At 55.2% G+C, this 461,373-nt stretch carries 396 protein-coding genes, 16 tRNA genes, 9 rRNA genes, 4 pseudogenes and 2 riboswitches (2 of these 427 running past the window's edge); of the genes and pseudogenes, 203 read left to right on the top strand and 222 right to left on the bottom strand.

Translation table 11 applies throughout. From position 1 onward, the window contains the following. The 6 genes in view from thiC to thiH are tightly spaced (at most 1 nt apart) and all read left to right on the top strand, a layout consistent with a single transcriptional unit that may run on beyond the window. Positions 1-1,770, top strand: the 3' portion of a protein-coding gene (thiC, locus tag E2F51_RS08595; protein ID WP_134823206.1) for a phosphomethylpyrimidine synthase ThiC. Its footprint begins 165 nt before the window's first position; only the last 1,770 of its 1,935 coding nucleotides appear in the window; its start codon lies off the left edge, out of view; it ends in the stop codon at positions 1,768-1,770. Continuing rightward, positions 1,767-2,414 (top strand): thiamine phosphate synthase, encoded by a 648-nt coding sequence (thiE, locus tag E2F51_RS08590; RefSeq protein ID WP_013200304.1) that lies wholly within the window; start codon positions 1,767-1,769, stop codon positions 2,412-2,414. Before thiC ends, thiE begins: the two co-directional genes overlap by 4 nt. Beyond that, the gene (locus tag E2F51_RS08585; RefSeq protein ID WP_134823205.1) at positions 2,404-3,165 is read left to right on the top strand and encodes a HesA/MoeB/ThiF family protein; all 762 of its coding nucleotides are present in this window, start codon (positions 2,404-2,406) and stop codon (positions 3,163-3,165) included. Before thiE ends, E2F51_RS08585 begins: the two co-directional genes overlap by 11 nt. Continuing rightward, positions 3,149-3,349, top strand: a complete 201-nt coding sequence (gene thiS / locus E2F51_RS08580) for a sulfur carrier protein ThiS (RefSeq protein ID WP_041691857.1) — start codon at positions 3,149-3,151, stop codon at positions 3,347-3,349. The genes E2F51_RS08585 and thiS overlap by 17 nt, the downstream gene beginning before the upstream one ends. Before the next feature lies 1 nt (position 3,350). Continuing rightward, positions 3,351-4,127: a thiazole synthase gene (locus tag E2F51_RS08575; protein ID WP_134823204.1), complete on the top strand. Its 777-nt coding sequence runs from the start codon at positions 3,351-3,353 to the stop codon at positions 4,125-4,127. Next, a complete protein-coding gene (gene thiH / locus E2F51_RS08570) occupies positions 4,124-5,251 on the top strand; it encodes a 2-iminoacetate synthase ThiH (protein ID WP_134823203.1) in 1,128 nt (375 codons plus the stop codon). Before E2F51_RS08575 ends, thiH begins: the two co-directional genes overlap by 4 nt. 136 nt (positions 5,252-5,387) lie before the next feature. Here thiH and E2F51_RS08565 read toward each other — a convergent pair whose 3' ends face one another. Then, complete coding sequence (locus E2F51_RS08565; RefSeq protein WP_013200300.1) at positions 5,388-6,872, bottom strand: PLP-dependent aminotransferase family protein; 1,485 nt, start codon at positions 6,870-6,872, stop codon at positions 5,388-5,390. Between the two features lie 171 nt (positions 6,873-7,043). Here E2F51_RS08565 and E2F51_RS08560 point away from each other — a divergent pair, with 171 nt between their 5' ends. After that, positions 7,044-7,235, top strand: coding sequence for a DUF1127 domain-containing protein (locus tag E2F51_RS08560; RefSeq protein WP_013200299.1), 192 nt, complete (start codon positions 7,044-7,046; stop codon positions 7,233-7,235). 135 nt (positions 7,236-7,370) lie between these two features. Here E2F51_RS08560 and rpoC read toward each other — a convergent pair whose 3' ends face one another. From rpoC to E2F51_RS08495, 13 genes are all read right to left on the bottom strand, one after another. Beyond that, positions 7,371-11,591 (bottom strand): DNA-directed RNA polymerase subunit beta', encoded by a 4,221-nt coding sequence (gene rpoC / locus E2F51_RS08555; protein ID WP_013200298.1) that lies wholly within the window; start codon positions 11,589-11,591, stop codon positions 7,371-7,373. Between the two features lie 133 nt (positions 11,592-11,724). Then, positions 11,725-15,753, bottom strand: a complete 4,029-nt coding sequence (rpoB, locus tag E2F51_RS08550) for a DNA-directed RNA polymerase subunit beta (protein WP_134823202.1) — start codon at positions 15,751-15,753, stop codon at positions 11,725-11,727. A 326-nt stretch (positions 15,754-16,079) separates the two neighbouring features. Next, positions 16,080-16,445 (bottom strand): 50S ribosomal protein L7/L12, encoded by a 366-nt coding sequence (gene rplL, locus E2F51_RS08545; RefSeq protein WP_013200296.1) that lies wholly within the window; start codon positions 16,443-16,445, stop codon positions 16,080-16,082. 71 nt (positions 16,446-16,516) lie between these two features. Further along, positions 16,517-17,020 (bottom strand): 50S ribosomal protein L10, encoded by a 504-nt coding sequence (gene rplJ / locus E2F51_RS08540; protein WP_013200295.1) that lies wholly within the window; start codon positions 17,018-17,020, stop codon positions 16,517-16,519. A gap of 291 nt (positions 17,021-17,311) precedes the next feature. Beyond that, a complete protein-coding gene (gene rplA / locus E2F51_RS08535) occupies positions 17,312-18,013 on the bottom strand; it encodes a 50S ribosomal protein L1 (protein ID WP_013200294.1) in 702 nt (233 codons plus the stop codon). Between the two features lie 3 nt (positions 18,014-18,016). After that, positions 18,017-18,445: a 50S ribosomal protein L11 gene (gene rplK / locus E2F51_RS08530; RefSeq protein WP_013200293.1), complete on the bottom strand. Its 429-nt coding sequence runs from the start codon at positions 18,443-18,445 to the stop codon at positions 18,017-18,019. Positions 18,446-18,646: 201 nt separating this feature from the next. Continuing rightward, complete coding sequence (gene nusG / locus E2F51_RS08525; RefSeq protein WP_013200292.1) at positions 18,647-19,192, bottom strand: transcription termination/antitermination protein NusG; 546 nt, start codon at positions 19,190-19,192, stop codon at positions 18,647-18,649. 1 nt (position 19,193) lies between these two features. After that, positions 19,194-19,577: a preprotein translocase subunit SecE gene (secE, locus tag E2F51_RS08520; RefSeq protein WP_013200291.1), complete on the bottom strand. Its 384-nt coding sequence runs from the start codon at positions 19,575-19,577 to the stop codon at positions 19,194-19,196. A 228-nt stretch (positions 19,578-19,805) separates the two neighbouring features. After that, on the bottom strand, positions 19,806-20,990 hold the full coding sequence (gene tuf, locus E2F51_RS08515; protein WP_134823201.1) for an elongation factor Tu: 1,185 nt from the start codon (positions 20,988-20,990) through the stop codon (positions 19,806-19,808). A 114-nt stretch (positions 20,991-21,104) separates the two neighbouring features. After that, a tRNA-Thr gene (locus E2F51_RS08510) sits at positions 21,105-21,180 on the bottom strand. A gap of 6 nt (positions 21,181-21,186) precedes the next feature. Then, positions 21,187-21,261, bottom strand: a tRNA-Gly gene (locus E2F51_RS08505). Positions 21,262-21,420: 159 nt separating this feature from the next. Then, positions 21,421-21,505: transfer RNA gene (locus E2F51_RS08500), tRNA-Tyr, on the bottom strand. 20 nt (positions 21,506-21,525) lie between these two features. Next, positions 21,526-21,601 (bottom strand) — tRNA-Thr (locus tag E2F51_RS08495). A 567-nt stretch (positions 21,602-22,168) separates the two neighbouring features. Between E2F51_RS08495 and coaA the strand changes: the two genes are divergently transcribed. Then, the gene (coaA, locus tag E2F51_RS08490) at positions 22,169-23,119 is read left to right on the top strand and encodes a type I pantothenate kinase (RefSeq protein WP_013200289.1); all 951 of its coding nucleotides are present in this window, start codon (positions 22,169-22,171) and stop codon (positions 23,117-23,119) included. A gap of 30 nt (positions 23,120-23,149) precedes the next feature. Here coaA and birA read toward each other — a convergent pair whose 3' ends face one another. From birA to pepQ, 10 genes are all read right to left on the bottom strand, one after another. Then, positions 23,150-24,112, bottom strand: a complete 963-nt coding sequence (gene birA / locus E2F51_RS08485; RefSeq protein WP_134823200.1) for a bifunctional biotin--[acetyl-CoA-carboxylase] ligase/biotin operon repressor BirA — start codon at positions 24,110-24,112, stop codon at positions 23,150-23,152. Next, complete coding sequence (gene murB / locus E2F51_RS08480) at positions 24,109-25,146, bottom strand: UDP-N-acetylmuramate dehydrogenase (RefSeq protein ID WP_013200287.1); 1,038 nt, start codon at positions 25,144-25,146, stop codon at positions 24,109-24,111. The genes birA and murB overlap by 4 nt, the downstream gene beginning before the upstream one ends. A gap of 1,083 nt (positions 25,147-26,229) precedes the next feature. After that, positions 26,230-26,345: ribosomal RNA gene (gene rrf, locus E2F51_RS08475) — 5S ribosomal RNA — on the bottom strand. Between the two features lie 107 nt (positions 26,346-26,452). Further along, positions 26,453-29,360, bottom strand: a 23S ribosomal RNA gene (locus E2F51_RS08470). 227 nt (positions 29,361-29,587) lie between these two features. Continuing rightward, positions 29,588-29,663: transfer RNA gene (locus E2F51_RS08465), tRNA-Glu, on the bottom strand. Positions 29,664-29,736: 73 nt separating this feature from the next. Further along, positions 29,737-31,277 (bottom strand): 16S ribosomal RNA (locus E2F51_RS08460). Together the 16S, 23S and 5S rRNA genes with 1 tRNA gene alongside form the textbook arrangement of a ribosomal RNA operon. Positions 31,278-31,670: 393 nt before the next feature. After that, on the bottom strand, positions 31,671-32,222 hold the full coding sequence (gene hemG, locus E2F51_RS08455; RefSeq protein WP_106382089.1) for a menaquinone-dependent protoporphyrinogen IX dehydrogenase: 552 nt from the start codon (positions 32,220-32,222) through the stop codon (positions 31,671-31,673). Between the two features lie 18 nt (positions 32,223-32,240). Then, positions 32,241-33,692: a Trk system potassium transporter TrkH gene (gene trkH, locus E2F51_RS08450; protein WP_013200285.1), complete on the bottom strand. Its 1,452-nt coding sequence runs from the start codon at positions 33,690-33,692 to the stop codon at positions 32,241-32,243. Positions 33,693-33,721: 29 nt separating this feature from the next. Further along, positions 33,722-34,333: an IMPACT family protein gene (locus tag E2F51_RS08445; protein WP_013200284.1), complete on the bottom strand. Its 612-nt coding sequence runs from the start codon at positions 34,331-34,333 to the stop codon at positions 33,722-33,724. Further along, positions 34,333-35,664 (bottom strand): Xaa-Pro dipeptidase, encoded by a 1,332-nt coding sequence (gene pepQ / locus E2F51_RS08440; RefSeq protein WP_013200283.1) that lies wholly within the window; start codon positions 35,662-35,664, stop codon positions 34,333-34,335. The genes E2F51_RS08445 and pepQ overlap by 1 nt, the downstream gene beginning before the upstream one ends. 187 nt (positions 35,665-35,851) lie before the next feature. Here pepQ and fadB point away from each other — a divergent pair, with 187 nt between their 5' ends. Both fadB and fadA read left to right on the top strand, forming a co-directional pair. Next, positions 35,852-38,038: a fatty acid oxidation complex subunit alpha FadB gene (gene fadB / locus E2F51_RS08435; RefSeq protein WP_134823199.1), complete on the top strand. Its 2,187-nt coding sequence runs from the start codon at positions 35,852-35,854 to the stop codon at positions 38,036-38,038. A gap of 10 nt (positions 38,039-38,048) precedes the next feature. Then, the gene (fadA, locus tag E2F51_RS08430; protein ID WP_134823198.1) at positions 38,049-39,212 is read left to right on the top strand and encodes an acetyl-CoA C-acyltransferase FadA; all 1,164 of its coding nucleotides are present in this window, start codon (positions 38,049-38,051) and stop codon (positions 39,210-39,212) included. A 100-nt stretch (positions 39,213-39,312) separates the two neighbouring features. Here fadA and fre read toward each other — a convergent pair whose 3' ends face one another. Next, positions 39,313-40,014: an NAD(P)H-flavin reductase gene (gene fre, locus E2F51_RS08425; RefSeq protein ID WP_013200280.1), complete on the bottom strand. Its 702-nt coding sequence runs from the start codon at positions 40,012-40,014 to the stop codon at positions 39,313-39,315. Positions 40,015-40,041: 27 nt separating this feature from the next. Beyond that, complete coding sequence (gene ubiD / locus E2F51_RS08420; protein ID WP_134823197.1) at positions 40,042-41,544, bottom strand: 4-hydroxy-3-polyprenylbenzoate decarboxylase; 1,503 nt, start codon at positions 41,542-41,544, stop codon at positions 40,042-40,044. 187 nt (positions 41,545-41,731) lie between these two features. On the opposite strand from ubiD, the gene rfaH reads away from it, so the two are divergent. Further along, positions 41,732-42,220, top strand: a complete 489-nt coding sequence (gene rfaH / locus E2F51_RS08415; protein ID WP_013200278.1) for a transcription/translation regulatory transformer protein RfaH — start codon at positions 41,732-41,734, stop codon at positions 42,218-42,220. Positions 42,221-42,244: 24 nt separating this feature from the next. Here rfaH and tatD read toward each other — a convergent pair whose 3' ends face one another. The 9 genes from tatD to udp form a co-directional block, all read right to left on the bottom strand. Beyond that, positions 42,245-43,030: a 3'-5' ssDNA/RNA exonuclease TatD gene (tatD, locus tag E2F51_RS08410; RefSeq protein WP_134823196.1), complete on the bottom strand. Its 786-nt coding sequence runs from the start codon at positions 43,028-43,030 to the stop codon at positions 42,245-42,247. A 76-nt stretch (positions 43,031-43,106) separates the two neighbouring features. Continuing rightward, entirely contained in the window at positions 43,107-43,865 is a 759-nt protein-coding gene (tatC, locus tag E2F51_RS08405) for a Sec-independent protein translocase subunit TatC (protein WP_013200276.1), read from the bottom strand. 2 nt (positions 43,866-43,867) lie between these two features. Continuing rightward, entirely contained in the window at positions 43,868-44,515 is a 648-nt protein-coding gene (tatB, locus tag E2F51_RS08400; protein WP_013200275.1) for a Sec-independent protein translocase protein TatB, read from the bottom strand. Positions 44,516-44,518: 3 nt separating this feature from the next. Continuing rightward, positions 44,519-44,764: a Sec-independent protein translocase subunit TatA gene (tatA, locus tag E2F51_RS08395; RefSeq protein ID WP_013200274.1), complete on the bottom strand. Its 246-nt coding sequence runs from the start codon at positions 44,762-44,764 to the stop codon at positions 44,519-44,521. A gap of 120 nt (positions 44,765-44,884) precedes the next feature. Continuing rightward, complete coding sequence (ubiB, locus tag E2F51_RS08390; protein ID WP_013200273.1) at positions 44,885-46,522, bottom strand: ubiquinone biosynthesis regulatory protein kinase UbiB; 1,638 nt, start codon at positions 46,520-46,522, stop codon at positions 44,885-44,887. After that, complete coding sequence (locus tag E2F51_RS08385) at positions 46,519-47,124, bottom strand: SCP2 domain-containing protein (protein ID WP_134823195.1); 606 nt, start codon at positions 47,122-47,124, stop codon at positions 46,519-46,521. Before E2F51_RS08385 ends, ubiB begins: the two co-directional genes overlap by 4 nt. Before the next feature lie 12 nt (positions 47,125-47,136). After that, entirely contained in the window at positions 47,137-47,892 is a 756-nt protein-coding gene (ubiE, locus tag E2F51_RS08380; protein ID WP_134823194.1) for a bifunctional demethylmenaquinone methyltransferase/2-methoxy-6-polyprenyl-1,4-benzoquinol methylase UbiE, read from the bottom strand. Between the two features lie 76 nt (positions 47,893-47,968). Further along, positions 47,969-49,504, bottom strand: coding sequence for a DNA recombination protein RmuC (gene rmuC / locus E2F51_RS08375; RefSeq protein WP_134823193.1), 1,536 nt, complete (start codon positions 49,502-49,504; stop codon positions 47,969-47,971). A gap of 73 nt (positions 49,505-49,577) precedes the next feature. Beyond that, positions 49,578-50,339 carry a uridine phosphorylase gene (gene udp / locus E2F51_RS08370; protein ID WP_013200269.1) on the bottom strand — a complete coding sequence of 254 codons (762 nt, stop codon included), beginning with the start codon at positions 50,337-50,339 and terminating at the stop codon, positions 49,578-49,580. A 288-nt stretch (positions 50,340-50,627) separates the two neighbouring features. On the opposite strand from udp, the gene E2F51_RS08365 reads away from it, so the two are divergent. Further along, positions 50,628-51,455 carry a dienelactone hydrolase family protein gene (locus tag E2F51_RS08365; RefSeq protein WP_134823192.1) on the top strand — a complete coding sequence of 276 codons (828 nt, stop codon included), beginning with the start codon at positions 50,628-50,630 and terminating at the stop codon, positions 51,453-51,455. A gap of 48 nt (positions 51,456-51,503) precedes the next feature. Here E2F51_RS08365 and metE read toward each other — a convergent pair whose 3' ends face one another. Next, a complete protein-coding gene (metE, locus tag E2F51_RS08360) occupies positions 51,504-53,780 on the bottom strand; it encodes a 5-methyltetrahydropteroyltriglutamate--homocysteine S-methyltransferase (protein ID WP_134823191.1) in 2,277 nt (758 codons plus the stop codon). A 141-nt stretch (positions 53,781-53,921) separates the two neighbouring features. Here metE and metR point away from each other — a divergent pair, with 141 nt between their 5' ends. After that, complete coding sequence (gene metR / locus E2F51_RS08355) at positions 53,922-54,863, top strand: HTH-type transcriptional regulator MetR (protein WP_013200266.1); 942 nt, start codon at positions 53,922-53,924, stop codon at positions 54,861-54,863. A gap of 98 nt (positions 54,864-54,961) precedes the next feature. Next, positions 54,962-55,444, top strand: a complete 483-nt coding sequence (locus tag E2F51_RS08350) for a DUF1456 family protein (protein ID WP_013200265.1) — start codon at positions 54,962-54,964, stop codon at positions 55,442-55,444. Between the two features lie 63 nt (positions 55,445-55,507). Here E2F51_RS08350 and E2F51_RS08345 read toward each other — a convergent pair whose 3' ends face one another. Beyond that, positions 55,508-56,362 carry a carboxylate/amino acid/amine transporter gene (locus E2F51_RS08345; RefSeq protein ID WP_013200264.1) on the bottom strand — a complete coding sequence of 285 codons (855 nt, stop codon included), beginning with the start codon at positions 56,360-56,362 and terminating at the stop codon, positions 55,508-55,510. A gap of 267 nt (positions 56,363-56,629) precedes the next feature. Between E2F51_RS08345 and glpT the strand changes: the two genes are divergently transcribed. Continuing rightward, on the top strand, positions 56,630-57,979 hold the full coding sequence (gene glpT / locus E2F51_RS08340; protein ID WP_013200263.1) for a glycerol-3-phosphate transporter: 1,350 nt from the start codon (positions 56,630-56,632) through the stop codon (positions 57,977-57,979). Between the two features lie 37 nt (positions 57,980-58,016). On the opposite strand, the gene yigL is transcribed toward glpT, so the two are convergent. Continuing rightward, complete coding sequence (gene yigL / locus E2F51_RS08335) at positions 58,017-58,817, bottom strand: sugar/pyridoxal phosphate phosphatase YigL (RefSeq protein WP_053142069.1); 801 nt, start codon at positions 58,815-58,817, stop codon at positions 58,017-58,019. Between the two features lie 74 nt (positions 58,818-58,891). Then, positions 58,892-59,884 (bottom strand): lysophospholipase L2, encoded by a 993-nt coding sequence (gene pldB, locus E2F51_RS08330; protein ID WP_134823190.1) that lies wholly within the window; start codon positions 59,882-59,884, stop codon positions 58,892-58,894. A 115-nt stretch (positions 59,885-59,999) separates the two neighbouring features. Here pldB and rhtB point away from each other — a divergent pair, with 115 nt between their 5' ends. Beyond that, positions 60,000-60,623 carry a homoserine/homoserine lactone efflux protein gene (gene rhtB, locus E2F51_RS08325; RefSeq protein WP_013200260.1) on the top strand — a complete coding sequence of 208 codons (624 nt, stop codon included), beginning with the start codon at positions 60,000-60,002 and terminating at the stop codon, positions 60,621-60,623. Between the two features lie 46 nt (positions 60,624-60,669). Here rhtB and recQ read toward each other — a convergent pair whose 3' ends face one another. Continuing rightward, the gene (gene recQ / locus E2F51_RS08320) at positions 60,670-62,496 is read right to left on the bottom strand and encodes an ATP-dependent DNA helicase RecQ (protein ID WP_013200259.1); all 1,827 of its coding nucleotides are present in this window, start codon (positions 62,494-62,496) and stop codon (positions 60,670-60,672) included. Between the two features lie 54 nt (positions 62,497-62,550). Continuing rightward, complete coding sequence (gene pldA / locus E2F51_RS08315) at positions 62,551-63,429, bottom strand: phospholipase A (protein WP_041691856.1); 879 nt, start codon at positions 63,427-63,429, stop codon at positions 62,551-62,553. A gap of 171 nt (positions 63,430-63,600) precedes the next feature. Here pldA and E2F51_RS08310 point away from each other — a divergent pair, with 171 nt between their 5' ends. Both E2F51_RS08310 and rarD read left to right on the top strand, forming a co-directional pair. After that, positions 63,601-64,071 (top strand): thioesterase family protein, encoded by a 471-nt coding sequence (locus E2F51_RS08310; RefSeq protein WP_134824845.1) that lies wholly within the window; start codon positions 63,601-63,603, stop codon positions 64,069-64,071. Positions 64,072-64,137: 66 nt separating this feature from the next. Then, entirely contained in the window at positions 64,138-65,040 is a 903-nt protein-coding gene (gene rarD / locus E2F51_RS08305) for an EamA family transporter RarD (protein WP_134823189.1), read from the top strand. A 54-nt stretch (positions 65,041-65,094) separates the two neighbouring features. Here the strand turns inward: rarD and corA are convergent, their stop codons facing one another. From corA to E2F51_RS08265, 9 genes and pseudogenes are all read right to left on the bottom strand, one after another. Then, positions 65,095-66,048, bottom strand: coding sequence for a magnesium/cobalt transporter CorA (gene corA, locus E2F51_RS08300; RefSeq protein WP_106382071.1), 954 nt, complete (start codon positions 66,046-66,048; stop codon positions 65,095-65,097). Between the two features lie 151 nt (positions 66,049-66,199). Beyond that, positions 66,200-66,256 carry a YsgD/CorL family protein gene (ysgD, locus tag E2F51_RS24295; RefSeq protein WP_371732180.1) on the bottom strand — a complete coding sequence of 19 codons (57 nt, stop codon included), beginning with the start codon at positions 66,254-66,256 and terminating at the stop codon, positions 66,200-66,202. A 157-nt stretch (positions 66,257-66,413) separates the two neighbouring features. Then, on the bottom strand, positions 66,414-68,576 hold the full coding sequence (uvrD, locus tag E2F51_RS08295) for a DNA helicase II (RefSeq protein WP_134823188.1): 2,163 nt from the start codon (positions 68,574-68,576) through the stop codon (positions 66,414-66,416). A gap of 57 nt (positions 68,577-68,633) precedes the next feature. Next, positions 68,634-69,350 carry a 5-amino-6-(5-phospho-D-ribitylamino)uracil phosphatase YigB gene (gene yigB / locus E2F51_RS08290; protein ID WP_013200253.1) on the bottom strand — a complete coding sequence of 239 codons (717 nt, stop codon included), beginning with the start codon at positions 69,348-69,350 and terminating at the stop codon, positions 68,634-68,636. Then, the gene (xerC, locus tag E2F51_RS08285; RefSeq protein WP_053142063.1) at positions 69,350-70,258 is read right to left on the bottom strand and encodes a tyrosine recombinase XerC; all 909 of its coding nucleotides are present in this window, start codon (positions 70,256-70,258) and stop codon (positions 69,350-69,352) included. The genes yigB and xerC overlap by 1 nt, the downstream gene beginning before the upstream one ends. Then, entirely contained in the window at positions 70,255-70,962 is a 708-nt protein-coding gene (locus tag E2F51_RS08280) for a DUF484 domain-containing protein (protein ID WP_134823187.1), read from the bottom strand. Before E2F51_RS08280 ends, xerC begins: the two co-directional genes overlap by 4 nt. Next, positions 70,959-71,783 carry a diaminopimelate epimerase gene (dapF, locus tag E2F51_RS08275; protein ID WP_013200250.1) on the bottom strand — a complete coding sequence of 275 codons (825 nt, stop codon included), beginning with the start codon at positions 71,781-71,783 and terminating at the stop codon, positions 70,959-70,961. Before dapF ends, E2F51_RS08280 begins: the two co-directional genes overlap by 4 nt. A gap of 180 nt (positions 71,784-71,963) precedes the next feature. After that, positions 71,964-72,026 (bottom strand): annotated as a pseudogene (locus tag E2F51_RS24290) (lipoprotein); the annotation flags it as partial. A gap of 141 nt (positions 72,027-72,167) precedes the next feature. Further along, positions 72,168-74,723, bottom strand: a complete 2,556-nt coding sequence (locus E2F51_RS08265) for a class I adenylate cyclase (protein WP_013200248.1) — start codon at positions 74,721-74,723, stop codon at positions 72,168-72,170. Between the two features lie 286 nt (positions 74,724-75,009). Here E2F51_RS08265 and hemC point away from each other — a divergent pair, with 286 nt between their 5' ends. Genes hemC through hemY form a run of 4 tightly spaced genes read left to right on the top strand, consistent with a single transcriptional unit; the run spans position 75,010 to position 79,035 of the window. Next, a complete protein-coding gene (gene hemC, locus E2F51_RS08260) occupies positions 75,010-75,951 on the top strand; it encodes a hydroxymethylbilane synthase (protein ID WP_106382073.1) in 942 nt (313 codons plus the stop codon). Beyond that, complete coding sequence (gene hemD / locus E2F51_RS08255) at positions 75,948-76,694, top strand: uroporphyrinogen-III synthase (RefSeq protein ID WP_134823186.1); 747 nt, start codon at positions 75,948-75,950, stop codon at positions 76,692-76,694. Before hemC ends, hemD begins: the two co-directional genes overlap by 4 nt. Before the next feature lie 17 nt (positions 76,695-76,711). Further along, on the top strand, positions 76,712-77,842 hold the full coding sequence (gene hemX, locus E2F51_RS08250) for a uroporphyrinogen-III C-methyltransferase (protein WP_134823185.1): 1,131 nt from the start codon (positions 76,712-76,714) through the stop codon (positions 77,840-77,842). Between the two features lie 2 nt (positions 77,843-77,844). Next, on the top strand, positions 77,845-79,035 hold the full coding sequence (hemY, locus tag E2F51_RS08245) for a protoheme IX biogenesis protein HemY (RefSeq protein ID WP_013200244.1): 1,191 nt from the start codon (positions 77,845-77,847) through the stop codon (positions 79,033-79,035). 578 nt (positions 79,036-79,613) lie between these two features. On the opposite strand, the gene E2F51_RS08240 is transcribed toward hemY, so the two are convergent. The 17 genes from E2F51_RS08240 to trxA form a co-directional block, all read right to left on the bottom strand. Next, a tRNA-Pro gene (locus E2F51_RS08240) sits at positions 79,614-79,690 on the bottom strand. Positions 79,691-79,780: 90 nt separating this feature from the next. Further along, positions 79,781-79,857, bottom strand: a tRNA-Pro gene (locus tag E2F51_RS08235). A 37-nt stretch (positions 79,858-79,894) separates the two neighbouring features. Next, a tRNA-Leu gene (locus tag E2F51_RS08230) sits at positions 79,895-79,981 on the bottom strand. A gap of 15 nt (positions 79,982-79,996) precedes the next feature. Further along, a tRNA-His gene (locus E2F51_RS08225) sits at positions 79,997-80,072 on the bottom strand. Between the two features lie 88 nt (positions 80,073-80,160). Next, positions 80,161-80,237: transfer RNA gene (locus tag E2F51_RS08220), tRNA-Arg, on the bottom strand. 180 nt (positions 80,238-80,417) lie between these two features. Further along, complete coding sequence (gene wecG, locus E2F51_RS08215; RefSeq protein ID WP_106382076.1) at positions 80,418-81,149, bottom strand: lipopolysaccharide N-acetylmannosaminouronosyltransferase; 732 nt, start codon at positions 81,147-81,149, stop codon at positions 80,418-80,420. A gap of 53 nt (positions 81,150-81,202) precedes the next feature. Further along, on the bottom strand, positions 81,203-82,543 hold the full coding sequence (wzyE, locus tag E2F51_RS08210) for an ECA oligosaccharide polymerase (protein WP_134823184.1): 1,341 nt from the start codon (positions 82,541-82,543) through the stop codon (positions 81,203-81,205). Next, positions 82,540-83,610: a TDP-N-acetylfucosamine:lipid II N-acetylfucosaminyltransferase gene (locus E2F51_RS08205; protein ID WP_134823183.1), complete on the bottom strand. Its 1,071-nt coding sequence runs from the start codon at positions 83,608-83,610 to the stop codon at positions 82,540-82,542. Before E2F51_RS08205 ends, wzyE begins: the two co-directional genes overlap by 4 nt. Beyond that, entirely contained in the window at positions 83,607-84,857 is a 1,251-nt protein-coding gene (gene wzxE / locus E2F51_RS08200) for a lipid III flippase WzxE (RefSeq protein ID WP_013200240.1), read from the bottom strand. The genes E2F51_RS08205 and wzxE overlap by 4 nt, the downstream gene beginning before the upstream one ends. 1 nt (position 84,858) lies before the next feature. Continuing rightward, positions 84,859-85,989, bottom strand: coding sequence for a dTDP-4-amino-4,6-dideoxygalactose transaminase (gene rffA, locus E2F51_RS08195; RefSeq protein ID WP_134823182.1), 1,131 nt, complete (start codon positions 85,987-85,989; stop codon positions 84,859-84,861). A 4-nt stretch (positions 85,990-85,993) separates the two neighbouring features. Continuing rightward, a complete protein-coding gene (rffC, locus tag E2F51_RS08190) occupies positions 85,994-86,713 on the bottom strand; it encodes a dTDP-4-amino-4,6-dideoxy-D-galactose acyltransferase (protein ID WP_191907156.1) in 720 nt (239 codons plus the stop codon). Next, positions 86,710-87,972: a UDP-N-acetyl-D-mannosamine dehydrogenase gene (gene wecC, locus E2F51_RS08185; RefSeq protein WP_134823181.1), complete on the bottom strand. Its 1,263-nt coding sequence runs from the start codon at positions 87,970-87,972 to the stop codon at positions 86,710-86,712. The genes rffC and wecC overlap by 4 nt, the downstream gene beginning before the upstream one ends. Then, positions 87,969-89,099 carry a non-hydrolyzing UDP-N-acetylglucosamine 2-epimerase gene (gene wecB, locus E2F51_RS08180; protein WP_134823180.1) on the bottom strand — a complete coding sequence of 377 codons (1,131 nt, stop codon included), beginning with the start codon at positions 89,097-89,099 and terminating at the stop codon, positions 87,969-87,971. Before wecB ends, wecC begins: the two co-directional genes overlap by 4 nt. 48 nt (positions 89,100-89,147) lie before the next feature. Then, positions 89,148-90,173 carry an ECA polysaccharide chain length modulation protein gene (wzzE, locus tag E2F51_RS08175; protein ID WP_053142031.1) on the bottom strand — a complete coding sequence of 342 codons (1,026 nt, stop codon included), beginning with the start codon at positions 90,171-90,173 and terminating at the stop codon, positions 89,148-89,150. A 50-nt stretch (positions 90,174-90,223) separates the two neighbouring features. Then, the gene (gene wecA, locus E2F51_RS08170; RefSeq protein ID WP_013200234.1) at positions 90,224-91,303 is read right to left on the bottom strand and encodes a UDP-N-acetylglucosamine--undecaprenyl-phosphate N-acetylglucosaminephosphotransferase; all 1,080 of its coding nucleotides are present in this window, start codon (positions 91,301-91,303) and stop codon (positions 90,224-90,226) included. A gap of 320 nt (positions 91,304-91,623) precedes the next feature. Then, a complete protein-coding gene (rho, locus tag E2F51_RS08165; protein ID WP_013200233.1) occupies positions 91,624-92,883 on the bottom strand; it encodes a transcription termination factor Rho in 1,260 nt (419 codons plus the stop codon). 388 nt (positions 92,884-93,271) lie between these two features. Further along, positions 93,272-93,604: a thioredoxin TrxA gene (gene trxA, locus E2F51_RS08160; protein ID WP_013200232.1), complete on the bottom strand. Its 333-nt coding sequence runs from the start codon at positions 93,602-93,604 to the stop codon at positions 93,272-93,274. A gap of 117 nt (positions 93,605-93,721) precedes the next feature. Here trxA and rhlB point away from each other — a divergent pair, with 117 nt between their 5' ends. Both rhlB and gppA read left to right on the top strand, forming a co-directional pair. After that, positions 93,722-95,014, top strand: a complete 1,293-nt coding sequence (gene rhlB, locus E2F51_RS08155) for an ATP-dependent RNA helicase RhlB (RefSeq protein ID WP_134823179.1) — start codon at positions 93,722-93,724, stop codon at positions 95,012-95,014. Positions 95,015-95,021: 7 nt separating this feature from the next. Then, the gene (gppA, locus tag E2F51_RS08150; protein ID WP_134823178.1) at positions 95,022-96,506 is read left to right on the top strand and encodes a guanosine-5'-triphosphate,3'-diphosphate diphosphatase; all 1,485 of its coding nucleotides are present in this window, start codon (positions 95,022-95,024) and stop codon (positions 96,504-96,506) included. A gap of 61 nt (positions 96,507-96,567) precedes the next feature. Here the strand turns inward: gppA and rep are convergent, their stop codons facing one another. Continuing rightward, positions 96,568-98,589 (bottom strand): DNA helicase Rep, encoded by a 2,022-nt coding sequence (gene rep / locus E2F51_RS08145; RefSeq protein WP_134823177.1) that lies wholly within the window; start codon positions 98,587-98,589, stop codon positions 96,568-96,570. 89 nt (positions 98,590-98,678) lie between these two features. On the opposite strand from rep, the gene ppiC reads away from it, so the two are divergent. Next, positions 98,679-98,960, top strand: coding sequence for a peptidylprolyl isomerase PpiC (ppiC, locus tag E2F51_RS08140; protein ID WP_013200228.1), 282 nt, complete (start codon positions 98,679-98,681; stop codon positions 98,958-98,960). Between the two features lie 85 nt (positions 98,961-99,045). Here ppiC and ilvC read toward each other — a convergent pair whose 3' ends face one another. Continuing rightward, positions 99,046-100,524 carry a ketol-acid reductoisomerase gene (gene ilvC / locus E2F51_RS08135; protein ID WP_013200227.1) on the bottom strand — a complete coding sequence of 493 codons (1,479 nt, stop codon included), beginning with the start codon at positions 100,522-100,524 and terminating at the stop codon, positions 99,046-99,048. A 164-nt stretch (positions 100,525-100,688) separates the two neighbouring features. Here ilvC and ilvY point away from each other — a divergent pair, with 164 nt between their 5' ends. Next, complete coding sequence (gene ilvY, locus E2F51_RS08130) at positions 100,689-101,570, top strand: HTH-type transcriptional activator IlvY (RefSeq protein WP_013200226.1); 882 nt, start codon at positions 100,689-100,691, stop codon at positions 101,568-101,570. On the opposite strand, the gene ilvA is transcribed toward ilvY, so the two are convergent. The 6 genes from ilvA to ilvL form a co-directional block, all read right to left on the bottom strand. Continuing rightward, a complete protein-coding gene (gene ilvA, locus E2F51_RS08125; protein WP_134823176.1) occupies positions 101,571-103,115 on the bottom strand; it encodes a threonine ammonia-lyase, biosynthetic in 1,545 nt (514 codons plus the stop codon). 5 nt (positions 103,116-103,120) lie between these two features. After that, positions 103,121-104,971 (bottom strand): dihydroxy-acid dehydratase, encoded by a 1,851-nt coding sequence (gene ilvD, locus E2F51_RS08120; protein WP_013200224.1) that lies wholly within the window; start codon positions 104,969-104,971, stop codon positions 103,121-103,123. A 63-nt stretch (positions 104,972-105,034) separates the two neighbouring features. Beyond that, on the bottom strand, positions 105,035-105,961 hold the full coding sequence (locus E2F51_RS08115; protein WP_013200223.1) for a branched-chain amino acid transaminase: 927 nt from the start codon (positions 105,959-105,961) through the stop codon (positions 105,035-105,037). A 19-nt stretch (positions 105,962-105,980) separates the two neighbouring features. Continuing rightward, positions 105,981-106,238: an acetolactate synthase 2 small subunit gene (ilvM, locus tag E2F51_RS08110; RefSeq protein ID WP_041691853.1), complete on the bottom strand. Its 258-nt coding sequence runs from the start codon at positions 106,236-106,238 to the stop codon at positions 105,981-105,983. Next, positions 106,235-107,881 carry an acetolactate synthase 2 catalytic subunit gene (ilvG, locus tag E2F51_RS08105; protein WP_134823175.1) on the bottom strand — a complete coding sequence of 549 codons (1,647 nt, stop codon included), beginning with the start codon at positions 107,879-107,881 and terminating at the stop codon, positions 106,235-106,237. Before ilvG ends, ilvM begins: the two co-directional genes overlap by 4 nt. Positions 107,882-108,021: 140 nt before the next feature. Continuing rightward, positions 108,022-108,120 (bottom strand): ilv operon leader peptide, encoded by a 99-nt coding sequence (gene ilvL / locus E2F51_RS08100; RefSeq protein WP_071822090.1) that lies wholly within the window; start codon positions 108,118-108,120, stop codon positions 108,022-108,024. A gap of 345 nt (positions 108,121-108,465) precedes the next feature. On the opposite strand from ilvL, the gene E2F51_RS08095 reads away from it, so the two are divergent. Further along, positions 108,466-109,986, top strand: coding sequence for a YifB family Mg chelatase-like AAA ATPase (locus E2F51_RS08095; RefSeq protein WP_134823174.1), 1,521 nt, complete (start codon positions 108,466-108,468; stop codon positions 109,984-109,986). A gap of 25 nt (positions 109,987-110,011) precedes the next feature. Here E2F51_RS08095 and E2F51_RS08090 read toward each other — a convergent pair whose 3' ends face one another. Further along, complete coding sequence (locus E2F51_RS08090; protein WP_013200220.1) at positions 110,012-110,350, bottom strand: DUF413 domain-containing protein; 339 nt, start codon at positions 110,348-110,350, stop codon at positions 110,012-110,014. Positions 110,351-110,471: 121 nt separating this feature from the next. On the opposite strand from E2F51_RS08090, the gene hdfR reads away from it, so the two are divergent. Continuing rightward, positions 110,472-111,296, top strand: a complete 825-nt coding sequence (hdfR, locus tag E2F51_RS08085) for an HTH-type transcriptional regulator HdfR (RefSeq protein WP_041692181.1) — start codon at positions 110,472-110,474, stop codon at positions 111,294-111,296. A 143-nt stretch (positions 111,297-111,439) separates the two neighbouring features. Here hdfR and E2F51_RS08080 read toward each other — a convergent pair. From E2F51_RS08080 to btuB, 9 genes are all read right to left on the bottom strand, one after another. Further along, positions 111,440-111,515, bottom strand: a tRNA-Trp gene (locus E2F51_RS08080). Between the two features lie 7 nt (positions 111,516-111,522). Continuing rightward, positions 111,523-111,599: transfer RNA gene (locus tag E2F51_RS08075), tRNA-Asp, on the bottom strand. A gap of 101 nt (positions 111,600-111,700) precedes the next feature. Next, positions 111,701-111,816: ribosomal RNA gene (gene rrf / locus E2F51_RS08070) — 5S ribosomal RNA — on the bottom strand. Between the two features lie 229 nt (positions 111,817-112,045). Further along, positions 112,046-114,953, bottom strand: a 23S ribosomal RNA gene (locus tag E2F51_RS08065). 200 nt (positions 114,954-115,153) lie between these two features. Continuing rightward, positions 115,154-115,229 (bottom strand) — tRNA-Ala (locus E2F51_RS08060). Positions 115,230-115,384: 155 nt separating this feature from the next. After that, positions 115,385-115,461, bottom strand: a tRNA-Ile gene (locus E2F51_RS08055). A gap of 75 nt (positions 115,462-115,536) precedes the next feature. Next, positions 115,537-117,077: ribosomal RNA gene (locus E2F51_RS08050) — 16S ribosomal RNA — on the bottom strand. A 376-nt stretch (positions 117,078-117,453) separates the two neighbouring features. Continuing rightward, complete coding sequence (gene murI / locus E2F51_RS08045) at positions 117,454-118,305, bottom strand: glutamate racemase (RefSeq protein ID WP_134823173.1); 852 nt, start codon at positions 118,303-118,305, stop codon at positions 117,454-117,456. Then, positions 118,250-120,124: a TonB-dependent vitamin B12 receptor BtuB gene (btuB, locus tag E2F51_RS08040; RefSeq protein ID WP_134823172.1), complete on the bottom strand. Its 1,875-nt coding sequence runs from the start codon at positions 120,122-120,124 to the stop codon at positions 118,250-118,252. The genes murI and btuB overlap by 56 nt, the downstream gene beginning before the upstream one ends. 71 nt (positions 120,125-120,195) lie before the next feature. Further along, positions 120,196-120,375, bottom strand: a riboswitch (cobalamin riboswitch). 125 nt (positions 120,376-120,500) lie between these two features. On the opposite strand from btuB, the gene trmA reads away from it, so the two are divergent. Beyond that, positions 120,501-121,601, top strand: coding sequence for a tRNA (uridine(54)-C5)-methyltransferase TrmA (gene trmA, locus E2F51_RS08035; RefSeq protein WP_134823171.1), 1,101 nt, complete (start codon positions 120,501-120,503; stop codon positions 121,599-121,601). A gap of 27 nt (positions 121,602-121,628) precedes the next feature. Here trmA and E2F51_RS08030 read toward each other — a convergent pair whose 3' ends face one another. Together E2F51_RS08030 and fabR are read right to left on the bottom strand one after the other, a co-directional pair. Continuing rightward, positions 121,629-121,985 (bottom strand): YijD family membrane protein, encoded by a 357-nt coding sequence (locus tag E2F51_RS08030; RefSeq protein WP_013200215.1) that lies wholly within the window; start codon positions 121,983-121,985, stop codon positions 121,629-121,631. An 11-nt stretch (positions 121,986-121,996) separates the two neighbouring features. Continuing rightward, complete coding sequence (fabR, locus tag E2F51_RS08025) at positions 121,997-122,638, bottom strand: HTH-type transcriptional repressor FabR (RefSeq protein ID WP_041692180.1); 642 nt, start codon at positions 122,636-122,638, stop codon at positions 121,997-121,999. Positions 122,639-122,840: 202 nt separating this feature from the next. Here fabR and sthA point away from each other — a divergent pair, with 202 nt between their 5' ends. Then, the gene (gene sthA / locus E2F51_RS08020) at positions 122,841-124,241 is read left to right on the top strand and encodes a Si-specific NAD(P)(+) transhydrogenase (RefSeq protein ID WP_134823170.1); all 1,401 of its coding nucleotides are present in this window, start codon (positions 122,841-122,843) and stop codon (positions 124,239-124,241) included. Here sthA and oxyR read toward each other — a convergent pair. Further along, on the bottom strand, positions 124,224-125,141 hold the full coding sequence (oxyR, locus tag E2F51_RS08015; RefSeq protein ID WP_013200212.1) for a DNA-binding transcriptional regulator OxyR: 918 nt from the start codon (positions 125,139-125,141) through the stop codon (positions 124,224-124,226). The two genes, sthA and oxyR, sit on opposite strands and share 18 nt — an antisense overlap. Before the next feature lie 135 nt (positions 125,142-125,276). On the opposite strand from oxyR, the gene E2F51_RS08010 reads away from it, so the two are divergent. After that, entirely contained in the window at positions 125,277-126,008 is a 732-nt protein-coding gene (locus tag E2F51_RS08010; protein WP_013200211.1) for a redoxin family protein, read from the top strand. 141 nt (positions 126,009-126,149) lie between these two features. On the opposite strand, the gene argH is transcribed toward E2F51_RS08010, so the two are convergent. From argH to argC, 4 genes are all read right to left on the bottom strand, one after another. Next, positions 126,150-127,523 (bottom strand): argininosuccinate lyase, encoded by a 1,374-nt coding sequence (argH, locus tag E2F51_RS08005; RefSeq protein ID WP_013200210.1) that lies wholly within the window; start codon positions 127,521-127,523, stop codon positions 126,150-126,152. Between the two features lie 84 nt (positions 127,524-127,607). After that, positions 127,608-128,828, bottom strand: a complete 1,221-nt coding sequence (locus E2F51_RS08000) for an argininosuccinate synthase (protein ID WP_013200209.1) — start codon at positions 128,826-128,828, stop codon at positions 127,608-127,610. Positions 128,829-128,854: 26 nt separating this feature from the next. Continuing rightward, complete coding sequence (gene argB, locus E2F51_RS07995; protein WP_053145354.1) at positions 128,855-129,631, bottom strand: acetylglutamate kinase; 777 nt, start codon at positions 129,629-129,631, stop codon at positions 128,855-128,857. Between the two features lie 15 nt (positions 129,632-129,646). Further along, complete coding sequence (gene argC, locus E2F51_RS07990; RefSeq protein ID WP_106382061.1) at positions 129,647-130,651, bottom strand: N-acetyl-gamma-glutamyl-phosphate reductase; 1,005 nt, start codon at positions 130,649-130,651, stop codon at positions 129,647-129,649. A 180-nt stretch (positions 130,652-130,831) separates the two neighbouring features. Between argC and argE the strand changes: the two genes are divergently transcribed. Both argE and ppc read left to right on the top strand, forming a co-directional pair. Then, the gene (gene argE / locus E2F51_RS07985; protein ID WP_053145335.1) at positions 130,832-131,983 is read left to right on the top strand and encodes an acetylornithine deacetylase; all 1,152 of its coding nucleotides are present in this window, start codon (positions 130,832-130,834) and stop codon (positions 131,981-131,983) included. 245 nt (positions 131,984-132,228) lie between these two features. Beyond that, positions 132,229-134,880, top strand: a complete 2,652-nt coding sequence (gene ppc / locus E2F51_RS07980; RefSeq protein WP_134823169.1) for a phosphoenolpyruvate carboxylase — start codon at positions 132,229-132,231, stop codon at positions 134,878-134,880. Positions 134,881-134,980: 100 nt separating this feature from the next. Here ppc and metF read toward each other — a convergent pair whose 3' ends face one another. From metF to metB, 3 genes are all read right to left on the bottom strand, one after another. Continuing rightward, complete coding sequence (metF, locus tag E2F51_RS07975) at positions 134,981-135,880, bottom strand: methylenetetrahydrofolate reductase (RefSeq protein WP_013200204.1); 900 nt, start codon at positions 135,878-135,880, stop codon at positions 134,981-134,983. A 223-nt stretch (positions 135,881-136,103) separates the two neighbouring features. After that, complete coding sequence (locus E2F51_RS07970) at positions 136,104-138,533, bottom strand: bifunctional aspartate kinase/homoserine dehydrogenase II (RefSeq protein WP_013200203.1); 2,430 nt, start codon at positions 138,531-138,533, stop codon at positions 136,104-136,106. 2 nt (positions 138,534-138,535) lie between these two features. Next, positions 138,536-139,696: a cystathionine gamma-synthase gene (gene metB, locus E2F51_RS07965; RefSeq protein WP_013200202.1), complete on the bottom strand. Its 1,161-nt coding sequence runs from the start codon at positions 139,694-139,696 to the stop codon at positions 138,536-138,538. Between the two features lie 286 nt (positions 139,697-139,982). On the opposite strand from metB, the gene metJ reads away from it, so the two are divergent. Beyond that, the gene (metJ, locus tag E2F51_RS07960) at positions 139,983-140,300 is read left to right on the top strand and encodes a met regulon transcriptional regulator MetJ (RefSeq protein ID WP_013200201.1); all 318 of its coding nucleotides are present in this window, start codon (positions 139,983-139,985) and stop codon (positions 140,298-140,300) included. 104 nt (positions 140,301-140,404) lie between these two features. Here metJ and E2F51_RS07955 read toward each other — a convergent pair whose 3' ends face one another. Next, positions 140,405-141,406 (bottom strand): aldo/keto reductase, encoded by a 1,002-nt coding sequence (locus E2F51_RS07955; RefSeq protein WP_134823168.1) that lies wholly within the window; start codon positions 141,404-141,406, stop codon positions 140,405-140,407. 99 nt (positions 141,407-141,505) lie between these two features. Here E2F51_RS07955 and E2F51_RS07950 point away from each other — a divergent pair, with 99 nt between their 5' ends. After that, complete coding sequence (locus E2F51_RS07950) at positions 141,506-142,408, top strand: LysR family transcriptional regulator (protein ID WP_134823167.1); 903 nt, start codon at positions 141,506-141,508, stop codon at positions 142,406-142,408. Positions 142,409-142,489: 81 nt separating this feature from the next. Here the strand turns inward: E2F51_RS07950 and rpmE are convergent, their stop codons facing one another. Then, positions 142,490-142,705, bottom strand: a complete 216-nt coding sequence (rpmE, locus tag E2F51_RS07945; RefSeq protein ID WP_013200198.1) for a 50S ribosomal protein L31 — start codon at positions 142,703-142,705, stop codon at positions 142,490-142,492. Between the two features lie 217 nt (positions 142,706-142,922). Between rpmE and priA the strand changes: the two genes are divergently transcribed. The 7 genes from priA (at position 142,923) to rraA (ending at position 151,086) form a co-directional block, all read left to right on the top strand. Continuing rightward, complete coding sequence (priA, locus tag E2F51_RS07940) at positions 142,923-145,121, top strand: primosomal protein N' (protein ID WP_106382050.1); 2,199 nt, start codon at positions 142,923-142,925, stop codon at positions 145,119-145,121. 192 nt (positions 145,122-145,313) lie between these two features. Then, positions 145,314-146,351 carry a DNA-binding transcriptional regulator CytR gene (cytR, locus tag E2F51_RS07935; RefSeq protein WP_013200196.1) on the top strand — a complete coding sequence of 346 codons (1,038 nt, stop codon included), beginning with the start codon at positions 145,314-145,316 and terminating at the stop codon, positions 146,349-146,351. Between the two features lie 168 nt (positions 146,352-146,519). Next, complete coding sequence (ftsN, locus tag E2F51_RS07930; RefSeq protein ID WP_134823166.1) at positions 146,520-147,443, top strand: cell division protein FtsN; 924 nt, start codon at positions 146,520-146,522, stop codon at positions 147,441-147,443. Between the two features lie 90 nt (positions 147,444-147,533). Then, positions 147,534-148,064, top strand: a complete 531-nt coding sequence (gene hslV / locus E2F51_RS07925) for an ATP-dependent protease subunit HslV (RefSeq protein WP_013200194.1) — start codon at positions 147,534-147,536, stop codon at positions 148,062-148,064. 11 nt (positions 148,065-148,075) lie between these two features. Next, positions 148,076-149,407: an HslU--HslV peptidase ATPase subunit gene (gene hslU / locus E2F51_RS07920; RefSeq protein WP_013200193.1), complete on the top strand. Its 1,332-nt coding sequence runs from the start codon at positions 148,076-148,078 to the stop codon at positions 149,405-149,407. 157 nt (positions 149,408-149,564) lie between these two features. Next, complete coding sequence (locus E2F51_RS07915; protein WP_209215501.1) at positions 149,565-150,494, top strand: 1,4-dihydroxy-2-naphthoate polyprenyltransferase; 930 nt, start codon at positions 149,565-149,567, stop codon at positions 150,492-150,494. 106 nt (positions 150,495-150,600) lie between these two features. Beyond that, positions 150,601-151,086, top strand: coding sequence for a ribonuclease E activity regulator RraA (gene rraA, locus E2F51_RS07910; RefSeq protein WP_013200191.1), 486 nt, complete (start codon positions 150,601-150,603; stop codon positions 151,084-151,086). 45 nt (positions 151,087-151,131) lie between these two features. On the opposite strand, the gene zapB is transcribed toward rraA, so the two are convergent. Then, the gene (gene zapB, locus E2F51_RS07905) at positions 151,132-151,371 is read right to left on the bottom strand and encodes a cell division protein ZapB (RefSeq protein WP_013200190.1); all 240 of its coding nucleotides are present in this window, start codon (positions 151,369-151,371) and stop codon (positions 151,132-151,134) included. 448 nt (positions 151,372-151,819) lie between these two features. Here zapB and E2F51_RS07900 point away from each other — a divergent pair, with 448 nt between their 5' ends. From E2F51_RS07900 to glpX, 3 genes are all read left to right on the top strand, one after another. Continuing rightward, positions 151,820-152,668, top strand: a complete 849-nt coding sequence (locus tag E2F51_RS07900; RefSeq protein ID WP_013200189.1) for an MIP/aquaporin family protein — start codon at positions 151,820-151,822, stop codon at positions 152,666-152,668. Between the two features lie 32 nt (positions 152,669-152,700). Beyond that, the gene (gene glpK, locus E2F51_RS07895) at positions 152,701-154,215 is read left to right on the top strand and encodes a glycerol kinase GlpK (protein ID WP_013200188.1); all 1,515 of its coding nucleotides are present in this window, start codon (positions 152,701-152,703) and stop codon (positions 154,213-154,215) included. A 100-nt stretch (positions 154,216-154,315) separates the two neighbouring features. Then, positions 154,316-155,326, top strand: coding sequence for a class II fructose-bisphosphatase (gene glpX / locus E2F51_RS07890; RefSeq protein ID WP_134823165.1), 1,011 nt, complete (start codon positions 154,316-154,318; stop codon positions 155,324-155,326). An 87-nt stretch (positions 155,327-155,413) separates the two neighbouring features. On the opposite strand, the gene emrD is transcribed toward glpX, so the two are convergent. Further along, positions 155,414-156,592 (bottom strand): multidrug efflux MFS transporter EmrD, encoded by a 1,179-nt coding sequence (emrD, locus tag E2F51_RS07885; protein ID WP_053145316.1) that lies wholly within the window; start codon positions 156,590-156,592, stop codon positions 155,414-155,416. Positions 156,593-156,897: 305 nt separating this feature from the next. Here emrD and fpr point away from each other — a divergent pair, with 305 nt between their 5' ends. Next, the gene (gene fpr / locus E2F51_RS07880) at positions 156,898-157,644 is read left to right on the top strand and encodes a ferredoxin--NADP(+) reductase (RefSeq protein WP_013200185.1); all 747 of its coding nucleotides are present in this window, start codon (positions 156,898-156,900) and stop codon (positions 157,642-157,644) included. Here fpr and E2F51_RS07875 read toward each other — a convergent pair. After that, a complete protein-coding gene (locus E2F51_RS07875; protein ID WP_134823164.1) occupies positions 157,635-158,078 on the bottom strand; it encodes a DUF805 domain-containing protein in 444 nt (147 codons plus the stop codon). The two genes, fpr and E2F51_RS07875, sit on opposite strands and share 10 nt — an antisense overlap. A 90-nt stretch (positions 158,079-158,168) precedes the next feature. Here E2F51_RS07875 and E2F51_RS07870 point away from each other — a divergent pair, with 90 nt between their 5' ends. Together E2F51_RS07870 and tpiA are read left to right on the top strand one after the other, a co-directional pair. Further along, a complete protein-coding gene (locus E2F51_RS07870) occupies positions 158,169-158,762 on the top strand; it encodes a DUF1454 family protein (protein ID WP_013200183.1) in 594 nt (197 codons plus the stop codon). Between the two features lie 119 nt (positions 158,763-158,881). Then, positions 158,882-159,649, top strand: coding sequence for a triose-phosphate isomerase (gene tpiA / locus E2F51_RS07865; protein WP_013200182.1), 768 nt, complete (start codon positions 158,882-158,884; stop codon positions 159,647-159,649). Positions 159,650-159,693: 44 nt separating this feature from the next. Here tpiA and E2F51_RS07860 read toward each other — a convergent pair whose 3' ends face one another. Next, positions 159,694-161,124 carry a PLP-dependent aminotransferase family protein gene (locus E2F51_RS07860; protein WP_134823163.1) on the bottom strand — a complete coding sequence of 477 codons (1,431 nt, stop codon included), beginning with the start codon at positions 161,122-161,124 and terminating at the stop codon, positions 159,694-159,696. Between the two features lie 89 nt (positions 161,125-161,213). Here E2F51_RS07860 and E2F51_RS07855 point away from each other — a divergent pair, with 89 nt between their 5' ends. Both E2F51_RS07855 and mqo read left to right on the top strand, forming a co-directional pair. Then, a complete protein-coding gene (locus E2F51_RS07855; protein WP_134823162.1) occupies positions 161,214-161,666 on the top strand; it encodes a carboxymuconolactone decarboxylase family protein in 453 nt (150 codons plus the stop codon). Between the two features lie 408 nt (positions 161,667-162,074). Next, positions 162,075-163,694: a malate dehydrogenase (quinone) gene (mqo, locus tag E2F51_RS07850; RefSeq protein ID WP_106382042.1), complete on the top strand. Its 1,620-nt coding sequence runs from the start codon at positions 162,075-162,077 to the stop codon at positions 163,692-163,694. A gap of 53 nt (positions 163,695-163,747) precedes the next feature. Here mqo and E2F51_RS07845 read toward each other — a convergent pair whose 3' ends face one another. Next, positions 163,748-164,332, bottom strand: a complete 585-nt coding sequence (locus E2F51_RS07845) for a LysE family translocator (RefSeq protein ID WP_013200178.1) — start codon at positions 164,330-164,332, stop codon at positions 163,748-163,750. A gap of 136 nt (positions 164,333-164,468) precedes the next feature. Between E2F51_RS07845 and E2F51_RS07840 the strand changes: the two genes are divergently transcribed. Continuing rightward, complete coding sequence (locus E2F51_RS07840; protein ID WP_134823161.1) at positions 164,469-165,926, top strand: PLP-dependent aminotransferase family protein; 1,458 nt, start codon at positions 164,469-164,471, stop codon at positions 165,924-165,926. Between the two features lie 2 nt (positions 165,927-165,928). On the opposite strand, the gene E2F51_RS07835 is transcribed toward E2F51_RS07840, so the two are convergent. Beyond that, positions 165,929-166,552 carry a glutathione S-transferase family protein gene (locus E2F51_RS07835; RefSeq protein WP_134823160.1) on the bottom strand — a complete coding sequence of 208 codons (624 nt, stop codon included), beginning with the start codon at positions 166,550-166,552 and terminating at the stop codon, positions 165,929-165,931. Between the two features lie 161 nt (positions 166,553-166,713). Here E2F51_RS07835 and E2F51_RS07830 point away from each other — a divergent pair, with 161 nt between their 5' ends. Next, a complete protein-coding gene (locus E2F51_RS07830) occupies positions 166,714-167,565 on the top strand; it encodes a PhzF family phenazine biosynthesis protein (RefSeq protein WP_134823159.1) in 852 nt (283 codons plus the stop codon). A 59-nt stretch (positions 167,566-167,624) separates the two neighbouring features. Here E2F51_RS07830 and E2F51_RS07825 read toward each other — a convergent pair whose 3' ends face one another. Then, positions 167,625-168,383, bottom strand: coding sequence for an SDR family NAD(P)-dependent oxidoreductase (locus E2F51_RS07825; protein ID WP_013200174.1), 759 nt, complete (start codon positions 168,381-168,383; stop codon positions 167,625-167,627). A gap of 114 nt (positions 168,384-168,497) precedes the next feature. On the opposite strand from E2F51_RS07825, the gene E2F51_RS07820 reads away from it, so the two are divergent. Together E2F51_RS07820 and yhjD are read left to right on the top strand one after the other, a co-directional pair. Then, complete coding sequence (locus tag E2F51_RS07820; protein ID WP_134823158.1) at positions 168,498-169,397, top strand: LysR family transcriptional regulator; 900 nt, start codon at positions 168,498-168,500, stop codon at positions 169,395-169,397. Between the two features lie 57 nt (positions 169,398-169,454). Further along, the gene (gene yhjD, locus E2F51_RS07815; RefSeq protein ID WP_134823157.1) at positions 169,455-170,456 is read left to right on the top strand and encodes an inner membrane protein YhjD; all 1,002 of its coding nucleotides are present in this window, start codon (positions 169,455-169,457) and stop codon (positions 170,454-170,456) included. Between the two features lie 31 nt (positions 170,457-170,487). On the opposite strand, the gene E2F51_RS07810 is transcribed toward yhjD, so the two are convergent. From E2F51_RS07810 to cpxP, 5 genes are all read right to left on the bottom strand, one after another. Further along, the gene (locus tag E2F51_RS07810) at positions 170,488-171,246 is read right to left on the bottom strand and encodes a CDP-diacylglycerol diphosphatase (RefSeq protein ID WP_013200171.1); all 759 of its coding nucleotides are present in this window, start codon (positions 171,244-171,246) and stop codon (positions 170,488-170,490) included. Between the two features lie 220 nt (positions 171,247-171,466). Beyond that, the gene (locus E2F51_RS07805) at positions 171,467-172,459 is read right to left on the bottom strand and encodes a sulfate ABC transporter substrate-binding protein (RefSeq protein ID WP_106382037.1); all 993 of its coding nucleotides are present in this window, start codon (positions 172,457-172,459) and stop codon (positions 171,467-171,469) included. A gap of 144 nt (positions 172,460-172,603) precedes the next feature. After that, positions 172,604-173,566, bottom strand: coding sequence for a 6-phosphofructokinase (gene pfkA / locus E2F51_RS07800; protein ID WP_013200169.1), 963 nt, complete (start codon positions 173,564-173,566; stop codon positions 172,604-172,606). Between the two features lie 207 nt (positions 173,567-173,773). Then, positions 173,774-174,676, bottom strand: coding sequence for a CDF family cation-efflux transporter FieF (gene fieF, locus E2F51_RS07795; RefSeq protein WP_134823156.1), 903 nt, complete (start codon positions 174,674-174,676; stop codon positions 173,774-173,776). A 119-nt stretch (positions 174,677-174,795) separates the two neighbouring features. Next, a complete protein-coding gene (gene cpxP / locus E2F51_RS07790) occupies positions 174,796-175,305 on the bottom strand; it encodes a cell-envelope stress modulator CpxP (protein WP_013200130.1) in 510 nt (169 codons plus the stop codon). A 150-nt stretch (positions 175,306-175,455) separates the two neighbouring features. On the opposite strand from cpxP, the gene cpxR reads away from it, so the two are divergent. The 3 genes from cpxR to trmL are packed head-to-tail and all read left to right on the top strand — an operon-like array spanning position 175,456 to position 178,044. After that, a complete protein-coding gene (gene cpxR, locus E2F51_RS07785; RefSeq protein ID WP_013200129.1) occupies positions 175,456-176,154 on the top strand; it encodes an envelope stress response regulator transcription factor CpxR in 699 nt (232 codons plus the stop codon). Further along, complete coding sequence (gene cpxA / locus E2F51_RS07780; protein ID WP_134823155.1) at positions 176,151-177,527, top strand: envelope stress sensor histidine kinase CpxA; 1,377 nt, start codon at positions 176,151-176,153, stop codon at positions 177,525-177,527. Before cpxR ends, cpxA begins: the two co-directional genes overlap by 4 nt. A gap of 43 nt (positions 177,528-177,570) precedes the next feature. Continuing rightward, positions 177,571-178,044: a tRNA (uridine(34)/cytosine(34)/5-carboxymethylaminomethyluridine(34)-2'-O)-methyltransferase TrmL gene (gene trmL / locus E2F51_RS07775; protein WP_013200127.1), complete on the top strand. Its 474-nt coding sequence runs from the start codon at positions 177,571-177,573 to the stop codon at positions 178,042-178,044. Positions 178,045-178,047: 3 nt separating this feature from the next. On the opposite strand, the gene cysE is transcribed toward trmL, so the two are convergent. From cysE to E2F51_RS07755, 4 genes are all read right to left on the bottom strand, one after another. Beyond that, positions 178,048-178,869, bottom strand: coding sequence for a serine O-acetyltransferase (gene cysE / locus E2F51_RS07770; RefSeq protein ID WP_134823154.1), 822 nt, complete (start codon positions 178,867-178,869; stop codon positions 178,048-178,050). 68 nt (positions 178,870-178,937) lie between these two features. Beyond that, positions 178,938-179,957, bottom strand: a complete 1,020-nt coding sequence (gene gpsA / locus E2F51_RS07765; RefSeq protein ID WP_013200125.1) for an NAD(P)H-dependent glycerol-3-phosphate dehydrogenase — start codon at positions 179,955-179,957, stop codon at positions 178,938-178,940. Next, positions 179,957-180,421, bottom strand: coding sequence for a protein-export chaperone SecB (gene secB, locus E2F51_RS07760; RefSeq protein ID WP_013200124.1), 465 nt, complete (start codon positions 180,419-180,421; stop codon positions 179,957-179,959). Before secB ends, gpsA begins: the two co-directional genes overlap by 1 nt. A gap of 140 nt (positions 180,422-180,561) precedes the next feature. Then, positions 180,562-180,993, bottom strand: a complete 432-nt coding sequence (locus E2F51_RS07755; protein WP_013200123.1) for a rhodanese-like domain-containing protein — start codon at positions 180,991-180,993, stop codon at positions 180,562-180,564. Between the two features lie 327 nt (positions 180,994-181,320). Between E2F51_RS07755 and envC the strand changes: the two genes are divergently transcribed. From envC to E2F51_RS07735, 4 genes are read left to right on the top strand one after another with little or no spacing between them, the layout of a single operon-like run. After that, complete coding sequence (envC, locus tag E2F51_RS07750; RefSeq protein WP_134823153.1) at positions 181,321-182,628, top strand: murein hydrolase activator EnvC; 1,308 nt, start codon at positions 181,321-181,323, stop codon at positions 182,626-182,628. A gap of 3 nt (positions 182,629-182,631) precedes the next feature. Further along, positions 182,632-183,558: a divergent polysaccharide deacetylase family protein gene (locus E2F51_RS07745; RefSeq protein ID WP_245174181.1), complete on the top strand. Its 927-nt coding sequence runs from the start codon at positions 182,632-182,634 to the stop codon at positions 183,556-183,558. Positions 183,559-183,612: 54 nt separating this feature from the next. Then, the gene (locus E2F51_RS07740; protein ID WP_134823152.1) at positions 183,613-184,848 is read left to right on the top strand and encodes a glycosyltransferase; all 1,236 of its coding nucleotides are present in this window, start codon (positions 183,613-183,615) and stop codon (positions 184,846-184,848) included. Further along, on the top strand, positions 184,841-185,749 hold the full coding sequence (locus tag E2F51_RS07735; RefSeq protein WP_134823151.1) for a hypothetical protein: 909 nt from the start codon (positions 184,841-184,843) through the stop codon (positions 185,747-185,749). The genes E2F51_RS07740 and E2F51_RS07735 overlap by 8 nt, the downstream gene beginning before the upstream one ends. Positions 185,750-185,791: 42 nt before the next feature. Here the strand turns inward: E2F51_RS07735 and tdh are convergent, their stop codons facing one another. Both tdh and E2F51_RS07725 read right to left on the bottom strand, forming a co-directional pair. Next, the gene (tdh, locus tag E2F51_RS07730) at positions 185,792-186,817 is read right to left on the bottom strand and encodes an L-threonine 3-dehydrogenase (protein WP_053145285.1); all 1,026 of its coding nucleotides are present in this window, start codon (positions 186,815-186,817) and stop codon (positions 185,792-185,794) included. Further along, positions 186,817-188,019 (bottom strand): glycine C-acetyltransferase, encoded by a 1,203-nt coding sequence (locus E2F51_RS07725; protein WP_134823150.1) that lies wholly within the window; start codon positions 188,017-188,019, stop codon positions 186,817-186,819. Before E2F51_RS07725 ends, tdh begins: the two co-directional genes overlap by 1 nt. 231 nt (positions 188,020-188,250) lie before the next feature. On the opposite strand from E2F51_RS07725, the gene rfaD reads away from it, so the two are divergent. The 4 genes from rfaD to E2F51_RS07705 are packed head-to-tail and all read left to right on the top strand — an operon-like array spanning position 188,251 to position 192,158. Further along, a complete protein-coding gene (gene rfaD, locus E2F51_RS07720; RefSeq protein WP_013200116.1) occupies positions 188,251-189,183 on the top strand; it encodes an ADP-glyceromanno-heptose 6-epimerase in 933 nt (310 codons plus the stop codon). 16 nt (positions 189,184-189,199) lie between these two features. Beyond that, on the top strand, positions 189,200-190,261 hold the full coding sequence (rfaF, locus tag E2F51_RS07715) for an ADP-heptose--LPS heptosyltransferase RfaF (RefSeq protein WP_013200115.1): 1,062 nt from the start codon (positions 189,200-189,202) through the stop codon (positions 190,259-190,261). Next, a complete protein-coding gene (rfaC, locus tag E2F51_RS07710) occupies positions 190,249-191,238 on the top strand; it encodes a lipopolysaccharide heptosyltransferase RfaC (RefSeq protein WP_134823149.1) in 990 nt (329 codons plus the stop codon). The genes rfaF and rfaC overlap by 13 nt, the downstream gene beginning before the upstream one ends. Continuing rightward, positions 191,235-192,158, top strand: a complete 924-nt coding sequence (locus E2F51_RS07705; protein WP_134823148.1) for a glycosyltransferase family 2 protein — start codon at positions 191,235-191,237, stop codon at positions 192,156-192,158. Before rfaC ends, E2F51_RS07705 begins: the two co-directional genes overlap by 4 nt. A gap of 17 nt (positions 192,159-192,175) precedes the next feature. On the opposite strand, the gene E2F51_RS07700 is transcribed toward E2F51_RS07705, so the two are convergent. Continuing rightward, positions 192,176-193,423: an O-antigen ligase gene (locus tag E2F51_RS07700; protein ID WP_167738390.1), complete on the bottom strand. Its 1,248-nt coding sequence runs from the start codon at positions 193,421-193,423 to the stop codon at positions 192,176-192,178. 36 nt (positions 193,424-193,459) lie between these two features. Further along, complete coding sequence (locus tag E2F51_RS07695; protein WP_134823146.1) at positions 193,460-194,419, bottom strand: polysaccharide deacetylase family protein; 960 nt, start codon at positions 194,417-194,419, stop codon at positions 193,460-193,462. Positions 194,420-194,731: 312 nt separating this feature from the next. Here E2F51_RS07695 and E2F51_RS07690 point away from each other — a divergent pair, with 312 nt between their 5' ends. From E2F51_RS07690 to coaD, 8 genes are all read left to right on the top strand, one after another. Beyond that, positions 194,732-195,838 (top strand): glycosyltransferase, encoded by a 1,107-nt coding sequence (locus tag E2F51_RS07690; RefSeq protein WP_225309793.1) that lies wholly within the window; start codon positions 194,732-194,734, stop codon positions 195,836-195,838. Between the two features lie 248 nt (positions 195,839-196,086). Further along, the gene (locus E2F51_RS07685; RefSeq protein ID WP_134823145.1) at positions 196,087-197,190 is read left to right on the top strand and encodes a glycosyltransferase family 9 protein; all 1,104 of its coding nucleotides are present in this window, start codon (positions 196,087-196,089) and stop codon (positions 197,188-197,190) included. 5 nt (positions 197,191-197,195) lie between these two features. Next, the gene (locus tag E2F51_RS07680; protein ID WP_134824840.1) at positions 197,196-198,194 is read left to right on the top strand and encodes a glycosyltransferase; all 999 of its coding nucleotides are present in this window, start codon (positions 197,196-197,198) and stop codon (positions 198,192-198,194) included. Between the two features lie 76 nt (positions 198,195-198,270). Continuing rightward, a complete protein-coding gene (rfaQ, locus tag E2F51_RS07675) occupies positions 198,271-199,353 on the top strand; it encodes a putative lipopolysaccharide heptosyltransferase III (RefSeq protein ID WP_371732179.1) in 1,083 nt (360 codons plus the stop codon). Next, positions 199,346-200,479, top strand: a complete 1,134-nt coding sequence (locus tag E2F51_RS07670; protein ID WP_134823143.1) for a glycosyltransferase family 4 protein — start codon at positions 199,346-199,348, stop codon at positions 200,477-200,479. Before rfaQ ends, E2F51_RS07670 begins: the two co-directional genes overlap by 8 nt. 102 nt (positions 200,480-200,581) lie before the next feature. Further along, the gene (waaA, locus tag E2F51_RS07665; protein WP_041691839.1) at positions 200,582-201,856 is read left to right on the top strand and encodes a lipid IV(A) 3-deoxy-D-manno-octulosonic acid transferase; all 1,275 of its coding nucleotides are present in this window, start codon (positions 200,582-200,584) and stop codon (positions 201,854-201,856) included. Then, complete coding sequence (locus tag E2F51_RS07660; RefSeq protein WP_053145272.1) at positions 201,857-202,645, top strand: glycosyltransferase family 2 protein; 789 nt, start codon at positions 201,857-201,859, stop codon at positions 202,643-202,645. Next, positions 202,642-203,118 (top strand): pantetheine-phosphate adenylyltransferase, encoded by a 477-nt coding sequence (gene coaD, locus E2F51_RS07655; RefSeq protein WP_013200103.1) that lies wholly within the window; start codon positions 202,642-202,644, stop codon positions 203,116-203,118. Before E2F51_RS07660 ends, coaD begins: the two co-directional genes overlap by 4 nt. Positions 203,119-203,121: 3 nt before the next feature. On the opposite strand, the gene mutM is transcribed toward coaD, so the two are convergent. The 4 genes from mutM to radC form a co-directional block, all read right to left on the bottom strand. Further along, complete coding sequence (gene mutM, locus E2F51_RS07650; RefSeq protein WP_013200102.1) at positions 203,122-203,931, bottom strand: bifunctional DNA-formamidopyrimidine glycosylase/DNA-(apurinic or apyrimidinic site) lyase; 810 nt, start codon at positions 203,929-203,931, stop codon at positions 203,122-203,124. Positions 203,932-204,016: 85 nt separating this feature from the next. After that, complete coding sequence (rpmG, locus tag E2F51_RS07645; RefSeq protein WP_001051798.1) at positions 204,017-204,184, bottom strand: 50S ribosomal protein L33; 168 nt, start codon at positions 204,182-204,184, stop codon at positions 204,017-204,019. Between the two features lie 17 nt (positions 204,185-204,201). Beyond that, positions 204,202-204,438, bottom strand: coding sequence for a 50S ribosomal protein L28 (gene rpmB / locus E2F51_RS07640; RefSeq protein ID WP_013200101.1), 237 nt, complete (start codon positions 204,436-204,438; stop codon positions 204,202-204,204). A gap of 282 nt (positions 204,439-204,720) precedes the next feature. After that, positions 204,721-205,389: a DNA repair protein RadC gene (gene radC / locus E2F51_RS07635; protein WP_134823142.1), complete on the bottom strand. Its 669-nt coding sequence runs from the start codon at positions 205,387-205,389 to the stop codon at positions 204,721-204,723. Between the two features lie 198 nt (positions 205,390-205,587). Between radC and coaBC the strand changes: the two genes are divergently transcribed. The 3 genes from coaBC to slmA all read left to right on the top strand — a co-directional run bounded on the left by coaBC (position 205,588) and on the right by slmA (position 207,955). After that, positions 205,588-206,802: a bifunctional phosphopantothenoylcysteine decarboxylase/phosphopantothenate--cysteine ligase CoaBC gene (coaBC, locus tag E2F51_RS07630; RefSeq protein WP_134823141.1), complete on the top strand. Its 1,215-nt coding sequence runs from the start codon at positions 205,588-205,590 to the stop codon at positions 206,800-206,802. After that, positions 206,780-207,238 carry a dUTP diphosphatase gene (gene dut, locus E2F51_RS07625; protein ID WP_041691838.1) on the top strand — a complete coding sequence of 153 codons (459 nt, stop codon included), beginning with the start codon at positions 206,780-206,782 and terminating at the stop codon, positions 207,236-207,238. Before coaBC ends, dut begins: the two co-directional genes overlap by 23 nt. 120 nt (positions 207,239-207,358) lie before the next feature. Further along, positions 207,359-207,955, top strand: a complete 597-nt coding sequence (gene slmA / locus E2F51_RS07620) for a nucleoid occlusion factor SlmA (protein WP_013200097.1) — start codon at positions 207,359-207,361, stop codon at positions 207,953-207,955. A 38-nt stretch (positions 207,956-207,993) separates the two neighbouring features. Here slmA and pyrE read toward each other — a convergent pair whose 3' ends face one another. Then, a complete protein-coding gene (gene pyrE, locus E2F51_RS07615) occupies positions 207,994-208,635 on the bottom strand; it encodes an orotate phosphoribosyltransferase (protein WP_013200096.1) in 642 nt (213 codons plus the stop codon). Positions 208,636-208,689: 54 nt separating this feature from the next. Next, complete coding sequence (gene rph / locus E2F51_RS07610; RefSeq protein WP_013200095.1) at positions 208,690-209,406, bottom strand: ribonuclease PH; 717 nt, start codon at positions 209,404-209,406, stop codon at positions 208,690-208,692. 212 nt (positions 209,407-209,618) lie between these two features. Between rph and E2F51_RS07605 the strand changes: the two genes are divergently transcribed. Further along, the gene (locus tag E2F51_RS07605) at positions 209,619-210,803 is read left to right on the top strand and encodes a NupC/NupG family nucleoside CNT transporter (protein WP_013200094.1); all 1,185 of its coding nucleotides are present in this window, start codon (positions 209,619-209,621) and stop codon (positions 210,801-210,803) included. 35 nt (positions 210,804-210,838) lie between these two features. On the opposite strand, the gene E2F51_RS07600 is transcribed toward E2F51_RS07605, so the two are convergent. Further along, complete coding sequence (locus E2F51_RS07600) at positions 210,839-211,264, bottom strand: DUF3574 domain-containing protein (protein ID WP_013200093.1); 426 nt, start codon at positions 211,262-211,264, stop codon at positions 210,839-210,841. A 158-nt stretch (positions 211,265-211,422) separates the two neighbouring features. Here E2F51_RS07600 and E2F51_RS07595 point away from each other — a divergent pair, with 158 nt between their 5' ends. Continuing rightward, the gene (locus E2F51_RS07595) at positions 211,423-212,286 is read left to right on the top strand and encodes a YicC/YloC family endoribonuclease (RefSeq protein ID WP_013200092.1); all 864 of its coding nucleotides are present in this window, start codon (positions 211,423-211,425) and stop codon (positions 212,284-212,286) included. 67 nt (positions 212,287-212,353) lie between these two features. On the opposite strand, the gene E2F51_RS07590 is transcribed toward E2F51_RS07595, so the two are convergent. Beyond that, positions 212,354-214,405 (bottom strand): TIM-barrel domain-containing protein, encoded by a 2,052-nt coding sequence (locus E2F51_RS07590; RefSeq protein WP_134823140.1) that lies wholly within the window; start codon positions 214,403-214,405, stop codon positions 212,354-212,356. A gap of 12 nt (positions 214,406-214,417) precedes the next feature. Next, complete coding sequence (locus E2F51_RS07585; RefSeq protein WP_106382020.1) at positions 214,418-215,764, bottom strand: glycoside-pentoside-hexuronide (GPH):cation symporter; 1,347 nt, start codon at positions 215,762-215,764, stop codon at positions 214,418-214,420. Between the two features lie 283 nt (positions 215,765-216,047). Here E2F51_RS07585 and E2F51_RS07580 point away from each other — a divergent pair, with 283 nt between their 5' ends. Then, on the top strand, positions 216,048-216,386 hold the full coding sequence (locus tag E2F51_RS07580) for a zinc ribbon domain-containing protein YjdM (protein ID WP_013200089.1): 339 nt from the start codon (positions 216,048-216,050) through the stop codon (positions 216,384-216,386). An 84-nt stretch (positions 216,387-216,470) separates the two neighbouring features. On the opposite strand, the gene E2F51_RS07575 is transcribed toward E2F51_RS07580, so the two are convergent. After that, complete coding sequence (locus tag E2F51_RS07575) at positions 216,471-217,151, bottom strand: DJ-1/PfpI family protein (protein WP_134823139.1); 681 nt, start codon at positions 217,149-217,151, stop codon at positions 216,471-216,473. Positions 217,152-217,285: 134 nt separating this feature from the next. Here E2F51_RS07575 and E2F51_RS07570 point away from each other — a divergent pair, with 134 nt between their 5' ends. After that, positions 217,286-217,903, top strand: coding sequence for a trimeric intracellular cation channel family protein (locus E2F51_RS07570; protein WP_013200087.1), 618 nt, complete (start codon positions 217,286-217,288; stop codon positions 217,901-217,903). Here the strand turns inward: E2F51_RS07570 and ligB are convergent. Further along, complete coding sequence (gene ligB, locus E2F51_RS07565) at positions 217,878-219,569, bottom strand: NAD-dependent DNA ligase LigB (RefSeq protein WP_134823138.1); 1,692 nt, start codon at positions 219,567-219,569, stop codon at positions 217,878-217,880. The genes E2F51_RS07570 and ligB overlap by 26 nt on opposite strands. A gap of 250 nt (positions 219,570-219,819) precedes the next feature. On the opposite strand from ligB, the gene gmk reads away from it, so the two are divergent. Genes gmk through recG form a run of 5 tightly spaced genes read left to right on the top strand, consistent with a single transcriptional unit; the run spans position 219,820 to position 225,697 of the window. Beyond that, on the top strand, positions 219,820-220,443 hold the full coding sequence (gmk, locus tag E2F51_RS07560) for a guanylate kinase (RefSeq protein ID WP_134823137.1): 624 nt from the start codon (positions 219,820-219,822) through the stop codon (positions 220,441-220,443). Between the two features lie 53 nt (positions 220,444-220,496). Then, positions 220,497-220,772 carry a DNA-directed RNA polymerase subunit omega gene (rpoZ, locus tag E2F51_RS07555; protein ID WP_004154766.1) on the top strand — a complete coding sequence of 92 codons (276 nt, stop codon included), beginning with the start codon at positions 220,497-220,499 and terminating at the stop codon, positions 220,770-220,772. 21 nt (positions 220,773-220,793) lie between these two features. Continuing rightward, positions 220,794-222,917, top strand: a complete 2,124-nt coding sequence (spoT, locus tag E2F51_RS07550; protein WP_013200084.1) for a bifunctional GTP diphosphokinase/guanosine-3',5'-bis pyrophosphate 3'-pyrophosphohydrolase — start codon at positions 220,794-220,796, stop codon at positions 222,915-222,917. A 3-nt stretch (positions 222,918-222,920) separates the two neighbouring features. Further along, positions 222,921-223,619 (top strand): tRNA (guanosine(18)-2'-O)-methyltransferase TrmH, encoded by a 699-nt coding sequence (trmH, locus tag E2F51_RS07545; protein WP_053145252.1) that lies wholly within the window; start codon positions 222,921-222,923, stop codon positions 223,617-223,619. Next, positions 223,616-225,697 (top strand): ATP-dependent DNA helicase RecG, encoded by a 2,082-nt coding sequence (recG, locus tag E2F51_RS07540; RefSeq protein ID WP_134824839.1) that lies wholly within the window; start codon positions 223,616-223,618, stop codon positions 225,695-225,697. Before trmH ends, recG begins: the two co-directional genes overlap by 4 nt. Before the next feature lie 6 nt (positions 225,698-225,703). On the opposite strand, the gene E2F51_RS07535 is transcribed toward recG, so the two are convergent. Continuing rightward, positions 225,704-226,366, bottom strand: coding sequence for an SDR family oxidoreductase (locus tag E2F51_RS07535; RefSeq protein ID WP_134823136.1), 663 nt, complete (start codon positions 226,364-226,366; stop codon positions 225,704-225,706). A 160-nt stretch (positions 226,367-226,526) separates the two neighbouring features. On the opposite strand from E2F51_RS07535, the gene E2F51_RS07530 reads away from it, so the two are divergent. The 3 genes from E2F51_RS07530 (at position 226,527) to rluF (ending at position 230,643) form a co-directional block, all read left to right on the top strand. Next, positions 226,527-227,915, top strand: a complete 1,389-nt coding sequence (locus E2F51_RS07530; protein WP_013200080.1) for an NCS2 family protein — start codon at positions 226,527-226,529, stop codon at positions 227,913-227,915. Positions 227,916-228,043: 128 nt separating this feature from the next. Next, on the top strand, positions 228,044-229,726 hold the full coding sequence (locus E2F51_RS07525) for an AsmA family protein (protein ID WP_134823135.1): 1,683 nt from the start codon (positions 228,044-228,046) through the stop codon (positions 229,724-229,726). 38 nt (positions 229,727-229,764) lie between these two features. Then, positions 229,765-230,643 carry a 23S rRNA pseudouridine(2604) synthase RluF gene (gene rluF / locus E2F51_RS07520; protein ID WP_013200078.1) on the top strand — a complete coding sequence of 293 codons (879 nt, stop codon included), beginning with the start codon at positions 229,765-229,767 and terminating at the stop codon, positions 230,641-230,643. Between the two features lie 16 nt (positions 230,644-230,659). On the opposite strand, the gene fabY is transcribed toward rluF, so the two are convergent. The 5 genes from fabY to typA all read right to left on the bottom strand — a co-directional run bounded on the left by fabY (position 230,660) and on the right by typA (position 235,516). Then, positions 230,660-231,598: a fatty acid biosynthesis protein FabY gene (gene fabY, locus E2F51_RS07515; protein ID WP_041691835.1), complete on the bottom strand. Its 939-nt coding sequence runs from the start codon at positions 231,596-231,598 to the stop codon at positions 230,660-230,662. 56 nt (positions 231,599-231,654) lie between these two features. Then, positions 231,655-232,092 carry a D-aminoacyl-tRNA deacylase gene (gene dtd / locus E2F51_RS07510; protein WP_053145240.1) on the bottom strand — a complete coding sequence of 146 codons (438 nt, stop codon included), beginning with the start codon at positions 232,090-232,092 and terminating at the stop codon, positions 231,655-231,657. After that, the gene (locus E2F51_RS07505) at positions 232,089-232,961 is read right to left on the bottom strand and encodes a virulence factor BrkB family protein (RefSeq protein ID WP_013200075.1); all 873 of its coding nucleotides are present in this window, start codon (positions 232,959-232,961) and stop codon (positions 232,089-232,091) included. Before E2F51_RS07505 ends, dtd begins: the two co-directional genes overlap by 4 nt. Beyond that, positions 232,962-233,558, bottom strand: a complete 597-nt coding sequence (gene yihX / locus E2F51_RS07500; RefSeq protein WP_013200074.1) for a glucose-1-phosphatase — start codon at positions 233,556-233,558, stop codon at positions 232,962-232,964. A gap of 134 nt (positions 233,559-233,692) precedes the next feature. Continuing rightward, a complete protein-coding gene (typA, locus tag E2F51_RS07495; protein WP_134823134.1) occupies positions 233,693-235,516 on the bottom strand; it encodes a ribosome-dependent GTPase TypA in 1,824 nt (607 codons plus the stop codon). 433 nt (positions 235,517-235,949) lie between these two features. Here typA and glnA point away from each other — a divergent pair, with 433 nt between their 5' ends. The 3 genes from glnA to glnG all read left to right on the top strand — a co-directional run bounded on the left by glnA (position 235,950) and on the right by glnG (position 239,966). After that, positions 235,950-237,359, top strand: a complete 1,410-nt coding sequence (gene glnA / locus E2F51_RS07490; RefSeq protein ID WP_013200072.1) for a glutamate--ammonia ligase — start codon at positions 235,950-235,952, stop codon at positions 237,357-237,359. A 140-nt stretch (positions 237,360-237,499) separates the two neighbouring features. After that, positions 237,500-238,549, top strand: a complete 1,050-nt coding sequence (glnL, locus tag E2F51_RS07485; protein WP_053145234.1) for a nitrogen regulation protein NR(II) — start codon at positions 237,500-237,502, stop codon at positions 238,547-238,549. Positions 238,550-238,556: 7 nt separating this feature from the next. Further along, positions 238,557-239,966, top strand: a complete 1,410-nt coding sequence (glnG, locus tag E2F51_RS07480; protein WP_134823133.1) for a nitrogen regulation protein NR(I) — start codon at positions 238,557-238,559, stop codon at positions 239,964-239,966. Between the two features lie 71 nt (positions 239,967-240,037). Here the strand turns inward: glnG and hemN are convergent, their stop codons facing one another. Continuing rightward, entirely contained in the window at positions 240,038-241,396 is a 1,359-nt protein-coding gene (hemN, locus tag E2F51_RS07475) for an oxygen-independent coproporphyrinogen III oxidase (protein WP_134824838.1), read from the bottom strand. Between the two features lie 264 nt (positions 241,397-241,660). Next, positions 241,661-242,194 carry a Der GTPase-activating protein YihI gene (yihI, locus tag E2F51_RS07465; protein ID WP_013200068.1) on the bottom strand — a complete coding sequence of 178 codons (534 nt, stop codon included), beginning with the start codon at positions 242,192-242,194 and terminating at the stop codon, positions 241,661-241,663. 557 nt (positions 242,195-242,751) lie between these two features. On the opposite strand from yihI, the gene yihA reads away from it, so the two are divergent. Then, positions 242,752-243,396: a ribosome biogenesis GTP-binding protein YihA/YsxC gene (yihA, locus tag E2F51_RS07460; RefSeq protein WP_013200067.1), complete on the top strand. Its 645-nt coding sequence runs from the start codon at positions 242,752-242,754 to the stop codon at positions 243,394-243,396. Positions 243,397-243,812: 416 nt separating this feature from the next. Here yihA and polA read toward each other — a convergent pair whose 3' ends face one another. From polA to E2F51_RS07440, 4 genes are all read right to left on the bottom strand, one after another. Beyond that, positions 243,813-246,599 (bottom strand): DNA polymerase I, encoded by a 2,787-nt coding sequence (gene polA, locus E2F51_RS07455; RefSeq protein WP_134823132.1) that lies wholly within the window; start codon positions 246,597-246,599, stop codon positions 243,813-243,815. 421 nt (positions 246,600-247,020) lie between these two features. Next, positions 247,021-247,650 (bottom strand): thiol:disulfide interchange protein DsbA, encoded by a 630-nt coding sequence (dsbA, locus tag E2F51_RS07450; protein ID WP_013200065.1) that lies wholly within the window; start codon positions 247,648-247,650, stop codon positions 247,021-247,023. Positions 247,651-247,703: 53 nt separating this feature from the next. Then, on the bottom strand, positions 247,704-248,690 hold the full coding sequence (locus E2F51_RS07445) for a serine/threonine protein kinase (RefSeq protein WP_106382008.1): 987 nt from the start codon (positions 248,688-248,690) through the stop codon (positions 247,704-247,706). Between the two features lie 74 nt (positions 248,691-248,764). After that, positions 248,765-249,034 (bottom strand): YihD family protein, encoded by a 270-nt coding sequence (locus E2F51_RS07440; RefSeq protein WP_013200063.1) that lies wholly within the window; start codon positions 249,032-249,034, stop codon positions 248,765-248,767. Between the two features lie 78 nt (positions 249,035-249,112). On the opposite strand from E2F51_RS07440, the gene mobA reads away from it, so the two are divergent. Continuing rightward, positions 249,113-249,712: a molybdenum cofactor guanylyltransferase MobA gene (gene mobA / locus E2F51_RS07435; protein WP_134824837.1), complete on the top strand. Its 600-nt coding sequence runs from the start codon at positions 249,113-249,115 to the stop codon at positions 249,710-249,712. A 173-nt stretch (positions 249,713-249,885) separates the two neighbouring features. Here mobA and rrf (E2F51_RS07430) read toward each other — a convergent pair. From rrf (E2F51_RS07430) to E2F51_RS07415, 4 genes are all read right to left on the bottom strand, one after another. Next, positions 249,886-250,001 (bottom strand): 5S ribosomal RNA (gene rrf, locus E2F51_RS07430). 107 nt (positions 250,002-250,108) lie between these two features. Further along, positions 250,109-253,016: ribosomal RNA gene (locus tag E2F51_RS07425) — 23S ribosomal RNA — on the bottom strand. Positions 253,017-253,245: 229 nt separating this feature from the next. Further along, positions 253,246-253,321 (bottom strand) — tRNA-Glu (locus tag E2F51_RS07420). A 73-nt stretch (positions 253,322-253,394) separates the two neighbouring features. Next, a 16S ribosomal RNA gene (locus E2F51_RS07415) occupies positions 253,395-254,935 on the bottom strand. Positions 254,936-255,482: 547 nt separating this feature from the next. Between E2F51_RS07415 and mdtD the strand changes: the two genes are divergently transcribed. Beyond that, positions 255,483-256,886, top strand: coding sequence for a multidrug transporter subunit MdtD (mdtD, locus tag E2F51_RS07410; RefSeq protein ID WP_134823131.1), 1,404 nt, complete (start codon positions 255,483-255,485; stop codon positions 256,884-256,886). Here the strand turns inward: mdtD and rbsR are convergent. The 8 genes from rbsR to budA form a co-directional block, all read right to left on the bottom strand. After that, entirely contained in the window at positions 256,883-257,884 is a 1,002-nt protein-coding gene (rbsR, locus tag E2F51_RS07405; protein WP_209215495.1) for a ribose operon transcriptional repressor RbsR, read from the bottom strand. The genes mdtD and rbsR overlap by 4 nt on opposite strands. Positions 257,885-257,887: 3 nt before the next feature. Next, positions 257,888-258,817: a ribokinase gene (gene rbsK, locus E2F51_RS07400; RefSeq protein WP_134823130.1), complete on the bottom strand. Its 930-nt coding sequence runs from the start codon at positions 258,815-258,817 to the stop codon at positions 257,888-257,890. 57 nt (positions 258,818-258,874) lie between these two features. Further along, positions 258,875-259,753: a ribose ABC transporter substrate-binding protein RbsB gene (rbsB, locus tag E2F51_RS07395; RefSeq protein WP_053141027.1), complete on the bottom strand. Its 879-nt coding sequence runs from the start codon at positions 259,751-259,753 to the stop codon at positions 258,875-258,877. Between the two features lie 22 nt (positions 259,754-259,775). Continuing rightward, positions 259,776-260,744 carry a ribose ABC transporter permease gene (rbsC, locus tag E2F51_RS07390; protein ID WP_134823129.1) on the bottom strand — a complete coding sequence of 323 codons (969 nt, stop codon included), beginning with the start codon at positions 260,742-260,744 and terminating at the stop codon, positions 259,776-259,778. After that, on the bottom strand, positions 260,741-262,252 hold the full coding sequence (gene rbsA, locus E2F51_RS07385) for a ribose ABC transporter ATP-binding protein RbsA (protein ID WP_053141028.1): 1,512 nt from the start codon (positions 262,250-262,252) through the stop codon (positions 260,741-260,743). Before rbsA ends, rbsC begins: the two co-directional genes overlap by 4 nt. A gap of 7 nt (positions 262,253-262,259) precedes the next feature. Further along, positions 262,260-262,679, bottom strand: coding sequence for a D-ribose pyranase (gene rbsD, locus E2F51_RS07380; protein WP_013200055.1), 420 nt, complete (start codon positions 262,677-262,679; stop codon positions 262,260-262,262). A 152-nt stretch (positions 262,680-262,831) separates the two neighbouring features. Beyond that, positions 262,832-264,511 carry an acetolactate synthase AlsS gene (alsS, locus tag E2F51_RS07375; protein ID WP_134823128.1) on the bottom strand — a complete coding sequence of 560 codons (1,680 nt, stop codon included), beginning with the start codon at positions 264,509-264,511 and terminating at the stop codon, positions 262,832-262,834. 18 nt (positions 264,512-264,529) lie between these two features. After that, complete coding sequence (gene budA / locus E2F51_RS07370; RefSeq protein WP_013200053.1) at positions 264,530-265,312, bottom strand: acetolactate decarboxylase; 783 nt, start codon at positions 265,310-265,312, stop codon at positions 264,530-264,532. Between the two features lie 103 nt (positions 265,313-265,415). Here budA and E2F51_RS07365 point away from each other — a divergent pair, with 103 nt between their 5' ends. From E2F51_RS07365 to E2F51_RS07355, 3 genes are all read left to right on the top strand, one after another. Further along, entirely contained in the window at positions 265,416-266,312 is an 897-nt protein-coding gene (locus E2F51_RS07365) for a LysR family transcriptional regulator (RefSeq protein WP_134823127.1), read from the top strand. A 199-nt stretch (positions 266,313-266,511) separates the two neighbouring features. Then, positions 266,512-267,885, top strand: coding sequence for a nucleobase:cation symporter-2 family protein (locus E2F51_RS07360; protein WP_134823126.1), 1,374 nt, complete (start codon positions 266,512-266,514; stop codon positions 267,883-267,885). Between the two features lie 87 nt (positions 267,886-267,972). Beyond that, positions 267,973-269,325, top strand: a complete 1,353-nt coding sequence (locus E2F51_RS07355) for an 8-oxoguanine deaminase (RefSeq protein ID WP_134823125.1) — start codon at positions 267,973-267,975, stop codon at positions 269,323-269,325. A gap of 39 nt (positions 269,326-269,364) precedes the next feature. On the opposite strand, the gene E2F51_RS07350 is transcribed toward E2F51_RS07355, so the two are convergent. Then, entirely contained in the window at positions 269,365-269,763 is a 399-nt protein-coding gene (locus E2F51_RS07350; RefSeq protein ID WP_013200049.1) for a YgiW/YdeI family stress tolerance OB fold protein, read from the bottom strand. 220 nt (positions 269,764-269,983) lie between these two features. Here E2F51_RS07350 and qseB point away from each other — a divergent pair, with 220 nt between their 5' ends. Beyond that, entirely contained in the window at positions 269,984-270,646 is a 663-nt protein-coding gene (qseB, locus tag E2F51_RS07345) for a quorum sensing response regulator transcription factor QseB (RefSeq protein ID WP_013200048.1), read from the top strand. Beyond that, entirely contained in the window at positions 270,643-271,989 is a 1,347-nt protein-coding gene (gene qseC, locus E2F51_RS07340) for a quorum sensing histidine kinase QseC (protein WP_134823124.1), read from the top strand. The genes qseB and qseC overlap by 4 nt, the downstream gene beginning before the upstream one ends. Positions 271,990-272,048: 59 nt before the next feature. Here qseC and kup read toward each other — a convergent pair whose 3' ends face one another. Further along, complete coding sequence (gene kup / locus E2F51_RS07335; protein ID WP_105760551.1) at positions 272,049-273,917, bottom strand: low affinity potassium transporter Kup; 1,869 nt, start codon at positions 273,915-273,917, stop codon at positions 272,049-272,051. A 257-nt stretch (positions 273,918-274,174) separates the two neighbouring features. Here kup and ravA point away from each other — a divergent pair, with 257 nt between their 5' ends. The 18 genes from ravA (at position 274,175) to glmS (ending at position 295,013) form a co-directional block, all read left to right on the top strand. Beyond that, a complete protein-coding gene (gene ravA / locus E2F51_RS07330; RefSeq protein WP_134823123.1) occupies positions 274,175-275,671 on the top strand; it encodes an ATPase RavA in 1,497 nt (498 codons plus the stop codon). Then, entirely contained in the window at positions 275,668-277,128 is a 1,461-nt protein-coding gene (gene viaA, locus E2F51_RS07325; RefSeq protein ID WP_134823122.1) for an ATPase RavA stimulator ViaA, read from the top strand. The genes ravA and viaA overlap by 4 nt, the downstream gene beginning before the upstream one ends. A gap of 83 nt (positions 277,129-277,211) precedes the next feature. Next, the gene (gene ovoA, locus E2F51_RS07320) at positions 277,212-279,356 is read left to right on the top strand and encodes a 5-histidylcysteine sulfoxide synthase (protein ID WP_134823121.1); all 2,145 of its coding nucleotides are present in this window, start codon (positions 277,212-277,214) and stop codon (positions 279,354-279,356) included. 119 nt (positions 279,357-279,475) lie between these two features. Further along, complete coding sequence (asnC, locus tag E2F51_RS07315) at positions 279,476-279,937, top strand: transcriptional regulator AsnC (RefSeq protein ID WP_013200042.1); 462 nt, start codon at positions 279,476-279,478, stop codon at positions 279,935-279,937. Between the two features lie 212 nt (positions 279,938-280,149). Then, positions 280,150-280,593 carry an FMN-binding protein MioC gene (mioC, locus tag E2F51_RS07310; RefSeq protein ID WP_013200041.1) on the top strand — a complete coding sequence of 148 codons (444 nt, stop codon included), beginning with the start codon at positions 280,150-280,152 and terminating at the stop codon, positions 280,591-280,593. A gap of 461 nt (positions 280,594-281,054) precedes the next feature. Then, a complete protein-coding gene (gene mnmG, locus E2F51_RS07305; protein ID WP_134823120.1) occupies positions 281,055-282,944 on the top strand; it encodes a tRNA uridine-5-carboxymethylaminomethyl(34) synthesis enzyme MnmG in 1,890 nt (629 codons plus the stop codon). A 108-nt stretch (positions 282,945-283,052) separates the two neighbouring features. Beyond that, positions 283,053-283,673: a 16S rRNA (guanine(527)-N(7))-methyltransferase RsmG gene (gene rsmG, locus E2F51_RS07300; RefSeq protein ID WP_013204594.1), complete on the top strand. Its 621-nt coding sequence runs from the start codon at positions 283,053-283,055 to the stop codon at positions 283,671-283,673. 842 nt (positions 283,674-284,515) lie between these two features. Beyond that, positions 284,516-284,896, top strand: coding sequence for a F0F1 ATP synthase subunit I (gene atpI, locus E2F51_RS07295; RefSeq protein ID WP_013204593.1), 381 nt, complete (start codon positions 284,516-284,518; stop codon positions 284,894-284,896). 8 nt (positions 284,897-284,904) lie between these two features. Next, positions 284,905-285,720 (top strand): F0F1 ATP synthase subunit A, encoded by an 816-nt coding sequence (gene atpB, locus E2F51_RS07290; protein ID WP_013204592.1) that lies wholly within the window; start codon positions 284,905-284,907, stop codon positions 285,718-285,720. A 50-nt stretch (positions 285,721-285,770) separates the two neighbouring features. Further along, on the top strand, positions 285,771-286,010 hold the full coding sequence (gene atpE, locus E2F51_RS07285) for a F0F1 ATP synthase subunit C (protein ID WP_003849523.1): 240 nt from the start codon (positions 285,771-285,773) through the stop codon (positions 286,008-286,010). A 103-nt stretch (positions 286,011-286,113) separates the two neighbouring features. Further along, positions 286,114-286,584 (top strand): F0F1 ATP synthase subunit B, encoded by a 471-nt coding sequence (gene atpF, locus E2F51_RS07280; protein ID WP_013204591.1) that lies wholly within the window; start codon positions 286,114-286,116, stop codon positions 286,582-286,584. A gap of 14 nt (positions 286,585-286,598) precedes the next feature. Continuing rightward, a complete protein-coding gene (atpH, locus tag E2F51_RS07275; RefSeq protein WP_134823119.1) occupies positions 286,599-287,132 on the top strand; it encodes a F0F1 ATP synthase subunit delta in 534 nt (177 codons plus the stop codon). Positions 287,133-287,146: 14 nt separating this feature from the next. Beyond that, positions 287,147-288,688 carry a F0F1 ATP synthase subunit alpha gene (gene atpA / locus E2F51_RS07270; RefSeq protein WP_013204589.1) on the top strand — a complete coding sequence of 514 codons (1,542 nt, stop codon included), beginning with the start codon at positions 287,147-287,149 and terminating at the stop codon, positions 288,686-288,688. A 54-nt stretch (positions 288,689-288,742) separates the two neighbouring features. Then, entirely contained in the window at positions 288,743-289,612 is an 870-nt protein-coding gene (gene atpG / locus E2F51_RS07265; protein WP_105760544.1) for a F0F1 ATP synthase subunit gamma, read from the top strand. A 61-nt stretch (positions 289,613-289,673) separates the two neighbouring features. After that, positions 289,674-291,056 carry a F0F1 ATP synthase subunit beta gene (gene atpD, locus E2F51_RS07260; protein ID WP_013204587.1) on the top strand — a complete coding sequence of 461 codons (1,383 nt, stop codon included), beginning with the start codon at positions 289,674-289,676 and terminating at the stop codon, positions 291,054-291,056. Positions 291,057-291,080: 24 nt separating this feature from the next. Beyond that, on the top strand, positions 291,081-291,500 hold the full coding sequence (locus tag E2F51_RS07255; RefSeq protein ID WP_013204586.1) for a F0F1 ATP synthase subunit epsilon: 420 nt from the start codon (positions 291,081-291,083) through the stop codon (positions 291,498-291,500). A 124-nt stretch (positions 291,501-291,624) separates the two neighbouring features. Further along, positions 291,625-292,995: a bifunctional UDP-N-acetylglucosamine diphosphorylase/glucosamine-1-phosphate N-acetyltransferase GlmU gene (gene glmU / locus E2F51_RS07250; protein WP_013204585.1), complete on the top strand. Its 1,371-nt coding sequence runs from the start codon at positions 291,625-291,627 to the stop codon at positions 292,993-292,995. A gap of 185 nt (positions 292,996-293,180) precedes the next feature. Further along, positions 293,181-295,013 carry a glutamine--fructose-6-phosphate transaminase (isomerizing) gene (gene glmS / locus E2F51_RS07245; protein WP_013204584.1) on the top strand — a complete coding sequence of 611 codons (1,833 nt, stop codon included), beginning with the start codon at positions 293,181-293,183 and terminating at the stop codon, positions 295,011-295,013. A gap of 93 nt (positions 295,014-295,106) precedes the next feature. On the opposite strand, the gene uxaC is transcribed toward glmS, so the two are convergent. After that, positions 295,107-296,516, bottom strand: coding sequence for a glucuronate isomerase (gene uxaC, locus E2F51_RS07240; RefSeq protein WP_134823118.1), 1,410 nt, complete (start codon positions 296,514-296,516; stop codon positions 295,107-295,109). Between the two features lie 317 nt (positions 296,517-296,833). On the opposite strand from uxaC, the gene E2F51_RS07235 reads away from it, so the two are divergent. The 9 genes from E2F51_RS07235 (at position 296,834) to E2F51_RS07195 (ending at position 307,415) form a co-directional block, all read left to right on the top strand. Beyond that, positions 296,834-298,141 carry an MFS transporter gene (locus E2F51_RS07235; protein ID WP_013204582.1) on the top strand — a complete coding sequence of 436 codons (1,308 nt, stop codon included), beginning with the start codon at positions 296,834-296,836 and terminating at the stop codon, positions 298,139-298,141. Between the two features lie 31 nt (positions 298,142-298,172). After that, positions 298,173-300,539 (top strand): TIM-barrel domain-containing protein, encoded by a 2,367-nt coding sequence (locus E2F51_RS07230; RefSeq protein WP_134823117.1) that lies wholly within the window; start codon positions 298,173-298,175, stop codon positions 300,537-300,539. 96 nt (positions 300,540-300,635) lie between these two features. Next, positions 300,636-301,379 (top strand): FCD domain-containing protein, encoded by a 744-nt coding sequence (locus tag E2F51_RS07225; protein ID WP_041692168.1) that lies wholly within the window; start codon positions 300,636-300,638, stop codon positions 301,377-301,379. Positions 301,380-301,520: 141 nt separating this feature from the next. Continuing rightward, positions 301,521-302,561, top strand: a complete 1,041-nt coding sequence (gene pstS, locus E2F51_RS07220) for a phosphate ABC transporter substrate-binding protein PstS (protein WP_013204579.1) — start codon at positions 301,521-301,523, stop codon at positions 302,559-302,561. Positions 302,562-302,646: 85 nt separating this feature from the next. Then, positions 302,647-303,609, top strand: coding sequence for a phosphate ABC transporter permease PstC (pstC, locus tag E2F51_RS07215; RefSeq protein WP_013204578.1), 963 nt, complete (start codon positions 302,647-302,649; stop codon positions 303,607-303,609). Then, positions 303,606-304,493, top strand: coding sequence for a phosphate ABC transporter permease PstA (gene pstA, locus E2F51_RS07210; RefSeq protein WP_013204577.1), 888 nt, complete (start codon positions 303,606-303,608; stop codon positions 304,491-304,493). Before pstC ends, pstA begins: the two co-directional genes overlap by 4 nt. A 44-nt stretch (positions 304,494-304,537) precedes the next feature. After that, positions 304,538-305,308 (top strand): phosphate ABC transporter ATP-binding protein PstB, encoded by a 771-nt coding sequence (gene pstB / locus E2F51_RS07205; RefSeq protein ID WP_013204576.1) that lies wholly within the window; start codon positions 304,538-304,540, stop codon positions 305,306-305,308. Between the two features lie 17 nt (positions 305,309-305,325). Beyond that, positions 305,326-306,063, top strand: a complete 738-nt coding sequence (gene phoU, locus E2F51_RS07200) for a phosphate signaling complex protein PhoU (RefSeq protein WP_013204575.1) — start codon at positions 305,326-305,328, stop codon at positions 306,061-306,063. A gap of 116 nt (positions 306,064-306,179) precedes the next feature. After that, on the top strand, positions 306,180-307,415 hold the full coding sequence (locus E2F51_RS07195; protein WP_134823116.1) for an MFS transporter: 1,236 nt from the start codon (positions 306,180-306,182) through the stop codon (positions 307,413-307,415). A 37-nt stretch (positions 307,416-307,452) separates the two neighbouring features. Here the strand turns inward: E2F51_RS07195 and yieH are convergent, their stop codons facing one another. Further along, entirely contained in the window at positions 307,453-308,115 is a 663-nt protein-coding gene (gene yieH / locus E2F51_RS07190) for a 6-phosphogluconate phosphatase (protein WP_134823115.1), read from the bottom strand. A gap of 210 nt (positions 308,116-308,325) precedes the next feature. Here yieH and E2F51_RS07185 point away from each other — a divergent pair, with 210 nt between their 5' ends. After that, the gene (locus E2F51_RS07185; protein WP_013204572.1) at positions 308,326-309,639 is read left to right on the top strand and encodes an NCS2 family permease; all 1,314 of its coding nucleotides are present in this window, start codon (positions 308,326-308,328) and stop codon (positions 309,637-309,639) included. A gap of 71 nt (positions 309,640-309,710) precedes the next feature. Here the strand turns inward: E2F51_RS07185 and E2F51_RS07180 are convergent, their stop codons facing one another. The 6 genes from E2F51_RS07180 to rpmH form a co-directional block, all read right to left on the bottom strand. Next, a complete protein-coding gene (locus E2F51_RS07180) occupies positions 309,711-310,451 on the bottom strand; it encodes a phosphopantetheinyl transferase (protein ID WP_134823114.1) in 741 nt (246 codons plus the stop codon). 182 nt (positions 310,452-310,633) lie between these two features. Beyond that, positions 310,634-311,998 carry a tRNA uridine-5-carboxymethylaminomethyl(34) synthesis GTPase MnmE gene (gene mnmE, locus E2F51_RS07175; protein WP_134823113.1) on the bottom strand — a complete coding sequence of 455 codons (1,365 nt, stop codon included), beginning with the start codon at positions 311,996-311,998 and terminating at the stop codon, positions 310,634-310,636. A 132-nt stretch (positions 311,999-312,130) separates the two neighbouring features. After that, positions 312,131-313,777 carry a membrane protein insertase YidC gene (yidC, locus tag E2F51_RS07170; protein WP_134823112.1) on the bottom strand — a complete coding sequence of 549 codons (1,647 nt, stop codon included), beginning with the start codon at positions 313,775-313,777 and terminating at the stop codon, positions 312,131-312,133. A gap of 2 nt (positions 313,778-313,779) precedes the next feature. Then, positions 313,780-314,037, bottom strand: a complete 258-nt coding sequence (gene yidD / locus E2F51_RS07165; protein WP_071822134.1) for a membrane protein insertion efficiency factor YidD — start codon at positions 314,035-314,037, stop codon at positions 313,780-313,782. Next, positions 314,001-314,360, bottom strand: coding sequence for a ribonuclease P protein component (rnpA, locus tag E2F51_RS07160; protein WP_034889333.1), 360 nt, complete (start codon positions 314,358-314,360; stop codon positions 314,001-314,003). The genes yidD and rnpA overlap by 37 nt, the downstream gene beginning before the upstream one ends. Before the next feature lie 17 nt (positions 314,361-314,377). Beyond that, entirely contained in the window at positions 314,378-314,518 is a 141-nt protein-coding gene (gene rpmH, locus E2F51_RS07155) for a 50S ribosomal protein L34 (protein WP_013204567.1), read from the bottom strand. A 602-nt stretch (positions 314,519-315,120) separates the two neighbouring features. On the opposite strand from rpmH, the gene dnaA reads away from it, so the two are divergent. From dnaA to gyrB, 4 genes are all read left to right on the top strand, one after another. Then, positions 315,121-316,512 carry a chromosomal replication initiator protein DnaA gene (gene dnaA, locus E2F51_RS07150; RefSeq protein ID WP_013204566.1) on the top strand — a complete coding sequence of 464 codons (1,392 nt, stop codon included), beginning with the start codon at positions 315,121-315,123 and terminating at the stop codon, positions 316,510-316,512. Between the two features lie 4 nt (positions 316,513-316,516). After that, entirely contained in the window at positions 316,517-317,617 is a 1,101-nt protein-coding gene (gene dnaN, locus E2F51_RS07145; protein ID WP_013204565.1) for a DNA polymerase III subunit beta, read from the top strand. A gap of 188 nt (positions 317,618-317,805) precedes the next feature. After that, positions 317,806-318,891, top strand: coding sequence for a DNA replication/repair protein RecF (gene recF, locus E2F51_RS07140; protein ID WP_013204564.1), 1,086 nt, complete (start codon positions 317,806-317,808; stop codon positions 318,889-318,891). A gap of 17 nt (positions 318,892-318,908) precedes the next feature. Further along, the gene (gene gyrB, locus E2F51_RS07135) at positions 318,909-321,317 is read left to right on the top strand and encodes a DNA topoisomerase (ATP-hydrolyzing) subunit B (RefSeq protein WP_013204563.1); all 2,409 of its coding nucleotides are present in this window, start codon (positions 318,909-318,911) and stop codon (positions 321,315-321,317) included. Positions 321,318-321,378: 61 nt separating this feature from the next. Here the strand turns inward: gyrB and E2F51_RS07130 are convergent, their stop codons facing one another. Next, complete coding sequence (locus tag E2F51_RS07130) at positions 321,379-321,987, bottom strand: helix-turn-helix transcriptional regulator (protein ID WP_013204562.1); 609 nt, start codon at positions 321,985-321,987, stop codon at positions 321,379-321,381. 184 nt (positions 321,988-322,171) lie between these two features. Between E2F51_RS07130 and yidA the strand changes: the two genes are divergently transcribed. The 8 genes from yidA to E2F51_RS07090 all read left to right on the top strand — a co-directional run bounded on the left by yidA (position 322,172) and on the right by E2F51_RS07090 (position 330,340). Continuing rightward, the gene (gene yidA / locus E2F51_RS07125; RefSeq protein WP_134823110.1) at positions 322,172-322,981 is read left to right on the top strand and encodes a sugar-phosphatase; all 810 of its coding nucleotides are present in this window, start codon (positions 322,172-322,174) and stop codon (positions 322,979-322,981) included. 177 nt (positions 322,982-323,158) lie between these two features. Then, a complete protein-coding gene (locus tag E2F51_RS07120; RefSeq protein WP_053141078.1) occupies positions 323,159-323,854 on the top strand; it encodes a FadR/GntR family transcriptional regulator in 696 nt (231 codons plus the stop codon). Beyond that, positions 323,851-324,732, top strand: a complete 882-nt coding sequence (locus E2F51_RS07115; RefSeq protein ID WP_134823109.1) for a 2-dehydro-3-deoxygalactonokinase — start codon at positions 323,851-323,853, stop codon at positions 324,730-324,732. Before E2F51_RS07120 ends, E2F51_RS07115 begins: the two co-directional genes overlap by 4 nt. After that, a complete protein-coding gene (locus tag E2F51_RS07110) occupies positions 324,716-325,333 on the top strand; it encodes a 2-dehydro-3-deoxy-6-phosphogalactonate aldolase (protein ID WP_013204558.1) in 618 nt (205 codons plus the stop codon). The genes E2F51_RS07115 and E2F51_RS07110 overlap by 17 nt, the downstream gene beginning before the upstream one ends. After that, on the top strand, positions 325,330-326,478 hold the full coding sequence (gene dgoD / locus E2F51_RS07105; RefSeq protein WP_013204557.1) for a galactonate dehydratase: 1,149 nt from the start codon (positions 325,330-325,332) through the stop codon (positions 326,476-326,478). Before E2F51_RS07110 ends, dgoD begins: the two co-directional genes overlap by 4 nt. Positions 326,479-326,772: 294 nt before the next feature. Beyond that, on the top strand, positions 326,773-328,086 hold the full coding sequence (locus tag E2F51_RS07100) for an MFS transporter (RefSeq protein WP_013204556.1): 1,314 nt from the start codon (positions 326,773-326,775) through the stop codon (positions 328,084-328,086). Between the two features lies 1 nt (position 328,087). Next, a complete protein-coding gene (locus E2F51_RS07095) occupies positions 328,088-329,029 on the top strand; it encodes a 2-hydroxyacid dehydrogenase (protein ID WP_134823108.1) in 942 nt (313 codons plus the stop codon). Between the two features lie 42 nt (positions 329,030-329,071). After that, complete coding sequence (locus E2F51_RS07090) at positions 329,072-330,340, top strand: DUF3748 domain-containing protein (protein WP_134824835.1); 1,269 nt, start codon at positions 329,072-329,074, stop codon at positions 330,338-330,340. 14 nt (positions 330,341-330,354) lie between these two features. On the opposite strand, the gene E2F51_RS07085 is transcribed toward E2F51_RS07090, so the two are convergent. Continuing rightward, on the bottom strand, positions 330,355-330,723 hold the full coding sequence (locus E2F51_RS07085; RefSeq protein WP_053141587.1) for a YceK/YidQ family lipoprotein: 369 nt from the start codon (positions 330,721-330,723) through the stop codon (positions 330,355-330,357). Positions 330,724-330,976: 253 nt separating this feature from the next. Further along, entirely contained in the window at positions 330,977-332,227 is a 1,251-nt protein-coding gene (locus E2F51_RS07080; protein ID WP_105760536.1) for a valine--pyruvate transaminase, read from the bottom strand. Here E2F51_RS07080 and E2F51_RS23800 point away from each other — a divergent pair. Both E2F51_RS23800 and kduD read left to right on the top strand, forming a co-directional pair. Continuing rightward, on the top strand, positions 332,189-332,386 hold the full coding sequence (locus tag E2F51_RS23800) for a hypothetical protein (protein WP_162096470.1): 198 nt from the start codon (positions 332,189-332,191) through the stop codon (positions 332,384-332,386). The genes E2F51_RS07080 and E2F51_RS23800 overlap by 39 nt on opposite strands. Positions 332,387-332,689: 303 nt before the next feature. Beyond that, positions 332,690-333,451 carry a 2-dehydro-3-deoxy-D-gluconate 5-dehydrogenase KduD gene (gene kduD, locus E2F51_RS07075; RefSeq protein ID WP_134823107.1) on the top strand — a complete coding sequence of 254 codons (762 nt, stop codon included), beginning with the start codon at positions 332,690-332,692 and terminating at the stop codon, positions 333,449-333,451. Between the two features lie 64 nt (positions 333,452-333,515). Here kduD and ghrB read toward each other — a convergent pair whose 3' ends face one another. The 7 genes from ghrB to E2F51_RS07040 all read right to left on the bottom strand — a co-directional run bounded on the left by ghrB (position 333,516) and on the right by E2F51_RS07040 (position 340,377). Then, positions 333,516-334,490 carry a glyoxylate/hydroxypyruvate reductase GhrB gene (ghrB, locus tag E2F51_RS07070; protein ID WP_134823106.1) on the bottom strand — a complete coding sequence of 325 codons (975 nt, stop codon included), beginning with the start codon at positions 334,488-334,490 and terminating at the stop codon, positions 333,516-333,518. Between the two features lie 51 nt (positions 334,491-334,541). Further along, complete coding sequence (locus E2F51_RS07065; RefSeq protein ID WP_053141095.1) at positions 334,542-335,828, bottom strand: MFS transporter; 1,287 nt, start codon at positions 335,826-335,828, stop codon at positions 334,542-334,544. Between the two features lie 92 nt (positions 335,829-335,920). Then, the gene (locus E2F51_RS07060) at positions 335,921-336,874 is read right to left on the bottom strand and encodes a sugar kinase (protein ID WP_013204548.1); all 954 of its coding nucleotides are present in this window, start codon (positions 336,872-336,874) and stop codon (positions 335,921-335,923) included. A gap of 3 nt (positions 336,875-336,877) precedes the next feature. Continuing rightward, positions 336,878-337,615, bottom strand: a complete 738-nt coding sequence (locus E2F51_RS07055; RefSeq protein WP_245174180.1) for a sugar phosphate isomerase/epimerase — start codon at positions 337,613-337,615, stop codon at positions 336,878-336,880. Between the two features lie 160 nt (positions 337,616-337,775). Next, a complete protein-coding gene (locus tag E2F51_RS07050) occupies positions 337,776-338,810 on the bottom strand; it encodes a LacI family DNA-binding transcriptional regulator (RefSeq protein WP_013204546.1) in 1,035 nt (344 codons plus the stop codon). 230 nt (positions 338,811-339,040) lie between these two features. Then, entirely contained in the window at positions 339,041-339,703 is a 663-nt protein-coding gene (locus E2F51_RS07045) for an OmpA family lipoprotein (protein WP_013204545.1), read from the bottom strand. Between the two features lie 110 nt (positions 339,704-339,813). Continuing rightward, a complete protein-coding gene (locus E2F51_RS07040) occupies positions 339,814-340,377 on the bottom strand; it encodes a DNA-3-methyladenine glycosylase I (protein WP_013204544.1) in 564 nt (187 codons plus the stop codon). A 204-nt stretch (positions 340,378-340,581) separates the two neighbouring features. Here E2F51_RS07040 and E2F51_RS07035 point away from each other — a divergent pair, with 204 nt between their 5' ends. Continuing rightward, positions 340,582-342,525, top strand: a complete 1,944-nt coding sequence (locus tag E2F51_RS07035) for an autotransporter domain-containing protein (protein ID WP_209215535.1) — start codon at positions 340,582-340,584, stop codon at positions 342,523-342,525. A 10-nt stretch (positions 342,526-342,535) separates the two neighbouring features. Here the strand turns inward: E2F51_RS07035 and E2F51_RS07030 are convergent, their stop codons facing one another. From E2F51_RS07030 to fdnG, 8 genes and pseudogenes are all read right to left on the bottom strand, one after another. Next, entirely contained in the window at positions 342,536-343,201 is a 666-nt protein-coding gene (locus tag E2F51_RS07030) for a DUF1345 domain-containing protein (protein ID WP_013204542.1), read from the bottom strand. Continuing rightward, positions 343,201-345,036, bottom strand: coding sequence for a selenocysteine-specific translation elongation factor (gene selB / locus E2F51_RS07025; protein WP_134823104.1), 1,836 nt, complete (start codon positions 345,034-345,036; stop codon positions 343,201-343,203). The genes E2F51_RS07030 and selB overlap by 1 nt, the downstream gene beginning before the upstream one ends. Further along, the gene (gene selA, locus E2F51_RS07020; RefSeq protein ID WP_134823103.1) at positions 345,033-346,412 is read right to left on the bottom strand and encodes an L-seryl-tRNA(Sec) selenium transferase; all 1,380 of its coding nucleotides are present in this window, start codon (positions 346,410-346,412) and stop codon (positions 345,033-345,035) included. Before selA ends, selB begins: the two co-directional genes overlap by 4 nt. 17 nt (positions 346,413-346,429) lie before the next feature. After that, positions 346,430-347,041, bottom strand: coding sequence for a glutathione S-transferase (locus E2F51_RS07015; protein WP_134823102.1), 612 nt, complete (start codon positions 347,039-347,041; stop codon positions 346,430-346,432). Positions 347,042-347,125: 84 nt separating this feature from the next. After that, positions 347,126-348,049 carry a formate dehydrogenase accessory protein FdhE gene (gene fdhE, locus E2F51_RS07010; RefSeq protein WP_134823101.1) on the bottom strand — a complete coding sequence of 308 codons (924 nt, stop codon included), beginning with the start codon at positions 348,047-348,049 and terminating at the stop codon, positions 347,126-347,128. A gap of 165 nt (positions 348,050-348,214) precedes the next feature. Further along, complete coding sequence (fdoI, locus tag E2F51_RS07005) at positions 348,215-348,838, bottom strand: formate dehydrogenase cytochrome b556 subunit (protein WP_134823100.1); 624 nt, start codon at positions 348,836-348,838, stop codon at positions 348,215-348,217. Continuing rightward, positions 348,835-349,731, bottom strand: a complete 897-nt coding sequence (fdxH, locus tag E2F51_RS07000; protein ID WP_013204536.1) for a formate dehydrogenase subunit beta — start codon at positions 349,729-349,731, stop codon at positions 348,835-348,837. The genes fdoI and fdxH overlap by 4 nt, the downstream gene beginning before the upstream one ends. A 28-nt stretch (positions 349,732-349,759) precedes the next feature. Continuing rightward, positions 349,760-352,807 (bottom strand): annotated as a pseudogene (gene fdnG, locus E2F51_RS06995) (formate dehydrogenase-N subunit alpha). Positions 352,808-352,958: 151 nt separating this feature from the next. Here fdnG and fdhD point away from each other — a divergent pair. Further along, entirely contained in the window at positions 352,959-353,777 is an 819-nt protein-coding gene (gene fdhD, locus E2F51_RS06985; RefSeq protein ID WP_134823099.1) for a formate dehydrogenase accessory sulfurtransferase FdhD, read from the top strand. An 8-nt stretch (positions 353,778-353,785) separates the two neighbouring features. On the opposite strand, the gene E2F51_RS06980 is transcribed toward fdhD, so the two are convergent. Continuing rightward, positions 353,786-354,562, bottom strand: a complete 777-nt coding sequence (locus tag E2F51_RS06980; RefSeq protein ID WP_013204532.1) for a DeoR/GlpR family DNA-binding transcription regulator — start codon at positions 354,560-354,562, stop codon at positions 353,786-353,788. A 174-nt stretch (positions 354,563-354,736) separates the two neighbouring features. On the opposite strand from E2F51_RS06980, the gene E2F51_RS06975 reads away from it, so the two are divergent. Together E2F51_RS06975 and sodA are read left to right on the top strand one after the other, a co-directional pair. Further along, positions 354,737-356,077 carry an aspartate aminotransferase family protein gene (locus E2F51_RS06975; RefSeq protein WP_013204531.1) on the top strand — a complete coding sequence of 447 codons (1,341 nt, stop codon included), beginning with the start codon at positions 354,737-354,739 and terminating at the stop codon, positions 356,075-356,077. 196 nt (positions 356,078-356,273) lie between these two features. Beyond that, positions 356,274-356,891, top strand: coding sequence for a superoxide dismutase [Mn] (gene sodA / locus E2F51_RS06970; RefSeq protein ID WP_134823098.1), 618 nt, complete (start codon positions 356,274-356,276; stop codon positions 356,889-356,891). A gap of 234 nt (positions 356,892-357,125) precedes the next feature. Here sodA and E2F51_RS06965 read toward each other — a convergent pair whose 3' ends face one another. Then, complete coding sequence (locus E2F51_RS06965) at positions 357,126-357,485, bottom strand: type II toxin-antitoxin system HigA family antitoxin (protein WP_134824834.1); 360 nt, start codon at positions 357,483-357,485, stop codon at positions 357,126-357,128. Positions 357,486-357,894: 409 nt separating this feature from the next. Between E2F51_RS06965 and E2F51_RS06960 the strand changes: the two genes are divergently transcribed. Genes E2F51_RS06960 through E2F51_RS06950 form a run of 3 tightly spaced genes read left to right on the top strand, consistent with a single transcriptional unit; the run spans position 357,895 to position 361,496 of the window. After that, positions 357,895-359,400, top strand: coding sequence for a sugar ABC transporter ATP-binding protein (locus E2F51_RS06960; protein ID WP_134823097.1), 1,506 nt, complete (start codon positions 357,895-357,897; stop codon positions 359,398-359,400). Further along, positions 359,397-360,395 carry an ABC transporter permease gene (locus E2F51_RS06955; protein ID WP_134823096.1) on the top strand — a complete coding sequence of 333 codons (999 nt, stop codon included), beginning with the start codon at positions 359,397-359,399 and terminating at the stop codon, positions 360,393-360,395. Before E2F51_RS06960 ends, E2F51_RS06955 begins: the two co-directional genes overlap by 4 nt. Before the next feature lie 33 nt (positions 360,396-360,428). Beyond that, positions 360,429-361,496, top strand: a complete 1,068-nt coding sequence (locus tag E2F51_RS06950) for a sugar ABC transporter substrate-binding protein (protein WP_013204526.1) — start codon at positions 360,429-360,431, stop codon at positions 361,494-361,496. 60 nt (positions 361,497-361,556) lie between these two features. On the opposite strand, the gene E2F51_RS06945 is transcribed toward E2F51_RS06950, so the two are convergent. The 12 genes from E2F51_RS06945 to E2F51_RS06890 all read right to left on the bottom strand — a co-directional run bounded on the left by E2F51_RS06945 (position 361,557) and on the right by E2F51_RS06890 (position 374,957). After that, entirely contained in the window at positions 361,557-361,919 is a 363-nt protein-coding gene (locus tag E2F51_RS06945) for a YibL family ribosome-associated protein (protein ID WP_013204525.1), read from the bottom strand. 71 nt (positions 361,920-361,990) lie between these two features. After that, positions 361,991-362,536 carry a mannitol operon repressor MtlR gene (gene mtlR / locus E2F51_RS06940; protein ID WP_041692167.1) on the bottom strand — a complete coding sequence of 182 codons (546 nt, stop codon included), beginning with the start codon at positions 362,534-362,536 and terminating at the stop codon, positions 361,991-361,993. A gap of 65 nt (positions 362,537-362,601) precedes the next feature. Next, entirely contained in the window at positions 362,602-363,750 is a 1,149-nt protein-coding gene (mtlD, locus tag E2F51_RS06935) for a mannitol-1-phosphate 5-dehydrogenase (RefSeq protein ID WP_134823095.1), read from the bottom strand. A gap of 101 nt (positions 363,751-363,851) precedes the next feature. Next, positions 363,852-365,783 (bottom strand): PTS mannitol transporter subunit IICBA, encoded by a 1,932-nt coding sequence (locus E2F51_RS06930; protein WP_134823094.1) that lies wholly within the window; start codon positions 365,781-365,783, stop codon positions 363,852-363,854. 548 nt (positions 365,784-366,331) lie between these two features. Beyond that, entirely contained in the window at positions 366,332-367,048 is a 717-nt protein-coding gene (locus E2F51_RS06925; protein WP_134823093.1) for a DUF3053 domain-containing protein, read from the bottom strand. Positions 367,049-367,188: 140 nt separating this feature from the next. After that, positions 367,189-368,790, bottom strand: a complete 1,602-nt coding sequence (locus E2F51_RS06920; RefSeq protein ID WP_134823092.1) for a gamma-glutamyltransferase family protein — start codon at positions 368,788-368,790, stop codon at positions 367,189-367,191. Between the two features lie 16 nt (positions 368,791-368,806). Then, positions 368,807-369,682: an ABC transporter permease gene (locus E2F51_RS06915; RefSeq protein WP_134823091.1), complete on the bottom strand. Its 876-nt coding sequence runs from the start codon at positions 369,680-369,682 to the stop codon at positions 368,807-368,809. A gap of 2 nt (positions 369,683-369,684) precedes the next feature. After that, positions 369,685-370,626: an ABC transporter permease gene (locus tag E2F51_RS06910; protein WP_013204517.1), complete on the bottom strand. Its 942-nt coding sequence runs from the start codon at positions 370,624-370,626 to the stop codon at positions 369,685-369,687. 14 nt (positions 370,627-370,640) lie between these two features. After that, positions 370,641-372,155 carry an ABC transporter substrate-binding protein gene (locus E2F51_RS06905; RefSeq protein ID WP_209215487.1) on the bottom strand — a complete coding sequence of 505 codons (1,515 nt, stop codon included), beginning with the start codon at positions 372,153-372,155 and terminating at the stop codon, positions 370,641-370,643. Next, entirely contained in the window at positions 372,152-373,240 is a 1,089-nt protein-coding gene (locus tag E2F51_RS06900) for an ABC transporter ATP-binding protein (RefSeq protein WP_134823090.1), read from the bottom strand. Before E2F51_RS06900 ends, E2F51_RS06905 begins: the two co-directional genes overlap by 4 nt. Further along, positions 373,237-374,241 carry an ABC transporter ATP-binding protein gene (locus E2F51_RS06895; RefSeq protein WP_134823089.1) on the bottom strand — a complete coding sequence of 335 codons (1,005 nt, stop codon included), beginning with the start codon at positions 374,239-374,241 and terminating at the stop codon, positions 373,237-373,239. The genes E2F51_RS06900 and E2F51_RS06895 overlap by 4 nt, the downstream gene beginning before the upstream one ends. Further along, the gene (locus E2F51_RS06890; protein ID WP_134823088.1) at positions 374,238-374,957 is read right to left on the bottom strand and encodes a FadR/GntR family transcriptional regulator; all 720 of its coding nucleotides are present in this window, start codon (positions 374,955-374,957) and stop codon (positions 374,238-374,240) included. Before E2F51_RS06890 ends, E2F51_RS06895 begins: the two co-directional genes overlap by 4 nt. Before the next feature lie 434 nt (positions 374,958-375,391). Continuing rightward, positions 375,392-375,486: riboswitch (guanidine-I (ykkC/yxkD leader) on the top strand. Between the two features lie 62 nt (positions 375,487-375,548). Between E2F51_RS06890 and E2F51_RS06885 the strand changes: the two genes are divergently transcribed. From E2F51_RS06885 to E2F51_RS06855, 7 genes are all read left to right on the top strand, one after another. Then, positions 375,549-376,604: a putative urea ABC transporter substrate-binding protein gene (locus tag E2F51_RS06885; protein ID WP_053141146.1), complete on the top strand. Its 1,056-nt coding sequence runs from the start codon at positions 375,549-375,551 to the stop codon at positions 376,602-376,604. Between the two features lie 16 nt (positions 376,605-376,620). Then, the gene (locus E2F51_RS06880) at positions 376,621-377,433 is read left to right on the top strand and encodes an ABC transporter permease (protein WP_134823087.1); all 813 of its coding nucleotides are present in this window, start codon (positions 376,621-376,623) and stop codon (positions 377,431-377,433) included. Positions 377,434-377,442: 9 nt separating this feature from the next. Continuing rightward, on the top strand, positions 377,443-378,207 hold the full coding sequence (locus E2F51_RS06875; RefSeq protein ID WP_053141150.1) for an ABC transporter ATP-binding protein: 765 nt from the start codon (positions 377,443-377,445) through the stop codon (positions 378,205-378,207). Between the two features lie 9 nt (positions 378,208-378,216). Further along, the gene (locus tag E2F51_RS06870; protein ID WP_134823086.1) at positions 378,217-378,924 is read left to right on the top strand and encodes an urea amidolyase associated protein UAAP1; all 708 of its coding nucleotides are present in this window, start codon (positions 378,217-378,219) and stop codon (positions 378,922-378,924) included. Positions 378,925-378,934: 10 nt separating this feature from the next. Further along, positions 378,935-379,570, top strand: a complete 636-nt coding sequence (locus tag E2F51_RS06865; RefSeq protein ID WP_134823085.1) for an urea amidolyase associated protein UAAP2 — start codon at positions 378,935-378,937, stop codon at positions 379,568-379,570. A 78-nt stretch (positions 379,571-379,648) separates the two neighbouring features. Continuing rightward, positions 379,649-383,248 carry an urea carboxylase gene (uca, locus tag E2F51_RS06860; protein WP_134823084.1) on the top strand — a complete coding sequence of 1,200 codons (3,600 nt, stop codon included), beginning with the start codon at positions 379,649-379,651 and terminating at the stop codon, positions 383,246-383,248. A gap of 207 nt (positions 383,249-383,455) precedes the next feature. Beyond that, entirely contained in the window at positions 383,456-383,749 is a 294-nt protein-coding gene (locus tag E2F51_RS06855; protein ID WP_013204512.1) for an HTH-type transcriptional regulator, read from the top strand. A 51-nt stretch (positions 383,750-383,800) separates the two neighbouring features. Here E2F51_RS06855 and E2F51_RS06850 read toward each other — a convergent pair whose 3' ends face one another. Beyond that, on the bottom strand, positions 383,801-384,316 hold the full coding sequence (locus tag E2F51_RS06850) for a type II toxin-antitoxin system YafO family toxin (protein WP_134823083.1): 516 nt from the start codon (positions 384,314-384,316) through the stop codon (positions 383,801-383,803). Then, entirely contained in the window at positions 384,313-384,567 is a 255-nt protein-coding gene (locus E2F51_RS06845; RefSeq protein WP_041692165.1) for a hypothetical protein, read from the bottom strand. The genes E2F51_RS06850 and E2F51_RS06845 overlap by 4 nt, the downstream gene beginning before the upstream one ends. Before the next feature lie 232 nt (positions 384,568-384,799). Between E2F51_RS06845 and E2F51_RS06840 the strand changes: the two genes are divergently transcribed. Continuing rightward, on the top strand, positions 384,800-385,852 hold the full coding sequence (locus E2F51_RS06840; RefSeq protein ID WP_134823082.1) for an NAD(P)-dependent alcohol dehydrogenase: 1,053 nt from the start codon (positions 384,800-384,802) through the stop codon (positions 385,850-385,852). Between the two features lie 102 nt (positions 385,853-385,954). On the opposite strand, the gene glyS is transcribed toward E2F51_RS06840, so the two are convergent. After that, positions 385,955-388,024 (bottom strand): glycine--tRNA ligase subunit beta, encoded by a 2,070-nt coding sequence (gene glyS, locus E2F51_RS06835; protein ID WP_013204508.1) that lies wholly within the window; start codon positions 388,022-388,024, stop codon positions 385,955-385,957. A 9-nt stretch (positions 388,025-388,033) separates the two neighbouring features. Further along, complete coding sequence (gene glyQ / locus E2F51_RS06830; RefSeq protein WP_013204507.1) at positions 388,034-388,948, bottom strand: glycine--tRNA ligase subunit alpha; 915 nt, start codon at positions 388,946-388,948, stop codon at positions 388,034-388,036. A gap of 393 nt (positions 388,949-389,341) precedes the next feature. On the opposite strand from glyQ, the gene E2F51_RS06825 reads away from it, so the two are divergent. From E2F51_RS06825 to E2F51_RS06755, 15 genes are all read left to right on the top strand, one after another. After that, the gene (locus E2F51_RS06825) at positions 389,342-389,734 is read left to right on the top strand and encodes a Rid family detoxifying hydrolase (RefSeq protein WP_134823081.1); all 393 of its coding nucleotides are present in this window, start codon (positions 389,342-389,344) and stop codon (positions 389,732-389,734) included. A gap of 16 nt (positions 389,735-389,750) precedes the next feature. Further along, on the top strand, positions 389,751-390,728 hold the full coding sequence (locus E2F51_RS06820) for an NAD(P)-dependent oxidoreductase (protein ID WP_134823080.1): 978 nt from the start codon (positions 389,751-389,753) through the stop codon (positions 390,726-390,728). A 91-nt stretch (positions 390,729-390,819) separates the two neighbouring features. Further along, positions 390,820-391,704: a transporter substrate-binding domain-containing protein gene (locus tag E2F51_RS06815; protein ID WP_134823079.1), complete on the top strand. Its 885-nt coding sequence runs from the start codon at positions 390,820-390,822 to the stop codon at positions 391,702-391,704. A gap of 87 nt (positions 391,705-391,791) precedes the next feature. Next, positions 391,792-393,315: an amino acid ABC transporter permease/ATP-binding protein gene (locus E2F51_RS06810; protein WP_134823078.1), complete on the top strand. Its 1,524-nt coding sequence runs from the start codon at positions 391,792-391,794 to the stop codon at positions 393,313-393,315. Further along, positions 393,308-394,372, top strand: a complete 1,065-nt coding sequence (locus E2F51_RS06805) for an alpha-hydroxy acid oxidase (protein ID WP_134823077.1) — start codon at positions 393,308-393,310, stop codon at positions 394,370-394,372. The genes E2F51_RS06810 and E2F51_RS06805 overlap by 8 nt, the downstream gene beginning before the upstream one ends. Next, complete coding sequence (locus tag E2F51_RS06800) at positions 394,372-395,310, top strand: ABC transporter substrate-binding protein (RefSeq protein WP_134823076.1); 939 nt, start codon at positions 394,372-394,374, stop codon at positions 395,308-395,310. The genes E2F51_RS06805 and E2F51_RS06800 overlap by 1 nt, the downstream gene beginning before the upstream one ends. Before the next feature lie 13 nt (positions 395,311-395,323). Beyond that, positions 395,324-396,700, top strand: a complete 1,377-nt coding sequence (locus tag E2F51_RS06795; protein ID WP_134823075.1) for a dihydroorotase family protein — start codon at positions 395,324-395,326, stop codon at positions 396,698-396,700. Between the two features lie 14 nt (positions 396,701-396,714). Beyond that, complete coding sequence (locus E2F51_RS06790; protein ID WP_134823074.1) at positions 396,715-397,488, top strand: GntR family transcriptional regulator; 774 nt, start codon at positions 396,715-396,717, stop codon at positions 397,486-397,488. Between the two features lie 43 nt (positions 397,489-397,531). Beyond that, positions 397,532-398,647 (top strand): mandelate racemase/muconate lactonizing enzyme family protein, encoded by a 1,116-nt coding sequence (locus E2F51_RS06785; protein ID WP_134823073.1) that lies wholly within the window; start codon positions 397,532-397,534, stop codon positions 398,645-398,647. Positions 398,648-399,051: 404 nt separating this feature from the next. After that, a complete protein-coding gene (locus tag E2F51_RS06780) occupies positions 399,052-399,894 on the top strand; it encodes a DUF3289 family protein (protein WP_134823072.1) in 843 nt (280 codons plus the stop codon). Continuing rightward, positions 399,894-400,346 carry a DUF943 family protein gene (locus E2F51_RS06775; protein WP_134823071.1) on the top strand — a complete coding sequence of 151 codons (453 nt, stop codon included), beginning with the start codon at positions 399,894-399,896 and terminating at the stop codon, positions 400,344-400,346. The genes E2F51_RS06780 and E2F51_RS06775 overlap by 1 nt, the downstream gene beginning before the upstream one ends. A gap of 3 nt (positions 400,347-400,349) precedes the next feature. Beyond that, positions 400,350-400,490 (top strand): DUF3289 family protein, encoded by a 141-nt coding sequence (locus E2F51_RS24285; RefSeq protein ID WP_134823070.1) that lies wholly within the window; start codon positions 400,350-400,352, stop codon positions 400,488-400,490. Next, positions 400,487-400,939, top strand: coding sequence for a DUF943 family protein (locus tag E2F51_RS06765; protein WP_242600520.1), 453 nt, complete (start codon positions 400,487-400,489; stop codon positions 400,937-400,939). Before E2F51_RS24285 ends, E2F51_RS06765 begins: the two co-directional genes overlap by 4 nt. A 20-nt stretch (positions 400,940-400,959) precedes the next feature. Beyond that, a complete protein-coding gene (locus E2F51_RS06760; RefSeq protein ID WP_134823069.1) occupies positions 400,960-401,415 on the top strand; it encodes a type VI secretion system tube protein Hcp in 456 nt (151 codons plus the stop codon). Between the two features lie 392 nt (positions 401,416-401,807). After that, positions 401,808-402,017, top strand: coding sequence for a hypothetical protein (locus E2F51_RS06755; RefSeq protein WP_134823068.1), 210 nt, complete (start codon positions 401,808-401,810; stop codon positions 402,015-402,017). Between the two features lie 408 nt (positions 402,018-402,425). Here E2F51_RS06755 and E2F51_RS06750 read toward each other — a convergent pair whose 3' ends face one another. Then, the gene (locus E2F51_RS06750) at positions 402,426-402,782 is read right to left on the bottom strand and encodes a DUF4440 domain-containing protein (protein ID WP_134823067.1); all 357 of its coding nucleotides are present in this window, start codon (positions 402,780-402,782) and stop codon (positions 402,426-402,428) included. Between the two features lie 245 nt (positions 402,783-403,027). Between E2F51_RS06750 and E2F51_RS06745 the strand changes: the two genes are divergently transcribed. Continuing rightward, a complete protein-coding gene (locus E2F51_RS06745) occupies positions 403,028-403,468 on the top strand; it encodes a GNAT family N-acetyltransferase (RefSeq protein ID WP_167738389.1) in 441 nt (146 codons plus the stop codon). Positions 403,469-403,636: 168 nt separating this feature from the next. After that, positions 403,637-404,230 (top strand): LuxR family transcriptional regulator, encoded by a 594-nt coding sequence (locus E2F51_RS06740; RefSeq protein ID WP_134823066.1) that lies wholly within the window; start codon positions 403,637-403,639, stop codon positions 404,228-404,230. A 41-nt stretch (positions 404,231-404,271) separates the two neighbouring features. Here the strand turns inward: E2F51_RS06740 and E2F51_RS06735 are convergent, their stop codons facing one another. From E2F51_RS06735 to E2F51_RS06720, 4 genes are all read right to left on the bottom strand, one after another. Beyond that, on the bottom strand, positions 404,272-405,429 hold the full coding sequence (locus tag E2F51_RS06735) for a CfaE/CblD family pilus tip adhesin (RefSeq protein WP_134823065.1): 1,158 nt from the start codon (positions 405,427-405,429) through the stop codon (positions 404,272-404,274). Positions 405,430-405,441: 12 nt separating this feature from the next. Beyond that, positions 405,442-408,177, bottom strand: a complete 2,736-nt coding sequence (locus tag E2F51_RS06730) for a TcfC E-set like domain-containing protein (RefSeq protein WP_134823064.1) — start codon at positions 408,175-408,177, stop codon at positions 405,442-405,444. A gap of 75 nt (positions 408,178-408,252) precedes the next feature. After that, the gene (locus E2F51_RS06725) at positions 408,253-408,756 is read right to left on the bottom strand and encodes a CS1 type fimbrial major subunit (RefSeq protein ID WP_134823063.1); all 504 of its coding nucleotides are present in this window, start codon (positions 408,754-408,756) and stop codon (positions 408,253-408,255) included. Between the two features lie 177 nt (positions 408,757-408,933). After that, the gene (locus E2F51_RS06720; RefSeq protein ID WP_134823062.1) at positions 408,934-409,731 is read right to left on the bottom strand and encodes a fimbrial protein; all 798 of its coding nucleotides are present in this window, start codon (positions 409,729-409,731) and stop codon (positions 408,934-408,936) included. Positions 409,732-410,229: 498 nt separating this feature from the next. Here E2F51_RS06720 and E2F51_RS06715 point away from each other — a divergent pair, with 498 nt between their 5' ends. After that, entirely contained in the window at positions 410,230-411,078 is an 849-nt protein-coding gene (locus E2F51_RS06715; RefSeq protein WP_167738388.1) for a hypothetical protein, read from the top strand. Positions 411,079-411,645: 567 nt separating this feature from the next. On the opposite strand, the gene E2F51_RS06705 is transcribed toward E2F51_RS06715, so the two are convergent. The 3 genes from E2F51_RS06705 to E2F51_RS06695 all read right to left on the bottom strand — a co-directional run bounded on the left by E2F51_RS06705 (position 411,646) and on the right by E2F51_RS06695 (position 414,291). Beyond that, positions 411,646-412,020, bottom strand: coding sequence for a VOC family protein (locus E2F51_RS06705; RefSeq protein ID WP_134824831.1), 375 nt, complete (start codon positions 412,018-412,020; stop codon positions 411,646-411,648). 232 nt (positions 412,021-412,252) lie between these two features. Beyond that, the gene (locus tag E2F51_RS06700; RefSeq protein ID WP_134823060.1) at positions 412,253-412,654 is read right to left on the bottom strand and encodes a hypothetical protein; all 402 of its coding nucleotides are present in this window, start codon (positions 412,652-412,654) and stop codon (positions 412,253-412,255) included. Between the two features lie 224 nt (positions 412,655-412,878). Further along, the gene (locus E2F51_RS06695) at positions 412,879-414,291 is read right to left on the bottom strand and encodes a hypothetical protein (RefSeq protein ID WP_134823059.1); all 1,413 of its coding nucleotides are present in this window, start codon (positions 414,289-414,291) and stop codon (positions 412,879-412,881) included. Between the two features lie 415 nt (positions 414,292-414,706). Here E2F51_RS06695 and E2F51_RS06690 point away from each other — a divergent pair, with 415 nt between their 5' ends. Continuing rightward, positions 414,707-415,702 carry an acyltransferase gene (locus E2F51_RS06690; protein WP_041692463.1) on the top strand — a complete coding sequence of 332 codons (996 nt, stop codon included), beginning with the start codon at positions 414,707-414,709 and terminating at the stop codon, positions 415,700-415,702. Here E2F51_RS06690 and malT read toward each other — a convergent pair. Beyond that, positions 415,699-418,422, bottom strand: coding sequence for an HTH-type transcriptional regulator MalT (malT, locus tag E2F51_RS06685; protein ID WP_134823058.1), 2,724 nt, complete (start codon positions 418,420-418,422; stop codon positions 415,699-415,701). The two genes, E2F51_RS06690 and malT, sit on opposite strands and share 4 nt — an antisense overlap. 363 nt (positions 418,423-418,785) lie before the next feature. Between malT and malP the strand changes: the two genes are divergently transcribed. Together malP and malQ are read left to right on the top strand one after the other, a co-directional pair. Further along, the gene (malP, locus tag E2F51_RS06680; protein ID WP_134824830.1) at positions 418,786-421,188 is read left to right on the top strand and encodes a maltodextrin phosphorylase; all 2,403 of its coding nucleotides are present in this window, start codon (positions 418,786-418,788) and stop codon (positions 421,186-421,188) included. 9 nt (positions 421,189-421,197) lie between these two features. Next, complete coding sequence (malQ, locus tag E2F51_RS06675; RefSeq protein ID WP_134823057.1) at positions 421,198-423,279, top strand: 4-alpha-glucanotransferase; 2,082 nt, start codon at positions 421,198-421,200, stop codon at positions 423,277-423,279. Between the two features lie 86 nt (positions 423,280-423,365). Here the strand turns inward: malQ and malG are convergent, their stop codons facing one another. Genes malG through malE form a run of 3 tightly spaced genes read right to left on the bottom strand, consistent with a single transcriptional unit; the run spans position 423,366 to position 427,091 of the window. Beyond that, positions 423,366-424,256, bottom strand: a complete 891-nt coding sequence (gene malG, locus E2F51_RS06670; protein ID WP_134823056.1) for a maltose ABC transporter permease MalG — start codon at positions 424,254-424,256, stop codon at positions 423,366-423,368. A 9-nt stretch (positions 424,257-424,265) separates the two neighbouring features. After that, positions 424,266-425,831 (bottom strand): maltose ABC transporter permease MalF, encoded by a 1,566-nt coding sequence (malF, locus tag E2F51_RS06665; RefSeq protein WP_167738387.1) that lies wholly within the window; start codon positions 425,829-425,831, stop codon positions 424,266-424,268. 60 nt (positions 425,832-425,891) lie between these two features. After that, the gene (malE, locus tag E2F51_RS06660; RefSeq protein WP_053141201.1) at positions 425,892-427,091 is read right to left on the bottom strand and encodes a maltose/maltodextrin ABC transporter substrate-binding protein MalE; all 1,200 of its coding nucleotides are present in this window, start codon (positions 427,089-427,091) and stop codon (positions 425,892-425,894) included. Positions 427,092-427,446: 355 nt separating this feature from the next. On the opposite strand from malE, the gene malK reads away from it, so the two are divergent. From malK to malM, 3 genes are all read left to right on the top strand, one after another. After that, entirely contained in the window at positions 427,447-428,556 is a 1,110-nt protein-coding gene (gene malK, locus E2F51_RS06655) for a maltose/maltodextrin ABC transporter ATP-binding protein MalK (RefSeq protein WP_013204468.1), read from the top strand. A 26-nt stretch (positions 428,557-428,582) separates the two neighbouring features. Beyond that, a complete protein-coding gene (locus E2F51_RS06650; RefSeq protein WP_167738386.1) occupies positions 428,583-429,881 on the top strand; it encodes a maltoporin in 1,299 nt (432 codons plus the stop codon). Between the two features lie 287 nt (positions 429,882-430,168). Continuing rightward, positions 430,169-431,068, top strand: a complete 900-nt coding sequence (gene malM / locus E2F51_RS06645; protein ID WP_041692462.1) for a maltose operon protein MalM — start codon at positions 430,169-430,171, stop codon at positions 431,066-431,068. 77 nt (positions 431,069-431,145) lie between these two features. Here malM and E2F51_RS06640 read toward each other — a convergent pair whose 3' ends face one another. Next, a complete protein-coding gene (locus tag E2F51_RS06640; RefSeq protein ID WP_134823055.1) occupies positions 431,146-432,069 on the bottom strand; it encodes a GlxA family transcriptional regulator in 924 nt (307 codons plus the stop codon). A gap of 1 nt (position 432,070) precedes the next feature. After that, positions 432,071-432,613: an isochorismatase family protein gene (locus E2F51_RS06635; RefSeq protein WP_053141212.1), complete on the bottom strand. Its 543-nt coding sequence runs from the start codon at positions 432,611-432,613 to the stop codon at positions 432,071-432,073. Between the two features lie 178 nt (positions 432,614-432,791). Here E2F51_RS06635 and E2F51_RS06630 point away from each other — a divergent pair, with 178 nt between their 5' ends. The 7 genes from E2F51_RS06630 (at position 432,792) to E2F51_RS06600 (ending at position 436,996) form a co-directional block, all read left to right on the top strand. Beyond that, a complete protein-coding gene (locus E2F51_RS06630; protein WP_134823054.1) occupies positions 432,792-433,115 on the top strand; it encodes an antibiotic biosynthesis monooxygenase in 324 nt (107 codons plus the stop codon). Next, a complete protein-coding gene (locus tag E2F51_RS06625; protein ID WP_134824828.1) occupies positions 433,108-433,500 on the top strand; it encodes an amino acid-binding protein in 393 nt (130 codons plus the stop codon). The genes E2F51_RS06630 and E2F51_RS06625 overlap by 8 nt, the downstream gene beginning before the upstream one ends. Next, positions 433,479-434,210: a helix-turn-helix transcriptional regulator gene (locus E2F51_RS06620; protein WP_245174179.1), complete on the top strand. Its 732-nt coding sequence runs from the start codon at positions 433,479-433,481 to the stop codon at positions 434,208-434,210. The genes E2F51_RS06625 and E2F51_RS06620 overlap by 22 nt, the downstream gene beginning before the upstream one ends. A gap of 111 nt (positions 434,211-434,321) precedes the next feature. Further along, a tRNA-Sec gene (locus E2F51_RS06615) sits at positions 434,322-434,416 on the top strand. A 174-nt stretch (positions 434,417-434,590) separates the two neighbouring features. Next, complete coding sequence (locus tag E2F51_RS06610; RefSeq protein ID WP_134823053.1) at positions 434,591-435,769, top strand: integrase arm-type DNA-binding domain-containing protein; 1,179 nt, start codon at positions 434,591-434,593, stop codon at positions 435,767-435,769. Continuing rightward, positions 435,770-436,600 carry a hypothetical protein gene (locus E2F51_RS06605; protein ID WP_134823052.1) on the top strand — a complete coding sequence of 277 codons (831 nt, stop codon included), beginning with the start codon at positions 435,770-435,772 and terminating at the stop codon, positions 436,598-436,600. Between the two features lie 120 nt (positions 436,601-436,720). Continuing rightward, positions 436,721-436,996, top strand: a complete 276-nt coding sequence (locus E2F51_RS06600) for an AlpA family transcriptional regulator (protein ID WP_134823051.1) — start codon at positions 436,721-436,723, stop codon at positions 436,994-436,996. A 65-nt stretch (positions 436,997-437,061) separates the two neighbouring features. Here E2F51_RS06600 and E2F51_RS23795 read toward each other — a convergent pair whose 3' ends face one another. Then, the gene (locus E2F51_RS23795; RefSeq protein WP_167738385.1) at positions 437,062-437,235 is read right to left on the bottom strand and encodes a hypothetical protein; all 174 of its coding nucleotides are present in this window, start codon (positions 437,233-437,235) and stop codon (positions 437,062-437,064) included. 130 nt (positions 437,236-437,365) lie between these two features. Here E2F51_RS23795 and E2F51_RS06595 point away from each other — a divergent pair, with 130 nt between their 5' ends. From E2F51_RS06595 to E2F51_RS06545, 10 genes and pseudogenes are all read left to right on the top strand, one after another. Next, on the top strand, positions 437,366-437,545 hold the full coding sequence (locus E2F51_RS06595; RefSeq protein WP_134823050.1) for a host cell division inhibitor Icd-like protein: 180 nt from the start codon (positions 437,366-437,368) through the stop codon (positions 437,543-437,545). Beyond that, positions 437,538-437,894, top strand: coding sequence for a hypothetical protein (locus E2F51_RS06590; protein WP_134823049.1), 357 nt, complete (start codon positions 437,538-437,540; stop codon positions 437,892-437,894). Before E2F51_RS06595 ends, E2F51_RS06590 begins: the two co-directional genes overlap by 8 nt. Positions 437,895-437,925: 31 nt before the next feature. Beyond that, positions 437,926-438,204, top strand: coding sequence for a hypothetical protein (locus E2F51_RS06585; RefSeq protein ID WP_134823048.1), 279 nt, complete (start codon positions 437,926-437,928; stop codon positions 438,202-438,204). Continuing rightward, entirely contained in the window at positions 438,201-438,575 is a 375-nt protein-coding gene (locus tag E2F51_RS06580) for a DUF5375 family protein (RefSeq protein ID WP_134823047.1), read from the top strand. Before E2F51_RS06585 ends, E2F51_RS06580 begins: the two co-directional genes overlap by 4 nt. A 9-nt stretch (positions 438,576-438,584) precedes the next feature. Continuing rightward, positions 438,585-441,249 (top strand): annotated as a pseudogene (locus E2F51_RS06575) (DUF927 domain-containing protein). A 369-nt stretch (positions 441,250-441,618) separates the two neighbouring features. Beyond that, positions 441,619-442,326, top strand: a complete 708-nt coding sequence (locus E2F51_RS06570; RefSeq protein WP_134823046.1) for a hypothetical protein — start codon at positions 441,619-441,621, stop codon at positions 442,324-442,326. Then, positions 442,323-442,571 (top strand): ogr/Delta-like zinc finger family protein, encoded by a 249-nt coding sequence (locus E2F51_RS06565; RefSeq protein ID WP_134823045.1) that lies wholly within the window; start codon positions 442,323-442,325, stop codon positions 442,569-442,571. The genes E2F51_RS06570 and E2F51_RS06565 overlap by 4 nt, the downstream gene beginning before the upstream one ends. Positions 442,572-442,946: 375 nt before the next feature. Then, entirely contained in the window at positions 442,947-444,161 is a 1,215-nt protein-coding gene (locus tag E2F51_RS06555) for an AAA family ATPase (protein WP_134823043.1), read from the top strand. Then, entirely contained in the window at positions 444,148-444,888 is a 741-nt protein-coding gene (locus E2F51_RS06550; protein WP_134823042.1) for a hypothetical protein, read from the top strand. The genes E2F51_RS06555 and E2F51_RS06550 overlap by 14 nt, the downstream gene beginning before the upstream one ends. A gap of 532 nt (positions 444,889-445,420) precedes the next feature. Further along, positions 445,421-446,320 (top strand): annotated as a pseudogene (locus tag E2F51_RS06545) (UV damage endonuclease UvsE). A 233-nt stretch (positions 446,321-446,553) separates the two neighbouring features. On the opposite strand, the gene E2F51_RS06540 reads toward E2F51_RS06545, so the two are convergent. From E2F51_RS06540 to E2F51_RS06530, 3 genes are all read right to left on the bottom strand, one after another. Then, a complete protein-coding gene (locus E2F51_RS06540; protein WP_134823041.1) occupies positions 446,554-447,246 on the bottom strand; it encodes a DUF421 domain-containing protein in 693 nt (230 codons plus the stop codon). Between the two features lie 478 nt (positions 447,247-447,724). Further along, positions 447,725-447,919: a hypothetical protein gene (locus E2F51_RS06535; protein ID WP_134823040.1), complete on the bottom strand. Its 195-nt coding sequence runs from the start codon at positions 447,917-447,919 to the stop codon at positions 447,725-447,727. Between the two features lie 685 nt (positions 447,920-448,604). Next, a complete protein-coding gene (locus E2F51_RS06530) occupies positions 448,605-449,483 on the bottom strand; it encodes a LysR family transcriptional regulator (protein ID WP_134823039.1) in 879 nt (292 codons plus the stop codon). Positions 449,484-449,590: 107 nt separating this feature from the next. Here E2F51_RS06530 and E2F51_RS06525 point away from each other — a divergent pair, with 107 nt between their 5' ends. The 3 genes from E2F51_RS06525 (at position 449,591) to E2F51_RS06515 (ending at position 451,921) form a co-directional block, all read left to right on the top strand. Then, the gene (locus tag E2F51_RS06525) at positions 449,591-450,565 is read left to right on the top strand and encodes a quinone oxidoreductase (RefSeq protein ID WP_134823038.1); all 975 of its coding nucleotides are present in this window, start codon (positions 449,591-449,593) and stop codon (positions 450,563-450,565) included. Positions 450,566-450,935: 370 nt separating this feature from the next. Further along, positions 450,936-451,148: an RNA chaperone/antiterminator CspA gene (gene cspA, locus E2F51_RS06520; protein ID WP_134823037.1), complete on the top strand. Its 213-nt coding sequence runs from the start codon at positions 450,936-450,938 to the stop codon at positions 451,146-451,148. 281 nt (positions 451,149-451,429) lie between these two features. Next, positions 451,430-451,921: an Hsp20 family protein gene (locus E2F51_RS06515; protein ID WP_013204443.1), complete on the top strand. Its 492-nt coding sequence runs from the start codon at positions 451,430-451,432 to the stop codon at positions 451,919-451,921. Positions 451,922-451,930: 9 nt separating this feature from the next. Here the strand turns inward: E2F51_RS06515 and E2F51_RS06510 are convergent, their stop codons facing one another. Both E2F51_RS06510 and E2F51_RS06505 read right to left on the bottom strand, forming a co-directional pair. Beyond that, positions 451,931-452,236, bottom strand: coding sequence for a hypothetical protein (locus E2F51_RS06510; protein ID WP_134823036.1), 306 nt, complete (start codon positions 452,234-452,236; stop codon positions 451,931-451,933). Positions 452,237-452,289: 53 nt separating this feature from the next. Further along, positions 452,290-452,604, bottom strand: a complete 315-nt coding sequence (locus E2F51_RS06505; protein WP_134823035.1) for a hypothetical protein — start codon at positions 452,602-452,604, stop codon at positions 452,290-452,292. A 228-nt stretch (positions 452,605-452,832) separates the two neighbouring features. Here E2F51_RS06505 and E2F51_RS06500 point away from each other — a divergent pair, with 228 nt between their 5' ends. Further along, a complete protein-coding gene (locus E2F51_RS06500; protein WP_134823034.1) occupies positions 452,833-454,656 on the top strand; it encodes a methyl-accepting chemotaxis protein in 1,824 nt (607 codons plus the stop codon). An 83-nt stretch (positions 454,657-454,739) separates the two neighbouring features. Here the strand turns inward: E2F51_RS06500 and E2F51_RS06495 are convergent, their stop codons facing one another. Beyond that, entirely contained in the window at positions 454,740-455,645 is a 906-nt protein-coding gene (locus tag E2F51_RS06495) for a LysR family transcriptional regulator (protein WP_134824826.1), read from the bottom strand. Positions 455,646-455,819: 174 nt separating this feature from the next. On the opposite strand from E2F51_RS06495, the gene E2F51_RS06490 reads away from it, so the two are divergent. After that, a complete protein-coding gene (locus E2F51_RS06490) occupies positions 455,820-456,833 on the top strand; it encodes an NAD(P)-dependent alcohol dehydrogenase (RefSeq protein ID WP_134823033.1) in 1,014 nt (337 codons plus the stop codon). A 124-nt stretch (positions 456,834-456,957) separates the two neighbouring features. On the opposite strand, the gene E2F51_RS06485 is transcribed toward E2F51_RS06490, so the two are convergent. From E2F51_RS06485 to E2F51_RS06475, 3 genes are read right to left on the bottom strand one after another with little or no spacing between them, the layout of a single operon-like run. Further along, positions 456,958-458,268: a cytochrome c gene (locus E2F51_RS06485; RefSeq protein WP_013204440.1), complete on the bottom strand. Its 1,311-nt coding sequence runs from the start codon at positions 458,266-458,268 to the stop codon at positions 456,958-456,960. A 1-nt stretch (position 458,269) separates the two neighbouring features. After that, entirely contained in the window at positions 458,270-460,042 is a 1,773-nt protein-coding gene (locus tag E2F51_RS06480) for a GMC family oxidoreductase (RefSeq protein WP_013204439.1), read from the bottom strand. Between the two features lie 37 nt (positions 460,043-460,079). Next, positions 460,080-460,796: a gluconate 2-dehydrogenase subunit 3 family protein gene (locus E2F51_RS06475; RefSeq protein WP_134823032.1), complete on the bottom strand. Its 717-nt coding sequence runs from the start codon at positions 460,794-460,796 to the stop codon at positions 460,080-460,082. Positions 460,797-461,183: 387 nt separating this feature from the next. On the opposite strand from E2F51_RS06475, the gene E2F51_RS06470 reads away from it, so the two are divergent. Beyond that, positions 461,184-461,373, top strand: the beginning of a protein-coding gene (locus E2F51_RS06470; RefSeq protein WP_134823031.1) for a LacI family DNA-binding transcriptional regulator. Its footprint extends 830 nt past the window's final position; the window shows 190 of its 1,020 coding nt (coding positions 1-190); the start codon lies at positions 461,184-461,186; its stop codon lies beyond the right edge, outside the window.

Raw genomic sequence — 461,373 nt, 5'->3', positions numbered from 1 at the left:
ACGATGGTCGGTGGCAGCAAAGACAATCCGCAGTTTGAAGATAACGAACCGGTACCGGTGTATGACACGGCCGGACCTTATGGCGATCCTGACGCAAAAATTGATGTGCATCGCGGACTTGCCAGACTACGCAATGACTGGATTGAACAGCGTGGTGATACTCAGCACATTGAGCAGCTCAGTTCGGTGTATACCCAACAGCGCCTGGCGGATGAAGGCCTCGATCATTTGCGTTTTGACCATCTTCCCCGCCCACGCAAGGCACTGGCTGGCCGCTGCGTGACGCAAATGCATTACGCGCGTTTGGGCGTGATTACGCCAGAGATGGAATTTATCGCCCTGCGTGAAAATATGGGCCGCGAACGTATTCGGGGTGACGTGCTGTTGCAACAGCATCCCGGCAATAGCTTTGGTGCCAGCCTGCCGGAAAATATCACGGCAGAGTTCGTCCGGCAGGAAGTGGCGGCCGGCCGCGCCATCATCCCTGCAAATATTAACCATCCTGAATCCGAACCGATGATTATTGGCCGCAATTTCCTGGTGAAGATTAACGCCAATATCGGTAACTCCGCGGTCAGCTCGTCGATTGAAGAGGAAGTGGAGAAGCTGGTGTGGTCCGCCCGCTGGGGCGCCGATACGGTGATGGATCTTTCTACCGGGCGCAATATTCATGAGACGCGCGAATGGATCCTGCGTAACAGTCCCGTTCCGATTGGTACGGTTCCGATCTATCAGGCGCTGGAAAAAGTGAACGGTGTGGCAGAGGATCTCAACTGGGAAGTGTTCCGCGATACCTTGCTGGAACAGGCTGAACAGGGCGTCGATTACTTCACCATCCATGCCGGTGTGTTGCTGCGCTATGTGCCGATGACCGCAAAACGCCTGACGGGGATCGTCTCCCGGGGGGGATCGATCATGGCCAAGTGGTGCCTGTCTCACCACAAAGAGAGCTTCCTCTACGAACACTTCCGCGAGATCTGCGAGCTGTGCGCCGCCTACGACGTTTCGCTGTCGCTGGGCGACGGACTTCGTCCAGGATCGATTCAGGATGCCAACGATGAAGCGCAGTTTGCCGAGCTGCATACGCTGGGCGAGCTGACCAAAATTGCCTGGGAGTATGACGTGCAGGTGATGATCGAAGGACCAGGACATGTGCCGATGCAGATGATCCGCCGCAATATGACCGAGCAACTCAATCACTGCCACGAAGCGCCGTTCTATACGCTCGGCCCGCTAACCACCGATATCGCGCCTGGCTACGACCATTTCACCTCCGGTATTGGCGCGGCGATGATTGGCTGGTTTGGCTGCGCAATGCTCTGTTACGTCACGCCGAAAGAGCATCTGGGCTTGCCCAACAAGGAAGATGTTAAGCAGGGTCTGATTACCTACAAGATTGCCGCGCATGCCGCCGACCTGGCAAAAGGGCATCCCGGCGCGCAGATCCGCGATAACGCCATGTCCAAAGCCCGCTTCGAATTCCGCTGGGAAGATCAGTTTAATCTGGCACTCGATCCTCATACCGCGCGCGCCTATCACGATGAAACGCTGCCGCAGGAATCGGGCAAGGTCGCCCACTTCTGTTCAATGTGCGGCCCGAAATTCTGTTCGATGAAAATTACTCAGGAAGTGCGGGACTATGCCGCCAGACAGGAGGCGGAAGCCAAACCGATTGAGGTTGGTATGGCCGAAATGTCAGAGGCTTTCCGTACCCGCGGCGGGGAACTTTATCACCCCGCCGATGCGCTGTCGCAGGAGGAAAAAGCATGAGCCGCTCAGCCTTCCCGCCAACGTCGGCCCAGCTTGGACTCTATCCGGTCGTGGAAACGGTGGCATGGATCGCGCGCCTGCTTGAAGCGGGCGTGCGTACGATTCAGTTACGAATCAAGGATCTGCCTGAAGCGGCGGTCGAAAACGATATCGCGGCGGCTATCGAACTGGGCAAGCGTTATCAGGCACGCCTGTTTATCAATGACTACTGGCAGCTGGCGATTAAATATCAGGCCTATGGCGTGCATCTGGGCCAGGAAGATTTGGATGTCGCCGATCTGGATGCGATCCATCGCGCCGGATTACGGCTGGGGCTTTCAACCCATGACGATGCCGAGCTCGATCGGGCTCTGGCTGAGAAGCCGTCCTATATCGCCCTCGGGCACGTCTTTCCGACCCAGACCAAAAATATGCCCTCTTCGCCGCAGGGATTGCAGGAGTTGCAGCGCCATATTTCCCGCCTGAAAGGGATTTCCACGGTGGCGATTGGCGGCATCAGTCTGGAACGGGCACCGCAGGTCTTAGCAACCGGCGTGGGAAGCATTGCGGTGGTCAGCGCCATCACGCTGGCGCCTGACTGGCAGGCAGCTACCGCGCAGCTGCTCGATCTGGCTGGAAACGGGGACGAAGCCCATGTTCAGTGACAACGACTTTTTACGCTACAGCCGTCAGCTCCTGCTGGAGGAGTTTGGCCTCGATGGCCAGCAGAAATTGCAGGCAGGCAGCGTACTGATTATCGGCCTCGGCGGATTGGGTTCACCTGCGGCGCTGTACCTCGCTGCCGCAGGCGTTGGCAAGCTGGTGCTGGCCGATGACGATAGCGTGCATATCAGTAATCTTCAGCGCCAGGTGCTGTTTCGCACGAATGAAACCGGTCAGTCCAAAGTCGCCGTGGCGAAGAAGCACCTACAGTCGCTAAACCCGCAGGTGGAGTTTATTGCTCTGGCGCAGCGGATGACGGCTGAATCACTCAGGGAAGTCGTGCAGCAGGTCGACCTGGTGCTGGATTGCAGCGACAACATGGAAACCCGCCATGCGGTCAATGCCGCCTGCGTGGAACAGGGTAAGCGGTTAGTCAGTGCCAGCGCCGTTGGCTTTGGTGGCCAGCTGCTGGTGCTTACGCCTCCTTTTGAACACGGTTGCTATCGCTGCTTATGGCCAGACGAAGACGAACCCCAGCGAAATTGCCGTACCGCAGGCGTGCTGGGTCCTGTGGTGGGCGTAATGGGTACCTTACAGGCGCTGGAAGCCTTAAAGATGCTGGCAGGCCAGCCGTCCTGTCTTGACGGCAAACTTCGGCTGTTTGACGGCAGACAACAAACCTGGCGAACGCTGTCGCTGCAACGCAGTGTGGATTGTCCGGTATGCGGGGTCAGTTATGAAAATCGTGGTTAACGATGAAAGCCTGACGCTTGCCGGCTCGCTGACGCTGGCCGGGCTGCTGGAGCAGCTTTCCCGCCACCAGCCAGGCACCGCGCTGGCCGTTAACCAGCAGATTATTCCCCGCGATCGCTGGTCCTCTTACTTATTACAGGAAGGCGATGATCTGGTGATTTTCCAGGCCATTGCCGGAGGCTGACATGCTGCAAATTGCTGATAAAACCTTTTCGTCTCGTTTATTTACCGGTACGGGCAAATTCTCCAGTCCACAAATGATGCTTGCGGCGTTGCGCGAGTCCGGCAGCCAGCTGGTCACCATGGCGATGAAGCGGATTGATTTACGCGGTGGCGATGACGGGATCCTGCGGCCTCTTCAGGAACTTGGCGTGCAGCTGCTGCCAAACACGTCCGGCGCTAAAACCGCAGAGGAAGCCATTTTTGCTGCCCGTCTGGCACGCGAAGCCCTGGGCACCCATTGGCTAAAGCTGGAAATCCACCCGGACGTTCGCTATCTGCTGCCCGATGCCATCGAAACGCTGAAAGCAGCGGAGATCCTGGTGCGGGAAGGCTTTACCGTATTGCCGTACTGCCACGCCGATCCGGTGCTGTGCAAGCGGTTGGAAGAAGTGGGCTGTGCGGCGGTGATGCCGTTGGGTGCGCCGATCGGCAGTAATCAGGGGCTGAAAACACGCGATCTGCTGGCGATCATAATCGAGCAGTCCAATGTGCCGGTGGTGATAGATGCCGGCATTGGCGCGCCCAGCCACGCCAGCGAAGCGCTGGAAATGGGTGCTGACGCTGTGCTGGTGAATACTGCGATGGCCTCCGCGCAGCATCCGGTGCAAATGGCGAGGGCGTTCAGACTTGCTGTTGAAGCTGGCGCACTGGCTTACCGCAGCGGGTTGGGCAGTCGCCACCATCAGGCCGTGGCCACCAGCCCGCTGACCCACTTTTTGCAGGCAGGAGAGCCGCAATGAAAAGCTTCGTCTCACGGTGGGAAACGCTCGATTGGGATGATATTCGCCTGAGGATCCACAGCAAAACGGCCGCGGATGTTGAGCGGGCGCTGAATGCGGTCAACGTCGGGCGGGAAGAGCTGATGGCCCTGCTCTCGCCCGCTGCTCAGACCTATCTGGAGCCGCTGGCGCAAAAGGCCCACCGCTTAACCCGGCAACGCTTCGGCCATGCGGTTAATCTCTTTGTGCCGCTGTATCTGTCCAATCTCTGTGCCAACGACTGCACCTATTGCGGCTTCTCGATGAGTAACCGCATCAGGCGTAAGACGTTAGATGCTGATGAGATTGCCCGGGAATGTCAGGCTATCCGCAAGATGGGGTTTGATAACCTGTTGCTGGTCACCGGCGAGCATCAGGCAAAAGTCGGCATGGACTACTTCCGCGAACATGTTCCCGCCATTCGTCAGCACTTCAGTTCCTTAATGATGGAAGTGCAGCCAATGAGTGAAGCGGAGTATGCCGAACTGAAAACATTAGGGCTGGATGGCGTACTGGTCTATCAGGAAACCTATCATCCTTCGGTCTACAGCCAGCATCACCTTAAAGGCAACAAGCAGGATTTCTTCTTCCGGCTGGAAACGCCAGACCGGTTGGGCCGTGCCGGCGTGGATAAGATTGGCCTGGGCGCTTTGATCGGCCTGTCAGACAGTTGGCGCACCGACTGCTATATGATGGCTGAACACCTGTTATGGCTGCAGAAAACCTACTGGCAAAGCCGATATTCGGTGGCCTTTCCCCGACTCCGGCCTTGCGCGGGCGGCATTCAGCCGGCGTCGATCATGGATGAAGCGCAGCTGGTTCAGGTTATTTGCGCTTTCCGGCTGTTTGCACCGGAAGTTGAGCAGTCGCTCTCAACCCGGGAATCACCCCAGTTCCGCGATAAGGTGGTGCCGCTGGCGATTAATACTGTCAGCGCCTTTTCGAAAACGCAGCCCGGCGGCTATGCCGACGGGCAGACGGAGCTGGAACAGTTCTCCCCACATGATAACCGTCACCCGCAGCAGGTCGCGAAAGCGTTGATTCAGTCAGGAATGCAGCCGGTCTGGAAGGACTGGGATGGCTATCTGGGAAGAGCCGCGAAGTAAAATGCCAGCGGATGTAACGGACCTCAAAAACGCTGGAATCCGCTTCGCATCGCGTCACGTCCTCACTGGCACAGTTCAGTGAGGACGGTAAACTCCCTCTCGTTGACTCCAACAGGGGAGTTAACCAGGGTCAGTATCAACCCCTCTCGCTGACCCTGCCTTCTTCCTCATCGGTGGAGGTGACCGGATGGTGCACCTTGATACCACAGCGCTCCATTGCCCGCTCCACCGCAGCACCAAGGATTTCCAGCGCTATGCCGGTTCTGTCGGTAAACGGTTGGGCATAGCTTAGGCGCAGACAGTTGCGGTATTTTCCAGAGGCGGAGAACAGCGATCCCACCGCGATTTGCAGTTTGGCCTCGCGCAACTCCTTGTTAAGCCTGACGGAGTCGAATGCTTCCGGCAATTCTATCCACATCAAAAAACCGCCCTGCGGCCGGGTGACGCAAATGCCGCAAGGGAAGTAATGGCGAACCCAGTGGGTAAATATTTCCAGATTACGCTGGTACTGCTGACGCATCCGTCGCAGATGCGCCGGATAGTAGCCCTGGCGAACAAATTCCGCCGCGGCCATCTGGGTTTGCGTGGCTGTTGAACCGGTCACGATGTATTTCATATGCAGTACACGATCGAGATATCGTCCCGGCACAACCCAGCCCACCCGCAGACCAGGGGCGACGGTTTTGGAGAAGGAACTGCACAGCAATACCCGGCCTTCATCATCGAACGACTTGATGGTTGGCGGCCGGGGATATTCGTATGCCAGTTCGCCGTAGACGTCATCTTCGACAATGGCGACGTCAAAACGCTGCGCCAGAGCCAGCAAGGCACGCTTGCGTGGTTCGGGCATGATAAAGCCCAGCGGGTTATTGCAGTTGGGTACCACCACCACCGCTTTAATCGGCCACTGCTCAAACGCCAGCTCAAGGGCTTCAAGGCTGATCCCGGTTTCTGAATCGGTGGGGATCTCAATGGCTTTAATGCCAAAGCCCCGCAGGGACTGCATGGTGCCGTGGAAGGTCGGAGATTCTACCGCCACAATATCGCCCGGCTGGCAGACAGCGCGAATCGATACCGACAAGGCTTCGTGACAACCGGTGGTGACCACAATCTCATCCGCCGTCAGATGACAACCGCCATCAATGGCCAGACGGGCAATCTGTTCGCGTAATTCCGGCAGCCCATAAATATTGTCGTAGTTCAGCATCCGCACATCCTGCTGATGGCCGATCCGACTCATGATCTTCCACAGCGGCTTGAGCGTTGGCTGGTTCAGGTCAGGCATGCCGCTGCCTAACTGCAACACATCTTTTTCCTGACGGGCGTTTAACAAATCCAGCACCGCATCCCACTGCGTAATTTCTACCGGACGCTGAGCCGGACGGGTTAGCGGAGGAACGGGCGGTTCGGCTTTGCGCGGAGTGACAAAATAGCCTGAGCGAGGCTGCGGCGTGATCAACTGCCTCTCTTCCAGCAAATGATACGCCTGCTGAACGGTACTGATGCTTACGCCATGTTCAGTACTGAGGATCCTGACCGAGGGCAGGCGCTCACCACTGCGGTAAAGTCCTTGTTCAATCCGCCCTGCCAGCAAATCTGCCAGATGTTGATAACGCGTCATCGTATCGTCTCCACACGGTATACAAGCCAGAAACCAGTACAGATCGCTCTGCATCTGACCATTCAGACCCACTATCTGCCAATCTGTATGTTAAATAAAGGTGTTTTTTGCATCTGTATTGAAATTCCTCTTCCGCGCAAAATAGCCCCATACCCCGTTGAGGAGAGCATCATGGAATTCAATGAAAATCGGGCTGCAAAGCCTTTCGCCGATTCACCGTTTCATCTGATCTACAAATTGCCTTACCGTTTGTGGAAAGCCTGGCGGAGCCGGGTAGAGACACGCAAAATTCTCTCAAGACTTAGCGCAAGCCAGCTGAAAGATATTGGCATGACCTGTGAGGATGTTCGTCGCTATAAATGATGTGGTGTTGGGCTGACACTGCCCGTATTTAGGGTGGCTGGAGAAATCCAGCCACCCATTTTTTTGTCTGTAAATCGCAGGCATAAAAAAACCGCTCCGGAGAGCGGTTTTTAGTGGCTTGAGGGTCAGAGACGATTAATCGTCTTTGCCGCCCATGCTCGCGTTCAGCAACTCTGCCAGGCTGGCAGAAGCTTCGTCCGCAGTCACCTGAGGAACAACCGGCGTTTCGCCAGCTGCTTTACGGCGCATACGATCCTGATGATAAGCGTAACCGGTCCCGGCTGGGATCAGACGGCCCACGATGACGTTCTCTTTCAGGCCGCGCAGTTCGTCGCGTTTGCCCGCAACGGCTGCTTCGGTCAGTACGCGCGTCGTTTCCTGGAACGAGGCCGCAGAGATGAAGGACTCGGTCGCCAGAGACGCTTTGGTGATACCCAGCAGATCGCGTGCGAAGGTCGCTGCGATTTTGCCGTTGGCTTCGAGCTCACGGTTAGCAATTTTAACGCGTGAGAACTCAACCTGCTCACCGTCCAGGAAGTCTGCACTTCCTGCACTTGCGATGGTTGCTTTACGCAACATCTGGCGCACGATGACTTCGATGTGCTTATCGTTAATCTTAACGCCTTGCAGACGGTAAACTTCCTGCACTTCGTTAGTGATGTAACGGGTCACCGCATGCACGCCACGCAGACGCAGAATGTCATGTGGAGACTCAGGGCCATCGGAAACAACATCACCACGTTCAACACGTTCACCTTCGAACACGTTCAGCTGACGCCATTTCGGGATCATCTCTTCGTAATGATCGCTGCCATCAATCGGGGTGATAACCAGACGACGTTTCCCTTTGGTTTCTTTACCGAAGGAAATGATGCCGCTGATTTCAGCCAGGATTGCCGGCTCTTTCGGACGACGGGCTTCGAACAGGTCAGCAACGCGTGGCAGACCACCGGTGATGTCCTTGGTACCGCCAGATTCCTGCGGTACACGAGCCAGGGTGTCACCAGAACTGATCTTGATGCCATCTTCCAGCTGCACAATTGCTTTACCCGGCAGGAAGTACTGAGCAGGCATATCGGAGCCTGGGATCATTACATCGTTGCCATTAGCATCAACAATTTTCAGCGCTGGACGCAGATCTTTACCACCGGCAGTACGTTCAGCACTGTCCAGGATCACCAGAGAAGAAAGACCGGTAAGGTCATCTGTCTGACGGGTAATGGTCTGGCCGTCGATCATGTCAGTGAAGCGAATGAAACCGCTCACTTCGGTGATCACTGGCATGGTGTGCGGATCCCAGTTTGCTACGGTCTCGCCCGCTGCAACCTGCTCGCCGTCGCCTTTCGCCATGGTTGAACCGTAGGGAACTTTATAGCTCTCTTTGGTACGACCAAATTCGTCGATCATTTTCAGTTCAACGTTACGCGAGGTGATCACCAGCTTGCCAGCGGAGTTGGTTACCGACTTGGCGTTGATCAGTTTCAGCGTACCTTTGTTCTTCACCTGGATGCTGGATTCAGCAGCCGCACGAGATGCCGCACCACCGATGTGGAACGTACGCATCGTCAGCTGGGTACCCGGCTCACCGATGGACTGTGCTGCGATAACGCCGATGGCCTCACCTTTGTTGATGATGTGACCACGTGCCAGATCGCGTCCATAACAGTGTGCACACACACCGAAGTCAGTTTCGCAACCTACTACGGAACGGACTTTCAGGCTGTCAACAGAGTGCTCTTCCAACAGATCACACTGCTGTTCGTGCAGCAGGGTATTACGTGGCAGCAGAATGTCAGCAGTACCCGGCTTGATCACATCTTCAGCCGTCACACGACCCAGAACACGCTCACGCAGTGGCTCTTTAACATCGCCACCCTCGATAACCGGGGTCATCATGATACCTTCGTGGGTACCACAATCGTCTTCAGTGACAACCAGATCCTGTGCCACGTCAACCAGACGACGGGTCAGGTAACCGGAGTTAGCTGTTTTCAGTGCGGTATCCGCAAGACCTTTACGTGCACCGTGCGTCGAGATGAAGTACTGGAGTACGTTCAGACCTTCACGGAAGTTCGCGGTAATTGGCGTCTCGATGATTGAGCCATCTGGCTTAGCCATCAGACCACGCATACCGGCCAGCTGACGAATCTGTGCTGCAGAACCACGCGCACCGGAGTCAGCCATCATAAAGATGCTATTGAAGGAAACCTGACGCTCTTCTTCACCGTCACGGTTGATAACCACTTCGGTAGACAGGTTTTCCATCATCGCTTTAGCAACGCGTTCGTTGGCCGCAGCCCAGATATCGATCACTTTGTTATAGCGTTCGCCAGCGGTAACCAGACCAGACTGGAACTGCTGCTGGATCTCAGCCACTTCTGCTTCCGCTTCGGTAATGATTTCCACTTTCTTCTCTGGGATGACCATGTCGTCGATACCTACTGACGCACCTGAGCGCGCTGCATAGGCAAAACCGGTGTACATGGTCTGGTCCGCAAAGATAACGGTCGGCTTCAGGCCCAGGATGCGGTAACAGGTGTTCAGCATCTTGGAGATCGCTTTTTTGCCCAGCGCCTGGTTGACGATAGAGTACGGCAGACCTTTAGGCACGATCATCCACAGGATGGCGCGACCAATGGTGGTATCGATGATGCTGGTTTTAGCAACCCACTCATCCTGCTCGTTCTTTTCGTGCTCGGTGATACGGACTTTCACACGAGCGTGCAGAGAGGCCAGACCGGCGCGGTAAACACGCTCAGCTTCTTTCGGGCCAGTCAGCACCATGCCTTCGCCTTTGGCGTTAACACAGTCGCGGGTCATGTAGTACAGACCCAATACAACGTCCTGAGAAGGAACGATGATTGGCTCACCGTTCGCTGGAGACAGGATGTTGTTGGTAGACATCATCAACGCACGCGCTTCCAGCTGGGCTTCCAGCGTCAGCGGTACGTGAACAGCCATCTGGTCACCATCGAAGTCGGCGTTATAAGCCGCACAAACCAACGGGTGCAGCTGGATAGCTTTACCTTCGATCAGTACTGGCTCAAATGCCTGGATGCCCAGACGGTGCAGAGTTGGTGCACGGTTCAGCAGGACCGGGTGTTCGCGGATCACTTCGTCGAGGATATCCCAAACGATAGCTTCTTCACGCTCAACCATTTTCTTGGCGGCTTTAATGGTGGTAGCAAGACCACGCAATTCCAGCTTGCCGTAGATGAACGGTTTGAACAGTTCCAGTGCCATTTTCTTCGGCAGACCACACTGGTGCAGACGCAGGTATGGACCGACGGTGATAACCGAACGACCAGAGTAGTCGACACGTTTACCCAGCAAGTTCTGACGGAAACGACCCTGCTTACCTTTGATCATATCGGCCAAAGATTTCAGAGGACGCTTGTTAGAACCGGTGATCGCACGACCGCGACGGCCGTTATCCAACAGCGCATCGACCGCTTCCTGCAACATACGTTTTTCGTTACGTACGATGATATCTGGCGCAGCCAGATCCAGCAGGCGTTTCAGACGGTTGTTACGGTTGATCACGCGACGATACAGATCGTTCAGATCCGACGTAGCGAAACGACCGCCGTCCAGCGGTACCAGCGGACGCAGATCCGGTGGCAGTACAGGCAGCACGGTCAGGATCATCCACTCTGGCTTGTTACCAGACTGAACGAACGCTTCCAGCAGCTTGATACGCTTGGTCAGTTTTTTGCGTTTGGTTTCGGAGTTGGTTTCGGTCAGCTCTTCACGCAGCGTCTCGCATTCCTGCTCCAGATCCATGTTTTTCAACAGGGCCTGAATAGCTTCCGCACCCATCTTCGCGTCGAATTCGTCACCGAACTCTTCCAGCGCATCCAGATACTGCTCTTCAGTCAGGATCTGACGACGCTCGAGGTTGGTCATGCCGCCTTCAACCACAACGTATGATTCGAAGTACAGCACGCGCTCGATGTCACGCAGTGGCATATCCAGCAGCAAACCGATGCGCGAAGGCAGCGATTTCAGGAACCAGATGTGCGCAGTAGGTGATGCCAACTCAATGTGGCCCATGCGCTCACGGCGAACCTTGGTCTGTGTAACTTCAACGCCACACTTCTCACAGATCACACCACGGTGTTTCAGGCGCTTGTACTTACCGCACAGGCACTCATAGTCTTTTACCGGCCCGAAAATACGCGCACAGAAAAGCCCGTCACGTTCTGGTTTGAACGTACGGTAGTTGATGGTTTCTGGCTTTTTAACTTCACCAAAAGACCATGAACGGATCATGTCTGGCGAGGCCAGAGCAATTTTGATCGCACTAAACTCTTCGGTCTTAGTTTGCGCTTTCAGAAACTTTAGTAAGTCTTTCACGGATTAGCTCCCGTCGGAGTGAGACTTCTCAGCACGTCCAGGCGGACGTGCTGTAACCAGTACAAATTCGAGTGCTTTTCCCGTTCTCTCTCAGGCTGCATCCACATGGGCTACAGCCTGAAAGTCACAGGGATTACTCGTCTTCCAGCTCGATGTTAATACCCAGCGAGCGGATCTCTTTCAACAGTACGTTGAAGGATTCCGGCATGCCCGGTTCCATCTGATGGTTACCGTCCACGATGTTTTTATACATCTTGGTACGGCCATTAACGTCATCAGACTTCACGGTCAGCATTTCCTGCAGGGTATAAGCGGCACCGTATGCTTCCAGTGCCCACACTTCCATCTCACCGAATCGCTGTCCACCGAACTGCGCCTTACCACCCAGCGGCTGCTGAGTAACGAGGCTGTAAGAGCCGGTAGAACGTGCATGCATCTTGTCATCCACTAAGTGGTTGAGTTTCAGCATGTACATGTAGCCAACGGTAACCTGACGCTCGAACTGCTCGCCAGTACGACCATCAAACAGCGTGATCTGACCAGAAGAAGGCAGGCCGCCGAGCTGTAACAGCTCTTTGATTTCGCTTTCTTTCGCGCCGTCAAACACTGGTGTTGCGATTGGCATCCCCTTCTTCAGGTTTTCTGCCAGACGCAGCACTTCGTCGTCGGTGAAGGTGTTCAGATCGACTTTCTGACGTAAATCGGAGCCCAGATCGTACGCACGCTGAATAAACTCACGCAGCTTAGACACTTCTTCCTGCTTCTTAAGCATGGCGTTGATCTTCTCGCCAATACCTTTCGCAGCCATACCCAGGTGGGTTTCAAGAATCTGTCCAATGTTCATACGTGATGGTACGCCCAGCGGGTTCAGTACGATGTCGACCGGCGTACCGTTCTCATCATATGGCATATCTTCGATCGGGTTGATCTTGGAGATAACACCTTTGTTCCCGTGACGACCAGCCATCTTGTCACCAGGCTGGATCTGACGTTTAACGGCCAGATACACTTTAACGATTTTCAGCACGCCAGGTGCCAGGTCATCGCCCTGAGTGATTTTGCGGCGCTTCGCTTCGAGTTTCTTCTCAAACTCGTGCTTCAGCTCGTCGTACTGCTCTGCCAGCTGTTCCAGCTGGTTTTGCTTGTCTTCGTCGGTCAGGCCGAGTTCCAACCAGCGCTCGCGAGGCAGCTTTTCCAGTTTTTCCGCTTCAACGCCACCGGCAACCAGCAGGTAGCTAATACGGCTAAACAGGCCAGCTTCGAGGATCTGCAATTCTTCAGACAGGTCTTTCTTCGCCTGCTTCAGCTGCATCTCTTCGATTTCCAGCGCGCGCTTATCTTTTTCCACGCCATCGCGGGTGAAGACCTGCACATCAATAATGGTGCCTGATACGCCGTTTGGTACACGCAGAGAAGAGTCTTTAACGTCAGACGCTTTCTCACCGAAGATCGCACGTAACAGCTTCTCTTCTGGCGTCAGCTGGGTTTCACCTTTCGGCGTTACCTTACCAACCAGAATGTCGCCGCCGGTCACTTCAGCACCGATATAAACGATACCGGATTCATCCAGCTTGGAGAGCGCAGCTTCACCCACGTTAGGGATGTCAGCGGTGATCTCTTCCGGCCCCAACTTGGTGTCACGAGACACACATGCCAGTTCCTGAATGTGGATGGTGGTGAAGCGATCTTCCTGTACCACACGCTCGGAGACTAAGATGGAGTCTTCGAAGTTGTAGCCGTTCCAAGGCATGAACGCGACGCGCATGTTCTGACCCAGTGCCAGTTCGCCGAGATCCGTTGAAGGACCATCAGCCAGCACATCACCACGTTCAATTGGCTCACCCAGGTTCACGCAAGGCATCTGGTTGATGCAGGTGTTCTGGTTAGAACGGGTGTATTTGGTCAGGTTGTAAATGTCGATACCGGCTTCGCCCGGGTACATTTCGTCTTCGTTAACTTTGATAACGATACGGGATGCATCCACGTACTGAACAGTACCACCACGTTTTGCTACGGCTGTAACACCGGAGTCAACCGCTACCGCGCGTTCCATACCGGTACCAACCAGCGGCTTATCAGCACGCAGAGTTGGAACCGCCTGACGTTGCATGTTTGCACCCATCAATGCGCGGTTGGCGTCATCGTGCTCCAGGAACGGGATCAGTGACGCACCAACAGAAACGATCTGCTGGGTGGATACGTCCATGTAGTCAACCTGATCGCGGCTGAACAAGCTCGATTCGCCTTTACTACGGCAAGTAACCAGATCGTCTACGAAGTGACCTTCGTCGTCGAGGTTGGTGTTCGCCTGAGCGATAACGTAGTTACCCTCTTCAATTGCAGAGAGGTAATGAATTTCGTCGGTCACCACGCCTTCGCGAACGCGACGGTATGGGGTTTCCAGGAAACCGTACTCATTGGTCTGTGCGTACACGGACAAGGAGTTGATCAGACCGATGTTTGGACCTTCAGGCGTTTCGATTGGGCACACGCGACCGTAGTGCGTCGGGTGAACGTCTCGAACTTCAAAGCCTGCACGCTCACGCGTCAGACCGCCCGGGCCAAGTGCAGAGATACGACGTTTGTGCGTAATCTCAGACAGTGGGTTGTTCTGGTCCATAAACTGGGACAGCTGGCTGGAACCAAAGAACTCTTTCACTGCTGCAGAAATTGGCTTGGCGTTGATCATGTCCTGAGGCATCAGGGTATCCAGATCGCCTAAAGACAGACGCTCTTTCACCGCACGCTCAACACGGACCAGACCGACACGGAACTGGTTTTCTGCCATTTCGCCAACGGAACGAATACGACGGTTGCCGAGGTGGTCGATATCATCCACTTCGCCAATACCGTTACGGATCCCGATCAGTTTACGCATCACCTGGATGATGTCGTCTTTGCTCAGAATACCGGAACCTTCGATCTCGTCACGCAGCAGAGAACGGTTGAACTTCATACGACCAACCGCAGACAGATCGTAGCGGTCTTCAGAGAAGAACAGGTTCTCGAACAGGTTTTCAGCCGCTTCGCGCGTTGGTGGTTCACCAGGGCGCATCATGCGGTAGATCTCAACCAGTGCGCTCAAGCGATCGCTGGTTGGGTCGACGCGGACGGTTTCGGAAATGTACGCACCGTGATCCAGGTCGTTGGTGAACAGCGTTTCGATGCGCTTGTGACCAGACTGGCTCAGCTTAGCCAGCAGATCCAGCGACAGCTCCATGTTGGCAGCAACGATCAGCTCACCGGTGCTCTCGTCAACATAGTCTTTAGCAACGACTTTGCCGGCGATGTATTCAACAGGAACTTCGATGTGCTCAATGCCATCTTTTTCCAGCTGACGGATATGACGTGCAGTAATACGACGGCCTTTCTCAACGTAGATAGTACCGTTGGATTCGATATCGAATGAGGCAGTGTCTCCACGCAGGCGCTCAGGAACAAGTTCCATCTGCAGCTTGTTGTCGCGGATTTCATACACGATTTTGTCAAAGAACAGGTCAAGGATCTGCTCAGTGGTGTAATTCAGTGCACGCAGAATGATGGTCGCAGGCAATTTACGGCGACGGTCAATTCGAACGAACAGGTTGTCTTTCGGGTCGAACTCAAAGTCCAACCACGAACCACGGTAAGGAATGATACGTGCGTTATAAAGCACTTTACCCGATGAGTGGGTTTTACCCTTATCGCTGTCGAAGAAGACACCAGGACTACGATGCAGCTGAGAAACGATAACCCTTTCTGTACCGTTGATGACAAAGGTACCGTTATCGGTCATGAGTGGAATTTCACCCATGTAAACTTCTTGTTCTTTGATGTCCTTAACGGTGCCTTCCGGCGCTTCGCGCTCGTAGATCACCAGGCGCAGTTTTACGCGCAGGGGTGCAGAGTACGTGACGCCACGAATCTGACACTCTTTCACATCAAAAACAGGTTCGCCTAAACGGTAGCTGACGTACTGCAGTTCAGAATTACCGCTATAGCTTTTGATTGGGAATACGGAACGGAAAGCCGCTTCCAAACCATGTTGACCTTCCGGGTCTTGCTCGATGAACTTCTGGAACGAGTCAAGCTGGATAGAAAGGAGATAAGGAATGTCGAGCACCTGGGGGCGCTTTCCAAAATCCTTACGAATACGTTTTTTCTCGGTATAGGAGTAAACCATAGGGTTCCTCAGCTCGCTGAAAGGTAGAACCTCGCTGTCCGTCCAGAGGGGACAGTTCATGCAACACTATTTTGTGACGCGGAAAGAAGACTCCCCTTCCGTAATACCTCTTTCTATCACGCTTAAATCATTTCGTTGCCGTAGCAAAGCAGAGAAGCGCCGCAGGAGGGCAATATATTAAGTCGTCGATAGAGAAAGATATTAAGCAATTCAATGACTAAACAGTGTGAAACGTCATTGACGCTGTAGAGCGCAAAAAGGCTGGTGACTAAAAAGTCACCAGCCGTCAGCCTAAATCAGATTAGGCTGCAACCTGAAAGGTTGGCTTACTTAACTTCAACTTCTGCGCCAGCTTCTTCCAGTGCTTTCTTCAGAGACTCAGCGTCGTCTTTGCTGATGCCTTCTTTCAGGGCAGCAGGTGCAGACTCAACCAGGTCTTTAGCTTCTTTCAAGCCCAGACCAGTTGCGCCACGTACTGCTTTGATCACGGCAACTTTGTTAGCGCCGATAGCTTTCAGTACAACGTCGAACTCGGTTTTTTCTTCTACAGCTTCAGCAGCAGCGGCTGGGCCAGCAACTGCAGCAGCAGCTGAAACGCCGAATTTTTCTTCCATAGCGGAGATCAGTTCAACGATTTCCATTACAGACAGGGCTGCAACGCCTTCAATGATTTGTTCTTTAGTGATTGACATGTCAAATGTTCCTGAAATTCAGTTTAGGTGTAAATACGTTAGCAAGAGTACGGAAAATGAAAGGCCTGAGCTTATGCAGCTTCAGCTTCTTTCTGATCACGTACTGCAGCCAGAGTGCGAACCAGTTTGCCGGCAGCGGCTTCTTTCATGGTTGCCATCAGGCGTGCGACTGCTTCATCGTAAGTAGGCAGAGTTGCCAGGCGGTCGATCTGAGCCGCACTGATTAACTCGCCTTCAAAGGCCGCAGCTTTAACCTCAAATTTTGCATTCGCTTTAGCGAAATCTTTGAACAGACGAGCAGCAGCGCCCGGGTGTTCCATAGAATATGCAATCAAGGTTGGACCGACGAACGTGTCTTTCAGGCACTCAAACTGAGTACCTTCAACGACGCGGCGCAGCAAGGTGTTACGAACAACACGCATGTAAACGCCAGCTTCACGACCTGCTTTACGCAGTTCAGTCATTTTGCCTACTGGTACGCCACGAGAATCCGCAACTACCGCAGACAGCGCGCCTTTGGCTACTTCGCTGACTTCAGCAACAATCGCTTGTTTGTCTTGAAGATTTAAGGCCATTAGCTTTTGCTCCTGGATTTTGCCGGAGATGAATTTCTCCGGAACTCACTTCACCTGACCGCGTTTCCGAAGTCAGGCGCTTAACACGGTGAGCAGAATCCAGCAAAGACTATAAAAATATTCTTCAGGTTCTGTCACCGTCTACGCAGGAGATTAAGCCTCTTTCGAGACACCTGCGGTCTTGGACGGAGGCCTGGATAAGGCCAGGCTCCAACCGAAAATTCTGGTTCCGCAATTAACGGAACAACGGGCGTAAGATTCTAATAGAAACTTTCGCCCGCGTAAAGCAGATTAAACTGCAGCGTTCAGGCCAGCCTGATCGATTGCAACGCCTGCACCCATAGTGGTGGACAGGCTAACTTTCTTGATGAAAACGCCTTTCGCCTGTGAAGGTTTTGCTTTTTTCAGCGCAACCAGCAGGGATTCCAGGTTTTCTCTCAGTTTATCTGCATCGAAATCAACCTTACCGATAGTGGTATGGATGATGCCGTTTTTGTCGTTACGGTAACGAACCTGACCGGCTTTAGCGTTCTTAACCGCTTCAGCAACGTTAGGGGTTACGGTACCCACTTTCGGGTTAGGCATCAGACCGCGTGGGCCCAGTACCTGGCCCAGCTGGCCAACAACGCGCATTGCATCAGGAGATGCGATAACAACGTCGAAGTTCATTTCGCCTTTTTTGATCTGGTCAGCCAGATCTTCCATACCTACCAGCTCAGCGCCTGCAGCTTTAGCAGCTTCAGCGTTTGCGCCCTGGGCAAATACGGCAACGCGAACAGAACGGCCAGTACCGTGTGGCAGTACAGTTGCACCGCGAACGTTCTGGTCAGATTTACGGGCATCAATGCCCAGGTTTACCGCTACGTCAACGCTTTCAACGAACTTGGCAGTAGCCAGTTCTTTCAGCAGAGCAACAGCTTCGTTGATGTCATACTGTTTAGTTACATCAACTTTGTCGCGGATCACGCTCATACGCTTGGTCAGCTTAGCCATTTCTTAGTCCTCTACAACCAGGCCCATGGAACGAGCAGTACCTTCAATTGAGCGAGCCATCGCTTCAATATCAGCACCAGTCATGTCCGCAGCTTTAGTTTCTGCGATTTCACGTACCTGAGCACGCGTTACTTTACCGACTTTGTCTTTGTTCGGCTTACCGGAACCAGACTTAATACCAGCCGCTTTCTTCAGCAGGATAGGTGCTGGAGGCGTTTTGGTAACGAAGGTGAAAGAACGGTCAGAGTAAACGGTAATCACAACTGGAGTAGGCAGGCCTTTTTCCAGGGATTCTGTTTTGGCGTTAAACGCTTTACAGAATTCCATGATGTTAACACCCTGCTGACCCAGTGCCGGACCGACCGGAGGACTTGGGTTTGCCATACCAGCTGCAACCTGCAGCTTGACGTAGGCTTGTACTTTCTTAGCCATGATAATTCCTCAATTGGGTTCAGACGCTCCGTGAAGAGCTCCCCGTGATTAATATTCCACACGCTGCGAACAGCGCATAAAAACAAAAGGCGCGAAATTGTATGGCAATTTCGCGCCTCTCGCAACCAATTTTCACTCAAAGAGATCATTTTATATGCAGGGAGTGGTTACCCCACAGTCTGTCTCCGCGCAGAGTGATTATCAGCCTTTTTCAACCTGACCAAAGTCCAGCTCAACCGGCGTAGCACGCCCAAAGATTGAAACCGACACTTTCAGGCGGCTTTTCTCATAATCCACTTCTTCAACCACACCGTTGAAGTCTGCGAACGGACCGTCACTAACACGGACCATTTCCCCAGGTTCAAACATGGTTTTCGGACGTGGCTTATCACCAACCTGCTGCAGGCGGTTCATGATCGCATCGACTTCTTTATCGCTAATAGGTGCCGGACGATCGGAGGTACCACCAATGAATCCCATGACGCGAGGCACGCTACGCACTAAGTGCCAGCTTGCATCATTCATGAGCATTTGGACCAGGACATAACCCGGGAAGAACTTACGCTCGCTTTTACGACGCTGACCACCACGGATCTCAACCACTTCTTCAGTTGGAACCATGACATCGCCAAAAAGCTCTTCCATGTTATGTAACTTGATATGCTCGCGCAGCGATTGGGCTACGCGGCCTTCAAAACCGGAAAACGCCTGAACGACGTACCAGCGCATTTTTGGAGCTTCAGACATCTCAGAACCTCAGGCCAGTGATAAACGATACCAGACGGACCAGAATACCATCCAGTCCCCACAAAATCAGTGACATCACGGCAGTAACCGCGGCAACGATTAACGTGGTATGCAACGTTTCCTGGCGAGTCGGCCAAATGACCTTGCGAACTTCGGTGCGGGCTTCACGGGCAAACGCCAGTGTAGACTTACCTTTCGTGGTCAGCAGCGCAATGCCACCGGCTACAGCGATAAGGACAACGACGGCCAGCGCACGCAACGGCAGCGAGACTTCACGGTAAAAGTAGTTACCTACGATGGCCAGAATCAGTAGTAACACTACGACTAGCCACTTTACCGCTTCCAGGCCACGCCCGCTCCCTTGAGCTTCGGTATTAGCACTCATAAACCAACCTGCCACAATAAACAGAAACTATTTTGCCCCGTAATACGAGGCAACCAAACCGAATGAGGCTTTCAGGCGAAACTCGGCATATAACGCCGTGCTACAGAGCCTGCCTCAGCAATGATTATGGTTGAAAATCACTGATGAGCCAGGTTCTATGTTACAGCGTGCAAAAAGGGCATCAAATGATGCCCTTTTCATGTGCGTTGCGTCAAATATTATCCGCGATTATGCGATAACTTTAGCAACAACACCCGCACCAACAGTACGGCCACCTTCACGGATTGCGAAACGCAGACCGTCATCCATCGCGATTGGGTGGATCAGGGTAACCACCATCTGGATGTTGTCACCAGGCATGACCATCTCAACGCCTTCTGGCAGTTCGATGGTACCGGTCACGTCAGTTGTACGGAAGTAGAACTGTGGACGGTAGCCTTTGAAGAACGGAGTATGACGGCCGCCTTCGTCTTTGGACAGAATGTAAACTTCTGACTCAAATTTGGTGTGTGGCTTGATTGAGCCTGGCTTAGCCAGAACCTGGCCACGCTGAATGTCTTCACGCTTGATACCACGCAGCAGAACACCACAGTTCTCGCCTGCACGACCTTCGTCCAGCAGCTTACGGAACATTTCAACGCCGGTACAAGTTGATTTAGCCGTATCTTTGATACCAACGATTTCAACTTCTTCGCCAACTTTAACGATACCGCGCTCTACACGACCGGTAACAACAGTACCACGGCCGGAGATGGAGAATACGTCTTCGATTGGCAGCAGGAATGGCTTGTCAATTGCGCGCTCTGGTTCTGGGATGTAGTTATCCAGGTGGCCAGCCAGCTCAATGATTTTCTCTTCCCACTCAGCTTCGCCCTGCAGTGCTTTCAGTGCAGAACCGCGAACGATTGGCAGGTCATCACCAGGGAAGTCGTAGGCAGAAAGAAGTTCACGAACTTCCATCTCAACCAGTTCCAGCAGCTCTTCATCATCAACCATGTCGCATTTGTTCATGAATACGATGATGAAAGGAACGCCAACCTGGCGACCCAGCAGGATGTGCTCACGGGTCTGAGGCATAGGGCCGTCAGTTGCAGCAACAACCAGAATTGCACCGTCCATCTGCGCAGCACCGGTGATCATGTTTTTCACATAGTCGGCGTGGCCTGGGCAGTCAACGTGCGCATAGTGGCGTGATGGGGTGTCATATTCAACGTGGGAAGTGTTGATGGTGATACCACGCGCTTTTTCTTCTGGTGCGTTATCGATCTGGTCGAATGCACGAGCAGAACCACCGTAGGTCTTAGCCAGAACGGTAGTGATAGCAGCAGTCAGGGTAGTTTTACCGTGGTCAACGTGGCCGATTGTACCAACGTTGACGTGCGGTTTGGAACGTTCAAATTTTTCTTTAGACATAACTTGTCCCTCTAAGACACGGATAAATCGGTGATATCACCACATCAACCAGGCAAGGCCTGAACAGTTGAATTTTAACGTACAGAGAAAGAATCAGGGAGGGAGAATTAGAAGTGGTGCTGATACCCAGAGTCGAACTGGGGACCTCACCCTTACCAAGGGTGCGCTCTACCAACTGAGCCATATCAGCACGGCTTGGAGCGGGCAGCGGGAATCGAACCCGCATCATCAGCTTGGAAGGCTGAGGTAATAGCCATTATACGATGCCCGCATCCTGGAACTCGGCTACCTGTTCTGTCTGTAGCTTTTGAACAACAAGAAGATGCCCCCTTGCTATTCGAGTCAACCCGCATACGCTTGATGACCCTGACTGCGCTGGTGCTCAGTCTAAAATCTTCATTCATTTCAACCTTAACGTTCCGGGTCGAAATGGTGGTGGGGGAAGGATTCGAACCTTCGAAGTCGATGACGGCAGATTTACAGTCTGCTCCCTTTGGCCGCTCGGGAACCCCACCAGGGGTATTTCGTTACTTGATGGTGCCGGCTACCGGAATCGAACTGGTGACCTACTGATTACAAGTCAGTTGCTCTACCAACTGAGCTAAGCCGGCATCAAGTGGTGCGCATTCTAGGAAGACCTGGCCTCTGATGCAACAAAAAAATTGCGATAAATGTTCTTATGCTTACTATTTGTGCAATTCTTCGCAAATTATCGCATTGGGGCAGAAAAACAGTTCAAAGAAGCGCCATTTTAGCGATTTTTTCACCAGCATCCACGCGGATGATTTTGCGATTCAACTGCGCCGCTAAGTTTAAAAGATGCATGATCGCGGCAAAAAAATTGCGATGGCAACACTCTACGCTTAAAAAGGCGACAATTGGCAGGCATCGTGCCATGACTGACTAAACAGAGGCGGCGTATAAGCGATTTTTTCTTGGCGTGTGTGATCAGTTTCTTTTGCTGATTGCCAGCACATTATTCAATAAATGCGGGTGCCGTTCCGTTTGCGCTCGCAGAATATATTTTTCCTTCAGCTACTGTCTCTCTGGTGGTAACCTCCTGCCCATTGTTTTCTGAAATTTACCTTAGTCACATGAGCTGGAAAAGGCGGGTTTATCCCCCTCGACAGAGTAGTTAACTCTACGACAGGCAAATTCTTGCTGGCAGAAGCATGCATATGAGCAAAAAAGACTCCTTGTTGACCACCCCCTATCTACAATTCAATCGTGATCAATGGGCTGCGCTCCGCGATTCAGTCCCAATGACCTTGAGTGAACAAGAAATTGCCCGCCTGAAGGGGATAAATGAAGATTTATCTCTTGAGGAAGTAGCCGAGATCTATCTTCCCCTTTCACGTCTGCTTAATTTCTATATCAGTTCTAACGTTCGTCGTCAGGCTGTACTTGAGCAGTTCCTGGGAACCAATGGCCAGAAGATTCCCTATATCATCAGTATTGCTGGCAGCGTCGCCGTGGGTAAGAGCACTACAGCGCGTGTACTGCAGGCTCTGCTGAGCCGCTGGCCTGAGCATCGGCGGGTAGAGCTGATCACCACTGACGGCTTCCTGCACCCTAATGAGGTGCTTAAAGAACGCGGTCTGATGAAGAAGAAAGGCTTTCCGCAGTCTTACGACATGCACCGACTGGTGAATTTCGTATCAGATTTAAAATCAGGCGCTTCGCAGGTCACGGCTCCGGTTTACTCTCATCTTATTTATGATGTGATCCCGCAGGGTGACAAGGTTGTGCAGCAGCCTGATATTTTGATTCTTGAAGGGCTTAACGTCTTGCAGAGTGGGATGGACTATCCTCACGATCCGCATCACGTCTTTGTCTCTGATTTTGTAGACTTCTCAATTTACGTCGATGCCCCGCAAGATCTGCTGCAGAGCTGGTACATTAACCGCTTCCTGAAATTCCGCCAGGGCGCCTTTACCGATCCAGACTCTTATTTCCACAACTACGCGAAACTCTCTGAAGAGGAAGCGGTGGGCGTGGCAACTCAGCTATGGGAAGAGATCAACCTTATGAACCTTAAGGAAAATATCTTGCCTACCCGGGAACGAGCCAGCCTGATAATGACCAAAAGCGTCGATCATGCGGTGGACCTGGTCCGCTTGCGGAAATAAAAAAAGGGGCGAAAGCCCCTTTTCTTGCAATTAATCTTGCGGACGAAGCGAAATTTCGCCCCCGACCCAGGATTTCCTTACCCCATCCTGCTCCAGAATTAATCCGCCTTGCTGATCGATGCCGCGCGCAATTCCCGGGATTTCTTTATCGCCAATCAGCAATTTAACCGGCCGGTTAATAAAGTTATCCAGCTCGCTCCAGCGATCGATAAAGGGTGCCAGTCCTTCACGCTCAAATATCGGCAACGATTCACGCATATTGTTGATCAGATGCGCCGTTAGTGTATTTCGGTCCACGTTGACGCCGGCTTCCTGCAGGTTTATCCAGCCCTGGTTCACAATATCAGCATCGGGTGAGCGCATAGCAAGATTGATACCCGCACCGATCACCAACTGAGCGGCATCGCCGGTTTTTCCGGTCAACTCAACCAAAATGCCGGCCAGTTTGCGATCGTTCAGATAGAGATCGTTAGGCCACTTTACGCGAACGTCTTTAGCACCCAGCGATTGCAATACTTCGGCAATGACAATCCCGATAACTAAACTCAGGCCCATTGCCGCCATTGGCCCCTGGTCCAGGCGCCAGTAAAGAGATAAATAGAGATTAGAACCAAACGGGGAGAACCACTGACGGCCACGCCGTCCTCTGCCTGCCTGTTGATACTCTGCGACACAGGCATCACCTGATTGCAGTGAATCCATTCTTTCCAACAGATACTGATTAGTTGAATCAATCACCGGGATTACGGCCAGCCGTTTTTCCTTCAGCTGCGCCATAATCGTTTCTTCATCCAGCAGCTGCATCGGTGCCGGCAGGCTATAGCCTTTGCCAGTAACAGTGAAGACATCAATCCCCCAATCCTTCAGGGTCTGAATGTGCTTATTGATTGCGGCGCGGCTCATACCCAGCTGTTCGCCAAGCTGCTCTCCGGAATGGAACTCGCCATCAGCCAACAGGCCAATCAGCGTTAACGGGACGGTATTTGCTTTCATGCAATGACTCCAACTGCATCCTTTTCACCCTGCGCGCCAATAAAGCGCACCTCAGGCTCAAGCCACACGTTAAATTTCGTGCCCACTCGTTGGCGCACTTCATGCGCTAAAGCCACTATGTCGCTCCCTGTCGCCTTCTCTTTGTTGATCAAAACCAGCGCCTGCTGCTGATGCACCGCTGCGCCGCCAACGCTAACCCCTTTAAGCTCACACTGCTCAATCAGCCAGCCTGCAGCCAGCTTTACTCTTCCATCCGCTTGAGGATAAGCGGGCAGCGTTGGGTAGGCAGTGCGGATCGCCTCTGCGGCTTCAGCAGTGACAACCGGATTCTTGAAGAAGCTGCCAGCGTTACCTGTTATCGCCGGATCCGGCAGCTTACTGCTACGCATTGCGCAGACCGCATCGAAAATTTGTTGGGGAGTGACTGTCTGTGGATCTAATGCTCTCAGGTCGCCGTAAGTCATTACCGGGCACCACTGTTTGTTCAACACCAGTCCTACGGCAACAATGGCATAGCCCAGCTGATACTGATGCTTAAAGATGCTGTCCCGATAACCGAACTGGCATGCGGCTGCCGTCAGACGTTCGACTTCACCGGTGTTTAAATCCAATACATCAACATAAGCACAGACATCCTTTAGCTCGACGCCATAAGCCCCAATGTTCTGTATAGGTGCTGAACCAACACAACCGGGGATCATCGCCAGATTTTCCAGTCCCGGTATGCCTTTCTCCAGCAGGACCTGCACCAGATTGTGCCAGTTTTCACCCGCGCCGATATGCAGCTGCCAGTGATGCTGATCTTCCTCGATCTGTATGCCTTTAATTCTGTTGATGATCACCCGGCCAGAAAAGTCTTCCAGGAAAAGAATGTTGCTACCTTCTCCCAGTAGCAACACCGGCTGGTTGTGTAGCAGGCTCTGCTGCCAGCTTTGCAGAAGCGACTCTGCGCTGGTCGCTACATCAAGATTAGCGGCATGGGCGTCAAGGCCAAAAGTATTCCAGGATTGAAGGGAGTTATGTTGAGAGGACATGCTCAAACCTTAATAAATTAATCTACGGGAGAGTGTACCCCATCCATCCGCAAGCTTGCAGTGGATTTTGATTTAATAAAGACTTTTGTTGTAATACGGGAATGAGTTACGGATAACCCCTAAAAACCAAACTCTTGAATATTGCTTTATATTAAAATGCAGGGACAAAACCCCATCTCAATCAATCGACTGTTTCACCAAAACATTCACCCACCATTAAATAACCCCCTTTAACAATGATGAGGTTTAATTGAATGCATGATTGTAATAATGAATTTAGATCACATCAGACGACCCGATGATATTCATTCCATCTGAAGACTATTTGATACAGATTCAGGCAATGAAGGTCTACCAGACTACAACTGTTGATAGGATAGCTGATGAGATGGAATTATTTTAACGCTATTCAGGTTCAGTTTTTCATATTGTCTCGGGACGCCATTAGCAGGAGATTGGCCATAAAAACTGGCTAATATATAATGCGAGTGATTGGTGTTTACCACCAAGAAATCATTTAAATATTTTGAGCTCCCCTGTCTGTCTTACGTCATGTACAATGCGTGCAATGGAAGGTTAGGATATAGCAATATCAGTCGCTCAGTTATTTCACTCAACAAACCCTTCACTCAGTGTCTTTATCCTCTGCACTTTTATTCTCTCCTTATAATTTAAATATTATCTGTAAAAAACCACAGTCAGAATAAATTTTTGCTAATTACTCTTATAGTTTGGTTATTCCATCGGGTTTATGGATCTCAATAAAATTACCATTATGTGCTCCTTAACAAGGTCGGGTAATTAACGCTTTCAGAACACGACGTTATCTGCCTGTCATTATCCTTTAAGGCGTCGTGCGGAAGGACGGCGTCTTCTTTTGTCTGGTTTTGGGATGGTTTGGGATGGTTTGGGATGGTTTGGGAGTTTTAGGGGGTGTTTGGGGCGGTTTTGGATTTCAGTGGCGGGTTTTGGATTTTAGTGGCGGGTTTTGGCCGTTATCAGGCGGGCCTGCTGTGGGTTTTTGCTTTTTACGCACACAAAAAAGCCCCATGCTTTCGCATGAGGCTTGTCTGCTTAATTGATGCCTGGCAGTTCCCTACTCTCGCATGGGGAGACCCCACACTACCATCGGCGCTACGGCGTTTCACTTCTGAATTCGGCATGGGGTCAGGTGGGACCACCGCGCTAAAGCCGCCAGGCAAATTCTGTTATTCACGCCGCCATAAGGCCGCGCAAATTTATCCGGTTCAAGCTGAAAATATCTGTTCGTGTCTCTCAGACACCACCAGAACGCTTCTGGTGTTGTAAGGTTAAGCCTCACGGGTCATTAGTACCGGTTAGCTCAACGCATCGCTGCGCTTACACACCCGGCCTATCAACGTCGTAGTCTTCAACGTCCCTTCAGGGGCCTTAAAGGCCCAGGGAAGATTCATCTCGAGGCAAGTTTCGCGCTTAGATGCTTTCAGCGCTTATCTTTTCCGCACTTAGCTACCGGGCAATGCCATTGGCATGACAACCCGAACACCAGTGGTGCGTTCACTCCGGTCCTCTCGTACTAGGAGCAACCCCTCTCAATCTTCCAGCGCCCACGGCAGATAGGGACCGAACTGTCTCACGACGTTCTAAACCCAGCTCGCGTACCACTTTAAACGGCGAACAGCCGTACCCTTGGGACCTACTTCAGCCCCAGGATGTGATGAGCCGACATCGAGGTGCCAAACACCGCCGTCGATATGAACTCTTGGGCGGTATCAGCCTGTTATCCCCGGAGTACCTTTTATCCGTTGAGCGATGGCCCTTCCATTCAGAACCACCGGATCACTATGACCTGCTTTCGCACCTGCTCGAGCCGTCACTCTCGCAGTCAAGCTAGCTTATGCCATTGCACTAACCTCACGATGTCCGACCGTGATTAGCTAACCTTCGTGCTCCTCCGTTACTCTTTAGGAGGAGACCGCCCCAGTCAAACTACCCACCAGACACTGTCCCCACGCCGGATTACGGCGCCAGGTTAGAACATCAAACGTTAAAGGGTGGTATTTCAAGGTTGGCTCCACGCAGACTGGCGTCCACGCTTCAAAGCCTCCCACCTATCCTACACATCAAGGTTCAATATTCAGTGTCAAGCTATAGTAAAGGTTCACGGGGTCTTTCCGTCTTGCCGCGGGTACACTGCATCTTCACAGCGAGTTCAATTTCACTGAGTCTCGGGTGGAGACAGCCTGGCCATCATTACGCCATTCGTGCAGGTCGGAACTTACCCGACAAGGAATTTCGCTACCTTAGGACCGTTATAGTTACGGCCGCCGTTTACCGGGGCTTCGATCAAGAGCTTCTCCTTGCGGATAACCCCATCAATTAACCTTCCGGCACCGGGCAGGCGTCACACCGTATACGTCCACTTTCGTGTTTGCACAGTGCTGTGTTTTTAATAAACAGTTGCAGCCAGCTGGTATCTTCGACTGGCTTCAGCTCCGGGAGCAAGTCCCTTCACCTACGCGCCAGCGTGCCTTCTCCCGAAGTTACGGCACCATTTTGCCTAGTTCCTTCACCCGAGTTCTCTCAAGCGCCTTGGTATTCTCTACCTGACCACCTGTGTCGGTTTGGGGTACGATTCCGTGTTACCTGATGCTTAGAGGCTTTTCCTGGAAGCAGGGCATTTGTTACTTCAGCACCGTAGTGCCTCGTCATCACACCTCAGCGTTAAAAAGAGTCCGGATTTACCTAAACTCTCCGCCTACATGCTTAAACCGGGACAACCGTCGCCCGGCTAACATAGCCTTCTCCGTCCCCCCTTCGCAGTAACACCGAGTACAGGAATATTAACCTGTTTCCCATCGACTACGCCTTTCGGCCTCGCCTTAGGGGTCGACTCACCCTGCCCCGATTAACGTTGGACAGGAACCCTTGGTCTTCCGGCGAGCGGGCTTTTCACCCGCTTTATCGTTACTTATGTCAGCATTCGCACTTCTGATACCTCCAGCAGACCTCACAGTCCACCTTCGACGGCTTACAGAACGCTCCCCTACCCAACAACGCATAAGCGTCGCTGCCGCAGCTTCGGTGCATGGTTTAGCCCCGTTACATCTTCCGCGCAGGCCGACTCGACCAGTGAGCTATTACGCTTTCTTTAAATGATGGCTGCTTCTAAGCCAACATCCTGGCTGTCTGTGCCTTCCCACATCGTTTCCCACTTAACCATGACTTTGGGACCTTAGCTGGCGGTCTGGGTTGTTTCCCTCTTCACGACGGACGTTAGCACCCGCCGTGTGTCTCCCGTGATAACATTCTTCGGTATTCGCAGTTTGCATCGGGTTGGTAAGCCGGGATGGCCCCCTAGCCGAAACAGTGCTCTACCCCCGAAGATGAGTTCACGAGGCGCTACCTAAATAGCTTTCGGGGAGAACCAGCTATCTCCCGGTTTGATTGGCCTTTCACCCCCAGCCACAAGTCATCCGCTAATTTTTCAACATTAGTCGGTTCGGTCCTCCAGTTAGTGTTACCCAACCTTCAACCTGCCCATGGCTAGATCACCGGGTTTCGGGTCTATACCCTGCAACTTAACGCCCAGTTAAGACTCGGTTTCCCTTCGGCTCCCCTATACGGTTAACCTTGCTACAGAATATAAGTCGCTGACCCATTATACAAAAGGTACGCAGTCACACCACGAAGGTGCTCCCACTGCTTGTACGTACACGGTTTCAGGTTCTGTTTCACTCCCCTCGCCGGGGTTCTTTTCGCCTTTCCCTCACGGTACTGGTTCACTATCGGTCAGTCAGGAGTATTTAGCCTTGGAGGATGGTCCCCCCATATTCAGACAGGATGTCACGTGTCCCGCCCTACTCATCGAACTCACAATAAGTGCATTTTTGTGTACGGGAGTATCACCCTGTACCCTGCGACTTTCCAGACGCTTCCACTAATGCACAAACTGATTCAGGTTCTGGGCTGTTCCCCGTTCGCTCGCCGCTACTGGGGGAATCTCGGTTGATTTCTTTTCCTCTGGGTACTTAGATGTTTCAGTTCCCCAGGTTCGCCTTGCAACACTATGTATTCATGTTGCAATGATGCACCAAAGTGCACCGGGTTTCCCCATTCGGGTATCGTCGGTTATTGCGGTTCATATCACCTTACCGACGCTTATCGCAGATTAGCACGCCCTTCATCGCCTCTGACTGCCTAGGCATCCACCGTGTACGCTTAGTCACTTAACCTCACAACCCACAAGCGTCCCGAAAGACACTGCTGTTGTAAGCATTTGAGAGACTCGAACATATCGTTGATTTCATTCTTATTACGGAGAATGAAAACGACATGTCGTTTCAATTTTCAGCTTGTTCCGGATTGTTAAAGAGCAAATATCTCAAACGTGACTCGTCCTTGCGGAGAGAATCAGTTTTGAGATACGGGTTGATAATGTCTTTCACTCATTATCAGGAGATGGCGTCCCCAAGGGGATTCGAACCCCTGTTACAGCCGTGAAAGGGCAGTGTCCTGGGCCTCTAGACGATGGGGACTCTGTTACTGTTGCTCATTACGTTTTCTATCAGACAATCTGTTGTGGACACTACGCGGGAGAGTATCTTCAGGTAAGGAGGTGATCCAACCGCAGGTTCCCCTACGGTTACCTTGTTACGACTTCACCCCAGTCATGAATCACAAAGTGGTAAGCGCCCTCCCGAAGGTTAAGCTACCTACTTCTTTTGCAACCCACTCCCATGGTGTGACGGGCGGTGTGTACAAGGCCCGGGAACGTATTCACCGTAGCATTCTGATCTACGATTACTAGCGATTCCGACTTCACGGAGTCGAGTTGCAGACTCCGATCCGGACTACGACGCACTTTGTGAGGTCCGCTTGCTCTCGCGAGTTCGCTTCTCTTTGTATGCGCCATTGTAGCACGTGTGTAGCCCTGGCCGTAAGGGCCATGATGACTTGACGTCATCCCCACCTTCCTCCGGTTTGTCACCGGCAGTCTCCTTTGAGTTCCCGACATTACTCGCTGGCAACAAAGGATAAGGGTTGCGCTCGTTGCGGGACTTAACCCAACATTTCACAACACGAGCTGACGACAGCCATGCAGCACCTGTCTCACGGTTCCCGAAGGCACTAAGGCATCTCTGCCGAATTCCGTGGATGTCAAGGCCAGGTAAGGTTCTTCGCGTTGCATCGAATTAAACCACATGCTCCACCGCTTGTGCGGGCCCCCGTCAATTCATTTGAGTTTTAACCTTGCGGCCGTACTCCCCAGGCGGTCGACTTAACGCGTTAGCTCCGGAAGCCACGCCTCAAGGGCACAACCTCCAAGTCGACATCGTTTACGGCGTGGACTACCAGGGTATCTAATCCTGTTTGCTCCCCACGCTTTCGCACCTGAGCGTCAGTCTTTGTCCAGGGGGCCGCCTTCGCCACCGGTATTCCTCCAGATCTCTACGCATTTCACCGCTACACCTGGAATTCTACCCCCCTCTACAAGACTCTAGCCTGCCAGTTTCAAATGCAGTTCCCAGGTTAAGCCCGGGGATTTCACATCTGACTTGACAGACCGCCTGCGTGCGCTTTACGCCCAGTAATTCCGATTAACGCTTGCACCCTCCGTATTACCGCGGCTGCTGGCACGGAGTTAGCCGGTGCTTCTTCTGCGGGTAACGTCAATCGACAAGGTTATTAACCTTATCGCCTTCCTCCCCGCTGAAAGTACTTTACAACCCGAAGGCCTTCTTCATACACGCGGCATGGCTGCATCAGGCTTGCGCCCATTGTGCAATATTCCCCACTGCTGCCTCCCGTAGGAGTCTGGACCGTGTCTCAGTTCCAGTGTGGCTGGTCATCCTCTCAGACCAGCTAGGGATCGTCGCCTAGGTGAGCCATTACCCCACCTACTAGCTAATCCCATCTGGGCACATCCGATGGTGTGAGGCCCGAAGGTCCCCCACTTTGGTCCGAAGACGTTATGCGGTATTAGCTACCGTTTCCAGTAGTTATCCCCCTCCATCAGGCAGTTTCCCAGACATTACTCACCCGTCCGCCACTCGTCACCCGAGAGCAAGCTCTCTGTGCTACCGTTCGACTTGCATGTGTTAGGCCTGCCGCCAGCGTTCAATCTGAGCCATGATCAAACTCTTCAATTAAAAGTTCGATTTGCTGAAACAAGTTCAGCGGTGCTCAAGTGTAAAACGTCATAATGAATTTCATTATGTGTTCACTCTTAAGGCTTGATATTTTTTTGCGCCTTGCGGCGCTGATATCAATCCTGCGAGTGCCCACACAGATTGTCTGATAAATTGTTAAAGAGCGTTGCGGTAAGTGCCTTAGCGCCTTACTGCGAGGTGGCGTATATTACGCTTTCCTCCTTCAGAGTCAACTTCTTTTTGGGAAGTTTTTCTCCGGCGATTCAGCTTCCTGAACCTCTGACCCGGTGACTCGTAAGTCGTTGTTCCGTGTCAGTGGAGGCGCATTATAGGGAGTTCCTGACGGAGGACAAGTGTTTATTGCAGAAAAATGACTGACAGCGTCATTTTTCATCAAAGCGCCTTTTTTTCCTGCATTTTGCCTGATAATCCAGCAAATTCATGGGCAAAGCGACCCACCTGAACCCAATCTGTGTACTCAACTTCTTTACTGACATCGGTTTCGCCGCCGGTCATACGCATAATCAAGCGGATCATAAAGCGATCGAAGAAGCCATAGCGCGGATAACGCAGTGCGCCAGCGAATACCGCACAGCAGTCCGGCTGCCATGGCGACTGCAACAGGAACTTGCGGGTATACGCATTGGTCTGCGGCGTACGCTTCTCTGCTTTACGGGCGGTCAGGTTGACGGAGAAGAAGCCGCTTGGCCTTTCATTTAATTGGGCCAGGTTCTTCTTCACAAATTTGGTTACCGCCGGATGGAAGTGACCGTAGTGAATAGAGGCCCCGATCAACACCCGATCGTACTTAGACCAGTCAACAGCAGAGGCATGTTCGATATTCACTACCTCACACTCCTGCTGCTCTTTAAGTTGGTTAGCTATATAAGCTGCAATCTCGCGGGTTTGTCCCTCGCGGCTGGAAAACAGAATCAACGCTTTCATATTCATTACTCGTTTTAGTTACTCGCGCCAGAAGGTCGGCGTAAACAGGACTAGCAGCGTGAACACTTCAAGACGACCAAACAGCATCGTCAGGATTAAGATCCATTTCGCCGTATCATTCATGGTGGTGAAGTTATCTGCCACCACTCCCAATCCTGGGCCCAGATTGTTCAGGGTAGCTGCCACCGCCGCAAACGCAGAAAAATCATCAACGCCGGTCGCGATAATCGCCAGCATGCTCAACAGGAACACCAACGCATACGCAGAGAAGAATCCCCACACCGCTTCGAGGATACGTTCCGGCAGCGCGCGCTGTCCCAGCTTGATGGTGTAAACCGCGTTCGGATGCACCAGGCGCTTTAACTCACGGTTACCCTGTTTGAACAGCAGCAGGATACGGATGACCTTAAGCCCGCCGCCCGTCGAACCGGCACAACCACCAATAAAGGCAGAGCACAACAACAAGACCGGCAGGAACAGTGGCCAGCGCGCGATGCTGTCGGTGGTAAAACCGGCGGTGGTGGCCATCGACACGACCTGGAAGAAGGCCTGGTTCAGCGTTTGCAGTCCGGAATGATAGACATCGTGGAACCACAACACGATGGTGCAGATCACCACTAAGGTCAGCTGCACCCCAATAAACATGCGGAATTCTGGATCGCGCCAGTAAACGCGAAGATTGCGACCACTCAGCAGAGAGAAGTGCAGGCCGTAGTTACAGCCGGAAATCAGCAGGAAGATGGCAATAATCGTGTTAATCGTCGGGCTGTTGAAATAGCCGATACTCGCATCATGGGTGGAGAAGCCGCCGATGGCGATCGTTGAGAAGCTGTGGCCGATGGCATCAAACAGCGGCATACCCGCCAGCCAGAGTGCCAGCGCACAGACGACGGTCAGCAACACGTAGATCAGCCACAGGGTTTTCGCCGTCTCAGCAATACGCGGCCGCATCTTATTGTCTTTCAACGGGCCGGGCATTTCAGCGCGATAGAGCTGCATGCCCCCCACGCCCAGAATCGGCAGAATCGCCACTGCCAGCACAATGATCCCCATGCCGCCCAGCCATTGCAGCATTTGCCGGTAGAAGAGGATCGCTTTCGGGAGCGAGTCCAGCCCCACCAGCGTCGTGGCACCGGTCGTCGTCAGGCCTGAGAAGGATTCAAAGAAGGCATCGGTAATTGAAAGGTTGGGATGTTCCGCAAAGATAAAGGGCATCGCCCCCACACTGCCCAGCACTGTCCAGAACAGCACGACGATCAGGAAGCCCTCTTTAGGCTTCAGCTCTTTTTTCTGCTTTCGGTTGGGCCACCACAGCATCGAGCCGATCAGCAGTGCCATAAAGAAGGTCTGAGTAAAGGCTCGTCCGGCACCATCGCGGTAGATTAACGCGACCAGGCCCGGCACGATCATCGTCCCCGAGAACAAAATGACCAGCAACCCAACGATGCGGGTAATGGCACGATAATGCATGTAGCCTTTCCTTCCTGACGATGATGAGGTTAGTCGAGCGGTGTGAGCGTGAGCGCCCCTCGGCTAAAGTCTGTAAGATTTTGCGAAAACCCGGCCACCTGCGCATGGGGCAAGGCCAGCGTCAGCGAGACGCATGCCAAAAATTCTGTCTGCAACAGCTGGCCATGAAAGCGGCCAGTCATTCTTTCTATCTCTGCCAGTTGAGCATAGTCACAGGAGAGCGTGAAGGTCAGCATCGGGACTTTTTGCTGACGCGGCAGCAGCTTTAATGCCTGTTGAACACCTCCGCCATACGCCTTCACTAAGCCGCCCGTACCCAACTGGATGCCACCGTAATAACGCACGACGACGGCGGTCACTTCCCCGATGTTGTTTCCCATCAGCTGAGCAAGCATCGGTTTACCTGCCGTGCCAGAGGGTTCACCGTCATCAGAGAACCCAAGCTGTTGTGAGTCGGAAGGGGCTCCCGCCACCCATGCCCAGCAATGGTGGCGGGCAGAAGGATGCTCGCCTTTGACCTGCTGAACAAAGGCCCGCGCCGCTTCCACGCCGTCAGTATGGGCCAACAGTGTAATAAAGCGGCTTTTTTTAATCTCCTCGCTGACGCTGAAGCGCTCAGCGGGGATGTCATACGCGTCCATCAGTCCAGCTTCAGGTCACGCGTCATATTTTCCACGCCCTGTTCGCGAATAATCACGTTATCCTCGATACGAATGCCGCCATAAGGCTTGAGCGCATCAATGCGGTCCCAGTTGAAATGCTGGCTGAACTTACCTTCACGCCATGGCGCCAGCAGAGAATCAATAAAGTAGATGCCAGGTTCAATGGTGACCACCATCCGCGGTTCCAGAATGCGCGTGCAGCGCAGGTAAGGATATTGCGCAGGTGCAGCCTGATGGGTGCCCTCTTCATCCTGCATAAATCCGGCGACATCATGAACCTGAAGTCCCAGCGGATGGCCAATACCATGCGGCATAAACGGCCCGGTCAAATCTTCCGCCACCAGCGCTTCTTCACTCAGCCCTTTCACCAGCTGATGCTTAAGCAACAGTTTGGCAATACGCTGGTGCATTTGCAGATGGTATTCGGTGTAGCGAACGCCAGCTTTCATCGTGGCGATCAGCGCCAGCTCTTCTTCATTCATATCGCGGATCAGCTGGGCATAGTCATTGTCACTTTGCGCTGAATAGGTGCGGGTCAGATCGGCCGCATAGCCGTTGTATTCTGTTCCGGCATCAATCAGGAAGCTACGCGACTGCGCAGGGGGCAGATGATCCAACTTGGTGTAATGCAGCACCGCAGCGTGTTCATTCAGCGCAATGATATTGCCGTAAGGCACATCAATATCGCGGTGGCCGGTGGCACTCAGGTAAGCGCCATTGATATCAAACTCGCTCATGCCTGAGAGGAACGCCTCTTTGGCCGCACGATGACCGATCACCGCGGTTTTCTGCGCTTCGCGCATGCAGTACAGCTCATAGTCAGTTTTCAGCGAGCGATGGTAATGCAGGAAATCGATAGCAGCTTTCGGGTTAGTCAGCTCCGCTTTGATGCCTAACTGCGCTGCGCGCGCGGGCACAGGGCCGATATAAGCCACATTACCCAGCTGAGCAGGCAACAGCTGTTGAATCTCATCGGCATTTTTTAACGCCACGATGTCGATTTCGTCGGTCCAGAAGCTTTGCGGCAGCGGCTCAACGTTGTGCCAGTAATCAACCGGCGAGTAGAACCACAGCTTAGGTTTGTTTACGCCATCCACCCACAGCCAGCAGTTCGGCACAGAGGTCACCGGCACCCAGGCTTTGAATTGCGGATTCACTTTAAAGGGATAGGTATGATCGTCGAGGAAAACGGTGAGCAGTTCTCCCGAATGGATCAACATGGCATCCAGCTTGCTGCGAGCTAATACCTGCTGAGCACGCGCCTGTAGTGTTTTCAGGTGGTCCTGATAAAGAGTGACCAACGATTCCATAACTCCGTCTCCATTAACGTGAAATTGAGCGCATCTTATCACAGCCCTTTACCCGATGCCGTTTTGCCGCGCCTGTGATCTTGTTTGCAAATTAGCAAACTCTCGTTTGCAAATAATTAACATCCCTTCCACACTCTCGATCATCTGGTATGACCAGATCCCCTTAACGCGGCTTCAGGAGATCAACATGCTCTACAAAGGCGACACGCTTACCCTGGACTGGCTGGAAGATGGCATCGCCGAGCTGGCTTTTGATGCGCCCGGCTCGGTGAACAAGTTGGATACACAAACCGTGGCCAGCCTGGGTGAAGCTATTTCGGTTCTGGAGAAGCAGCCAGGGCTGAAAGCGCTGCTGCTCAGCTCCCGCAAACCGGCTTTTATTGTTGGCGCGGATATCACTGAGTTCCTTTCTCTGTTTGCGGCACCGGCTGAAAAACTGGAACAGTGGCTGGGATTTGCCAACGGCATCTTTAGCCGACTGGAAGACCTGCCCGTGCCGACGCTATCCGCGATCCAGGGCTATGCCCTCGGCGGCGGATGTGAATGCATTCTGGCGACCGATTTCCGTATCGCCACCCCGGACGCCCGCATCGGCCTGCCGGAAACCAAACTGGGCATCATGCCTGGCTTTGGGGGATCGGTACGCCTGCCTCGCCTGTTAGGTGCGGACAGCGCGCTGGAAATTATAGCCGCCGGCAAAGATGTCGATGCGCAAAAAGCGCTGGCCATCGGTCTGGTTGATGCCGTGGTCCCGGTTGAGAAATTGCAGCAGGCCGCGCTGGCCATCCTGCAGGAAGCGATGTCCGGCAAGCAGGACTGGCGCGCACGTCGTCAGCCGAAGCTTGCGCCGCTGAAACTCAGCAAAATTGAAGCCACCATGAGCTTCAGCATCGCAAAAAGTATGGTGCTGCAGACCGCCGGGAAACATTACCCGGCACCGATGATGGCGGTGAAAACCATTGAGGCCGCAGCAGGTCTGGGCCGTGATGCTGCGCTGAAGCTGGAAACGCAGGCCTTTGTGCCACTGGCCCGTTCTGACGAGGCTCGCGCACTGGTGGGGATCTTCCTCAACGATCAGGCGGTGAAGGCCAAAGCCAAAAAGCTGACCCGCGACGTTGAAACGCCAAAACAAGCCGCTGTGCTGGGCGCCGGTATTATGGGCGGCGGCATTGCTTATCAGTCCGCCTCGAAAGGCGTACCGGTGATGATGAAGGACATTAATCCGGCCTCGCTGGAATTGGGTATGAAAGAAGCCGCGAAACTGCTGAATAAACAGCTGGAACGCGGAAAAATCGACGGCATGAAACTGGCTGGCATTATTGGCACCATTCAACCCACGCTGGACTATGCCGGCTTTGAGCGGGCAGACATTGTGGTTGAAGCCGTTGTTGAAAACCCGAAGGTAAAAGCCGCGGTTCTGGCAGAAACGGAAGGCTATCTGCACAGCGGTGCGATCCTGGCGTCGAATACCTCCACCATCCCAATCAGCCAGCTGGCCCACGCGTTGAAGCGGCCAGAAAATTTCTGCGGCATGCACTTCTTTAATCCTGTTCACCGCATGCCGCTGGTCGAAGTGATCCGGGGTGAGAAAACCTCAGACGCGACGCTGGCAACCGTGGTGGCCTGGGCCAGCAAAATGGGCAAAACGCCAATCGTTGTTAATGACTGTCCGGGCTTTTTCGTTAACCGGGTGCTGTTCCCTTACTTTGCGGGCTTCAGCCTGCTGCTGCGCGATGGCGCGGACTTCCGCCAGATAGATAAAGTGATGGAAAAACAGTTCGGCTGGCCAATGGGCCCGGCCTGGCTACTGGACGTGGTGGGGATTGATACCGCTCACCATGCACAGATGGTGATGGCTGACGGATTCCCTTCCCGCATGAAGAAAGATTATCGCGATGCGATTGACGTGCTGTTCGATGCCAAACGCTTTGGCCAGAAAAATCAGCTTGGTTTCTATCGCTGGGAAACGGACAGCAAGGGTAAACAGAAGAAGGTGGCGGATCCGGCGGTCGATGACCTGTTGCAGACGGTCTGTCAGCCAAAGCGGGTGTTCAGCGATGATGAGATCGTGTCCCGCATGATGATCCCGATGATCAATGAAGTCGTACGTTGCCTGGAAGAGGGAATTATTGCCTCCCCTGCCGAGGCCGATATGGCGCTGGTTTATGGACTCGGCTTCCCGCCTTTCCACGGCGGCGCTTTCCGCTATCTCGATACGCAAGGCAATCCGCGTTTTGTCAGCCAGGCTGAACCGTTCAGCGAGCTGGGTGCGCTTTATCAGCCGCCTGCTGGCCTGCGTGAAAAAGCGCAGAAAGACGAAAGCTGGTATCCACAGGCCGCGCCCATCGGCGATGCCACTCTGAAAACGGCGTGAGGGTAAGAAAATGGAAAAAGTCGTGATTGTTGATGCCATCCGCACGCCGATGGGTCGTTCTAAAGGTGGCGCTTATCGCCACGTTCGTGCTGAAGATTTATCGGCACATTTGATGCGCAACCTGTTGAGCCGCAATCCCGCGCTGGACGCGTCTTCGCTGGACGATATTTACTGGGGCTGCGTGCAGCAAACCCTCGAACAGGGTTTCAATATTGCCCGCAACGCGTCGCTGTTGGCGGAGATCCCGCACAGCGTGCCGGCCACCACGGTCAACCGCCTGTGTGGTTCCTCAATGCAGGCGCTGCATGATGCGGCGCGCGCCATTATGGTGGGCGATGCCCATGCCTGCCTGATTGGTGGCGTTGAACATATGGGCCACGTGCCGATGAACCACGGAGTGGACTTTCATCCGGGATTGAGCAAAACCGTCGCCAAAGCGGCTGGGATGATGGGATTAACCGCCGAGATGCTCGCGCGCATCCATAAAATCAGCCGTGAGCGTCAGGACGCCTTCGCCGCACGTTCCCATCAGCGTGCCTGGGCTGCCACCCAGGCCGGTCACTTTGCCAATGAGATTGTGCCAACCAGCGGACATGATGCGGATGGCGTGCTGCGCCGTTACGACTTCGATGAAGTGATCCGTTCAGATACCACCGTTGCGGGCCTCGCCGCATTACGTCCCGCTTTCGATCCGGTCAACGGCACGGTCACTGCAGGCACCTCTTCCGCACTGTCAGACGGTGCCGCAGCGATGCTGATAATGAGTGAATCCCGTGCGCGTGAGCTGGGCCTTAAGCCGCGAGCGGTTGTCCGCGCGATGGCGGTGGTGGGATGTGACCCTTCGGTGATGGGATACGGTCCGGTTCCGGCGTCAAAACTGGCGTTAAAAAGAGCCGGTCTGAACGTGACGGATATTGGCGTCTTCGAACTGAATGAAGCGTTCGCCGCGCAAACGCTGCCCTGTATTCAGGATCTCGGCCTGCTGGAAGTGATGGATGAAAAGGTCAATCTGAATGGCGGTGCAATCGCGTTAGGTCATCCGCTGGGCTGTTCGGGTGCCCGCATCAGTACTACCTTGCTTAATCTGATGGAAAGGCGCGATGCCCAATTTGGCCTGGCGACCATGTGTATTGGTCTGGGACAGGGGATCGCCACCGTCTTCGAACGCATCTGATACGTTGAACTGGCTGTTTCACTGATTCAATTCCCGCCCGTCAGGGGCGGGTTTTTTCGTTGCTCAGGTTCAGGGGCAGAGCGTCCTGCCCCCGGCAACCTCAGATAAAGGCGAAGGCATCGCCGAACATCTGATCTTCCTTCGCGCCGCGCTCGGCACAAAAACGCTCACGGGCGATTTTGGCCATCTCGAAACGGCCTGCAATATAGATGTCATGACTGGCAAGCGTGGCATAGTCATTCATCACGGCGGTCAGCACCGTACCACTGCGCCCATCCCAACCCGCTTCAGGCTGCTCGACAACCGGAATAATTTTCAGGTTAGGGTGCTTAATGGCCAGCGCGTCTAACTCTTCCAGATCGTAGAGATGCTTCAGCTCGCGTCCGCCCCAGTAAAGGGCGATATCACGATCCGGCTGCTGAGAAAGGGCGGTCAGCAGAATAGAGCGGGCATAGGAGAACCCGGTTCCACCCGCAACCAGCACCAGCGGGCGATCGCCCTCTTCCCGCAGCCAGGCATCACCATGGGGAATATCGACGGTGATTTTGCGCTGTTCCTGAATGCGTTCCATCACCGCCATGGCATACAGATTCAGTTCTGAGGCACCAATGTGCAGCTCGATAATGTCTTTTTCCATCGGAGTGGATGCCAGTGAGAATGGACGCTTGTCACGCTCGTCCATCACCACCATCAAATACTGGCCAGCACGGAAGCTAAAATCAGCCTCCGGCACCATTCTCACTCGGTACACAGTATCGGTAATCGCCTCTACTGAGGTCACTTTGCAGCTTAACGTTGTCATGCGTTCCCTCTGTCGGGTCTCTGGCAGTTATTTGCCGGGCGTGTTATTGCGCGTAGGTGGCTCACTGAAGATGCCCAGTTCGTCCCAAATCTCATCGATGCGGGCTGTTACCGCCGGATCTTTACGGATTGGACGTCCCCACTCTCGCGTCGTTTCGCCTGGCCATTTATTGGTCGCATCCAGTCCCATTTTCGAGCCTAAGCCGGAAACAGGTGAAGCGAAGTCCAGGTAGTCGATCGGCGTATTTTCAACTAAGACAGTATCTCTCGCCGGATCCATTCGCGTGGTGATCGCCCAGATGACGTCGTTCCAGTCACGGGCATTCACATCATCATCGCAGACAATAACAAATTTGGTATACATAAACTGACGAAGGAAAGACCAGACGCCCATCATTACGCGCTTGGCATGTCCCGCATACTGTTTTTTCATCGTAACGACGGCCAGGCGATAGGAACACCCTTCCGGCGGCAGATAGAAATCGACAATTTCCGGGAACTGCTTCTGCAGGATCGGCACAAAGACTTCATTCAGCGCCACGCCTAACACCGCAGGTTCATCCGGTGGACGGCCGGTGTAGGTCGAATGATAGATCGGATTGCGACGCTGAGTGATATGCGTCACGGTGAACACCGGGAAACTGTCTACTTCATTATAGTAACCCGTATGATCGCCGTAAGGGCCTTCTGGCGCCATTTCGCCAGGCTCGATATAGCCTTCAAGCACAATTTCGGCGCTGGCGGGCACTTCCAGATCGTTGGGTATGCACTTCACCACTTCCGTTTTAGTGCCGCGCAGCAGGCCGGCGAAGGCATATTCAGACAGGGTGTCAGGAACGGGGGTCACGGCACCCAGAATCGTGGCCGGATCGGCGCCCAACGCGACGGATACCGGGAAACGTTCCCCCGGATGCTGCTGCGTCCACTCCTGGAAATCCAGCGCGCCGCCGCGATGGGAGAGCCAGCGCATAATCAGCTTGTTCTTACCAATCACCTGCTGGCGATAGATGCCGAGATTCTGCCGCTCTTTGTGCGGACCGCGTGTGACGGTCAATCCCCAGGTAATTAGCGGGGCCGCATCTTCAGGCCAACATTTCATTACCGGGATTCGGTGCAGATCGACCTCGTCGCCCTGCCAAATTTCTTGCTGGCACGGCGCATCACGCAGACGCTTGGTCGGCATGTTCAGCACCTGCTTCCACTGCGGCATCTTATCGAAGAAATCACGGAAACCGCGAGGTGGCTCAGGTTCTTTCAGGAACGCCAGCAGGCGGCCAACATCACGCAGCGCCGAGACATCTTTCTGTCCCATGCCCATGGCCACACGGTCCGGCGTACCGAACAGGTTGCACAACACCGGCATGTCGTACCCTTTTGGGTTTTCGAACAGCAGTGCCGGGCCGCCAGCTCGCAGGGTGCGATCGGCGATTTCGGTCATCTCAAGATCCGGGTCGATCTCTTGCGTAATACGTTTTAATTCCCCGCGCTGCTCAAGCAAGGCAAGGAAATCGCGTAAGTCGTGGTATTTCATGACTTCTCATCAATACGGTCAGTGAATCGGCCATTATAGGGAGGATTGTTACGCTATGCTTAGTTTTTTGGAGCGACCGCGATCTGCAAACCAAATTCTTGCCAGGGCCGCATCTCTGCTGGATCCCGCTATAACTCTGGCGATGAGTTTGGTATTCTTAGCGGCCCTGTAATCAAAAAGTGACGTTATGGAATCCTGGTATTTACTTTATTGCAAACGTGGCCAGCTGCTTCGCGCGAAAGAACATCTTGAGCGTCAATCGGTGCATTGTCTTAGCCCAATGATTGCATTAGAGAAATTGGTTCGCGGAAAACGCACCCAGGTGGATGAGCCGCTCTTCCCCAATTATCTGTTTATTGAATTTGATCCGGAAGCGATTCATACCACAACCATAAGCGCCACGCGGGGCGTCAGCCATTTCGTTCGCTTCGGCAGTCTGCCGGCCAGCGTTCCTCATGACGTGATTATGGCACTGCAAACCGATACGCCAATCACCATGGTCGATCCTGACGTGCCTCAGCCCGGCGACCGCGTGTTAATTACCTGCGGCGCGTTTGAAGGGCTGAAAGCCATCTTCACCGAGCCCGATGGGGAAGCGCGCTCAATGCTGCTGCTGAACCTGCTCAATAAGCAGATCACGCGCAGCCTCGACAACAAGCAGTTCCACAAGCTTTAACCCTTCCTGCCGCTGATGCCGAAATTACGCCGGCAAACGAAACAGCTTACGCGCATTAGCATCGCACTGACGTGCCAGCGCCTCGGGTTCTTCCCCACGTAATCCCGCCACCACCTGCACAATATGCGGCAGGAAGCAGGGTTCATTACGTCGTGAAGGCGGCCTCGGGCGCATGTCGCGGGGCAACAAATAGGGCGCATCCGTTTCCAGCAGCAGGCGGTCGGCTGGGATCAACGGCAATAACTCACGAAGCTCTACGCCACGTCGCTCATCGCACACCCAACCCGTAATCCCAATTGAGAGTCCCGCCGCCAGGCAGGCTTCAAGCTCTTCGCGCGTGCCGGTAAAGCAGTGCACCACCGCACCAGGCAACGTTGGTAACAAGGGCGCGAGGACGGCGAGGAAACGGTCGTGGGCATCGCGACAGTGGAGAAACACCGGCATTGCCAATTCGGCAGCCAGCTCAAGCTGGGCATTGAACGCATAAACCTGCTGCTCAGGTTCAGAGATATTGCGGTTGAAGTCCAGACCACATTCGCCAATGGCGACCACTTCAGGGCTCTCCGCCAGCCGTTTCAGGGTCGCGGCGGTTTCGCCTGACCATTCACTGGCATGATGGGGATGAACACCGGCAGTGGACCAGCAATAACCCGGACGACGCATGGCCAGGCTTTGTGCCTGCTGGCTTTCCAGCGCGTTGGTGCCGGTGATCAGTAAGCCGGTGATCCCGGCGTCTTTCGCACGTTTTACGACCTGATCGCGATCTTTCGCGAACTGCGTGCTGGTCAGGTTCACACCAATATCGAACATAGGATTTTCCAAACAGTAACCGCCCTTTCGGGCGGTTACGTTACTTCATGTAAGGGAGCGCTGGACCTGCTTTACGCTACTCTGGGCCCGATTCTTCCGGGTCCATGTCCTGACGACGCTTGCCGACATAGAAGCGCGCGAAGAACACGCCGACTTCAAACAGGCAATACATCGGAATAGCCAGAAGCGTCTGAGAGAAGACATCTGGCGGGGTCAACAGCATTCCCACCACGAAAGCACCCACCAGTACATACGGGCGCTTTTTCTTCAGGTCTTCCGGGGTTGTCATGCCGGTCCAACAGATCAACACGATAGCGATTGGCACTTCAAAGGAGACGCCAAACGCCATAAACAGTGCCATTACAAAATCGAGATAGTTGTTAATGTCAGTGGCAATCAACACGCCCTGCGGCGCGGTCTTGGCGAAGAAGCCAAAGGCCAGCGGAAAGACAACAAAGTAGGCGAAAGCCATGCCGGTATAGAATAGGAATGAACTGGAAAACAGCAACGGCATAACCAGCTTGCGCTCATGGCGATAAAGCGCAGGGGCGATAAAGGCCCAGATCTGATACAGGATCACCGGTACCGCAAGGAATACCGAGACGATCATCGTCAGTTTTATTGGGGTGAAAAACGGGGACGCAACGTCAGTGGCGATCATGCTGGCGCCCGCTGGCATCTGCTTAATCAGCGGCGCGGAAACCAGCTGGTAGATGTCATTGGAAAAATAAGCCAGACAGATAAAGATGCCGACGACGGCAATAATACAGTTCAACAAGCGCTTACGGAGTTCAATCAAATGACTGATAAGCGGTTGGGTATCTTCAACAGCCATGTTTATCGTTCATCGCTCGGTAAATGGGTGGAAACAGGAGCACGGCTGGACAGGATTGGCGCGTCGCCATTCGTGGTCAAGGCCGGTTTCGGTTCAGGTTTCACTGTCGGGGCCTGAGCTGGCGCGGTAGCCACTTCGGGTGCCTGAACGGGCGCAGACGCCACGTCAGTAGCCGGAATGGGTGAGGTTGCCGCTTCAGATACCTGAACCGGTGTGGTCACCGCGTCAGGGGCTTTGACAGGGGAACTGGCCTGATGGTCGGCTTCCGCTGGCGTCACACCCTCATGCGTCTCGGCAGAGTTCTTCACAAGGGGGTTATGGATGGTGTTGGCTTCGTCATCGGCTTTTTCATTTTCGCCGAGGTAAGAACGCTTCATGGATTCTGCTGATTGCTTCAGCTCTTCCATTGACGCCTTCAGCTCAGGAGAAAGGCTGTTCTTACTGGCCTCTTCCACCTTTTTCAGGCTGTCCTGCAGCTCCTGCAATTTAAGTTCCTGAGCGAGTTCGTTCTGCACACTGGTCGCCAGTGAACGCAGAGCGCGGATCCAGCCAACGACGGTTCTGACCGCCACCGGTAAACGCTGTGGACCCAGCACGACCAGCCCGATAACGAACACCAAAATCAGTTCACTAAAGCCTATGTCGAACACGGTTTATACCTTGTCGTTCTTGACGTCTTCTTTCTTCGCTTCTGTCTGATCTTTTTCCGCCAGTTTGGCATGGAAGTCAGCATCATTAGCATGGTCTTTATCTTTCTCGTTTTCATCGCCCATGGCTTTTTTGAAGCCTTTGATCGATGAACCCAAATCAGATCCCAGCGTACGGAGTTTGTTGGTACCAAACAGAAGAACAACAATTACGGCAATGATTAACAATTGCCAGATACTAATACCGCCCATGATTTTGCCTCTGATATTGAGTTGTGATGCCAGTTTTTCAGTATATACAGCTTGTGTTGCGCTGACGATGAGCAAACCATCACCAGCGCGGGATAACCTTCTGTTTACCTTTCATGACAATCAGCTGGTTTTACGCCAGCCAACCAGCCAGCTAACCAGACCGGCGGCGATCATCGCCGCGGAAATCAGATCCCAATCTGGCCGTGTCAGCAAGATGGCAGTGCCGCTGAGCAGCAAGGTCGCACCGACGCCGAACAGGTAACGGGACTTATGCTGTCTGATCCGTTCGCCTTTTAAATCGTTGGTCAGCTTGTCGACGCTGTGTTGCAAATGCTTGTGCTGGCGCAGGCTGTCATAGAAGAGTTCCGGCAGTTCTGGCAATTTCTCAGCCCAGAAAGGCGCTTTCTCTTTCAGTGCCCTGACAATGGCCGGAATACCGATTTGATCTTTGATCCAGTCTTCCAGGAACGGTTTGGCTGTTTTCCACAAATCCAACTGCGGATAAAGCTGCCGCCCAATGCCTTCAACATACAACAATGTTTTCTGCAGGAGAACCAGTTGTGGCTGAACTTCCATATTGAAGCGTCTGGCGGTGTTGAAAAGATTCAGCAACACGTGGCCAAAGGAGATCTCTGCCAACGGCTTTTCAAAAATGGGTTCGCACACGGTGCGGATGGCAAATTCGAAATCTTCCACGTTGGTGTCCGGCGGAACCCAACCAGAGTCGACGTGAAGCTCGGCCACCTTGCGGTAATCACGATTGAAGAAGGCGATGAAGTTTTCGGCGAGATAGCGCTTATCTTCTTTATTCAGCGAGCCGACTATCCCGCAGTCGATGGCGATATATTGCGGATCTTCTGGATGGTCGTAGCTGACAAAAATATTGCCCGGATGCATATCCGCATGGAAGAAGCTGTCGCGGAACACCTGGGTAAAGAATACCTGCACGCCGCGCTCAGCCAGCAACTTCATGTTCACGCCATGCTTCTCCAGCGTAACCACGTCGGAAATCGGAATACCGTAGATCCGCTCCATCACCAGCATGGTTTCGCTGCCGTAGTCGGAGAAGATTTCCGGAACGTACAGCATTTTGCTTTTATCGAAGTTACGGCGAAGCTGGATGGCGTTAGCCCCTTCGCGCAACAGGTTCAGCTCATCAATCAGCGTTTTTTCGTAGTCTGCGACCACTTCCTGCGGACGCAAGCGGCGGCCGTCGGGTAACAGGCGTGGAACCCAGCGCGCCATGCGGTTGATCAGCTTCATATCGGCTCTGATCACCGGCAGGATGTCCGGGCGAATCACTTTGATCACCACTTTCTGGCCGTTTTCTTTCAGCGTTGCCGTATGCACCTGGGCAATCGACGCTGATGCCAGAGGTTTGATCATGAAATCATCAAAGCGGGATTCAACCGGGCAACCAAGAGACAGTTCGATCTGCTGCTTAGCCAGCACGCCGTCAAACGGGGCTACACGGTCCTGCAGCATCGCCAGCTGATCGGCAATCTGCGGCGGGAACAGGTCGCGTCGTGTCGACATCATCTGACCAAACTTGATCCATACCGGACCCAGTTGCTCCAGCGCCAGGCGAATACGGTCGCCAAGCGGCAGGTTTTTGTGTTTGTTGGGCAGCCAGAACAGGCACTTACGCCACATGCGGATCGGCAATGCCAGACGGGTTTTAGGGATCAGTTCATCCAGGCCGTAGGTGAGGAATACCCGGATAATCAAATAGAGTCGGCGCAATTCTCCTGGCGTCATTTGCCCTCCAGCGTTGCAAGGCGGCTTTCAAGCGCGGAAAGATCGCGGGATAGCGCATCAACTTCTTCAGCAAACCAGGCTGCTTCTAATCCGCCGGGTGCCAGCCGCCACTCTTCGGTCAGCGCCTGACCGAGATAGGCCTGCTTGCGTTCAGCATCACCACGTAACAGCTGGAAACCGCGACGGGCAAACCGGCTGATACCCTGCGCCACCACGTCCCCGGTCCAGGGCGCGAGGTATTCTGCGGGGTCCAGTTCGGCGAGATCGATAAGCGCAGAAAAGTGCTGCACAACCTGCAGATCGCCGTCGACTTCCAGCTCGCCACTGCGGATCACGCTGGTCAGCTGCTGGCGATCGCGCAGCTTGCGCAAGGTGGCAATCTGCGTTTTTACCGTGCAGTCGGGCGTGTCATTCCACTCGCCCAGCACATCAACCTGATGCTCGCTGAAGATAAAGATCAGCGGCTGTTTCAGTTCAGCCAGCACGATGGCCAGGCTTTTGCCATTCAGGCGCTGACGTGCTGCTTTCAGGCCGCGATCGCGATAGAGGATCTGGTTAAGTGCCGTTTCCAGGCCCGCGGTTAACAGCGGCGTTAAAGTCATTCGCTTTCCTGTTTAGAACTTGAACCCACGGTGCAGTGCAACGATGCCACCGGTGAGATTGTGATACGTGGTGTTTTCAAAGCCCACGTCTTCCATCATCTGCTTGAGTGTGTCCTGATCCGGATGCATACGGATGGATTCGGCCAGATAGCGATAGCTCCCGGAATCCTTCGCCACCAGCTCGCCGATGCGCGGCAGAATATGGAAAGAGTACGCGTCATAGGCCTTGCTTAACGGTTCCAGCACCGGCTTGGAGAACTCCAGCACCAGTAAACGCCCGCCCGGCTTCAGTACGCGGAACATGGACGCCAGCGCTTTCTCTTTCTCGGTGACGTTACGCAAGCCAAAGGCGATGGTAATGCAGTCGAAATAGTTGTCCGGGAAAGGCAGTGCTTCAGCATTGGCCTGCACGTAGTTCACGTTGCCAATGATGCCGTTGTTGCGTAATTTCTCACGGCCCACTTTCAGCATCGAGCTGTTGATATCAGCCAGCACCACTTCGCCCGTCTCGCCCACCAGGCGTGAGAACTTCGCGGTCAAATCGCCGGTGCCGCCCGCCAGATCCAGCACGCGCTGCCCACGGCGGACGCCGCTGCAATCGATAGTAAAACGCTTCCAGACGCGGGGGATGCCGAACGACATTAAATCGTTCATCAGGTCATATTTGGCCGCAACGGAATGGAAAACATCTGCCACCATTTCTTCCTTGTCGCTTTTCGCTACGGTACGGAAGCCGAAATGAGTGGTGTCCTTTGATTCATCTGCCATTTGTTTTGCCTGCTCTGCAATCAATTATCTGCCAAGTGTACCAGAGTCCAGCAGGTCAGGCACGCAGCCTGGCGGCTTATTCATTGACTCTTAATGCGCCGTTATCCTGCCCGGAATCGCCATCTGGCTGGGCTTCATCGTCCTCCAGCTCAGCGATATTTTCGGCCGATTCCGGCATGGCCTGTTCAACAAGCCGCGGATTAATCGGCCGTTTCACCTCGATACCCAGCTGACGGAAGCTTTCGGTCTGGGCGATCATATTGCCCCGCCCTTCCGACAGTTTTTTCATTGCCTGACGGTAACTGTCCTGCGCTTTGTCCAGACTTTGGCCCATTGAGGACATGTCATCGACAAACAGGCGCATTTTATCGTAGAGCTTCGCGGCACGATCGGCGATGCGTTGGGCATGGCGGCTCTGTTGCTCATAGCGCCAAAGATTGTTAATCGTCCGTAACGCCACCAGCAGGGTGGTTGGACTGACTAACATGATGTTCAGGTTGAGCGCTTCGTTAATCAACTCCGGCTGACGATCGATCGCCAGTAAAAAGGCCGGTTCAACCGGGATAAACATCAACACATAATCCAGGGAGCGTAAACCGGGCAATTGTTGGTAATCTTTTCGGCTCAGCTGACGTAAATGCCCACGAATGGCGGCAATATGCTCGCTGATTGCCGCTTCGCGCTGCGCCTCATCGTCACCGTTGAAGTAACGTTCGTAGGCCACCAGCGTCATTTTGGCATCGATAACCACATCTTTGCCCTGCGGCAGACGCACGATCACATCCGGCTGCATCCGTCCGTTCTGTTCTAACTGAATGGTGACCTGGGTTTCATACTCATGGCCTTCCCGCAGCCCGGAGGCTTCAAGCACGCGGCTCAAGACCACTTCACCCCAGTTACCCTGGGTTTTATTGTCGCCTTTCAGCGCTTTGGTCAGGTTGATCGCTTCCTGCGCCATTTGCGCGTTCAGCTGCTGCAGGTTGCGGATTTCATGCGAGAGGGTATGACGTTCACGGGCTTCCTGGCCAAATCCGTCCTGCACCTGGCGGCGGAAGCCTTCCAGCTGTTCACGCAGTGGCGAAATCAGGCTGTTAAGGCTTTGCTTGTTTTGCTCATCAACGCGGCGGCCACTGTTTTCGAAAATCCGGTTTGCAAGGTTTTCAAATTGCGCGTTCAGCCGCTGCTCGCTGTTGACCAGCAGGCGCTGTTTCTCTTCAGCAGCCATGCGGGTTTCTTCAAGACGGATGGTGACTTCGCGCAGTTCGGCTTCCTGAGAACTGTTGATTTCCAGCTGGTTGCGTAATTCCCGCGTCAGCTGTTCAGTTTCATTGCGCCAGTGATCGAGGTGGTGAAGCTTTTCCTGGGCCGCAGACAGCGTCCCGTGTAGCTGGCGCAACTCGAGCTCATTCTGCCGTTGCGCCTGCTGACAGGTTTCGACCTGCTGCTGCAGCCGTTGACGCTCTTCGCGCAGCTGTTCCGCTGACTGCAGCAGCAATTGCCGTTCGGTTTCCTGCCGGGCTGAGACCTGCTGCCCGCGAAACCAGGCGATTGTCCAGCCTGCCAGCACACCGGCCAGCGCCAGACAAACGCCATAACTGATTGTTGCCTCCACCTTTATTCTCCCGCATGGACTTATCTACGGGAAAAGGTAGAGGCCTACTGTATGAATGTCCAGATAAAAAGCGTCAGATTAGGCGGCGCGCCGCATCTACTACGATACGTACCGCATCACTCTCGGTTCTTTTCATCGTTTCCGCATCAGGAATTTCCTGCTGAGTGCGGTTGACGATCACACCCGCCACCATACCGGCCCGCAGTCCCTGACTGGCACACATGGTTAACAGCGTTGCCGACTCCATTTCATAGTTCAGCACGCCCATATCCTGCCATTCCTTCATTGAGTTCTGGAAACGGCTGACGACGCGGCCTGAAAAGGTGTCGTAACGCTCCTGACCAGGATAGAACGTATCGGAAGATGCGGTGATACCAATGTGGGTGGTTGCGCCTGCCGCTTTCGCCGCGTCGACCAGCGCCGTGGTGCAGGTAAAGTCCGCGACAGCCGGGAACTCCAGCGGGGCGAAGTGCAGGCTGGCGCCATCAAGACGCACTGAGCCGGTGGTGACCAGCACATCGCCGACGTTAATCTCTGGCTGAATAGCGCCAGTGGTACCGACGCGCAGGAAGGTGCGCACGCCCAGTTGAGCCAGTTCTTCCACTGCAATAGACGTTGAAGGACCGCCGATGCCGGTGGAACAGACGATCACCGCCTTGCCATCCAGCTCTGCACGCCAGCTGGTAAATTCACGGTGTGAAGCCAGATGGACCGGGTTTTCCATCAATGCCGCAATTTTTTTCACCCGCTCAGGATCGCCCGGCACAATCGCCAAGGTCGCGCCCTGCAAATCCGCTTTTGTTAAACCCAAATGAAAAACGTCTGAGTGTGCCATTTCAAACTCCTGTAACGGGAAAGGGGGATAAGGATCAGGCGGTCACAATAATGCAAAGCTGCCGAAAATTATGTGAATCGCATCACTTCGTCCAATGAAAGTTACATTGAATCAACAACAAGAAGTGACATACATCACATTTAAACACTCTTTCCTTTCGGATTGCCACAACTTGCCCTCCCGGTCAGGTAATGGCAGTGTTAATGATGGGTAGAGAGCAACCCCCTGACCCAAACGTAATCCTGGCTATAGTTAGCTGATTGCGCTAATGCATGCATGGAGAGGACAATGAAAACCGACGAGAATACGACTCAAAAAATGAGCAATAATGGGTTCACTCCTGCGGTATCGCCTACCGCATCGACCACGATTATTACTGACAGTGACGCCATCCAGTCAGGTGAAACATCCATTCCTACTCAGGGCGAGAACATGCCCGCTTTTCACGCCAAACCGCGTCATGTCAGCGGCCCACTGCCGGTGATTCTGGTGGTTCAGGAGATTTTTGGCGTGCATGAACACATTCGCGATATCTGCCGTCGCCTGGCTGCCGAAGGCTATCTGGCGGTTGCGCCAGAGCTCTACTTCCGCCAGGGCGATCCTGCTGAATACGACGATATCCCGACGCTGTTTAAAGAATTAGTCAGCACCGTTCCGGATAATCAGGTGTTGGCCGATTTGGATCACGTTGCCAACTGGGCCTCCCGTCACGGCGGCGATATGCGCAATATGGGCATCACCGGCTTCTGCTGGGGCGGACGCATTACCTGGCTGTATGCAGCACACAATCCACAGCTGAAAGCCGCCGTGGCCTGGTATGGCAAAATGGTCGGTGAGAAGACACTGAAGCAGCAGAAGCAGCCGGTTGATATCGCGGTGGATTTAACTGCGCCGGTGTTAGGACTTTATGGCGGCAAGGATGACAGCATCCCGCAGGAGAGCGTGGAGACTATGCGCCAGGCACTGCGTGCAGCGAACGCCAAATCGGAAATTATTGTTTATCCGGATGCGGGCCATGCGTTTAATGCCGATTACCGCCCAAGCTATCATGGAGAGTCGGCCAAAGATGGCTGGCAGCGCATGCTCGCCTGGTTCCGGCAGAATGGCGTGAAGTAATAAAAAAAGGGGCGCCAGGCGCCCCACATCACTTCAATCACACAGAAATCAGGCCGGTTTTTTAGTCTTGCGCAGATTCTGTGCGGCTTGCACCATGTTCGCTAACGCCTGACGTGTTTCTGTCCAGCCGCGCGTTTTCAGACCACAATCCGGATTCACCCACAGACGCTCAGTCGGGATGCGCTTCGCCGCCTTCAGCAGCAGTTCTTCCATCCATTCCACGCCGGGCACGTTTGGCGAATGAATGTCGTACACGCCAGGGCCGATCTCATTCGGATAATCAAACTCCTCAAACGACTCCAGCAGTTCCATATCCGACCGTGAGGTTTCGATGGTGATCACGTCCGCATCCAGCGCCGCAATCGACCCCATGATGTCGTTGAACTCGCAGTAACACATATGGGTATGGATCTGCGTGTCATCCCGCGCCACGGCAGCATTCAGGCGGAAGGCATCAACGGCCCATGCCAGATAGGCCGCCCAGTCGGACTGGCGCAGCGGCAGACCTTCACGCAGGGCAGGCTCATCGATCTGAATGATGCCGATGCCGGCTTTTTCCAGGTCCTCCACTTCATCGCGCAGCGCCAGAGCAATCTGCTTAGCGATGGTTTCACGGCTCACGTCTTCACGCGGGAATGACCAGCAAAGGATGGTAACCGGCCCGGTCAGCATGCCTTTCACCGGTTTCTCCGTCAGGGACTGGGCGTATTTCGCCCACTCAACGGTGATCGCCGCCGGGCGGCTGACGTCGCCGATAATAACGGGCGGTTTGACGCAGCGTGAACCGTAGCTCTGCACCCAGCCATTTTGCGTGAAGGCAAAACCGTCGAGGTTCTCGCCAAAATACTCAACCATGTCGTTACGTTCGGCTTCGCCGTGAACCAGCACATCCAGACCCAGACGTTCCTGCTCAGCAATGGCCTGTTTGATATGTCCGGCAATGCCGGTACGGTAGTGATTACTGTCGAGGCGACCCTGTTTGAAGTCCAGGCGCAGGCCACGGATTTCGGTAGTTTGTGGGAACGAACCGATGGTGGTGGTCGGCCAGGCCGGCAGGTTAAAGCGCTTGCGCTGCGCGTCAGCACGTACGCTATAGCCATGATCGCGCTGGCTGTCTTTCGCGGTGATCGCCGCAAGACGTTTGCTGACCGCCGCGTTATGCACCCGACCCGAATCACGGCGGGCACGGATCGGTGCGCTCCAGGCCTCCAGTGACTGCGGGTTATTGTTGTTCAGCGCGTTGCTCAGCAGTGACAGCTCAGCACACTTTTGCAGGGCGAAGGCGAACCAGCTTTTCACTTCGTCGTCCAGGCGGGTTTCGGTACTCAGGTCGATAGGGCTGTGCAGCAGCGAACAGGACGAACCGATCCACAGCTGTTTGCGCTGGGAAACCAGCGGTTGCAGGCGTTCAAACCAGCTACTTAAGTCGGCTCGCCAGACGTTACGGCCATTGATAACGCCGACGGACAGCAACCAGTCGGCAGGGATCCTGGCATTTAGCGCAACGATATCGTCTTTACCCTGCACCAGGTCAACGTGCAGCCCCTGCACCGGCAGCGTACGGAGGGTATTGATGTTAGTGCCGGCGCTGTCAAAGTAGGTGGTCAGCAGCAGTTTGGTGTTGCCCTGCAAGGCATCATAAGCCGGTTTGAAGGCGTTCAGCCATTCCTGCGGCAGTTCCAGCACCAGCGCAGGTTCATCAATCTGTACCCATTCAATTCCGCGGGTAGCCAGCTCGCCCAGCACCTGCTGGTAGACCGGCAGAATGTCTTTCAGCAGGCTCAGTCGGTCAAACTGTTCGCCTTTTACTTTACCCAACCACAGATAGGTTACCGGGCCCAGCAGCACCGGTTTTACGTTGTGGCCAAGAGCCAGCGCTTCATCGACTTCTTCCAGAATTTGTGTCCAGCTAAGTTTGAACTGCTGGCCCTGGGTGAATTCCGGCACCATGTAGTGGTAGTTGGTGTTGAACCACTTGGTCATTTCGGCAGCGGCAGCGGGCTCACCCGTGGGTGCCCGGCCACGGCCAAGACGGAACAACGTGTCCAGATCGACAGAGCCGTCTTTGTTTTGGTGACGGGCCGGCACGTTGCCCAACATCAGGCTGGTGGTCAGAACGTGATCGTACCAGGCGAAGTCACCCACCGGCACCCGATCAACGCCCGCCTGCTTCTGCTGCTGCCAGTGGCGGGCACGCAGTTCGCGGCCTACCGCCAGTAAATCGTCCTGAGTGCTGTTACCCGCCCAGTAGCTTTCCTGCGCTTTTTTCAGTTCGCGACGCAGACCGACGCGAGGGAATCCAAGTGTGTGGTTCAGAATGGTCATCAGTTCTTTCCTCAGTTGTTGCCCGCTGTCCTTGCAGATGCAATCAGGCTTTTAGACGTCCAGATGTTTACACATCTATAATCCGCAGGTACTGTAGTCACCACAAGCGCAAATTGTTCACTGTCGATGTGAAGGACTCTCATGATCGAACTCAAACACCTGCGGACGCTGCAGGCGCTGCGGACAACCGGTTCGCTGGCGGCCGCGGCGGCCCAGCTTCACCAAACGCAGTCGGCGTTATCTCATCAGTTCAGCGACCTGGAACAGCGTCTGGGCTTTCGGTTATTCGTGCGTAAAAGCCAGCCGCTGCGCTTTACGCCCCAGGGCGAAATCCTGCTGCAGCTGGCGGAACAGGTGTTGCCGCAGATCCAGCAGGCGCTTCAGGCCTGCCACGAGCCTCACCAGACCACGCTGCGCATCGCCATTGAATGCCATAGCTGTATCCAGTGGCTGACGCCGGCGTTGAGTAATTTCCGTCAGAGCTGGCCTCAGGTGGTGATGGATTTCAAATCGGGCGTGACCTTCGACCCTCAGCCTGCCTTGCAGCAGGGCGAGCTGGATATCGTGCTGACCTCCGATATTCTGCCGCGCAGTGGCCTGTTCTATTCGCCGATGTTTGATTTTGAAGTGAGGTTAGTGCTGGCCCAGGATCATCCACTGGCGAAAGTGGACCATATCTCGCCGGAAGATTTGGCGAATGAAGTGCTGATGATTTATCCGGTGCAGCGTCAGCGTCTGGATATCTGGCGACACTTCCTGCAACCGGCTGGCGTCAGCCCGGCGCTGAAAAGCGTTGATAACACCCTACTGCTGATCCAGATGGTGTCGGCCGGAATGGGGATTGCGGCATTGCCACATTGGGTGGTGGAAAGCTTCGAACATCAGGGACTGGTGGTAACCAAAACGCTGGGTGATGGCCTGTGGAGTCGGCTGTATGCCGCCGTGCGCGATGGTGAACAGCGTCAGCCGGTGACCGAAGCCTTTATCCGTTCTGCCCGCCAGCATGCCTGCGATCATCTGCCGCTGGTCAGAGACGCTTCTCAGCCCGGTGCCGCACTGCCCTCTCCGCTGACCCACTCCTGATTTACCTGCCAGCCTGAATCGCTGGTGGGTTTTCCTGTATCAACGGCCATTTGTCACTATAATGCGCACAACAGCCTTTGATCCCTGATGAGATTTTTATGACTAATAACGACGTTCTGCGCAGCGTGCGCTTCATGCTTAACCTGAGCGATGCGCAGGTTGTGGCAATTTTGGCGCTGGCAGAAACAGAAGTCACCGAAGCCGAAATCAACAGCTTCCTGAAGAAAGACGATGAAGACGGTTTCCGTGAATGCCCGGATGTGATTATGGGCTACTTCCTGAATGGCCTGATTTTCCAGCGCCGCGGCAAAAGTGAAGATGCACCAGAGCCGTCCATCGAGCGCAAGATGACCAATAACATCATGATGAAGAAGCTGCGCGTGGCGTTCGATCTGAAAACCACCGACATTCTCGACATTCTGAAGATGGCGGATTTTGCGGTGGGACAGTCTGAGATTGGGGCGATTTTCCGCAAGCCGGGTCACAAAAACTACCGCGAGTGCGGCGATCAGATCCTGCGTAACTTCCTGAAAGGACTGACCATGAAAATCCGTCCTGCGGTTGTGCCAAAAGCCAAGTAAGTCATAACGGGCAGCAGCAGTCTGCCCGTTTTTCCTGCCCGTTATCCCCGCACGTTCCCCATGCTATCGGCCTTTCACGATCCAGTGTCGGTGCACCAGCAATGAAGCGAAAATAACCGCGGCACCAATAATAAAGCTCGGCCAGTGTGGCTGCTGCTGCCAGATCGCCAGGTTCACCAGCAGTCCGGCGGGCACATGCATGTTGTTCATGATCCCCAGCGTGCCGGCATCAACCTGCGTCGCACCATAGTTCCACATAAAGTAGCCCAGCCCAGACGCCACCACACCCAGCCAGATCAAAATGCCCCACTGCAGCGAAGTCGTCGGTAATTTTTGCGGATTTCCCCACATAAACCACGCCACAACGGCAATCATCGCCGCGCCCAGATAGAACCAGGAGAACGCGGTGTGCTGCGGTACCGGCCGGATTTCCTGCAGGCGCTTATACCCGACCATGCCAATGGCAAAGATAAGGTTCGCCAGCTGCACCAGCATCAGGCCGAACCAGAAATGATCGCTGACTTTGTCGTAGCGGATGATAGCCGCGCCGCCCACCGCCAGCATCGCGCTAAGGGCATAGCCCCAGCGCACGCCGCGGCCGGTCAGCAAATCATAAACCAGCGTCACGTACAGCGGCGTCATCACCGTAAACAGCAGGAATTCCTGCACGCTGAGGTAGAGATAGGCCTGGAAACTGATCAGATACATGATGCCGAGCTGCAATGCGCCCACCGCCATGTACATCAGGATGGTCGAGGCCCGATAGCCACGCCAGCGCAGAAACGGCAGAAACACCACCGCCGCCAGCACCAGGCGCACTAATACCGAAAATACGCTATCGACCTGGCCCGCCAGGTATTCGCCAATCAGGCTAAAAGAAAATGCCCACAAAATTGTGGTGACAATCAGTAACGTCACAATGGGAGACTCTGCTGCGAAAAGTGCGCTCAGTGTAACGAAATGACCGTAGTTGCAGGAAAGTATTTAGTTTACATCTGGCGCTTTTTCATCCTTTCGCGCTGTCATAAAAATGTAACATTTGTGTAAACCTTCACAGTCTCAACAGCAGAAAACCCCTATCCTGTGCGCGAAATGGAACATCCCTACGCCCTTTGACGGACGGATCGATGATGTGAGGCGTCCGCGGAGGTTAAAACAACAAGAACGTCGCCATTGGAGGCTTATATGTTAAGTATTTTCAAACCGGCATCTCATCAGCCGCGCGTTGAAGCCAGCCAGGTGGATCCGCTCTACCGCAAGCTACGCTGGCAAATCTTCCTCGGTATATTCTTCGGTTACGCCGCCTACTATCTGGTGCGTAAAAACTTCGCGCTGGCCATGCCCTACCTGATTGAACAGGGATTCTCACGGGGCGATCTCGGCTTCGCGTTATCCGGTATTTCTATCGCTTACGGTTTTTCCAAATTCATTATGGGATCGGTCTCGGACCGCTCTAATCCCCGCTATTTCCTGCCCGCCGGTTTGATCCTGGCCGCTGCGGTGATGCTGTTTATGGGCTTTGTGCCCTGGGCTACGTCCAGCATCATGGTGATGTTTGTCCTGCTGTTTCTCTGCGGCTGGTTCCAGGGCATGGGCTGGCCACCGTGCGGGCGAACCATGGTTCACTGGTGGTCACAGAAAGAGCGTGGCGGCATTGTGTCGGTGTGGAACTGTGCACATAACGTTGGCGGCGGCATCCCACCGTTGCTGTTCCTGCTGGGCATGGCGTGGTTTAACGACTGGAAAGCAGCGCTCTATATGCCGGCGTTCGGCGCGATTCTGGTGGCTGTTTTTGCCTTTGCGCTGATGCGAGACACGCCACAATCCTGTGGTTTGCCTCCGATTGAAGAGTACAAGAACGACTATCCGGTGGATTACGATGAGAAGCATGAAGAGGAGCTGACCGCTAAGCAGATCTTTATGCAGTACGTTCTGCCGAACAAACTGCTGTGGTACATCGCGCTGGCGAACGTGTTCGTTTATCTGCTGCGTTACGGCATCCTCGACTGGTCACCGACCTACCTGAAAGAGGTTAAGCACTTCGCGCTGGATAAATCCTCCTGGGCATATTTCTTCTACGAATACGCCGGGATCCCAGGAACGTTGCTGTGCGGCTGGATGTCGGACAAAGTCTTTAAGGGGAATCGCGGGGCGACCGGGGTGTTCTTTATGGTGCTGGTGACCATTGCCACGGTGATTTACTGGATGAATCCCGCAGGCAATCCGGGGATCGATATGGCCTGTATGATCGTCATCGGCTTCCTGATTTATGGCCCGGTGATGCTGATTGGACTGCATGCGCTGGAACTGGCACCGAAAAAGGCGGCAGGCACGGCGGCAGGCTTTACAGGTTTGTTTGGTTACCTTGGCGGATCGGTCGCGGCAAGCGCGATTGTCGGTTATACCGTGGATTACTTTGGCTGGGACGGCGGCTTTATCATCATGATTGGCGGCTGCGTGCTGGCGGTGATCTTCCTGCTGCTGACCATGCTCAGTGAAAACAAACATAAACAGCAGCTGAAGTCGGCTGAATAACGTGAGACCGCCCCGGATTCGGGGCGGTTATTACGGCTTACACGTTGTACATCTTGCGCAGGTAATGCGGCACCGCGTTATCCGCGTTGCTGCCAATCACTTCCAGCTCCGGCAGGAAATCTTTCAGGCGCTGGTGAGAGTTGCTCATGATGCAGCCTTTGCCCGCCATGCTCAGCATCTCTTTATCATTCATGCCGTCACCGAAGGAAATGCAGTCCTTCAGGCTGTAACCCAGCGATTGCGAGACGGCATCCAGCGCGTGGCCTTTAGAGACGCCACCCGCCATCACTTCCAGACAGGTTGGCAGCGAGAAACTGACGTTAACCCGGTCACCCCAGCGTGCGATCAGCGCTTCTTCCAGCGGGATCAGCAGTTCGGGCTTACCACAGGTAAAGAACACCTTGCTGATGCCATCGGTTGGCAGCGACCCCGGCTGATAGATCTGATAGTTGAAGTCGGACTCACGGAAAAAATCCATCTCTTCAGGGCGATTGCGGTTCAGGAACCACTCTTCATCGCGATAGACGTTGGTGAAGATGTCCTGATGGTCGTGGTGCATCGCAAACAACTCACTGGCGATGTCTTCATCCAGGTTGTGGCTGAACACCAGCTCGCCGGCGGTATTGTGCACGCGAGCGCCGTTGGAGGTGATCATAAACGCATCAATCCCCAGGCTGTCGCGCATCTGGGCGACATCGATATAGTGACGGCCGGTGGCAAAAATAAAGTTCACGCCTTTGCGGGTCAGCAGCGGCAGCGTTTCACGGGCGAAGGAGGAGAGACGGTGATCCGGAGACAACAGGGTGCCATCAAGATCGGAAGCAACGATAGGGTACATAAAACCTCTGGTTTGTCTGTTATCGGGCATGCTTTCTTGCCCGCTAATGAGAGTCATATCTGAGTCGTGCACAATTAGGGATGTCTGGAAAAAAACGCGACGATCGCGTCCAGCGCTTCGGCACGCATGCTGTCTTTTTCAAACAAGATCTCATGACGCGCGCCGTCGATAACAAACGGTTTTCCCCCTTCGCAGGGTTGCCCCGCAGTGGTCATGGCCTGACAGAATAAATCCTGGGCCCGGTTATCCACCACCTTGTCCGCACCGGCCTGCAGCAGCAGCAGCGGCGTGGTGATTTCTTTCGCTTTCTCTAAAATGCTTTGTCCGGCCAGCACGCCTTCACGCACCCAATGGTAGGTTGGACCACCTACCCGCAGGCCGGGGTCGTCAGCGTAAAAGCGCAGATTGCGCCGGTAACGTTCACGGCTGTGGGTCAGCGCATTGATACCAAACGGGCGTGCGCGCCATTTTCCGGTGCCCATCGCATAACCATCACGGAATGCCGGACGTTTCTCTGCCCAGTTCAGGATCTGGTTGGCCATCCATACGGGCATCGGCAGATAGATACCGAACATTGGTGACGCCAGCACCACCGCATCGAACGCTTTCGGCTGTCTTGCCAGCATCAGCGTCAGGATCGCGCCACCCATCGAGTGAGCAAGCGCATAACGATAACGGTAATTGCGGCTGGCAATTTCCTTTTGATACAGCGTTTCCAGATCGTCGACATAGTGGTCGAAGGCTTCCACGTGGCCACGGTGCGAATCCTGCAGCAACCGGCCCGAACGTCCCTGCCCACGGTGGTCGATAATCACCACATCATAGCCGCAGTGGAACAGATCGTAGGCCAGCTCAGGGTATTTCACGTAGCTTTCGATGCGCCCCGGGCAGAGCAGAATAACGTTATCGTGTTTTGCAGCGCTGAAGCGGACGTAGCGGATCGCCACGTCTTCCACGCCGGTAAATTCACCCTCTTCCCGGCGCTTCCAGAAATCCAGCAGCGGGCCTGTAGCAAAAGCGGCAAACGCCTTTTCACGCGTTGGCCAGCCGTTTTTTCGACCTGTCATCGGCTTCAGCCCTCACTCCCTTCATCCGCTGCGAAAGACCTCACGTCATCCCGTAGCGCAACCGCAAACAATGACGTATTGTGTCACACTTCTGCGCTATCAGGGAGCGTTACCCATGACCATCGAGTGGTGGCTGGCTTATCTTCTTACAACCAGCATTTTAAGTCTTTCCCCGGGTTCGGGTGCCATTAATACCATGAGCACCGGCATCAGCCATGGCTATCGTGGCGCGGTTGCCTCTATTTCTGGCCTGCAGGTCGGTCTGTCGCTGCACATTGTGCTGGTCGGCATTGGGCTGGGCGCGCTGTTCTCCCAGTCCGTTTTAGCGTTTGAAATTCTGAAGTGGGCAGGTGCGGCCTATCTGGTCTGGCTGGGCATCCAGCAGTGGCGCTCTGGCGGCGGTATCGATCTGCAAGCCGTGGCGAAAGCCATGCCACGTCGCAAGCTGTTTAAGCGGGCGGTGTTGGTTAACCTGACCAATCCGAAGAGCATTGTTTTTCTGGCGGCGCTGTTCCCGCAGTTCATCATTCCGCATCAGCCGCAGGCGATTCAGTATCTGGTGCTGGGCGTGACGACGGTGGTGGTCGATATCATTGTGATGATTGGCTATGCCACATTAGCAACGCGCATCGCGGGCTGGATCAAAGGGCCAAAGCAGATGAAGTTGCTGAACAGAACCTTTGGCGGGATGTTTATGGCGGTGGGTGCGTTGCTGGCCTCAGCCCGACGCATTGCCTGACAGGCGAAGCGAAAAGGCCGGGCAGCCAGCCCGGCCTCTGATTGCCTTACTCTTCGTCACCATCGACGTGATCCCGGATCATCACCATAAACGGCTTACCAAATCGCTCCAGCTTCTTCTGCCCTACCCCGTTGACGCCCAGCATCTCTGATGCGGTGATCGGCATCTGCTCGGCCATTTCAATCAGCGAGGCATCGTTGAACACCACATACGGCGGGACGTTGTTTTCGTCGGCAATCGCTTTGCGTAATTTCCGCAGCTTGGCGAACAGCTTGCGATCGTAATTGCCGCCGTAAGATTTCTGGCTGCTGCTGCGGGTTTTGACCGTTACCAGCCTTGGCACCGCCAGCATCAGTGAGGCTTCGCCCCTGAGGACCGGTCGGGCCGCTTCCGTAAGCTGTAGGGCAGAGTGCATCGCAATGTTTTGCGTCACCAGCCCGAGGTGGATCAGCTGACGCAGCACGCTCACCCAGTGTTCATGGCTCTGATCTTTACCAATGCCGTAAATCGGCAATTTGTCGTGCTGCATATCGCGGATACGCTGATTGTTCGCGCCTCTCAGCACTTCAACAATGTAGCCCATACCGAAACGCTGCCCAACGCGATAAATACCGGATAATGCTTTCTGCGCTTCCACCAGGCCATCATACCGGCGTGGCGGATCGAGGCAGATATCGCAGTTGTCGCAAGGCTGCTGACGACCTTCGCCAAAGTAATTCAGTAGCACCAGTCGACGGCAGGTTTGCGCTTCCGCAAAGGCACCCATAGCGTTCAGCTTATGTCGCTCAATATCCTGCAACGGACCCGGCGCTTTTTCATCCAGGCAGCGGCGCAGCCAGGCCATATCGGCCGGATCGTACAGCATCAGCGCTTCGGCAGGCAGGCCATCGCGCCCGGCGCGCCCGGTTTCCTGATAATAGGACTCGATATTGCGGGGGATATCAAAGTGCACCACAAAGCGTACGTTGGGCTTGTTGATGCCCATGCCAAACGCCACCGTGGCGACAACGATTTGCAGGTCATCACGTTGGAAAGCTTCCTGAACCTGCGCGCGATGGGCATTGTCCATCCCGGCATGATAGGCGCCGACGCTCAGCCCACGGCTTTGCAACCTGGCGGCGGTGTCTTCCACTTTCGCCCGGCTGTTACAGTAAATGATGCCGCACTTGCCCCGTTGATCCTGCACGTAGCGGAGCAGCTGCTCGGTGGGTTTGAATTTTTCGACCAGCGTGTAGCGGATATTCGGGCGGTCGAAGCTGCTGATTTGGATCAGCGGATCGTCCAGCTGAAGCAGACGCGCAATATCATTGCGAGTGGTTTCATCCGCCGTGGCCGTCAGGGCCATCACCGGCACATCAGGCAGGCGCTGACGCAGCTGGCCCAGGGCGCCGTATTCAGGACGGAAATCATGGCCCCACTGGGAAATACAGTGCGCTTCATCGACCGCCAGCATGGCTGGATTCCAGTGCAGCAGATTGTCGAGGAAGTTATCCATCATCAGGCGTTCAGGCGCGATGTACAGCAGCCGCACTTTACCCGTACGGCAACCGGCCATCACCTCCTGCTGCTCTTCACGGGTCTGGGTGGAGTTGAGGCAAGCGGCCGAAACGCCGTTAGCCAGCAGCTGATCCACCTGATCTTTCATCAGCGAGATCAGCGGAGAGACCACCAGCGTCAGGCCTTCTCTTACCAGCGCAGGGATTTGATAGCAGAGCGACTTACCGCCCCCGGTCGGCATAACGACCAGGCAGTCACGCCCGTTCAGTGAGGCCTGAATGATCGATTGTTGTCCTGGGCGAAAGTGCTGGTAGCCGAAGGTCTCTTGCAGTACCTGTTCCGCCAGCGCTTCCTGATTGATAACTGCCGTTGACACGTATTCCCCAAATCTGATGAGGGGTGAGCGGCGTCAGCCACTCACCCAAAAACATTAAAACAGGTCGTTCAACATCACGCCTACACCCACGCGCGTCTGGCGGTGATTGTAGTCAATCAGTGATTCACCATAGCCGCTGAACACCTGAGTGTAGAAGCGAACGTGATTGGTCATCGGGTAGCTCCAGCCCATTTCCGCGCCGCCATAACCGCTGTTCCAGTTATAGTTGCTCTTCACGCTGAAAATGCTCTCGCCCCACTGATAGCCAACGGTCAGGCGATAATACCCCATGTACTTAGTGATATCCGGGTTATCATCATTATTTTCATTTTCTGGAAGGCGGTACCAGGGTTTGGCTTCGACCATCCAGTTGCCGTTCTGCGCCATCAAACGCGCATAGACACGGTTCCAGCTTCGCGACGTCGGTTCTGAGCGTCCGTTGGACTGGTGGTTCAGACCGGTTTCGATATCTCGCAGCGTCCAGCCGGCAAAGGTGTAATCCGTTGCCCATCCCACGAAGATCTGTGGCTGGTAGTCAGTTTCACGAAACGGTGAAGACGCACCGCGGTTTGAAAGCTGCCACCAGTTGCTTTGCGTATAAGACGCGGCCAGCACTGAGTTATCACCCAAAATGCCACGCCACAGCGGAAACGCCAGGCTAAGCTGGAATTTCACTTCATCATGCTTGGCTTTATTGCCCCAGTTATAGGTCTGGATCGCATCTTTATTGATGTTGCTGGTGTCGGTATACAGAACATAGTTACTTTCGTACGGGAAAAGAACGAAAGGGTTGTCATGCTTTTCCAACAGGTTAGCAATGATACTGCCAGGCACGGCGGGCTTGTCATGAACCTCAGTGACCGTGGCCTCTTGTGCCAGAACTAATGTGGGAAACAGGAAGGCTGCAACCAGCAATCCTCTCAGCATAGGCATAATGTTCTCCAGAGCGAATAAAGGGATAAGGGGATAAAAAGCACGCCATTCTACACAGAAAGCGAGTGTGGCATTAGCGCTGTTTTTGTAAAGTGGAAACCTAACCCGCCTGAGCCTAATATGGCCAGCTGCTTCCCATTAAAATGACATTGCCGCAAAGGAATTCTCATGATGTCTGCAGTCCCTCTGACTCAGGATGCCGCGCGCCGCCTGATCGGTGACATTTTTGTTTATCATATGCCGTTTAACCAGGCGCTGGGCCTGCATTTAGACCGGCTGGAACCCGAGTATGCCGAGCTGAGCTTCGCCAATCAGACCCAGCTGGTGGGCAATGTGGCGCAGAAGATTTTGCACGGTGGCGTGATCGCGTCAGTGCTGGACGTGGCGGCCGGTCTGGTCTGCGTCAGCAGCGCGTTGACGCGTCAGGAGAGTATTACCGAAGAGGAGCTGCGTCAGCGATTATCGCGTATGGGCACCATCGATCTGCGGGTCGATTATCTCCGTCCGGGTCGCGGAGAGCGGTTTATTGCCACCAGCAGCCTGCTGCGGGGCGGCAATAAGGTCTCGGTCGCGCGCGTTGAACTGCATAACGACACGGGCCTGTATATTGCCAGCGCTACGGCCACGTACCTGACGGGTTAATGCGCTCATCATGCCGTCAATAGCAGTCCCTACACCCCTACATTAGACCTGATGGAGCCTGTTTTCATGGATGCGCAACACACCCGCCAGGGGATCTTTTTTGCCCTCGGCGCCTATTTTATCTGGGGTATTGCCCCAGCCTATTTCAAACTTCTGCAACAGGTCGCGCCGGGCGAAATCATGACGCACCGGGTGATTTGGTCATTCTTCTTTATGCTGTTGCTGGTCAGTCTCAGCCGGAACTGGGCCAAAGTGAAGCTGATCCTGCAGCAGCCGAAAAAGATCCTGATGCTGGCGGTCTCGGCCACGGTTATCTGTGCAAACTGGCTGATTTTTATCTGGGCGGTGAATAATCAGCATATCCTGGAAGCCAGCCTGGGTTACTTTATCAATCCGCTGCTGAACGTGGTGGTGGGCATGGTATTCCTGAAAGAACGCTTTCGTCGCCTGCAGTGGCTGGCAGTGGCGCTGGCCGCCTGTGGTGTGCTCATTCAGCTGTGGAAGTTTGGTTCGGTGCCGATCATTGCTATCGGGCTGGCGGTCACCTTTTCCGCCTATGGCCTGATCCGCAAAAAGATTGGTGTGGATGCCCAGACCGGCATGTTAGTCGAAACCAGCTGGCTGCTGCCGGTGGCAGCTATTTACCTGTTTGGCATTGCTGATTCCAGCACCAGCCACCTGAGCCAGAATCCACTGACGCTGAACCTGTTGCTGGTGGCCGCCGGGATCGTCACCACCATTCCGCTAATGCTGTTTACTGCCGCCTGTAGCAGGCTGCGCCTGTCGACCGTTGGCTTCTTCCAGTATCTGGGCCCGACGCTGATGTTCCTGCTGGCCGTGGTGTTTTATGGTGAGCAGATGACGCCTGATAAAGTGGTGACCTTCAGCTTTATCTGGGCCGCGCTGGCACTGTTTATTCTGGATGCGGTGTGGACGCTGAAGCGGAGCAGGCAGCCAGGTCTGGCCTGAGTGTTGAAACAAAAAACCCCGCTTGCGCGGGGTTTTCGTTTTTTGCAGCCGGGATTAAAGCCAGTTTTTACGCTTGAAGTAGGCGTAAGGCGCCAGCCCTGCCAGGATCATCAGCGTAATCGCGCCTGGGTAACCAAAGCTCCATTTCAGCTCGGGCATAAACTCGAAGTTCATCCCGTAGCTGGATGCCACCAGCGTTGGCGGCAGGAACACTACCGAGACCACCGAGAAGATCTTGATGATGCGGTTCTGTTCGATATTGATAAAGCCCATCGCCGCCTGCATCAGGAAGTTAACCTTCTGGAACAGCGATTCGTTATGCGGCAGCAGCGATTCGATATCTCGCAGGATTTCACGTGCCTGCTCCAGCTGATTGCCCGGCAAACGCGCTTTACGCACCAGGAAGTTCAGCGCGCGCTGGGTATCCATCAGACACAAACGCACCTTCCAGCCGATATCTTCCAGCTCGGCCAGCGTCGACAGCGCACCATCGAATTCGTCGCCCTGCTGACCTTCCATAATCACGCGGCTGAGCTTTTCCAGATCGCTGTAGATGTTTTCGATTTCATCCGCCAGCTGTTCAATTTTGGTCTCGAACAGATCCAGCAACAGCTCGTAGGCATTCCCGTCGATCAGGATCTGGTTACGGGCACGCATCCTGTAGAGACGAAAAGCAGGCAGTTCGCGCTCGCGCAGCGTGTACAGACGCCCTTCACGAATGGTGAAGGCCACGGTGGAGTTACCGGCGTGGTCATCCGCATCTTCATAGAAGAAAAAGGAGTGGATATGCAGGCCGTCTTCATCTTCAAAGAAACGTGCTGAGGCTTCGATGTCTTCCAATTCAGGCCGGGTGGCCAGGCTCTGGCCCAGCTCGTTCTGGACACGGTCACGCTCATTTTCTTCCGGCTCGATCAGGTCGACCCAAACGGAGCTGGACAGCTCGTCGTTCGGCTCTTCCAGCTCAAGGCGGGTTAAGCGGCTTTTATCCAGTTTAAATGCGCTCAGCATAGCTGTACTCCCAATTCACAGTATCAGAATGGGACAATACGCTTGTACACAGGAAACGAGAGCGTTTCGGTCAGCAACAGCATCTGACTCAGAGCGACGGAAATGCGAGGTCGCCAACAACCGCGAAGGCTATCAGCAGAAGAGGATAGCCTTAGGAGTTGTACCTGGATTGCAGGTCAATGAGCCAGTAGGTACTGGGTGTGTCCAAGGCGAATGTCCTCTTAGGGTAATGGTGCGCGCATGTTACGCTGTGCTGAAAATGGCGTCAACAACCGTACCAGCATAAATACGCAACAAATATTGACAAGTGTTAAGCGAGCAGGAGAGAGGATCGGGGTGACGAAAAACTCACCCCGTAAACGTGATTAAACTGCTTCAAGCTTCGCATAGGCAGCGACCAGCCATTTGATGCCCTGCCCCTGAAATGCCACCTGAAGACGGCTGTGTTCCCCGCTGCCTTCCAGATTAACGATGGTACCTTCACCAAACTTGGCATGCCGCACCCGCTGGCCCAGCGCAAAGCCACTGTCATTCTGTGCCAGCGGCGTGCCCATACGCTGATGGTTAACCGGCCGGCTGACGCTGGCGCGCAGGCGAACTTCCTCGATGCACTCAACCGGCAGTTCGCCGATAAAGCGGGAAGGACGGTGATTCACCTCTTTGCCATAAAGGCGGCGGGTTTCAGCGTAGGTCAGGGTGAGCTTTTGCATCGCTCGCGTCACGCCGACATACGCCAGGCGCCGTTCCTCTTCCAGCCGGCCGCCCTCTTCCAGCGACATCTGGCTGGGGAACATGCCCTCTTCCATGCCGACGATAAACACCTGAATAAATTCCAGACCTTTGGCGGCGTGCATGGTCATCAGTTGCACCGCATCCTGCCATTTGTCGGCCTGACCTTCGCCCGCCTCCAGCGCAGCATGTGAGAGGAATGCCTGCAACGGCATCAGATCTTCATCTTCATCCTGATAGCTGTACTGCCGGGTGGCGTTGACCAGCTCCTCAAGGTTTTCAATACGCGCCTGGCCCTTCTCGCCCTTCTCCTGGTCGTACATCAACCACAGGCCGGAATCCTTGATCACCCGGTCAGTCTGCACGTGCAGTGGCATTTCACTGGTTTCCTGCGCCAGCGAATCCACCAGCTCGGTGAAGCGCTGCAGAGCAGAAGCGGCGCGACCCGCCAGCGCTTTTTCCTGCAACAGCGCGCGGGTACTCTGCCACAAGGTCAGCTGACGTTCGCGGGCGGTCTGACGCACAACGTCCAGCGTACGATCGCCGATGCCGCGGGTTGGCGTGTTCACCACACGTTCAAATGCCGCATCGTCGTTACGGTTGGAGATCATTCGCAGATACGCCAGCGCATCTTTGATTTCCTGACGTTCGAAGAAGCGCTGACCGCCATAAATGCGGTAAGGCATGCTGGTTTGCAGCAAGGCCTCTTCCAGCACGCGCGACTGGGCATTACTGCGATACAGGATGGCGCAGTCTTTCAGCGCCCCGCCGTTTTCCATCCACACCTTAATGCGGTTGACCACAAAGCGGGCTTCATCCAGCTCGTTAAAGGCGCAGTAAATCGAAATCGGTTCGCCATCTTTGCCATCGGTCCACAGCTCTTTACCCAGACGGCCATTGTTATTGGCGATCAGAGTGTTAGCGGCTTTAAGGATGTTATTGGTCGAGCGATAGTTCTGCTCAAGACGAACCGTTTCGGCCCCTTTGAAGTCGGTCAGGAAACGCTGAATGTTTTCGACCTGCGCACCACGCCAGCCATAAATGGACTGATCGTCATCGCCAACAATGATCACCTTGCCGGTGTCACCTGCCAGCATGCGGATCCAGGCGTACTGAATGTTGTTGGTATCCTGGAACTCATCAACCAGCACGTTGGTAAAACGCTCGCGATAGTGGTTGAGGATATGCGGTTTGTTGAGCCACAGCTCGTGAGCACGCAGCAGCAGTTCGGCAAAATCCACCAGCCCGGCGCGATCGCAGGCTTCCTGATAGGCCTGGTAAATGCGTAACCAGGTTTGCTCAACCGGATTGCCGTAGCTTTCGATATGTTTCGGGCGCAGCCCTTCGTCTTTCTTGCCGTTGATGTACCACATCGCCTGACGCGCGGGCCACTGCTTGTCATCCAGATTCATCGCTTTGATCAGGCGCTTCAACAACCTCAGCTGATCTTCACTGTCCAGAATCTGAAAATCCTGTGGCAGATTGGCGTCCAGGTGGTGCGCACGCAGCAAACGGTGCGCCAGGCCATGGAAAGTCCCACTCCACATTCCGCCCTGACTGGTGCCGATCAGCTGCTCTATGCGATGACGCATCTCTGCCGCCGCTTTGTTGGTGAAGGTCACCGCCATAATCGAATAAGGTGAGCAGTTTTCAACGGCCATCAGCCAGGCAATACGATGAACCAGCACGCGTGTCTTGCCGCTGCCAGCACCAGCCAGCACCAGCAAGTTGCTGCGCGGCGCGGCAACGGCGTCGCGTTGTTTGTCATTCAAGCTGTCTAGCAGGTCAGAAACGTCCATAGGCACCGTCAGGAAAGGGGGAGCGCCACGCGCTCCACTGGATATTTAACCAGTCTATTATATCAGCGCAGTCAGCGATGCCAACTGCGAAATTTCCAGCGTGGGAAGCAGGCGGGAATCTGCGATATGCATCAGGTTGCCTTTGCGCAGATTGATCCAGCAGGCCTGCATACCGCAACGCACTGAACCCGCAACGTCAGTCGTCAGGTCATCGCCCACATGCAGAATACTCTGTAGCGGCAGATTCAGCTTCTCAGCCGCAACGTGATACATATCGTCATACGGCTTGGCGCGGCCATCCGGACCGGCACGCAGGATAAACTGGAAGTACTTGTCCAGACCAAACAGGTGCGGCTCAGCGTTACCGTTGGTGATCGCCACCAGCGGGATCTGTTTTGCCAGCGTGGCCAGCGTCTGATGGGTCTCTTCCGGCACGTCGATCTTGCTGCGCCAGTGAGCGAAGTGCGCCATCGCTGCGCGTGAACCTTCTTCGGATTCGCGCGGCGTCAGGCCGGCATTCAGCATCGCCAGTTCCACCGCGCGGCGTCGCCACTCGCTGACATCGTGATAAATGTCTGGCTCCTGCTCGCGCAGGCTGTCGCGCAGCTGCTGATATTGCTCAACGCTGAAATGGTTTAAGGCCGGATGATAAGACTGCAGGAAAGCGTGCGACTCTTCAGTGGTACGCATGATCACCGGATAGTTGTCGTACAGCGTGTCATCCAGATCAAAGGTCATCGCGGCAATCGGTCGCAGCGGTCGGTAAAAGTGCATCAGGATTTTCCTCGTTTGGCACGGGGATGGGCGGCATCGTAAACCGACGCCAGGTGTTGGAAGTCGAGATGGGTATAAATCTGGGTGGTGCTGAGGTTGGCATGACCCAGTAACTCCTGCACCGCGCGCAAATCGCCGCTGGACTCCAGCATATGGGTGGCAAAAGAGTGGCGCAATTTATGCGGGTGAATATGGCTGGAAACGCCCTGCTTCACGCCCCACTCGGCGAAGCGCTTTTGCACGTTGCGGGCGGACATGCGTTTACCGTATTTCGACAGGAAGACCGCCTGGTCTTCGGGTGCAAAAAGTTCGCGCATTTCCAGCCAGTGTTCCATCCATTGCACGGCGGTGCGGCCAATCGGCAAGCGTCGCTCCTTACTGCCTTTACCCACCACCCACACTTCGCCCGAAGCTAAGTCCAGATGGCCGGTATCGATGCCCACCAGCTCTGACAGACGCAATCCGGCACCGTACATAATTTCGAGCATGGCGCGGTCGCGCACCGCCAGCGGATCGTTCAGATCGATATCCAGCAGCTGGCTGACTTCATCCACATCGATATTCTTCGGCAGATGGCGCGGCGCGCGCGGCGTGGCAACGCCTTTTGCCGGATTGGCTTTCAGCACGCCCTGGCTGATTTGCCAGTCGAGGAAGCTGCGGAGTGCGGACAGACGTAAGGCCAGGCTGGCGGGTTTCAGGCCGCCGCGACGGCTGCGGGCCGCCAGCGAACGCACCTGCGCCGCATCCAGCTTGTCCCAGGCCGTTAGCTTCATCTCGGTGAGCAAGGCAAGGCAGGCGGCAAGCTGGCGTTGGTAATTGATTTGAGTCAGCGGACTGAGCTGGCGCTCTACCTTCAGGTAGCGCAGGAATCCCTCTACGGCGGGTTGTAGAGGCGAGTCACTGCTCATGCGCGTTCGACCCAGCGCGTCAGCAGATCGGGCAGCATCTGAGAGAGGTGCTGTAACAGCACGGTTCCCATGCCTGACTGATAATGCTGCGTGTCACGGCTGCTGAAAATCAGCACGCCCAGATCGCCCTGTTCGCCCATCAGCGACATCGCCACCGAACCAATCGCTTTGGCCTGAGGCAGCAACAGCAACAGCTCAGGGCCATTCAGGCTGCCCAGGTAATGCTGCTGTTTACCCAGCCGCTGGATGCGGACGGATTCAAAAGCGTGTCGGGAAAGCGCGAGCTGAGTGAAGTCAGAAGGCGCGCCAATCCGCCATTTCTCGCTGAACAGGCGGACGTTAGCGCCTGCCAGCCCCAGCTCTCTGGCCCAGCGATGCAGGCGATTAAGCATATCGTGCAGGCTGTCTGCGGCCGCAAGGCGGGCCTGCAGGGATAACAGGCGGTCAAACAGCTGCTGATTCGCGCTGGCCTGCTCCATCAGCAGGGTGATCTCTTCTTCTAACTGGGTGATATGGTTGCGCTGGCGAGCCAGCTGCCACTCCACCAGCGAGACCGTACCGCGCACCGGATGGGGCACCAGCATCTGCTCAACCTGACGGGCATTACGGATAAAGAAGTCCGGATTTTGCAGCAGGAACTCGCTGACCGCTCGATCGTCCAGCAGCAATTCGCTGGTCGCCTGTTGTTCTCCGACATTTTTCATAAATGAATAAATCCGTCATAAACGTGAGTGGCTGGACCGGTCATATACAGCGGATGTCCCGGGCCTTTCCAGGCAATGTTTAAGCTGCCGCCAGGCAGATCGACGCGTACTTTTTCAGCCAGCAGCGCCTGCTGAATGCCGACGGCAACCGCCGCACAGGCTCCGCTACCGCAGGCCTGAGTTTCACCCGCGCCACGCTCATACACGCGCAGGCGGATGTGTTCACGGCTGACCACTTCCATAAAGCCGACGTTAACGCGCTCAGGGAAGCGATCGTGACTTTCCAGCACCGGACCCAGGCTTTCGACAGCGGCGGTTTTCACGCTGTCCACTTGCAGCACACAGTGAGGATTACCCATCGACACCACGCCACACATGATGGTTTGCTCAGCAACGCGCATCAGGTAGAGGTTTTCGGCTTTATTGGCGCGGAACGGCACCTGTTGCGGATCGAAGTTGGGTTCACCCATGTTGACGCAAACCAGCTCATCCTGCGTGACGCTAAGCACCATACGCCCGGTTTGCGTGCTGACGCGAATATCATTCTTGTTGGTCAGCCCTTTCAACCGCACGAAGCGGGCAAAACAGCGCGCGCCATTGCCGCACTGGGCAACTTCACTGCCATCAGCATTGAAAATACGGTAATGGAAGTCGAGATCGGGATCGTACGGTGGCTCGACGATCAGCAGCTGATCGAAACCGATCCCCAGATGACGATCCGCCAGACGCCGGATCAATTCTGGAGAAAAATAGACGTTTTGCGTCACGGCATCGACCACCATAAAGTCATTGCCCAGACCGTGCATTTTGGAGAACTGCATTTTTGGCTCCAACGAGTGCGTCATAGTTTACTGAGCCGTTTGCGTTTCCGGTTCGGTGGTCGAAGGCTGGCTCTGCGTTCCATTCTGAGCTGGCGTCGTGACAGCGCGCTGATCCGTGGCGGTCGCGGGTGTCTTTTTGGTGCTCTCAGTGGTTTGCTGCTTTGGCTTTTCCTGCGGCGGGAAGTACAACGGTCCTTTCAGTCCGCACCCTGCCAGGCTGACTACAGCCAGCACCAGCGCCATCCGGCAAATCATTTTGTTCATGCTTATTCTGCTCGTTATCAGGGCCTGTTTGTTGTCTATCATCGCAGGTGAAGTGCTAAAAGCAACAGGAAAAGCTGATTCGATGTCACAGTCAGTGGCGGAAAGCATCCCGCCATGACATCAATGCATTTGATAGCGTTGGGCGTAGTCGCCGTTCGGATCGTTATCCGAGACGGTGGCGCAAAGTTGGGCCAGCGTCTGGCTGCGGAAAGGGATGACCTGGAAACGGTCGTCAACATTCACAATCTGGTAGAACTGCGGCAGATTGAAGTTGATAAAGCTCGAACCGTAGGTGAAGCGATCGTGTGAAGAGGAGTAGAAGCGGCTCACGTCGCGCACCAGATCCTCTTTACTGCCTTCACAATGGTGATAAATCTCTACCCGGTTGGTTTCATCCAGAATGTAGATATTAAAGCCGAAATCGTCTTTGGTATCTTCGAAGAAGAACTGGATGAGCCCTTCGCTGGCGTAGCCATTTACGACAGCAGGCAGGCGCGTCTGATCGGTTTCCACCTTGATCGACAGGCCATGTAATTTGTTGTTGGAGATAGCGCCATAGAATTCGACGGCGTTTTCCAGCTTCTGCACCGACACGCTCAGCCGTTCAAAGAACAGACCCCAGGTCTGACCTGCCACACGTACCGCTTTGAAACGCCCGGGTTCCAGACGGGTGCTGGACAGGCGCAGCTCGATGCATTCCGACACCAACTGCTGAACGCGGGTACGGATTAATCCGCGCAAATGCTGGCTGTAGCAGAACACTTCCACTGAGTCTGGCGGCGCAGCATCCTGGTGCATTTTGCCAAGGATGGTTTTCAATCCTTCGATCATCGCCTGCTCGCCATTAAAGTGCAGCGTGCGCACTTCATTCCACGAGTTGCGATAAAGCAGATCGATGCTGCCAATCAGGCACTGCTGCTGCTGACCAAAGCTGAAGACGTCCAGCTTACGGAAGTCAAAATGCACCACCTGATTGCGGAAAGCGGCGGTCGGGTCATATTCGAGGTTAACGATAATGGCCAGATGGCGGATTTCACAGGGACTGTAGAGCGCTTTCGGCGTTGGTGAGGGCACCCGCAACGGGAAGTGGTGCGACACGTCAGCGACCAGCTCCTGTAATCTGGCGAGGTCACAGATTTCATTGCCTTTAATGTGCAGGCGGGTTTTGCTGGTCAGCAGGCCGTTAAACCAGGCCCAGGCCACCAGCTTATTCAGGTAACGGTTATATTCCAGCGGTTGATGGCTGATGATCGATTGCATATCCGGCGACTGATTATACAAATACCAGCCCGCGCGGTTGGCACGGCCATGCGGCACATGAATAAAGGTCAGATGCGATTCAGAAAGATCCGGCGAAATCTGCGGGTTCACCAGCGTCACTTTGCCCGGCAGCGCTTCAAAAGCCGCGTACAGTTTACGGGTCAACACCCCGATATCCTGCGGGCTGGCGCTAACGCTCAGGTTGTTACGACGGGCGAAGCGGATCAGGTTGCGATAACTCTGCATCATCGCATCCAGCAGTTCGTTGTGGGCTTCACGCACCCGTTCAATTTTCCAGTCGGCGCGGCTGTCCAGCATCGTGATGCGATCCGCATCCCAACCCCATTCCGTCACCAGCTGATTAAGAATTTCGCGCCGCCAGCCAGACTTGCCGTGATCAACCGACAGCTTTTCGCAGACTTTCAGATAGAAGCAGCGGCGAACCAGATCCAGACGGGCATGATCGTCAATGCTGGTGAGGTAATACGTCACTCTTTCCAGCATCATGCAGTAAGGGTCGAGGCCGTAAGAAACGATTTCCCCGTCATGCAGGCGCTGCTTGATGTCCATCGCCAGCAGCTGAGTACTCGGGTATTCCCACGAGTAGGCTTCCAGCAACAGGGTTTTCAACACCGCTTTGTACGGAGAATCGATACTTTTATACAGCTGCCACAGGCTGGCACCGAAATACTCTTCGGCAGACAGCGTGCCCAGGCCGCCCAAATCAAGCCACTCGTTCGGGGTTAACACGCCCTTTTGATAGAGTGACATGACGTAATCGTCGTAATGCTCTTCCTCTTCTCCCGGCACCATATTCCACAGAATACGCTTACCCGCCAGCCGCACTGCGGTGCGGTAAAACTCATCCAGCAGCAGGATATGCTGCGTGGAGCCGCAATCTTCCCCGCCGAGGCTGCCGCTCTCGTTATGGCGGAAACGGTTTTCATCAATCAGGAAGAAGCTGACTTCAACGCCCATCGACGCACACCATTTCTGCAGGCGGGTACATTTCTTTTGCAGCGCCAGGCGCTCTTCATTATCCAGCCATGACTGGTGGCAGACCCAGATATCGAGGTCGGAGGTGAGGTTTTGACCAACAGAAGAGGTACTGCCCATCGAATACACGCCGGTAATTGGCAGTTCGCCGCGGGGCGGAATGGCAGCGAATGATCCAGATTTACCTTCTAAATCATTGAGATAATCAATTTGGCTTTCATCAGGCGTGTAAAAGCTGATGCCATGTGGAACGTTACCTTCGAGGTAACCCGGCATCAGCGGATGATGATAATGTAATAAGGTTGGCAGCAGACTGTAGACCTGTTGGAACGAAGGTCCCATAGCAGCCAGCGCGCGATCTACGCGCAGCTGGTTGATAGCATCCAGTCTCTGTTTCAGTGTCTCTATGTAGAGGTACAAGACGTCTCGCCTGATTATCCCAGTGCTTACAAAAACCCTGTTTCCGAAATCCGCCGCTTGATTTAAAAATAGTCGGGCAAATTATTGCTGGAAACGTGATCAATCTAACACCTGGCAGATTGACCGTAAAGAAAGTTGCGCTACACAACAGTTTAGCACGTTTTACGTTCTGCCTGGTTTTAGATGCCGTGATCCGTCCGCTGGTGGCCGTTTGACAGCGTGGAAACTGACAGCATTCCCGTATCAATGATAGGATAATCAATGAGCGATCAAAACGGTAAGAAGCATGTTAGACAAAATTTTAAGAATTGCCACCAGGCAAAGTCCGCTTGCACTTTGGCAGGCACATTATGTTCAGCAGCGTCTGATGGCTTGCCATCCGGGGCTTCGGGTCGAACTCGTCCCGATGGTGACCAAGGGTGATGTGATCCTCGACACGCCGCTGGCTAAGGTCGGCGGCAAGGGATTATTTGTCAAAGAACTGGAGCAGGCGATGCTCGAAGACCGCGCAGATATTGCCGTTCATTCGATGAAAGATGTGCCAATCGCCTTCCCGGAAGGGCTGGGACTGGTCACAATCTGCGAGCGTGAAGATCCGCTCGACGCCTTCGTTTCTAATCAATACGACTCGGTTGATGCCCTGCCGCAGGGCGCGGTCGTGGGAACATCGAGCCTGCGTCGTCAATGTCAGCTCAGCGCCCGTCGACCAGATTTGATCATCCGATCGCTGCGTGGCAACGTCGGCACGCGTCTGGGCAAGCTCGATGCAGGTGAGTATGACGCGATCATTCTTGCCGTAGCCGGACTGAAACGCCTGGGCCTTGGCGATCGCATCCGCTATGCCATGCCGGCGGAAGAATCCTTGCCGGCCGTTGGTCAGGGCGCGGTTGGCATTGAATGCCGTCTGGATGATGCGCAGGCTATCGCGCTGCTGTCAGCCTTAAATGATGACGACACCGCCGTCCGTGTGAAAGCGGAGCGGGCAATGAACACCCGTCTGGAAGGTGGCTGCCAGGTGCCAATCGGTAGCTTTGCGCTGCTGCAGGGTGATGAACTCTGGCTGCGTGGGCTGGTCGGTTCCCCAGACGGCACCGCGATGATCCGTGGCGAACGCCGTGGGCCAAGGGCCGATGCGGAAAAAATGGGCATCTCGCTGGCCGAAGAGCTGCTGAATAATGGCGCTCGCGAGATCCTTGCCGAGGTTTACCAGGGAAATCCTCCCGCATGACTATCCTGGTCACCCGTCCATCACCGGCCGCCGACGAGCTGGTAAGCCGTTTACGTACGCAAGGACGGGTGGCCTGGGCGATGCCGCTAATTGAATTCACGCCTGGCATAGATCTCGACAGCCTGCCTGGTCACCTCGCCACCCTGCGGCCGGATGACCTGGTTTTTATTCTGTCGCAGCAGGCCATTCATTATGCGCAGCCTGCTCTTATGCGCGCGAAGGCATCATGGCCCGCCAGCTTGAACTATTATGCTATTGGCCGGACAACGGCTTTGGCCCTGCATGCGGCAAGCGGACTGGATGTTGTCTGGCCGCACGAGCGTGAAACCAGCGAAATATTGATTCAGCTCACGGCCTTGCAGCAGGTTGCGGGCAAGCGCGCGCTGATCCTCAGGGGCAACGGCGGGCGGGAACTGCTGGCAGAGACCTTGCAAGCGCGCGGCGCTACTGTACAGTTTGTTGAATGCTATCAACGTTGTGCGAAGATTTACCAGGGTGCAATAGAAGGTCGGCGCTGGCGCGATCGTCAGATTGATACGCTGGTGGTGACCAGTGGCGAAATGCTGCAACAGCTTTATTCGCTGTTCCCCGAGATTGATCGTGAGGAATGGCTTCTGCACTGTCGACTGGTTGTCGTCAGTGATCGTTTGGCTACTCGCGCCAGGGAACTGGGCTGGCGAGAGATACGGGTAGCCGATGGTGCCGATAACGACGCGTTGCTGCGAGCGTTACAACAAACTTAAATATGGGATGTGCCACAATGACGGAACAAAAAAATTCCTCCGCCATGGTTGAAGAAACCACCCCAGCGGGTGAGACCACTACATCAGAACAAAAACCACCCCGCAAGCCGAAGAATACCGGCACGGCGTTGGGCGTTCTGGCTATAGCGATCGCGCTGGCGATAGGCGTTGGACTTTATATAAATGGTAAACACCAGGCTCAACAGCAGGCTGCGGCTAACCAAACGCTGGCTAATCAACTCTCTGACCTGCAGCAGCAGGCCGCCAGCGACAAGCAGACGCTGGTGCAGCAACTGGCGACGCAGAGCAGCGCGTTAGACACTGCCCATCAACAGCAAACGGCGATGAGCCAACAGCTGGATGAGCTTAAACAGAAAGTCGCGACCATTTCCGGCAATGATGCGCATACCTGGCTGCTGGCTCAGGCCGACTATCTGGTGAAACTGGCGGGCCGCAAGTTGTGGAGCGATCAGGATGTCACCACTGCGGCTGCACTGCTTAAAAGCGCCGATCAGAGTCTGGCCGATATGAATGACCCGAGCCTGATTGATGTGCGTCGCGCCTTGACCCAGGACATCAGCACGCTTTCTGCGGTTAGCCAGGTGGATTACGATGGCGTCATCCTCAAACTGAATCAGCTTTCCAATGGCGTTGATAACCTGCGCCTTGCTGACAATGACTCCGACGGCAGCCCAATGGATCAGGACAGCGGCGAGCTCTCTTCTTCCCTGCGCGAGTGGCGTCAGAATCTGGTGAAAAGCTGGCACAACTTTATGGATGATTTCATTACCATCCGCCGTCGCGATACCACTGCCGAACCGCTGCTGGCCCCGAATCAGGATGTCTATCTGCGTGAAAACATTCGTTCACGCCTGCTGATTGCGGCGCAGGCCGTGCCACGTCATCAGGATCAAATCTATAAGCAGTCCATCGACACGGTGTCGACCTGGGTTCGCGCCTGGTTTGATACTCACGATCCGGCCACGAAGGCGTTTCTCAGCCAGCTGGACGACCTGAGCCAGCAAAGCGTCTCAATGGACGTTCCGGATGCACTGCAAAGCCAGCCGATGCTGGATAAACTGATGCAAACGCGCGTGCGCAACCTGCTGGCACAGCCAAGTGCCGGGCAACAGCAGCAGGGAGAATAAGCATGCTTAAAGTCCTGATACTGTTTCTCCTGCTAATTGCTGGCGTGGTGCTTGGCCCAATGCTGGCCGGCCACCAGGGTTATGTGCTGATCCAGACCGATAACTGGAATATCGAAACCAGCGTCACCGGACTGGCCATCATCCTGATCCTCTCACTGATCGTGATCCTGGTGGTGGAGTGGGTGTTGCGTCGCCTGTTACGCACCGGCGTCAGAACCCGTGGCTGGTTTATGGGCCGTAAGCGTAACCGCGCGCGTAAGCAAACCAATGCTGCGCTGGTTAAGCTGGCTGAAGGAGATTATCGCCAGGTTGAAAAACTGCTGTCGCGCAATGCTGACCATGCAGAACAGCCTGTGGTGAACTACCTGCTGGCAGCAGAAGCCGCTCAGCAACGTGGTGACGAAATTCGTTCCAACCAGCACCTTGAACGTGCCGCGGAACTGGCGGGCAGCGATCAGCTGCCGGTGGAGATCACCCGCGTGCGTATTCAACTGGCGCGTAATGAAGATCACGCCGCGCGTCATGGTGTTGATCGACTGCTGGAAGTGGCTCCGCGCCATCCTGAAGTGCTGCGTCTGGCTGAGCAGGCTTACGTGCGGACCGGTGCCTGGAGCGCCCTGCTGGATATCCTGCCTGCGATGGAGAAATCCCAGGTGTCGGATGAAGCGCATCGTCTGGCTCTGCAACAGGAAGCCTGGCTGGGCTTAATGAACCAGGCAATGGCCGATCAGGGTAGCGATGGATTGAAACGCTGGTGGCAGGATCAGAGCCGTAAAACGCGCAATGAGACGGCCCTGCAGGTTGCCATGGCAGATCACCTGATCGTCTGTGATGACCACGAAACGGCGCAGCAAATCGTGCTGGATGGCCTCAAGAAGGCCTATGACGAGCGTTTAATCCTGTTGATGCCACGCCTGAAGACCGGCAATCCGGAACAGCTTGAGAAAGCGCTGCGCCAGCAGATCAAACAGCATGGTGCCACACCATTGCTGCACAGCACGCTGGGTCAGCTGCTGATGAAGCATGGCGAGTGGGAGCAGGCAGCCGAGGCCTTCAGAGAAGCGCTTAAGCAGCGTCCTGATGCCTTTGATTACGCCTGGCTGGCTGACACGCTGGATCGTCAGCATAAGCCAGAAGAAGCGGCACAGATGCGGCGTGACGGGTTGCTGCTGACCCTGAAGAACGCACCGTAATCCTGCATCTTCCAGATAACCGGGCCCTGTGCCCGGTTTTTTTATGCCTGATCTCTGGCAGACAGACAAAAAAAAACACCTGCCAAACTGGCAGGTGTAAAGATTAGGTCGGTAAGACAATTTGGCTGGTACCTGACTCAACGTATTGTCCCTGGACTCCAGTAAGGCCGAAGCGAGACTGGCGGGCGGACAACAGGTACCGTAAAGGGCTCTGCATCATTCCTGGTTTATGAAGCGTTAACAATCATAAGGAGTGGAATGAGCATCTACAGTGGTGATATTGCAGGAGACGTGCCAGCTTTATCGACACCGCTGAAAAATATATTAACTCTTTGATAGTTAGCCATTTTATTTACATCACTGTGAGTCAAACACCGTTCTGGCCGTTGGTAATTAACGACAAAAGGGTGTACGGGCGTCGTGGATTAACGACAGCGAAAATGAAGTTGAGTAAAGGCTATAATAAACAACGAATTAGCTGTCTCTTAACGGAGACAAAAAACGGGAAGAAACGACAGGGCTGCGGATAGCGAATGGCGGAAAGCAAAAAACCCCGCCAAAGCGGGGTTTTTCTAAATTGGTCGGCGAGAGAGGATTCGAACCTCCGACCCACTGGTCCCAAACCAGTTGCGCTACCAAGCTGCGCTACTCGCCGAATACTGCTGGCACTTCATTACTGCTTTTTACTGCTGCTAAGATCCGTGGACCTTAAGCAAAAAAACCTGCCTCGGCAAGTCTTTGAAAGTGGTCGGCGAGAGAGGATTCGAACCTCCGACCCACTGGTCCCAAACCAGTTGCGCTACCAAGCTGCGCTACTCGCCGAATACTGCTTACTGCTTCACAATACTGCTGATTTTGTTGGTGCGAAGGGAGGGACTTGAACCCTCACGTCCGTAAGAACACTAACACCTGAAGCTAGCGCGTCTACCAATTCCGCCACCATCGCGTACCGGACAAAATCTGGGGTGGCTAATGGGACTCGAACCCACGACAACTGGAATCACAATCCAGGGCTCTACCAACTGAGCTATAGCCACCACATCTACTGCTGTACTACCGAACTTCTTACTGCTTACTACCTAACGCGGTAAAACTACCACCGCAGCTCTTGCTGCACTAAATTAATGGTGCGCCCGACAGGATTCGAACCTGAGACCTCTGCCTCCGGAGGGCAGCGCTCTATCCAGCTGAGCTACGGGCGCTTAGCGCCGTTGCGGATGGGCATACTACGTATTTGAGCCGATCCTGTCCAGTGCTTTTTATCACTAAATATCTTGTTTGATTACGCTTTGTGCGTTCTGTCTAAATGGCGAACGTTTTCACCCGATTTCCGGGCTAAAACGTTCAGCATTCAGCCAACCGCCGGCAAACAAATACGAAAACTACAGATCGCCACGCCAGTGATAGTTCAGATATTTCAGCAGCCTGAGCTGCCTGCGCAGACGTGATGGCTGCATAATAAGCCGGTAGAGCCACTCCAGGCCCATTTTCTGCCAGATCTTAGGCGCACGCTTCACATGACCGGTAAAGACGTCGTAGGTGCCACCCACGCCCATATACAGGGCTTCTGGCCAGACGGCCTTGCAGTCGCGCATCAGAATTTCCTGTCGCGGCGATCCCATCGCCACGGTAACAATCTTCGCGCCGCTCGCGGCAATTCGGGCAAACAAGGCTTCGCGGTCTGCCGGCGCAAAATAACCGTCCTGCGAACCGACAATGTTCACATTCCACTGACGACGCAGCTTATCTTCCGTTTGTGCCAGCACCTGAGGCTTGCCGCCAATCAGAAACACCGGCGTGCCTTCGCGTCCGGCACGTTCCATTAATCCTTCCCACAAATCGGCACCGGCAATGCGGGAGACTTCTGCCTGCGGATATTTTTTGCGTACGGACCGCACGATGCTGATGCCGTCGGCGTACTTAAATTCCGCTTCGTCGATCAGCTGGCGGATCGCCGGCTGGCTTTCGGCGGTCAGGACTTTCTCCGCATTAATCGCCACCAGCGTGCCGGTCTTGAGGTTTTTTCCCAGATAGAGATAGTCAAGAAACGCAGCCATATCGCGAAAACCGAGCAGCGTGAAGCCGCGGATCTGGTATAGCGGTACTGAATCCACAATCGGTTCCTTCAGGTCAAATGCAACAAATCAGGCCCGCAGGCCTGAGAAAATTAGTCATGTAGCGCGACCGGCATTTTACGGGGGCGGATCAGACCTGCCGCATCAAACAGCCAGAACAGCAGTTTCGCCACCACCACCGCCACCACAAAGATCAGGCAGAAGAACACCACTCGCGAAGCGAAAGAGTCCAGCCCTTCACGTGCCAGCACAATCATATTAAACACCGCGCCAAAGCAGAAACTTTGTAGGATCGCAGCCTTGTAGCGGTTGGTTTCCTCCTGTCCCTTTTGATAGAGCCAGTCGAACCATTTAATGATCATCCCCACGGCTACCGCGCCCGGCGGGATAAACCACGCGCCTCCCATCACCACCAGAGAGCCGATAAGCGTGGGCGAAATTGCCAGCCCGGAATGGTTATCCAACACCTCCCAGGTGAAATAATTGCCGCTGTTTAACACGATGGAGGGCCGGTCGGGCCACAACCAGCTGGGGATAAACACGTAAAAATCACGAACAATCGGTGCCAGTCCCTGGAAATCAATTTTGTCGTAATTTTGCAGCAGCAGGCCGAGGTTTTCCCACGGAGAGAAGGTGTCCCTCGTCAGATACAGGAAGGTATAGAACGCTTCAGAGCCACTGACATCAAGGTTATAGCGGCGCAGCGCCAGCCAGAACATCCCGACCACGGAGAACACACCCGCCATCGCCAGCATCCATAAGGAGATCCAGCCGCGAATAATGCCGATAAACAGGAACAGCGCAAAAGCGATGATGATATTTGCCCGCGTCCCGCCCACTACGGCATAGGTCAGCAAACCAAAGGCGACGGTCGCCACCAGGAAAAACAACCAGTTACGGAATCCGGGCTTGAGGAAATAGACCACCAGCATCGCCGGGATAAAGAAGTAGAAAAAGCGCTTCAGCGCGACGCCTGACACTTCGGCAGAAAAGATCTGGCTGTAACTGTGCAGCTTAAAAAGCAGGAAGCCGTTGTGCAGGAAGAATACCGCCACCGTGCCCAGCGCTATCGCCGCCAGAATGCCCCAGGTTAAATGCGCTTCGACCCGGTTGATGGTGAAAAACTGCCGGCTGGGTTGGGACGAGGCTGGCCGCAGGCGTGTTTTATAGCTGACATAGTAAATGGCATAAAACCCGGTAGCGGAAAGCAGCGCCTCGAGCAGAAATTCAGGAGGAACCACCTCAACGTTAAAACCAAACACCAACATGCAGGTCAGCGGGAAGCCGAAGTAAAATGTCAGCAAAAATAGCAGCGAAAAGAAGACGTTGAAGTTGAACTTTACCCGTCGAAATTCCTTCCAGGTCAGCGTCAGGATCAGCCCCAGCGACAGCAGCCAGACCACCAGCAGACCAGCAAATTGCATCAGCGTCATGCTTTCACTCCTTCAGCCTGGGCCAGCGCCGTTTTCCAGCCGTCGAGATAAGCAGGCTCAAAAAAGGCAATCGCGGGTTTATCCAACAGGGACATTTGCCGTTTTGCTTCGCCAACCACCTGTGCATCCAGCGAATCGCCGGCAAACAGCACGGGCACCTGTTGCTCGGTCAAATCCTGCCAGAACGGGTTTTTACGGTTAACCACAAACGGCACGTTGGCCTGGATCAGCAAGCATAATGTGCCAATGCCCTGCTGACGTTCAAAAATAAAATACCCCAGGTCGCAGCGCGAGATCAGCTGTAAATAAGTGGCGAACTCGAGCTTTTCCGTGAGGATCTGTAATCTTTCCGGCGCAAAAAGTGCCAGCCCGGCTTCACGCACGCGCTGAATGTAGGCGTCATTGTGTTCCGGGTAGCCCATCGGGACCACCACATTAACCTGACGACCAAACTGCTGATGGATCTCCTGCAGCGCCTGAATATGGCGATTACTTTCATCGCCAGAATTTCCTACCAGCAAGGTCATCTCTGGCTGCGGCTCGGCGGCAGGCAACGCCACCTGAGCCATTCGGGTCGGAAAATAGAGCAGTGCCGCTGGGACATCGGGATAGCGTTGCTGGAAATAGTTAATGTCGCCACGCGTGGCAAAAACCTGACCGACCCTTTTTTGCGCCAGCCGCCGCAGGAAATAGAACAGACGAAATTTGAGGCCACCGGCCTGTTCGTAGAGATCTGCGCCCCAGATATGCCAGTAAACCTGCGCCGGTTTAATCTTACCGAACAGGATCGCCAGCCACAGCGTGGGATTGAACTGTCCGTGGAAAAAGAAATGGGTTTGTCTGTCTGCCTGTGCAAGCGCGACGACCGCATCGGCAATGGCGCGTTTGTTGGCAAACCAGCGGATCGCCAGCCGGCTGTAATCCGCGGCGGCAGGCTCCCCAACCACCCAAAACTGACGAGGTTCCGCACGCGGCACGGCGTCGGCCACGCTGTCGTTAAAAAAGCGCAGCACGGTTTGATTATGGTGTGGAATGGCAGAGCCGAGAACGTGAATCAATGTTGTCATACTTTTCTACGATAAAGAATAAAGGTGCCAGCGCAGAGCGCAAAATAGACCATATACGTCGCCATATAGGCTTGTGCCGCGCCGGTAGCCCCGTGCAGCGGGATCAGCCAGCGCGCGAACAGCGTCAGCAGAATGAACTGGCTGATCTCGGTCAGGGCATAAAAGCGCAATGAAGCTTTGGCGATCACCAGATAACCAAAAACGTAGGAGCCTACTTTAAAGACATCGCCGGTCAGCTGCCAGATAAAGAGATCCCGCATGCCGGTAAACTGACTGGAGAACAGCAGCCAGATAGCCACGTCCCGCAACAGCCATACCATCAGGCTGACTCCCATCACCGCGGGCAGTACAAAACTCAGCGAGCGCAGGATTTCCCGGGAGATCTCTTTTTTGCTGGTCAGACGCGACAGCGTTGGCAGCAAATAGACGCTGAATGAGGCGGTGATAAATTGCAGATAGGCATCTGAAATGCTGGTCACCCCTTGCCAGAGACCTACCTGCTCCCAGCCGTTATGGTCGGCCAGCAGATTTCGCATCATGATCCATGCCACCGGCAAGGTGATGGAGGTCATCAGCGCCATCAGGGTGAACTTACTCAGATTGCGGGCAATCGCGCCATCCCAGCGAGGTTTGAAAAATCGCATCGGCAGATGATCACGCTTTGCCAGTAACAGCGCCGCAGGCACCACCACCAGCGCAGGAACCATCGCCATGCCCACCAGCGCCCCGCTATAGCCGCCGATCCAGTAACAGACAAACCAGGCCATTACGCCAATCAGGCTGCCCAGGATCAGCGCCAGCGCATTGCCCTTCGCATCGCGGAAGCCTTTCACTACTGCCAGCGCCAGGTTGGCCCAGGCAATGCCTGCCTGCAGGAAGGCGACAATACGCACCACGTTCTGGTAATCACTGTGGCCAAATAAGCCGACGCTAATCGGTCCGGCAAACAGCAAAAATACGATGGCCAGGAGAGTGGAGAAGCCCAGCACCATCGCCGAGGCGGTGCCCGTTACCGCCTGAAGTTGCGCTGGGTTTTGCTGATATTCGGCAACGTATTTGGTCACACCGTTAAAAATACCCGCCCCGGCCAGCACGCCAAGCACGGTAATCAGCTGACGGAAGTTGCCTGCCTGACCAACGCCTGACGGGCCAAATGACACCGCCAGCATTTTGACCACCAGCAGACCGGCCGCAATTTTTACCAGCGTGGACGCTGCCGTCCACACCGACGCTTTAGCCAGCGACATATCAGGAAAAATAGCTCAGCAGGGAGTTAATCACCGTCTGCTGATTATTATCAGTGAGGTTATAAAACAGCGGCAGACGCAGCAGTCGTTCACTCTCGGACTGGGTGTAGCGATCTTCGCCGTGGAAGCGGCCAAAGCGCTGACCGGCAGGTGAAGAGTGCAGCGGAATATAGTGGAAGACGGCCAGGATTTCGGCTTCCTTCAGCCAGTTAATCAGCGCCGTGCGGTCGTCAATATCATGCAGCTTGATGTAAAACATGTGCGCGTTATGCTGACAGGTCGACGGGATGGTGGGCAGGGTAATCCGGCCGCTGGCCGCAATCGGCTGCAGCGCGCTGTAGTAGTTCTGCCACAAGCGCAGGCGCTGCGCGTTAATCGCCGACGCGGCTTCCAGTTGGGCCCACAGATAAGCCGCCTGCAAATCGGCCATCAGGTAGCTGGAACCAATATCGCGCCAGGTATACTTATCCACTTGCCCACGGAAAAACTGGCTGCGATTCGTGCCCTTCTCTCTGATGATTTCAGCACGCTCAACCAAAGCCGGATCGTTAATTAACGTCGCGCCGCCTTCACCGCCTGCCGTGTAATTCTTGGTTTCGTGGAAGCTGAAGCAGCCGATATGACCAATTGTCCCCAGCGCTTTGCCTTTCCAGGTGGACATCACGCCCTGTGCGGCGTCTTCAACCACAAACAGATGGTGTTTGGCTGCCAGCGCCATAATCACGTCCATATCGCAGGAGACGCCAGCGTAATGAACCGGAACAATGGCTTTGGTTTTGTCGGTGATCGCCGCTTCAATCAGCGTCTCATCCATGTTCAGCGTATCCGGGCGGATATCGACGAACACGATAGTCGCGCCGCGCAGCACAAAGGCGTTAGCCGTTGAGACGAAGGTATAGCTTGGCATGATCACTTCATCGCCAGGCTGGATATCGATCAGGATCGCGGCCATTTCCAGAGAGGCCGTGCAGGATGGGGTCAGCAGCACTTTTTTGCTGCCGAACTTATTTTCCATCCACTGCTGGCAGCGTCGGGTAAATCCACCGTCGCCGCACAGCTTGCCGCTTCCCATCGCCGATTTCATGTAGTCGAGTTCGGTTCCCACGATCGGTGGTGCGTTAAATGGGATCATAATGTTACCTGTAGAGCCAGTAAGCGGTGCGTTCTATAACACCCCCACAGCGATGATAGAGTCTGAGCGCGGGTAAGTTGCCCAGTTGAGTTGCCACATGCAGACGAGTCAGGCGTCGCGCGCGACACCAGTCGGACGCCGCTTCGATCATGCGCTGTCCGACACCTAACCCCTGGGCTTCCGGTAACGTCGCCAGCAGCCCGATGCGCGCACTGCCATCCGACAGTTCACGAAGGGAGATAAACCCCTGCAGATCGCCCTGCTCATTGATAGCAAGCAGGCATTGATGATCAAAGGTGCCAAGCACCGCGTTTTCAATCCACTGAGCATAGAAACGGCCGCTGTCACCGGGCTGATACCAGGGCGCACGGAAGCGACTTTGCGCAAACGCGCCGCTTGCCGCTTCGCGTAAGGCAGGAATATGCTCTTTTCTGGCAATGCGGATCCCTTCAGGGCGGCTTGCAGAGGCAATGCCCAGCACAAAGTCGGCTTCCCCTTCCACCAGCTTAAAACCCAGCGCGCTGAGCGCGTCCAGCTCGGCGGTCTGCTGCGACAGCACCTTCGCCTGAATGAGATCGTAGCCGGCAAACAGCGCGTCAGTTAATGGCGACCCATTCGCCTCAAATGAGAGCAAGCCACTGTTCACGCCAAAGAAGGTATTTTCCCAACTCAACGGGTTGAGGGCTACCGATGGCATAAGCGCAGGCTGGCTGCTGGCACTCATTGCCAGACTCCTTTGGTATCCACTCTCTGATGAGCGTGGATTTGTGTCGCATCCATCGCTTTGAACTGCGCGTGATCGACCAGCATCACCAGCACGTCAGCCTGCTTCAGGGCGTGATGCAGCCCAACCAGTTCAGCTTTACCGGCCAGTTTCTCCGGCAGCTGGTGAATGTTCGGTTCCACCACTAACGTGGTGCCGGAATGCCAGTCCGCGATCATTTCAGCCACGTGCATCGCCGGGCTTTCACGCAGATCGTCAATATCCGGTTTAAACGCCAGACCAAAGCAGGCAATCGTCAGCTCACTGGCGCGCTTGTCGCTGGTGGTCAGACTCTCGGCTAATGCCTTTTTAACCTGCTCAAGGACCCACAGCGGTTTGCTGTCATTCACTTCACGCGCGGTGCGGATCAATCGCGCCTGTACCGGATTTTGCGCCACGATAAACCAGGGATCGACGGCGATGCAGTGGCCGCCAACGCCAGGGCCGGGCTGCAGGATATTCACCCGCGGATGGCGGTTCGCCAGGCTAATCAGTTCCCAGACGTTGATCCCCTGATCGGCACAAATCAACGACAGCTCGTTGGCAAAGGCGATGTTGACGTCCCGGAAGCTGTTTTCGGTCAGCTTACACATCTCGGCAGTGCGGGAGTTGGTGACCACGCACTCACCTTCAAGAAAGATATTGTACAGGTCACAGGCAAGCTGCGAGCAGGCTGGCGTCATCCCGCCAATCACCCGATCGTTTTTGAACAGTTCGACCATCACCTTGCCCGGCAGAACACGCTCAGGACAATAGGCAATATGCACATCGGCGGCTTCACCAACCTGTTGCGGGAAGCTCAGGTCTTCACGTGCTGTCGCCAGCCAGGCCGCCATTTGCTCGGTGGCACCCACCGGTGAGGTCGATTCGAGGATCACTAAATCCCCTTTCTTCAACACCGGCGCGATGGATTCAGCGGCCGCTTTCACCCAGCTGAGATCGGGCTGATGATCGTCTTTAAACGGTGTTGGGACAGCAATCAGAAAGGCATCGGCCTCTTCAGGTTGGGTTGCCGCGCGCAGGTAACCTTGTTCAACGGCGGTCTTCACAACCCGGTCGAGGTCTGGCTCAACGATGTGGATCTCACCGCGATTGATGGTCTCAACAGCGTGCGCATTGATGTCGATGCCAATGACCTTCTTCTGCCGTGAGGCAAATGCCGCTGCGGTTGGCAGGCCAATGTAGCCCAGGCCGATAATGGAAATGGTATTGAAAATCATAACGTAACCCGATTATTTTTTAGTGCCTGCACAATACGTTCGCAGGCCAGGCCGTCACCATAAGGGTTATGGGCACGGCTCATGGATTGATAAGCGTCTTCATCCGTCAGCAGGCGCGTGGCCTCACCAACTATCTTCTGTACGTCTGTGCCCACCAGCTTGACCGTTCCCGCCGCAACCGCTTCTGGCCGCTCAGTGGTTTCGCGCATCACCAGCACCGGTTTACCCAATGACGGCGCTTCTTCCTGAATACCGCCGGAATCCGTCAGGATTAGCCAGGAACGCACCATCAGCCAGACAAAAGGCAGGTACTCCTGAGGTTCAATCAGGAAGATATTGTCGATGCCGCTCAGGATGCGGTTTACCGGCTCGCTGACGTTGGGATTCAGGTGAACAGGATAAACAATCTGAACATCAGGATGCAGGCGGGCAATTTCAGCCAGCGCGCTACAAATGCGTTCAAAACCGCCACCAAAACTCTCGCGTCGGTGGCCAGTGACCAGAATCATTTTTTTGTCTGAATCAAGGAACGGATAGCGCGAAGCCAGGCCTTCCCGTAGTCCTGTATCACCCAATACCCGATCTCTTACCCAGAACAGCGCATCAATTACCGAGTTGCCGGTGACAAACATCCGGTCACTGCGCAGGTTTTCTTTCAGCAGGTTCTGACGGGCATTTTCCGTCGGGGTGAAATGCCAGGTGGCAAGGTGACCGGTCAGCGTGCGGTTAGCTTCTTCCGGCCACGGAGAATAGAGGTCGCCGGTGCGCAGACCGGCCTCAACGTGGCCAACGGGGATGCGGTGATAGAATGCCGCCAGGCTGGCAGCAAAGGTCGTGGTGGTATCGCCATGGACCAGCACCACATCCGGTTTGAATTCAGCGAAAACAGCCTTTAATCCTTCCAGAATCCGGCTGGTGATTTCAGTCAGCCCCTGCCCCGGACTCATGATATTCAGATCATAATCCGGAATGATGGCGAACAGTTGCAGCACCTGATCCAGCATCTCACGATGCTGTGCGGTGACGCACAGGCGAGCGTCAATCTCGCTATCCTGCGCCAGCGCATGGACCAGCGGCGCCATTTTTATCGCTTCAGGGCGCGTGCCAAAAACTGTTAATACTTTCACAGTGACTCTCTTTCGTTCATCTGTCTGATAACAACAGGCCAGCCGCGGTTAGCGCGGTCGACGTGCCAGTGCAATCCCTGCCCCAATTAAGGCACCCACAGCGCCCCACATAATCATCAAAAACAGGCGACGAGGGCTGTCGCGTTTCACCGGCTCCTCCGGTGTACGCAGATAGCGGTAAGTCTGGAAAGTAGTCACCAATGTTGGGCCGACATTCAGCGTCGACAACATGGCTTTGTTTTGATCATAGTCCAGATCGTAACCCGGTCCGGTCGCCTGCAGATTTTCCAGCCTGGCCTGCAGCAGCGGGCGACCTAACAGGAACAGTTCAGAATCGGGCAGCTGTTCGGAAGGGGTATCCGTTTTGGCCTGTTCAAAACCCTGCTGTTGGGCAATTTTCAACGCCTGCTGAACACTGTTCACCTGACGATCGTAGATCGCTTTCGCGACGGCTTCTTGCCTTTTAACCTGTGCTTTCATCTGGATGGTTCTGGCTGCCCAGGCACCGGTCAGCTCTTCATTTAGGTGCGTGGCCGCACGCTGGCTGGCGAAAGCCACATACTGGCGTAACAGCGTATTGGCATCTTTCGACGTCTCAGCAACCAGACGCACGGAATCATTGAGGTTTTTAGCGGCATCCGCCGGCTGATACTGAATGTTGGCAATCAGCTCGTCTAACAACACTGCGTCATCACGGGTGTTGCCGTGCTGCCGCTGCTTGTAATAGTCCGTTTGCAGCCAGAATTCGCGACGGGTGTCATAGGCAGACAGTTGCATCACAAACTCCTGGTAGGCCTCAGCCATCACCGAAGGAGGGGTATCCGCAGACTGACTGGCGCGCAGATCCAGATTATTCAGGAATTGCTGTTGCGAATAGTAGCTGCTCAGCATATTGACCGTCGGACGATCGGTAACCGCGGTGGTACTCCATTGTGGCGTCACCAACAGCGACCAGATCCAGGCAAGCAGGACAAACACCAGCGCCACGCCCGCAATCCATTTTTTACCCTGCCATAACGTGCAGCAAAGCCCGCGAATATCCAGCTCGTTATGGGTAACGTCAGGATGCGTCATACTTCATATTCCTTGTTATCAGGGTCAGCTTTTCAGAGGTAATAAGCGCTTTACTGTGTCTGCCGTAAGCGTCTTTTGAAGCGTTTGATCATTCTGGCCACCCGCCATGCCCGCTTGATGCAGTAGCCGTAAAGCATAAAGGCCATCAGGAACAGCACCAGCATTGCCCAGTCAGGGATAAAACTCAGCGACTCACCCAACACGCCCACCGCAGCCAGCAACGCTGCCGCCAGCGTAATCAGGAAACACGCCTGCCTGGAGGTGAACCCGGCACGCATAATCAGGTGGTGAATATGCTGCCGATCGGCGGAGAACGGGCTCATCCCTTTACTCAGGCGGCGGTACATAATAGCAACCATGTCCATCAACGGGATAGCAATCAGCCAGAGTGCAGTGACCGGGGTGATCGGGTGATACTGACCCTGTGTCGCCTCGAGCAGGATCCAGATGATGGTGAAACCAATCAGCGTACTTCCCGCATCGCCCATAAACACTTTATAGCGGCGACCGAACACGCCCAGGTTCAACAAGATATAGGGCACGATGGCGACAATCATGATGAAGCACCACATCGCCAGGCTCTGCTGACCATCCAGTAACAGGATGATGCCCATTGCGAGGAAAGTGACGCAGGACAGCCCACCCAACAGTCCGTCTATGCCATCCACCATATTAAAGGCGTTGATCGCTGCCCAGACGGCAAACAGGGTAAGGACATAACCAAAGGGGCCAACAATCAGTTCCCAGGGACCAAAGATGTATCCCAGGCTGAGCAAGTAAAGCTTGCCCATACTCATCATCAGCACGGCAACAATGGCCTGGACGATAGCACGAATTTTGACGCTGATATCCCAACGGTCGTCGAGGGCACCGATCAGGACCAACATGCCAGCGCAGCAAAGATAGAGCAGAGCGTGGGGAATGTAGAAGTTAGTGATGGCAAAGCCAAAGCAGGTCCCGGCAAAAACAGAGATGCCGCCCACCAAAGGAACCACACCCTGGTGGCGCTTACGGTAGTTAGGCTTGTCTACCAGACCAACCTTTTTAGCTGCTTTACGGGCAAAAAAGAGGAAAACCATCGAAAAGACAAATATTAAAGCAAGCTCAGTACTCATATTGAGTAAATTCACATTAACCAGCTCTCTGCAAAGAATCTCGCAGTGTTATAAGCATTTTATGTGCCATTAACATCCGTTTAATTCTGATTTCTGTTGTGCGTGATGAGCATAAAACGGCTTAAAGTCCCTTTTTTGCTAACCGCACCTTTTGGTTTAATTCTCCAGTTGCTGAATATCGTATAGCCCATAAACGAAAAACGCCACGTCTGAGCGTGGCGTTCCCCGAGTTTTCTTGTTTTTTTGCTGTCGCGAACAGCCCGATCCACACGAAAAGGCCAGAAAGAGCAGGTTCAGCCTGGCTGAACCTGAACGTTACAGCCCGATGAGGCGCCTTAAGAGCGTTTCATCATGTCGAAGAACTCATCGTTGGTTTTGGTCATTGCCAACTTGTTGATGAGGAACTCCATCGCATCAATTTCACCCATTGGATGGATGATTTTGCGCAGGATCCACATCTTCTGCAGTTCTTCGGAGCTGGTAAGCAGCTCTTCTTTACGCGTACCGGAACGGTTGTAGTCGATAGCAGGGAACACACGCTTCTCAGCGATTTTACGCGCCAGATGCAGTTCCATGTTGCCTGTACCTTTAAATTCTTCGTAGATCACTTCGTCCATCTTCGAACCGGTATCAACCAGTGCGGTGGCGATGATTGTCAGGCTTCCGCCCTCCTCTACGTTACGTGCAGCACCGAAGAAACGCTTTGGACGGTGCAGGGCGTTGGCATCAACACCACCGGTCAGGACTTTACCTGAAGCAGGAACTACGGTGTTGTAAGCACGCGCCAGACGGGTAATGGAGTCCAGCAAGATGATCACGTCTTTCTTGTGCTCAACCAGGCGCTTGGCCTTCTCGATAACCATTTCGGCAACCTGCACGTGGCGGGATGCTGGCTCATCGAAGGTAGATGCAATCACTTCGCCTTTCACCAGACGCTGCATCTCGGTCACTTCTTCCGGACGCTCGTCAATCAGCAGTACCATCAGTACGCAGTCTGGATGGTTGTAAGCAATGCTGGTGGCGATGTTCTGCAGCAGCATGGTTTTACCGGCTTTTGGTGGTGCAACGATCAGACCACGCTGACCACGACCAATTGGCGAGGCCAGGTCCAGTACGCGAGCGGTCAAATCCTCGGTCGAACCGTTACCACGTTCCATACGCAGACGAGAGTTTGCATGCAGCGGGGTTAAGTTTTCGAACAGGATTTTGTTGCGGGCGTTTTCAGGTTTGTCGTAGTTAACTTCATTAACTTTCAGCAGGGCGAAATAACGCTCACCTTCTTTCGGCGGGCGGATCTTGCCGGAAATGGTGTCACCAGTGCGGAGGTTGAAGCGGCGGATTTGGCTAGGGGAAACGTAGATATCATCAGGACCGGCGAGGTAGGAACTGTCTCCAGAACGGAGGAATCCAAAGCCATCCTGCAAAATTTCCAGTACGCCGTCGCCGAAGATGTCTTCGCCGCTTTTTGCATGCTGCTTCAGGATGGAGAAGATAATGTCCTGTTTGCGCATACGGGCCTGGTTTTCAAGCCCCATGTTTTCGCCGAGTGTAATCAGGTCAGAAACCGGCGTATTTTTTAATTCGGTAAGATTCATAATGGTGGGTTCTTAAACTCGGGGTAAATCTCGGAATGATTGTCGTAAGTGGTATGGCGAAAAATCCATGCCTGTTAATGGCACTCTTGTCAGGATCCGCTCGATGATCACGTGCAGGAAAACGCAAATCTGAGACGAGGAGACGGTAAGGACAAGACGCCGGAAATTCTGATGATGCTAACCGTCAGATTGCTGAATGCCCGTAAGGAGAAGATGATTAGGCGTTCAACAAGGAATAAATCTAAGATTCAAACTACAGGTAAGTTCGTAGTGCAGTAAAAACAACTTAGCACGACTGATGTGAAACGTCTAGCAGCTGACTAAAAATATGCCGGGCGCCAGGTCTGAGGGCAAATAAACCCCCTCAGACCTGGCGGCGGACAGGCTGTTAGCCCAGGTTCGCGTTAAGGAACTCTTTGAGCTGGCCTTTAGAAAGGGCGCCAACTTTAGTCGCCGCGACTTCGCCGTTTTTGAACAGCAGCAAAGTAGGAATACCACGAATACCGTATTTAGGCGCGGTGCCCGGGTTATCGTCGATATTCAGTTTCGCGATTGTCAGCTTGCCGTCGTACTCTTCGGCGACTTCATCGAGGATTGGGGCGATCATTTTACAAGGACCACACCACTCTGCCCAGAAGTCGACCAGCGTCAAACCTTCTGCTTTTAATACGTCGGAATCGAAGCTGTCGTCGGTCAGGTGAACAATTTTATCGCTGCTCATGTCTTACTCCAAAAGATTATGCCTGGCTGGTTGGCGTAAAATCTGCCAACTTAGGTTGACTTTATTTCACCGGATACGCTTTCGTAAAGCAATAGTAAGCTGATATTCTACCACACTATGAGCAAAACACACTTAACCGAACAGAAGTTTTCCGACTTCGCCCTGCACCCTCAGGTGATTGAAGCCCTTGAAACTAAAGGCTTTCATAACTGCACGCCGATTCAGGCGCTGGCATTGCCTTTCACGCTCTCAGGGCGTGATGTAGCGGGACAGGCGCAAACCGGTACCGGAAAAACGATGGCGTTCCTGACGTCAACGTTCCATCATCTTCTTTCTAACCCTGCGCCAGAAGGCCGTCAGGTGAATCAGCCACGTGCGCTGATCCTGGCCCCTACGCGCGAATTAGCCGTACAGATCCATGCCGATGCTGAACCGCTGACGCAGGCAACCGGTCTCAAGCTTGGGCTTGCTTATGGCGGTGACGGCTACGATAAGCAGCTGAAAGTGCTGGAAAGCGGTGTCGATATTTTAATCGGCACCACGGGCCGACTGATTGACTATACCAAGCAAAATCACGTTAACCTCGGCGCCATTCAGGTGGTTGTGCTCGATGAAGCGGATCGCATGTTCGATCTCGGCTTTATTAAAGATATTCGTTGGCTGTTCCGCCGGATGCCTGCGGCAAATCAGCGTCTGAACATGCTGTTCTCCGCGACCCTCTCTTTCCGTGTTCGCGAACTGGCGTTTGAAAACATGAACAACGCGGAATATGTGGAAGTGGAACCCGAGCAGAAAACCGGCCACCGCATCAAAGAAGAACTTTTCTATCCTTCTAATGAAGAGAAGATGCGCCTGCTGCAAACCTTGCTGGAAGAAGAGTGGCCAGATCGTGCCATCATCTTCGCGAACACCAAGCACCGTTGTGAAGATGTCTGGGGCCACCTGGCAGCAGATGGACACCGTGTTGGGCTGTTGACCGGCGATGTGGCACAGAAGAAACGTCTGCGTATTCTGGATGACTTCACTAAAGGTGATGTTGATATCCTGGTCGCCACCGACGTTGCCGCGCGTGGCCTGCATATCCCTGCGGTAACCCACGTGTTCAACTATGACCTGCCGGATGACTGTGAAGACTACGTGCACCGTATTGGTCGTACCGGACGCGCTGGCGCCAATGGACATTCCATCAGCCTGGCGTGTGAAGAGTACGCGCTGAATCTGCCTGCTATCGAAGAGTATATTGGCCACAGCATTACCGTGAGCCGCTATAACAGTGATGCGCTGATGACTGAACTGCCGCCACCGAAGCGTTTAACACGTCATCGTTCTGGCAATGGTCCACGTCGTGGCGGCAACAACAATCGCCGCAGCAGTGCACCACGCAACAATAACCGTAAACGTTCAGGTTAAAACAGCCATGCTGAGCGCGTCATCACTTTATGCTGCTATCGATCTGGGATCGAACAGTTTTCATATGTTGGTGGTGCGCGAGGTGGCTGGAAATATCCAGACCGTAGCGCGCATCAAGCGCAAAGTGCGTCTGGCCGCCGGCCTCGATAGCGAAAACCATCTTTCCGATGAAGCGATGGAGCGCGGCTGGCAATGTCTGCGGCTGTTCTCAGAGCAGTTGCAGGACATTCCTGCTGAGCAAATTCGCGTCGTCGCCACCGCCACGCTGCGGCTGGCGTCGAATGCCGGCACCTTCCTGCAAACCGCCCAACACATTCTTGGCTGCCCGGTGAATGTCATCAGCGGCGAGGAAGAAGCACGCCTGATCTATCAGGGCGTTGCGCATACCACCGGCGGATCCGATAAGCGCCTGGTGGTGGACATTGGCGGCGGCAGTACGGAGCTGGTAACCGGAAGCGGTTCGCAAACCACCTCCCTTTTCAGCCTGTCGATGGGATGTGTCACTTGGCTTGAGCGCTATTTTGGCGATCGTCATCTGGCGAAAGCCAATTTTGAACAGGCAGAACTTGCCGCTCGCGCCATGATCCGCCCGATTGCTGCCGAGCTTCGTGAGCACGGCTGGCAGGTCTGTGTGGGGGCTTCTGGCACCGTACAGGCGTTGCAGGAAATTATGATGGCGCAGGGCATGGATGAACGCATCACCCTGAGCAAGCTGCAGCAGTTGAAGCAGCGGGCGATTCAGTGCGGCAAGCTGGAAGAGCTGGAGATTGAAGGACTGACGCTGGAGCGCGCGCTGGTGTTTCCAAGCGGTCTGTCGATTCTGATCGCTATTTTCACCGAGCTGAATATCCACAGCATGACGCTGGCGGGCGGTGCACTGCGTGAAGGCCTGGTCTATGGCATGCTTCACTTGCCGATCGATCGTGATATTCGCAGCCGCACGCTGAAAAATATCCAGCGTCGTTTCACTATTGATGCCGAGCAAGCCGACCGCGTGCGCAATCTGGCAGAAAGTTTCGCCCGCCAGGTCAGCCACAGCTGGAAACTGGACGATCGATGTCGGGATCTGCTGGACAGTGCCTGCCTGATGCACGAAATCGGTCTCAGCGTCGATTTCAAACAGGCTCCGCAACACGCTGCCTATCTGATCCGCCATCTCGACCTTCCCGGCTTTACTCCCGCACAGAAAAAACTGCTGGCAACCTTGCTGCAAAATCAGGTCAACAGCATCGATCTGGCGGTATTAAGCCAGCAAAATGCCATCCCGCCGCGAATGGCTGAACGACTCTGTCGTTTGCTGCGTCTGGCGATCATTTTCTCCAGCCGTCGACGTGACGATACGCTTCCTGCGGTTCGGCTTCATGCTGATGACGATGCGTTGCATGTGACGCTGCCCGCAGGCTGGCTGGAAGCGCATCCGCTTCGTGCGGAGCTGCTGGAGCAAGAATGCCACTGGCAGAGCTATGTTCACTGGCCGCTGACCATCGGCTGACCGTCAGGCAGTAAAAAGGGGCTGATTCAGCCCCTTTTTCATTTTTAACCGCTCAGTGATTCTACTTCCCTTTCGCCTTATCGAGCATCGCTTTCAGATTGGCGACGCGGCTTTGTCCGGTCTGCATCCGCTCTTCGGCGCTGACCACTTTGCGCTCGGTTTCCCATTTCAAATCATCCTGCGGCAGCTCCATCAGGAAGCGGCTCGGTTCAGGTCGGATGGTTTCGCCATATTGCCGACGTTCGCGGCATAAGGTGAAGGTCAGCTCTTTGCGGGCGCGGGTGATGCCCACGTAGGCCAGCCGACGCTCTTCTTCAACGTTGTTCTCATCGATGCTGCTTTGATGGGGCAACAGCCCTTCTTCCATCCCGACCAGATAGACGTAGGGGAATTCCAGGCCCTTCGACGCATGCAGCGTCATTAGCTGAACCTGATCCATATCTTCCTCGCTTTCGCCGCGCTCCATCATGTCGCGCAGCGTAAACCGGGTGACAACCTGCGTCAGCGTCATCGCCTCATCGATATCGCTGCCCTCCAGCATTTCTGTCATCCACTGGAACAGCGTATTGACGTTTTTCATCCGCATTTCGGCCGCTTTTGGACTGGCAGAGGTTTCAAACAGCCAGCTTTCATAGTCGATACCGCGGATCAGATCGCGAACAGCGGCGACCGGCTCACGTTCAGCCAGCTGTGCGACTTCCTGCAGCCAGAACGTGAAGCGCTGTAGCGATTCCAGCCCACGTCCTGACAACGTCTGCTCAAGCCCCATATCAAAGCTGGCGGTAAACAAACTCTTGTTGCGCTGCATCGCCCACTCGCCCAGCTTCTGCAACGTCGCCGAGCCAATTTCACGGCGGGGCGTATTCACAATGCGCATAAATGCGCTGTCATCATTGGGATTGGTCAGCACGCGCAGATACGCCAGCAGATCCTTGATCTCCGGTCGGGAGAAGAAGGAGGTTCCTCCCGAGATGCGGTAAGGAATGCGGTTCTGCATCAGCATTTTTTCGAATACGCGCGACTGATGGTTGCCACGATAGAGGATCGCGTAATCCTTGTACTGGGTCTTATTGATAAAGTGATGGGCAATCAGTTCACCAATCGTCCGCTCCGCCTCATGATCTTCGTTGTTGGCGGTGACGACTTTCAGCTCTGCGCCATAACCCAGTTCGGAGAAAAGGCGTTTCTCAAACACATGCGGATTGTTGGCGATCAGAATATTGGCGGCTTTCAGGATGCGCTCGGTGGAGCGGTAATTCTGTTCCAGCTTGATGACCTGCAACGCCGGGAAATCCTCGTTAAGCAGCACCAGGTTTTGCGGCCGCGCGCCGCGCCAGGAGTAGATCGACTGATCGTCATCGCCTACCACGGTAAAACGCGCGCGTGCGCCCACCAGCAGCTTCACCAGTTCATACTGGCTGGTGTTGGTATCCTGATATTCATCCACCAACAGGTAACGGATGCGTTGTTGCCAGCGCTCCAGCACTTCCTGATTGCGCTGGAAAAGCAGGGTCGGCAGCAAAATCAAATCATCAAAGTCGAGCACGTTGCAGGACTTCAGATGTTTGTCGTACAGGCCATAACAGTGGGCGAAAAGCTTATCCCGCTCCGACACGGCACCCGCCGCCGCACGGGAAGGATCCATCAGATCGTTCTTCCAGTTGGAGATCGTGGAGATCAGCTGTTGCAGCAAGGTCTTGTCATTTTCCAGCCACTCTTCGGTCAGATCCTTCAGCAAAGCCAGCTGATCCTGATCGTCAAATAGCGAAAAGTTCGACTTCATAGCCAACGCGGCATACTCGCGCTTGATGATCTCCAGCCCCAGGGTGTGGAAGGTGGAAATCATCAGCCCACGCGCTTCTTTGCGCCCGAGCGTTTGCGCCACACGCTCTTTCATCTCGCGCGAGGCCTTGTTGGTAAAGGTTACCGCGGCAATATGGCGCGCCTGATAGCCGCATTCACGGATCAGATGGGCGATTTTATTGGTGATCACGCGTGTTTTGCCCGACCCCGCACCCGCCAGCACCAGGCAGGGCCCGGTAACAAATTCGACGGCATGTTGTTGGCCAGGATTCAGACGCATAGGAAAGTCGCTCGATGAAAAGACAGAAGGAAAGAGAAATTCAGCGTGGTAGTATAGCCAGCAGCATCCATACGACTCAAGGTACGATCATGGCAAAAACCGCAGCAGCACTCCATATCCTTGTTAAGGAAGAAAAACTGGCTCAGGATATTCTGGCTGAGCTGGAAAAAGGCGCAGACTTTGAAAAGCTGGCCAAGAAGCATTCCACCTGCCCATCGGGCAAAAAAGGCGGCCATTTAGGCGAGTTCAAACAGGGCGCAATGGTGCCGGCGTTTGATAAAGTGGTGTTCTCCTGCCCACTTATCGTGCCCTATGGTCCTCTGCATACCCAGTTCGGTTACCACATCATCAAGGTGTTGTACCGCAACTGATTGCCGGATGACAGACGAAAAAAAAGAGCGGATTCCGCTCTTTTTTTTGCTTTCGGGCCAGTGAAACCAGCCCGTCAGTCAGGCATTAACCGGCAACGGCAATACGCTTCATGTCAGTCATGTAGCCACGCAGTTTGCTACCAACGGCTTCGATTGGATGGTGACGAATGGCTTCGTTAACATCACGCAGCTGAGCGTTGTCGATGGCGGTAGAGGTCGCCTGTGATTTGCCCAGATCGCCGGCCTGCAGGGTAGTCATAAACTCTTTCAGCAGCGGAACTGCCGCGTAAGAGAACAGATAGTTACCGTATTCCGCCGTGTCAGAGATCACCACGTTCATTTCATACAGACGCTTACGCGCGATGGTGTTCGCGATCAACGGCAGCTCGTGCAGAGATTCATAGTAAGCTGACTCTTCGATAATGCCGGCATCAACCATGGTTTCAAATGCCAGCTCAACGCCTGCTTTGACCATCGCGATCATCACCACGCCTTCATCAAAGTACGTCTGCTCTGCAATTTTACCTTCGAACTGTGAAGCCGTTTCGAAGGCCGTTTTACCGGTCTCTTCACGCCAGCCCAGCAGTTTCTTATCGTCGTTCGCCCAGTCAGCCATCATGCCGGAAGAGAATTCACCGGAGATGATGTCATCCATGTGCTTCTGGAACAGTGGCGCCATGATGGTTTTCAGCTGCTCAGACAGCGCGTAAGCACGCACTTTCGCTGGGTTAGACAGACGATCCATCATCAGCGTGATGCCGCCCTGCTTCAGCGCTTCGGTCACGGTTTCCCAACCGAACTGAATCAGTTTCTCGGCATAGGCCGGGTCAGTCCCTTCTGCCACCAGCTTGTCGAAGCACAGCAGTGAACCCGCCTGCAGCATACCGCACAGAATTGTCTGCTCGCCCATCAGGTCAGATTTCACTTCAGCAACGAAGGAAGATTCCAGAACACCGGCACGGTGACCACCTGTTGCAGCGGCCCAGGCTTTAGCAATCGCCATGCCTTCGCCTTTCGGATCGTTTTCCGGGTGAACCGCAATCAGCGTTGGAACACCGAAGCCACGCTTGTACTCTTCACGGACTTCAGTGCCCGGACATTTCGGCGCAACCATCACTACAGTAATGTCTTTACGAACCTGCTCGCCCACTTCAACGATGTTGAAGCCGTGTGAGTAACCCAGCGCCGCGCCATCTTTCATCAGCGGCTGAACAGCCTGAACAACAGAGGTGTGCTGCTTGTCTGGCGTCAGGTTAACGACCAGGTCGGCCTGCGGGATCAGCTCTTCGTAGGTTCCCACTTTGAAGCCGTTTTCGGTCGCTTTACGCCATGAAGCACGCTTCTCAGCAATCGCTTCTGCACGCAGGGCGTAAGCAATATCCAGACCGGAGTCACGCATGTTCAGACCCTGGTTCAGGCCCTGAGCACCACAACCAACGATGACGACTTTTTTGCCTTTCAGGTAGCTTGCTTCATCAGCAAATTCTTCACGGGACATGAAGCGGCATTTACCTAATTGCGCCAACTGGTTGCGCAGGTTCAAAGTGTTGAAATAGTTAGCCATGGAAACTCCGTATAGGGTTGTTTGGGTCTTTTAATAAGGAGGGAACGCCTTTCGCGCTTACCCTGTATAAACCTTATCATATGACAGGAAATGCATTGCTTAAATTGATATATTAACAACGTGACATTGCAAAAACTGCAACGTGAAATTGAGGCCTGAATTATATGGACTTACGCGATCTGAAACTGTTCCTTCATCTGGCCGAAAGCCGGCATTTTGGCCGCAGCGCAAGGGCGATGCACGTCAGTCCTTCCACCTTATCCCGACAAATTCAGCGGCTGGAAGAAGACCTCGGCCAGGCTTTGTTCCTGCGGGATAACCGTACGGTCACCCTGACCGATGCAGGTGAGCAGCTGCGCCAGTTCGCCCAGCATACGCTGTTGCAGTATCAACATCTGCTGCATTCCATTGGGCAGAATGGTCCATCACTCAGCGGTGAGCTACGCCTTTTTTGTTCCGTGACCGCGGCGTACAGCCACTTGCCCCCGATTCTGGATCGCTTCCGTGCTGAACATCCGCTGGTAGAAATTAAGCTGACAACCGGGGATGCCGCGGACGCGGTGGAGAAAGTGCAGAGCACAGAGGCTGATATTGCCATTGCAGGACGGCCGGAAACGCTGCCGGCCAGTATTGGCTTTACGCCGATTGGGCTGATCCCGCTGGTGTTGATTGCCCCGGCGTTGCCCTGCCCGGTCCGGACTCAGGCCACAGAACCTGAGCCGGACTGGTCAGAGATCCCGTTTATTTTGCCCGATCAGGGTCCTGCCCGGCAGCGCATTGATTTATGGTTCCGCCGCCGCCGCATTCCTAATCCGTTGATTTACGCCACGGTGGCTGGTCACGAAGCGATTGTGTCGATGGTTGCGCTGGGCTGTGGCATTGCTTTGCTGCCGGATGTGGTGCTGGAGAACAGTCCGGAGTCCGTGCGCAATCGTATTCTTGAGCTGGATAACGTGGAGATGGTCGCACCGTTCGAACTGGGCGTTTGCGTACAAAAAAAGCGGCTCAATGAGCCGCTTATCGATGCGTTTTGGGCACTGATGTAACTAGCCTGCGAGGAAGAAGCTGAAGGCCGGGTTGTTACTTTCATCATGGAAATCATAGCCCAGCTCGGCCAGGTGCTCTTCAAACTGGGGCTCGCTGTCGCTGAGCTCAAAGCCTGCCAGCACCCGACCATAGTCGGTGCCGTGGCTGCGGTAATGGAACAACGAAATATTCCAGTGTGTGCCCAGCGTTTGCAGGAAGCGCAGTAATGCGCCCGGCGCTTCAGGGAACTCAAAGCTGAACAACCGCTCACGCAGCGGTTTTGAAGGGCGTCCGCCGACCATATAACGCACGTGCAGCTTGGCCATTTCATCGTCGGACAGGTCGACAACTTTATAGCCGCCCTCTTGCAACAGTTGCAGGATTTCGCTGCGCTCTTCAAGCCCACGCGTCAGCCGCACGCCAACAAAAATGCAGGCGTTATCGGCATTCGCATAGCGATAGTTAAACTCGGTGACCGAGCGACCGCCAAGCAGTTGGCAAAACTTCAGGAAGCTGCCTTTCTGCTCCGGAATGGTGACCGCCAGCAATGCCTCGCGCTGTTCACCCAACTCACAACGCTCCGAGACATATCGCAGACCGTGGAAGTTGACGTTTGCGCCAGAGAGCACGTGTGCCAGACGTTCCCCTTTGATCTGGTGCTGTTGGATATACTTTTTCATGCCGGCCAGTGCCAGCGCCCCGGAAGGCTCGGCAACGGCGCGGACATCCTCAAATAAATCCTTCATCGCCGCACATATCGCATCGCTGTCGACGGTGATGATGTCGTCGAGATACTCCTGGCACAGACGGAAGGTTTCATTGCCGATGCGTTTGACCGCCACACCTTCAGCAAAGCCCCCAACGCGGGCCAGATCGACAGGATGACCCGCGTCGAGCGCCGCCTTCAGACAGGCCGAATCTTCTGCTTCCACCGCGATCACTTTGATCTGCGGCATCAGCTGTTTAATCAGCACGGCAACACCTGCTGCCAGACCGCCGCCGCCAACGGGCACGAACACGCGGTCAAGATGCGCATCCTGCTGAAGCAGCTCCATCGCCAGCGTACCCTGTCCGGCGATCACCATCGGGTGATCGAACGGCGGCACAAAGGTGTAGCCCTTCTGCTCCGCCAGTTCGATGGCCTTGGCTTTCGCTTCGTCAAAGTTGGCACCAAACAGGTAAGCCTCACCGCCAAACGCCCGCACCGCACCCACTTTGATATCTGCGGTAGTCACTGGCATCACAATCAGGGAAGCAATCCCTAACTTTGATGCCGATAACGCCACGCCCTGAGCATGATTGCCGGCGGAGGCGGTAATCACCCCGCGCGCTTTCTGCTCTTCATTCAACGTTGCGATCATCGCGTAAGCCCCGCGCAGCTTGAAGCTGTGCACCGGCTGACGATCTTCACGCTTGACCAAAATGGTGTTGCCCAGACGGGAAGAGATCTTCTCCATCTTCTGCAACGGGGTCACCTGCGCCACTTCGTAGACCGGCGAACGGAGAACCGCCCGCAGATACTCCGCGCCGCATGGCTCGTCGGGTAACGGTTGAGACTCAGCCATCGTTGTTAGCCTCCCAGCTTGCTCTTGTCACGCACAGCGCCTTTGTCCGCACTGGTTGCCAGTAAGGCATAAGCGCGCAGGGCATAGGAAACCTCACGCACACGACCATGTGGCGTGTAGGCCTCGCTACCGCGGGCTTCTTCTTCTTCGCGACGGGCATGCAGCACGTTATCTGGCACATCAACCTTGATGCCGCGATTAGGAATATCGATATCAATGATGTCGCCGTCTCTCACCAGCGCAATGGTTCCGCCGCTGGCCGCTTCTGGTGAAGCATGGCCGATTGACAGCCCGGAAGTACCGCCGGAGAAGCGTCCATCGGTGATCAGCGCACAGCTTTTGCCGAGGCCCATCGATTTCAGATAGGTGGTCGGGTAAAGCATTTCCTGCATGCCCGGTCCGCCTTTAGGCCCTTCGTAACGGATTACAACCACATCACCGGCAACCACTTTGCCGCCCAGGATCGCCGCAACGGCATCATCCTGGCTTTCGTAAACTTTGGCCGGACCACGGAAGGTGTGGCTCTCTTTTTCCACGCCCGCCGTTTTGACGATGCAACCATCTTCAGCGAGGTTACCGTACAGCACGGCCAGACCACCGTCCTGACTGAAGGCGAATTCACGCGTACGAATACAGCCTTCTTTGCGATCGTCATCCAGCGTTTCCCAGCGGCAGTCCTGAGAGAACGCCTGCGTGGTGCGGATACCGGCCGGGCCAGCACGGAACATTTTCTTCACGTCTTCATCTTTGGTCAGCATGATGTCGTACTGATCCAGCGTTTCCTGCAGGGTCAGACCCAGCACGTTACGGACGCTTTGATCCATCAGGCCGGCACGGCTTAATTCGCCGAGGATACCGAATACGCCACCGGCGCGGTGCACATCTTCCATATGGTATTTCGGGGTGCTCGGCGCCACTTTACACAGGTGTGGCACTTTGCGTGACAGACGGTCGATATCTGACATATTGAAGTCGATATCACCTTCCAGCGCAGCGGCCAGCAGGTGCAGAACGGTGTTGGTGGAACCGCCCATGGCGATATCCAACGTCATGGCGTTCTCGAAAGCCGCTTTATTGGCGATGTTACGCGGCAGCGCGCTTTCATCATCCTGCTGATACCAGCGTTTGGTCAGTTCAACAATGCGCTTACCGGCATTCAGGAACAGGTCTTTACGGTCGGCGTGAGTCGCCAGCAGTGAACCGTTACCCGGTTGGGAAAGGCCCAGCGCTTCGGTCAGGCAGTTCATCGAGTTGGCGGTAAACATACCGGAACAGGAGCCACAGGTCGGGCACGCGGAGCGTTCGATCTGCTCGCTGTCGGCATCGCTGACGTTCGGGTTTGCGCCCTGGATCATGGCATCAACCAAATCCAGCTTGATGATTTTGTCAGAGAGCTTGGTTTTACCGGCTTCCATCGGGCCGCCAGAAACGAAGATCACGGGGATATTCAAACGCAGGGAAGCCATCAGCATCCCCGGGGTGATTTTGTCGCAGTTGGAGATACAGACCATCGCATCGGCACAGTGCGCATTCACCATGTACTCGACCGAGTCTGCAATCAATTCACGCGACGGCAGGGAGTACAGCATGCCGCCATGCCCCATCGCGATCCCATCATCCACCGCAATGGTGTTGAACTCTTTTGCCACGCCGCCGGACGCTTCAATCTGCTCAGCGACCAGTTTCCCCATGTCGCGCAGGTGAACGTGGCCCGGTACGAACTGGGTAAAGGAGTTAACTACCGCAATGATTGGCTTACCGAAATCGTCGTCGGTCATTCCAGTGGCGCGCCAGAGGGCACGGGCACCGGCCATATTGCGGCCATGTGTGGTGGTAGCGGAACGTAACTTAGGCATGCTCATACTCCAAAATCAGATAGTGCGCGGGCGTCATATGACGCCCGCTCAGGTATTTTTTTATTATGGGTTAACCGAATCCAGCCAGCCCCATTTGTCTTCTGTTTCGCCAGTGAACAGGCCGAAGAAGGCGGACTGAATGCGGGCAGTAACCGGGCCGCGCTTGCCTTCACCTACCTGGATACCGTCTACGCTGCGAACCGGTGTGATTTCAGCAGCCGTACCTGACATGAAGACTTCATCGGCCAGATACAGAGATTCACGTGACAGCACCTGCTCACGCACTTCGATACCCATGTCTTTAGCCAGCTTGATGATCGCATCACGCGTAATGCCCGGCAGCGCGGAAGAGGTGAATGGCGGGGTAAACAGAATGCCCTCTTTCACTTCGAACAGGTTCTCACCCGCACCTTCAGAGATGTAGCCCTGAGTATCCAGAGCGATACCTTCCTGATAGCCGTGGCGGCGAGCTTCGCTGCCTACCAGCAGTGAGGACAGGTAGTTACCGCCCGCTTTAGCAGCAGTTGGGATGGTGTTGGGTGCCACACGGTTCCAGGAGGACACCATGGCATCAATACCCTGCTCCAGCGCTTCAGGACCCAGGTACGCGCCCCAAGGGAACGCGGCAATGATCACATCGGTGCTGAAGCCTTCTGGCGGGTTAACACCCAGACCCACGTCGCCAACGAAGACCAGCGGACGGATATAAGCGCTTTTCAGTTTGTTGACGCGCAGAACTTCGCGGCACGCTTCCATCAGTTCATCAACGCTCTGGCTGACCGGGAAACGATAGATTTTTGCAGAGTCGTGCAGGCGCTGCATATGTTCACGATGGCGGAAGACTACCGGGCCTTTGTGCGAGTCGTAGCAGCGGACGCCTTCAAACACAGACGTACCGTAGTGCAGTGCGTGGGACATCACGCTGACCTTCGCGTCTTCCCACTTAACCATCTCGCCATTGAACCAGATAAAGTCAGCTTTCTTCGTCATTCTTATTTTCCTTTCGCGCTCAGGCGCGGATCTGTTGTGTTGTCTGTTGTTGGATCTGGACGCACGCGACATCCATCAGCTTGCTTAATTGTGTTGACAGTAAATCGACTGAGCGCTGGCTGGCAACGGTCATTTCAATATTAATGTTGTCGGTATTATTACTGGAAGCCATATTCATCGCACACACCTGAAAACCACGGTGTCTGACAACCCGCAATATCCGCTCCAGTATTTCGGGTCTGAAGCGGGCTTCGATAGACAATTGATGCTGCATCATGAGGTTTTCTCCATCATATTTTCGTTGCTGGCACCAGGTGGTACCAAAGGCCAGACGTTTTCATGCTCGTCGATGGCGACGTGGAGCATGTATGGCCCTTCACTGTGCAGCAAAGCGTCTAACGCGGCGTCGACCTGGTCTTTCCGGGTAATGCGCTGGCCAGGGATATCAAACGCGCTGGCCAGGGTCAGGAAGTCTGGATTGTCGGATAAATTGGTTTCGCTGTAGCGCTCGGAGAAGAACAGTTGCTGCCACTGGCGAACCATGCCCAAACGCTGGTTATCCATCAGCACGATTTTGACCGGCAGCTGCTTACGTTTAATGGTGCCGAGTTCCTGCACGTTCATCATGAATGAACCATCGCCGGAAACGCAGATAACGGTATCGTCCGGGCGGGCAACCTGCGCACCGACGGCGGCTGGCAGGCCAAAACCCATCGTACCCAGCCCACTGGAGGTGATGAAGTTCTCCGGGCGGTTGAAAAGCATATGCTGTGCGGCCCACATCTGATGCTGGCCCACATCAGTGGTGACGATAGCGCTGGCGGGTTTACGATCGGACAACTGCTTCAGGAACAATGGGGCAAAGATAGCTTCACCTGGATGATCGTAACGCCAGCCGTTTTCCGCTTTCATCGTGATGACGTGATCGCGCCAGGCGCTGATGTCTGCCGGATGATATAAGTCTGGCAGCATTTTATTCAGGTCGCCGCGCAATGCCACATGGGCCTGACGCAGTTTATTCAATTCAGCCGGGTCAATGTCCATATGGATCACGCTGGCATGCGGAGCGAAGGTGTTTAACTTGCCCGTCACACGGTCATCAAAGCGCGCACCGACGGCAATCAACAAATCACATTGCTGCACTGCGTAGTTAGCGGCTTTGGTACCATGCATACCTAACATGCCCAGGTAGCATGGGTCTTCGGCATCGGGCGTACCCAATCCTTTAAGCGTAGCAACAGTTGGAATACCGGTCTCTTTAACGAAAGCGCGCAGTGCGTCAACGGCGCCGGCCATGCCAACACCGCCGCCGACATAGAGGATTGGCTTCTTCGCCTGCGCCAGCATGGCTCTTGCCAGCTGCAATTCCTGATGAGGGTGCTCGGTCTCGGCTTCGACCGGCAACAGGTGAGCCGTTAACTCGCCACTCGCCAGCTGAATATCTTTAGGAATGTCGATCAGTACCGGGCCAGGACGACCAGACTGCGCGATAGCGAAAGCTTCAGCCATCACTTCTGGCAGTTCTTCCAGTGATTCCACCAGGAAGCTGTGTTTGGTGCAGGACAGGGACATTCCCAGCACGTCAATTTCCTGAAACGCATCAGTACCGATAAAGGCAGAGGAAACCTGACCGGTGATCGCTACCACAGGCACAGAATCCATCATCGCATCAGCCAGGCCGGTGATCAGGTTCGTTGCACCCGGGCCGGAAGTGGCGATACACACGCCGACTTTGCCAGTAGAACGGGCGTAGCCAATAGCGGCCATTGCTGCGCCCTGCTCATGGCGACAGAGTAGGTGTTCGACGCCACCGTCATAGAGCGCATCATAGACGGGCATAATCGCCCCACCCGGATAGCCGAAAACTGTCTCGACACCGTGCGCACGCAACGCCTGAACCACCCACTGAGCACCATTCATAGTTATTTCCCCGCCTCTGGCTGGGAACAACAGCATTTTATTCTACTGTTCATAATCTGTTCCTCTGTCATTGATAACCTGCCAAAAAAAAACCCCCGGACCTTTCGGTGCGGGGGTTCTTTCGAAATCAGGCTTGATTTTTAAGCCTTTCTTTCTCCGAGCGTAGCCCCGCACGGCGTGATAATAATCACGACGACGTTAATAATGACTAGGCTGACGACTCGTAGAAGGGCTTTCATTTGTATTCGATAATTTCGCTTGTTCGAAGTAATGCCTACAGAGTTATCACAGTTAGCTAGTCAAACTCAACTTTTTTGATCATTTTATTTTATGCTGCGCGCTGCAATATTCAAAAAAGCGATGGTTATTCAGGGAATAAGCCAGATCCTGAAAATTATTCATTACGCACCCTGCGCAATGACTACAGGTGAAAAAAACACCGTTCATATTGCGAGCCCTGTCGAACGCCACTCATAAAATCTGTCCTCAGGACGATGTTCTTTGCGAGCCCGCCCGGTAAAGCAGCCGCGGGCACTCGAAAGTGTTCCGCTGAAAAGTAAGACTGCGATAAACAAGGAGTGTCTATGTCGCTATCTCTCGCCTATACCCGAGCCGCTATTGGTATCGAGGCGCCATTGGTGTTGGTTGAAGTTCATCTCAGTAATGGCCTGCCCGCGCTTTCACTGGTGGGTCTGCCTGAAACGACGGTAAAAGAAGCCCGCGATCGGGTACGCAGTGCCATCATCAACTGTGGCTTTACCTTTCCCGCTAAACGCATCACCGTCAATCTTGCGCCAGCCGATCTTCCGAAAGAAGGAGGAAGATACGATCTTCCTATCGCAATAGCGATTCTGGCGGCCTCAGAGCAGATTCCTGCGGAGAAGTTGGGGCAATATGAATTCCTGGGAGAGTTAGCTTTAACAGGTGCTCTCCGTGGCGTACAGGGCGCTATTCCCGCAGCGCTGGCAGCCACTCAGGCACAGCGCCAGCTGATCTTGTCGAGCGATAACCTTGAAGAGGTCGGCATGATCCACGAGGCGAAAAGCTTGCTGAGCGGTCATCTATTAAACGTTTGCCATTTTCTGGCCGGCCACACAACGCTTGAAGAGGCACGATGTGAGTTACCTGAGGTAGGCTGGCAAGGAGGAGACCTCAGTGACATCGTGGGTCAGCAACAGGCGAAGCGGGCACTGGAAATTTGTGCCGCCGGTGGGCATAACCTGTTACTGATTGGGCCACCCGGCACAGGGAAGACCATGCTTGCCACCAGGCTAACCGGGTTGATGCCATCATTAAGCAATGAGGAGGCCCTGGAGAGCGCCGCCATCGCCAGCCTGGTCAGCACAGGTGTCCTGCATCAGCAATGGCGACAGCGCCCATTCCGGGCCCCTCATCACACGTCATCACGCTATGCACTGGTCGGTGGCGGTTCAATGCCAAAACCCGGCGAGATTTCGCTGGCACACAATGGCATTCTGTTTCTGGATGAGCTGCCAGAGTTTGATCGTAAAACGCTGGATGCGCTGAGAGAACCGCTGGAGTCTGGTGAGATTTGTATTTCACGCGCGCGGGCGAAAGTGACCTACCCGGCGCGCTTTCAGTTAATAGCCGCAATGAACCCCAGCCCGACGGGTCATTATCAGGGTACCCATAATCGCAGCACGCCGCAGCAGACGCTTCGCTACCTCAACAAACTGTCCGGGCCGTTCCTCGATCGTTTCGATCTGTCGCTTGAAGTCCCTCTGCTTCCACCTGGCACACTGAGCAGGCAAAACGCCAACAGTGAAAGCAGCACCACTATTCGGCTGAGGGTGATTGCGGCCCGACAACGCCAGCTTGATCGTGCCGGAAAGATTAATGCCCTTATTCAGCCCAAAGAAATTAAGCGCGATTGCCGGATAACGCAGCAGGATGCGCAGTGGCTCGAAGAGGTGTTGAATCAGTTAGGTCTGTCAGTTCGCGCCTGGCAGCGTATTCTGAAGGTTGCCCGCACGATTGCAGATTTAGGAAAGAAGGAGAGTATTCAGCGAGAGCACCTGCACGAGGCGCTAAGTTATCGGGGGATCGACAGGTTACTTAGCCATCTACAGAAAAGTCTGGAATGAAAAAGGGGCCGAAGCCCCTTTTATCTTAATCGTCGCTATCCGTGTAATCTTCCACACCTTCCATCTGTGGCTTACCGCCAGACAGGGTGTGGAAACGTTTAGGACGCTTAATCCGGCTCATGTACTTGGACCAGACGCGCTCTGCTTCAGTCTGTGGCTCACGGATGCCGCGGCACACCTCAACAAACAGACGCTCTTCTTCCGTTGCAGGCTCACGTTTTACCAGATCCAACTCGTTAAAAGCGTAACCATAACGCTCAAGAAGTTGGGCTTCTTTGATGGTGAAATCACCATGACGGGAGAATCCACGCGGATAGTGTTTGTTGTCAAAAAAACGATTAGTTGTTGCGAAGCTTTCCGCCATTCTACACGCTCCTAACTCTTCTATGGCCGTGCTATTTATGGCGCGGAGTATTAGATACGCTTGACAGAGTGTAAAACAAAACATTTAAATCATAACGACAAATGTTTTTTAGGAGATGGATGTGGATACGGAATTACTGAAGACCTTTCTTGAAGTGAGCAGAACTCGCCACTTTGGACGTGCCGCTGAAGCGCTCTATCTCACACAATCGGCCGTGAGTTTTCGCATCAGGCAGCTTGAAAATCAGCTGGGGGTGAATCTTTTTACCCGTCACCGCAATAACATACGGCTGACTTCGGCTGGTGAGCGCCTGTTGCCTTACGCCGAAAGTTTGATGAGCACATGGATGATGGCAAAGAAGGAAGTCTCGCACACCCAGCAGCATCATGAGCTGTCGATAGGGGCCAGTGCGTCGTTATGGGAGGCTTACCTCACGCCCTGGCTGCAGACACTGTATGAGAACCGTGAAAGCCTGCACCTCGAAGCGCGCGTCGCTCAGCGTCATCTGCTGGTGAAGCAATTGCATGAGCGTCAGTTGGATCTGCTGATCACCACTGAGGCACCGAAAATGGATGAGCTCACCAGCCAGCAAATTGGGCATATCTCATTAACCCTGTATCGTTCACGAAAAACGGACAAACGTGAGAAATATGACTATATCAAGCTGGAATGGGGCGCTGATTTTCACCAACATGAGAGCTATCTTGCCGGTGCAGATGACGTCCCTGTGTTAACGACCACCTCGGCCCATTTAACCCGGCAGCTGCTGCACACCACGGGAGCCTGCTCATTCTTGCCGGACATCTGGCAAAGTGAATACCCGGATCTGGTGGTGATCCCGGACACGCCAGTGGCCGTCAGACCGCTTTATGCCGTGTGGTTACAGAACAGCGATCAACAAACGCATATTCGTCAGTTGATTAAATTTCCGGTTAATACGCAGTAATTCGGGCATGAAAAGCGAACAGAATGGTCAGTTTACTGGCCATTTTTTTCATCTGAAGAGAGGGGACTGGAGGAATTTGCAGCAGAAATTGCTGTATTACAGGCAAAAAAAAATCCTTTGCCGAAGCAAAGGATCATTTTTAATGGCAGGGGCGGAGAGACTCGAACTCCCAACACCCGGTTTTGGAGACCGGTGCTCTACCAATTGAACTACGCCCCTAAAAGGGTGGCGGAACGGACGGGGCTCGAACCCGCGACCCCCTGCGTGACAGGCAGGTATTCTAACCAACTGAACTACCGCTCCACCGATTCTGTACTGACTTCAGAATGTTGCTTCTGATATCAGGTGTTTCGCCCTTTCCGTGTCACTGGAAAGGTCATGACCATAAAATGGTCTAAATTGATGCCTGGCAGTTCCCTACTCTCGCATGGGGAGACCCCACACTACCATCGGCGCTACGGCGTTTCACTTCTGAGTTCGGCATGGGGTCAGGTGGGACCACCGCGCTAAAGCCGCCAGGCAAATTCTTGTGCTCTGTCCTGTGTATTTCGCTCCGTGGCCGCGTTGGCCGCGCTTGTAAACTCAGTCACATACTTCAGTATGCTCCTTCCTTCACGGCGCTTGCCGCCTTGCCACAAAGCAAAATCCCACGGACCGGGGTCCGCAGAACAGATAATTCTTTATCCGGTTCAAGCTGAAAATCTCTGTTCGTGTCTCTCAGACACTCACCAGAACGCTTCTGGTGTTGTAAGGTTAAGCCTCACGGGTCATTAGTACCGGTTAGCTCAACGCATCGCTGCGCTTACACACCCGGCCTATCAACGTCGTAGTCTTCAACGTCCCTTCAGGGGCCTTAAAGGCCCAGGGAAGATTCATCTCGAGGCAAGTTTCGCGCTTAGATGCTTTCAGCGCTTATCTTTTCCGCACTTAGCTACCGGGCAATGCCATTGGCATGACAACCCGAACACCAGTGGTGCGTTCACTCCGGTCCTCTCGTACTAGGAGCAACCCCTCTCAATCTTCCAGCGCCCACGGCAGATAGGGACCGAACTGTCTCACGACGTTCTAAACCCAGCTCGCGTACCACTTTAAACGGCGAACAGCCGTACCCTTGGGACCTACTTCAGCCCCAGGATGTGATGAGCCGACATCGAGGTGCCAAACACCGCCGTCGATATGAACTCTTGGGCGGTATCAGCCTGTTATCCCCGGAGTACCTTTTATCCGTTGAGCGATGGCCCTTCCATTCAGAACCACCGGATCACTATGACCTGCTTTCGCACCTGCTCGAGCCGTCACTCTCGCAGTCAAGCTAGCTTATGCCATTGCACTAACCTCACGATGTCCGACCGTGATTAGCTAACCTTCGTGCTCCTCCGTTACTCTTTAGGAGGAGACCGCCCCAGTCAAACTACCCACCAGACACTGTCCCCACGCCGGATTACGGCGCCAGGTTAGAACATCAAACGTTAAAGGGTGGTATTTCAAGGTTGGCTCCACGCAGACTGGCGTCCACGCTTCAAAGCCTCCCACCTATCCTACACATCAAGGTTCAATATTCAGTGTCAAGCTATAGTAAAGGTTCACGGGGTCTTTCCGTCTTGCCGCGGGTACACTGCATCTTCACAGCGAGTTCAATTTCACTGAGTCTCGGGTGGAGACAGCCTGGCCATCATTACGCCATTCGTGCAGGTCGGAACTTACCCGACAAGGAATTTCGCTACCTTAGGACCGTTATAGTTACGGCCGCCGTTTACCGGGGCTTCGATCAAGAGCTTCTCCTTGCGGATAACCCCATCAATTAACCTTCCGGCACCGGGCAGGCGTCACACCGTATACGTCCACTTTCGTGTTTGCACAGTGCTGTGTTTTTAATAAACAGTTGCAGCCAGCTGGTATCTTCGACTGGCTTCAGCTCCGGGAGCAAGTCCCTTCACCTACGCGCCAGCGTGCCTTCTCCCGAAGTTACGGCACCATTTTGCCTAGTTCCTTCACCCGAGTTCTCTCAAGCGCCTTGGTATTCTCTACCTGACCACCTGTGTCGGTTTGGGGTACGATTCCGTGTTACCTGATGCTTAGAGGCTTTTCCTGGAAGCAGGGCATTTGTTACTTCAGCACCGTAGTGCCTCGTCATCACACCTCAGCGTTAAAAAGAGTCCGGATTTACCTAAACTCTCCGCCTACATGCTTAAACCGGGACAACCGTCGCCCGGCTAACATAGCCTTCTCCGTCCCCCCTTCGCAGTAACACCGAGTACAGGAATATTAACCTGTTTCCCATCGACTACGCCTTTCGGCCTCGCCTTAGGGGTCGACTCACCCTGCCCCGATTAACGTTGGACAGGAACCCTTGGTCTTCCGGCGAGCGGGCTTTTCACCCGCTTTATCGTTACTTATGTCAGCATTCGCACTTCTGATACCTCCAGCAGACCTCACAGTCCACCTTCGACGGCTTACAGAACGCTCCCCTACCCAACAACGCATAAGCGTCGCTGCCGCAGCTTCGGTGCATGGTTTAGCCCCGTTACATCTTCCGCGCAGGCCGACTCGACCAGTGAGCTATTACGCTTTCTTTAAATGATGGCTGCTTCTAAGCCAACATCCTGGCTGTCTGTGCCTTCCCACATCGTTTCCCACTTAACCATGACTTTGGGACCTTAGCTGGCGGTCTGGGTTGTTTCCCTCTTCACGACGGACGTTAGCACCCGCCGTGTGTCTCCCGTGATAACATTCTTCGGTATTCGCAGTTTGCATCGGGTTGGTAAGCCGGGATGGCCCCCTAGCCGAAACAGTGCTCTACCCCCGAAGATGAGTTCACGAGGCGCTACCTAAATAGCTTTCGGGGAGAACCAGCTATCTCCCGGTTTGATTGGCCTTTCACCCCCAGCCACAAGTCATCCGCTAATTTTTCAACATTAGTCGGTTCGGTCCTCCAGTTAGTGTTACCCAACCTTCAACCTGCCCATGGCTAGATCACCGGGTTTCGGGTCTATACCCTGCAACTTAACGCCCAGTTAAGACTCGGTTTCCCTTCGGCTCCCCTATACGGTTAACCTTGCTACAGAATATAAGTCGCTGACCCATTATACAAAAGGTACGCAGTCACACCACGAAGGTGCTCCCACTGCTTGTACGTACACGGTTTCAGGTTCTGTTTCACTCCCCTCGCCGGGGTTCTTTTCGCCTTTCCCTCACGGTACTGGTTCACTATCGGTCAGTCAGGAGTATTTAGCCTTGGAGGATGGTCCCCCCATATTCAGACAGGATGTCACGTGTCCCGCCCTACTCATCGAACTCACAATAAGTGCATTTTTGTGTACGGGAGTATCACCCTGTACCCTGCGACTTTCCAGACGCTTCCACTAATGCACAAACTGATTCAGGTTCTGGGCTGTTCCCCGTTCGCTCGCCGCTACTGGGGGAATCTCGGTTGATTTCTTTTCCTCTGGGTACTTAGATGTTTCAGTTCCCCAGGTTCGCCTTGCAACACTATGTATTCATGTTGCAATGATGCACCAAAGTGCACCGGGTTTCCCCATTCGGGTATCGTCGGTTATTGCGGTTCATATCACCTTACCGACGCTTATCGCAGATTAGCACGCCCTTCATCGCCTCTGACTGCCTAGGCATCCACCGTGTACGCTTAGTCACTTAACCTCACAACCCACAAGCGTCCCGAAAGACACTGCTGTTGTAAGCATTTGAGAGACTCGAACATATCGTTGATTTCATTCTTATTACGGAGAATGAAAACGACATGTCGTTTCAATTTTCAGCTTGTTCCGGATTGTTAAAGAGCATAATACTTCGCAGCACACCGTTGCCGGTACGCTCTGAAGTATTGTCAGAAAACTGCATGGTGGAGCTAAGCGGGATCGAACCGCTGACCTCCTGCGTGCAAGGCAGGCGCTCTCCCAGCTGAGCTATAGCCCCATACAGTTACTGCAGAGACCATCTACTACCACTCAACGTGAGTTCATCAGCCACCGTCAGGCGACAAATGTTAATTTTTGCTCAGGCAAGGCATGTTTTCGCGCCGCATAGTTCACTATGCAAGCCGGAAACATAACGCAGCATGAGTGAAAATTTGGTAGGCCTGAGTGGACTTGAACCACCGACCTCACCCTTATCAGGGGTGCGCTCTAACCACCTGAGCTACAAGCCTGTAGAGGTTTTTTCTGCTCGTTACTTTTCTATCAGACAATCTGTTGTGGACACTACGCGGGAGAGTATCTTCAGGTAAGGAGGTGATCCAACCGCAGGTTCCCCTACGGTTACCTTGTTACGACTTCACCCCAGTCATGAATCACAAAGTGGTAAGCGCCCTCCCGAAGGTTAAGCTACCTACTTCTTTTGCAACCCACTCCCATGGTGTGACGGGCGGTGTGTACAAGGCCCGGGAACGTATTCACCGTAGCATTCTGATCTACGATTACTAGCGATTCCGACTTCACGGAGTCGAGTTGCAGACTCCGATCCGGACTACGACGCACTTTGTGAGGTCCGCTTGCTCTCGCGAGTTCGCTTCTCTTTGTATGCGCCATTGTAGCACGTGTGTAGCCCTGGCCGTAAGGGCCATGATGACTTGACGTCATCCCCACCTTCCTCCGGTTTGTCACCGGCAGTCTCCTTTGAGTTCCCGACATTACTCGCTGGCAACAAAGGATAAGGGTTGCGCTCGTTGCGGGACTTAACCCAACATTTCACAACACGAGCTGACGACAGCCATGCAGCACCTGTCTCACGGTTCCCGAAGGCACTAAGGCATCTCTGCCGAATTCCGTGGATGTCAAGGCCAGGTAAGGTTCTTCGCGTTGCATCGAATTAAACCACATGCTCCACCGCTTGTGCGGGCCCCCGTCAATTCATTTGAGTTTTAACCTTGCGGCCGTACTCCCCAGGCGGTCGACTTAACGCGTTAGCTCCGGAAGCCACGCCTCAAGGGCACAACCTCCAAGTCGACATCGTTTACGGCGTGGACTACCAGGGTATCTAATCCTGTTTGCTCCCCACGCTTTCGCACCTGAGCGTCAGTCTTTGTCCAGGGGGCCGCCTTCGCCACCGGTATTCCTCCAGATCTCTACGCATTTCACCGCTACACCTGGAATTCTACCCCCCTCTACAAGACTCTAGCCTGCCAGTTTCAAATGCAGTTCCCAGGTTAAGCCCGGGGATTTCACATCTGACTTGACAGACCGCCTGCGTGCGCTTTACGCCCAGTAATTCCGATTAACGCTTGCACCCTCCGTATTACCGCGGCTGCTGGCACGGAGTTAGCCGGTGCTTCTTCTGCGGGTAACGTCAATCGACAAGGTTATTAACCTTATCGCCTTCCTCCCCGCTGAAAGTACTTTACAACCCGAAGGCCTTCTTCATACACGCGGCATGGCTGCATCAGGCTTGCGCCCATTGTGCAATATTCCCCACTGCTGCCTCCCGTAGGAGTCTGGACCGTGTCTCAGTTCCAGTGTGGCTGGTCATCCTCTCAGACCAGCTAGGGATCGTCGCCTAGGTGAGCCATTACCCCACCTACTAGCTAATCCCATCTGGGCACATCCGATGGTGTGAGGCCCGAAGGTCCCCCACTTTGGTCCGAAGACGTTATGCGGTATTAGCTACCGTTTCCAGTAGTTATCCCCCTCCATCAGGCAGTTTCCCAGACATTACTCACCCGTCCGCCACTCGTCACCCGAGAGCAAGCTCTCTGTGCTACCGTTCGACTTGCATGTGTTAGGCCTGCCGCCAGCGTTCAATCTGAGCCATGATCAAACTCTTCAATTAAAAGTTCGATTTGCTGAAACAAGTTCAGCGGTGCTCAAGTGTAAAACGTCATAATGAATTTCATTATGTGTTCACTCTTAAGGCTTGATATTTTTTTTGCGCCTTGCGGCGCTGATATCAATCCTGCGAGTGCCCACACAGATTGTCTGATAAATTGTTAAAGAGCAGTGCCACATAATCTCGTGTGGCGCGGGGTGCAGATATTACGCTTTCCCGCTGAAGAGTCAAGGAATTTTCTCACTTTTCTCTTCCTGACCCGGCGACCTGTAAGTCGTTGTTCCGTGTCAGTGGAGGCGCAGTATAGGGATTTTCTGGAGTCTGACAAGCGCTAAATGCAAAAAACTTTTCAACCGATTATTTTTCACTCACAAACCGACTAAAGTGCCAGTTTTTCGAGCTTTTCGAAGCCATAACGCTTCAAAACGGGCATTAATTGTACTGCCTGCTCGGTGATGTCCATGCAGAAAGCGATATTGCTGTCGGCAGAAAAAGCTGCAGGGGATTCATTTTCTAATAACCAGGCCGTACGACGCGCTATCGCCGCGCCTGAATCCACTAAACGCGTCCCTTCCGGCAATACCTGCTGTAACTCCTCATTTAACAGAGGAAAGTGGGTACAGCCCAGCACGACGGTATCCGGCGGTTCTTTCATTCGCAGCCACGGCTGCAAAATGCGGCGAACCTCTTCCAGCGGAACGGGCTTGCCTTGCAGCTTCGCTTCAGCCAGCTCAACCAGCTCTGCCGATCCCAACATTTCCGTTTTACATTCACTGGCAAAACGCGCCACCAGCTCGTGAGTATAAGGACGCTTAACCGTACCTCGCGTCGCCAGTAATCCGACGATGCCATTACGGGTCAAGCGGGCAGCCGGTTTAATCGCGGGCACAACGCCAACAACAGGGAAGTCAAAACGGGCACGAAGTGCTGGGAGGGTAACGGTACTGGCAGAGTTACAGGCTATCACCACTAACGCCAGCGGGTAGCGACGGGTGACAGCCTCGACGATATCGACAACGCGATGAACGATGAACTCTTCAGACTTTTCACCATAAGGAAAGGCCACGTTATCGAAGGCATAAAGGTAGTGGAGCTCCGGCATCAGCTGCCGGAGCTCTTCATAGACTGAAAGCCCACCGACGCCGGAGTCAAAAACCAGCACGGTAGGACGCTCTTTAGAAGGTGTAGCTGCCGCTGAGGTAATACTCCCTTCCTGGAGTTTGATAGCCATAAACTGTCTCGTAATCTTTATCGAACAGGTTGGCTATTCTACCACGAACGGTCAGCTGAGACGTGACCGGATACGAAACGGCGAGATCCCACAGGCTCACGCCACCCAGTTTGACGGTGCGGGTAGTATAAGAGGTATTGAAGTCCTTATCGTAACGCTCGCCCAGGTATTGATAGCTGAGTGACCAGTCAAAATCATAAATCGTGTAATCCAGCTGGTACTTAACCTGCTGCTTAGCACGACGAACAAGGATTTCGTTGGTATTGCCGTCACGCGGCTCCACATAGTCATAAGAAACGGTATGGCTCAGTGGGCCGGTATCGAATGACGCGGTAGCCTCTACACCTTTAATAGTGGCTTTATCGATATTGTAATAACGGAACGTGGTTGGATCGCTGTCAATCAGGTTATCAATGTCGTTGCGATAACCCGACAGGCGCCAGTTAACCGGACCGGTCAGCCCTTCGAAGCCTCCTTCCCACTGCTTGCTTTTTTCCGGGTCCAGATCGCGGTTACCATAGACTCCACTGTATAACTGGCTCAGATTTGGTGCCTTAAACGCGGTACCGTAAGAGGCGAAGACGCTGTAACCATCAACAAACTCCCACGCGGCACTGGTTTGCCAGGTGTTATGCCAGCCGAAGGTATTGTTGTCATCGCCACGAACTGCCCCTTCCAGCGTGACGCTGCCCAGCTTTTGTTGTGCCGTGGCATACACGCCGGTGTTACGTTGTTCCTGCCCTTCAGTAACAGTACTGGTGTTCGGCTCTGACGTTTGCTTCTGCCAGTCCACGCCGGCGCTGACGGTGCCGTAACCGACAGCAACGGTGTTACCCCATTGCAGGTTGTACTGCTCAACATCATCCAGCGTGGCGGGATCGGCATAACGTCCCAGACGCGGATCGTAATTGTAATCCTTGGTATGGCTGTAGCTGGCAATCAGCTGAGTGGAATAGATGTCACGGTTAAAGCGCAGCCCGGTATCCCACGTCTGGCTGTAAAGCTGACGGGTATCAACCAGTGCGCCGGGAACGTTATAACTGAGGCTGCTATCGTACGCGGTGCGGTTGTCGTAGCCATAGCCACGCACAAAACCGCTCAGCTCGTCACTAAACTGTTGTTCTACCGAGCCGTAGAGGGATTTACTCATAAATCCATCACGATCTTTCTGTGCCGGGTCACCGTAGACATCAGGATAGTTGGCAACCACGTCATAACCCTTGGTATAGGTATAGTTACCTGCCAGGGTCACCCGGGTGTTCGGTCCAAGCATCTGCTGGGTCGAACCATCATAAGACTGATAGCCATTCGAGCCGACGCCGGCAGTAAGCGTCGTACCTGGCTTGCTGCGGCCGGTAATAATGTTAACCACACCGCCAATCGCATCTGAACCGTATACGGCAGAACGCGCGCCACGGACATATTCAATACGCTGGACAAGTGAAATGGGGATCTGGCTGAGGTCGGAAGAGCCGCTGATACCGGCCTGGTTCAGACGGACACCATCAATCAGCACCAGCACATGGCGGGATTCGGTACCACGGATAAACAACGAGCTCTGCTGTCCCAGGCCCCCGTATTGCGCGATATCAACACCAGGGAGACGACGCATCACATCCGCAACGCTTTTGGACTGCCAACGGTCAATTTCTTCCCGGGTGACAACCGTAGTCGGAGCTAATACCGAAGAAACAGGCTGCGCAAAGCGATTCGCCGTGGTGACCAGCGTATTATCCGCATCCTGTGCAAAGCCATTTTGCGCCCAGAGGGAAATCGCCGTTGCGCTAAAAGCCAACAGTGGGGTTTTATTAATTATCATTTTTGACAAAGCATCCATAAATTCATGCAGGATGCCGCAGGCCTGCGACCGATAGCACGCGATGGTCACAGGAATTGCGACGTAATACCGGCAGGTCTTCGGGCTCGGAATCATAAATGGCGAAGACTTCCCATCCGGAGACAGTGTCTGAATTACGTTCGCCAAGACATTCCCTACCGCTGCGCGTCAGCTCCAGCTTGGTACTGGATTCCCTTTTAACTGTTTGAAAGGCCGGAAATCGCATCTTATGTTCAACAATGAGAGAAGTCCAGATATCCAGACATCCAAAACCCAGCGAAACTGCACAATACTGGACATTGAGTGCCAGATGCCTACAATCGCCCGGCAATAAAAGCCCTTCAACCCAGGAAAACGCATGACGCCCGAACAGCTGCCCATTGAACACTATGATGCCCAACTTGAGGAAAAGGTTACCCGTCTGCAGACGTTGATGACCCCGTTTGCGGCTCCGGAAGTTGACGTATTTCGTTCACCGGTCAGCCATTACCGTATGCGCGCGGAGTTTCGTCTCTGGCATGAAGGGGATGACCTGTATCACATCATCTTTGATCAACAGACCCGCGAGCGGATTCGGGTTGACAGCTTCCCGGCGGCCAGCCAGTTAATCAATGCGCTGATGCCACGCCTGATTGCCGCCGTTCGCGATAACAAAACGCTGCGCCACAAGCTTTTCCAGGTCGATTATCTGTCCACGCTGAGCAACCAGATCGTGGTTTCAATGCTGTATCACCGTGCTCTGACCGAAGAGTGGCAGCAGGAAGCGGAAGCCCTGCGGGATGCGCTGCGGGCAGAAGGCTTTGACGTACAGCTGATTGGTCGCGCCACCAAGACCAAAATCTGCCTGGATCGCGATTACGTTGATGAGTGTTTACCGGTTGCCGGAAAAGACATTATCTATCGTCAGGTCGAAAACAGCTTCACCCAGCCGAATGCGGCGATGAATATTCAGATGCTGGAGTGGGCGCTGGAAGTCACCAAAGATTCATCCGGGGATTTGCTGGAGCTGTATTGCGGTAACGGCAATTTCTCGCTGGCGCTGGCCCGCAACTTTAACCGCGTGCTGGCGACTGAAATCGCGAAACCGTCGGTGGCCTCAGCTCAGTACAATATTGCGGTGAACAATATTGATAACGTGCAGATCATCCGCATGTCAGCGGAAGAGTTTACCGAAGCAATGAAAGGGAAGCGCCAGTTCAGGCGTCTGGAAGGCATCGATTTGCAGAGCTATCAGTGCGAGACGATCTTCGTCGATCCGCCGCGCAGTGGGCTGGATGCCGATACGGTGAAAATGGTGCAGGCTTACCCGCGCATCCTTTATATCTCCTGCAACCCGCAAACGCTGTGCGAAAACCTGGCCACACTGTCAGAAACGCACACGGTTGAGAAGCTGGCGCTGTTCGATCAGTTCCCGTATACCCACCATATGGAGTGCGGCGTTCTGCTGACCCGACGCTAAAAGGTTGGGCGACCTCAGTCGCCCATTTTACTCCTGGCTTTTGCGCGTACGCAGCTTCAGCCCAATCCAGAACACCAGCGCTACCATCAGGATGGTCGGGATAAAGTTAGAGCCGATTTCCGGGTATTCCGCGCGCACAATGGCGCTGTAAAGCAGGATACCAAGCAGAAAAAAAGCGGCGGCCAGTGAAGGCATGCCATCCGGCATTGAGCGGTTAAGATAGCGTTGATGCAGGCACCAGGCCGCCAGGCCAAGCGCGATAAGCGGAAAAATTGAGAACGGCACAAGGGAACTGAATAACACCGAAAACGTCCCGTTGATCGACAAACCGGTAAGAAATGCCAGCAACAGCGTACCTCTGTCACGGCCAGGCGCTAAACTCATGTCACTTTCCTTTAGTCATGGGATTCCAGCGTTACCGCCAGCCTCTCCTGTTCACGACGATACCAGTAATAAGCCCCTTTCGAAATCATCCGCAGCTGCAACACCAGCCGTTCTTCCAGCTGACGGCGCTGATCGATATCGATATCCAGCGCTTCTGCACCGGCGTTAAACACGATAATGACCATGGCTTCCGCCTGCGCTTCAGTGAAGCTGCGCGGCATGCGGTTTTCAATCTCAAGGTAGTCCGCCAGTTCGGCGATAAAATGCTGAATTTCCCGGGCCACCGCGGCACGAAACGCCGCCGAAGTCCCGGAACGTTCCCGCAGCAACAGGCGGAATGCGTTGGGATTGTTGCCAATAAACTCCATAAACGTGGAGACCGAGGTGCGAATGACGCTGCCCCCTTTGGCGATGCGTTGACGCGCCTGGCGCATCAGCTGGCGTAGCATCAGACCACTTTCATCTACCATGGTTAGCCCTAACTCATCTACATCACGGAAATGACGATAGAATGACGTCGGTGCGATCCCCGCTTCCCTGGCGACTTCTCTCAGACTCAGGCTGGCAAAACTCCGCTCGGCACTTAGTTGACTAAATGCCGCTTCAATCAGCGAACGTCTTGTCCGTTCTTTCTGCTGTGCTCTGACGCCCATGGTAGTCATGTTTGTGCCTGTTTTACTTAGCTGATCGGCACTATAACAAAAATTTCAGCGTACAGTGGCATCTAGTTTGTGAGCGCCTGTTAACCCCACGCTTTGACAAATGATGGCAAAAAAGTCGGTTAGAATTGGGAAGTGGTCATCGGGATGTTAGAATCTCGTTGAAAAATTGTATAAAAAAATAGGACGTATTGGTATGCAACAGTCTTATGATTACGACGCCATTGTGATTGGTTCAGGTCCTGGCGGTGAGGGAGCCGCGATGGGCCTGCTGAAACAGGGTGCCCGCATCGCCGTTATCGAGCGCTATCACAACATCGGTGGCGGCTGTACGCATTGGGGAACCATTCCATCAAAAGCACTGCGTCACGCAGTCAGCCGTATTATCGAGTTCAACCAGAACCCACTTTACAGCGATCAGACCCGTCTGTTGCGCTCCTCGTTTGCCGACATCCTTAACCACACTGAAAACGTGATTAGCCAGCAAACCCGTATGCGCCAGGGGTTCTATGAACGTAACCGCTGCGAACTGTATCAGGGTGATGCACGCTTTATCGATGCCAACACCATTGAAATTGCGTCCCACGACGGTAGCCTGGAGCGCCTGACGGCAGAGAAATTTGTCATCGCCTGCGGTTCACGCCCTTACCATCCTGCAGACGTCGACTTTACCCATCCTCGCGTTTACGACAGCGACTCCATTCTGAACCTGCACCATGAACCCGGCCACGTCATTATTTATGGCGCTGGGGTGATTGGCTGTGAGTACGCCTCAATCTTCCGTGGCCTGAACGTGAAGGTCGATTTGATTAACACTCGCGACCACCTGCTGGCGTTCCTCGATCAGGAAATTTCGGATTCGCTTTCCTACCACTTCTGGAACAGCGGCGTGGTTATTCGCCATAACGAGGAGTTCGAGAAGATTGAAGGCGTCAGTGACGGGGTGATTATGCACCTGAAGTCAGGCAAGAAAGTGAAAGCTGACTGCCTGCTTTACGCCAACGGACGTACCGGTAACACCGATTCGCTGTCGCTGGAAAATGTGGGTCTGGAAGCGGACGGCCGTGGATTGCTGAAAGTGAACAGCATGTATCAGACCGCTCAACCGCATATTTACGCGGTGGGTGATGTGATTGGCTACCCAAGTCTGGCCTCTGCGGCCTACGATCAGGGCCGTATTGCGGCACAGGCGCTGATTAAAGGTGAAGCCAATGCTCACCTGATTGAAGACATCCCTACCGGGATTTATACCATCCCTGAGATCAGCTCTGTCGGCAAAACGGAACAGCAGCTGACGGCGATGAAGGTGCCATACGAAGTCGGTCGTGCGCAGTTTAAGCATCTGGCGCGTGCGCAGATTGTCGGGATGAATGTTGGGAGCCTGAAAATTCTCTTCCACCGCGAAACCAAAGAGATCCTCGGCATCCACTGCTTCGGTGGGCGTGCGGCGGAGATCATTCATATCGGCCAGGCCATCATGGAACAGAAGAACGGCGGCAACACGATCGAGTACTTCGTGAATACCACCTTCAACTATCCCACCATGGCCGAAGCCTACCGCGTGGCGGCATTAAACGGTTTAAACCGCCTGTTTTAACGCCGGGCCCATATAGTTTTGCATATGGACCTTGATTGCCTCTGCCAGCTGCTCATAGCGGCCGCGCAGTGGCGATCCCGGGCGATAAACCAGCGCGATAGTACGCTGCGGGACAGGTTTGTAGCACGGCAGATAGCAAACCCCGTCGCGCACGCGTTCTTTCGGTACGGCTAACGCAGGTAACAGCGTAATGCCGCTGCCTGCTGCCACCATATTGCGCAACGTCTCCAGACTGGTCGCACGGAAGTGCGTATCTTCATCTGCACCTGCCTGGAAGCAGAATCCCATTGCCTGATCGCGTAAGCAGTGCCCGTCTTCCAGCATCAACAGCTTTTCACCGGCCAAATCGGACATCGGTACACGATCGCGATCGCGCCACGGGTGATCCTGATAAATCGCCAGCTTCATCGGCTCGTCAAACAACGGCACCTCAATAAAGGCTTCCGACTCTTTCACCAGCGCCAGAATGGCACAATCCAGCTTCCCGCTATCCAGCTGAGCCAGCAACTGCTGGGTCTGCGCTTCGTGCAGGTACATTTCCAGCTTAGGGAAGGTTTTATGCAGGTTGGGGACGATCTGCGGCAACAAATACGGCCCGACAGTCGGTATCAGCCCGATATGCATTGGCCCGGACATCTCTTCGCCTTGCTGGCTGGCCATCTCCTTTAGCACTTTCACTTCACGTAAAACCGTACGCGCCTGATCGACCAGCAACAGTCCAGCCTGGGTAAACAGTACCTTACGACTGGTTCGCTCGAGTAACATCACGCCAAGCTCATCTTCAAGCTTGCGGATCTGGCCGCTCAGGGTGGGTTGGCTGACATGGCAGGAATCTGCTGCACGTCGAAAATGACGATGTTCGGCCAACGCTACCAGGTATTCAAGATCACGAATATTCATTTTATCCTCCGGGCCACGATAGTCCGTGGCGATAGATAGGATAGCAATCAACGATTATCCCTATCAAGCGCAGATGGCAATAATGTCCCCCGTTCGCGAGATAAATCAATTTTTAAGAAATTACAGAGGGTATTTATGTTTGCTAGTCAGGAAGGTAAGTCAGTCCCGCAGGTCACTTTTCATACTCGTCAGGGCGATAACTGGGTAGATGTTACTACTGATGAGCTGTTCAAAGATAAAACCGTCATTCTGTTTTCGCTGCCGGGTGCCTTTACCCCAACCTGCTCTTCCAGCCATTTACCACGTTACAACGAACTGTCTGACGTCTTTAAAAAGCACGGCGTTGATAGCATTCTCTGTGTGTCGGTAAACGACACCTTTGTGATGAATGCCTGGAAAGCCGATCAGCACGCCTCGAACATTACGTTTATTCCCGATGGCAACGGTGATTTTACCCGTGGCATGGAGATGCTGGTTGAGAAAGCCGACCTTGGCTTTGGCCCACGTTCATGGCGTTACTCCATGCTGGTGCGCAACGGCGTGGTAGAAAAAATGTTCGTTGAACCCAACAAGCCGGGCGACCCGTTTGAGGTGTCTGATGCTGACACCATGCTGCGCTATCTGGCACCGGAGTTTAAGGTGCAGGAGTCCGTCTCGCTGTTCACCAAGCCAGGCTGTTCATTCTGCGCTAAGGCCAAACAGATGCTGCAGGATCGCGGTATTCAGTACGAGGAGATTGTGCTGGGCCAGGACGCGACAACCGTCAGCCTTCGCGCCGTAACGGGCCGAGCAACCGTGCCACAGGTCTTTATCGGTGGACGCCACATTGGTGGCAGCGACGATCTGGAAAAGTTTTTTGTAGCCTGAGAACCTGAGCAGAACGGGTGATGCCTGCATGACCCGTTCTCTTATGTGCCGAGAACGTATAATAAAGTCGAATCTTATTTGGCGGACCTCTGGTCCGCCTTTTTTTCGCGAGAAGGAAAACGTTTCCCGCTCTGACGCACCTCAAATCAGACGATTTTTCGCATCAGTGATCGCCAGCGACACCTGATGTGGCGAAACGCCGCCCTTCGCATTACGTTTGTCCAGGCAGGATTGCAGTGACAGGAACGGATAGACATCTTCGGCAATCACGCTGCTGTAAGCCTGCAATTCCGTCAGCGGCAGAGCTTCCAGCGCCACGCCTTTAGCAATCGCCGCAACCACAACTTCACCGACAACATGGTGAGCTTCACGGAACGGCACGCCTTTGCTGACCAGATAATCCGCCAGTTCGGTTGAGTTAGCGTAACCCTGTTCTGCCGCTTCCTGACAACGCGGACGCTTCACCTGAATACCATCCAGCACCAGCGCCGCCATATGCAGGCAGTCTGACCAGGTATCCAGCGCGTCAAACAGGCCTTCTTTATCTTCCTGCATGTCTTTGTTGTAAGCCAGCGGCAGACCTTTCAATGTCATCATCATGCCGGTCAACGCGCCCTGTACACGGCCACATTTGCCACGGATCAGCTCCAGCGCATCCGGGTTTTTCTTCTGAGGCATCAGAGAAGAACCGGAGGTCACGCGGTCGGATAGCTCAACAAAGCCCGCTTCACCGGTGTTAAAGAAGATCAGGTCTTCTGCGAAACGCGACAGATGCACCATGCCGATCGAGGCATTGGACAGCAGTTCCAGCACGTGATCGCGGTCAGACACCGTGTCCAGACTGTTACGGGTGGCGGACGCAAAGCCCAACCAGCCGGCCAGCTGCTCACGATCGATTTCGTACGCGGTTCCGGCTAATGCGCCACAGCCTAACGGGCTGACATCCAGGCGCTTCAGCGTATCCTGCAGGCGGCTTTCATCGCGCGCCAGCATTTCCACATACGCCAGGCACCAGTGCGCAAAGGTCACCGGCTGAGCGCGTTGCAGGTGGGTGTAACCCGGCATCACCGCATCCTGGTTTGCTTCCGCAGTGGCCACCAGCGCCTGCTGCAACTGGCGGGAAGCGATCAGCAATTCGCTGACCTGCGCTTTACACCACAATTTCAGATCGGTCGCCACCTGGTCATTACGGCTGCGTCCGGTATGGAGCTTTTTGCCAAGCGCGCCGACCTTCTCGATCAGGCGTCCCTCAACATAGCTGTGAATATCTTCTGCATCGCTTTCAAGGATTTGCTGCGGATTGGCACGCACCTCTTCCAGCAATACCGTCAGCGCGCTTTCCAGCTGCTGCTGCTCTTCTGCGGTCAGAACATTGACCGTCACCAGCGCTTTGGACCAGGCAACGGATCCGACAATATCCTGCTCTGCCAGACGATAGTCGAAGCGCAGCGAGTCATTAAACTGTTTGAAACGTTGATCTGCTGCCTGAGTAAACCGTCCACCCCAAAGTGCCATGTCAGTGCTCCATTAATTCGTTTGGTGAGAGTAAATTTTTAGCGGGGCGCCAGAGAGGATCTCCCTGGCGCGATTGGCCTGAACTCAGGCCTTGTTCTTTTCGTTCAGCGCACGGATGCGTGAAGAAAGGGAGAACAGACGGATGAAGCCACCCGCGTGACGGTGATCGTACACTTCATCTTCGCCGAAGGTCGCGAACTCTTCAGAATAGAGGCTGTTAGCCGATTTCTTCTGCGTTGCCGTCACGGTGCCTTTGTACAGCTGCAGCACCACTTCGCCGTTGACGTCTTCAGCCAGTGACTCAGCCGCCGCCTGGATGGATTTGCGCAGTGGCGCGAACCAGCGACCGTCGTACACCACATACGACATCTCATGGCCCAACTGCTCACGCCATTTGAAGCTGTCACGGTCCAGAACCAGCTGCTCTACGGCGCGCAGTGCGTTCACCATGATGGTGCCGCCTGGGGTTTCGTAGCAGCCGCGGGATTTGATGCCGACCAGACGGTTTTCCACGATGTCGATACGGCCAACGCCGTGTTTGGCACCGATCACGTTCAGCGCGTCCAGACACTGGAACGGACTCATCGCTTTGCCGTTAACCGCAACAACGCGGCCTTTCTCAACAGTCACAGTCACCTGCTCCGGCTGATCTGGCGCTTCCAGCGGATCGACGGTCCACACCCAGCAATCTTTATTCGGTGCATTCCATGGGCTTTCCAGCACGCCGCCTTCGGTAGAGATATGCCAGGCGTTTTCATCACGGCTGTAGATCTTTTCCAGAGAGGCGGTGGTTGGGATGTTGCGCTCTTTCAGGTAGTCCAGCAGGGCTTCACGGGAACGCAGGTTCCACTCACGCCATGGCGCAACCACTTTCAGCTGTGGTGCCAGCGCGGTATAGGTGGTTTCGAAACGCACCTGGTCGTTACCTTTACCGGTCGCACCGTGGCACAGCGCATCGGCACCCACTTTCAACGCCAGCTCAACCTGCGCTTTAGCGATGATTGGACGCGCCATCGAGGTGCCCAGCAGATAGGTGCCTTCGTACAACGCACCGGTCTGCAGCACGGGGTAAACGTATTCGCTGATGAATTCTTCACGCAGATCGACAACGTGACATTCGGACGCGCCTGACTGCAGAGCTTTCTGCTCAACGCCTTCAAGATCGCCACGTTCCTGACCGATATCAGCCACAAATGCGACCACTTCACAGCCGCCGTAGTTCTCTTTCAGCCATGGAATGATGGCGGAGGTATCCAGACCACCGGAGTAAGCCAGAACGATTTTTTTGATGCTCTTGTCTTGCATTGTCTTTTCCTTGAATCCGTTTCTGATTAAGCGAGGATCCGGGTGCCAATTGACACGCCGTTAAATAGGGTCGGCAGCTGCTCAGCATGACGCCAGCTGGCGATATCCACCGGACGGCCCAGCGTGCGGGCAGCGTCCAGGGCTGCATTGACTTTGACAATCATACCGTCGGTGATCACGCCTTCAGCAATCAACTTCTCAGCTTTGGCGGCGGTCATCTCTTCGATACGCTGTCCCTGGCCGTCGAGGATGCCACTGACATCCGACAGCAGGATTAAATCGGCACCCAGGGTGGCCGCCAATGCGGTCGCAGCCTGGTCGGCGTTGACGTTCATTAACTTACCATCCTGAGTGATGCCGATGGAACTGATCACTGGCAGGAAACCGGCGGTCAGCAGAGTATTAATTAACACCGGCGAACCTGGCGTGGCCAGACCCACGTGGCCGAGTTCTTCGTCGAAGGCTTCCACGTTAACGCTGCTGCCGTCGCCCAGGCAGAGGCCAACTGCCTCGATGCCGTGCTTTTTCGACCAGGCCAGCAGGGTTTTGTTTGCGGTTCCCGCCAGGGCGCCGGTAATAATGTCGATCTGATCCGCAGGCGTGACGCGCAGGCCATTTTTCTTTTTCACCGGCAGCGAGAGCTTGCTCATCAGCTCATCCACCAGGCAGCCACCGCCGTGCACAATCAGCAGTGGACGCTGATGCTCAGCCCGGTAGGCCACCAGCGCGCCAAACAGGCGCTCCAGCGCTTCTTCGCTATCCAGCAGCACGCCACCGAGTTTAATAATTAAAGGAGTCGTCATAATCTTCTTCACCGATTAAATAAGTGACTGCGTTTCCGGGAAGCCGAAACGAATATTCAGGCATTGCACTGCCTGCGAGGAGGCGCCTTTCAACAGGTTGTCTTCTGCCGACACGACAATCAGGTGTTCACCCTTCACCGCGAAGCCGATGTCGCAGAATGGCAGACCAACAACACCCTTAATGGACGGCACGCCTTTGTCGTAAACACGCACCAATGGCTTATCGTGATAGGCATTATGGAACGCTTCTGCCACGTCGTCAGACGTCACACCTGCTTTTAACCGGCAGGTGGTGGTTGCCAGAATACCGCGCGGGAAGTTGCCCAGATGCGGGGTGAAGATCACCGGCACACCGAGGTGCGCTTCGATTTCTGGGTGATGACGATGGGTGAAAATACCGTACGGCTGCAGGCTCACTTCACAGAAGCTGGTGCCGACCGCCGCTTTGCGCCCTGCTCCGCTCACGCCGCTGGTGGCGTTGATCACCGGCCATTGCGCATCGTTCAGCAGGCCCGCTTCGACCAGCGGCTTTAAGGCCAACTGGGCAGCGGTAGGATAGCAACCCGGCACCGCAATCAGCTGCGCTTCTTTAATTTTGTCATGCTGCCATTCGGCCAGACCATATACCGCTTTTTCCAGCCAGTCCTGATGCTGATGCGGGAAGCCGTAGTAGTCTGTGAAGAAGCTTTGATCGTTCACGCGGAAAGCAGCGGAGAGATCGAATACCACACAACCCGCGGCGAGGAACTCTGGCGCAAGGTCATGGCTGACTTCGTGGGCGGTCGCCAGAAAAACGACGTCCACTTTATCGGCATACTGCGAGGCGCTGCTCAAGGGCTGCAGCGGCATATCAAGGATGCCTTTCAGCTGCGGATGAAGATCGGAAAGTAATTTTCCTGCGTCCGGGCTTTGCGCTGAAACCGCCAAAGCGGTTATGTTCACCTGTGGATGACGATTCAGGTAAGTCGCAAGCTCTACGCCAGCATAACCACTGGCACCAACAATCAGCGTATTCAACATCAGACTGACACCTTTTTCTGGTCTCAAATTTCCGGGCTGCAGCGAATTTTCGCTGTCTTCCCACGCGAGCGGCGCTGGACGATGGAGCAATTTGTGGTTTCCATCCGCACGCCGTTAATGTATTTTTATTCACTATTAATGCATGAATATGACACTATCCTAACTCAAGGAATGGCAACAGTGAAGACAAAATTACCCCCTTTTATCGAGTTATACCGTGAGTTGATTGCCACACCGTCGATCAGCGCAACCGATATTGCCATCGATCAGAGTAATGAAACTTTAATCAATTTGCTGGCAGGCTGGTTCCGTGACCTTGGCTTCAGCGTTGAAGTGCAACCGGTGCCCGGCACGCGCCACAAATTCAATATGCTGGCCAGAACCGGAAACGGCGCGGGCGGCCTGCTGCTCGCCGGTCATACCGATACCGTCCCGTTCGACGATGGCCGCTGGACGCGCGATCCGTTCACCCTGACCGAGCATGACAACAAGCTCTACGGTCTGGGCACCGCCGACATGAAAGGCTTCTTTGCCTTTATTTTAGATACTCTGCGTGATGTTGACGTGACCAAACTGGAAAAGCCGCTCTACATCCTCGCCACCGCCGATGAAGAAACCACCATGGCCGGCGCGCAGTATTTCTCTGAAAACACCACTATCCGCCCGGACTGCGCAATTATTGGTGAGCCCACCTCACTGAAACCGGTGCGGGCTCATAAAGGCCATTTATCTCAGTCGATCCGTATTCAGGGCCAGTCGGGTCACTCAAGCGATCCGGCGCGTGGCGTCAATGCGATTGAGCTGATGCATGAGTCCATCACTCACCTGATGGGCCTGCGTAATACGCTGAAAGAGCGCTATCACCATGATGGCTTTGCCATCCCGTATCCGACCATGAACTTCGGCTACATTAACGGCGGCGATGCGCCAAACCGCATCTGTGCCTGCTGTGAGATGTATATGGATATTCGTCCGTTACCGGGCCTGTCACTGCAGGATCTGGAAGGTTTGCTGAATGATGCGCTGGCTCCGGTGAGTGAACGCTGGCCAGGCCGGGTGACGATTGGTGAATTGCATCCGCCCATTCCAGGCTACGAATGTCCGCGCAACCATCAGCTGGTGCAGGTAGTGGAGAAATTACTGGGAACCGAAACCGAAGTGGTGAACTACTGTACCGAAGCGCCGTTCATTCAGACGCTGTGCCCAACGCTGGTTTTGGGCCCGGGATCGATCGATCAGGCGCACCAACCGGACGAATATATCGACACCGCATTTATTAAACCCACCCGTGAATTGATCGCTCAGGTTGTGCAGCATTTTTGCCACCACTAAATCACATTTGGGGCAATTCACTGCTGAAACAGCGTGTTGCCCCTGATTTGTTCCGTCTTTCATGATAAGAATAACTTATCTCACTTGCCTGTAATTAAATTTCATAAATTACCGACATTTAGCCGCTGAAGCCGCCAGATTTAAGTCATTTGACGAATGGTAACGAACGTGGCTAGATAAAAGGCAAAGTTATGCCGGCAACGGTGAAATAAAGTGACAAAAACAAGAAGGGTGTCAGGGGTCATATGAACGAACAATATTCCGCAATGCGAAGTAATGTCAGTATGCTCGGCAAACTGCTCGGGGATACGATTAAGGATGCACTTGGAGAGAACATCCTTGAGCGGGTGGAAACCATCCGCAAACTCTCGAAGTCATCACGTGCGGGAAATGACGCCCACCGTAAAGAATTGCTGTCAACGCTGCAAAACCTGTCGAATGATGAGCTGCTGCCTGTTGCACGCGCCTTCAGCCAGTTTTTGAATCTGACTAACGTTGCCGAGCAGTACCATACGATTTCCCCGAAGGGTGAAGGGGCCAATCACCCGGAAATGCTGACCAAAGTGTTTGATCGCCTGAAGCAGCAACCTCATCTGACCGAAGTCTCGATCCGTGAAGCCATCGAATCGCTTTCACTGGAACTGGTGCTGACTGCACACCCGACGGAGATCACCCGTCGAACTTTGATACACAAACTGGTTGAAGTGAACAGCTGCCTGAAGCAGCTCGATCATAACGATCTTTCTGATTACGACCGATCGCAGATTATGCGCCGCCTGCGCCAGCTGGTTGCTCAGGCCTGGCATACCGATGAAATCCGTAAATACCGCCCTTCGCCGGTTGATGAAGCCAAATGGGGCTTCGCCGTGGTCGAAAACAGCCTGTGGGAAGGCGTGCCTAACTTCCTGCGCGAACTGAATGAGCAGGTTGAAGCCTCGTTCGGCGTCAAGCTGCCGGTGGATTTCGTGCCGATCAAGTTCACTTCGTGGATGGGCGGCGACCGTGACGGCAACCCCAACGTCACCGCCGATATCACCCGCCATGTGCTGCAGCTTAGCCGCTGGAAAGCCACCGACCTGTTCTTGCGTGATATCGCCGTGCTGGTGTCAGAGCTGTCGATGTCTGAATGTACGCCAGAAGTGCGTGAGCTGTGCGGTAACCCGGAAGCGCTGGAACCTTACCGCGAGATCATGAAAAACCTGCGTGGTCAGCTGATGAGCACCCAGGCCTACCTGGAACGTCGTCTGAAGGGCGAACGTCTGCCACGCCCGGCTGACCTGTTGATCTCCAACGACCAGCTGTGGGACCCGCTGTACACCTGTTATCAATCCCTGCAAGCGTGCGGCATGGGCATCATTGCCAATGGCCAGCTGCTGGATACGCTGCGCCGCGTGAAGTGCTTCGGCGTGCCTTTGGTGCGCATTGATATCCGCCAGGAAAGCACCCGCCACACTGAAGCCATTGCCGAAATCACCCGCTTCCTCGGTCTGGGCGATTATGAAAGCTGGTCAGAAGCCGACAAACAGGCGTTCCTGATCCGCGAACTGAATTCAAAACGTCCGCTGCTGCCGCGCAACTGGGAGCCAAGTGCCGATACGCGTGAGGTGCTTGAAACCTGCCGCGTCGCCGCTGAAGTGCCGAAAGGTTCGATTGCCGCTTACGTTATCTCGATGGCCAAAGTGCCGTCCGACGTGCTGGCGGTGCATTTGCTGCTGAAAGAAGCCGGCATCCCGTTCACCATGCCGGTAGCCCCGCTGTTTGAAACGCTGGATGACCTGAACAATGCCAATGACGTGATGAGCCAGCTGCTCAACATCGACTGGTATCGCGGCATCATTCAGGGCAAGCAGATGGTAATGATTGGCTACTCTGACTCGGCGAAAGATGCCGGCGTGATGGCCGCAAGCTGGGCGCAGTACGAAGCGCAGGATGCATTAATCAAAACCTGTGAGAAAGCCGGCATCGCCCTGACCTTGTTCCATGGACGCGGTGGCTCTATCGGCCGTGGCGGCGCACCTGCCCATGCGGCATTGCTGTCCCAGCCTCCGGGCAGCCTGAAGGGTGGCCTGCGCGTGACCGAACAGGGCGAGATGATCCGCTTTAAATACGGTCTGCCAGAAGTCACTATCAGCAGCCTGTCGCTGTATACCGGTGCCATTCTGGAAGCCAACCTGTTGCCACCGCCGGAGCCTAAGAAAGAGTGGTGCCGCATTATGGACCAGCTGTCTGCGGACTCTTGCGAGATGTATCGTGGCTACGTGCGTGAAAACAAAGATTTCGTGCCTTACTTCCGCTCGGCGACGCCGGAGCAGGAGCTGGGCAAGTTGCCTCTGGGTTCCCGTCCGGCCAAACGCCGTGCAAGCGGTGGCGTTGAGTCGTTGCGTGCGATTCCGTGGATCTTTGCCTGGACGCAGAACCGCCTGATGCTGCCCGCCTGGCTGGGTGCCGGTGCCGCGCTGCAAAAAGCGATGGAAGCCGGTAATCAGGATGAGCTGGAAACCATGTGTCGCGACTGGCCGTTCTTCTCAACCCGTGTCGGCATGCTGGAGATGGTGTTTTCGAAAGCTGACCTGTGGCTGGCCGAATATTACGATCAGCGCCTGGTCGAACCGTCGTTGTGGCCACTGGGCAAACAGCTGCGCGATCAGCTGGACTCAGACATCAAAGCCATCCTGACTATCGCCAACGATGCGCACCTGATGGCCGATCAGCCATGGATTGCCGAATCGATTGCCTTGCGTAACGTCTACACCGATCCGCTTAACGTTCTGCAGGCAGAACTGCTCCACCGTTCACGTCAGCAGGAAGCGAAAGGTGAACCGGTCGATCCGCACGTAGAGCAAGCGCTGATGGTCACCATTGCTGGTGTGGCTGCCGGCATGCGCAACACCGGCTAAGCCGTCGTCGGGAGGCTCAGGCCTCCCGCAATTTCTGCAGCGGGCAACGCCCATAAAAAAAGACGCCTCCAGGCGTCTTTTTTCCTTTATTTCATCCGTTTCAGACGACGGCACCGCGCGGGCGAACGCCCAGCGTGTGGCAGATAGCGTAGCTCAGCTCTGCGCGATTCAAGGTGTAGAAATGGAAATCCTTCACCCCTTCACGACTGAGGATCTTCACCATATCCATGGCGACGTTGGCGCCAACCATTTTGCGCGTTTCAGGATCGTCGTCCAGCCCTTCAAACATGCTGGTCATCCAGCCCGGCACGCGCACGTTGGTCATGGTGGCAAAACGCTGCAGCTGCTTAAAGTTTGAAACTGGCAGAATGCCCGGGACGATTTCCACATCAATGCCGGCGGTCACGCAGCGATCGCGGAAACGCAGGTAGCTTTCCACGTCGAAGAAGAACTGGGTGATGGCACGGTTGGCACCGGCATCGACCTTACGCTTAAGGTTGATCAGGTCAGCCTGCGCGCTTTTCGCTTCCGGATGGACTTCCGGATAGGCGGCAACAGAGATATCAAAATCCCCAACGTCTTTCAGCAGGCCGACCAGATCGGCACCGTACATTTCCGGCTTACCGCTGCCCGGTGGCAGGTCACCCCGCAACGCCACGATATGGCGAATACCGTTGTTCCAGTAGTCCTGGGCGATGGTGCGCAGCTCGTCGCGAGTGGCATCCACACAGGTCAGATGCGGTGCCGCTTCCAGCCCGGTGCGATCCTTAATGCCTTTGATAATGCTGTGGGTACGGTCACGTTCGCCGGAGTTGGCGCCGTAGGTCACCGACACAAATTTAGGTTTCAGGCTGCTAAGACGATCGATAGAGTTCCACAGAGTTTGTTCCATTTCACTGGTACGCGGCGGGAAAAATTCAAAAGAGACGTTAATTTGCCCGTTCAGTTCGGCCAGATTCTGGTTCAACGCGTCGCGCTGATTGGCGTGGAAAAAACTCATACCTGCTTACCTCATCGATCGCTGCAATAGAATAAAAAAACCTCGCTGAACATCCATACGTTTAGACGTCCAGACATTCAAAATGAACGAGATCGCTTATTCAGTCAACAGATAGTTGGTCAACATGCGTGACAAATTCTCACTCAAGTTGAACAGACTTCATGATGGCAGGAAAATTTTGAGGAAAATCAGGGGCCAGCGGATGCCGGCCCCGAAGGCAGGATTACAGCAGTTGTGCCAGACGGTTCAGGTCAGACTGAATGGCACCGGCGGTCACATCACGGCCAGCCCCCGGCCCACGGATAACCAGCGGATTATCACGATACCAGCGGCTTTCAATCGCGAAGACGTTATCGCACGGCAGCAGTGAAGCCAGCGGATGCTCACTGCGCACCGCTTCCACACCCACGCGGGCTTTGCCATTGGCATCGAAGCGCGCCACGTAGCGCAGCAACAGCCCCATTTCCTGAGCGGCTTCAAAACGCTGCTGCATCTGGTCGTTCAACGCCTCACCATTTTCGAAGAAGTGATCGACCGACTCGCCCTTACAGCTGTCCGGCACCAGCGATTCAACGCGAACCTGATCCGGCTCGATGTCATAACCCGCTTCACGCGCCAGGATCACCAGCTTACGCATCACGTCCTGACCGGAGAGATCCACTCGCGGATCGGGCTCGGTCAGTCCCTGCTGCCAGGCTTGATCCACCAGCTCGGTAAAAGGCACCGTGCCGTCATACTGCAAGAACAGCCAGGAGAGCGTGCCGGAGAAGATGCCGCTGAGTGACAGAATGCTGTCGCCACTTTCACGCAGATCGCGCACCGTATGGTTCACCGGCAAGCCCGCGCCGACGGTGGCGTTATACAACCACTGGCTGCCGGTCTTGGCGAACGCATCGCGGATCTGGCGATAACGATCGGTCGTTGAGGCGCCCGCCACTTTATTGGCGCTGACCACATGGAAGCCGTAGCTGGCGAAATCCAGATACTGATCGGCCAGCGTTTCGCTGGCGGTGACATCCAGTACCACCAAATCATCATACGGGTGGGCACGCATCCACAGGAACAGCGACTCTTCATCCTGCTCGACTGCTTCATCTTCGAAGAAAGCCAGCGCGCGGGAGGCGTCCAGCCCGTCATAGTTCAGCAGGCTGCGGCGGCTGTCCACCACCCCAGCCAGCAGGAATTCGAAGCCGGTGCGGGCAGAGAGGATTTCCTGCTCACGTCCGAACAACTCCAGCCAGCGTGAACCGATATTGCCTTTGCCGAACAGCACCAGGCCAATACGCTTTTCCGCACGGAACAGCGAGTGGTGCAGGCCTCTGATCAGGCTTTCGGTCGGGCCAACACGCAATACCGCGACCAGACTGATTCCGTCTTCAGACTGCCAGATAAATTCTACCGGCTGATCTTTCAACTGCTGCCAGAAACGGTGGCTGTGCAGCGGGTTACGGCAGACGCCCGCACCGACCATCGCCACCAGCGCCATGCCTTCACGCAGCTGAATGCGGCCAGGGATGCCCGCATCCTGCAGCAGATCCAGCGCGCTGCTGACCACTTCAGAGGTGTAGCACAGCTGAATAAGATTGCGGTCGGGATGCACACCGGTGGCCAGCGGACGCAGCTGCGCGCGCTTCAACAGGTGATCGATCTCTTTATGCTGAGAGGCAAAGTCGTGCTGCGAAGGCACATGGAACTCAATCAGACAGACGTCATCATGGCTGGTGACAATCCTTGCGCCCGTTCCGGAAGCCAGCACGCGCTCAATGCGGGTTGAACCCTGCTCAGGCTGATAGCTGCAACGCAGTTGCAGATCGATATCGCTGCCGGAGACGGGTTGCAGAGTACGGGTGTGCAGAACCGGCGCGGCGAGGCGCGCAAGTTCACTGGCTTCATCCAGACGAAGCAGCGGCAACAGGCAGGCATCCTTTACCTTGCGCGGATCGGCACTGTAGACGCCCGCCACGTCGCTCCAGATGGTGACGCGGGACACGCCCGCCAGCGCACCAATTTGCGTGGCTGAGTAGTCACTGCCGTTGCGACCGAGCAGCACCGTTTCACCCGCTTCATTGCGGCAGATAAAACCGGTGACCACCAGACGACGGTTGGGATGCTGGATCATCAGCTGCTGTAGCAGCGGCCAGGATTTCCCTTCGTCCACTTCCGGTTGCGCAGCACGCTCAGCACAGAGGAATTCACGCGCGTCCAGCCAACTGGACGCGATATCTTGCCGTGTCAGCACCGCAGCCATCAGCCTGGCGGACCAGATTTCGCCGTGTCCCACCACTTCGGCATAAACTGCATCGGTGATTTTGCCGTCCAGCAGCGCAGCGAGTTTTTCCAGATCGTGAATAAACTCGGCAATCATGCCGTCTGCCTGAGCAGGTGGCAGCAAGCTGGCAATCAGCTCGCTCTGATAGCGACGCAGCGCCTGCTGCACCTGGTGAGCCGATAACCGATCGCTCTGGCTTAACTTCAGCCAGCTGATCAACTGGTTGGTCGTGCTCCCCGCAGCGGAGACCACCATGATATCGCCGGGATGGCTGTATTCCGCCATGATCCCCGCCACACGCAGGTAACATTTGGCGTCCGCAAGACTGCTTCCACCAAATTTATGCAACTGACGCGTACCTGCTGCCACTGCTGACTGACTCATACTTACCTCTCGGCCGCTATCCGGAATGCATTATCCAGATCGGCGATTAAATCTTCGTGGTCTTCAATTCCAACTGACACGCGCAACAGCGTCTCAGAAATACCTGCGGCGGCACGGGCTTCAGCCGACATGCCTGCGTGGGTCATGGTTGCGGTGTGAGAAATCAGGCTTTCCACGCCACCCAGTGACTCTGCCAGCGTGAACAATTCCAGCGCTTTCAGGAAACGGCGTAAGGTCTGCTCATCGCCATCCAGCTCGAAACTGAGCATCGCGCCAAAGCCTTTTTGCTGACGAACGGCAAACTGGTGGCCCGCGTTTTCCGGCAGGGAAGGATGATACAACTTTTTGACCAACGGTTGTTGCTTCAGGTAATCAACGATGGCTAACGCATTGCGTTGTGCCGCCGCCATACGCGGTGCCAGCGTGCGCATGCCGCGCAGCAGCAGATAGCTGTCGAACGCGCTGCCGGTGGCACCAATATTGTTTGCCCACCACGCCAGCTCGGTCACCAGCGCCGGGTCTTTCGCGATCACCGCGCCCGCTACCACATCAGAGTGGCCGTTCAGGTATTTGGTGCACGAGTGCAGCACCACGTCAGCGCCGAGCGCCAGCGGGTTCTGTAAGGCCGGGCTGAGGAAGGTATTGTCCACCACGGTAATGGCACCGGCTTCCGCAGACGCTTTGCAGATGGCGGCGATATCCACCACGCGCAGCAGCGGATTGCTTGGGCTTTCGATCAGCACCAGCTTCGGCTTTTCGGCCAGCGCCGCGTTCAGTGCCGCTTCATCGCCCTGATCGACAAACTTCACGCGGTACGCACCGCGTTTGCTCAGGCTGTCGAACAGGCGATAGCTGCCGCCGTAGCAGTCGTGCGGGGCCACCAGCAGATCGCCAGGCTTCAGGAATACCGTGCACACCAGGTTAATGGCTGACATCCCGGTATTGGTCATCACCGCACCGGCACCGCCTTCCAGCTCGGCCAGCGCACGCTGAACCACATCGCGCGTCGGGTTGCCACGGCGAGAGTAGTCATGGGCGCGAGGCTCGTTGAAATCGGTAAAGTTATAGGTGCTGGAAAGGTGGATCGGCGGGACAACGCAGCCATATTGCTCGTCATCATTCAAACCGCTGCGTACTGCGATGGTTGCCTGTTTACGCGTCATGGTGCAAATATTCCTGACTGGATAATAAAGAAGAGCCCTAGCATAACAGCGTAAAGATGGACGTCAATACATCTGGACATCTAAATGTCTTTGCGTATAGATTGAGCAAACCGACAATAACCGTTAAGATTATGACGCTATAGCCGACAGAAAGTTGAGCCAATGCAGTGTGATGGTCACTAACTTCGGGCATAATTAGCCGAATTTCGGTATATACCCAACGCTCACAGGCAGGCATGCCGGGAAATAAAGGGTAATTTCAATTTAATGATGACTAAGGTAACCCATGGCTGAATGGAACGGCGAATATATCAGCCCGTACGCTGAGCACGGCAAGAAAAGCGAACAGGTTAAAAAAATCACGGTATCCATTCCGTTGAAAGTATTAAAAATTTTGACCGATGAGCGGACACGCCGTCAGGTTAATAACTTGCGTCATGCCACTAACAGCGAACTGCTTTGCGAAGCGTTTCTGCATGCTTTCACCGGCCAGCCTTTGCCAGATGATGTTGATCTGCGTAAAGAACGCAGCGATGAGATCCCGGAAGAAGCCAAAGCAATCATGCGTGAGATGGGCGTCGATCCCGATACCTGGGAATACTAGGCCCGCCTCAAGGCATAAAAAAATCCGTGAATGGATAGCATTCGCGGATTTTTTTTGGCCGTGATTTAGGGGTTCACCGCCTGTGCGGATCGCCTTTACGGCATTCAGTCACGCTCAACCAGCCCAAACTCACCGGCGTTATAACGTTCTCCCGCGATATTGCCAACGCTGAATAAGCGGTCAAGATGGCTGACATCGCCAGCCGCCAGCGCAATCTCGGTGGCTTTGCAGTTATCTTCCAGGTTGGCGATTTTACTCGCGCCAGGGATGGGTACGATGTTCTGCCCTTTCGCCAGCACCCAGGCCAGCGCGATCTGGGCGGACGTCGCGCCATAACCTGATGCCATCTCCGCCAACTGGGCGAGCAGCTTGTTGTTTTGCGCCAGGGCATCGGGCTGGAAACGCGGCAGCGTTCTGCGATAGTCGAAGGCATCAAGCGTGTCAGGATCGGGCAACTTGCCGGTCAGGAAGCCGCGTCCAAGCGGACTGTACGGCACGAAACCGATGTTCAGCTGCTGACAGGTAGCCAAAACGCCCTGTTCAACATCCCGGCTCCACAACGAGTATTCGCTCTGTAAAGCGGTGACCGGATAGACAGCCTGCGCTCTTCTCAACGTCTCGCTGGAGACTTCGGACAGGCCGATATGCTGGATTTTACCTTCGCGCACCAGATCTGCCAGCGTGCCCATCACCGCTTCAATCGGCACCGCAGGATCGGGACGGTGCTGATAAAACAGGTCCAGCGTCTCAACGTTGAGCCTTTTTAACGACGCTTCCGCCACGGCGCGGATATTCGCCGGTTGGCTGTTAACGCCTTTAATCCGTTCCCACCCTTCCCCCTGGTCAGTGATGTTAAAGCCGAATTTCGTTGCGACCTTAATCCGTCCCTGATACCCCTTCAGGGCCTCTGCCAGCAGTTCCTCGTTATTGAAAGGCCCGTAAACTTCCGCCGTATCGAGAAAATCCCCGCCCAGATCGAACGCACGGTGGAGGGTGTTGATCGCCTGCTGGCGATCGTTGTGACCGTAAGCGAAAGTCATCCCCATGCAGCCGAGGCCGATGGCCGAGACCTCAAAACCCTGACTGCCTAATGTTCTGCGCTTCATTTTCTTCTCCGGTAATTGGCGACAGAACCGTTATACTTTGCTCAGATTTATTCAACAATTGATGCCTTTTAAGCAGATTAGTGAAAAATAATCACGAATATGAAAACACGCGCCACGCTGCAGGAATTAGAGATTTTCACCGCCATCGCCCGCCATCTTAACTTTGGCAAAGCGGCGAAGGAGCGAAACGTCACGCCCTCGACGCTCAGTCACACCATGACCAATCTGGAACAGCGCATCGGCGTTCGCTTGCTGAATCGCACCACGCGCAGCGTTTCACTGACTGATGCCGGGAAAGCATTTTTACTGCGTATTGAACCGGCGATGCTGGATCTTTCGTTGGCGGGGGATGAACTGAATCACTGGCGGGTCGATCCGCGCGGCACGCTGCGGTTGAATATGCCGCGCAGCGCCGAAGCCCTGTACCTGCAGTCATTGCTACTGCCCTTTCGCCAGCAGTATCCCGATATCGCGCTGGAGGTCACGACCAGTGACAGTCTGGTGAACATTGTCGAAGGGGGATTTGATGCGGGCGTTCGTTTTGGCGAGGCCATCCCGCAGGATATGGTGGCGATCCCCTTTGGCAGAAAATTGCGGGGAGCGGTGATCGCCAGCCCGGCGTATATTGCGCTACATGGCGTCCCTAAGCACCCTCAGGAATTAATCAACTTTCCCTGTATCCAGCGACGTTTTCCCAGTGGGATGAACTACAAATGGGAATTCAGTGATGCAGGGAAACCACTGGCGGTTGCGGTGGTGGGCAGCCTGACGCTGGACAATGATTTTGTGATGGCAGACGCGGCGAGCGCGGGTGCAGGATTGGCTTTTGTGTTTAAAGAGCTGGTGCAAAACCGGTTGGATAACGGTGAGCTGGTGGAAGTGCTGGCGGATTTTGCCGCCCCGGCTGAAAGCTTCTGGCTTTACTATCCCGGCAGGAAATACACCTCAACGCCGCTGCGCTGTTTCATTGCGTGGCTGCAGGCGTTTAACCGCCAGCCCTGAGCGGAATGACAGGCATAAAAAAACCCAGCCGTAGCTGGGTTTTCATCACTTGCGAAACGGAGACCGTTTCTTTCAGGCAACTTACTTGCTGCTGCCAGGCATAGTGAAACGCTTGTTGAAGCGGTCAACACGACCACCGCTAGCAACGTCACGCTGCTTACCGGTGTAGAACGGGTGGCAGTTACCACACACGTCCAGGTTCAGGTCGTGACCCACGGTTGAGCGGGTTTTGATTTCGTTACCGCAAGAACATTTAGCAGTAACTTCAGCGTAATTAGGGTGAATACCTTTTTTCATGGGAAACCTCAGTTAAGGCCGTGTCGCTCTCCCGTGCCAGGATTATTCCTGCACCGGCACCACACGCGGATTAATAATAACAGGTGTTTTGATACCAATAATGCCGTATCAACGGCGGCAAACTATACAGAAAGGTAACGTCTGCTGCAATCGAATCCGCACATTACGGAAGACACAGTGTACACTATCTCGCTCATAATTTCATCCGGATGATTTCATGCCCGTTGTTCAGGTCGCGCTACCCGTCCCGCTTGCCCGCAATTTTGACTATGCGTTACCCGCTCATCTGCCGTTACCGGTAGCCGGCGCGCGCGTCAGCGTGCCTTTTGGCAAGCGCAAGGCGATTGGCGTGGTGGTCGGCACGTCTGAAACCAGCGATTTCCCGTTGGATCAGCTAAAAGCCGTGCATGAAGTGTTGGACGAGGCGTCACTCTATCCGCCGTCGCTGTGGCGCATTCTGCTGTGGGCCGCCGACTATTATCACTATCCGCTGGGCGAAGTGCTGTTTCACGCCATGCCGGTGCTGCTGCGACAGGGGAAACCCGCGCAGGACGCGCCGATCTATCAATGGTTCCTCAGCGAGTCAGGGAAAGAAACGGCCCCGGAAAGCCTGAAGCGTGCGCCGAAGCAGCAGCAGGCGCTCGCCGCGCTGCGTCAGCGCCCGCTCTATCGCCACGAAGTCAGCCAGCACGATATTACCGACGCCACGCTGCAGGCGCTGCGGGCGAAAGGCCTGTGCGATCTGCGCGCGCAGCCACGGGCTCAGCAGGACTGGCGCACCGACTATGCGGTGAAAGGCGAGCGGTTAAGGTTGAATACCGAACAGGCCACCGCCGTGGGCGCGATCCGCAGCGAAGACGATCATTTTGCCGCCTGGCTGCTGGCCGGGATCACCGGTTCCGGTAAAACAGAAGTCTATCTCAGCGTGCTGGAGAATGTGCTGGCGAACGGCGGTCAGGCGCTGGTACTGGTGCCTGAAATCGGGCTGACGCCGCAAACCATCGCCCGCTTTCGGGAAAGATTTAACGCACCGGTCGACGTGCTGCACTCCGCCCTGAACGACGGCGAACGCCTGGCCGTCTGGCTGCGCGCCCGTCAGGGTGAAACGGCGATTGTTATCGGCACGCGCTCTGCGCTGTTCACGCCCTTCGCACGGCTTGGGGTGATCATCATTGATGAAGAGCACGACAGCTCCTATAAGCAGCAGGAAGGCTGGCGTTATCAGGCTCGCGATCTGGCCGTGTTCCGCGCACGACAGGAAGATATTCCGATTGTGATGGGCACCGCGACGCCCGCGCTGGAAACGCTGCACAACGTGCAGATGGGCAAATACCGCCAGCTCAACCTCAACAAACGTGCCGGTAACGCCCGACAGGCGACGCAACAGCTGATCGACCTGAAAGGGGTGAAATTGCAGGGCGGACTGTCGCCGATGCTGATCAAAAAAATCAGTCAGCACCTCAAAGCGGACAATCAGGTGCTGTTGTTCCTGAACCGTCGCGGTTTCTCTCCCGCCATGCTGTGCCATGAATGCGGCTGGATTGCCGAGTGTCAGCGTTGCGATCGCTACTACACGCTGCACCAGCACCATCGCCAGCTGCGCTGCCACCATTGCGACAGCCAGCGTCCGGTGCCCCATCAATGCCCGCAGTGCGGATCGACCAACCTGGTGCCGGTCGGGCTGGGAACCGAGCAGCTCGAACACAATCTCAGCGAGCAGTTCCCTGACGTTCCGCTGTCGCGCATCGATCGTGATACCACCAGCCGCAAAGGGGCGCTGGAACAGCATCTGGCGGATGTGCATCGGGGCGGCGCGCGCATTCTGGTCGGCACGCAGATGCTGGCCAAAGGTCACCACTTCCCGGATGTGACGCTGGTGTCGTTGCTGGATGTGGATGGCGCGCTGTTTTCCGCCGACTTCCGTTCAGCCGAGCGCTTCGCCCAGCTTTACACTCAGGTGGCCGGACGCGCAGGCCGTGCGGGTAAGCAAGGAGAAGTGATGCTGCAGACGCACCATCCTGAGCACCCGCTGCTGCAAACCTTGCTGCATCAGGGCTACGATGCCTTTGCCCAGCAGGCGCTGGTCGAGCGCAAAACCGTGTTCCTGCCGCCGTTTACCAGCCATGCGCTGTTCCGCTCCGAAGACCATGATAATCAGCAGTCTGCGCTGTTCTTACAGCAGCTGCGTAATTTGCTGGAAGCCAGCCCGTTAAAAGATGAGGCGTTTTGGGTGATGGGGCCGGTTCCGGCACTGCAACCTAAGCGCGGTGGCCGCTTCCGTTGGCAGTTACTGTTACAGCATCCGTCACGCGCCGTATTACAGCGGTTAATTAAAAATTCACTGCCGCTGATTGGCACCTTGCCGCAGGCGCGAAAAGTGAAATGGACGCTGGATGTGGATCCTACAGAAGGCTAAATCGCCTTACGGGTGCGAGTAACATCGAAAAAAGTCGCACAAGTCACAATTTTTATGCAAATTAAGTAACAGCCTGTCGCCGCATCTGATAAACATGAGTGTCTGGCCTGCAAAATGACCTCTCGCGGCTACTTATAATTAGAATCGTCCCCAAGTGTCAGGTCAGCTCAGGCTGGCGTGAGGAGAAAAGCGTTGGAGCACAATCAAGAGACAACAGGCGCGACCATGAAGGACGTGGCTGAAGAAGCAGGCGTATCAACGGCGACCGTTTCGCGCGCCCTGATGAACCCGGAAAAGGTCTCTGCCGCCACGCGCAAAAAAGTCGAAAAAGCGGTGCTTGCCGTTGGTTACTCCCCTCACGCGATGGCCCGCAGTGCCAAACGCAGCGAATCCCGCACGATCCTGGTGATCGTGCCTGACATCTGCGATCCCTTCTTCAGTGAGATGATCCGCGGCATTGAAGTGGTCGCGGCCGATCAGGGCTATCTGGTACTGATCGGCGACTGCGCTCATCAGAACAAGCAGGAAAAATCCTTTCTCAACCTGGTGATGACCCGTCAAATCGATGGCATGGTGCTGTTGGGTTCACAGGTGCCTTTCGACACCGGGATTGAAGAGCAGCGCAATCTTCCGCCGATGGTGATGGCCAATGAATTTGCGCCTGAGCTTGAGCTGCCAACCGTGCATATCGATAACCTGACCGCGGCCTTCGAAGCGGTTAATCATCTGCTAAAACTCGGCCACAGTCGCATTGCCTGTATTGCCGGTCCGCAGGATATGCCGCTGTGCCAGTATCGTCTGCAGGGCTACATCCAGGCGTTACGCCGCAATGGCCTGGCGGTCGATCCACACTACATTGTGCGCGGCGACTTTACCTTCGATGCCGGTTCGCGGGCGATGAAACATCTGATGACGCTGCCAAAGCCGCCGGACGCGCTGTTCTGTCACAGTGACATCATGGCGCTTGGCGCGATGTCGCAGGCCAAAATCATGGGGTTACGCGTGCCTCAGGATTTATCGCTGATTGGCTTCGATGACATCGAACTGTCCCGTTACAGCGACCCGCAACTGACCACCGTGGCCCAGCCGAGGTTTAATATCGGTCGGGAAGCGATGTTGCTGTTACTCGAACAGCTGCAGGGCAAAACCGTTAACAGCGGTTCCCGCCTGTTAGATTTTGAACTGAAAATTCGCGGCAGTACCGCGCCTTCCCTCCGGGAAAAAGTCTGAAAAGCTCACTATTTCCGTCACCACAGACGCAAAAACAAGATTCAGTGGATTCTTACAGGGATCCCCGCTGGTCAAACTTCCGGCCCTTAAGTAACATGACGGGCTGATAGCCGGGCGCGTCAGCTTTGGTCCGGCCTCACCTTTCATTGAATATTAGCGGAACGATTAGTGGCACAAAAAGATTACGTAGGCCGCGGGCGTTCGACAGGGACGCGTCGCAAGAAGACCAACAGTCGCACTAAAAAGCGCAGTGGTGGTGGTTCAGGAGTTTCAAAAATTATGGTTGTGCTTGCCGTTGCCGTGCTGGTGACGTTCGTCGGCGGACTGTGGTTTATTGCCCATCATAAAAAAGAAGAGACGCCGGAAATCCCCGCGCACAAAGCCGTGGGTAACGGCCTTCCGCCTAAACCGGAAGAGCGCTGGCGTTATATCAAAGAGCTGGAAAACCGTCAGATTACCGTTCCCTCACCTGTTGAACCGTCATCAGGTGGCGAAGTGCAATCCAAAACCCAGCTCACCGACGAACAGCGCCAGCTGCTGGAGCAGATGCAGTCTGATATGCGCCAGCAGCCAACGCAGCTGAATGAAGTGCCGTGGAACGAACAAACCCCGGCACAGCGTCAGCAAACGTTGCAGCGTCAACAGCAGCAGAGCCAGTTACAGCAGCAGTCACGGATGCCACAACAACAGCAGCAGCAGGCGCCTCGTCAGGCACCCGTCGCGCCGGTAACCCGGGCAACGCCGGCGGTGCGTGAGCCGGCAGTACGTGAGCCGGTTAAGCAGCAGCAGGCTGCGCCAGCGCAGGCACCGGCACAAACCGCTCAGCAGCCGAAAACGGAGAGCAAACCGAAAGAGGCCGAGAAGTCTCAGCACTGGATGGTGCAGTGTGGTTCGTTCAAAGGGACCGACCAGGCAGAGTCGATTCGTGCGCAGCTGGCCTTCGAAGGATTTGAAAGCCGAATCACGACCGGCGGTGGCTGGAATCGCGTAGTGATCGGCCCGTACAACAGCCGTTCTTCGGCTGACAGCACGCTGAAACGTCTGCGCGGATCGGGCCATTCAAATTGTATTCCTCTCGCCTCCGGGGGTTGAAACCCCTTAAAGCCGCCCCATATCTGGTTGCATCAATGCCCCGCAGGTGAACTGCGGGGACATCTTCTGACTGCAACAAGGGGTCTGCCCGTGACAACAATTGTAAGTGTACGACGCAACGGCCAGGTAGTAATTGGCGGTGATGGCCAGGCTACCCTCGGCAACACCGTAATGAAAGGCAACGTCAAAAAAGTGCGTCGTCTCTATAACGACAAAGTCATTGCCGGTTTTGCTGGTGGGACCGCAGATGCCTTTACGCTATTTGAACTCTTCGAACGTAAGCTGGAAATGCATCAGGGCCACCTGGTGAAAGCGGCCGTTGAGTTAGCGAAAGACTGGCGTACCGACCGTATGCTGCGCAAGCTTGAAGCGCTGCTGGCGGTAGCCGATGAAAATGCCTCCCTGATTATTACCGGTAATGGCGACGTCATTCAGCCGGAAAACGATTTAATTGCCATTGGTTCTGGTGGTCCTTACGCGCAGGCTGCTGCCCGTGCGCTGTTGGAAAACACCGAAATCGGCGCACGTGACATCGTTGAAAAAGCGCTGGGTATTGCAGGCGACATCTGCATCTATACCAACCACAACCTCACCATCGAAGCATTACCGTCTAAAGCGTAAGGATCCCAACTATGTCCGAAATGACTCCGCGCGAGATCGTCAGCGAACTGAACAGATTTATCATTGGCCAGGATAATGCCAAGCGCGCCGTGGCGATCGCCTTGCGTAACCGCTGGCGTCGTATGCAACTCGACGAAGAGCTGCGCCACGAAGTGACGCCAAAAAACATTCTGATGATCGGCCCGACCGGTGTGGGTAAAACAGAAATTGCCCGCCGTCTGGCAAAACTCGCCAACGCGCCGTTTATCAAAGTCGAAGCGACCAAATTCACCGAAGTGGGTTATGTCGGTAAAGAAGTGGATTCCATCATCCGCGACCTGACCGATTCTGCACTGAAGATGGTGCGTTCTCAGGCGATTGAAAAAAATCGTTACCGCGCTGAAGAGATGGCGGAAGAACGCATTCTGGACGTGCTGATCCCACCGGCCAAGAACAACTGGGGCCAGTCTGAAGCGGAAGCCGCACCGTCTGCCGCCCGTCAGTCTTTCCGCAAAAAACTGCGTGAAGGCCAGTTGAACGACAAAGAGATTGAGATCGATCTGGCCTCTTCATCGATGGGCGTTGAAATCATGTCGCCTCCGGGCATGGAAGAGATGACTAATCAGCTGCAGTCGATGTTCCAGAACCTGGGTAACCAGAAGCAGAAGCCGCGTAAGCTGAAAATTCAGGAAGCGATGAAGCTGCTGATTGAAGAAGAAGCCGCCAAACTGGTCAATCCGGAAGAGCTGAAGCAGGAAGCGATCGACGCGGTTGAGCAGCACGGTATCGTCTTTATCGATGAAATCGACAAAGTCTGTAAGCGTGGCGAAAGCTCCGGCCCGGACGTTTCCCGCGAAGGCGTACAGCGCGACCTGCTGCCACTGGTGGAAGGCTGCACCGTATCCACCAAGCACGGCATGGTGAAAACAGACCACATTCTGTTTATCGCGTCGGGTGCGTTCCAGGTTGCCAGCCCGTCAGACCTGATCCCGGAACTGCAGGGTCGTCTGCCAATCCGCGTTGAGCTGCAGGCACTGACCACCCATGATTTCGAGCGCATTCTGACCGAGCCGAGTGCCTCCGTGACCGTGCAGTACAAAGCGCTGATGAAAACCGAAGGCGTGGATATTCACTTCACCGAAGACGGCATCAGCAAGATTGCCGCCGCCGCGTGGCAGGTGAATGAAACCGCCGAGAACATCGGCGCGCGCCGTCTGCACACGGTGCTGGAGCGTTTGATGGAAGATATCTCCTATGACGCCAGCGACCTCAACGGTCAGTCGTTTACCATCGATGCCGAGTATGTTGGAAAGCATCTGGACGAGCTGGTCGCAGACGAAGATTTGAGCCGCTTTATTCTGTAACCGCGCGGCGAAAATCGACCTATCAGGAGGCTTCGGCCTCCTTTTTTATTGCCTGAAATCCCTTCCCGGCAGTTGCATCCTTGACGTGGAATAACTCTCTGGCCCGTCGCAGACGCTACCATAGCGCGACGTCTTCCCACAGCCAGGATCTGCCGCTATGACGGATAATCTGCACCCGATGACCGCAATATCTTCTTCCCGCGCCTGGCTGGAAAGCCTGCGTTTGCGCACGCTGCCGCTGGCCTGTGCCTCGGTGATGACCGGTTCCGCGCTGGCCTGGTGGCAGGGACATTTTAATGCGGGCACCGCCGTGCTGGCACTGCTCACCACCGCGCTACTGCAAATTCTGTCCAACCTGGCGAATGACTATGGTGATGCCCTGAAAGGCAGCGACACGCCGGCCCGCATCGGGCCACTGCGGGGCATGCAAAAAGGGGCGATTAGTCAGAAGCAGATGCGCAGTGCCCTGATCCTCACCGTGGCCTTGACGATGATATCCGGCGTCGCGCTGGTGATCCGCGCCTGCCAGTCGGTAAACGATTTTTTGGGCTTTATTGCGCTGGGCGCGGTGGCGATCGTCGCCGCCATCGCTTACACCGTCGGCAAGAAACCCTATGGCTATTTAGGATTGGGCGATGCGTCGGTATTAATTTTCTTCGGCTGGCTTGGGGTAATGGGCAGCTACTATCTTCAGGCCCATCAACTCTCCCTGCTACTGCTGTTACCTGCCACAGCCTGTGGGCTGATGGCGGTCGCGGTGCTTAACGTCAATAACATGCGCGATATTGAAAGCGACCAGCAGCATGGCAAGTTTACCCTGGCGGTGCGCTTAGGGGCGAGTGGCGCCAGGCGCTATCATCAGCTAATCCTCACCGCGGCCGTGCTGTGCTGCGCGGGTTTTGCCCTGCTCACTTCGCTGAATCTCGCCGGCTGGTTATTCCTGCTCTCCGCACCGTTGCTGTTCAGACAGGCCCGCTACATTACGCAGCAGCCTTCCGCCGTTGCCATGCGTCCTATGCTGGCGAAAACCGTGAAATCCGCCCTGTTACTCAACCTGCTTTTCTCGCTCGGGCTGGTCCTCAATTAACTGCGATGTGTTTGACTCATCGCAACTTTTAACAATTGATGATTTTGCCAACAGCGGCGAGAAAGCGATATACTTAGAGTTCCTGTGGCAAACAGACGAAACCCTTATGAAATATGATACTTCTGAACTCTGCGACATCTATCACGAAGATGTGAACGTCGTTGAACCGCTCTTTTCAAACTTCGGTGGCCGTACGTCGTTTGGCGGGCAAATCATCACGGTAAAATGTTTCGAGGACAACGGGCTGTTGTACGATCTGCTGGAGGAAAACGGGCGAGGTCGTGTGCTGCTGGTTGATGGCGGCGGTTCAGTGCGTCGTGCGCTGATTGATGCGGCGCTGGCCAGGCTGGCACTGCAGAACGAATGGGAAGGCATTGTGGTGTACGGTTCCGTACGTCAGGTTGACGATCTGGAAGAGCTGGATATTGGCATTCAGGCGATTGCTGCCATTCCGGTCGGTGCTGCGGGTGAAGGCATTGGCGAGAGCGATATTCGCGTCAACTTCGGTGGCGTCACTTTCTTCTCCGGCGACCATCTCTACGCCGACAACACTGGCATTATCCTTTCCGAAGATCCGCTCGATATCGAATAAAAAAAACGGGTGCCACTGGCACCCGTTTCTCTGCTGACCGTTAAATCAGACTTCTTCCATTTTTCCCAACAGGGCGCGCAAACGCTCCTGCCAGACAAGCTGCTCTTCTTTCAGGTGCTGGTTCTCACGCACCACTGATTCGCTATTCCCTGCAGCCTGCTGAACCTGCTGATTCAGGTTGTTGTTCTGCTCTTTCAGCTCTTCAATTTCCATCTGTAACAGGGTGATGGTATCAATCGCCTGTTGTACTTTCGCTTCCAGTTTCTCGAACACTTCAAATGACATTGTAAAAGACCTCTCCAAATCGCCAGGCGTTGATGTTGCCAGCCGCAGATCATGAGGGGATAAGCCGGGATTCCACGGATAACAACGCTTCCCCGATTGTAAGTAGACCCGCGCCCCAAGTCCAGTAGCGAACCCGCACAGGGTGCATACTGTAACAATTTTCAGCATAGACCTGGAATCTGCAACATTACCCGCAGTATTTGCGGGGCTAATGTTAACGATTTGGGATAAAAATCACCAAATGGAAAATTGAAATGTTGTTTCAGGAAAGCAAAAAGACGCGAAAACGCTCATTTTTATGACACAGCACACAACTTTTGATTTCGCTATTTCTCGTTTATGCTCGTTAACGATAAATTTACATCAGCCCTACATAAGATTTGGGCGGCTCAGGGAGTGAGAAAAAAACGAAGTACAACATTAAACCTCGCCTTCAGGAAATGTCATCATGAGTCAGACAGCAACAAGCACGCTCAAAGGGCAGTGCATCGCCGAATTCCTTGGTGTCGCCACCATTATCTTCTTTGGTGCCGGCTGTGTCGCCGCCATGAAACTGGCTGGTGCAAGTTTTGGTCAGTGGGAAATCAGTATCATCTGGGGGATTGCCGTTGCGATGGCCATCTACCTCAGCGCCGCTATCTCCGGCGCGCATCTGAATCCTGCAGTGACCATTGCACTCTGCCTGTTCGCCAATTTCGAACGCCGTAAAGTTGTGCCGTACATTCTGGCACAAATCGCCGGTGCCTTCTGCTCCGCCGCACTGGTTTACGGTCTCTACTACAATCTGTTCTTTGATTACGAACAATCGCATCAGATGGTGCGCGGCAGTATCGAGAGCCTCGATTTGGCCGGGATCTTCTCCACCTATCCAAACCCGCACATCGGCGTTGGCCAGGCCTTCCTGGTTGAAGCGGTGATCACCGCAGTGATGATGGGCCTGATTATGGCGCTGACCGATGACGGTAACGGCCTCCCTCGCGGTCCGATGGCTCCGCTGCTGATTGGCCTGCTGATTGCGGTAATCGGTGGCTCAATGGGTCCACTGACCGGCTTCGCACTGAACCCGGCGCGTGATTTCGGACCGAAACTCTTTGCCTGGCTTGCGGGTTGGGGTAACGTCGCCTTTACCGGTGGCCGTGATATCCCGTATTTCCTCGTGCCGATCTTTGGACCGATTGTGGGTGCCAGCCTGGGTGCAGTTGGCTATCGCTACCTGATTGCCCGTAACCTGCCTGGCGCAGCTGTAGTAAAGAAAGACGAGAAGACGATAGCGCGTGCTGAGCAGCGTAAAGCGTAAGTGCTAACCCTTTACACCATCAGGAATGAATTATGACCATAGAAAAAAAATACATTGTCGCGCTCGATCAGGGGACGACCAGCTCTCGTGCCGTGATCCTGGATCATGACTCCAACATCGTTGCCGTCTCCCAGCGCGAATTTCAGCAAATTTATCCTAAGCCCGGCTGGGTTGAACATGACCCGATGGATATCTGGGCTTCCCAGAGCTCCACGCTGGTAGAAGTGCTGGCGCACGCGGATATTCGTTCAGACGAGATTGCCGCGATCGGTATCACCAACCAGCGTGAAACCACTATTATCTGGGACAAAGAGACCGGCAAGCCGATCTACAACGCTATCGTCTGGCAGGATCCGCGCACCGCTGACTACTGTGCAAAACTGAAAAAAGAAGGGCTGGAAGAGTATATCCAGCACACCACCGGCCTGGTAATTAACCCTTACTTCTCCGGTACCAAGGTGAAGTGGATCCTCGACCACGTGGAAGGCTCACGCGATCGTGCGAAACGTGGCGAGCTGCTGTTCGGTACGGTTGACTCCTGGCTGGTGTGGAAAATGACGCAGGGACGGGTGCACATCACCGATTACACCAACGCCTCGCGTACCATGATGTTTAACATCCACAAGCTGGAGTGGGATCAGCGCATGTTGGATATCCTCGATATCCCGCGTGAAATGCTGCCAGAAGTGAAGTCGTCTTCTGAAGTGTACGGCCAGACCAACATTGGTGGTAAAGGCGGTACGCGTATTCCAATCGCCGGTATCGCCGGTGACCAGCAGGCGGCGCTGTACGGCCAGATGTGTGTTCAGCCGGGTATGGCAAAAAATACCTACGGCACCGGCTGCTTTATGTTGATGAACACCGGTACTGAAGCGGTGACCTCAACCAACGGCCTGTTGACCACCATCGCCTGTGGCCCACGCGGTGAAGTGAACTACGCACTGGAAGGTGCGGTATTTATCGGCGGTGCCTCTATCCAGTGGCTGCGCGATGAGATGAAACTGATCGGCGATGCAACCGACTCCGAGTACTTTGCGACCAAGGTGAAGGACAGCAACGGCGTTTATATGGTGCCTGCCTTTACCGGCCTGGGCGCTCCATACTGGGACCCGTATGCCCGTGGCGCGATCTTCGGCCTGACGCGCGGTGCGAATGCTAACCACATCATCCGTGCCACGCTGGAGTCGATTGCTTATCAGACGCGTGACGTGCTGGAAGCGATGCAGATCGATGCCAATACCCGCCTGCAGTCTCTGCGTGTGGATGGTGGTGCGGTTGCCAACAACTTCCTGATGCAGTTCCAGTCCGACATTCTGGGAACGCGTGTTGAGCGCCCTGAAGTGCTGGAAGTGACCGCGTTAGGTTCAGCGTACCTGGCTGGCCTGGCCGTCGGTTTCTGGTCAGATCTGGATGAAGTGCGTGAAAAAGCGGTGATTGAGCGTGAGTTCCGCCCAAGCATCGAAACCACTCAGCGTAACTACCTCTATGCCGGCTGGAAAAAAGCCGTTTCTCGCGCCCAGGCGTGGGAAGATCAGGACGACTCGTAAGTCTGAAAATTGCCCGTGGCCTCCCGGCTACGGGCTTTTCCCCCTCCCCCGCTTCCCCGCTGTGATAAACTTTCCGCCTCAACATTTCCCGAGGCCAATCATGAAACGAGAACTCGCCATTGAATTTTCACGCGTAACGGAAGCCGCTGCTCTGGCAGGCTACAAGTGGCTGGGACGCGGTGACAAAAACGCCGCAGACGGTGCTGCCGTCCACGCCATGCGCATCATGCTGAACAAAGTGAACATTGACGGCCAGATCGTCATTGGCGAGGGCGAGATTGATGAAGCCCCGATGTTATATATCGGCGAGAAGGTCGGCAGCGGCGAGGGTGATGCGGTAGATATCGCCGTCGATCCGATTGAAGGCACCCGCATGACCGCGATGGGCCAGCCTAATGCGCTGGCGGTGCTGGCGGTTGGCGATAAGGGCACCTTCCTGAATGCGCCCGATATGTATATGGAAAAACTGATTGTCGGGCCCGGCGCGAAAGGCGCAATCGATCTGGCTTTGCCACTCGAAGAGAATCTGAAGCGCGTCGCTGAGGCGCTGCGCAAGCCGCTGTCTGAACTGACCGTCACCATTCTGGCGAAGCCCCGTCACGATGCCGTGATTGCCCAGCTACAGCAGCTTGGCGTGCGGATTTTTGCCATTCCCGATGGCGATGTTGCGGCATCGATCCTGACCTGTATGCCAGACAGTGAAGGGGATGTGATGTACGGCATCGGCGGCGCACCTGAAGGCGTGATCTCGGCGGCGGTGATCCGGGCGATGGATGGCGATATGCAAGGCCGCCTGCTGGCGCGTCATGATGTCAAAGGCGACACGCCGGAGAACCGCGCGCTCGGCGAGCAGGAGCTGAAACGCTGTCAGGAAATGGGCATCGAAGCCGGCAAGGTTTTACGTCTGGACGAGATGGCGCGTAACGATAACGTGATTTTCTCGGCAACCGGCATCACCAGCGGCGACCTGCTGAAGGGCATCACCCGCAACGGCAATATCGCGACCACTGAAACGCTGCTGGTTCGCGGCAAATCCCGCACCATTCGCCGTATTCAGTCGATTCACTACCTCGATCGCAAAGATGAAAATCTGCACCCGTTTATTCTGTAACGCCTGAGTTGTCCGATTCTGTGGACAACTAAAAACGGCCCCGGCAGCAGTGTTGCTGGCGGGGCCGTTTTTTATGGGCGGTCGCGATTAAACCGCCATCGGCTCCGGACGGCGGGAAAGCGGCAGCCAGCACAGCAGGATCAGCAGCGCCATCGCCGACATCAGCATACCCAGGCTGAACTGCCCGGTCTGCGGCAACAGGGCGGAAAGCCATGCAGCCAGACCCGATCCCAGATTCTGCAATCCTCCTAACAACGCCCCCGCGGTCCCGGCCATATAAGGCCAGGGCTCCATCGCACCGGTTGTTGCCAGCGGAAACAGCATCCCGGCCCCAAAGAAGAACACCGCCGCCGGCACGATCAGCGTCCAGATGGTCATCACCCCAAACCAGCCGGGGATCCACATCAACGCCCCGGCCAGCAGGCAGCTGTTCACTGACCACCACATCAACTGCGGGAAAGGTCGGTTATCGCGCCCGGCAAACCAGGCACCAAAGAAGGCCGCCGGGATTGGCAGAATAAACAGCAGGCTGACGGTCAGACTGTTCAGGCCCAACACGCCGCCCATCAACACGCCACAGCTGGCCTCAAACACCGCGATGCCGCCCAACGCCCCCATCAGCATAATCAGGTAGCGAATAAAGGTGCCATCCGCCAGCAGCGGGCGATAGCGCGAAAATAACCGGCGTTTCTCAACCGGTGCGGGACGCGTCTCCGGTAACCAGCGCAGCATCGCGGTACCCACGCAGAAACACAGCAGCAGCAGGAAAGCAAAACAGGCCTGCCAGCCAAACAGATGCGTCAGCAGCGCGCCAATCACCGGTGCCACCAGCGGGCTGACCAGGATACCCATATTCAGCAGGCTGTTTGCCAGCCTTAACGTGCTGCCGGCATACAGATCGCGCGGCATGGTTCGGGCCATCACGCCCGCTACGCCGGTGCCCAGTCCCTGGATCGCGCTGCCGAGCACCAGCAGATCGAAGGTGGCCGCATTGAGTGCCACCAGGGTACCCACGCAGAAAATCGCCAGACCGGCGAGGATCACCGGGCGGCGACCGATATTGTCGGACAACGGCCCATACAACAGCTGGGAGCCACCATAGGTCATCAGGTACGCCGCCATCACCCGTTGTACCGCGCCATCCCGGACGTTAAACGCCTCGGCAATGGTCGCCATCGCCGGCACGTAGATGGTCTGCGCCATTTGACCGACAGCCACCAGCGCAATCAGCATCACCAGCAGATGCCCGTTTTCAATTCTTCTCATTTTAGTCAGCACATTTATCGGCGTTATTCACTTAATTCAGCAATAACGCCAGCAGGAGGGAGTGTTATGGCGAGGAAAATATCAGGATTCGATGACAAAGCGAGAGGCAGGCTAAAAATGGTTACGCATCAACTGTCAGAGAAAGCAGGCAGCAGCGTAAATCTATCTGTACGTTATAGTGTTTACAGGTGCGGACAATTTGTCGATACGAGCTTTGTCACCGACTGACACTGGAAAATCAGCCGCTGAGTGGAGAAGATACCGCTACGCCACCTTGCCCTTACCCCCGAATAAAGGAGTTATTTATGGCCGAATGGGTTAACGCCAGCATCAAACAGGTCAACGATTTTACCGACAGTTTATTCAGCCTGATCGTTACCGCCCCCATCGACCCGTTTACTGCCGGTCAGTTTGCCAAGCTGGCGCTGGAAATTGACGGAGAGCGCGTGCAGCGGGCTTACTCCTTTGTTAATGCCCCGAGCGATAACAATCTTGAGTTCTATCTGGTCACCGTGCCGGAAGGCAAACTCAGCCCGCGTCTGCATGCCCTGAAGCCAGGCGACGAAGTGATGATCACCAAAGAATCGGCCGGATTTTTTGTGGTGGATGAAGTCCCGGAATGCAAAACGCTGTGGATGCTGGCAACCGGCACCGCCATCGGTCCCTACCTGTCGATTTTGCAGGAAGGCAAAGGCCTGGCGCGCTTTGAGAATATCGTGCTGGTTCATGCCGCCCGCTATGCCCAGGATCTGAGCTACCTTCCGCTGATGCAGCAGCTGCAGCAGCGTTATAACGGCCAGCTACGCATCCAGACCGTGGTCAGCCGCGAAGAGATTACCGGTTCACTGACCGGCCGCGTCCCGGCGCTGATTGAGAGCGGTGAGCTGGAATCCGCCGTTGGCCTGCCAATGAATGCTGAAGACAGCCACGTCATGCTGTGCGGCAATCCGCAAATGGTCAGAGACACCCAACAGCTGTTGAAAGAGACCCGCGAGATGCGCAAGCACCTGAAACGTAAGCCCGGCCATATGACCGCCGAGCATTACTGGTAATCAGGCGCCCTGCGACGTAAATAGTTCACCGGGCTGGCCGCTTTACCAAAGCGGTTCTCGCCCGGCGTGCCGCGAAAGGTGCCGAGTTCCAGCGTCATGGTCACCAGGATCAGGGTTGGAATAAAGCATCCCAACACCCACTGCCAGTTGGCCGGTAACATATCCCAGTCACGCGCCAGTAATACCCAGGCAACCACCAACAGCAGCGCCCAGTAGCCGGTTTTATTGCGATCGTGCAGGCGTTTCACCACCACCGCACCGGTCGGCCATAGCAGACAAACCACGCAAAAAGCCGCAGTTTGTGTCGACATAAATCCCCGGTCGGCCAGCCAGAACAGCACCACCATCAGTGCCAGCCACAGCGTCAGCCAGACCCACAGATCCCGGCGTCCTATTCGGCCCCGCCAGGAAAAACACCACGCTTGTAAGGTCATTTTTATCCCCCAGAACAGCGTCAGGCTTTGACTTTGCCGGTCATTGTCCGTTCTAATCTTGAGCTGAATTTATTGGTTAGGGCTGACGGTATGAATAAAGCGATTTTTCTGGGCATCACGTTACTGCTAACGCTTACGGCGGCCAGAGCAGACGACGCCCCTGTTGCGCAGGATCGCACTGAACACCTGCCTGCCGCGCCTTATCTTCAGGCGGGATCGCCCACCTTTGATATGACTATCGGCCAGTTTCGCGAAAAGTATAATGCTATCTACCCAACGTTACAGATTGCTGAATATCGCGCCATCGACAACCGTGGGGACAAAAGTAATTTGACCCGCGCCGCCAGCAAGATCAATGAAAATCTGTACGCGTCGACCGCCCTTGAGCAAGGGACCGGTAAGATCAAAACGTTACAGATAACCTGGCTACCGGTTCCCGGTCCGGATCAGAAGGAAGCGCAGGATAAAGCCCGTGCGTACATGGCCGCCATGGAGCGTTTTTTCGAGCCGACGCTTAACGAAGCGCAAAGCCTGAAACGGCTGGATGATGTGCTGAGCAAAGGGAAAGGATCGCGCTATTACACTCAGGATGAGGGCGCGGTGCGCTACATCGTGGCGGACAATGGCGACAAGGGTCTGACCTTCGCCATCGAGCCGATCAAACTCGCGCTGGCCACCAACTGACCGTCCGCAAAGATGACGAAAAGCAAAGCCTTTCGTGTTTTTGATCTCTATACTGTCTGGCAGACAACGCTGCCAAGGCAGGGTAATTTAACAGCATCGCGCTAAGCGTGGAGGATATAATGCGACATCCGTTAGTAATGGGTAACTGGAAACTGAACGGCAGCAAGCATATGGTCAACGAACTGATTGCCGGCCTGCGTACAGAGCTGAGCAATGTTGACGGCTGCGGCGTAGCCATTGCCCCTCCGGTGATGTATCTGGATCTGGCGAAACACGCTATTTCTGGCAGCCATATCGCCCTTGGCGCGCAGAATGTGGGTGTGAACCTGTCTGGTGCGTTTACCGGTGAAATTTCTGCCGACATGCTGAAAGACGTTGGCGCGAAATACATCATTATCGGCCACTCTGAGCGTCGTACTTACCACAAAGAGAGCGACGAGTTCGTGGCTGAGCAGTTTGCCGTGCTGAAAGCAGCCGGTCTGATCCCTGTGCTGTGCATCGGTGAAACCGAAGCAGAAAACGAAGCGGGCAAAACCGAAGAAGTCTGCGCACGTCAGATCGACGCGGTGCTGAACACTCAGGGCGCTGACGCGTTCAACGGTGTGGTTATTGCTTACGAGCCAGTATGGGCGATCGGTACCGGTAAATCGGCGACTCCAGCTCAGGCACAGGCGGTTCACAAATTCATTCGTGGCCATATTGCCAAGAAAGATGAAGCCGTTGCCGCTCAGGTTATCATTCAGTACGGCGGCTCTGTTAACGACAAGAACGCCGCTGAACTGTTTGCTCAGCCGGACATCGACGGTGCGCTGGTTGGCGGCGCATCACTGAAAGCAGATGCTTTCGCGGTGATCGTTAAAGCAGCTGCAGCAGCGAAAAACGCCTGATGCTCTGCCTCCTGCGCTGGTCACAGCGCAGGAGATTTTCCCCTTCAGCCACACTGCTCGACCAACATTTTTAACCTCAGCGCACTGCCTTCAAATCCCCCTTTCGGCATATTGGTCACGCTAAGCACTAAGCCATAACGACGCCGTTCTGCACACTGATACCAGACGGAAAGCGCCGTTGGCGCCATGCCCCAGGCAAGCGCTTCACGCGCGATCACGCTGTCCCGCGTGCCTGCAGGCAATTCAATGACCACGCCGAGTGCCGCACGGGTCACCGACGGGAAATGCGGTCGCAAAGCCTGCAACATATTCTCCAGCCGCTCCGCGTACAGCCGTTTCATGCGCCGTAAATGCCGCATAAAATGCCCTTCCCGTAAAAATTCAGCCACCGCATTGTGCAGAACAAAGGAGGAGGCTGGAGACAGTAAAGCTGTGACGTCGCCAAAGCGGCTCGCCAGCCTTTCCGGCACCACCAGATAGCCTAAACGCAGTGAAGGGCTGAGGTTCTTACTGAAGGTGCCAATATGCAGCACGCGCTCGGTATCCAGTGAAGCCATTGCCGGCGCCGCCCGGCCATCAAGCTGGAGTTCCCCCAGATAGTCATCTTCGACAATCAGGCCATCGGTTTGCTGCGCCCACTGGATCAGCTCGCTCCTGCGCGCCAGAGAAAGCGTCATGCCCAGCGGCGCCTGCTGGCCTGGCGTCACCAGCGCGATCCGCGCTTCAGGCGCCAGCCGTTTGCCTTCATCCACCCGTATCCCTTCGCTGTCCACCGAGATGCCCACCGGCGTCACGCCGGCCATTTCCAGCGCCTTGCGTGCCAGCAGGTAGCCGGGATCTTCAATCCCCGCCTGCTGGTCCCGCAGACCCAGGGTCAGGCAAATCAGTCCGAGCGCGCCCGCATAGCCGTTGGTGATCATGATTTGCGATGCCTGGCAACGAATGCCACGTGTCATCGCCAGATAGCTGACCAACTGTTCCCGCAGCATTACGCTGCCTCGGGGATCGGGATAGCTAACCGGCCGCGTCGCCATCTCACGGGCATGGCGAGTGAGAATGCGCGACCAGACTTTAGCGGGAAACGCATCATCCGCCGGTACGCCCATCTGGAAGGTGAGCGGCGGTAAATCGAAGTCGTGAATAATGTCGAACAGTGGGGACATCACTTTTTGCCGGGCGTCAGCCTTCGAGGTAACCGGCAGCTGTGCCGCGACAAAGGTGCCCGCCGCGCCCTTCGCCACCAGCAACTGGCCGTCTACCAGCATATCGTAGGCATGGCGAACGGTTCCTCTTGCCACCCCAAGCTGAGCCGCAAGATCCCGGCAGGATGCCACGCGCGCGCCAGCCACCAGCCGACCCTCCCGGATAGCGGCGGTCATCTCATCGCGGATCTGCTCGCTCAGCGTCAGTCCCCCACGTCGTGAGAGCGCAATCTGCACGGCAGATGGACCACTGTTTTTGTCAATTCCTGGCACTTTTACTGTCCCATCGAAGAAGAGAGAATCATCGCCAGCGCGGGGCTATTCAGCCCCTCACCTGCACCAGACCATTAAAGGAAAGAAAAATGAGCGAACGTATCGATTACACCCAGGTTGCCCCGGCTGGCATGAAAGCGCTCGGCGGCGTCTACAACTATGTAGCGCAATGCGGCCTGCCACAGGATCTGATCGAGTTGGTTTTCCTGCGCGTATCGGAAATCAATGGCTGCGCATACTGCATTGATATGCATACCAAAGCATTGCACAAAGGCGGCCTGCCGTGGGACAAAATTATGCTGACCCAGGTCTGGCGGGAAGCGGGCGACTGGTTCACCTCGCGTGAGAAAGCAGCGCTGGCATGGACAGAGTCACTAACCTTGATTGCCCAATCCCACGCACCGGATGCGGTCTTCGCGGAGGTTGAGGCGGCGTTCAGTGAAAAAGAGATCAGCGATATGACCATCGCCATTGGGCTGATGAATGCCTATAACCGCCTGGCGATCAGCCACCGTAAACTGCCTGACAGTGCCCCGCGCTAATGTTAAAAAGCTAAACGCGTTGCCAAAAAAAATGATCCCGCACCTGTACGGCTAAAAAGCGCGAGCCGCTGAGGGCTCGATGCCCTCACTGAACCTAAGTCGCTGATTATAAAATAGCTCTTCTGCTCTCACTTCCTCCGACCGCGCCACCCTCACGGCGCGGTATCAATGTTACTAATTTCGTTTGATTTTTCATTCTCATTTTTAATCTTTAAACAATTTTTTAATTGACTGGTAACAATGGTATATTTCTATCGCTTTAACCATTTTCAATACATTCGTTTTAATGTGTGAATTTGCTTAAAAATTACCCTGGAAAAACGAGACAGCAAAACGCGCTCCTCAGAAGCCGAAACTGTTTCACCTGCTTACCATGTTGATGATTCAACATACGGAGAAGTCGCCCTCATGCGAAATTTAGCAGTACGCCTGGCTGGCTGGTTCAACGCAATAAGTTTGGCAAAATCGGTAACGGCTGAAGAAGAGAAAAATGACGTCGATGTGTTGTTGATCGGCGGCGGAATCATGAGCGCCACGCTCGGCACCTATTTACAGGAGCTTGAGCCCACGTGGCGTCTTGGCATGGTTGAACGTCTGGACAGCATCGCTGAAGAGAGTTCAAACGGCTGGAACAATGCAGGCACGGGCCATTCCGCGCTGGCAGAGATGAACTACACCCCGGAAAAAAGCGACGGCTCGATTGAGATCAAAAAGGCCGTGGAAATCAATGAATCCTTCCAGATTTCCCGCCAGTTCTGGGCGTATCAGGTGCAAAAAGGCAACCTGCAAAACCCTCGCAGCTTTATCAACAGCGTGCCGCACATGAGCTTTGTCTGGGGCGACGACAACGTCGAATTCCTGAAAAAACGCTTTGAAGCCTTGCAGAAAAGCACGCTGTTCCGTGGCATGGAATATTCAGAAGATGCGGAAAAAGTCAGGGAGTGGGTGCCGTTGATGATGGAAGGTCGCGAAGCGACTGACCGCGTTGCCGCAACCCGTATTCTGACCGGTACCGACGTCAACTTCGGCGAAATCACCCATCAACTGGTGAATTCACTGCAGAAGAGCCCGCAATTCTCGCTCAAAACCAGTCACGAAGTGCGCGATATCAAGCGTAACGAAGACGGCAGCTGGAGCGTGACCCTCGCCGACCTGAAAAACAACGGTCAGGAAAAAACGCTGCGCGCCAAATATGTCTTTATCGGCGCGGGCGGCGCGGGCCTGACGCTGTTGCAGAAATCGGGCATCCCGGAAGTGAAAGACTATGCCGGCTTCCCGGTGGGCGGCGAGTTCCTGGTCTCCGAGAATCCGGACGTGGTAAAGCGCCATCTGGCGAAAGTCTATGGCAAAGCGTCCGTAGGCGCACCGCCGATGTCGGTTCCGCATCTGGATACACGGATGCTGGATGGTAAACAGACGCTGCTGTTTGGTCCGTTCGCCACCTTTTCCACCAAGTTCCTGAAGCAGGGTTCGCTGTTGGATATGTTTGGCTCGCTGACCTCTTCCAACATTAAGCCGATGCTGCACGTTGGCCTGAGCAACTTCGATCTGGTGAAATACCTGGTGGGTCAGGTGATGCTGACCGATGACGATCGTCTGAAGGCACTTCAGGAGTACTTCCCGGAAGCCAGAAAGGAAGACTGGCGTCTGGTGAAGGCCGGTCAGCGCGTGCAGATCATCAAGAAAGATGCGGATAAAGGTGGCGTGCTGAAACTCGGCACCGAAGTGGTGACGTCTCAGGATGGCACCATCTCCGCTCTGCTGGGTGCGTCTCCGGGCGCGTCAACCGCTGCGCCAATCATGATCGATCTGATGGCCAAAGTGTTTGAGGATCGCTTCTCATCGATTGAGTGGCAGGCGAAGCTGAAAACGATGATCCCATCTTATGGCAGGAAGCTGAACGGCAACGTGGCGGCGACCGAGAAAGAGCTGGCGGAAACCAGTCGTGTTCTGCAGTTGGAATATACCCCAACCTCAGCCGCGAACGATGAAGCAGAAGAAGCCAATGCGGCGGTAATCGGTAAGTAATTACTGGCCGGGCATCAGGCAATAAAGGGCGGCCGAAAGGCCGCCCTTTCCGATCAGGGGTGAATCACTTCCACGAGCATCCATAACGTCGTCGCCATCAGCGACAGTGCCATCACGGTGTTAAAGACACGCAGCTTCCACGCCACCTGCAGATGTTTCCCCAACCGGTCTCCCATCGCTGCCCAGATCAGAATGCACGGCAGATTCAGCGCCATAAACCCAATCATCACCGTCAAAATTCCGCTGCTGGCGGTGTACATCAGCGCGACGTTGGTGGCCATCAGCCAGGCTTTTGGGTTGATTGCCTGGAACATCGCCCCGCCCAGCAGCGTCATCGGCTGCGCTTTCTCACGCAATTCTGGCGCGCCGCTGCGGAAAATTTTCCATGACAACCAGAGCAGATAAGCCGCGCCCAATAGCGTTAACGGCAGGCGAATGGCGCTCATCCACACCAGCAAGACCTCCAGCAGTAATCCCGCTATCGCCGTCTGGATCGCGCAGCCGATCATGATTCCCAGCAGCATCGGCAGCGTTCTACGCATGCCAAAATTGACGCCAGAGGTCGCCAGCATCAGGTTGTTCGGCCCAGGCGTAATCGACATAACGGTGACATAACTGAAAAAGGAGGGATCAAGCATGGTCTGTATCCTGCAGATGGTTGAGAACACCATGGTAGTGCGGGCGGCAGGATGGTAACAGATTCAGAAATACACTATTGTAATGAGTACAATATCGAAATGACTTTCACTGTACCCATCACTAAGGCAGGCGATTGTGTCCATTGTCGAACCGCAGGAAAGTACCCTCTATCACCAGCTGGCGGAATCGCTGGCAGAAGCCATCCATAACGGCACTTTCCTGCCCGGCACGCGTCTGCCCGCGATACGTCGCTGCGCCAGTAATCATCAGGTCAGTATCAATACGGTGTTGACGGCCTACCGTATCCTTGAAGATCGCGGCCTGATCGAAGCACGACCTCAATCTGGTTATTACGTGCGTGGCATGCTGCCTTCGGTGAAAAGCAGCGGCGATCGGCGGGCGAAAGTGCGCTCACCCAGCAGCGAAAAGCTGGATTTGATTGATGCGGTTTTTGCCGCGCAGAATCATCCGGACTACACCAATATCTCGCTGGCCTGCCCGCAGAACAGTGATTTTTTCCCTACGGCAAAAATCAGCCGCATTATGGCCTCGCTGTTACGCCGCGAGCCGGAGTTGATTGGCCGCTATGCGTTGCCACCCGGCAGCGAACGCTTACGCCGGGCAATCGCTAAACGCTCGATGGATTTGGGCATGGCGCTGGCGACCGAGGATATCACCCTGACCCACGGCTGTATGGAAGCGCTCCAGCTGGCGCTGCGGGCGGTCACCCGGCCCGGTGACTGTGTGGGCGTCGAAACGCCAACCTATTTTTACCTGTTCCCGCTGCTGGCAAGCCTGGGGCTGAAGGTGCTGGAAATCCCCACCGATCCCCAACACGGGATGTCGCTGGATGCGCTGGAGCTGCTGCTACAGGAAAAGCGGCTGCAGGCGATTGTCGCCATGCCCAACGTGCAGAATCCGCTGGGATGCAGCATGAAGCTGGACGATAAAAAGCGGCTGGCGAAGCTGGTCAACCGCTACCAGGTGCCGCTACTGGAAGACGGTTTGTACGGCGAGCTACAGTTCTGCTGGCCCCTCGCGCCTTCGGTGAAAGCCTTCGATACCCAGGGTTGGGTTCTGTACTGCGCCAGTTTTACCAAAACGGTGGCACCTGATTTCCATATCGGCTGGATTGCGGCGGGACGGTTTAGCGGTGAACTGGCCAGGCTGAAAGCCGTCTCTTCGCTGGCAGAATCGCGGTTGTTGTCAGAAACGCTGGGCCATTTTCTGGAATCAGGCGGCTACGATCATCATCTACGCACCATGCGCCGCCGCTATGCCGCGCAGCTGGATGAGGCGCGTGGCATTATTGCCCGCCATTTCCCGCAGGGAACCCAAGCAACGCTGCCCAGCGGCGGCTTTGTCTTCTGGGTGGAGCTGCCGGCGAAAGTGGATACCGTCGAGCTGTTCCATCGCCTGTTGCAGGAGAAGATATGCCTGACGCCCGGCGCACTCTATACCCTGAGCGATCGCGGGAACAGCGCGCTTCGCCTTTCCTGCTGCTATCCCTTTGATGAGCGCTACACCTGGGCACTGAAGCGAACCGGTGCGGTGGCCTGTGAACTTAGCGGGCTGGAAGCGGGTATCGCCTGAGATTACGGCGTGCCGTTGCGGCCATAGGTCGCATAGCCTTTGCGCAGGGTCAGTCGCTCGTAATAGGCCCGCACCGCCGGAAAGTCAGGATGGTCCAGCGGCGTTTCATACCAGCGGTTAACCGACAGTCCGACCGGGATATCCGCCAGCGAGAAGGCTTTGCCCGCAACATACGCGCCGGTACGTTCCAGCTGCGCATTGAGAATGCCCATGGTATGCGACCAGCCTTTACTCGCCGCGGCCAGTAAACGCGGATCCTGATGCGCCGGAGAGTGGCGAACCAGCGACATAAAGGCGTAGCGCCAGGAGGTGTTCAGCTCGGTGGCCTGCCAGTCAATCCACTGATCGACGGGCGCACGGGCGCGGGGATCCTCGGGATACAGCCAGCCGCCGCCGTACGCATTGGCCAGATAGCGGATAATGGCGTTGGCTTCCCAAAGGATGAAATCCCCTTCCTGTATAACCGGGATCAGGGCATTGGGATTCATGTTTTTGAAGGCGGCGTCCTGGGGGGATTTAAATCCGTCGCCCCAGTCTTCCCGGCGGAAGGCAATGTCCAGCTCTTCACAAACCCACAGCACTTTGCGAACGTTGATTGATGAGGCGCGTCCCAGTATTTTCAGCATAGTCCCGTCACTTTTTTGTGCAGCGTGGAGCTATTAATACCCATATTCGGTCAGGCTGACAATGGCTAACCCCCTGCTGCCTCAACAATGTGATTTCCGCCGGCTTAAGCAGGCAATTTTCCGTCTACTCTTGCAACATGCCAATCAGAAGGACTTTAGTGATGACACAGTTACGTGCATTTAAACAGGTTGATGTCTTTACCTCTTCCCCGCTCAACGGCAATCCGCTGGCGGTGATTATGGATGCCAGCGGACTGAGCGATGAGCAGATGATGTCCGTTGCCCGTTGGACCAATCTGTCAGAAACCACCTTCGTGCTGCCGGCTGAAGATCCCGCCGCGGACTATCGGGTGCGCATCTTCACCCCGGATCTGGAACTGCCGTTCGCCGGGCATCCGACGCTGGGTACCGCCCATGCACTGCTCGAAGCGGGCGTCACCGTGAAGAATCCCGGCAAGATTGTGCAGGAGTGCGGGATTGGTTTGGTCACCATCAAAATTGCCGCCGAGGGTGCGCTGGCCTTTGCCGCACCGGAAGCCACGCTGACCGGGTTCAGCGATGCGCCGTTAAGCAGTGCCCTGAACAGTGACGCGCTGGAAACTCAGCTGCCGGTAATGGTGGCCGATATGGGCATTCGCTGGTTGCTGGTGCCGATGCAATCCGCTGAGGCGGTGCTGGCGATCAAACCGAATATCGTGGAGTTTGAACGGCTGTTGCGGAAAGCTCAGGTGAACGGCGTGATGCCGTTTGGCCCGCTGGACGGTTTGCCCGAGCAGTATGAAGTGCGTGGCCTGCTGGTCGAGAACGGCTCCTTCACTGAAGATCCGGTCACCGGCAGCGCCAACGCCTGTCTGGCCCGCTATCTTCAGGCACAGGGCGTTGAGCTGGATTATCGGGTTCGCCAGGGGACGGCGATGAAGCGCGCAGGCAGGCTGAGCGTCACCTACGCCAGCGATGGCCTGTGGATTGGTGGACAAACCGTCACGGTTATCGACGGGACGCTCGCCGTTTAAGCACGCCAGTCACGGCCGCCGCCCTGCTGGCGTTGGATCCAGAGAGCGGCGCCAGAGGATTACATAAACATGCCGCCGGACGCTTCAATACGTTGACCGTTGATCCAGCCGCTCTCATCGCTGAGGATCTGCGCGACGGCATTGCCGATGTCATCCGGCAAACCGACCCGTCCCAGCGCCGTTTGCGAGGCGACAAAGGCATTCACTTCCGGGTTATCACGCACCATCCCACCGCTAAAGTCGGTGGCAATCGCGCCTGGCGCCAGGATATTCACCGCAATCCCACGCTTACCCAGTTCTTTCGCCTGATAACGGGTCAGCACTTCCATCGCCCCTTTTACCGACGCATACGCACTGGAGCCTGGCAGGCTAAAGCGCGCCAGTCCGCTGGAGATATTCAGGATACGTCCGCCGTCCACCAACAGCGGCAGCAGCGTCTGGGTCAGGAAAAACGGCCCTTTGAAATGGACATTCACCATCTCATCAAACTGCGCTTCGGTGGTCTCCTCGAAACTGGCGTGAAGTGCGGTCCCGGCATTGTTCAATAAATAATCAAAATGCTCTCTTTGCCAGACAGCGTTGAGCTGTTTTTTCACTTCAGCCGCAAAGGCCACGAAGCTCTTGCTGTCGCCAACATCCAGCTGAAGCGCCACGGCACGGGCTCCGAGCGCCTCAATACGCTGCACAACCCGATCGGCTTCCGGCTGCTTGCTACGGTACGTCAAAATGACGTCAACGCCTTTAGCGGCCAGTTTCAGGGCGGCATTCTCACCTAAACCCCGGCTTCCGCCGGTGATCACTGCGATTTTATGGCTCATTTTCTTCTCCAGTCTGTTTCTGTGGACAAAAAACAGGATATTACCTCCGTTCTGATCTATAAATGTCCTGAATGACGCTTCACTGTTTCATTCCGGACAACAACAGGCGCAAAAATGGATAAAATTCACGCAATGCAGGTGTTTGTCAGAGTCGCGGAGTTGCAGAGCTTTACCCGCGCGGCAGACAGCCTGGGTTTACCGAAAGGCAGCCTGTCGCGTCAGTTACAGGCGCTGGAAAACAGCATGGGAACGCGACTGCTGCACCGTACCACCCGCCGCGTGCAGCTGACCCAGGATGGACTGGTGTATTACGAGCGCTGCCGTGATGTGCTGGCCACGCTGGAAGAGATGGATTCCCTGTTTCAGCACGATCCCACCACGCTCAGCGGCCGGCTGCGGGTGGCTATGTCGGTCAGCCTTGCCAGTAATTTCATCCTGCCGCTGCTGCCGCAATTCTTGCAGCAATACCCGGGGATCGAGCTGGAGCTGAGCAGCAGTGACCGCCGTGTCGATGTGATTCGGGAAGGCTTTGACTGCGTGATCCGTGGCGGCACCCTGGGCGACTCCGGGCTGATCGCGCGTCCGTTAGGGAAAATGACGCAGATAAATTGCGCCAGCCCTGACTACCTGGAACGGTTTGGCACCCCACAGACCCTCGACGATCTGGGACAACATGCGATGGTGCATTACAGCCAGCAGCTGGGCGTCCATCCGCAAGGATTTGAGTACTGGGACGGCAAAACAACCCGCTTTATCCAGACCGGCGGCGCGGTCACCGTCAACAATACGGTAACCTACCAGTCGGCCTGTCTGTCCGGACTTGGCATCATTCAGGCGCCTCTCGCCGGAATGAAAGCGTCACTGGCCAACAAAACCCTGGTGGAAGTTCTGCCGCATTTTCGGGCTGAACCGATGCCCATCTCGCTGATTTATCCCCACCGCCGTAACCTCGCCCGTCGGGTGCACGTTTTTATGGAATGGATCACTCAGACGATGAAAAAATACGTTACCTGAGTGCGGGGCTATAATTTCAGGCAGGTACATTCATTTGAAGGACATGAAGAAGGTGACATGAAGGAAAACCAATCCGCTGAAAACCAGCAAGAAGACAAACCGCTGATCAATATCAAGACAGGCAATCACACCGTTGATAAATCCATTACCCGGGTTTCAAAGCTGGCGAGTTGGTTCCAGGCCATTCCCGCCGTGGCGCATTTCCTGCGCGCGGGTGAACGCTTTAACGATCGACTGGGTAGCCAGTTTGGCGCGGCGATTACCTATTTCTCATTTCTCTCGCTGATCCCGATCCTGATGGTCTCCTTTGCCGCCGTCGGTTTTGTGTTGGCGTCTAACCAGGACCTGCTGACGCAGTTGATCAATAAGATCGTCGACAATATCAGCGATCCCACGCTGGCCTCGACGCTGAAAAACACCGTTAATACGGCGATTCAACAGCGTACTACCGTCGGGCTGACCGGCTTGTTCATTGCGCTCTATTCCGGGATTAGCTGGATGGGCAATCTGCGCGAGGCGATCCGCGCCCAGTCGCGCGATGTCTGGGAAAGAAACGAGCAGGACAAAGAGAAAATCTGGCGGCGCTATTCCCGCGACTTTATTTCGCTGACCGGACTGGTGCTGGCGCTGATTATCACGCTGTCACTGACATCTATTGCCGGCGCGGCGCAGGATATGATTGTGCGGGCATTAGGACTGGAGGGAATCGACTGGCTGAAACCGGCGATGACGCTGATTGCGTTGTCGATTTCCATTCTGGCGAACTATCTGTTGTTCCTGTGGAGTTTCTGGATCCTGCCACGGCATAAGCCGCGTAAAAAAGCGTTATTCCGTGGGACCTTGCTGGCGGCGATTGGCTTTGAAGTGATTAAATTCATTATGACGCTGACCCTGCCTAAGCTGGCGTCTTCGCCTTCCGGCGCAGCTTTTGGGTCGGTGCTGGGACTGATGGCCTTTTTCTACTTCTTTGCCCGTCTGACCCTGTTCTGCGCCGCGTGGATTGCCACGGCGAAGTACAAGGACGATCAACCCATCGAGCCAGCGGCTAAAAAAGCCTGAGGCAGGGATTTAAGGGCAGCGTGGGTTGCCCTTAAGACTTGAGGATGCTGCAACTGTGGTCCTGCAACTCTTCAGCAGAACCCCGGTTCATCAGCAACAGATTACGTTTGATCACCATCATCACGCGACGGCCATCTGGCAGCGCCGCAACGGCAATGCCGTATTTGTACATCTCTTCCCGCGCGCCGGGTATCTCTCTGGCGAGACGCAGAAACGGACTCATCTTTTTGATCTCGTCGCGGGTAACCGCCCGCACCTGATAGGTATGCCCAGCCAACTGCTCGGATTGCCATAGGCTGGTCAGTTTAGGGCTGAGGCTGTCCAGCTGTTGGCGAATATCCGGGCGCAGGCAGGAGATATGAATATGCAGCTGATTCTGCGTTCTTCCCCGCTCTGAATTAATGCTTAACGCATAGGCACTGTCATCGATGGGCGCACCGCGCTTTTCTTCCATAAAATGACGCGAGCGCCAGGCTTCCGCAAAGAAATTAGGCGTAGCAGGATTGAGTAAGGCCGGACTTTCAATACCGGTAATCTTTTCCACCGGCATTAATAAAAACTGCAGAGGACCAACGCGATCTTTCAGGACCACATAACCATTGCGCAAGTCGACCTGACGACAGGGTGTGGGATCGTTATTTTGATTTTGGTTAGGCACACATTTTTGACTGACAATTTTCCATAACGCATCCGAATTGTTTTTATAATTCAACGCTATCGAGGCACAGCCCGCCGTCAAAATTACCCCTGCAATACCCACTACAATCAGGACCCGCTTTCGCCCCTGCATCATTGAAACCTCTGCTCATAATCTGCTCGTAATGTAAACGAATTACGGATAAAGATCATGTCAAATAATCAATCGCGGTGACCATTTTTCTGGGCGGGGATAAATCGACTTAAGGCAGTATTCGGAAGGGTTCGGAAAGGGTAAGGAAGGCGTAAATAAGCAGTAAAGACCGTGGATAAGGCAAATCAGGCGGTGAAGGTATTCACCGCCTGGGTAACAATTAATCGGGTTTCATAATCTGGTCGTAAGTGCCACCATCGGCAAAGTGTGTTTTCTGGGCCTGAGTCCAGCCGCCAAACTTATTATCAATGGTAAACAGTTTCACCGGCGCAAAGGTGCTGGCAAACTTCTTCGCGACCTCAGGATCGCGCGGGCGATAGTAGTTCTCTGCCGCGATGGTTTGACCCACTGGCGAGTAGAGATACTTCAGGTAGTCATCGGCCACTTTACGGCTGTCACGCTCGTCGACCACTTTATCCACCACGGATACGGTCGGTTCCGCCAGGATTGATTCACTTGGCGTCACGATCTCAAACTTGTCTTTACCCAGCTTGTTCACCGCCAGATAGGCTTCGTTTTCCCACGCGATCAGCACATCGCCTAAGCCACGTTCTACGAAGGTATTGGTCGCGGCACGCGCGCCGGAATCCTGAACCTCAACGTTCTTATACAGGGCTTTGACGTAAGCCTGCGCTTTCGCCTGATCGCCATGGTTCTGATCCAGTGCCCAACCCCATGCCGCCAGATAGTTCCAGCGTGCGCCGCCGGAGGTTTTTGGATTCGGACTGATCACCGACACGCCAGGTTTGATCAAATCACCCCAGTCGTGGATTTGCTTTGGATTGCCTTTGCGGACCAGGAAGACGATGGTCGAGGTGTAAGGAGCAGAGTTGTCTGGCAGACGTTTAATCCAGTTTTTGTCGATACGACCGCGTTCAGCAATGGCATCCACATCAGATTCTAACGCCAGCGTAACCACATCGGCACGAATGCCATTGATGACGGACGTCGCTTGCTTACCGGAGCCACCATGGGATTGACGGACGACAACATTGTCACCTGTTTCCTGCTTGTAATGCGCGCTGAAGGCCTTGTTGTACTGTTCGTACAGCTCACGCGTTGGATCGTAAGAAACATTCAGCAGCTGAATATCTTTCGCCAGCACGCTGGTTGAAGCCAGTAACAGGGTAAATCCCACACTCCACTTATTCATTACTCTCTCTCCCAAAGGTTTTCGCTGTAGGAGAGCCTGACACAAACCTATCCACGATTTAAAGAATTAAAAACAAGCTTTAATAACCTAATGGAATATAGCAAGGCAGTAAAAAGGCGCTGGGTTTCAGCGCCTTGATTTTGCTTAATAAAGCTTCTTGGCAGTATCCAGCCAGTCACCTTTGAAGGGACGCTTCATGTTTTCAATCGCATCGATGATGTCGTGGTGCACCATCTTCTCATTCTGAATACCAACACAACGGCCGCCGTAGCCCTGCAACAGCAGCTCAATCGAGTAGGCGCCCATGCGGGACGCCAGGATGCGGTCGTAAGCGACCGGCGCACCGCCGCGCTGGATATGGCCCAGCACCGTTGAACGGGTCTCACGCTTGGTTTCAGCTTCAATGTATTTGGCTAGCTCATCGATATCGCAGATGTGCTCGGTAATGGCCACGATAGCGTGCTTTTTACCTTTGGCGATGCCCGCTTTGATCTCTTCTACCAGCTCTTCACGGGTGTAAGGGATTTCAGGCAATACGATAAATTCACAGCCACCGGCGATGGCCGCAGCCAGCGTCAGATCGCCACAGTAACGGCCCATCACTTCAACGATGGAAATACGCTGGTGAGAAGAAGACGTGTCACGCAGACGGTCAATCGCTTCAACGACGGTTTCCAGCGCAGTGAAGTAACCGATGGTGTAATCCGTTCCGGCCACGTCATTATCAATGGTGCCCGGCAAGCCGATGCACGGGAAACCCATCTCAGTAAGACGCTTGGCGCCCATGTAAGAACCATCACCACCGATGACCACCAGCGCATCAATCCCGCGCTTTTTCATGTTCTCGATGCAAACGGTGCGCACTGACTCTTCACGGAACTCCGGGAAACGCGCGGAGCCCAGGAAGGTGCCACCACGGTTAATCATGTCAGATACGCTGTAACGGTCCAGATTGGCCATGCGATCTTCATACAGGCCCAGATAGCCATCGTAAACGCCACACACTTCCAGGCCTTCGCTCAGGGCGGCACGTACCACGCCCCGGATGGCTGCGTTCATTCCTGGCGCATCGCCACCACTTGTCAGTACACCGATTTTTTTAATCATGACAACCTCTGAACTTGTTGATGCAAAATTAGAATTCTGAGCGCCCTGGAAGGTCGGCGCATAGGCGAGCTTACCCACTAATGATGGCAATAGTATATCAAAGCCAGGCAGCTGAATTGATTCAGGTCAGTCATGATTCAGCTATTTTTTTTGCGCCGCGTCACGTTTTTCACAATCATTGCGCTAACCCATTTATTTCCCGAGGAATTATAGATCAAGTCCCCGCGCCCGTTCAGCCGGTACCACCGAGCAGGGATCCTGATGAATGATCACATCCGACCCCGGAAAGCGGCTTAACAATGCCTTTTCAACGTCTTCTGCCATTTTGTGCGCCTGATAAAGGGGCAAATTATCGTCCATTTCCAGATGCAGCTGAATAAAACGGGTTGGGCCCGACTGACGGGTACGGATATCATGTGCGCCCTGAACGCCCGGCCAGTTTGTGGCGATATCAATGATCGTCTGCCGGTCCTCATCCGGCAACGCCCGATCCAGCAGCGCCTGAACGGCATCGTAGCCCATGCGCAATGCGCTGGTTAAAATCCACACGCCAATCCCCAGCGCAAACAGCGCATCCGCACGCTTAAAGCCGTACCAGCTTAGCCCCAACGCCAACAGAATGGCCCCGTTCATGATCACATCAGACTGGTAATGCAGCATATCGGCGCGGATAGCCACGCTGCGGGTGCGCTTGACCACCCAACGCTGGAAAGTGACCAACACCAGAGTGGAAAACAGGGCGATCAAGGTGACGACGATACCGATTAACGGTCCGCGCATTTCATTGGGCGTCGCCAGGTGTTGGAGACCGGTGAGGAACAGGAACAGTGCAGAACCGGAGATAAACATGCTTTGGGCCAGCGCGGCCAGCGATTCTGCCTTGCCGTGACCAAAGGTATGCTCGCGGTCAGCAGGCTGAAGGGAGTAGCGGACCACAAACAGATTGGTCAGTGAGGCGGCGATATCGACGAGGGAGTCGACCAGGGCGGCCAGCAGGCTGACGGAGCCGGTGTACCACCAGGCAAAAATCTTCACCAGCAGCAGCACCGAAGCCAGCATCGTGGCGGCCAGTGCGGCGCGATTCACCAGACGTGCGTAGTGTTGATCCATGCCACACTCCCTTAAGTTGAGTGCGTAAGTATACTGGATTTCAGGCAAAAAAAAGCCCCGCCATCATGGCGGGGAAGACAGGGATGGTGTCTATGGCAAGGAAAAACAGGGATACTATGTTACTGGTTACTGCCGGTACTACTCACTGCCTGCAGCGATGACGCCTGCTGCATGTTCGTTAGCTTGCGCATTTCACTCATGCGCTGCTGATGTTTCTCGTTTAAAACGTCCTGCTGGGCTGGTGTTAACAGGTGGTACATCTGGTTGCGTATCCGGGCCATTTCTACCTGCCGCGAGACTTCCGCCTGTGCAATCTTATCCAGCTGAGCTTTGTAGGCCGCTTCATCAAATTTATCTGCAATAATCTTCTCGTGCAGTTGTTCTAAATCGTTAATACTTATGGAAGAACGTTCATGACGCGCCTGTTGCATCAAATCTCGCATCTGTTGACGCTGCTGTTCGGTGAGATTGATGCCATCAAACATGTGACTCTGCGGAATTTGCGTCATACTGCGTGTCGCCGCGTTGTCTTGATGCATCTCGTCAGTCGTCGTCACTGCTGCAGAACAGGCGGCGGAGAAACTGATTATCAGCGCCGGAACCACAACGACGGCGGTAACTTTGCGCATCGTTTACTCCCAGGTTGGTTTCCATTTTCGATTCAACGAGAGCCAGTCTACGGCGCCCGCTGCAAACATGCGTCAGCCGGTGTAAAACTACGTAAAGTCATGGAATGACAGCATTCGTTCACGGTATTTTGCCTGCGGAGGGCAATAAAAATGAATAAAATCCTGTTGGTTGACGATGACCGCGAATTGACTTCGCTGCTGAAAGAATTACTTGAAATGGAAGGGTTTGACGTTCTGGTTGCTGGCGACGGCGAGCAGGCACTCACCCTGATTGATAACACGATAGATCTCTTACTGCTCGACGTCATGATGCCGAAGAAAAACGGTATCGACACCCTGAAAGAATTGCGTCAACAGCACCAGACGCCGGTCATTATGCTGACGGCGCGCGGAAGCGAGCTGGATCGCGTTCTGGGCCTCGAACTGGGTGCAGATGACTACTTGCCTAAGCCATTTAACGATCGCGAACTGGTGGCGCGTATACGCGCTATTTTACGCCGTTCAAACTGGAGCGAGCAGCAACAGCAACACGATAACAGCTCACCGACGCTGGAAGTCGATCACCTGCGCCTGAATCCAGGCCGCCAGGAAGCCAGCTTCGACAGCCTGACGCTGGATTTGACCGGGACAGAGTTCACGCTTCTGTATCTGCTTGCCCAGCACCTTGGACAGGTGGTCTCCCGCGAACATCTGAGCCAGGAAGTGCTTGGAAAACGCCTGACGCCGTTCGATCGCGCGATCGATATGCATATCTCTAACCTGCGCCGGAAACTGCCGGACCGCAAAGATGGTCATCCCTGGTTTAAAACCCTGCGTGGCCGCGGCTATCTGATGGTTTCCGCTACATGATTTCAAGCCTGACCACCCGCATCTTCGCTATTTTCTGGCTGACCCTGGCACTGGTGTTGATGCTGGTTTTAATGGTGCCAAAGCTGGATACCCGTCAGATGACGCCGCTGCTGGATAACGAGCAGCGTCAGGGCACCATGATTGAACAACACGTTGAAGCGGAGTTGATGCAGGATCCGCCCAACGACCTGATGTGGTGGCGCAGACTGTTTCGCGCAATCGACAAATGGGCTCCGCCTGGTCAACGGCTTTTACTGGTCACCAGTGAGGGTCGCGTGATCGGCGCACAGCATAACGAAATGCAGGTGATCCGTAATTTTATCGGCCAGTCTGATAACTCCGATCATCCGCAGAAAAAGAAATACGGCCGCGTTGAGATGGTTGGCCCCTTCTCGGTTCGCGACGGAGAAGATAACTACCAGCTTTACCTGATCCGCCCGGCGGGCAGCTCACAGCTGGACTTTATCAATCTGTTGTTTGACCGTCCTCTGCTGCTGCTGATTGTCACCATGCTGATCAGCTCGCCATTGCTGCTTTGGCTGGCCTGGAGCCTCGCTAAACCTGCCCGTAAGCTCAAGCATGCTGCCGATGATGTGGCGGCCGGTAACTTGCGTCAGCGTCCCGAACTGGAATCCGGCCCGCAGGAGTTCCTGGCGGCCGGTGCCAGCTTCAACCAGATGGTCAGCGCCCTGGAAAGAATGATGACCGGTCAGCAACGTCTGCTGTCGGATATCTCACATGAACTGCGTACGCCTCTGACTCGCCTGCAGCTGGCCACCGCGCTGATGCGCCGCCGTCAGGGCGAAGGCAAAGAGTTGCAGCGTATCGAGATGGAAGCACAGCGGCTCGATGGCATGATCAACGACCTGCTGGTGCTCTCCCGCACTCAGCATAAAAATGCGCTGGTCAGTGAAGCGATGAAAGCCAACCAGCTGTGGTCCGGCGTGCTGGATGATGCCAAGTTTGAAGCCGAGCAGATGGGCAAAACGCTGGACGTGCCCTATCCGCCTGGCCCATGGCCGCTGTACGGTAACCCGAGTGCGCTGGACAGCGCGCTGGAGAATATCGTCCGCAATGCGCTGCGCTACTCCTACTCCAAAATCGCCGTCAGTTTTTCGGTGGATAAACAGGGCATTACCATCCACGTCGATGAGGATGGTCCAGGCGTCAGCGCGGAAGATCGTGAGCAGATTTTCCGGCCGTTCTACCGCACTGATGAAGCGCGCGACCGTGAATCCGGTGGAACCGGGCTGGGTCTGGCGATTGTCGATACCGCCATCCAGCAACACCGGGGTTGGGTCAAAGCGGATGACAGCCCGCTGGGCGGTCTGCGTCTGACAATCTGGTTGCCGCTCTATTCCAGCAAAGCCTGATTGTTTGCTATGCTTCGGCCCTCGCTAATGAGGGCCGTTGTCGATGCTGAATATCGTTTTATTTGAACCTGAAATCCCACCCAATACCGGGAATATCATCCGTCTTTGCGCCAATACCGGCTTTCAACTGCACCTGATTGAGCCGCTGGGCTTTGCCTGGGATGATAAGCGCCTGCGCCGTGCCGGGCTCGATTACCATGAGTTCACCGCCATCAAACATCACGCTGACTATGCCGCGTTTCTGTCTGCAGAAGCGCCACAGCGGCTGTTTGCGCTCACCACAAAAGGCACGCCCGCGCACAGCGCGGTGAGTTATCAGCCGGGTGATTACCTGTTGTTTGGACCGGAAACGCGGGGATTGCCAGCCGACATTCTCAATGCGCTACCGGCACAGCAGAAGATCCGAATCCCGATGCAGCCGGACAGCCGCAGCATGAATTTGTCTAATGCCGTCTCAGTGGTGGTATACGAGGCGTGGCGCCAGCTGGATTACGCTGGCGCAGTGGTGAAGGCGTAAACGTCAGATCCCGTCGCCGAATTCGAAGCCCGGCACGGTGCCATTGAAGTGCTGATCCATTTCCATCGAAGGCTTGTCGCTGCTCGGCTTGCCAACGATGCGGGCAGGAACGCCAGCTGCGGTGGTGTGTGGCGGAACCGGTTGCAGCACTACCGAACCGGCACCAATTTTCGCCCCGCGTCCCACTTCGATATTGCCGAGGATTTTAGCGCCGGCCCCGATCATCACCCCTTCGCGAATTTTCGGATGGCGATCGCCGCTGGTTTTGCCGGTACCGCCCAGCGTAACGGATTGCAGGATCGAGACATCGTCTTCAACCACCGCCGTTTCGCCAATGACAATGCCGGTGGCGTGATCGAGCATGATGCCGCGACCAATTTTTGCCGCCGGATGAATATCCACCGCAAACGAGGCCGACACTTCGTTCTGCAGATACACCGCCAGCGCGCGTCGTCCTTCATTCCACAGCCAGTGACCAATACGATAGGCCTGTAAGGCATGGAAGCCTTTCAGGTACAGCAAGGGCGTGGAGTATTTATCGATTGCCGGGTCACGCTGACGGACGGCCTGGATATCACAGGCTGCCGACTGGATCATCGACGGGTCCTGATTATAGGCTTCCTGCACGATTTCACGGATGGCGATGGCAGGCATGATCGGATTGGCCAGCTTGTTGGCGAGCATATAGCTCAGCGCACTGCCCAGATCTTCGTGCTTCAGCAGCGTTGCGTGGTAAAAACTGGCCAGCATCGGTTCGCAGTCAGCCAGGGCCCGCGCTTCCGCTTTGATATAATCCCAGACCAGTTCAGGTTCTACACACGGCATTGCTCTCTCCACATCAAAAAATAGCGCCCGGCGACTGCCTGCGCGCTATATCAGTTTGCATCCCTTTCTCAACTGGCGCTGTTTTCGTCTTTCCTTGTGCGCCCAAGTAAGCTCAATGCTGCCTCTCGCGCATTTTTTTCGCAATACAGGACCTGATAAATTTGCTCGGTTATTGGCATCTCCACGCCGCAGCGCGCAGCCAGAGCCTTAACCTCTTTAGTATTTCGGAAACCTTCTACTACCTGACCTATGGTCGTTTGCGCCGCTTCCACGTCAATTCCCTGCCCCAGCATCATGCCAAAGCGCCGATTGCGTGACTGATTATCGGTACAGGTCAGCACCAGGTCGCCTAATCCCGCCATGCCCATAAAGGTGGTGGGATCGGCACCGAGAGCGGTGCCCAGACGGGTCATTTCAGCGAGGCCACGGGTAATTAATGCGGTACGTGCATTGGCACCAAAGCCAATTCCATCGGAGATGCCCGCGCCAATAGCGATCACGTTTTTCACCGCGCCGCCGAGCTGGACGCCAACAAAGTCTGGATTGTTATACACACGGAAGCTTTTACCGCAATGCAGCAGCGTCTGCAGGTCATCAGCAAATTCGCTGTCCGTTGCCGCCAGGGCAATCGCCGTCGGCAGACCCGCCGCCAGTTCTTTGGCAAAGGTCGGGCCCGAGATCACTGCCAGCGGAATATCCGGACCGAGGATCTCACGCGCGACATCCTGCAGCAGACGTCCGGTCTCTTTTTCCAGGCCTTTCGTGGCCCAGACAATGCGGGAGTCAGCGCGCAGATGCGGTTTGATTTGCTGTAAAACATCGCCGAACACATGGCTGGGAACCACCACCAGCAGGTCGCGACTGGCAGCAATCGCACTGGCCAAATCGGTTTCAAGGCTCAACGAATCAGGGAAAGGAACATCGGGCAGGAAAGCCGCATTACAGCGGTCAGCCTGAAGCTGAGCCTGATGGTGTGGGTTGTGTCCCCACAGCACCACGTTGTGCCCGTTACGAGCCAGCGTGATGGCTAAAGCGGTGCCGTAAGATCCGGCACCGAGGACGCTCATTGAAGCGTTAGCGTGAGGCATTATGCATCCTGTTGAGGAGCGGCGCCTTCGTTTGACTGCTGAAGATAGTTCATGAACAGCGCGTCAAAGTTCACTGGCGCCAGGTTAAGCTGCGGGAAGGTACCGCGTGAAACCAGGCTGGTGATGCATTCGCGAGCATAAGGGAACAGGATGTTCGGCGAGTATGCACCGAGGCAATGCGCCATCTGGTTACCGTCGATACCGGAGATAGAGAAAATACCTGCCTGCTGAACTTCACACAGGAACGCAGTATCTTCGCCCACGGTTGCCGTTACGGTCACACGCAGTACGACTTCATACACGTCTTCTGCCAGCTGGCTGGAAGCCGTATCCAAATCCAGTTTCACTTCTGGTTCCCACTCTTTCTGGAAAACCTGAGGCGCGTTAGGCGCTTCAAAAGAGATATCCTTGGTGTAAATACGCTGGATCTGGAAAGCCATCTCGGTGTTGTTTTGCTCTGACATGTTACGTAATCCTATTGGTTAATAATCCGTTATTTCGCCACTCGCCCGTCTTATTTAAGTAGCGGGTCGAGGCCAGAAAAGCCATCTAGCGCGAACTGGTCTTCACAGCCAACAAAGTGCTGCGCATCACTACATCAGTCTTACTTTCCACGTACCAGCGGCAGGTTTTCACCACTCCAACCGGAGACGCCATCTTTCAGTATGGAGACGTTTTCAAAACCGGCCGCGTTCAGCTGAGCAGCGGGTTCTGCAGCGGATGTGCCGTTGGCACACACCACGATAATCGGTTGCGCTTTGTGCTTCTCTAATTCGCCAAAGCTGCCTTTTTTGATGTCAGCGGCCAGCACGTTGATGGCATTGGAGATATGGCCCTTACGGTAGTCATCACGCCCACGCACGTCGACCACCACGGCTTCTTCTTTATTAATTAAACGGGTTGCTTCACCGCGGCTAATCGTTTTTATCTTGGAGAACATACCCTTAACGGTAGTCACGATCACCAAAACCAACAGGACAACCCACGCCAGACTAAGAATGGTGTGGCTGCCTGCGAACTGCATAATATCTTGCATGAGGGGTAACAACTCCCGAAAGGGTTAATAAGCTAAAACAAGGCTTCTGAGTATACCTGCCAGTATTGTCATGTACAGTCATGAAGCCGTCAGAGTTGCGTTTTCTGAGGCAGATTCCCAAAAAAAATTGCCTTAAGTGTAAATGCCCGTGTCAGTGCGAGTTCGCTGCAATCCTGAGCGGTTATTTGTTGTGCAAATCTGCCTGACACTTACCCGCAGGATCGCCTGCCCAGCGACCGGTTTCAGGCAACGCTGTCACTGGTGGAAATGCAAAAGCCGGGACAGATGGCTGGTAAGCTGCTGTTCATCGTGGAATAATCTGGTCCTATGAGGGAAAAAGCGCCAGTTTCATCTTTACGAGCACAGGGTAACGGATCTGCCACAGGCGTTCTGTTGCGATCTCATGTGTTCAGCCTGTCTGCCAGCGTACTTTGCGCCGGTCTTTTGCTGTCGTCTTTTGCCAGCCACGCGGCCGACGATAACAAGTCGCAGCTCTCCAGCCTGCAGCAGGATATTGCAGCGAAAGAGAAGAGCGTTTTGCAGCAAAAGCAGCAACGCGGCAAGCTGTTGGCGCAGCTGACCAGCCAGGAAAAGATCATTGCTCAGGCCAGCCGCCAACTGCGTGAAACCCAAATCACCCTCACCGGGCTGAATAAGGACATTTCTTCGCTGACCGCCTCGATCAGCAAGCTGGAGGCGCAGCAAGCCAGTCAGGAAAAGCTGCTTGCCGAGCAGCTCGATGCGGCTTTCCGTCAGGGACAACACAGCGGCGTCCAGCTGATCCTCAGCGGCGAAGAGAGCCAGCGCAGCGAGCGCATCCTTTCCTACTTTGGCTATCTTAACGATGCCCGCCAAAAATCAATTGATGACCTGAAAAAGACCCGCAGCGACCTCTCTGCGCAGAAAGCGTCTTTGGTGGATAAACAGGCGCAGCAGAAATCCTTACTCGACCAGCAGCAGTCGCAACAGCAGAAGCTGGAAGGTGCGCGCGTTGCCCGTAAGAAAACGCTGACCACGCTGGAGTCGTCTCTCGAAAAAGATCAGGCGCAGTTGGTCGATATGCGGGAAAACGAAAGCCGCCTGCGCGACAAAATTGCCAAAGCTGAACGGGAAGCCAAAGCCCGGGCAGAGAAAGAAGCGCGCGAGGCGGAAAAAGTCCGTCAGCGTCAGGCTCAGGCGAAGAGCAAAGGCACCACTTACAAACCGACCGAAGGTGAGCGTTCATTAATGGCGCGCACCGGCGGATTAGGCCGTCCTTCTGGTCAGGCCGTATGGCCGGCGCGCGGCACGATTGAACATCGCTTCGGCGAACAGCTGCAGGGTGAGCTACGCTGGAAAGGCCTGGTGATTGACGCACCTGAAGGCACCGAAGTGAAAGCCATTGCCGATGGCCGCGTTCTGATGGCCGACTGGCTACAGGGCTACGGTCTGGTGGTGGTGGTAGAACACGGCAAAGGGGATATGAGCCTTTACGGCTACAACCAAAGTGCGCTGGTGAGCGTGGGAACTCAGGTTAAGGCAGGACAGCCAATCGCACTGGTCGGGACCAGTGGCGGCCGGGGCACGCCTTCACTCTATTTCGAAATCCGACGCCAGGGACAGGCCGTCACTCCACTTCCGTGGTTAGGAAAATAACTTTTGTCACACCTCCGCAAAATGAGTGGCGTGCTGGCAGGCCTGTTAATGGCCTGTACGGCACACGCCGGAAAACTCTCTATCGTCATTGATGATTTTGGTTATCGTCCGAAGGAAGAGAATCAGGTTTTGCAGATGCCGAAGAACATCTCTGTCGCGGTTCTGCCTAACGCTACCCACGCCCGTGAAATGGCGACCAAAGCCCACCAGCTGGGTCACGAAGTGCTGATCCATCTGCCGATGGCGCCCCTGAGCAAACAACCGCTGGAAAAAGACACCCTGCGCCCGGACATGTCCAGTGCGGAGATCGCGCGTATTATTCGTGAAGCGGTGGCCGATGTGCCTTTTGCGGTCGGCCTGAATAACCATATGGGCAGCGCGATGACCTCCAGTCTGCCTGGGATGCAGAAGGTGATGCAGGTACTGGATCACTATAATTTCTACTTCCTCGACAGCATGACCATCGGTAACAGCCAGTCAACGCGCGCCGCCGCCGGAACCAGCGTCAACGTGCTGAAGCGCCGCGTGTTCCTCGACGATACGCAGAACGAAGCGGATATCCGCAAGCAGTTCACGCGTGCGGTGCGCCTGGCCCAGCGCGATGGCTCAGCCATTGCCATCGGCCATCCGCATCCCACCACCGTCAGGGTATTGCAGGAAATGCTGCCAACGCTTCCGGCAGACGTGACGCTGGTTCGTCCAAGCCAGTTGCTGAATGAGCCCCAATCCCCCGGCCGCCAGCCGTTGCCACCGGCTGAAAAACCGCGTAATCCGTTCCACGGCGTGAAAAGCTGTCCGGTGAAGATTGCACCGGTTCCGGCAACCCGTGCACTGAGCGTGGTGGCTGAAAGTATTGGCAACAGCGCGGGCATGCGTTATATCGATACGCACTTTAGCGGGTTGAAGCTCGATATCGGGACCCAACCTTAATTTTTCTGCAGCGTCCCTGACTGAAGGGACGCAGGCCCAGAGAGTCGCGGACACATGGAAGATCAGCGTAAAAAAATTCTGTTGCTGGATACCGGAAATGAATGGGGTGGCGGCACCAACAGCATGCTTGAGCTGTTGAAGCGTATCGACCGCAGTCAGTTCGATATCCGCTGCTGCTTCTACCATAATTACCGCCGTGGTAAAGGTGACACCATTGCTGACGTGCTGGAAGCGCTCGGCATCCCGGTGATGTTTATTCCGCAACGCAAGCAACCTCGCTGGGCGAAAGTCTGCAAAGAACTGCTGCGATCGCTGGTATTTTTCAACCGTTCCTTACGGCTGAAAACGACCCGTTGGGGGGATATGCTTTGGCGCATCAAGCCCAATGCGAAACGTATCGCCGAGGCGCTTTCCCGCCAGAATATTGATTTGCTCTATATGAATAATCAGCCGGGATCGAACGCTGAAGGCTATCTTGCGGCCGAAGGTTTACCGATTACCCTGGTGCAGCATTGCCGCATTGAACCGGTCCTGAACCGTGAATTGGTCGGGATGGTGAATCAGCGCGCGGATGCAATCATCGCTGTATCAAACGGCGTCCGCGAAGTGCTGATCGCCCATGGCGTCGTGGCTGAAAAATGCTTCACCGTATTCAATGCTATCGACATCTGGCAACCGCTGCCCTCCCGCGATGCGATGCGGCAACAGCTGCTGGCGCTGGATAACCGCACCTTTGTGTTTGGCAGCATCGGATCGTTAATCCCCCGCAAATCCAATCACCATATTCTGCAGGCGCTGGAAAAGTTTGCCGCATCCTTCCCCCAGGCCGACTGGCGGATGGTGATCCTCGGCGAAGGCCCGGAAGAAGCGGCGTTAAAACGTCAGGCGGCTCAGGCCGGTATTGCGGATCGGGTGATTTTTACCGGTTTCCGCCCCAATGCCCTGGAATATCTGGCCGCGCTGGACGTGTTTATTCTGGCGTCCAAAAGTGAAGGGTTGCCGCGCGTGGTGCTGGAGGCCATGTTGCTCAATACCGCGGTGATTGGCTCGAAAGTCACCGGCACCGCCGAACTTATCTCGCCGGATAAAACGGGCTTGTTGTTCGATTACGGCGATACCGATACCCTGTTTGAGCAGATGAAGACGCTGTATCTTGATGCGGAAAAACGCACGACATTATTGCAACAGGCCAACGCCAACGTGAAAGCGCACTATGCTATTGAGCATTACGTCGCAGGCGTGGAATCTATTTTGAAAAATGCGTCACATGGAAACTCTTCGCATGTTTGAATTCCTGAACCCTCAGTTCCGCCACATTCGTTCGCGCCATAACCTCTCTTATCAGCAGAAAGAGGTGCAAGGCGCAACACCGGTCACTTCCATTGTCATTCCCTGTACGGGCGCTGACTTTGTCGAAGAGGCGACCTTAAGCGCGTTATTTGCATCGCGTTTTGCGCCTGATGCAGAAGAGATTGTCATCGTCTCCGATCAGCCTGCCGCACAGTTTGGCGAGCTGCCGGCGAAAACCCGGGTGGTGACGCTGGACGTGCCGTTGCGGGAAGAGAACTACCGCTATAAACAAATTTACCGCAGTCGTTTGATTAAGCTTCAGGCGCCTTTGCAGGCAAAAACCGACGGCATTTTGATGATCGATTCCGATCTCAATCTGCTGAAAATGCCCGATATCAACATGCATGACGGGCATATCTATTCCAGCTTCCGCCAGGGCAAGATGATCGCCAAACTGGCCAATGCGCCTGAGCAAAACCGACCGGCTTATTACCGCAATAGCGTCAGACCTTATATTGTTGACCATGTGAATGGCGCTTTTCTTGCCGCGACACGGCAGACGTGGAAACGCATTTGCCCACTGTGGTTAACGCTTTTCCAGGATACCTGGGAATTAATGGATGATTCGCAGCCACCCACCGATCAGCTCCCACTGGCTGCATTGTTGGATATGCTGGATCTGAAGACGGTAAACCTGGGTGACTGGATGAACTGGCCGGTCTCGAAGAAGATTGGTGGCAGCACGGCAGCGATCCCGAAAGAGGTGGTTGGTGCGCATGGCGGCTTCCCGCTTTCGGAATGGCAAAAGTATTTGCAGTCATCCGATACGCCATTGACCTTTAAAGGTCAGGATTACACCCGTAAGGTGCGCTATCTGACGGATGCCGAAAAGCTCAAGTAACATTGTAAATTGGGTCGGCCCATTGCCGACCCAACAGATTGATTACCAGTCCAGAATCACCTTGCCTGAAAGGCCCGAGCGCATTTGATCAAACCCCGCCTGAAAATCATCAATCCCAAAGTGATGGGTAATGATCGGCGTGATATCCAGCCCGGACTGGATTAATGCCGCCATTTTGTACCAGGTCTCGAACATTTCCCGGCCATAAATCCCTTTGATAAACAGTCCCTTGAAAATCACCAGATTCCAGTCAATCGACATCTCTGAAGGGGGAATGCCGAGTAACGCAATGCGCCCACCGTTGTTCATCACGCTTAACAGCGTTCTGAACGCTGCCGGTGCGCCAGACATCTCCAGTCCTACGTCAAATCCTTCGGTCATGCCCAGTTCCTGCATCACGTCCTCCAGCTTTTGCTGGCTGACGTTCACCGCGCGGGTCACCCCCATCTTACGGGCCAAATCGAGGCGATAGTCGTTCACGTCGGTGATCACCACATGCCTGGCGCCGACATGACGGCAGATTGCTGCCGCCATAATGCCAATCGGGCCGGCACCTGAAATCAGCACATCTTCGCCGACCAAATCAAATGACAGCGCCGTATGCACCGCATTACCAAAGGGATCGAAAATCGCCGCCAGCTCATCAGAAATGTTGTCAGGAATACGAAAGGCATTAAACGCGGGGATCACCAGGTATTCCGCAAAACAGCCCTGCCGGTTAACGCCAACGCCGACCGTATTGCGGCAAAGATGGGTTTTCCCCGCCCGGCAGTTTCGGCAGTGGCCACAGGTAATATGCCCTTCCCCGGAAACCCGATCGCCCAGCGAGAAGCCCTTCACTTCCTGACCGATCCCGACCACTTCACCAACATATTCATGCCCGGTGATCATCGGCACGGGAATGGTTTTCTGTGACCATTCATCCCAGTTATAGATATGCACATCCGTGCCGCAAATGGCGGTTTTACGAATTTTGATCAGCAGGTCATTGTGACCCGGCTCGGGGACAGGCGCATCGTGAACCATCCAGATCCCTTCTTCCGCGCGCAGCTTCGCTAATGCTTTCATCACGCCTCCTTAATCACGCCAAGCTTTTTGCCAATCCGGCTGAAAGCATCCCCCGCATGGACTAGCTGCTCATGGCTGTGTCCCGCCGAGATTTGCGTGCGGATCCTTGCCTGCCCTTTCGGCACCACGGGATAGAAGAAGCCGGTAACGTAGATGCCTTCCTGCTGCAACAGCCGGGCAAATTCCTGCGCCACTTTCGCTTCGCCCAGCATCACCGGAATAATGGCGTGATCGGCGCCGGCCAGGGTAAACCCGGCTTTGGTCATTTCGGCACGGAAAAATTTTGCGTTGTCCCACAGACGCTGACGTAAACCATCTCCTTCGGTCAGCATATCCAGCACACGTATTGAGGCGGCAACAATGGCCGGCGCCAGCGAATTCGAGAACAGATAAGGACGGGATCGCTGGCGAAGCCATTCGATCACCTCTTTTTTAGCCGCCGTGTAGCCACCCGAAGCGCCACCCAGCGCTTTGCCCAGCGTACCGGTGATGATATCGACCCGGCCCATCACCTCGCAGTATTCGTGCGTGCCCCGACCGCCTGCGCCCACAAAGCCGACGGCGTGAGAATCATCGACCATCACCAGCGCGCCAAAGCGATCCGCCGCATCACAGATGCCCTTAAGGTTGGCGATCACGCCATCCATGGAGAAAACGCCGTCGGTGGCGATCATGATATGGCGCGCGCCGGCCGCTTTGGCTTCTTCCAGCCGCGCTTCCAGTTCCGTCATATCGTTGTTGGCGTAACGGTAACGTTTAGCTTTGCATAACCGTACGCCATCAATAATCGACGCGTGATTCAACGCGTCAGAAATAATCGCATCTTCCGGCCCAAGCAGCGTTTCGAACAAACCGCCGTTAGCATCAAAGCAGGAGGAATAGAGAATGGCATCTTCCATGCCCAAAAATTCCGCCAGCTGATTTTCCAGCTGTTTATGGCTGTCCTGCGTGCCGCAAATAAAGCGTACCGACGCCATGCCAAATCCGTGGCTGTCCATGCCTTCCTTCGCCGCGGCGATCAGGGCGGGATGATTAGCCAAACCCAGGTAATTATTTGCGCAGAAGTTAACGACTTTCCCGCCGCCTTCCAGTTCGATATTGGCCTGTTGCGCGGAGGTAATCAGGCGTTCGGACTTAAACAGCCCTTCCGCCTCGACTTCCCGTAATTGTTGCGTAAGTTGCTGATAAAATGGCGATGACATTTTCATACTCCGAAACAGGCTTAGTAGCGGAATATCTTACTGAAGGGCAAGGGATGGGACGAGGATACAGATCGTGTAGTGTGATTTTCGCAGCATAATTAACGCCAGCTTCCAACAATTACATTCCGTTACGGAGTCATCTGGCTGTCTGACGCCGCATCAGATGTTATGATAAGAGGCATTAGCGTGTGAAACCTCCCGTTTCACCCCCCTGTTTAAAGGTTAATGCTCATGATTATCGTCACCGGCGGCGCAGGACTTATCGGTAGCAACATTATTAAAGCGCTGAATGACAAAGGCCATACCGATATCCTGGTGGTCGACAACCTGAAAGACGGCACCAAATTCGTCAATCTGGTGGATTTGAATATTGCCGATTACATGGATAAAGAAGACTTTCTGATCAGCATTCTGGCCGATGAAGATTTCGGCGATGTTGAAGCGATCTTCCATGAAGGCGCCTGCTCATCCACCACCGAGTGGGACGGCAAGTACATGATGGACAACAACTATCAGTATTCCAAAGAGCTGCTGCACTACTGCCTCGAGCACGAAATCCCGTTCCTGTATGCCTCTTCCGCAGCCACTTACGGCGGCCGCAACGATAACTTTATCGAAGAGCGCCAGTATGAAGAGCCGCTGAACGTTTACGGCTATTCCAAAATGCTGTTCGATCACTATGTCCGTCAGATCCTGCCGGAAGCGGGTTCGCAGGTCTGTGGTTTCCGCTACTTCAATGTGTATGGTCCGCGTGAAGGCCATAAAGGCAGCATGGCCAGCGTGGCTTTCCACCTGAACACCCAGTTAAACAACGGCGAAAATCCCAAGCTGTTTGAAGGCAGCGACACCTTTAAGCGTGATTTTATCTACGTGGAAGATGTGGCGTCGGTGAACCTGTGGTTCTGGGAAAATAACGTTTCCGGCATCTTCAACTGCGGTACCGGTCGTGCCGAGTCGTTCCAGGAAGTGGCCGATGCGGCGCTGAATTTCCATCAGAAAGGGGAAATCGAATACATTCCTTTCCCGGAAAAACTGAAGGGACGCTACCAGGCCTACACCCAGGCGGATCAAACCAACCTGCTGGCAGCGGGCTATGATAAGCCGTTCAAAACCGTCGCTGAAGGCGTCGCTGAATATATGGCATGGCTGAACCGCAAGGCGTAACGGGACAATTCCGGCAATGAAGATTCTGGTAATCGGCCCTTCATGGGTTGGCGATATGATGATGTCGCAAAGTCTCTATCGCACGTTGAAGGCGGCTGAACCCGACGCGATAATTGATGTGATGGCACCCGCGTGGTGCCGTCCACTGTTATCGCGTATGCCAGAGGTCAACGAAGCGCTGGCGATGCCGCTGGGCCATGGTGCGCTGGCATTAGGCGAGCGTCGTCGTCTGGGCAAAGCCTTGCGCAGCAAAGGTTACGATCGGGCTTACGTGTTGCCCAACTCGTTTAAGTCCGCGTTAGTTCCCTTCTTTGCCGATATCAAAACCCGCACCGGCTGGCGCGGTGAAATGCGCTACGGGCTGCTGAACGACGTGCGGGTGCTGGATAAAGCCGCGTGGCCTTTAATGGTTGAGCGCTATGTGGCGCTGGCCTACGACAAATCGCGCTACAGCCATGCGGCCCAGCTGCCGCAGCCGCTGCTGTGGCCGAAGCTGCAGGTCAATGAAGCTGAAAAGCTGACGACCGCCGCGGCGTTCGGCTTATCGGCAGATCGTCCCGCGATCGGTTTTTGCCCTGGCGCAGAATTTGGTCCGGCAAAACGCTGGCCGCATTACCACTACGCTGAGCTGGCGCAGAGCCTGATCAACCGTGGCTATCAAATCATCCTGTTTGGTTCGGCCAAAGATAAAGTGACGGGCGAACAGATCCTGCAAAGCCTGCAGGAAGATTCGCGTGCGCATTGCCGCAATCTGGCAGGCGAAACCCAGCTGGAACAGGCGGTAATTTTGCTGGCGCATTGCCGTGCGGTGGTGAGCAACGATTCCGGTCTGATGCACATTGCCGCCGCGCTGGATCGTCCGCTGATCGCACTCTACGGCCCAAGCAGCCCTGACTTTACGCCGCCATTGTCCGACAAAGCGCGCGTCATCCGCCTGATCACCGGCTACCACAAGGTACGCAAAGGGGATGCGGAAGAAGGCTATCATCAGAGCCTGATCGATATTCAGCCTGAGCGGGTGATCGCCGAGCTGACCGCCTTGTTAGCGGATGACGAGGAAAAAACATGCACGTCCTGATTGTTAAAACCTCCTCAATGGGCGACGTGCTGCACACGCTTCCGGCGCTAACCGATGCCATGCAGGCTATTCCCGGCATTCGCTTTGACTGGGTGGTGGAAGAAGGCTTTGCGCAGATCCCCGCCTGGCATCCTGCCGGGGATAAAGTGATCCCGGTGGCCATCCGCCGCTGGCGTAAACACTGGTTTGGCAGCGAAGTCCGCGAAGAGCGCTTCCTGTTCAAGCGCGAAGTGCAGTCGCGCGAGTATGATGTGGTGATTGATGCGCAGGGACTGATCAAAAGCGCCGCGCTGGTCACGCGCATTGCGAAAGGCGTTAAGCATGGTCAGGACAGCCGCAGTGCGCGCGAACCCTTCGCCAGTTGGTGGTATGACGAGCGCCATGAAATCAGTAAAAAACAACACGCCGTGCAGCGAACCCGCGAGCTGTTCGCAAAAAGTCTTGGTTACCCGATGCCGGATAGCGAAGGGGATTACGCCATCGCGCAGCATTTCCTCAGCGAGCCGCCATCTGATGCCGGACAGTACCTGGTGTTTCTCCATGCCACCACGCGTGATGCCAAACACTGGCCAGAAAGCCATTGGCGCGAGCTGATTGGTTTACTCGCCGACAGCGGCCTGAGGATTAAATTGCCGTGGGGCGCAGACCACGAACACCAGCGCGCCATCAGGCTGGCCGAAGGGTTTAGCTATGTCGACGTGCTGCCTAAGCTGACGCTTGAGCAGGTTGCCCGCACGCTGGCAGGCGCCAGAGCAGTCGTCTCCGTCGATACCGGTTTAAGCCATCTTACCGCCGCGCTGGATCGCCCGAATATCACGCTTTATGGCCCGACCGACCCGGGATTGATAGGCGGTTACGGCAAGAACCAGTGCGTGCTACGTCCCGGGCAGGGCAATAATATGGCCTCGATTACCGCTGAGAATGTCATGTCGCTGCTATTGCCCGCTATCGCCTTACCGGTACCGTTAAGCCAATGACCAACGCCTGCCCGCTCAGCATCCTGATTGCCGCCCATAACAGTGAAGCCTATCTTGCTGCAACGCTCGACAGCATTGTGGCTTCATTGGGTGAGGCACTCGATCAAGCTGAAATCATCATCGTTAATGATGGTTCCACGGACGGCACGCAGGCCATTATCGATCGCTATGCACGGCAATTACCCCATCTTCGCAGCGTCCTTTCAGCCCACCGAAACGTCGGTAAAGTTCGTAATCAGGCGGTGAGCCTGGCGACGGGCGATTACCTGCTGATGGTCGACAGTGACGACCAACTCCTGCCTGATGCTTTGCGGGATCGGCTGGTCACGTTGCAAGAGCACGCGCCGGACATTTTCCTGAGTAAGATTATTGAGGTGCGTGGTGATATTGCCAATCAGCCCATCTGGCAGGCAAAGGCACCTGAAATACTGACTCAACATCAGTCTGTTGAACGGTTTCTGATCCATCGTGACTATCAGGCACATTTCATTGGCCAGTTTTTTGCCCGTCATCTGCTCCAGCAGCACGCTTTTCCAGACTTCATTTGTTATGAGGACAGCTGGTTATTTCCACTGTTACTGACACTGAGTCATAAGACGCTTTATTCAGACAGCGGATTCTATCTCTATCGCAAACACGCCAACAGCCTGTCTTCCGCGATAGACAAGCGGAAAATCGACTGTCTGATTGCGGCAACGCAGCATATGGATGAGGTTTTACCCGCTAACTTTGCCTCGCTAATTACATGCCACTGGCTGGATATCGCCAACCGCTATCCAGACGCGCTGCGGAGCAGCGGTCAGGACAGGATCGTCAACGAGCGTATTGGTCGGGTCAGTCTGAGCCGTTTCCTGTTGGATAGAAAAATCAGACTCAGCTACAAAAGAAAAATGCTGAAGGTGCGTAAACGGGGTCTGTGAAGACCCCGGTGAAGACGTTAACGGGCCAGGCTGCTCTGCTGATGCCTTCTCAATGCATTGAACATCTCGCAGACGATCAGCATCAACGCCACGCAAATCGTTAACTCACGGCTGATGAACACCACGTCACTCAGGCCGCTAATCACTACCCCAAACATCACCGCCAGCATCAACGCATTTCTGCTTCGTAGAGCGTAGGTAATCAGCACGACATAAAACAGCAGCATCACCAACGCGCCCTGAATTCCCTGTAGCGTCGCGCTATCCAGCAATTCGTTGTGCAAATGCACTTTCTCATACATCAGCGAGATGGTGTCTGTATGGCGGGTTTTCACATAGTTTTCGAAGCACGCCGTACGATCTTCTGTTTTCATCCCCAGAGGATGCGCGATGAAACAGACTGACCCCACTCGCCACATTGCCAGACGCGTGGTTAACGACCCAAACTGATTCCCGTCCGACTGGATATAGGTATTGTACTCTTGCAGAGTCGAGTCCAGCTTCGGCTCAATCATCGGCTTATAGCTCACCCCAACCAAGATCACCAAGGCAATCACCACCGAGAATAATGACTTCAGGCCGAAGTGACGGAATTGCAGTACGCCAACCAGCAGGATAATCAGGGGATAAGCCGCCATCATATTGCGGGTGCCGGTTTGCACCAGGATAAAATAGGACAGACAAAAGATCGCCAGACAGAACAGGATGTTTTCAGGGGTATGCTTTTCGGTGGCCAGCATAAACAGCACCATCGTTGAAAGCATCGCATAGCCATAGGCGGATATGGTGGCGCGGTCTAACGAAAAAGCGACCCGGTGAATATCACTAAAGTATTGATATAAACCGAACAGGGTCGCGGCAAAAAACGCCACCAATAAGCCGGTGCGGATTAACCAAAGACTTCTTTTCGGGTAGTTCTTCATCTGAGAAAACAGCCAGTAACCGATAAAGCACGCCAACAGCAGGCGTTTTCCCGCATTAAAGTAGTCGTTAAACTCGCTGTAATCCGCGCTGCCCAGATACTCCCAGTAGAACCAGATGACCTTACTCAAGCCAAGCACGGCCAATAGCCCAATGAACCATAGCCGCGATTTATCATACTCTCTCAGGTTAAACAAAATCCCCGCGAGTGAAAAATAGAAGCTCCAGTAAAACAGCACCTTGGCGCCCTTAACATCAATAAAGGTCACCATAATGGTTAGCAGCGTACAAGCCAGGGCCAGTAAGTAAAAAACAGCACGGAAGTCCGTATCTTTGAAGCTCATTTTCATTTTCTCTTTCACCGAATCCTGTTTATCACATCAACGAGCTTTAGTGGCCGCATATTCCGTTAACGTCATCCCGACGGTCCGGCTATGTAGCCAGTTAAACAACTGCTCCAGATCGTCATAAAGGCGATCGATATCCGCTTCATTTTTGAAGGTCGGGCTGCCATCGGGCATAAATTCGGACGAGTGCAGCATAAACTCAACGTAATCCGATCCCGCGGCCAGCGTTTTTTCAGCCACGCCAATCATCTGCTGCACGTTACCGCCCGTCGGACGCAGCCAGTGAACCGACGAACTGCGCTGCTTGCCACGTAAACGGTCATAGCCTTGTTTCAGGCGGTTCATCATCCCCGAATGCTTGTATTGAATGCTCATTGGCACTTCCAGCAACGGCGAGGTGCCTTCACGGGAAATATCTTCCGCATCCAGATAATAGGCATTGCGCGGGAAATGCGTGTAGTTGGTGCCGCCGGAGCCTTGCGGCGCACCCGGAGAAAACTGCCAGTTCACGCCAGGCGTGACGGAGCAGTCCACCTTATACCCAAACTCAACCAGAAGCCGGGCATATTGCTGGTTGAATGCCCAACGCCCTGCCCGATGGCTGAGCATTTTTGTCTGAAAGGTCTCTTCCAGTAGCTCTGTCATAAAGGCGATTTTTCGGCGCATTTCATCAACAGGATATTCGATCAGATAGGGCTGAAATTTCCAGTCATCGTCAGTCAGTGGGTACGCTGGCGGACTGTTCCAGGCATGTAAATGCATCCCCACTTCACCAGTTCCGCGGGCGATCACATCACGAGCGAATGCCTGGTAAACCGGGTCGATGGCCATTTCATAGTTGGTTAGCCAGGTCGGTTTAAAGCCGTATTTTTCGCAAAGTTGCTGGAAACGTGCGAGATATCCCGCGTTCTTAGTGGTAACAATACCCGAGCGATTGCGCCACAGGTTGTCACCTTCCGTATCAATAGTGATGAGAAATGCGGGTGTGGTCATGCCGTTTCCATACTCCTGGTTAGTCTGAGGGTATGTTACGCAGCGGACATTAGAGACGCAAAGAGATTCGCGAGGCAATATTGTCAGTGGATTATGCTGTGGCACTCTTCCTGTTAATTTTCTAAGATAACTACAGCTAATAAAAAAGAGTACATTGGGAAGCCCCTGATGTTCGGCTTGTTTTCCCGATTGTAATCTACACAGCTCTGGCAGAAGGATCCGCCTGAATCAAAAAAAAGATGAGCGGCATTTATGCGGCAAAAGAGGCTACGTCGCCTTCTCCGCAGTATTTTTCTGGCTAAGGGTAAAAAATTGTCCAAGCGCATTTTGATGATCATTGATGGCTTACCCGGAGGGGGAGCTGAGAAAGTCGTGCTGACTCTTGCAAAAGGGATGATGGAGCGTGGACATCGGGTGTCGTTATTCTCACTGCGTTCAGTGTGTGAGTACGCCATCCCGCCCGGTCTGGATTTCCGGGTGATCAAAGATAACTGCAAAAAACCGTGGCGCAAACTGACCGAACTGAGCCGCCGTGCTGCACAGCTGGATAAAGAAATCCATACGGCGGAGAAGAGTGATACCCCGTTCGATTTGGTGATTTCTCATCTGCATAAGACGGATCGCATCGTCCGCCGCTGCCCGCACCTTGAGCCTGAAAAGACCTGGTTCTGCCTGCATGGGGTGTTTTCTGCCTCATACCTTGCCCGCCGTAAAGGTTTCTCTCTGTGGCTTAAAAAGGCCAAAATCCGCCGCATTTATCAGGGCCGCAACATCATTGGCGTCTCGCAATACGTCGTTGACGACCTGAAGCGCTCGTTTGAAATCCAGCCTAAACGTGAACAGGTGATATTCAATCCCTTTGAGTTTGAGGCCATTGAAGCCCTTTCGCTGAAACCCTGCTCGATGGAAGGTAAGGACTATCTGGTCCATGTGGGCCGTTTTCATCAGACCAAACGCCATGACCGGCTGTTACGTGCCTACGCCAAAAGTGGCCTGGAAGCGCCGCTGGTGTTAATTGGCCAGGGAAGTAGCGAGGCTACCCGCGCGATTAAAGATTTGGCTATTGACTTAGGCATCAGCAAGCGTGTCATTTTTAAGGGATTTATCAGCAATCCCTATCCCTACATCCGTCATGCGAAGCTGTTGGTCGTTAGCTCGGACAGTGAAGGGTTTGGCAACGTATTAGTCGAAGCATTAATTTGCCATACGCCGGTGGTCAGCACGCGCTGCCCGGGTGGCCCCGTCAGCATCCTGACCGGCGAATTATCGCGGGGGTTGGCAGAAATGAATGACGATTCGCTGGCGACGACAATGCGGGATATTTATCTTCATCCACCCATAATGCTTAAGCCTGATGTCGATGCTTACAGTATTGAGGCTGTTTGCAGACAGTACCTTGATTTAATTAATCGTAATTAACAAAGTCCTGCTGCACTGTCATTCGTTTCAGCGTTAAAATCAGCCCACAACATCAGGGCGAAGACAACCTGAAGCCACTTTTTGTTTACTCATCATTGAAGGTTTTGGCCCATGATAACGCTCATTAACAGGAACGGATATCTGAGCTCAGTGAAAAGTTTGACCTCATCAATACGGCTGACAATGGGACGTACGCTTACCCAGATCCTCTTCCGTGGAACTTTCAGCTCGCTCAGGGAGAACAGAGCGTGAATTATGTATTGTTATTTTTGCTGCTCTTACCGCTTAAGCTATGGAAAAAGCTGGGTAAGAACACAAGCAACCGTAATCTGATCATTCAAACGGCAAAGATAGGGGACTTCATCAACATCACCCCGTTGATGCAGCATCTTAAGCATAGCGACGCCCTGCTCAGCAGCTCAGTCGCGCCGCTTGCCCGTAATGATGCCACTCTGGACGAGATTTTTTACGTTGAAGAGCATAAATCCAGCACGATGGCCAAACTGAAGCTGGCCATCAGGTTGATGAACCGCTATCGCAACGTCTATCTGCTGCATCCTAATAACGCCAATCTGTTCTTTGCCGCCTGCTGTAATGCGGAGAATAAACAGTTTCTGTCGATGTATCGCCGTCGCTGGTATCAGGGGATTTTTTATCTCACCGCCAGCGGCACGGTGGAGCATGAGAAAAACACGCTGACGCTGGAAAACTACCTGAAACTGGCCGACCGCTCGCTGACCAAAGAGAGCTATCCCAAGCATGCGACGCTGCCGTTAGTGCAACCCGTCAATACGCCGGAAGAGCTGTTCAGGACGGACAAAATTAAAATCGGCATCAGCATCTCGGCCGGAAATCAGGCGAAAACCATTCCCCCTGTTATCTGGAAAAGCCTGTTCGATCGCCTCAGCGACCTGCCCTGCCTGTTCTATGTATTTGGTTCACCGAATGAACTTACCCGCTTAAACGAGCTCAATAAGGAGGTTGGTGAACGCGACAACCTGGTCAACATGATTGGCAAGGTCTCGCTGGAGGGATTGCCCTATGCGATCGAGCAGATGGATATCTACGTGGCATCGGACTCTGGCAATGTTTATATTGCTGACGCGCAGAATGTGCCGGTGGTGCTGATTTATGGTCCCTGCTGCGTAGAAGAACAACGGCCATTGGGCGATGTTCTGCTGATCGGGCCGAACCATATTGCGCCAACCTCCTTTGTTTTCCAGGCGCTCTACAAATTCAATTATCCTGCCGAACAACTGTTTGAACTGGATAAGCGTAAGCTGGATGATATCCATGATTTTGTGAGTGCCCGCAAGCCTCAATTGACTCACGAAGAGAAGATTTTACCCTGAGTATGATGCCGCATTCCGATCCCGCCGCGCCTGAACTGAGCGTGGTTATCCCGATGTACAATGCCGGGAAGAGCTTTGAGGCTTTCATGGCTTCATTACTGGCTCAAACGTTGCAATCCCTTGACGTCATTATTGTTAATGATGGTTCAACTGACGAGTCAGCCGCAATGGCGCATCAGTATGCCGCTGAGTATCCGCACGTTCGGGTTATCGATCAGCAAAATGGCGGCGTATCACGCGCCCGCAACGCCGGGATGGCAATAGCGACAGGCCGTTACGTGACCTTCCCCGATGCTGACGACACCCTTGCACCTGATATGTATGAAAAACTGATCGCCATGGCCAACGCCGACGATCTGGATATCGCCCAGTGCAATGCAGAACGCGTTTTTTGGGGCGGGGATAAAGCCAAACCGCTGATCCCTAAAGACCGTTTGCAGTCTACCGGCGTTCTTAGCGGGGCTGAATGGCTCGGTAAGGCCCTCGCAACCAATCGCTATCTGCATGTTGTCTGGCTGGGCGTTTACCGCCGTGCATTGATTGACCAACTTAACCTACAGTTTGAGCCCGGCCTGCATCATCAGGATATCCCGTGGACCACTGAACTGATGCTGAATGCCCGCCGCGTGCGGTATACCGACGAGGTGATGTACCGTTATTACGTACACGATCAGTCAATCAGTAATCAGAAGCGCACGGGAATGCGGAATGTGGAATATCAGCGCCACTATCTTAAAATCGCGCGGATGCTGGATGAGATTAACCAGCGCTATAAAAACACCGTAAAACTGTCTGCGCCGTTGTATCGGCAGGTCACGAAAGAAGCCCTGACCGTGTGCCACTCTATTCGCCGCGAACCCGATGCGGACGCCCGACAGGCGATGATAGCTGACCTGATCGCCAGTAAAACGCCGGGCAGAATGCTGCGAAATGCGCGTGGCGTGCAGCAGTGGTACCAGTTGCTGCTCTGGCTGAGCCGAATTTATCGCTGGCGGAAAGGCTGATGATGAAACCCGTCGACATTTTTACTGGCAGGCCCCTACTTGCAGTGGGTCAACTCAACATTGAGATCTCATGAGCATGGCTACTCCGCAAACCAGCCCGATGTTTACGCCAAAAACCATTCTACTGATCAAACTCCGCCATCATGGCGATATGCTGCTGACAACCCCGGTGATCCACGCCCTGCGCCAGCAATATCCCGATGCCAGTATTGACGTGCTTTTGTATAAAGAGACGCGCCCGATGCTGCAGGCGCATCCGGACATCCGACAGATCCACTTTATCGATCGTAACTGGAAAAAAGAGGGTGCCTGGCAGCACATCCGGCATGAGGTGGCGTTAGTCTCCGCCGTTCGCCAGTGTCACTACGACCTGGTGGTTAACCTCGCCGACCAGTGGCGCAGCGCCATTATTACCGCCTTCTCGGGTGCGAAAGTCAGGATTGGTTTTGATTACCATAAGCGTCGCAATGCCATCTGGCGCCTGGCGCATACCCATCGGGCCACCACTGAACAGCATGGAAATCTGCATACGGTTGAACAAAACCTGATGGCGTTAACGCCGCTGAATATCCCTTTCCACGGCTTCCCGGCCTCAATGCACTACAGTGAGAGCGACTGGGAAACCACCCGCACTCAGCTGGACCAGCGTCAGCCAACCCGTAAACCTTACATTGTGATTCAGCCCACGTCCCGCTGGCTGTTTAAGTGCTGGGAAGACGATAAAATGGCTGGGCTGATTGACCGTCTTGCCTCAGACGAAATGGATATTGTGCTGACCGCCGCGCCAGATAAGAAAGAGCTGGCGATGATCGACAATATTCTCTCGCTATGTCAAAACCGTCAGGCTATCTCTCTGGCAGGTAAACTGACTCTGCCGCAGTTAGCCGCGCTGATTGACCATGCCAACCTGTTTATCGGCGTCGATTCCGCCCCAATGCATATGGCTGCCGCGCTGGATACACCCTGTATTGCGCTGTTTGGCCCAACCAAGCTGAAGCAATGGCGGCCGTGGGGCGACAACAATAAGGTGATCTGGGCGGGTGACTATGCGCCGCTGCCCTCACCGGACAGCATCGATACCAAAACGGAAACGCGTTATCTCAGCGCCATCCCACTTGAAGACGTGGTGAAAGCCGCAAGGAATTATCTGGATGAGTAAGGTCAGACTGGCCATCGTGCGCCAGAAATATCGCCCCGATGGCGGCGCCGAGCGTTTTATCTCACGTGCGCTGGAAGCGCTGGATGACGATAGCCTGGAGTTAAACATCATTACCCGTAGCTGGCAGGGAGAACCCAAGCCAGAGTGGCACCTGCATATCTGCAACCCGAAAAAGTGGGGCCGGATCTCCCGCGAACGTGGCTTTGCCGTGGCCGCGCGGGCCTGCTGGCAGCAGGAGAAGTTCGATATCGTGCAAAGTCACGAGCGCATTGCGGGCTGCGATATTTTCCGCGCCGGCGACGGCGTGCACCGGGTGTGGCTGGAACAGCGCGCCCGGGTCGTGTCTCCGGTGCAGCGATTGCTGACGCAGGTAAGCCGTTATCACCGCTATGTGATGACCGCAGAAGAAGAGATGTTCCGCTCCCCTGCGCTTAAAAAGATCATCTGCAATTCACTGATGGTGAAAAACGACATCATGCGCTGCTTCCAGGTGCCGGAAGAGAAGTTTGCGGTGATTTATAATGCCATCGACTCCACGCGCTTTATGCCCGCAACCGCCGAGCAACGTCAGCAGTCTCGTGAACAGCTTAACCTGCCGGATAATGCGAAAGTGTTTATCTATGTCGGTTCAGGCTTTGAACGCAAAGGTCTTAAGGCCAGTATCAGCGCGCTGGCAGCGACCGATGCGCACCTGTTGGTGGTCGGGCAGGACAAGCAGCAATCACGTTACGAAAACCTCGCGCGCAGCCTGGGGTGCGAAAAACGCATTCATTTCCTGGGCGTGCAGAACAACGTCATCCCCTTCTATCACGCCGCTGACAGCTTGATTCTGCCCACGCTGTACGATCCCTTCCCTAACGTCATTCTGGAAGCGATGGCCTGCGGATTACCGGTCATCACCAGTTTTACCTGTGGCGGCGCGGAATTCATTATCGATGGTAAACAAGGGTTTGTCTGTGATGCGTTGGACGTGCCGGCGTTGACGGCGGCGGCCGTTGCCATCCCACAACGCACGCTGGACAGCCGGATGGGCGATCTTGCCAGGGAAAGGGTCCTGCCCTGCTCTCCGCAACAGCTTGCCACGCAGCTTCATGCGCTATATCAACAAGTGTTGCAGCAGCCCTGATAAGAAGTGTGAGCGGAGACGACTTATCTGCTAACATGCCGTATTATTCCTCTTTTCTGGCATACTCTGGCGCGAGTCTCTCCACTCTGAATAAACACTGTGATGACAACACTTTATACCGTTCTGCTTTACCTCATTCAGCCCCTGATTTGGCTCCGGCTCTGGCTCCGCGGCCGGAAGGCTCCCGCCTACCGCAAACGTTGGGCAGAACGCTATGGCTATTGCGCCGGCAAAGTGAAGCCAGACGGTATTTTGCTGCACTCCGTTTCTGTCGGTGAGACGCTGGCTGCGGTCCCGCTGGTGCGGGCGTTGCGCCATCGCTATCCCTCGATGCCAATCACCGTCACCACCATGACGCCAACCGGCTCTGAACGCGCAGCCTCAGCGTTTGGCAAAGATGTGCACCATGTTTATCTGCCCTACGATCTCCCCGGCTCGATGAACCGCTTCCTCGATAATGTGAACCCGCGTCTGGTGATCATTATGGAAACCGAGCTGTGGCCGAACATGATCGCGCTGCTGCATAAACGAAAGATCCCGCTGGTGATCGCTAATGCCCGCCTGTCTGAACGCTCTGCAAAGGGCTACAAAAAACTCGGCAAATTTATGCAACGGCTGCTGCAACGCATTACGCTGATTGCCGCGCAGAATCAGGAAGATGGCGAACGCTTTATCAGCCTTGGCTTAAAACGCTCGCAGCTGACGGTGACCGGCAGCCTGAAGTTTGATATCTCCGTCACGCCAGAACTGGCCGCCAGAGCGATTACCCTGCGTCGCCAGTGGGCACCTCGCCGTCCGGTGTGGATTGCCACCAGTACGCATGATGGCGAAGAGAGCATTATTCTGGATGCGCACCGTAAGCTGCTGACGCGTTTCCCCAATTTATTGTTAATTCTGGTTCCCCGTCATCCGGAGCGTTTTTCTACCGCCCGCGAACTGACGCAGAAAGCCGGACTCAGCTACACCCTTCGCAGCAGTGGCGAGATCCCGTCAGGCAGCACGCAGGTGGTGATTGGCGATACGATGGGTGAACTGATGCTGCTTTACGGCATTGCCGATGTGGCCTTTGTTGGCGGCAGCCTGGTCGATCGTGGCGGCCACAATCCGCTGGAAGCGGCCGCACATGCTATCCCGGTGTTGATGGGACCTTATACCCTCAATTTCAAAGATATCTGCGCCAAGCTGCAGCAGGCTGACGGCCTGATTACCGTCACCGATGCGGACTCGCTGGATAAAGAAATTGGTACGCTGCTGACCGACGAAGATTATCGCCTTTACTATGGCCGTCATGCCGTCGAAGTGCTGCATCAGAACCAGGGTGCGCTGCAGCGTCTGCTACAGTTACTCGAACCCCATCTGCCACAGCGGAATCACTAAATGTCTTCACGCCAGGCTCTTTCAGTCGTGCTGATCGCCAAAAACGCGGCTGACCTGCTGCCAGAATGTCTGGAGTCCGTGAGCTGGGCCGATGAGATCGTCCTGCTCGACTCAGGTAGCAGTGATGGCACACCCCAGGTTGCTGCCCGACACGGCGCAAAAGTCTTTCACTCCACGGAATGGCACGGCTATGGCCGTCAGCGTCAGCTGGCGCAGAGTTATGCCAGCCATCCGATGATTTTGATGATCGACAGCGATGAGCGCGTGACGCAACAGCTGCGCGCTTCGATAGAGGCCGTGCTAACAAGCCCCGCCTCAGCTGACGCGGTGTACAGTCTGGGTCGCCGTAACCTGTTTTTAGGCCGCTTTATGCGCCACAGCGGCTGGTATCCGGACCGGGTCACCCGCCTCTATCCTTCCCGCTATCAATACAACGATCACCAGGTGCATGAGTCGCTCGACACCCAGGGCGTTGCCGTGACTGCGCTGAAAGGCGATCTTCTGCATCTGACCTGTCGTGACTTTTCTGCCTTCCAGTGGAAACAGTTCGCCTACGCGGAGGCCTGGGCAAAACAGCGCTATCATCAGGGCAAGCGCTGCGGCATTGTTTCCATCTTTACGCACACCATCGGCGCCTTCTTCAAAACGCTGGTTTTGCGTGCAGGTTTTCTGGATGGCAAACAGGGCTGGCTGCTGGCGGTCGTCAATGCGCAGTACACCTTCAATAAATACGCGGCGCTTTGGGCGCTGAATAACTCTTCTCACGCTTCCGGCAAGGGCGGTCTATGAGCACCAAAGCGATTTATCCTGGCACCTTTGATCCGATGACCAATGGCCATCTGGATATCGTGACGCGAGCCGCGTTGATGTTTGACCGTATCGTACTGGCTATCGCGGCCAGTCCCAGCAAGAAACCGATGTTCACGCTGGAAGAGCGCGTAAGCCTGGCGCAGCAGGTGGTAGCCCATTTGCCGAACGTGGAGGTGGTGGGATTCAGTGATTTGATGGCGAACTTTGCCCGCGATCAGCAAGCCAATGTGCTGGTAAGAGGCCTGAGGGCCGTCTCTGACTTTGAATATGAGATGCAGCTGGCCCACATGAACCGCCATCTGTTGCCGGAGCTGGAGAGCGTGTTTTTGATGCCTTCAGAGCAGTACTCGTTTATCTCTTCTTCGCTGGTGAAAGAAGTGGCGCGTCACAAAGGTGATGTGAGCGCCTTTCTACCGCAGCCCGTTTTTGACGCGCTGCAGGCTAAACTCTAAGCCTTATTTCTGACAGGTCGGACAATAAAAGGTACTGCGCTGGGCGTGCTTCGCGCTCTTAATCGGCGTGGCACAGACCCGACAGGGTTCGCCTGCCCGACCATACACCTGCAACTCCTGCGCGAAATAACCCGGCTTACCGTCCGTCTGCAGAAAATCACGCAGCGTTGTTCCCCCTTGCTCAATTGAACGTAGCAGTACCGCCTTGATGGTTTTCACCAGCAAAGCCGCTTCGTCCTGAGTCAGGGTCATGGCCGGACGATCGGGATGGATCCCGGCAACAAACAGGGATTCGCTGGCGTAAATATTCCCCACTCCCACCACCAGTTTGTTATCCATCAGCCAGGGTTTAACCGGCGTCCGCTTGTTTCTCGACTTATCAAACAGATACTCCGCCGAGAAGGCATCATGCAGGGGTTCCGGGCCAAGATGGGCCAGCACATTGCTCGCGGCTAAATCCGTGCACCACAGCCAGGCACCAAAGCGGCGAGGATCGGTATAACGCAGGACCTTACCGTTGCTCATCACCAGATCGACGTGGTCATGTTTGGCAGGGGGAAGCTCTTCGGGCAGCACGCGCAGGCTACCGGACATACCCAGGTGAATGATGATCCAGCCGTGCGGCAGCTCAATCAGCAGATACTTGGCACGGCGTTGCACGCTGAGCACTGGTTGATCGCTGAGGCTTTGAATTTCGAGGGAAACCGGCCAACGCAGGCGGTCATTGCGGACAATAGCATGAAGAATAGTGGCGCCCACCAGATGCGGTTCAATGCCGCGGCGGCTGGTTTCGACTTCAGGTAACTCCGGCATGTACTTGCCTCCCGTTAAGGTCCGTTATCCTCTTTTAAAAACAAAAAACCCGGCCGAAGCCGGGTTTTTCATCCACTGAAATCAATTACTTGATTTTAGCTTCTTTATAGATCACGTGCTGGCGGACAACTGGATCGAATTTCTTCAATTCCAATTTTTCCGGCTTAGTACGCTTGTTCTTCGTGGTGGTATAGAAGTGACCTGTCCCAGCAGAAGAAACCAGCTTGATCTTCTCACGAATACCTTTAGCCATGATTCAGTTCCTTTACCTTAGTACTTCTCACCGCGGGTACGCAGATCGGCCAGGACCGTCTCAATACCCTTTTTATCAATTACGCGCATGCCTTTGGCAGTGACGCGCAGTGTAACGAAGCGCTTTTCGCTCTCAACCCAAAAACGGTGAGAGTGCAGGTTCGGCAGGAAACGGCGTTTCGTCGCGTTCATTGCGTGGGAGCGGTTGTTACCCGATACCGGACGCTTGCCAGTTACTTGGCAGACTCGTGACATGTCTATTCTCCAAAAATCAAATCAGCTCGAGCTTTAAAAATAAGGTTTTGGCCGCCTCGTCAGGCTCTAAGACCCTCCAGGCGAGTTCAATGTGAACCCGCTGAGTAGGCCTATTTGCCAAACCCGAGATTCTCAAAGGTGGCGTAGTATACGCCCTGCGCCGCCGCTGCTCAAGTCCCGAACAGATAAAGATCCCTCTGGATCGTGCAAAATAGCTTCATTTGAACACTTACCCGTTCTTAACTCGGGACAAAAAATGAGCTTTTAGCCGAACCGGGTGGGCTAGAGCCACCCGCGTTCGGCAAAAGAGACCGACTCGCCGTACCCAATGACAATATGGTCCAATACGTGAATATTCATTAACTGACAGGCCGCGACAATTCGCCGCGTGACCTGATGGTCAGCCCTACTGGGGCGGGCAATCCCGGAGGGATGATTATGTGCCAGAATCAGCGCAGCCGCATTTTTCGCCAGCGCCTCTTTGACGATTTCCCGTGGATGAACTTCGACGCTATTTAAGGTTCCGGCAAACATTTCGCACGCGTGAATCATCCGGTGCTGGTTATCAAGAAACGCCACCATAAAAATTTCTCGCTCACGGTGCGCAAGTTGACTGATAAAAAAGGTAAGCATATCGGCCGTCCCGCCCGCCAGCTGGCGCTCCTGAACCGGAATACTGGAAAAGAAACGGCGGGCTAACTCGGCTATCGCATTGATCTGAGTATATTTTGCATCGCCTATCCCCTTAACCCGATCAAATGCCGTCCGGTCTGCCGTCATCAAATGGTATAACGAGCCAAATGTCCCTATTAGCTGCTGCGCCAGCGCCATCACATGCACACCGCCCGATCCCGTGCGTAAAAACAGCGCAAGTAATTCGGTATCGTTCAATGCCTCAACGCCTTTCACCAGTAATTTTTCTCTCGGCGGTAACTCCGTCCACTGTTTCATATTGCGTATCCCTTCTTCCTCAGCCCGAAAAAGCATGGCATTATATACAGTACTTTTCCACCCTTCCGGTCTGACTCTGCGAATTGTCTCGCAAAGGCTACAGAGTGCTAACAGGCACCGCCGGATGAGTATGGTAAAATAGCGGCATTGTGGCGGCAGTGAGCCGCGTCAGTCTGACTCTACAGGGCGGATAGCAAGATGACGGGATTAACCGGTAAACACATTGTTCTGGGCGTAAGCGGCGGTATCGCGGCCTATAAAGCACCCGAACTGGTCAGGCGCCTGCGCGATCGCGGGGCTGAAGTGCGCGTGGTGATGACGGAAGCGGCAAAAGCCTTTATCACACCGCTTAGCCTGCAGGCTGTTTCTGGCTATCCGGTGTCTGATGACCTGCTCGATCCGGCAGCGGAAGCGGCGATGGGGCATATCGAGTTGGGGAAATGGGCCGATTTGGTGATCCTGGCACCCGCGACCGCGGACCTTATTGCGCGGGTGACGGCAGGGATGGCAAATGACCTCGTGACCACCATCTGCCTCGCCACACCGGCACCGATTGCCGTGGTGCCGGCAATGAATCAGCAGATGTACCGGGCACCGGCCACCGAGCATAATTTGCAGGTGCTGGCACAGCGGGGTGTGCTGATTTGGGGGCCGGACAGCGGCAGCCAGGCCTGTGGTGATGTCGGTCCAGGCCGGATGTTAGATCCGCTGGCGATTGTGGATGAAGCGGTGAACTGGTCTTCACCCGTCAACGATCTGAAACATCTCAACATTATGATCACCTCCGGTCCCACCCGTGAATCGCTGGATCCGGTTCGGTTCATTACTAACCACAGCTCAGGTAAGATGGGCTTCGCGATTGCCGCCGCGGCGGCAAAACGGGGCGCAAACGTCACCTTGATCAGTGGTCCGGTGGCATTAAAAACGCCGCAATGGGTTAAACGCACCGACGTGTTAACCGCGTTAGAGATGCAGCATGCGGTGATGGCAAGCGCCGCTAAACAACATATTTTTATTGGCACGGCAGCCGTTGCAGACTATCGTGCCGCTGAAGTTGCGCCAGATAAAATCAAAAAACAGGGTGATGAAGTCACCCTCAAAATGGTAAAAAACCCCGACATCGTTGCAGGGGTCGCGCACATGCAGGAAGGCCGCCCTTACGTCGTAGGGTTTGCGGCAGAAACCCAGAATGTGGAAGAATACGCGCAACAAAAACGGGTCCGTAAAAACCTGGATTTAATCTGCGCCAACGATGTTTCGAAAGCCGGGCAGGGTTTCAACAGTGATACCAATGCTCTGCACCTTTTTTGGCAGGAGGGAGAAAAAGTCTTACCGCTCAGCGATAAGTCACTCCTTGGCCAACAGTTACTAGACGAGATAGTCAGCCGTTATGATGAAAAAAATCGACGTTAAGATTTTAGATGCGCGTGTGGGTAAAGACTTCCCATTACCTACCTACGCCACCTCTGGATCGGCAGGTCTTGACCTGCGCGCCTGCCTGGATGAAGCCATTTTACTGGCACCAGGCGCCACCACGCTGGTGCCTACCGGTCTGGCTATTCACATTGGCGACCCGCAACTGGCAGCAGTCATTCTTCCCCGCTCTGGCCTTGGCCATAAACATGGCGTGGTGTTGGGTAATCTGGTCGGTCTGATCGATTCGGATTACCAGGGCCAGCTGATGGTTTCCGTCTGGAACCGCAGTCAGGAAGCCTTCAACATTGAACCCGGCGAGCGTATCGCGCAGATGGTCTTCGTGCCGGTCGTTCAGGCTGAATTCAATCTGGTAGAAGACTTTGATACCAGCGATCGCGGAGAAGGTGGCTTTGGTCACTCTGGTCGCCAGTAAGCGTCTGCCTGCAGATCGTTAGCCAGTCACTTATCCTTATTTTCGCCGTGAGCGCTTTGCTCACGGACGTTGCGTGGGCTACTGCCCTATTAAAGTGATATTTCAGGGGTTTTTCAGGTCATGGCAGAGAAAAAGAGTGCGAAAAGGAATCGTCGCGAAGAAATATTGCAGGCTCTGGCACAAATGCTGGAATCAAGCGATGGCAGTCAGCGGATCACCACGGCCAAACTGGCCGCCAACGTTGGGGTTTCGGAAGCGGCGCTGTATCGCCATTTTCCCAGCAAAACCCGGATGTTTGACAGCCTGATCGAGTTTATTGAAGACAGCCTGATTACGCGCATCAATCTGATTTTGAAAGACGAAAAAGAGACGCTGCCGCGTCTGCGTCTGATTATCCAGTTAATTCTGGGTTTTGGTGAGCGTAATCCGGGTTTAACGCGCATTCTGACCGGCCATGCACTGATGTTTGAACAGGACCGTCTGCAGGGACGAATCAATCAGCTGTTCGAGCGCATTGAAGTGCAGCTGCGTCAGGTGCTTCGCGAGCAGAAATTGCGGGAAGGCGAGGGTTTTGTGACCGATGAAACGCTGCTGGCCAGTCAACTGCTGGCGTTCTGTGAAGGCTTGCTTTCACGCTTTGTCCGTTCCGGCTTCCGCTACCGTCCAACGGTAGACTTTGATACCCGCTGGCCATTGCTGGCGTCTCAGCTGGTGTAAACAGACTGCGGGTCAGAGGGATCTGACCCGCGACACTCTTAGATACCGTACTCTTTACGGTAAGCGCGAACCGCCACCAGATGGTCTGCCATCTCCGGCTTCTCTTCCAGATAAGCAATCAGCTCTTCCAGCGTAATAATCGAAATCACCTTACAGCCGTAATCCCGCTCAACTTCCTGAATGGCTGACTCCTTGCCACGTCCGCGTTCCTGACGATCCAGCGAAATCAGCACGCCAGCCAGCGTGGCATGACTTGCTGAAATGATCTCCATCGATTCGCGGATGGCGGTACCGGCCGTGATCACATCGTCCACCAGCATAATGCGCCCCTGCAACGGGCTGCCCACCAACGTGCCACCTTCACCGTGCGTCTTGGCTTCTTTACGGTTGAAGCAATAAGGCACATCGCGATCGTGATGGTCGGCCAGCGCGACGGCGGTGGTGGTCGCAATTGGGATACCTTTGTACGCCGGACCAAAAACCAGGTCGAAATCAATACCGGAATCTACCAGCGCCTGGGCATAGAAACGCCCAAGTAACGCCAGATCGCGGCCCGTATTGAACAGGCCAGCATTGAAGAAATAAGGGCTGGTGCGCCCTGATTTCAGCGTGAACTCACCAAACTTCAGCACCTGCTTGTTGATGGCGAATTCGATAAATTGGCGCTGCCAGGCTTTCATGTCTTGGTCCTCTGCTTGTCATAAAAAAGGCGACTCACGGGTCGCCTCATAAAATCAGTCTTTCAGCGCTGCTTTCTGCGCCAGAATCAGGGAATCAATTCCCCCTCTTGCCAGAGCAAGCAGCTGGAGCAGCTCATCGTGGCTGAAGGGCTCGCCTTCTGCGGTGCCCTGCACTTCAATCATGCGGCCATCTTCCGTCATCACCACATTCATGTCGGTTTCAGCGGCGGAGTCTTCGACGTATTCCAGGTCGCACAGCGCTTCGCCGTTAACGATACCGACGGAAATGGCGGCCACCATCCCTTTCATTGGATTGGTTTTCAGCTTGCCGATAGAGACCAGATGGTTCAGGGCATCGGCCAGCGCCACGCAGGCACCGGTGATGGAGGCGGTACGGGTTCCGCCATCCGCCTGCAGCACGTCACAGTCCAGGGTGATGGTGAATTCACCCAGCGCCTTCAAATCCAGCGCCGCACGCAAAGAGCGGGCGATCAGACGTTGAATTTCCAGCGTGCGGCCACCCTGCTTACCTTTCGCGGCTTCGCGGGCATTACGGCTGTGGGTCGCGCGCGGCAGCATGCCGTACTCAGCGGTTACCCAGCCTTGTCCCTGACCTTTCAGAAAACGCGGTACGCCTTCTTCGATGGTGGCGGTACACAGCACTTTGGTATCACCGAATTCAACCAGAACTGAACCTTCAGCATGTTTGGTGTAATGACGGGTCAGTGTGACAGGGCGCACTTGTTGTGCGCTACGGCCTGCAGGACGCATGGTTTCTCTCCGGCTAGCAAATCAGTATTGGCTGCGCATTATACGGATTTCACCGCCGAATGCCTACGTTCGCCTGATGCAGACGGCGTTTCTTATGCCTGAGATGACTTTCTTACGTCTAAAATTGCAGCGCAGCGCAACGCAGAGTGAAAAGCGCGGCAAGTTGTGGCTAAATGCTGCCTTCTCTCATTAGTCTGCCGGACATCATTGAAATGCCTGACGTACTTCATTTTCTTCTGGCCCTTGTGGTCATCTTTTGCCTGGCGTTGCTGTTCAGTAACGACCGTAAAAAAATCCGCCCTCGGGTGATCCTTCAGCTGGTCGTGATTGAAGCCGCGCTGGCCTGGTTCTTCCTGCACGCGTCCAGTGGCCTGACGCTGGTCACCGCGGTGTCCGGATTCTTTGAAACCCTGCTGAAATTTGCCGGGCAAGGATCGGAGTTCGTCTTTGGTGGCATGGCAAGTCAGGGTCTGGCCTTCATCTTCCTGGGTGTGCTCTGCCCGATCATCTTTATCTCGGCACTGATCGGGATTTTGCAGCACCTGCGTATTTTGCCGCTGCTGATCCGTCTGGTCGGCACGGTTCTGTCGAAAGTGAACGGGATGGGCAAACTGGAGTCGTTTAACGCGGTCAGTACCCTGATCCTCGGCCAGTCTGAGAACTTTATCGCCTATAAAGGCATTCTGGCTGATATCTCCCCTCGCCGCCTGTATTCAATGGCTGCGGCGGCGATGTCGACGGTGTCACTGTCGATTGTTGGCGCCTATATGTCGATGATTGAACCGCGCTACGTGGTGGCGGCTTTGCTGCTTAACATGTTCAGCACCTTTATTATCCTGTCGATCATCAATCCGACGGTGCCAGGCGACGAGCCGGAAATCAAACTGGAAAAGCTGCACGAAGATCAGAGCTTCTTTGAAATGCTGGGGGAATACATTCTTGCCGGCTTTAAGGTGGCGATGATTATTATGGCGATGCTGATTGGCTTTATTGCGCTGATTGCTGCGGTCAACGCCATCTTCTCCAGCCTGTTTGGCATCAGCTTCCAGGAAATCCTCGGCTACATCTTCTGGCCATTTGCCTGGTTGATAGGCATTCCGGCCCCGGATGCGCTGCGAGCAGCCAGTATCATGGCGACCAAACTGGTGGCAAATGAGTTTGTGGCAATGATTGAGCTGAAGAAAATCGCGGCGGAGCTTTCACCTCGCGGGCTTGGCATCCTCTCCGTCTTCCTGGTTTCGTTCGCCAACTTTGCTTCCATTGGCATTGTCGCGGGCGCGATCAAAGGCCTGAACGAACAGCAGGGCAACGTGGTTTCCCGCTTTGGTCTGAAGCTGGTCTACGGGTCGACGCTGGTCAGCCTGCTGTCAGCCGCCTTTGCCGGTTTGGTGCTGTAATCTGACAATCAGCCCGGCGTGATGCCGGGCTGAACTTAAAAGCCGACACAGACCGGGCTATCCACCCGCATCACCGACTCCTGCTGGAAGCGCTGCTTGTAACGCGTGCGCAGGGCTTCAATATTCTGCTGGTCCTGCTTGCCTGGCGCATGGATCAGCATCAACGCCTTACTGCCCTCTCGTGCCACCTTGCCGTCTTCTCCCAGCCACTGACCTTTGGCATCAAATACCGTCAGGCCATCTTTGAAGCGTGGCGTAACCTCGCTGTCGACAAACGATTGCCATTCAGCGTGAGTGATATCCGCGCCATGAGGCCGGCTCAGACCAAAATAAAGCGTGGTTTGCTGCATGGCATCGCCCACCTGGCAGCTGGCGGGGGTCACGGTAGTTTGCTGGCTGGAAGCCATGCAGCCGCTGAGGGTAAAGGCGACAGCCACAGCAATAACGGAAGAGGTTTTCATGAAGTTCCTGATGCAGATTACGGGTAACTGCATCATAAGCTGGCCCGGGTAAAAAACCAGTGACGATCGCTGATTTCATTGAGTTTAGCCGAATGCCTGTTAAGGCCTGGCTTGCGCCGCTATAATCCGTTTATCTTTCTCAGAAAACGGGTACGCACATGATCCGCAGTATGACCGCCTACGCGCGGCGTGAAACCAAAGGCGAATGGGGCAGCGCAGCCTGGGAACTTCGTTCCGTTAACCAGCGCTATTTAGAAACCTACATCCGCCTGCCGGAGCAGTTCCGTGGCCTGGAGCCGGTGATCCGTGAGCGCATCCGTAACCGCCTGACCCGCGGTAAAATCGAATGCAACCTGCGTTTTGACGCCGATCCCAGCGCGCAGAGCGCGTTGGTGCTGAATGAAAAGCTGGCTGTTCAGCTGGTTCAGGCCGCTAACTGGGTCAAAATGCAGAGCGATGAAGGGGAAATCAACCCGGTTGATATTCTGCGCTGGCCTGGCGTGATGTCTGCCGAAGAGCAGGATTTGGATGCTATTTCCGCCGAGCTGTTAACGTCGCTGGATACCGCACTGGAAGACTTTATCACTTCCCGTGAGACAGAAGGCACGGCGCTGAAAGCGATGATTGAACAACGTCTTGAAGGCGTGACGACGGAAATCGGCAAGGTGCGAACGCAGATGCCAGACGTGTTGAAATGGCAGCGCGAGCGGCTGGTCAGCAAGCTGGAAGATGCGCAGGTACAGCTGGACAGCAACCGCGTTGAGCAGGAACTGATCATGCTGGCACAGCGTGTTGACGTGGCTGAAGAGCTGGATCGTCTGGAAGCGCACGTTAAAGAGACCTACAACATCCTGAAGAAGAAGGAAGCCGTTGGCCGCCGTCTCGACTTTATGATGCAGGAGTTCAACCGCGAGTCGAACACCCTGGCCTCTAAATCGATCAATGCCGAGATCACCACCTCCGCCATCGAGCTGAAAGTGCTGATTGAGCAGATGCGCGAGCAAATCCAAAACATCGAATAACCGCGTCCATGCGTACAAAGCCCACTGTTCAGTGGGCTTTCACCTGACTTCACGATCATTCCAACACTTAACGCGTCACATACTCCCCCAGCTCTTGCTGAACCTGCGAGCCATCACGCACCAGCACGGGAATTGCGTCGAGCGGCGCGGCAACGCCTATCCATTGACCGCCTTCATGCTGCTCCCCGTTTAACTCACGCCAGGTTGTCCCCGCAGGCAGCCAGACACGGCGTTCGCGCTGTCCCTGGTGAAGAATGGGTGCCACCAGGATATCGGGCCCAAACATGTACTGATCCTCCACCTGCCAGCTTTCGCTCTGTTCAGGGAATGCGTAGAACATGGCACGCATCACCGGATCGCCCTGCTCATGAGCCACATCCATCAGGCGGTTGATGTAAGGACGCAGTTTTTCACGGACCAGCAACCAATGGCGCATGATTTGATAGTTATCCTCACCGTAGCTCCAGACCTCATTCGGCGACCCGCTATTACATTGGGCAATACCGTCTCGCCAGGCCTCAGGCGGCTGGATCTGCGGTTCCCGGTAGCCATGCAGACGGAAAACCGGGCAGAAAACGCCCCATTGGAACCACCGGATCAGTAACTCCTGGAAGGCAGGATCGTTAACGTTACCGCCCTGAAATCCGCCGATATCGGTGGTCCACCAGGGAATACCGGCCATCCCCATGTTCAGGCCGGCAGCAATCTGGTTGCGGAGTGAATGGAAAGAGGAATGGATATCGCCAGACCATGCCAGTACGCCATAGCGCTGGCTACCTGCCCAGGCACAACGAACCAGATTGACGATGTCGGTTTCTCCCTGCTCTTTCAGCCCATCATAGAAACCGGCGGCAAACTTCTGCGGATAGATATTACCGACCTCAAGCACCGGGCCAAGGTGATAACGGTAATTATCAAAATCATAGGCGCGGTATTCCGGCTCGGCCTCATCCAGCCAGAACAGCTTGATACCCAGGTCATAGTAATTCTGTTTTACCTTCTCCCAGACAAACCGCCGTGCCTCAGGATGTGTTGCATCAAAGAAGGTGGTGTTGCCCATAAAATCCAGATTGACCGACACGCCGCGATCGGTATTCACCAGATAGCCTTTGGACTTCATCTCTTGATAATTTTCGGTACGGCTGTCGACGGTTGGCCACACTGATACCATCGTTTCGATGCCCAGCGATTTCAACTCGGCGACCATCGCCTTCGGATCTGGCCAGTCTTTGGGATCGAAGCACCAGGTACCCTGATTCGGCCAGTGGAAGAAGTCGATAACGATTACAGACAGTGGCAGGTGACGACGATGATATTCACGCGCCACCTCCAACACTTCCTGCTGGGTTCGGTAACGTAATTTGCATTGCCAAAAACCGGTGGCGAATTCCGGCATTTTTGGCGCAGTGCCTGTTACGGCGCCATATTGACGGACGATTTCCGCAGGCGTCTCACCGGCAGTGATCCAGTAATCCATCTGCTCAGTCACTTTGGCCTGCCACTCGGTCCCATTTTTCGCGAAGGTCGCCTCACCAATAGCCGGATTATTCCACAGCAGCCCATAACCCAGGCTGGAGAGCATAAAGGGCACGCTGGCCTGAGAATTACGCTGCGCCAACTCTAACGTGCAGCCTTTCAGGTCTAACCAGGGTTGCTGATACTGGCCCATGCCATAGATTTTCTCTTCCGGCCGGGCTTCAAAGCGGACGGTCAGCTGATATTTTCCACCGGGAATAGGACGGAACTCACGGGCATCCAGCTTCAGCGCGCTGATGTACTTATCCTGATTCTTTTCGCTGGCGCCAATGCCCACCGTGGTGCGCTGGCGCCAGAACTCTTCCAGCAGTAATTCACCGTGCTGGTTATAAAAAGCCAGCTGGCCTTTGATGTTCAGCACCGCTTTTAACTTGCCGTGGGTGATGCTAAGGGTTTCCGGCCCTTCCGTGATCGACACGGGTGTCTCTTGCGGGTCTGGTAACAGTGCCCAGCATTCATCTTTGATCGGCGGTAAGCAGGTGGCGCGAACGCGCAGGCTGTTCTTCCCCCAGGGTTCAACAACCAGCGTTTGTCGATCGAAATGCCACAGAATACGGCGCTGCTCTGCGATTAACTCGCTCATAGAAACTCCTGATTAGTAACGATCGCTTTGTAGCGATCTTTTCGAGGTATTAACGTCAGCCATCGTGGCATCGCTCAGCGTGTACCAACGCAGCGTCAGCGCGCTGAGAATTGAAAGCACGCCGGGAACCAGGCTGAACAACGCGATAATGGCGGACATGGCGACCGGGTTTTGCATCTCAGCATGGGGAATGTAGCCGCTCAGGCCCAGCGTCCAGCCGACGATCGCTCCGCTCACCGCCATGCCCATTTTCAAGATGGAAAGCAGCGTGGAGAAGATGGTGCCGTCCATACGTTTTCCCTGGGTGTATTCACCGTAATCGACCACATCAGACATCATCACCCACATCAGGGTGGTGGTGATTTGGTAGAAGGTGGAAACCAGTACCACCATCACCACCAGCAGACTGATGGAGGCGGGCAGGAAGAAGATCGCGATACTTAGCAAGCCTGCGGCCCAGGCAGCCAGCCTGAATACCTGCACCTTACTGCGGCCGGTGGTCAGGGGTTTACACAGCGCACTGCCCGCGCTTTTGCCGACGATGTGTGCCCCCAGCAGCCACATAAAATAGCTGGGATTGCCCAGGTGATAGGTCACGTAATACATCATGGCGCCGAGCCTGATAACGCCAAAAGCAATGTTGAAAAACACCAGACCCGCCACAACGCGCCACTGGTCGTTACGCAGTAAGTCGCGCAGGTCGCTGATAAAGTTTTCGTGGCTGGCCGGTGCCTGGATACGCTCCCTGGTATTTCTGAAACAGATCAGGAACATAAAGACGGTTGCGCCAGCCATGATGGCCATCGCCCCCCGATAACCGGCCAGTTTATCTTCACCGCCAATATACTGGGCGAGCGGCATCATCAGGAAAGTGGACATCGCGCCGCCGAGGGTGGCGAGGAAAAAACGGTAGGATTGCAGCGAAATGCGCTCTTCATTATCCGACGTGATGATCGCGCCCATCGAGCAATAAGGAATGTTGATGGCGGTGTACATCAGCATCATCGCTGCGTAAGTCACGCTGGCAAAAATCATTTTTCCGCTCAGCGAGAGGGATTCCGGCACGGCGTAGATCAACAGACAACTGGCACCAAATGGCACAGCCAGCCACAGCAACCAGGGGCGAAATTTACCCCAGCGCGTTTTGGTGCGATCCGCAATGAGGCCCATCAGGGGATCGATGATGGCATCAGCCGCGCGCGCAAGCAGGAACATCGTTCCGACGAAGACGGCGGGTAATCCCACCACATCGGTATAATAAAAGGTCAGGAAAATGATCACATTTTCGAGACCAATATGGCTGGCCATATCGCCAAGGCCGTAGCTGATTTTTTCTTTTACCGATAACGTCTCTTTCATAGATGGCACGCCTGTTGTTAAGGGTTGCAGATCGTGGCCTGGAAGCCTTAAGGGAAACTGACGTTTAGTTATAGAGTTGAGGCGAGGAAGGCTCAATTGCGGGATCTCGTTCCATTTTTATGATTTCTTATTTCTGTGATACCGGTAACTCCTTTATGTCAAAGCGGTACGGAAGGTTGCGCAATGACGACTTCCGGACCTGCATCGGCGTTTTTTGTGGGCTTACGCCAGCCGCCAGGCTAAAATGCCCCCTTATTTTCTATGGATTATTTTGAGGCTTATTATGCAAACCCTTCCTCCCTGCCCGAAGTGTCACTCTGAATATACCTGGCAGGATGGCGCGCTCTTCAATTGCCCTGAGTGCGGTCACGTCTGGTCCGAAGGGGCTGAAGCCGCGTCTGATGACGCGCTGATTGTGAAAGATGCTAACGGCAACCTGTTAGCCGATGGCGACAGCGTCACGGTGATCAAAGATTTAAAAGTGAAGGGCAGCTCAACCCCGCTAAAAATCGGCACCCGAGTTAAAAGCATTCGTCTGGTGGAAGGCGACCACAATATTGACTGCAAAATTGATGGTTTTGGCCCGATGAAGTTGAAATCAGAGTTTGTGAAGAAGAACTAATCCTGAAAGATGGCGAAATCTTAGCGTGAAAATTGCCTGCCCGGCGCCGATGCGTCGGTCCGGACAGGGACCTCGGGGCGATCGTCAGTTGAGCTCGCGGGCCGCTTTTTCGAGGATCGGCATTTTTTCCTCCACCACTTTTTGCATCCGCGCCATCACTCTCTCTCTGACAGCGGGAGGCGCCGTTTCAGGTCGTCCGGCATTGAAAGGCGGCTGCGGTGCGTACTCAAGGCCAAGCTGAATTGACTGCGCCATCTCTTCTCCGGCAATTTCGGCAATCACCACCAGCGCAAAATCGATTCCTGCGGTCACGCCACCGCCGGTAATGATGTGTCCATCCTTCACCACGCGCTCGTTATCCGGGATCGCGCCAAACAGCGCCAGCGAATCACGCCATGCCCAGTGACAGGCGGCTCTTTTCCCCTTCAGCAAGCCAGCGGCTGCGAGGATCATTGAACCCGTACAGACTGACGTCACGTAACTGGCATTCAACCCTAAGCGTCGAATGGCAGCGAGAAAGTCGGCATTCTCGATCGCGTTAGTGCAGTTGCCGCCCGGCACACAGAGCAGATCGCATTCGGTAATTTCATCCAGGGCAGCAAGGCCGGAAAAGCTGAAGCTTCCCACATCGACAGGCTCAGCGCCAAGTGATGCCACCACAACTTTTGCATCCGGCAGGTGGGAAAAAAACTGATAAGGACCGGTGAAATCTAACTGCGTAATTCCCTGATACAACGGCATAACGATGGTAAATGGCTTATTCATTGCACTCTCCCATTTATATCCTGATGACAATTCGGATTAGCTAATCTAATTTAGCTGAATTCGCCTTAAAAAAATTCAATCGTCAATCTGCTGCAGATCCTGCAGGCTTGCCGGCGATCACTCTGGAGCTGGCTATGTTACTTACTGTTCTCTACATCATCGGTATCACCGCTGAAGCCATGACCGGCGCGCTGGCAGCCGGGCGACGCAAAATGGATATGTTCGGCGTCATCATTATCGCCTCGGTCACCGCCATTGGCGGCGGGTCGGTGCGGGATATGCTGCTAGGCCATTATCCACTTGGCTGGGTGCAGCATCCGGTCTATATCATCATTGTGGCCGCAGCGGCCGTCGTCACCACCCAATTAGCCCATCTGATGCCGCACCTGCGCAAAGTGTTCCTGGTGCTGGATGCGCTTGGCCTGGTGGTGTTCTCCATCATCGGCACAAAAGTCGCGCTGGATATGGGCCATGCGCCGATCATTGCGGCAATCTGCGCGGTCATTACCGGCGTGTTTGGCGGCGTGCTGCGCGATATGTTCTGCAACCGCATCCCGTTAGTGTTCCAGAAAGAACTGTATGCCGGCATCGCTTTCGCCTCTGGCTGGATCTATATCCTGCTGTTGAAGACCCCGCTTTCCCACGAAGTGGTGATCACCGCGACCCTGCTCTTCGGCTTTATTGCCCGTCTGCTGGCACTGCGATTTAAGCTTGGCCTGCCCATTTTCAATTACCCTCATGCTGAACACTGATCGATTGCTGAAGATGTGTTGAGAGAAAAGCGATCAGCGCCTGCACATCGGGATGCTGAAGGAAGGTCACGATTTGACCCGCACGCCTTTCGCCTATCTCTGGCAGGCGCTGCCAGTCGGCAACTTTCCGCGAGAGCAGGCTCTGCCAGTTGTCATCATCCAGCGCATCTAACGCCTTGTTGGGAACCGGCACGCCTAACGCCCTGACCCAGCGTTTAAAAGGTTGCTGATGGGTCTGGTTGAACTGGTGATAGAGCTGATTCGCCCTTGCCGGGGTAATACCGGCGATCTGGCTTAACTGTTCTGCCGTTAACGTCAGCCAGGAGAAAAGGTGAGTGAGCTGGCCGGACTGCATAATCCGCTGCCAGGTGCTTTCGCTGGCACCAGATAGAGTTAAGGCGGCCCTGCCACTCAGCCAGACAAGCCGGGCCAGAAGCTGCTGACGACAAACAGGCGTCAGGCTAAAACAGCTCAGGGGATGGAATAAGGTCGCATCAGGCAGCTCAGGAAGCGTGCGATCGGCCACCCGCCAGACCACCTCATCCAGCCGTGGAATGCCTTGCCCCGCCAGGCTGACCGCAACCTGATCGCCGGCGACAATGTCCGCCTCCCGCCAGCGGTTGAACGAACCGACATTGACCCGACTGACCTGCTTATCATCCAGCTTTACCGGGACAAGATTCAGCACCGTACTTATTTTCCCGGTGCGCCCAATCGGAAAATCCACCGAACGGACTTCCGTGGTCACCGTGGCGGGAGGATATTTCCAGGCCACCGACCAGGCGTTCTCGCCTGGCTGCCAGTAAGCGCCTTTAACAGGTTGGCTATGGACCACCACGCCGTCGGTGACAAAGGGTAACGGTTGAGCAAACCAACGTTCACGCCAGCCAGCAACTTCTTCCGCAGAGCGAACCGGTTTACTCCACTCGCCCATCATTGGAAAGCCCGCTGCCCTGAGCCTTTCGATCCTTTCCCGCAAGGTTGCCGGTCCGTCGGGCCACGCCCAGATAAAAATGCCCAGCCTGTTCAGCGTATCTGAGGGGGCATTGCGCCGCATGGCCCCCGCTACCGTGGCACGGGCATTCAGGCCGCCCAGTAACGTCTGTTGGTGATCGGTCATCTTCAGGTAAAGCTCGCCCTGCAAAACGAGGCTGTCAGACCCCAGCGCGATCTGTTGGGGAATATCGGGGATAAAGCGGGCTTTTTCCGTCCAGTCTTCTCCCTGCAATCCATTTCCGCGACTGATCACCTGAGCCAGTTTTCCCCGTTTGTAATGCAGGGTAACGGCCACACCGTCTACCTTGGGTTGCACCCAGAGCGCGTCTTTTCCCGCCATCCACCGTGAAGGCGCCTGCTGGTCAGCCACCTTTTTCACCCCGACGTGAGCCACCGGATGCAGGACTTTGCCGTTACGGGCCAGCGCCGGCTGGCGAAGATCGCTGCCGGGGGCAAAGCAGTGCTGCCACGACTGATACTTAAGTGCCAGCGCATCGTAACGATCGTCCGGCACTTTCTGTTCGCCCGCCCGGTAATAGGCGTCATCCCATGCACTGAGCTGATTTTCCAGCGCATTCATTTCCTGCTCTGCTCTGGCCGGCGTCCAGGCAGGACAAGCGGCCTGCGCGATGCCCGCGAACAAGGCCAGTACCAGCCATAGTTTGTTCATCCCTGTCTCCTTTTAGGGTGCTGTGGGGATTAAATGCAAAAATGGACCGGTTGGCGAGAGGCAAAGAAACGACCTGGAATGCCGCTCGAAAATTGATTTGCCTAGCATGAAAAGCTACATCCATACCGCGACCCGCTTTCCATATTCTGAGAAAATGCACCGCCAGGACGCTGAAACGCTGCATGAAGGGCATCAGCCGTGTATACTGTGCAGGAAGTAGACTCCGCTTTATTGGCATATCAAGATAATCATGGCTCAAGGCACACTTTTTATTGTTTCTGCTCCCAGTGGGGCGGGAAAATCCAGCTTGATTCACGCGTTGCTGAAAACGCAGCCGCTGTACGATACGCAGGTTTCCATTTCCCACACGACGCGGGGAGTGCGTCCCGGTGAGAATCACGGCGAACACTACTTTTTCGTCAGTCATGACGAATTCCGCGGCATGATTAAGGAAGAAGCCTTCCTTGAGCACGCGGAAGTGTTTGGCAACTATTACGGCACCTCGCGTAAAGCGATCGAGCAGGTATTAGCGACCGGCGGGGATGTGTTCCTGGATATCGACTGGCAAGGCGCGCAGCAAATCCGCCAGAAAATGCCCCAGGCACGCAGCATTTTTGTTTTGCCGCCATCGAAAGATGAACTGGATCGTCGCCTGCGTGGCCGCGGACAGGACAGCGAAGAGGTTATCACCAAGCGCATGGCTCAGGCCGTGGCAGAGATGAGCCACTTCGCGGAGTATGATTACCTTATTGTGAACGATGATTTCGACCTGGCACTGTCCGATCTGAAAACCATCATTCGCGCTGAGCGTCTGCGTATGGGCCGTCAAAAATCCCGTCATGACGCATTAATCAGCAAACTATTGGCAGACTGAGGACAACTCAGTATGATGCCCAGTCATTTCGTCACCCGTGGAGTATCACACTTATGGCACGCGTAACCGTTCAGGACGCAGTAGAGAAAATTGGTAACCGTTTTGACCTGGTTCTGGTCGCGGCTCGTCGCGCACGTCAGATGCAGGTTGGCGGTAAAGATCCGTTGGTTCCGGAAGAAAACGACAAGTCTACCGTGATCGCGCTGCGCGAAATCGAAGAAGGTCTGATCACCAACCAGATTCTGGATGTGCGTGATCGCCAGGAACAGCATGAGCAGGAAGCCGCTGAATTGCAGGCCGTAACCGCTATCGCTGAAGGTCGTCGTTAATCACCAGCCTGCAGGTCGCCCTTGTATCTGTTCGAAAGTCTCAATCAACTGATTGAAAAATACTTGCCTGAGGATCAGATTAAACGCCTCAAGCAAGCTTACCTTGTCGCACGTGATGCTCACGAGGGACAGACGCGCTCCAGTGGTGAGCCTTATATCACCCACCCGGTAGCCGTGGCCTGCATTCTTGCTGAAATGAAGCTCGACCATGAAACGCTCATGGCCGCGCTTTTGCACGACGTTATCGAAGACACGCCCGCAACGTATCAGGATATGGAACAGCTGTTTGGTCAGACTGTTGCTGAACTGGTCGAGGGGGTTTCTAAACTCGATAAGCTAAAATTCCGCGATAAAAAAGAAGCGCAGGCGGAAAACTTCCGCAAAATGATCATGGCGATGGTGCAGGATATCCGCGTCATTTTGATCAAACTCGCTGACCGCACCCACAATATGCGTACCCTCGGGGCCCTGCGCCCGGATAAAAAACGACGCATTGCGTTAGAGACGCTGGAAATTTACAGCCCTCTGGCTCACCGTCTGGGTATTCATCACCTGAAAACTGAGCTCGAAGAGCTGGGTTTCGAAGCACTTTACCCAAACCGCTACCGCGTCATTAAAGAAGTGGTTAAAGCGGCCCGCGGCAACCGTAAAGAGATGATCCAGAAAATCCTCTCTGAAATTGACGGTCGTCTGCAGGAAGCCGGGATCCCCTGTCGCGTCAGTGGTCGGGAAAAACACCTCTATTCGATTTACTGCAAAATGCACCTGAAAGAGCAGCGCTTCCATTCCATTATGGATATCTATGCTTTCCGGGTGATTGTCAGTGATTTCGATACCTGTTACCGCGTTCTGGGGCAGATGCACAGCCTCTACAAACCGCGCCCAGGTCGGGTGAAAGACTACATCGCGATCCCCAAGGCCAACGGCTATCAGTCGCTGCATACCTCGATGATTGGTCCGCACGGCGTGCCGGTCGAAGTCCAGATCCGTACCGAAGATATGGATCAGATGGCAGAAATGGGTGTCGCCGCGCACTGGGCTTATAAAGAGCAAGGTGAAAGCAGCACCACCGCACAAATCCGCGCCCAGCGCTGGCTGCAAAGCCTGCTGGAGCTGCAGCAGAGTGCCGGTAGCTCGTTTGAATTTATTGAAAGCGTGAAATCCGATCTGTTCCCGGATGAGATTTACGTTTTTACCCCGGAAGGCCGCATTGTCGAACTTCCTGCGGGCGCAACGCCGGTCGACTTTGCTTACGCCGTGCATACCGATATCGGTCATGCCTGCGTTGGCGCACGTGTCGATCGTCAGCCGTATCCGCTTTCCCAGCCGCTGACCAGCGGGCAAACCGTCGAAATCATCACCGCACCTGGCGCGCGTCCAAACGCCGCCTGGCTGAACTTTGTGGTGAGTTCGAAAGCCCGGGCGAAAATCCGTCAGCTGCTGAAAAACCTCAAGCGCGAAGACTCCGTCAGCCTTGGCCGTCGTCTGTTGAACCATGCGTTAGGGGGCAGCCGTAAACTGGCCGAAATCCCGCCTGAAAATGTTCAGCATGAGCTGGAAAGAATGAAGTTGCCGACCATGGATGACCTGCTGGCTGAAATTGGCCTCGGCAATGCGATGAGCGTGGTGGTGGCGAAGAATCTGCAGCAGGGCGAACACGCTGCGCCTGCACCACAGCAAACAACGACGTCCTCTTCGCGCAATAAGCTGCCAATCAAAGGCGCAGATGGCGTACTGATCACCTTCGCCAAGTGCTGCCGCCCGATTCCAGGCGATCCGATTGTGGCGCACGTCAGCCCTGGCAAAGGCCTGGTGGTGCACCATGAGTCGTGCCGTAACATTCGCGGCTGGCAGAAAGAGCCAGAGAAGTACATGGCCGTAGAATGGGATAAAGTCACCGAGCATGAGTTTGTGGCGGAGATCAAAGTGGACATGTTCAACCATCAGGGCGCGCTGGCGAATCTGACCGCGGCAATCAATACGGCTGAGTCCAATATCCAGAGCCTGAATACGGAAGAAAAAGATGGCCGGGTTTACAGCGCCTTTATCCGTCTGACGGCACGCGATCGCGTCCACCTGGCGAATATTATGCGTAAAATCCGCGTAATGCCGGACGTGATTAAAGTTCATCGCAACCGAAACTAACGCATGAATGCTCAACGCTATGCCCGCATCCTTGAGATGCTGGCCGCCCGCCAGCACGACCTGACCGTTTGTATGGAGCAGGTTCATAAGCCCCATAACGTCGCCGCGGTGATCCGTACCGCGGATGCGGTTGGCGTGCACGAAGTCCATGCGGTCTGGCCCGGTAGCCGGATGCGCACCATGGTCTCGTCCGCTGCAGGCAGCAACAGCTGGGTCCAGGTGAAAACGCACAGCAATATTGCTGATGCCGTCGGCCAGCTCAAAGGCCAGGGGATGCAAATTCTTGCCACCCATCTTTCTGATAAAGCCGTCGATTTCCGTGAGATTGATTACACCCGCCCTACCTGCATTCTGATGGGGCAGGAAAAAACCGGCATCACCCAGCAAGCCCTCGACCTTGCTGACCAGGACATCATTATCCCGATGATCGGGATGGTGCAGTCGCTGAACGTCTCTGTGGCCTCGGCCTTAATCCTCTACGAAGCCCAGCGCCAGCGGCAAAACGCCGGCATGTATCAGCGACGGGAAAGCACGCTGGAATACAGCGAGCAGCAGCGTTTACTGTTCGAAGGCGGTTACCCGGTGCTGGCGCGCGTCGCGAAGCACAAAGGTCTGCCTTACCCGGAAATTAGCGACGTCGGTGAAGTGATCGCCGATGCCGAATGGTGGGACAGCATGCAAGCTTCGGTACGCAGAAAATGACCGGCCGCCTGCTCGATGCCGTCCCGCTGAATTCGTTGTCTGGCGTTGGCGCAAGTCAGGCAGGCAAACTGGCGAAGCTGGGGCTGGTAACCGTGCAGGATTTATTGCTGCATCTGCCGCTGCGTTATGAAGACCGCACCCAGCTGTACGCGATTAACGATCTCCTTCCCAATATTTATGCCACGGTAGAGGGCGAAGTGCTGCAAAGCGACATCTCCTTCGGCCGTAAGCGCATGCTGACCTGTCAGATCAGTGACGGCAGCGGCATCCTCACCCTGCGCTTCTTCAACTTCAACGCTGGCATGAAAAACAGCCTCTCTCCAGGCAAACGCGTCACCGCGTATGGCGAAGTGAAACGTGGCCAGCGCGGCGCGGAGATTATTCATCCCGAATATCGCATCCAGGGTGACCATAGCGGGGTTGAGCTGCAGGAGACGCTGACACCGGTTTACTCCACCACCGAAGGCATCCGCCAGGCGACGCTACGCAATCTGACGGACCAGGCATTGGCTCTGCTGGATACCTGCGCCATTGCCGAACTGCTGCCGCCCGAGTTAAGCCAGGGCATGATCAGCCTGAAAGACGCACTGCGTACCCTGCACCGTCCGCCGCCGGATATGGCGCTCGCCGATCTGGAGAGCGGTAAGCATCCCGCTCAGCGGCGGCTGATTATGGAAGAACTGCTGGCGCACAATCTCAGCATGCTTGCCGTCCGCGCCGGTGCCCAGCGCTACCATGCCTTATCAATGCCTGCACGCCATGACCTGAGTAACAAATTACTGGCCGCGCTGCCCTTCAGCCCGACGGGTGCCCAGGCACGCGTGGTGCGTGAAATTGAGCAGGATCTGGTTCACGACTATCCGATGATGCGTCTGGTTCAGGGCGATGTGGGATCGGGCAAAACGCTGGTCGCCGCACTCACCGCGCTAAACGTCATCGCTTACGGTAAGCAGGTTGCCCTGATGGCGCCGACCGAACTGCTGGCTGAACAGCACGCCAACAACTTCCGTCAGTGGTTTGAACCGCTGGGGATTGAAGTGGGCTGGCTGGCAGGAAAACAAAAAGGCAAAGCCCGACTGGCGCAGCAGGAAGCCATCGCCAGCGGTCAGGTGTCGATGATCGTCGGCACCCATGCCATTTTCCAGGAGCAGGTGCAGTTTAACGGGCTGGCACTGGTGATTATTGATGAGCAGCATCGCTTTGGCGTCCATCAGCGCCTCGCTTTGTGGGAGAAGGGTGAAGAGCAGGGTTTCCATCCGCATCAGCTGATCATGACCGCCACGCCCATTCCGCGAACGCTGGCGATGACTGCCTATGCTGACCTTGATACCTCGACGATTGATGAACTGCCGCCGGGCAGAACGCCGGTCACCACGGTTGCCATCCCCGATACCCGCAGGCCGGACATTATCGCCAGGGTGAAAAGCGCCTGCAGCGATGAAGGGCGTCAGGCGTACTGGGTATGTACCCTGATTGAAGAATCTGAACAGCTAGAGGCGCAGGCCGCAGAAGCCACCTGGGAAGAACTGAAGCTGGCGCTGCCAGAATTGAACGTTGGACTGGTGCATGGGCGCATGAAGCCGTCGGAAAAGCAGGCGGTGATGCAGGCCTTTAAGCTGGGTGAGATCCCCCTGCTGATCGCCACCACGGTGATTGAAGTGGGTGGGGATGTGCCGAACGCCAGCCTGATGATCATTGAGAATCCCGAGCGGCTGGGCCTGGCCCAGCTCCACCAGCTGCGCGGCCGCGTAGGCCGTGGATCGGTCGCATCGCACTGCGTATTGCTGTACAAAGCGCCGCTGAGCAAAACGGCGCAAAAGCGCCTGCAGGTTTTACGCGACAGCAATGACGGCTTTGTGATTGCCCAGTGCGATTTGGAAATTCGTGGGCCAGGCGAAATGCTCGGCACCCGGCAGACAGGTAATGCGGAATTCAAAGTGGCGGACCTGCTGCGGGATGCCGCAATGATCCCCGAAGTTCAGCGCGTCGCCCGCCACATCCACCAGCATTATCCGACTCAGGCGCAGTCGCTGATTGAGCGTTGGCTGCCGGAAACGCAGCGCTATACCAACGCCTGAATCCCGCTATCGGCCGCTGTAAGCCGCCATTTCTGCCACGGCATCATTAACCGCCTGCTCGCCGGCCGTCAGCTCGATGATCACCCGGTTGACCTCAGGATGATCGATCAGGCTGTGCAGCACGGCGGCAACGTCCGCTCTTGGCACCGTGCCATAAGGGATCGCCAGACCCAGCCGCACTTTTCCACTGCCAGAGCCATTCACCAGCGTACCCGGACGCAGAATAACCCAATCCAGCGCGGTGGCGGCCAGCATCACATCGGCCTGCTTCTTCACCTGCATATAGTGTTCAAAGGTAGGCGAGAGGGTTTTCGCCCGACCGGCTTCCGGAAATGCGGAGACCAGCAGAAAGCGTTTGATCCCTGCCAGCCTGGCCGCTTCGGCGGCAAACTTGCACCCGCGCCCATCAATCCCGTCCGTCTGTTCGATACCGGCACCGGCAGCGCCGGCAGAGAACACCACCGCATCACAGCCTTTCATCACCTCGGCCAGCTTTTCCCCGCTGGTGTTCATCAAATCCACATTTACCGGCTTAACCCCATCGGCGACCAGGTCATCCCCCTGGCTTTCGCTGCGGTAAACACCGGTCACCTGATGCCCGGCTTTGACCAGACTCTTTCTTAAACGGCTTCCGACGCCACCCGTTGCACCAATAATAAATACCTGCATGTGTTCCTCTCTCAGTGGACGTAGTTACCCTTAGTCTAGCGAACAGCGCGCCGTTTCGCTGGGTGAAGGCTGAACAACCGAACTATAACGCCCGGCAAACGTTTGCTTTTGCCCACCAGACGATTAAAATCGCCACTTTCTTCGTCAGAGAAGCCAGAGAATGTCCGCCAATATCCCCGATGCAGCAGCCAGCCGTAACCCAATACCTGCGGTGAAAAGTGAATTAATCTACCGTCTGGAAGATCGCCCTCCTCTGCCGCAAACCCTGTTTGCAGCCTGTCAGCATCTGCTGGCGATGTTTGTGGCGGTGATCACCCCCGCATTATTGATTTGCCAGGCGTTGGGCCTGCCGGCGCAGGATACGCAGCACATTATCAGCATGTCGCTGTTTGCGTCGGGCGTGGCTTCCGTACTGCAAATTAAAACCTGGGGCCCGGTTGGTTCGGGTTTGCTGTCGATTCAGGGAACCAGCTTTAACTTCGTCACGCCATTGATTATGGGCGGAATGACGCTGAAGAATGGCGGTGCCGATGTGCCCACCATGATGGCCGCGCTGTTCGGCACGCTGATGCTGGCCTCCTGCACGGAAATGATCCTTTCCCGCTTCCTGCATCTTGCCCGCCGGGTAATTACCCCGCTGGTGTCAGGCATTGTGGTAATGATTATCGGCCTGTCACTGATCCAGGTTGGCCTGACGTCGATTGGCGGTGGCTTTGCGGCGATGAACGATCACACCTTTGGTGCGCCCAGGAATCTGATGCTGGCGGGTGCGGTGCTGCTGGTGATTATTCTGCTTAACCGCCAGCGAAATCCTTATCTGCGCGTGGCGTCTCTGGTGATTGCGATGGCCGTCGGCTATCTGCTGGCCTGGGCGCTCGGTATGCTGCCCGAAAACAGCGCTCCGGTCAGTCAGCCACTGATCGCGGTTCCAACGCCGTTCTATTACGGCCTGGGCATTGACTGGAACCTGCTGATCCCGCTGATGCTGGTATTTATGGTGACCTCGCTGGAAACCATCGGTGATATCACGGCAACGTCAGATGTCTCCGAGCAGCCGGTGAGCGGACCGCTGTATATGAAGCGCCTGAAAGGCGGCGTGCTGGCTAACGGGCTGAACTCTTTCGTCTCGGCGCTGTTTAATACCTTCCCTAATTCCTGCTTCGGCCAGAACAACGGCGTGATCCAGCTGACCGGCGTGGCCAGCCGCTACGTTGGCTTTGTCGTGGCGTTAATGTTGATTGTGCTGGGTCTGTTCCCGGCGGTGAGTGGCTTTGTGCAGCATATTCCGGAACCGGTACTGGGCGGCGCGACGCTGGTGATGTTCGGTACGATTGCCGCTTCCGGGGTGCGCATTGTTTCCCGCGAGCCGCTAAATCGCCGGGCGATCATGATTATGGCGCTGTCACTGGCAGTTGGCCTGGGCGTTTCTCAGCAGCCGCTGATCCTGCAATTTGCTCCTGACTGGTTGAAAACGTTACTTTCTTCCGGAATTGCCGCTGGCGGCATCACTGCCATCATTCTGAATCTGCTCTTTCCGCAGGAAAAATAATCCCGTCTTGTGTCATCCTGTGGTGATTCGCAGAGGGTCCTGGTGCCCTCTGCGTCTTCTGAGAGTTGAGCTTCGATGATAAATCAGGCATAACAACCTTTTACCCGATGTTCACAGGGACAGATGCCATGAAAGTAATCGGAAAAATTCTGCTGACGATTCTGCTGATCCTGCTGCTGGCAGTGGTTGCGCTGTATGTTGTGGTGCAGACCCAGTGGGGTGCCCGCTGGATTAGCCGTACCATTAGCTCACATACCGACTATCAGCTGGCGATGAGCAAGCTGGAGCATAACTTTTCCGATCCTGACCATCTGATCCTGAACGATGTCTCCTTTGGCCACAAAACGCAGCCGGCGATGGTAACCGCTAAACGCGTCGATCTTGGCCTGAGCGTTATCCAGTTTACCCAGCCGCTGCATTTCGCCAGCATCTGGCTGGAAAAAGGCTCGCTGACGCTTTCCGGCAAGGGAAAACTGCTGCCGCTGCAGGCTGACAGGCTGCAACTGAACCAGATGGCGGTGAACAGCCCGGACAGCAGCCTGCCCGTCACGGCAACCCGAGTCGATGGCGGCGTTCTCCCCTGGAAACCGCAGGCCGGCGATTTCATCGGCAACGATGCCAGCTTCCAGATAAGTGCCGGTTCAGTGGAGATTAACGGCATTCCCGCCAGCAATGTGCTGATTCAGGGCAGCATCAAGAATAGGCAGCTGATCATCAGCAATATTGGCGCGGATGCTGCGCTGGGCTCGATCACCGCCAGCGCGCAACGTGATGCTCAGGGAAACTGGGACGTGGCGAATTTGCGCCTCAACAGCATCCGCCTGCAGTCTGATAACACCCTCAGCGGCTTCCTCGATCCGCTGTTAGCGCTGCCGTCAGTGCATTTTGACCGCATTGATATGACCGATGCCCGCCTGCAGGGAACGGACTGGGCAGTGACCGACCTGGATATGGCGCTGAAGAATATCACCCTGAAAAACGGTGACTGGGAAAGCGATGACGGTTCGCTATCGATGAACGCCAGTACTTTTGTGAATGGCAGCCTGGAACTCAACGATCCGATTGTGAACCTGGCCTTCTCGCCACAGGGCGTCGCCTTGACGCAGTTCAGTTCGCGTTGGGTTAACGGTCTGGTCCGCACCGAAGGCAACTGGAACCGCAGTGACAAGAAACTCACGCTGAATGAGCTGGCGATCGCCGGTCTAGAGTACACGCTGCCCCAGAACTGGCGCGAACACTGGATGGCGCGTCTGCCGGACTGGCTGGATAGCGTTGAAGTGACCAAATTTGCCGCCAACCGCAATCTGATTATTGATATTAATCCGGCCTTCCCGTTCCAGACCACCTCGCTGGATGGCAATGGCAGCAACCTGTTGATGGCGAAGGATCATCAGTGGGGGATCTGGTCAGGTAGCCTGAGCCTGAACGCGGCTGAAGCCACCTTTAACCGGGTGGATCTGCGCCATCCGTCAATCGCACTGACCGCGGACGACAGCAAAATCAACGTTACCGAGATGAGCGCGTTCACTAAAAACGGCATGGTCGAGAGCCTGGCGACCCTTTCCCAGCAGCCGCAACGTGCCCTTTCGCTGACCCTGAACGGTCGTCAGGTGCCGGTTAATCTGTTGCACGACTGGGGCTGGCCAACGGTTCCGCTGGAAGGCGATGGCGATCTGCAGTTGAAAGCGCAGGCCAGTCTGGCGGCTGATGCGCCGTTAAAACCGACTGTAAACGGCAGCCTCTCCGCCAGCGCAGGTGACAAAAGCGTGCAGCAAACCCTGCACGCGGGTCAGGTCACTGGCGCGCAGTAACGCAGGTAAGGTATAGTCCGTTTTTTTACGGAGGAACCATGCTGACCAACTCATCCATTCGTCTTAACAAATACATCGGCGAGAGCGGTATCTGTTCTCGTCGTGATGCCGATCGCTATATCGAACAGGGAAATGTTTTTATCAACGGCAAGCGTGCTGCCGTGGGCGATCAGGTCTATGCAGGGGATGTAGTAAAGGTTAACGGTCAGCTGATTGAGCCTCGTAACGAAGACGATCTGGTGCTTATCGCGCTGAACAAGCCCGTCGGCATCATCAGTACCACCGAAGAAGGTGAGCGCGACAATATCGTTAACTTCGTTAACCACAGCAAACGCGTCTTCCCGATTGGCCGTCTGGATAAAGAGTCCCAGGGACTGATCTTCCTGACCAACCACGGCGATCTGGTGAACAAAATCCTGCGTGCCGGCAACGATCACGAGAAAGAGTACGTGGTGACGGTCAACAAACTGGTCACTGACGAGTTTATTGCCGGGCTGGGTGCCGGCGTGCCGATGCTGGGCACGGTGACCAAAAAGTGCAAGGTGAAGAAAGAGGCACCGTTCGTGTTCCGCATCACGCTGGTGCAGGGACTTAACCGCCAGATCCGCCGCATGTGTAAGCACTTTGGTTATGAAGTAACCAAGCTTGAACGCACGCGCATTATGAACGTCAGCCTGAAAGGCCTGCCAATCGGCGAATGGCGTGAATTCACGGATGATGAGCTGATTGAGTTATTTAAGCTGATCGAGCATTCCTCGTCGGAAGAAAACCCGGAGAAGAAAGCCAAGCCGAAGGCTAAACCTGCTGCGGTGAAAAAGCCGACCATCGCCGGACCGAAAACGGCAGAAAAGCCGACCGCCAACGGCGCTGCCCGTAAGCGTTTCGTTCAGCCTGGGCGCAAAAAGAAAGGGCGCTAACTCAGCGCCCCTTCCGTTACCCGCCGGAACCGCCCTGCTCAAGAGGGCCGTCAGCATCGGCGGGTAGCACGATGTAAACCCCTTCAAACACCGCCCCGCACTCTTCATTACCAAACAGCTCCACTTCCAGCTGCACGCGCGCTTTACGTCCGCGCGCCAGCCGATCCAGATCGCCACTCAGCGAGCCTAAATCGGCAACGGCACCCGGTTTCCCGGTAATCGGATGACTGTAACGAATGTGCGCATCGGCAAGAATAATCGTGCCGCCAAGCCGACGTTCGCGCAGCAGCAGCCAGATTAATCCCCAGCCGGTCAGCGTCGCCAGCGAGAACAGGCTGCCCGCGAACAGGGTATGGTGCGGGTTCTGGTTGCCGGTTTCCGGCATGGTGGTAATAAACTTCTGCCCGGTGAACTGCAAGATGCGCACGCCCATCTTTTCACTCAGCGGGATGTGATCGTACCAGGCCTGCTGCAGCTGCCCACACCAGTCGGCACGGTGCAAAATATCGTCGAGTGACATCACCGGTTTGATCATCAGGAAGTGGCGCACCGGCGTGGTTTGCGGCGCGGTAATTTCGCCCTGATTGATGTAGCCCAGCTTGGCAAAGAATTCGACGGCATCTTCACGGGCGCTACAGACCACCCGCTTGGCCCCTTCCTGGCGCGCCACAGACTCCAGCGTCATCGCCACCAGCGTACCCAGCCCTTTGCCCTGCACGGAAGGATGCACCGCCAGGAAGCGGATAGCGGCCTCATTTTCTGCATTGATGTACAGGCGGCCAACCGCAACCGGTTCTCCGCGCTCGTCCACTACCATCTGATGATGCGCTAACGCATCCCAGGCATCCCGCTCTGAGCCCATCGGCTGATGGAGCGGCTTACGTAACATTTCCCAGCGGAACTGATAGTAGGTATCCAGCTCTTCTGCTGTTTCAGGAACCCGAAGGTGATACATAAAGTGGTTCTCTCTCTCTGAGCCCGCAACGCCTCCCTGCCGTTCAGCCAGCTGCCTCAAACCTGCAGCCAGAACGTCACCGGTCCGTCATTGACCAGTGCAACTTGCATATTGGCAGCAAAACGCCCCGTTTCCGTGACCATCCCCTTTTCCCGGCAGCAGCCGATAAAGGATTCATACAGCCGCTCCGCATCAGCGGGATCGGCACCGCCGGAGAAGCTGGGACGCATCCCCTTTTGCGTGTCGGCAGCCAGGGTGAACTGTGAGACCACCAGCAGGCTACCTCCCGCCTGCTGGACATTGAGGTTCATTTTGTCGTTTTCGTCGCCGAAGATCCGATACCCCAGCACCCGATCGCATAACCGTTGGGCTTTCTGCTGGTCGTCGCCTTTTTCCACGCCTAAAAGGATCAGCAATCCCGGGCCGATTTCACCGGTGGTTTCTCCTGCCACCGTCACACTGGCGCTCAACGCGCGTTGAATTAAGGCAATCATAATTCCTCATCTTCTTTTTTTTGTTCTTCTTGTTTTATCAGGCGATAGTCGCCAAGGGTGGCACTGATTTCGGCCCCCAATAAGACGATACACCAGGTCCAGTAAACCCACAGGAACAGGATGGGGATCACCGCCAGCACACCGTAAATTAACTGGTACGAAGGGAACATCGTAACATACAGCGCAAAGCCTTTTTTCCCGAGCTCAAACAGCAGACCGGCCACCAGCGCACCAATCAACGCATCCTTTCCCGCCACCTGGCGGGTCGGCACGATGCTGTACAGCAGCCAGAATGACAGCCAGGAGAGCAGTAATGGGAAAATCCTCAGCCCATAGTCAATCAGCCAGCTGACGCCCGTCACGGACGCCCAGCGCAGCGACAGCAGATACGAGCTGATGGCCAGACTGGCACCCGCTAGCAGCGGCCCCAGCGTCAGGATCATCCAGTACACCGCGAACGAGTAAACAATCGGGCGTTTGCGCTTGCTGCGCCAGATGGTATTCAGCGCGGTATCGATCGAGTACATCAACAGCAATGCCGTCACCACCAGCCCGCAGGCGCCGACCGCAGTCATTTTGTTGACGTTGGCGACAAACTGCTCCAGATAGCTCTGGATCACCGTACCGGAAGACGGCACAAAGTTATTAAAAATAAATGCCTTCAGCTGAACACTGACATTGGCAAAGGACGGAAAGGCAGCAAACAGGGCGAAGACCACCGCCACCAGCGGTACCAGTGACAGCAGCGACACATACGCCAGGTTACCCGCCAGCGTCGTCATCGCATCTTCATCGATGCGTTCCCACAGTAATTTTAGCCAACCCCAAAAAGCCCGCAGCCGGTGGCGGTAATGATTAATACGGCTCATTCAGAAGCGATCGCTAAAGAACATCGGCACCACGCTGGCATCCGTGACGTGCACGCTGTGAATACCCAATGCCTGGGCAGCTTCAATGTTGGCAAGATTATCGTCGAAGAAAATCGCCTCCTGTGCGGATGCATCTTCGGCATTCAGCAGTTGCTGATAGATTTCAGGCTCAGGCTTGCGCAGCCCCATTTCCTGGGACAAATAGAGTTTATCTGCCGCGCTCTGCACTTCCGGGTATTGCGTCGGCCAGAAGGTACAATGCAGCTTGTTGGTATTAGAGAGGATAACAACGCGATCGCCCTGTTCACGCAGCTTGTGCATGATGGCAATCACTTCCGGACGCACGCCGACAAAAACCGCCTGCCAGCCCGCCGCAAACTGTTCGAAGCTTAACGCGACATCCAGCTGTTCGCACATTTTCTCTGCGAACTCTTCATCACTGATTTCACCTCGTTCGTGCTGTTCGAAAGACGCATCCATCTGGAAACGGCTTTGCAATGTAGACAGCGGTACGCGCCCCAGATCGCTCCAGACGCCAAGAACCCGGTTGAAATCAATATCAACAATGACGTTACCTAAATCAAAGATATACAGCATGGTCATCTCCTTTTGTGCCGGTGAGATATTCACTCTAGCGGTAAATCGGGAGACTGAACAGGAGAGGGGGAAAATCAGGGAGAAGAATCAAGGCCGGAGAGCTCCGGCCTTGAGAGTGCAGTGCTTAAAGAGGATTAAGACTCTTTAGGACCACGGCTTGCGCGTTTACGGTCGTTTTCCGTCAGGTGACGTTTACGAATACGTACGGACGTTGGCGTAACTTCAACCAGTTCGTCATCATCGATGAATTCCAGAGCCTGCTCCAGAGACATCTTGATTGCCGGAACCAGCGTGGTTGCTTCATCAGTACCCGAAGCACGCATGTTAGTCAGTTTCTTACCGGTCAGGCAGTTCACGGTCAGGTCGTTTGAACGTGAGTGAATACCGATAACCTGGCCTTCATACACTTCAGCACCGTGGCCGAGGAACAGCTTACCGCGATCCTGCAGGCTGAACAGGGCGAATGCTACCGCTTTACCCTGGCCGTTAGAGATCAGCACGCCGTTCTGGCGCTGGCCGATTTCACCCTGACGAACATCATCGTAGTGGCTGAAGGTGGAGTACAGCAGACCGGTACCAGACGTCATGGTCATGAATTCGGTACGGAAACCGATCAGTCCACGCGCCGGGATCAGGTAATCCAGACGAATACGGCCTTTGCCATCAGGGATCATGTCTTTAACATCACCCTTACGCTCGCCCATTGCCTGCATTACAGAACCCTGGTGCTGTTCTTCGATATCCAGCGTCACGTTCTCGAACGGCTCTTGCATGCGGCCATCGATTTTACGGTTGATAACTTTAGGACGTGAAACGGCGATTTCGAAGCCTTCACGACGCATGTTTTCAATCAGAACGGACAGGTGAAGCTCACCACGACCTGACACGCGGAAGGCGTCAGAATCTTCGGTTTCTTCAACACGCAGCGCAACGTTGTGCACCAGTTCTTTGTTCAGACGGTCAAGGATCTGACGTGAAGTCACATACTTACCTTCTTTACCACAGAACGGAGAGGTGTTTACGTTGAAGTACATGGTTACGGTTGGTTCATCAACGCTCAGTGCTGGCAGCGCTTCAACAGCCTGTGGATCACAGATGGTGTCGGAGATGTTCAGCTCGCCCAGACCGGTGATAGCGATGATATCGCCCGCTTCAGCTTCAACCGCTTCGATACGCTCCAGACCCATGTGGGTCAGGACTTTACCGACTTTACCGTTACGGGTTTTGCCTTCGCTATCTACGATAGTAACCTGCTGGTTTGGCTTGACTTTACCGCGTTTGATGCGGCCGATGCCGATAACACCAACGTAGTTGTTGTAGTCCAGCTGGGAAATCTGCATCTGGAATGGCGCTTCTGCCTCAACCTGCGGAGGAGAAACGTGATCCACGATAGCCTGATACAGCGGAGTCATATCCTCAGCCATATCGTTGTGATCCAGACCAGCGATACCGTTCAGCGCTGATGCATAGATTACCGGGAAGTCGAGCTGCTCGTCAGTCGCATCGAGGTTAACGAACAGGTCAAATACCTGGTCAACAACCCAATCCGGACGCGCACCAGGACGGTCAACTTTGTTGATAACAACGATCGGCTTCAGACCATTAGCAAACGCTTTTTTGGTCACGAAGCGGGTTTGCGGCATTGGGCCATCCATTGCATCCCCAACCAGCAGCACCGAGTCAACCATTGACATCACACGCTCAACCTCACCGCCGAAGTCGGCGTGTCCTGGGGTATCCACGATGTTGATGCGGTAGTCATTCCAATTAATGGCGGTGTTTTTTGCGAGGATGGTAATCCCACGCTCTTTCTCCAAATCGTTGGAGTCCATTACGCGTTCGGTGGCTTCAGTACGGGCGTCAAAGGTCCCGGATTGCTGCAGCAACTTATCGACCAGGGTAGTTTTACCATGGTCAACGTGGGCAATAATGGCGATGTTACGCAAATTTTCGATCACAGCTTTGCCTCAGGCATTAGAAATAGCGCGCTATTGTACACGGATTAATCGAAGGACTGAACAGGATCACAAATTTCAATTAAAGATAACTGTCAGGATTGCTTTTTACACCTTAAACAGTGCAAGAATCGCACTCCATCGAAAAAATGCACCAGAATAGTGCTCACTCAGCACTCAATAGCACCAAAATGGTGCGCGACTTCCATCATGGTGCAGGTCCCGTATCACGAGAGGGCGCATCATAGCGCTTTTTCAGGTAAATAATAAAGTTGGCATAGATTTCGCTTTATACACTCAAGCGAAGAATGCAGTTTTTCACAACGGTTGATAGCGTGTGAGAGATCTTTATTATCGGATGACAATGCGAGATAAGCAAAGTCCACCTTGAGATCGCTAACCACGACGACAATGACAAAATCCAGGAGAGTTAAGTATGTCCGCTGAACACGTTCTGTCGATGATGAACGAGCACGAAGTCAAATTCGTTGACCTGCGTTTTACCGATACCAAAGGTAAAGAACAGCACGTCACCATTCCTGCTCATCAGGTTAACGCTGACTTCTTCGAAGAAGGCAAAATGTTTGACGGCTCCTCTATTGGTGGCTGGAAAGGCATTAACGAATCAGACATGGTTCTGATGCCAGATGCGACCACCGCTGTGCTGGATCCATTCTTCGAAGATCCTACGCTGATCATCCGTTGTGACATTCTCGAGCCAGGCACCATGCAGGGCTACGATCGTGACCCACGCTCCATCGCAAAGCGCGCTGAAGATTTCCTGCGCTCTTCTGGCATTGCAGACACCGTTCTGTTTGGACCAGAGCCAGAGTTCTTCCTGTTCGATGACATCCGTTTCGGCAGCAGCACCTCCGGTTCCCATGTTGCTATCGACGATATCGAAGCTTACTGGAACAGCGGTAAAGCTTACGAAGGCGGCAACAAAGGTCACCGTCCAGGTCTGAAAGGCGGTTACTTCCCGGTTCCACCTGTCGACTCCTCACAGGACATCCGTTCTGCGATGTGTCTGACCATGGAGCAGATGGGCCTGGTTGTTGAAGCTCACCACCACGAAGTGGCAACCGCGGGTCAGAACGAAGTGGCAACCCGCTTCAACACCATGACCAAAAAAGCTGACGAAATTCAGATCTACAAATACGTTGTTCACAACGTGGCGCACGCCTACGGCAAAACAGCAACCTTTATGCCGAAACCTATGTTCGGTGATAACGGTTCTGGTATGCACTGCCATATGTCACTGTCTAAAGACGGTAACAACCTGTTCGCCGGCGACAAATACGGCGGCCTGTCTGAAATGGCCCTGTTCTACATCGGTGGTGTTATCAAGCACGCTAAAGCGATCAACGCCCTGGCGAACCCAACCACTAACTCCTACAAGCGTCTGGTCCCAGGCTACGAAGCGCCAGTAATGCTGGCTTACTCTGCCCGTAACCGTTCTGCTTCTATCCGTATCCCAGTGGTTGCCAGCCCGAAAGCACGTCGTATCGAAGCGCGCTTCCCTGATCCAGCGGCTAACCCGTACCTGTGCTTCGCTGCACTGCTGATGGCTGGCCTGGACGGCATCATCAACAAGATCCACCCTGGCGATGCGATGGACAAAAACCTGTACGACCTGCCGCCGGAAGAAGAAGCTGAGATCCCTAAAGTGGCAGGTTCACTGGACGAAGCGCTGGCAGCACTGAACGAAGACCGCGAGTTCCTGACCCGTGGTGGCGTGTTCACTGACGACGCTATCGAAGCTTACATCGAACTGCGTAAAGCCGAGATGGACCGCGTTCGTATGACGCCACACCCTGTTGAGTTCGAGCTGTACTACAGCGTTTAACAGGTAAGACAGTATTTGTTGCCGTGGAAAATTCCAGCCCATCTCCGGATGGGCTTTTTTCACCACGAATTCATCGTCCGGGAAGACGAATTTCGGGTTTAAGGACTATAATGCACTAAAATGGTGCAGGAGAAGGCTGTATGGCAACAGGCACGCTGCCCGATGCTGGGCAGATTCTCAATTCCCTTATTAACAGTATTTTGTTGGTCGACAGCGAGCTGGTGGTGCATTACGCCAATCCCGCGGCCCAACAACTGTTAGCGCAAAGCTCCCGCAAGCTATTTGGATTACCGCTGCCGGAACTGATGGGATATTTTTCGTTAAATATCGACGTCATGCTTGAGAGTCTGGATGCAGGTCAGGGTTTTACTGACAGTGAAGTGACTTTAGTGGTCGACAGCCGTGCGCATATTATGTCGCTAACCGCACAGCGTCTGCCTGAAGGCTTAATTCTGCTTGAAATGGCCCCGATGGATAATCAGCGCCGTCTCAGTCAGGAACAAATTCAACATGCTCAGCAGGTCGCCGCCCGGGATTTAGTCCGTGGTCTGGCACATGAAATTAAAAACCCGCTGGGAGGATTGCGTGGCGCAGCACAGCTGCTGGCGAAAGCCCTGCCCGATCCGTCATTAACCGAATATACCAAGGTGATCATTGAACAGGCCGACCGCCTGCGCAATCTGGTTGATCGCCTGCTGGGTCCACAGCAGCCGGGTATGCACGTCACGCAGAGTATCCATCAGGTCGCAGAACGCATCGTGAACCTGGTGTCGATGGAGCTGCCCGATAACGTCACGCTGGTGCGGGATTACGATCCCAGCCTGCCTGAACTGCCGCACGATCCGGATCAGATTGAACAAGTCCTGCTGAACGTAGTACGCAACGCGCTTCAGGCGTTGGGTGAAGAAGGCGGCACTATTACTCTTCGTACCCGCACGGCGTTTCAGTTAACGCTGCACGGCGTACGCTATCGCCTGGTGGCCCGCATCGATGTTGAAGATGATGGCCCAGGCATTCCGGCACAACTGCAGGATACGCTGTTTTATCCGATGGTGAGCGGGCGTGAAGGCGGCACAGGTTTAGGCCTGTCGATTGCCCGAAGCCTGATCGATCAGCATTCGGGAAAAATAGAATTTAGCAGTTGGCCCGGTCACACTGAATTTTCGGTATTTCTGCCTATTCGCCAGTGAGGTTTCTATGCAACGAGGGATAGTTTGGATCGTCGATGACGATAGCTCCATCCGCTGGGTGCTTGAACGCGCGCTCACTGGAGCCGGTTTGAACTGCGCCACGTTTGACAGCGCTAATGAGGTGCTGGACGCCCTTGCCAGTAAAACCCCAGACGTTTTACTTTCAGATATTCGCATGCCCGGCATGGATGGCCTGGCGCTGCTGAAACAAATTAAGCAGCGTCATCCGATGCTTCCGGTCATCATAATGACGGCCCACTCCGATCTGGATGCGGCGGTCAGCGCGTATCAGCAGGGTGCGTTTGATTATCTGCCAAAACCGTTTGATATCGATGAGGCCGTTGCGCTGGTAGAACGGGCGATCAGCCATTACCAGGAGCAGCAGCAGCCGCGTAATCAACCGGTTAGCGGCCCTACTACCGACATCATTGGCGAAGCGCCCGCGATGCAGGATGTTTTCCGCATTATTGGACGCCTTTCCCGTTCGTCGATCAGCGTATTGATCAACGGCGAGTCCGGTACCGGTAAAGAGCTGGTCGCCCATGCTCTGCACCGCCACAGCCCGCGGGCAAAAGCGCCATTTATCGCGCTAAACATGGCGGCGATCCCGAAAGACCTGATTGAGTCGGAACTGTTTGGCCATGAGAAAGGCGCATTTACCGGCGCTAATCAAATTCGTCAGGGCCGTTTTGAACAGGCCGACGGCGGCACGCTGTTCCTGGATGAAATCGGCGATATGCCGATGGATGTTCAGACCCGCTTGCTGCGTGTGTTGGCGGATGGTCAGTTCTATCGCGTTGGTGGCTATGCACCGGTGAAAGGGGATGTACGCATTATTGCGGCAACCCACCAGAACCTGGAGCTGCGGGTACAAGAAGGCAAGTTCCGTGAGGATCTGTTCCACCGCCTGAACGTGATTCGTGTGCACCTGCCGCCATTGCGCGAACGTCGCGAAGATATTCCGCGCCTGGCACGCTATTTCCTGCAGGTTGCGGCACGTGAACTCGGTGTTGAAGCGAAGATCCTGCACCCAGAAACCGAAACGGCCCTCACTCGGCTTCACTGGTCTGGTAACGTTCGTCAGCTTGAGAACACCTGCCGCTGGCTGACCGTAATGGCGGCCGGACAGGAAGTGTTGATTCAGGATCTGCCGTCCGAGCTGTTTGAGACTTCAACGCCTGAAAATCCGGTGCAGTCACTGCCGGACAGCTGGGCAACGTTGTTGGCACAATGGGCCGATCGCGCGCTGCGTTCCGGTCATCAAAACCTGCTGTCAGAAGCGCAACCCGAAATGGAGCGCACGCTGCTGACCACCGCACTGCGTCATACGCAGGGGCATAAGCAGGAAGCCGCACGCTTGCTGGGATGGGGACGAAATACCCTGACCCGTAAGCTGAAAGAGTTGGGAATGGAGTAGCGGATCCCGCGAGTCTGTCACCCAAAAAAAGGCCGAAACAGTATTTGTCCGGCCTTTTTGTTTTCTGGCAATCAGATCACCCGTGAGAATTGCTGCATACGCGCCTTCTGACGCAGGTAGACGTCAAAGCACATACAGACATTCCTGACCAGCAAACGTCCCTTAGCCGTCACCTGAAGGCCCTTCTCGTGGCATTCCACCAGCCCGTCCCTGATGAACGGAGCTAACAGCGCCAGATCTTCGGCAAAATAGTCGCTAAAGGACCGTTCACCGCTCTCAAAGTCAGCAAAATTGAGCGCGAAATTGCACATCAGCGTTTTAATCACGTCCCGACGCAGGCAATCATCAGCCGACAGCGCCACACCCCGCCATAACGCCGTGTGATTTTCAGCCACGGCGGCATACCAGGATTTCAGCTCTTTTTCATTTTGCGCATACGTGTCACCAAGCATGCTGATGGCTGAAACGCCCATGCCCAGTAAATCACTGTCGCCCTGCGTGGTGTAGCCCTGGAAATTGCGGTGCAGCTTCCCTTCCCGCTGCGCGACGGCCAACTCATCGTCAGGGCGGGCAAAGTGGTCCATGCCAATAAACTGGTAGCCCGCGCCGGTGAGCATGGCGATCGACTGCTGCAGGATATCCATTTTTTGCTGAGCATTCGGCAAATCAGCCTCTTTGATTTTGCGCTGTGCGGCAAACAAGGCCGGCATGTGCGCGTAGTTAAACACGCTAAGCCGATCGGGGTTCAACGCGATGACTTTCTGCAGGGTGAAGGCAAAACTCTCTGGCGTCTGTGCCGGCAGGCCGTAGATCAGGTCCAGACTGACGGAAGCAAAGCCAACCTGACGGGCACGCGCGATAAGATCGACGATCACCTGTTCATCCTGAACCCGGTTCACCTTCTCCTGCACCGTTTTGTTGAAGTCCTGCACGCCCATGCTCAGGCGGTTGAAGCCTGCCGCATGCAGATGGTCCAACACATCCAGTTCGATTTCTCGCGGGTCGACCTCAATCGACAGCTCGGCGTCTTCACTGAAGGTAAAAGCCTGCCGCAGCAGGGTGATCAGGCGGGTTATCTGCTGCTTATTTAAATACGTCGGTGTGCCGCCACCCCAGTGCATCTGGCTGACGGTGCGGCCACGAAATAATTTGGCGCGAGACTGAATTTCGCTCGCCAGCGCATCCAGATAGGCATCCGCCTTGTGCTGCTGACGCGTGACCAGCTTGTTGCAGCCGCAGAAATAACACAGCCGATGGCAGAACGGGATGTGAACATACAGGGACAGAGGACGATCGGGATAGCGTTGCGCTGCCTGCTGAAAAGCCGCTTCGTTGTACTGCTCGGTAAATTCCAGCGCGGTGGGATAGGAGGTATAACGGGGACCGGAGATATTGTAGGTCTGGATCAGGCGTTGATCCCATTCAATCATCTGCGTCACGGTATTCACTCCTGCGTTGGCGTCTGGATGCCGACCGTCGGGTGAAAGGGGTGTGCCTGGCAGACTGGCGGACGGTCGCTCGGTGCAGTTGGGTTTTCAACCGCGAAAGACGACGTAGTTTAACGAATAACCCGCCAAGGCTGCAGAGCATAATCAGCACGAAAATTGATCCAGGCCAATTCATTCGCAGAGAAACCTTTTAAAAGGGCAGCGCAATACTGCGCCACCTCAATTTTACCCAATAACGCAGAAAGGTTACTGGCCGCCTTTCAGCAAGCGGTACATATCTTCTTCCGCCTGCTCATCTTCTGCACCGTCGTCCAGCGCGATGCCAAGCTCTTCCATCAGCACGTCGATACGGTCAAGCGTCTGGTCCAGCCAGGCCTGATCTTCTGCTGACAGCGTCTCGCCTTTTTCCAGGCGATCCAGCAGGGTGTCCAGACGTTCGTCATTCTCCAGCTTCGCCAGCTCTTCTTCCGGAGACAGAAGGACTTTTTTCTCTTCTACAGGTTTAGCGACTTTAGCCACTTTCTTCGCGGGCTGAGCGTCTGCAGTCACCGGACCCAGGGCAATGGGCTTTTTGCTGCCAATGCGCGGATCTTTGCTGACGGCGCTTTCGCCGCTCTTCTTGTTAACGGTGACCGGATTAGCACGGCTGCCGGAGGCATTGCCGCGATGCTTCTTGTCGCGCTTACGATCGCGCGCTTCCGCGTTTGATTCATCACGCGTTTTACGCTGGGTTTTTGCTGCCGGTTTCTTATCCTGTGGCGCGCGTGCGGGTTGCTTCATGTTTTCTGCTCTCAGACGATTTATATTCAGTATAGAATTGCGGCGGAATCTAGCAGAAAGCAGACAAAGAAAAAAGGCGCCAGGTCACCCTGTCGCCTTTTTTCGCACCTTCCGCAGAAGGACTGACTAGGTCAGCATCCTTTTGAGCAGCCAACATCCCGGTTTTCCATTGCCTGGGAGTCCCGTCCTGGACTCGATCCTTTCCATGTTGTGTTGAAAATCCCAACACGCTCCTTCCCTGCCCCACACCGTCCTGGCGCCCATGAGCACATCATCCTGAAGAGAACCGTCCGGGTTCTGCCAATTACTTTAGACTAAATGGTCAAACTGACAAGGGAGGTGCCACAACAAAATTCTTTTCGGAAAGTCATAAGTTTATATAACTTATTGTTATTAAATGTTTTATTAGTTTTATTTAGCGTGAAAAAGAGGAAACTTCTGGCAAATCTAATAGCCAATCTCCTACAAAATCCCGGCCGTAAAAAGGTCGGTTGGGCGCTTTCATTCTATACAGGGTATACTCTGCGCAATTGACCTTATTATCTGGAGTTTTTATTTTGTCTGGCTGGAATTATCACGTTACCCATTTTGTCACCAGTGCCCCTGACATTCGTCACCTTCCAGCCGATACCGGACTTGAAGTGGCTTTTGCCGGTCGTTCCAACGCGGGCAAATCCAGCGCACTGAATACGCTGACCAATCAAAAAAGCCTGGCACGTACCAGTAAAACCCCAGGCCGTACCCAGCTGATCAACCTTTTCCAGGTTGCTGAAGGCTATCGTCTGGTCGACTTACCGGGCTATGGTTATGCAGAAGTACCGGAAGAGATGAAGCTGAAGTGGCAGAGAGCGCTGGCAGAATATCTGCGCGATCGTCAGTGCCTGAAGGGCCTGGTGGTGCTGATGGATATCCGCCATCCGCTGAAGGACCTGGATCAGCAGATGATCCTGTGGGCAGTGCAGAGCGGCATTCAGGTGCTGGTGCTGTTGACCAAGGCAGACAAACTGGCTTCTGGCGCACGCAAAGCGCAGCTGAATGCGGTGCGTGAAACAGCCAAAGGGTTCATTGGGGATGTTCGGGTAGAGATGTTCTCTTCACTGAAGAAAATTGGCGTTGATAAACTGAGCGATCAGTTAAATACGTGGTTTAGCGAACTTCCGCCAGCAGTAGAAGACGAAGAACAAGAAGCGCCTGCAGAGTAAGATTCCCGCCCTGGGGCCAGATAGCGCCCAATAAAAAACGCCCCAGTCATAACGACTGGGGCGGCTAAAATATTCAGCCAAATCCGATTACGTGAAGTAAAAGGTTTGAAAGATAGAACATCTTACCTCTGTACCCTACAACTGAAACTCTACAGGATTTTTTCGGCCCTCAAAAGGGTTTTTTGTAGTTAATTTTCAGAAAACACCGGGTGTTATCCAACTCAGGTAACAGAAACCGCCCTTGCCTGTAGCTTAATTACAAAAAAAATGCTTCCAGGATAACTGCTTAGGTGAAATTCTGAACGGTGGTTGGCCCAAAGGTTCAGGCGTACAGCGGAACTAAAGCATTTTCTTATGGATAAAAAATGAGACTGAATTTGCTATAAAATCAGTCTCATCCGTGGGCAGCCGGGAAATTAGTGCGCCTGTTCCCAGTTATCGCCAACGCCAACATCCACCTGCAGCGGAACGTCGAGTTTCATGCTGTTTTCCATCAGATCGCGAATTTTCGCTGTGGCCGCCTCCACTTCAGAGGTTTTCACTTCGAAGACCAGTTCATCGTGTACCTGCATGATCATTTTCACGTCCGGCGCTGACTGCGGCGTTAACCAACCATCGACCGCAATCATCGCCTTTTTGATAATGTCAGCCGCCGTGCCCTGCATTGGCGCATTGATTGCCGCGCGTTCGGCCGCCTTACGGCGCATTGCATTGCTGGCATTGATATCCGGCAAATAGAGGCGTCGGCCATCCAGCGTTGAGACATAGCCTTTTTCAGCGGCCTGCTGGCGGGTGCTTTCCATATATTCCAACACGCCAGGATAGCGTTCAAAGTACAGATCCATATACTTCTTCGCTTCACCTGCACCAATATTCAGCTGACGGGAGAGGCCAAAGGCGCTCATGCCATATATCAGGCCAAAGTTGATCGCTTTCGCGCTGCGGCGCTGTTCGCCGGTGACTTTATCCAGTGCCATGCCAAAGACTTCGGCAGCCGTCGCACGGTGTATATCCATGCCTTCAGCAAAGGCGCTTAACAAGCCCTTATCCTGTGACAGGTGAGCCATGATGCGCAGCTCAATTTGAGAATAGTCAGCGGCAACAATCTTATGGCCTTTGGAAGCAATGAAAGCCTGACGAATGCGGCGACCTTCTTCGTTTCTCACCGGAATGTTCTGCAGGTTGGGATCGGTAGAAGAGAGTCGGCCGGTGGCCGTGACCGCCTGATGATAAGAGGTGTGCACGCGTCCGGTGATAGGATTAATCATCAACGGCAGCTTGTCAGTGTAGGTCGACTTCAGCTTGGCTAAGCCACGGTTCTCCAGGATCACCTTCGGCAAAGGATAATCCAGCGCCAGCTCAGCAAGGACTTCCTCACTGGTAGACGGCGCGCCGCCAGGCGTTTTCTTGGTTGGCTTGATGCCCTGCTTCTCAAAGAGAATGGTCTGCAGCTGCTTTGGCGAAGAGAGGTTAAACGGCTCACCCGCCAGTTCATGGGCTTTTTGCTCTAGCTCTGCCAGACGAATGGTCAGCTCTTTCGAATGGGCGGCCAGAATCCCCTGATCGATCAACACCCCATTACGCTCAATGCGCGAGATCACCGTCAGCAGCGGCATTTCGATGTTTTCGAACACCTCCTTCGGCCCCTGCTCTTTCTCCAGTTCTGGCCACATCTTCAGGTGGAGCTGGAGCGTTACGTCGGCATCTTCGGCAGCATAATGCGCGGCCTGTTCCAGATCGATCTGGTTAAAGGTCAGCTGCTTTTTGCCTTTGCCGGCAATCTCCTCAAAGGAGACCGTTTTATGGTTCAGCCAGCGTGATGAGAGCGTATCCATATCATGACGGCTCCCCACGCTGCTCAGCGCGTACGACTCCAGCATGGTGTCGAACTTAATGCCCTGTAATTCGATGTCGTAGTTCTTCAGCACGCCGCGATCGTATTTCAGGTTCTGACCCACCTTCAGCAACGCCGGATCTTCCAGCAGCGGCTTGAGGCGCTCCAGCACGCTGTTGCGATCCAGCTGGGCTGGCGCATCCAGATAATCATGCGCCACGGGAAGATAGGCGGCTTTGCCTGGCTCAATGGCGAAGGAAATCCCCACGATATTGGCGCTCAGCGTATCCAGCGAGTCGGTTTCCAGATCGAACGCAAACAGTGAACTGGTCTTGAGTTGCTTCAGCCAGCTTTCGAAGGTCTCTTCATCCAGAATAGTGACATAGCCTTCGGCAGAGAGCGTACTGGTGGTTTCGACCTGTTCTTCAACCTGTTCAACCAGCGCTTTCTGCGCGGCAGGATGACTCTTTTTACCCTGTAGCCACTTTCCTTCTTCCAGGTCGGTGATCCAGCGTTTGAACTCATATTCGCGGAACAGGCCCAGTAACTCTTCCACCGCCGGCTCATTCACCGTCAGCTGTTCACTGGTCAGATCTAATTCCACATCCGTTTTAATGGTCGCCAGCTGGTAAGAGAGCAGCGCCATCTCTTTATTTTGCTCCAGCTTGGCGGCCATGGTTTTTGCCCCACGGAACGTCAGTTCAGCGACCTTATCCAGGTTGGCATAGATATCTTTAATTCCGCCCAGCCCCTGCAGCAGTGCCTGAGCCGTTTTCTCGCCCACGCCCGGTACGCCGGGAATGTTATCGGATGCGTCGCCCATCAGCGCGAGGAAGTCGATGATTAATTCAGGCGGAATGCCATATTTCTCCACCACTTCGTCAGGGCCGAGGATCGCATTGTTCATGGTGTTGATAAGGGTGATATCTGGCGTTACCAGCTGCGCCATATCTTTATCGCCAGTGCTGATTAATACCGGCTTGCCTTTTTTACCGGCTTCCAGCGCCAGCGTACCGATGACGTCATCGGCTTCCACGCCACTGACGGCCAGTAGAGGCAAGCCCATCGCTCTGACCATATTATGCAAGGGCTCGATCTGCGCTCGCAGGTCGTCCGGCATCGGTGGGCGGTGGGATTTATAGGCTTCGAAAAGCTCATCGCGGAAGGTTTTGCCTTTGGCATCAAAAACCACGGCTACATGGCTGGGCTTATATTGCAGCAGCAGGCTGCGCAACATATTCAGCACACCGTACATCGCGCCGGTAGGTTTTCCTGCGCTGTTGGTCAGCGGAGGGAACGCGTGGTATGCGCGATAGAGGTAAGAAGAGCCATCTACCAGAATCAGCGGGTTTTCTGCAATTTGTGCCATAAGTCGTCACGTTCTTCGTTGGTTTTTTCAATGCGGTAAGGATGCCACAGCTGAGGACGAAAGTTGAAATAACCTGACGGATAAACTTCATTTGGCTGTTGATTTTGCGGGAGGTGACGCAGTAATAAGCTGTGGATAAGTTTGTGCGTAAAAATGATCCCGGTTTTTCATACGTAGAATAAAATGCCGACATAAAAACAAAAAAAACCTGTTTTCAATAAGTTAAATTTATTCGCCAGGAATAACTTCAGGTTTCACGGAATGAATTATATGTGGATATTAATTATTGCCTTTGCCGATCGCACAGGATCTCTGTCTTTTAATCAGGATCTTTTCAACATGTTTATTCCGTGGAGAAACCCGAGCCGGCAGTTGAAAACAACAACGCCGGCATTACGCCGGCGTTGCAGACTGACGTCAATTACTTCTGAGTCAGCAGGAACTTCACTACGTTGGCATATTGCTGAACATAGTTGTCCATTGAGCTGGTATCCAGGCCACCGTTGTTAACCATATATTTGCCGTTAACAAACATCGCCGGAACGCCCTGCAGCTGTACATCGGCTGCCGCTTTTTCCTGCTGGGCTACCAGAGATTTCACGACGAAGCTGTTCCAGGCGCCGTCATAAGCTTCGGGCGTAATACCTGCCGCTTTGACGAAGACATCTTTCAGGCTCGCTGCATCAGTGATGGTCTGTGTTTTCTGGATGCCATCAAAGATTGGCGCGGTAACTTTATCTTCCACGCCCAGAGCCATTGCAACAGCCCAGGCCTGAGTCACGGTTTTACCCATCTCGCCACCCAGGAACTCGACGTGATATTTGGTCACTTTGGTGTCAGCAGGCAGGGCTTTCTTCACTGCATCGCTAACATGCCAGACGTGTTCAAACTCATAGCAGTGAGGGCAGAAGAAAGAGAAGAACTCGAGAACCTGAGGTTCGCCAGCGACGGGTTTTTGCATCGTCACGTATTGCTGGCCATCCGTAAACTGGGCTGCTGACGCACTGAAGGCCAAAACCAGACCAACCAGCGCAAACCAAATCTTTTTCATCGTGAAACTCTCTCCTAACAGCAAATGGGGCAAACCGGAAAAGACGGTCAGCCTTAGAATGCGGGCGTCAGCTGTAGCGGGGGCTCCTGCAACAACCTTGCCTGCTCGTTAAATAGTGAAATCTGCCTGCGCCAGAAATCTTCATCCGTCATCCATGGAAAACTTGCAGGAAATGCAGGGTCTTGCCAGCGGCGAACAACCCACGCCAGATAATAAACCATCCGCATAGCGCGTAAAGGTTCAATAAGTGACAATTCGTGTGTATCGAACTCGCAGAATTCACTGTAAGCCTCTAACAGAATATCCCACTGCAGGCGTTGTTCCTGTTGATCCCCGTTAATTAACATCCATAAATCCTGCACGGCGGGGCCATTGCGGGCATCATCGAGGTCAACAAAGAACGGGCCATCACGCCAGAGGATATTGCCCGGATGGCAGTCACCATGCAGGCGTAAAGGCTGCCACTGAGTATGCCAGTATTTTTGTAAAGTTGTGCCTATCAGCCGCACGCTGGCCAATAACGGCTCCTTCAACTTACGGGGGATTAACGTACTGGCTTCAAAGACCTGAAGCGGTTCGTTGATGTATTCGTCCAGCCCCAGGGTAGGACGAACAGCAAAGGTGCTTTTGCGGCCCGTCTGATGGATACGACCAAGGAAGCGTCCTACCCATTCCAGATGGTCATAATTGTCCGTTTCATACTGACGACCACCCAGGCTTGGGAATACGGTGTACAGGTAACCATTATGCTGATGAAGGGTTTTTCCCTGTAATTGCAGCGGCGCTGCGACCGGAACCTCATCAGCAAACAGTTCTGCAGTGAACTGATGTTCTTCCAGAATCTGCTGCTGTGACCAACGTTGTGGGCGATAAAACTTCACCACATAGCGGGTTTTGTCTTCATCTGAGAACTGATAGACCCGGTTTTCATAGCTGTTCAGGGCAGTCAGCCCTGATTCCACACGGATCCCGGTCTCCCAGAGCGCATCAAGGATGGTATCGGGATCAAGATGTTGAAAGTTAAACGCGGGTTCTTTCATCCGGGATGCTCATGGCGTGAATTAGCCGTTAAGAATACCATTAAACGCAGCAGGCTACGGGAGACTGCGGGGAATTAATCTTTAATGACTCCTCTGGCACGCAGCAGCGCGGTCTTAAAATCCTCTTCATAATCTTTTTTCAGACCTGGGATCTGCTCATCTTTATCGGTACCGCGCATTTTCAGGTGATAGATCAGAATATCGTCTGTCAGATCGCCTATTGGGCCGCTAAAACCTGACTCAGACGCCAGTTTCTGCAAAAATTGCATCAGATTAAGGTCGGGTTCTTTCTGCCATTCAGGCTGAAGAAGAGAAATCAGTTCATTAAGACGGTGGCATTTCATGACAGGGTTCCTTAAGGTCGACAGAGGACGCCAGGTTACCAGCTTTAATCCCACATGAAAAGAGGGGTATTGTGGCGCATGACTCAACCAGTGAAGTATAGAGTAGAGAATGTCAGCGGCGTGATTCTGGCCGGAGGGAGAGGTTCCAGGATGCAGGGCGAGGATAAAGGGTTGGTGATGCTGAATGGCAAGCCGCTGTATCAGCATGTGCTGGCGATCCTGCAGCCGCAGGTTGCGGAGGTCTGTATCAGTGCCAATCGTCATCATCAGCGCTACCTGGAAAGTGGTTGCGAGGTTTTTGCCGATACTTTTACCGGATTTGCTGGTCCGCTGGCAGGCATGTTGGCCGCTTTGCAGCGAATCAACACCGATTGGGCCGTTTTTGCCTCCTGTGATACGCCCTTCCTTCCAACAAATCTGGTCAGTCAGCTTTGGCAGGTAAAAAATGCCGGGGCAAAAGCAGCCTGGGTGAGATGTGGTGAACGCGATCATCCCACACTGGCGTTAGTTCACCGGAGTCTGGCGCCTCAGCTGGAAGAATATTTGCAGCGTGGCGACCGCAAATTGATGGTTTTCCTGACAGAAGTGGGCGGTTCAGCGGTTAATTTCGACAACCAGCAGGCGTTTATTAATCTTAATACGCCTGAAGATCTCGCTTCATTTCAGGGTAAGCGCTGAATTTAGCGGAATTTAGAGGCGTCGTGCGGCAGCACGGCGTCTTTTTTTGTCTGGTTTTTGGGTATTTTGGGGGGTTCAGGAGCTGTTTTGAGGCGGGTCTGCTGTGGGTTTTTGCTTTTTACGCACACAAAAAAGCCCCATGCTTTCGCATGAGGCTTGTCTGCTTAATTGATGCCTGGCAGTTCCCTACTCTCGCATGGGGAGACCCCACACTACCATCGGCGCTACGGCGTTTCACTTCTGAGTTCGGCATGGGGTCAGGTGGGACCACCGCGCTAAAGCCGCCAGGCAAATTCTGTTATTCACGCCGCCATAAGGCCGCGCAAATTTATCCGGTTCAAGCTGAAAATATCTGTTCGTGTCTCTCAGACACCACCAGAACGCTTCTGGTGTTGTAAGGTTAAGCCTCACGGGTCATTAGTACCGGTTAGCTCAACGCATCGCTGCGCTTACACACCCGGCCTATCAACGTCGTAGTCTTCAACGTCCCTTCAGGGGCCTTAAAGGCCCAGGGAAGATTCATCTCGAGGCAAGTTTCGCGCTTAGATGCTTTCAGCGCTTATCTTTTCCGCACTTAGCTACCGGGCAATGCCATTGGCATGACAACCCGAACACCAGTGGTGCGTTCACTCCGGTCCTCTCGTACTAGGAGCAACCCCTCTCAATCTTCCAGCGCCCACGGCAGATAGGGACCGAACTGTCTCACGACGTTCTAAACCCAGCTCGCGTACCACTTTAAACGGCGAACAGCCGTACCCTTGGGACCTACTTCAGCCCCAGGATGTGATGAGCCGACATCGAGGTGCCAAACACCGCCGTCGATATGAACTCTTGGGCGGTATCAGCCTGTTATCCCCGGAGTACCTTTTATCCGTTGAGCGATGGCCCTTCCATTCAGAACCACCGGATCACTATGACCTGCTTTCGCACCTGCTCGAGCCGTCACTCTCGCAGTCAAGCTAGCTTATGCCATTGCACTAACCTCACGATGTCCGACCGTGATTAGCTAACCTTCGTGCTCCTCCGTTACTCTTTAGGAGGAGACCGCCCCAGTCAAACTACCCACCAGACACTGTCCCCACGCCGGATCACGGCGCCAGGTTAGAACATCAAACGTTAAAGGGTGGTATTTCAAGGTTGGCTCCACGCAGACTGGCGTCCACGCTTCAAAGCCTCCCACCTATCCTACACATCAAGGTTCAATATTCAGTGTCAAGCTATAGTAAAGGTTCACGGGGTCTTTCCGTCTTGCCGCGGGTACACTGCATCTTCACAGCGAGTTCAATTTCACTGAGTCTCGGGTGGAGACAGCCTGGCCATCATTACGCCATTCGTGCAGGTCGGAACTTACCCGACAAGGAATTTCGCTACCTTAGGACCGTTATAGTTACGGCCGCCGTTTACCGGGGCTTCGATCAAGAGCTTCTCCTTGCGGATAACCCCATCAATTAACCTTCCGGCACCGGGCAGGCGTCACACCGTATACGTCCACTTTCGTGTTTGCACAGTGCTGTGTTTTTAATAAACAGTTGCAGCCAGCTGGTATCTTCGACTGGCTTCAGCTCCGGGAGCAAGTCCCTTCACCTACGCGCCAGCGTGCCTTCTCCCGAAGTTACGGCACCATTTTGCCTAGTTCCTTCACCCGAGTTCTCTCAAGCGCCTTGGTATTCTCTACCTGACCACCTGTGTCGGTTTGGGGTACGATTCCGTGTTACCTGATGCTTAGAGGCTTTTCCTGGAAGCAGGGCATTTGTTACTTCAGCACCGTAGTGCCTCGTCATCACACCTCAGCGTTAAAAAGAGTCCGGATTTACCTAAACTCTCCGCCTACATGCTTAAACCGGGACAACCGTCGCCCGGCTAACATAGCCTTCTCCGTCCCCCCTTCGCAGTAACACCGAGTACAGGAATATTAACCTGTTTCCCATCGACTACGCCTTTCGGCCTCGCCTTAGGGGTCGACTCACCCTGCCCCGATTAACGTTGGACAGGAACCCTTGGTCTTCCGGCGAGCGGGCTTTTCACCCGCTTTATCGTTACTTATGTCAGCATTCGCACTTCTGATACCTCCAGCAGACCTCACAGTCCACCTTCGACGGCTTACAGAACGCTCCCCTACCCAACAACGCATAAGCGTCGCTGCCGCAGCTTCGGTGCATGGTTTAGCCCCGTTACATCTTCCGCGCAGGCCGACTCGACCAGTGAGCTATTACGCTTTCTTTAAATGATGGCTGCTTCTAAGCCAACATCCTGGCTGTCTGTGCCTTCCCACATCGTTTCCCACTTAACCATGACTTTGGGACCTTAGCTGGCGGTCTGGGTTGTTTCCCTCTTCACGACGGACGTTAGCACCCGCCGTGTGTCTCCCGTGATAACATTCTTCGGTATTCGCAGTTTGCATCGGGTTGGTAAGCCGGGATGGCCCCCTAGCCGAAACAGTGCTCTACCCCCGAAGATGAGTTCACGAGGCGCTACCTAAATAGCTTTCGGGGAGAACCAGCTATCTCCCGGTTTGATTGGCCTTTCACCCCCAGCCACAAGTCATCCGCTAATTTTTCAACATTAGTCGGTTCGGTCCTCCAGTTAGTGTTACCCAACCTTCAACCTGCCCATGGCTAGATCACCGGGTTTCGGGTCTATACCCTGCAACTTAACGCCCAGTTAAGACTCGGTTTCCCTTCGGCTCCCCTATACGGTTAACCTTGCTACAGAATATAAGTCGCTGACCCATTATACAAAAGGTACGCAGTCACACCACGAAGGTGCTCCCACTGCTTGTACGTACACGGTTTCAGGTTCTGTTTCACTCCCCTCGCCGGGGTTCTTTTCGCCTTTCCCTCACGGTACTGGTTCACTATCGGTCAGTCAGGAGTATTTAGCCTTGGAGGATGGTCCCCCCATATTCAGACAGGATGTCACGTGTCCCGCCCTACTCATCGAACTCACAATAAGTGCATTTTTGTGTACGGGAGTATCACCCTGTACCCTGCGACTTTCCAGACGCTTCCACTAATGCACAAACTGATTCAGGTTCTGGGCTGTTCCCCGTTCGCTCGCCGCTACTGGGGGAATCTCGGTTGATTTCTTTTCCTCTGGGTACTTAGATGTTTCAGTTCCCCAGGTTCGCCTTGCAACACTATGTATTCATGTTGCAATGATGCACCAAAGTGCACCGGGTTTCCCCATTCGGGTATCGTCGGTTATTACGGTTCATATCACCTTACCGACGCTTATCGCAGATTAGCACGCCCTTCATCGCCTCTGACTGCCTAGGCATCCACCGTGTACGCTTAGTCACTTAACCTCACAACCCACAAGCGTCCCGAAAGACACATTGCTGTTGTAAGCATTTGAGAGACTCGAACATATCGTTAATTTCATTCTTATTACGGAGAATGAAAACGACATGTCGTTTCAATTTTCAGCTTGTTCCGGATTGTTAAAGAGCAAATATCTCAAACGTGACTCGTCCTTGCGGAGAGAATCAGTTTTGAGATACGGGTTGATAATGTCTTTCACTCATTATCAGGAGATGGCGTCCCCAAGGGGATTCGAACCCCTGTTACAGCCGTGAAAGGGCAGTGTCCTGGGCCTCTAGACGATGGGGACTCTGTTACTGTTGCTCATTACGTTTTCTATCAGACAATCTGTTGTGGACACTACGCGGGAAAGTATCTTCAGGTAAGGAGGTGATCCAACCGCAGGTTCCCCTACGGTTACCTTGTTACGACTTCACCCCAGTCATGAATCACAAAGTGGTAAGCGCCCTCCCGAAGGTTAAGCTACCTACTTCTTTTGCAACCCACTCCCATGGTGTGACGGGCGGTGTGTACAAGGCCCGGGAACGTATTCACCGTAGCATTCTGATCTACGATTACTAGCGATTCCGACTTCACGGAGTCGAGTTGCAGACTCCGATCCGGACTACGACGCACTTTGTGAGGTCCGCTTGCTCTCGCGAGTTCGCTTCTCTTTGTATGCGCCATTGTAGCACGTGTGTAGCCCTGGCCGTAAGGGCCATGATGACTTGACGTCATCCCCACCTTCCTCCGGTTTGTCACCGGCAGTCTCCTTTGAGTTCCCGACATTACTCGCTGGCAACAAAGGATAAGGGTTGCGCTCGTTGCGGGACTTAACCCAACATTTCACAACACGAGCTGACGACAGCCATGCAGCACCTGTCTCACGGTTCCCGAAGGCACTAAGGCATCTCTGCCGAATTCCGTGGATGTCAAGGCCAGGTAAGGTTCTTCGCGTTGCATCGAATTAAACCACATGCTCCACCGCTTGTGCGGGCCCCCGTCAATTCATTTGAGTTTTAACCTTGCGGCCGTACTCCCCAGGCGGTCGACTTAACGCGTTAGCTCCGGAAGCCACGCCTCAAGGGCACAACCTCCAAGTCGACATCGTTTACGGCGTGGACTACCAGGGTATCTAATCCTGTTTGCTCCCCACGCTTTCGCACCTGAGCGTCAGTCTTTGTCCAGGGGGCCGCCTTCGCCACCGGTATTCCTCCAGATCTCTACGCATTTCACCGCTACACCTGGAATTCTACCCCCCTCTACAAGACTCTAGCCTGCCAGTTTCAAATGCAGTTCCCAGGTTAAGCCCGGGGATTTCACATCTGACTTGACAGACCGCCTGCGTGCGCTTTACGCCCAGTAATTCCGATTAACGCTTGCACCCTCCGTATTACCGCGGCTGCTGGCACGGAGTTAGCCGGTGCTTCTTCTGCGGGTAACGTCAATCGATAAGGTTATTAACCTTATCGCCTTCCTCCCCGCTGAAAGTACTTTACAACCCGAAGGCCTTCTTCATACACGCGGCATGGCTGCATCAGGCTTGCGCCCATTGTGCAATATTCCCCACTGCTGCCTCCCGTAGGAGTCTGGACCGTGTCTCAGTTCCAGTGTGGCTGGTCATCCTCTCAGACCAGCTAGGGATCGTCGCCTAGGTGAGCCATTACCCCACCTACTAGCTAATCCCATCTGGGCACATCCGATGGTGTGAGGCCCGAAGGTCCCCCACTTTGGTCCGAAGACGTTATGCGGTATTAGCTACCGTTTCCAGTAGTTATCCCCCTCCATCAGGCAGTTTCCCAGACATTACTCACCCGTCCGCCACTCGTCACCCGAGAGCAAGCTCTCTGTGCTACCGTTCGACTTGCATGTGTTAGGCCTGCCGCCAGCGTTCAATCTGAGCCATGATCAAACTCTTCAATTAAAAGTTCGATTTGCTGAAACAAGTTCAGCGGTGCTCAAGTGTAAAACGTCATAATGAATTTCATTATGTGTTCACTCTCAAGGCTTGATATTTTTTTGCGCCTTGCGGCGCTGATATCAATCCTGCGAGTGCCCACACAGATTGTCTGATAAATTGTTAAAGAGCGTTGCGGTAAGTGCCTTAGCGCCTTACTGCGAGGTGGCGTATATTACGCTTTCCTCCTTCAGAGTCAACTTCTTTTTGGGAAGTTTTTCTCCGGCGATTCAGCTTCCTGAATCTCTGACCCGGTGACTCGTAAGTCGTTGTTCCGTGTCAGTGGAGGCGCATTATAGGGAATTCCTGGAAGGCCGCAAGTGTTTCTCAACAAAAAAGATCTGACCGCCTCTTTTTTCATCAAAAGGTGAAAAAACACCCGTCTTACGCTGTTTTTAGCAGCTAAATGGCCTTTAAAAGCCCTTTTGCCCTTCCTGTAACCAGGTCAGCTGATGCTATTCTTTATGCATTGCAGGTTTGCCCTGCCAGCATTGAACATTAAAAAGGATGCTAAATGATAAAATCCGCGCGCAGTATGTCCGGACTTCCGTGGATCGCCGCCATGGCCTTCTTTATGCAGGCGCTGGATGCCACGATACTGAACACCGCCCTCCCTGCAATCGCCCAAAGTCTTAACCGCTCTCCGCTGGCGATGCAGTCCGCCGTCATCAGCTACACCTTAACGGTTGCCCTGCTTATTCCCGTCAGCGGCTGGCTGGCCGATCGCTACGGCACCCGCAAAGTCTTTATCGTCGCTGTCTCACTGTTTACCCTCGGCTCTCTCGCCTGCGCACTCTCGGGGTCGCTAACCTCACTGGTTGCTTTCAGGGTGGTGCAGGGTGTCGGCGGCGCGATGATGATGCCGGTTGCACGCCTTGCCCTGTTAAGGGCTTACCCACGGAGCGAACTGCTGCCGGTACTCAATTTCGTCACCATGCCCGGACTGATTGGCCCGGTACTGGGGCCGATGCTGGGTGGCGTGCTGGTGACCTATGCTACCTGGCACTGGATCTTCCTGATTAATATCCCGATGGGGATTGCCGGCATCATCTATGCCCGCAAATATATGCCGGACTTCACCACGCCACGCCGCCGCTTCGATTTCCTGGGCTTTTTGCTGTTCGGGATTGGGCTGGTGCTGCTTTCGAGCGGAATAGAGCTGTTTGGCGAGAAGATCGTTGCCACCAGCATTGCACTGGCGGTCACGCTGGGCGGCGTTCTGTTACTTCTTCTCTATATAGTGCACGCAAGACGCCACCCTACGCCGCTCATCCCGTTGCCGATGTTTAAAACCCGCACTTTCTCGGTAGGCATACTGGGCAATATCGCCGCACGCCTCGGGACGGGATGCATTCCTTTCCTGATGCCGTTGATGCTGCAGGTTGGCTTTGGTTACTCGGCGATCCTGGCAGGCTGCATGATGGCACCGACCGCGTTAGGTTCGATTATGGCCAAGTCGATGGTGACGCAGGTGCTGCGCTGGTTTGGCTACCGTAAAACCCTGGTATGGATTAGCGTGATCATCGGCGTGCTGGTTGCCAGCTTCGCCTTACAAACGCCGGGGATGAGCCTGCTGGTGCTCCTGCTGCCGCTGTTTGTTCTGGGGATGGGGATGTCGACACAGTTCACCGCCATGAACACCATCACACTGGCGGATCTTAATGATGCCAACGCCAGCAGCGGCAACAGCATGCTGGCCGTGACCCAACAGCTGGCGATCAGCTTCGGGGTGGCGGTCAGTGCCGCCGTGCTGCGATTCTATGAAAACTTTGATGGCACCACCGTTCAGCACTTCCATGCCACGTTCCTGACGATGGGTGTGGTCACGGTGATCTCAGGATCGGTGTTTTTGATGTTGAAACCCGGCGACGGAAGGCATCTGATCAGCAACCGGGAGAAAAAGAAGAAAGCCGCTTAACGCTCCCCGACGGATCCACGCTCGACCAGTTCCGGTGTCAGCACCAGCAGTTGCTGGCTGCCACCGGGCTCGGCCAGACGATGCAGCAACGTATCAATGGCCAACTCACCCAGTTCATCTTTCGGCTGATGGATGGTGGTCAGCGGCGGGGTCATATAGCGGGCCAGCTCGATATCGTCATAGCCGATCACCGCAATGTCCTGCGGCACCGACAGTCCTGCCTGATACAACGCATGATAAACCCCAACCGCCATCGCATCGTTGCTGGTAAACACCGCCTGCGGCAGCGGGTTGAGCGCCAGCAGTTGGTTCATCGCATTGTAGCCGCCCTCAAACTCCAGATCGCCAGCGACGATATAGCCAGGCAGCACCGGTAAACCCGCCTGTTTCATCGCCTGATGAAATCCCTCAAGGCGTAAACGGGCCGGCGTTTTATCCTGTGGTCCGGCGATACAGGCAATACGCGTATACCCCCGGGAGATAAGATGCCGGGTGGCCATTTCGCCGCCCAGCAGCGAGTTATCCTGAATAATGTCGCTGCCACCGTCAAAAGGGGACCAGTCCATCATCACGGAAGGGATAGAAGGATAGCGCGTCAGGATCTCAACCGACGGAATATGGCTTTCGGTACACATGATTAACAGCCCGTCGACACGCTTTTGCAACAGCGTCTCCAGACTGCGGTTCATGCGGTTTTCATCGCCATCGGTATTGCACAGCACCAGACTGTAGCCGCGCTCATAACAGCTTCTTTCGACGCCACGCACCACTTCCGAATAGAACGGGTTGCTGCTGGCGGTCAGCAGCATCCCGATGGTGCGGGTCTGGTTAAGCTTCAGGCTTCGTGCCAGGGCGGATGGCGCATAGTTAAGTTGCGAAATCGCCGTGGTCACTTTTTCCCGCACCGCGTCACTGACAAAGCGGTTGTTGTTGATCACATGGGAAACGGTGGACGTTGAAACGCCCGCCAGCCGTGCGACATCTTTCATGGTGGCCAAGTGCTACCCCTGCTGCTGCAAGAAGCTGTCGGTCTCGTGACGCCAGGGCACCGAAGGCTGCGCACCGGATCGCGTGACTGAAATCGCGGCCGCGGCGTGGGCAAAGCGCACGGCCTGCGCCATCGGCTGTTCGTCCAGTAAGGCGGTAATCAACGCGCCGTTAAAGGTATCGCCTGCGGCGATGGTATCGACCGCATCCCCCTTAAAGCCGGCAATGCGCTGCCCGTCGCCCTGCTCACTGAGCCACACGCCGCGACTGCCCAGCGTAATCAGCACGCTGTGGATACCTTTATCATGCAGAACCGCCGCCGCACGGGCTGCATCCTCATCGCTGTCGATATGGACGCCCGTCAGGATCTCGGCTTCGGTTTCATTGGGGGTGATCATATCCACCAGCGCCAGCAGCTCATCGGACAGCGGCGTGGCAGGCGCGGGATTGAGGATCACTTTGGTCTGATGCTGATGGGCGATTTTGGCGGCCGCCAGCACGCTATCAAGCGGAGACTCAAGCTGCATCAGTAACGCGCCAGCCTCAGCGATCGTTTTTTGGTGCTTGATGACAATGGCTGGCGTCAACGCCGCGTTGGCACCCGAATGGATGGCGATACTGTTTTCGCCTTCGGCATTGACGAAAATCAGCGCCACGCCGGTGGAGTCACCCGCAATCACTTCGACAGGGGAAACATCAATGTTGTCTTTATTCAGCTGCTCGCGAATACGCTGACCAATATCGTCTTCACCCACACAGGCGATAAACGCGATGTCAGCGCCGCTGCGTCCGGCCGCGACCGCCTGATTGGCCCCTTTGCCGCCGAAAGCGATTTGATAATGCTTGCCGATCACCGTTTCACCGGGACGAGGAAAGGTGTTCAGGTTAAGGATGTGATCTGCGTTGATGCTGCCAAGGACAGCCAGCTTACCGGGTGTTTTCATCAGGGTGTCGTCCAGAAAAAGGCGCCACCTGCAGGAGGTGGCGCGTGTCGTGCTGAATTATTTAGTGACCAGTTTCAGATCAACCGGGTTGATTGCCTGAACCTTCTGGCCCTTCAGCACTTTATCAGCGGTATCCACGCCGATAACGCCGATCTGCTCTGGCTGCTGCGCCACGGTCGCGGCCAGCTTGCCACCTTCAACCGCCTTCACGCCATCGGCGGTGCCGTCGAAGCCAACCACCAGAACATCAGATTTGCCTGCGGTTTGCAATGCACGCATCGCGCCCAGCGCCATTTCATCATTCTGCGCGAACACGGCCTGCACATCAGGATGCGCGGTCAGCAGGTTTTGCATCACGTTCAGGCCTTTAGTACGGTCGAAATCAGCGGGCTGGCTGGCAAGGATCTGGAAGTGGTGCGCATCGGCCGCGGTTTTGAAGCCTTCGCCACGTTCACGGGCAGCCGAGGTACCGGCAATACCGGCCAGCTCGATGATTTTGGCGTTATCGCCCAGTTTTTTGGCAAGGTAGTCACCGGCCATTTTACCGCCGAAACGGTTATCCGAGGCGACGTGGCTCACCACTTTGCCCTGGGAAGCCACGCGGTCGAGGGTGATCACCGGGATATTCGCCTGGTTCGCCATCTTCACGGCATTGCCCACCGCGTCTGAATCGGTTGGGTTGATCAGCAGCAGTTTGGTGCCGCGAACGGTCAGGTCCTGCACGTTAGCCAGCTCTTTCGCCGGGTTGTTCTGTGAATCCAGCACCACCAGGTTGTAGCCCAGCTTATCCGCTTCTTTCTGTGCGCCATCTTTTAAGGAGACGAAGAACGGGTTATTCAGTGTGGAAACCACCAGCGCGATGGTGTCTTTTGCCAGCGCGTTTGCGCTGACGGTTACGCCGAGCAGAACAGCAAGTGCAGTCAGTTTCATTTTCATCATAAATTCCTGTAGGGGAGAGTTATTTACTGCTTTTGTTATCTACCAGCACCGCCAGCAGTATCACCACAGCTTTGACGATCATTTGGTAGTAAGAAGAAACACCGAGCAGGTTGAGGCCGTTATTCAGGAAGCCGAGGATCAGCGCACCGATCAAGGTTCCCATAATGCGTCCTTTACCGCCTGCCAGGCTGGTACCGCCGAGCACCACGGCCGCGATAGCATCCAGCTCATAGCCGGTTCCCGCCGTTGGCTGAGCCGAAGAGAGACGCGCCACTTCAATCGTGCCTGCCAGCGCGGCCAGCATGCCGCACAGGGCATAAACGATGATTTTAACGCGGCTAACGCTGATGCCGGATAAACGGGTCGCCGCTTCGTTGCCGCCCAGCGCATAGATATAACGGCCCAGACGCGTGTGATGCAGCATGTACCAGGCCGCGAAGAAGACGATGGCCATAAGCCACACCGGCGTTGGGATGCCCAGCGGGCGGCCGATGCCGAACCAGCCAAACAGATCGGCATTGTCATTAAAGCCGGTGTTCACCGGGCTACCGTTGGTATAAACCATGGTCACGCCGCGCAACAGCAGCATCATCACCAGCGTGGCGATAAAGGCCTGAACCTTGCCCTTGGCGACAATCGTGCCGGTCAGCGCGCCAATCGCCGCGCCCAATGCCAGCGATCCCGCCACGGCGACCAGTGCATTGACTTCCAGGCCCACCAGCGAAGCGCCCACCGCGCCGGTCAATGCCAGCAATGAACCCACGGAAAGATCGATGCCCGAGGTCAGGATCACCAGCGTCATGCCCACCGCCATAATGGCGTTGACCGACGTTTGCTGCAGGATGTTGAACAGGTTATTGACGGTGAAGAAGTTCGGGCTGAGGCTCGACACAATGGCGATCAGCACGATCAGGGCGATCAGCGATTTTTGCTCCAGCAGCCAGCTTTTGCTGAAGATGCGGTTGGCACGAAGGGTTTGGGTACTCATAGTTTTGCTAGCTCCACGCTATGTTGCTTGCCTACCGCCGCCGCCATTAAGACTTCCTGCGTGGCTTGTTCAATGGGGAAGTCACCGCTCAGGCGGCCTTCGTGCATCACCAGCACGCGATCGCTCATACCCAGCACTTCAGGCATCTCAGAGGAGACGAGGATGATGCTCAGCCCTTCTTCTTTGAACTGATTGATTAACTGATAAATTTCTTTCTTCGCCCCGACATCGACGCCGCGCGTCGGCTCATCGAGGATCAACACTTTTGGTCGGGTCATCAGCCCGCGAGCGATGGCGACTTTCTGTTGATTACCGCCAGACAGCAGCCCAATTGGCTGGTCCATTGACGGGGTTTTCACATTGAAAAGCTGAATAAAATCGCCAACCGCCATCTGCTCTTCAGCGTGCTTCAGGCGTCCGCCTTTGTGGCTGAAGTAATCCAGCGCGGTCAAAGACATGTTCTCTTTCACCGACATGCCCAGCACCAGTCCATCGCGTTTACGGTCTTCAGAGATATAGACGATGCCGTTTTTCAGCCCTTCTTCAGGCGAACGCGTGGTGACGTTTTTGCCGTCGAGCTGCACGCTGCCACTGCTGCGCGGCATCGCGCCGTATAACACCTTCATTAATTCGGTACGGCCCGCGCCCATCAGCCCGGCAACACCCAGAATTTCACCTTTGCGCAGGGTGAAGCTGATATCGTCAACGCCCGGCCCGGTAAGATGTTCCACCTTGAGGCGAACCTCACCAGGCGCTTTATCCAGCCGCGGGTATTGCTCTTCCAGCTTGCGGCCAACCATCATTTCAATCAGCGAATCTTCTTCCAGGCTTTCCACGGCCCGCTCGGCAATAAACTGTCCGTCGCGGAAAATGGTCACGTCATCGCAGATTTCGAAGATTTCCTTCATGCGGTGCGAGATATAGACAATGCCGCATCCCTGCGCCTTCAGCTCGCGGATCACGCGGAACAGCGACGCGGTTTCGGTATCGGTCAGTGCATCGGTGGGTTCGTCCATCACGATCACTTTCGACTCATAACTCAGCACTTTAGCAATCTCGACCATTTGCTGGTCGCCGATCGACAGATCGCCCACCAGCCTGTGGCTGCTAAAACGCAGATTGAGTTTTTTCAGCAGCACGTCGGCTTCGGCGTGCATTTTCTTCCACTGGATGCGGCCAAACGCATTAACAAACTCACGGCCGAGGAAGATGTTTTCCGCAATGCTCAGCTGTGGGATCAGGTTCAGCTCCTGATGAATGATGCCAATGCCGGCTTCCTGTGACGCTTTTGGCCCGTTGAAGGAGACGTCATTGCCCAGCCAGGTGATGCGGCCCGCATCACGCGGATAGATCCCGGTCATCACCTTCATCATGGTGGATTTACCGGCACCATTTTCGCCGACCAGCGCCATCACTCTGCCCGGATAGACCGAGAGTGCCGCGCCGGAAAGCGCCTTCACGCCGGGAAAGGATTTATCAATACCTTGCAGTTGCAGTAAAGGTTGCATCATGGCCTCAGAAGGTCACGCCAGCGGTCAGGATGATATTCGCGTAGGGGGAACATTCCCCACTGCGGATCACGGCCTGACTACGCTGGGTTTGCTGTTTTAACTGGTGATGAGTGACGTACTGGATCGAGATGGTGTTTCCCTGATGTTGTTGCAGCAAGTCGAGCAGGGCTAACAGGTCGCTGTGAAGCTTGGGATTATGAGATTTGATCTCTTCCGCGATGATGGCACTTTCTACCTGCATCTCTTCGGTCACGGTGTGAACCACCTGCAGAAAGCTGGGAATACCGTGGGTCAGCGCCAGATCGATACGCTGAGGACCGGCCGGAATTGGCAAGCCCGCATCGCCGATGGTCAGACTGTCGGTATGCCCGAGGCGGGAAACCACGGACGAAATATCAGAATTCAGTAAGGTGCCTTTTTTCATCTTTCACTCCAGAGCGAAACGTTTCGCTGATCCGGAGTTTAAGAGAGGCAGGGGCGAAAACAACCGCCAAATCGCGAAATTGTGATCGCCATCGAAACGTTTCGCTGTTGCCTGCCTCGGGTTTGGCTTAAGGCTGGGATCGTGGCTGGAGGTTAGAGGATCTGGCTTAAATGGAGCTGGCCCATCAGCAAATGATTGTCGGCATAATCGACCGGCACCGCGACCACTGCAGGTCCCTGCACATCCATGGCTTTACGCAGCGTTGGCTCTAACGCTTCTGCGCTGTCTACCGCAAATCCGGCAGCGCCGAAGGCTTCGGCATAGGCTTTGAAATCGACCGGGCCGAATTTAACCCCCGACACCCGCTGATATTTCTTCTGTTCCTGCATCGCCACCATGTTGTATTCCTCATCCACCCAGATGATGTGCAGAATATTGGCTTTGAGCCTGACGGCAGTTTCCAGCTCCATACTGGACTGCAGGAATCCGCCATCGCCGGAGACCGACACCACTTTACGGCTCGGGTCGACCAGCCAGGCGCCAATGGCCCACGGCAGCGCCACGCCCATCGTCTGTTGCCCGTTGGAGATCATAATCTGACGCGCCCGGAAGCTGTAAAGATAGCGGGCAATCCAGATATGGAAGCTTCCCATATCCACCGTCAGGGTGACGTCACTGTTAATGATGTCCTGCATCGCCCGCACGATGCGCAGCGGATGCAAGGCAAACTGATTCAGATTCTGGCCCTGCAATGTCAACAGCTCCCGCTGTTGCTGGCGATCGTGCAGAATCGATGCGGCCTGTGAGCTGAGCTGCAAAGGCGAGGCAATGCGCGCGGCGAGTTTGTCGAGCGTTGCGGCGATATCGCCCACCAGCTCAGCATCCGGCAAATAGCAGTTATCCGCTTCCGCAGGCAACACATCGATATGCACCAGCGTGGCCGTCCCGCTGTTCCACATGGCCGGCTCATATTCCACCGGGCTGTAGCCGATGGTGATAATCAGGTCAGCCTGACGTAACAGACGATCGCCCGCCTGATTGTTAAACAAGCCTACCCGGCCAGCAAAGCGTGAAAAGTGTCCCTGACGGACGGCCCCAGCCGCCTGATAGGTGCTGGTGACGGGAATATGGCTGCGCTCCAGCAGGCGGTGTAGCGCATCGCTGTTTTCCGGCTGGCTGGCCATCAGTCCCAGCAGCAGAACCGGGTTTTTGGCCTGCGCAATCTGTGCGGCAACCGCCTCAATCGCCACATCCGGCGCGGCGCCCAGCAACACCTGACCTTTGCTGCTCAGCAGATTGCCCCGGGCCGGTTGATCGACAATATCCTGCGGCAGGCTGACAAAGGCACCGCCGCCTCTGCCGTGTTCAGCCTGGCGGAAGGCGTTGGAGATCACTTCAGACAGGGCATTGGCATCGGTGACTTCAACGGCATATTTGGTGACCGGACGAAACATGGCAACGGTGTCCATGCTCTGATGCACCTGTTTTGCACTGTCCGCGCGCTTCACCGCGCCGCCCAGCGCCACCACCGGATCGCCTTCACTGGTGGCGGTGGCCATACCGGTGATCAGGTTCGAGCAACCGGGGCCGGAGGTGACCAGCGCCACGCCCGCGTTGCCGGTCAGCCGTCCTACCGCCGCCGCCATAAAGGCAGCATTGGCTTCATGGCGCACCGGGATGGTCTGGATAGTGGAGTCCACCAGCGAATCAAAGACCTTATCGATTTTGGCGCCCGGAATACCAAAGACCTGCTTCACGCCCTGAGCTTCCAGCTGCGCCACGACCAGATCGGCGCCATGCTGCCATAGCTGAGTATCGGTTGGATTTTTCATCATGACTCCTTAGGGGAATTAGCTCTCAACGGAACGAATGGCCGAATCCAGATCGTCGGGATTCAGGTTGGCTTGCAGAAAGTCGTTATCTTTTGGCAGGTCGATCACCAGTTTGCTGATCGCACCGAAGGTCAGCACCCCTTCCTCCAGCCGGTAATCCAGCAGATGGCCGCCACCCTGACGGTCATCGGTAATAAAGTGCTCGTGGTAACCCGCCACGTTGATGCCCTGCATATATTGCGGCGTGCGGAAACCAATCAGCACGCCGTTGCGCTCGCTAAAGTGAAAGGTGGGTTGCTGACCGAGCACTTCGGGCATGCTGCGATAAGGACGATGCTGGCACGGCACGGTGCGGGTCTGCGCCTCCGAGAAACGGCCGTCGATGCGCAGTGCGCAGAACTGGTTATCGGAGGTGACCTGACTGTCGATATAGTCGTGAATCTGCTGACGACCCACCGGCCGATCGAAATGATGGCGATGCTGCGGACGGAAGAAGGTCATCACCGCAAAGGGGGTTTTCTGCTGAGGAGAGGCTTCGCGCGCGCTGCCGTCAGCGCGTAACTGATAGACCTCGCGATCGAAGGCAATCAGTTCGCCGTCCAGCTGGTTGAAAGTGCCGAGGCCGAAGTCCCCTTTTTTCAGCAGGTCGGCGACGGTGATGTTGCCCTCGTAAACCCCACTCAGCAACGCGCTCATCAGAGAGGTCTGATAGATTACGCTTTCTGGCTTATGCTGCTGCAATGCGCTGACGGTAGAGGCCAACTCTTGTTCGCATAAACAGTCAGTTGCAGAATTTTTCATGGCATCCTCTTGGCTAAAAGGTTAAGAATCATTAACAGGATGTTGACTCGATTCAGTGCCGGATACCAATATAGGGAAGCCTTCACTTTGAGACGTTTTTGATATGGAACTCCGTCACCTGCGCTATTTTGTGGCCGTTGCCCAGACCCACAACTTCACCCGCGCGGCCGAACTGCTTGGGATTTCCCAACCGCCTCTGAGCCAGCAAATCCTTCGCCTTGAGCGCGAAATTGGCCTGCCGTTGTTGAAACGACTGACCCGCAGCGTTGAGCTGACCGAAGCCGGAGAGGCCTTTTATCAGGATGCCTGCCAGATCCTCGAACTCAGTGGTCATGCGCTGGAGAAAGCCAAAGGCATTGCGCGCGGCACCCGGGGACGACTTTCCCTCGGTTTCGCCAGCTCGGTGGCGTTTCATGGTTCGGTATTCAGCCTGCTCAGGGAGTTTCAGCATCGCTACCCGGATATGGAGATGATCACCGGCGAGCAGAATATGGCGACGCTGCTGCATAACCTGCAGGAAGGATTGCTGGATGCGGCCTTTGTGCGCCTGCCGTGTGAAAGCAGCAAAGCCTTTAATTTGAAGGTCATCGCCAGTGAAAAAATGCTGGCGGTGTTGCCGCCGGGCCATGCGCTGGCGGGCAAGGCATCCCTGTCGCTGCAGCAGCTGGCGGAGGATCCGCTGATCCTCTTTCCGCAGGAAGTGGCGCCCAGCCTGTATGAGATGATCATCAGCGCCTGTCTGCGGGCCGGATTTCAGCCGCGCACCGGCCAACAGGCACCGCAAATCGCTTCCGCCATCGGGCTGGTGGCCAGTGGGTTTGGCTATACCCTCGTGCCGGAATCGCTGGGCTGCATTCGCCATCCGGACGTCACGCTGCATGCCATTGATGATGCGGTGCTTAACAGCGATATCGCCCTGGCCTGGCGACGGCTGGATCGATCGCCGGCGGTGCTGCATCTGGTGGCCACCCTCAATGAGATTCAGCCGGGCACGCGCTGAGAATGTGCCATTTTGGTGCGTATTTGCCGGCTTGGATCGCACCATTTAGGTTCACGTAAAAACATCGTGAAACTTTCGGATCATCCGATTCAAGAAAAAAGCCCTTACCTATCAGATAATAAAAAACCACCGCATCATTTACTGCACTCTGGCGTGTTTCATGCATGAGACAAAGTCTGCCGATCCATGGAGTGTAGTTATGTCTGCTAATGAACCTTCTGATTTGATTTATGGCCTTGAGGAGAAACCCACTCCGACGGTCGCGCTGTTTACCGCGTTACAGCATGTGCTGGCGAGTCTGGTGGGCGTGATTACACCACCGTTGATTATCGGTACGGTGTTGGGCCTCAATGCCTGGCTGCCTTATCTGATCAGCATGTCGCTGTTTGTCTCCGGCCTTGGCACCTTTATTCAGGCTCGCCGGATAAGGCATATCGGTGCCGGGATGATTTGCCTGCAGGGCACCAGCTTTGCCTTTCTGGCGGTGATTCTGGCGGCCGGATTCAGCGTGAAAAATCGCGGCGGCAGCCCGGAAGATGTGATGGCGATGATTTTCGGCCTGACCACGGTTGCGGCCTTTATTCCGATGATCGTCAGCCGTTTTCTGGGCCAGATCCGCCGCCTGATCACCCCGTTAATCAGTGGCACCGTGGTGTGCCTGATTGGCATCAGCTTGATTAAGGTCAGCATCACCGACTGGGGCGGCGGTCATAACGCGGCAAACTTCGGTTCGGTACCTAACCTGTTGCTGGGTTTGCTGACGCTGGCCACCATCGTGCTGTTCAGCCACGCGCGCAACCGCTGGCTGCGTCTCTCTGCGGTGATCCTCGGTATGGCCGTTGGCTGCGTGGCCGCTGCGCTGAGCGGCAATCTGACCCTGCATCCGTTCACCGAATCCTGGATTGCCGTGCCACAGCCCTATCGCTTCGGCTTCCAGTTCGATTTCTCGCTGTTTCTGCCGATTGCGCTGATTTCGTTAATCAGTATTCTTGAAGCGGTCGGTGATCTGACGGCGAACTGCCTGCTGTCACGCCAGCCCGTTGAAGGGGAAAGCTACGTCAGACGTTTAAAGGGCGGCATTCTGGCGGATGGCGTCAGCTGCATGCTGGCAGCCATCTTCTCGGCGCTGCCCAGCACTACCTTTGCGCAGAATAATGGCGTGATCCAGATGACTGGCGTCGCCAGCCGCTATGTCGGCATGTGGATTGGCTGCCTGCTGGCGTTACTGGGCTTGTTCCCGGCGTTTGGCGCGGTGGTCCAGCAAATCCCGGCACCGGTTTTAGGCGGCGCGACGCTGGTGATGTTTGGTAGCGTACTGGCCGCTGGCATCCGCATCATGACCCAATCGCCGTTGACCCGCCGCGACATGATGATCATTGCCGTCTCGTTTGGCATTGGCCTCGGCATCGAAGCGCAACCTGAATTCCTCAGCCATTTACCGAAGGTTTTTGCTAACCTGTTTGGCTCAGCGATTAGCGCGGGTGGCATTGTTGCCATCGTGCTGAACCTGGTGTTGCCGTCCGACACCGCGGTACGTCAGACCCGCGAAAGCAAACTGGCAACGGAAAAATAGTCTTGTAACGCGTACGCGCTCCCTGGATCAGCAGACAGGGTATAACTGAGCTGGCTTATCTTATTCTTTATAAAGGAGAAGCTGGCTATGCCCGCACACCGTATTTGGGTGAAAAACCCGCTTGCCATTTTTACCCCTGAAGACACCGATGGACGAGGTGGACTGGTCATTGAAGATCGGGTGATCACTGAAATCCTGGCTTCAGGCCAACACCCTTCCCAGCCCTGCGATGAGATCAAAGACGCCAGCCAGCACGTGGTGCTGCCGGGTTTGATCAACACGCATCATCATTTTTACCAAACCCTGACCCGAGCCTGGGCACCCGTCGTCAATCAGCCGCTGTTTCCCTGGCTGAAAACGCTCTATCCGGTGTGGGCAAAACTGAAGCCCGATGCGCTGGCGCTGGCCAGCAAAGTGGCAATGGCGGAACTGTTGCTGTCTGGCTGCACCACCGCCAGCGATCATCACTATCTTTTTCCCGACGGACTGGAAGAGGCGATTGATGTGCAGGTTGAGGTGGTGAAAGAGCTGGGCATGCGGGCGCTGTTAACCCGTGGCTCGATGAGTCTCGGCGAAGACCAGGGCGGCCTGCCGCCTCAGCACACGGTGCAGACGGGTGAAGCTATTCTCGAAGACAGCGTGCGGCTGATTAAGCGCTACCACCAGCGCGGCGCCGGCGCACAAATACAGATTGCCCTGGCGCCCTGTTCTCCGTTCTCGGTTACCGAAGAGATCATGGTTGAAAGCGCAAAGCTGGCCGGGCAGTGGGATGTCCGTCTGCACACTCATCTGGCCGAAACGCTGGATGAAGAGCAATTCTGTCTGGATCGTTTTGGCCTGCGCACCGTGGATTATCTGGAGAAGGTGGGCTGGCTGGGGCCACGCACCTGGCTGGCGCACGGTATTCATTTTAATCCTGATGAAATAACCCGCCTCGGCGCGGCCGGAACCGGCATCTGCCACTGTCCGGTGTCCAATATGCGGCTTGCTTCGGGTATCTGCCCGACGCTGGATTTGGAACAGGCTGGCGCAACCATAGGGTTGGGCGTGGACGGTTCCGCCTCTAACGATGCCTCCAACCTGATGTATGAAACCCGTCAGGCGCTCTATTTACAGCGGCTGCGCTACGGCGCTGAGCGCATCACACCGCAAAAAGTGCTCGGCTGGGCGACTCGCGGATCGGCGCGTTTATTAGGGCGTGAGGATATTGGTGAGATACGGGTCGGCATGCAGGCCGATCTGGCGCTGTTTAAAATGGATGAATTACGGTTCAGCGGCAGCCACGATCCGATTGCCGCCTTAATTCTGTGTGGCGCGGAGCGAGCTGATTACGTGATGGTGGGCGGTCAGTGGCGGGTGATTGATGGCGTTATTCCGGGTCTGGATATTGCCTCGTTGATTGCTCAACATCGTAAGGCTGCCAGTGCATTGGTCAGCTAAATAACGCGCGGCGGGGATCGCTGTCCCCGCCGCTGCCTATTATCCCTGAACTTTACGGATCTGTTTTACGTCCAGTTCAACCGAGTTGAAGTCTTTATCAATCTTGCCCTGAAGCTCGACGTTATCTTTCGGCGAAATGGTCTGGCCTTCCCAGCGCTTATGATCAATCTCAACCTTCATCGTGCCGGTGGCATCGCGGAACTGATAATCCTCATCACCAATACGCTTTTCAATGTTGCCGCGCATGGTTACCCAGGCATCATCCTTCATATCCTGCGCCTGTTTAACGGTGGCTACCGTGCCGTTTGGTCCGGAAAAGCCGCCTTTCTGCACCTGGGCAGTGGGGGCATTTGGGTCAACAAACCCACCGGTCTGAGCAGCAAGAACAGGCATTGAAACCAGCGCGGTAATGGCTAATAAAGCAGCGGTCTTTTTCATATTGTCACCTTTATTCCTTGGAGGTTCGGCAGTAATAAATAGTGCCTCGTTTGTCTCTTCGGGAGCTATTAAAGCAAAGGGTTCTTAACAGGTTCTTAAGAACCTCGCGGCCCGCTTAATATTTATCAAAATTGGCGAAAAAACGCGAATTCCGGCGTTCTGCGCTGTACAACCGGTCTGCCTGTTACGTATAAAGCGGGTAATCACAGAGGAATTTATCATGCGCATCTTAGTCATTGAGGACGATCGGTTAATTGGCGACGGGATTAAAGCCGGGCTGATAAAAATGGGATTCAGCGTCGACTGGTTCACCGAAGGTAAAGAGGGACTGGCGGCACTCAGCGCGGCGCCTTATGACGCGGTGGTGCTGGATTTAAGCCTGCCGGGCATGGACGGGCTGGATATTTTGCGCCAGTGGCGTCAGCAGGGACAGGATGAACCGGTGCTGATCCTCACCGCGCGGGATGCGCTGGAACAGCGGGTAACCGGCCTACAGCAAGGGGCCGATGACTATCTCTGCAAACCTTTCGCCCTGAGCGAAGTCGCGGCCCGGTTACAGGCGTTGATTCGCCGCCGCCATGGCCAGCTTCACCCGCTGCTCAGCCATGGTGCCGTGGTGATGGAGAGCGGCTCGCACCGCGTGACGCTGAACGGCGAACCGCTGGAGCTAAAATCCCGCGAGCTGGCGCTGCTCGAACTGTTTCTGATGAATACCGGCAGAGTGCTGACCCGCGCCCAGTTAGAAGAAAAGCTCTACAGCTGGGATGAAGACGTCTCCAGCAACGCCGTTGAAGTGCATATCCACCATCTGCGAAAAAAACTGGGCAGCCAGTTTATCCGCACCATTCACGGCGTCGGCTATACGCTGGGAGAACCGGTGTGAATCGCCTGAGCCTGCGCCTGCGTCTGATGCTGGGCTTTCTGCTGCTGACGCTGATTTGCTGGGGAACGGCCAGCCTCGGCTCATGGTGGCAGACGCGGCATAAAATCAATGAGCTGTTTGATACCCAGCAGATGCTGTTTGCCAAAAGGTTGGCAACGATGAACCCGGAACAGCTCAGCCACGAACCGCTGACGCTGCCTAAAACCAAAAAGCTGCTTAAGCATCATCGCGGCGATCAGGAAGACGATGCGCTGGCCTTTGCGGTGTTCACCCGCGACGGAAAAATGGTGATGAACGACGGTGAAAACGGCAAAGACTTCCGCTTTCACTACCCGCGCAACGGCTTCACCGACGGCAAGCTGAAAGGTGACGATGATTTGTGGCGCATGGTCTGGCTAAGCACGCCGGATCAGCAGTATGTGGTGGTGGTCGGTCAGGAATGGGAATATCGCGATGATATGACCCGCGATATCGTGCAGACCAACCTCTGGCCGTGGCTGTTTGCATTGCCGGTGATGTTGATCCTGCTGCTATGGCTGATCACCCACGAGCTGGCCCCGCTGAAACGTATCGCCAGCCAGCTGCGGCATCGCTCTGCGGACGATCAGACGCCGTTAAGGGAAGATCGGGTTCCACAAGAAGTCCGGCCGCTGGTGGACGAGCTGAATTCGCTGTTTGCCCGTATCGCGCAGATGCTGACCCGCGAGCGACGCTTTACCTCAGATGCCGCGCATGAGCTGCGCACGCCGCTGGCGGCGCTGAAGGTGCAAACCGAAGTGGCGCAGCTGGCCCATGACGATGAAGCGATGCGTCACCATGCACTGGCCAATCTGGATGCGGGGATCGACAGAGCCACACGGATGGTCGATCAGTTGCTGACGCTCTCCCGACTGGACAGCGAGAAGGATCTGGAGACGCAGCCGGTCAATCTGCAACAGCTGCTGCAACAGGCCGTTGTCGATCATTATGGTAGCGCGCAGGCCGCCGGTATCGAGCTTAGCCTTGAGGCGCCCGGGGTTCCGGTCATCAAAAATGGACAGCCGCTGCTGCTGGCGCTGATGGTGCGTAATCTGCTGGATAACGCCATTCGTTACAGCCCGTCTGGCGGAAGCGTGCAGCTGATCCTGTCGCCACGCCGTATTGAGGTTCTGGATAACGGACCCGGTGTTACGGGAGAGGCTGTGACGCGGGTTGGCGAGCGGTTTTACCGGCCACCGGGACAGGAAAAGTCCGGCAGTGGGCTGGGACTGTCCATCGTCAGCAATATCGCCCAACTGCATGGGATGCGGGCCAGCTTTGCTAACCGTGATGCGGGTGGTTTTGCGGCGTCCGTCAGCTGGTAGCCAGCGTCAGTGAGCACAAAAAAAGGGGCCCAAAGGCCCCTTTTCTCTGCCGGTCGGGATTAAATCTCGACCTGTGTCCCTAACTCAATCACCCGGTTAGGCGGGATCTCGAACTGGTCTGGCGCACGCAGGGCGTTCTTCTGCAGCATCAGGAACAGCTTGCCGCGCAGGCGCAGATACCACGGTCGTTTACCGATAATCAGCGACTCATGCGACATAAAGAACGAGGTTTCCATCATCCGGCAGCTAAGCCCTTCCAGCCCACAGCGGTGGAAAATCTCTTCCACGTTCGGCGTTTCACGCCAGCCGTAACTGGCCACCACGCGCCAGAAGGTTGGCGAAAGCTGTTCGATGGTCACGCGCCGGACGTTATGCACATAAGGCGCATCTTCCGTTCGCAGCGTCAGCAGCACCACGCGCTCATGTAACACTTTGTTATGCTTAAGGTTATGCAGCATGGCGAACGGGATCACGTTCAACGCACGGGACATATACACCGCGGTGCCCGGTACGCGCACCGGCGGCGATTTCTCCAGCGAGGCAATCATCGCTTCCAGTGAGTTGCCGTGTTCATGCATACGACGCAGCAGGCGGAAACGCTCGCTTTTCCAGGTGGTCATGATGATAAACATCACCAGTGCCAGGCACAGCGGCAACCAGCCACCGGAGAACACTTTCACCAGGTTGGCAGAGAACAACGACACATCAATGCACAGCATGCCGACCAGCACCGTCAGCACCAGATAACGGTTCCAGTGCCAGTTTTTAATCGCCACCGTGGTACAGAGGATCGCGGTCAACACCATGGTGCCGGTGACGGCAATACCGTAGGCCGCGGCCAGGTTACTGGAGTGCTGGAAGCCAACAATCACAATCACCACGGCGAAATAGAGCAGCCAGTTGATGACCGGGATATAAATCTGACCGGATTCCTCTTCCGAAGTGTGCACAATGCGCATCGGCGGCAGATAGCCCAGACGAACGGCCTGGCGGGTCAGCGAGAAGACGCCAGAAATCACCGCCTGCGAGGCAATAACCGTGGCCAGCGTCGCCAGGATCAGCATCGGGATCAGCGCCCAGTCAGGCGCCAGCAGGAAGAAGGGGTTTTTTATCGCTTCAGGGTTCTTCAGCAGCAGCGCGCCCTGGCCGAAATAGTTCAGCACCAGCGACGGCAGTACCACAATGAACCACGCCAGACGGATAGGGAATTTACCGAAGTGGCCCATATCGGCATACAACGCTTCCACCCCGGTGATCGCCAGTACCACCGCGCCAAGCGCAAAGAACGACACCTCTTTATATTCCATAAAGAAATGCATCGCCCAATAAGGGTTCATCGCATGCAGCACGTCCGGATTCGCAGCGATACTCATGCCGCCGAGCACCGCCAGCGCAATAAACCACAGCAGCATCACCGGGGCGAACAGTTTGCCGACAATGCCGGTACCGTGCTTCTGAATAGCAAACAGCAGCGTCAGCACGGCAATCGCCATCGGCACAATATAGCGGTCGAGATTCGGCGCGATGATCTCCAGACCTTCAATCGCCGAAAGCACTGAAACGGCCGGCGTGATCACCACTTCACCATAGAAGAAGCTGCCGCCAATCAGTCCCATGATCACCAGTACCGCCGTGGCTCTGGCCCCGGTATTGCGGCCGGCCAGCGACATCAGGGTCAGTATTCCCCCTTCTCCGGCGTTATCTGCGCGCATCACGTAGCTGATGTACTTGAGCGACACCACCAGCACTAACAGCCAGAAAATCAGGGAAAGAAAACCAAATACCGCGTCACGTTCCACGCCAAAGCCAAACTGGCCGGAAAGGCATTCACGGAGGGTATATAAAGGGCTGGTACCGATATCACCATAGACAACGCCAATGGCGGCTAAGGTCACTGCGCCAAGGGACTGCTTTTTTTCAGAACTCATAAACTAGTCTTTTGTTGGAGCCGAGTGACGCGGGATTGCGCACAGCTCATCAAGCCATCAAAACGCGCACAGTATGCATGAATCATGATGAATGCCTATCCTTATTACGTTAAGAGAAATGACTTCACTGCCCTGCGTCACTCTTTGACAAGAAAAAAGCTGACTCGTATCAACTCTTTCAAGCATCATAGCCAGTAGTGTTTGCGCTCGCCAGTCACCCTGCTGGCCTGACCGTAGAAAAGGATGAATGTTTGAACATGCCCCAGCCCCATTTACTTGCGGAAAGAATCGCCCGCCTCAGCAATGCGTTAGAAAAAGGACTTTATGAGCGGCATCACGCGATTCGCCTCTGCCTGTTGGCTGCGCTGAGCGGCGAAAGCGTCTTTTTGCTGGGCCCACCGGGCATTGCCAAGAGTCTGATTGCCCGCCGACTCAAGTACGCTTTTCAACATTCCCGCGCCTTTGAATACCTGATGACCCGTTTTTCCACCCCGGAAGAAGTGTTTGGCCCTCTCTCTATTCAGGCACTAAAAGACGAAGGCCGCTACCAGCGACTGACCAAAGGTTATCTGCCGGATGCCGAAATTGTCTTTCTCGATGAGATCTGGAAGGCGGGCCCGGCGATCCTCAATACCCTGCTGACCGCCATTAATGAACGTCGCTTTCGTAACGGTGACAGCGAAGAAAAAATCCCCATGCGCCTGCTGGTTACCGCGTCGAATGAGCTGCCCGAGGCCGACAGCGGGCTGGAAGCGCTGTATGACCGCATGTTAATCCGCCTGTGGCTGGATAACGTGCATGAGAAGCAAAACTTCCGCAGCATGCTTACCCACCAGCAGGATGAAACCATCAACCCGGTGGCGGACTCTCTGTGCATCACCGATGAAGAGTATAGCGAATGGCAGAAAGGCATTACTCAGGTCGCGCTGACTGACGATGTCTTTGAACTGATCTTCCTGCTGCGTCAGCAGATGGAAAACCAGCCCGAAGCGCCGTATATCTCCGATCGCCGCTGGAAAAAAGCCCTCCACCTGCTGCAAGCCTGCGCGTTTTACAGCGGACGCAACAGCATTGCGCCGGTCGATCTTATCCTGCTGAAGGATTGCCTGTGGCACGACGTGGCGTCGATGAAGCTGCTGGATCGCGAAATCGACAGCCTGATCACCCAGCACGCCTGGCAGCAGCAGCCGATGCTGATTAAGCTGCAGCAAATTGAGTCGCGCCGGCTGGCCTTGCAGCAGGAAAAAAGCGTCGAACAGGCGATCCGTCTGGAAAAACATGGCGGGATATTCAGCCGCAAACCGCATTACGAACTGCCCGCCACGCTGGCCGATGACTCGCTGACGCTGATGCTGCAAAAGCCGCTGATGCTGCACGACATGCAGGTGACGCACGTGGTGATTGCGCGTGAACCGCTGCATCACTGGCTGCAAAAAAGCGGCGATATTCGCGGCAAGCTTAACGGCATTGGCTTTGCCCAGACGTTGGACCTGCATGTGGACGGTAATGACTGCCTGACGCTGCGCGACGTCAGCCTGCAATCCACCCGGCTGATGCTGCCGGGCAAACAGCAGGCCAGCGGGCTGCCGGAAGAGATTGTGCAGGCACTGGATGAGGTGGAAACCCAGCTGCGCAACCAGCGCACGCTGTTCAGCCAGCATCAGCGCTGCCTGTTTATCAGCGATGACTGGCTGGCAAAAATTGAAGAGAGTCTGCAGCAGGTAGCCGATCAGCTGAAGCAGGCGCGTCGGTGATCTCGCTTGATACACTGAGCGCCCTTCTGACCATCAGCGAGGGCGACCTGCTCGAAGAGTTAGTGATCGCCCTGCTCGCCAGTCCCCAGCTGGCGCTTTTTTTTGAAAAATTCCCCGGCATGAAGAAAGCGCTGTTGCGCGATCTGCCGCGCTGGAAAACCGAAGTGCTGGAACAGCTGAAGACCACCTCCGTACCGGACGATCTCGCCGCCGAATTTGCGCTGTTCCAGCAGTTTCAGGGCCTGGGTCATACGCCGTTCTGCCAGAAGCTGCCTGAACTGCTGGCTTACCTCAGTGAACATCATTCTCCCTTTAGTGAAAAAGCCCACCAGCTGGTCGCCAATGCCGATCCCAGCGCGCTCAGTCAGGCCCAGCAAACCCTGTTTCTCCAGCGCTGGCGGTTAAGCCTGACGCTGCAAACCCTGACCCTGAATCAGCAGCTGCTGGACCAGGAGCGAGAAAAACTGCTGGCCGAGCTTCAGCAACGTTTAGCCATGAGTGGTCAACTGGCAAAGGTGTTATCGGACAACGATGAAGCTGCGGCGGGACGTCTGTGGGATTTGACCAAAAGCCCGCTGCAACGGGGCGATTACCAGCTGATCGTTGAGTACGGCGACTTTCTGGCCCAGCAACCGGCCTTGCTGAAGCTGGCTGAACAACTGGGCCGCAGCAAAGAAGCCAAGGCGGTGCCGACCGAAGACGCGCCGCTGGAGGAGTTTCATCATCTGGTGCGCGAGCCGGAAAGCGTACCGGAAGAGGTCAGCGGGCTACATCAAAGCGACGACATTCTGCGCCTGCTACCACCCGAACTGGTCACGCTGGGCATCAGCGAGCTGGAAATTGAGTTCTACCGTCGGCTGGTGGAGAAAAGGCTGTTGACCTACCGTCTGCAGGGCGATGCCTGGCACGACAAGGTGATGCTCAGGCCGGTCAGTCATCATCATCACGACCAGCAGCCACGCGGCCCCTTTATCGTCTGTGTGGATACCTCCGGTTCAATGGGCGGCTTCAACGAGCGCTGCGCCAAAGCGTTCTGCCTCGCCCTGCTGAAGGTGGCGCTGGCGGATAACCGTCGTTGCTACATTATGCTGTTCGCCCATGAAGTGGTGGCCTACGAACTGACCGCGGGCGATGGCATCTCCCAGGCGATCCGCTTTCTCAGCCAGCGTTTTCGTGGCGGCACCGATCTGGCCGCCTGCCTGGACTCGGTGCTGCTTAAACTGGCCACGCCGGCATGGAACGATGCCGATGCGGTGATCATCTCCGATTTTATTGCCCAGCGCCTGCCAGAAGAGCTGGTCAAACGCATCAAACAGCACCAGCTGAAACAGCAGCAGCGCTTTCATGCCGTTGCGCTGTCCGATCATGGAAAACCCGGCATCATGCGGATTTTCGACCACATCTGGCACTTCGATACCGGCCTGAAAAGCCGTCTGCTGCGCCGCTGGCAACGCTAGTTCTCCCTCAGACACAATCTGGAAATGCTTATTTGCTATAGTCATGTGTACGCTTTAGCCAACAGGCAGATTGGGAGCATTACGTGACAGCACAACAACAAGAGTTCGCACCAGGATTACCCGCACCGACCCGTACGTTGTTATTGAGCAGCGGCAGCGAGGCGCAAAAACGTCAGGAAATTCTGACGTACTTCAATCAGACCTGGTCTCTGTATGAGAGCCTGTTCGATTGCCTCGCCGATGAAAAGGCCTGGTTCACCAAAGCGATTTCCCTGCGCCATCCGCTGATTTTCTATTACGGCCACACCGCCACTTTCTACATCAATAAAATGATGGCGGGTGGGCTGGTGGATAACCGCGTGGATGACAACATCGAAGCGATGATGGCGATCGGCGTCGATGAGATGAGCTGGGACGATCTGGACACCCACAACTATCCGTGGCCGACCGTCGCCGAACTGCGCGACTATCGCGGCAAAGTCCGCTCGCTTATCGAAAACTTTATCAAAGAGATGCCGCTGACCTTACCGATCAACTGGGACAGTCCGGCATGGGTGATCCTGATGGGCATTGAGCACGAGCGCATCCATCTGGAAACCTCCAGCGTGCTGATCCGCCAGTTGCCCATTGAGTGGGTAAAGCCGCAGGCGCACTGGCCAGCCTGCCCTTCAGCCCGTCACGATCGAAGCAAAATGCCGGCGAACGCGCTGGTCGACGTTGACGGCGCTCGGGTCACCCAGGGCAAAAGCGATGATACCTACGGCTGGGATAACGAGTACGGCACGCTGACCACCGACGTGAAGCCGTTTAAAGCCAGCAAGATGCTGACCAGCAACGCCGAATTCTTCGAATTTGTCGCCGCCGGCGGTTATCAGGACGCGCGCTGGTGGGATGAAGAAGGTCTTGGCTGGCGCGACTTTGCCAAAGCCACTCAGCCCACGTTCTGGGTCGGTTCTGTCGCCGAGCCTGATGCACTGAAACTGCGTCTGATGACCGAAGAAGTGCCGATGCCATGGGACTGGCCAGCCGAAGTGAACCAGCTGGAAGCCGCCGCGTTCTGCCGCTGGAAAGCCGATGAAACCGGCAAATCGGTACAGCTGCCTGCCGAAGCCGAATGGCTGCTGTTGCGTGAGCAGGTGACAGGCGATCAGACCGACTGGCGCGAGGCACCGGGCAATATCAATCTGGCCTGGTGGGCGTCTTCCTGTCCGGTCGATCGTTTTGCTCAGGGCGAGTTTTACGATCTGATCGGTAACGTCTGGCAGTGGACCACCACGCCAACCAACGGTCTGGAAGGATTTAAGGTTCATCCTTTATATGACGACTTCTCGACGCCGACCTTTGATGGCAAACATGCGCTGATCAAAGGCGGTAGCTGGATCTCCACCGGTAACGAAGCGCTGAAATCTGCCCGCTACGCCTTCCGCCGTCACTTCTTCCAGCACGCCGGTTTCCGCTATGTGGTCTCCAACCATCAGGAAAAACAGATGCTGAACCCGTATGAAACCGACAGCATGGTTTCGCAGTATCTCGACTTCCAGTACGGGCCGGATTACTTCGGCACGCCCAATTACGGCAAAGCGCTGGTGGACATTGCCTGCCGGATGACGGAAAAACGCGGTCGCGCACTGGATATCGGTTGTGCCACCGGCCGCGCCAGCTTTGAGCTGGCCCGTCATTTCAGCGACGTAGTGGGAATGGATTACTCCGCGCGCTTTATCGATGTGGCCATCCAGCTAACCAGCGGCGAAGAGTTCCGTTATGTCACCCAGGAAGAAGGCGACCTGGTGGAATACCGTCAGGTGCGGCTGAAAGATTTCGATCTCGGCGCGGAACAGGCGCAACGCATTCAGTTTGTGCAGGGCGATGCCTGTAACCTCAAGCCGCAGCCCGAACGCTATGACCTGGTGCTGGCTTCCAACCTGATCGACCGCCTGCGTCAGCCTAAGCGCTTCCTGCAGGACATTACGACCATGATCGCGCCGGGCGGTGTCCTGATGCTCTCCTCGCCGTACACCTGGCTGGAAGACTTTACGCCGAAGGAGAACTGGCTGGGCGGCATCCGTGAGAACGGTGAAGCGCTGACCACCTATCAGGCGTTACAGCGGCTGCTGGCCACCGATTTCGAAGAGATCGCCGCGCCGCAGGATGTGCCTTTCGTGATACGTGAAACGGCGCGCAAGTATCAGCACACCGTCGCGCAGCTGACCGTGTGGCGTAAGCGTTAAACCCCTCCAGCGGGCACGCCCTGTGCCCGCTGTTTATTCCACAATAATATTGCCTGTCTGCTCCGTTTCCTGCACATTATCCCGCTATACGTTGAATATTCCTTAACTCAGGAGCCATCATGGCGGATAACCTGCAAATTGACAGTCTCGATCGTGGCATCCTTAATGCGTTAATGGAAAATGCCCGTACCGCCTATGCTGAACTGGCAAAAGTGTTCAACGTCAGCCCAGGCACTATTCACGTTCGCGTGGAGAAAATGAAGCAGGCGGGGATCATTAAAGGCACGCGGCTGGAGATTGATCCCAAGCATCTTGGCTATGACGTCTGCTGCTTTATCGGCATCATTTTGAAAAGTGCCCGTGACTACCCGGCTGCGGTGGCAAAACTTGATGCGCTGGATGAAGTGGTGGAAGCCTGGTACACCACCGGCCACTACAGCATCTTTATTAAGGTGATGTGCCGCTCGATCGATGCCCTGCAACTGGTGTTGATCAACAAGATCCAGACCATCGATGAAATCCAGTCAACCGAGACGCTGATCTCCCTGCAGAACCCGATTATGCGCACCATCAAGCCCTGATCTGTGCACAATATTATCCACACACCGATCGGGATCGTTTAAGGACCGATCGCCAGCATTTTCTCTTTTTCATCAGCTATCGTCGGGCTGCTGATCACCCGCGTCTTTTTCGGTTCATCCCTCCCAGCCAATTACCCTTACTTATCCACAGGTAGATCCCCGCTTGATCACAGCGTACAATAGCCGCCTTTGAGGTACAGGGATCTTTATAAATGGCTGACATTACGTTAATCACGGGTAGCACCTTAGGCAGCGCGGAATATGTGGCCGAACTTCTGGCTGAGAAGTTGGAAGAAGCAGGCTTTTCAACCGAGTTACTTCACGGTCCTGAACTGGAAGAACTGAGCGTTGAAGGCACCTGGCTGGTGGTTTGCTCCACGCACGGTGCAGGCGATCTTCCTGACAATCTGCAACCCCTGTTTGATGAACTGGCAGAGAAAAAGCCCGATCTTTCCCAACTGCGTTACGGCGCCGTCGGTATTGGCAACCGCGAGTACGATCTGTTCTGCGGTGCAATAGAGAAGATCGACGTGCTGTTAACGTCCTGTGGCGCTCAACGGATCGGCGATCGACTGGATATCGATGTGCTGGAACATGAGATCCCTGAGGATCCGGCTGAGGTTTGGGTAGAAAGTTGGAAAAACTTACTCAAATGAGGATCGCTGGCAGCAGGATCGCCCTGATTTTGGCTGCCGGATCGAAAAAAAACGGCCAGGTTTTGTAAATAATGTCCTTTTTTGTTCATTTAAGTGGCGATCGTTTGTGTATAACTATGCTTAAAACCCGGTAATAACCGGTTGTTATCCCAAGAACAACTTGAGTACTTGCCGGAGCCTGTGGATAAGGTGGCATTTAGATCCCAGCTTATACGCCGTAGGATCACCGATCTTTCACAGCTAACGATCCTTAATAAGATGATGATCGTTATCAGGAAAAAAGGCTTATCCACAGAGATCGTCGATCCTAATAGAAGATCTAACAAAGAGATCTCTAGATAAAAAAGATCTTCTTTTTAATACACACCGGGTAGTGCGCTTTCCCCATCGCCCAAAGTTGCGTAGACTCCACGCCCTGATAACCAATCTCCCTAAATCGCACAATCGCGAGGTGCAGTTCCATGTTTTATCCAGATCCTTTTGACGTCATCGTAATCGGTGGTGGTCATGCGGGTACCGAAGCCGCAATGGCGGCTGCCCGAATGGGTCAGCAAACCCTGCTATTAACCCATAACATTGATACGCTTGGACAAATGTCCTGTAATCCGGCGATCGGTGGGATTGGAAAAGGACATCTGGTTAAAGAAGTGGACGCACTTGGCGGGCTGATGGCACATGCCATCGATCGGGCTGGCATACAGTTTAGGATACTAAACGCGAGCAAAGGTCCTGCGGTTCGGGCTACCCGTGCTCAGGCTGACCGCGTGCTTTACCGACAGGCCGTGCGTACTGCGTTAGAGAATCAGCCAAACCTGATGATCTTCCAACAGGCGGTAGACGATCTTATCGTTGAGAACGATCGTGTTGTCGGTGCAGTCACCCAGATGGGACTGAAGTTCCGTGCTAAGTCGGTCGTTCTGACGGTCGGAACCTTCCTCGACGGTAAAATTCACATCGGTCTGGATAACTACAGCGGCGGTCGTGCAGGCGATCCTCCTTCGATTCCGCTGGCACGTCGTCTGCGTGAACTGCCGTTGCGTGTCAGCCGTCTGAAAACCGGAACGCCACCGCGTATCGATGCCAGAACCATTGATTTCAGCGTGCTGGATCCGCAGCATGGCGATACGCCAATGCCGGTCTTCTCGTTCATGGGCAATGTGTCACAGCATCCACAACAGGTGCCTTGCTACATCACCTACACCAACGAGAATACCCACGATGTGATCCGCAATAACCTCGATCGTAGCCCGATGTACTCCGGCGTGATTGAAGGAATTGGTCCACGCTACTGTCCGTCGATTGAAGACAAGGTGATGCGCTTTGCCGATCGTAACGCGCACCAGATCTTCCTGGAACCGGAAGGCCTGACCAGCAATGAAATTTACCCAAATGGCATCTCTACCAGCCTGCCGTTTGACGTTCAGATCCAGATCGTCCGGTCGATGAAGGGACTGGAAAACGCGAAGATCGTTCGACCTGGCTATGCCATCGAGTACGATTTCTTCGATCCTCGCGATCTGAAACCGACGCTGGAAAGCAAACATATCCAGGGTCTGTTCTTTGCCGGACAGATCAACGGCACCACCGGTTACGAAGAAGCGGCGGCTCAGGGACTGCTGGCTGGTCTGAACGCGGGTCGCCTGTCTGCTGACAAAGAGACCTGGGCACCCCGCCGCGATCAGGCTTACCTTGGCGTTCTGGTCGACGATCTCTGCACGCTGGGTACCAAAGAGCCGTACCGCATGTTTACCTCACGTGCTGAATATCGCCTGATGCTGCGTGAAGACAATGCCGATCTGCGTCTGACCGAAGCCGGTCGTGAACTGGGTCTGGTTGACGATGCCCGCTGGGCTCGCTTCAACGAGAAACTGGAAAGCATCGAAAAAGAACGCCAGCGTCTGCGCGATATTTGGGTACACCCGAAATCAGACAGCGTGGAAGAAGTGAACGGCGTGCTGAGTGCTGCGCTGACCAAGGAAGCCAGCGGTGAAGATCTGCTTCGCCGTCCGGAAATGACCTATCAGCAGCTGATGACCCTGAGCACCTTTGCCCCGGCACTGGCCGATCCTCAGGCGGCTGAGCAGGTTGAGATTCAGGTGAAGTACGAAGGCTACATTGCGCGCCAGCAGGAAGAGATTAATCGCCAGCAGCGCAATGAGAATACCTTGCTGCCGGCAGAACTGGATTATCATCAGGTGAGCGGCCTCTCCAATGAGGTGATTGCCAAGCTGAACGATCACAAACCGGGATCGATTGGCCAGGCATCGCGTATTTCTGGGATCACCCCGGCGGCGATCTCCATTCTGTTGATCTACCTGAAAAAGCAGGGCTTGCTGCGTAAAAGCGCCTGACTTTCACTGACAGTCACAACGTAAGAGGGGCGGGAGTTTTCTCGCCCCTCTTGTATTTGTCAGGCGGGACGAATAAATTCCCCCCAAAATCCCTCACAGGACCTCATTGTGATTAATAAACTCACTTCGCTGCTTAAAGCCGCTACTATTTCTCTGTCCGATCAGCAAAAAAACCAGCTGGTGGGCTATGTTGAAATGCTGCACAAGTGGAATAAAGCCTACAATCTGACGTCAGTGCGTGACCCTGAGCAGATGCTGATCCGCCATATCATGGACAGCATTGTGGTTGAGCCGCACCTGCAGGGCAGCCGCTTTATTGATGTCGGCACCGGTCCCGGCCTGCCAGGCGTACCCTTAGCGATTGTCCGGCCTGACGCGCATTTCACCCTGCTGGACAGCTTAGGCAAGCGCATACGCTTCCTGAAGCAGGTTCAGCATGAGCTGAAGCTGGTGAACATAGAGCCAGTGCAGAGTAGGGTAGAGGACTTTCCTGCGGAGCCACCGTTTGATGGCGTGATTAGCCGGGCCTTTGCTTCACTGAACGATATGCTCAACTGGTGCCACCATTTGCCAGGCGAAAAAGGCCAGTTTTATGCCCTGAAAGGCGTCGTTCCTGACGATGAACTGGCGACATTACCGGCGGGATTTGCTGTTGATCGGGTGGTGAAATTAGCGGTTCCGCAGTTGGAAGGTGAGCGTCATCTGATCGTGGTTAACGTGACGAAATAAGCAGCAGGCGCTGCTTTTTTATTCCGCACTAGCGGCGATATTTCGGCGTTTTTTACCCGGATTATCCGCCTGAAGCGGAATAGCCTTATTGTCTGTAAGTGCTTTATGTTACTGGATTTTAGTTAAGTGCAGTGACTATCCTGCCAGGTGACGACACCTGGCGTGCCAGACCGGCTAAGGTGTTGTCTGAAAATGCATCAGTTGAACGATCGCATTCACACTTTTTTCCGCTGCCAGGTTGTTTCGACAAGGTTAAAAGCACAGGCTGAAATTATCCGACACGATTGGCAACATTTAACCTTATTTTCACATTCCATTATCATTAACATCACCTTTTGCCACCATTATCGTCTGGTCAGTCGTCACGCAGGAAAATATATCCCCTTTATAAATCGACGTAAGTAATGGCTTATGGGGCGAGAATTAGTTGCTACGAATGTCAATAAGGGCTTTTAATCGACAATAATTGCCATATTTAAATTATTATTAGGTAACTTATTGAATTGTATTGGGTGTTTTAATTTAAATTTCATTCTAATGAGACTAATCCTGCACAGAACTTAAGCATTAAGTTACCGAAGTGTGATCACACGCACGCTTTATGAGCAAGGTTTGTCGGCTATTGCAGTAAATTTCACTTGGTTTGCTGTTCTTTACAATTTTGAAAAACAGGCCTGTGGAAAGAAATTTAAATAATTGTTCACCTTTTCGCTACTTATCCATTGAAATCGCAGGGGCGCACCGTATAATTTGCTCGTTTTTTGCTGCTTGACTCAAAAGAGCAAAGGCAGTTTTATACGACACGCGACATACCCCGGATGGGGCAGGAGAGTTTCAGCGTCATGTCAGTGTCCCTTTACAGAGTAAAATTTGCCCGAACCGTGCTGATGCTTCAGCTGGTGACTTTCGTCGTAATCGGCGCGCTGTTTGCCCTGAAAGATCTGGCGTGGGGCTTGTCCGCCCTCGCGGGTGGACTGGCAGCCTGGCTGCCAAACATTGTGTTTATGATTTTTGCCTGGCGTCATCAGGCAGGAGACCCAGTGAAAGGGCGCATCGCCTGGACTTTTTTACTGGGTGAGGTGCTGAAGGTCCTGGCCACCATTCTCCTGCTGGTGTTGGCGCTGGCAGTATTTGGGGCGGCGTTTACACCGCTCGGACTGGCCTGGTTATCGGTGCTGATTGTGCAAATCGTCGCACCGGCTGTAATTAACAACAAAGGGTAAGAGGCATCATGGCTGCAGGAGAAATCTCTACGCCGCAGGAATACATAGGTCATCACCTGAAGAACCTTCAGCTTGATCTGCGTACCTTCGAGCTAGTGAATCCACACGACGCACCGTCGTTCTGGGTACTAAATATCGACTCCATGTTTTTCTCTGTGGTGCTCGGACTGGTGTTTCTGGTGCTGTTTCGTTCAGTTGCGAAATCAGCCACCAGCGGCGTACCGGGTAAAATGCAGGCCGCGATCGAGTTGGTAATTGGTTTTGTCGACGACAACGTCCGCGACATGTATCACGGTAAAAGCAAATTAATCGCACCGCTGGCCCTGACGATTTTCGTCTGGGTGTTCCTGATGAACTTCATGGACCTGCTGCCTATAGACTTCCTGCCGTATATCGGTGAGCACGTCTTAGGTTTGCCAGCGTTGCGTGTGGTGCCTTCTGCAGACGTGAACATCACGCTGTCTATGGCACTTGGCGTATTTGTTTTGATTCTGTTCTACAGCATCAAGATGAAAGGCATTGGCGGCTTTACGAAAGAGCTGACACTGCAACCCTTCAATCACCCGATTTTCATTCCGATCAACCTGATTCTGGAAGGTGTGAGCCTGCTGTCCAAACCGGTATCTCTGGGTCTGCGACTGTTCGGAAACATGTATGCGGGTGAATTGATTTTTATCCTGATTGCCGGTCTGTTGCCGTGGTGGTCACAGTGGATCCTGAATGTGCCTTGGGCCATTTTCCACATCCTGATCATTTCGTTGCAGGCTTTCATTTTCATGGTCTTAACGATTGTCTATCTGTCGATGGCATCTGAAGAACATTGATTTTTTACTTAACACTACTGCGTTTTAACTGAAACAAACTGGAGACTGTCATGGAAAACCTGAATATGGATCTGCTGTACATGGCTGCCGCTGTGATGATGGGCTTAGCGGCAATCGGTGCTGCAATCGGTATCGGCATCCTCGGAGGCAAATTCCTGGAAGGCGCTGCGCGTCAACCGGATCTTATCCCTCTGCTGCGTACGCAGTTCTTTGTTGTAATGGGTCTGGTGGATGCAATCCCAATGATCGCTGTTGGTCTGGGTCTGTACGTGATGTTTGCTGTCGCGTAATAACCGATAGTTCATCGCCGGGTGTTATGTCTGGTGATGAACGGATTCTTCCGGTTGGCTTGCCAGCCGGAGAAAAAGTTAACTTAACAAGAGGCATTGTGCTGTGAACATTAACGCAACAATCCTCGGCCAGGCTATCGCGTTCATCCTGTTTGTCCTGTTCTGCATGAAGTACGTATGGCCGCCTTTAATGGCCGCTATCGAAAAGCGCCAGAAAGAAGTTGCCGAAGGCCTTGCTTCCGCTGAACGTGCCAAAAAAGATTTGGATCTCGCGCAGGCTAATGCGACCGATCAGCTGAAGAAAGCGAAAGAAGAAGCTCAGGTAATCATCGAACAAGCTAACAAGCGCCGTTCGCAGATCCTGGACGAAGTCAAAGCTGAGGCTGAGCAGGAACGTAACAAGATCGTCACCCAGGCGCAGGCTGAAATTGATGCTGAGCGTAAACGTGCACGTGAAGAGTTGCGGAAGCAAGTCGCGATGCTGGCAATTGCCGGCGCCGAGAAAATCATTGAACGTTCCGTTGATGAAGCTGCTAACAGCGACATCGTTGATAAACTGGTCGCTGAACTGTAAGGAGGAAGGGGCTGATGTCTGAATTTACTACTGTAGCTCGCCCCTACGCCAAAGCAGCTTTTGACTTTGCTGTTGAGCATCAAAGTGTCGATCGCTGGCAGCAGATGCTGGCGTTCGCTACCGAGGTAGCCAGCAATGAACAGGTAGCAGAACTTCTTTCCGGCGCTGTTGCGCCGGAAGCGTTGTCTGCACAGTTCATCGCTATCTGTGGTGATCAACTGGATGAAGCCGGTCAGAACCTTGTTAAGGTCATGGCTGAAAACAAACGTTTACCAGCGCTTCCCGATGTACTGGCTCAGTTTATCCAACTACGTGCCGAACATGATGCGACCGCGGACGTTGAGGTAATCTCATCCACTACACTGAGTTACGAACAGCTGACCAAAATCAGCGCCGCTATGGAAAAACGTCTGTCACGCAAAGTTAAGCTGAATTGCAAAATCGATAAATCTGTATTGGCAGGCGTAATCATCCGAGCGGGTGATATGGTCATTGACGGCAGCGTACGCGGCCGTCTCGAGCGTCTTACAGACGTCTTGCAGTCTTAAGGGGACTGGAGCATATGCAACTGAATTCCACCGAAATCAGCGAACTGATCAAGCAGCGCATTGCTCAGTTCAATGTAGTGAGCGAAGCTCACAATGAAGGCACTATTGTATCCGTCAGTGACGGCATCATCCGCGTAAACGGCCTGGCCGATGTTATGCAGGGTGAGATGATCGCACTGCCGGGCAACCGTTACGCAATCGCACTGAACCTGGAGCGCGACTCCGTTGGTGCAGTCGTGATGGGCCCATACGCTGACCTTGCCGAAGGCATGAAAGTTAAGTGTACTGGCCGTATTCTTGAAGTACCGGTTGGTCGTGGCCTGCTAGGCCGCGTGGTGAACACCCTGGGTGCACCAATCGACGGTAAAGGCGCAATCGACAACGATGGCTTCTCGCCAATCGAAGTGATTGCACCAGGCGTTATCGATCGTCAGTCCGTTGACCAGCCTGTACAGACTGGCTACAAGTCAGTCGATGCGATGATCCCAATCGGCCGTGGCCAGCGTGAGCTGATCATCGGTGACCGTCAGACCGGTAAAACCGCGATGGCGATCGATGCGATCATCAACCAGCGTGATTCCGGCATCAAGTGTGTGTACGTCGCTATCGGTCAGAAAGCGTCGACTATCGCTAACGTGGTTCGCAAACTGGAAGAACACAACGCACTGGCTAACACCATCGTTGTTGTGGCTACCGCATCTGAGTCTGCTGCTCTGCAGTACCTGGCTCCGTATGCAGGTTGCGCCATGGGCGAATACTTCCGTGACCGCGGTGAAGATGCACTGATCGTGTACGATGACCTGTCTAAACAGGCTGTTGCTTACCGTCAGGTTTCCCTGCTGCTGCGCCGTCCGCCAGGTCGTGAAGCTTTCCCTGGTGACGTGTTCTATCTCCACTCCCGTCTGCTGGAGCGTGCTTCTCGCGTTAACGCTGAGTACGTTGAAGCGTTTACCAAAGGCGAAGTGAAGGGTAAAACCGGTTCACTGACTGCACTGCCAATCATCGAAACTCAGGCTGGCGACGTTTCTGCGTTCGTTCCGACCAACGTAATCTCGATTACTGATGGTCAGATCTTCCTGGAAACTAACCTGTTTAACTCCGGTATTCGTCCGGCAGTTAACCCGGGTATTTCGGTATCCCGTGTGGGTGGTGCTGCTCAGACCAAGATCATCAAGAAACTGTCCGGTGGTATTCGTACCGCGCTGGCACAGTATCGTGAACTGGCAGCGTTCTCTCAGTTCGCTTCCGATCTGGACGAAGCGACCCGTAAGCAGCTGAGCCACGGTCAGAAAGTGACCGAGCTCCTGAAACAGAAACAGTATGCGCCGATGTCCGTAGCGCAGCAGGGTCTGGTGCTGTTTGCGGCCGAGCGTGGCTTCCTGAATGACGTCGAACTGGCGAAAATCGGTAGCTTCGAAGCGGCGCTGCTGGCTTTTGCGGATCGCGATCACGCTGAGCTGATGGCTGAAATCAACCAGTCTGGTAACTATAACGGCGAAATCGAAGAGAAGCTGAAAGGCCTCCTCGAAACGTTTAAGAAAACCCAGTCCTGGTAATGTCTGGCGGCTTGTCTCTTAGGGGGCAAGCCGCAAGGCTTTGAGGAGAAGCTTATGGCCGGCGCAAAAGAGATACGTAGTAAGATCGGAAGCGTCCAGAACACGCAGAAGATCACCAAAGCGATGGAAATGGTCGCTGCCTCTAAAATGCGTAAATCGCAAGAACGCATGGCGGCCAGCCGTCCTTATGCAGAGACCATGCGCAAAGTGATTGGTCACATTGCGTTAGGGAATCTGGAGTACAAACACCCTTACCTGGACGAGCGTGACGTTAAGCGCGTTGGTTATCTGGTCGTGTCTACCGACCGCGGGCTTTGTGGTGGTTTGAACATTAACCTGTTCAAACGCGTGCTGGCAGATATGAAAAGCTGGTCTGATAAAGGCGTTGAGAGCGATCTCGCGATTATCGGATCGAAAGGCCTTTCATTCTTCAGCTCTGTCGGTGGCAACGTTGTTGCCCAGGTGACCGGCATGGGAGATAAACCTTCCCTGTCCGATCTGATTGGCCCAGTGAAAGTGATGCTGCAAGCCTATGACGAAGGTCGTCTCGACAAGCTGTTTGTCGTCAGCAACAAATTTATCAACACCATGTCCCAGTCTCCACAAATCGTTCAGTTGCTGCCGTTACCGCCAGCAGACGAGAGCGAAGGCGTGGTGAAGAAGAGTACCTGGGATTATCTGTATGAGCCGGATCCGAAAGCGCTGCTGGACACATTACTGCGTCGCTACGTCGAGTCTCAGGTTTACCAGGGTGTTGTAGAGAACCTGGCCAGCGAGCAGGCCGCACGTATGGTGGCGATGAAAGCTGCTACCGACAACGGCGGAAACCTGATCAAAGAGCTGCAGTTGGTATACAACAAAGCTCGTCAGGCCAGCATCACCCAGGAACTTACCGAGATTGTCGGTGGGGCCTCCGCGGTTTAACCAGGTATACCCTGCCAGCTGTTAGCGGCGGGGTATAAACGAATTAGGTAGAGGATTCAAGATGGCTACTGGAAAGATTGTCCAGGTAATCGGCGCCGTAGTGGACGTCGAGTTCCCTCAGGACGCAGTACCACAAGTGTACAGCGCCCTTGAGGTTAAAAATGGTGATGCTCGTCTGGTGCTGGAAGTCCAGCAGCAGCTGGGTGGTGGCGTCGTTCGTACCATCGCCATGGGTTCTTCCGACGGCCTGAAGCGCGGTCTGGAAACGGTTGACCTTGAGCACCCGATTGAAGTGCCAGTGGGCGTTGCCACACTGGGCCGTATCATGAACGTGCTGGGTGAGCCGATCGATATGAAAGGCGACATCGGCGAAGAAGAGCGTTGGGCGATTCACCGCGCGGCACCTTCTTACGAAGATCAGTCAAACTCGCAAGAGCTGCTGGAAACCGGTATCAAAGTTATCGACCTGATGTGTCCGTTTGCTAAAGGCGGTAAAGTCGGTCTGTTCGGTGGTGCGGGTGTAGGTAAAACAGTAAACATGATGGAGCTGATCCGTAACATTGCGGCTGAGCACTCAGGTTTCTCTGTATTTGCCGGTGTGGGCGAGCGTACCCGTGAAGGGAACGACTTCTACCACGAAATGACCGACTCAAACGTTATCGATAAAGTATCACTGGTCTATGGCCAGATGAACGAGCCACCAGGAAACCGCCTGCGCGTAGCGCTGACCGGTCTGACCATGGCTGAGAAGTTCCGTGACGAAGGTCGTGACGTACTGCTGTTCATCGATAACATCTACCGTTACACCCTGGCCGGTACTGAAGTATCAGCACTGCTGGGTCGTATGCCTTCTGCGGTAGGTTATCAGCCAACGCTGGCTGAAGAGATGGGTGTCTTGCAGGAGCGTATTACCTCCACCAAGACCGGTTCAATCACCTCCGTACAGGCCGTTTACGTTCCTGCGGATGACTTGACTGACCCATCACCAGCCACCACCTTTGCTCACTTAGATGCAACCGTGGTACTGAGCCGTCAGATCGCTTCTCTGGGTATCTACCCAGCGGTTGACCCACTGGATTCTACCAGCCGTCAGCTGGATCCACTGGTTGTTGGCCAGGAGCACTACGACACTGCACGTGGCGTTCAGTCCCTGCTGCAGCGTTATCAGGAACTGAAAGACATCATCGCCATCCTCGGTATGGACGAACTGTCTGAAGAAGACAAACTGGTGGTAGCACGCTCTCGTAAGATGCAGCGTTTCCTGTCCCAGCCATTCTTCGTGGCAGAAGTCTTCACCGGTTCTCCAGGCAAATATGTGTCTCTGAAAGATACCATCCGTGGCTTTAAAGGCATCATGGAAGGTGAATTCGACCATATGCCAGAGCAGGCTTTCTACATGGTTGGTTCCATCGAAGAAGCTGTAGAAAAGGCGAAGAAACTGTAATAACGGTTTCTGTGGAGGTTAATTATGGCTATGACTTTTCACCTGGACGTTGTCAGCGCAGAACAGCAAATGTTCTCCGGTCTGGTACAAAGCATCCAGGTATCAGGAACGGAAGGTGAGCTGGGTATTCGCCCAAATCACGCTCCTCTCCTGACCGCCATTAAACCTGGTATGGTTCACATCGTTAAACAGCAGGGCGAAGAAGAGTATATTTATCTCTCCGGCGGCGTGTTGGAAGTGCAGCCTGGCGCGGTTACCGTGCTGGCTGACACCGCGATCCGTGGTACCGACCTCGATGAGGCCCGTGCAATGGAAGCAAAACGCAAAGCCGAGGAGCACATGAACAGCTCCCACGGTGATGTGGACTTTGCAACCGCGTCGGCTGAACTGGCTAAAGCGATCGCCAAACTGCGCGTGATCGAGTTGACCAAAAGAGCGATGTAACTCAGGTTTAATCTGCAGAATGCCAGTCAGGAAACTGACTGGCATTTTTTTTGCCGAGAAAAATGTAGTATTTTCACCGTTAAACCGTTTTACTTCCGTTCAATAACTGAATTTCAGGATGTCTATGTCTACCAGCGCAATGAGCGTGGTGATCCTTGCCGCCGGCAAGGGAACCCGCATGTACTCCGACTTGCCGAAAGTGCTGCACCGCCTGGCGGGAAAGCCGATGGTGCAACATGTCATTGATGCCGCTACCCAGCTTGGCGCTGACAAGGTTCACCTGGTCTATGGCCACGGTGGCGATCTGTTGCAATCCACCTTAACGGACCCGGCGCTGAACTGGGTATTGCAGGCAGAACAGAAAGGAACCGGCCACGCGATGCAGCAGGCTGCACCTTACTTTGCCGACGATGAAGACATTCTGATGCTGTATGGCGACGTGCCGCTGATCTCGGTTGAGACGCTGCAACGTTTGCAAAGCGTGAAGCCAGAAGGCGGCATCGCGCTGCTGACGGTCATTCTGGATAATCCAACCGGTTACGGGCGCATCATTCGTGAGAACGGCTCGGTAGTCGGCATTATCGAACAGAAAGATGCCTCACCGGAGCAACTGGCGATCGCCGAAATCAATACCGGTATTCTGTTGGCTAACGGTGCCGATCTGAAACGCTGGCTGAGCAAGCTGACCAACAACAATGCTCAGGGCGAATACTATATTACCGACATCATAGCGCTCGCCCATCAGGAAGGCCGCGCGACTCAGGCGGTTCACCCGACCCGCTCGACAGAGACCGAAGGGGTGAATAATCGCCTGCAGCTGGCGACGCTTGAGCGTGTGTACCAGGCTGAACAGGCTGAGAAGCTGTTGCTGGCTGGCGTGATGTTGAAAGATCCGGCCCGTTTCGATCTGCGTGGTGAGTTGACCCACGGCCGGGACGTGGAGATCGACACCAATGTGATCATTGAAGGTCAGGTTAAGCTTGGCAATCGGGTCAAAATTGGCAGCGGCTGTATCCTGAAAAACTGCGTGATTGGTGATGACTGTGAAATCAGTCCTTACAGCGTGGTGGATGACGCCGAGCTGGCCGCTGCCTGCACCATTGGGCCGTTTGCGCGCCTGCGTCCAGGCTCGCAGCTGGCGGAAGGCGCCCACGTTGGCAACTTCGTCGAAATGAAAAAAGCCTCGTTAGGCAAAGGCTCGAAAGCCGGTCACCTGAGCTACCTTGGCGATGCGAAGATCGGCGCCAATGTGAACATCGGCGCGGGCACCATCACCTGCAACTACGACGGCGTGAACAAATCGCTGACGGTGATTGGCGATGATGTGTTTGTCGGCTCGGATACGCAGCTGGTGGCACCGGTCAATGTTGCGGCGGGTGCCACCATCGCTGCGGGCACCACGGTGATGACAGACGTTGCCGCCGCAGGCCTGGTGTATAACCGCAAAGACCAGAATCTGAAAACAGACTGGCAGCGCCCGGCGAAGAAGAAGTAAGCACTAACAGGGTAACCCAGGTTACCCCCAAATTATTCTGAGGAGGGAACCATCCCTCCCGCAAAAGCAGTCATAAATATAATCCCCACTCTCTACAAAGGCTCGGGGAACCGGCGCAATCCGGACTCATCAGGTCAGAAGACAAAGTTAATGACCGTTACGGTCATGACCTCAGGAATAACATTATGTGTGGAATTGTTGGTGCAGTAGCCCAGCGTGATATCGCTGAAATCCTGCTTGAAGGCTTACGTCGTCTCGAATACCGCGGCTACGACTCTGCCGGTGTGGCAGTGGTTACCGCAGAAGGCCAGGTCACGCGCCTGCGCCGTGTCGGTAAAGTGGCCATGCTGGCCGAAGCGGCTGAAACCACGCCATTGCTGGGTGGAACAGGCATAGCGCATACCCGTTGGGCAACCCACGGCGAGCCTTCCGAGGCGAATGCGCATCCCCATATCTCTGAACACATCATCATCGTTCACAACGGCATCATTGAAAACCATGAGCCACTGCGCGAACTGCTGATCGAGCGTGGCTACCGCTTTGCCTCCGAGACCGATACGGAAGTGGTTGCTCACCTGGTTCACTGGGAGCAGCAGCAACAGGGCGGTTCACTGCGTGAAGTGGTACAGCGCGTGATCCCCCAGCTGCGCGGTGCCTATGGCATGGTGATCATGGACAGCCGCGATCCGTCGCTGCTGGTGGCCGCCCGTTCCGGCAGCCCGCTGGTGATTGGCCGTGGCGTGGGCGAAAACTTTATCGCTTCCGATCAGCTGGCATTGCTGCCGGTCACCCGTCGCTTCGTTTACCTTGAGGAAGGCGATATTGCGGTGATCACCCGTCGCGATGTCACCATTGTCGATCGTCAGGGCGAGCAGGTCACCCGCGCCGAAATCGAATCTAACGTGCAGTACGATGCCGGCGATAAAGGCCAGTTCCGCCACTACATGCAGAAAGAGATTTACGAGCAGCCGATGGCGATCAAAAACACCCTGAGCGGGCGTTTCAGTCACGGTGAAGTGGACCTCTCTGAGCTGGGACCGCAGGCCAACGAACTGCTGAAGCAGGTTGAGCATATCCAGATTGTCGCCTGTGGCACCTCCTACAACTCCGGCATGGTGTCGCGCTACTGGTTCGAAGCGCTGGCCAACGTGCCGTGTGACGTTGAGATTGCCTCTGAATTCCGCTACCGCAAATCCGCCGTGCGTAAAAACAGCCTGCTGATCACCCTGTCCCAGTCGGGTGAAACGGCGGACACGCTGGCTGCGCTGCGTCTGTCGAAAGAGCTCGGGTATCTGGGATCGCTGGCGGTGTGTAACGTGGCCGGTTCTTCGCTGGTGCGTGAATCCGATCTGGCGCTAATGACCAAAGCGGGCACCGAAATCGGCGTGGCGTCGACCAAGGCCTTCACCACGCAGCTGACGGTATTGCTGATGCTGGTGGCGAAAGTGGGTCGCCTGAAAGGCATGGATCCGCAGATTGAGCATGACATCGTGCATGGCCTGCAGGCGCTGCCAGCCCGCATCGAGCAGATGCTGTCGCAGGACAAGCTGATTGAGACGCTGGCGGAAGACTTCTCTGACAAGCATCATGCGCTGTTCCTTGGCCGTGGCGATCAGTATCCGATCGCCATGGAAGGGGCGCTGAAGCTGAAAGAGATCTCCTATATTCATGCGGAAGCCTATGCGGCCGGCGAACTGAAGCACGGTCCCCTGGCGCTGATTGATGCCGATATGCCGGTGATTGTGGTCGCGCCGAATAACGAGCTGCTGGAAAAACTGAAGTCGAACATCGAAGAAGTGCGCGCGCGCGGCGGTCTGCTGTACGTGTTTGCCGATCAGGATGCCGGTTTCAGCAACTCCGAAGGGATGCGCATCATCCCGTTGCCGCACGTTGAAGATATCATTGCACCTATCTTCTACACCGTGCCGTTGCAGATGCTGTCGTACCACGTGGCGCTGATTAAGGGCACCGACGTCGACCAGCCGCGTAACCTGGCGAAGTCAGTTACGGTGGAATAACCGCTTTCGTCGGAGACTCTCCGCAAAAATAAAACCCCGGTTCTGCTGTTGAAGGCACAACCGGGGTTTTTTTATGGCTTAACGCCGGGCGACTCAGGCTTTAGCAAAATAGCGCTGGGCATTGTTATAGCTGATGTTCTGCACCATTTCGCCCAACCACGCCATTTCATGCGGGATTTCGCCCTGCTCCATCAATCCACCCAGCATATTGCACAGGATGCGGCGGAAGTACTCGTGACGGGTATAGGACAGGAAGCTTCTGGAATCGGTGAGCATGCCGACGAACTGGCTCAGCAAGCCAAGCTGAGAAAGCTGTTCCAGCTGGCGCTGCATCCCGTCTTTCTGATCGTTGTACCACCAGCCGGAGCCGAACTGGATCTTGCCGGCAATGCCGCCGCCCTGGAAATTGCCGGTCAGCGCGGCGATCATCTCGTTATCGCGTGGGTTCAGGCAGTAAAGAATGGTTTTCGGCAACTGGTCGGTTTTATCCATCTCATCCAGCAGCTGCGAAAGCTCGCGGGCGTAGGTGCGGTCGCCAATGGAATCAAACCCGGTATCGGCGCCCACCAGCCTGAACATCCGGCTGTTGGTATTGCGTAATGCGCCAATATGATACTGCATCACCCAGCCGCGCTGCGCGTATTGCTGACCTAACCACACCAGCACGGCGGTGGTGAAGCCCGCGACCTCTGTCTCATCCAGCGTCTGCCCGGCAATCCGCCGTTGCAGCAGGCGGCTTAGGGTGGCTTCTGTCGGCACTGGCGCAAAGCGTACGATTTCGATGCCGTGATCGGCCGCGCGGCAGCCATGGGCCTCAAAGTGATCCAGCCGGCGCGTTAAGGCGGTCAGCAGGCTGTCCCAGTCAGTAATTTCACCGTCCGCCGCTTCACCCAACTGAGAGATATAGTCGGCGAAACCGTCCAGTTCGATTTTAAAGGCGCGGTCCGGACGCCAGCTTGGCAGGATCTCGGTGTCGAAGGTGCGGTCAGCGGCGATCTGGCGATGGTAACGCAGGTCGCTGATCGGGTCGTCGGTGGTGCCGACCATTTTCACCTTCATCTGCCGCATAATGCCGCGCGCGGAAAATTCCGGCGTCGCCAGCTGCGCGTTGCACTGATGCCAGAGGCTTTCTGCCGTTTCAGGCCGGAACAGCTGGCCGGTGATGCCAAACGGCCGCTTCAGCTCGAGGTGCGTCCAGTGATAGAGCGGATTGCCCAGCGTTTTCGGCACGGTCTGAGCCCAGGCCTGATATTTATCATAATCGCTGCCGTTGCCGGTGATCAGCGATTCTGCCACGCCCGCCGCACGCAGCGCCCGCCATTTATAGTGATCGCCTTCCAGCCAGATCTGGCTGAGATTCTCAAACTGACGGTCTTCAGCAATATCCTGCGGGTTGAGATGGCAGTGATAGTCATAGATTGGCATATCCGCCGCATAGCGGTGATACAGCTCGCGCGCGGCATCGCTGCGCAGTAAGAAATCTTCACCCATAAATACCGTCATTGCGTAGGCTCCGTTTTGCCAGACATCCCATCGCGCCAGGATATTTGGTTGACCACTTTTTACATAAATGCTCGCATTCGCTCATTAAATGGTCGAAGAGAGGCGGTTAACTGCCATAAAACACCAAAATAGCGTTTTGGTCGACCAATATTGGCTATTGTTGTGAGTGATATCACCCATCTGCACATTTCCTGTTGACCACTTTTTCACCTTGTCCGCAAGATGCGGGCAACCAGGGTGAGGGTGTGGATCAGCAATGCGTCTGGAAAGTGACGTGACTGACCGCCGCCGTTACCTCTTTCGACCGGAGATAAGCGATGAGCCTGACGGCAAACAGTGTGCAAGAGGCGGTGGGCAGTAAGAGAAAAGTCAAAAAGTTACGCTGGTGGATGCTGGTGCTGTTCCTGCTGGGCGTTACCGTTAACTACCTGACCCGCAACTCGCTGGGCATTCTGGCCCCGGAATTAAAAACCAGTCTGGGGATCACCACCGAACAGTATTCCTGGATTGTCGGTGCTTTCCAGCTGGCCTATACGCTGTTCCAGCCGTTGTGTGGCTGGCTGATTGATGTGATTGGCCTCAAGCTGGGCTTTGTGATCTGCGCCAGTATCTGGGCACTGGTCAGCCTGTTACATGCCGGCGCGGGAAGCTGGATCCATCTGGCGATCCTGCGCTTCTTTATGGGTGCCGCGGAAGCCGCTGCCACGCCTGCTAACGCCAAAACCATTGGCGACTGGTTCCCGAAAAAAGAGCGCCCCATCGCCGCAGGCTGGGCCGGTGTCGGCTTCTCTGTCGGTGCCATGCTGGCGCCGCCGATCATTTACGTCACCCACAGCTACTGGGGATGGCAAGGCGCCTTCCTGTTCTCGGGCGCGCTGGCAGCTGGCTGGGTAGTGCTGTGGCTGCTGTTCTATCATTCGCCGGAAGATCACCCGCGTCTGGACAAAGACGAGCTGGCGTTGATCAAGCAGGATAACGAGCCCGATGCGGTCAGACTGCCGTTCTTCACCGCGCTGAAAACCGTCGGCAAAAACAAACGTTTCTACGGCATCGCCATCCCGGCCTTTATGGCTGAGCCCGCCTGGGCAGTTTTAAGCTTCTGGGTACCGCTGTACCTCGCCAGCGAACGCGGCATGGATTTGAAACAGATTGCCATGTTTGCCTGGCTGCCGTTCCTCGCCGCCGATTTGGGCAGCATCGCCAGTGGCTACCTGACGCGCCTCTACACCCGTTGGTTTGGCTGCTCGCTGGTGAACTCGGTGGTTGCCAGCTCGGTGACCGGCGCATTCCTGATGCTGTCGCTGGCGCTGGTGGCGATCACCAAAGACCCTTACATCACCATTATCCTGATCTCGGTGGGCGGCTTTGGCCATCAGGTGATCTCCTGCATGTTAAGTGCGCTGGTGGTGGAGTCCTTTGATAAAGGGCAGATGGCTACGGTGAACGGAATGCGGGGTTCCTTTGCCTGGATCGCCAGCTTCCTGTTCTCCCTGTTGATAGGCGTCACGGCTGACACCATCGGATTCAATCCGCTGTTTGTGGCCATGGGCTTTTTCGATCTGATTGGTGCCGTGTTCCTGGTTGCGTTTATTGCCGAACGTCGAAGCACGTCGCGCGCGGCCTGATTTTCAGACTGACAATTTTGAAGAGTAAACGATGAAAACATTGAAAAACTGGGTGTTAGGGCAGAAAACGGCCGAATTTATTGAGCTTCGCGTCGATGAAAAACACCTGTTCCGCCTCTACGTGCTGGAACAGGGATTGTGTCGGGTGCTGATCAAGCAGAAAGGGGAGCTGGCGCTGGATCGCACCTGGAGCATCGCGCCGGAAGCGGACGTGCCGTGGGAAGGTCGCCTGCGGGAAAGCTGTGAAGGCTTCTCGCTGCCGGGTTATCACTGCGAGCATCAGGACGACAGGCTGGTGGTGACCACCGATTGCCTGCGGGTGACCGTTCATCAGCCGCTGTGGCTGGAGTGGGAATATCTTAATGAAGACGCGGAATGGCAGCCGCTTTGCGCCGATCGCCCTACCGGTGCCTATCTGCTCAATGCCCATGGTGATGGCGTGGCGCATTATCAGCGCCGATACGCGGAAGATAACTATTACGGCCTGGGCGAGAAAGCGGGCGATCTTAACCGCACCGGGGGCCGCTATGAAATGCGCAACCTGGATGCGATGGGCTATAACGCCGCCTCGACCGATCCGCTGTATAAGCATATTCCTTTCACCCTGACGCGGCGCGATACCGTCAGCTTTGGGCTGTTTTATGACAACCTGAGCACCACTCAGCTGGATTTAGGCAACGAGCTGGATAATTACCATCTGCCGTACCGCCGTTATCAGGCCGAGGCGGGCGACCTCGACTATTACTTGTTCCTTGGGCCAAAAGTACTGGATGTCACCAAGGCCTTTGTTCGTCTGACCGGCAAAACGCTGTTTGGCCCGAAATGGAGCCTCGGCTACAGTGGTTCGACCATGCATTACACCGATGCGCCGGATGCGCAGGTTCAGCTGATGAACTTTATTTCGCTGTGTCGGGAAAATGCCATTCCGTGCGACTCGTTCCAGCTGTCGTCAGGCTACACCTCGATCAACGACAAGCGTTATGTCTTCAACTGGAACCACGACAAGGTGCCGCAGCCGGAGGTGATGAGTGCGGCGTTTCATGATGCCGGAATGAAGCTGGCTGCCAACATCAAGCCTTGCCTGTTGCAGGACCATCCACGCTATGACGAAGTGGCGCAGAAGGGGCTGTTTATTCGCGATTCTGAATCAGACGCGCCTGAACGCTCGGTTTTCTGGGATGACGAAGGGTCGCACCTCGACTTCACCAATCCGGCCACGGTGGCCTGGTGGCAGGAAAATGTCACCCACCAGCTGCTGGAAAAGGGGATTGATTCCACCTGGAATGACAACAACGAATATGAAGTCTGGGATGGCGAAGCGCGCTGTCACGGCTTCGGTCTGCCGTTGCCGATCAAGCTGATCCGTCCGGTCATGCCGCTACTGATGATGCGTGCTTCGATGGAGGCCCAGCAGCGGTTCGCGCCCGAAAAGCGTCCTTTCCTGATCTCCCGTTCAGGCTGTGCGGGGATGCAGCGCTATGTGCAGACCTGGAGTGGCGACAACCGCACCAACTGGCAGACGCTGCGCTATAACACGCGGATGGGCGTCGGGATGAGCCTCTCTGGCTTATATAACGTTGGGCATGACGTGGGCGGATTCTCAGGCGCGAAGCCCGATCCGGAGCTGTTTGTGCGTTGGGTCCAGAACGGCGTCATGCATCCGCGATTCACTATCCATTCATGGAATGACGATCGCACGGTCAATGAACCCTGGATGTACCCGGAGGTCACCCCGGCGATCCGCGACGCGATGGCGCTGCGCTACCGTCTGATGCCTTACCTGTACACGCTGCTGTGGCAGGCCAGTCAGGACGATGAGCCGATGCTGCGCCCGACCTTCCTCGACCACGAGCACGATCCCCGCACCTTCGACGAGACCGATGATTTTATGCTGGGGCGCGATCTGCTGGTGGCCAGCGTAGTCGAGCCGGGAGCCACGCAGCGCGCCATCTACCTGCCTGAAAATACCACCGGCTGGTACGATTATTACAGCGGTCAGTGGCACCAGGGCGGCCAGACGATTAGCGTGGATGCGCCCTTAGACCGACTGCCGTTAATGGTCAGAGCGGGCGCAGCGCTGCCGCAGGCCAGCCGGGTGGGCCATACCGACAATGATTTGGATGACCAGCGCACGCTGCTGCTGTTCCCGACACAAGGGATCGCTGAAGAGACCGGCATGCTGTTTGAAGATGATGGGGAAAGCTGGGAGTGGCAGCGCGACGGTGCGTTGTGGCTCAACTGGACGCTGAGCAGCGATGCTGAGCGCATCAATATTCAGTTCACTGCCCATGGACACTATCGCCCGGCCTGGAAAACCTTACGCCTGCAGCTGCCCGAAGGAGAAACCCGCGCGCTGACCATCAACGGCGAGCGTCAGGCGAGCTGGACGCTGCGCTAAGCGGCAGAATGCGTCAACCAGAACGGCATTCTGGTTGACCACTCTTCAGCATTTTCCTACTATCTGAAGGCGTATTTCCTGACTGAGGCTGTGGCTATGAGTGTTGAAGTAAAGCGTCAATACCGCGAGGTCGGTGAATACCTGAAAGAAGAGCTGCATTCAGGCAAGTATCCGATCGGCACGCGACTGCCTCCCGAGCGGGATATCGCTGAGCGGGTGGGGGTTGGTCGCTCAGTGGTGCGTGAAGCCCTGATCATGCTGGAAATTGAAGGTTACGTTGAGGTGCGCAAAGGCTCGGGGATCTATGTGATTGCCATGCCAGGCGATCGCCAGCAACAGGACGGTGCCTCGCTGATCGGGCCGTTCGAACTGCTGCAGGCCAGGCAGCTGCTGGAAAGCAACATTGCCGAATTTGCCGCACTGCAGGTCACGCCAGCGGATATCAAGAAAATGCGCGCCGCGCTGGATGCCGAGATTAAAGATATTGAAACCGGTGGCGGTGAGGATGGCGATAAGCTGTTCCATCTGGCCATTGTCGAAGCCACCCACAACAATATGCTGACAGAGATGTGGAAGCAGTGCTGGGCGCAGCGGGAGAACAACCCCATGTGGCAACAGCTGCATGAGCGCATCTCCAGCAAGGAGTACCGCCGCGAATGGTTGAAGGATCACCAGCTGATCCTGGCTGCGTTACAGAAAAAAGATGCCGCTGCCGCCAAACTGGCGATGTGGACGCATCTGGAGAACGTAAAGTTACGTCTGATGGCCCTGTCAGATGTCGATGCCCCTGAATTTGATGGTTATCTTTTCGGCTCCTGGCCTATCCGCGTCACGACCTGACTCAAACTCACCCACCGTCACAAAACTGTCATAAAGCGTACATTTTACTGTCATCAAACTGTCCTATTTTGCCTCCAGCAGCAATGATTATTCATTATTAAAATGGCGTTAAGCCTGACTTTTAATCCCCCTGGAGGGAACATGACACTGATGCAAAAAACCCTGGCTCAATGTGTAGCGGTAACCCTTTCGTTGACCGCGGTTTCTGCTTTTGCCGCCACTAACCTGACCGGTGCGGGTGGGACTTTCCCGGCGCCTGTGTACAACAAATGGGCTGCAGACTACAACACAGCGACTGGCGCTCAGGTTAACTACCAGGGTATCGGTTCATCCGGTGGCGTGAAGCAAATCATCGCAAAAACCGTCGATTTTGGTGCGTCTGATGCGCCACTGAAAGATGAAGATCTGCAGAAAAATGGCCTGTTCCAGTTCCCAACCGTGATCGGTGGCGTGGTGCTGGCCGTCAACATCCCGGGAATCAAATCCGGTCAGCTGACGCTGGACGGTAAAACCGTCGGTGATATCTACCTGGGCACCATCAAGAAGTGGAACGATCCGGCCATCACCAAGCTGAACCCAGGCGTTAAGCTGCCAGACAGCAATATCAACGTGGTGCGCCGCGCTGACGGTTCCGGTACGTCCTATGTGTTCACCAGCTACCTGGCGAAAGTGAACAGCGACTGGAACAGCAAAATTGGTAAAGGCAACACCGTTAACTGGCCAACCGGTCTGGGCGGTAAAGGTAACGACGGCGTCGCCGCGTTCGTTCAGCGTCTGCCGGGTTCAATCGGTTACGTAGAATATGCCTATGCCAAGCAGAACAACCTGGCGTACACCAAACTGATGGATGCCGACGGTAAAGCCGTTTCTCCAAGCGAGAAGAGCTTCAGCAACGCCGCGAAAGGCGCGAACTGGACAGAATCTTTCGCCCAGGACCTGACCTTCCAGAAAGGTGACGACGCATGGCCAATCTCTTCAACCACCTTTATCCTGGTGCAGAAAGAGCAGGCCAACGCGGAGAAAGGCGCAGCGGTACTGAAATTCTTCGACTGGGCCTACAAAAACGGCGGCAAAACCACCAACAGCCTGGACTATGCTGCGCTGCCAGACTCGGTAGTTGAGCAGATCCGTGCCGCCTGGAAAACTAACGTGAAAGACAGCTCCGGTAAAGCACTGTACTAAGCTGTTGTAGGGGCCGGAGCACTCCGGCCCGTTCCCTCGGGTGGCACCTTCGTGCCGCCCCTACACTTTCAACATCGAGAACTCTATGGCTGCAACCAAGCCGACATTCAAAGCCCCCGGCAAGCAGGGTGACATCATTTTCGGTGCGCTGGTAAAACTGGCTGCGCTGATTGTGCTGCTGCTGCTCGGTGGCATTATTGTCTCTCTGATCATCTCTTCCTGGCCCAGCATTGAGAAATTTGGTTTCTCGTTCCTGTGGACCAAAACCTGGGATGCACCCAACGAACAATTTGGTGCGCTGGTACCGATTTACGGCACCGTCGTGACCTCGATTATCGCGCTGATTATTGCCGTTCCGGTCAGCTTTGGTATCGCCCTGTTCCTGACTGAACTGGCACCGAACTGGCTGCGCCGCCCGCTGGGCACGGCGATTGAGCTGCTGGCGGCGATCCCCAGCATTGTCTACGGCATGTGGGGCCTGTTTATTTTTGCGCCGCTGTTTGCCACCTACTTCCAGACCCCGTTGGGCGACCTGATGGCGAACATTCCCATCGTCGGTACGCTGTTCTCGGGTCCGGCATTTGGTATTGGTATTCTGGCTGCCGGGATTATCCTGGCGATCATGATCATCCCGTACATCGCGTCTGTGATGCGCGATGTGTTTGAACAAACGCCGGTGATGATGAAAGAGTCGGCATACGGCATCGGTTGCACCACCTGGGAAGTGATCTGGCGCGTGGTGCTGCCGTTCACCAAGAACGGCGTGATTGGCGGCGTGATGCTCGGTCTGGGGCGTGCGCTGGGTGAAACCATGGCGGTGACCTTTATCATCGGTAACACCTACCAGCTCGACAGCCCGTCGCTGTTTATGCCGGGCAACAGTATTACCTCCGCGCTGGCGAACGAATTTGCTGAAGCGGAATCCGGCGTGCATACCGCCGCGCTGATGGAGCTGGGCCTGATCCTGTTTGTGATTACCTTTATCGTGCTGGCCTGCTCAAAACTGATGATTTTGCGCCTGGCAAAAAGTGAAGGAGCGCGCTCATGACCACCATGGAAATGCAGTCTCGCGCCGAACTGGACGCATCCCGCCGCAAAATGCAGGCGTGGCGTCGGATGAAAAACCGCATCGCGCTGGCGCTGTCGATGCTGACCATGGCCTTTGGCCTGTTCTGGCTGGTGTGGATCCTGTTTGCCACCGTCACCCGTGGCGTGGATGGCATGACGCTGTCGCTGTTTACCGAGAATACGCCGCCGCCAAATACCGCCGGTGGCGGCCTGGCCAACGCCATCGCCGGTAGCGGACTGTTAATCTTATGGTCAACGGTGATCGGCACGCCGCTGGGCATTATGGCCGGGGTTTATCTCGCCGAATATGGCCGCAAATCCTGGCTGGCCGAGGTGATCCGTTTTATTAACGACATCCTGCTGTCTGCTCCGTCGATTGTGGTCGGTCTGTTTGTCTACACGCTGGTTGTGGCCAAGATGCAGCACTTCTCTGGCTGGGCGGGTGTGGTTGCGCTGGCCCTGCTGCAGATCCCGATTGTTATCCGCACCACGGAAAACATGCTGCGACTGGTACCGGACAGCCTGCGTGAAGCGGCGTACGCGCTGGGCACGCCGAAGTGGAAGATGATCTCGGCGATCACCCTGAAAGCCTCCGTCTCCGGCATTCTGACCGGCGTGCTGTTGGCGATTGCCCGTATTGCGGGCGAAACGGCACCGCTGCTGTTCACCTCACTCTCCAACCAGTTCTGGAGTACTGACATGATGCAGCCGCTGGCCAACCTGCCGGTGACCATCTTTAAATTCGCCATGAGCCCGTTTGCCGAATGGCAGAGTCTGGCCTGGGCGGGCGTGCTGCTGATTACCCTCTGCGTGCTGTTGCTGAACATCCTGGCGCGCGTCGTTTTTGCCAAGGGCAAACATTAATTACTTAAGCGCGGCTGCGGCGGCGTGAATAAGCGAGAAAGAGAATGGCTGACAACACCTCAAGTAAGATGATTCAGGTTCGTGATTTGAACTTCTACTACGGGAAATTTCATGCGCTGAAAAACATCAATCTGGATATCGCGAAAAACCAGGTCACGGCGTTTATCGGCCCGTCAGGCTGTGGCAAGTCCACCCTGCTGCGTACCTTTAACAAGATGTTCTCGCTCTACCCGGAACAGCGGGCAGAAGGCGAGATCATGCTGGATGGCGAAAACATTCTCACCGCCAGCCAGGATATCGCGCTGCTGCGTGCCCGGGTCGGAATGGTGTTCCAGAAGCCGACGCCGTTCCCGATGTCGATTTATGACAACATCGCCTTTGGCGTGCGCCTGTTTGAAAAATTGTCCCGCGCGGATATGGATGAGCGCGTACAGTGGGCGCTGACCAAGGCCGCGCTGTGGACAGAAACCAAAGACAAGCTGCACCAGAGTGGCTACAGCCTGTCGGGTGGTCAGCAACAGCGTCTGTGCATCGCGCGGGGCATTGCCATTCGCCCGGAGGTGCTGCTGCTGGATGAACCCTGCTCGGCGCTGGATCCGATCTCGACCGGCCGCATTGAAGAGCTGATCACCGAATTAAAGCAGGATTACACCGTGGTTATCGTGACGCACAACATGCAGCAGGCTGCACGCTGTTCCGATCACACGGCCTTTATGTATCTGGGCGAACTGATTGAATTCAGCGATACTGACACGCTGTTTACCAAGCCGCATCAGAAACAAACTGAAGACTACATTACCGGCCGTTACGGTTGAGTTGACTGGAGAGTACGATGGATAACCTGAATCTGAATAAACATATCTCCGGGCAGTTTAACGCCGAGCTGGAGCATATCCGTACCCAGGTGATGACCATGGGCGGCATGGTTGAGCAGCAACTGATGGACGCCATCAAAGCGATGCACAACCAGGATGGCGAGCTGGCGAAGCAGGTGATTGATGGTGACCAGAAGGTCAACATGATGGAAGTGTCGATTGATGAAGCCTGCGTGCGCATCATCGCCAAACGTCAGCCCACCGCCAGCGATCTGCGTCTGGTGATGGCGATCATCAAAACCATCTCCGAGCTGGAACGCATTGGTGATGTGGCCGAGAAGATCAGCCGCACCGCGCTGGAGAAGTTCGGTCAGCATCACAAGCCGCTGTTGGTCAGCCTGGAGTCACTGGGTCACCACACCATTCAGATGCTGCATGATGTGCTGGATGCCTTTGCGCGGATGGATCTGGGCGCGGCGATTGAGATCTACCGTGAAGACAAGAAGGTCGATCAGGAGTATGAGGGCATCGTGCGTCAGCTGATGACCTATATGATGGAAGATCCGCGCACCATTCCCAGCGTGCTGACCGCGTTATTCTGCGCCCGCGCCATCGAGCGTATCGGCGATCGTTGTCAGAATATCTGCGAAATCATCTTCTACTTCGTTAAAGGGCAGGATTTCCGCCACGTTGGCGGTGACGAGCTCGATAAGCTGTTAACCGGCGACGACGAAGGCAGTAATTCCCCCACCTGATGTTCTCCACTGGCCGGCTGAGTCCGGCCCGTTGATCCTGCCGGCGACTTTTCGTCTGGAATGTGACCGCCTGCCTACTTATACTTGCCGCACTTTATTTCTGGCAGGGAACACTCATGATTTCAAAGACGCCCGTAAAGGGCGCTACTCCGGGCAAGGCCATGCTGGCGGCGATCAGCGGCTATGCAATGGACGGCTTCGATCTGCTGATTCTGGGCTTTATGCTGCCCGCCATCTCAATTTCACTGGCGCTCAGCCCTTCGCAGGCGGGCTCACTGGTGACCTGGACGCTGATTGGCGCGGTACTCGGCGGCATTATCTTCGGGCACCTGAGCGATCGCTTTGGCCGCATCCGCGTACTGACCTATACCATCCTGATGTTCTCGGTGTTCACCGGTCTGTGCGCGGTGGCGCAGGGTTACTGGGATCTGCTGGCCTACCGCACCTTAGCGGGCGTCGGGCTGGGCGGGGAATTCGGCATTGGCATGGCGCTGATTGCCGAAGCCTGGCCTGCCAACAAGCGTAACCGCGCGTCGGCCTGGGTCGGTATCGGCTGGCAGCTGGGCGTGTTACTGGCGGCATTTATCACCCCGTTCCTGCTGGGCTACATTGGCTGGCGCGGCATGTTCCTGGTCGGGTTACTGCCGGCTCTCGCCTCCTTTATTATCCGCCGCGGCATGGGCGAACCGGCCGGATTTACCCAACATGTGGATGTGAACCAGGGCCTTTCGTTCTCAGCAAGGCTTAAGCTGCTGGTCAAGGATCGCGCGACCGCCAAAGCCAGCCTGGGGATTTTCATCCTTTGTTCGGTGCAGAATTTTGGCTATTACGGCCTGATGATCTGGATGCCAAGCTACCTTTCCAGCAATTTCGGCTTCTCGCTGACCAAGTCAGGGCTGTGGACGGCGGTGACGGTGATCGGCATGACCTTTGGCATCTGGCTGTTTGGCGTGCTGGCGGACCGCTTCGCGCGCTGGAAGATTTTCCTGCTTTACCAGTTTGGTGCGGTGATTATGGTGATCGTGTATGCGCAGCTGCGCGACCCGACCGTGATGCTGTTTACCGGTGCGGTGATGGGGATGTTTGTGAACGGGATGATTGGCGGTTACGGTGCCCTGATCTCCGACACCTACCCGGCGAAGGTGCGGGCAACGGCGCAGAACGTGTTGTTCAACCTCGGCCGTGGTGTGGGCGGTTTTGGTCCACTGGTGATAGGTCTGCTGGTGATCCACCTGTCGTTTACCGCCGCCATTACCCTGCTGGCGCTGATTTACCTGCTAGATATCTTCGCCACCCTGTTCCTGCTGCCCAAAAAGCAGGGCACGGAGGATTCGCTGGGCGCGATTGGCTGATCGGCTCAGGGGCGAAGAGATTCGCCCCTGACGCCGCTTAACGGGTGATGTTCCAGCCTTTTGCCCGCCACAGTGCAGGCAGTTCGGCCATCTCGGTGAAAGGGGTGACCAAAGGGTGATCCAGCGGCTTATTATGCGCATCCGCGCAGAAGTAAAACACCGGAATGCCTGCCGCAATACCGGCCTTCGCTCCCGCTTCCGAGTCATCAATCAGAATGCACTGCCCGATGGGAACGTTCATCTCGCGGGCGGCGTGGTACATCAATTCCGGATCGGGTTTCCAGCTGCCAATGTCATAGCCGCTGTAAAGGCGATCGGTAAACCACGGCAGCATCTCCGTCAGCCCCAGCGAGTGCTGCATTTTTGGCACCGTCCCGTTGGCTACCACGCACATCGGCACGGTGATCTGCTCAAGCAGCGCTTTTGCGCCGGCGATCGGCTTCAGTTCCAGATCGAACAGCCGCGCCACTTCTTTGCGGTACGCCGGTTCGAACTCCTCTTTGCTGACGCTGAGATGATGCCCGGCGCACACCTCGGCAATAATGTCGTACAGCTTGACGCCTTTATACTTTTCAAACATCTCCTGCAGTGAAAGGTCGCCGCCAAACTGCGCGAAGGTATTCACGTAGGCCTGGGTACAAAGCAGTTCACTGTCCACCAGCGTTCCGTCGCAATCAAAAAATACACAGCCAACAGTCATCGGTGTCTCCCTGAGTTTTTTTACGGTCGCTCCACTTTGACTTACCTGCGGCGGAATTGCGACTGAGAAATGTCAATTCCAGTTAGTGGTTGTGAACGTCTGTAAAACGCGGCGCAACCGGTTGCGAAAAAACCTGTCGGTTAGCTCCCAAAATCAGAATTTTAGGTTAGGATAGCCGTCGACAACTTTTCTCCGTTTTGGAATCACATAATGACTAATCCAGGCCTACTACAGCGGATCTTTAAACTGCAGGAACACGGCACGACCGTCCGTACCGAAGTGATTGCAGGTATCACCACTTTCCTGACGATGGTGTATATCGTTTTTGTGAACCCACAGATCCTCGGTGTGGCGGGCATGAACACCCAGGCGGTGTTTGTCACCACCTGTCTGATTGCCGCGTTCGGCAGCATCCTGATGGGCCTGGTCGCTAACCTGCCGGTGGCACTTGCGCCGGCAATGGGCCTGAATGCCTTCTTTGCTTTCGTGGTGGTCGGTGCGATGGGCATCTCCTGGCAGGTGGGTATGGGTGCCATCTTCTGGGGCGCGGTTGGCCTGCTGCTGCTGACCATTTTCCGCGTCCGCTACTGGATGATTGCCAATATTCCTGCCAGCCTGCGCGTGGGGATCACCGCCGGTATCGGTCTGTTTATTGCGATGATCGGCCTGAAAAATGCCGGCATCATCGTTTCCAACAAAGATACGCTGGTGGCGGTCGGTAACCTGACCTCACACAGCGTGCTGCTGGGTGCGCTGGGCTTCTTTATTATCGCCATTCTGGCTTCCCGCAATATTCATATCGCGGTGCTGGTGTCGATTGTGGTAACCACGCTGATTGGTCTGGCGATTGGTGATGTGAAATACGGCGGCGTCTTCTCCGCCCCAACCGGCATCACCTCGATTGTCGGTCAGGTGGACCTGGCCGGATCGCTGAACGTTGGCATGGCCGGCATCATCTTCTCCTTTATGCTGGTTAACCTGTTCGACTCCTCCGGTACGCTGATTGGCGTCACCGATAAAGCGGGTCTGACCGATGAGAAAGGCACCTTCCCACGCATGAAGCAGGCGCTGTTCGTTGACAGCATCAGCTCGGTGGCCGGTTCTTATATCGGCACTTCTTCCGTGACGGCCTATATCGAAAGCTCATCCGGTGTTTCCATCGGGGGCCGTACCGGGTTAATGGCGGTGGTGACCGGGATCCTGTTCCTGCTGGTGATGTTCCTGTCACCGCTGGCGGGCATGGTTCCAGCCTATGCGGCGGCGGGTGCGCTGATTTATGTTGGCGTGCTGATGAGCTCAAGCCTGGCGCGCGTGAAGTGGGATGACCTGACCGAAGCCGTTCCGGCCTTTGTCACGGCGGTGATGATGCCCTTCAGCTTCTCCATTACCGAAGGGATTGCGTTAGGCTTTATCTCTTACTGCGTGATGAAGTTTGGCACCGGTCGCTGGCGTGAAATCAGCCCCTGCGTGGTGGTTGTCGCGCTGCTGTTTGTGCTGAAAATCGTGTTTATCGACGCGCATTAATCGCGTTAAGCAGGCCAGCTCCGGCTGGCCTGTGGCTTTCTCAACGCCGGCGTTCGCCGCGTTTCCCGTGCCTATCCCTGAAACACTTTCTCTGCTGGCAGACTGGTCAGACGCAGCATGCGTTGGCCCATCGCCGGTTTGTTGACCTGAATATCCTGCAGTCGCGTCCAGTTCTTCTCTTCGTCAGACTCCCAAAGATGCAAACGCTCGTTGCCGGGTGACAGCGCACAGGACCAGATCAATAAGGGTTCCACGTCGGAAACCGCCTGAATATCGGGATACTCCAGCGAGCGTAAGCGGCCAGAGGCGGGATGCAGCCGCAATGACTCGCTGCGGCCTTCTTTCACCCCGGTCAGCTTCATCAGGCTTTTACGCATTGCCCACAGCTGGATAGCGGCTTCGCTGGGGTCGGTTTGCGCATTAATCCAGGCGCGTTCACCGGAAGAGAGGCCTTGCAGATACTGCTCCTGGGTTTGCCTGCTGTGCGCACGGACAATTTCAATGCCCAGCCCGGCATGACCGCCTTCTTCTGCCAGCAGGACGCCAATAATGTTACCGGCATAGGCCAGGCTGAAGTCAGGAAGGTCGGGGTCGGCAAACACCGGGCGGCCACACGCGCTGAGCGTCATTTCCGGCAGCTGTGAAAGGCCATAAACGCGCAGCATCAGGTCAGCCAGCAACGCGCGGGCTGCCAGATAACGCACACGGCGCTTTTCAGCCAGCGTGCTGGAGAAATCAAGCAGGGGTTGTGAGAGTCGCTGTACCGAGGGGAGACCCTGGGTAAGGGTGCGGCGTGCAAAATGACTGGCCATCTGTCGCTCCGTGAAAATGGTCGGAAAATCATCGGGGCTATTGTAAGAATTTTCTTAGCAAATATCACCTCACTTTACGTGGAAGTGCAGACTTTCAGATTAAGATCATGTTTTTGGCGATAGCTGAGCAGCATTGGACGTTTTGCAGAGAAAAGAGGGGAAACCTGCGTTTCCCCTTTGATTTATTTACCGATGCAGAAGCTGGAAAAGATGCGGCCCAGCAAATCATCGGAGGTAAACTCGCCGGTGATTTCGCTTAACGCCTGTTGCGCCACTCTCAGCTCTTCCGCCAGCAGTTCGCCAGCACGGGCGCCCAGCAGCTGCTCTCTTCCCTGGAGTAAGTGAGTAGCTGCTAACTCAAGCGCCTGCAGGTGACGACGACGCGCCAGGAAGCCGCCTTCCATGTTGCCGGAGAAGCCCATGCTCTCTTTCAGATGGTTGCGCAGCACGTCAATGCCGTCGCCGGTGCGGGCCGACAGGCGAATAAGTGAGTGGCCATTCACTTCCGTCAGACCTTGCGCCTCGCCGGTGACGTCCGCTTTGTTACGCACCACGGTGATCGGCAGAGTCGCGGGTAAACGGGCAATAAAGTCTGGCCAGATTTCGGCAGGCTCGGTGGCGCCGGTGGTGGTGCCGTCAACCATAAACAGCACGCGATCTGCCTGTTCGATCTCGTTCCACGCACGTTCGATGCCGATGCGCTCAACTTCGTCGCTGGCTTCGCGCAGTCCGGCGGTATCAATGATATGCAGCGGCATGCCGTCAATATGGATGTGCTCGCGCAGCACGTCGCGGGTGGTACCGGCGATATCGGTCACAATCGCCGCCTCACGGCCTGCCAGCGTATTCAGCAGGCTGGACTTACCGGCATTGGGGCGACCGGCGATCACCACCTTCATGCCTTCCCGCAGCAGGCTGCCCTGACGCGCTTCGGCCCGCACGCCATCCAGATCGGCAATCACCTGTTCCAGCTGCGCTTCGATTTTGCCGTCTGACAGGAAGTCGATCTCCTCATCCGGGAAGTCGATAGCCGCTTCGACGTAGATTCGCAGGTGAGTAAGTGCTTCCACAAGATGGTTAACGCGCAGCGAAAACGCCCCCTGAAGGGAGTTCAGCGCCGAGCGCGCTGCCTGTTCAGAACTGGCATCAATCAGGTCGGCAATCGCCTCAGCCTGCGCGAGGTCCAGCTTGTCATTGAGGAAGGCGCGCTCTGAGAATTCGCCGGGACGGGCGATACGCAGGCCAGGCATGGCGACAATGCGCTTAAGCAGCAGGTCGAGGATCACCGGGCCGCCATGACCCTGCAGTTCCAGCACATCTTCGCCGGTAAAGGAGTTCGGGCCTGGGAACCACAGCGCAATGCCCTGGTCCAGCGCTTTCCCATCGGTATCACGGAAGGGCAGATAGTCGGCGTAGCGGGGTTTAGGCAGCTTGCCCAGCAGTGCCTGAGCAACCTCAGCGGCTTTGCTGCCGGAAATGCGCAGGATGCCCACACCACCGCGGCCTGGCGGCGTCGCCTGGGCGACGATAGTCTCGCTATGACTCATATTCGACTCTCTTTTTTTGGCAAAAAAATAAGGCGGTCAGTGACCGCCTTATAGTACACCCTTCCTCTTTCTCACTGCCCGCGTATTGGCTGCAATGAGAAATCCTCCGGGTGAAGCATCTTTTAGTGAAACTTATGCTTTCTTCTTGTCACGGCTGTGTAAGCCACGTTTTTCCAGGCCGCGATAAATCAGCTGCTGCTGGATAATGGTGACCAGGTTACTGACGATGTAGTACAGCACCAGACCAGACGGGAACCACAGGAAGAACACGGTGAAGATCACCGGCATAAAGGTCATGATCTTCTGCTGCATCGGGTCGGTCACGGTGGTCGGCGACATCTTCTGAATGAAGAACATCGTTACGCCCATCAGGATCGGCAGGATGTAGTACGGGTCCTGTGCAGACAGGTCATGGATCCACAGTGCAAACGGCGCATGACGCAGTTCAATCGAGCCCATCAGCATGTAATACAGCGCCAGGAAGATTGGCATCTGGATAACCAGCGGCAGACAGCCACCCAATGGGTTCACTTTCTCTGCTTTGTACAGCGCCATCATTTCCTGGCTCATACGCTGCTTGTCTTCACCGATACGCTCACGCATTGCCTGAATCTTCGGCTGCAGCATGCGCATTTTCGCCATGGAGGTGTACTGCGCTTTAGTCAGCGGGTACATGATGCCACGAACGATAAAGGTGATAACGATAATGGAGAAGCCCCAGTTACCGATAAAGCTGTGCAGGAATTTCAGCAGTTTGAACAGCGGCTGCGAGATAAACCACAACCAGCCGTAATCTACGGTCAGGTCCAGATGCGGCGCGATAGCGGCCATCTTGTCCTGAATTTCCGGTCCAACCCACAGGGTGGCAGCCAGATTCTGCTGCGCGCCAGGGGCGATAGTGACCGGTGCAGATTTGTAGCCGATAGCCGCAATACCGTTACCCAGGTTACTGGTGTAAAGCGTATTGGTGCCGTTGGTGCGTGGCACCCAGGCCGTCGCGAAGTATTGCTGAAGCATCGCCACCCAACCGTTGTTGGTGGTGGTGCTCAGGTTTTCGTTATCGCTGATTTTATCAAACTTGTACTTCTCGTAGTTGGTCTCACTGCTGGAGTAAGCCGCGCCACGGAAAGTGTGCAACGCAAAATTATTACTGCCGGTATCGCGGTGTTTTGGCAGGTCGATGGTCTGCTTCAGCTGACCGAACATCGCCACTTCCAGCGGCTGCTGGGTGGTGTTGTTAACCTGATAATCCACGTTGATCGCAAACTCACCGCGCTTCAGTACGAAGGTTTTGGTGTAGGTTGCGCCGTTTTCCGCAGTGTAGGTCATCGGGATACGCAGTTCGCTCTGGCCGTCCGCCATCTCAAAGCTATCCTGAGTGGTGGTGAACAGTGGACGCGCGCCGTTAGCCGGGTTGTCCGGGCCGTTACGACCGGTCAGACCGCTCTGAGCCTGATACAGAAAACCTGGGTTGGTTTCCAGCAGCTGGAATGGCTGAGAAGAACCCAGTTTATCCGGGTAAGTCAGCAGCTGTGCCTGCTCGATATCGCCACCACGGGTGTTGATATGTAATGTCAGGACATCAGTCTTAACGGTGATCGTTTTGCCCTGTCCGCTGGCAGGTACGCCCTGGTTTGCGGCATCACCGGCTGCGCTGGTCGTGTTTTGTGTGGTCTGAGTCTGCACAGGCTGCGGAGCGTGGTCCGTCTGCCAGGCTTGCCAGATCATAAAAGACACGAACAGAAAAGCGATGAGAAAAAGATTGCGTTGCGAATCCATCGTTAATGTTCTCTGTTATCGTCGGTTTTTGGCGGCACCGGATCGTCGCCACCCGGGTTCAAGGGGTGGCATTTTAATACGCGTTTCATCGTTAACCAACTGCCTTTTATCACCCCAAACCTGCGCAATGCCTCAATACCGTATTGAGAACAGGTGGGATGGAAGCGACAGTGGGGTCCTAAAAGCGGACTAATCGCGCGTTGATACACGCGGATGACCGCTATCAGGAGCCGCGAGCCAGGCGACAGTGACGACGCCATAGTTTCTCCAACGCTTCCGTCAGCGCACGGTTATCCAGGTCAGCCACGCCTTTTTTCGCCACGATCACGAAATCCATTGCTGGAAGTTCATGTTGACGCAGGCGAAAACTCTCGCGGGTCAATCTCTTGATCCGGTTGCGTTCATGCGCGCGTTTGACGTGTTTTTTTGCGACGGTAAGACCGATGCGGGGATGCCCCAGCGAGTTCAGGCGGCCGAGAATAGTAATTTGCGGCGTGCCAGCTCTTTGTGGCTGCTGGAAGACGAAAGTGAAATGAGTGGGAGTTAACAAACGTAACTCCCTGGGAAATGCGAGCTTAACCACTGAGCGGTTAGCTTTTATTACTTAGAAACGGTCAGGCGTGAACGGCCTTTAGCACGACGACGTGCCAGAACCTGTTGACCATTTTTTGTTGCCATACGAGCACGGAAACCGTGTGAACGGTTACGCTTCAGTACGGACGGTTGAAAAGTGCGTTTCATGGCGATTTCTACCTAAACTTGGAAAATTTTCACTGGGTGACGCGTTTTGATGGTCAGAAAACCGACCGACGCCTCAGTGTGTCTTTAATAAAGAGGCGGGATTGTAATAATTGTACAGTCCGGAGTCAATTTACTTCGCGTTAAAAGCCGCGTCTGGATGTCCCGGTCGACCGCAAAACCAGCCGGTACGGGCCAGAGCGCTACGCGTCGGGGCGAGAATTATACGGCCTCTGCTATAAAGCGCAAGGATCGTTCAGGATCTTCTTGCGATCCCGTACATCAGGCTTGCGACAATAACGTGACGGGCGCTTTAAAATTCGATGAATGCAGACGATCCTGAATGCCTTTTGAGCACGAGAGCGTAAACTTATCCCCGCAGCGATGGCCTGTGGATAAATTGGATCAAAACTGTGTAGAAAGTGAAGATCTCTGCTTCGCTTTACGCTATGATCCGCCCTTCCGTTTGCGATCCTCCGGGTCGATCGATGGCGGGATAACCGCGGACAGCGGTTCGTATGTGCGTCATCTGCATGCGTCAACAATGATGAATTTATCGCTTCAGCGCCTTTTTTCTTATCGAATTTTTTCGAGTGGAGTCCGCCGTGTCACTTACGCTATGGCAACAGTGTCTTGCCCGTTTGCAGGATGAACTACCTGCCACCGAATTCAGCATGTGGATACGCCCACTGCAGGCCGAATTGAACGACAACACGTTGGCCTTGTATGCACCAAACCGGTTTGTACTCGATTGGGTTCGGGATAAATACCTCAATAATATTAATGGCCTGCTGAATGATTTCTGCGGCACGGATGTGCCGTTGCTGCGTTTTGAAGTGGGCAGCAAGCCGGTGACACGTCAGATCAGCCAGCCGGTGATGGCCAGCGCCCATGCCAGTGCACCGGTGCAGGGTTCACGCCCCGTGCATACCCGCCCAAGCTGGGACAGCATGCCGGCACCGGCGGAGCTCTCTTATCGCTCGAACGTCAACACCAAGCACAACTTTGATAACTTCGTTGAAGGTAAATCAAACCAGTTAGCCCGTGCGGCTGCGCGTCAGGTGGCGGACAATCCTGGCGGCGCTTATAACCCTTTATTCCTCTATGGCGGCACCGGTCTGGGTAAAACCCACCTGTTGCACGCGGTAGGTAATGGCATCATGGCGCGTAAACCCAATGCCAAAGTGGTGTACATGCACTCCGAGCGCTTTGTACAGGACATGGTCAAGGCGCTGCAGAACAACGCCATTGAAGAGTTCAAACGCTACTACCGTTCGGTCGATGCGTTGCTTATCGATGACATTCAGTTCTTTGCCAATAAAGAACGATCTCAGGAAGAGTTTTTCCACACCTTTAATGCGTTGCTGGAAGGCAACCAACAGATCATTCTGACCTCGGATCGCTATCCGAAAGAGATCAACGGTGTGGAAGATCGTCTGAAGTCGCGCTTTGGCTGGGGACTGACCGTGGCGATCGAGCCGCCAGAACTGGAAACGCGCGTGGCGATCCTGATGAAAAAAGCCGATGAAAACGACATCCGCCTGCCGGGTGAAGTGGCTTTCTTTATTGCCAAGCGTTTACGATCCAACGTGCGTGAGTTAGAAGGCGCGTTGAACCGCGTGATTGCCAACGCCAACTTTACCGGCCGGGCGATTACCATTGATTTTGTGCGGGAAGCTCTGCGCGATCTGCTGGCGCTTCAGGAGAAGTTGGTCACCATCGACAACATTCAGAAGACAGTGGCAGAGTATTACAAAATCAAAGTGGCTGATTTGCTCTCCAAGCGGCGTTCCCGCTCGGTGGCCCGCCCACGCCAGATGGCGATGGCAATGGCGAAAGAATTGACCAACCACAGTTTACCGGAAATCGGTGATGCTTTCGGGGGTCGTGACCATACCACGGTGCTGCATGCCTGTCGTAAAATCGAGCAGCTGCGTGAAGAAAGTCACGATATTAAAGAAGATTTCTCAAATCTAATCAGAACATTATCTTCCTGACGCTATGAAATTTATTGTAGAACGCGAGCATTTACTCAAGCCATTACAGCAGGTCAGCAGCCCACTGGGCGGACGGCCGACCTTACCTATCCTCGGCAACCTGCTGTTACAGGTCAATGAAGGCAGCCTGTTGCTGACCGGCACGGATCTGGAGATGGAAATGGTGGCCCGTGTCGCGCTGACACAGGAACACGAACCTGGCGCCACGACGGTGCCAGCCCGTAAGTTTTTCGATATCTGCCGTGGCCTGCCTGAAGGCGCGGAGATAACCGTGATGCTGGACGGCGAAAGAATGCTGGTGCGCTCCGGCCGCAGCCGTTTCTCGCTTTCCACGCTGCCGGCCAGCGACTTCCCGAATCTGGATGACTGGACCAGCGAAGTGGAATTTACGCTGCCGCAGGCCACGCTGAAGCGCCTGATCGAAGCGACCCAGTTCTCGATGGCGCATCAGGATGTGCGTTACTACCTGAACGGCATGCTGTTTGAAACCGAAGGTGAAGAGCTGCGTACCGTGGCCACCGATGGTCACCGTCTGGCGGTCTGTTCAATGCCGGTCGGTCAGCAACTGCCGAGCCATTCGGTGATCGTGCCGCGTAAAGGCGTGATTGAGCTGGTGCGTCTGCTTGATGGTGGCGATACGCCACTGCAGGTGCAGATCGGCAGCAACAATATTCGTGCGCATGTCGGCGACTTTATCTTCACCTCCAAGCTGGTTGATGGCCGTTTCCCGGATTATCGCCGCGTATTGCCGAAGAACCCGGACAAAACGCTGGATGCCGGTTGCGACATTCTTAAGCAAGCTTTTGCCCGTGCGGCGATCCTCTCAAACGAGAAGTTCCGCGGCGTTCGTCTGTATGTCAGCGAAAATCAGCTGAAAATTACCGCGAACAACCCGGAGCAGGAAGAAGCGGAAGAGATGCTGGATGTCACCTACGGCGGCACCGATATGGAAATTGGTTTTAACGTCAGCTACGTACTGGACGTGCTCAATGCGCTGAAGTGTGAAAATGTGCGCCTGCTGCTGACCGACTCCGTTTCCAGCGTACAGATTGAAGATGCAGCCAGCCAGAGCGCGGCCTACGTCGTCATGCCAATGCGGTTGTAGTAGACTATCGGGCTAACTTACTTGTCATTTTGCGCCCGGGCAGTGCTCGCCGTCCTCACGTACTTTAGTACGCTGCGGCGGCTCCGCGCTGGTCGGGTGCAAACTGACTGCGCCGTTGACGCTCTGGCCTGTCGTAAAAAAAGGGCAGGATGCGGCATTATCATCGCCTGTTTTGGAATTCCGTCTGTATGGCTTTAACCCGCCTGCTTATCAAAGACTTTCGTAATATCGAAAATGCGGATCTGGCGCTGGCGCCCGGCTTTAACTTTCTGGTGGGCGCGAACGGCAGTGGCAAAACCAGCGTGCTGGAAGCGATCTATACGCTCGGCCACGGTCGCGCGTTTCGCAGCCTGCAGGCAGGACGGGTTATCCGCCACGAACAGGATGCGTTTGTCCTGCACGGGCGTATTGAAGGCGCCGAGCGCGAAATCTCGGTCGGTCTGACCAAGAATCGCGCCGGAGACAGCAAGGTGCGCATCGACGGCAGCGACGGCCATAAAGTCGCCGAGCTGGCGCAGATGCTGCCGATGCAGCTGATCACGCCGGAAGGTTTTACGCTGCTTAACGGCGGGCCGAAATACCGCCGCGCCTACATCGACTGGGGCTGTTTTCATAATGAACCCGGCTTCTTTACCGCCTGGAGCAACCTGCGCAGGCTGATGAAACAGCGCAATGCCGCCTTGCGTCAGGTGTCACGCTATCAGCAAATCCGCGCCTGGGATCAGGAGCTGGTTCCCCTTGCTGAGCAGATCAGCCGCTGGCGAGCCGCCTACAGCGACGCCATTGCCGAAGATATCAACGCCACCTGCGCGCAGTTTTTACCTGAATTTAAGCTGACCTTCTCTTTCCAGCGCGGCTGGGACAAAGAGACGGAGTACGGCGAACTGCTCGAACGCCAGTTTGAACGCGATCGGGCACTGACTTACACCGCCAGCGGCCCGCACAAAGCGGATTTCCGAATCCGTGCCGACGGGACGCCGGTGGAAGATTTACTGTCACGCGGCCAGTTAAAGCTGCTGATGTGCGCCCTGAGACTGGCGCAGGGTGAGTTTCTCACCCGACAGAATGGGCGACGCTGCCTGTATCTGATAGATGATTTTGCCTCCGAGCTGGATGAGACGCGGCGACAGCTGTTAGCCTCCCGTCTGAAAGCCACGCATGCCCAGGTTTTTGTTAGTGCAATCAGTGCCGAACACGTGTTCGACATGACTGACGAAAAGGGCAAGATGTTCCACGTGGAACAAGGTAAAATAGCGGTTCAACCTGAAGATTAAACGAGCGAGAAACGTTGATGTCGAATTCTTATGACTCCTCAAGTATCAAAGTTCTTAAAGGGCTTGATGCAGTACGCAAGCGCCCGGGTATGTATATCGGCGATACGGATGACGGCACCGGTCTGCATCACATGGTATTCGAGGTCGTGGATAACGCTATCGACGAAGCACTCGCCGGTCACTGTAAAGATATTCTGGTGACTATTCATGCGGATAACTCCGTATCCGTTCAGGATGATGGCCGTGGTATTCCTACCGGCATCCATGAAGAAGAAGGCATTTCTGCGGCAGAAGTGATCATGACCGTGCTGCACGCAGGCGGTAAATTTGATGACAACTCCTATAAAGTTTCCGGTGGTCTGCACGGCGTCGGCGTGTCAGTGGTTAACGCCCTGTCTGAAAAGCTAGAGCTGACCATTCGCCGCGAAGGCAAGGTTCACAATCAGATTTACGTTCATGGCGTGCCACAGGCCCCACTGCACGTGACCGGTGAAACCGATCTGACCGGTACCCGCGTACGTTTCTGGCCAAGCCATCAGACCTTCACCAACGTGACCGATTTCGAATATGAAATCCTCGCCAAGCGTCTGCGTGAGCTGTCGTTCCTGAACTCCGGCGTGTCGATCAAGCTGGAAGACAAGCGTGATGCTCGTCAGGATCACTATCACTACGAAGGCGGCATCAAGGCGTTCGTTGAGTACCTGAACAAGAACAAAACCCCGATTCACCCGAATGTCTTCTATTTCTCGACGGAAAAAGACGGCATTGGCGTGGAAGTGGCGCTGCAGTGGAACGACGGTTTCCAGGAAAACATCTACTGCTTCACCAACAACATCCCACAGCGCGATGGCGGCACGCACCTCGTTGGTTTCCGTACCGCGATGACCCGTACGCTGAACGCCTACATGGATAAAGAAGGCTACAGCAAGAAAGCGAAAGTCAGCGCCACCGGTGACGATGCCCGTGAAGGCCTGATTGCGGTGGTATCGGTGAAAGTGCCGGACCCGAAATTCTCCTCACAGACCAAAGACAAGCTGGTCTCTTCTGAGGTGAAAACAGCGGTTGAGCAGCAGATGAACGAACTGCTGGCGGAATACCTGCTGGAAAACCCGACCGATGCGAAAATCGTGGTCGGTAAAATTATCGATGCGGCCCGTGCCCGTGAAGCGGCCCGTCGTGCGCGTGAAATGACCCGCCGTAAAGGCGCGCTGGATCTGGCAGGTCTGCCAGGCAAACTGGCTGACTGTCAGGAGCGTGACCCGGCGCTGTGCGAAATCTACCTGGTGGAGGGTGACTCTGCAGGCGGATCCGCCAAGCAGGGACGTAACCGTAAAAACCAGGCGATCCTGCCGTTGAAAGGTAAAATCCTCAACGTTGAGAAAGCGCGCTTCGATAAGATGCTCGCCTCGCAGGAAGTTGCCACGCTGATCACCGCGCTGGGCTGCGGCATCGGCCGTGACGAATACAACCCGGACAAACTGCGTTATCACAGCATCATTATCATGACCGATGCCGACGTGGATGGTTCGCACATCCGTACGCTGCTGCTGACCTTCTTCTACCGCCAGATGCCGGAAATCATCGAGCGTGGCCATGTCTATATTGCCCAGCCACCGCTGTACAAAGTGAAGAAAGGCAAGCAGGAGCAGTACATCAAGGATGATGACGCGATGGATCAGTACCAAATCGCGATCGCGCTGGATGGCGCAACCCTGCACACCAATGCCGAAGCACCGGCACTGGGCGGCGCGCCGCTGGAAACGCTGGTGTCAGAATTCAACAGCACCCGTAAAATGATCAAACGTATGGAGCGCCGTTATCCGGTAGCCCTGCTGAACTCGCTGATCTACCACTCAACGCTGAGCGACCTGTCTGAACAGGCGACGGTACAGAGCTGGATTGACGGGCTGATTGTGATGCTGAACGAGAAAGAGCAGCACGGTAGCTCTTACAGCGGTCTGGTGCGTGAGAATCTGGAACAGCATATCTTCGAGCCGATTGTTCGCATCCGTACCCACGGCGTGGACACCGATTATCCTCTGGATAACGAATTCGTCTCCGGCGGTGAATACCGTAAGATCTGCGCGCTGGGTGAAAAACTGCGTGGCCTGATCGAAGAAGATGCCTTCATCGAACGTGGTGAGCGCCGTCAGCCGATCGAGAGCTTCGAGCAGGCGATGGACTGGCTGGTGAAAGAGTCACGTCGTGGCCTGACGGTTCAGCGCTACAAAGGTCTGGGTGAGATGAACCCGGAGCAGCTGTGGGAAACCACCATGGATCCAGACAGCCGCCGTATGCTGCGTGTGACGGTGAAAGATGCGATTGCCGCTGACCAGCTGTTTACCACGCTGATGGGCGATGCGGTTGAACCCCGTCGTGCCTTTATCGAAGAGAATGCGCTGCGTGCAGCGAACATCGATATTTAACGCGTACTGAGCCACAAGAAAGGCAGATCCCTGGATCTGCCTTTTTTTATGGCTGTCGTCTCTAAGGCGGATTCCCCCCCACTAACGCATAACGGTAAAACTCACTGTTATTTTTCATGCCGAGCTTACGCATTACCGCACGTTTATGGGTGCTGATGGTTTTGACACTCAGACTGGTCAGACGCGAAATATCGGTAAGTGACAGACCCAGACGCGTATATTTGACTACCATAGCCTGTTGTTTGCTAAGGGTAATCGGATCCTGGGTGCCACAATGGCGGGGATCGTAAAAGGGTGATGAAGCCGAACCGCGGGCATTTTTATAGCTGAACAGTTCAACCAGCCGTTGCCTCGAATCACGTTGGGTCACCTGATATTTATGTTGCTGGCAGGAACGGTTCTCTGCATGGCACGCTGCGGCCAGCCAGATCGACAGGCAACGCTCCCTGGACGGATCCTCTGATTCCTGAAGCGATTTTGCCCGAGATTTTTTACCTGGTATTAACTTAAATTCATCGGTGAGGATGATATTTGCTGTGAGTAACTCTCTGTTAGCATCCGCCACCAAAAACACCGGATTTCCCTCATATTGCGGGAGCCAGGCTTCCTGGATAAGACCGATTGCACCCGAGATAAAAAAACTATCTTTACTGACGATGACAATATTCATTCTGTTTCCTCCTTGAATGTCACGCTCGGTTATCATCTCACATTTGTTCAAAAACCACACATCGAATAAATTTGCCTTTAGGTGCCGTTCCCGACGGGTTTTAGCGATATGCCGTTTGTTCGGGCTGGTCAATGCGAGCTGAATCGCGCTAGCATGAAGCAAACCGTTAGCTGACGAGGACGTTATGGCAATAAAATTGATTGCGATTGATATGGATGGCACCCTGCTAAACCCACAGCATGAAGTGACTCCCGGGGTAAAAAAGGCGATTCAGGCCGCCCGTGAGAAAGGTGTTTCTGTGGTGCTGGCCACCGGCCGGCCGTTTATCGGCGTGCAGCGTTATCTGATGGAGCTTGATTTACAGCACGAAGGGCAATACTGCATCACTAATAACGGCGCGCTGGTTCAGCAGGCGGCTACCGGTGAGTGCGTGGCGGAAGCGACGTTAACCCACGATGACTACCTCTATTTTGAAAAGCTGGCGCGTGAGCTGGGCGTTCACTTCCAGGCGCTGACCAAATCCGAGCTGTATACCGCCAATAAAGACATCAGCGCGTTCACCGTGCATGAGTCATTCCTGACCGGCATTCCGCTGCACTATCGTGCGGTTGAAGAGATGGACAGCAGCATGACCTTCCCGAAAGTGATGATGATCGATCCGCCTGAAATCCTCGACAAGGCCATTGCCCGCCTGCCGGAGGAAGCGCGTGAGCGCGCCACGATCATGAAAAGCTCGCCTTACTACCTTGAAATCCTGAATAAAAAGGTGAATAAAGGCGCGGGCGTTAAGGCGCTTGCCGACCGTCTCGGCCTGTCCCGTGATGAAGTGATGGCCATCGGCGATCAGGAAAACGACATGGCGATGCTGGAATTTGCCGGCACCGGCGTGGCGATGGGAAATGGCATTGAATCGATCAAAGCTATCGCCCAGTTTGTCACCAAAACCAACCTGGAAGACGGCGTGGCCTATGCCATTGAGAAGTTTGTGCTGTAATGCCTGACCCAGCGTCCCGGCCAGTCCGGGACGTTTCTCTTCCTTCGCATCCCTCCCTGATTTCTCCTGCTTCCCCCGATCTGCTTCGGGTGGCTTGTCTGTTTTGTGATCTGGATTGTAGTACAACCTGAGTTATGGGTACTACAATGGCCCCTTCGCTATTCTCCATGGAACATCATGAAAGACGACCTCAGCAAAACGGACCGTATCATTCTGACCCTCGGCGAAGAGGTGGTAGCGGGCAAATATGCGCCCGGTGCCTCATTGCCGGCAGAAGCTGAGCTCTGCGAGCAGTTCAGCACCTCGCGCAATATCATTCGCGAAGTGTACCGATCGCTGATGGCCAAGCGGCTGATTGAGATGAAACGCTATCGCGGCGCCTTTGTGACCCCGCGCAGCCAGTGGAACTTCCTCGACAGCGACGTGCTGCAATGGTCGCTGAAGCACGATCAGGATCCGCGCCTGATTGCCGCCATGAGCGAAGTGCGCAACCTGGTGGAACCGCAAATTGCGCGCTGGTCTGCCGAGCGGGCCACCTCGCGGGATTTAGCCAACATCGAGGCGGCGCTGAACGATATGGTCACGCATCACCGTGACCGCGAAGCCTTTAATCAGGCCGATATTCGCTATCACGAAGCGGTGCTGGAATCGGTGCATAACCCGGTGCTTCAGCAGCTTAGCGTGGCCATCAGTTCGCTGCAGTTAGCGGTTTTTGAACGCACTTACATGCCTGATAGCGGCAATATGCCCAATACCTTGCAGGAGCACAAAGCGCTGTTTGACGCCATTCGCCATCAGAAGCCGGACGAGGCTGAACAGGCGGCACTGACGATGATCGCCAGCTCAACCCGACGACTCAAGGACATCACGTGACCCACTATATCGCTATCGACTGGGGTTCCACCAACCTGCGTGCCTGGTATTACCGTGAAGGCATCTGCCAGGAGGAACGTCGTTCTGAATCCGGCATCACCCGGCTCAATGGCCGCACGCCGGCAGAGGTCTTTGCCAGCGTGACCGAAGGCTGGCCGGTGGACGACGTGCCGGTGGTGATGGCCGGCATGGTGGGCAGTAACGCCGGCTGGTTAAGCGTGCCCTATCTGCCTTGTCCGGTCGCGCTGGGGGATATCGCGTCGCGCCTGACCAGGGTGGATGGCCTCGCCTGGATTGTGCCGGGTCTGAGCATCGACCGCCGCGATAACGTCAATGTGATGCGCGGCGAAGAAACGCAGCTGCTCGGTGCCGCGCAACGGCATCCCGCGTCGCATTATGTGATGCCGGGCACCCACTCAAAGTGGGTTAGGGCAGATGGCGGCAAGATTGTTGATTTTCGTACGGTGATCACCGGCGAACTGCACCATGTTCTGCTCAATCATTCGCTGGTGGGTGCCGGTTTACCTCCACAGCAGCCGGATGCCGAAGCGTTCCGCCAGGGGCTGGAAACTGGCGCTAACGACCGCAGCATTCTCAGCCGACTGTTTGAGGTGCGCGCGGCCCATGTGCTGGGTGCGCGTCCGCGGGAATCGGTCAGCGAGTTTCTTTCCGGCCTGTTGATTGGTCATGAAGTTGCGCTGATGAAAGAGACCTTTATGCCGGGTGAAACGGCTCCGCTCACCCTTATCGCCGGCAGCTCACTGGCCGATCGCTATTTGCAGGCGATGACCTTAAGTGGACTGTCGGCCCATTTGCTGGAGGGCGACACCGCCTTCCAATACGGAATCAGGAGTATCGCCGATGAACTGGTCAACTAAGCTGCCGCTGATCGCTATTCTGCGCGGCATTCGCCCGGAAGAGGCTGAGGAGCATGTCGCCGCGCTGATTGATGCCGGTTTCGATGCCATTGAAATCCCACTGAATTCGCCAGACTGGGAACTGAGCATTGCCAACATGGTGACGACTTTTGGCCATCAGGCGCTGATCGGGGCGGGTACGGTGCTGGAGCCTGAGCAGGTCGATCGCCTGGCCGCCATTAACAGTAAGCTGGTGGTGACGCCCAATACCGATCCCGCCGTGATCCGCCGCGCCGTGGAGCGTGGCATGACGGTGGCCGCAGGCTGCGCCACGGCGTCGGAAGCCTTCGCCGCGCTGAAGGCCGGTGCGCAGGCGCTGAAAATCTTCCCTTCTTCCGCCTTTGGCCCGGATTACATCAAGGCGCTGAAAGCGGTGCTGCCTGCGGATGTGCCGGTGTTCGCCGTAGGCGGCGTCACCCCTGAAAATCTTCATGCGTTTCTGGCTGCCGGTTGCGTGGGCGCTGGGCTGGGCAGCGATCTCTATCGCGCCGGACAGCCGGTAACCCGCACCGCAGCGCAGGCACGCGCGTTCGTTGCCGCCTATAAGGAAGCCGTACAATGAAAATCACCAAATTAACCACCTATCGCCTGCCGCCGCGCTGGATGTTCCTGAAAATTGAAACCGACGAAGGCGTGGTTGGCTGGGGCGAGCCGGTGATTGAAGGGCGGGCAAAAAGCGTCGAAGCGGCGGTACATGAGCTGTCTGAGTATCTGATTGGCCAGGATCCGGCGCGCATTAATGATTTGTGGCAGGTGATGTATCGCGGCGGTTTCTACCGTGGTGGCCCGATCCTGATGAGCGCCATCGCCGGTATCGACCAGGCATTGTGGGATATCAAAGGCAAGGTGCTGGGCGTGCCGGTCTGGCAGCTGCTCGGTGGCCTGGTGCGTGACAGTATCAAAGCCTACAGCTGGGTGGGCGGCGATCGTCCGGCCGAAGTGATTGATGGCATTAAGAAACTGCGCGAAATCGGCTTTGATACCTTCAAGCTGAACGGCTGCGAAGAGATGGGCATAATCGACAGCTCGCGCAAAGTGGATGCGGCAGTCAACACCGTAGCGCAGATCCGCGAAGCCTTTGGGAATGAGATCGAGTTTGGTCTGGATTTCCACGGACGCGTCAGTGCGCCGATGGCCAAAATCCTGATCAAAGAGCTGGAGCCTTACCGTCCGCTGTTTATTGAAGAGCCGGTGCTGGCAGAGCAGGCGGAATATTACCCGCGGCTGGCGGCCCAGACCCATCTGCCGATTGCGGCGGGAGAAAGGATGTATTCCCGCTTTGAATTCAAGCGGGTGCTGGAAGCGGGTGGGCTGGCGATTCTGCAGCCGGATCTCTCCCACGCCGGTGGAATTACCGAGTGCTTTAAAATTGCCGCGATGGCGGAAGCCTATGACGTCGCACTGGCACCGCACTGTCCGTTGGGACCGATTGCGCTGGCATCCTGCCTGCACGTGGATTTTGTTTCCCGCAATGCGGTATTCCAGGAGCAGAGCATGGGCATTCACTACAATAAAGGCGCGGAATTGCTGGATTATGTGGTGAATAAAGAAGACTTCAATATGAAGGGCGGCCACTTTGCACCGCTGAATAAACCGGGGCTGGGCGTGGAAATTAACGAACAGCTGGTGATTGAACGCAGTCAGCAGGTGCAGGACTGGCGGAATCCTTTGTGGCGGTTCCCGGACGGCTCCGTTGCCGAATGGTAAATCTCCTGCTCCCCTGGCTTTCTGGCGGCGTTCGCTGCGGAAACTGACCCGAATCACTGACTCTGGTCAGCTCATCGGGATCGGTTTCCTGGCTGCCTTGCCAGAAAACCAGGGGCCTGGAGATTAACATGGGAGAGAGTTAATTAAAGGCCAAGGCAAAAGAGTAAAAGCTGGGTCTTAGTTAAATAGTGTTATAGCAATAATAATAATGACATACCCTAAAAACTCCGCGTGCGCTGCGGGCGGTGTTTCTGCTGCCCGAATCCGGCGATGACGCCCACCGAGGTTATTATTATGACCACCGATCTGTATACCTCTACGCTGAAACAACTGAACGCGAAAATAATTCCGTTTATCGTCATCTGCTATTTTGTGGCGAATCTGGATAAGACCAATATCTCGATTGCCGCGCTGCAAATGAATGCGGATCTGGGGCTGTCCGCCAGTATGTATGGCCTGGGTGTCGGCATGTTTTATATCTCTTATATTCTGTTTGAGATCCCGAGCAATGTGATTATGACCAAAGTCGGTGCGCGCCGCTGGATCGCCCGCATCATGATTACCTGGGGCATTGTCAGTACCGGGATGGCCTTTGTACACAGCGCCAATCAGCTGTACGTGATGCGCTTTTTACTGGGCATGGCAGAAGCCGGTTTTGCGCCAGGCATCATCTATTACATCTCCTGCTGGTTCCCGAAAAGTAACCGCGCCCGTGCGATGTCCTTCTTCTATATGGGCTCGGTTGCCGCCTCCATTATTGGGCTGCCGGTATCGGGTGCGATCCTGAATATGCACGGCATTGCGGAAATTGCCGGATGGCGCTGGCTGTTCGCGCTGGAAGGTATTCCGGCCCTGGTGTTGGGCGTGTTGGTACTGTGGCGCCTGCCGGATACACCCGACCATGCGCCCTGGTTAAACCCGGAGCAGAAATCCTGGCTGAAGCAGCGTTTGCAGCAGGACAATGTCGGCGTAGAGATCGGTAAAAATCACGCCTGGTGGAGCGCCCTGAAAGACAAAACGGTGTTGCTGCTGAGCCTGGTGTGGTTCCTGCAGGCCTTTGGCTCCATCGGCATTACGCTGTTTATGCCGCTGATCATCAAAAGTATGGCCGCCGAACAGAGCAACTTCGTTATCAGCCTGCTTTCAGCCGTGCCGTTTGTGATGGCCTGCCTGTTTATGTACCTGAACGGTCGCCATTCTGACAAAACCAACGAACGCTCCTGGCATATGGGGCTGCCGCTGATCTTCTCCGGGCTGGCCCTGGCGGTGGCGATTTATTCCGGCAATCTGGTGGTGTCCTATCTATTGCTGGTGCTGACCGTCGGCTTTAACTTTGCGCTGACCCCGATTTTCTGGGCGGTCACCACCGAAAAACTGGCCGGTGTGGCGGCGGCTGCCTCCATCGCCTTTATCAATACCGTGGCGAACTTCGTCGGCCTCGGTTTACCGCCGATCCTTGGCAAAATCAAAGACATGACCAACAGCTACCATTACGGTTTGCTGATTGTGGCCGTGGCGCTCATCCTCGGTGGGGTGATCGGCATTATCGTGTCACGCCCTTCGCGTGATGCGCTGAAATCCGTTCCTCACCCTCAGTCAGGTAATTGAAATGAATAAGAAAGTATTGCAGCTGGCCGGCTTGCCCGCGCCCCTGATGTCCGCCCTGCAGGCAGCGTATGAGGTGGTGGAATACAGCACCCTGAGCGACCGCGATTTTTCCGGCATGGCGGGGGAGTTTGAAGTGGTGCTGACCAATGGCGAAGGGGTGGTGACCCGCCAGCAGATCGCCGCTTTACCGGCCCTCAAGCTGATTGCGGTATTTGGTGTCGGCTATGACGGCGTTGATGTGCAGGCCGCGCGTGATCATCAGGTTAAGGTGAGCCACACGCCGGATGTGCTGACGGAAGACGTCGCTGACCTCGCTCTCGGTCTGATGCTGGCCACGTCCCGTCAGATCCCGGCGGCACAGACCTTTATCGAGCAGGGAAAATGGTCGCAGGGGAGCTTTCCATGGACCCGCAAGGTGTCCGGCGCGGCGTTAGGGATTGTCGGGCTGGGACGTATTGGCCAGGCGGTAGCCCAACGCGCGCAGGCATTTGATATGTCGATCGCCTACTGCAACCGTTCGGCGCTGCAAGACGTAGCGTATCGCTATCAGCCTGATGTGGTGGCGCTGGCAAAAGAGTGCGACTTCCTGTTGGTCTGCGCACCCGGCACCGCCAGCAATCGCCATCTGATTAACCGCGACGTGCTGGATGCGCTGGGCTGCGACGGCATTCTGATCAACGTTGGGCGCGGCAGCGTGGGGGATGAACAGGCGCTGATCGCGGCACTGGATGCCGGCACGCTGGGCGGCGCCGGGCTGGACGTGTTCAGCGACGAACCACGGGTGCCGGCGGCATTACAAAACCGGCCAAATGTGGTGCTGACGCCGCATATGGCCAGCGCCACCTGGGCCACGCGCCAGGCGATGTCTCAGCTGGTGCTGGATAACGTGGCGGCATTTTTTAACGGTTCACCGTTGGTCTCGCCAGTACCCGAAAGCCGCTGAATGCATTACCCTTAGCTGCATAGACGGCTAGGGGTAAGCATGATGACAGAGACACAGCTGACGTTTGATCCACGCAATCACCAACTCACCAACATCAACATCTGGACGGCAGACAGCCAGTGGTTGGTGTATGACGTGCGGCCAAATGGCGCCACCTTTACCAGCCTGACCGTTGAGCGGGTTAACCTCAGCGGCCAGACGGAAGTGCTGTATCAGGCCAAAGACGGCGCGCATGTCGGCGTGGTCACCGCCAGCCCCGATTTACCGCCGCGCTATGTGTGCATCCACGGCCCGGAACACCCGGACAGCCAGTGGAAGTATGATTTTCACCATCGCCGTGGCGTCATTATTCAACACGGCCATCTGGAGAATCTGGACGCCTGCGATATCACGCCACCTTTCACCGCCGGCGCGTTGCGGGGCGGCACGCACGTGCATGTCTTCAGCCCTGACGGCTCGCGCCTCAGCTTTACCTATAACGATCATCTGATGCATGAGCTGCACAACGGCGAAGATTTACGTAACGTCGGCGTTGCCGTGCCGCTGCATGCGGTGTGCCCGCCGAAGCAGCATCCCCGCGAATACGATGGCAGCCATTATTGCGTACTGGTGAGCAAAACCACCTCAACACCGGTGGCCGGCAGTGACGATATCAACCGGGCATATGAAGAGGGCTGGGTCGGTGAAGAGGGCTATCTGAAACATGATGGTCACCGTCAGCGCTGGGCGCTGGCCTTTATTGGCGACACGCTGGCAGCAAACGGCGACAAGGTGCCGGAGGTGTTTCTGGTCGATCTGCCGGCGAAAATGGCCGATTACGCGCTGGAGGGCGATGCGCCGCTGGCCGGAACCCCAACCAGCCTGCCTGCGCCGCCGGAAAACGTCTTCCAGCGCCGCCTGACCTTCACCCATCAACGGGCTTATCCTGGCCTGGCAACCGCGCCGCGTCACTGGTTACGCAGTTCGCCTGACGGGCGCGCCATTGCCTTTTTGATGAAAGATGACGCGGGGGTGGTTCAGCTGTGGACGGTTGCGCCAACGGGCGGCGAGCCACGGCAGGTCACCCAGGCGAAGAGTGATATTCAGTCCGCCTTCAGCTGGCATCCGAATGGGCGCACAGTGGCGCTGATCAACGATAACAGCGTGATGCTATGTCATGTGGCGAGCGGCAAGCTGCAGCGTCTGACGGCAAGAACGGACGACGCGCCACTGGCGGATGCGGTGGTCTGTTCGCCGGATGGATTGCATGTGGCCTACCTGCGCAACGTCAACGGCTGGCAACAGGTGTTTGTGGTCAGCGTGGGGGAATAATTTGCCTGACGCCGTTACTGAGGAGGCGTGGTGCTCGGCATTGGGGCCGCCGTGGCGAGGCTTTCGTTAGTGTGGTTTTGCCGCTCGCTTTGCAGCACGCGTTCACGCGGGGAGCTTGCCGTCTGGTCTTTGCCGCTACGATAGTAATCCCACGGGAGCAAAATCGTATCCACTACGGCTGAAAACGGCAGGTCGAGGGCAGCAAGCGGACGCATCACCCAGCCGTTATTGCTGTCTGCAACGGTCGCTGCGCCAGCACGTGTGCCGGAATAGTACCCCTGATCCGGGCCGGCATGGCTCATTATGCTGGAGCATCCCGTGGTGCTGACCACAGAAAGGCAGGCAAGCAGACCGGCACAGCGGCATTTATTTAACACTTTCATCATCATCATCCCTTCAGTCACGGCAACGCCGGCCTGATTGTTATCGTCATGTGCAGGGAGTTCCCGGCCGCTCTGTGGCGACTCATGCACTGGTGCGACGAATTCTTCCCTGAGTGTATGACATTCATCGGCAGATGGTTAAAAAATTTGCGTTTCGATGCCCTGAAAGCCCCGTCGGCGTCACAAATGCCTTTATACAGGATGCTGAAGTTTTCAGCCTGGTAAAAGCAAGGGCCGCAGCAGCGGCCCTTTTTTATCCTTCCTGATGCGCCCGCGCGATCTCTTCGGCGAGGATCGCAATTCCCCGTTCGATAGTGTCGTTGTCCGGCACATAGTTCATGCGCATACATTGATGCGTATGTGGCCATTCCTGCTCCAGACCGGGGAAGAAGAAGTGGCCGGGCACCATCAACACGCCGCGCTTTTTCAGCCGCTGATACAGCACTTCGGTTGAAACGGGCAGATCTTTAAACCACAGCCAGAGGAAAATCGCCCCTTCAGGCTTATGGATCAGGCAGCGATCTTCCGACAAATAGCGGCGAATGACGGCAATCGTTTCGGTCACCCGCTGCTGATAGAACGGCTTGATCACCTCTTCCGACAAGCGCAGCAAATCGCCACGCTGGATCATCTCATTGGCGATGGCCGGGCCAATACTGCCGGGCGCCAGGCTGATAATGCCGTTCATATTGCTGATGGCCGAGATCACTTTCTCATCGGCAATGATAATGCCGCAGCGGGCGCCCGGCAGGCCGAGCTTCGACAGGCTCATGCACAGAATAATATTCGGGTTCCACAGCGGTCGCGCTTCGCTAAAGATAATGCCGGGGAAAGGCACGCCATAGGCATTATCAATCAGCAGCGGGATCTGATGCTGTTGCGCCAGCACATCGAGCTTCATCAGCTCTTCGTCGGTGATCACGTTGCCGGTGGGATTGGTCGGGCGTGAGACGCAGATTAGCCCGGTGTCATCGGTGATGTTGAGATGCTCAAAATCAACGTGATATTTAAACTGGCCTTCCGGCAGCATCTCGATATTTGGACGCGTGGAGACAAACAGATCCTCATCCAGCCCGGCATCGGCATAGCCGAGGTATTCCGGTGCCAGCGGGAACAGCACCCGCTTTTTGCTGCCATCGGCGCGACGGCCGGCGTACAGGTTAAACAGATAGAAGAACGCGCTCTGGCTGCCGTTGGTGAGGGCGATATTTTTCGGGCTGATTTCCCAGCCAAGCTGTTCGCGCAGCAGAGTAGAAAGCGACTCCAGCAGCGTGGTTTTTCCGCGCGGGCCATCATAGTTGCACAACGCCTCGGCAAGCTTGCCTTCATCGTGCATCTGTTGCAGCAGCTGCTGGAAATAGTCATTCATTGCGGGGATCTGCGCGGGATTGCCGCCGCCCAGCATCACTGCTCCCGGTGTGCGTAATCCTTCACCCATATCTTCCATCAGGCGCGTAATGCCTGAATGTTGCGTAAATTTGTCACCGAAGGCGGAAAAGCTCATAACGTGTTAACTACTTTGTCTGATCGTGTGGAGGTTTACCTTAACGCCAGCCCAGGCGGGATGCAATCGCACCTCCGTGAAAACGGTAAAGCATTTGTTAAAGCAGGTTTCCTTGCGCGGCCGGGGCATCCTGTGCTGGTCGTCGCTGCCATTAAATAATACCTTAACATTACCTTTAAATAATTAACCGGTAATTAACATGCCGCATTAATAATAAATGAAACAGCGTTTTGTTTTTATGAAGATAACGTATCAATCCCCGTTAATTTCGACGTCGATCACGGTTATCGGGGTTTCTCTTTGGCTATAGTGTGCCCTCGATAAATCATCAGGGATGCTTCGCACGCGCTGTTATACCTCTCTTAATTTTATTCCAGGCTAATCCGATGAATACGGCGGGATTAATTCGCGCCTGAGAGAAAAGGGTGAAAATTAAATTAGCCACTGAAAAGGAAGATCACCATGAGTTTGAATATGTTTAGCTTGCAGGGCCGTGTGGCCATCGTCACCGGCTGCGATACCGGGCTGGGGCAGGGAATGGCCGTTGGGCTGGCCGAGGCGGGCTGCGATATTGTCGGCATTAATATTGTCGAGCCCACCGAAACCCACGGCATGGTGGCAGGACTGGGTCGTCGCTTTCTGAGCCTGACCGCCGATCTGGGACAGATTGAGTGCCTTGCCGGTCTGGTAGAAACCGCGGTTGCCGAATTCGGCAGGGTCGATATTCTGGTCAATAACGCCGGCATCATCCGTCGCGAAGATGCGATCAACTTCAGCGAAAAAGACTGGGACGACGTGATGAACCTGAACATTAAATCGGTGTTCTTTATGTCCCAGACGGTGGCGAAACAGTTTATTAAGCAGGGTCTCGGCGGCAAAATCGTCAATATTGCCTCAATGCTCTCTTATCAGGGCGGGATCAGGGTGCCTTCTTACACCGCGTCGAAAAGCGCGGTTATGGGCGTGACGCGTCTGTTGGCGAATGAGTGGGCGAAGCACGGCATCAACGTCAATGCGATTGCGCCGGGCTATATGGCGACCAACAATACGCAGCAGCTGCGGGCGGATGAAAAGCGCAACGGTGAAATCGTTGACCGCATTCCGGCCAGCCGCTGGGGACGTCCTGAAGATATGAAAGGGCCGGTAGTGTTTCTGGCCTCGCCCGCTTCAGACTATGTGCATGGCTACACGCTGGCGGTCGATGGCGGTTGGCTGGCACGCTAAGGGGTAAACGCCAGGCCACCGGCAGGATGGGTGGCCTGGTTCTTCCTTTTAAGCCCGTCTCGGCTTATTTGATCACCTGCGGGTTCACGCAGTTTTTCTCTACCTTGCCGGTCAACGCCGCAATCAGGTTATCCCCCGCATCGCTGGCCATACCATAACGCGTTTCATGGGTCGCCGAACCGATATGCGGCAGCGCCACCACGTTTGGCAGCGTCAGCAGCGGAGAGTCTGCCGGTAACGGCTCCTGCTCAAAGACATCCAGACCTGCGGCGTGGATGGTGCCGTCTTTCAGGGCGGCAATCAGCGCCTGCTCATCGACCACCGGACCGCGACCCGCATTGATCAGCACCGCGCTGGACTTCATTTTTGCCAGCTGCTCACGGCCAATCAGGTGATGGGTTTCGTCAGTCAGCGGCAGGCTGATGCACAGGAAATCAGACTCTTTCAGCAGCGTATCGAGGTCGCAATAGGTGGCATCAAAACGCTGTTCGGCTTCTTCATGATGCTTACGCGCGTTATAGAGGATCGGCATGCTGAAGCCGAGGTGCGCGCGCTGTGCCAGCGCCAGGCCGATGCGGCCCATGCCCAGAATACCCAGCTTTTTGTGGTGAACGTCGATACCGAACCAGTCCGCGCCAATATTGCTTTTCCACTCACCGGCTTTCACCCGCTCGGCGACTTCGGTCACGCGACGGGCCGATGCCAGCACCAGCGCCATCATGGTATCGGCCACGGTTTCGGTCAGCACGGTAGGCGTGTGCATCAGCACCACACCGCGATCGTTAAGGGCGGCGATATCGAAATTATCCACGCCAACCGAGACGCTGGAGGCGGCACGCAGCTTTGGTGCTTTGCTCAGGAAGTCGGCGTCAACCTTGCCTCCCGATCCCAGAATGCCTTCAGCCTGCTGAAAAGCCGCCGCGTGCTGACTCAGGTTTTCTGGGGTCAGGCCGTTAATCTCGGTGACGGTAAAATGGGCGTCGAGCTTTGCGCGCAGATCGTCCGGTAATTTTTTATACAGCACCACAGAAGGTTTCATTTCGTCTCCCTTTTAAATTGAGGAACGGGCCAGCTGGCCCGTTTTGCATTTTTAAGCGTGTTTAGCGCCGCGGGGCATCGGGGGCTGATTATTCTCCGCCGGCTTCACAATCAACGTCAGCCAGACTGAAATCAACAGCGATCCTCCCATAAAGATATACGACGCTGAAGGGCTGCCGGTGGCACCGTTCAGGTAACCGACCACCCACGAACCGAGGAATGAGCCCAGCGCACCCATCGCATTGATCAGCGCCATGGCGCCACCGGCCACGTTACGCGGCAGCATCTCCGGAATAATGGCGAAGAACGGTCCGTAAGGGGCATACATCGCGGCACCGGCAATCACCAACAGGGTGAACGACAGCCAGAAATTATTGGCTCCTACAAGATATGACCCTAAAAACGCCAGCGCGCCAATCAACAGCAACGGCCAGACAAACAATTTGCGGTTTTGTAACTTATCCGACGCCCAGGAGACCACAATCATCGCAATGGTTGCGGCGAGGTAAGGAACGGCGGACAGCCAGCCGGCTTCCACCATGCCCATCTGGTTGCCGTTACGCAGAATCGACGGTAACCACAGCACGAAGCCGTACACGCCAATGCTCCAGGTAAAGTACTGAACGCACAGGATAATCACGTTGCGGGATTTAAAGGCTTCGCTGTAATTGCGCACCGCTTTGATATTTTCCTGCTCTTTTTGCAGCTGCGCCTGCAGCGCGGCTTTTTCATCGTCGCTCAGCCATTTGGCCTGCGCAGGCTTATCCTGCACCATAAACCACCAGGCAACCGCCCAAATCACCGCCGGGATCCCTTCGAAAATAAACATCTCACGCCAGCCGAAGGCTTCAATCAGATAGCCGGATACCACCGACATCCACAGCACGGTGACCGGGTTACCGAGGATCAGGAAGGTATTGGCGCGTGAACGTTCGGATTTGGTGAACCAGTTACTGATATAAATCAGCATCGCGGGCATTACTGCAGCTTCCACCACGCCGAGCACAAAGCGAATCGCCGCCAGCATTGGAATGTTGCTCACCATGCCGGTTAATGACGCGCAGACGCCCCACAGAATCAAACAGACGAACACCAGCTTCTTCACGCTGCGGCGTTCGGCATAGATAGCGCCAGGGATCTGGAAGAAGAAGTAGCCGAGGAAGAACAGGGCGCCCAGCAGCGATGACATGCCTTTGGTGATCCCCAGATCGTCGTTTATCCCTGCAGCGGAGGCAAAGCTGAAGTTTGCCCTGTCCAGATACGCCAAGCTGTAGGTGATAAACACGATGGGCATGATGTACCACCAGCGTTTAGGCGCGATTGTTTTCTGTTTGTTCATAGGTGGATCCTCTGTTTGAGGTTTACCGCATTCTGTCCTGTAGGGAAACGATGCGGTTTCATTATGTTGCCGGCTCTGGCAGTGGCTAAGGGCTAGAAATCGCCCAGTTCAGCGCGCGTTGGTAACCCTTCGCTGTCGCCGATCACCTGAATCGCCAGTGAGCCGATTTTGTTGCCGCGACGAATCGCTGCGGGCAACGGTTTTCCTTCCAGTAACGCGCTGATCACCCCGACGGCAAAGCCATCGCCTGCGCCGACGGTGTCCACGACCTTCTCCGTTTTGATTGCCTCGACCTGGCCTTTTTCGCCCGCTGAGGTTTTATACCAGGCGCCGTCGCAGCCGGTTTTCACAATCACCGCTTTGACGCCCATATCGAGGTAAAAATCGGCAATGGCTTCCGGTTGATCGTAGCCGGTGAGTATTTTGCCTTCGCTGATACCGGGCAGCACCCAGTCGGCAAAACCGGCCAGCGTGTTCAGCTGTTTGGCCATTTCCCGCTCGCTCGGCCACAGCACCGGGCGCAGATTCGGATCGAAAGAGATGGTTTTGCCCATCTGCTTCATCTCCTGCGCGGCGTGTTTAGACAGCGCCAGCGAGGAGGCCGAAATTGCCGCCGACACGCCGCTTAAATGCAGGTGGCGCGCCGAGCCAAAATAGTCGCGGTTGAAGTCATCGACGGACAGATGGCTGGCGGCGGAGCCCTTGCGGAAATATTCCACCAGCGGATCTGAGCCGTCATCCACTTTTGATTTCAGCTGAAAACCGGTGGCGTAACGGGCATCGGTGGTCACCTGGCGATGATCCACGCCCTCTTTTTCCAGCTGTTGCAAGGTGAAGCGGCCAAACGAGTCGTCACCGACGCGGCTGACCCAGCCCACCTTCAGTCCGAGCCTGGCGAGGCCAATCGCCACGTTCAGCTCAGCACCGGCAATACGCTTCACAAAGCGTTCGGCCGCCGCCAAATCTCCGGCTTCGGTGGCCACAAACATCGCCATCGCTTCACCAATTGTCACCGCATCCAGCGTGCCGTTGTTATGCAGACTCATCGCTTAATCCTCTTTCAACAGGTCAACGTAGTGGCGGGTGACGGCAACCAGATCGTCGCCTTCCAGTGGGAATTCAATGCCGCGCGGCACCTCGCGCGGTAACAGCGCCAGCGTTTCGCGCCACAGGTTATCGGCATCATCCAACGCCACAGCCTGCCAGGCGTGACCTTTGCGCGCGGCGGCTTTAACGGGGATATACGTGACGTAAGGGCTGAGGCGCTGGGCCGCGGCGATGGGCTCATCGCCCACCCACAGCCAGTTGCCCATATCGAAGGTCAACCCGCTGTCGGCGCGGGCGTCGCCACCGTCCCGGGCATAGTCCTCAAGCGCAGCCAGCGTGCCGCAATCGGTCTGATCGTTCTCAACCACCAGCTGGACAGGCTGACCTGCCAGCTTTTCGCGCAGTGCGGAAGCGTCAAAACCACATTGATAGTGCCCCAGCGAATATTTTAGTCGCTGGGCGTTTAATTGCTCAGCTTCGACCAGGTGACGATCGAGGTGCGGATTAAGCTCACCCTGTTCGGTAAACAGCGCTTCCGGCACCGAATAAAAGGCGGTCAGGCGCGCATCGGCAATGGCTTTGCCGAGTGCCGGCAGCGATTGCAGCTCTTTATCGCTGAACAATTCACGGCGGATCTCCACGCCATCTGCACCCGCTGCGGCGACGATCGGCACGACCGCCTGCTGGCCGCCGAGTGCGGCAATTTTTTCGCGACCATAGGCCGCGGTGACGACTATCACTTATCTTTCCATCGGGTCCTCCAGGCACGGGATGGCCTTGGCGTTATAAAAACGTTAAATGGAACCGGTTCCAAAGCAAAGGGGCAGAGTGTCGTTTTATGATCGCGCTCACGATGTGAACAGGATTTTGGCGGGAATGGTCTGAAAAAGCCTGAGGGGATCAGGCTTTGTTGTGCAGTAAGGTCGTCGATCCGCGAACAATCAGCTCGCCGGAGAACACGCAGTCATTCGGTGGCGAGGTGTCGCCATCAATGCGGCGGATCACCTGTTCCAGCGCGGAATAGCCGATCTGCCAGGTCGGCTGCTTAAAGGTGGTGATGCCGACGCCGGCCAGCTCTGACCACTCCAGCTCATCAAAGCCCAGCAGGCCAATGTGCTCACCCCAGTTGAGGCCAAGGCGCTTCAGCGAACGGGCAACCTGCAGCGTCAATGCGCCGTTAACCACCATCACCGCGCAACGTTTTTCCCCGTGCTGCTGCCAGAAGGCGTGCAGAACCCGATCCATGCCGGCGCTGTCGGTGAGGGCGACTTCCGCTTTTTCGGCAAGGCGGTCGGGGTGCTGTGCCATGGTGTGTTGAAAGGCGCGCAGGCGTTCGTGGCGGGTGTTGACCATGCCCAGCGGCTCGGTCACAAACAGAATGGCCTGATAATCCTGTCCGATCAGGTGAGTGGTGACCTCGGTCGCCGCTTCAGCGTTGTTCAGACCGACCACATCACAGGGGAAATCAGGAATTTTTCGGTCAATAAGCACCATCGGCAAAAAGGATTGCTGAAGCTGGTTCAGCGCTTCTTCGCGCATCCCCACCGCATTCACCACAATCCCCTCGACCTGATAACTGCTCAGCAGGTTGAGATAATGCTGCTCCTGATCGACCTCGTTGTTGGTGTTACACATCAGCAAGGTAAAGCCCTGCGCGCGGCAGGCAGCTTCAATGCCACACATCACATCGACCGAATAGGGATTGGTGATATCGGCAATAATCAGGCCGATTAAGCGGGTGCGGCCGCGCTTGAGCCCGCGCGCCATCTGGCTTGGGCGATAGTTGAGCTCGGCAATGGCGGTTTCAATCCGCTGCTTTAAATCCGCCGACAGGACGTTCTGCTCGCCGTTCAGATAACGCGAGACGCTGGTCTTCCCGGTCTTTGCCGCTTTAGCGACGTCGCTGATGGTGGCTCGTGCCGCCTTGCGGTTCATAGCGATCCTTAAAACTGTCACAGTGAAGAAAAACGACCTTTCAGCCAGTACTGGCCTTGTTACCCTAAGATAGCCCGGAATTGCCGAAAGCGGATCGGGCCATCATAAAGCATAAGCGCCGGCGCGCCCATCTTTGCGCTTCGGCCCGTGGAATGCAGTTGTGAAAGGGAAGTGGCTTGACGGAATAGGGGGAATTGCCGGGCTAAACGCGCCGCCCGGCACGGACAAACTTACTGCAGCGGGCTGAGGGTGATTTCCACGCGACGGTTCTGCGCTTTGCCTTCAGCGGTGCTGTTAGAGGCGACCGGATTATCCGGGCCCATCCCGCTGGTGCGCACGCGATTCGCGGCCACGCCCTGGGTGATCAGCGCGCTGCCGACGCTGTCCGCACGCTGCTGCGACAGGGTCATGTTCAGCTGACGGGAGCCGGTGCTGTCGGTGTAGCCCGCCACGTTAACCGCGGTTTTTGGATACTCTTTCAGTACCATCGCCACGCCGGTCAGGGTGTTGGCGCCCGCCGGTTTCAGCGTGCTGCTGCTGCTGTCGAAGGTGACGTTATTTGGCATATTCAGCACGATATTGTCGCCCTGACGGGTAACACTGACGCCGGTACCCTTCATTTTGTCACGCAGCTTGGCTTCCTGCACATCCATATAATAGCCCGCACCACCGCCGAGCGCCGCACCGGCCGCTGCGCCAATCAGCGCGCCTTTACCACGGTCCTTTTTCGAGGATGACAGCATGCCGACACCCGCGCCCACGGCCGCCCCAAGGCCAGCACCAATACCAGACTTACCTGCTTCGCGCTCGCCGGTGTACGGATTCGTCGTACAGGCTGACAGGGCGATCGTACCGCTCAAAACCAGAGCAAGAGTCGTAAAACGCGTCTTCATCGGGATTCCTTTTCAATTGCAACGGCGGGCAAATTTGCCCGTAAAACGCCGATTATGCCGAGGAATTTCCAAAAAATAACGGTGCTTTGGTCTTAAAGTGTAAAGAGACGCTACTTCAGGTTATCCGGGTGACAAAAACAGCCGGTAACATGATCGTTAATCAGCCCGCAGGCCTGCATAAATGAATAACAGGTGGTGGTACCAACAAATTTAAAACCTTTCTTTTTAAGGGTCTTTGAAAGCGCATCAGAGACCGGGCTAAAGGTCGGTGCGGTGCGATAATCGGCATGTCGGTGAATTTGCGGCGCGTTATCGACAAAATCCCAGATAAAGGTGTTAAACGGTTCGCCCCGGGCTTCCATTGCCAGCAGCGCGCGGGCATTGGCAATAATTGCCGCGATTTTGCCGCGATGACGAATAATGCCGCTGTCCTGCATCAGGCGTTCAATGTCGTCCTCATTCATCAGCGCCACCGCCTGCGGATCGAACTGATGGAAGGCGTTGCGGTAATTTTCGCGCTTTTTCAACACCGTCAGCCACGACAACCCGGCCATTTGCCCTTCCAGACAGAGCATTTCGAACAGCGCCCGGCCGTCGGTGATCGGTACGCCCCACTCGGTATCGTGGTAGGCAAGATAGATCGGATCCTGTGAAACCCAGCCGCATCGCTGCATGGTTAAATTTCCTTATGAAGTTGACCGAAAAATAATCACCGCTGCCTTGACGTTATCGCGTTCCAGGCAATAGTTAGTGACAGGTTGACCAGTAAATAAATTCAATAATACGCGCACTCTTATCGATTTTAGGCTCTTTTCTGGAGTCATTTCATGTCAAAGAAACGGTATGGCACACGCTATCTGGCCTTTGGGGCAGTGTCGATGGCGTGTTATCTCTGTGCAAGCAGCCCGGCCCTCGGCTGGGATCAGATTTATGTCTCTGGCGACAGCCTGAGTGACAGCGGCAACAATGGCCGTTACACCTGGGATGGCAGCCAGCATCCGCTGTACGACGATGTGCTGGCGGCCAAAATTAATCAATCTCTGCGCCCTTCCGATCGCGGCGGGACCAACTACGCCGCCGGTGATGCGGTGGCGGTGGCGGCGCTTAATCCGGTCGATAATACCGCCGACCAGGTGCAGACTTACCTCGCTGCCAACGGGGGCCGGGCCGATGCGGATGGCCTGTATGTCCACTGGGTTGGCGGTAACGATCTGGCGGCCGCTGCCCTCAATCCCGTGGCGGCGAACGGTATTGTCAGTACCAGCGCGTTCGCGGCGGCTAATCAGGTTCATGCGCTGCTAACCGCCGGCGCCAACACGGTCATTGTGCCCACCGTGCCCAATATTGGCGCCACGCCGGCGCTGCTGGAGGCGGTGATCCAGGCCGGCCTCGCACCCGTCGCTAATTCAGCGCTGACCGCCGCGTTTGCCTCGCTGAACAGTCAGACTACCCTTAATCCCGATGCCCGCAACCAGGCGATCAAGCAGGCGTTGACCGCCGCGGCCGGACAGCTCACCACGGTCAGCGTGTTGCAGGATGCGATCGCCGACCAGCTGTTTGATGCCTGGCAAGCGCTCAGCGCGCAGGCCAGTGCGTTAACCGACAGCTATAACCAACAGGAAGACGCGCAGCTGGCCCGTCAGGGTGGCAACATTGTCCGGGTTGATATCAACGGGCTGTTTAACGAAGTGCTGGCCGATCCGGCGCATTATGGCCTGAGTAACACCGCCGGCATGGCCTGTCCGCCGGGCGTGTCTGCGGCGCTGTGCAGCTCCTCAACGCCGGGCTTCTCCAGCCAGCAGGCGTTTCTGTTTGCTGACCGTCTGCATCCCAGTCCTGCCACCCATTTGCTGATTGCCGATTACATCCAGTCGGTGCTGGACGCGCCTGCGCAGGTGGTGGCGCTGAATCAGGCGACGCTGGCGATGTCCCGCGATGCGCGCGCCACCCTCGACAGCCATCTGCAACAGCAGCGCCACGGCGAGTATCCGCAGGGCGCGTTCAGCTTGTATGGCGGCTATGCTGGCCAACACAATGACTATTCCGGCAACCTCGCCGCCGGCGATGGCGATGCCACCACGCATAATCTGACGCTGGGCGTGGACTACAAGCTGACCGACACGCTGCTGGTGGGCGCGCTGGTCTCCGGCTCTAACGACTCGCAGCAACCGACGCCAGATTATGAGTATAAGATGCGCGGCTGGCTGATTTCGGCCTACAGCGAGCTGTCGTTCTTCGATAACGGCTGGGTGAATACCGACGCGCACTATGCCTCGGCCAGTTACGACAGCATCAAGCGTCGCCTGACGCTGGGGCCCGCCACGCGAACCGAAAGCGGTGAAACCAACGGCACCCAGATCGGCGCGAGAGTCACCACCGGCTGGGACTTCCCGGTCGGCACGCTGCTGACCACCGGCCCGGTAGCGCAATACGCGCTGGATTACAGTTCGGTGGACTGCTATCAGGAGCAGGGCAACAGCAGCACCGCCATGCGCTTTGATGATCAGAACTATCACTCACAGATTGGTGCGCTGGGCTGGCGGGTCGATTCCCAGCTGGGCTGGCTGAACCCGTGGGCGGAGGTCAGTTATAACCACCAGTTTGGCGATAACGTCTGGCGGGCGGGCGGCGGACTGAAATCCACCCAAACCTCGTTCACCCGTGATACGGCAGAGCAGGACAGCAACTGGGTGGATGTCACCGTCGGTGCCCATATGCCGCTGGGGGATTCGGTGGCGGCCTTTGCCTCCGTTTCCCAGACCGGCGGGCTGAGTTCCGGGGAACAGTTTATGTATAACCTCGGGGTCAGCGCACGCTTCTGAATTTAAATGGTCAGCTGAGCAAGCCTGCGGCGACGTTGATCGACAGGCCCAGGATGGCCAGATTAAACAAGAACGATAACACCGCCTGCAGGGTGGTAATGCGGCGAACCCGGGTATTGCCGGTGGAGACATCCGCCGTCTGCGCGGCCACCGCGATGGTGAAGGCGTAGTAAATAAAATCCCAGTAGCCTGGCTGCTCGGGTTTTTCGGGGAACAGCAGCGTTTTTTCGCCTTGCCCCTCTTGCTGGTAATACAGGTGGGCATAGTGCATGGCAAAGGCGGTCGGCAACAGCGACCAGGAAACCACCAGCGTGGCGGCGGTCAGGGCAATATGGCCGGCCTGCTGCGCCTGCGGCAGATGTTTGACGGCGGTCAGCTCAAACAGAATGGTCAGCAGGCTGACCAGGCAGGTCAGGCACACCAGGGCCAGCACGGTGCCGGCGCTTTCATCCTGTTCGCGGGCGATATGGGCAATCCGATCGGTTGGCGTTCTTAACAGCAGCCACCAAAGGAACAGCAGGTACAGCCAGGCGAGCACGTTCCAGCTGACCAACAGCCTCTGCACCAGCGGCTGCTGCCCCGGTAAAAAGAAAAAGCACACCACGGCCAGCACTAAGGCCACCAGCAGGCGGGGACGGGCGTGATAGTAGTGCTTCAGAACGTGCAGTGTTTTCATTAAAGGAACATCCCGGCATCCCTGAGTAAATGGTCGTTGCCCTTGCGACGGGTAAAGCCGCTGCGGTCGAAAAACTCCAAAATCTGTACGGCAAGCTTGCGACCCACGCCAAGGCTGTCGCGGAAATCCGCCGCGCTGGTGGCGTGTCCTTCTGCATCACGCTGGCGGATCATATCGGCCAGCGCCTTCATCTGTTCGCTGAGGAAATAGCGGTCTTTCACAATCGCGGTGATGTACCCGGCCTGGGCCGCCTTGCGCAGCACCTGCCGCATACGTTCTTCGTCCACGGCAAGGGTGGTCGCCAGATCCCTGACCCACCAGGCGTTATGGGCAAACAGCGGCTCGCACTGCTGCCAGAGCGCGGCTTCGTCCGGCTCAAACTGAATACTGAAGCCGTCAAGATGCAACCAGCCCCGGTTATTGCTGAGTTTACCGCTGGCCGACAGGCGATCGATTAACGCCAGGCCAACGGTGTCAGGCAAGTTGGGCAGCGCCATGCGGCGCAACCGGTCACGGCCAAGACCGGCCCGATCGCCGTTATTCTGATGGTACTCCGCCAGCGTCAGCAATACCTGCTCCTGCCACATTTCTGCCGTGTCGCTCAGCAGCAGAGTGTCGCCGGCCTCAACCGGCGCAATCTTTGCCACACAGGCGGCCAACGCCGCCGGCGTTAACTGCCGGGCCCAGCTTAGTGCTTCTCGGCGGCACGGCTGGGCTTTCAGGTACAGCGCAATCGCCTGCTGATCCTCAGCAGACTGTGCCAGCTGATGTAACCAGCGCAGATAGTCTGGCTGACGCTTGCCACGCCGCCTCGGCGTAAGCTGCACCACGCGGGCGCCCGCCAGCGTCTGTTGCGCGCTGATATCGCGCAGGATCAGCCGGTCGTTATCGGCCAGCCACAGGGGTTTATCCAGCACCAGCTCCGCCAGCGCGCCTTCCAGCAGTGAAATCCGGCCGGTGATATGGCTGGCGGCATGATGCAGATGCAGCGGCTGTCCCTGGCGCAACGGCTGGTGGCTGCTCAATTCGACGATAACGCGATCGAAAGCCGCTTCAGGCGGTGACTCCAGCAGCCAGTCACCGCGTGAGATATCGCTTTTTTCCACGCCGCCGCTCAGATTGAGGGCGATGCGCTGGCCGGCATACGCCTGTTCAACCGGTTGATTCTGCGCATGCAAGCCACGAACCCGCACCGCTTTGTTCAGGCCGGTCAGCCACAGCTTATCGCCGACCTTCACCGTGCCGCTGAGCGCGGTGCCGGTCACCACGGTGCCCGCGCCCTTGACGTTAAACGCGCGGTCGGTGGCCAGACGGAAGGTTTTACCTGCGGCTCTTTCCCTGTCGGGAAGCTGGCTGAGGTGCGCAGCCAGTGCCGGAACGCCCATCCCGGACAGGGTGCTGGTGATAAACAGATCGATCGTCCAGCCCATGTCGTGCGTCAGGGCGGTGATGTCGCCACTGAGGGTTTGCAGGCGGGCTTCGTCAACCGTATCCGCCTTGGTGAGGGCGACGGTCAGGGCCGGCACCGCGCTGAGCTGGAGGATCGCCAGGTGTTCCAGGGTTTGCGGCATGATGCCGTCGTCGGCGGCCACCACCAGCATCGCGCGATCCAGTCCGCCGATGCCGCTCAGCATATTGGCGAGGAATTTTTCATGGCCGGGAACATCGATAAAGCCGATTACCCGACCGTCCGGCTGCGGCCAGTAGGCGTAGCCCAGGTCAATGGTCATTCCCCGGCTTTTCTCTTCCGGCAGGCGATCGGCATTCACGCCGGTGATCGCTTCCAGCAGCGCCGTTTTACCGTGGTCGACGTGACCAGCAGTGGCGATAATCATAACGAAATCATCCTGATAAACAGTTCTTCATCTTCCAGGCAACGCAGATCCAGCCAGAGTTTTCCGGCGGAGAGACGTCCGGTGACCGGCACCTCGCGCTTTCGCCAGTCGGCGGCCAGCTGCTGCAGGCGGCTGCCGGAGCCGTCGTGCGGCGTCAGGGTCAGCGCAAAGCTGGGCAGACGATCGACGGGAAGCGATCCACTGCCGATCTGCGATAAACAGGGCGCGATCTCCACCAAAAAATGCGCGCCACAGGCCTGGCGCAGCACCGGCAACAGGCGCCCGGCCTGTTGGGCAATCGATTCTGGCGTGCGGGTTAACAGGCGCAGCGTGGGGAGCTGAACGGCCAGCGTTTCCGGCTGCAGATAGCGCTGCAGCGTGGCCTCAAGGGCAGCCAGCGTCATTTTGTCGACCCGCAGCGCCCGCTTCAGCGGATGTTGCTGAAGACGGGCGATCAGCGCTTTCTTGCCGACGATAATGCCGGCCTGCGGGCCGCCAAGCAGCTTGTCGCCAGAAAAACTCACCAGGCTGACGCCATCGGCAATCAGCTGCTGCGGCATCGGTTCCGCCGGCAGGCCGTACTGGCTGAGGTCAATCAGCGAGCCGCTGCCGAGGTCGACGATCACCGGCACACCGCACTCTTCGCCCAGCGTCGCCAGTTCGCTTTCGGCGACCGAGCAGGTAAAGCCGGCAATCTGATAATTACTGGTGTGGACCTTCATCAGCAGCGCGGTGTTTTCCGTCAGCGCCTGGCGGTAATCCTTCAGGTGCGTGCGGTTGGTGGTGCCCACTTCGGTCAGCGTGCAGCCCGCCTGCTTCATCACGTCGGGAATGCGGAACGCGCCGCCGATTTCGACCAGTTCGCCGCGGGAGACCACTACCTCTTTACCGGGAGCCAGCGCGGCCAGCATCAGCAGCACGGCGGCGGCATTGTTATTGACGATGCAGGCGTCTTCCGCACCGGTCAGCTGGCACAGCAGCTCAGCCAGCGCGCGGTCGCGATGCCCACGCTCGCCTTCTTCCAGCGCATACTCCAGCGTCACCGCCGAGCGCATCACCTGAGTCACCGCCGCAACGGCCTCTTCACACAGCAATGCGCGTCCCAGATTGGTGTGCAGCACCGTGCCGGTGAGATTCAGCACCGGCTTGAGCGCCGTGCTCTGTTGCCGTTGCAGGCGAGCCGCGGCGGCCTGCGGCCAGTCGCTGCACCAGGCGGGAAGCTGTTGCTGCGCCAGAATCTGCTCGCGGGCTTCCTGTTGCAGGGCGCGCAGGGTGTCGGTGGTTTGCTGATGGCCATACTGAACGCGCAGAGCCTGCATGGCAGGCTCCCGAAGCAGGCTATCGATGGCGGGAAGTTGACTGAATAGTGTCTTCATTACGTCCGTATAATGGATCAGGCGGTTGGAGGAACGGTACGGGCAAAGCTGTCACGGGCAAACATCTTCTCAGCGAGTTTGATTAGCGCCGGTCGCTCAACGCACCAGCCCGGCACAATCCGGCGGAAGTTGAGGAAGCCGATCAGGCAGGCGGTGGCGATATCGGCCAGATTCAGCGTGTCGCTGTTGAGCACCGTGCCCTTTGCCGCCTCGATTTCCAGTGCATCAAGCCCGCGCTGGATCTTCTCACGCTGGCGCAGCAGTTGCGCTTCCATCTGAAACTCGGGCGGACGCATCTGTTCGCGCAGCAAAATCACCGCCGCATCGCCAATGCCGTCAGCCAGCGCTTCCAGCTGAAGCACCTTTAACGCCGCCAGCTTATCGCGCGGCACCAGCGCTGGCGCAATGTCCATCTGTTCCAGATAGGCGGCAATGATATGCGAATCGTACCAGGTTTCGTCGGGGCTGGTCACCAGCGCCGGGATTTTTCCCAGCGGATTGTAGCCGGGCACGTGGCTCTCATCAGTCCAGGGATTTTCGTTAATGAATTCAAACGTGATGCCCTTTTCCAGCATGATGACGGAAATCTTACGGACAAAAGGGCTGGTATAGGTGCCAATCAATTTCATTACGCATTTCCCCTGTGGCGCCGACAGGTGTCGGCCGGAGTGGACAGATAGCATCGCTGGCGCAGGTGGCCCCAGCGGCTGCCGTTATTCTCCCGGAAAAAGGAAGGGATTCAAACTGCTACGTGAAAAACCTTCCTGCTCCATACGGGCGTCGAGGATCAGGGTGGCCAAATCGTCCGCCACCGGCTCAACGGCCGGATCTTTTTCCTGATAGAGCATTTTCACGTAAGTGCCGCAATCGCCGCAGCTTTCCGCTTTTACCGGCGCCACTTCGGAGTCCAGTGACCAGTAGTGCAGGTCACGGGTCTGTTCGCAGTTGCTGCATTTTGATCGCACCACATACCATTCGCTTTCGCACAGGTTGCAGTGCAGATAGCGCAGGCCGCCCTGGGTGCCCATATGCACCACGCTGGCCACCGGCACGCTGGCACACACCGGGCAGAACTGCCGCTGTTCGCCGTATTCTGCGTGGGCTTTGCCAGGAATAAGTGCCGCCATCTGCGCCCAGTACAGCGACAGCGCCGCCCAGATAAACGGTGATTTATCGCTGCTGACCTGGGAAAATTCGTTAGAGAACAGTGCGCTGGCCATGGTTTCCAGCTCGGTCGCCGAGGCTTTTTCCAGATTCTCCAGCGAGGCCAGAGCCTGACCGGTCATCTCGGGCTTCATTTCGGCAATCAGCGAGTGCAGCAGCCGCTGCCAGTGGTGATCGCGGGGCAGGGTGGGGATATCCAGCGGCGGCTTTCCGCTGGCTGCCGTCGCCAGCAGTCGGGCATGCAGATCCATCTGCAAAGGATGATCGTACAGCACGATTTCCTGCGCACTGGCCACCACCGCCGCAAAGCGTAAGTAGTCACCCAGCGGATTTTTCTCCGCCAGTTCTCTCAGCCGGGCCGCGCGTCGGCTGTATAAATTTTTCAACCTGGGGAAAAGTAACGGCGGAATAAAATCCGCCGCATTTTTGTCGCTTTTCTCCAGCTGCTCCTGCGGGATTATGCGAATAGTCATCAGTCTCTTTTCCTGTGGTGAGGATATCTGCCCAGAATACGCATTTCTGTTCGGAATTATAGCGCCCGGTATCACCCCGATCCTTGTTTTGGGAAATTTTAAGCCATTTTTCTGCCCGCGTCCGGGGTGCACCGGCACCCCGGTTCTGCCAGCAACGGGCTGATTTTAGGGTTTATTCTTTCTGATTTGGCGATACCAGCGCGGGTGATGTTTTTTTGCCCAGGCCGACGTTACCCAGCCCTCAACCATCGCGGTGATGGTGCCTTTCACCCACAGCGCCGCGTAGATATGCACCATGATGACCATAATCAACACCACCGCCGAGACGGAATGGACCACCAACGCCAGGCGGATGATGGGGATGGAGAATGCGCCGGCGAAATAAGGCCGCCAGATGACGATGCCGCTGGCTAACAACAACAGCAGGCTGACGATCGCCGCCCAGAACACGCATTTCTGGCCGAAGTTATAGCGGCCGGTATCCCCGACCTCTTCATTTTTCGCCACTTTACGGATGTTCTTTGCCCACTCCAGATCGTCGCGCTCAATCAGGTTATCCCGCCAGTAGCGCAGGAACATCAGCAAGAAGGCGGCAAACATAATCACGCCGATAAACGGGTGAAGAATGCGCGCCAGCTGCGGCGTGCCGAGAACATGCATCAGCCAGTTGAAGGACGGGAAGAAGAAGCCGAGCCCACTGAGTGCGGCGAACACAAAACAAAACGCCACAATCCAGTGGTTAATGCGTTCCGGCGCGCTGTAGCGCTGGATGCGATCGCGCTTTCTCATTGGTCTTCCTCCCTGTCGTGCAGGTTATCGTCGTCATCTTCCACCCGATTCGGCCCGATGCCGACGTAGTGGAACACGCTGGCCGCGAAGGTGGCGGCAAAACCAATCGCCGCCAGCGGTTTCCAGATCCCCTTCCAGAAGGTGACCGCCGGGCTGATCGACGGGTTTTCCGCCAGGCCGTGGTACAGCTGAGGTTTGTTGGCGTGATGCAGGACATACATCACGTGGGTGCCGCCGACGCCCTCCGGATCGTACAGCCCGGCATGGTCGTAGCCGCGGCTGTTCAGTTCGGTCACGCGCTCTGCGGCAACCTGCTTCATCTCCTCTTTGCTGCCAAAGTGGATGGCCCCGGTGGGGCAGGTTTTCACGCAGGCCGGTTCCTGACCGACAGTGACACGATCGACGCACAGCGTGCATTTATAGACGCGGTTGTCCTCTTTATTCAGCCGTGGCACATCGAACGGACAGCCGGCAATGCAGTAGCCGCAGCCAATGCACTGCTCGGACTCAAAATCGACGATGCCGTTGGCGTACTGAATAATCGCGCCTTCGGACGGGCAGGCCTTCAGGCAGCCGGGATCGGCGCAGTGCATGCAGCCATCTTTGCGGATCAGCCACTCCAGCCTGCCGTTCTCCTCCACCTCGGAAAAGCGCATCACGGTCCAGGATTTGGCGGTCAAATCGGCCGGGTTGTCGTACACCCCGACGTTATGCCCGACCTCATCGCGCAGGTCGTTCCACTCCGAACAGGCAACCTGACAGGCCTTGCAGCCGATGCAGGTGGTCACGTCGATCAGTTTCGCCACTTCCAGCTGATGATCGCGCGCCTGCGGGGCAGGCGTGAAGCCGTTGGTGGCGGAACGACGAATAATATCCTGTGATTGATAAGCCATAATCGTTCCCCTTAGCCAGCTAATGTGGCTAAGCCTTTTCTACGTTAACCAGGAACGCCTTGAACTCCGGCGTTTGCGTGTTGGCATCGCCGACGACCGGCGTCAGGGTGTTGGCGAGGAAGCCTTTTTTCGCCACGCCCTCAAAACCCCAGTGGATAGGAATGCCGATGGTATCCACCGGTTTCCCGTCCACGGTCAGCGTTCGAATACGCTTGGTGACTACCGCCTTGGCTTTGATATAGCCACGGTTTGAACTCACCTTCACCGTGTCGCCCGCCACAATCCCCAGCCTGCCCGCCAGCCCCTCACCGATTTCCACAAACTGTTCCGGCTGCGCAATGGCGTTGAGCAGCGAATGCTTGGTCCAGAAGTGGAAATGCTCGGTCAGACGGTAGGTGGTGCCGACGTACGGGAATTTGTCCGCTTTGCCCATCGCCGCCAGATCGTCCTTAAACACGCGCGCGGCCGGATTGGACACCACCTTTGGATGCAGCGGGTTGGTACCCAGCGGCGTTTCGAACGGCTCGTAATGTTCCGGGAACGGCCCTTCCGCCATTTTATCCAGCGCGAACAGGCGTCCCATCCCTTCCGGCTGCATGATAAACGGCCCGACATCGCTGCCCGGTGCGGCGGTGCTGTAGTCCGGGATATCCTGCCCGACCCACTTCGCGCCATCCCAGTGCAGCAGCGCCCGCTTCGGATCCCAGGGCTGGCCCTGCGGGTCCGCAGAGGCGCGGTTATACAGGATGCGGCGGTTTAGCGGCCACGCCCACGACCAGTTCAGGGTGTTGCCCAGCCCGGACGGATCGGTGTTGTCGCGCCGCGCCATCTGGTTGCCGTCTGCGGTCCAGCTGCCGGCAAAGATCCATCAGCCGCTGGAGGTGGAACCGTCATCGCGCAGCAGGGCAAAACTGCCCAGCTGCTGGCCCTTTTTCGCCAGCAGCGTGCCCTTGTCGTCCATCAGATCCGCCAGCGCCTTGCCGTTGCTTTCCATCGCCACTTCTTCTGACGCCGGATTGTCCGGCGTGAGATAGTTCCAGCTCATGTTCAGCACCTGCTCCGGCAGCGCGCCGCCCTCTTTGGCATACATCTCGCGCAGGCGCTGATAAATCCCGGAGAGGATTTCACCGTCATTGCGCGATTCGCCAGGGCCATCCGCCCCTTTCCAGTGCCATTGCAGCCAGCGGGCGGAGTTGACGATCGAGCCGTTCTCTTCCGCAAAACAGGTGGACGGCAGGCGGAACACTTCGGTCTGGATCTGCGACGGGTCAACGTCGTTAAACTCGCCGTGGTTCTGCCAGAAGTTGGCGGTTTCGGTGTTCAGCGGATCGATGGTCACCAGGAACTTCAGCTTCGCCAGCGACTGCACTACCTTGTTTTTATTCGGGAATGACGCCAGCGGGTTGAAGCCCTGGCACAGGTAGCCGTTGACCTGGCCCTTCGACATCATCTCGAAGTACTGCAGCACGTCGTAGCCTTTGTCCCACTTCGGCAGCCAGTCGAATCCCCAGTTATTCTCCTTCTGCGCCTTATCGCCGTAGAAGGCCTTCATCATGCTGACGAAGAACTTTGGATAGTTACTCCAGTAGTTCACCTGGCCCGGCAGCGTTGGCTTCGGCGTATTGGCGGTCAGATAGGTTTGCAGATCGGCCTGTTTTTCTGACGGCAGCGTCATGTAACCCGGCAGGCTCTGCGACAGCAGCCCCAGATCGGTCAGCCCCTGGATATTGGAGTGGCCGCGCAGGGCATTAATCCCGCCGCCGGCCATTCCCATATTGCCCAGCAGCAGCTGAACCATCGCCATGGTGCGAATGTTCTGCGCGCCGACCGAGTGCTGCGTCCAGCCGAGGGCATAGAGGAAGGTGGCGGTGCGATCTTTGGCGCTGGTTTCCGCCAGCACCTGACAGACGTAGAGGAAATCGGCTTTCGGCGTGCCGCACAGCGATTCCACCACCTCCGGCGTGTAGCGGCTGACATGTTCTTTCAGCAGGTTCCACACGCAGCGCGGGTGGGTCAGCGTCGGATCACGTTTGGCAAAGCCGCTCTCGTCCAGTTCGTAGTTCCAGCTGGTTTTATCGTACTTGCGGTTGGCTTCGTCGTAGCCGCTGAACAGCCCGTCGTCGAAGTGGTAATCCTCACGCACAATCAGGCTGGCGTTGGTGTAAGCCTCAACGTATTCGCGCTGGATCCTGTTGTTGCTGATCAGGTACAGCAATACGCCTGACAGGAAAGCGATGTCAGTACCGGAGCGGATCGGGGTATAGAAATCGGCAACCGACGCGGTTCGGGTGAAGCGCGGATCGATCACAATCAGTTTGGCCTTGTTATGGATTTTGGCTTCCATCGCCCAGCGGAATCCAACCGGATGCGCTTCAGCGGCGTTGCCACCCATCACAATCACCACATTCGCATTTCGAATATCAACCCAGTGGTTGGTCATCGCACCGCGACCGAACGTTGGAGCAAGACTTGCTACCGTAGGTCCGTGTCAGACGCGTGCCTGGTTATCGACGGCAAGCATGCCGAGCGAGCGGGTTAATTTCTGCGTTAAATAGCCGGTTTCGTTGCTGGAGGCGGACGCACAGAGCATCCCGGTGCTCAGCCAGCGGTTGACCGTGGTGCCGGCGGCGTTCTTCTCGATAAAGTTGGCGTCGCGGTCGGTTTTCATCAATCTGGCGATGCGATCTAACGCCTCATCCCAGCTGATGGGTTGCCACTTATCGGAACCCGGCGCGCGGTAGGAAGGGGTTTTCAGGCGGCTTTCACTGTGGATAAAGTCCAGCAGGCCAGCGCCTTTCGGGCAGAGCGCGCCACGGCTGACCGGGTGATCCGGGTCGCCCTCAATGTGGAAAATCGACTCTTTGGCGTTTTTTGCGCCGTCACCCAGGCTGTACATCAACAGCCCGCAGCCAACGGAACAGTAGGTGCAGGTGTTACGCGTTTCACGGGCGCGCAGCAGCTTGTACTGGCGCGTTTCCGCCAGCGCGACCTCGGGCATAAAGCCGAGCATCGCCGCCGTGGTTCCTGCCATCCCACCCGCGCAGATTTTGAAGAAGCTTCTTCTGCTGACATTCATGGTGTCATTCCTGTTTCGACAGTGCTCAATAAGTTTTGCGATAAGGCGGTCACAGGTTCAGAATCTTTAGAATCTTTTCTGAACGCTTGTGGTTAAAACATTACCACAGTAACTATGTGGTCGTAGTCCGTGGGATGGGTTTCAGGTGAATATGAGCAGTAAATGTGACGAGATTGTGAGTGAGATCGCAGGGCTGAGCCAGGTCGAGGTGCGGCAGCGTCGATCGCTGGAAACTCCGGAGCCAGACTGGCTGGCGGATGAGGTGCCGGTGGCGCTGGTGTATAACGGCATCTCGCATGTGGTGATGATGGCGACGCCAAAAGACCTTGAAGCCTTCGCCATTGGCTTCTCGCTGTCGGAAGGGATTATCGCCTCGCCGGCGGATATTTACGGCATTGAGATCCAGCCGTCGTGCGGCGGCATTGAGGTGCAGGTTGAGCTCTCCAGCCGCCGGTTTATGGGGCTGAAAGAGCAACGCCGGGCGATGGCGGGACGCACAGGCTGCGGCGTGTGTGGCGTGGAGCAGCTGGCGGAAATCGGCAAACCGCTGGAACCGCTGCCGTTCAGCCAGACCTTTGAAATCGCCCGTCTGGATGAGGCCTTATCCCAGCTAAAAAGTTTTCAACCGGTGGGGCAGCTGACCGGCTGTACGCACGCTGCGGCCTGGATCATGCCCGACGGCAATCTGGTCGGCGGCTGCGAGGATGTGGGTCGCCATGTGGCGCTGGATAAGCTGCTGGGGTTGCGATGCCAGCAGCCGGGCTGGCAACAGGGCGCGGCGTTAGTATCGAGCCGGGCAAGCTATGAGATGGTGCAAAAATCCGCGATGTGCGGCATTGAGATCCTGTTTGCGGTCTCGGCGGCCACCAAACTGGCGGTTGAGGTCGCCGAACGCAGCAACCTGACGCTGGTCGGCTTCAGCAAACCGGGCCGCGCCACCGTCTACACCCACCCGCAAAGACTGATCTGACTTCCGGCTCAGGCCAGCACCACCTCCGGCAGCGCTTTTTCCAGCGCCGCAAACGCCGGAAGGCTGGCCGCGCCGCTGTCGGTAATCAGCGCAGTAATGTCCTTGATCGCCGCATAATTCATGCGGCTGGTCAGCCCCAGTTTGCTGTGATCGGCCAGCAATATCAGCTGCGTGGCCTGCTGCGCCATCGCCCGCGCAATCGCCGCTTCGTGCGGATGAAAACTGCTGGCGCCATTTTTCGCCTCGATACCCACCGGCGACATTAGCGCCACATCGGCGCGATAACGGAAGATTTCGCCGACGGTCAGCTCACCGCGCGTTTCCTGCGCGCCAGCCAGCATGCTGCCACCCAGCAAAATCACCGAATTATTCAGCGTCTCATGCTCTTCGGCCGCCGACAGCTTCAGCGCCGCATTCAGGCTGTTGGTGATGATGGTCAGGCCGGACATGGTGCGCAGCTCTTCCGCCAGCATGGTGGTGGTACTGCCTGCATCGAGAAACAGGGTTTGCCCCGGCTTCAACCGCTGCGCGGCGGCGCGGGCGATGGCACGCTTTTCCCGCGCGCGGACCTCGCTGCGGACGGTTAACGGCGGCTCCGGCTCGGCATCCAGCGCAATCAGCCCACCGTGCACCCGCCGCGCCAGCCCGAGGGCTTCCAGCTCGATAATGTCTCTGCGGGCGGTTTCCCTGGAAATCCCCAGCTCCCGGATGATCCGCTCGGTACTGACGTGATTCAGCGTGGTCAGCAGCGCGCGAATGCGATGTAAACGGGTTTCCTGCAGCATAGTGGTGTCCTTTTCCAGTGGGGATGGGCATAGCCTAACCGACATCGCGGGTCGCTGCATGTGTATTTTATTGTATTTGTGTATTTGGTTGCATTTTGGCAAAAACTTGCCATGATGAAGGTATCCGGGCGCACGGGTTGCCCGTTCATTTCTCACTTCGCAACGGGAGTTATCATGGCTACACGTTCGACCATCATGGACACCAACAGCTTTCGCGCCGAGCATGCCGACGGCCTGGACGCTGATGTACGTAAACTGACCGATAAACGCAGCAAGGTGCTGGGTGAATCTTACCGTCTGTTCTACCGTAAGCCGGTCCATCTGGTGAAAGGTGCGGGCCAGTATCTCTGGGATGCCAACGGCGATAAATACCTCGACGCCTATAACAACGTCGCCAGTATTGGTCACTGCCATCCGGCGGTGATCGACGCGGTTTACCAGCAGATGCAGCAGCTGAACACCCATACCCGCTACCTTCACGAACGTATCCTTGATTACTCCGAAGAACTGCTGGCGACCATGCCATCTGAAATCGACCGCGCCATGTACATGTGTACCGGTTCAGAAGCCAATGACCTGGCGATCCGCGTTGCCCGTGCGCACAGCGGCGGCACCGGCATTATCGTCAGCCAGGAAGCCTATCACGGCACCAGTGACTTAACTTCTGGCGTCTCGCCCGCGCTGGGCACCGGTCAGCCGCTGGCGACCACTACCCGGCTGGTATCCCCGCCCGATCGTTATCGCGTCACCGCGCCCGATCTGGGTGACTGGTTCGCGGCTGAAATTCAGAAGCAGATTGATGATATGGCGGCCAACGGCATCAAGTTTGCCGGCTTCCTCGCCGACTCCATTTTCTCCTCAGACGGCGTGCTGCCGGGGCCAAAAGGCTTCCTGAAGAAAGCGGTGGACGTGGTGCATAAAAACGGCGGGATCTTTATTGCCGATGAAGTGCAGCCAGGCTTTGCCCGTACCGGCGATGCGTTCTGGGGCTTTGCCCGCCATGGCGTGGTGCCGGATATCGTCACTACCGGCAAGCCGATGGGTAACGGCATTCCGGTATCGGCACTGCTGGCCAAAAGCGATGTGCTGGCCTCCTTCAGCGACGATATTCCGTACTTCAACACCTTTGGCGGTAACCCGGTGGCGATGGCGGCGGCGCAGGCGGTGTTGAAAGTGATTAAGGAAGAAGGCCTGCAGGAACACAGCCGCGTGGTCGGCGAGAAGCTGCTGCGTGAACTGCTGACGCTGAAAGACAAATACGAATGCGTCGGCGATGTGCGCGGTGCCGGTCTGTTTATCGGCTTCGAGCTGGTGACCGATAAAACCAGCAAAACGCCGGACAAACAGCTGGCGCTGGATGTCACCGAGAAGCTGCGTGAAAACCGCGTGCTGACCTCGGTGGCGGGGCCGTATGGCAATGTGCTGAAACTGCGTCCGCCGTTGGCGTTCCAGGAGAGCGATATTGACTGGCTGGTTGGCGCGTTGGATAAATCGTTGGCAGCATTAGGGAAATAAAGCCTTAGACCGTTTGGTTTTATCCCAGCAGGGAAAGGGCATAAAAGCGCCGCTGCGCCTGCTGCGTGGTAAACCCTTATAAACGTCGGGGCATTGATAACCCTTTTACGGATCGTTTATTTAACTATAATGATCCGACTGCTTACGCGGTGCTAACAGAAACAGCGCCGCCCACCATTAAATGGAGATGATGAACATGAGTTATTCACTGCCATCCTTGCCTTACGCATACGACGCACTGGAACCGCATTTCGACAAGCAGACGATGGAAATCCATCACAGCAAACACCACCAGGCTTATGTCAACAACGCCAACGCGGCGCTGGAAGGGACTGAGTTTGCCGATCTGCCTGTAGATGAGCTGATCGCTAAACTGGATCAGGTTCCTGCCGATAAGAAAGCAGCACTGCGTAACAACGCAGGCGGCCACTCAAACCACAGCTTCTTCTGGAAAGGCCTGAAAACCGGCACTACCCTGAGCGGCGAGCTGAAAGCGGCTATCGAAAAAGATTTCGGCAGCGTTGACGCGTTCAAAGCTGAATTCGAAAAAGCGGCAACCACCCGTTTCGGTTCTGGCTGGGCGTGGCTGGTTAAGAAAGGCGACAAGCTGGCCGTTGTTTCCACAGCAAACCAGGACAGCCCGCTGATGGGCGAAGCGATCTCTGGCGCATCCGGTACCCCAATTCTGGGTCTGGACGTGTGGGAACACGCCTACTATCTGAAGTATCAGAACAAACGTCCTGATTACATCAAGGCGTTCTGGGATGTGGCTAACTGGGATCAGGCGGCAGCGCTTTTCTCAGCAGCAAAATAAATCCCCGCCACGTTAATTCGTGACGATAAACCGACGGAGTCCGCTTCGTCGGTTTTTTATTGCCTGCTAATTAATTAGAGTTCCTGTTCATTCTGCGCATTCCCCCGGCGAACCGATCAAAGGCAGCTGGCACATCTCGCCAGTGAAGCGGCCTTCGTCGACCTGAAACAAAAGCTGGGACTGACCGCCCTTTGTGGCGGTTATCCTTTCTTATACCAGGCCGTATTTAAAATATTAAACGCCAACCAGGCTTCTGAGCGGAATACCAAACTGAGTATGTAACTTTCTAATCATTGGTAGTGTGAGATTACGTTTGTGGTTAAGTATCTCGTAAACGCGATTCTCCCTGCCAATGGCGGGTGCCAGGTCTTTTGCGGTAAGCCCAAGCTGTTCCATACGGAATTTTATTGCTTCAACCGGATCCGGCGGTTCGACAGGATAATGTTTTTTCTCATATTCTTCGATGAGCAGGCACATGACCTCAAAAAAATCACCCTCAGGCGTATTCATTTCAGGTTCATTATCAAACATGGGCTCAACAGCAACTAAGGCCGCTTTATAGTCCTGCTCTGTTTTTATCGGTCTGATTTGCATGTCATTTTTCATACAACACAGCCTAATCCCAGCATGGGACTAAGACAAGTTTTTTGTCCCGCTATGGGACTTGCAGGCTCTTGTGAACGCCTCATTTTTTTACCTTCCTTGCAAAACTGACATCCCGTTTAACCGTGAAGAATATTTTTGTAACCGGCGATGCCGCCGTCACTTTACGTATCAAAGCCCTGCCACCAAAGCGCCGAGTGAAATGCTGCCTGTTGTCATTATCCCCCCGGATTATGCTGGATACCGCTGTCTCACTGGTTTTAACCGCTTATATGGCTGGATGTCTGGATGGCTAATAACGTTTTGTGTTAGCTTATGCGCTTTCGTTCGTTGCCAGCCGTAACAATCAAATAAAAAATGCGGCAACCTGTTTTGTTCACCTGCCAGAGAGTTATTGTTCATGACTGTGGTAAATCGCCTTGAAATGCGTCAAATCTCCATCGCTTTTGGCGGTTTTACAGCCCTCAATGGCGTTGATTTCAGCCTTGAAGGCCACTCGGTGCATGCGCTGACCGGGGCAAATGGGGCTGGGAAGTCGACGCTGATGGCGGTACTTTCCGGCGCTTACGATCACTACAGCGGTGACATCCTGCTCGATGGCCAGCCGGTCAGCATCCGTTCCCCGCGTGATGCCAAGCAGCTGGGTATTCACCTGGTGCAGCAGGAAGTGGATGTGGCGCTGGTGCCGACGCTCAGCGTGGCGGAAAACATCATGCTGGATCGGCTGGCCGAAGGCGGACAGGTCTACCACTGGGGCGAAGTGCGCAAACAGGCGCGCGCGTTGCTGGCGCAGCTTGACGTCTCGCTGGACGTCCGTCGCCGCATCGATCAATGCACGCTGGCCGAGAAGCAGCAAATTCTGCTGGCCCGTGCGCTTTCCCACCACTGTCGTTTTCTGATCCTCGATGAGCCGACGGCGCCGCTGGATCAAAATGAAAGCGAACGCTTATTCGCCGTCGTACGCCGGCTGAAAAGCAACGGCATCGGCGTGGTGTTTATCTCCCACCGCCTCCACGAGCTGCGCGCCATTTGCGATCAACTGACCGTGCTGCGCGATGGCCGCTTGATTGAAACCTGCCCGATGGCCCAGCTGGATGGCGAGCAGATTGTCGAGAAGATGCTCGGGCATCAGCTGGACGACATTTACCCGCCGCGCCGACCGCCGTTCAGTAATGAGATCCTGCTGAAGGTTGACGGCCTGCACGACGATGCCCTGCTGCAGGACATCTCGCTGACGCTGCGCAAAGGCGAAATCCTCGGCCTTGCCGGACTGGCCGGCGCGGGGAAAACCGAACTGTGCAAGGCGCTGTTTGGTGCCAGCAATAGCCGCGTGGAGAAGGGTGAGCTGCACGGCAAGCCGTGGAAACCCTCTTCTCCGCACGCAGCGGTCGACAACCGTATGGCGCTGATCCCGGAAGAGCGCCGCAAAGAAGGCATTTTTATTGATGAGTCGGTGGCGATGAACCTCAGCGTCACCGCAGATAACAGCTTCTCACGCTGGAGTCTGTTTGGTCACCGTCAGGCCTGGCAATGGGCCGAAGAGGTGATCAACAAGCTGGGCGTGCGCACCACCGGCCCACAACAAACGCTGCGTCGCCTGTCGGGCGGCAACCAGCAGAAAGTGGCGATCGGCAAATGGCTGCGCAACGACGCAGACGTGCTGATTTTTGATGAGCCGACCAAAGGCGTCGATATCAAAGCCAAAACCGACCTGTTCGAACTGATTGATGGTCTGGCCCGCCAGGGAAAAGGGGTGATTTATGCCTCCGGCGAATTCGCCGAACTGGTGGGCTTATGCGATCGCATTTGCGTGCTCTGGGACGGGCGTATCGTGGCAGAAATGGATGCCAGTGACGTTGATGAAGAAACGCTTTTACTTTATTCCACCGGAGGAACGCCTGCGTGAGCAGCAAAGATATTTCCCTGAAGGCTGCGCCCTCTGTGCGCCACCAACTGTTTGAATTTCTCTATAAATGGGGAATGTTGCTGACGGTGGTCGCGCTGATCGCCGCCTTTGGCCTGGCGTCGGACAGCTTCCTTGAACCCACCAACATCATCAATATCCTGCGCTCTATCGCCATCGTCACGGTGATTGCGATTGGGGTGTCGATTTCCCTGACCATCGGCGGATTCGACCTCTCGGTGGGCTCGACCGCCTCGCTGGCCAACTCGCTGGTGATCTCGCTGTTCGTCTGGTACGGCTACGGCTCGACGGAAGCCATCTTCATCACCCTGCTGCTGTGCACGCTGGTCGGGCTGTTCAACGCCTTTCTCATCGTGATCCTGCGCATTCCCGACATGTTGGCGACATTAGGCAGCCTGTTTGTGGTGCAGGGCGTGGCGATGACCTACAGCTTCGGCGGCTCGATTACCGAAAATATGGTGATGCCGAGCGGCGATATGGCGGAAGGGACCATCCCGGCCAACTTCTCGCTGCTGGGGCAGGTGCCGACCATCGTGATCATCATGCTGGTGGTGACGGTCGTTGCGCAGCTGGGCCTTTCGCTGACCAAACACGGTCGCCGTATGTATGCGATTGGCGGCAATCCAGAGGCGGCGCGTCTGTCCGGGATCCGCACCAACCGCTACCGGGTGCTGGCCTACGTCATTGCTTCACTGCTGGCGGGACTGGGCGGGATTTTGCTGGCGTCCCGTATCGGTTCTTCGCAGGTCAATGCCGGTGGCGGCTATCTGATGGACGCCGTGGCGGCGGCCTGGATCGGTTTTTCTCTGGCGGGCTCCGGCAAGCCAAACGCGCTGGGAACGCTGGTGGGTGCCATCATCCTTGGCGTGTTACAGAACGGACTGGTGATGCTCTCGGTGCCGTATTACGCGATGGATATCATCAAAGGCCTGGTGCTGGCTATCGCACTGGCCATTACCTACATCCAGCGCCGCTAGGCGCTTACTTCTTCAGACAGGGTAAACATAATAATGAAAAAACTGACTACATCGTTGCTGGCGTTGAGCCTGCTGATCGCCGTACCTGCCTTTGCTGACACGGCTGCGGTGCCTGCCGCTATCGCTAATCACGACGGCCCGATCCGTATCGCGGTGATCCGTAACCTCGGTTCGGATGACAACACCACGCAGTTCGTTGCGGGTGCCATTCAGGAAGGCCGCAAGCTGGGCTTTAAGGTCAGCACCTTCCTCAGCAACGGCGACGACGCACGTTTCCAGGACTTCGTTAATCAGGCGATCAGCCAGAAGTATGACGGCATCATCCTGTCGCACGGTAAAGACCCGTACTCCACGGCGCTGGTGAAGCGCATTACCGATGCCGGCATCAAGGTCTCGGTATTTGATACGCCGGTGAACCAGCCGATTGCAGGCGTGACGGTCACCGCGCAGGACGATGCGTCGCTGGCGCAGCTGTCGCTGGACCAGCTGATCAAAGACACCAACGGCAAGGCCAATATCGTCAAGCTGTGGGTGGCGGGCTTCCCGGCGATGGAACGTCGTCAGGTGGTGTATGAGAAAGTGCTGAAGGCCAATCCAGGTCTGCATCAGCTGGAATCAATCGGTGCGGTTTCTTCCGACGTGCAGGGCGATACCGCCAACAAAATTGGCGCCATTCTGGCGAAATACCCGAAAGGCAAAATCGATGCGATCTGGGGTTCATGGGATGCGTTCGCGCAGGGCGCCTATAAAGCCTTGCAGGAGAATGGCCGTACCGAGATCAAACTATACAGCATCGATGTCTCCAACCAGGATCTGCAGTTGATGCACCAGAAAGACAGCCCGTGGAAGCAAACGGTGGCGGTCGACAGCAAGCTGATTGGTGCGACAAATATGCGTCTGGTGGCCAACAAAATTGGCGGCGAAACCACGCCAGCGACCTACCAGTTTAAAGCGGCGGCGATCTCTCAGGCGCAGCTGGCGGCACAGTCTGGCGCGGTCAACGTGTCGACGCTGAACAAAATCATTCCAGGCTGGGGCGAATCGACTGACTTCGTTGCGCCGTGGTTCGCCACGCTGCAGGCGAAATACGCCAAAAAATAAGCCGGATCCCGAAATGAAAAATGCCCGCAATTGCGGGCATTTTTATCGGCGAAAGCGCGATTAGAAAGCGGTTTTCGCGAAGCCGGTCATCTCCTGCAGGCCCATCTCACGACCTAATGCGGTCATCGGATGCACCACAACCAGGCCACGAACGCTCTTTTTGAACGCGCCCATATTGGCCTGCTCTTTCTTGGTGATGGCACGGCTGAACGGCATATCTTTCAGCTTCTGCGCTTCCGCACTCAGCTTCTGCTCGCGGACGCCACGCAGACGCTCCAGCTCTTCGATCAGCTTGTCTTTCTCTTTCAGCAGTTCGCCGAGCTTTTCCGTGTCGCCGGACGCCAGCAGTGGCTGCTCTTTGTAGTTCAGGGCATCCAGCTTATCGCTGAGGATCCTGATTTCTGCCTGGACTTCTTCTTTCATTGTCATTAACCGTGAAGTGATTCATTGCCGCAAGGATACACAATGCGACGGCAAGAGGGAAAGGTGACGCGTTACTTTTTGAACGCTTGCTTCAGGCTGATGCGCGAAATCAGTTCGGTCAGAGAAAGCACCATCGTCGATCTGACCACCTGCTGATAGCGTTGCTGCAGCATGGCGCGCAGCTCGGCATCATCGCTGGAGAGGTCAGGGCGCGGCGGAAATGCCGTCACGCAATGCAGTTCGCCAAACGGGCCTAACAGCTCATCATCGGTAAAACGGTACTCGGTGCCATCATCGTTCAGCGCTTCACGCAGCGCCATCAGCAGTTCGGCATCTTCATACTCGCTCCGGCTGATCACGCCGAGGCCGTAAATCAGTTTCAGCCGCACGGACAGTTCGCCCAGCGGGCCATCACCCAGTAACAGCGGTTCTACCGCATACTTCACCGCGTAGTCATCCTTGCGAAACACCTGGATCACCAACAGGTTCACCGCCTCCGCCAGCAGCTCAACCGCCGCGATCAGAAAGCTTCTGACCGTTCGTCCGGTGTTCAGGCGTTCAAGCACCCGATTCTCAAAAGCCTGTGGTTTTTCCATGAGAGCCTGCATATCGTTCATCACCAGGCGAGGGCCGCCTTTAAGGGCACGCGTGTGCCCTGTCCGTTCATCCGTTGAAGTGGGCGTTACGCCATGGCATCAAAGGCCTTCACCACATCAGCAACCACGTCGCTGTTTTCCTCAAGGCCTGATACCTGTGCCAGCGTCGCCTTGACGCCTTTGCTGTTCAGCAGCCCGACCAGCTCCTGAGCCTGCGGATCCTGATCGCTGCGATAATGCATCGCGGCGGCAATGCCGGTCACCAGGTTGGCGTGCGGCAGGCCGTATTCCAGCGTGCCCAGCGTGGGTTTAATCAGGCGATCGCCCGCGCTAAGCTTACGCAGCGGCTGGCGTCCAACGCGCTCGACGTCATCTTTCAGATACGGATTTTCAAAGCGGCCGAGAATTTTCTGGATATAGGCAGCATGCTTTTCAGCATCGAAATCATAACGCTTGATCAGCACCGCGCCGCTCTCTTCCATCGCACCTTTCACCACGGCACGCACCTTCTCATCGAGGATCGCATCGCGGATGGTCTGGTGCCCGGCCAGCTGGCCAAGATATGCAGTGATGGCATGTCCGGTATTCAGCGTGAACAGCTTGCGCTCCACAAACGCCATCAGATTATCGGTCAGCTCCATGCCCGGAATGGCGGGTAGATCGCCTTTGAACTGGGTTTTCTCCACAATCCATTCGCTAAAGGTCTCAACGGTCACTTCCAGCGGATCGGTGGTGCCGGCTTCAGACGGTGGCACGATGCGGTCCACGGCGGAATCGACGAAGCCCACGTGCGCGTCAACAAAGGCGTGATACTGCTCTGGCAGCGCCTTCATCACGTGGCCTTTCAGCTGGGTAGTGCCGCGCACCATGTTCTCACAGGCGATAATGTTTAACGGGCGGGTATTACCGTTATCACTGCGTTTTGCCAGACCTTTCGCAATGCCACCGGCGATGCGTTCGAGGATCTGCGGGCCAACCGCCGTGGTAACGATATCAACCTCAGCGATCAGCGGGATGATGTCATCGCTGGTGCTGTTAACCGCATTCACGCCTTTGACGATCTCGACCTGAGCCTGCTCGCCAACCACATGAACCGGGTACTCATGACGGGCATTCAGCGCATCCAGAACCACCTGGTTAACGTCGGCAAACGTCAGCTGAATTCCGGCATCAGCCAGTAATTTTCCAATAAAACCGCGACCAATATTTCCGGCGCCAAAATGTAATGCTTTCATAATTTTTCCCGTATCAATGATCAGGGGCCGGACAAACCCGACCCTAAAAAAAGAGCCGGGCATGCCCGGCCCTGGGAGGTAATGCTTGTCTGCAACCCGGTTTAAGCGGGCTGTTTACCTGACAGCAGGTCCAGCACTTCCTGCACGTCGGTGGTGTTGATCAGTCGTTGGATCACCGACTCATCATCCAGCGCGTTGGTCAGGCTGGTGATCACCTGGATATGCTCGTTGTTACGGGCCGCGATGCCGATAACCAGACGGGCAATATCGTCCTCATCTTCACCAAAGCGTACGCCTTCCGGGTACTGGCAGAACACGATGCCGGTTTGCAGCACGCGGTCTTTTGCTTCGATGGTGCCGTGTGGCACGGCGATGGACTCACCCAGGTAAGTTGGGGTCAGTTTCTCACGATCCAGCATCGCCTGAACATATTCTGGCTCAACATAACCGCCTCTCACCAGCTGCTCACCGGCAAACCGGATGGCCTGCTCTTTATTGGTGGCGTGGTTGCCGAGGAAGATATTGCGGGCGCTCAGTTTGAACAGGTGTTCCTGGCTCTCGTCATAGCTGTCGCTCAGCGTGGCGGTGACTTTCTCGCGGTGACCGGCGGTGCGGTTGGCATCCACCAGACGGCTGGTCAGGTCGGTATACAGGCCGCTGTCGAGGAAGTTGGTCAGCGAAATGTGCTGCGCGTGCGGCGCCTGGCGCATGGCGCGTTCGGTCAGATCGCGGTGGGTGATCACCAGATCCACATCGCCCGGCAGGTTGTTGATGGCGGTGTTGGTCACGGAGATATTGGTCAGTCCGGCATCGTTCACCTTCTTACGCAATACACCCGCACCCATCGCACTTGAACCCATCCCGGCGTCACAGGCAACAATGATTTTGCGCACGTGGGTCAGGTCGCTGTTCATGCCGTCAGCCGAGGTGGTTGCGGTGCCAGACAGGCCTTTAGACTGCGCTTTCATTTCGCTAACACGACGGGTTGCAGCTTCGATATCGTCTTCTTCTTTCACCTTGCTGGTTTTCAGCAGGATAGCGGAGACCACGAAGGAGACGGCAAAGGCGGCAACAATCGCGGCGATGTTCGCGAAGTAAGCCCCTTTTGGCGTCATGGCCAGCACCGCCAGGATGGAACCCGGAGAGGCAGGTGACACCAGACCGCCGTGCAGCAGGGTCAGAGTGAACACGCCGGTCATACCACCGAGGATAACCGCCAGAATCAGGCGCGGGTTCATCAGCACGTACGGGAAGTAAATTTCGTGGATACCGCCGAGGAAGTGGATGATTGCCGCGCCGCCCGCAGACTGCTTAGCATTGCCACGACCAAAGAACATGTACGCCATCAGCACGCCCATACCCGGACCTGGGTTAGCTTCGATCAGGAAGAAGATCGACTTACCGGCTTCGCTGGCCTGCTGGATACCCAGTGGCGAGAAGATACCGTGGTTAATGGCGTTATTCAGGAACAGGATTTTCGCCGGTTCCACAAAGATGGAGGTTAATGGCAGCAGGTTGTTCTGCACCATCAGGTTCACGCCAGCGGCGAGAATATGGGACAAACCTTCAACCAGCGGGCCGATAGCCAGGAACGCGAGGATCGCTAACAGCATGCCGATGATACCGGCAGAGAAGTTGTTGACCAGCATTTCGAAGCCGCTTTTGATTTTGCCGTCGACTAACGCATCGAATTTCTTGATTGCCCAGCCGCCGAGCGGGCCAGCAATCATCGATCCGAGGAACATTGGCATGTCCGCACCGACGATCACGCCCATGGTGGTGATAGCACCCACCACGCCGCCACGATCGCCACCGACCAGACGACCACCGGTGTAGCCGATCAGTAACGGCAGCAGATAGGTGATCATTGGGCCGACCAGCTTGGCCATGGTTTCATTTGGCAGCCAGCCGGTAGGAATAAACAGCGCGGTGATGATACCCCAGGCGATAAACGCCCCGATGTTTGGCATCACCATGTTGCTCAGAAAGCGACCAAAGTTCTGGACCTTGATCTTGATATCTGATGAGGACATAAAAAAACACCCCTTATTGGTACGCGCTGACAAATAAGAGAGCGCGTTGATTTTTGTTTATGAGATTACGGCGGGGAGCCGTCTCTATCACTGTATGCAGCCGGACTCTAACACGCGAATATGACGCTGCGTAGCAAGCAGGAAAAGTGTGATGTATATCACTATGTTGGGTGGGGTAGAGGGGGTGTTTTAGTGATGTGCATCACACTTATGCAGTGTAAAAAAAAGACGCCGAACAATAAATAAGCAACACAGGCTGAATTGTGTGATTTTTGTCACGAATATGTGATGAGCCTTTGTGCGCGATGTGTGATGCAGATCACAATAAATCTACCGCGCAAAATGCGTGCGATCACAGTTACCCCCGGCTCGAAATCAACGGCTTAGCGGGATGTAATAAAATTACGCTTCACGAGCGCTAAATAGGCGGAATTTTCAGGTAAGGGAATTTGAGATAATCAGGCAACTGCGCGGGAAGAAAAGAATAAAAAAGCGGGGAATTCCCCGCCCTTAAGAAGCCACAAGCGATCGCCATTAAGCCGGGCGGCTTACTGGAAACCGCCCTGCATGGCACTTTGCGCCTGACCGAGCACCTGAGCGTTCGAAGACAGGTTTTGCATCAGCGTATTGTACTGCTCGGCTTGCTGTTGCGTCGGGAACTGGATAGCCGGACCGTTAAAGGTCACTTTGCTGCCCTGCTGCTGCAGGAAGTCACCGGTCTGTACCGCATCCTGGCTCAGCGTCTGCAAGGCCGGTAACAGCGGCTGCAATGCGTTGGCCGGCTGGGTCACCACTTTGTTGTAGACGTTGTCATACACCGTTTTCAGCTCTTCCGGCTGCTTCAGCGCGGCCTTGCTGCTGTCGGCCTGGGTTTTGGCCGCCTGAATTTGCTGAGTCAGCACGCCCAGAGAACCACTGGCCTGGCGCAGCGAATCACGGCGCGTCAGGTAATCCTGTGGCGTGCGAATGGCGGAAAGCTCCTCCACCACCGGCTTCATACCGGAATCCCCCGCGCGGTTAACCTGCTGTGAGAAACCATAAATGATGGCGTAATCGCTGACGTAATTGCCGAATTTCTGCTTCTGATCTTCGCTCAGGCTCGGCAAATGTTCGCCGCTGCGCATCACGGTGTTCTGCAGGAAATCGATGAAGGCTTTACGCTGGTCGGCTTCTTTATCGCCGCAACCAGTCAGTTGAAAGACCAGAACCAGTGCCATAAAAGGCACTAACAGACGCGAGCAGACGCGAAAGATTCCTGTCGTCATGGGAAGTAACTCCTGTAATTGTAGGGCTGGCAAGCTATCGGGGCGGCAGGCGCCGCACCTAAGAATAGTCCGTAAGGGACGGGGAGGACAGGGAAAAAAACGCCGGAAGGGCGAATAAATGCTGACTTCCGGCAGGGGACTCAGTAAACCAGCGCCTGGCCGTCTTTGCGACTTTCGGTGGCGGCAATATAGAAGCCTTGCGGGTCGCGGACGATGGCCTGCGCGCCGCCGAAGTTATAGGTCTGCAGCGGATCTTCCACCACAATCTTGTGGCCCATCGCCCGCAGTGCGGCAAGGGTATTCAGCTGCATGGCGGGCTCCACGCTGACTTCACGTCCTTCCACCACCCGCCAGCGCGGCGCGTCAATCGCCGCCTGCGGATTCTGTTTCGCCAGCATGATGCGCAATGCCATCTGCAAATGGCCCTGGGCCTGCATCGGCCCACCCATCACGCCAAACGACATCAGCGGCTGACCTTCCGCATCCAGCGCGAAGGCCGGAATGATGGTGTGGAAGGCGCGTTTGCTGGCGGCCACCACGTTCGGGTGCGCCTCGTCCAGCACAAAGCCCGCGCCGCGGTTTTGCAGGCTGATACCGGTGCCCGGTACCACCACGCCTGAGCCGAAGCCCATAAAGTTCGACTGAATAAAGGAGACCATCATGCCGCTGGCATCGGCGGTGGACAGATACACCGTTCCGCTCTGCTTCGGCGCGCCGAAGGTGAAATCGCCGGCTTGGGTGGGGTCGATCAGCGCCGCACGGGTTTTCAGGTACTCGTCGCTCAGCAGCAGGTCCGCCGGAAACTCCATATGATCCTCATCGGCGATATAGCGCTCCAGATCGACCAGCGCCAGCTTCATCGCTTCAATCGACAGATGCAGCCACTGCACCGAATCCGGCTCATAACGACCAATATCCCACTGCTCGAGAATGCCCAGCGCCATCAGCGTGGCGATGCCCTGGCCGTTGGGCGGCAATTCCTGCACCGAGCCGCCGGCAAACGGACGGGAGAGCATCTCAACCCAGTCCGCCTTGTGGTTCTTCAGGTCATCCAGCGTCAACGCCGCGCCATGTTCTTTGGCAAAGGCGGCAATTTTCTCGGCCAGCTCACCGCGATAGAACGACTCGCCGTTGGTGGCGGCGATTTTCTCCAGCGTGTCCGCCTGGTCCGGGTTACGGAACAGCTCACCGACTTTCGGCGGACGGCCTTCCGGCGCGAAGCAGGCGCTGAAGCCCGGCTGATCGCGCAGCTTGTTATAGCCGCGTTCCCAAAGATGACCGATCAGCGGCGACACCGGGAAACCGTTGCGCGCATACTCAATCGCCGGCTGGGCCAGCGTGGTCAGCGGCAGGGTGCCAAATTTCTCCGCCAGCTCAACCCAGGCGGACACCGCGCCCGGCACGGTAACTGCATCCCAGCCAATTTCCGGCATCGCCGCAAGATGGGCGAAGGTTTCCCGCGACCAGGCGGCAGGCGCGCGGCCAGAGGCATTCAGCGCATGCAGTTTTTTCCCGTCCCAGACAATGGCAAAGGCATCGCTGCCAATGCCGTTGCCGGTCGGCTCAACCACCGTCAGCGCCATGGCGGTGGCAATCGCCGCATCCACCGCGTTGACACCCTGTTGCAGCATCCTGATCCCCGCCTGTGCCGCCAGCGGCTGTGAGGCGGCCACCGCATTGCGGCCCATCATCGGCGCGCGGTAGGACGGGTAGCCGACGTTAAAATCACTGATTCCACTCATAGCAGTTCCTTAATGATTAATCGTTACGCGGATCGAGCGCATCGCGCAGTCCGTCGCCAAGCAGATTGAAGCCCTGCACGATAAGAAAAATGGCAAGGCCAGGGAAAATCGACATCCACGGAGCCTGCTCCAGGAAGCCTTTGGCGGTGTTCAGCATCGCGCCCCAGGATGGGTTGGGCGGCTGCTGACCGAGGCCCAGGAACGACAGGCTGGCTTCGGTAATAATGGCCGAGGCAATCGCCAGCGTCGCCTGCACCAGAATCGGCGACATCACGTTGGGCAACACATACCGCAGCACGATCCAGCGGTCCGGCAGCCCGATGGCGCGGGCGCCGTCGATATACTCTTCATTGCGGATCGCAATCACCTGGCCACGGGTCAGGCGGGCAAAAATCGGCATCGCCGACAGGCCAATCGCGATCATCGCATTGCCGAGGCTGGGGCCGAGAAATGCGCCCAGCGCGATGGCGAGGATCAGGAACGGACAGGCCAGCAGCGCTTCAATAAAGCGCGAAATCACCCCATCCCAGATCCCCTGCCAGTAACCGGCAATCAGTCCCAGCGGCACGCCAATCAGAATGGCGATCATCACCGAGATACAGCCCGCCAGCAGCGAGGTCCGCGCGCCCCAAATCAGGCGGGAGAGCAGATCGCGTCCCAGCTCGTCAGTGCCTAACCAGTGCAGGGCCGACGGGGCTTTGCGCACCGCCATAAAATCGGCTTTGATCGGGTCAAAGGGCGCCAGCCAGGGCGCAAGCAGGGCGATCAGCACAAAGAAAATCACAATCACCGCGCCAATCACCGCGCTATTATTGCCGAGGAATTTCTTCAGCACGCGGTTGGTCGGTTTACGCAGCGCAGCGGCGCTGCCGGCAGCCAGAACTTCACTCATCGTCAGCCTCGCATTTTCGGGTTAATCAGCACGTAGAGCACGTCCGCCAGCAGGTTGAGCAGCAGAAAGCCTATCGCCACCACCAGCACCACGCCCTGAACCACGGCGTAATCCCGGTTGAACACCGCATCAACGATCATTTTGCCGAAGCCCGGCAGGGTGAATACCTGCTCGGTCAGCACCGCGCCGCCCAGCAGTTCGCCAAACAGCAGGGTGGTCAGGGTGATCACCGGCACCAGCGCATTGCGGAAGGCGTGCTTGAGGATCACTTTGTTGGGCAGCAGGCCTTTCGCTCGCGCAGTGCGGATATAATCCGCCTTCAGCACCGCAATCATCGAGGCGCGGGTGTGGCGCATCAGCGTCGCCGCCAGCCCGGTGCCCAGCACCAGCGCCGGCAGCAGCAGGGTTTTCAGGTTCTGCGACAGGCTCTCGCTGAGCGAGACATACCCCGAGGCGGGCAGCCACTGAAGATGCACCGAAAACAGCAAAATCAGCAGGATGCCCAGCCAGAAGTGCGGCACCGAGATGCCCGAAAGCGCGACAAAGTTGGTGGTGTGATCAACCCAGCTGTTTTTGCGCACCGCGGCAATAATCCCCATGCTGATGCCGACCACCAGCGCCACAATCATCGCCAGCAGCGACAGCTCCAGCGTCACCGGCAGCTTGCTGGCAATCAGTGCGGTGACCGGCTCCTGGGTACGCAGCGAGGTGCCGAGATCACCACGCAGCGCATTGCCCAGCCAGTAGAGGTACTGCGTGGGCAGCGGATCGTTAAGGTGATACTGCTCGCGCAGTTGGGCAATCACCGCCGGATCGCGCTCTTCGCCCGCCATCGCCAGCACCGGGTCGCCCGGCAGCAGTTTCTGCAACGAGAACACCATAATGCTCACCAGGAACAGCGTCGGGATCGCCAGCAGCAGGCGTTTACAGATCAATTCCAGCATTGTCGCTCTCCGGCTTACGGGGCCATCTTCACGCCAGCCAGGCGTACCAGCCCGTCCGGCCAGGCCTTAAAGCCCTGCAGTTTCTTGTTCATGCCAAAAATGCGCGGCTCAAAGTAGAGATAGGCAATCGGCATATCGGTTTGCAGCTGCTTCACCACCTTGTCATACAGCGCCTGGCGGGTGGCCTGATCGTTGGTCTGGCGGGCTTCGGTCAGCCAGCTGTCCACCTGCGGATTGCTGTAACGACCGTCGTTGAGGGTGCCTTTGCTGTTGATAAACGAGAAGATGCTGCCGTCCGGATCGGGACGACCCGACCAGCCAGACAGGCTGAGCTGATAGTCTCCACGCTGCTGACGATCCAGCAGGGAAGCGAACTCGCTCATTTGCAGATTGACGTTAAAGCCCGCTTCGCTAACCATCGCCTGGATCACCTGACCGACCTGCTGAGAGGTGGGGTTATTGGTGACCAGCAGCGTAACGTTAACCGGCGTTTTCACGCCCGCGGCGGCCAGCAGGGCCCTGGCTTTTTCCACATCACGCGGGGCGATCGGCAGTTTGACGTGATAGGGACTGACCGGGGAAAACGCCTGATTGGCCGGGGTATATACGCCTTCAAACGCCACCTGATTTAGCGCATCGCGATCGATAGCCAGTGAGAAGGCTTCACGCACGCGGGCATCTTTGGCGAACGGGTTGGCCGGATCGACCTTGCCGTTGGCGATGTTAAAAGTAATGCCCTGATAGCCGAGGCCGGTGGTTTTGGCGAGGGCCAGCTTGCTGTCGGCTTCAACGGTCTTCACATCGCTGGCGGCGATGCCTTCGGTCAGATCGAGGTCGCCAGAGCGCAGGTTAGCCAGGCGCACCGAGGCGTCCGGGATCGGCAGGAACACTACTTTATCGAAGTGGTAAGCGGCCTTATTCCAGTAATTTTCAAAACGCTTCAGCACGATACGGTCCTGCTGCACGCGGCTGACAAACTGATACGGGCCGGAACAGACCGGATGGGTGGCGAAGTCCGGTTTGGCGGCGGCTTTCGGGGCCAGCATCGCGCCGGCGCGGTCGGTCAGCTGGCTGAGCAGGGCGGCATCGGCGGTTTTCAGATGGAAAATCACCTGGGACGGCGACGCCACTTCTACCGACTCAATCGAGGAGATTTCGCTCTTACGCAGCGATCCCGGCAGCGTCAGCGCGCGGTCGATATTGAATTTCACCGCGTCTGCATCAAACGTCTCGCCGTCCTGGAACGTCACGCCCTGACGCAGATTCATGGTCAGCGTTTTGCCGTCTTCGCTCCATTTCCAGTCGGTCGCCAGGCCTGGCACCACCTTCAGATTTTCATCGACGTCCACCAGACGGTCGCACATCGCCGCAAAGACAAAACGGCCGTAGTAGGTGCGGGCCAGATGCGGATCGAGCATATCCGGATCGGCGCCCAGGCCAATGCGCAGGGTGCTTTCTGCCTGAGCCTGCAGGCTGCCCAGCAGCATCAGGCCGCCAAAAGCGGTTAACAACGTGTGGCGTACTTTCATCGCGTCACTTCTCCAGAGGGGATTGAATGGTGTTTAACCGCTTGTTCAAACAGCGCACGACGCCGTAAAAAGGCGGAAGAAGGTGGAGCAATCGTGATTACGCTGCGGTCGCGGTTGATCTCCTGCCAGCGATGGCAGGCGATCTGGCGGCCGCCCGGTAAAACCTGGTGAATCGGCTCAACCAGCCGACATTCGTCGCTAACGTGCGGGCAACGGGTGTGAAAACGGCAGCCGGAGGGCGGATCGGCCGGATTGGGGAGATCGCCCTGCAACATCGGGATCGGGCGACTGACGCCCGGCTGAAGCTGCGGTGCGGAGGCGATCAGCGCCTGGGTATAGGGATGCAGCGGCGCATCAAAAATCTCGTCCACCGTTGCCAGCTCCACAATCTGCCCGAGGTACATCACCGCCACGCGGTCGCTCATATGGCGGATCACCGCCAGGCCGTGCGCCACGATAATCATCGTCAGGCCGAACTGCTGCTTCAGGTTCTCCAGCAGATTGACCACCTGCGCCTGCACCGACACGTCCAGCGCGGAAACCGGCTCATCGCCCAGCAGCAGTTTGGGACCGGAAGCCAGCGCGCGGGCGATGCCGATACGCTGACGCTGGCCGCCGGAGAATTCGTGTGGATAGCGGGGGGACCAGGCCGCCGGCAGGCCGACCGTTTGCAGCAGATCGGCCACTTTTTCCTGACGTTGGCTGCTGGAGAGCGATTCATGCAGCCACAGCGGCTCGCCGACAATACTTTCGACGTTCATGCGCGGATTGAGCGAGGCAAACGGGTCCTGGAAGATAATCTGCAGCTCGCGGCGCAGCTGATTCAGGCGCGCGCCGCTGGCCTGGGTAATGTCTTCGCCCTGATAAAACACCTTGCCCTGGGTCGGTGACAGCAGGCGCAGCAGCAGCCGGCCCAGCGTGGACTTGCCAGAGCCGGACTCGCCCACCACTGCCAGCGTCTCGCCTGGCATCACCTTTAGCGAAATACGATCGACGGCGGTGACCTGCGGATTGCGCTTAAACAGGCGGGATGGACCGGCAAAGGTTTTGCTCAGGTCGCTGCATTCCAGAATCGGCGTACTCATGCAATTTCTCCCAGCGTAATGTGCTGTTCCAGCGGCGCGCGGAAGCAGGCCACCTGATGACGGGGACCGAAGGCTTTCAGGCTGGGTTTATGCTGATGGCAGCGGGTTTCGGCAAAGGGACAGCGGGTGGCAAAGCGGCAGCCGGCCGGCATCTGTTCAGGCAGCGGCACGGTGCCCGGAATGGTCGCCAGCGCGGCACTGCGCGCACTGAGGCTGGGGATCGAGCCCATCAGCCCGATGGTGTACGGATGCTGCGGATCGTTGAAAATTTCCTCCACGTCGCCGGTTTCCACCACCTGCCCGGCGTACATCACCGCCACGCGCTGCGCCACTTCCGCCACCACGCCGAGGTCGTGGGTGATCATCAGGACCGCGGTGCCGGTGTCGGCTTTCAACGTGTTCAGCAGCGCGAGGATTTGCGCCTGAATGGTCACATCCAGCGCGGTGGTTGGTTCATCGGCAATCAGCAGCTTCGGGTGGTTAATCAGCGCCATGGCGATCATCACGCGCTGGCGCATGCCGCCGGAAAGCTGATGAGGCCAGGCTTTCAGCCGCATTTCCGGCGCGGGGATCTGCACCTTTTCCATGATCTGTAACGCCACCTTCATCGCCTCACGGCGGTTGACGTTGCGGTGGCGCATCACCGCTTCACTCAGCTGATCGCCCAGGGTGAACGCCGGGTTCAGCGAGGTCATCGGCTCCTGAAAAATCATCGCCAGCTGGTTGCCGCGAATGTCGGCGTACTCTCGCGGGCTTAGGGTCAGCAGGTTCTGCTCGAGGAAGGACAGGCTGCCGTGCTTCACTTGGGCGCTGGCGGGTAACAGCCCCATTAACGCCAGCGAGGTGATGCTTTTGCCGCAGCCGGATTCGCCGACCAGCGCCAGGGTTTCACCGGCATGGACCTCAAGCGAAATATTGTCCAGCACGCTGACCGGCGAGCCGGTGAACTGCACGTTGAGCTGGGAGACGGCCAGTACCGGGGAAGGATGGTCAGGGCTCATGGTTGCTCCTCGTCGCCGCTGCTGATGGCTTCAATCAGCGCCTGTTGCAGGGCCAGCAGGTGCTCGCGCATCGCCGCTGCCGCTTCGCGCGGCTGACGGGCGGCAATGTGCTGCACCAGGCGTTGATGATGGTCGTCGTAGTTGTTCAGGCGATCCTGAGTGCGGGCCAGCTCGCGCAGATGCTGCCAGCTGGGCTCGCGGCGCACCGCATCAATGGCATCAAACAGGCCGAGCATCAGCCGGTTCCCCGCTGCTTCCGCGATGGCGCGATGAAAGGCGCTGTCCCACAGCTCATGCTGATCGCCGTCGCCGAGCGTGATGCTCTGCATTCTTTCCAGCAGGCGTTTCAGCAGCGCAATCTGTTCATGGGTCGCCCGCAGCGCTGCCATCCGCGCCAGGCCCGGCTCCAGCTGCACGCGCGCCTCCATCACCCCCAGCAGATTGGATTGCTGCGGCAGATCCTGTAGCACCAGCGGCTGCACCGGCGCGGCCGGGCCAACAAAGGTGCCTTTACCCTGTTTGCGCCAGATCCGGCCTTCTTCTTCCAGCACATCCAGCGCCCGGCGAATTTCCCGGCGGCCGACGACAAAGCGTTCTGCCAGCTCGCGTTCGGTGGGTAGCGGCAGGTCAGGTTGCGCCTCGTGCTGTTGCAGCAGCTGGCGAAGCTTTTCCAGCGCGGAGCTGGAGTTAACGGCGGTTTCTGGCGTGTCACCCATAATTGGTTCGCTTGTTTACTCATCAGAAAAAGGGCGGTTATCGGCGCTTACCATCACAATTGGTGATAGTTTGCACAGTCTCTCTTTCTTTAAAGTAGGCAAGAACCGAACCAATTTTTTATTGGTTCATTAATTTGTGAGCCACGTCGCGCTAATTGATTGAAATTGGGAGGATTTAAACATGGCGCAGATTTTTGTTCCGGCGGCGAAACGCCGGGTAGAGTCAAAGCCGTTAACATTTACCGACCACTAATGCGGCCATCTGCGCTGCGATGGTGCAGCACTGTTCCGTTTCGGCGCAGTGGCCCGCGGCTTCACACCGGCATTTATCGCAAAACCCCGGCGATTCAGCGCATTACAAACCTGGCATCACTCTTGCCTGTCTTTAACGATGCAGGAGCGATGGCGGGTAACCGGTATCGCCACACAATTTGAAAATGGGTCACTAGGGTTCCGGTCGAAAGACGCTGGTCCGAGAGTGACCGACCGCCCTCTGGCGGTTACACGGCGGGACAAAAGCCCGGGAGGATAGCGCGATATTGCTCGCTGCCTCCTGCTTTTATTCCACTCGCCAACGTCAGAGGAACCACCATGATCACAGCCTTCACGCGTCTGCTTCTTCTCTGTGCCCTCGCACTGTTCAGCGTCAATGCCCTTGCGGCAAAGCCCACCTTTAAAATTTGCTGGTCAATCTATGCCGGATGGATGCCCTGGGACTATGCGCAGCAAAGCGGCATCGTCAAAAAATGGGCCGACAAATACGGCATCGATATCCAGTTCGTGCAGGTTAACGACTATATCGAGTCGGTGAACCAGTACACCTCCGGCGGCTTTGACGGCTGCACCATGACCAATATGGATGCGCTGACCATTCCGGCCAGCGGCGGCGTCGACAGCACCGCGCTGATCGTCGGCGACTACTCCAACGGCAACGACGGCATTCTGGTGAAAGGCGCAGACAGCGTTGCGGCGCTGAAGGGCAAACCGATCAACCTGGTCGAACTCTCCGTGTCGCATTACCTGCTGGCCCGCGCGCTGGATAAATCCGGCATGAGCGAAAAAGACGTTAAGGTAGTGAATACCGCCGATGCCGATCTGGTCGCCGCGTTCAGCACGCCAGAGGTCGGTTCCATCGTCACCTGGAACCCGCTGCTGGCCGAAGCGGAGAAACAGCCGAACAGCCATCTGGTGTTCTCCTCAGCGCAGATTCCGGGCGAAATCCTCGACCTGCTGGTGGTCAACACCACCACCCTGAAGCAGCATCCTGAGCTGGGCAAGGCGCTGACCGGTGCCTGGTACGAAACCCTGAAAACCATGTCCGGCAAATCCCCTGAAGCGATCAAGGCCCGCACGCAAATGGCGGAAGCGTCCGGTACCGATCTGGCCGGATTCGACCAGCAGCTGGCCGCCACCCACCTGTTCAGCGATGCCAAACTGACCCTTGACTTTATCGACACGCCACAAATCAAAGCCACCATGCAGATGGTGGCCGAGTTCTCCTTTAAGCACGGCCTGTTGGGCGAAGCGGCACCTGGTGCGGATGTGGTGGGCATCGCCACGCCTGCCGGAAACTGGGGCAATGCCGGCAACATCAAGCTGCGCTTTACCGATGAGTACACCAGGCTGGCTGCGGCTAATCAGCTGTAACCCGGAGGAACGCCCTATGCGCAAGATGATCAATTACCAACCGGTGCCGATGGCCCGCTTCATGATGGGATTTCTGCCGCTGCTGGCGTTGCTGCTGGTTTATCTGCTGGCGTCCGATGCGCGGCTGAGCCTGAACCAGGCCGACAAGCTACTGCCGGGCTTTAACGCGATGGGTCAGGCGGTGTACCGCATGGCTTTCGAACCCAGCCCGCGCACCGGTGAGTATCTGCTGTGGAGCGACACGGTTGCCAGCCTGCTGCGTCTCGGCATGGGCGTGGTGATTGGCGGCCTGCTGGCGCTGGCGTTCGGCCTGTTCTGCGGCGCGCTGCCGGTGTTCCGCGCCTTTCTCTCGCCGCTGATTACGCTGTTCGCGCTGGTGCCACCGCTGGCAATCCTGCCGATCCTGTTTATCTGCTTCGGCCTGGGGGAAGTGTCGAAGGTGGTGCTGATCGTTATCGGCATCACCCCGATGATTACCCGCGATCTGATGCTGCAGGTACAGACCATCCCGCGCGAACAGCTGGTCAAGGCGCAGACGCTGGGCGGCCACAGCGCGCAGATCCTCTGGCGGGTGATCCTGCCGCAGCTGATGCCGCGCCTGTTTGATGCGGTGCGGCTGTCGCTCAGCTCTGCCTGGCTGTTTTTGATCGCGGCGGAAGCCATTGCTGCCACCGAAGGGCTGGGCTACCGCATCTTCCTGATGCGCCGCTATCTGGCGATGGACGTGATCCTGCCGTATGTCGCGTGGATCACGCTGCTGGCGTTCACTCTCGACCTGCTGCTGCGGGTGTTGAGCCGCCGCTGCTGGCCGTGGTACTACGCCAAATAAGGGGGAAGTATGGCGATTATCGAACTGAAAAATCTGGAAAAACACTACGGCCAGCAGGTGGTGCTGGAGCGGCTGAACGTCCGCGTGGAAGAGGGCGAATTTGTGTCGATCGTCGGCGCGTCCGGCTGCGGAAAAACCACCTTCCTCAATATGCTGCTGGGAACGGAAAGCCCGAGCAAAGGCGCGCTGCTGCTGGATGGCAAACCGATCCCGCAGGAGCCGGACGACCATCGTGGCGTGGTGTTTCAGCGCTATTCGGTGTTTCCGCATCTGACGGTGCTGGGCAACGTGATGCTGGCCGATGAGTTCAGCCAGGCCCGCTGGCTGGGCCGCGTCTGGGGCAAAAAGCGCCAGCCGATCCGCGAACGGGCACTGGAGATGCTGGCGCAGGTGGGTCTGGTGCCGGCACAGCACAAATACCCGCATCAGCTTTCCGGTGGGATGCAGCAGCGGCTGGCGCTGGCGCAGGCGCTGATGAAGCGGCCGCGCATTTTGCTGCTCGACGAGCCGTTTGGCGCGCTCGACCCGGGGATCCGCGGTGAGATGCACGAACTGATCGGCGATCTGTGGCAACGCCACAATCTGACCATTTTTATGATCACCCACGACCTGAAAGAGGGCTTCACGCTGGGCTCGCGGCTCTGGGTGTTCGACAAGCTGCGCCACGATCCGCATCAGCCGGACGCCTGGGGCGCGAGCATCACTTACGATATTCCCCTGGAGCGAGGACGGCCGGCGGCTGAGAAAGCCCCGCCCATCGCTCGGGTGGCCTGAGGAGGAACGATGACAACCTACGAAACTCTGTTACCCGCCGGATCGCACTGGTCCCTGCGGATGCGTCGCGGCAGCGCGTTGCGGCTGATCGACATCGACGGCGGCGTCAATGCCGGGCTGCTGATGTACAACCCGGAGAACCTGCTGGAGCGCTACAACGCGCCCGACACGCTGAAGTGCCAGCACACCTTTCGCCTCACCGCTGGCCACTGCCTGTATTCCGATATGGGCCGCATTTTCTGCGGCATCGAGCAGGACAGCTTTGGCTGGCACGAGAGCGTCTGCGGCAGCAGCAATGCGCAGCAGGTCGCCGCGCAGTTTGGTGCCCGGGATTATCAGGGTGCGCGCAATGACTGGCATCAGAACGGCTACGACAGCTTCCTGGTCGAGCTGGCCAAGTACGGGCTGGGCAAGCGCGATATGGCGTCCTGCGTGAATTTCTTTGCCCAGGTCGCCGCCAGCGATGAGGGCGAGCTTGAACTGCAACAGCAGGGAAAAAAGGGCGCCGAAGTGACGCTGCGCTTTGCGATGGATACGCTGGTGATCCTGCATAGCTGCCCGCATCCGCTGGCGGCAGGGGATCGCTATCCTCAGCAGCGGCTGGGCATCGTGCTCGACGGCCAGACCGCGCCGCTGCCGGCACACTGCCTGATGCGGGAAGAGAACCAACGCGGCCTGCGCAATAACGACCTCTACCACTTAACCGGCCAGCCGTAAGGAGCCTGCAATGAACACACTCAGTCCCAATGACGTGGCGCAGGCTGTGCACAGCGAAACCATCGCCGCAGGCGATTACTGGCTCTACCGCGTGGAAGCCGGTCAGACGCTGCGCATTACCGACCTGGAAGGCAATCAGGCGGCGGACACGCTGTTTTTTAACGCCGATGATACGGCGGAACGCTACAGCTTCAGCGACACGCTGCGCGGGCAGAAAAACGTCTTCCTGACCGCCGGCAGCGTGCTGCGCTCCAATGATGACAACGCGATGCTGACCATTACCGCCGATACCTGTGGCCGCCACGACACGCTCGGCGGTGCCTGCTCCACCGAGAGCAACACCGTGCGGTATGACCTGGAAAAACGGCATATGCACGCCTGCCGCGACAGCTGGATGCTGGCGGTGGCGGAGCGTCCGGAATTCGGCCTGACCCGTCGCGACATCACCCACAACATCAACTTCTTTATGAACGTCCCGGTCACCCAGGCCGGCGGCCTGACCTTCGCCGACGGCATCTCCGCGCCGGGAAAATATGTCGAAATGGTGGCGAACATGAACGTTCTGGTGCTGATCTCCAACTGTCCGCAGCTGAACAACCCCTGCAATGGCTACAACCCGACGCCGGTCGAAGTCGCAATCTGGTAGCCCTCTGGCACGGCGGGACGACCCGCAGTTGCGTGCCCTGATTAAGCAGGACGACCTGCCTGAAAAGAGAGTGAACTTATGCTGGAGCGCGTATTAATCGCTAACCGTGGTGCCATTGCCGTGCGCATCATCCGTACCTTAAAGGCGATGGGCGTCAAAGCCATTGCGGTGTATGCCGACGCCGACCGCCATTCACAGCATGTGCGTCTGGCCGATGAGGCCTGGTCGCTGGGCGACGGCAGCGTGCGGGATACCTACCTGAATCAGGACAGATTGCTGCAGATCGCCGCTCAATCGCAGGCGCAGGCGATCCATCCGGGTTATGGCTTTCTCAGCGAGAATGCCAGCTTTGTCACCCGCTGCGATCGGGCGGGGGTCATCTTTTTGGGACCGACGGTTGAACAGATGGCGGCATTTGGCCTCAAGCACCGCGCCCGCGAGCTGGCGCAGCAGAATGCGGTGCCGCTGCTGGCCGGCAGCGGCCTGCTGACCTCGCTGGACGAGGCGCACACCGCAGCGACGTCGATCGGCTATCCGGTGATGCTGAAAAGCACCGCCGGCGGCGGCGGGATCGGCATGCAGCGCTGTGATGATCGGTCACAGCTCGACGAGGCATTTACCCGTGTGAAGCGCCTTGCGGGCAATAATTTCGCCGATGATGGCGTCTTTTTAGAGAAGTTTATCGCCCGTGCCCGCCACATTGAAGTGCAGGTGTTTGGCGATGGCGAAGGTGGGGTAATCGCGCTCGGTGAACGGGATTGTTCGGCGCAGCGCCGCAATCAAAAGGTGATTGAAGAGACCCCGGCACCGGGGCTGAGTGATGCGGTGCGTGAGGCCCTGCAAGAAACCGCCGTTCGCCTGTGCCAGGCGGTGAAGTACCGTAGCGCGGGCACCGTGGAATATGTGTTTGACGACCATACGCAGCAGTTTTACTTCCTCGAAGTGAACACCCGCCTGCAGGTTGAGCACGGCGTCACCGAGATGATTTACGGCGTGGATATTGTCCGCTGGATGGTGCAGCTGGGTGCGGGCGCATTGCCGCCGATCGCCTCGTTAAAAACCGTTGCGGCCGGGCATGCGATTCAGGTGCGTCTGTATGCCGAAGATCCGGCCAAACAGTTCCAGCCCAGCGCCGGTTTGCTAAGCCAGGTACAGTTTCCTGACAAGGTCAGCCACGGCACGCTGCGCATCGACAGCTGGCTGGAGAGCGGCATCGAAGTCTCGCCGTTTTACGATCCGATGCTGGCAAAAGTGCTGGTTCATGCCGCCGATCGTCCTCAGGCGCTGGCGTCTCTGGCTGAGGCGCTGGGCGCCACCGCGCTGTACGGGATTGAAACCAACCTGCACTGGCTGCGCCATCTGCTGACTTTGCCGGAGGTGCAACAGGGCCGCGTGATCACCGCCACCCTGGGTAATGTCAGCTGGTCGCCCGCCACGGTCGATGTGTTGAGCGGCGGCACGCTGACCACCGTTCAGGATGCGCCAGGCCGCGCCGGTTACTGGCATGTTGGCGTGCCGCCATCGGGCCCGTTCGACAGCCGTTCTTTCCGCCACGGCAACCGCCTGCTGAACAATCCGCCGGACGCCGCCGGGCTGGAGATCACCCTGCGTGGCCCAACGCTGCGCTTTAATCAGGATTGCGCTTTTGTGCTGGCGGGCGCGGCGATTGCAGCCCGGCTGGATGACGAAGTGCTGAGCAATGGCCGGATCATTAACGCGCGCGCGAGCCAGACGCTGACGCTGGGTGACATCGTCGGCGCGGGCTGCCGGTGCTATCTGTTGCTTGCCGGCGGAATCGACTGCCCGGCTTATCTGGGCAGCCGCAGCACCTTTACGCTGGGCAAATTTGGCGGCCATGCCGGGCGTCAGCTGCGCACCGGCGACGTGCTGCATCTGGCTCAGCCGGAATGCCGTGCGCAGGCAGCGTTGCCGGATGAGCTGATGCCGGACTGGCAAAACCAGTGGCAGCTGCGGGTGATTTACGGACCGCATGGCGCACCGACCTTTTTCACGCCGCAGGACATCGACAGCTTCTTTGCGGCGGACTGGCAGGTGCACTACAACTCCAGCCGCACCGGCATCCGGCTGATTGGCCCGAAACCGGAATGGGCGCGCAGCGATGGCGGCGAGGCGGGCATGCACCCGTCAAATATTCACGACAACGCTTACGCGTTTGGCACCGTGGATTTTACCGGCGACATGCCGGTGATCCTCGGTCCGGATGGCCCGTCGCTGGGCGGTTTTGTCTGCCCGGCCACGGTGATAGCCGCCGATCTGTGGAAGCTGGGGCAGCTGAAAGCCGGCGACAGCGTGCGGTTTTTGCCGGTTTCGCTGAGTGAGGCGGATCGTCTGGCCCGTCAGGAAAACCAGATCGCAGCGGATCTTCAACCGGTCGCGGCAATGCCGGACGATCGTCGCCAGGCGGATCCGATTCTGATTCATCAACCGGCTAGCGAAGCTCAGCCGGCGCTGATCGTCCGTGCGGCGGGCGATCGCTTCCTGCTGGTGGAATACGGCGAGGCGCAGCTGGATATCGCCCTGCGTTTTCGGGTTCACGCGCTGATGCAGTGGCTGGAAGCCCGCCCGCAGACCGGCAGGCTGGAGCTGACGCCAGGCATTCGCTCGCTGCAGATCCATTTCGACAGCCTGGTGCTGCCGCGTGAAACCCTGCTGGCCACGCTTTTGCAGGCCGACCGCGAACTTGGTGCGCTGGAGAACGCCACCGTGCCTTCCCGCACCGTCTGGCTGCCGCTGAGCTGGGATGATGACGCCTGTCGCGAAGCGGTGACGCGCTACACCCAGTCGGTGCGCCCGAATGCGCCCTGGTGCCCGGACAACATTGAATTTATCCGACGGATCAACGGCCTGGCCTCGGGGGATGAGGTAAAGGATATCGTCTTTAACGCCCGCTATCTGGTGATGGGGCTGGGCGATGTCTACCTCGGTGCGCCAGTGGCCACGCCGCTGGATCCCCGCCACCGGCTGGTGACCACCAAATACAACCCCGCGCGTACCTGGACCGCAGAAAACTCGGTCGGCATCGGCGGCGCCTATATGTGCGTTTACGGCATGGAGGGACCCGGCGGCTATCAGTTTGTGGGCCGCACGATGCAGATGTGGAACCGCGACCGTCAGACCGAGGCGTTTCGCCAGCCGTGGCTGCTGCGTTTCTTCGACCAGATACGCTTCTACCCGGTCAGTGCAGAAGAGCTGTTAAGCATCCGCGAGCGCTTCCCGTGGGGCCGCTATCCTTTACGCAGCGAAGAGGGCGAATTCAGCCTCGCCGACTACCAACAAAGCCTGATCGACAACCAGCCGCAGATCGCCGCTTTTCAGCAGCAACGGCAGCGGGCGTTTGATGAAGAACTGGCCCGCTGGCGTGCCGATGGGCAATTCACGTTTGACAGCAGCTTGCAGGAAGAGATCCTCCAGGACGAGGCGATCCCCGCCGGCTGTTCGCCGGTAGAAAGCCAGGTGGCCGGCAGCGTCTGGCAATGGCTGGTTAAGCCGGGAGACCGCGTCAGCGCTGGCGAGACGCTGGGGATCCTTGAGTCGATGAAGATGGAGATCCCGATTGTGGCAAGTGTAAACGGTACCATCCGTGCGCTACAACGATCCGCTGGACAGCAGGTGCAGGCCGGGCAACTTTTACTGGTGATGGAGGAGGAGAGTCGATGAAAAGCAAGAGTGAAATATAGTCTAAAAATATGACGTAAATCCCAGGATTTGATCTAATACTTATGATCCTGGCGTTTCCCTGCGCTGTCTCTCTGAGCAACCTCTCTGAGCCACCCCAGCGGCTGTTGTAGCCAGCATTCTGAACCTGAGAATCAGGTTCTTTACCCTCTGGCCGTTCACATTTGTGATTTTTATGAGGAGAGAATTATGGAATTGAAAGACCCAATGGGAGAGTTGTTATCAAGCCTCGAACATATTGTCTTAACGCGTGAAGTTATCCAGGCCGCTCCCGCATTAAAGGGTGAAGTATCGATACCCGAACCAAAACGCATCAGGGAAATCACCGGCATGGAAATTGACGAATTTGCCCTGGCATTGGGCGTGAGCGTTTCATCGGTTAAGAGTTGGGAAGCCAAGCGGACGAAACCGTCGCGCAGCGCTCAAAAGTTGATGCAGTTGATACAATTTAATCCCTGTCTCAGCAGAGAACTGCTGGGGTAATCCGAAAAACCCGCCATCTGGCGGGTTTTGTGTTTCTGGGGGGGTGAAGGGTTATTTTTTCCAGATATGGACAGACCAGATAGAATCCTGAGCTGCAACCGAGAGGGGTTTGACGCGCATATCACAAAACCAGTTATCCGCCGTTTCCATGAACCCTTCCATAAGATCATTTGACTGCGTTTGGTAATGAGCGTCATGGAGGAGTGCCATCACCAAAGCATCCCTGTTGCTGTTGACTGCGTAAATCAGGTAGGTGTTACTGGTTGCGGTGCGCGGGATTTTTTGAAGATTCCATTTGGCTTCAGAACCATTTTGTCCAAATAGAGTTGTAAAGATAGCTGGCCTGACATGCGCTTTTCGAATTGAGCAAGCCAGAATACCAGGGGCTGGATGATAAGGGCGGGTGAACTGGCTATCCTTGCCAAAACTTAAATGGAAACCTGGGGTTGACCAGTATATTTTGAAGTCCCTTAATGCTGTCTCTAACTCATGCTTTCCCTGGTTTCTTTCACACTCCATCAGGTACTCATAGTTGCCGCTGACATATACATCTCCCTTTAGCATCATGCCCGCTTAAATCCTCTCTTACGTTTATCTTTGTTTTCGTACAAATCGACAAACTGCTGAGAAATTTCCATCGCGCGTTCTTCAGAGATGCCATGACCCGAAGTCACGGGAACACGGACCACCACTCTGGTTGCACTAGCGTAAGCACGTTTTAGTGCACGCGCTTTCCTGTGACGGAGGACTTCGTTGGGTCTTCCCAACGTGGTGCGTTCGAGCACACTTTCCGCAGTCATAAATTTCATATCGGCCATATTTAGCCTCCTGTTACCACTTGCCTAGTAATCATACAATCTTATCACAGATAAAATCCAGCGAACTCGAGGCCTGGATGACGGAGTTAACGGCACAATAATTGTTCGGCTAATGGAAAATGACAAATCCGTGTATGAATGCGAGTCAGATATTCCAATTTACACTTCCGCCTTGCCCTCACCGCTGCATTTCACTACTCTACGCCGCTTTGCAAAACAAGGCGCATCCCCCATGCAGGTATATGGTCTGGCAGCAACGTCTGCGACAACTCCCCTCGAACCTTTTGAATTTCAACGCCGTGAGCTGCAGGCTGGCGATGTGCATATCGATATCCACTACTGTGGCGTGTGCCACTCTGACCTGCATATGGCGCGCAATGAGTGGGGCGTCAGCCAGTTCCCGTTAGTACCGGGTCATGAAATCGTGGGTCGCGTGATCGGCACCGGCAAGGACGTCACCGCGTTTAAGGCCGGCGATCTGGTGGGTGTCGGCGTGATGGTCGATTCCTGCGGACATTGCTCACAGTGCCATCAGGGCGAAGAGCAGTACTGCGAAGCCGGCTTCACCGCAACCTATAACGCGGACGAGAAAACCATCGGCGGCAAAACCTTCGGTGGCTACTCCGAAAGCATCGTGGTCGACGGCAAATTTGTGGTTAACGTTCCGGAAAATCTGCCGCTGAATGCGGTTGCGCCGCTGCTGTGCGCGGGCGTCACCACCTGGTCACCGCTGAAACACTGGAACGTGCAGCCTGGCCAGCGCGTTGGCGTGATCGGTCTGGGTGGCCTGGGCCATATGGCGGTGAAACTGGCGAGCGCGCTGGGCGCGGAAGTGGTGCTGTTTACCACCTCACCCGCCAAAGGTGCCGATGCGCTGCGTCTGGGTGCCAGTAAAGTGGTGGTGTCGAAAGACGCCGCGCAGATGGCGGCCGAAGCCAATAGCCTCGATATGATTCTGGATTGCGTTGCCGCGCCGCACGATCTGGATATGTATCTGCATACGCTGAAGACCAACGGTCATCTGGTGTTGGTGGGCATCCCGGACGCGCCGCACCCGTCGCCAAACGTCACGCCGATTGTCTTTAAGCGCCTGAGCATTTCCGGCACCTCAATCGGCAGCATTCAGGAAACGCAGCAGATGCTGGATTTCTGTGGTGAGCACAACATCGTCTCCGATGTGGAAGTGATTACTCTGGATCAGGTGGAAATGGCGTTTGAGCGGATGCTGAAAGGGGATGTGAAGTACCGCTTCGTGATCGATATGAAAGCCTCTAAACGCGGCTAACGTCGTCGATATCGCGACTAAAGCGATCAAAAAGGGCGGGAATTATCCCGCCCTTTTTATAGGTACCAGCGGATGCAAACACGCCACCCGCTGATTTCACGCTTACTGCAGCAGCGAAATGTCTGCAACCTGCAGGAACAGCTCACGCAGTTTAGCCAGCAGCGTCAGGCGGTTAATCCGCACTTCACGCTCTTCGGCATTCACCATCACTTTCTCGAAGAAGTTGTCGACAGCGGTGCGCAGCTGAGCCAGCTCAATTAACGCATCCTGATAACGGCCTTCTGCAAAGTAAGGCTGCAGTTTGCTGGTCAGCGCGGAGACGTAGGTCGCCAGCTGGATCTCTTCGTTCTCTTTCAGCAGGGACGCCGACACGCTGTCATTCAGCGGCTCGGTAGCCTTGGCGAGAATGTTGGAGACGCGCTTGTTCGCCGCCGCCAGCGTGGCAGCCTCTTCCAGCGTACGGAAGTGCGACACCGCCTTCATACGGGCGTTGAAGTCTGCCGGACGGGTTGGGCGACGCGCCAGCACGGCCTGGATGGTGTCCACGCTGTGGCCTTCTTCCTGATACCAGGTGCGGAAACGACCCAGCATAAAGTCGATCACTTCGTCGACCACCTTGCCGTTGCTCAGCTTGCTGCCGTACAGACGCACGGCTTCTTCGGTCAGCGTTTGCAGATCCAGCGGCAGGTTCTTCTCGACGATAATACGCAGCACGCCCAGCGCGGCACGGCGCAGTGCGAACGGGTCTTTATCGCCTTTCGGATGTTGGCCGATGCCGAAAATACCGGCCAGCGTATCCATTTTGTCGGCGATAGCCAGCGCGCAGGCAACCGGGTTGGACGGCAGATCGTCACCGGCAAAACGCGGCTGATACTGCTCGTTCAGCGCCACCGCCACGTCTTCTGCTTCGCCATCGTGACGCGCATAGTGCATGCCCATCACGCCCTGGGTGTCGGTGAACTCGAAGACCATGTTGGTCATCAGGTCACACTTGGACAGCAGGCCAGCACGGGTCGCATGGTTGACGTCCGCACCGATCTGTCCGGCAATCCAGCCTGCCAGCGCCTGTATACGGTCGGTTTTGTCACGCAGCGTACCCAGCTCTTTCTGGAACAGCACGGTTTCCAGACGCGGCAGGTTATCTTCCAGACGCTTTTTACGGTCTGAGTTGAAGAAGAACTCGGCATCAGCCAGACGTGGACGCACTACCTTCTCGTTTCCGGAGATAATCTGCTGCGGATCTTTCGACACGATATTGGTGACGAAGATAAAGTTTGGCAGCAGTTTGCCCGCGGTATCGTAGACCGGGAAGTACTTCTGATCGCCCTTCATGGTGTAGACCAGCGCTTCGGCCGGCACCGCGAGGAATTTCTCTTCGAACTTCGCGGTCAGCACCACCGGCCATTCGACCAGCGAGGTGACTTCTTCCAGCAGGCTGTCGCTTAAATCTGCCACGCCGCCGATTTCGCGGGCGGCCGCTTCAGCATCGGCTTTAATCTGCGCTTTACGCACTTCATAGTCCGCCTGCACCTTGCCGCGCTCCAGCAGGATCTGCGGGTACTGGTCAGCATTATCGATGGTGAATTCAGGCTCGCCCATAAAGCGGTGACCACGGATGGTGCGGCCAGACGCCACGCCAAGAATGGTCGCCGGCAGACTTTCGTCGCCCAACAGCAGCGTCACGGTGTGAACCGGACGGACAAACTGCACGTCGGAATCGCCCCAGCGCATCAGTTTCGGGATCGGCAGTTTTGCCAGTGAGGTGCTGACCATCGCCGGCAGCAGCGACTGGGCGCTTTCGCCGGTCACCTGGGCGCGATACAGCAGCCATTCGCCTTTGTCGGTGCTCAGACGCTCGGCCTGGTCGACGGTGATGCCGCAACCCCGTGCCCAGCCTTCGGCGGCCTTGGTGGCCACGCCGTTGGCGTCAAACGCAGCGGCAATCGCCGGGCCGCGTTTTTCAACTTCACGATCGGGCTGTGCGGCGCTCAGATTGGCGACTTTCAGCGCCAGGCGGCGCGGCGCGGCATACCAACTCACTGCGCCGTGGGTCAGGCCCGCGGTGTCCAGCTCTGCGGTGAAGTGGGCAGCAAAGGATTCAGCAAGATTACGCAGTGCCTTTGGTGGCAGCTCTTCGGTGCCGATCTCCACCAGAAAAGTTTTCTCAGTCATGGCGGCCTCTTATTTTTTCTTGTTATTGCACATCGGGAAGCCAAGCGCCTCGCGAGACGCATAGTAGGCTTCAGCCACGGCTTTGGTCAGGGTGCGAATGCGCAGAATGTAGCGCTGACGCTCGGTGACGGAAATGGCTTTACGCGCATCAAGCAGGTTGAAGGTGTGGCCCGCTTTCAGGATGCGTTCGTAGGCCGGCAGCGGCAGAGGTTTCTCCAGCGCCAGCAGGCTTTGTGCCTCTTTCTCGTACTGCTCGAAGCAGGTAAACAGGAAGTCGACGTCGGCGTATTCGAAGTTGTAAGTGGACTGCTCCACTTCGTTCTGATGGAACACGTCGCCGTACGTGGTGGTGCCCAGCGGGCCGTCGCTCCAGACCAGATCGTAAACGCTGTCCACGCCCTGGATATACATTGCCAGACGCTCCAGACCGTAGGTGATCTCACCGGTGACCGGCTTGCACTCCATGCCGCCAACCTGCTGGAAGTAGGTGAACTGCGTCACTTCCATGCCGTTCAGCCACACTTCCCAGCCCAGGCCCCATGCGCCCAGCGTTGGGTTCTCCCAGTTATCTTCCACGAAACGAATATCGTGAATGGTCGGGTCCATGCCCAACTCTTTCAGCGAGCCCAGGTACAGCTCCTGAATGTTGTCCGGTGAAGGCTTGATGATCACCTGGAACTGGTAGTAGTGCTGCAGACGGTTCGGGTTCTCGCCGTAGCGTCCATCGGTTGGACGGCGTGACGGCTGAACGTAGGCGGCCGCAATCGGCTCCGGGCCTAACGCACGCAGGCAGGTCATGGGGTGAGAGGTGCCGGCGCCGACTTCCATGTCCAGTGGTTGAACAATGGTGCAGCCCTGGCGAGCCCAGTAATCCTGTAAGGTCAGGATCAGTCCCTGAAAGGTTTTAGTATCAAACTTTTGCATGTTGGATCCGCACGCGATACGAGAGGTTATAAAAAGTGGGCGTCAGTATACCCTTTGACCGCCAGAGTGTCAGCCCGCTGTAACGGGCAATAGCCAGACAGCGCCTCAACAGCCTGGCAGATTGGCGCATTCTGCTGCTGATTACCCCGCCAGGCGCTATCATCAGAAAATCGTATACGTTCTGTCCAGCCGCTTTTTTCGCCGTCAACAGAGAACGGGCGATAATCCCTAAGCAAATGATTTAACACCCCTTTAATTCGAAATCCCACGCACTTTGTCGACCGCGATCACCATACCAGCGTAGCAAAACTGACCGGTTGGTGAAAATTCGCGCGTTGACTTTCGTCTAATCGTATACGAATTTGGCTGCATCAACCGCACGATGAGACGCATATGAAAAAGGCTATTTGCTACCCAGGTATGAATCCGGAAGACCGTCCGATGGGCCCCGCGCCGCTGTCGGCTGCGGTACTGCATGAACCGATGCTGTTCATTTCCGGCCAGGTGGCGATTGACCCCTACACCGCGACCATCGTCGGCAACACCATTCAGGAACAGACCCACCAGGTGCTTAAAAACGTCGGTGACCTGCTGAGCCAGGCTGAGATGACCTTCGACAACGTGGTTCGTGTCACCATTTTCCTCACCGACCTGTCGCTGTTCTCGCAGCTGAACGACGTCTACGCCGGCTACTTCGCCTTCCCGTTCCCGGCCCGTGCCACGGTCGGCATCCAGCTCAACCACCCGGATTTACTGGTTGAGATGGAAGTGACGGCAATGCGCTGAGGCGCGGGAGAACAGCATGCATATTCACATTGAAAACGACCCGGCAGGCCCTGACGCGCTGCAACTGCCGCAGGCCGTGCTGATGCAACGTCTGGAAGCCAACCCGGCGTTGCGCGGACGCTTTACGCTGAGTGAAAACAGCGATCCGCAGCGGATCGCCGACTTTTTACCGGCGGCCGATATCGTCTGGGCCGGCCGCAAATTCCCGCTGTATCAGCATCTGTCATCCGCCTCAACGCTCGGCTGGGTGCAGGTGATGTCGGCGGGCGTGGAGAGCTGGCTGGAGAAGTGGCCAGACGCGGTGCAGCTCACCAATGCTTCCGGCGTGCATGGCGACAAAGGCGCGGAATTTATTCTGATGTCGGCGCTGATGTTCAACTACGGCATTCCCGGCTTTCTGCAGGATCAGGCCGGTCAGCAGTGGCGTCCGACCTTCGGCGGCTGCGCGCGCGGTAAAAAAGTGCTGCTGCTTGGGCTGGGCGGCATCGGGTCAGCCGCTGCGGCGTTACTGACCCGTCAGGGCTATCAGGTAACGGGCGTGACCCGCAGCGGAGAGACCACCGCTGACGTTGCGCGCTGTATCCGCATCGCCGACGGGGATGCCGAACTGGCCGATACCGATGTGCTGGTCTCCACGCTGCCGCTGACGCCTGCCACCGACGGGCTGTTCAGCCGTCAACGGCTGGCGACATTACCGGCGCGTGCCGGGGTGATCATCGCCGGTCGGGCCAGGGTTTTTGACTACGACGCCCTCAGCGACATGCTGACCGCCGGGCAACTGGCCGGTGCCGTACTGGATGTGTTTAACGAGGAGCCGCTGCCGCAAGGCGACGCGCTCTGGCAGTGCCCGCGGCTGATCATCACGCCGCATTGCAGTCTGGACGACCACGGCGCCTATCTCGACGGCTGCCTGACGTTGTTCGAGCAGAACCTCGAACGGTACCTGGCCAAAGAGCCGCTGATAAACCGGGTGAGTAAAAAGAACGGTTATTGATCTTACGCCAACACCAACAAACGCAGTCGAACGTGATTCATTTCTTGCAGGTCATCGCTTCCACACATACCAGCACCAGGGGAATCTTTTAATGAAATTAGCACGCATCGCTTTGTTCGTATCCGGTCTGACCGGCGCACTGGTCTCTCTCTGCGCGCAGGCTGCGGACCCGGTTACACCTTCCGCCGACGCGTTCGGTGCGATGGCGCAGTGTAAAACGCTGCAAACCAAATATCCTTCGCTGGTTGGCAAGGACGTGGTGGTGGGTCTGGGCGGCTACACCAAAGGCTTCGAAGCGCCATCCGCGGCCGATCCTACGGTGATTGAAGGTCTGGACCCGTCGCTGTTCGATCGTATCGGCGGCTGCCTGGGCTTTAAGCATACCTATCAGAACGGTTCGTTCAACGTGCTGCTGACCTCGATCTCCAGCGGCCGTGCCGATATCGGCCCGATGCTGTACGTCACCCCTGAACGTCTGAAGCAGATTGCGTTTGTGGCGTCGGTGCAGGTGCAGGACGGTTCGATCGTCGCCAAGGGCAACCCGAAGAAAATCCTCTCTGCCGATGACCTGTGCGGCAAAACCGTCGCGGCAGCGGCCGGCACTTATGAAGCCACCAAGCTGGTGCCTGAGCAGACGGCAAAATGCAAAGCGGCCGGTAAGCCGGAAGTGGGCATGCTGATGGTGCAAAACACCGACAACAGCATTCAGGCGATCAAAAGCGGTCGTGCAGATATCTATCTGACCGAAGCGGGCTCCGCGCGTGAAATCGCCAAGGCCGACCCAAGCTTCGACACCGCCTTCACCGTCGACCTGCCGATCATGGTCGGTTTCCCAATCGCCAAAGACAACACCGTGATGCGTCATGCGGTGCTGGATGCGATGAAAGTGATCCAGGAGAGCGGCGCGCAGAAAAAACTGCTGGATTACTGGGGCCAGGGCGCCAGCGCCCAGCGTATCGCCGTCGATAAAGGGTAAGCCGTAAGGTCAGTGAACGACCGGCCCTGCGGCGAACGCTGCTGCAGGGCCGGGGTAAGGTAAGCGTCCGACAGCGGGAGAAAGCGCGTGGAGGATTTTCTGAAGTATTTAACCCTGCCGTATCTGTGGCAGGGTGCCGTTATCGCGCTGGAATTGCTGGTGGGTGCGCTGGCAGGTGGGGTGATTATTGGGTTCTTTCTGGCGCTGGCCAGCACCTCCCGCCACTGGATTATCCGTTTTCCTGTGCAGGTCTATATCTATATTCTGCGTGGCACGCCGGTCCTGTTACAGCTGATCCTGCTGTACAACGTGTTACCGCAGTTTGGCCTGCGCTTCAGTCCTTTCCTCAGTGCCTTACTGGCATTGATGATCAACGAAACCGCCTTCTGCGCGGAAATTATCCGTGGCGGCATTCTCGCTACCGATCGCAATCAGCGCACCGCCGCGCAGGCTTTTGGCTATTCACGGACCAAAGAGATGATCCATGTGGTTATCCCGCAGGCGCTGCGTGCCATTCTGCCAACCATGGGCAACGAAGCGGTGGGCCTGTTGAAATCCACCTCGCTGGCCTCGGTGGTCGGCGTGAACGAACTGACCATGCGTGGGCAGACCATCGTTTCCCAGAACTTCCTGTTTATTCCGGTGCTGGTGGCGTCAGGCGGCATCTATATGATCCTCTCCTCGCTGCTGGCCGGCGGCCAGTGGTGGCTTGAGCGTCACTACAACCTTGAAGACCGCGCCCGCCGTGCCCGTCTGCGTCTGGAGAGATTGCCGATGCCGGTGGAGGCCGAAGGGGTCGCGCTGCCGAAACAGCGCTGGGACACCAACAAAGCCGCCACGGTGCTGGAAATCGACAACCTGTGCGTGGAGTACGGCAGCAAGCCGGTGCTGAAGGATCTATCGCTGCATATTCGCCGTGGCGAAGTGGTGGTGCTGCTGGGCCGCTCCGGTTCCGGTAAAAGTACGCTGCTGAAATCGATTCTGGCGCTGACGCCACGCTCCAGCGGCAAAATTGCCACCGAAGGCCACATCATGGGCTACGACGAAAGCGGCCGCGCGCTGCCGGAACGTCTGCTGCCGATGAACCGCGCCCGTTCCGGCATCGGCATCGTCTTCCAGCATTTTGCCCTGTTTGACCATCTGACCGCGCTGGATAATGCCATGAGCATTCCGCTGCGGGTGCAGGGCGTGCAGGAAGAGCTGGCGCGCGCGAAAGGCTTACGTGCGCTGCGGGCGGTGGGTCTGGGTGACTTCGTTGCCAACCTGCCGCACGAGCTGTCCGGTGGCCAGCAGCAGCGCGTCGGCATCGCCCGCGCACTCGCCGCCGAGCCGCGTATTCTGCTGTTTGATGAGCCAACCTCGGCACTGGATCCGGAGCTGGTGCGTGAAGTTAACCAGACCATCCGTAATCTGGCGCAAACCGGCATCACCATGATTATCAGTACCCATGACGTGGCCTTCGCCGCCAGCGTGGCGGATCGCGTGGTGTTCCTGCAGGGCGGCCAGCTGATTGAGCAGGGCCCGCCATCGATTCTGCAGCAGCCGGAAACCGACGCGTTTGCCACCTTCCTGAAACACGAACAGGACCATCAGGAGAGTCACCATGCCTGAGTCAGCCAACGGGCTGCCCTTCCAGCTGGAGACCCGCCAGCGTCTGGGCGAGCCGCTGTACCGCTATATGATGGGCCAGCCGGCGGATGCGCTGCTGAACGCTTGCGACGTCAACAGTCAGGACCTGCAACGCTATCGCCTGCTGCCCCGCGTGATGCGCGCCAACACAGGCATTAATACCCAGGTTGAATTTGCCGGACAGCGTTGGGCGGCACCGCTTGGCGTCGGCGCGTTTGCCGGTGACGCGATTTTCCACCCCGAAGGGCTGCTGCCGATTGCCCGTGCCTGCAAGCGTCTGCAGCTGCCGCTGGCCATCTCTGAGGAGACGGTCACGCCGCTGAAGGAGATTTGTGCGGTGTATGACGGCTGCTGGCTGCAGCTACGCGCGGCGGGCGATCTCTCCCGCATTGCAGAGTTGATCGCCCATGCCGCCGAATGCGGCGCAAAGGGCATTATTCTGACGGTGCTGGCACCGGTTCATCCGGTTGCCGGCCTGCAGCCCGGCGGATTTTCGATTGGCGAGGCGCTGCTGCAGCGCGGCATGAAAACCATCGGTTCCACCGGGCCTGGCGTGCAGGCGTTACCGGCTTTCCCGTGCTGGGGCTGGGACGAACTGCGCCAGGCGTGCGAAATGGCGGCCAGGCATCAGCTGCCGCTGCTGGTAAAAGGCATTCTGCATCCTGACGATGCGGTTGCGGCGCAGAACGTCGGCTGTCAGGGCATCATTGCCTCCAATATCGGCCTGCGCCAGAGTTCGCGCTGGGCCACGCCGGTGCAACAGCTGGCCGCATTGCGTCAGCAGTATCAGGGCGATCTGGTGCTGGATGGCGGCGTGCGCAGCGGCACCGATGCGGTGGTCGCTGCCTGTCTGGGCGCGTCATTATCGCTGGTGGTCCGTCCGGTGATAAGCGCGCTGGTCGCCGGTGGCGAAGAGGCGGTATTTGGCCTGCTGTCGGGCTGGGTGAATGAAATCACCGCCCTCAGCCACTGGTGCGGCGTCAGCGAAATACGCGAGCTGAACCCGTCGTTTCTTACCTCTGCCGGAGAACCCGTCTGATGACGATGCTTTTAACGCTTAACCAGGGCGACCGCAGCGAATCCCGCATTTATTACTGCGCGCAGTATCTGGCCGACAGCCTCGGCCTGTTTGCGAAGCACGGCCTTCGCGTCAACTTCACCACCGCAGAATCCGGCGGTCACACCGTGCAGGGTGGCCAGGTGCCGGCGGTGATCGCGGGCGAGGCCGATCTGACCATTGGCGGCCCGATGGTGATGATGAAAAATTATCAGGAAAACGGCCCGGAGCTGCTGTGCTTTGCTGCTGCGGTGTCTGCCAACCCGTGGTTCCTCGCGGCCGGCAGCGCGGACGGCGGGTTTAGCCTGCAAAGCCTGCGCGGCAAGCGGGTGATTGATGTCGGCAACGTCGGCACGGCGACCCTGAGCTTCACCTGGCTGCTGCGTCAGCACCAGCTTGAAAACGAGGTTGAGCTGATTGCCGGCAGCGGCGACGAAGCGGCCGATATGGCTGCCGTCAGCCGTGGCGAAGCCGATTACGCCTTGCATTCGATGCACGCGCTGGCACCTTATATTGCGCGTGGCGAGCTGCACAGTATCGCCAGCCTGGCACCGCTGTGCGGCGATATTCCGTGGAGTGCCTATATTGCGCGGCGTGACGTGCTGGCCGCCAAACATGCGGCATTCGTTGCCTTTACGGCGGCGATGAACGCCGCGCAGCAGTGGTTGCAGCAGCACAGCGCGCAGGCGCTGGCGGCCCAGGTTCAGCCCTGGTATCCCGATTACCCTGAAGCGGCGCTGGTCACCGGACTGGATGCCTATCTGCAGGCGAAGGTCTTTGCGGCGTCTCCGCTGATGATGCAGGACGATTTCGACCGCTTTGCGCGGCTGCTGACCGATGCCGGCTGGCTGAGCCCGGCAATCCCGGTTCCTTTTGCCGCGCTGGTGGACGTGTCCCTCGCCGCCAGCGTGAAACCTTAACAGGAGAAACGGCATGAAGACGTTGATTATTAATGGCCTGGTGGTACTGGAAAGCGGCGAAGTGCAGGCCGATCTGCTGATCGACCAGGGCAAAATCGCCGGGATCCTCGCGCGCGGCACCACGCTGCCGCAGGCCGACGAGATTATTGATGCCGCCGGGCTGGTGATCCTGCCGGGCGCGATTGATGTGCACACCCATTTCACCGGTTCGCACGACTTCCCCGAGCAGGAACTGCGGGAAGGGACGCGCGGTGCCGCTGCGCACGGCGTGACCACCATTGTCGAAATGCCGCACTCGCTGCCGCCGGCGACCACAACCAAAAACTTCATCTCCAAACGCGAGATGCTGGCCCGCAGCTGCTCGGTGGATTTCGCCATGTGGGCCGGGCTGGACGGCAACAACGTCAGCCAGCTGGCGGAGCTGGATGCGCTCGGTGCCGTGGCCTTTAAGGCCTTTCTGTGCAGCGGCGCGGTGAACGGTGAGGCGACCGATGAGAAAGGGCTACCGCGTCTGAACGACGACGGACTGCTGCGCGCGATGCGCGAACTGAAAACCTTTGATGGCCTGATTGGCGTCCATGCCGAGAACCACGACATTCTGATCGGCGCAGGCAGCGAACTGCGCCAGGCCGGACGCAAAGATACCCGCGCCCACGCGCTGGCCGGCCCGGAAATCGCCGAGATTGAAGCGGTTGGTCGCGTGTTGCAGATTGCCAAAGCCACCGGCGCACGGGCGCATATCGTCCATGTCAGTTCGGCCAGGGCCGCGCAGCTGATTGCCGATTCCCGCCCGGCCGTCCGCGCGACCTTCGAAACCTGCCCGCACTACTTAATGCTGGATGAAGAAGATCTGGTGCGCATCGGTCCCAACGCCCGCTGCGGGCCGCCCATCCGCCCGCGTCCGGTGGGGGATGCGCTGTGGCAGGTGCTGCAAAGTGGCGAAATTGACGTGCTGGCTTCCGATCACTGTCCGTATACCCCGGAACAGAAGCAGGCCGGGCTGGAGACCATCTGGGATGCCGGCATGGGCCTGACCGGTGTGGAAACGCTGGGCCCGATGTTCTTTAGCGAAGGGCACCTTAAGCGCGGCGTGTCGTTGCAGGACATCGCCCGCATGACCGCCACCGGCCCGGCAAAAGCCTTCCATCTTTATCCACAGAAGGGCGCTATCGCGCTGGGCTTTGATGCTGACCTGGCCTTTTACGATCCGGCTTCCAGCTGGACGGTGGAAGGAGCGAACTTCCAGGGCCTCGGCAAGTGGAGCGCCTTTGAAGGCATGACCTGCCAGGGCAAGGTGGTCCGCACGTTAATCCGTGGCGTGACGGTCTTCAGCGAGGGTGAAATGCAGGTGGAACCCGGTTTCGGCCAGTTCCAGACCCGTACCCATTAATTCAGGACAGTGCTATGGCCGCAAAATCCGCGACCCCCGCGCGTAAAACGGGAAAACAGGTCAACGCGCCTTTGCTCGACGAAGAGAATATTGACGACAGCTGGGCACCCGCCAGGCCACGTACCTTAGTGGATCACGCGGTGGAGGCCATTCTTTCGGCCGCCTCGCGGGGATTATTACTGCCGGGCGACCGGGTGTCCGAGCCGGACCTGGTGACCCGTCTGGGCATGAGCCGGGTGCCGATCCGCGAGGCGCTGCGCATTCTGGAAAGCCAGGGGATTGTCTCCAGCGAGCCGTATAAAGGCATCCGCCTGATGGAGATTTCACATCAGCGGCTGGAGCAGATTATCGACGTGCGCATTCCGCTGGAAACGCTGGCCTGCCGCCGGGCGATTGAAGCGGGGCGCAACGGCCCCCGCGAGATCCGCATTCTCAATCAGAGCGTGGAGGAGCTGGTGCTGATGCAGCAGCGCGAGGACGTGTACGGTTTTGCCTCCGCCGATACCGCTTTTCACCGCACGCTGTGCAGCTTTGCGATGAACCCGGTGCTGAGCAACCTGTGGGAGTCCATCGCCCGCCAGCTGACGGTGATTTTCGGCCTGTCGACCATGGGCAAATCGATGGCGGCGATTATCGAGGAGCATCAGCGTCTGGTGGATGTGTTTGCCGAAGGCGATATCCGCAAAATGGCAGACGAAATTGAACAACATATTCGCGTGCAGTCGCTGGACGTGGATTACGAAAAAATCATTGCGGAACGCCGCAAATTGCTTTCTCAGGCAGAGTAACGCCGCCTTTGCTTCACTATTTTGCCACCAGGAAACCGACTTGATGAAAATTACCGACGTAGAAGCCTTTTACTTACGGCTGCCGAACATTGAAAAGCGCACCGACAGTTCGCAGGATGCGCTGCTGATCAAAATCTCCACCGATGCCGGTTATGTCGGCTGGGGCGAAGTGGACGGCAGCCCGTACGTGACCAAAGCGATTATTGATGCGCCGTATTCCCACACCATGGTCACCGGCCTGAAGTCGCTGCTGATTGGCGAGAACCCGCTGGACACCAGGCGTCTGTGGACCAAGATGCACAAAGCGACCATCTATTACGGCCGTAACGGTGCGGTGATTCAGGCGATGGCCGGCATTGATATCGCGCTGTGGGATATCAAAGGCAAGGCGCTGGATAAACCGATTGTCGATTTGCTGGGCGGCGCGATGCGCGACAAAATGCGCGTCTATTCTTCCAATATGTTCCAGTACAGCATTGATGACACCGTAGCCCGCGCCCGCCATGCGGTGGATACCGGCCACACCGGCGTGAAATTTGGCTGGGAACCCTTTGGTGAAAATGAAGCGTTGGATATGCGCTATCTCGACGCACTTCGCCACGCAATTGGCGACGATGTCGACCTGATGCTCGACGTCGGCCATGCATGGGATGCCAAAACCACCCTTCGTCGTGCCGAACGTTTCGATCCGTTCAACCTGTTCTGGATTGAGGAGCCGCTGCACCCGGATAACTTTGCCGGTTACGGCCAGGTTTCCGCCGCCTGTACGCAGCATATTGCGGCCGGCGAGCAGGAGTGTTCGGTCAGCGGCTTCCAGCGTCTGATTGATGAAGGCGGCATTGATATCGTGCAGATCGACCTGACCCGCACCGGCTTTACCCAGGCGATTGAAATCGCCAACTATGCCCACAGCCGGGGCCGCAAGGTGTGTAACCATAACTTCACCACCGACATCAACACCGCCGCCTCGCTGCATTTCCTCTGCGCCATCGAGAATGCGCTGGTGATGGAATATTGCGTTGAGCCGGGTGAAATCAGCCGCTCGCTGGCGAAGAACCCGGTGCGCATTGAAGACGGTTACGCCTGGCTGCCGTCAGAGCCTGGCTTGGGCGTCGAGCCGCGCGAAGACATTATCGAGAAGTTTTTGGTGCGTGATTAACGGCGGACTGGCCTGGTTTCATCGGACGGGTTTACTTGCAGGCAATTGGGCACGACCTTTTTTTACCTCAAGCCGCTTGATCGCGGCTTTTTTCATTTAAATAAAAACCAATCTGAGAATAGAATAATAAAGACTATCCCGATGCCGGTTAATCGAAGCAGTAATTTAGAATGGTAACAGGGATGCCACGGAAATACGGATTTGCTTAATGATGAAGGGGGGGATATAAGTTAAGATTAGCAAATCTATTAACGCCTTCTGCCAACAGCCTAAAAATAAACTTGCTGTTTTGTAGGTTTATCACTTTTCTGCATGATTAATCTGACGTAAAGTTTCGTTATTCGCCCCTGATAAAAAGCCTGTCTGAATAAAATAGGGATTTCCCGTTACAAGGAGTAACGCAGATGACGATGGCCCGTTTCCCGCAGACTATCTTCTCCACGCAGCGATCATTCGACGATTACGGCACCGATGATATGCGTTGCGGCGACATTACCGAATCACGGCTGAAAGACGAGTTTGCCCTCAGCACCCTCTCTAACGTCGTTGACCCTTACACGCTGACACGACTGACGGCCTTCAATAACCCGCAATCGCGCTTTGCCGGCGTCTATGGCGATAAAAGAGCGGGGAAAGTCAGTGTCGAGGAGTGTGCGAGACTGCTGTTTGATGAACTTCAGGTCACATCGCTGCCTTTTTCCGTTTATGGTCCCTATAGAAATCTGATCAATCAAATGTTCAGCCATATGCAAACGGCGAACGGCGCACCGTTCCGAGATTTGCAGCTGGACAGGGGATATCGCGAGCAGATCCTTAATGATGATTCCGATGACAGTACCCGATTAGAAATAACAGCCGTAATAAACAAATATGTGAATTATGTTGATAAAGGATTCCCGCAGTCAAAGATAGCTTATCTCTCTGATCAGGTAGGCAAGAAGATATTACCTAAATTCAACTCATTGGTAATGGATAAAATTAATGGGTTAAGTATTACTGTGCATGATATCCATGCGACACGAATTGATATAAAAAGCCTCAAGGTCAACCGTGGTGAGTGGCGAGCACAACTCATCTATACTGCTCAGGACCATTTTGGTCTTGACGTTGAAGACATTCATAAACAGAAATTTCATCAATTCCATTTCTTCAGGATCTGGTTCGTTTTACAGAGATTTAACCGGTTTGGATTCAGTCCATTTATGACAAATATGGAAGCCACTATCGAAATACAAGGGAACAGTTAATGAAAAGACTGTTAATCATATTGGCCGTGTTGGTGTTTATGGCATCAGGAGTCTATTTTTATTTAAATAGCCGGGAAGTCAAGGTCATTGATGTCCATCTTACACCGTATTCGGCGGTGATAATTGTAAATCATCTACCCATATCCACTTCGACCAGTATTGATTGGTGGTTGAAAAATAAATCCGCTATTTACTCAAAGTATAAAATACTCCCCAGCAATGCCGGTTGGCCAGAATCTATAACATTCTTTGCTTTTGGTGAGGGGTATCAGGAATTAGGCCAAGAGGACCGGCTATGTTTCGCTGATATGAAACCACCTCAAAACTGCATCGATAAAGGCATTCTCATGCAGGTCAGTCGCACCCGAGATGGCGACACGCAGTTCAGACGCCACGGGAATACTTATCTTATGACGCAAGATGGAAAAATCACCGAAGTCAGCAAGGATTAGCTTTTGGACATCAGTAAGCCAAAATTTCATCAGTTGCAGTTTTTGAGGATCGGGTTTGTCCTGCAACGTTCTAGCCCATTTAGATTTCGTCTCTTTATCACCCATATAGAAGCGACAACAGATATTGATGGAGCCGTTAAGTGAAAAAGTTAATGATAAGTATATTGTTGTTAGTGCTGACTGCCACAGGCGTATATATCTATCTAGATTTCCGAAGCGTAAAAGTGATCGATGCACATCAAAATACCACTCATGCAGAAATCCTTGTTGATCGTCTTCCGGTTTCAACCTCCGCCAGTATTGACTGGTGGATGAAAAATAAATCCGCTATTTACTCAAAGTATAAAATACTCCCCAGCGATGCCGGGGGACCAAGATACATAACGATCTTTGGTTTTGGTGAGGGGTATCAGGAATTAGGCCGGGAGGACAGGTTATGCTTCGCTGACATGAAACCACCTAAAAACTGCATCGATAAAGATATCCTCATGCTGATTTATCGCACCCGCAATGGCGACACGCAGTTCAGACGCCACGGGAATGCGTATCTTATGACGCAAGATGGAAAAATCACCGAAGTCAGCAAGGATTAGCTCAGAAGAGGGTTCAGGGAATGAGTAATTTGTTTATCAAGGTCGACAACATCAATGGCGAGTCTCAGGACGCTGACCACAAGGGCTGGACCGATATCCCCTCTTACAGCTGGGGCGTAAACCGGGTTCAGGCCGGTAAGGGAGGCGCCAACCATCTCAATCTGATTGCCCAGGCGTCAATGGATAAATCCACCCCGGCGATGTTTCTGCACGCATCGAATGGCCATAAAATTAGCAAAGTACAGCTCTCGGCCTGCAAGGCTGGCGGTACCGCACTGGAATATTATCGCATCACGCTGGAGAACGTTTTTATTGCCGGAGTTTCTTTCAGTGACGGCGGTGACAAAGCCCGGATGCAATATGCTTTTCAGGCCGAGACGGTAAAAGTGCAGTACTGGGAGCAGAGTGCCTCCGGCGGTAAAGGCGCCGAAGCCAGGGCAGGCTGGGATATAAAAAATAACACCTCGGCTTTTTGACCAGAAGGAGAAACCTTCCAGGCAGACGTGATGGAGGCCATGGCCAGTTCTCCACTCTTCGATCTGTTCCCAGGCGGTGGGGTGGGCAGTTGTGTTTGATAGCTACTAAGAGGTGTTTATTGATGCGCAGGGGCTTTCAGCGATGAAGGTCCGCTTAGAGCGAAAAACGAACGTTTTTTTAGAAAATGAACATTAAGCATTTGTCCTAATCAATCTGGATTACATCTGTCCAATTAATATGATTACCTCATTAATCCCCGCGAGTACCCTTGATGCGCTCGAATTTTCATCTATCCGGTCTGTTTATGGGTTGAAACACATAATAGGCTCAACTTAGTTAGGTCTCTCCTGTATAATTAAGTCCTTTAATAAGTGTGTTGAGAGAGGTATACATGGCTTTACAAGTGGATTTTGAACAACAATGCCGGGATAAAATGACGGTAATTTTTCTGGCGGAAATCATGAATAGACTTGGTGTGGTGGATGCAGGAAAGGTGTTCCAGAACGTGGTCAAAAAAGTAGAAAAAGAAGAGGATGAGAGTAGTCGGTTGAAGATGCAAGGTTTCATTCGTAACGTTAGGGAAGGTTATCTTAATAACTGATCCACGCTGAATTTTTAATAAAAAACCATGGAAGATGGTACCGCACAAAATGGACTAGCATTGGCTTGTACGCTCATTTCACTTTCTTTAGTGAAACAAGCCCTTCGGTTTGTAATTACAATGATGTTAATAAAAATTTTTAGGTGAAATTTTAAGTCACTGTGTATTTATTATAATATAAATCCCTTGTTTTTTATAATGGGTTAGCTATTTCATATAAATATTCTAGCGGAGGAGTGTATGACGTTCTCGCAATCATAAAAATCAAAAAATATTTTATTATTATTTCATTTAGAGTTTATTTACATTCTCTGGTTCCGCTATGAACGAGGGACGGACATTGGCTTTTCGTGCCTGTAAGAGATACCCACCGGGTGGGTAGGCTTTTTTACTATGTCATTGCCAAACTTATACCGCACCTGCCGCTGGTGTTCCCTGATGGAATGCCAGCTCCCATCGCTCCCTGTCAGAATACATCCAGCAGGAAGAGCGCAGGGATGCTCGGCTGCCGTCCGAATTGTACGTCTTGTAGTGCAGAATGGCGCAGTACTCTCCCATGCTGATCAGCCGGAAATCACTGCTAAGAATGATCGTAGGACTTAATTCGGCAGTCAGAGATGCTATCGTCTCCGCGCGGTCAACTATTACGCCTGACCGTGTAATTTCCCGAAATTCCGGATGCAAAATCTGTTCAAGCCATTTCCGATCATTCCTCCGGGCACCGTGAAGACTGCATTCAAGTGCTTTTAGCTTTTCCAGGAGCATTCTGCTCACCCTAATTGAACCCTGACAGTTGAATGAATTTATCATAACATCCCAAGGCTAATCTTTAATGGCCCCGAGGGGTAACCTACGCTTTTGGCACAGGACTACCCACGACAATACCAAAGGGCATCTATGAGCGAACAGCGGATATAATTAGCAGCCTTGGAGCTCAAATCCCTATGGTTCTCTAAAGATAATGGCAGATATCATTAGCAAAATTTATTATAAAACAGGGAGTAAGACTCATGAGTATCAATGTAAGAACAGCTCAACTTTCTGATATTGATGGTATGTTCGACGTGAGAACATCGGTAACCGAAAATCATCTTAGTCGTGAAGAAATGCGTCAGATGGGGATTACCGAAAGCGTCGTGGCCGATATGATTGAGAAGAATCATTGCGCATGGGTTGCGACTGAAAACGACAAAATCATTGGTTTTACAATGATTTTGCCGGATGAAGGTTGTCTTTTTGCGGCCTTTATTCTCCCGGAATATGAAGGCAGAGGCGTAGGTCGCAGGCTTGTTGTGCTAGCTGAGCAGGAATTATTCAAACATCATGAGATTGCCTGGCTGGAAACCGATAAAAATAGTCGCGCGGCGAAATTCTACATGCAACTGGGCTGGGGCAATGAAACAACTATTAACGGCACTGATATCAAATTAGAAAAACGTCGCGGTATGTAAACCAATTCAACTTCTATCAAGGTCCGCTCCTGGCACAGAGCGGACCGAGACCGGTAACAGGTCTCTTCGACGTAGCAGACAAACTTAGCACCAAAAATGGACAGTTAACTTTTAACGTGAAACCGATATTATTCGGAGGATAAGGGGAATCTCATCGGAAATTAAAAAATGGATGCTATTTATTTGGATCAGTCCTACTATCACCAGCAGGGCATGACTGCGTTAATCGGTGAATCACTGTTATGCTGTTGTAGCGATATTGGTGAAGTAAAAAACAGGCTTAATGATCAGAAAAGTAAACCCATTTTGTCGCCGTTGATTATTTTTGATTTACCTGCAAATTTCCGCACAGCGCTGACTTACATCGATTATCTGACACGACTTAAAACCAACCGAAACACAACGCTGATTTTCTTCTCAGATTTCGAGAGAAATATTTTTAACTATAGCGAGCACGGCATCAAAGCCGACTTTTTTATCGATAAAAAATCCTCCACAGACATAATTTCTATTAAACTTGCGGAGGTGTTGATACTTCACAAAAACGGCCTGTCATTTTCCTCATCCGTGATGAGTAATGATTTAACAAAATGCGAATTCAGTTTCCTGTGTTCTTTATTCACCCAAGGTTCGATTGAAGGTGTGGCTAAAATAACCGGTGAAAACAAAAAAACGCTCTACAGTCATCAGGCGAATGTGGTTAAAAAACTTAACCTCAAAAACAGTCTTCATCTGTATAAGCGTCTTATCTATGATTTTTAATTCAACAATTTTATTTATCAGGAAATAAGTCTTTCAGGGGATTATTGCGTGGTCGGGGTATAAATAACCCTCAGAGTACCGCGATATCGCCCCGCCGTTTTTGACGACAAAGTGAAAGAGGGCGTAATCAACTCCATCGGAGCGGGAACGCACAGCACGGAATTTCGCTGTCCCGGTAAAACGACGCGCCGTAATACGCCTTTATTGGTACCGCTCCAGATGACCTCGGTGCCGTTTTGCACTGCCTGCCGCGCTTTGGTCAGCGGATTAATAACCTCTATCGAATAATCCAGACGATCTTGTGCCAGATTTTTATTGCCGCCAATGAGATATAACGAAAACAACCCCGTGGCTCTGGAGGGCGCGGCAGAACCTTCGTCCTGAAATATCAGGCTTACGCGGTTGCTGTCCGAATTATTGCCATCATAAAGGCACATATCCAGCGAGCGGCTGCCGCTTACCGTGGTGGTGGCGCGTGCGCCGGGGAAAATTTTCAGCCCGAGCTCCACATTCGCCGCCGCATTGCCAAACTCCGGCAGATAGATCTGCTGATTACCGTAATCCGTCACCTTAAAGGTCATGCTGGCGATCCAGTCACCCAGTTTGATCACGTTGGTACAGCCCACGTTCACGTTCTGCGAATTCCCGGTACAGGTTACGGGCCATTGCATCAGCGACATTTTCAGCGTTCCGCTCCAGGTTCCGGCGGCGGGAAATTTACTCAGCTCCGACGAAGGTACATACGCTGAATAATCCGTACCGTCGCCCCTCGGCGTAACCTCTCCACCAAAGGCATTCAGCGGAACGAGATTGGTTGCCACGACCACATTATTTAGCGATCGACGTTTGGTCATATAGACATTGAGCACCAGCGTCTGTTTAGTGGTGCTTTCTGTAAACAAGACCGGCACGGGATACGGCGCGGGGGAGGCTTCCAGCCAGACCGGAAACGTCAGGCAGGCACCGTACTGATTGTTGGTTCGTGACTGGCACACCAGCGTGTTCCGCCCCCATTTTGGTGCGTCGTTGGTGTCATAACCGCCGTTTTCGTTGGTCCAGATGGGCAACTGCGCCGGTACGGACATCCGGTCGAAGGACACGGCGACGCTGGTATTGCGTCCTGTCGGCGTGAGTGAAGCCGCCTGTGCGCCGGCCATCAGGCATATCAGCGCCAGACTGGCAAGAAGTCTACTTTTCATACAAAATCCCTATTATTGTTTCTGCGAAGAAAACGCTGCCCGCGCAAGAGGACCTTCATCCGTGCGGCGGGTAGCGATCAGCATTTTTGCTCGCTGCTGAACGTCCTGCGGCACCGACGCAAGTTCAACCGTTTTACATTCGCTGTCGCCGACATAACGCACGACGTCATGCGTGCTTTTCACCTTCAGTTCGCAGCGGTACATCTGCCTCCCACGCGCCATATATAAATTCTTCATGCGGTGATCGGTTTCCGCCGTGAATCCGCCCTGTCCTAATCCCGACCAGCTGGTGACATTTATCGGCGTCGCGCCTTCCAGCGGCGTTTGCGGATTGACCATCAGCCTGCCGAGATAGGTGTAGCGCGAGACGATATTCACCTTGCTGACCAGCATCCGTCCCGGCGCGATAAAAAGCGTCCGGCGTCCGGCACCCTGCGTGATTTCACTGCGCATACCGGCGGTGGATTCGATGGAATCATTGATGCTGATATGACTTTGCGTATACGCCGGCACGCTGAACAACGTACGGCCGGTACCGCGCAGACTTGCGCTGCCCGCGCCGTCAACGGAGACATCCACTCGGGTATCCCGGCTTTCATCGGTGCTCGCGACGTTCAGCCCGATGGCAGCACCAGGCAGGCCGTTGCCCCATTTTCCCCAGTACAGACCGGATTTCGCCACCGCCAATGAGGAGTTGTAGCTGCCGCTACTGCTTACATGCTGCCCCGACGCACCCGAAGAGGCTGAACTGAACGCCAGACTGCCGCTGCCGTACTCGCCGCTGGTTTTCCCGTAAACCGACGCATTCAGCGTATTGTCCTGATTCCCGTTGAGATTCACGCCGATTTCCTGCTGATTCTGCGCATCGAAATACCAGTTTTGCGCGACGTTATAGCCAACCTGATCTTTACTGCTGCGGTCAGTCTGATAAGTCATGCCCACCGAGCTGTAATTCGAGCGCGCATTAATCGTCGGCGTGCTGACCCGCGAAAGTGAAACGGACAGAAATCCGCCGTTATCGCGCTTCATGCCGGTGCTGCTGGTACGCGTAAAAAGGTTGGCGCTGGTATTGATGTTGATGCCGCCGACGCTGAAACCGCGCCCCAGCCCGGCCTGCCAGGTGGTAGTCTGCGTTTTGTTATAGCTGCTGCGGCGTGTCCACACCGGCACCACGTCGTTATCATCGAGCTGGGCCGGGATCACGTTGCGGCCTTCATTTTTACTGGCGCTGTAACCGGCGTTCACGTACCAGCTTTTCACCGGCACGCTGAACATCAGGCTGCTGCTCTGATAGCAGCCGCTGAAACCGTATTGGCCACCGTTGTTGCTGTAACAATCCTGCGCATACAGTGCGCTGCGGTAAAAGCTGAGGGAAAAACCGTCGTTATAAGTGGCCTGCTGAATGTTGCCGCGAGAGCCTTCGCTGCCCTTCAGGTAGCTGAAGCGGGTGGTGAGAATGCCGTCGAGCAGCGGGTTATCGAATCCGTGACTCCAGTCGAGTGCGCTTTCGACAAAATGGTGGCGGTTGGTCGCGGCCACACCGCCTGTGAACGCGGCTTCACGGGTGAGCGGCACTTTGATCCCCGCCTGCATCACGCGGCGATCGGCACCGTTTTTTGATTCTGCACCGTTGCCCTGTACCTCGTGGTCAGGAATGGCGCCGCCCTGCACAAACCATTCGATGTTCTGGCTGGTGACATTGCCCGTACGGCTAAAAGGCACCTGCTCGGTGCGCGATAGCTGATTATCTTCGTAAACACGCAACGTCACGGTGTAGCTGCCGTTAGGGAACGCGGTGGTATCGAGGTTCTGTGTCCCCGCATTCAGGTAAAAGGTGCCGAGTAACTGCCGATCGCGATAGGCATCAATACGCGACGGGCGGGTGATAAATACCGTCACCGGCGTGCCCTGCGCGGCCTGTGAGTTGTTTATCCAGGCGAGCGTGGAACCGACACGCATACCTTCGATGGTGCTGAGCGGCAACTGGCTGAGGGTAATATTTCCGCCTGCGTTGCTGAAAATATCCCGGGAGTCCATGCGCCCCGCCTGAACGTAGTAGCGTTTGCCAACGTCGCGGCGCAGGAACACATTGTTAAAATGCACATCTTGATGATTTTGCTGGCGATATTTCTGTGCCAGATAGTCCCAGTCAATACCGGCATAACTATTTTCCGTCAACCCGATCGCGCCTGCGCCCTGTACGGATAACGTCTGGTCATCGTTATTAGTAACGAAATTTATATTCTGCTGATGTATAAACGCCGCTTCCGTTTCTGCGGTCTGTTCGTAGTACGGCGAGTTCCTGGTTGCGGCAAGCGGCACAAACTCAGGGCCGAGGAACAGCGCGACTTTGCCATTATTTTCATCATAGATAAGCGCAACCGAATCTGTTTCCAGATAGTCACACCCGCTCACGCCGCCGTTACTGCTGCACGCCAGATTCCCGTTACGTGCCATAGGCTTGCCGATCAGATGATCCAGCAGCGCTTGCTGCTGAGGACTCTTTTGATAATGCGCCATCACCGCCTGCGCGACGTCTTCCGGTTTGAGGAAAGTGACGGTATCGAGGTTAACGGAGGCTTCAAAAAGTCCGAGCGATTGCCCGTAAATAGAAAGATTGACCCACAGCGTCTGGCCGGTGACCAGCGATTCAAAACCAGGCGGAGCCTGGGTGGCGGCACGGGCTGAAAGAAAGGGGATCAGGGTAATGAAAGAGGCGATTGTAACGATCCGGAAAATGACCTTCATTACAGCGTCCTGCTGAAAAAGAATAACAAGGGGGCGAACTGCCCCCGAAATAATCGATCAATCAACTCCGGCAAATCAGCTCGACGTTGTTGCCTGTGTAATCAACAGGCTAACCACGCCGGAATAGGTGCCGGTGGCCAGAGGCGCTACGGTTGCCGGGGAGATTTTCAATGGCAGAACGGAAGAGCCGTTCTCAGTGCCTGCCGGAAACAGGGATGCGTAAGTCAGGGAGGTCGCCGTGGTGGTGATCGGTTTCAGATCTGCACCCAACGTGACTTTCAACGGAACGGCGGTACCGGTTACGGTTTCGTTTAACTGGGCAGTACTCACCAGCGCCACGTTGATATTGGCGGTAGAAGAATTCGACCAGATTTTGGTATCCAGTGAATAAGTAGATAAACCACGGCCAGGAATATATTGCATATTAATGGTTGCCGGCAGCGCAGTGCCGTCTGCCTGAGTCATATCTACCGTCGAATCAACGTTGGCATTAACAGTGATATCTTTCTGCACAGCCTGTGCATTAAATGCAGCCGTTAACGCAGCAGCGATGAAGAGTGGTTTGATTAATTTTTGCATTTTAGCTCCATGAAAATCCATGTAATGGTCATAACGCTAAATAATTCGAGCTGCAGGAAGGTGACTCAATATAATCAACGCGCCTGCGGCTTGAAGAATGACGAGCATCCATGACCGTATTATTGACAATGAACTGCTTCATAACAAACGGATTGTTATTCTTTTAGAATAAATTGATTATTTCCCGAGAACGTATTCGTTCATACTTCTCGTTTTCTGATCAACATATTTAATTCTGATTTCCTGTGCAGTTTTTATTTCATCTGGCGCCCATGCTTTGAACCGCAATGTTTCATCCGGATATATCGTGGCGTGTTCCTGTTTCCACTGGCAGCTGCTGCTGCTATTTTTTTGCAAGCAGAAAGCGACTTCGCGGATCGCTATGCGCACCGTGCCATTGTTTTTAACCTCGCCCGACGATAATGGGATCAGTGATAATACCGCGTGTTGCGGCGGTATATGAACCAGCACGCCCCAGACTAAATTGATGCCCAGCTGGTTACTGATTTTATTCTCCTGGCCGGTGTTATCTTTCAATTCCTCCGGCGCACCGACGGCCTCGAAGTAAACACGCCAGGCGGTCTCTTTCTCCGGAGGTTGTAAAGAAATAAGACGAATGATGCGTTGCGAGCCCGATGCCAGAGCGAATTTATCCGGGGTCGCAATCAGCGAGCGTGAAACCGCATCTTCAATCAATGTTTCTTTTTCAAATTGTGTAGCAGGGCGATCTATTCGCTTAATGCTGACTTTAATAAACTGCGCCTCGCCGCTTTGCGACAGGGTTTGTACCTGCGCTGCTCCCTGACTATTAAGCGTAACCTCCATGGGATAAACGCTCATATTTGCCAATGCAGCAGGCACGGAAAAAAAAGTCATTAATATCAGTGATAAAAACGGTAGCCTGGCGAACTTCTTTTTACAAAACAACGCAAAAGAATTGCCGTAACGCAGGGGCTGATGACGTGACTCTTCCATGATAAATCCTTATGAAATCCATAAAAAACGTGCCGGTAATTCCCCCTCCTGAGAGAAATCCTGTTAACCTGGACATCTGAACTCACGGGTTTAACTTGGCGATAAGAAAATTCTCACACAGGCTTTGTTATGTCACTGTCCATTTTTGTGGTTAATTTTTTAAGAGAAATGGGAAAGGATTCTTATTGCAGAAAAAACCATATAAATCATTGAAGTAGCTAACTAAAACATCCAAGCCAAAAGCAAGTCATTGGCTTTTGAAAATATTTTAACCGGTCAAAATAAAATCAGGTATTATGCTATACGGCCGCTTTAGTGTTAGGATTATCCTCAGAAGGGCAATAAAGACCCTTACTGATTTTAACAAGAATAGTTAAAAACTAACCGCCTCTATATAGCAAGATGGACCATTTCTCAACGGGTTATAAATAAAATCTAAAGAAAGAGTGGCGGTATTTTTTTATTTGCATTATGGAACCAGGTAAAGTAAGCAGCAATATGAAAAGAAAACAAAAACTCACCGAATTAATTTTTCTCCGTGCAGAAGTAATTAAGTCCCACAAAAACATTGAGGCAGTCATGCAGAAGCACTGCAAGCTACTGTTTAGACTTTATCTGACTAAGCCACTCTATTTTAAGGTTATTTTTAAAGCAAACCGTTTTATTATCGGTTCTGCCCTCATTGCGTATTTCTACACGACAGAAAAGCCGACGCTTCGCCAGGTGAAAAATTTTTGTAAGAAAACGGGGTTAATCAGTGACAACACGATTGATTCTTTTCTGCTTTTTATCCGGGTAGGCGGTCGTATGGACGTCAAAAAGGATCCGCTGGATAAACGAAAGTTAAACTATCAGGTAACGTCAAAAGCCCTTGATGAAACCCGTGCGTTAATTAATACCATGATGATCCCCTATGGGATGCTTTATCCGGAGTTCGATGTATCCGGATGTTTGAAAATGGAAAACTTCACCGCCAGTTATTTCCAAAAATATTCCGAAATCACCCTCAATCAGGTATATCTCTTCGAGATGGTGCCGGATTGTAAGGCGTTCGTTTTCAGAGATGCCGGGCACATGCTGTTGATGGATCTCTATATCGAGAGCATCAAACAGCAGACGGTGGTGATCGAGTACAACTACCTGAAAGCCTCGCTCAAGTGTGGTGTGTCACGTTCGCACATTAGACGATGCCTGCAAGCCGCAGAGGTTGGCAATTTACTGACGCTCGATACAGCGAACAACACTATCATCCTGCACCCGACCTTTATGCAAATGGCGCTGAACTACTTTGCGGTTTACATGGCGATGGTCGAGTATGGATTGAGTGGTTTGCCCGCGCGCCGGTAGACGATACTGCCCTTTAGTTTGAGCACAGCAGGCGCGTCTGGGCACAAGTATGCCCGGGATTTACTTGAAGTCAAAAGCGAGACCCTGAAACTACGGGCGCAGCTAAAACGCACCCAAGAACTGGATACCCTGAAAAAGGCTGGGCGGTACTTTGCAAGGGAGCCAGACTGAAGTAGCGCTTTATCAGTAAGCACCGCACTGTATGGGGCGTGATGACGATATGTCGGATACTCAATGTCGCCCGGGCCAATCAGGTCTGGTTTACCGACATTACCTATATCCCCACCTGGCAGGGCTGATTGTATCTGGCGGTGGCGGAATCGTTCTTCAGTTCGCTGAAAAAAGAACGGATCGGAAAACGCATATATAAAATCCGGGATCCGGCCTGGGCCGATATCTTCGATTACATTTGAGTCAGTTTGGATATCGAAAATTGTTGTACGTTAAGGTGATTTTTTGTACTCCATGGCTGTGTGAGCTTGACCATGTTGAAAGGCAGCTTTGAGCGAGGAGCAGACCGTCAGGCTTGCAGCAAGACGGCCAGTTAACTGGCAATAATAATTGAAATTATGCCCATGCCTTATTTTGAATAACCACCCTGTATCCATCTGGGTCAACAAATGTCCTTCCATTGACATCCCAGTAAGGGTTAAACGAATTCGTCATTTTGAACCCGGCTTCTATCATCCTGGCACAGGCATCTAACCACGCATTTTCATCTGAGTAATAAAGAACGAGTAAATCCTCCTCAGTTTGCAAAGGTTGAATGGAATGACTAAGGCAAAAGGTGAATTCTATATGCCAGTCTAAACCCTTCCGTCCTAACATCAGTCCATTGAAACCGTCATGATCATTGAATTCAGCAATTTTTTGTAAATCCAGTCCCTGACTGTACATCAGAAAAGATCGTTCAAGATTGGAGACGGGTTTGGCAATACGCATATGAGTAAACAATCGGATGTTCCTCGCAGAACCTTTTTACTTGAGCGTTAAAATTCAGTTCGAGTTTACACGTGATCATATTTTCAACTTGTCCAGGAGAGCTTACAAAATGTCCGCTGCTGGCACCAAGCGGACAGCCTCGTTGAGCATGATGTCAACCCTAGCGAGGTGCGGAAGTAACAAACACGAAAGAGCCTCAAAAACGCATATCATACCTATATGAATGCTGCATTTAGTCAAAAACATGCATCGCTTCCAACTGCCCCGTTTTCATTTCATTGCAGGAAGATAAAAATTTATCTTTAAAATCTAATGGCGGAGATTTTAGTTGCTGCACTGCCTCTTTATTTGCTTCCAATTCCCGTAATTTTACAATTGTATTTCTTCTAATCGACGAGAGAAATTTATCACCTGCTATCTTTTTATTCTTCTCCAGATAATTAGTCAGTATTATAGTCGATGTTTGGATGGCTTTTTCCTCAGAAAAACCCAGAGTAAAGCGGGAGTTGACGACCTCGTATTGAAATAGACATGCTGCTTCAGCCATTTGTTTCGCTTGTTCCCTCGGGGTTTGCTGACGTCCCCACGACTGGGAGGTGATGAGCTGCATGAGTATTAATAATCGTATTTTCATGCTAATAATCCATGTCCATTGGTAATATGGTATTTGAACCTATTCAGACGGACCTTGGCAACGTCTGCTTTTGGCACACAGCGGACCTCTGGTTAGGAAAGGTCCGTTGTGAGCAAGGAACGGGCATTAGAAATTGATTTCATTGCGGCGATTGCATTATTTACACACCCACATATTAATCAACGAGCAGACTCACCGAATAAAGCGGCGAGCCTGTTTTCTTATTAACGCGTCACACTAACATCTTCCAGCGTCACTGAGCTTTCAGGTTTATCACCTAATTGCATAGCGACCGGGACAAAAATGTTAAGATCTTGCAGCCAGGCTAGCTTGTCACTGCTTCCCGGTTGCCCTTCGTGAGTTTCATGACACTCAACTAACAGATATTTCCCACTAAACTGAGGTGCAATTCCATGTGCGTCACCCTGTCCCGTCACCTCGCAACGTAACGATGAAGAAGTGACTTTCTTATCGGAATCAATATCGTCCCATTGCGCCTGATATCGTTGACCAGCCACTAACGGGAAACGTATATCCGTCTGCAACTTGTTGAGCAGTGAGGCACCATTACTTATGGACATGGTGAACTTCAGCTGTAGCTGATTAGCAAGCGTTAAGCGTTGCACCGTCCATATGCCATAGTCTTCAAGCTTCCGTATATAGCCATCCGTTTGTGCATCCAGCTGTACTTTGATCTTACCTTGCGCGCTTACTTGTGTATAACGAACCTGTTTAAAGCGCGGAAGGGCCCACGGTTTGATCAGTAATTGCGCCTGATGCTCAATTGCAGCTGAGAGGGGGAATTTACTAAGCCACTGTGGATTATTATTACTCAGTTCGGGCATTGAAGGCCCCATAAGCGTTGATGCTGGCTTATTAGCGGCGGGGACAAAGTGACCTTCAGCTTTAAACGTTTTTCCTGCTGGCCACTGGCAGAGCTGCTCAAAGCGTTGTGCTTTATGCGTGTCAATGGTGAAGTCATTCTTACGGCGAACGATATCAGCAGTAATGAGTGAGTCCGTAACGCGACCCTCGCTGTCAAAGTTCATCAATGCTACTGCGTTTCCCTGATGCGTTTTACAGTTATACAAATAACGCTCAATCTTTAATTCAAGCGGCGCGTCATAGGGCGGTTCCCAGATGATATCCGCAAAGTCATACCCCATACTTACCGATAAAATATCGTCAATGCGCTTGATGCTGTTGACATCGATAAGCTCGGTAATACCGACTGTATCTGTCGCTGATAACTTTTCCCAGCGCGTGTCTTTTATCGGTAACTGGCAAACCATCCGGATATCATCAGCCGTCATCTTGCTGTCATCCTGTGCAGGCGCATAGCGAAGGTAGCTGTTTCCATAAAAGCGGGCTTGAGTAAACCCCTTCTCATTCAATAAATCTTTGTACAGAAGCTGTGCCGTGCCCTTTTTACAATCAATGGATCGCCACTGCTGGGCTGTTTTTCCATTACTGAAGTTTAGCGAGACCATGTAATTCACGCGATCGTGGATTCTGGTTACGGAAAAGGGGTTAGTGTCACCACCTGTCAATGCCGGCTTATCAGCAGCTTGAACGAAAGAAAACGGCAGCAGAGACAGAAAAAAAAGTGGACACATTGAGGGGCGTACGCTGTACATATATGTTCCTTCATATCGAGTAAGAAATGTTGGTATCGGCACCAGGAAGTGGATCGTTAGGCTTAGTTGATATGCAAAACACAGCATGGGGTAAGCTATTACCGCGCCTGACACTAACCCGACATCAGCCCCAGCCCCAATGCGAGTTGCAACCACCTCTTACAACGTCAATCTTTAAGCCAACAACGATTCTTATCACCGATCGCCTGCCTTAAGGTCTGTTTTCTCACCCTCCCGAATCATCGCATTATGATTGCGATCCCGCATCGCCCATTCAATCAGGCGTGCTCAACCTGCAAGCTGGCTTTGTCCGGTCAGCGTCCTCCGATTTCTTACCGCAAAGGTTGTTGAACAATCGCCGTCCGGCTACCCTCTGGTAGGCACTAACGCTGGAACTGAGGACGGCATGAAGGACATGAAGGAAAAGATTGGCTGGATAGATAATTTGCGCGCGGTGGCCTGTCTGATGGTGATCATGATCCATACCACCACCTGGTATGTGACCAACAGTACGGCCATCGGAGAGCACACCTGGGATGTTTCCAACCTGCTGAATTCCGCCTCGCGCGTGTGCGTGCCGCTTTTCTTTATGATTTCGGGTTATCTGTTCTTTGGTGAACGCAGCGCGCAAGGGCGGCATTTCCTGCGCATCGTGCTCTGTCTGGCCTTTTACAGCCTGGTGGCGCTGGCGTATATCACCTGGCTGACACCAATCAATCAGGGGATTTCCATCAAGCACCTGCTGCAAAAGCCGGTGTTCTACCATCTGTGGTTCTTCTTCGCGATTATCCCGATCTACCTGCTTTCCCCGCTGATCCAGGTGAAAGCCGTGCGCGCCGGCTATCTGGCGATTGTGACGCTGGTGCTGGCGGTGCTGGCCAACCCGAATACCCTCGATCAATCGGTCGGGCCGTTCCACTGGCTGCCGCTCAATCTGTATCTCAGCGGGGACAGTTTTTACTACGTGCTGTACGCGCTTTTTGGCCGGGCAATTGGCATGATGGACACCAACCGACGCGGCGTCAGCTGGCTGGCGGGCGTGGTGTTTATTGCCAGCGTGGCGGGGATTGCGATGGGAACCAAAAAGCAGATGGCGATCAACGGTGCCTTTGCCGACACCTGGTATCTCTACTGCGGGCCGGTGGTGTTTATTGCCGCCGTCAGCCTGCTGGTGCTGTTTAAAAACTGCCTCAATCAGCGACCGCTGCCGTTTCTGGCGCTGATCTCGCGCCATTCACTGCCGATTTATGGCTTCCACGCGCTGTTTATCCACTTTATGCGCACCCATCATCTGGATCACACCGACCATCCGTTTATCGATATCCCGCTGGTGTTTTCCCTGACGCTGGCGGGCAGTTTGCTGCTGGCGATGGGCCTGCGACGTATCGATAAGACCCATCTGGTGAGCTAGTGGTAACCCATTACCGACAGCAGATGCTGGGCCTGTTGCACCGCATCCTGACGGTGCGCAATACCCATTTTCTGATACAGATTGCGGATGTGGGTTTTGATGGTGGTGGCCGCCACCGCCAGTTCTCCGGCGATCTGCTCGTTGCTGTAGCCGGAATAAATCAGCCCCAGCACCTGCCATTCGCGTTGGGTTAACGGGCTGGTGCGGATCAATTCCGGCACCTGCGGATGGGTCAGCAGCTTGTTGACGAAGCTTTCATCAAAGTGGGCGAACTTGTGGCGATGGTGCTGATTCAGCTCGCGCAGGATCTGCTGCGCCCGCCGCTGTTCCAGTTCCGGCAACAGGTTCAGCTGCAGCAGCTGCCTTAACTGCTGCGCCATCATCTCGCCTTCAATCACAAAGTGGCTGATAAAGCCGGTGCGGTTCGCCAGCCCCAGTGCTTCAATCAGCACCCGCTGCGCTTCACTTTTACGCCCGGTGTGCCAGTAAAGCAGATTACTTAACAGCAGGTTGCGGTTCAGATCGCTGAGCAGGCGCAGCTGGCGGGCATTGCTGTTCAGCTCGTCCAGCACCACTTCGGCCTCGTTAAACTGTTCCAGCATGATCTGCACGCGGGCGATGGTGCGCCACTGGCCCTGCTGGAAATGGTTATCCGCCACGCCGGGTTTACGCGTTTGTTGCAACCACTGCCGCGCCGCCGGTTTATTGGCGGTGATCTGCCAGTAAATTACGCGGATTTTATCGGTGTTGGTCAGCCAGTCGATATGGTATTTGCCGTGTTTCAGCAGGGTTTCGCAGCGTTGCAGATAGTGGTGGGCATTATCCAGCTGGCCACGCGCCAGCGCGCATTTCGCTAACATCGCCAGGCACTGCAACTGCTGCTGCGGCTGGAAGTTGGTCAGTACCATCAGGCCCTGACGGGCGGCGGCTTCGGCATCATCCAGCCGCGACCAGGACCACAGCACCTGGGAACGCAGCCGCAGCAGGAATTCGTGCAACGGCAGCTGCTCAAGGTGCTGCTCGCGCACCAGCTCAAACGCGCGGTCCTGCATCTCAAAAGCGGCCTGCAAAAAGCCCTGCGCAATCAGGATTTCACTCTGTTGCAGCTGCGCCCACAGCGCGTAATGGTAGACCTGATAACGTCGGGCAATCTGCTCGGTCTGCTGCATTAGCGGCAGCGCACGGGCCAGATCGCCTTTGCAGTGCTGGATTTCGCCGGTGACCGAGGTCGCGACAATGCGGCTGTAATAACTGTCGTGCGGTAAAAAGCGCAGGGCTTCGGTCGCCAGCTGGCCAGCTTCTTCCTGACGACCATCGTTAATCGCCACCTGCGCCCGCAGCGCATCGAATTCCGCAGTTAAATCGGGCGCCATCGCGATATTGCGCAGCCGCATTTCCCCTTCGGCGCGGGACAGCAGCGCGTCCACTTCCTCATAACGGTGCAGGCTCTGAGCCAGCCAGGCCTGTAGCAGCACCAGCTTCGGATTGAGGATCATCTGGTCATACGGCAGCGCGTTCAGACACTCTTCCAGCAACGCCAGCTCGCTTTGATTAAACAGCGCCCAGGCATGTTGCAGCATGATATCGCGCAGCATGGTGGTGTCCTGCGCACCCAGCGCGTGGTGGATCGCCTCGGCCGGGAAACCCAGCGCCAGCCAGCCTTCGGCGGCGGCACGGTGAATGGCCGGGATCGCCGACGCCAGCTCCCACTGGCAGCGCTGTCGCAGGAAGGTGGCGAACAGCGGATGGAAGTTAAACCACTCGCCGGTGTCATCCATGCGGTGAATAAACAGCCCCTGGCTTTCCAGCGCTTCCAGACGCTGCTGACCGTTGTCGCCGCCCATCAGCCGGACGATCAGCGCATCGTTCATCGACCGCAGCAACGAGCAGCGCAGCAGGAAATCGCGGGTCGGCGCATCGACGCGATCCAGCACTTCCTCCACCAGATAGTGCGACAGGTGGCTGGCGTGAACCCCGGCCAGTTTCCGCGCGGACTGCTGCGTCGACTGCTGTGCCGGGGTGGTCGACTGGCGGGCGGAGAGGGCGATCAGCTGTAACGCCGTGGCCCAACCGGCGACCTCGTCACACAGGCGATTACTGTCGGCCTGCTCAATGGGTTCCTTCAGGCGGCAGTCGAAAAACTGCTGCGTTTCAGGATGGGTAAACGCCAGCTGACTGGAGTTCAGTTCCAGCAGCTGGTCGCGCACGCGCAGGTTGGCAATGCCTAACGGTGGCAGGGTGCGCGAGAGGATCAGCAGCGAGACATTTTCCGGCTGATGGCGCAGGAAAAAGCGCATGCCTTCGTGGATCGCCGCGTTGGAAATCAGATGGTAGTCATCAATCACCAGCATCAGCGGCTGATCCCAGTCGGAAAGCTCAACAAACAGCTGCGCAAACAGCGCCGGCAGGCTGGCGTACTGATGCTTCAGGCTTAACGCTTCGCTTTTGGCGCAGTGGCCGCCCGTCGCGTGTTGAATGGCGGCGATCAGGTAACTGACAAAGCGCTCAGGCTGATTATCGCTTTCATCCAGCGAGTACCAGCCGAGGGTATTTTTGCCGGAGGCCCAGTGCGCCATCAGCGTGGTTTTGCCGTAACCCGCCGGGCTGGTCACCAGCGTCAGGCGGTAATTTTGTGCAGCGGAAAGTCTCGTCAACAAACGCTCGCGCACCACCGTATTTTGCAACCGCACCGGGCGGCTCAGTTTCGAAGGGATAAGCATAATGAGTATCTTTTGCCGGAGGTCAGAGGACAGTTTCCCCTTCTCTAACTGCCACAAAGCCGTGTTTGGGGGCTTCAGCGTAAGTTTTGTGGGGGGATTTAATTATTTTAGTGTGCGTAATTAATCAGTTTTCCTTAAGGTCTGCCTGGAACGTATTGATTGCAAGAACGTTACTGATTTTTGTTTCGTTTAGTCGCACTTCGTCACATTTTTAAAAATCAGATTTTCCATGCCTGGGCCCTGGGCTGACCTGCGGCTGACTACGCCCCCTTTTCTCCTCCCTCGCTAATCCCTGTCGGGAGGATGCCGCGCGATGGGTGAAGCTTCAGCATGGGAAAAATTTACCCGATGCGAGGAAAGGTGATGCAGGTTCAGTTTGATAAATCGGTGTTTCAGGCGGCGTTAACACGTCAGTGGCAGCGTTTTGGTTTACACCAGGCGCAGGAGATGACGCCGCACCAGTGGTGGCAGGCAACCAGCGCGGCGCTGTCGGAACAGCTGAATGCCAGCCCGCTGCCGCCCGCCGCGAAACAGCCGCAGCGGCACGTGAACTATATCTCGATGGAGTTTCTGATTGGCCGCCTGACCGCCAACAACCTGATTAACCTCGGCTGGATGGAGCCTGTGCAGGAAGTGCTGAAAGAACAGGGCGTTGAGCTGGCGGACGTGCTGGAGCAGGAGGTCGATCCGGCGCTGGGCAACGGCGGTTTAGGACGGCTGGCGGCCTGTTTCCTCGACTCAATGGCCACCGTGGGCCAGCCGGCTACCGGTTACGGGCTGAACTACCAGTACGGTCTGTTCCGCCAGTCGTTCCGCGACGGCGAGCAGCAGGAAGCGCCGGATAACTGGCACCGCGAAAGCTATCCGTGGTTCTGCCACAACAGCGCGCTGTCGGTGGATGTCGGCTTTGGCGGCATGCTGCTGAAACAGGATGACGGACGCGAACACTGGATGCCGGAATTCTCCCTGCGCGGGGAAGCCTGGGATCTGCCGGTGGTGGGTTATCAGAATGGCGTCACCCAGCCGTTGCGCCTGTGGAAAGCGGGTGCGGTGCAGCCTTTTGATCTGGGCCGGTTTAACGACGGGGAATTCCTCAAGGCAGAAAAACAGGGCATTGAGGCTGAAAAGCTGACCAAAGTGCTGTATCCCAACGATCACCATCAGGCCGGTAAACGTCTGCGCCTGATGCAGCAATATTTCCAGTGCGCCTGTTCGGTGGCCGATATTCTGCGCCGCCACCATTTCCTTGGCCGCAAAATTGAAGATTTACCGCGCTATGAGGTGATCCAGCTTAATGACACCCATCCGACCATCGCCATCCCGGAGCTGCTGCGCATTCTGCTGGACGAGCACCAGCTTGAGTGGGACGCCGCGTGGACCATTGTCAGCCAGACGTTTGCGTATACCAACCACACGCTGATGCCGGAAGCGCTGGAGTGCTGGGATGAAAAGCTGGTCCGCAGCCTGCTGCCGCGCCATTTCTCGCTGATTAAGCAGATCAATGCCCGCTTTAAAAAGGTGGTGGAGCAGCGCTGGCCTGGCGACAAACGCGTGTGGGAAAAGCTCTCTATTCACCAGAACAAGCAGGTGCGCATGGCGAATCTGTGTGTGGTCAGCGGCTTTGCGGTCAACGGCGTCGCCGCGCTGCATTCCGATTTGGTGGTCAAGGATCTGTTCCCGGAATATCACCAGCTGTGGCCGCAGAAATTCCATAACGTCACCAACGGCATCACGCCGCGCCGCTGGCTGAAGCAGTGTAATCCGGCGCTGGCCGCGCTGATCGACAGCAAGCTGAACGTCGAATGGCTGACCGATCTCGATGCGCTTAAGGGGCTGGAAGCCTTTGCCGATGACCGCGCGTTCCAGCAGGCTTACCAGAACATCAAGCAGGAAAATAAACGCCGTCTGACCCACTATGTTCAGCAAACGATGGGCATCACCCTCAATCCTGAGGCGATTTTCGATGTGCAGATCAAACGTCTGCATGAGTACAAACGTCAGCACCTTAACCTGCTGCATATTCTTTCGCTGTATCGCCAGCTGCGCGATAACCCGGAAAGAGACTGCGTGCCGCGCGTGTTCCTGTTTGGCGCCAAGGCCGCGCCGGGCTATTACCTGGCGAAAAATATCATTCACGCCATCAATAAGGTGGCGGAAAAAATCAATAACGACCCGCTGGTCGGCGATCGCCTGAAGGTGGTGTTTATCCCGGACTACAAGGTGTCGGTGGCGGAATTGATGATCCCGGCGGCGGACGTCTCAGAACAAATTTCAACGGCGGGTAAAGAAGCCTCCGGCACCGGCAATATGAAGCTGGCGCTGAACGGCGCGCTGACCGTCGGCACCCTCGACGGAGCCAACGTGGAGATTGCTGAACAGGTCGGCGATGAGCATATCTTTATCTTCGGCAAGACGGTTGATGAGGTCAAAGCCCTGCTGAGCGCGGGTTACGATCCGCTGAAGCTGCGTAAGCAGGACAAGCACCTCAACAGCCTGCTAAAAGAGCTGGAAAACGGCTTCTTTAGCGGCGGGGATAAAACCGCGTTCAAACCGTTGCTGGACAGCCTGCTGTCGGGCGGCGACCCGTATCTGGTGCTGGCGGACTTTGCCGATTACTGTGCGGCCCAGCAACGGGTGGACGTGCTGTACCGCGACGCCACGCAGTGGACGCGCAGTGCCATTCTGAACACCGCCCGCGTCGGGATGTTCAGTTCTGACCGATCGATCCGCGACTATCAGCAGCGGATCTGGCAGGCGAAGCGCTGAGGAGCCCCGATGGAAAATAATGCACTTGAGCAGGCGGCCAGAGAGGCGGGCATTGCCTCCGGCTTTATTAACGCCCACGGCAAGCCTCAGGCGATTGCGGCTGAAACCAAACGCGATCTGCTGCAGGCGATGGGCTGGAACAACGATCGCCGGCCGCCGGCCAGGCCGGTGCCCACCGTCAGGGTGTTTACCGGGGGCGAGCGGTTTGCCCTGCCGGTTAACGGCGACGGCGATTTTAGCTGGCAGTTTCGCCAGGAGAGCGGTAGCGAGCAGCAGGGCAGGGTTAACGGCCGCATGACGCTGGCGCTGCCGGAGCCGATCGCGGCGGGCTATCACCGCCTGACGCTCACCCAGGGCACGCAGAGCTGGGAATGTCGGGTGATTGTCGCCCCGAAACGCTGCTTCGAACCGGAGCCGCTGCTGGCGGGGAAAAAGCTGTGGGGCGCCTGCGTGCAGCTGTATACCCTGCGCTCGGAGAGCAACTGGGGCATCGGCGATTTTGGCGATCTCGGCACGCTATTAAGTCAGGTCGCCTCACGCGGCGGCGCGTTTGTCGGCCTCAACCCGATCCACGCGCTCTGTCCCGGCGATCCGGAAGCGGCCAGCCCGTACAGTCCTTCATCCCGCCGCTGGCTGAATATTATTTATATCGACGTCGCCGCGGTGCCCGATTTCCAGCATAGCGAGGCCGCGCAGCAGTGGTGGCAGGCGGCGGACACGCAGCATGCTCTGCAGGCGGTGCGCGCCACCGACTGGGGGGATTACAGCGCGGTGATGGCACTCAAGCTGAAGGGGCTGCGTCTGGCCTACCCGCAATTTATGGCGCGCAAGGCGGATGATGCGCAGCGCCAGGCGTTTGCCCGCTTTGTGAAGCAAGGTGGCGAAAGCCTGTGGTTACAGGCGGCCTATGACGCGCTGTATGTCCATCTGGAGAAAGAAACCGGCAGGGCACAGGGCTGGAACGCCTGGCCGGACGCTTACCGCAACGCGCGCGGTCCGGTGGTGCGGGCGTTTTGCGAGCAGCAGGCGCCGGAGGTGGAGTTTTACCTGTGGCTGCAGTGGCTGGCCGAAACGCAGATTGAACGCTGTTATCAGCTCAGCCAGCAGGCCGCGATGCCGATTGGCTTATACCGCGATCTGGCGGTGGGCGTGGTGGAAGGCGGCGCGGAAACCTGGGGTGATGGCGAGCTGTACTGCCTGAAAGCCTCGGTCGGCGCGCCGCCGGATATCCTCGGTCCGCAGGGGCAAAACTGGGATTTGCGGCCGATGGATCCCTGGGCGATGGTCAACCGGGGCTATCAGCCTTTTATCGATCTGCTGCGATCCAATATGATCCACTGCGGCGCGCTGCGGATTGATCATGTGATGGCGCTGCTGCGTCTGTGGGGGATCCCGGCGGGTGAAACCGCCGATAAGGGTGCCTACGTGCAGTACCCGGTTGACGATCTGCTGGCCATTCTGGCACTGGAAAGCCAGCGTCACCGCTGCATGGTGATTGGCGAAGACCTGGGCACGGTGCCGGTGGAGATTGTCAGCAAGCTGCGTGAAGGCGGCGTTTACTCCTACAAAGTGCTCTACTTTGAGCGTGATGCGGAGAACAGCTTCCGCGCGCCGCAGTCCTATCCGGTGCAGGCGATGGCGACGCTGACCACCCACGATTTACCGACGCTGCGCAGCTACTGGCAGGCGGACGATTTAACGCTGGGCAAAACGCTGGGGCTGTACACCGATGAGGCGGTGCTGGAGACGCTGTACGCCGACCGGGCGAAGGCCCGTCAGGGCTTGCTGGATGGCCTGCATCACTATGGCTGCGTGCCGGTGAAAACCGCGCACCGGGCCGCCCAGCTGACGCCGGCGATCCGTCGTGGCCTGCAACGCTATGTGGCGGACAGCGCCAGCGCGCTGCTGGGGCTGCAACCGGAAGACTGGCTGGATATGGCCGCGCCGGTTAACGTGCCGGGTACCAGCGATCAGTATCCGAACTGGCGACGTAAGCTGTCGCAGACGCTGGAGGCGATGTTTGCCGATGCCGAAGTGAACAGCCTGATTCAGGATCTGGATAAGCGCCGCAGGAAAGTGTCGGTCATCTGACCGGACGCAGGCATAAAAAAGGGTGGCCTTGAAGGCCACCCAGGACACAGGACTAGCTGTAATAACCGTATTACAGGTAAAAAATCTTAACCCTTCACCCCTCCCGCCGTCAGCCCACCCACTAACCAACGTTGTGCTATCAGGAACACCGCGGTGATCGGGATGGCCGATAAGATGGCCGCCGCCGCGAAGTCGCCCCACAGGTAATTTTGCGGATTCAGGTACTGTTGCATGCCCACCGCCAGCGTGTAGCTGTTGACGTCACGCAATAACAGCGACGCCACCGGCACTTCGGTAATGGCGGCAATAAACGACAGAATAAACACCACCGCCAGGATCGGCACCGACAGCGGCAGCAGCACCAGGCGGAACGCCTGCCACGGCGAGGCGCCGTCCAGCGACGCCGCTTCTTCCAGCGAGTTATCGATGGTTTCGAAGTAGCCTTTGATGGTCCAGACGTGCAGCGCGATGCCGCCCATATAGGCAAAAATCACCCCGCCGTGGGTGTTCAGCCCGAGGAAGGGCACGTACACGCCTAAGCGGTCAAACAACGCGTACAGGGCGACCAGCGACAGCACCGCCGGGAACATCTGGAAAATCAGCATCCCTTTCAGCAGCGAGCTTTTGCCGCGAAACTTCATGCGGGCAAAGGCGTAGGCGCAGGTGGTGGACAGCGTGACGATGCCGGCGGCGGTGATCACCGCAATCTTGATCGAGTTCCATAACCACAGTATCACCGGGAACGGTGGCGACGTGACGCTGCCGTCGCTGTTGGTGACGGCGATCCCCAGCGCCAGCTTCCAGTGATCCCAGGAAACGGTCTCCGGGATCAGGCTGCCGGTGGCAAAGTTGCCGGGCCGCAGCGAGATGGCAAACACCATCAGCAGCGGAAACAGGATCAGCGCGACAAAGCTCAGTAATAACAGGTGCGTCACCAGCAGCCTGAGCCGCTGAGACTTCGGTTTAACCATGGCCATAACGCCTCCTTAATCGAATTTCATTCGTGACGCTTTCAGATTGATGGCCGCCAGGCCGCCAACCAGCAGGAAAATCAGCGTGGCGATTGCCGCCGCCAGACCAAAGTCCTGGCCGCCGCCGCCTTCAAAGGCGATGCGCCAGGTGTAGCTGACCAGCAGATCGGTATGGCCGGCCGGTGTGGTGGTGCCCAGCCGGTCCGGGCCGCCGTTGGTCAGCAGCTGGATCAGCACAAAGTTATTAAAGTTAAAGGCAAAGCTGGCAATCATCAGCGGCGTGAGCGGCTTAATCAGCAGCGGCAGCGTGATGCGGAAGAAGTTCTGCACCGGCGTGGCGCCATCCATTGCCGAGGCTTCATACAGGTCGTCGGGAATGGCTTTCAGCAGGCCCATACACAAAATCATCATGTAGGGATAACCGAGCCAGGTGTTGACGATAATCAGCATGGTTTTGGCGGTCAGCGGGTCGCTAAACCACGCCGGTTTGATGCCAAACAGGGTGCTGAGCACCAGGTTGATCTCGCCGAAGCTCTGGTTGAATAACCCTTTAAAAATCAGGATGGAAATAAACGCCGGTACCGCATACGGCAGGATCAGCAGCAGGCGATAGGCCGCCTTGCCTTTCAGCTCATCCCACTGCACCACGCAGGCCAGCACCATGCCGACCGCGGTGGTCAGGACAACCGTCAGCAGCGAGAACACCACCGTCCAGACAAAAATCGACAGGAATGGCTTCTGGATGCCGTCATCCTGCACCACGCGCAGGAAGTTTTTCCAGCCGATACCGACGGTAAAACCGGGGCTCAGCACCTCGGTTTCCCAGCCGCCTTTGGCATCAATCGCCTGATAAAAACCGCTGTCCATATTGGGACGATACACCTTGCCGCTCTGGCTGTCGGTCAGCAGGTTGCCGTCTTTACTGAGCTGATACAGCGGCTGGGTGCCGGAAAACTGGCGCAGCGAGCTCATGCGCAGCTGGGTTCCGTCAGCCAGTCTGGCCGACAGCTGGCTTAACGCCTGACGATTCTGGGTGATCACCCGCAGGCCGGCTTTCTCCGTCTCCGGCAGGGTTTGCGCCGCCATCTCCAGCGTTTGTGGCGTGGTAGCGTTAAAGGCGAACGGTTTGGAGACCATCACCGCGCCGTTTTCCGGCGAGGTCAGGGCCAGCTGCCACTTGTCGCCATCCGGATAGAGCGCGAAGTTCCAGGCGTTATCGGCGCTGAACTGGCGGTCCATCAGCACGCTCTGCGCCCGCTCGAAGGTCAGCTGGTGGACGCTGCTGTAGTTGGTAAAGGCGATGGCGATGGTGCACACCAGCGGGAACAGCACGAACAGGGCCATGCCCGCCAGGCCGGGATAAACGTAGCGCCAGGCGTACGCGCGGCGGTTGCCATAAATAAACAGGCCGAGGCTTGAGAGAAGGAGCGTCAGAATGGCGAACAGGTACTCTCCCTGCGCATACATCAGCACAATCAAATAACCGGCCAGCAGGGCAAAAAGCACGATCAACGCCCTGGCGATCGCGGTTTTCAGCGGTCGTTTGGCAGGCGTTGTCAGGCTGGTCTGAGCGAAAGGCATAGAAGCAATCCTTGTGGAATCAGGGCTGCAAGCAGCCCTTTATTTCAGCTAACGCTAAGGTTATTTCGTGACGCGGGTTTCAACATCTTTCAACGCCTGCGGCACGGTCTGACGGCCATTGACCGCGTTGATGATCGCGCTGCGTTCGGCGTACCAGAAGGCACTCATTTGCGGGATGTTCGGCATGATTTCGCCATTTTTGGAGTTGGCCATGGTGGCGGCAATACGCGGATCGCTTTCCAGTTTCTGCTGGTACGACTTCAGCGCCACCGCACCCAGCGGCTTATCCTTGTTGACGGCGGCCAGGCCCGCATCGGTGATCAGGTAGTTTTCGATAAACTCCTTCGCCAGTTCTTTATTCGGGCTGGCGGCGTTGATGCCGGCGGTCAGCACGCCGACGAACGGTTTTGACGGCTTGCCGTGGAAGGTTGGCAGCAGCGCGACGCCGTAGTTGATCTTGCTCTTGTCGAGGTTTGACCAGGCCCACGGACCGTCGATGGTCAGCGCGGTTTGCCCTTTGTTAAAGGCGGCTTCGGAAATCGAGTAGTCGGTGTCGGCGCTGATGTGCTTGTTTTTCACCAGATCGACGATGAACTGTAATCCAGCTTTCGAGCCTTCATTGTTGACGCCGGTGTTTTTGATGTCGTATTTGCCGTCAACATACTTGAAGGCATAGCCGCCATCGGCCGCGATAATCGGCCAGGTGAAGTAGGGTTCCTGCAGGTTCCACATGATGGCGCTTTTGCCCTGCGCCTTCAGCGTCTTGTCCAGCGCCGGGATCTCTTCCCAGGTTTTCGGCGGGGTTTTCACCAGGTCTTTGTTGTAAATCAGCGACAGCGACTCTACCGCCACCGGGTAGCCGATCAGCTTGCCGTTAAAGGTGACCGCATCCCAGGTAAACGGGAACAGCTTGTCCTTAAAGGCTTTGTCCGGGCTGACTTCGGCCACCAGGCCCGACTGGGCATAGCCACCAAAACGGTCATGGGCCCAGAAGATGATGTCCGGGCCGTCGCCGGTGGCGGCCACCTGCGGATACTTCTCTTCCAGCTTGTCAGGGTGTTCGACCGTGACCTTAATGCCGGTGTCCTTTTCAAACTGCTTACCCACTTCGGCGAGGCCGTTATAGCCTTTATCGCCGTTGATCCAGATCACCAGCTTGCCTTCTTCGATTTTGGCGAAGGCGGACGACGAGAGCACCAGCGTAGCCAGCGCGGAAACTGCGACAGAGTGTTTGATAACGTTCTTGATGCTGAGGGCCATAATCCAGTCCTTTCATTGCTGTGGGGCTTGGCCCCAGACGGAGAAGCGAGGGTACGATGCCAGTGTGGCGTTAACCCCCTGGGGCTTCATCATCCCCCCGCCTACGCCCCCACCTCTCAGATTGTGACGCCGCTAGCAATGCCTTCAGTAATCCCGCCTGCGCGCCGTTATTCGCCATCGTTTTTTGCAGCGCAGATCACGAAACGCGCTTTTGCCCGGCCCGTTCCGGCCCGCGCCGCGACTTCTCATCCTCCCTGCTCCTCCCCCACAAAAATCCCGCCGCCGGAGGATTACGCCCGCCGGGGATGTCGTCATGCTGCGTGGCATTCAGTCGTCCACATTCACAGGAGTCCAGATGGCGAGCGTTTCCCTCAGCGGCGTATATAAAGCCTTCGGTGAGACCGTGATTTCCAGCGACATCAATCTGGAGATAGAAGAAGGCGAGTTCGTGGTCTTCGTCGGGCCATCGGGCTGCGGAAAATCCACCCTGCTGCGGATGATCGCCGGGCTGGAGGAGATCACCGCCGGTGAGCTGAAGATTGGCAATCAGCGCATGAATGAGGTGCCGCCTGCCGGCCGCGGGATCGGCATGGTGTTTCAGTCCTATGCCCTCTATCCGCACCTGTCGGTGGCCGAAAACATGTCGTTTGGCCTCAAGCTGTCGCGCACCAAAAAAGCCGAGATTGACCGGCGGGTGAACCAGGTCTCCGAAGTGTTGCAGCTGGCGCACCTGCTCGACCGCCGCCCGAAAGCGCTGTCCGGCGGGCAACGTCAGCGCGTGGCGATTGGCCGCACGCTGGTGGCAGAGCCGACGGTGTTTTTGCTCGATGAACCGCTCTCTAACCTCGATGCGGCGCTGCGGGTGCAGATGCGCATTGAGATCTCCCGACTGCATAAGCGCCTGAAGCGCACGATGATTTACGTCACCCACGATCAGGTTGAAGCGATGACGCTGGCCGACAAAATCGTGGTGCTGAACGCCGGCAAGATCGCCCAGATTGGCAAGCCGCTGGCGCTTTACCACTATCCCGCCAACCGCTTTGTCGCCGGCTTTATTGGCTCGCCGAAAATGAACTTCCTGCCGGTAAAAGTGGTGGCCGTCGAGCCTGACCGCGTGCAGGTCGAGCTGCCCGATCGCCAGTGGGTCTGGCTGTCGGTATCCGGCAGTGACGTCATTGTCGGCAGCAACCTTTCGCTGGGTATTCGCCCTGAACACCTGCTGCCCGGTGACCGCGCGGAAATTGCGCTGTCCGGCGAAGTGCAGGTGGTCGAGCAGCTCGGCAACGAAACACAGATCCACATCCAGATTCCGGCAATTCGTCAAAACCTGGTTTACCGCCAGAACGACGTGGTGCTGGTAGAAGAAGGTGCAACATTCGCTATCGGCCTGCCACCACACCGCTGTCATCTGTTCCGTGAAGACGGGACGGCCTGTCGCCGGTTACACCCGGAGCCGGGCGTTTAAATGCACATGTCCCCCTACAGGAGAAGATGATGATAACAATACGTAATTCCTCTCTGGCGCTGGCAGTGGCTGCAGGCGTCCTTTCCACACAGGCAATGGCGGTGGATTTCACCGGTTATGCGCGTTCCGGTATTGGCTGGTCTGGCAGCGGCGGCGAGCAGCAATGTTTCAAGGCGACCGGGGCGGAGAGTAAATACCGTCTGGGTAACGAGTGCGAAACCTATGCCGAATTACGCCTGGGCCAGGAAATCTGGAAACAGGGCGATAAGAGCTTCTATTTCAACAGTAACGTGGCGTACTCCGTTTCACAGCAGAATGACTGGGAAGCAACCGATCCGGCTTTCCGTGAAGCCAACGTGTTAGGTAAGAACCTGATCGAATGGTTACCAGGCTCCACCCTCTGGGCAGGTAAGCGCTTCTACCAGCGTCATGACGTGCATATGATCGACTTCTACTACTGGGACATTTCCGGTCCCGGTGCCGGTCTGGAAGATGTGGATGTCGGCTTTGGTAAGCTTTCTATCGCCGCCACGCGTAACACCGAAAGCGGCGGCTCCTTTGGCTATATCGCCGACCAGCGTAACGAACTGCCGACCTCTAACGACGTGTTCGACGTCCGTCTGGCCGGGATTGAAACCAACCCTGGCGGCGTGCTGGAGCTGGGTGTGGACTATGGCCGCGCCAACGCGCGTGACGGCTATACGCTGGATGACAATGCCACCAAAGATGGCTGGTTACTGACCGCAGAACACACGCAGAGCATCTATAACGGCTACAACAAATTCGTCGTGCAGTACGCGGCGGACTCGATGACCGATCCGAACACCGGTTCGTCCAACGGCCACTCCAACGGTGGCGCAATCAACAATAACGGCAGCATGCTGCGCGTGCTGGACCACGGTGCCATCGACTTTAACGATACCTGGGGCCTGATGTACGTGGCGATGTATCAGGATACCGACCGTGATAACAACAACGGCACCACCTGGTACACCGTCGGCGTGCGTCCGATGTACAAATGGACGCCGATCATGAGCACCTTGCTGGAAGCGGGTTACGACAACGTGAAGTCCCAGCGTACCGGCGACCGCAACGGTCAGTACAAATTGACCCTGGCGCAGCAGTGGCAGGCGGGCGACAGCATCTGGTCCCGTCCGGCGATCCGCCTGTTCGCCACCTATGCCAAGTGGGATGAGAAGTGGGGTTACGACACCGATGCGGGCGTGGATAACGGCCTGGCGATGAACGACACCAGCGCGCGGACGTTCAGCCGGGGGAACGACGATGAGGTGACGTTTGGCGCCCAGATGGAAGTCTGGTGGTAATTTTTTCCGTCCGCCTTCGCGCTGCAGGGGCGTTGGCCGCGCCTCCTCGCCCCGGTCACGTAGTTATCTACGCTCCCGGGGACTTGGACGCTTGCCGCCTTCCTGCAACACGAATGCGTTTGGAAAAAAAATTTACCACCTTCTGATTTTGCACTGACGGGCGCCTGAACCACTCAAATGACTTTGAGGTTTTGTGGCAGGGGTAGAGTAGAAAAAACATGATGTGCTGGCTGGTGGGTTATCCGTATAAACCGCCAGCCTTCAGGGTGATTTCAAAGGAAACAATGATGAAAAAGAATCTGCTGTCACTGTGTCTGTCGTTGAGCCTGCTGACTGCTGCACCTGCGGTGGTGAATGCGGCGCAGAATGATGCGAATACCGCTCCGGCGATTGCAAGCCAGACCTTACGCAACCTGTCGTGGACGCCGCTGGTGCCGCCAGTGACGCAGGATGTGACGCTTGGGATGTCCAGCGCACAGATTAATCAGGGGCAAATTCAGGGCGCGGTGGCGGCATTCGCCTTGCCTGCCGACCGGGGTTCGCTGGAGATTACCCTGACCAGTATCGCAACCGGTAAAACCGTGTATGCGCCAAATGTTCTGGTGCTGGATGAGCAGATGCGTCCGGCGGCCTTTTATCCTTCCAGCTACTTCCCTTACGAGAAGCCGGGCATTGTGTCCAGCGACCGGCTGGAAGGGACGCTGAAGCTGACCCCGGCGTTGGGGCAGAAACAAATTTATCTGCTGGTGTACACCACGCGCAACGATCTGGATGCCACCACGCAGATGGTGAACCCGGCCAAAGCCTATGCCGCTGGCGTGGGCAACGCGGTGCCGGATATCCCGGACCCTGTGGCGCGTCATACGCCAACCGGCACCTTGAGCCTGAAGGTCACCGCCGAGCAGAAAGCCGGTAACGTGATGATTGGGCAGATCTTCCCGTCATCCGCACCGGCCGAAGCAGCACCGGTGGTGGTTGGCAGCACGCAGGCACCTGCGCCAGCGCCAGCCGCACCGGCCAAACCGTCAGAGCCGATGCTGGACGATTCGGATGCCTGGTTTAACGAGTCGATTAAGAAGGCCGTCAAAGCCGGAGACGTGGATAAAGCGCTGAAACTGCTGGATGAAGCGGAGCGTCTGGGCTCGAAAACCGCCCGTAAAACCTTTATTGAGAGCGTGAAGAAGTAGATTTCAAGGCTGAATAACAGAAGGGTGGACAGAGAAATCTGGCCGCCCTTTTTTAATGCGGCTTAACTGATTGCAGATTAAGGCGCCTCCCAGCGCTGCAATGCCCGACGCAGCTGGCGCGATGACGAGAACCCGGCGGACAACGCGGCTTTTTCGGCCCCTTCACCCTGTTGCAGGCGCTGGCGGGCGATGGCGATGCGCAGCTGCTCGTGATAATCGCGCACGCTGATGCCCAGATGTTGCCTGAACAGCCGCGTCAGGTGGCGCGGGCTGATATGCACCTTGCCGGCAATCTCCTCCAGCTGCCACTCCCGTTCGGGTTGGACAACCAGCAAATCCTGGGTGCGGTGAATGGCCGGATGCATATGGTTGCGATAGCGCAGCCAGGGCGACAGCTGCGGATCCTCACCCGAACGGCGGAAGTAGACCACCATTTCACGCGCGACGTTAAGCGCAGTCTGCGAGCCGCACAGCTGGTGGATGAGGTGCAGCGACAGGTCGATGCCGGCGGTAATGCCGGCGCTGGTCCAGATGCCGCGATCTTCGACAAAGATGCGGTTTTCCTTCACGATCGCCGTCGGATCGGCGTTTTTCAGGCGGGTGATCACTTCATGATGGCTGGTGCACTGCACGCCGCTCAGCAGGCCGGCTTTTGCCGCCAGGATGGTGCCGGAACAGACGCACACCAGTGAAATCTTGCGGTCATGGATATCCGGCTGCTGGCGCATCAGCCAATTGCGCGCGGCCACGCCCTGCGGCGTATCAAACCCGCGACTGGAATCCTCCACGCCGGGCACGATAAGCAGGCTCCCGGCGGGCAGGCGATCGGGCATCGGCTCGATGCGGCTGACGGTCATCCCGGTGGAGGTCATGATGCTCTCCTCCGGGCCGATATAGCGCAGCGAGAACGCGCCCGCTGCCAGCTTCAGCGTTTCCGCCGGGCCGGTCACATCCAGCGAAACAATGCCTGGCACCATCAAAAACCACACCGGGATAGTCATCTTATGGCAACTCCTGCAGACACTCCTCCACGGTACGGATGGAGGCGAATCGGTTGATCAGCACGGCTTCAGTATGATGACGCAGGTCAGCGATACTCAGCGTGATGCGGTTATGGCTAATCGGAAAGGTCAGCGTCGCTTCGGTCACGAACGTCACCTTATACCCCAGATCGGACGCCACGCGGGCGGTGGTTTCGCAGCACTGTTCGGTGCGCAAACCACAAATAATCACATGATCGATTTTCTGCTCGCGCAGCCACGGCTCCAGCCCGGATTCGGTCAGCGCGTTATGCACTCGCTTCTGGACGGTTTTCGCCACCTTATGGTTGAGGAACGGCAGACGCTCAACCAGGCCAGAGGCCAGCGAAAACGGGCCATGATCTTCCACATGGAACACATCAACAATCGGAATGCCACGAACATGGCAGCCGCCAATCAGCGCGCTGATACTGCGTTCAAACGCCGGCATCTCGACCGTATCCTGGTAACCACGATGATAGAAGGACTGCTGCGCGTCAATCACTAAAAGGACGGTATTGGACATTTACGGACTCCACTGGAAGAGGGTATAGCCCAATGATGACGGGAAAAGGCAGGTCGAAGAAGGCCAAAAACGGACATGATCCTGTCCGGGTGAGACGATCGACATTTCGTTGGGCAGCGAAGCATCGTGCCTACCGCTGAATACACTGGCAGACATCAACCACCAAGGGAGTTACCTGATGATTGCTGTACTTTTTGAAGCCGATGCCGTGCCTGAACATCAGGCGCGCTATTTCCAATTAGCCGCGGAGCTTAAACCGGAGCTGACCGACGTGGACGGTTTTATCTCAATCGAGCGTTTTCAGAGCCTGAGCACCCCGGACAAAATTCTTTCGCTCTCCTGGTGGTGCGATGAAGCGTCGGTACTGAGCTGGAAGAAAAATCAGCGGCACAGGGCAGCGCAGGAAGAGGGCAAAGCCACCATTTTCGCGTATTACCGTATTCGTATTGCCAGCGTGATCAGAGACTACTCATCAGAATCAGGAAGCCATGCAGATGTATGATATCCATGTTGTTTTGACCAATATGCCGGGCTCGTTGGCCTCAATGGGCACCACGTTAGGTAACAATGGTGTCGGTCTGGAAGGCGGCGGCGTGTTCTCCGTCGGCAGTGAAAGTCATGCGCATTATCTGGTGGAGGATGGCGAGCGTGCCCGAGAGGTGTTGGTTAATGCCGGTTTCTCGGTGCATGCGGTGGTTAAACCGGTGATCCGTCAGCTCCGGCAGGAACGCCCTGGCGAACTGGGCGAAATCATGGACGTGATTGCCCGCAACGGAATAAATCTGTTGGTCCAGTACAGCGATCACCACAACCAGTTAATATTACTGACAGACAATAATGAACTGGCCGCACAGGTCACTCAACCATGGGAAATCCCTTCTGCATGAGCCTGCCGGGTTTAGCTAACACCGATGACGGTGCCCTATCGCTGGAACACGCCATGTCGGCTATCGCCAGTGCCATTTCTGACCCGTCGAGGGTCAGAATACTCTGCGCACTGATGGATGGCCGGGCATGGACAGCGACCGAACTGAGCGCCGTGGCCGATATTGCCACCTCCACTGCCAGCGGGCATTTGGCGAGGCTACTGCAAAGTGGTTTAACGGTGTGTCTCTCGCAGGGCAGGCACCGTTATTACCGCCTGGCAGGCAGCGATGTTGCCAGCCTGCTGGAAAACATTATGGGCATGTCGGTTAAACATATCCGCACGCCTGAGACGCGCGCGCCGCTCCCGTTACGGCGCGCCCGTACCTGTTATGACCATCTGGCGGGGGAAATCGCGGTCGAACTCTATGCCTGTATGAAGGCCAACCACTGGATTACAGCTGACGGCAGTACGATAACTCAGGCCGGGCTGCACCATTTTCAAAGCATCGGGGCAGTGCTTAATCCCAAAACCAAACGGAAACCGTGCTGCGATTGTCTGGACTGGAGCGAGCGGCGTTTTCACCTCGGAGGGGATGCCGGCGCGGCGTTATTCCTCGCCTTTGAGGCACAGGGCTGGCTGGTGCGCATAGAAGGTTATCGGGAAGTGAGGTTCACTGAAGCAGGGAAAAAAGCATTGCAAAGGCATTACGTGGTGGTTTTCACGGACTGACCGTGGCTGCCTTTCGTCATTGTGGGATGCGCTTAACGAAAGCCAGGTTGCGACGCGGTTAGGGCTGAATTTCGGCTTTACACAATGCTATACTCTGCGCCTCTTCAAAGAGGAAGATCGTCGTCTCCGGTGAGGCGGCTGGATTTCAAATCCAGTTGGGGCCGCCAGCGGTCCCGGGCAGGTTCGACTCCTGTGATCTTCCGCCATTTCTCCTCTTTCTGCGTCAACTAACTTCAATAAATACAACAACAATTAGCTAGTTAACTTGAAAGTTCACTCTCCTGATGTCAATCTATGTCTACTGGAATCTACCCCTATTTAGGGGTGTTTTAGGGGGTTAAAAATCGCTGTGAAAATCGATACCCCCACACGGAGACGCAATGGCACTAACTGACGTCAAGGTGCGTACGGCAAAGCCCTTGGATAAACCTTACAAGCTTGCAGATGGTGGCGGGCTTTACTTGCTGGTCAATGCAAATGGCTCTCGTTACTGGCGGATGAAGTACCGCGTTATGGGGCGTGAGAAATTATTGTCCATTGGTGTCTATCCTGATGTGTCGCTTGCTGTAGCTCGCCAGAAACGGGACGAAGCCAGGCGTAGTCTGGCGGCTGGAGATGATCCCGGAGCAATTAAAAAGGCAGAAAAACAAGCGAGAAAAATAGCTACTGCAAATACGTTTGAAGCAATTGCTCGAGAGTGGCACAAGGCAAAAGCTGACCGCTGGTCACTAAGCTATCGTGAGGAGATTATAAGTACATTCGAAAAGGATATTTTTCCCTATATAGGGATAAAGCCCATTGCTGATATTAAGCCATTAGAGTTGCTTGAAACTCTTAAAAGAATGGAGAAGCGTGGTGCATTAGAGAAAATGCGTAAAGTACGTCAACGCTGTGGCGAGGTCTTTCGTTACGCAATTATAACGGGTAGAGCTGAATATAATCCTGCTCCAGATCTAGCGGGGGCATTAGCCGTACATAAAAAACAACACCTCCCGTTTCTGACTGCTCAAGAGTTACCTTCCTTTTTAGAGGATCTGGCTGGATATAAAGGTAGCGTCATTACTAAAATTGCAACCTATTTAATAATGTATACCGGTGTCAGAACTCAGGAATTACGTTTTGCTCGCTGGCAAGATATTGACCTTGAAAATGCAATGTGGGAAGTGCCAGCAGAACACATGAAAATGCGCCGCCCTCACAAAGTCCCGCTCTCAAGGCAAGCTATATCCTTATTGAAGCAATTAAAGCCGATTACAAGCCACTATCCTCTTATTTTTATAGGTAGAAACGATCAGCGCAAGCCTATTAGCAAAGAAAGCATCAACCAGGTCATTGAACTCTTAGGCTATAAAGGTAGGCTTACTGGTCATGGATTTAGGCATACGATGAGCACGATTTTGCATGAGCAAGGCTTCAACTCTGCCTGGATTGAGCTGCAACTGGCTCACGTAGATAAAAACGCAATCAGGGGAGCTTATAATCATGCTCAATATTTGGATGGTCGTCGAGAAATGATGCAATGGTATGCAGATTTTTTATCTGGGTTAGCAGAGGGTTGAATGGATTTTTTTAAGATAAAAAATATAGATTCATTGTTGAGGGATTATTATCAAGTATCAGAAGCAGCCCAGTTGATTGGATGTGATAAGAAAGATATTTTATGGTACGCCTGCCATAAAAATATTGAGCTATGCATGGAGTTTGATGACGGTGAGTTTGATGTATCATGCGGGCTGAGTGCTGGTGTTGATAATCACGAATTGATCCAATCTATTAATAATCTACCTAAAGATAATGAAGGGTATTTTATCTTATCGGAAAATTGTTCTTTTAGGTCAGACATTAATGAGACCAATCTCGATGCTCATGATCTCTTAATTTGTAATATGAAGGGTTATTTTGCATTAAGTAATGATTATAAAAGCACTTTATTGAAGTATGAAGGTCAGCCTGAAGAATGGCCTGATTATTTCATTCCTTCAGGTGAAAGTTATTTGGGTTTCCCTGTTGAATTATATCTAAATTATGACGAACGAGAAAATTATTTTCTTATAGATACCTTATGGATAACAAAAAATCAAATTGATGCTTTCTTAAAGGCTGTAGCTGAAGATAAAAAACCAAAAAAAACAGTAAAAAATTATCAGTCCCAATCTGAGGCTCAAAAACAGAAGCATGCTGTTCCGAGGGCCGAAATTCTTATGGCTGTGATCTCTCTTTTTCATCGTGATATGAGGTTGCGTAGAGAGAGTCCTGCGGCAGTAGCAGAACAACTATTTCTGCATGCCCGGGAGTTCTGGCCGGAAAAAGGTGAGCCCCCATTAAGCTATGACACAGTTGTTAGCTTGTTGCGGAGTTGCATGAAAAAAGAAGGATTAACATTTATTTAACAATATTTGTGGCTAATAGAGTTTCTAATAAAATCTTTTAGTCACATTTTAACAGTCTGAAACCTGTGATTAAATTTTCCGTATTGAAGCCAGTAGACATGACTTTACGGAGAAAGAAATATGAACACATCATTTGAATTCCAGCCTGCACAACGTCCCTCTATGGACGCATTAATTGATATGAAATTTATAACTGCTGACTGTCTATTAAGCGATAAATGGATCTATCGGCTAATTTCCTTAAATCGTTTCCCCCGGCCAATTAAGATTGGCCGCATGTCCCGTTGGCGGGCTGCTGACTACTACAGCTGGAGAGATCAACATGAAGCTGATTCGCTTGAGAAATTTGATGGGATGAGAAGAAAAGCTAAAGCGCTACAGCAGGGGCTTCATTAAGCGACTCATACTTGAGCCGCAGAAAAGATAATCTCAAGGAAATAGATTTTGCGGGGGTGCATAAACTATCCCTTAGCATCAATACCACGTGACTGAAGCTCTTTGCGTAAAATTCGTTTTATCCATGATGCTAAAGCTGAGTCACCATCTTTGCGCATTTCATTTTCAAGCTGCTGGCGGAACTCCTCTGTTAAGCGCATTTGGAAAGGAGGTGAACGTTTTTCTTGTGGTGTTGACATGGTAATTACCCTAATCTATTATGACCTACATGGTAGTTACCATTGTAGTTACCTAAAATCGAAAAAACAATGCCCGCTTGTGCAGCAACACAGAACGGGCATCTAACCAAATATGCTTAGGGACCACAATATGGCTACATCAAAGTTTACCTGGATCTTCGCTGCAATCAACCGTGCACAGCGCTCCTGCCGCCCGGTGATGCTGCGGGTAACGGCGAACGATGAGCGCAGCGCCCGCCGCCGTCTCGCCGCCGATTACGTGCTGTTTTTTGCCGGTCGTCTGCCGTGCCGGGGAGGTCGTCATGCGTGAGTATCCGCAACCCGGCGAGCGCTGGCAGCATAAGCAGGGCTGGACGGTCTGCATTATCCGCCTGACGGCGGCCCCCTTTACCGTGGCGGCCGCTAACCCGGCGTTCAGCCACGAGGTGCTGTATCGCTATGACAGCGACGGCCAGCTGACGTCCGGCCCGCTGGCGTGGTTTGAGGCGTGCTATCAGCGTATCGCGACGGCACCGCGCAGGCTGACCGACGCCACCGGCGGGAAAGGCGGCTCCGGTCCCCTGAGCCTGCATCCGTCCGTAACGCTTGTTCGCCAGCGTACCGCCGACGTCAGCCCACGCCCGGCACCGGGCGCAGACCACTATTCGCGCTTTCTGTAAGCCGTAACCGCATTCAGTAACGGAGTTATCCATGAACACATCAAACGGGCAGCACGCTGCTCAGGGCCACCCCTTGCCGTTAAACCGTCGTTTCCACGCCTACGGCCTGCCGGAAGACGCATTCGAGAAGCTGGAACGGGCCAAGGACGCCTGCGACCTGCTGCAACAGCTGTTTGCGCAGCACCCCCAGAACGACGGCCTGCCGTTCGGCGGCAGCGTGCCCGGCGTGGCCGCGCTGATGGACTATCTCTACGCCGACCTGAAAGAGGTGGCGCGCCACTGCGCCCCGCTGACGGAGGCAAAGGTATGAGCCATCACGTATCGGTTTTTCCGGCGGAGCTGACCACCGCCCTGTACCGTCGCGCCATCGCTTCCGCCTGGCGGGAAAAGGTGCTGGCCGACACCGGCAGCGAGATTCTGGGGCCGCACAAACTGTCGGTGGAGCGCATCGAAATGGCCGTTGCCCTGCATATTGAAAGCGTGATGGTGAACGAGTATGGCGAGGCGCAGGGCGCGGCGGCCGCGCTGGCGCTCATGAGCGATATGGTCAGGCCGGAGCTGCTGACCGCGCCGCCGGTGCTCACCGGACGCGGGGTTCAGGTAATGACGGAGCTGTATCAGGTATTACCGGCGGCCTTCGATGATTTCTGCGATACCGGCATTTCGCTGTACGACAGGTAAGGAGAGGCTATGACTGTTACACAGATTACCACGGCCGCACGGGGCCGCTGGCCGGTTATCCTGCCGCTGCTGGGCATAACGGTGCCGGACAACGGCCGGCACGGCCCCTGCCCACACTGCGGCGGAGACGACCGCTTTCGCTTCGACGATAAGGAGGGGCGCGGGACGGGGATTTGCAACCGCTGCGGCAACGGCAACGGCGACGGCCTGGACCTGGTAAAACGGGTCACGGGCGACGGCGTGAAAAAGGCGTCGCAGGCCGTGGCGCAGGTGCTGGAATTCCGCGACGTGCAGGACATGCCGGTTAAGCCTGCCAGGGAAAAAGCCCCGAAGCGCGATATGACCGCCACGGTGAACGCACTGCTGGCAGACAGCCACACCGGCGAAAGCGACTATCTCGGCGCAAAAGGTTTTACCGGCCATCCGGTGACGCTGACCGGCCAGGCGCAGCGCATCAGCGGCACGACGTTCCCGGCGGGTTCGGTTTTGCTGTCGCTGGTGACCACAGACGGCGCGATAACCGGCGCGCAGCTGATAGCACCGGGCGGGGAAAAAAGCCTGCTGCCGGGCAGCACCATGAAGGGCGCGTTCGTGACGCTCGCCCCGCTGGCCGCAGAGCCGCCCGTGCAGGTGGTGATTACCGAAGGCTGGGCCACGGCGCTGACCGTGAGCCAGCTGACCGCCGGGCACGTGGTGGCGGCCGTGTCGGCCGGGAACCTGCCGAACGTGGCGCAGGCGCTGCGCGCCCGCTGGCCGGAGGTGAAAATTATCCTCGCCGGGGACAACGACTTTCAGGACGGGGGCGAAAATCCCGGCAAGGCCTTCGCGGAAAAGGCGGCGAAGGCGGTGGGCGGCTGGATTACGCTGCCGCCGGGCGAAATCCGCGCCGACTGGAACGACTGGCACCGCCAGCACGGCGTGACCCGCACCCGTGAAGCCTTCCGTAACGGTCTGGTGATGTGCGGTGAGGGCCGCACGCGACTGCCGCAGGGGTTCCGGCTGACCCAGGAATACCTCTGGTATGAAAAGCAGGTGCAGCGCAACGGCGAAACGGAAATTCAGAACGTGAAAATCTGCAACCCGCTGCGCGTCACCGCCATTACCTGCGACGCCGACGGCGGCAACTTTGGCCGCCTGCTGGAGTGGGAGGATACCTGGGGCGAGCGGCGTAAATGGGCGATGCCAATGGAAATGCTCAGCGGCAGCGGCGAGGAGCTGCGCCGGGTGCTGCTGGTTAACGGCCTGTCGTATATCAGCACCACCGGCGAGGCCCGCGCCCGGCTGATGGAGTACATCTCGCTGTGCAAGCCGGAGCGGCGCGTTACCTGCGTGAGCCGTACCGGCTGGCACGGACAGGTTTACGTCCTTCAGGACGAGGTGAACGGTGAGGACGCGGAGGGCGTCATTCTCCAGACCACCTCAGTACAGGGGCGCGACTTCCGGGTGGCGGGTACGACCGAAGAGTGGCGCGAGCACGTCTCCCGCTACTGCACCGGCAACTCCCGCGTGGCCTTTGCGGTGAGCCTGGCCTTTGCCGCGCCGCTGCTGCGCCTGATTGGCATGGACGGCGGCGGCTATCACCTGAAGGGCGAATCCACCGACGGCAAGACCACCACCATGAAGGCAGCCACCTCGGTATGCGGCGGCCCGGACTACTGGCAGACGTGGCGGGCCACCGGCAACTCGCTGGAAGGCTCCGCCAGCCGCCGCAACGACGCGGCGATGATGCTCGATGAAATTCGTGAGGTGGACGGGCGCGAGGCGGGCAACATTGCCTACATGCTGGCAAACGGCCAGGGCAAGGGCCGGAACGGACGGCGAGCTGCGCACCCGCAAACAGTGGCGGCTGTTGTTCCTGTCCACGGGCGAGCTTTCGCTGACGGAGCACGCCGCGAAGGCGGGCGAGCGCACCTTCGCCGGGATGGAGGTCAGGATGATACAGATACCCAGCGACTCCGGTAAGTTCGGCGTGTTTGAGGAGCTGCACGGCTTTGATAGCGGCAAGGCGCTGGCGGAGCATCTGGAATGGGCCACGGCCAGCTACTACGGCTCTCCGTTCCGCGAGTGGCTGAAGGCGCTGACGGCCGACCTGAACGGGCTGACGGCGCAGGCAAAGGCGCTGATGAAGGAGTACACCGCCGCGCTGGCCCCGCAGGACGCGGGTAATCAGGTCGGCCGCGCGGTCAACCGCTTTGCCCTTGTGGCAATGGCCGGGGAGCTGGCAACGCGCCTCGGTATCACCGGCTGGCCGGAGGGTGAAGCGCTCAGGGCAACTCGGGTCTGCCTGAACGCCTGGCTGAAGGACCGGGGACACACGGCCAACCAGGAAGACATGGCCGCGCTGGAGCAGGTGCGCACGTTCTTCACGGCCAACCAGTACAGCCGCTTTGCCGACTGGCACGACGAGCGCAACCGTCCCGGCAACATGGTGGGATGGCGCAGGGGGGAGAAAGGCAACGCCGCGCAGGGCCGGGAAGCGGTCACCACCTTCTACGTGATGCCGTCAGGCTGGAAGGAAATCTGCCGGGGCTTTGACCCGCGCAAGGTGGCGCGACTCTGTGCGGACAAGGGGTATCTGCTGGCGGCCAACGACGGCAAGCTGCAAACCAGCATTCGCCCGCCAGAGATGAACGTGCGCAGGCTCTACGTCTTTAACAGCGAGGTGCCGGGTTAATGGTGCGTGAGTCTTATTTATTAAGGGTAACAGAGGTAACAGGTGTAACAGCCGCGTCGGCCGGGCGCTGGCGCCGTTACACCGCGTAAAAGCAAAAGGGTAACAGGTGTAACACCGCATCTGTTGCCCGCTGTAACCCCTGATGTTACACACCGATATTTACTTAAAACGCAGTTAAAACAGCGATGTAACCCTTGTTACCCCTGTTACACCCTGCTGCCAACAGAGACGCGGGCAACACGCCCTTCAGAGCCTTTTTCCTGGCGGGCCATCAGGTTTGTTTGCTGGGCCATGAGCAGACGGGGAAAGCAGGCGTTGTCCGCTGGGCCACGGCAGAATACAAACATCCTTTACAGAGAGAGAATTATCATGAGCGAGAACAAAAACCCCGAGGTTATCCGCTTCAGCGAAGCCAAAGCCGCCCACACGGCGCAGATGATAAAAATCAACGACATCACCGCCGCCATTGCCCGCAGCAAAAAAGAGCGCGACGCGGCCATTGAAAACGGGAAAGAAGAGGAGACGAACTGGCGCACCCGCTTTCGAAGCCTGCGCGGGGCAATGACGCCGGAGCTGCGCGCCGAGCACAGCCAGCGCATCGCCAGCCGCGAGCTGGCCGGGGAGTTCACCGGTCTGATTGAGGAGCTGGAGTTCGAGCACGAGGGTGAGACGATAAACGCCGTGCGCACCGGCCGCGCTTACGTGAACGCACACAGCACGGCCTTTACGGAGTACGTAAACGGCCAGTGGGACGCCGCCATGCGTAACATCAGCCCGACGCTGGTCCGCGCCATCCGCCTGAAGCTGCTGTTGCTGAGGCTCAACGACCGTGGCCGCCATACCGACCCGCAGCATGAAGAGCCGGAAGCGGTACTAGCCCGTGAGGTCGGTAAACTGCTGACCGATAGAGCAGAGAGCGCACGGCTGGATATGGATGCCGAGCCGGTGCTGTCGGAGATTGGCGTTTACCGGCCAGCGCTGACCGGCGGGGATATGCGCCTCTATAACAGCCCGGCTTTAGTGCATAAGTTGATGCAGCAGCGTACAGGCAGGCAGCAGAAGGAGAGCCAGGCATGATGCACTGCCCGTACTGCAAAAGCCCGGCACACGCCAAATCTAGCCGATACATGTCCGAACAGGTTAAGGAACGTTATCATCAGTGCACCAATCTCGACTGTTCCTGCGCGTTCAAGACCAGCGAAAGTATTACCCGGGTAATTACCGCGCCACCGCAGCCAGAAATCTGCGTGGCTCCGCCCCCACCACCGCCTCAGCGCCAGTCCCAGACGCTGGGCCGCTACGGAAGCGCCTTCCGGCACTGATACAAAACCTCACTTACTCCCTGCCATCCGGCGGGGATTTTTTTTTACGCAAAGCTAAAGATTTTCTGCATGGTGACGAGTATAAATAGTGATGCATGCAAGAGCTGCATGGATTTGCATGCAAATAATGCGGGTCAGAAGCACAAACAGGACCAGTACTGGCGCGGCCTGAGCCGGTGCATGCAGTTGCATTAAAAGTGATGCATAAAGCGGGCAGGCGTGGCGGGGATAGCATTGCGCGCAAAGCCTATTGGCACGTGAGGTAACATCAAATTGTAAAAAATTTCATTTGTAATAGAGTACAGTGGAGGAAGTGAGTTCACTTGGCTTTTTTCAAGAGTCCCAGTGGATGGGGATGAACATTTGAGGTATGTTATGAGTTCAATCTTAAAAAGTATAAAAATTAGCGGTTTTAAATCAATACTCGAGGAAAATATTGAGTTTGGTCGTATTAATATATTTATTGGTAATAATGGTGCAGGTAAAAGCAATCTTTTAGAATCTATAGCTGTAGCATCGGCATCGATAGAGGGTAGTGTAGATTATGAAAGATTAGCGCGAAGAGGAGCAAGGTTGTCTGCGCCTGAGATATTTCGCAGTTCCTTTAAAAACAAAAAAAGAAAGGCTCTTTTTAGGTTGGAAATAGAGACGGATTCATATTTATACTCAATGGGGATTAGTCCTAAAGAAGGTTTTGCATATCATTCAGAATCCCTGAAAGAAAAACACACAGATAAGCAAATTGCTGGTAGATCTAATAATGGGGCGCGTTTAGATGGTATAACTGTCCCAGCAAAGATTGATCGAGAATCAAGTATCGTTTCTTTATACAATACATTGCACAATGAATTTAATGAACTTGATGGTATAAAAAACTTTGCAATATATTCTCCTTCAACTCCCATTTTAAGAGGAGTGAGTTCTGATGGCAGCAATAAAGCTCCATTAGGGTTATATGGCGGAAGATTGGCTGAGGCTTTAAAAGAAATTCTGATGAATGCTGATAAGCGAAAACGGCATATCGATGAGTTAAGAAGATTTTTCAAATTAATGGATTGGTTTCAGTATATATCTTCGACATCTGATATTGATGAGAAGTTAGCATCTGAACATATTAGCTTAGGTCGTAGTGTGCTTAAATATACTGACAAGTATATGAAGAAAAACTTTAATAGCCTTTATGCTTATGATGTCAGCGAAGGGGCTCTCTATATATTGTTTACGCTCTTATTACTTATTCATGAAGATTCACCCGATCTAATTGCTATAGATAATATAGATAGCGCTTTGAATCCTGGTCTCATAAGAACGTTAATGTCTCAACTTGTTGAAATTATTGATGAAAAGAAACATAAGCAAATTTTTTTAACAACACACAACCCAATTACACTTGATGGGATTGACTTATTCAATGACGAACACCGTCTTTTTGTGGTCGAGCGTGACAGGGAAGGCTTAACGAAAGTTAGGAGAATTAATCCTCCATCTGGTACAACAAAAAAAGAATGGGAAGAGAAATATTTTGGAATGAAGCTCTCTGAAATTTGGTTATCTGGTGCGATTGGAGGTATACCTCATGGATTTGCCTGAACAAGTTGAAAAAAAGAGAAAAATTTACTTATTAGTTTGTGAAGGGCCAACTGACATTGAAATAATAAGAGGAATATCTAATCATATCTCCGAAAGAGTCGAGGCTGAAATTGATATAAGGGAGCTTAGTCCAACTAAAGATATGACCACGGGTAACTATCCTAGTCATGGATGGACAGCAGTAAAATCGTGGTGCGAAAAATACTCTCTTGATAAAGGTATCGTTATAGATGCTAACTTACAGGATTGGCAAAAAAAACTTTTACAAGTGAAACAATCCTATCGATGGGATACTTTAATAAAGTTTTCTGGGGCTGATGGTATTATTCTTCAGATTGATACGGACATTGCTGAGGAAATGAATCATCAAGTTTTTGACCCTGCGAATGATGATCGTAAAACTTTCTGTGAAAGTGCTGTAAATATTTGGTTAAATGAGCAATCTACTCCTGAAGAGATATATTATCTGCTTTCGACTTATTCTAGCGAAGTGTGGTTATTAGCCACACATGAACCAGAGATTTGTAAAAACTACGAAGATATTCAAGATGTTGAACCTAGGTTGATCTCACTTGGCTATTCAAAGAAGAACATTAAAGGAAAACCTCGGTTAAAAAAAGAGCCTAAGCTTTATGAAAATTATAGCGAGAAAATTATTGAAAAAATTGACATAGTTAGGCAGCGTTGTGTGGAATGTGATGACTTCTGCTCTTTCCTTGAGAAATAAAATCATAGAAATCATAAAGATAGGGTGTTTTTAACTGTGATTTATGCAGCCACCAGGGAAGTATTAACTGTATCGCCTATGCCTCCAGAGGTTGATAACTTAAGTAAGGATTTCCTTTGTCCATATAAAATGGGGGTATGTTTGGGGGTACCTTTAGATTAATGAAACATATCAATCTGATATGTATATACTTTTATTAAAATTCCACCTCCTGTGATCTTCCGCCAATCAGCATCTTCCAAACTTGTTCCCTGCTCATCCGATAACATTCATAAAACCTGTATTTACAGGGTTAATGCGATTGTCCTTGTCTTTTAAGGTCTGCCTGAATATGCGTTTGAATGGGAATATATCGATATTGCGTTCAGCGTTCTACTGAACGAGTCAGATGAATTTAATAAAAATTAGAAATAAATCAGTGAGCAAATATTTGAAAAAAAGTGAATGACTATTCAATTAATAAAAACATTTCTGACCGTGCAAAATTCAGGTTAGTTGATACAATTACCTGAAATTATGAAAAGGAACAGTGATGAAATTAGGGTTTGCCTGCAAGTACCTTAACGCGGATTTAAAGCAGCCATGGCCCTTTAAGTCACCAACCCGAAAGCGATTTCTCAACCTTGATGAGAAAAAACAGGGGCAATTGCTGTTTGAGTGTGCCACACACAACCTTGCCCAGCTGTCGAACATTTTTGATGAGCTGGCGCAACTGCCCGAGGCATTAAGAATGATGAGAATAGGTAGCGATTTGCTCCCCCTGTTCACCGTTCCTGAAGCCGGCATCCATTATCAGCGGCTGTTACTCCAACTTAAACCGCTTTTCTCGGCGTGCGGTGAACGCGCGCGGACCAGCGGCATACGTCTTTCATTTCATCCCGGGCAATACACTGTGCTTGCATCCTAAACACCGGAGGTAGTTGACCGCTCGCTGGCAGACATTGAATACCATGTTTTATGCGCCAGGCTGCTCGGTTACGGGAAAAATTTTCAGGATTTTAAAATTAATATACATATGAACGGACGGGGAGGATTTGAAGGATTCAGGTCCGCTTTTCAGCGACTGAGCCCTGAAGCTAAGCTGATGCTTACCGTTGAAAACGATGAAGTTTCTTGCTCATTGGATGATGTGTTGCAGGCCAGAAAGTTGTGTCCGATTGTACTGGATATTCACCATCACTGGGTAAAAGAAAACCAGTTCATAAAACCAGGTGATGAGCGTATTGCTTTAATTAAAGAATCCTGGCGGGGAGTGAGACCCGTTTTACATTACTCAGTGTCACAGGAGGGATTAATTCCTGAGCGCGGATTTCCCGATCAGGAATCGCTGCAATTGTCCAAAATGAAACTGCGGGCACATTCAAACTATTATTTTAATGAGGATCTAAACGAGTGGGCTCTGTCATTTAAGGATTTCGATATTATGTGTTAAGTAAAAATGAAAAACATTGCACGGGAAAGCCTCTTTAAATATCAGTAGGGATGTGGAGCAGCAACCTCCCGCACCTGCATAACAGTACCGGATAAGCTGAGCCGGCGGCCACGGGAAGGTTCAGATGCCTCACCTTTAATCCTGCATTCCCTGATCTGGCGGCCCGATGAGTCGGTATCCCCTCGTTCCTGGCCAGATAATAAGATTTATACACGCACCCTTGCACATTGCTTTCAGCCAGTACGCAGGGTATTCAGCGCCACAGACCATAAATCCTTGCCGCACCGGGAGCAGAGGTGAACACCCTTCACATCAAGTTCTTCAACACTGCCGCAATGATTGCAGGCATAGGTGCCGGCAGCCTGAATTTCCGGGAAACTCGGGCGATGCTCAGGTGGCAGGACCGACAGGCCGGGTCTGACAAATTCATTATCAAAACAATAGATGCTGAGCTGCCCGTCAACCTCCACAAGGGCCAGACGTATCTGGCCCAAATGCTCTATGTTTTTCAGACGCAGTTCCATCAAAAATTCGTTCGGAGAAATATTGAGCCGGTCCAGATTTTCCACCACGTAGCGCCCGTCAGACACCAGCGTGATTACCTCGCCTTCAACCAGGCGGGCCACAGCAGTGAAGCGGGACATGGACCATGTAGTGGCACGGTAAAGGATGAGAAGTACAATGAAGACCATAATCACAGGCAGCACGGGCACATCATCATAGAAGGTCACGTCACCTGAAGCCGATCCCAGCGTAAGAATAATGACCACTTCAAAAAGGGAGAGCTGCTGGACGCCACGCCGGCCAGATATTTTCAGAAAGATAAAAACCACCACATAAGCAATACACACGCGTAACGCCACTTCACCCAGGAACGTCAGGGGAAGATCGTTCAGGAAAAATTTCTGCCAGTCAGTGTGATTCATTCTATTTTCTCGGGAATACCAGGATCTGAATATTATAATACTCAAATCATTATTAAGGTTCTGAGTGACAAGACCTGTGATTTCACCCCAGCGTCTGAGCATGCCGGCCCGCCATGGCACTCTTTGCCGCTGCGCGGAGCCTGACGGCTGAAGAGGCATCCGGGCGTGAATACCATCGGTGGTACAGCAGACCGTCTGCGAGCTGTTTTTTGCAGTATAAGGTGTGCGTCGGTTTCCGGGGCCAGGAGCGGGGGCTGAACGAAAAACTGGCCAGGCGGGAACAGACAAAATTATTTGATCCCAGTCACTATTATATTTTTCAGCTGCTAAGATTTGTAAGGAAGCGAGCGCAAGATTAAATTAATCTCAAAATAAAAAATCGCCCACAGAAAGATATTGGTTTTATGTGAACGAAAAAAACCTCTTCCATACCGGAAGAGGTTTTTTATCATGCTGGTAAACTGTTAACACTCACTCATTAACTATTCATGCAGTCCTCACACAGACTAAATTCTGGCACCCGCTGCTGTGCAATTCCGCTGGCCTGAAAATCCGTATATATACTGCCAAGAAATACTCTGAATTTTGCTGCAGTAACCTGTTCACAACCTTTTTTATGTAAAACCCAAGCGTTTAAACTACTTACTAAGTAGTAATATCTAGCTGTATTCATTAAAACCTCATTCAGTAAGTGATCAATAATCACACAATAAAAATTAAGGTTTCTTGATATATATCAATGAAAACGCAACTATTTTCACGATTAGGAATTCACCGGGTTGCAAACGCATAAAAAGCATAGGTATTTTTTTGCAAAAATATGACGTTAATTTCCAGTCCTGACGGCATCTGGTTTAAAGCGGTCGGTTTAAACCGAAGTGAGCAGGGACTTCGCTAACTGAGGTTTAAAAGACTTCATTGGGAGGTAACGTGTTTTAAACAGGAGGGAGAATCCAATAAGGCTAACGATGTACGATAAAAAATCCCAGCCGCCAGGGCCGGGAAAAGAACATATCTACACTCATAATACATACGCATAACCATCACATATGTAGATTATTTAGCCTACAGCGCACGGGTGGCTATGGCTCCAGGGATATTCTTAGAGGTCATAAGTTCGGAGGTTTCTGAGGCAAGGTATTTTTGAGTTTGATTAATCTCTGGAAAAAATTTCAGTAAGCGAATAGGGTTTATTCTTCGTCACTGTTCAATTTTTTTTGGATTGTCTTACCAGCAGCACAATTTCCTGTAATGAGCTGGGCTCGCCCTTAACCCATGAGGGCTATGAGGTCCGGACGGGGAAGATGTTAACAGGGGCAGTAGTGAATCCGAGAATCGCATGAACTGTCATTTTGCGCTTACAGTCCTGTTTCAGGGGCATTGTCAGGCGGACATGCTTTTCCAACAACGTCAGCCAGAAATTCCATCACCCTAACAGCGGAGGGATCGCGTCGGTACTCAGGATAGGCAACCAGCCACATACTTCTGCCTGGGGGAGGAGAATCTACAGCCAGTTTTATCAGAGAGCTGTCATTGTCCCCCATGAAACAGGGTAACGTCACCACGCCAAGCCCACTCCTGGCGGCCTGCTGCTGGGCCATCAGGTCGCTGGCCCTGAATATAATCCGCCGTCCGTTCAGCAGGGACTCCAGCCATTTCTGCTGCGTCACATAATCCAGCGACGTTTCATAGCCAATGAATAACCAACTTTCGGGTGGCCTGTCCTGCCAGGAAGGCGAAGCATACAGGCTGAAACGCATCGTCCCGATCCGGCGTGTTAACAGGTCGGGGTCTTCCGGTCTTGTCAGACGTACCGCGATATCCGCCTCGCCTTTGTTCAGTTGAACCTGATGGGATGCTCCTGATAAGGAGAGCGAAATATTCGGATGAGTTTGCGTAAAGTCGGCCACGGCTGGCGCAATCAGCAGCGCTGCGACAGCCGGAGATGCGCTAACCCTGATAACAGCAGCGGGCGCGGCAGAGAGCGACGTAGCCTGTATTTTTACCCGGTCTGACACCCGGTTCATTTCTTCAGCGACAGAGGCAATGACTTTGCCCTGTTCTGTCAGCGCGGTACGCCTGGGCAAACGTTCCGTCAGACGAAGTCCGAGCGACCTTTCGAGGGCGGCGATGCGGCGGCTGACGGTGGCATGATCGACGTGAAGCTCTTTTGCCGCAGCGGACATGGAACCTCTGCGGGCCAGCGCAAGAAAGTAATGTAAATCCTGCCAGTCCATTCACCTTCTCCTTGTGCGTTTTTACACATATATGGGTCTTTTATACCCGTATTTTTCCTGAGATAAACGACTTTATAATTTTCTCACTCAAACAGTGAGGACAGACTATGTCAGTAGCCATCGTAATCAGTCAGCCGGGCGGTCCCGACGTCCTGAAAGCAATTGAAATCACCCTGAGTGAACCGGGCCCCGATGACGTTCAGATCCAACATGAGGTAATAGGCGTCAACTTTGTGGATATTTACTTCCGTTCAGGGTTGTACCCTCTGTCATCCTCTCCGGCCGTGCCCGGGTTTGAGGGCGGCGGGAGGGTAATCGCCGTCGGGGAGAACGTTCGCGCATTTACCCGAGGCGATCGGGTTGCCTATACCGGGAATCCGATGGGGGCTTATACCGAGCTCAGAAATATTCCCGCCAGCCGGCTGATAAAAATACCTGAGGGGATAACTATTCGCACCGCCGGAAGCACGATGCTGAGAGGTCTCACCGCTCATATGTTGCTTCATAAGGTACGGAACGTTAAAGCAGGAGACTGGCTGCTGGTGCATTCCGCCGCGGGCGGCCTGGGGCAGATTGTCACCCGTTGGGCAACCCTGAAAGGTGCCCGGGTGATTGGTACAACGGGGTCAGTGGAAAAAATGAAACTTGCACAAGCGGCAGGTGCCGCTGAAGTGCTTCTTCACACCGATGCGGCATGGGCTGAAACCGTACGCGAGATTGCGGATGGGCGCGGGGTGCATCTTGCCATTGATGGCATTGGAGGCGCTATGCTCGCTGCAACGCTCGGCGTGGTACGCCCTTTTGGCACAGTGGCAAGTCTGGGGCAGGCGGCAGGACCTGTACCACCGGTGCGTGTAGAGGAACTTGGCTTCGCCCGCTCTATCGCTCTGATGCGGCCAAGTTCAATGGCCTATGCTGACGACGCGGAACTTTACAGGCAGGGGGCCAGCGACCTGATGGCGGCTCTTCAGAATGGGCTGGAAAATCCAATCGGAGCGGATTACAGCCTGATGGAGGCGGCAAAAGCCCACGCTGACCTCGAGGCCGGACGTACAACGGGAAGCGTGATACTGACGGTTTAGCCCCCTTTTATCTACAGAGCTATAATGTAAATAAGCTATTGAATATTATGAATATAAAAGCCTGGATTGTCACTGTCTGGGCTTTTACTCCTTGTCCGGCACTGAACTGGAAAAAAATTCCCGTCAGCATGGTAACTGGAATTTTTATTTCATTACCGCTTGCGTTTAGCCCCCGGTGAAGCGTAGTATGCATCTATCGGTTTGTTATACAGACCTTATGAAAGCAGTTTTAGTAAAGCAGTCCTCAGTTCAGGCGTTATCCCAAGATACCCTTCCTCGTGAGTCTCCTCCTAAATGCACCATAAGTTCATCTCTGCAAAACAGACCACGTTCGCCACTGATGTGGCCAAAAAAAATAAAGGAAGTATCTATGTCTGATTCAATGACTGGTTTAGTAAAATGGTTTAACGCTGATAAAGGTTTTGGCTTTATTTCTCCACAGGATGGCAGCAAGGATGTGTTCGTACACTTCTCCGCCATCCAGAGCAATGATTTCAAAACCCTGGATGAAGGTCAGACAGTGCAATTCACCGTGGAGAATGGTGCCAAAGGCCCGTCAGCGGTGAATGTCATACCGATGTAATTCGGTCCGTGACCGGAGTTTAAAACAGCGATGACGGCAACAGCCTGAGCAGTTAAGCTTCAGTTAACGTAGAAAAACCCGCCTTGTGCGGGTTTTTTTATGCCCGTTTCACGCCGGTCCCGCTCGTCTTGAGGGGGAGGGAATGACGTAACGACAGAGCCCAAAAAATTTTTTTTTGAGAGTCTTGAAAATCCGACAGCAGATTATATAAATAGTCATGACCGGGGCTCGCCCCGCTTCGATGAACTTTTTGATGAACCCTTATTCAGAGGATTATCATTATGAATCTACGCAATTTTCCCGTTTCTCCTTTCTTCAGTGACGCGATACTGTCTGACCGCTTTAACCGTATGGACAGACTGTTCAGCCAGCTGACCGGCGATGCCAGCGCAGCATCTATTCCCGCCTATGATTTGCAGCAGCTCGACGGCGAGCACTATGCCCTGACCGTCAGCGTACCGGGCTGGACGCAATCTGAACTCGAGATTGAAGTGACAGGAGGCCAGCTGACGGTCGCCGGACGCAAAGCCGGTAACAACAACGCTGACGCTGATGCTGAAAAAGAGGCTGGCCCATCCTGGCTTCACCGGGGAATACATCAGGCTGACTTCCGTCTGAGTTTTACCGTTCCTGAGCATGTGAAGGTGACCGGGGCAAGGCTTGAAAATGGCCTGTTGCGGGTGGCGCTTGAGCAGGAAGTACCGGAAAGTGCAAAACCCCGCCGTATCCCGATTGAACAGGGCGATACGCAACTTCTGTCTCATCAGGCGTAATTCCGTTACTCACGTTATCCTGGGGTGTTCTGCCCCAGGATAACGTGCAACTGGAATTTGCTGCGGGAGGTTTATCGTGAACCTGTTCACCAATCCCTCAGAACCCACCATTGAGCCGACCACATCCAGCGAAAGCATCCGGCGCTTCAGCACGGACAGGAGGACCATATGATCAACATGATCATAGTGAACACATCTTTCATTGCCACCGTACTGGTAATGGCGTTCGAGCTGATGCGCAATATTCATAAATGAGGGTGCTTCGCCCAGCCAGCAGTGGCCCGGATCGAGCAGTTGCTGGCTACGCTTGCTCACAGCAGTAACAGTGAAAACACCTTGCCGGGGGATCCCGCAGGGTGTTTTTAGCCCTAAACGCCCCGGTCATTTTCTTTAACGAATGCTTTCTTCTGCAGCGATGCATTAATTTCATCGCGCAATTGTTTTACTTTTTTCAGATAAGTGCCAGAATGAAACAGAGACATAAGTAGCACGCTATTATAAAGTGCGCGATGTATCTGGATGCAAGAGTTTCTTATTTGTAATGCCAACACCGGGGAATACCCACTACCGTTTCTACGTTCATATGTTGCAAGCCAAGAGGTCAGATGTTTTGTCATAACCGCCGGGCGGGTGCTGTTAAAAAATTCCCGTCCCGGCTTTGACAAACGCGCAATCAGCGGCAACACTCTTCTGCGTTACATCATCCAAAATCAGTACCAGTTAGAAGAATAAAAATCCGTCATTTCCCCCTGTCTTTCTCGCAAGCGACACCTCTCACTACCCGACACTAGTAAACTTGAGTAATTGTTACTTTTGTAACTATAAATAGTGAAATTAACACTCTCCCTGCCGATAACCCTGTGGCCTTACTGGCAATCACATGGACAACACGACAGGGGAATTCGAGTTTTATGAAAAAATTACGTGTTTTTTTGGAAAATATCAGAGTCGGCAGGAAGCTCATGTTGGGATTTGGGCTGGTGCTGATCCTCAGCATTGCTGTAGCGGCCTGTGGTATTAAAAACCTGCGGGATATTGCGGAGCGTGCGGACAAACTCAGCCAGCTGAAGAACATTAACGATCAGTTCTCACAGGCCAAAGATGCCCGCCAGCAGTACGTAAAAACCCATGATGAAAAATTTATCGCGGCGAATGAAGAGCGATTGCGGGCGGTAGAAACCAACATTGACCAACTCAAAACCCGGCACTGGAATGCCGAACAGAGTCAGTTGATTGCGTCACTTCCGGGCGCCATGAGCGTCTACCGTGAGCATCGTGCAGAGACGGTAAGCGAAGTGCATTCCCGTCAAATTATCCTGCAGGCGCTGAGGCTTAGCGGTGAAACCGCCGACGCTGAGGCGATGGCGCAAAAATACAGCGCCTCGCCGGACGGCACGGCCGCCGCGTTGAACGACGTTGCTAAACACCTTGCCGGTGTCAGCGTCCGTGTTCGGCTGATGGAGCTGGATAACAGCGCTGAGAATCGTCAGGCATTAACTGGCTTTTTAGCTGAAACGATTCAACTTATTGAGCAGGCCAGGCCCCGCCTCAGCCCTGAGGACGGCAATGCCATAGAAAAACTGGCGGTGCTGCTGGCCGCCAGACGCGACAGCGTGCAGGAATATAACACGTCGGCGCTGGCGGAAGAGGAGGCGACCCGGCAGCTTGGCGCGGCGGGGGCGCAACTGACCACCACCAGTAATCAGCTGTTCAGCCAGCAACTGATTGCCACCCATGAAGATATCGCCAGTGCCATTCTGTGGATGTTGATGATCCTTGCCGCTGCGGTCATCGCCAGCATTGTCATTGCGGTGATTATTTCCCGGCAGATCACCCGTCCGCTCGCCGCCACGCTGCAGATCGCACGACAGATTGCGCAGGGTGATTTGAGCGTGCGTCTGGAGACCTCGCGTCGGGATGAACTGGGCGAGCTGATGAAAGCGGTTGGCGGCATCAGCAACGATCTGCGCAGCATCATTGGCGATATTCGCAGCGGTGTTATCCAGGTCAGCCAGGCTTCCGCAGAGATTGCGACAGGGAACAACGATCTTTCGGCCCGAACGGAAGAGCAGGCGGCCGCGCTCGAGCAAACGGCGGCCAGCATGGAGCAGCTGACGGCCACCGTGAAGCAGAATGTGGAGAATATTCACCACTCAAGCGAGCTGGCACGCGCCACTTCCGAGACGGCAAACAAAGGCGGCGTGTTGGTTAAAAGCGTGGTGGACACCATGAATCAGATCAGCGCCAGTTCCAGTAAAATTGCCGATATCACCACCGTGATCAACAGTATTGCCTTCCAGACCAACATCCTGGCGTTGAACGCGGCGGTGGAAGCTGCCCGCGCGGGCGAACAGGGCCGCGGCTTTGCGGTGGTCGCCAGCGAGGTGCGGAACCTTGCCCAACGCAGTGCGCAGGCGGCCAAGGAGATTGAAACCTTAATTGCTGAATCCGTCGCGCGCATTGGCAGCGGGTCGCAACTGGTCGGCAAGGCAGGCGAAACGATGAATGAGATTGTGAACTCTGTCGGCAACGTCACCAGCATACTGGTCGAGATTGCTCAGGCGTCCGACGAGCAGAACCGCGGAATTTCTCAGGTTGGCGTGGCTATCGTGCAGATGGATAGCGTCACCCAGCAGAATGCGGCGCTGGTTCAGGAGTCGTCGGCGGCTGCCAGCGCGATGCGCGACCAGGCATCGATGCTGGAAGCGTCGATTGCACGATTCGTTGTGCAGTAAAGCGGTAACGGCACGCTGAGATGGCGGGCAGGTCGCCCGCCATTTTCACCAATCGTCTTATCATCCACCCAAAAATACCTCGGTTAACGCTGATGCTTAGCGGCGAAAACGTCGGAAAACCAGTCTATAAATGCCCGGACGGCAGGTGAAAGATAGCGTCGGTCAGGATACAGGATGGAAACGGGTTTGGTGACGGTGGCATAGTCGGTTAACACTTCCGTCAGCCTGCCGGAATGGATATAGGGCTCCATTGCGGTCCTCAGGGCATGGAGTATGCCTAACCCCGCTAATCCGCAGGACAAAAGCACATCTGAATTGTTGACCCGCATAGTGCTTCCGGGGCACCGTGAGACCACTTCCCCGTCGATGACAAACTTCCACTCCATGACTTCACGACTGTTTTCACTGAAAAAATTAATGGCTTTGTGATGAATCAGCTCATCTGGGGTGAGGGGAAACCCAAACTTTTCGATATAGGCTGGCGCAGCACAGGTCGCCATCTGGACCTGACCAATACGGCGCGAAATAAAGCTTGAGTCTTCCAGCTCTCCCAATCGAATAACACAGTCAATGCCTTCAGAAATCAGATCGGTCAGGCGATCTGAAGCCGTGAGCACAATATCAATTTCAGGGTAAAGGGCCTGAAACTCACCTAAAGAGGGAATGAGGATACTGTGCGTGAGTGCAAGCGGTGCACTGATACGAAGACGGCCGTGAGGGGGCTGATGAGGGGAAACCGTTGCCATCATCTCATTAACGTCGTTCAGCAGCGTTTTTGCCCGCAGATAAACTTCTTCTCCTTCACCGGTGACACTCAGGCTACGCGTCGTGCGCTGGAGCAACTTTACGCCGAGGTCATCTTCAAGTTGTTGTATGGATTTACTTACCGCAGGGCGATGAAGTTGTAAGGCGTCAGCGGCTTTAGTAAAACTACGCAACTCGACGACCTGAACGAAAATACTCATTAACTCAAGCAGGTTGGTGCGCACAGATTTTATTCTCCAGGGGAATCTCCCCACATTTACTCGCAGATAGTATGAATTATACCCCGTCCGGATTGTTTCCCCAGCAGTAACACTGAAGTCCTTTTCCATGGCTTTTTCCCCTCCTCGTCGATCTCTACTATTGGCTTTACTGATTTGTACTTAGCGGACGTAACAAACATGAAAGCATGGTTATTGAACGATTTTGGCCTCGAAAATTTGCAGTTGGGAGAAGTCGAGACGCCGACCCCAGGTCCTGGCGAATTACTGATTAAAGTGGGCGCTGTCTCTCTGAACTTCAGAGACAAAGCGATTGTTGACGGTTTTTACGAGCCAGACCTGGTGCCAAAGCCATTGATTCCTGTCTCAGATGCAGCGGGAACCATTGTCGCTGTGGGGGAAGGCGTCACCCGTTTTCGCATCGGCGAACGCGTTAATTCACACCTTTATTCGCGCTGGTTAGAAGGTGAACCTGCTGTCGATGAGCCCTTATGGTGTATGGGGATGCCGCTTCCTGGCGGTCTGGCTGAATATATGATTATTCATGAAGACAGTGCAGTTAACGCGCCTGCCAGCATGACGGATGAAGAAGCCTCAACGTTGCCCATTGCAGCATTGACGGCATGGTATTCCCTGATGGATATCGGCAATCTCCAGCCTGGACAAACCGTTCTGGTACAGGGAACCGGGGGTGTTTCTGTCTTTGCGACACAGATTGCCCATGCCTTCGGCGCAAGTGTTATTGCCACCTCCAGTAATGATGCCAACCTGGCGCGTATTAAGGAACTGGGTGCAGATGAGGGGATCAACTATAAAACCTTCCCTGACTGGGAAAAACAGGTGCTGGCATTAACGGAGGGTAAGGGAGCTGATATTACCGTGGAGGTGGCTGGCGGTAACGGCGTAAACCAGTCGGTAGCCGCAACCAAAGTAGCCGGAACGATTGCTCAGGTAGGATTTCTGACCGGTCAGACTTCCCAGCTCGATTTGATGCCGCTTATTTTCCGTCAAACAACCATTCGGGGTATCGCTGTTGCTCCACGTTCTTCCTTTGACCGAATGAACCCGTTCCTGACTAAGCATAATATCAAGCCGGTCATTGAACAGGTTTATAGCTTTAACGATGCTATCGAAGCCTTTAAGCACCTTTCTCGCGGCGCATTCGGTAAAATCGTTATCAAGATTGATGGCTAATCACAACGATCCGCAACGATGAGAAATCTGGGCGGCCGTTAGCGATAGCCAGATGGACTCAGTGACAGCATTAACGTGTCAGTAAAAAAGGCCGGCAAGCCGGCCTTCATCGCAACAAAACCCACTACTTTTCTGGCATCTGCGCGGGCATGTTTATCAACGCCCGGTTTTTCGCCACATCATCGGCCGTTACGGCCGGCGCGGCATTGCCCCAGCTGTTCCGCAGATAGGTTGCGGCAGCCGCGACCTGTTCATCAGACAGTTTCCAGGCAAACGACGGCATCGCACCGCTGGTTGGGTTGGACTGCGTCACCGCACCCCTGCCACCCTGCAGGATAGTGGTAATAATCGACGACGCATCGTCCGCCATCAGCCCCGGATTGTTCGCCAGTCCGGCCGCAAGCTGCGGGATACCCTTGCCGTCACTGTTATGACAGGCGCTGCAGTTGGCGGAATAGACGTTGGCACCCATTTTCATCTGCGCCGAATCGGCCGCCAGCGGTTGGGGTGCTTTGGTCCCCGAGTCCGGCTGCGATTTCAGGTAGACCGCAATCGCGCGTAGATCCGCATCGGTCAGATGCTGGGTCGAGTTGGTCACCGCTTCCGCCATCGGCCCGGACGCCACCGCCACATGGTTGCTGCCGGTTTTCAGGTAGTCGACAAGTTGCTGGTCACTCCAGCTGCCGACGCCGGTATAGCGGTTCGGGGTGATATCCGGCGCATGCCATTCTGCCAGGTTACTGCCCTGCAGATAGGCTCCGGTATCGCCACCCAGCAGATTTTTCGGCGTATGGCAGGCGCTACAGTGCTCCAGACCTTCCACCAGATAGGCACCGCGATTCCATTCGGCGGATTTAGATGTGTCCGGCTCGTATCCGCTGTTTTTAAAGAACAACAGGTTCCAGCCCATCATCGCCAGACGGATATTGTACGGGAAGCCGAGGTGGGTCTCCGGAGCGTGATAATTCACCGGCTTCACCGAGCGCATATACATCCACAGGTCGTGCATGTCCTTGTCGCTGGTTTTCACGTAGGCGTTATACGGCATCGCCGGATAGAGGTTTTCGCCGTCTTTGCCCTTGCCGTGACGCACCGCGCGATAGAAATCACGCTCGGTCCAGCTGCCAATCCCGGTTTCCGTATCAGGCGTAATGTTGCTGGCAACGATACCGCCAAACGGCGTGCTGATCGAATAGCCGCCGGCAAACGCATCTTTGCTCTCCGGCGCGGTATGGCAGGCCACACAGTCGCCGGCGATGGCAATGTACTTCCCGCGCGCCACGGCGGCAGCATCCTCCGCTCCCGGCGGCTGGCTGGTGAGGAGGGTGTTATCCGCGACGTCATCCGCGCGGGTAGTGCCATTTTGCCACAGCAACCCCGCGGCCACGGCGACGGCAATCAGCGCCACGCCGCCCAAAATTTTGGTCTTTTTCATGTCACACCTTCACCAGTGGGCCGGGGTTTTTCACGTATTGCTCAATAATGGCTTTTGCCGTCCACAGGCTGAGTGCGCCGATGGTGCCGGTTGGGTTGTAGCCGGCATTATTGGGGAACGATGAAGCGCCAAGGACAAACAGGTTATGCATGTCCCAGCTTTGCTGATAGCGGTTGAGCACGCTGGTCTGTGGGTCGGTCCCCATCACGGCGCCGCCGATGGTGTGGTCACTGGCAAAGTTATACGGCGAATAGTGGCCCGAGGCGGAGTTGGTGCCGTTGACGATTTTGGCGCCCATTGCCTTGCCGATTTCCACGCTTTTCTCTTCGATAAACTTCGCCGCAAGACGGTCGTTTTCGTTGTAATCGAAGGTTACGCGCAGCAGCGGATTGCCGTTGTCATCTTTGTATTCCGGGTCCAGGTCGAGGTAGTAATCCTCATGGGAATAGCTGGTGCCCTGGCCGAAGATAAAGGTGCCGTTCTGGAACGCATGGGTATAGGCTTTTTTCCACTCTTTACCCCAGCGCGGCGTGCCTGGCGGCAGCGCGTCGGCATTACCAATCGGACGCGCACCGCGCGCCACCACCAGAATGCCGGCTCCACCAATAAAGCCGAGGTTGGTGTGATCGAAGTTATCGCCGTTGAAGTCGTCCACCTGCTGCGAAAGCGCGCCGGCACCGATAAACTGGTTGAGGTTTTCGTCTTCAAAGAACAGGGTGGCACCGGCCACGGTCTGGAAGCTGTAGGCGCGGCCGACCACGCCTTTCTTGCTGACCGGATCGTAAGGCACGCCGATTTTGGAAAGCAGCAGCAGACGCACGTTCTGCATCTGGAACGCCGAAAGGATCACGATATCTGCCGGCTGGAACCACGCTTTTTTATTGCGATCCAGATAGGTCACGCCGGTGGCGGTCTTGCCGTCGTCGGCTTTATTGACCTTCACCACGGCGGAATCGGTCAACACCGTGAAGTTCTCACGCTGCATCAGCGCCGGGATCACGCAGGCGTTCGGGCTGGATTTAGAGAAGTTACCGCAGCCGTAATACAGGCAGTAACCGCAGTAGGTGCACGGCCCCATGCGCACGCCAAGCGGATTGACGTAGGCGCGGGACGCCTGGCCCGCCGGCACCATGAACGGGTGCTGACCCAGGGATTTTGCCGCATCGCGGAACAGATCGGTCAGACGCATGCCTTCCAGCGGCGGCAGCGGATATTCACTGCTGCGGTTGCCTTCAAACGGGTTGCCGTCCGGGATCACTTCGCCGTTCAGCTTGCCCGCTTTGCCCGACACGCCGGCGATTTTTTCGAAGCGATCGTAAAACGGTTCCAGCTCGTCATAGGTCACGCCCCAGTCCTGCAGGATCAGCCCTTTAGCAATCTGCTTTTTGCCGTAGCGCTCAACGGTCTGGGTGTACGGCTGCAAATCGAACGGGGTGAAACGCCACGCCATGCCGGCCCAGTGGGTACCGGATCCGCCGACGTTATAGCCCAGCTCATTCAGGTTCCAGTCGCGGCTGGGTAGCGCCTGTTGGGTGATGTTATTGCGGAAGGTGGTGGTTTCCACTGCGGGCGGCAGCAGCATACTGCGGCGGGTATCCCAGCGCAGTTCATCGGTATCTATCGACGGGGGAAAATCCGTGGCGGTTTCAAACCACGGACCGCGCTCAACGGCAACAACATTCAGGCCGGCACGGGTTAACTCTTCGGCAATCAAAGAGCCACACCATCCCAGGCCGACGATGACGACATCAGCTTTTGGACGCACGTTATTCATAAGACTTTGCTCTCTACATAAATATAACAGCCAGTATTTACAGGGTGTTATCAATCAGACTGGTGGGGATGATATTCAGCTTCTGCCCTTTTTTACTCAGCAGATCGCGGAAGTCATAACGTGCTCCAGGGAAGCCCAGCATTTTCCAGCTGGTCATCTCTTTATTTCCACCGTATATCGGGTCGGAGAGAAAACCTTCACGGACGTTTTGCAGCAGCAGCTCGAAAAAGACTTTGGTGTCCACGTCGGCACCTAAATCGAATTTACCGGCTTCCATCGCGTGCAGGATCTGCTCACGGCGGGCTTCGTCCAGTTCATTAAAGGGTTTGCCGTAGGCTTTGCGGGTAGCCTGATCCAGCGCGGTCAGGCCCTGGCGGTAACGCTCCGCAGGCGTCAGCAACGATTGCTGGCCCTGCTCAGGCGTGCCTTTCACAAAGCGTCCGAGGCGGTAGACGGCAACGGCCTTGCCATAATCGCCCGCCAGCTGACGGTCGATAAAGGTGGCACAGCCCGCGTCTTTGCCACTGAGGCTGGATTCATCCGCCGGGATAAAGTGCTCAGCAATGATGCCCACGGTGTCTGACTCATGTTGGGTCAGAAACTGTAAGCCGCCGGTGCGAGGCGGAGTGGGAGGGGTATTTACTTTTCCTGGTTGCCAGGGCTGGCCACCGGTGACGACTTCAGCCTGAGCGCCAGGCAATGACGTCGCCACACCCAATGCTGCCATTGAGGTAAGAAACTCTCTGCGTTTCATAGATTCCCTGCCGGTTAATTGATCACATTGCGGAATTATTATTTTAATTTTGGAATAGAAATTCGTGATATTTAGATAATTATAAATATCAAATCAGAGATATTTACTTCACATGTAAATAAAGTGTTTAATAAAGCATTAACAAACTCGGGGGATAATAATTCGTAGCGTGATCGCGACCAAGATTTTCGTTGATGGTTTTACATCATTGCCTCGGGCCTGCTGCTTTTTTGCGCCGGACAAAAAGGTGTCCTGCCTGCAATCGCTCGAATTGTGACGCGTCGGCAAAGAATTTCATCCAACCTATCGCCCTGTTTTTCGCTGTGATGCAGAAAGTGAACGCGGCATGTTTTCGTCAGGATTTTTACCGGGTTTCCGGGAGTAAAAATGAAAAAGTTAACCCTGCAAATGCTGGCGAAAATGGCCGGTGTGGGCGTGGCCACGGTAGACCGGGTACTCAACGATCGCGGCGGCGTTTCTCCCGAGACGGTGCGAAAAGTGCTGCATGCCGCGCGACAAGCGGGGCTTAAGCGCTATCTGCCGGAAGAGCATAAGCAGCCGTGGCAGATCGAAGCGT

Origin of the sequence: Erwinia sp. QL-Z3 (genome assembly GCF_004551645.1) — a bacterium.
GTDB lineage: Bacteria > Pseudomonadota > Gammaproteobacteria > Enterobacterales > Enterobacteriaceae > Erwinia > Erwinia billingiae.
This window is presented reverse-complemented; position numbering and strand designations above follow the sequence as displayed.

What these genes read in the sequence shown, in the direction of transcription:
- uca (WP_134823084.1), top strand. Translation starts at nt 379,649, where the DNA reads ATGCTGGAGCGCGTATTAATCGCTAACCGTGGTGCCATTGCCGTGCGC.
- yigL (WP_053142069.1), bottom strand. Translation starts at nt 58,817, where the DNA reads ATGTACCCTATCGTTGCTTCCGATCTTGATGGCACCCTGTTGTCTCCG.
- rpmE (WP_013200198.1), bottom strand. Translation starts at nt 142,705, where the DNA reads ATGAAAAAAGGTATTCACCCTAATTACGCTGAAGTTACTGCTAAATGT.
- mqo (WP_106382042.1), top strand. Translation starts at nt 162,075, where the DNA reads ATGCGAAATTTAGCAGTACGCCTGGCTGGCTGGTTCAACGCAATAAGT.
- E2F51_RS08565 (WP_013200300.1), bottom strand. Translation starts at nt 6,872, where the DNA reads ATGACGCGTTATCAACATCTGGCAGATTTGCTGGCAGGGCGGATTGAA.
- E2F51_RS06795 (WP_134823075.1), top strand. Translation starts at nt 395,324, where the DNA reads ATGAAGACGTTGATTATTAATGGCCTGGTGGTACTGGAAAGCGGCGAA.
- atpB (WP_013204592.1), top strand. Translation starts at nt 284,905, where the DNA reads ATGGCTGCAGGAGAAATCTCTACGCCGCAGGAATACATAGGTCATCAC.
- E2F51_RS07830 (WP_134823159.1), top strand. Translation starts at nt 166,714, where the DNA reads ATGACACAGTTACGTGCATTTAAACAGGTTGATGTCTTTACCTCTTCC.
- tatA (WP_013200274.1), bottom strand. Translation starts at nt 44,764, where the DNA reads ATGGGCGGTATTAGTATCTGGCAATTGTTAATCATTGCCGTAATTGTT.
- E2F51_RS06775 (WP_134823071.1), top strand. Translation starts at nt 399,894, where the DNA reads ATGAAAAGACTGTTAATCATATTGGCCGTGTTGGTGTTTATGGCATCA.
- rbsC (WP_134823129.1), bottom strand. Translation starts at nt 260,744, where the DNA reads ATGAGTACCCAAACCCTTCGTGCCAACCGCATCTTCAGCAAAAGCTGG.
- E2F51_RS07360 (WP_134823126.1), top strand. Translation starts at nt 266,512, where the DNA reads ATGTCTGCTAATGAACCTTCTGATTTGATTTATGGCCTTGAGGAGAAA.
- E2F51_RS06525 (WP_134823038.1), top strand. Translation starts at nt 449,591, where the DNA reads ATGTCAGTAGCCATCGTAATCAGTCAGCCGGGCGGTCCCGACGTCCTG.
- E2F51_RS06965 (WP_134824834.1), bottom strand. Translation starts at nt 357,485, where the DNA reads ATGCAAATCAGACCGATAAAAACAGAGCAGGACTATAAAGCGGCCTTA.
- E2F51_RS08365 (WP_134823192.1), top strand. Translation starts at nt 50,628, where the DNA reads ATGAAAACCGACGAGAATACGACTCAAAAAATGAGCAATAATGGGTTC.
- E2F51_RS07530 (WP_013200080.1), top strand. Translation starts at nt 226,527, where the DNA reads ATGTCCGCCAATATCCCCGATGCAGCAGCCAGCCGTAACCCAATACCT.
- E2F51_RS06565 (WP_134823045.1), top strand. Translation starts at nt 442,323, where the DNA reads ATGATGCACTGCCCGTACTGCAAAAGCCCGGCACACGCCAAATCTAGC.
- E2F51_RS07050 (WP_013204546.1), bottom strand. Translation starts at nt 338,810, where the DNA reads ATGAACCGCAAGGCGGCACGAGCCACCATCAGCGACGTCGCTAAAGCG.
- envC (WP_134823153.1), top strand. Translation starts at nt 181,321, where the DNA reads ATGAGGGAAAAAGCGCCAGTTTCATCTTTACGAGCACAGGGTAACGGA.
- malE (WP_053141201.1), bottom strand. Translation starts at nt 427,091, where the DNA reads ATGGCCCTCAGCATCAAGAACGTTATCAAACACTCTGTCGCAGTTTCC.
- gyrB (WP_013204563.1), top strand. Translation starts at nt 318,909, where the DNA reads ATGTCGAATTCTTATGACTCCTCAAGTATCAAAGTTCTTAAAGGGCTT.
- ubiD (WP_134823197.1), bottom strand. Translation starts at nt 41,544, where the DNA reads ATGAAATACCACGACTTACGCGATTTCCTTGCCTTGCTTGAGCAGCGC.
- ghrB (WP_134823106.1), bottom strand. Translation starts at nt 334,490, where the DNA reads ATGAAACCTTCTGTGGTGCTGTATAAAAAATTACCGGACGATCTGCGC.
- glyQ (WP_013204507.1), bottom strand. Translation starts at nt 388,948, where the DNA reads ATGCAAAAGTTTGATACTAAAACCTTTCAGGGACTGATCCTGACCTTA.
- fadA (WP_134823198.1), top strand. Translation starts at nt 38,049, where the DNA reads ATGGAAAAAGTCGTGATTGTTGATGCCATCCGCACGCCGATGGGTCGT.
- murI (WP_134823173.1), bottom strand. Translation starts at nt 118,305, where the DNA reads ATGGCTATCAAACTCCAGGAAGGGAGTATTACCTCAGCGGCAGCTACA.
- rluF (WP_013200078.1), top strand. Translation starts at nt 229,765, where the DNA reads ATGCTGACCAACTCATCCATTCGTCTTAACAAATACATCGGCGAGAGC.
- rph (WP_013200095.1), bottom strand. Translation starts at nt 209,406, where the DNA reads ATGCGTCCTGCAGGCCGTAGCGCACAACAAGTGCGCCCTGTCACACTG.
- E2F51_RS06620 (WP_245174179.1), top strand. Translation starts at nt 433,479, where the DNA reads ATGGGAAATCCCTTCTGCATGAGCCTGCCGGGTTTAGCTAACACCGAT.
- E2F51_RS07590 (WP_134823140.1), bottom strand. Translation starts at nt 214,405, where the DNA reads ATGAGCGAGTTAATCGCAGAGCAGCGCCGTATTCTGTGGCATTTCGAT.
- E2F51_RS06980 (WP_013204532.1), bottom strand. Translation starts at nt 354,562, where the DNA reads ATGCTGCAGGAAACCCGTTTACATCGCATTCGCGCGCTGCTGACCACG.
- E2F51_RS07030 (WP_013204542.1), bottom strand. Translation starts at nt 343,201, where the DNA reads ATGAAAACACTGCACGTTCTGAAGCACTACTATCACGCCCGTCCCCGC.
- atpA (WP_013204589.1), top strand. Translation starts at nt 287,147, where the DNA reads ATGCAACTGAATTCCACCGAAATCAGCGAACTGATCAAGCAGCGCATT.
- E2F51_RS07350 (WP_013200049.1), bottom strand. Translation starts at nt 269,763, where the DNA reads ATGAAAAAGACCGCTGCTTTATTAGCCATTACCGCGCTGGTTTCAATG.
- rbsB (WP_053141027.1), bottom strand. Translation starts at nt 259,753, where the DNA reads ATGAAAATGAAACTGACTGCACTTGCTGTTCTGCTCGGCGTAACCGTC.
- E2F51_RS07440 (WP_013200063.1), bottom strand. Translation starts at nt 249,034, where the DNA reads ATGAAATGCCACCGTCTTAATGAACTGATTTCTCTTCTTCAGCCTGAA.
- E2F51_RS08445 (WP_013200284.1), bottom strand. Translation starts at nt 34,333, where the DNA reads ATGGACGCGTATGACATCCCCGCTGAGCGCTTCAGCGTCAGCGAGGAG.
- E2F51_RS08090 (WP_013200220.1), bottom strand. Translation starts at nt 110,350, where the DNA reads ATGGCGGAAAGCTTCGCAACAACTAATCGTTTTTTTGACAACAAACAC.
- fdxH (WP_013204536.1), bottom strand. Translation starts at nt 349,731, where the DNA reads ATGGCTTATCAATCACAGGATATTATTCGTCGTTCCGCCACCAACGGC.
- rbsD (WP_013200055.1), bottom strand. Translation starts at nt 262,679, where the DNA reads ATGAAAAAAGGCACCTTACTGAATTCTGATATTTCGTCCGTGGTTTCC.
- E2F51_RS06790 (WP_134823074.1), top strand. Translation starts at nt 396,715, where the DNA reads ATGGCCGCAAAATCCGCGACCCCCGCGCGTAAAACGGGAAAACAGGTC.
- E2F51_RS08280 (WP_134823187.1), bottom strand. Translation starts at nt 70,962, where the DNA reads ATGAAAAATGTCGGAGAACAACAGGCGACCAGCGAATTGCTGCTGGAC.
- rbsA (WP_053141028.1), bottom strand. Translation starts at nt 262,252, where the DNA reads ATGCAACCTTTACTGCAACTGCAAGGTATTGATAAATCCTTTCCCGGC.
- E2F51_RS06570 (WP_134823046.1), top strand. Translation starts at nt 441,619, where the DNA reads ATGAGCGAGAACAAAAACCCCGAGGTTATCCGCTTCAGCGAAGCCAAA.
- ilvL (WP_071822090.1), bottom strand. Translation starts at nt 108,120, where the DNA reads ATGAAAGCCCTTCTACGAGTCGTCAGCCTAGTCATTATTAACGTCGTC.
- mtlD (WP_134823095.1), bottom strand. Translation starts at nt 363,750, where the DNA reads ATGAAAGCATTACATTTTGGCGCCGGAAATATTGGTCGCGGTTTTATT.
- trmA (WP_134823171.1), top strand. Translation starts at nt 120,501, where the DNA reads ATGACGCCCGAACAGCTGCCCATTGAACACTATGATGCCCAACTTGAG.
- alsS (WP_134823128.1), bottom strand. Translation starts at nt 264,511, where the DNA reads ATGAAAAATCCAACCGATACTCAGCTATGGCAGCATGGCGCCGATCTG.
- thiS (WP_041691857.1), top strand. Translation starts at nt 3,149, where the DNA reads ATGAAAATCGTGGTTAACGATGAAAGCCTGACGCTTGCCGGCTCGCTG.
- pstS (WP_013204579.1), top strand. Translation starts at nt 301,521, where the DNA reads ATGACACTGATGCAAAAAACCCTGGCTCAATGTGTAGCGGTAACCCTT.
- argH (WP_013200210.1), bottom strand. Translation starts at nt 127,523, where the DNA reads ATGGCACTTTGGGGTGGACGGTTTACTCAGGCAGCAGATCAACGTTTC.
- E2F51_RS06910 (WP_013204517.1), bottom strand. Translation starts at nt 370,626, where the DNA reads ATGCTGGAATTGATCTGTAAACGCCTGCTGCTGGCGATCCCGACGCTG.
- wzyE (WP_134823184.1), bottom strand. Translation starts at nt 82,543, where the DNA reads ATGACGCTGATGCAATTTGCTGGTCTGCTGGTGGTCTGGCTGCTGTCG.
- budA (WP_013200053.1), bottom strand. Translation starts at nt 265,312, where the DNA reads ATGAAAAATTCTGCAACTGACTGTTTATGCGAACAAGAGTTGGCCTCT.
- E2F51_RS06755 (WP_134823068.1), top strand. Translation starts at nt 401,808, where the DNA reads ATGGCTTTACAAGTGGATTTTGAACAACAATGCCGGGATAAAATGACG.
- E2F51_RS07735 (WP_134823151.1), top strand. Translation starts at nt 184,841, where the DNA reads ATGTTTGAATTCCTGAACCCTCAGTTCCGCCACATTCGTTCGCGCCAT.
- E2F51_RS07040 (WP_013204544.1), bottom strand. Translation starts at nt 340,377, where the DNA reads ATGCAGCGATGCGGCTGGGTTTCACAGGATCCGATCTATCTTGCCTAC.
- hemY (WP_013200244.1), top strand. Translation starts at nt 77,845, where the DNA reads ATGCTTAAAGTCCTGATACTGTTTCTCCTGCTAATTGCTGGCGTGGTG.
- rpoB (WP_134823202.1), bottom strand. Translation starts at nt 15,753, where the DNA reads ATGGTTTACTCCTATACCGAGAAAAAACGTATTCGTAAGGATTTTGGA.
- pldB (WP_134823190.1), bottom strand. Translation starts at nt 59,884, where the DNA reads ATGACAGGTCGAAAAAACGGCTGGCCAACGCGTGAAAAGGCGTTTGCC.
- trkH (WP_013200285.1), bottom strand. Translation starts at nt 33,692, where the DNA reads ATGCATTATCGTGCCATTACCCGCATCGTTGGGTTGCTGGTCATTTTG.
- E2F51_RS06700 (WP_134823060.1), bottom strand. Translation starts at nt 412,654, where the DNA reads ATGAAAATACGATTATTAATACTCATGCAGCTCATCACCTCCCAGTCG.
- yidA (WP_134823110.1), top strand. Translation starts at nt 322,172, where the DNA reads ATGGCAATAAAATTGATTGCGATTGATATGGATGGCACCCTGCTAAAC.
- E2F51_RS07755 (WP_013200123.1), bottom strand. Translation starts at nt 180,993, where the DNA reads ATGCAAGATATTATGCAGTTCGCAGGCAGCCACACCATTCTTAGTCTG.
- E2F51_RS07535 (WP_134823136.1), bottom strand. Translation starts at nt 226,366, where the DNA reads ATGCAGGTATTTATTATTGGTGCAACGGGTGGCGTCGGAAGCCGTTTA.
- E2F51_RS07185 (WP_013204572.1), top strand. Translation starts at nt 308,326, where the DNA reads ATGACTAATCCAGGCCTACTACAGCGGATCTTTAAACTGCAGGAACAC.
- yhjD (WP_134823157.1), top strand. Translation starts at nt 169,455, where the DNA reads ATGAAGGAAAACCAATCCGCTGAAAACCAGCAAGAAGACAAACCGCTG.
- coaBC (WP_134823141.1), top strand. Translation starts at nt 205,588, where the DNA reads ATGACGGGATTAACCGGTAAACACATTGTTCTGGGCGTAAGCGGCGGT.
- wzzE (WP_053142031.1), bottom strand. Translation starts at nt 90,173, where the DNA reads ATGACGCATCCTGACGTTACCCATAACGAGCTGGATATTCGCGGGCTT.
- E2F51_RS07855 (WP_134823162.1), top strand. Translation starts at nt 161,214, where the DNA reads ATGAGCGAACGTATCGATTACACCCAGGTTGCCCCGGCTGGCATGAAA.
- E2F51_RS07120 (WP_053141078.1), top strand. Translation starts at nt 323,159, where the DNA reads ATGAAAGACGACCTCAGCAAAACGGACCGTATCATTCTGACCCTCGGC.
- E2F51_RS06875 (WP_053141150.1), top strand. Translation starts at nt 377,443, where the DNA reads ATGGCGATTATCGAACTGAAAAATCTGGAAAAACACTACGGCCAGCAG.
- trmH (WP_053145252.1), top strand. Translation starts at nt 222,921, where the DNA reads ATGAATGCTCAACGCTATGCCCGCATCCTTGAGATGCTGGCCGCCCGC.
- E2F51_RS08010 (WP_013200211.1), top strand. Translation starts at nt 125,277, where the DNA reads ATGTTTGCTAGTCAGGAAGGTAAGTCAGTCCCGCAGGTCACTTTTCAT.
- ilvC (WP_013200227.1), bottom strand. Translation starts at nt 100,524, where the DNA reads ATGGCTAACTATTTCAACACTTTGAACCTGCGCAACCAGTTGGCGCAA.
- E2F51_RS07810 (WP_013200171.1), bottom strand. Translation starts at nt 171,246, where the DNA reads ATGCAGGGGCGAAAGCGGGTCCTGATTGTAGTGGGTATTGCAGGGGTA.
- mnmG (WP_134823120.1), top strand. Translation starts at nt 281,055, where the DNA reads ATGTTTTATCCAGATCCTTTTGACGTCATCGTAATCGGTGGTGGTCAT.
- E2F51_RS06975 (WP_013204531.1), top strand. Translation starts at nt 354,737, where the DNA reads ATGGCTACACGTTCGACCATCATGGACACCAACAGCTTTCGCGCCGAG.
- E2F51_RS06865 (WP_134823085.1), top strand. Translation starts at nt 378,935, where the DNA reads ATGAACACACTCAGTCCCAATGACGTGGCGCAGGCTGTGCACAGCGAA.
- hemG (WP_106382089.1), bottom strand. Translation starts at nt 32,222, where the DNA reads ATGAAAGCGTTGATTCTGTTTTCCAGCCGCGAGGGACAAACCCGCGAG.
- ilvY (WP_013200226.1), top strand. Translation starts at nt 100,689, where the DNA reads ATGGACTTACGCGATCTGAAACTGTTCCTTCATCTGGCCGAAAGCCGG.
- E2F51_RS07035 (WP_209215535.1), top strand. Translation starts at nt 340,582, where the DNA reads ATGGCGTGTTATCTCTGTGCAAGCAGCCCGGCCCTCGGCTGGGATCAG.
- pstC (WP_013204578.1), top strand. Translation starts at nt 302,647, where the DNA reads ATGGCTGCAACCAAGCCGACATTCAAAGCCCCCGGCAAGCAGGGTGAC.
- E2F51_RS06815 (WP_134823079.1), top strand. Translation starts at nt 390,820, where the DNA reads ATGAAATTAGCACGCATCGCTTTGTTCGTATCCGGTCTGACCGGCGCA.
- E2F51_RS07570 (WP_013200087.1), top strand. Translation starts at nt 217,286, where the DNA reads ATGTTACTTACTGTTCTCTACATCATCGGTATCACCGCTGAAGCCATG.
- E2F51_RS06515 (WP_013204443.1), top strand. Translation starts at nt 451,430, where the DNA reads ATGAATCTACGCAATTTTCCCGTTTCTCCTTTCTTCAGTGACGCGATA.
- E2F51_RS07195 (WP_134823116.1), top strand. Translation starts at nt 306,180, where the DNA reads ATGATTTCAAAGACGCCCGTAAAGGGCGCTACTCCGGGCAAGGCCATG.
- rplK (WP_013200293.1), bottom strand. Translation starts at nt 18,445, where the DNA reads ATGGCTAAGAAAGTACAAGCCTACGTCAAGCTGCAGGTTGCAGCTGGT.
- E2F51_RS06740 (WP_134823066.1), top strand. Translation starts at nt 403,637, where the DNA reads ATGGATGCTATTTATTTGGATCAGTCCTACTATCACCAGCAGGGCATG.
- E2F51_RS07100 (WP_013204556.1), top strand. Translation starts at nt 326,773, where the DNA reads ATGACCACCGATCTGTATACCTCTACGCTGAAACAACTGAACGCGAAA.
- dtd (WP_053145240.1), bottom strand. Translation starts at nt 232,092, where the DNA reads ATGATTGCCTTAATTCAACGCGCGTTGAGCGCCAGTGTGACGGTGGCA.
- tpiA (WP_013200182.1), top strand. Translation starts at nt 158,882, where the DNA reads ATGCGACATCCGTTAGTAATGGGTAACTGGAAACTGAACGGCAGCAAG.
- fdoI (WP_134823100.1), bottom strand. Translation starts at nt 348,838, where the DNA reads ATGAGAAAGCGCGATCGCATCCAGCGCTACAGCGCGCCGGAACGCATT.
- E2F51_RS06785 (WP_134823073.1), top strand. Translation starts at nt 397,532, where the DNA reads ATGAAAATTACCGACGTAGAAGCCTTTTACTTACGGCTGCCGAACATT.
- E2F51_RS06590 (WP_134823049.1), top strand. Translation starts at nt 437,538, where the DNA reads ATGCGTGAGTATCCGCAACCCGGCGAGCGCTGGCAGCATAAGCAGGGC.
- sthA (WP_134823170.1), top strand. Translation starts at nt 122,841, where the DNA reads ATGCAACAGTCTTATGATTACGACGCCATTGTGATTGGTTCAGGTCCT.
- cpxR (WP_013200129.1), top strand. Translation starts at nt 175,456, where the DNA reads ATGAATAAAATCCTGTTGGTTGACGATGACCGCGAATTGACTTCGCTG.
- cpxP (WP_013200130.1), bottom strand. Translation starts at nt 175,305, where the DNA reads ATGCGCAAAGTTACCGCCGTCGTTGTGGTTCCGGCGCTGATAATCAGT.
- atpI (WP_013204593.1), top strand. Translation starts at nt 284,516, where the DNA reads ATGTCAGTGTCCCTTTACAGAGTAAAATTTGCCCGAACCGTGCTGATG.
- E2F51_RS06480 (WP_013204439.1), bottom strand. Translation starts at nt 460,042, where the DNA reads ATGAATAACGTGCGTCCAAAAGCTGATGTCGTCATCGTCGGCCTGGGA.
- fadB (WP_134823199.1), top strand. Translation starts at nt 35,852, where the DNA reads ATGCTCTACAAAGGCGACACGCTTACCCTGGACTGGCTGGAAGATGGC.
- E2F51_RS06720 (WP_134823062.1), bottom strand. Translation starts at nt 409,731, where the DNA reads ATGGAAGAGTCACGTCATCAGCCCCTGCGTTACGGCAATTCTTTTGCG.
- E2F51_RS06695 (WP_134823059.1), bottom strand. Translation starts at nt 414,291, where the DNA reads ATGTACAGCGTACGCCCCTCAATGTGTCCACTTTTTTTTCTGTCTCTG.
- ilvA (WP_134823176.1), bottom strand. Translation starts at nt 103,115, where the DNA reads ATGGCTGAGTCTCAACCGTTACCCGACGAGCCATGCGGCGCGGAGTAT.
- pstA (WP_013204577.1), top strand. Translation starts at nt 303,606, where the DNA reads ATGACCACCATGGAAATGCAGTCTCGCGCCGAACTGGACGCATCCCGC.
- E2F51_RS08385 (WP_134823195.1), bottom strand. Translation starts at nt 47,124, where the DNA reads ATGACTTTAACGCCGCTGTTAACCGCGGGCCTGGAAACGGCACTTAAC.
- E2F51_RS07525 (WP_134823135.1), top strand. Translation starts at nt 228,044, where the DNA reads ATGAAAGTAATCGGAAAAATTCTGCTGACGATTCTGCTGATCCTGCTG.
- selA (WP_134823103.1), bottom strand. Translation starts at nt 346,412, where the DNA reads ATGAAGACACTATTCAGTCAACTTCCCGCCATCGATAGCCTGCTTCGG.
- oxyR (WP_013200212.1), bottom strand. Translation starts at nt 125,141, where the DNA reads ATGAATATTCGTGATCTTGAATACCTGGTAGCGTTGGCCGAACATCGT.
- E2F51_RS06630 (WP_134823054.1), top strand. Translation starts at nt 432,792, where the DNA reads ATGATTGCTGTACTTTTTGAAGCCGATGCCGTGCCTGAACATCAGGCG.
- rffC (WP_191907156.1), bottom strand. Translation starts at nt 86,713, where the DNA reads ATGAGTGCCAGCAGCCAGCCTGCGCTTATGCCATCGGTAGCCCTCAAC.
- E2F51_RS07680 (WP_134824840.1), top strand. Translation starts at nt 197,196, where the DNA reads ATGCCGCATTCCGATCCCGCCGCGCCTGAACTGAGCGTGGTTATCCCG.
- radC (WP_134823142.1), bottom strand. Translation starts at nt 205,389, where the DNA reads ATGAAACAGTGGACGGAGTTACCGCCGAGAGAAAAATTACTGGTGAAA.
- gmk (WP_134823137.1), top strand. Translation starts at nt 219,820, where the DNA reads ATGGCTCAAGGCACACTTTTTATTGTTTCTGCTCCCAGTGGGGCGGGA.
- E2F51_RS07575 (WP_134823139.1), bottom strand. Translation starts at nt 217,151, where the DNA reads ATGAATAAGCCATTTACCATCGTTATGCCGTTGTATCAGGGAATTACG.
- malP (WP_134824830.1), top strand. Translation starts at nt 418,786, where the DNA reads ATGCAGGTTCAGTTTGATAAATCGGTGTTTCAGGCGGCGTTAACACGT.
- malK (WP_013204468.1), top strand. Translation starts at nt 427,447, where the DNA reads ATGGCGAGCGTTTCCCTCAGCGGCGTATATAAAGCCTTCGGTGAGACC.
- glpX (WP_134823165.1), top strand. Translation starts at nt 154,316, where the DNA reads ATGAAACGAGAACTCGCCATTGAATTTTCACGCGTAACGGAAGCCGCT.
- metF (WP_013200204.1), bottom strand. Translation starts at nt 135,880, where the DNA reads ATGAGTTTTTTCCACGCCAATCAGCGCGACGCGTTGAACCAGAATCTG.
- dsbA (WP_013200065.1), bottom strand. Translation starts at nt 247,650, where the DNA reads ATGAAAAAGATTTGGTTTGCGCTGGTTGGTCTGGTTTTGGCCTTCAGT.
- rep (WP_134823177.1), bottom strand. Translation starts at nt 98,589, where the DNA reads ATGCGTCTGAATCCTGGCCAACAACATGCCGTCGAATTTGTTACCGGG.
- E2F51_RS06735 (WP_134823065.1), bottom strand. Translation starts at nt 405,429, where the DNA reads ATGAAAAGTAGACTTCTTGCCAGTCTGGCGCTGATATGCCTGATGGCC.
- glpT (WP_013200263.1), top strand. Translation starts at nt 56,630, where the DNA reads ATGTTAAGTATTTTCAAACCGGCATCTCATCAGCCGCGCGTTGAAGCC.
- malG (WP_134823056.1), bottom strand. Translation starts at nt 424,256, where the DNA reads ATGGCCATGGTTAAACCGAAGTCTCAGCGGCTCAGGCTGCTGGTGACG.
- atpE (WP_003849523.1), top strand. Translation starts at nt 285,771, where the DNA reads ATGGAAAACCTGAATATGGATCTGCTGTACATGGCTGCCGCTGTGATG.
- dapF (WP_013200250.1), bottom strand. Translation starts at nt 71,783, where the DNA reads ATGCAGTTCTCCAAAATGCACGGTCTGGGCAATGACTTTATGGTGGTC.
- E2F51_RS07820 (WP_134823158.1), top strand. Translation starts at nt 168,498, where the DNA reads ATGGATAAAATTCACGCAATGCAGGTGTTTGTCAGAGTCGCGGAGTTG.
- metR (WP_013200266.1), top strand. Translation starts at nt 53,922, where the DNA reads ATGATCGAACTCAAACACCTGCGGACGCTGCAGGCGCTGCGGACAACC.
- yidD (WP_071822134.1), bottom strand. Translation starts at nt 314,037, where the DNA reads ATGGCGTCGTCACTGTCGCCTGGCTCGCGGCTCCTGATAGCGGTCATC.
- E2F51_RS07045 (WP_013204545.1), bottom strand. Translation starts at nt 339,703, where the DNA reads ATGAAGACGCGTTTTACGACTCTTGCTCTGGTTTTGAGCGGTACGATC.
- mtlR (WP_041692167.1), bottom strand. Translation starts at nt 362,536, where the DNA reads ATGAACGATATGCAGGCTCTCATGGAAAAACCACAGGCTTTTGAGAAT.
- E2F51_RS06605 (WP_134823052.1), top strand. Translation starts at nt 435,770, where the DNA reads ATGGATTTTTTTAAGATAAAAAATATAGATTCATTGTTGAGGGATTAT.
- mioC (WP_013200041.1), top strand. Translation starts at nt 280,150, where the DNA reads ATGGCTGACATTACGTTAATCACGGGTAGCACCTTAGGCAGCGCGGAA.
- E2F51_RS06635 (WP_053141212.1), bottom strand. Translation starts at nt 432,613, where the DNA reads ATGTCCAATACCGTCCTTTTAGTGATTGACGCGCAGCAGTCCTTCTAT.
- E2F51_RS06870 (WP_134823086.1), top strand. Translation starts at nt 378,217, where the DNA reads ATGACAACCTACGAAACTCTGTTACCCGCCGGATCGCACTGGTCCCTG.
- E2F51_RS06535 (WP_134823040.1), bottom strand. Translation starts at nt 447,919, where the DNA reads ATGAATACAGCTAGATATTACTACTTAGTAAGTAGTTTAAACGCTTGG.
- rfaD (WP_013200116.1), top strand. Translation starts at nt 188,251, where the DNA reads ATGATTATCGTCACCGGCGGCGCAGGACTTATCGGTAGCAACATTATT.
- slmA (WP_013200097.1), top strand. Translation starts at nt 207,359, where the DNA reads ATGGCAGAGAAAAAGAGTGCGAAAAGGAATCGTCGCGAAGAAATATTG.
- E2F51_RS07870 (WP_013200183.1), top strand. Translation starts at nt 158,169, where the DNA reads ATGAATAAAGCGATTTTTCTGGGCATCACGTTACTGCTAACGCTTACG.
- yihX (WP_013200074.1), bottom strand. Translation starts at nt 233,558, where the DNA reads ATGCTGTATATCTTTGATTTAGGTAACGTCATTGTTGATATTGATTTC.
- E2F51_RS08000 (WP_013200209.1), bottom strand. Translation starts at nt 128,828, where the DNA reads ATGCAAGACAAGAGCATCAAAAAAATCGTTCTGGCTTACTCCGGTGGT.
- E2F51_RS07585 (WP_106382020.1), bottom strand. Translation starts at nt 215,764, where the DNA reads ATGAAAGAGACGTTATCGGTAAAAGAAAAAATCAGCTACGGCCTTGGC.
- E2F51_RS06895 (WP_134823089.1), bottom strand. Translation starts at nt 374,241, where the DNA reads ATGAGCCCTGACCATCCTTCCCCGGTACTGGCCGTCTCCCAGCTCAAC.
- atpH (WP_134823119.1), top strand. Translation starts at nt 286,599, where the DNA reads ATGTCTGAATTTACTACTGTAGCTCGCCCCTACGCCAAAGCAGCTTTT.
- rhlB (WP_134823179.1), top strand. Translation starts at nt 93,722, where the DNA reads ATGAGCAAAACACACTTAACCGAACAGAAGTTTTCCGACTTCGCCCTG.
- E2F51_RS06805 (WP_134823077.1), top strand. Translation starts at nt 393,308, where the DNA reads ATGCCTGAGTCAGCCAACGGGCTGCCCTTCCAGCTGGAGACCCGCCAG.
- atpD (WP_013204587.1), top strand. Translation starts at nt 289,674, where the DNA reads ATGGCTACTGGAAAGATTGTCCAGGTAATCGGCGCCGTAGTGGACGTC.
- rbsK (WP_134823130.1), bottom strand. Translation starts at nt 258,817, where the DNA reads ATGAAAACACCCGGTAAGCTGGCTGTCCTTGGCAGCATCAACGCAGAT.
- E2F51_RS07915 (WP_209215501.1), top strand. Translation starts at nt 149,565, where the DNA reads ATGACGGATAATCTGCACCCGATGACCGCAATATCTTCTTCCCGCGCC.
- E2F51_RS08310 (WP_134824845.1), top strand. Translation starts at nt 63,601, where the DNA reads ATGTCTGCAGTCCCTCTGACTCAGGATGCCGCGCGCCGCCTGATCGGT.
- rfaH (WP_013200278.1), top strand. Translation starts at nt 41,732, where the DNA reads ATGGAATCCTGGTATTTACTTTATTGCAAACGTGGCCAGCTGCTTCGC.
- E2F51_RS06800 (WP_134823076.1), top strand. Translation starts at nt 394,372, where the DNA reads ATGACGATGCTTTTAACGCTTAACCAGGGCGACCGCAGCGAATCCCGC.
- ubiB (WP_013200273.1), bottom strand. Translation starts at nt 46,522, where the DNA reads ATGACGCCAGGAGAATTGCGCCGACTCTATTTGATTATCCGGGTATTC.
- yihI (WP_013200068.1), bottom strand. Translation starts at nt 242,194, where the DNA reads ATGAAGCAACCCGCACGCGCGCCACAGGATAAGAAACCGGCAGCAAAA.
- E2F51_RS08030 (WP_013200215.1), bottom strand. Translation starts at nt 121,985, where the DNA reads ATGAGTTTAGCGCCTGGCCGTGACAGAGGTACGCTGTTGCTGGCATTT.
- glnA (WP_013200072.1), top strand. Translation starts at nt 235,950, where the DNA reads ATGTCCGCTGAACACGTTCTGTCGATGATGAACGAGCACGAAGTCAAA.
- E2F51_RS07365 (WP_134823127.1), top strand. Translation starts at nt 265,416, where the DNA reads ATGGAACTCCGTCACCTGCGCTATTTTGTGGCCGTTGCCCAGACCCAC.
- E2F51_RS06850 (WP_134823083.1), bottom strand. Translation starts at nt 384,316, where the DNA reads ATGATGCTAAAGGGAGATGTATATGTCAGCGGCAACTATGAGTACCTG.
- rfaF (WP_013200115.1), top strand. Translation starts at nt 189,200, where the DNA reads ATGAAGATTCTGGTAATCGGCCCTTCATGGGTTGGCGATATGATGATG.
- E2F51_RS07950 (WP_134823167.1), top strand. Translation starts at nt 141,506, where the DNA reads ATGAAAACACGCGCCACGCTGCAGGAATTAGAGATTTTCACCGCCATC.
- ravA (WP_134823123.1), top strand. Translation starts at nt 274,175, where the DNA reads ATGCCCCAGCCCCATTTACTTGCGGAAAGAATCGCCCGCCTCAGCAAT.
- birA (WP_134823200.1), bottom strand. Translation starts at nt 24,112, where the DNA reads ATGAAAGCAAATACCGTCCCGTTAACGCTGATTGGCCTGTTGGCTGAT.
- tatD (WP_134823196.1), bottom strand. Translation starts at nt 43,030, where the DNA reads ATGTTCGATATTGGTGTGAACCTGACCAGCACGCAGTTCGCGAAAGAT.
- E2F51_RS07955 (WP_134823168.1), bottom strand. Translation starts at nt 141,406, where the DNA reads ATGAAGCGCAGAACATTAGGCAGTCAGGGTTTTGAGGTCTCGGCCATC.
- E2F51_RS08095 (WP_134823174.1), top strand. Translation starts at nt 108,466, where the DNA reads ATGTCGCTATCTCTCGCCTATACCCGAGCCGCTATTGGTATCGAGGCG.
- E2F51_RS07225 (WP_041692168.1), top strand. Translation starts at nt 300,636, where the DNA reads ATGAGTGTTGAAGTAAAGCGTCAATACCGCGAGGTCGGTGAATACCTG.
- E2F51_RS07085 (WP_053141587.1), bottom strand. Translation starts at nt 330,723, where the DNA reads ATGAAAGTGTTAAATAAATGCCGCTGTGCCGGTCTGCTTGCCTGCCTT.
- E2F51_RS06950 (WP_013204526.1), top strand. Translation starts at nt 360,429, where the DNA reads ATGAAAAAACTGACTACATCGTTGCTGGCGTTGAGCCTGCTGATCGCC.
- E2F51_RS07970 (WP_013200203.1), bottom strand. Translation starts at nt 138,533, where the DNA reads ATGAGTCAGTCAGCAGTGGCAGCAGGTACGCGTCAGTTGCATAAATTT.
- phoU (WP_013204575.1), top strand. Translation starts at nt 305,326, where the DNA reads ATGGATAACCTGAATCTGAATAAACATATCTCCGGGCAGTTTAACGCC.
- pyrE (WP_013200096.1), bottom strand. Translation starts at nt 208,635, where the DNA reads ATGAAAGCCTGGCAGCGCCAATTTATCGAATTCGCCATCAACAAGCAG.
- E2F51_RS06845 (WP_041692165.1), bottom strand. Translation starts at nt 384,567, where the DNA reads ATGGCCGATATGAAATTTATGACTGCGGAAAGTGTGCTCGAACGCACC.
- E2F51_RS07090 (WP_134824835.1), top strand. Translation starts at nt 329,072, where the DNA reads ATGACAGAGACACAGCTGACGTTTGATCCACGCAATCACCAACTCACC.
- E2F51_RS07095 (WP_134823108.1), top strand. Translation starts at nt 328,088, where the DNA reads ATGAATAAGAAAGTATTGCAGCTGGCCGGCTTGCCCGCGCCCCTGATG.
- malQ (WP_134823057.1), top strand. Translation starts at nt 421,198, where the DNA reads ATGGAAAATAATGCACTTGAGCAGGCGGCCAGAGAGGCGGGCATTGCC.
- zapB (WP_013200190.1), bottom strand. Translation starts at nt 151,371, where the DNA reads ATGTCATTTGAAGTGTTCGAGAAACTGGAAGCGAAAGTACAACAGGCG.
- selB (WP_134823104.1), bottom strand. Translation starts at nt 345,036, where the DNA reads ATGATTATCGCCACTGCTGGTCACGTCGACCACGGTAAAACGGCGCTG.
- uvrD (WP_134823188.1), bottom strand. Translation starts at nt 68,576, where the DNA reads ATGGACGTTTCTGACCTGCTAGACAGCTTGAATGACAAACAACGCGAC.
- hemN (WP_134824838.1), bottom strand. Translation starts at nt 241,396, where the DNA reads ATGATTGAATGGGATCAACGCCTGATCCAGACCTACAATATCTCCGGT.
- wecC (WP_134823181.1), bottom strand. Translation starts at nt 87,972, where the DNA reads ATGATTTTCAATACCATTTCCATTATCGGCCTGGGCTACATTGGCCTG.
- fdhE (WP_134823101.1), bottom strand. Translation starts at nt 348,049, where the DNA reads ATGACTATTCGCATAATCCCGCAGGAGCAGCTGGAGAAAAGCGACAAA.
- fre (WP_013200280.1), bottom strand. Translation starts at nt 40,014, where the DNA reads ATGACAACGTTAAGCTGCAAAGTGACCTCAGTAGAGGCGATTACCGAT.
- E2F51_RS06885 (WP_053141146.1), top strand. Translation starts at nt 375,549, where the DNA reads ATGATCACAGCCTTCACGCGTCTGCTTCTTCTCTGTGCCCTCGCACTG.
- recG (WP_134824839.1), top strand. Translation starts at nt 223,616, where the DNA reads ATGACCGGCCGCCTGCTCGATGCCGTCCCGCTGAATTCGTTGTCTGGC.
- E2F51_RS06930 (WP_134823094.1), bottom strand. Translation starts at nt 365,783, where the DNA reads ATGTCCTCATCAGATATCAAGATCAAGGTCCAGAACTTTGGTCGCTTT.
- E2F51_RS07580 (WP_013200089.1), top strand. Translation starts at nt 216,048, where the DNA reads ATGCAAACCCTTCCTCCCTGCCCGAAGTGTCACTCTGAATATACCTGG.
- E2F51_RS07080 (WP_105760536.1), bottom strand. Translation starts at nt 332,227, where the DNA reads ATGAGCTTTTCCGCCTTCGGTGACAAATTTACGCAACATTCAGGCATT.
- rplL (WP_013200296.1), bottom strand. Translation starts at nt 16,445, where the DNA reads ATGTCAATCACTAAAGAACAAATCATTGAAGGCGTTGCAGCCCTGTCT.
- E2F51_RS07670 (WP_134823143.1), top strand. Translation starts at nt 199,346, where the DNA reads ATGAGTAAGGTCAGACTGGCCATCGTGCGCCAGAAATATCGCCCCGAT.
- E2F51_RS07700 (WP_167738390.1), bottom strand. Translation starts at nt 193,423, where the DNA reads ATGAGCTTCAAAGATACGGACTTCCGTGCTGTTTTTTACTTACTGGCC.
- E2F51_RS06485 (WP_013204440.1), bottom strand. Translation starts at nt 458,268, where the DNA reads ATGAAAAAGACCAAAATTTTGGGCGGCGTGGCGCTGATTGCCGTCGCC.
- E2F51_RS06825 (WP_134823081.1), top strand. Translation starts at nt 389,342, where the DNA reads ATGAAAAAGGCTATTTGCTACCCAGGTATGAATCCGGAAGACCGTCCG.
- E2F51_RS06920 (WP_134823092.1), bottom strand. Translation starts at nt 368,790, where the DNA reads ATGAGTGGAATCAGTGATTTTAACGTCGGCTACCCGTCCTACCGCGCG.
- E2F51_RS06550 (WP_134823042.1), top strand. Translation starts at nt 444,148, where the DNA reads ATGGATTTGCCTGAACAAGTTGAAAAAAAGAGAAAAATTTACTTATTA.
- mnmE (WP_134823113.1), bottom strand. Translation starts at nt 311,998, where the DNA reads ATGAGTCATAGCGAGACTATCGTCGCCCAGGCGACGCCGCCAGGCCGC.
- E2F51_RS07355 (WP_134823125.1), top strand. Translation starts at nt 267,973, where the DNA reads ATGCCCGCACACCGTATTTGGGTGAAAAACCCGCTTGCCATTTTTACC.
- hslU (WP_013200193.1), top strand. Translation starts at nt 148,076, where the DNA reads ATGTCCGAAATGACTCCGCGCGAGATCGTCAGCGAACTGAACAGATTT.
- yieH (WP_134823115.1), bottom strand. Translation starts at nt 308,115, where the DNA reads ATGACTGTTGGCTGTGTATTTTTTGATTGCGACGGAACGCTGGTGGAC.
- polA (WP_134823132.1), bottom strand. Translation starts at nt 246,599, where the DNA reads ATGGCACAAATTGCAGAAAACCCGCTGATTCTGGTAGATGGCTCTTCT.
- E2F51_RS06625 (WP_134824828.1), top strand. Translation starts at nt 433,108, where the DNA reads ATGTATGATATCCATGTTGTTTTGACCAATATGCCGGGCTCGTTGGCC.
- glmS (WP_013204584.1), top strand. Translation starts at nt 293,181, where the DNA reads ATGTGTGGAATTGTTGGTGCAGTAGCCCAGCGTGATATCGCTGAAATC.
- trxA (WP_013200232.1), bottom strand. Translation starts at nt 93,604, where the DNA reads ATGAGCAGCGATAAAATTGTTCACCTGACCGACGACAGCTTCGATTCC.
- metJ (WP_013200201.1), top strand. Translation starts at nt 139,983, where the DNA reads ATGGCTGAATGGAACGGCGAATATATCAGCCCGTACGCTGAGCACGGC.
- gpsA (WP_013200125.1), bottom strand. Translation starts at nt 179,957, where the DNA reads ATGCCTCACGCTAACGCTTCAATGAGCGTCCTCGGTGCCGGATCTTAC.
- mutM (WP_013200102.1), bottom strand. Translation starts at nt 203,931, where the DNA reads ATGCCGGAGTTACCTGAAGTCGAAACCAGCCGCCGCGGCATTGAACCG.
- cspA (WP_134823037.1), top strand. Translation starts at nt 450,936, where the DNA reads ATGTCTGATTCAATGACTGGTTTAGTAAAATGGTTTAACGCTGATAAA.
- E2F51_RS06500 (WP_134823034.1), top strand. Translation starts at nt 452,833, where the DNA reads ATGAAAAAATTACGTGTTTTTTTGGAAAATATCAGAGTCGGCAGGAAG.
- E2F51_RS07065 (WP_053141095.1), bottom strand. Translation starts at nt 335,828, where the DNA reads ATGAACAAACAGAAAACAATCGCGCCTAAACGCTGGTGGTACATCATG.
- rffA (WP_134823182.1), bottom strand. Translation starts at nt 85,989, where the DNA reads ATGATCCCATTTAACGCACCACCGATCGTGGGAACCGAACTCGACTAC.
- fabY (WP_041691835.1), bottom strand. Translation starts at nt 231,598, where the DNA reads ATGTATCACCTTCGGGTTCCTGAAACAGCAGAAGAGCTGGATACCTAC.
- E2F51_RS06715 (WP_167738388.1), top strand. Translation starts at nt 410,230, where the DNA reads ATGAAAAGAAAACAAAAACTCACCGAATTAATTTTTCTCCGTGCAGAA.
- ilvM (WP_041691853.1), bottom strand. Translation starts at nt 106,238, where the DNA reads ATGATGCAGCATCAATTGTCTATCGAAGCCCGCTTCAGACCCGAAATA.
- mdtD (WP_134823131.1), top strand. Translation starts at nt 255,483, where the DNA reads ATGATAAAATCCGCGCGCAGTATGTCCGGACTTCCGTGGATCGCCGCC.
- E2F51_RS06580 (WP_134823047.1), top strand. Translation starts at nt 438,201, where the DNA reads ATGAGCCATCACGTATCGGTTTTTCCGGCGGAGCTGACCACCGCCCTG.
- E2F51_RS08115 (WP_013200223.1), bottom strand. Translation starts at nt 105,961, where the DNA reads ATGACGAAGAAAGCTGACTTTATCTGGTTCAATGGCGAGATGGTTAAG.
- rpmG (WP_001051798.1), bottom strand. Translation starts at nt 204,184, where the DNA reads ATGGCTAAAGGTATTCGTGAGAAGATCAAGCTGGTTTCTTCTGCTGGG.
- E2F51_RS07875 (WP_134823164.1), bottom strand. Translation starts at nt 158,078, where the DNA reads ATGACCTTACAAGCGTGGTGTTTTTCCTGGCGGGGCCGAATAGGACGC.
- E2F51_RS07060 (WP_013204548.1), bottom strand. Translation starts at nt 336,874, where the DNA reads ATGAGTCTGCATAACAACGGCACGCTGGATGCGGTGACAATTGGTGAA.
- waaA (WP_041691839.1), top strand. Translation starts at nt 200,582, where the DNA reads ATGACAACACTTTATACCGTTCTGCTTTACCTCATTCAGCCCCTGATT.
- E2F51_RS06650 (WP_167738386.1), top strand. Translation starts at nt 428,583, where the DNA reads ATGATGATAACAATACGTAATTCCTCTCTGGCGCTGGCAGTGGCTGCA.
- kup (WP_105760551.1), bottom strand. Translation starts at nt 273,917, where the DNA reads ATGAGTTCTGAAAAAAAGCAGTCCCTTGGCGCAGTGACCTTAGCCGCC.
- udp (WP_013200269.1), bottom strand. Translation starts at nt 50,339, where the DNA reads ATGGCACACTCAGACGTTTTTCATTTGGGTTTAACAAAAGCGGATTTG.
- asnC (WP_013200042.1), top strand. Translation starts at nt 279,476, where the DNA reads ATGGCGGATAACCTGCAAATTGACAGTCTCGATCGTGGCATCCTTAAT.
- E2F51_RS06555 (WP_134823043.1), top strand. Translation starts at nt 442,947, where the DNA reads ATGAGTTCAATCTTAAAAAGTATAAAAATTAGCGGTTTTAAATCAATA.
- E2F51_RS07845 (WP_013200178.1), bottom strand. Translation starts at nt 164,332, where the DNA reads ATGCTTGATCCCTCCTTTTTCAGTTATGTCACCGTTATGTCGATTACG.
- xerC (WP_053142063.1), bottom strand. Translation starts at nt 70,258, where the DNA reads ATGAGCAGTGACTCGCCTCTACAACCCGCCGTAGAGGGATTCCTGCGC.
- mobA (WP_134824837.1), top strand. Translation starts at nt 249,113, where the DNA reads ATGACTCAACCAGTGAAGTATAGAGTAGAGAATGTCAGCGGCGTGATT.
- E2F51_RS06540 (WP_134823041.1), bottom strand. Translation starts at nt 447,246, where the DNA reads ATGAATCACACTGACTGGCAGAAATTTTTCCTGAACGATCTTCCCCTG.
- E2F51_RS06725 (WP_134823063.1), bottom strand. Translation starts at nt 408,756, where the DNA reads ATGCAAAAATTAATCAAACCACTCTTCATCGCTGCTGCGTTAACGGCT.
- fdhD (WP_134823099.1), top strand. Translation starts at nt 352,959, where the DNA reads ATGAGCAGTAAATGTGACGAGATTGTGAGTGAGATCGCAGGGCTGAGC.
- E2F51_RS07825 (WP_013200174.1), bottom strand. Translation starts at nt 168,383, where the DNA reads ATGAGCCATAAAATCGCAGTGATCACCGGCGGAAGCCGGGGTTTAGGT.
- E2F51_RS06820 (WP_134823080.1), top strand. Translation starts at nt 389,751, where the DNA reads ATGCATATTCACATTGAAAACGACCCGGCAGGCCCTGACGCGCTGCAA.
- E2F51_RS23800 (WP_162096470.1), top strand. Translation starts at nt 332,189, where the DNA reads ATGTTGCGTAAATTTGTCACCGAAGGCGGAAAAGCTCATAACGTGTTA.
- priA (WP_106382050.1), top strand. Translation starts at nt 142,923, where the DNA reads ATGCCCGTTGTTCAGGTCGCGCTACCCGTCCCGCTTGCCCGCAATTTT.
- E2F51_RS08575 (WP_134823204.1), top strand. Translation starts at nt 3,351, where the DNA reads ATGCTGCAAATTGCTGATAAAACCTTTTCGTCTCGTTTATTTACCGGT.
- E2F51_RS06750 (WP_134823067.1), bottom strand. Translation starts at nt 402,782, where the DNA reads ATGCTCCTGGAAAAGCTAAAAGCACTTGAATGCAGTCTTCACGGTGCC.
- glmU (WP_013204585.1), top strand. Translation starts at nt 291,625, where the DNA reads ATGTCTACCAGCGCAATGAGCGTGGTGATCCTTGCCGCCGGCAAGGGA.
- malF (WP_167738387.1), bottom strand. Translation starts at nt 425,831, where the DNA reads ATGCCTTTCGCTCAGACCAGCCTGACAACGCCTGCCAAACGACCGCTG.
- thiH (WP_134823203.1), top strand. Translation starts at nt 4,124, where the DNA reads ATGAAAAGCTTCGTCTCACGGTGGGAAACGCTCGATTGGGATGATATT.
- glnL (WP_053145234.1), top strand. Translation starts at nt 237,500, where the DNA reads ATGGCAACAGGCACGCTGCCCGATGCTGGGCAGATTCTCAATTCCCTT.
- pfkA (WP_013200169.1), bottom strand. Translation starts at nt 173,566, where the DNA reads ATGATTAAAAAAATCGGTGTACTGACAAGTGGTGGCGATGCGCCAGGA.
- fieF (WP_134823156.1), bottom strand. Translation starts at nt 174,676, where the DNA reads ATGGATCAACACTACGCACGTCTGGTGAATCGCGCCGCACTGGCCGCC.
- rraA (WP_013200191.1), top strand. Translation starts at nt 150,601, where the DNA reads ATGAAATATGATACTTCTGAACTCTGCGACATCTATCACGAAGATGTG.
- glyS (WP_013204508.1), bottom strand. Translation starts at nt 388,024, where the DNA reads ATGACTGAGAAAACTTTTCTGGTGGAGATCGGCACCGAAGAGCTGCCA.
- E2F51_RS06880 (WP_134823087.1), top strand. Translation starts at nt 376,621, where the DNA reads ATGCGCAAGATGATCAATTACCAACCGGTGCCGATGGCCCGCTTCATG.
- E2F51_RS06600 (WP_134823051.1), top strand. Translation starts at nt 436,721, where the DNA reads ATGAACACATCATTTGAATTCCAGCCTGCACAACGTCCCTCTATGGAC.
- E2F51_RS07255 (WP_013204586.1), top strand. Translation starts at nt 291,081, where the DNA reads ATGGCTATGACTTTTCACCTGGACGTTGTCAGCGCAGAACAGCAAATG.
- nusG (WP_013200292.1), bottom strand. Translation starts at nt 19,192, where the DNA reads ATGTCTGAAGCTCCAAAAATGCGCTGGTACGTCGTTCAGGCGTTTTCC.
- malT (WP_134823058.1), bottom strand. Translation starts at nt 418,422, where the DNA reads ATGCTTATCCCTTCGAAACTGAGCCGCCCGGTGCGGTTGCAAAATACG.
- glpK (WP_013200188.1), top strand. Translation starts at nt 152,701, where the DNA reads ATGACCATAGAAAAAAAATACATTGTCGCGCTCGATCAGGGGACGACC.
- kduD (WP_134823107.1), top strand. Translation starts at nt 332,690, where the DNA reads ATGAGTTTGAATATGTTTAGCTTGCAGGGCCGTGTGGCCATCGTCACC.
- E2F51_RS08560 (WP_013200299.1), top strand. Translation starts at nt 7,044, where the DNA reads ATGGAATTCAATGAAAATCGGGCTGCAAAGCCTTTCGCCGATTCACCG.
- dnaN (WP_013204565.1), top strand. Translation starts at nt 316,517, where the DNA reads ATGAAATTTATTGTAGAACGCGAGCATTTACTCAAGCCATTACAGCAG.
- hemC (WP_106382073.1), top strand. Translation starts at nt 75,010, where the DNA reads ATGTTAGACAAAATTTTAAGAATTGCCACCAGGCAAAGTCCGCTTGCA.
- argB (WP_053145354.1), bottom strand. Translation starts at nt 129,631, where the DNA reads ATGACGACTCCTTTAATTATTAAACTCGGTGGCGTGCTGCTGGATAGC.
- E2F51_RS06475 (WP_134823032.1), bottom strand. Translation starts at nt 460,796, where the DNA reads ATGAAACGCAGAGAGTTTCTTACCTCAATGGCAGCATTGGGTGTGGCG.
- E2F51_RS06945 (WP_013204525.1), bottom strand. Translation starts at nt 361,919, where the DNA reads ATGAAAGAAGAAGTCCAGGCAGAAATCAGGATCCTCAGCGATAAGCTG.
- E2F51_RS06890 (WP_134823088.1), bottom strand. Translation starts at nt 374,957, where the DNA reads ATGGGTGACACGCCAGAAACCGCCGTTAACTCCAGCTCCGCGCTGGAA.
- E2F51_RS06585 (WP_134823048.1), top strand. Translation starts at nt 437,926, where the DNA reads ATGAACACATCAAACGGGCAGCACGCTGCTCAGGGCCACCCCTTGCCG.
- emrD (WP_053145316.1), bottom strand. Translation starts at nt 156,592, where the DNA reads ATGAGAAGAATTGAAAACGGGCATCTGCTGGTGATGCTGATTGCGCTG.
- E2F51_RS07110 (WP_013204558.1), top strand. Translation starts at nt 324,716, where the DNA reads ATGAACTGGTCAACTAAGCTGCCGCTGATCGCTATTCTGCGCGGCATT.
- E2F51_RS06925 (WP_134823093.1), bottom strand. Translation starts at nt 367,048, where the DNA reads ATGACGACAGGAATCTTTCGCGTCTGCTCGCGTCTGTTAGTGCCTTTT.
- cysE (WP_134823154.1), bottom strand. Translation starts at nt 178,869, where the DNA reads ATGCCGTGTGTAGAACCTGAACTGGTCTGGGATTATATCAAAGCGGAA.
- E2F51_RS07805 (WP_106382037.1), bottom strand. Translation starts at nt 172,459, where the DNA reads ATGAATAAGTGGAGTGTGGGATTTACCCTGTTACTGGCTTCAACCAGC.
- ilvG (WP_134823175.1), bottom strand. Translation starts at nt 107,881, where the DNA reads ATGAATGGTGCTCAGTGGGTGGTTCAGGCGTTGCGTGCGCACGGTGTC.
- glnG (WP_134823133.1), top strand. Translation starts at nt 238,557, where the DNA reads ATGCAACGAGGGATAGTTTGGATCGTCGATGACGATAGCTCCATCCGC.
- qseB (WP_013200048.1), top strand. Translation starts at nt 269,984, where the DNA reads ATGCGCATCTTAGTCATTGAGGACGATCGGTTAATTGGCGACGGGATT.
- pepQ (WP_013200283.1), bottom strand. Translation starts at nt 35,664, where the DNA reads ATGGAATCGTTGGTCACTCTTTATCAGGACCACCTGAAAACACTACAG.
- secE (WP_013200291.1), bottom strand. Translation starts at nt 19,577, where the DNA reads ATGAGTGCTAATACCGAAGCTCAAGGGAGCGGGCGTGGCCTGGAAGCG.
- E2F51_RS06905 (WP_209215487.1), bottom strand. Translation starts at nt 372,155, where the DNA reads ATGAAAGTACGCCACACGTTGTTAACCGCTTTTGGCGGCCTGATGCTG.
- E2F51_RS07835 (WP_134823160.1), bottom strand. Translation starts at nt 166,552, where the DNA reads ATGCTGAAAATACTGGGACGCGCCTCATCAATCAACGTTCGCAAAGTG.
- yigB (WP_013200253.1), bottom strand. Translation starts at nt 69,350, where the DNA reads ATGCACTTTTACCGACCGCTGCGACCGATTGCCGCGATGACCTTTGAT.
- rpmB (WP_013200101.1), bottom strand. Translation starts at nt 204,438, where the DNA reads ATGTCACGAGTCTGCCAAGTAACTGGCAAGCGTCCGGTATCGGGTAAC.
- secB (WP_013200124.1), bottom strand. Translation starts at nt 180,421, where the DNA reads ATGTCAGAGCAAAACAACACCGAGATGGCTTTCCAGATCCAGCGTATT.
- E2F51_RS06840 (WP_134823082.1), top strand. Translation starts at nt 384,800, where the DNA reads ATGCAGGTATATGGTCTGGCAGCAACGTCTGCGACAACTCCCCTCGAA.
- murB (WP_013200287.1), bottom strand. Translation starts at nt 25,146, where the DNA reads ATGTCCTCTCAACATAACTCCCTTCAATCCTGGAATACTTTTGGCCTT.
- ubiE (WP_134823194.1), bottom strand. Translation starts at nt 47,892, where the DNA reads ATGGCAGATGAATCAAAGGACACCACTCATTTCGGCTTCCGTACCGTA.
- E2F51_RS07600 (WP_013200093.1), bottom strand. Translation starts at nt 211,264, where the DNA reads ATGAAAACCTCTTCCGTTATTGCTGTGGCTGTCGCCTTTACCCTCAGC.
- uxaC (WP_134823118.1), bottom strand. Translation starts at nt 296,516, where the DNA reads ATGACGGTATTTATGGGTGAAGATTTCTTACTGCGCAGCGATGCCGCG.
- E2F51_RS06745 (WP_167738389.1), top strand. Translation starts at nt 403,028, where the DNA reads ATGAGTATCAATGTAAGAACAGCTCAACTTTCTGATATTGATGGTATG.
- tatC (WP_013200276.1), bottom strand. Translation starts at nt 43,865, where the DNA reads ATGGCTGTTGAAGATACCCAACCGCTTATCAGTCATTTGATTGAACTC.
- yidC (WP_134823112.1), bottom strand. Translation starts at nt 313,777, where the DNA reads ATGGATTCGCAACGCAATCTTTTTCTCATCGCTTTTCTGTTCGTGTCT.
- E2F51_RS06760 (WP_134823069.1), top strand. Translation starts at nt 400,960, where the DNA reads ATGAGTAATTTGTTTATCAAGGTCGACAACATCAATGGCGAGTCTCAG.
- rfaC (WP_134823149.1), top strand. Translation starts at nt 190,249, where the DNA reads ATGCACGTCCTGATTGTTAAAACCTCCTCAATGGGCGACGTGCTGCAC.
- E2F51_RS07605 (WP_013200094.1), top strand. Translation starts at nt 209,619, where the DNA reads ATGCCTGACGTACTTCATTTTCTTCTGGCCCTTGTGGTCATCTTTTGC.
- E2F51_RS07595 (WP_013200092.1), top strand. Translation starts at nt 211,423, where the DNA reads ATGATCCGCAGTATGACCGCCTACGCGCGGCGTGAAACCAAAGGCGAA.
- recF (WP_013204564.1), top strand. Translation starts at nt 317,806, where the DNA reads ATGGCTTTAACCCGCCTGCTTATCAAAGACTTTCGTAATATCGAAAAT.
- E2F51_RS06705 (WP_134824831.1), bottom strand. Translation starts at nt 412,020, where the DNA reads ATGCGTATTGCCAAACCCGTCTCCAATCTTGAACGATCTTTTCTGATG.
- corA (WP_106382071.1), bottom strand. Translation starts at nt 66,048, where the DNA reads ATGCTGAGCGCATTTAAACTGGATAAAAGCCGCTTAACCCGCCTTGAG.
- E2F51_RS06900 (WP_134823090.1), bottom strand. Translation starts at nt 373,240, where the DNA reads ATGAGTACGCCGATTCTGGAATGCAGCGACCTGAGCAAAACCTTTGCC.
- E2F51_RS06730 (WP_134823064.1), bottom strand. Translation starts at nt 408,177, where the DNA reads ATGAAGGTCATTTTCCGGATCGTTACAATCGCCTCTTTCATTACCCTG.
- sodA (WP_134823098.1), top strand. Translation starts at nt 356,274, where the DNA reads ATGAGTTATTCACTGCCATCCTTGCCTTACGCATACGACGCACTGGAA.
- atpG (WP_105760544.1), top strand. Translation starts at nt 288,743, where the DNA reads ATGGCCGGCGCAAAAGAGATACGTAGTAAGATCGGAAGCGTCCAGAAC.
- E2F51_RS06530 (WP_134823039.1), bottom strand. Translation starts at nt 449,483, where the DNA reads ATGGACTGGCAGGATTTACATTACTTTCTTGCGCTGGCCCGCAGAGGT.
- thiE (WP_013200304.1), top strand. Translation starts at nt 1,767, where the DNA reads ATGAGCCGCTCAGCCTTCCCGCCAACGTCGGCCCAGCTTGGACTCTAT.
- ppiC (WP_013200228.1), top strand. Translation starts at nt 98,679, where the DNA reads ATGGCAAAAACCGCAGCAGCACTCCATATCCTTGTTAAGGAAGAAAAA.
- wzxE (WP_013200240.1), bottom strand. Translation starts at nt 84,857, where the DNA reads ATGTCGCTGGCTAAAGCGTCGGTGTGGACGGCAGCGTCCACGCTGGTA.
- E2F51_RS07705 (WP_134823148.1), top strand. Translation starts at nt 191,235, where the DNA reads ATGACCAACGCCTGCCCGCTCAGCATCCTGATTGCCGCCCATAACAGT.
- ppc (WP_134823169.1), top strand. Translation starts at nt 132,229, where the DNA reads ATGAACGAACAATATTCCGCAATGCGAAGTAATGTCAGTATGCTCGGC.
- hemX (WP_134823185.1), top strand. Translation starts at nt 76,712, where the DNA reads ATGACGGAACAAAAAAATTCCTCCGCCATGGTTGAAGAAACCACCCCA.
- pldA (WP_041691856.1), bottom strand. Translation starts at nt 63,429, where the DNA reads ATGCCTATGCTGAGAGGATTGCTGGTTGCAGCCTTCCTGTTTCCCACA.
- malM (WP_041692462.1), top strand. Translation starts at nt 430,169, where the DNA reads ATGAAAAAGAATCTGCTGTCACTGTGTCTGTCGTTGAGCCTGCTGACT.
- E2F51_RS07725 (WP_134823150.1), bottom strand. Translation starts at nt 188,019, where the DNA reads ATGTCATCGCCATTTTATCAGCAACTTACGCAACAATTACGGGAAGTC.
- pstB (WP_013204576.1), top strand. Translation starts at nt 304,538, where the DNA reads ATGGCTGACAACACCTCAAGTAAGATGATTCAGGTTCGTGATTTGAAC.
- E2F51_RS07695 (WP_134823146.1), bottom strand. Translation starts at nt 194,419, where the DNA reads ATGACCACACCCGCATTTCTCATCACTATTGATACGGAAGGTGACAAC.
- ligB (WP_134823138.1), bottom strand. Translation starts at nt 219,569, where the DNA reads ATGAACAAACTATGGCTGGTACTGGCCTTGTTCGCGGGCATCGCGCAG.
- btuB (WP_134823172.1), bottom strand. Translation starts at nt 120,124, where the DNA reads ATGATAATTAATAAAACCCCACTGTTGGCTTTTAGCGCAACGGCGATT.
- rho (WP_013200233.1), bottom strand. Translation starts at nt 92,883, where the DNA reads ATGAATCTTACCGAATTAAAAAATACGCCGGTTTCTGACCTGATTACA.
- E2F51_RS07235 (WP_013204582.1), top strand. Translation starts at nt 296,834, where the DNA reads ATGAGCCTGACGGCAAACAGTGTGCAAGAGGCGGTGGGCAGTAAGAGA.
- hemD (WP_134823186.1), top strand. Translation starts at nt 75,948, where the DNA reads ATGACTATCCTGGTCACCCGTCCATCACCGGCCGCCGACGAGCTGGTA.
- E2F51_RS07660 (WP_053145272.1), top strand. Translation starts at nt 201,857, where the DNA reads ATGTCTTCACGCCAGGCTCTTTCAGTCGTGCTGATCGCCAAAAACGCG.
- rpmH (WP_013204567.1), bottom strand. Translation starts at nt 314,518, where the DNA reads ATGAAACGCACTTTTCAACCGTCCGTACTGAAGCGTAACCGTTCACAC.
- fabR (WP_041692180.1), bottom strand. Translation starts at nt 122,638, where the DNA reads ATGGGCGTCAGAGCACAGCAGAAAGAACGGACAAGACGTTCGCTGATT.
- fpr (WP_013200185.1), top strand. Translation starts at nt 156,898, where the DNA reads ATGGCCGAATGGGTTAACGCCAGCATCAAACAGGTCAACGATTTTACC.
- E2F51_RS07505 (WP_013200075.1), bottom strand. Translation starts at nt 232,961, where the DNA reads ATGAGCCGTATTAATCATTACCGCCACCGGCTGCGGGCTTTTTGGGGT.
- rpoZ (WP_004154766.1), top strand. Translation starts at nt 220,497, where the DNA reads ATGGCACGCGTAACCGTTCAGGACGCAGTAGAGAAAATTGGTAACCGT.
- E2F51_RS07015 (WP_134823102.1), bottom strand. Translation starts at nt 347,041, where the DNA reads ATGAAATTGATTGGCACCTATACCAGCCCTTTTGTCCGTAAGATTTCC.
- coaD (WP_013200103.1), top strand. Translation starts at nt 202,642, where the DNA reads ATGAGCACCAAAGCGATTTATCCTGGCACCTTTGATCCGATGACCAAT.
- E2F51_RS06915 (WP_134823091.1), bottom strand. Translation starts at nt 369,682, where the DNA reads ATGAGTGAAGTTCTGGCTGCCGGCAGCGCCGCTGCGCTGCGTAAACCG.
- coaA (WP_013200289.1), top strand. Translation starts at nt 22,169, where the DNA reads ATGAGCAAAAAAGACTCCTTGTTGACCACCCCCTATCTACAATTCAAT.
- dut (WP_041691838.1), top strand. Translation starts at nt 206,780, where the DNA reads ATGATGAAAAAAATCGACGTTAAGATTTTAGATGCGCGTGTGGGTAAA.
- E2F51_RS07230 (WP_134823117.1), top strand. Translation starts at nt 298,173, where the DNA reads ATGAAAACATTGAAAAACTGGGTGTTAGGGCAGAAAACGGCCGAATTT.
- E2F51_RS06610 (WP_134823053.1), top strand. Translation starts at nt 434,591, where the DNA reads ATGGCACTAACTGACGTCAAGGTGCGTACGGCAAAGCCCTTGGATAAA.
- metE (WP_134823191.1), bottom strand. Translation starts at nt 53,780, where the DNA reads ATGACCATTCTGAACCACACACTTGGATTCCCTCGCGTCGGTCTGCGT.
- E2F51_RS06780 (WP_134823072.1), top strand. Translation starts at nt 399,052, where the DNA reads ATGACGATGGCCCGTTTCCCGCAGACTATCTTCTCCACGCAGCGATCA.
- E2F51_RS07445 (WP_106382008.1), bottom strand. Translation starts at nt 248,690, where the DNA reads ATGAAAGAACCCGCGTTTAACTTTCAACATCTTGATCCCGATACCATC.
- E2F51_RS06595 (WP_134823050.1), top strand. Translation starts at nt 437,366, where the DNA reads ATGGCTACATCAAAGTTTACCTGGATCTTCGCTGCAATCAACCGTGCA.
- E2F51_RS07130 (WP_013204562.1), bottom strand. Translation starts at nt 321,987, where the DNA reads ATGAATATTGTCATCGTCAGTAAAGATAGTTTTTTTATCTCGGGTGCA.
- trmL (WP_013200127.1), top strand. Translation starts at nt 177,571, where the DNA reads ATGCTGAATATCGTTTTATTTGAACCTGAAATCCCACCCAATACCGGG.
- E2F51_RS06640 (WP_134823055.1), bottom strand. Translation starts at nt 432,069, where the DNA reads ATGACTATCCCGGTGTGGTTTTTGATGGTGCCAGGCATTGTTTCGCTG.
- rfaQ (WP_371732179.1), top strand. Translation starts at nt 198,271, where the DNA reads ATGGCTACTCCGCAAACCAGCCCGATGTTTACGCCAAAAACCATTCTA.
- E2F51_RS08585 (WP_134823205.1), top strand. Translation starts at nt 2,404, where the DNA reads ATGTTCAGTGACAACGACTTTTTACGCTACAGCCGTCAGCTCCTGCTG.
- tdh (WP_053145285.1), bottom strand. Translation starts at nt 186,817, where the DNA reads ATGAAAGCATTAGCGAAGCTGCGCGCGGAAGAAGGGATCTGGATGGTT.
- E2F51_RS06960 (WP_134823097.1), top strand. Translation starts at nt 357,895, where the DNA reads ATGACTGTGGTAAATCGCCTTGAAATGCGTCAAATCTCCATCGCTTTT.
- E2F51_RS06855 (WP_013204512.1), top strand. Translation starts at nt 383,456, where the DNA reads ATGGAATTGAAAGACCCAATGGGAGAGTTGTTATCAAGCCTCGAACAT.
- E2F51_RS07740 (WP_134823152.1), top strand. Translation starts at nt 183,613, where the DNA reads ATGGAAGATCAGCGTAAAAAAATTCTGTTGCTGGATACCGGAAATGAA.
- E2F51_RS08350 (WP_013200265.1), top strand. Translation starts at nt 54,962, where the DNA reads ATGACTAATAACGACGTTCTGCGCAGCGTGCGCTTCATGCTTAACCTG.
- metB (WP_013200202.1), bottom strand. Translation starts at nt 139,696, where the DNA reads ATGACGCGTAAACAGGCAACCATCGCAGTACGCAGCGGTTTGAATGAT.
- cpxA (WP_134823155.1), top strand. Translation starts at nt 176,151, where the DNA reads ATGATTTCAAGCCTGACCACCCGCATCTTCGCTATTTTCTGGCTGACC.
- ilvD (WP_013200224.1), bottom strand. Translation starts at nt 104,971, where the DNA reads ATGCCTAAGTTACGTTCCGCTACCACCACACATGGCCGCAATATGGCC.
- rplJ (WP_013200295.1), bottom strand. Translation starts at nt 17,020, where the DNA reads ATGGCCTTAAATCTTCAAGACAAACAAGCGATTGTTGCTGAAGTCAGC.
- rarD (WP_134823189.1), top strand. Translation starts at nt 64,138, where the DNA reads ATGGATGCGCAACACACCCGCCAGGGGATCTTTTTTGCCCTCGGCGCC.
- E2F51_RS23795 (WP_167738385.1), bottom strand. Translation starts at nt 437,235, where the DNA reads ATGTCAACACCACAAGAAAAACGTTCACCTCCTTTCCAAATGCGCTTA.
- tuf (WP_134823201.1), bottom strand. Translation starts at nt 20,990, where the DNA reads ATGTCTAAAGAAAAATTTGAACGTTCCAAACCGCACGTCAACGTTGGT.
- E2F51_RS08205 (WP_134823183.1), bottom strand. Translation starts at nt 83,610, where the DNA reads ATGACAACATTGATTCACGTTCTCGGCTCTGCCATTCCACACCATAAT.
- E2F51_RS07900 (WP_013200189.1), top strand. Translation starts at nt 151,820, where the DNA reads ATGAGTCAGACAGCAACAAGCACGCTCAAAGGGCAGTGCATCGCCGAA.
- rplA (WP_013200294.1), bottom strand. Translation starts at nt 18,013, where the DNA reads ATGGCTAAGCTGACCAAGCGTATGAGCGTGATCCGCGACAAAGTTGAT.
- rhtB (WP_013200260.1), top strand. Translation starts at nt 60,000, where the DNA reads ATGACCATCGAGTGGTGGCTGGCTTATCTTCTTACAACCAGCATTTTA.
- E2F51_RS06690 (WP_041692463.1), top strand. Translation starts at nt 414,707, where the DNA reads ATGAAGGAAAAGATTGGCTGGATAGATAATTTGCGCGCGGTGGCCTGT.
- gppA (WP_134823178.1), top strand. Translation starts at nt 95,022, where the DNA reads ATGCTGAGCGCGTCATCACTTTATGCTGCTATCGATCTGGGATCGAAC.
- E2F51_RS07180 (WP_134823114.1), bottom strand. Translation starts at nt 310,451, where the DNA reads ATGGCCAGTCATTTTGCACGCCGCACCCTTACCCAGGGTCTCCCCTCG.
- E2F51_RS06490 (WP_134823033.1), top strand. Translation starts at nt 455,820, where the DNA reads ATGAAAGCATGGTTATTGAACGATTTTGGCCTCGAAAATTTGCAGTTG.
- dgoD (WP_013204557.1), top strand. Translation starts at nt 325,330, where the DNA reads ATGAAAATCACCAAATTAACCACCTATCGCCTGCCGCCGCGCTGGATG.
- argC (WP_106382061.1), bottom strand. Translation starts at nt 130,651, where the DNA reads ATGTTGAATACGCTGATTGTTGGTGCCAGTGGTTATGCTGGCGTAGAG.